Origin of the sequence: Flavobacterium sp. SM15 (assembly GCF_022012335.1) — a bacterium.
In the GTDB taxonomy this organism is placed as follows: domain Bacteria; phylum Bacteroidota; class Bacteroidia; order Flavobacteriales; family Flavobacteriaceae; genus Flavobacterium.
On the sequence record NZ_JAKLTO010000002.1, the window covers coordinates 114,984 to 576,356 of the forward strand.

400 protein-coding genes, 14 tRNA genes, 1 pseudogene and 2 riboswitches (2 of these 417 running past the window's edge) are annotated in these 461,373 nt (G+C 38.2%); of the genes and pseudogenes, 175 read left to right on the forward strand and 240 right to left on the reverse strand.

All coding sequences use genetic code 11. The annotated features are described in order from the left end of the window. The 3 genes in view from LZZ90_RS03465 to LZZ90_RS03475 are tightly spaced (at most 1 nt apart) and all read left to right on the forward strand, a layout consistent with a single transcriptional unit that may run on beyond the window. A protein-coding gene (locus tag LZZ90_RS03465) for an amidohydrolase family protein (RefSeq protein ID WP_237789303.1) crosses the window boundary here: on the forward strand, positions 1 to 696 show its 3' portion. 498 nt of this gene lie to the left of the window's left edge; only the last 696 of its 1,194 coding nucleotides appear in the window; its start codon lies beyond the left edge, outside the window; the stop codon is at positions 694 to 696. 1 nt (position 697) lies between these two features. Next, entirely contained in the window at positions 698 to 2,890 is a 2,193-nt protein-coding gene (locus LZZ90_RS03470; protein ID WP_237789304.1) for a peptidase domain-containing ABC transporter, read from the forward strand. Next, entirely contained in the window at positions 2,891 to 4,174 is a 1,284-nt protein-coding gene (locus tag LZZ90_RS03475) for an HlyD family secretion protein (protein ID WP_237789305.1), read from the forward strand. A gap of 57 nt (positions 4,175 to 4,231) precedes the next feature. Here LZZ90_RS03475 and mltG read toward each other — a convergent pair whose 3' ends face one another. From mltG to dapF, 3 genes are read right to left on the reverse strand one after another with little or no spacing between them, the layout of a single operon-like run. Continuing rightward, the gene (mltG, locus tag LZZ90_RS03480; protein ID WP_237789306.1) at positions 4,232 to 5,272 is read right to left on the reverse strand and encodes an endolytic transglycosylase MltG; all 1,041 of its coding nucleotides are present in this window, start codon (positions 5,270 to 5,272) and stop codon (positions 4,232 to 4,234) included. A gap of 6 nt (positions 5,273 to 5,278) precedes the next feature. Further along, positions 5,279 to 5,812: a GNAT family N-acetyltransferase gene (locus LZZ90_RS03485; RefSeq protein WP_237789307.1), complete on the reverse strand. Its 534-nt coding sequence runs from the start codon at positions 5,810 to 5,812 to the stop codon at positions 5,279 to 5,281. Positions 5,813 to 5,825: 13 nt separating this feature from the next. Then, entirely contained in the window at positions 5,826 to 6,608 is a 783-nt protein-coding gene (dapF, locus tag LZZ90_RS03490) for a diaminopimelate epimerase (RefSeq protein ID WP_237789308.1), read from the reverse strand. Positions 6,609 to 6,740: 132 nt separating this feature from the next. Here dapF and LZZ90_RS03495 point away from each other — a divergent pair, with 132 nt between their 5' ends. The 4 genes from LZZ90_RS03495 (at position 6,741) to LZZ90_RS03510 (ending at position 11,177) form a co-directional block, all read left to right on the forward strand. Next, a complete protein-coding gene (locus LZZ90_RS03495) occupies positions 6,741 to 8,132 on the forward strand; it encodes a S1C family serine protease (RefSeq protein ID WP_237789309.1) in 1,392 nt (463 codons plus the stop codon). A 133-nt stretch (positions 8,133 to 8,265) separates the two neighbouring features. Then, positions 8,266 to 9,714, forward strand: coding sequence for a glyceraldehyde-3-phosphate dehydrogenase (locus LZZ90_RS03500; protein WP_237789310.1), 1,449 nt, complete (start codon positions 8,266 to 8,268; stop codon positions 9,712 to 9,714). Between the two features lie 73 nt (positions 9,715 to 9,787). After that, complete coding sequence (locus tag LZZ90_RS03505) at positions 9,788 to 10,630, forward strand: hypothetical protein (RefSeq protein ID WP_237789311.1); 843 nt, start codon at positions 9,788 to 9,790, stop codon at positions 10,628 to 10,630. A 7-nt stretch (positions 10,631 to 10,637) separates the two neighbouring features. Beyond that, complete coding sequence (locus tag LZZ90_RS03510; protein ID WP_237789312.1) at positions 10,638 to 11,177, forward strand: GNAT family N-acetyltransferase; 540 nt, start codon at positions 10,638 to 10,640, stop codon at positions 11,175 to 11,177. Here LZZ90_RS03510 and LZZ90_RS03515 read toward each other — a convergent pair. The 7 genes from LZZ90_RS03515 to LZZ90_RS03545 form a co-directional block, all read right to left on the reverse strand. Then, complete coding sequence (locus LZZ90_RS03515) at positions 11,169 to 12,590, reverse strand: peptidoglycan endopeptidase (protein ID WP_237789313.1); 1,422 nt, start codon at positions 12,588 to 12,590, stop codon at positions 11,169 to 11,171. The genes LZZ90_RS03510 and LZZ90_RS03515 overlap by 9 nt on opposite strands. 111 nt (positions 12,591 to 12,701) lie before the next feature. Then, positions 12,702 to 14,966 (reverse strand): aconitate hydratase, encoded by a 2,265-nt coding sequence (locus LZZ90_RS03520; protein ID WP_237789314.1) that lies wholly within the window; start codon positions 14,964 to 14,966, stop codon positions 12,702 to 12,704. Between the two features lie 126 nt (positions 14,967 to 15,092). Beyond that, positions 15,093 to 17,864, reverse strand: a complete 2,772-nt coding sequence (locus tag LZZ90_RS03525; protein ID WP_237789315.1) for a bifunctional aconitate hydratase 2/2-methylisocitrate dehydratase — start codon at positions 17,862 to 17,864, stop codon at positions 15,093 to 15,095. A 258-nt stretch (positions 17,865 to 18,122) separates the two neighbouring features. After that, entirely contained in the window at positions 18,123 to 19,229 is a 1,107-nt protein-coding gene (locus tag LZZ90_RS03530; protein WP_237789316.1) for an acyltransferase, read from the reverse strand. Positions 19,230 to 19,241: 12 nt separating this feature from the next. Next, on the reverse strand, positions 19,242 to 20,195 hold the full coding sequence (locus LZZ90_RS03535; RefSeq protein WP_237789317.1) for a MoxR family ATPase: 954 nt from the start codon (positions 20,193 to 20,195) through the stop codon (positions 19,242 to 19,244). 33 nt (positions 20,196 to 20,228) lie between these two features. Continuing rightward, positions 20,229 to 21,593, reverse strand: coding sequence for a peptidylprolyl isomerase (locus LZZ90_RS03540; protein WP_237789318.1), 1,365 nt, complete (start codon positions 21,591 to 21,593; stop codon positions 20,229 to 20,231). 42 nt (positions 21,594 to 21,635) lie between these two features. After that, positions 21,636 to 23,609 carry a peptidylprolyl isomerase gene (locus tag LZZ90_RS03545; protein WP_237789319.1) on the reverse strand — a complete coding sequence of 658 codons (1,974 nt, stop codon included), beginning with the start codon at positions 23,607 to 23,609 and terminating at the stop codon, positions 21,636 to 21,638. 238 nt (positions 23,610 to 23,847) lie between these two features. Between LZZ90_RS03545 and LZZ90_RS03550 the strand changes: the two genes are divergently transcribed. Continuing rightward, on the forward strand, positions 23,848 to 25,437 hold the full coding sequence (locus tag LZZ90_RS03550) for a peptide chain release factor 3 (RefSeq protein WP_237789320.1): 1,590 nt from the start codon (positions 23,848 to 23,850) through the stop codon (positions 25,435 to 25,437). Positions 25,438 to 25,502: 65 nt separating this feature from the next. Then, positions 25,503 to 25,721, forward strand: a complete 219-nt coding sequence (locus LZZ90_RS03555) for a hypothetical protein (RefSeq protein WP_237789321.1) — start codon at positions 25,503 to 25,505, stop codon at positions 25,719 to 25,721. A gap of 44 nt (positions 25,722 to 25,765) precedes the next feature. On the opposite strand, the gene LZZ90_RS03560 is transcribed toward LZZ90_RS03555, so the two are convergent. The 23 genes from LZZ90_RS03560 to LZZ90_RS03670 form a co-directional block, all read right to left on the reverse strand. Next, positions 25,766 to 29,707 (reverse strand): T9SS sorting signal type C domain-containing protein, encoded by a 3,942-nt coding sequence (locus LZZ90_RS03560; RefSeq protein WP_237789322.1) that lies wholly within the window; start codon positions 29,705 to 29,707, stop codon positions 25,766 to 25,768. A 185-nt stretch (positions 29,708 to 29,892) separates the two neighbouring features. After that, entirely contained in the window at positions 29,893 to 31,947 is a 2,055-nt protein-coding gene (locus LZZ90_RS03565; RefSeq protein ID WP_237789323.1) for a hypothetical protein, read from the reverse strand. Between the two features lie 112 nt (positions 31,948 to 32,059). Next, positions 32,060 to 32,374: a DUF3467 domain-containing protein gene (locus LZZ90_RS03570; RefSeq protein WP_237789324.1), complete on the reverse strand. Its 315-nt coding sequence runs from the start codon at positions 32,372 to 32,374 to the stop codon at positions 32,060 to 32,062. A gap of 90 nt (positions 32,375 to 32,464) precedes the next feature. Beyond that, a complete protein-coding gene (gene rpoC, locus LZZ90_RS03575; RefSeq protein WP_237789325.1) occupies positions 32,465 to 36,769 on the reverse strand; it encodes a DNA-directed RNA polymerase subunit beta' in 4,305 nt (1,434 codons plus the stop codon). A 295-nt stretch (positions 36,770 to 37,064) separates the two neighbouring features. Next, positions 37,065 to 40,877: a DNA-directed RNA polymerase subunit beta gene (gene rpoB / locus LZZ90_RS03580; RefSeq protein ID WP_237789326.1), complete on the reverse strand. Its 3,813-nt coding sequence runs from the start codon at positions 40,875 to 40,877 to the stop codon at positions 37,065 to 37,067. Positions 40,878 to 41,135: 258 nt separating this feature from the next. Continuing rightward, the gene (rplL, locus tag LZZ90_RS03585; protein ID WP_023570840.1) at positions 41,136 to 41,507 is read right to left on the reverse strand and encodes a 50S ribosomal protein L7/L12; all 372 of its coding nucleotides are present in this window, start codon (positions 41,505 to 41,507) and stop codon (positions 41,136 to 41,138) included. 52 nt (positions 41,508 to 41,559) lie between these two features. After that, on the reverse strand, positions 41,560 to 42,054 hold the full coding sequence (gene rplJ / locus LZZ90_RS03590; RefSeq protein WP_026979451.1) for a 50S ribosomal protein L10: 495 nt from the start codon (positions 42,052 to 42,054) through the stop codon (positions 41,560 to 41,562). Positions 42,055 to 42,076: 22 nt separating this feature from the next. Continuing rightward, positions 42,077 to 42,766, reverse strand: a complete 690-nt coding sequence (gene rplA, locus LZZ90_RS03595) for a 50S ribosomal protein L1 (protein WP_237789327.1) — start codon at positions 42,764 to 42,766, stop codon at positions 42,077 to 42,079. Between the two features lie 19 nt (positions 42,767 to 42,785). Beyond that, a complete protein-coding gene (gene rplK, locus LZZ90_RS03600) occupies positions 42,786 to 43,223 on the reverse strand; it encodes a 50S ribosomal protein L11 (RefSeq protein ID WP_237789328.1) in 438 nt (145 codons plus the stop codon). A 66-nt stretch (positions 43,224 to 43,289) separates the two neighbouring features. Next, the gene (nusG, locus tag LZZ90_RS03605) at positions 43,290 to 43,841 is read right to left on the reverse strand and encodes a transcription termination/antitermination protein NusG (RefSeq protein WP_237789329.1); all 552 of its coding nucleotides are present in this window, start codon (positions 43,839 to 43,841) and stop codon (positions 43,290 to 43,292) included. Positions 43,842 to 43,851: 10 nt separating this feature from the next. Further along, entirely contained in the window at positions 43,852 to 44,049 is a 198-nt protein-coding gene (gene secE, locus LZZ90_RS03610; protein ID WP_237789330.1) for a preprotein translocase subunit SecE, read from the reverse strand. 15 nt (positions 44,050 to 44,064) lie between these two features. After that, a tRNA-Trp gene (locus tag LZZ90_RS03615) sits at positions 44,065 to 44,135 on the reverse strand. A 50-nt stretch (positions 44,136 to 44,185) separates the two neighbouring features. After that, positions 44,186 to 45,373: an elongation factor Tu gene (gene tuf / locus LZZ90_RS03620; protein WP_237789331.1), complete on the reverse strand. Its 1,188-nt coding sequence runs from the start codon at positions 45,371 to 45,373 to the stop codon at positions 44,186 to 44,188. Between the two features lie 52 nt (positions 45,374 to 45,425). Next, a tRNA-Thr gene (locus LZZ90_RS03625) sits at positions 45,426 to 45,497 on the reverse strand. A 122-nt stretch (positions 45,498 to 45,619) separates the two neighbouring features. Then, positions 45,620 to 45,701 (reverse strand) — tRNA-Tyr (locus tag LZZ90_RS03630). A 32-nt stretch (positions 45,702 to 45,733) separates the two neighbouring features. Continuing rightward, a tRNA-Thr gene (locus tag LZZ90_RS03635) sits at positions 45,734 to 45,807 on the reverse strand. Between the two features lie 92 nt (positions 45,808 to 45,899). Continuing rightward, positions 45,900 to 46,202: a ribosome hibernation-promoting factor, HPF/YfiA family gene (gene hpf / locus LZZ90_RS03640; protein WP_237789332.1), complete on the reverse strand. Its 303-nt coding sequence runs from the start codon at positions 46,200 to 46,202 to the stop codon at positions 45,900 to 45,902. 33 nt (positions 46,203 to 46,235) lie between these two features. Beyond that, positions 46,236 to 47,132 (reverse strand): tyrosine-type recombinase/integrase, encoded by an 897-nt coding sequence (locus LZZ90_RS03645; RefSeq protein WP_237789333.1) that lies wholly within the window; start codon positions 47,130 to 47,132, stop codon positions 46,236 to 46,238. Positions 47,133 to 47,200: 68 nt separating this feature from the next. Continuing rightward, positions 47,201 to 47,395 (reverse strand): 30S ribosomal protein S21, encoded by a 195-nt coding sequence (rpsU, locus tag LZZ90_RS03650; protein WP_026979459.1) that lies wholly within the window; start codon positions 47,393 to 47,395, stop codon positions 47,201 to 47,203. A gap of 209 nt (positions 47,396 to 47,604) precedes the next feature. Next, the gene (locus LZZ90_RS03655) at positions 47,605 to 48,777 is read right to left on the reverse strand and encodes an acyl-CoA dehydrogenase family protein (RefSeq protein WP_237789334.1); all 1,173 of its coding nucleotides are present in this window, start codon (positions 48,775 to 48,777) and stop codon (positions 47,605 to 47,607) included. A 23-nt stretch (positions 48,778 to 48,800) separates the two neighbouring features. After that, complete coding sequence (locus LZZ90_RS03660; protein WP_237789335.1) at positions 48,801 to 49,688, reverse strand: helix-hairpin-helix domain-containing protein; 888 nt, start codon at positions 49,686 to 49,688, stop codon at positions 48,801 to 48,803. Positions 49,689 to 49,699: 11 nt separating this feature from the next. After that, positions 49,700 to 49,927 (reverse strand): PspC domain-containing protein, encoded by a 228-nt coding sequence (locus LZZ90_RS03665; protein WP_237789336.1) that lies wholly within the window; start codon positions 49,925 to 49,927, stop codon positions 49,700 to 49,702. A 19-nt stretch (positions 49,928 to 49,946) separates the two neighbouring features. Then, positions 49,947 to 50,375: a DUF2851 family protein gene (locus tag LZZ90_RS03670; RefSeq protein WP_237789337.1), complete on the reverse strand. Its 429-nt coding sequence runs from the start codon at positions 50,373 to 50,375 to the stop codon at positions 49,947 to 49,949. 55 nt (positions 50,376 to 50,430) lie between these two features. Between LZZ90_RS03670 and LZZ90_RS03675 the strand changes: the two genes are divergently transcribed. The 3 genes from LZZ90_RS03675 to LZZ90_RS03685 all read left to right on the forward strand — a co-directional run bounded on the left by LZZ90_RS03675 (position 50,431) and on the right by LZZ90_RS03685 (position 53,034). Next, entirely contained in the window at positions 50,431 to 52,125 is a 1,695-nt protein-coding gene (locus LZZ90_RS03675) for a GLPGLI family protein (RefSeq protein WP_237789338.1), read from the forward strand. A gap of 114 nt (positions 52,126 to 52,239) precedes the next feature. Further along, on the forward strand, positions 52,240 to 52,386 hold the full coding sequence (locus LZZ90_RS03680) for a hypothetical protein (RefSeq protein ID WP_237789339.1): 147 nt from the start codon (positions 52,240 to 52,242) through the stop codon (positions 52,384 to 52,386). 6 nt (positions 52,387 to 52,392) lie between these two features. Then, a complete protein-coding gene (locus LZZ90_RS03685) occupies positions 52,393 to 53,034 on the forward strand; it encodes a choice-of-anchor J domain-containing protein (RefSeq protein ID WP_370640621.1) in 642 nt (213 codons plus the stop codon). 63 nt (positions 53,035 to 53,097) lie between these two features. Here the strand turns inward: LZZ90_RS03685 and LZZ90_RS03690 are convergent, their stop codons facing one another. The 4 genes from LZZ90_RS03690 to LZZ90_RS03705 all read right to left on the reverse strand — a co-directional run bounded on the left by LZZ90_RS03690 (position 53,098) and on the right by LZZ90_RS03705 (position 61,537). Beyond that, entirely contained in the window at positions 53,098 to 54,459 is a 1,362-nt protein-coding gene (locus tag LZZ90_RS03690; protein ID WP_237789341.1) for a pyridoxal-phosphate dependent enzyme, read from the reverse strand. A gap of 195 nt (positions 54,460 to 54,654) precedes the next feature. Further along, positions 54,655 to 56,553: a putative porin gene (locus LZZ90_RS03695; protein ID WP_237789342.1), complete on the reverse strand. Its 1,899-nt coding sequence runs from the start codon at positions 56,551 to 56,553 to the stop codon at positions 54,655 to 54,657. Between the two features lie 99 nt (positions 56,554 to 56,652). Then, entirely contained in the window at positions 56,653 to 58,455 is a 1,803-nt protein-coding gene (locus LZZ90_RS03700) for a RagB/SusD family nutrient uptake outer membrane protein (RefSeq protein ID WP_237789343.1), read from the reverse strand. 46 nt (positions 58,456 to 58,501) lie between these two features. Then, positions 58,502 to 61,537: a SusC/RagA family TonB-linked outer membrane protein gene (locus LZZ90_RS03705; protein WP_237789344.1), complete on the reverse strand. Its 3,036-nt coding sequence runs from the start codon at positions 61,535 to 61,537 to the stop codon at positions 58,502 to 58,504. Positions 61,538 to 61,705: 168 nt separating this feature from the next. Here LZZ90_RS03705 and LZZ90_RS03710 point away from each other — a divergent pair, with 168 nt between their 5' ends. Further along, on the forward strand, positions 61,706 to 62,305 hold the full coding sequence (locus LZZ90_RS03710; RefSeq protein WP_237789345.1) for a ribonuclease HII: 600 nt from the start codon (positions 61,706 to 61,708) through the stop codon (positions 62,303 to 62,305). Between the two features lie 34 nt (positions 62,306 to 62,339). Here LZZ90_RS03710 and lipB read toward each other — a convergent pair whose 3' ends face one another. Further along, positions 62,340 to 63,035: a lipoyl(octanoyl) transferase LipB gene (gene lipB, locus LZZ90_RS03715; RefSeq protein ID WP_237789346.1), complete on the reverse strand. Its 696-nt coding sequence runs from the start codon at positions 63,033 to 63,035 to the stop codon at positions 62,340 to 62,342. 12 nt (positions 63,036 to 63,047) lie between these two features. Further along, positions 63,048 to 63,791: a hypothetical protein gene (locus LZZ90_RS03720; RefSeq protein WP_237789347.1), complete on the reverse strand. Its 744-nt coding sequence runs from the start codon at positions 63,789 to 63,791 to the stop codon at positions 63,048 to 63,050. A 204-nt stretch (positions 63,792 to 63,995) separates the two neighbouring features. Between LZZ90_RS03720 and lysS the strand changes: the two genes are divergently transcribed. The 3 genes from lysS (at position 63,996) to LZZ90_RS03735 (ending at position 66,682) form a co-directional block, all read left to right on the forward strand. Further along, positions 63,996 to 65,699 (forward strand): lysine--tRNA ligase, encoded by a 1,704-nt coding sequence (lysS, locus tag LZZ90_RS03725; protein WP_237789348.1) that lies wholly within the window; start codon positions 63,996 to 63,998, stop codon positions 65,697 to 65,699. Between the two features lie 115 nt (positions 65,700 to 65,814). Beyond that, positions 65,815 to 66,240: a hypothetical protein gene (locus tag LZZ90_RS03730; RefSeq protein WP_237789349.1), complete on the forward strand. Its 426-nt coding sequence runs from the start codon at positions 65,815 to 65,817 to the stop codon at positions 66,238 to 66,240. 82 nt (positions 66,241 to 66,322) lie between these two features. Further along, positions 66,323 to 66,682 carry a hypothetical protein gene (locus LZZ90_RS03735; RefSeq protein ID WP_237789350.1) on the forward strand — a complete coding sequence of 120 codons (360 nt, stop codon included), beginning with the start codon at positions 66,323 to 66,325 and terminating at the stop codon, positions 66,680 to 66,682. Positions 66,683 to 66,729: 47 nt separating this feature from the next. On the opposite strand, the gene hemL is transcribed toward LZZ90_RS03735, so the two are convergent. From hemL to LZZ90_RS03755, 4 genes are all read right to left on the reverse strand, one after another. After that, positions 66,730 to 68,016: a glutamate-1-semialdehyde 2,1-aminomutase gene (gene hemL / locus LZZ90_RS03740; RefSeq protein WP_237789351.1), complete on the reverse strand. Its 1,287-nt coding sequence runs from the start codon at positions 68,014 to 68,016 to the stop codon at positions 66,730 to 66,732. A 4-nt stretch (positions 68,017 to 68,020) separates the two neighbouring features. Then, complete coding sequence (locus tag LZZ90_RS03745) at positions 68,021 to 68,899, reverse strand: glucosaminidase domain-containing protein (RefSeq protein WP_370640607.1); 879 nt, start codon at positions 68,897 to 68,899, stop codon at positions 68,021 to 68,023. Continuing rightward, on the reverse strand, positions 68,896 to 69,789 hold the full coding sequence (locus LZZ90_RS03750; RefSeq protein WP_237789352.1) for a 1-aminocyclopropane-1-carboxylate deaminase/D-cysteine desulfhydrase: 894 nt from the start codon (positions 69,787 to 69,789) through the stop codon (positions 68,896 to 68,898). Before LZZ90_RS03750 ends, LZZ90_RS03745 begins: the two co-directional genes overlap by 4 nt. Positions 69,790 to 69,873: 84 nt before the next feature. After that, complete coding sequence (locus LZZ90_RS03755; protein WP_237789353.1) at positions 69,874 to 71,784, reverse strand: T9SS sorting signal type C domain-containing protein; 1,911 nt, start codon at positions 71,782 to 71,784, stop codon at positions 69,874 to 69,876. A 541-nt stretch (positions 71,785 to 72,325) separates the two neighbouring features. Here LZZ90_RS03755 and LZZ90_RS03760 point away from each other — a divergent pair. From LZZ90_RS03760 to LZZ90_RS03775, 4 genes are all read left to right on the forward strand, one after another. Beyond that, positions 72,326 to 77,404: a GEVED domain-containing protein gene (locus tag LZZ90_RS03760; protein WP_237789354.1), complete on the forward strand. Its 5,079-nt coding sequence runs from the start codon at positions 72,326 to 72,328 to the stop codon at positions 77,402 to 77,404. A 363-nt stretch (positions 77,405 to 77,767) separates the two neighbouring features. After that, positions 77,768 to 82,885 (forward strand): GEVED domain-containing protein, encoded by a 5,118-nt coding sequence (locus LZZ90_RS03765; protein WP_237789355.1) that lies wholly within the window; start codon positions 77,768 to 77,770, stop codon positions 82,883 to 82,885. A gap of 154 nt (positions 82,886 to 83,039) precedes the next feature. Further along, a complete protein-coding gene (locus tag LZZ90_RS03770) occupies positions 83,040 to 84,692 on the forward strand; it encodes a hypothetical protein (RefSeq protein ID WP_237789356.1) in 1,653 nt (550 codons plus the stop codon). Between the two features lie 218 nt (positions 84,693 to 84,910). Further along, positions 84,911 to 86,359 carry a hypothetical protein gene (locus LZZ90_RS03775; RefSeq protein ID WP_237789357.1) on the forward strand — a complete coding sequence of 483 codons (1,449 nt, stop codon included), beginning with the start codon at positions 84,911 to 84,913 and terminating at the stop codon, positions 86,357 to 86,359. A 1-nt stretch (position 86,360) separates the two neighbouring features. Here LZZ90_RS03775 and LZZ90_RS03780 read toward each other — a convergent pair whose 3' ends face one another. Continuing rightward, a complete protein-coding gene (locus tag LZZ90_RS03780) occupies positions 86,361 to 86,687 on the reverse strand; it encodes a hypothetical protein (RefSeq protein WP_237789358.1) in 327 nt (108 codons plus the stop codon). A gap of 28 nt (positions 86,688 to 86,715) precedes the next feature. Here LZZ90_RS03780 and LZZ90_RS03785 point away from each other — a divergent pair, with 28 nt between their 5' ends. From LZZ90_RS03785 to LZZ90_RS03820, 8 genes are all read left to right on the forward strand, one after another. Continuing rightward, positions 86,716 to 86,895 (forward strand): DUF5522 domain-containing protein, encoded by a 180-nt coding sequence (locus LZZ90_RS03785; protein ID WP_237789359.1) that lies wholly within the window; start codon positions 86,716 to 86,718, stop codon positions 86,893 to 86,895. A gap of 229 nt (positions 86,896 to 87,124) precedes the next feature. Beyond that, positions 87,125 to 89,110 (forward strand): urocanate hydratase, encoded by a 1,986-nt coding sequence (locus LZZ90_RS03790; protein WP_237789360.1) that lies wholly within the window; start codon positions 87,125 to 87,127, stop codon positions 89,108 to 89,110. Between the two features lie 80 nt (positions 89,111 to 89,190). Beyond that, a complete protein-coding gene (locus LZZ90_RS03795; protein WP_237789361.1) occupies positions 89,191 to 89,724 on the forward strand; it encodes a DUF4136 domain-containing protein in 534 nt (177 codons plus the stop codon). Positions 89,725 to 89,861: 137 nt separating this feature from the next. Then, complete coding sequence (locus LZZ90_RS03800) at positions 89,862 to 90,248, forward strand: group III truncated hemoglobin (RefSeq protein WP_237789362.1); 387 nt, start codon at positions 89,862 to 89,864, stop codon at positions 90,246 to 90,248. 72 nt (positions 90,249 to 90,320) lie between these two features. Beyond that, positions 90,321 to 91,370: a DUF6340 family protein gene (locus LZZ90_RS03805; RefSeq protein ID WP_237789363.1), complete on the forward strand. Its 1,050-nt coding sequence runs from the start codon at positions 90,321 to 90,323 to the stop codon at positions 91,368 to 91,370. 122 nt (positions 91,371 to 91,492) lie between these two features. Then, entirely contained in the window at positions 91,493 to 93,250 is a 1,758-nt protein-coding gene (locus tag LZZ90_RS03810) for an aromatic amino acid hydroxylase (RefSeq protein WP_237789364.1), read from the forward strand. 55 nt (positions 93,251 to 93,305) lie between these two features. Then, the gene (locus LZZ90_RS03815; protein WP_237789365.1) at positions 93,306 to 93,614 is read left to right on the forward strand and encodes a rhodanese-like domain-containing protein; all 309 of its coding nucleotides are present in this window, start codon (positions 93,306 to 93,308) and stop codon (positions 93,612 to 93,614) included. Position 93,615: 1 nt separating this feature from the next. Next, a complete protein-coding gene (locus LZZ90_RS03820; RefSeq protein ID WP_237789366.1) occupies positions 93,616 to 94,236 on the forward strand; it encodes a trans-aconitate 2-methyltransferase in 621 nt (206 codons plus the stop codon). Between the two features lie 26 nt (positions 94,237 to 94,262). On the opposite strand, the gene LZZ90_RS03825 is transcribed toward LZZ90_RS03820, so the two are convergent. The 6 genes from LZZ90_RS03825 to alaS all read right to left on the reverse strand — a co-directional run bounded on the left by LZZ90_RS03825 (position 94,263) and on the right by alaS (position 102,188). Continuing rightward, positions 94,263 to 94,910 carry a DUF4230 domain-containing protein gene (locus LZZ90_RS03825; RefSeq protein ID WP_237789704.1) on the reverse strand — a complete coding sequence of 216 codons (648 nt, stop codon included), beginning with the start codon at positions 94,908 to 94,910 and terminating at the stop codon, positions 94,263 to 94,265. Positions 94,911 to 94,989: 79 nt separating this feature from the next. Beyond that, positions 94,990 to 95,646, reverse strand: a complete 657-nt coding sequence (locus LZZ90_RS03830) for a response regulator transcription factor (RefSeq protein WP_237789367.1) — start codon at positions 95,644 to 95,646, stop codon at positions 94,990 to 94,992. Between the two features lie 2 nt (positions 95,647 to 95,648). Next, a complete protein-coding gene (locus LZZ90_RS03835) occupies positions 95,649 to 97,484 on the reverse strand; it encodes an ATP-binding protein (protein ID WP_237789368.1) in 1,836 nt (611 codons plus the stop codon). 248 nt (positions 97,485 to 97,732) lie between these two features. Next, a complete protein-coding gene (locus LZZ90_RS03840; protein ID WP_237789369.1) occupies positions 97,733 to 98,683 on the reverse strand; it encodes a GSCFA domain-containing protein in 951 nt (316 codons plus the stop codon). Positions 98,684 to 98,733: 50 nt separating this feature from the next. Continuing rightward, positions 98,734 to 99,486 (reverse strand): hypothetical protein, encoded by a 753-nt coding sequence (locus LZZ90_RS03845; RefSeq protein WP_237789370.1) that lies wholly within the window; start codon positions 99,484 to 99,486, stop codon positions 98,734 to 98,736. 65 nt (positions 99,487 to 99,551) lie between these two features. Further along, on the reverse strand, positions 99,552 to 102,188 hold the full coding sequence (alaS, locus tag LZZ90_RS03850; protein WP_237789371.1) for an alanine--tRNA ligase: 2,637 nt from the start codon (positions 102,186 to 102,188) through the stop codon (positions 99,552 to 99,554). Positions 102,189 to 102,536: 348 nt separating this feature from the next. On the opposite strand from alaS, the gene LZZ90_RS03855 reads away from it, so the two are divergent. The 5 genes from LZZ90_RS03855 (at position 102,537) to LZZ90_RS03875 (ending at position 105,134) form a co-directional block, all read left to right on the forward strand. Continuing rightward, positions 102,537 to 102,866: a MerR family transcriptional regulator gene (locus LZZ90_RS03855; protein WP_237789372.1), complete on the forward strand. Its 330-nt coding sequence runs from the start codon at positions 102,537 to 102,539 to the stop codon at positions 102,864 to 102,866. A gap of 64 nt (positions 102,867 to 102,930) precedes the next feature. Then, on the forward strand, positions 102,931 to 103,548 hold the full coding sequence (locus tag LZZ90_RS03860) for a LemA family protein (RefSeq protein ID WP_237789373.1): 618 nt from the start codon (positions 102,931 to 102,933) through the stop codon (positions 103,546 to 103,548). After that, the gene (locus LZZ90_RS03865; protein WP_237789374.1) at positions 103,548 to 103,985 is read left to right on the forward strand and encodes a TPM domain-containing protein; all 438 of its coding nucleotides are present in this window, start codon (positions 103,548 to 103,550) and stop codon (positions 103,983 to 103,985) included. The genes LZZ90_RS03860 and LZZ90_RS03865 overlap by 1 nt, the downstream gene beginning before the upstream one ends. 21 nt (positions 103,986 to 104,006) lie before the next feature. After that, positions 104,007 to 104,783, forward strand: coding sequence for a YgcG family protein (locus tag LZZ90_RS03870; protein ID WP_237789375.1), 777 nt, complete (start codon positions 104,007 to 104,009; stop codon positions 104,781 to 104,783). Between the two features lie 138 nt (positions 104,784 to 104,921). Further along, a complete protein-coding gene (locus LZZ90_RS03875; RefSeq protein WP_237789376.1) occupies positions 104,922 to 105,134 on the forward strand; it encodes a hypothetical protein in 213 nt (70 codons plus the stop codon). Between the two features lie 52 nt (positions 105,135 to 105,186). Here the strand turns inward: LZZ90_RS03875 and LZZ90_RS03880 are convergent, their stop codons facing one another. The 3 genes from LZZ90_RS03880 to era all read right to left on the reverse strand — a co-directional run bounded on the left by LZZ90_RS03880 (position 105,187) and on the right by era (position 110,426). After that, positions 105,187 to 107,970 (reverse strand): outer membrane beta-barrel protein, encoded by a 2,784-nt coding sequence (locus tag LZZ90_RS03880; protein ID WP_237789377.1) that lies wholly within the window; start codon positions 107,968 to 107,970, stop codon positions 105,187 to 105,189. 99 nt (positions 107,971 to 108,069) lie between these two features. Beyond that, positions 108,070 to 109,380 (reverse strand): ribosome biogenesis GTPase Der, encoded by a 1,311-nt coding sequence (der, locus tag LZZ90_RS03885; RefSeq protein WP_237789378.1) that lies wholly within the window; start codon positions 109,378 to 109,380, stop codon positions 108,070 to 108,072. Between the two features lie 161 nt (positions 109,381 to 109,541). After that, the gene (gene era, locus LZZ90_RS03890; protein WP_237789379.1) at positions 109,542 to 110,426 is read right to left on the reverse strand and encodes a GTPase Era; all 885 of its coding nucleotides are present in this window, start codon (positions 110,424 to 110,426) and stop codon (positions 109,542 to 109,544) included. 118 nt (positions 110,427 to 110,544) lie between these two features. On the opposite strand from era, the gene LZZ90_RS03895 reads away from it, so the two are divergent. Together LZZ90_RS03895 and LZZ90_RS03900 are read left to right on the forward strand one after the other, a co-directional pair. Then, positions 110,545 to 110,617, forward strand: a tRNA-Met gene (locus LZZ90_RS03895). A 32-nt stretch (positions 110,618 to 110,649) separates the two neighbouring features. Further along, positions 110,650 to 110,722 (forward strand) — tRNA-Met (locus LZZ90_RS03900). Here the strand turns inward: LZZ90_RS03900 and LZZ90_RS14085 are convergent. The 6 genes from LZZ90_RS14085 to LZZ90_RS03925 form a co-directional block, all read right to left on the reverse strand. Next, positions 110,682 to 112,334, reverse strand: coding sequence for a recombinase family protein (locus LZZ90_RS14085; RefSeq protein WP_370640622.1), 1,653 nt, complete (start codon positions 112,332 to 112,334; stop codon positions 110,682 to 110,684). The genes LZZ90_RS03900 and LZZ90_RS14085 overlap by 41 nt on opposite strands. Further along, positions 112,321 to 112,494, reverse strand: a complete 174-nt coding sequence (locus tag LZZ90_RS03905; protein ID WP_237789380.1) for a hypothetical protein — start codon at positions 112,492 to 112,494, stop codon at positions 112,321 to 112,323. Before LZZ90_RS03905 ends, LZZ90_RS14085 begins: the two co-directional genes overlap by 14 nt. 331 nt (positions 112,495 to 112,825) lie before the next feature. Next, positions 112,826 to 113,503 carry a recombinase family protein gene (locus tag LZZ90_RS03910; protein ID WP_237789381.1) on the reverse strand — a complete coding sequence of 226 codons (678 nt, stop codon included), beginning with the start codon at positions 113,501 to 113,503 and terminating at the stop codon, positions 112,826 to 112,828. A 163-nt stretch (positions 113,504 to 113,666) separates the two neighbouring features. Further along, positions 113,667 to 113,813: a hypothetical protein gene (locus LZZ90_RS03915; protein ID WP_237789382.1), complete on the reverse strand. Its 147-nt coding sequence runs from the start codon at positions 113,811 to 113,813 to the stop codon at positions 113,667 to 113,669. Between the two features lie 295 nt (positions 113,814 to 114,108). Continuing rightward, positions 114,109 to 114,750: an SHOCT domain-containing protein gene (locus LZZ90_RS03920; RefSeq protein ID WP_237789383.1), complete on the reverse strand. Its 642-nt coding sequence runs from the start codon at positions 114,748 to 114,750 to the stop codon at positions 114,109 to 114,111. Positions 114,751 to 114,756: 6 nt separating this feature from the next. Further along, on the reverse strand, positions 114,757 to 116,157 hold the full coding sequence (locus LZZ90_RS03925) for a choice-of-anchor tandem repeat GloVer-containing protein (protein ID WP_237789384.1): 1,401 nt from the start codon (positions 116,155 to 116,157) through the stop codon (positions 114,757 to 114,759). 106 nt (positions 116,158 to 116,263) lie between these two features. Between LZZ90_RS03925 and LZZ90_RS03930 the strand changes: the two genes are divergently transcribed. From LZZ90_RS03930 to LZZ90_RS03950, 5 genes are all read left to right on the forward strand, one after another. Continuing rightward, positions 116,264 to 116,521: a helix-turn-helix domain-containing protein gene (locus LZZ90_RS03930; protein ID WP_237789385.1), complete on the forward strand. Its 258-nt coding sequence runs from the start codon at positions 116,264 to 116,266 to the stop codon at positions 116,519 to 116,521. A 500-nt stretch (positions 116,522 to 117,021) separates the two neighbouring features. Then, entirely contained in the window at positions 117,022 to 118,623 is a 1,602-nt protein-coding gene (locus LZZ90_RS03935) for a hypothetical protein (protein WP_237789386.1), read from the forward strand. Between the two features lie 148 nt (positions 118,624 to 118,771). Continuing rightward, the gene (locus tag LZZ90_RS03940) at positions 118,772 to 120,160 is read left to right on the forward strand and encodes a hypothetical protein (protein ID WP_237789387.1); all 1,389 of its coding nucleotides are present in this window, start codon (positions 118,772 to 118,774) and stop codon (positions 120,158 to 120,160) included. A 77-nt stretch (positions 120,161 to 120,237) separates the two neighbouring features. Further along, positions 120,238 to 121,374 (forward strand): hypothetical protein, encoded by a 1,137-nt coding sequence (locus LZZ90_RS03945; protein WP_237789388.1) that lies wholly within the window; start codon positions 120,238 to 120,240, stop codon positions 121,372 to 121,374. A 32-nt stretch (positions 121,375 to 121,406) separates the two neighbouring features. Next, positions 121,407 to 122,780, forward strand: coding sequence for a hypothetical protein (locus tag LZZ90_RS03950; RefSeq protein WP_237789389.1), 1,374 nt, complete (start codon positions 121,407 to 121,409; stop codon positions 122,778 to 122,780). 24 nt (positions 122,781 to 122,804) lie between these two features. On the opposite strand, the gene LZZ90_RS03955 is transcribed toward LZZ90_RS03950, so the two are convergent. The 4 genes from LZZ90_RS03955 to LZZ90_RS03970 all read right to left on the reverse strand — a co-directional run bounded on the left by LZZ90_RS03955 (position 122,805) and on the right by LZZ90_RS03970 (position 125,612). Further along, the gene (locus tag LZZ90_RS03955) at positions 122,805 to 124,112 is read right to left on the reverse strand and encodes a hypothetical protein (RefSeq protein ID WP_237789390.1); all 1,308 of its coding nucleotides are present in this window, start codon (positions 124,110 to 124,112) and stop codon (positions 122,805 to 122,807) included. Between the two features lie 841 nt (positions 124,113 to 124,953). Continuing rightward, positions 124,954 to 125,154, reverse strand: coding sequence for a general stress protein CsbD (locus tag LZZ90_RS03960; protein WP_237789391.1), 201 nt, complete (start codon positions 125,152 to 125,154; stop codon positions 124,954 to 124,956). A gap of 19 nt (positions 125,155 to 125,173) precedes the next feature. Continuing rightward, positions 125,174 to 125,386 (reverse strand): hypothetical protein, encoded by a 213-nt coding sequence (locus LZZ90_RS03965; protein ID WP_237789392.1) that lies wholly within the window; start codon positions 125,384 to 125,386, stop codon positions 125,174 to 125,176. A 61-nt stretch (positions 125,387 to 125,447) separates the two neighbouring features. Beyond that, positions 125,448 to 125,612: a lmo0937 family membrane protein gene (locus LZZ90_RS03970; protein ID WP_237789393.1), complete on the reverse strand. Its 165-nt coding sequence runs from the start codon at positions 125,610 to 125,612 to the stop codon at positions 125,448 to 125,450. Positions 125,613 to 126,656: 1,044 nt separating this feature from the next. Between LZZ90_RS03970 and LZZ90_RS03975 the strand changes: the two genes are divergently transcribed. The 3 genes from LZZ90_RS03975 (at position 126,657) to LZZ90_RS03985 (ending at position 128,902) form a co-directional block, all read left to right on the forward strand. Then, on the forward strand, positions 126,657 to 127,109 hold the full coding sequence (locus LZZ90_RS03975; protein ID WP_237789394.1) for a KTSC domain-containing protein: 453 nt from the start codon (positions 126,657 to 126,659) through the stop codon (positions 127,107 to 127,109). Between the two features lie 107 nt (positions 127,110 to 127,216). Beyond that, complete coding sequence (locus LZZ90_RS03980) at positions 127,217 to 127,699, forward strand: DUF1761 domain-containing protein (RefSeq protein ID WP_237789395.1); 483 nt, start codon at positions 127,217 to 127,219, stop codon at positions 127,697 to 127,699. A 57-nt stretch (positions 127,700 to 127,756) separates the two neighbouring features. Further along, on the forward strand, positions 127,757 to 128,902 hold the full coding sequence (locus tag LZZ90_RS03985; RefSeq protein ID WP_255702313.1) for a GNAT family N-acetyltransferase: 1,146 nt from the start codon (positions 127,757 to 127,759) through the stop codon (positions 128,900 to 128,902). Between the two features lie 177 nt (positions 128,903 to 129,079). Here LZZ90_RS03985 and LZZ90_RS03990 read toward each other — a convergent pair whose 3' ends face one another. Continuing rightward, on the reverse strand, positions 129,080 to 130,984 hold the full coding sequence (locus tag LZZ90_RS03990; RefSeq protein ID WP_237789396.1) for an ABC-F family ATP-binding cassette domain-containing protein: 1,905 nt from the start codon (positions 130,982 to 130,984) through the stop codon (positions 129,080 to 129,082). A 65-nt stretch (positions 130,985 to 131,049) separates the two neighbouring features. Here LZZ90_RS03990 and LZZ90_RS03995 point away from each other — a divergent pair, with 65 nt between their 5' ends. Beyond that, positions 131,050 to 131,436: a DUF983 domain-containing protein gene (locus tag LZZ90_RS03995; RefSeq protein WP_237789397.1), complete on the forward strand. Its 387-nt coding sequence runs from the start codon at positions 131,050 to 131,052 to the stop codon at positions 131,434 to 131,436. A gap of 5 nt (positions 131,437 to 131,441) precedes the next feature. On the opposite strand, the gene LZZ90_RS04000 is transcribed toward LZZ90_RS03995, so the two are convergent. The 7 genes from LZZ90_RS04000 to topA all read right to left on the reverse strand — a co-directional run bounded on the left by LZZ90_RS04000 (position 131,442) and on the right by topA (position 141,009). Further along, a complete protein-coding gene (locus tag LZZ90_RS04000) occupies positions 131,442 to 132,497 on the reverse strand; it encodes an FAD-binding oxidoreductase (protein WP_237789398.1) in 1,056 nt (351 codons plus the stop codon). A 64-nt stretch (positions 132,498 to 132,561) separates the two neighbouring features. Further along, on the reverse strand, positions 132,562 to 133,476 hold the full coding sequence (gene gldN, locus LZZ90_RS04005; protein ID WP_237789399.1) for a gliding motility protein GldN: 915 nt from the start codon (positions 133,474 to 133,476) through the stop codon (positions 132,562 to 132,564). 50 nt (positions 133,477 to 133,526) lie between these two features. Continuing rightward, positions 133,527 to 135,068, reverse strand: a complete 1,542-nt coding sequence (gene gldM, locus LZZ90_RS04010) for a gliding motility protein GldM (protein ID WP_237789400.1) — start codon at positions 135,066 to 135,068, stop codon at positions 133,527 to 133,529. A gap of 42 nt (positions 135,069 to 135,110) precedes the next feature. After that, positions 135,111 to 135,749, reverse strand: coding sequence for a gliding motility protein GldL (gene gldL / locus LZZ90_RS04015; protein ID WP_237789401.1), 639 nt, complete (start codon positions 135,747 to 135,749; stop codon positions 135,111 to 135,113). 58 nt (positions 135,750 to 135,807) lie between these two features. Further along, entirely contained in the window at positions 135,808 to 137,214 is a 1,407-nt protein-coding gene (gldK, locus tag LZZ90_RS04020; RefSeq protein WP_237789402.1) for a gliding motility lipoprotein GldK, read from the reverse strand. Positions 137,215 to 137,356: 142 nt separating this feature from the next. Beyond that, positions 137,357 to 138,505 carry a formimidoylglutamase gene (locus LZZ90_RS04025; RefSeq protein ID WP_237789403.1) on the reverse strand — a complete coding sequence of 383 codons (1,149 nt, stop codon included), beginning with the start codon at positions 138,503 to 138,505 and terminating at the stop codon, positions 137,357 to 137,359. Positions 138,506 to 138,507: 2 nt separating this feature from the next. Then, the gene (gene topA / locus LZZ90_RS04030) at positions 138,508 to 141,009 is read right to left on the reverse strand and encodes a type I DNA topoisomerase (protein ID WP_237789404.1); all 2,502 of its coding nucleotides are present in this window, start codon (positions 141,007 to 141,009) and stop codon (positions 138,508 to 138,510) included. Positions 141,010 to 141,223: 214 nt separating this feature from the next. On the opposite strand from topA, the gene miaB reads away from it, so the two are divergent. The 7 genes from miaB (at position 141,224) to groL (ending at position 147,888) form a co-directional block, all read left to right on the forward strand. After that, the gene (miaB, locus tag LZZ90_RS04035; protein WP_237789405.1) at positions 141,224 to 142,675 is read left to right on the forward strand and encodes a tRNA (N6-isopentenyl adenosine(37)-C2)-methylthiotransferase MiaB; all 1,452 of its coding nucleotides are present in this window, start codon (positions 141,224 to 141,226) and stop codon (positions 142,673 to 142,675) included. A 44-nt stretch (positions 142,676 to 142,719) separates the two neighbouring features. Further along, entirely contained in the window at positions 142,720 to 143,982 is a 1,263-nt protein-coding gene (locus LZZ90_RS04040; protein WP_237789406.1) for a sigma 54-interacting transcriptional regulator, read from the forward strand. Between the two features lie 22 nt (positions 143,983 to 144,004). Continuing rightward, positions 144,005 to 144,508: an LptE family protein gene (locus LZZ90_RS04045; RefSeq protein ID WP_237789407.1), complete on the forward strand. Its 504-nt coding sequence runs from the start codon at positions 144,005 to 144,007 to the stop codon at positions 144,506 to 144,508. A 29-nt stretch (positions 144,509 to 144,537) separates the two neighbouring features. Continuing rightward, positions 144,538 to 145,440: a tetratricopeptide repeat protein gene (locus LZZ90_RS04050; RefSeq protein ID WP_237789408.1), complete on the forward strand. Its 903-nt coding sequence runs from the start codon at positions 144,538 to 144,540 to the stop codon at positions 145,438 to 145,440. Between the two features lie 12 nt (positions 145,441 to 145,452). Further along, positions 145,453 to 145,830, forward strand: a complete 378-nt coding sequence (gene secG / locus LZZ90_RS04055) for a preprotein translocase subunit SecG (RefSeq protein WP_237789409.1) — start codon at positions 145,453 to 145,455, stop codon at positions 145,828 to 145,830. A gap of 139 nt (positions 145,831 to 145,969) precedes the next feature. Then, positions 145,970 to 146,245 (forward strand): co-chaperone GroES, encoded by a 276-nt coding sequence (groES, locus tag LZZ90_RS04060; RefSeq protein ID WP_237789410.1) that lies wholly within the window; start codon positions 145,970 to 145,972, stop codon positions 146,243 to 146,245. Positions 146,246 to 146,256: 11 nt separating this feature from the next. Next, entirely contained in the window at positions 146,257 to 147,888 is a 1,632-nt protein-coding gene (gene groL, locus LZZ90_RS04065; protein WP_237789411.1) for a chaperonin GroEL, read from the forward strand. Positions 147,889 to 147,944: 56 nt separating this feature from the next. On the opposite strand, the gene LZZ90_RS04070 is transcribed toward groL, so the two are convergent. The 8 genes from LZZ90_RS04070 to xrtF form a co-directional block, all read right to left on the reverse strand. Next, positions 147,945 to 148,712 carry a DUF2490 domain-containing protein gene (locus tag LZZ90_RS04070; protein ID WP_255702314.1) on the reverse strand — a complete coding sequence of 256 codons (768 nt, stop codon included), beginning with the start codon at positions 148,710 to 148,712 and terminating at the stop codon, positions 147,945 to 147,947. Between the two features lie 94 nt (positions 148,713 to 148,806). Then, positions 148,807 to 149,148: a heavy-metal-associated domain-containing protein gene (locus tag LZZ90_RS04075; protein WP_237789413.1), complete on the reverse strand. Its 342-nt coding sequence runs from the start codon at positions 149,146 to 149,148 to the stop codon at positions 148,807 to 148,809. Positions 149,149 to 149,170: 22 nt separating this feature from the next. Next, positions 149,171 to 151,411 (reverse strand): TonB-dependent receptor, encoded by a 2,241-nt coding sequence (locus LZZ90_RS04080; RefSeq protein WP_237789414.1) that lies wholly within the window; start codon positions 151,409 to 151,411, stop codon positions 149,171 to 149,173. A 63-nt stretch (positions 151,412 to 151,474) separates the two neighbouring features. Further along, positions 151,475 to 151,906 (reverse strand): hypothetical protein, encoded by a 432-nt coding sequence (locus LZZ90_RS04085; protein WP_237789415.1) that lies wholly within the window; start codon positions 151,904 to 151,906, stop codon positions 151,475 to 151,477. A 59-nt stretch (positions 151,907 to 151,965) separates the two neighbouring features. After that, positions 151,966 to 153,324: an MBL fold metallo-hydrolase gene (locus LZZ90_RS04090; RefSeq protein WP_237789416.1), complete on the reverse strand. Its 1,359-nt coding sequence runs from the start codon at positions 153,322 to 153,324 to the stop codon at positions 151,966 to 151,968. A gap of 3 nt (positions 153,325 to 153,327) precedes the next feature. Next, positions 153,328 to 154,185 carry an ATP cone domain-containing protein gene (locus LZZ90_RS04095; RefSeq protein WP_237789417.1) on the reverse strand — a complete coding sequence of 286 codons (858 nt, stop codon included), beginning with the start codon at positions 154,183 to 154,185 and terminating at the stop codon, positions 153,328 to 153,330. A 35-nt stretch (positions 154,186 to 154,220) separates the two neighbouring features. Further along, the gene (locus tag LZZ90_RS04100; RefSeq protein WP_237789418.1) at positions 154,221 to 154,664 is read right to left on the reverse strand and encodes an exosortase F system-associated protein; all 444 of its coding nucleotides are present in this window, start codon (positions 154,662 to 154,664) and stop codon (positions 154,221 to 154,223) included. Next, on the reverse strand, positions 154,639 to 155,205 hold the full coding sequence (xrtF, locus tag LZZ90_RS04105; RefSeq protein WP_237789419.1) for an exosortase family protein XrtF: 567 nt from the start codon (positions 155,203 to 155,205) through the stop codon (positions 154,639 to 154,641). The genes LZZ90_RS04100 and xrtF overlap by 26 nt, the downstream gene beginning before the upstream one ends. Before the next feature lie 62 nt (positions 155,206 to 155,267). On the opposite strand from xrtF, the gene LZZ90_RS04110 reads away from it, so the two are divergent. The 9 genes from LZZ90_RS04110 (at position 155,268) to rpe (ending at position 166,786) form a co-directional block, all read left to right on the forward strand. Then, entirely contained in the window at positions 155,268 to 155,723 is a 456-nt protein-coding gene (locus LZZ90_RS04110; protein WP_237789420.1) for a GAF domain-containing protein, read from the forward strand. A gap of 103 nt (positions 155,724 to 155,826) precedes the next feature. Then, positions 155,827 to 156,096 (forward strand): 30S ribosomal protein S15, encoded by a 270-nt coding sequence (gene rpsO / locus LZZ90_RS04115; RefSeq protein ID WP_237789421.1) that lies wholly within the window; start codon positions 155,827 to 155,829, stop codon positions 156,094 to 156,096. Positions 156,097 to 156,239: 143 nt separating this feature from the next. Then, entirely contained in the window at positions 156,240 to 158,408 is a 2,169-nt protein-coding gene (locus LZZ90_RS04120) for a polyribonucleotide nucleotidyltransferase (RefSeq protein WP_237789422.1), read from the forward strand. 114 nt (positions 158,409 to 158,522) lie between these two features. Next, positions 158,523 to 159,821: a DUF1566 domain-containing protein gene (locus tag LZZ90_RS04125; RefSeq protein ID WP_237789423.1), complete on the forward strand. Its 1,299-nt coding sequence runs from the start codon at positions 158,523 to 158,525 to the stop codon at positions 159,819 to 159,821. Positions 159,822 to 159,825: 4 nt separating this feature from the next. Continuing rightward, positions 159,826 to 160,380, forward strand: coding sequence for an RNA polymerase sigma factor (locus LZZ90_RS04130; RefSeq protein WP_237789424.1), 555 nt, complete (start codon positions 159,826 to 159,828; stop codon positions 160,378 to 160,380). Continuing rightward, complete coding sequence (locus LZZ90_RS04135; protein ID WP_237789425.1) at positions 160,370 to 161,965, forward strand: hypothetical protein; 1,596 nt, start codon at positions 160,370 to 160,372, stop codon at positions 161,963 to 161,965. The genes LZZ90_RS04130 and LZZ90_RS04135 overlap by 11 nt, the downstream gene beginning before the upstream one ends. Before the next feature lie 153 nt (positions 161,966 to 162,118). After that, on the forward strand, positions 162,119 to 164,803 hold the full coding sequence (locus LZZ90_RS04140) for a T9SS type A sorting domain-containing protein (protein WP_237789426.1): 2,685 nt from the start codon (positions 162,119 to 162,121) through the stop codon (positions 164,801 to 164,803). Between the two features lie 130 nt (positions 164,804 to 164,933). Further along, complete coding sequence (locus tag LZZ90_RS04145) at positions 164,934 to 165,797, forward strand: RNA polymerase sigma factor RpoD/SigA (protein WP_026979542.1); 864 nt, start codon at positions 164,934 to 164,936, stop codon at positions 165,795 to 165,797. Between the two features lie 323 nt (positions 165,798 to 166,120). Beyond that, positions 166,121 to 166,786, forward strand: a complete 666-nt coding sequence (gene rpe / locus LZZ90_RS04150; RefSeq protein ID WP_237789427.1) for a ribulose-phosphate 3-epimerase — start codon at positions 166,121 to 166,123, stop codon at positions 166,784 to 166,786. Between the two features lie 30 nt (positions 166,787 to 166,816). On the opposite strand, the gene LZZ90_RS04155 is transcribed toward rpe, so the two are convergent. The 20 genes from LZZ90_RS04155 to mraZ form a co-directional block, all read right to left on the reverse strand. Continuing rightward, entirely contained in the window at positions 166,817 to 167,239 is a 423-nt protein-coding gene (locus LZZ90_RS04155; protein ID WP_237789428.1) for a CBS domain-containing protein, read from the reverse strand. Between the two features lie 73 nt (positions 167,240 to 167,312). Then, positions 167,313 to 168,617, reverse strand: a complete 1,305-nt coding sequence (locus tag LZZ90_RS04160) for a TolC family protein (RefSeq protein WP_237789429.1) — start codon at positions 168,615 to 168,617, stop codon at positions 167,313 to 167,315. Positions 168,618 to 168,621: 4 nt separating this feature from the next. Further along, positions 168,622 to 171,711 (reverse strand): efflux RND transporter permease subunit, encoded by a 3,090-nt coding sequence (locus LZZ90_RS04165; RefSeq protein ID WP_237789430.1) that lies wholly within the window; start codon positions 171,709 to 171,711, stop codon positions 168,622 to 168,624. Between the two features lie 14 nt (positions 171,712 to 171,725). Then, positions 171,726 to 172,787, reverse strand: coding sequence for an efflux RND transporter periplasmic adaptor subunit (locus LZZ90_RS04170; RefSeq protein ID WP_237789431.1), 1,062 nt, complete (start codon positions 172,785 to 172,787; stop codon positions 171,726 to 171,728). 107 nt (positions 172,788 to 172,894) lie between these two features. Then, positions 172,895 to 173,695 carry a zinc-dependent peptidase gene (locus LZZ90_RS04175; RefSeq protein WP_237789432.1) on the reverse strand — a complete coding sequence of 267 codons (801 nt, stop codon included), beginning with the start codon at positions 173,693 to 173,695 and terminating at the stop codon, positions 172,895 to 172,897. Between the two features lie 221 nt (positions 173,696 to 173,916). After that, positions 173,917 to 173,993 (reverse strand) — tRNA-Arg (locus LZZ90_RS04180). 42 nt (positions 173,994 to 174,035) lie between these two features. Continuing rightward, positions 174,036 to 174,482, reverse strand: coding sequence for a GatB/YqeY domain-containing protein (locus LZZ90_RS04185; protein ID WP_237789433.1), 447 nt, complete (start codon positions 174,480 to 174,482; stop codon positions 174,036 to 174,038). Positions 174,483 to 174,705: 223 nt separating this feature from the next. Further along, a complete protein-coding gene (gene ftsZ / locus LZZ90_RS04190; RefSeq protein WP_237789434.1) occupies positions 174,706 to 176,670 on the reverse strand; it encodes a cell division protein FtsZ in 1,965 nt (654 codons plus the stop codon). 12 nt (positions 176,671 to 176,682) lie between these two features. Then, positions 176,683 to 178,086 (reverse strand): cell division protein FtsA, encoded by a 1,404-nt coding sequence (ftsA, locus tag LZZ90_RS04195; RefSeq protein WP_237789435.1) that lies wholly within the window; start codon positions 178,084 to 178,086, stop codon positions 176,683 to 176,685. Positions 178,087 to 178,093: 7 nt separating this feature from the next. Further along, entirely contained in the window at positions 178,094 to 178,816 is a 723-nt protein-coding gene (locus tag LZZ90_RS04200) for a cell division protein FtsQ/DivIB (RefSeq protein WP_237789436.1), read from the reverse strand. Further along, positions 178,813 to 180,159 carry a UDP-N-acetylmuramate--L-alanine ligase gene (gene murC / locus LZZ90_RS04205; RefSeq protein ID WP_237789437.1) on the reverse strand — a complete coding sequence of 449 codons (1,347 nt, stop codon included), beginning with the start codon at positions 180,157 to 180,159 and terminating at the stop codon, positions 178,813 to 178,815. The genes LZZ90_RS04200 and murC overlap by 4 nt, the downstream gene beginning before the upstream one ends. Before the next feature lie 42 nt (positions 180,160 to 180,201). Beyond that, a complete protein-coding gene (gene murG / locus LZZ90_RS04210; protein ID WP_237789438.1) occupies positions 180,202 to 181,296 on the reverse strand; it encodes an undecaprenyldiphospho-muramoylpentapeptide beta-N-acetylglucosaminyltransferase in 1,095 nt (364 codons plus the stop codon). A gap of 22 nt (positions 181,297 to 181,318) precedes the next feature. Further along, on the reverse strand, positions 181,319 to 182,659 hold the full coding sequence (locus tag LZZ90_RS04215) for an FtsW/RodA/SpoVE family cell cycle protein (protein ID WP_237789439.1): 1,341 nt from the start codon (positions 182,657 to 182,659) through the stop codon (positions 181,319 to 181,321). A gap of 22 nt (positions 182,660 to 182,681) precedes the next feature. Further along, positions 182,682 to 184,013 (reverse strand): UDP-N-acetylmuramoyl-L-alanine--D-glutamate ligase, encoded by a 1,332-nt coding sequence (gene murD / locus LZZ90_RS04220; protein WP_237789440.1) that lies wholly within the window; start codon positions 184,011 to 184,013, stop codon positions 182,682 to 182,684. 1 nt (position 184,014) lies between these two features. Beyond that, positions 184,015 to 185,238, reverse strand: a complete 1,224-nt coding sequence (mraY, locus tag LZZ90_RS04225) for a phospho-N-acetylmuramoyl-pentapeptide-transferase (protein WP_237789441.1) — start codon at positions 185,236 to 185,238, stop codon at positions 184,015 to 184,017. A 4-nt stretch (positions 185,239 to 185,242) separates the two neighbouring features. Continuing rightward, positions 185,243 to 186,706 (reverse strand): UDP-N-acetylmuramoyl-L-alanyl-D-glutamate--2,6-diaminopimelate ligase, encoded by a 1,464-nt coding sequence (locus LZZ90_RS04230; protein WP_237789442.1) that lies wholly within the window; start codon positions 186,704 to 186,706, stop codon positions 185,243 to 185,245. After that, the gene (locus tag LZZ90_RS04235; RefSeq protein WP_237789443.1) at positions 186,703 to 188,703 is read right to left on the reverse strand and encodes a penicillin-binding protein; all 2,001 of its coding nucleotides are present in this window, start codon (positions 188,701 to 188,703) and stop codon (positions 186,703 to 186,705) included. The genes LZZ90_RS04230 and LZZ90_RS04235 overlap by 4 nt, the downstream gene beginning before the upstream one ends. Continuing rightward, the gene (locus LZZ90_RS04240) at positions 188,694 to 189,038 is read right to left on the reverse strand and encodes an FtsL-like putative cell division protein (RefSeq protein ID WP_237789444.1); all 345 of its coding nucleotides are present in this window, start codon (positions 189,036 to 189,038) and stop codon (positions 188,694 to 188,696) included. The genes LZZ90_RS04235 and LZZ90_RS04240 overlap by 10 nt, the downstream gene beginning before the upstream one ends. Positions 189,039 to 189,041: 3 nt before the next feature. Next, positions 189,042 to 189,938: a 16S rRNA (cytosine(1402)-N(4))-methyltransferase RsmH gene (gene rsmH / locus LZZ90_RS04245; protein ID WP_237789445.1), complete on the reverse strand. Its 897-nt coding sequence runs from the start codon at positions 189,936 to 189,938 to the stop codon at positions 189,042 to 189,044. Beyond that, positions 189,925 to 190,395 carry a division/cell wall cluster transcriptional repressor MraZ gene (mraZ, locus tag LZZ90_RS04250; protein WP_237789446.1) on the reverse strand — a complete coding sequence of 157 codons (471 nt, stop codon included), beginning with the start codon at positions 190,393 to 190,395 and terminating at the stop codon, positions 189,925 to 189,927. The genes rsmH and mraZ overlap by 14 nt, the downstream gene beginning before the upstream one ends. Positions 190,396 to 190,806: 411 nt before the next feature. Between mraZ and LZZ90_RS04255 the strand changes: the two genes are divergently transcribed. Together LZZ90_RS04255 and yihA are read left to right on the forward strand one after the other, a co-directional pair. After that, positions 190,807 to 191,562, forward strand: coding sequence for an alpha/beta fold hydrolase (locus LZZ90_RS04255; protein ID WP_237789447.1), 756 nt, complete (start codon positions 190,807 to 190,809; stop codon positions 191,560 to 191,562). Positions 191,563 to 191,608: 46 nt separating this feature from the next. Beyond that, complete coding sequence (yihA, locus tag LZZ90_RS04260) at positions 191,609 to 192,226, forward strand: ribosome biogenesis GTP-binding protein YihA/YsxC (RefSeq protein WP_237789448.1); 618 nt, start codon at positions 191,609 to 191,611, stop codon at positions 192,224 to 192,226. A gap of 28 nt (positions 192,227 to 192,254) precedes the next feature. Here the strand turns inward: yihA and gldC are convergent, their stop codons facing one another. Further along, positions 192,255 to 192,590: a gliding motility protein GldC gene (gene gldC, locus LZZ90_RS04265; RefSeq protein ID WP_237789449.1), complete on the reverse strand. Its 336-nt coding sequence runs from the start codon at positions 192,588 to 192,590 to the stop codon at positions 192,255 to 192,257. Next, positions 192,590 to 193,549: a gliding motility lipoprotein GldB gene (gene gldB, locus LZZ90_RS04270; protein ID WP_237789450.1), complete on the reverse strand. Its 960-nt coding sequence runs from the start codon at positions 193,547 to 193,549 to the stop codon at positions 192,590 to 192,592. Before gldB ends, gldC begins: the two co-directional genes overlap by 1 nt. Positions 193,550 to 193,637: 88 nt before the next feature. On the opposite strand from gldB, the gene nadE reads away from it, so the two are divergent. Together nadE and LZZ90_RS04280 are read left to right on the forward strand one after the other, a co-directional pair. Further along, positions 193,638 to 194,444, forward strand: a complete 807-nt coding sequence (nadE, locus tag LZZ90_RS04275; protein WP_237789451.1) for an NAD(+) synthase — start codon at positions 193,638 to 193,640, stop codon at positions 194,442 to 194,444. Between the two features lie 78 nt (positions 194,445 to 194,522). After that, complete coding sequence (locus LZZ90_RS04280; protein WP_237789452.1) at positions 194,523 to 195,152, forward strand: response regulator transcription factor; 630 nt, start codon at positions 194,523 to 194,525, stop codon at positions 195,150 to 195,152. Here the strand turns inward: LZZ90_RS04280 and dnaG are convergent. The 6 genes from dnaG to LZZ90_RS04310 all read right to left on the reverse strand — a co-directional run bounded on the left by dnaG (position 195,149) and on the right by LZZ90_RS04310 (position 201,647). After that, positions 195,149 to 197,125 (reverse strand): DNA primase, encoded by a 1,977-nt coding sequence (gene dnaG, locus LZZ90_RS04285; protein WP_237789453.1) that lies wholly within the window; start codon positions 197,123 to 197,125, stop codon positions 195,149 to 195,151. The genes LZZ90_RS04280 and dnaG overlap by 4 nt on opposite strands. Before the next feature lie 189 nt (positions 197,126 to 197,314). Next, positions 197,315 to 198,349 carry a hypothetical protein gene (locus LZZ90_RS04290; RefSeq protein ID WP_237789454.1) on the reverse strand — a complete coding sequence of 345 codons (1,035 nt, stop codon included), beginning with the start codon at positions 198,347 to 198,349 and terminating at the stop codon, positions 197,315 to 197,317. 34 nt (positions 198,350 to 198,383) lie between these two features. Then, positions 198,384 to 199,049, reverse strand: a complete 666-nt coding sequence (locus LZZ90_RS04295; RefSeq protein WP_237789455.1) for a hypothetical protein — start codon at positions 199,047 to 199,049, stop codon at positions 198,384 to 198,386. Then, a complete protein-coding gene (locus LZZ90_RS04300; RefSeq protein ID WP_237789456.1) occupies positions 199,036 to 199,596 on the reverse strand; it encodes an RNA polymerase sigma factor in 561 nt (186 codons plus the stop codon). The genes LZZ90_RS04295 and LZZ90_RS04300 overlap by 14 nt, the downstream gene beginning before the upstream one ends. 123 nt (positions 199,597 to 199,719) lie before the next feature. Then, positions 199,720 to 200,565, reverse strand: a complete 846-nt coding sequence (locus LZZ90_RS04305; protein ID WP_237789457.1) for a DUF5694 domain-containing protein — start codon at positions 200,563 to 200,565, stop codon at positions 199,720 to 199,722. A 101-nt stretch (positions 200,566 to 200,666) separates the two neighbouring features. Continuing rightward, positions 200,667 to 201,647, reverse strand: a complete 981-nt coding sequence (locus LZZ90_RS04310) for a polyprenyl synthetase family protein (RefSeq protein ID WP_237789458.1) — start codon at positions 201,645 to 201,647, stop codon at positions 200,667 to 200,669. Positions 201,648 to 201,757: 110 nt separating this feature from the next. Here LZZ90_RS04310 and LZZ90_RS04315 point away from each other — a divergent pair, with 110 nt between their 5' ends. After that, the gene (locus LZZ90_RS04315; protein ID WP_237789459.1) at positions 201,758 to 202,618 is read left to right on the forward strand and encodes a hypothetical protein; all 861 of its coding nucleotides are present in this window, start codon (positions 201,758 to 201,760) and stop codon (positions 202,616 to 202,618) included. Between the two features lie 45 nt (positions 202,619 to 202,663). Here the strand turns inward: LZZ90_RS04315 and rlmN are convergent, their stop codons facing one another. After that, on the reverse strand, positions 202,664 to 203,707 hold the full coding sequence (gene rlmN / locus LZZ90_RS04320) for a 23S rRNA (adenine(2503)-C(2))-methyltransferase RlmN (protein ID WP_237789460.1): 1,044 nt from the start codon (positions 203,705 to 203,707) through the stop codon (positions 202,664 to 202,666). A gap of 69 nt (positions 203,708 to 203,776) precedes the next feature. Between rlmN and LZZ90_RS04325 the strand changes: the two genes are divergently transcribed. After that, the gene (locus LZZ90_RS04325; RefSeq protein WP_237789461.1) at positions 203,777 to 204,418 is read left to right on the forward strand and encodes an O-methyltransferase; all 642 of its coding nucleotides are present in this window, start codon (positions 203,777 to 203,779) and stop codon (positions 204,416 to 204,418) included. A 33-nt stretch (positions 204,419 to 204,451) separates the two neighbouring features. Here the strand turns inward: LZZ90_RS04325 and LZZ90_RS04330 are convergent, their stop codons facing one another. The 6 genes from LZZ90_RS04330 to LZZ90_RS04355 all read right to left on the reverse strand — a co-directional run bounded on the left by LZZ90_RS04330 (position 204,452) and on the right by LZZ90_RS04355 (position 209,740). Beyond that, positions 204,452 to 205,021: a phosphatase PAP2 family protein gene (locus tag LZZ90_RS04330; protein ID WP_237789706.1), complete on the reverse strand. Its 570-nt coding sequence runs from the start codon at positions 205,019 to 205,021 to the stop codon at positions 204,452 to 204,454. Further along, on the reverse strand, positions 205,021 to 205,311 hold the full coding sequence (locus tag LZZ90_RS04335) for a twin-arginine translocase TatA/TatE family subunit (protein WP_237789462.1): 291 nt from the start codon (positions 205,309 to 205,311) through the stop codon (positions 205,021 to 205,023). The genes LZZ90_RS04330 and LZZ90_RS04335 overlap by 1 nt, the downstream gene beginning before the upstream one ends. 101 nt (positions 205,312 to 205,412) lie before the next feature. Further along, positions 205,413 to 207,692 carry a M1 family metallopeptidase gene (locus LZZ90_RS04340; protein WP_237789463.1) on the reverse strand — a complete coding sequence of 760 codons (2,280 nt, stop codon included), beginning with the start codon at positions 207,690 to 207,692 and terminating at the stop codon, positions 205,413 to 205,415. A gap of 22 nt (positions 207,693 to 207,714) precedes the next feature. Beyond that, on the reverse strand, positions 207,715 to 208,155 hold the full coding sequence (locus tag LZZ90_RS04345; protein WP_237789464.1) for a DUF6702 family protein: 441 nt from the start codon (positions 208,153 to 208,155) through the stop codon (positions 207,715 to 207,717). Between the two features lie 135 nt (positions 208,156 to 208,290). After that, the gene (locus LZZ90_RS04350; RefSeq protein ID WP_237789465.1) at positions 208,291 to 209,001 is read right to left on the reverse strand and encodes a hypothetical protein; all 711 of its coding nucleotides are present in this window, start codon (positions 208,999 to 209,001) and stop codon (positions 208,291 to 208,293) included. Then, complete coding sequence (locus LZZ90_RS04355; protein WP_237789466.1) at positions 208,991 to 209,740, reverse strand: transposase; 750 nt, start codon at positions 209,738 to 209,740, stop codon at positions 208,991 to 208,993. The genes LZZ90_RS04350 and LZZ90_RS04355 overlap by 11 nt, the downstream gene beginning before the upstream one ends. 128 nt (positions 209,741 to 209,868) lie before the next feature. Between LZZ90_RS04355 and pepE the strand changes: the two genes are divergently transcribed. Both pepE and LZZ90_RS04365 read left to right on the forward strand, forming a co-directional pair. Further along, positions 209,869 to 210,576, forward strand: a complete 708-nt coding sequence (pepE, locus tag LZZ90_RS04360) for a dipeptidase PepE (protein WP_237789467.1) — start codon at positions 209,869 to 209,871, stop codon at positions 210,574 to 210,576. 74 nt (positions 210,577 to 210,650) lie between these two features. After that, the gene (locus LZZ90_RS04365; RefSeq protein ID WP_237789468.1) at positions 210,651 to 211,436 is read left to right on the forward strand and encodes an RMD1 family protein; all 786 of its coding nucleotides are present in this window, start codon (positions 210,651 to 210,653) and stop codon (positions 211,434 to 211,436) included. Between the two features lie 51 nt (positions 211,437 to 211,487). Here the strand turns inward: LZZ90_RS04365 and LZZ90_RS04370 are convergent. The 3 genes from LZZ90_RS04370 to LZZ90_RS04380 form a co-directional block, all read right to left on the reverse strand. Further along, positions 211,488 to 211,563: transfer RNA gene (locus LZZ90_RS04370), tRNA-Gly, on the reverse strand. Positions 211,564 to 211,603: 40 nt separating this feature from the next. Further along, a tRNA-Gly gene (locus LZZ90_RS04375) sits at positions 211,604 to 211,676 on the reverse strand. 38 nt (positions 211,677 to 211,714) lie between these two features. Then, positions 211,715 to 211,787: transfer RNA gene (locus tag LZZ90_RS04380), tRNA-Gly, on the reverse strand. Positions 211,788 to 211,995: 208 nt separating this feature from the next. On the opposite strand from LZZ90_RS04380, the gene LZZ90_RS04385 reads away from it, so the two are divergent. Beyond that, a complete protein-coding gene (locus LZZ90_RS04385; RefSeq protein ID WP_237789469.1) occupies positions 211,996 to 212,433 on the forward strand; it encodes a GNAT family N-acetyltransferase in 438 nt (145 codons plus the stop codon). 64 nt (positions 212,434 to 212,497) lie between these two features. Then, positions 212,498 to 214,090 carry a murein L,D-transpeptidase gene (locus LZZ90_RS04390; protein ID WP_237789470.1) on the forward strand — a complete coding sequence of 531 codons (1,593 nt, stop codon included), beginning with the start codon at positions 212,498 to 212,500 and terminating at the stop codon, positions 214,088 to 214,090. Here the strand turns inward: LZZ90_RS04390 and LZZ90_RS04395 are convergent. Next, the gene (locus LZZ90_RS04395) at positions 214,079 to 214,789 is read right to left on the reverse strand and encodes a murein L,D-transpeptidase catalytic domain family protein (RefSeq protein WP_237789471.1); all 711 of its coding nucleotides are present in this window, start codon (positions 214,787 to 214,789) and stop codon (positions 214,079 to 214,081) included. The genes LZZ90_RS04390 and LZZ90_RS04395 overlap by 12 nt on opposite strands. A gap of 206 nt (positions 214,790 to 214,995) precedes the next feature. Between LZZ90_RS04395 and LZZ90_RS04400 the strand changes: the two genes are divergently transcribed. The 6 genes from LZZ90_RS04400 (at position 214,996) to LZZ90_RS04425 (ending at position 224,937) form a co-directional block, all read left to right on the forward strand. After that, the gene (locus LZZ90_RS04400; protein ID WP_237789472.1) at positions 214,996 to 217,470 is read left to right on the forward strand and encodes a DUF5916 domain-containing protein; all 2,475 of its coding nucleotides are present in this window, start codon (positions 214,996 to 214,998) and stop codon (positions 217,468 to 217,470) included. Next, positions 217,470 to 218,987 (forward strand): 2,3-bisphosphoglycerate-independent phosphoglycerate mutase, encoded by a 1,518-nt coding sequence (gpmI, locus tag LZZ90_RS04405; RefSeq protein WP_237789707.1) that lies wholly within the window; start codon positions 217,470 to 217,472, stop codon positions 218,985 to 218,987. Before LZZ90_RS04400 ends, gpmI begins: the two co-directional genes overlap by 1 nt. 29 nt (positions 218,988 to 219,016) lie before the next feature. Continuing rightward, positions 219,017 to 219,559: a thioredoxin family protein gene (locus LZZ90_RS04410; RefSeq protein ID WP_237789473.1), complete on the forward strand. Its 543-nt coding sequence runs from the start codon at positions 219,017 to 219,019 to the stop codon at positions 219,557 to 219,559. 59 nt (positions 219,560 to 219,618) lie between these two features. Continuing rightward, complete coding sequence (locus tag LZZ90_RS04415; RefSeq protein WP_237789474.1) at positions 219,619 to 223,215, forward strand: T9SS type B sorting domain-containing protein; 3,597 nt, start codon at positions 219,619 to 219,621, stop codon at positions 223,213 to 223,215. 133 nt (positions 223,216 to 223,348) lie between these two features. Next, entirely contained in the window at positions 223,349 to 224,167 is an 819-nt protein-coding gene (gene map, locus LZZ90_RS04420) for a type I methionyl aminopeptidase (RefSeq protein WP_237789475.1), read from the forward strand. After that, positions 224,167 to 224,937 carry a class I SAM-dependent methyltransferase gene (locus tag LZZ90_RS04425; protein ID WP_237789476.1) on the forward strand — a complete coding sequence of 257 codons (771 nt, stop codon included), beginning with the start codon at positions 224,167 to 224,169 and terminating at the stop codon, positions 224,935 to 224,937. Before map ends, LZZ90_RS04425 begins: the two co-directional genes overlap by 1 nt. Before the next feature lie 55 nt (positions 224,938 to 224,992). On the opposite strand, the gene LZZ90_RS04430 is transcribed toward LZZ90_RS04425, so the two are convergent. Beyond that, positions 224,993 to 227,803, reverse strand: coding sequence for a pitrilysin family protein (locus LZZ90_RS04430; protein ID WP_237789477.1), 2,811 nt, complete (start codon positions 227,801 to 227,803; stop codon positions 224,993 to 224,995). Positions 227,804 to 227,974: 171 nt separating this feature from the next. Between LZZ90_RS04430 and LZZ90_RS04435 the strand changes: the two genes are divergently transcribed. The 3 genes from LZZ90_RS04435 to pruA all read left to right on the forward strand — a co-directional run bounded on the left by LZZ90_RS04435 (position 227,975) and on the right by pruA (position 231,415). Then, positions 227,975 to 229,228, forward strand: a complete 1,254-nt coding sequence (locus tag LZZ90_RS04435) for a DUF5103 domain-containing protein (RefSeq protein ID WP_237789478.1) — start codon at positions 227,975 to 227,977, stop codon at positions 229,226 to 229,228. A 70-nt stretch (positions 229,229 to 229,298) separates the two neighbouring features. Then, positions 229,299 to 229,685: a Co2+/Mg2+ efflux protein ApaG gene (gene apaG, locus LZZ90_RS04440; protein WP_237789479.1), complete on the forward strand. Its 387-nt coding sequence runs from the start codon at positions 229,299 to 229,301 to the stop codon at positions 229,683 to 229,685. A gap of 104 nt (positions 229,686 to 229,789) precedes the next feature. Beyond that, positions 229,790 to 231,415, forward strand: coding sequence for an L-glutamate gamma-semialdehyde dehydrogenase (gene pruA, locus LZZ90_RS04445; RefSeq protein WP_237789480.1), 1,626 nt, complete (start codon positions 229,790 to 229,792; stop codon positions 231,413 to 231,415). Between the two features lie 87 nt (positions 231,416 to 231,502). Here the strand turns inward: pruA and rsmG are convergent, their stop codons facing one another. After that, a complete protein-coding gene (gene rsmG, locus LZZ90_RS04450; protein ID WP_237789481.1) occupies positions 231,503 to 232,132 on the reverse strand; it encodes a 16S rRNA (guanine(527)-N(7))-methyltransferase RsmG in 630 nt (209 codons plus the stop codon). Between the two features lie 111 nt (positions 232,133 to 232,243). Here rsmG and LZZ90_RS04455 point away from each other — a divergent pair, with 111 nt between their 5' ends. Continuing rightward, positions 232,244 to 233,338 (forward strand): acyl-CoA desaturase, encoded by a 1,095-nt coding sequence (locus tag LZZ90_RS04455; protein WP_237789482.1) that lies wholly within the window; start codon positions 232,244 to 232,246, stop codon positions 233,336 to 233,338. A 27-nt stretch (positions 233,339 to 233,365) separates the two neighbouring features. Further along, entirely contained in the window at positions 233,366 to 234,568 is a 1,203-nt protein-coding gene (locus LZZ90_RS04460; RefSeq protein WP_237789483.1) for a pyridoxal phosphate-dependent aminotransferase, read from the forward strand. Positions 234,569 to 234,619: 51 nt separating this feature from the next. Here LZZ90_RS04460 and LZZ90_RS04465 read toward each other — a convergent pair whose 3' ends face one another. Continuing rightward, positions 234,620 to 235,597 (reverse strand): carboxypeptidase-like regulatory domain-containing protein, encoded by a 978-nt coding sequence (locus LZZ90_RS04465; protein WP_237789484.1) that lies wholly within the window; start codon positions 235,595 to 235,597, stop codon positions 234,620 to 234,622. 118 nt (positions 235,598 to 235,715) lie between these two features. On the opposite strand from LZZ90_RS04465, the gene purT reads away from it, so the two are divergent. The 10 genes from purT (at position 235,716) to LZZ90_RS04515 (ending at position 242,583) form a co-directional block, all read left to right on the forward strand. Next, positions 235,716 to 236,900 carry a formate-dependent phosphoribosylglycinamide formyltransferase gene (gene purT, locus LZZ90_RS04470; protein ID WP_237789485.1) on the forward strand — a complete coding sequence of 395 codons (1,185 nt, stop codon included), beginning with the start codon at positions 235,716 to 235,718 and terminating at the stop codon, positions 236,898 to 236,900. Between the two features lie 2 nt (positions 236,901 to 236,902). Beyond that, the gene (locus LZZ90_RS04475; RefSeq protein ID WP_237789486.1) at positions 236,903 to 237,265 is read left to right on the forward strand and encodes a DUF6370 family protein; all 363 of its coding nucleotides are present in this window, start codon (positions 236,903 to 236,905) and stop codon (positions 237,263 to 237,265) included. After that, positions 237,265 to 237,645 carry a glyoxalase/bleomycin resistance/extradiol dioxygenase family protein gene (locus LZZ90_RS04480; protein ID WP_237789487.1) on the forward strand — a complete coding sequence of 127 codons (381 nt, stop codon included), beginning with the start codon at positions 237,265 to 237,267 and terminating at the stop codon, positions 237,643 to 237,645. The genes LZZ90_RS04475 and LZZ90_RS04480 overlap by 1 nt, the downstream gene beginning before the upstream one ends. A gap of 2 nt (positions 237,646 to 237,647) precedes the next feature. Further along, positions 237,648 to 238,223 carry a Crp/Fnr family transcriptional regulator gene (locus LZZ90_RS04485; RefSeq protein ID WP_237789488.1) on the forward strand — a complete coding sequence of 192 codons (576 nt, stop codon included), beginning with the start codon at positions 237,648 to 237,650 and terminating at the stop codon, positions 238,221 to 238,223. Between the two features lie 273 nt (positions 238,224 to 238,496). Then, positions 238,497 to 239,213, forward strand: a complete 717-nt coding sequence (locus tag LZZ90_RS04490) for a pirin family protein (protein ID WP_237789708.1) — start codon at positions 238,497 to 238,499, stop codon at positions 239,211 to 239,213. A 98-nt stretch (positions 239,214 to 239,311) separates the two neighbouring features. After that, on the forward strand, positions 239,312 to 239,842 hold the full coding sequence (locus tag LZZ90_RS04495; RefSeq protein ID WP_237789489.1) for a YceI family protein: 531 nt from the start codon (positions 239,312 to 239,314) through the stop codon (positions 239,840 to 239,842). A 239-nt stretch (positions 239,843 to 240,081) separates the two neighbouring features. Continuing rightward, positions 240,082 to 240,951: an ACP S-malonyltransferase gene (gene fabD / locus LZZ90_RS04500; protein ID WP_237789490.1), complete on the forward strand. Its 870-nt coding sequence runs from the start codon at positions 240,082 to 240,084 to the stop codon at positions 240,949 to 240,951. A gap of 88 nt (positions 240,952 to 241,039) precedes the next feature. Then, the gene (locus LZZ90_RS04505; RefSeq protein ID WP_237789491.1) at positions 241,040 to 241,831 is read left to right on the forward strand and encodes a HipA family kinase; all 792 of its coding nucleotides are present in this window, start codon (positions 241,040 to 241,042) and stop codon (positions 241,829 to 241,831) included. Beyond that, positions 241,809 to 242,192 (forward strand): DUF3037 domain-containing protein, encoded by a 384-nt coding sequence (locus tag LZZ90_RS04510; RefSeq protein WP_237789492.1) that lies wholly within the window; start codon positions 241,809 to 241,811, stop codon positions 242,190 to 242,192. The genes LZZ90_RS04505 and LZZ90_RS04510 overlap by 23 nt, the downstream gene beginning before the upstream one ends. 139 nt (positions 242,193 to 242,331) lie before the next feature. Next, the gene (locus LZZ90_RS04515) at positions 242,332 to 242,583 is read left to right on the forward strand and encodes a hypothetical protein (protein ID WP_237789493.1); all 252 of its coding nucleotides are present in this window, start codon (positions 242,332 to 242,334) and stop codon (positions 242,581 to 242,583) included. 116 nt (positions 242,584 to 242,699) lie between these two features. Here the strand turns inward: LZZ90_RS04515 and galE are convergent, their stop codons facing one another. Together galE and LZZ90_RS04525 are read right to left on the reverse strand one after the other, a co-directional pair. Then, positions 242,700 to 243,713: a UDP-glucose 4-epimerase GalE gene (gene galE / locus LZZ90_RS04520; RefSeq protein WP_237789494.1), complete on the reverse strand. Its 1,014-nt coding sequence runs from the start codon at positions 243,711 to 243,713 to the stop codon at positions 242,700 to 242,702. 23 nt (positions 243,714 to 243,736) lie between these two features. Continuing rightward, positions 243,737 to 244,867, reverse strand: coding sequence for a DegT/DnrJ/EryC1/StrS aminotransferase family protein (locus LZZ90_RS04525; RefSeq protein WP_237789495.1), 1,131 nt, complete (start codon positions 244,865 to 244,867; stop codon positions 243,737 to 243,739). 100 nt (positions 244,868 to 244,967) lie between these two features. Here LZZ90_RS04525 and LZZ90_RS04530 point away from each other — a divergent pair, with 100 nt between their 5' ends. The 3 genes from LZZ90_RS04530 to LZZ90_RS04540 all read left to right on the forward strand — a co-directional run bounded on the left by LZZ90_RS04530 (position 244,968) and on the right by LZZ90_RS04540 (position 248,848). Next, positions 244,968 to 246,218, forward strand: coding sequence for a 3-deoxy-D-manno-octulosonic acid transferase (locus LZZ90_RS04530; protein ID WP_237789496.1), 1,251 nt, complete (start codon positions 244,968 to 244,970; stop codon positions 246,216 to 246,218). Between the two features lie 40 nt (positions 246,219 to 246,258). Continuing rightward, positions 246,259 to 248,415: a S46 family peptidase gene (locus LZZ90_RS04535; protein ID WP_237789497.1), complete on the forward strand. Its 2,157-nt coding sequence runs from the start codon at positions 246,259 to 246,261 to the stop codon at positions 248,413 to 248,415. A gap of 205 nt (positions 248,416 to 248,620) precedes the next feature. Beyond that, positions 248,621 to 248,848, forward strand: a complete 228-nt coding sequence (locus LZZ90_RS04540; RefSeq protein WP_237789498.1) for a hypothetical protein — start codon at positions 248,621 to 248,623, stop codon at positions 248,846 to 248,848. A 206-nt stretch (positions 248,849 to 249,054) separates the two neighbouring features. On the opposite strand, the gene LZZ90_RS04545 is transcribed toward LZZ90_RS04540, so the two are convergent. Beyond that, complete coding sequence (locus tag LZZ90_RS04545; protein ID WP_237789499.1) at positions 249,055 to 250,581, reverse strand: GH3 auxin-responsive promoter family protein; 1,527 nt, start codon at positions 250,579 to 250,581, stop codon at positions 249,055 to 249,057. 103 nt (positions 250,582 to 250,684) lie between these two features. Between LZZ90_RS04545 and LZZ90_RS04550 the strand changes: the two genes are divergently transcribed. Next, the gene (locus LZZ90_RS04550) at positions 250,685 to 251,482 is read left to right on the forward strand and encodes a DUF2797 domain-containing protein (RefSeq protein WP_237789500.1); all 798 of its coding nucleotides are present in this window, start codon (positions 250,685 to 250,687) and stop codon (positions 251,480 to 251,482) included. A gap of 29 nt (positions 251,483 to 251,511) precedes the next feature. Here the strand turns inward: LZZ90_RS04550 and LZZ90_RS04555 are convergent, their stop codons facing one another. Together LZZ90_RS04555 and sppA are read right to left on the reverse strand one after the other, a co-directional pair. Continuing rightward, the gene (locus LZZ90_RS04555) at positions 251,512 to 254,136 is read right to left on the reverse strand and encodes an AsmA-like C-terminal region-containing protein (RefSeq protein ID WP_237789501.1); all 2,625 of its coding nucleotides are present in this window, start codon (positions 254,134 to 254,136) and stop codon (positions 251,512 to 251,514) included. Positions 254,137 to 254,239: 103 nt separating this feature from the next. Continuing rightward, positions 254,240 to 256,003 (reverse strand): signal peptide peptidase SppA, encoded by a 1,764-nt coding sequence (gene sppA, locus LZZ90_RS04560; protein WP_237789502.1) that lies wholly within the window; start codon positions 256,001 to 256,003, stop codon positions 254,240 to 254,242. Positions 256,004 to 256,129: 126 nt separating this feature from the next. Between sppA and folK the strand changes: the two genes are divergently transcribed. After that, positions 256,130 to 257,260 (forward strand): 2-amino-4-hydroxy-6-hydroxymethyldihydropteridine diphosphokinase, encoded by a 1,131-nt coding sequence (folK, locus tag LZZ90_RS04565; protein WP_237789503.1) that lies wholly within the window; start codon positions 256,130 to 256,132, stop codon positions 257,258 to 257,260. On the opposite strand, the gene LZZ90_RS04570 is transcribed toward folK, so the two are convergent. From LZZ90_RS04570 to LZZ90_RS04580, 3 genes are all read right to left on the reverse strand, one after another. Further along, positions 257,261 to 257,437: a hypothetical protein gene (locus LZZ90_RS04570; protein ID WP_237789504.1), complete on the reverse strand. Its 177-nt coding sequence runs from the start codon at positions 257,435 to 257,437 to the stop codon at positions 257,261 to 257,263. A gap of 2 nt (positions 257,438 to 257,439) precedes the next feature. Beyond that, complete coding sequence (locus LZZ90_RS04575; protein WP_237789505.1) at positions 257,440 to 257,970, reverse strand: RNA methyltransferase; 531 nt, start codon at positions 257,968 to 257,970, stop codon at positions 257,440 to 257,442. A gap of 70 nt (positions 257,971 to 258,040) precedes the next feature. After that, positions 258,041 to 258,535, reverse strand: a complete 495-nt coding sequence (locus tag LZZ90_RS04580; RefSeq protein ID WP_237789506.1) for a DUF1573 domain-containing protein — start codon at positions 258,533 to 258,535, stop codon at positions 258,041 to 258,043. A gap of 146 nt (positions 258,536 to 258,681) precedes the next feature. Between LZZ90_RS04580 and mutS the strand changes: the two genes are divergently transcribed. The 3 genes from mutS (at position 258,682) to LZZ90_RS04595 (ending at position 261,602) form a co-directional block, all read left to right on the forward strand. Next, positions 258,682 to 261,288 carry a DNA mismatch repair protein MutS gene (mutS, locus tag LZZ90_RS04585; RefSeq protein WP_237789507.1) on the forward strand — a complete coding sequence of 869 codons (2,607 nt, stop codon included), beginning with the start codon at positions 258,682 to 258,684 and terminating at the stop codon, positions 261,286 to 261,288. 140 nt (positions 261,289 to 261,428) lie between these two features. After that, positions 261,429 to 261,501, forward strand: a tRNA-Gly gene (locus tag LZZ90_RS04590). A 16-nt stretch (positions 261,502 to 261,517) separates the two neighbouring features. Next, positions 261,518 to 261,602, forward strand: a tRNA-Leu gene (locus LZZ90_RS04595). Between the two features lie 101 nt (positions 261,603 to 261,703). Here the strand turns inward: LZZ90_RS04595 and LZZ90_RS04600 are convergent. The 7 genes from LZZ90_RS04600 to LZZ90_RS04630 all read right to left on the reverse strand — a co-directional run bounded on the left by LZZ90_RS04600 (position 261,704) and on the right by LZZ90_RS04630 (position 267,399). Further along, on the reverse strand, positions 261,704 to 262,066 hold the full coding sequence (locus LZZ90_RS04600; protein WP_237789508.1) for a BRCT domain-containing protein: 363 nt from the start codon (positions 262,064 to 262,066) through the stop codon (positions 261,704 to 261,706). A gap of 134 nt (positions 262,067 to 262,200) precedes the next feature. Then, entirely contained in the window at positions 262,201 to 262,461 is a 261-nt protein-coding gene (locus tag LZZ90_RS04605; protein WP_237789509.1) for a hypothetical protein, read from the reverse strand. Positions 262,462 to 262,788: 327 nt separating this feature from the next. Continuing rightward, positions 262,789 to 263,439 (reverse strand): hypothetical protein, encoded by a 651-nt coding sequence (locus LZZ90_RS04610; RefSeq protein ID WP_237789510.1) that lies wholly within the window; start codon positions 263,437 to 263,439, stop codon positions 262,789 to 262,791. Positions 263,440 to 263,473: 34 nt separating this feature from the next. Next, complete coding sequence (locus LZZ90_RS04615; protein ID WP_237789511.1) at positions 263,474 to 264,466, reverse strand: hypothetical protein; 993 nt, start codon at positions 264,464 to 264,466, stop codon at positions 263,474 to 263,476. 416 nt (positions 264,467 to 264,882) lie between these two features. Next, a complete protein-coding gene (locus tag LZZ90_RS04620) occupies positions 264,883 to 265,161 on the reverse strand; it encodes a helix-turn-helix domain-containing protein (RefSeq protein WP_237789512.1) in 279 nt (92 codons plus the stop codon). A 92-nt stretch (positions 265,162 to 265,253) separates the two neighbouring features. After that, entirely contained in the window at positions 265,254 to 266,021 is a 768-nt protein-coding gene (locus LZZ90_RS04625; protein ID WP_237789513.1) for a DUF2013 domain-containing protein, read from the reverse strand. Between the two features lie 37 nt (positions 266,022 to 266,058). Next, a complete protein-coding gene (locus tag LZZ90_RS04630; RefSeq protein ID WP_237789514.1) occupies positions 266,059 to 267,399 on the reverse strand; it encodes a phage integrase SAM-like domain-containing protein in 1,341 nt (446 codons plus the stop codon). Between the two features lie 450 nt (positions 267,400 to 267,849). On the opposite strand from LZZ90_RS04630, the gene LZZ90_RS04635 reads away from it, so the two are divergent. Genes LZZ90_RS04635 through LZZ90_RS04640 form a run of 3 tightly spaced genes read left to right on the forward strand, consistent with a single transcriptional unit; the run spans position 267,850 to position 269,958 of the window. After that, the gene (locus tag LZZ90_RS04635) at positions 267,850 to 269,424 is read left to right on the forward strand and encodes an OmpA family protein (protein WP_237789515.1); all 1,575 of its coding nucleotides are present in this window, start codon (positions 267,850 to 267,852) and stop codon (positions 269,422 to 269,424) included. A 4-nt stretch (positions 269,425 to 269,428) separates the two neighbouring features. Next, positions 269,429 to 269,557, forward strand: coding sequence for a hypothetical protein (locus tag LZZ90_RS14065; RefSeq protein WP_255702318.1), 129 nt, complete (start codon positions 269,429 to 269,431; stop codon positions 269,555 to 269,557). 59 nt (positions 269,558 to 269,616) lie between these two features. After that, the gene (locus tag LZZ90_RS04640; RefSeq protein ID WP_237789516.1) at positions 269,617 to 269,958 is read left to right on the forward strand and encodes a hypothetical protein; all 342 of its coding nucleotides are present in this window, start codon (positions 269,617 to 269,619) and stop codon (positions 269,956 to 269,958) included. Between the two features lie 37 nt (positions 269,959 to 269,995). On the opposite strand, the gene clpX is transcribed toward LZZ90_RS04640, so the two are convergent. The 8 genes from clpX to LZZ90_RS04680 form a co-directional block, all read right to left on the reverse strand. Next, entirely contained in the window at positions 269,996 to 271,228 is a 1,233-nt protein-coding gene (gene clpX / locus LZZ90_RS04645; RefSeq protein ID WP_237789517.1) for an ATP-dependent Clp protease ATP-binding subunit ClpX, read from the reverse strand. A gap of 48 nt (positions 271,229 to 271,276) precedes the next feature. Then, complete coding sequence (gene clpP, locus LZZ90_RS04650) at positions 271,277 to 271,939, reverse strand: ATP-dependent Clp endopeptidase proteolytic subunit ClpP (RefSeq protein WP_237789518.1); 663 nt, start codon at positions 271,937 to 271,939, stop codon at positions 271,277 to 271,279. An 85-nt stretch (positions 271,940 to 272,024) separates the two neighbouring features. After that, a complete protein-coding gene (gene tig / locus LZZ90_RS04655) occupies positions 272,025 to 273,350 on the reverse strand; it encodes a trigger factor (protein ID WP_237789519.1) in 1,326 nt (441 codons plus the stop codon). A 101-nt stretch (positions 273,351 to 273,451) separates the two neighbouring features. Continuing rightward, positions 273,452 to 273,793, reverse strand: coding sequence for a phage holin family protein (locus LZZ90_RS04660; protein ID WP_237789520.1), 342 nt, complete (start codon positions 273,791 to 273,793; stop codon positions 273,452 to 273,454). A 72-nt stretch (positions 273,794 to 273,865) separates the two neighbouring features. Next, on the reverse strand, positions 273,866 to 275,398 hold the full coding sequence (locus LZZ90_RS04665; protein WP_237789521.1) for a G-D-S-L family lipolytic protein: 1,533 nt from the start codon (positions 275,396 to 275,398) through the stop codon (positions 273,866 to 273,868). A 17-nt stretch (positions 275,399 to 275,415) separates the two neighbouring features. Continuing rightward, complete coding sequence (locus LZZ90_RS04670) at positions 275,416 to 276,687, reverse strand: OmpP1/FadL family transporter (protein WP_237789522.1); 1,272 nt, start codon at positions 276,685 to 276,687, stop codon at positions 275,416 to 275,418. 118 nt (positions 276,688 to 276,805) lie between these two features. Next, entirely contained in the window at positions 276,806 to 277,570 is a 765-nt protein-coding gene (locus LZZ90_RS04675) for an alpha/beta fold hydrolase (protein ID WP_237789523.1), read from the reverse strand. Between the two features lie 2 nt (positions 277,571 to 277,572). Next, the gene (locus LZZ90_RS04680) at positions 277,573 to 278,286 is read right to left on the reverse strand and encodes a pyridoxine 5'-phosphate synthase (protein WP_237789524.1); all 714 of its coding nucleotides are present in this window, start codon (positions 278,284 to 278,286) and stop codon (positions 277,573 to 277,575) included. A gap of 94 nt (positions 278,287 to 278,380) precedes the next feature. Here LZZ90_RS04680 and LZZ90_RS04685 point away from each other — a divergent pair, with 94 nt between their 5' ends. The 8 genes from LZZ90_RS04685 to murI all read left to right on the forward strand — a co-directional run bounded on the left by LZZ90_RS04685 (position 278,381) and on the right by murI (position 286,635). Continuing rightward, positions 278,381 to 279,040, forward strand: coding sequence for a CBS domain-containing protein (locus LZZ90_RS04685; RefSeq protein ID WP_237789525.1), 660 nt, complete (start codon positions 278,381 to 278,383; stop codon positions 279,038 to 279,040). Between the two features lie 10 nt (positions 279,041 to 279,050). Next, positions 279,051 to 279,935: an NAD kinase gene (locus LZZ90_RS04690; protein WP_237789526.1), complete on the forward strand. Its 885-nt coding sequence runs from the start codon at positions 279,051 to 279,053 to the stop codon at positions 279,933 to 279,935. Positions 279,936 to 280,084: 149 nt separating this feature from the next. Then, positions 280,085 to 280,768 (forward strand): DUF6089 family protein, encoded by a 684-nt coding sequence (locus LZZ90_RS04695; protein WP_237789527.1) that lies wholly within the window; start codon positions 280,085 to 280,087, stop codon positions 280,766 to 280,768. 1 nt (position 280,769) lies between these two features. After that, complete coding sequence (locus tag LZZ90_RS04700) at positions 280,770 to 281,510, forward strand: isoprenyl transferase (RefSeq protein WP_237789528.1); 741 nt, start codon at positions 280,770 to 280,772, stop codon at positions 281,508 to 281,510. Further along, positions 281,443 to 284,196: an outer membrane protein assembly factor gene (locus LZZ90_RS04705; RefSeq protein WP_237789529.1), complete on the forward strand. Its 2,754-nt coding sequence runs from the start codon at positions 281,443 to 281,445 to the stop codon at positions 284,194 to 284,196. Before LZZ90_RS04700 ends, LZZ90_RS04705 begins: the two co-directional genes overlap by 68 nt. Positions 284,197 to 284,234: 38 nt before the next feature. Further along, positions 284,235 to 285,257: an OmpH family outer membrane protein gene (locus LZZ90_RS04710; RefSeq protein ID WP_237789530.1), complete on the forward strand. Its 1,023-nt coding sequence runs from the start codon at positions 284,235 to 284,237 to the stop codon at positions 285,255 to 285,257. 25 nt (positions 285,258 to 285,282) lie between these two features. Continuing rightward, positions 285,283 to 285,792, forward strand: coding sequence for an OmpH family outer membrane protein (locus tag LZZ90_RS04715; RefSeq protein WP_237789531.1), 510 nt, complete (start codon positions 285,283 to 285,285; stop codon positions 285,790 to 285,792). Positions 285,793 to 285,855: 63 nt separating this feature from the next. Next, positions 285,856 to 286,635, forward strand: coding sequence for a glutamate racemase (gene murI, locus LZZ90_RS04720; protein WP_237789532.1), 780 nt, complete (start codon positions 285,856 to 285,858; stop codon positions 286,633 to 286,635). On the opposite strand, the gene LZZ90_RS04725 is transcribed toward murI, so the two are convergent. Then, the gene (locus tag LZZ90_RS04725) at positions 286,632 to 287,150 is read right to left on the reverse strand and encodes a gamma carbonic anhydrase family protein (protein WP_237789533.1); all 519 of its coding nucleotides are present in this window, start codon (positions 287,148 to 287,150) and stop codon (positions 286,632 to 286,634) included. The genes murI and LZZ90_RS04725 overlap by 4 nt on opposite strands. A 47-nt stretch (positions 287,151 to 287,197) precedes the next feature. Next, positions 287,198 to 288,199, reverse strand: a complete 1,002-nt coding sequence (locus tag LZZ90_RS04730) for a type IX secretion system membrane protein PorP/SprF (protein ID WP_237789534.1) — start codon at positions 288,197 to 288,199, stop codon at positions 287,198 to 287,200. A 226-nt stretch (positions 288,200 to 288,425) separates the two neighbouring features. On the opposite strand from LZZ90_RS04730, the gene LZZ90_RS04735 reads away from it, so the two are divergent. From LZZ90_RS04735 to LZZ90_RS04750, 4 genes are all read left to right on the forward strand, one after another. Beyond that, positions 288,426 to 289,325 carry a NifU family protein gene (locus LZZ90_RS04735; RefSeq protein ID WP_237789535.1) on the forward strand — a complete coding sequence of 300 codons (900 nt, stop codon included), beginning with the start codon at positions 288,426 to 288,428 and terminating at the stop codon, positions 289,323 to 289,325. Positions 289,326 to 289,418: 93 nt separating this feature from the next. Further along, positions 289,419 to 289,622, forward strand: a complete 204-nt coding sequence (locus LZZ90_RS04740) for a dodecin family protein (RefSeq protein WP_237789536.1) — start codon at positions 289,419 to 289,421, stop codon at positions 289,620 to 289,622. A 61-nt stretch (positions 289,623 to 289,683) separates the two neighbouring features. Beyond that, positions 289,684 to 291,705, forward strand: a complete 2,022-nt coding sequence (locus tag LZZ90_RS04745; protein WP_237789537.1) for a thioredoxin domain-containing protein — start codon at positions 289,684 to 289,686, stop codon at positions 291,703 to 291,705. Positions 291,706 to 291,710: 5 nt separating this feature from the next. Further along, on the forward strand, positions 291,711 to 292,481 hold the full coding sequence (locus tag LZZ90_RS04750; protein ID WP_237789538.1) for a mechanosensitive ion channel family protein: 771 nt from the start codon (positions 291,711 to 291,713) through the stop codon (positions 292,479 to 292,481). Here the strand turns inward: LZZ90_RS04750 and tsaB are convergent. The 3 genes from tsaB to LZZ90_RS04765 all read right to left on the reverse strand — a co-directional run bounded on the left by tsaB (position 292,471) and on the right by LZZ90_RS04765 (position 295,944). Beyond that, the gene (gene tsaB, locus LZZ90_RS04755) at positions 292,471 to 293,142 is read right to left on the reverse strand and encodes a tRNA (adenosine(37)-N6)-threonylcarbamoyltransferase complex dimerization subunit type 1 TsaB (RefSeq protein ID WP_237789709.1); all 672 of its coding nucleotides are present in this window, start codon (positions 293,140 to 293,142) and stop codon (positions 292,471 to 292,473) included. The genes LZZ90_RS04750 and tsaB overlap by 11 nt on opposite strands. A 99-nt stretch (positions 293,143 to 293,241) precedes the next feature. Further along, entirely contained in the window at positions 293,242 to 294,558 is a 1,317-nt protein-coding gene (locus LZZ90_RS04760) for an efflux RND transporter periplasmic adaptor subunit (protein ID WP_237789539.1), read from the reverse strand. A 3-nt stretch (positions 294,559 to 294,561) separates the two neighbouring features. Beyond that, positions 294,562 to 295,944 (reverse strand): TolC family protein, encoded by a 1,383-nt coding sequence (locus tag LZZ90_RS04765; RefSeq protein WP_237789540.1) that lies wholly within the window; start codon positions 295,942 to 295,944, stop codon positions 294,562 to 294,564. Positions 295,945 to 296,094: 150 nt separating this feature from the next. On the opposite strand from LZZ90_RS04765, the gene LZZ90_RS04770 reads away from it, so the two are divergent. Continuing rightward, the gene (locus tag LZZ90_RS04770; protein WP_237789541.1) at positions 296,095 to 297,486 is read left to right on the forward strand and encodes a DUF4403 family protein; all 1,392 of its coding nucleotides are present in this window, start codon (positions 296,095 to 296,097) and stop codon (positions 297,484 to 297,486) included. Between the two features lie 37 nt (positions 297,487 to 297,523). On the opposite strand, the gene LZZ90_RS04775 is transcribed toward LZZ90_RS04770, so the two are convergent. The 20 genes and pseudogenes from LZZ90_RS04775 to LZZ90_RS04870 all read right to left on the reverse strand — a co-directional run bounded on the left by LZZ90_RS04775 (position 297,524) and on the right by LZZ90_RS04870 (position 320,105). Continuing rightward, positions 297,524 to 297,802 (reverse strand): hypothetical protein, encoded by a 279-nt coding sequence (locus tag LZZ90_RS04775; protein ID WP_237789542.1) that lies wholly within the window; start codon positions 297,800 to 297,802, stop codon positions 297,524 to 297,526. Then, entirely contained in the window at positions 297,792 to 298,373 is a 582-nt protein-coding gene (locus LZZ90_RS04780) for a DUF420 domain-containing protein (RefSeq protein ID WP_237789543.1), read from the reverse strand. The genes LZZ90_RS04775 and LZZ90_RS04780 overlap by 11 nt, the downstream gene beginning before the upstream one ends. Then, positions 298,374 to 299,000 (reverse strand): SCO family protein, encoded by a 627-nt coding sequence (locus tag LZZ90_RS04785; RefSeq protein ID WP_237789544.1) that lies wholly within the window; start codon positions 298,998 to 299,000, stop codon positions 298,374 to 298,376. 4 nt (positions 299,001 to 299,004) lie between these two features. After that, positions 299,005 to 299,655, reverse strand: a complete 651-nt coding sequence (locus LZZ90_RS04790; RefSeq protein WP_237789545.1) for a hypothetical protein — start codon at positions 299,653 to 299,655, stop codon at positions 299,005 to 299,007. A 76-nt stretch (positions 299,656 to 299,731) separates the two neighbouring features. Further along, on the reverse strand, positions 299,732 to 300,082 hold the full coding sequence (locus LZZ90_RS04795) for a cytochrome C oxidase subunit IV family protein (protein ID WP_237789546.1): 351 nt from the start codon (positions 300,080 to 300,082) through the stop codon (positions 299,732 to 299,734). Between the two features lie 18 nt (positions 300,083 to 300,100). After that, positions 300,101 to 301,078, reverse strand: a complete 978-nt coding sequence (locus LZZ90_RS04800; RefSeq protein WP_237789547.1) for a cytochrome c oxidase subunit 3 — start codon at positions 301,076 to 301,078, stop codon at positions 300,101 to 300,103. 44 nt (positions 301,079 to 301,122) lie between these two features. Next, the gene (locus LZZ90_RS04805; protein WP_237789548.1) at positions 301,123 to 301,704 is read right to left on the reverse strand and encodes a cytochrome c oxidase subunit 3; all 582 of its coding nucleotides are present in this window, start codon (positions 301,702 to 301,704) and stop codon (positions 301,123 to 301,125) included. A gap of 3 nt (positions 301,705 to 301,707) precedes the next feature. Next, positions 301,708 to 302,610 (reverse strand): heme o synthase, encoded by a 903-nt coding sequence (gene cyoE, locus LZZ90_RS04810; RefSeq protein WP_237789710.1) that lies wholly within the window; start codon positions 302,608 to 302,610, stop codon positions 301,708 to 301,710. A 130-nt stretch (positions 302,611 to 302,740) separates the two neighbouring features. Continuing rightward, on the reverse strand, positions 302,741 to 303,289 hold the full coding sequence (locus LZZ90_RS04815; RefSeq protein ID WP_237789549.1) for an SRPBCC family protein: 549 nt from the start codon (positions 303,287 to 303,289) through the stop codon (positions 302,741 to 302,743). A gap of 57 nt (positions 303,290 to 303,346) precedes the next feature. Beyond that, on the reverse strand, positions 303,347 to 305,461 hold the full coding sequence (locus LZZ90_RS04820) for a gliding motility protein RemB (protein ID WP_237789550.1): 2,115 nt from the start codon (positions 305,459 to 305,461) through the stop codon (positions 303,347 to 303,349). A gap of 15 nt (positions 305,462 to 305,476) precedes the next feature. Next, on the reverse strand, positions 305,477 to 306,220 hold the full coding sequence (gene deoC / locus LZZ90_RS04825) for a deoxyribose-phosphate aldolase (protein WP_237789551.1): 744 nt from the start codon (positions 306,218 to 306,220) through the stop codon (positions 305,477 to 305,479). A 52-nt stretch (positions 306,221 to 306,272) separates the two neighbouring features. After that, a complete protein-coding gene (locus LZZ90_RS04830) occupies positions 306,273 to 306,662 on the reverse strand; it encodes a VanZ family protein (protein WP_237789552.1) in 390 nt (129 codons plus the stop codon). Then, positions 306,652 to 307,032, reverse strand: coding sequence for a glycine cleavage system protein GcvH (gcvH, locus tag LZZ90_RS04835; RefSeq protein ID WP_237789553.1), 381 nt, complete (start codon positions 307,030 to 307,032; stop codon positions 306,652 to 306,654). Before gcvH ends, LZZ90_RS04830 begins: the two co-directional genes overlap by 11 nt. Before the next feature lie 59 nt (positions 307,033 to 307,091). Next, positions 307,092 to 314,395, reverse strand: a pseudogene (sprA, locus tag LZZ90_RS04840) (cell surface protein SprA). Positions 314,396 to 314,432: 37 nt separating this feature from the next. Beyond that, the gene (ruvA, locus tag LZZ90_RS04845) at positions 314,433 to 315,014 is read right to left on the reverse strand and encodes a Holliday junction branch migration protein RuvA (protein ID WP_237789554.1); all 582 of its coding nucleotides are present in this window, start codon (positions 315,012 to 315,014) and stop codon (positions 314,433 to 314,435) included. A 95-nt stretch (positions 315,015 to 315,109) separates the two neighbouring features. Continuing rightward, positions 315,110 to 317,404, reverse strand: coding sequence for an NADP-dependent malic enzyme (locus LZZ90_RS04850; protein ID WP_237789555.1), 2,295 nt, complete (start codon positions 317,402 to 317,404; stop codon positions 315,110 to 315,112). Between the two features lie 63 nt (positions 317,405 to 317,467). Beyond that, on the reverse strand, positions 317,468 to 318,394 hold the full coding sequence (gene queG / locus LZZ90_RS04855; protein ID WP_237789556.1) for a tRNA epoxyqueuosine(34) reductase QueG: 927 nt from the start codon (positions 318,392 to 318,394) through the stop codon (positions 317,468 to 317,470). Positions 318,395 to 318,493: 99 nt separating this feature from the next. Continuing rightward, a complete protein-coding gene (gene ruvB / locus LZZ90_RS04860; protein ID WP_237789557.1) occupies positions 318,494 to 319,516 on the reverse strand; it encodes a Holliday junction branch migration DNA helicase RuvB in 1,023 nt (340 codons plus the stop codon). A 63-nt stretch (positions 319,517 to 319,579) separates the two neighbouring features. Beyond that, positions 319,580 to 319,885, reverse strand: coding sequence for a GNAT family N-acetyltransferase (locus tag LZZ90_RS04865; RefSeq protein ID WP_237789558.1), 306 nt, complete (start codon positions 319,883 to 319,885; stop codon positions 319,580 to 319,582). Next, positions 319,878 to 320,105, reverse strand: coding sequence for a (4Fe-4S)-binding protein (locus LZZ90_RS04870; RefSeq protein WP_237789559.1), 228 nt, complete (start codon positions 320,103 to 320,105; stop codon positions 319,878 to 319,880). Before LZZ90_RS04870 ends, LZZ90_RS04865 begins: the two co-directional genes overlap by 8 nt. A gap of 91 nt (positions 320,106 to 320,196) precedes the next feature. Here LZZ90_RS04870 and LZZ90_RS04875 point away from each other — a divergent pair, with 91 nt between their 5' ends. Next, complete coding sequence (locus LZZ90_RS04875; protein WP_237789560.1) at positions 320,197 to 321,603, forward strand: APC family permease; 1,407 nt, start codon at positions 320,197 to 320,199, stop codon at positions 321,601 to 321,603. 47 nt (positions 321,604 to 321,650) lie between these two features. On the opposite strand, the gene LZZ90_RS04880 is transcribed toward LZZ90_RS04875, so the two are convergent. Genes LZZ90_RS04880 through LZZ90_RS04920 form a run of 9 tightly spaced genes read right to left on the reverse strand, consistent with a single transcriptional unit; the run spans position 321,651 to position 333,737 of the window. Next, a complete protein-coding gene (locus tag LZZ90_RS04880; RefSeq protein ID WP_237789561.1) occupies positions 321,651 to 322,214 on the reverse strand; it encodes a MepB family protein in 564 nt (187 codons plus the stop codon). A 31-nt stretch (positions 322,215 to 322,245) separates the two neighbouring features. Next, complete coding sequence (locus LZZ90_RS04885; protein ID WP_237789562.1) at positions 322,246 to 324,048, reverse strand: cbb3-type cytochrome c oxidase subunit I; 1,803 nt, start codon at positions 324,046 to 324,048, stop codon at positions 322,246 to 322,248. 35 nt (positions 324,049 to 324,083) lie between these two features. Then, positions 324,084 to 325,241: a cytochrome c oxidase subunit II gene (locus LZZ90_RS04890; RefSeq protein WP_237789563.1), complete on the reverse strand. Its 1,158-nt coding sequence runs from the start codon at positions 325,239 to 325,241 to the stop codon at positions 324,084 to 324,086. A gap of 19 nt (positions 325,242 to 325,260) precedes the next feature. Beyond that, entirely contained in the window at positions 325,261 to 326,781 is a 1,521-nt protein-coding gene (locus tag LZZ90_RS04895) for a quinol:cytochrome C oxidoreductase (protein WP_237789564.1), read from the reverse strand. A 21-nt stretch (positions 326,782 to 326,802) separates the two neighbouring features. Next, a complete protein-coding gene (locus LZZ90_RS04900; RefSeq protein WP_237789565.1) occupies positions 326,803 to 327,354 on the reverse strand; it encodes a cytochrome c in 552 nt (183 codons plus the stop codon). A gap of 8 nt (positions 327,355 to 327,362) precedes the next feature. Beyond that, on the reverse strand, positions 327,363 to 327,890 hold the full coding sequence (locus tag LZZ90_RS04905; RefSeq protein ID WP_237789566.1) for a DUF3341 domain-containing protein: 528 nt from the start codon (positions 327,888 to 327,890) through the stop codon (positions 327,363 to 327,365). A 6-nt stretch (positions 327,891 to 327,896) separates the two neighbouring features. Then, complete coding sequence (gene nrfD / locus LZZ90_RS04910; protein ID WP_237789567.1) at positions 327,897 to 329,303, reverse strand: NrfD/PsrC family molybdoenzyme membrane anchor subunit; 1,407 nt, start codon at positions 329,301 to 329,303, stop codon at positions 327,897 to 327,899. A 39-nt stretch (positions 329,304 to 329,342) separates the two neighbouring features. Then, on the reverse strand, positions 329,343 to 332,396 hold the full coding sequence (locus LZZ90_RS04915; protein ID WP_237789568.1) for a TAT-variant-translocated molybdopterin oxidoreductase: 3,054 nt from the start codon (positions 332,394 to 332,396) through the stop codon (positions 329,343 to 329,345). Between the two features lie 30 nt (positions 332,397 to 332,426). Continuing rightward, on the reverse strand, positions 332,427 to 333,737 hold the full coding sequence (locus tag LZZ90_RS04920) for a c-type cytochrome (protein ID WP_237789569.1): 1,311 nt from the start codon (positions 333,735 to 333,737) through the stop codon (positions 332,427 to 332,429). A gap of 211 nt (positions 333,738 to 333,948) precedes the next feature. Between LZZ90_RS04920 and LZZ90_RS04925 the strand changes: the two genes are divergently transcribed. Then, complete coding sequence (locus tag LZZ90_RS04925) at positions 333,949 to 334,338, forward strand: SPOR domain-containing protein (RefSeq protein ID WP_237789570.1); 390 nt, start codon at positions 333,949 to 333,951, stop codon at positions 334,336 to 334,338. Between the two features lie 32 nt (positions 334,339 to 334,370). On the opposite strand, the gene LZZ90_RS04930 is transcribed toward LZZ90_RS04925, so the two are convergent. The 5 genes from LZZ90_RS04930 to rimP all read right to left on the reverse strand — a co-directional run bounded on the left by LZZ90_RS04930 (position 334,371) and on the right by rimP (position 340,823). Next, positions 334,371 to 335,306, reverse strand: coding sequence for a hypothetical protein (locus tag LZZ90_RS04930; protein WP_237789571.1), 936 nt, complete (start codon positions 335,304 to 335,306; stop codon positions 334,371 to 334,373). A 144-nt stretch (positions 335,307 to 335,450) separates the two neighbouring features. Then, positions 335,451 to 335,933 carry a hypothetical protein gene (locus LZZ90_RS04935; protein WP_237789572.1) on the reverse strand — a complete coding sequence of 161 codons (483 nt, stop codon included), beginning with the start codon at positions 335,931 to 335,933 and terminating at the stop codon, positions 335,451 to 335,453. Between the two features lie 249 nt (positions 335,934 to 336,182). After that, positions 336,183 to 339,041: a translation initiation factor IF-2 gene (infB, locus tag LZZ90_RS04940; RefSeq protein WP_237789573.1), complete on the reverse strand. Its 2,859-nt coding sequence runs from the start codon at positions 339,039 to 339,041 to the stop codon at positions 336,183 to 336,185. Between the two features lie 58 nt (positions 339,042 to 339,099). Continuing rightward, a complete protein-coding gene (gene nusA, locus LZZ90_RS04945) occupies positions 339,100 to 340,344 on the reverse strand; it encodes a transcription termination factor NusA (protein ID WP_237789574.1) in 1,245 nt (414 codons plus the stop codon). Between the two features lie 14 nt (positions 340,345 to 340,358). Continuing rightward, positions 340,359 to 340,823: a ribosome assembly cofactor RimP gene (gene rimP, locus LZZ90_RS04950; RefSeq protein WP_237789711.1), complete on the reverse strand. Its 465-nt coding sequence runs from the start codon at positions 340,821 to 340,823 to the stop codon at positions 340,359 to 340,361. A 167-nt stretch (positions 340,824 to 340,990) separates the two neighbouring features. Here rimP and LZZ90_RS04955 point away from each other — a divergent pair, with 167 nt between their 5' ends. After that, positions 340,991 to 341,815: a universal stress protein gene (locus LZZ90_RS04955; protein ID WP_237789575.1), complete on the forward strand. Its 825-nt coding sequence runs from the start codon at positions 340,991 to 340,993 to the stop codon at positions 341,813 to 341,815. A 47-nt stretch (positions 341,816 to 341,862) separates the two neighbouring features. Here LZZ90_RS04955 and LZZ90_RS04960 read toward each other — a convergent pair. Next, a tRNA-Gln gene (locus LZZ90_RS04960) sits at positions 341,863 to 341,933 on the reverse strand. Between the two features lie 167 nt (positions 341,934 to 342,100). Here LZZ90_RS04960 and LZZ90_RS04965 point away from each other — a divergent pair. Both LZZ90_RS04965 and LZZ90_RS04970 read left to right on the forward strand, forming a co-directional pair. Beyond that, positions 342,101 to 345,334, forward strand: a complete 3,234-nt coding sequence (locus LZZ90_RS04965; protein WP_237789576.1) for a DUF2723 domain-containing protein — start codon at positions 342,101 to 342,103, stop codon at positions 345,332 to 345,334. Positions 345,335 to 345,400: 66 nt separating this feature from the next. Further along, positions 345,401 to 346,045, forward strand: coding sequence for a polysaccharide deacetylase family protein (locus tag LZZ90_RS04970; protein WP_237789577.1), 645 nt, complete (start codon positions 345,401 to 345,403; stop codon positions 346,043 to 346,045). Here LZZ90_RS04970 and LZZ90_RS04975 read toward each other — a convergent pair. Both LZZ90_RS04975 and LZZ90_RS04980 read right to left on the reverse strand, forming a co-directional pair. Next, positions 346,042 to 346,338 (reverse strand): co-chaperone YbbN, encoded by a 297-nt coding sequence (locus LZZ90_RS04975; protein ID WP_237789578.1) that lies wholly within the window; start codon positions 346,336 to 346,338, stop codon positions 346,042 to 346,044. The genes LZZ90_RS04970 and LZZ90_RS04975 overlap by 4 nt on opposite strands. Positions 346,339 to 346,412: 74 nt before the next feature. Beyond that, positions 346,413 to 347,648: a metallophosphoesterase gene (locus LZZ90_RS04980; protein ID WP_237789579.1), complete on the reverse strand. Its 1,236-nt coding sequence runs from the start codon at positions 347,646 to 347,648 to the stop codon at positions 346,413 to 346,415. A 146-nt stretch (positions 347,649 to 347,794) separates the two neighbouring features. Between LZZ90_RS04980 and polA the strand changes: the two genes are divergently transcribed. From polA to tsf, 17 genes are all read left to right on the forward strand, one after another. Beyond that, positions 347,795 to 350,635, forward strand: coding sequence for a DNA polymerase I (gene polA, locus LZZ90_RS04985; protein ID WP_237789712.1), 2,841 nt, complete (start codon positions 347,795 to 347,797; stop codon positions 350,633 to 350,635). 39 nt (positions 350,636 to 350,674) lie between these two features. Next, positions 350,675 to 351,577 (forward strand): nucleotidyltransferase domain-containing protein, encoded by a 903-nt coding sequence (locus tag LZZ90_RS04990; protein WP_237789580.1) that lies wholly within the window; start codon positions 350,675 to 350,677, stop codon positions 351,575 to 351,577. Beyond that, positions 351,516 to 353,030: a radical SAM protein gene (locus LZZ90_RS04995; protein WP_237789581.1), complete on the forward strand. Its 1,515-nt coding sequence runs from the start codon at positions 351,516 to 351,518 to the stop codon at positions 353,028 to 353,030. Before LZZ90_RS04990 ends, LZZ90_RS04995 begins: the two co-directional genes overlap by 62 nt. Next, on the forward strand, positions 353,020 to 353,799 hold the full coding sequence (locus LZZ90_RS05000; protein WP_237789582.1) for a bifunctional 2-polyprenyl-6-hydroxyphenol methylase/3-demethylubiquinol 3-O-methyltransferase UbiG: 780 nt from the start codon (positions 353,020 to 353,022) through the stop codon (positions 353,797 to 353,799). Before LZZ90_RS04995 ends, LZZ90_RS05000 begins: the two co-directional genes overlap by 11 nt. After that, positions 353,796 to 355,175 (forward strand): B12-binding domain-containing radical SAM protein, encoded by a 1,380-nt coding sequence (locus LZZ90_RS05005; protein ID WP_237789583.1) that lies wholly within the window; start codon positions 353,796 to 353,798, stop codon positions 355,173 to 355,175. Before LZZ90_RS05000 ends, LZZ90_RS05005 begins: the two co-directional genes overlap by 4 nt. A gap of 3 nt (positions 355,176 to 355,178) precedes the next feature. Continuing rightward, complete coding sequence (locus LZZ90_RS05010) at positions 355,179 to 356,591, forward strand: glycosyltransferase family 39 protein (RefSeq protein WP_237789584.1); 1,413 nt, start codon at positions 355,179 to 355,181, stop codon at positions 356,589 to 356,591. Next, a complete protein-coding gene (locus LZZ90_RS05015) occupies positions 356,575 to 357,612 on the forward strand; it encodes a glycosyltransferase (RefSeq protein ID WP_237789585.1) in 1,038 nt (345 codons plus the stop codon). The genes LZZ90_RS05010 and LZZ90_RS05015 overlap by 17 nt, the downstream gene beginning before the upstream one ends. Beyond that, complete coding sequence (locus LZZ90_RS05020; protein ID WP_237789586.1) at positions 357,602 to 359,302, forward strand: ABC transporter ATP-binding protein; 1,701 nt, start codon at positions 357,602 to 357,604, stop codon at positions 359,300 to 359,302. Before LZZ90_RS05015 ends, LZZ90_RS05020 begins: the two co-directional genes overlap by 11 nt. Next, on the forward strand, positions 359,292 to 360,170 hold the full coding sequence (locus LZZ90_RS05025; RefSeq protein WP_237789587.1) for a glycosyltransferase: 879 nt from the start codon (positions 359,292 to 359,294) through the stop codon (positions 360,168 to 360,170). Before LZZ90_RS05020 ends, LZZ90_RS05025 begins: the two co-directional genes overlap by 11 nt. Further along, on the forward strand, positions 360,110 to 361,690 hold the full coding sequence (locus LZZ90_RS05030) for a radical SAM protein (protein WP_237789588.1): 1,581 nt from the start codon (positions 360,110 to 360,112) through the stop codon (positions 361,688 to 361,690). Before LZZ90_RS05025 ends, LZZ90_RS05030 begins: the two co-directional genes overlap by 61 nt. Then, complete coding sequence (locus LZZ90_RS05035) at positions 361,690 to 362,364, forward strand: methyltransferase (protein WP_237789589.1); 675 nt, start codon at positions 361,690 to 361,692, stop codon at positions 362,362 to 362,364. The genes LZZ90_RS05030 and LZZ90_RS05035 overlap by 1 nt, the downstream gene beginning before the upstream one ends. Positions 362,365 to 362,378: 14 nt before the next feature. After that, positions 362,379 to 363,500, forward strand: a complete 1,122-nt coding sequence (locus tag LZZ90_RS05040; RefSeq protein WP_237789590.1) for a hypothetical protein — start codon at positions 362,379 to 362,381, stop codon at positions 363,498 to 363,500. A gap of 4 nt (positions 363,501 to 363,504) precedes the next feature. Beyond that, complete coding sequence (locus LZZ90_RS05045; RefSeq protein ID WP_237789591.1) at positions 363,505 to 364,815, forward strand: serine hydrolase; 1,311 nt, start codon at positions 363,505 to 363,507, stop codon at positions 364,813 to 364,815. 137 nt (positions 364,816 to 364,952) lie between these two features. Then, positions 364,953 to 365,408, forward strand: a complete 456-nt coding sequence (gene rplM / locus LZZ90_RS05050) for a 50S ribosomal protein L13 (protein ID WP_237789592.1) — start codon at positions 364,953 to 364,955, stop codon at positions 365,406 to 365,408. Beyond that, positions 365,408 to 365,794, forward strand: coding sequence for a 30S ribosomal protein S9 (rpsI, locus tag LZZ90_RS05055; RefSeq protein WP_237789593.1), 387 nt, complete (start codon positions 365,408 to 365,410; stop codon positions 365,792 to 365,794). The genes rplM and rpsI overlap by 1 nt, the downstream gene beginning before the upstream one ends. Before the next feature lie 138 nt (positions 365,795 to 365,932). After that, positions 365,933 to 366,697 (forward strand): 30S ribosomal protein S2, encoded by a 765-nt coding sequence (gene rpsB, locus LZZ90_RS05060; RefSeq protein WP_237789594.1) that lies wholly within the window; start codon positions 365,933 to 365,935, stop codon positions 366,695 to 366,697. 103 nt (positions 366,698 to 366,800) lie between these two features. Further along, complete coding sequence (tsf, locus tag LZZ90_RS05065) at positions 366,801 to 367,622, forward strand: translation elongation factor Ts (RefSeq protein WP_237789595.1); 822 nt, start codon at positions 366,801 to 366,803, stop codon at positions 367,620 to 367,622. Between the two features lie 109 nt (positions 367,623 to 367,731). Here the strand turns inward: tsf and LZZ90_RS05070 are convergent, their stop codons facing one another. Next, positions 367,732 to 369,855: a M3 family metallopeptidase gene (locus LZZ90_RS05070; RefSeq protein ID WP_237789596.1), complete on the reverse strand. Its 2,124-nt coding sequence runs from the start codon at positions 369,853 to 369,855 to the stop codon at positions 367,732 to 367,734. Between the two features lie 81 nt (positions 369,856 to 369,936). Between LZZ90_RS05070 and LZZ90_RS05075 the strand changes: the two genes are divergently transcribed. The 12 genes from LZZ90_RS05075 (at position 369,937) to LZZ90_RS05130 (ending at position 379,278) form a co-directional block, all read left to right on the forward strand. Further along, entirely contained in the window at positions 369,937 to 370,605 is a 669-nt protein-coding gene (locus tag LZZ90_RS05075; RefSeq protein ID WP_237789597.1) for a queuosine precursor transporter, read from the forward strand. After that, on the forward strand, positions 370,595 to 371,158 hold the full coding sequence (locus LZZ90_RS05080) for a DNA-3-methyladenine glycosylase I (protein WP_237789598.1): 564 nt from the start codon (positions 370,595 to 370,597) through the stop codon (positions 371,156 to 371,158). The genes LZZ90_RS05075 and LZZ90_RS05080 overlap by 11 nt, the downstream gene beginning before the upstream one ends. An 80-nt stretch (positions 371,159 to 371,238) precedes the next feature. After that, a riboswitch (TPP riboswitch) is annotated at positions 371,239 to 371,335 on the forward strand. 66 nt (positions 371,336 to 371,401) lie between these two features. Beyond that, positions 371,402 to 371,608, forward strand: a complete 207-nt coding sequence (gene thiS, locus LZZ90_RS05085; RefSeq protein WP_237789713.1) for a sulfur carrier protein ThiS — start codon at positions 371,402 to 371,404, stop codon at positions 371,606 to 371,608. Between the two features lie 193 nt (positions 371,609 to 371,801). Continuing rightward, positions 371,802 to 373,619 (forward strand): phosphomethylpyrimidine synthase ThiC, encoded by a 1,818-nt coding sequence (gene thiC, locus LZZ90_RS05090; RefSeq protein ID WP_237789599.1) that lies wholly within the window; start codon positions 371,802 to 371,804, stop codon positions 373,617 to 373,619. A 62-nt stretch (positions 373,620 to 373,681) separates the two neighbouring features. Continuing rightward, the gene (locus tag LZZ90_RS05095; RefSeq protein ID WP_237789600.1) at positions 373,682 to 374,257 is read left to right on the forward strand and encodes a thiamine phosphate synthase; all 576 of its coding nucleotides are present in this window, start codon (positions 373,682 to 373,684) and stop codon (positions 374,255 to 374,257) included. Further along, on the forward strand, positions 374,230 to 374,985 hold the full coding sequence (locus LZZ90_RS05100) for a hydroxymethylpyrimidine/phosphomethylpyrimidine kinase (protein WP_237789601.1): 756 nt from the start codon (positions 374,230 to 374,232) through the stop codon (positions 374,983 to 374,985). Before LZZ90_RS05095 ends, LZZ90_RS05100 begins: the two co-directional genes overlap by 28 nt. Then, positions 374,978 to 375,601, forward strand: coding sequence for a thiamine phosphate synthase (locus LZZ90_RS05105; protein WP_237789602.1), 624 nt, complete (start codon positions 374,978 to 374,980; stop codon positions 375,599 to 375,601). Before LZZ90_RS05100 ends, LZZ90_RS05105 begins: the two co-directional genes overlap by 8 nt. After that, complete coding sequence (locus LZZ90_RS05110; RefSeq protein WP_237789603.1) at positions 375,588 to 376,358, forward strand: thiazole synthase; 771 nt, start codon at positions 375,588 to 375,590, stop codon at positions 376,356 to 376,358. The genes LZZ90_RS05105 and LZZ90_RS05110 overlap by 14 nt, the downstream gene beginning before the upstream one ends. Positions 376,359 to 376,360: 2 nt before the next feature. Next, a complete protein-coding gene (gene thiH, locus LZZ90_RS05115; protein ID WP_237789604.1) occupies positions 376,361 to 377,482 on the forward strand; it encodes a 2-iminoacetate synthase ThiH in 1,122 nt (373 codons plus the stop codon). A gap of 53 nt (positions 377,483 to 377,535) precedes the next feature. Beyond that, entirely contained in the window at positions 377,536 to 378,246 is a 711-nt protein-coding gene (locus LZZ90_RS05120) for a HesA/MoeB/ThiF family protein (RefSeq protein WP_237789605.1), read from the forward strand. 46 nt (positions 378,247 to 378,292) lie between these two features. Continuing rightward, positions 378,293 to 379,051 carry a YoaK family protein gene (locus LZZ90_RS05125; protein WP_237789606.1) on the forward strand — a complete coding sequence of 253 codons (759 nt, stop codon included), beginning with the start codon at positions 378,293 to 378,295 and terminating at the stop codon, positions 379,049 to 379,051. A gap of 5 nt (positions 379,052 to 379,056) precedes the next feature. Beyond that, complete coding sequence (locus LZZ90_RS05130) at positions 379,057 to 379,278, forward strand: VF530 family DNA-binding protein (RefSeq protein ID WP_237789607.1); 222 nt, start codon at positions 379,057 to 379,059, stop codon at positions 379,276 to 379,278. On the opposite strand, the gene aat is transcribed toward LZZ90_RS05130, so the two are convergent. The 3 genes from aat to LZZ90_RS05145 all read right to left on the reverse strand — a co-directional run bounded on the left by aat (position 379,279) and on the right by LZZ90_RS05145 (position 381,561). Next, positions 379,279 to 379,923, reverse strand: a complete 645-nt coding sequence (gene aat / locus LZZ90_RS05135; RefSeq protein WP_237789714.1) for a leucyl/phenylalanyl-tRNA--protein transferase — start codon at positions 379,921 to 379,923, stop codon at positions 379,279 to 379,281. A gap of 379 nt (positions 379,924 to 380,302) precedes the next feature. Beyond that, positions 380,303 to 380,680 (reverse strand): DUF3127 domain-containing protein, encoded by a 378-nt coding sequence (locus LZZ90_RS05140; protein WP_237789608.1) that lies wholly within the window; start codon positions 380,678 to 380,680, stop codon positions 380,303 to 380,305. 5 nt (positions 380,681 to 380,685) lie between these two features. Continuing rightward, complete coding sequence (locus LZZ90_RS05145) at positions 380,686 to 381,561, reverse strand: flavin reductase family protein (protein WP_237789609.1); 876 nt, start codon at positions 381,559 to 381,561, stop codon at positions 380,686 to 380,688. 109 nt (positions 381,562 to 381,670) lie between these two features. Between LZZ90_RS05145 and LZZ90_RS05150 the strand changes: the two genes are divergently transcribed. Next, a complete protein-coding gene (locus LZZ90_RS05150) occupies positions 381,671 to 382,822 on the forward strand; it encodes a PAS domain-containing sensor histidine kinase (RefSeq protein WP_237789610.1) in 1,152 nt (383 codons plus the stop codon). A gap of 34 nt (positions 382,823 to 382,856) precedes the next feature. Here the strand turns inward: LZZ90_RS05150 and LZZ90_RS05155 are convergent, their stop codons facing one another. Both LZZ90_RS05155 and greA read right to left on the reverse strand, forming a co-directional pair. Further along, entirely contained in the window at positions 382,857 to 383,246 is a 390-nt protein-coding gene (locus LZZ90_RS05155) for an HIT family protein (RefSeq protein ID WP_237789611.1), read from the reverse strand. 31 nt (positions 383,247 to 383,277) lie between these two features. Next, entirely contained in the window at positions 383,278 to 383,754 is a 477-nt protein-coding gene (greA, locus tag LZZ90_RS05160; protein ID WP_237789612.1) for a transcription elongation factor GreA, read from the reverse strand. Positions 383,755 to 383,916: 162 nt separating this feature from the next. On the opposite strand from greA, the gene LZZ90_RS05165 reads away from it, so the two are divergent. Then, entirely contained in the window at positions 383,917 to 384,336 is a 420-nt protein-coding gene (locus LZZ90_RS05165; RefSeq protein WP_237789613.1) for a hypothetical protein, read from the forward strand. A 63-nt stretch (positions 384,337 to 384,399) separates the two neighbouring features. On the opposite strand, the gene LZZ90_RS05170 is transcribed toward LZZ90_RS05165, so the two are convergent. The 5 genes from LZZ90_RS05170 to LZZ90_RS05190 all read right to left on the reverse strand — a co-directional run bounded on the left by LZZ90_RS05170 (position 384,400) and on the right by LZZ90_RS05190 (position 390,194). After that, positions 384,400 to 386,658 carry a TonB-dependent receptor gene (locus LZZ90_RS05170; protein ID WP_237789614.1) on the reverse strand — a complete coding sequence of 753 codons (2,259 nt, stop codon included), beginning with the start codon at positions 386,656 to 386,658 and terminating at the stop codon, positions 384,400 to 384,402. Positions 386,659 to 386,787: 129 nt separating this feature from the next. Then, positions 386,788 to 386,885: riboswitch (TPP riboswitch) on the reverse strand. 41 nt (positions 386,886 to 386,926) lie between these two features. After that, the gene (arfB, locus tag LZZ90_RS05175) at positions 386,927 to 387,328 is read right to left on the reverse strand and encodes an alternative ribosome rescue aminoacyl-tRNA hydrolase ArfB (RefSeq protein ID WP_237789615.1); all 402 of its coding nucleotides are present in this window, start codon (positions 387,326 to 387,328) and stop codon (positions 386,927 to 386,929) included. Positions 387,329 to 387,330: 2 nt separating this feature from the next. Continuing rightward, complete coding sequence (locus LZZ90_RS05180) at positions 387,331 to 388,890, reverse strand: DUF4301 family protein (RefSeq protein WP_237789616.1); 1,560 nt, start codon at positions 388,888 to 388,890, stop codon at positions 387,331 to 387,333. Next, a complete protein-coding gene (gene pnuC / locus LZZ90_RS05185) occupies positions 388,857 to 389,474 on the reverse strand; it encodes a nicotinamide riboside transporter PnuC (RefSeq protein ID WP_237789617.1) in 618 nt (205 codons plus the stop codon). The genes LZZ90_RS05180 and pnuC overlap by 34 nt, the downstream gene beginning before the upstream one ends. Positions 389,475 to 389,483: 9 nt before the next feature. Next, positions 389,484 to 390,194 carry a geranylgeranylglyceryl/heptaprenylglyceryl phosphate synthase gene (locus LZZ90_RS05190; protein WP_237789618.1) on the reverse strand — a complete coding sequence of 237 codons (711 nt, stop codon included), beginning with the start codon at positions 390,192 to 390,194 and terminating at the stop codon, positions 389,484 to 389,486. Positions 390,195 to 390,319: 125 nt separating this feature from the next. Here LZZ90_RS05190 and LZZ90_RS05195 point away from each other — a divergent pair, with 125 nt between their 5' ends. Both LZZ90_RS05195 and LZZ90_RS05200 read left to right on the forward strand, forming a co-directional pair. Next, positions 390,320 to 390,673, forward strand: coding sequence for a hypothetical protein (locus LZZ90_RS05195; RefSeq protein ID WP_237789619.1), 354 nt, complete (start codon positions 390,320 to 390,322; stop codon positions 390,671 to 390,673). Position 390,674: 1 nt separating this feature from the next. Beyond that, complete coding sequence (locus tag LZZ90_RS05200) at positions 390,675 to 391,094, forward strand: group III truncated hemoglobin (RefSeq protein ID WP_237789620.1); 420 nt, start codon at positions 390,675 to 390,677, stop codon at positions 391,092 to 391,094. On the opposite strand, the gene LZZ90_RS05205 is transcribed toward LZZ90_RS05200, so the two are convergent. Beyond that, a complete protein-coding gene (locus LZZ90_RS05205) occupies positions 391,061 to 391,690 on the reverse strand; it encodes a 4'-phosphopantetheinyl transferase superfamily protein (protein ID WP_237789621.1) in 630 nt (209 codons plus the stop codon). The genes LZZ90_RS05200 and LZZ90_RS05205 overlap by 34 nt on opposite strands. Positions 391,691 to 391,833: 143 nt before the next feature. Here LZZ90_RS05205 and ahcY point away from each other — a divergent pair, with 143 nt between their 5' ends. Then, positions 391,834 to 393,150 (forward strand): adenosylhomocysteinase, encoded by a 1,317-nt coding sequence (gene ahcY / locus LZZ90_RS05210; protein ID WP_237789622.1) that lies wholly within the window; start codon positions 391,834 to 391,836, stop codon positions 393,148 to 393,150. A 94-nt stretch (positions 393,151 to 393,244) separates the two neighbouring features. Beyond that, complete coding sequence (locus tag LZZ90_RS05215; RefSeq protein WP_237789623.1) at positions 393,245 to 393,793, forward strand: hypothetical protein; 549 nt, start codon at positions 393,245 to 393,247, stop codon at positions 393,791 to 393,793. Between the two features lie 58 nt (positions 393,794 to 393,851). Here the strand turns inward: LZZ90_RS05215 and rpmA are convergent, their stop codons facing one another. Together rpmA and rplU are read right to left on the reverse strand one after the other, a co-directional pair. Then, positions 393,852 to 394,112 (reverse strand): 50S ribosomal protein L27, encoded by a 261-nt coding sequence (gene rpmA / locus LZZ90_RS05220; RefSeq protein ID WP_023573269.1) that lies wholly within the window; start codon positions 394,110 to 394,112, stop codon positions 393,852 to 393,854. 24 nt (positions 394,113 to 394,136) lie between these two features. Further along, complete coding sequence (rplU, locus tag LZZ90_RS05225) at positions 394,137 to 394,496, reverse strand: 50S ribosomal protein L21 (protein ID WP_237789624.1); 360 nt, start codon at positions 394,494 to 394,496, stop codon at positions 394,137 to 394,139. Between the two features lie 188 nt (positions 394,497 to 394,684). On the opposite strand from rplU, the gene LZZ90_RS05230 reads away from it, so the two are divergent. Next, positions 394,685 to 396,010 carry a pitrilysin family protein gene (locus LZZ90_RS05230; RefSeq protein ID WP_237789625.1) on the forward strand — a complete coding sequence of 442 codons (1,326 nt, stop codon included), beginning with the start codon at positions 394,685 to 394,687 and terminating at the stop codon, positions 396,008 to 396,010. Positions 396,011 to 396,118: 108 nt separating this feature from the next. Further along, entirely contained in the window at positions 396,119 to 398,173 is a 2,055-nt protein-coding gene (locus LZZ90_RS05235; protein WP_237789626.1) for an insulinase family protein, read from the forward strand. Positions 398,174 to 398,239: 66 nt separating this feature from the next. On the opposite strand, the gene LZZ90_RS05240 is transcribed toward LZZ90_RS05235, so the two are convergent. Further along, a complete protein-coding gene (locus tag LZZ90_RS05240) occupies positions 398,240 to 399,106 on the reverse strand; it encodes a DMT family transporter (RefSeq protein ID WP_237789627.1) in 867 nt (288 codons plus the stop codon). A gap of 113 nt (positions 399,107 to 399,219) precedes the next feature. On the opposite strand from LZZ90_RS05240, the gene LZZ90_RS05245 reads away from it, so the two are divergent. Then, on the forward strand, positions 399,220 to 399,597 hold the full coding sequence (locus LZZ90_RS05245; RefSeq protein WP_237789628.1) for a heavy-metal-associated domain-containing protein: 378 nt from the start codon (positions 399,220 to 399,222) through the stop codon (positions 399,595 to 399,597). Between the two features lie 73 nt (positions 399,598 to 399,670). On the opposite strand, the gene gldD is transcribed toward LZZ90_RS05245, so the two are convergent. From gldD to mutY, 3 genes are all read right to left on the reverse strand, one after another. Continuing rightward, positions 399,671 to 400,246: a gliding motility lipoprotein GldD gene (gene gldD / locus LZZ90_RS05250; RefSeq protein WP_237789629.1), complete on the reverse strand. Its 576-nt coding sequence runs from the start codon at positions 400,244 to 400,246 to the stop codon at positions 399,671 to 399,673. An 86-nt stretch (positions 400,247 to 400,332) separates the two neighbouring features. Then, the gene (locus LZZ90_RS05255; RefSeq protein WP_237789630.1) at positions 400,333 to 400,782 is read right to left on the reverse strand and encodes a single-stranded DNA-binding protein; all 450 of its coding nucleotides are present in this window, start codon (positions 400,780 to 400,782) and stop codon (positions 400,333 to 400,335) included. Between the two features lie 43 nt (positions 400,783 to 400,825). Next, positions 400,826 to 401,866 carry an A/G-specific adenine glycosylase gene (gene mutY, locus LZZ90_RS05260; protein WP_237789631.1) on the reverse strand — a complete coding sequence of 347 codons (1,041 nt, stop codon included), beginning with the start codon at positions 401,864 to 401,866 and terminating at the stop codon, positions 400,826 to 400,828. 88 nt (positions 401,867 to 401,954) lie between these two features. Between mutY and LZZ90_RS05265 the strand changes: the two genes are divergently transcribed. Continuing rightward, positions 401,955 to 402,293 (forward strand): HU family DNA-binding protein, encoded by a 339-nt coding sequence (locus LZZ90_RS05265; protein ID WP_255702321.1) that lies wholly within the window; start codon positions 401,955 to 401,957, stop codon positions 402,291 to 402,293. 385 nt (positions 402,294 to 402,678) lie between these two features. Further along, the gene (locus LZZ90_RS05270; protein ID WP_237789632.1) at positions 402,679 to 404,226 is read left to right on the forward strand and encodes a ribonuclease E/G; all 1,548 of its coding nucleotides are present in this window, start codon (positions 402,679 to 402,681) and stop codon (positions 404,224 to 404,226) included. Between the two features lie 148 nt (positions 404,227 to 404,374). Here the strand turns inward: LZZ90_RS05270 and LZZ90_RS05275 are convergent, their stop codons facing one another. Continuing rightward, positions 404,375 to 404,815 (reverse strand): nucleoside deaminase, encoded by a 441-nt coding sequence (locus tag LZZ90_RS05275; RefSeq protein WP_237789633.1) that lies wholly within the window; start codon positions 404,813 to 404,815, stop codon positions 404,375 to 404,377. 134 nt (positions 404,816 to 404,949) lie between these two features. On the opposite strand from LZZ90_RS05275, the gene LZZ90_RS05280 reads away from it, so the two are divergent. The 3 genes from LZZ90_RS05280 (at position 404,950) to LZZ90_RS05290 (ending at position 408,608) form a co-directional block, all read left to right on the forward strand. Beyond that, a complete protein-coding gene (locus LZZ90_RS05280; protein WP_237789634.1) occupies positions 404,950 to 406,719 on the forward strand; it encodes a 1-deoxy-D-xylulose-5-phosphate synthase in 1,770 nt (589 codons plus the stop codon). Between the two features lie 41 nt (positions 406,720 to 406,760). After that, positions 406,761 to 407,711 carry a DUF3078 domain-containing protein gene (locus tag LZZ90_RS05285; protein ID WP_237789635.1) on the forward strand — a complete coding sequence of 317 codons (951 nt, stop codon included), beginning with the start codon at positions 406,761 to 406,763 and terminating at the stop codon, positions 407,709 to 407,711. Positions 407,712 to 407,801: 90 nt separating this feature from the next. Beyond that, positions 407,802 to 408,608, forward strand: a complete 807-nt coding sequence (locus tag LZZ90_RS05290; RefSeq protein ID WP_237789636.1) for a hypothetical protein — start codon at positions 407,802 to 407,804, stop codon at positions 408,606 to 408,608. Positions 408,609 to 408,634: 26 nt separating this feature from the next. Here the strand turns inward: LZZ90_RS05290 and LZZ90_RS05295 are convergent, their stop codons facing one another. The 11 genes from LZZ90_RS05295 to LZZ90_RS05345 all read right to left on the reverse strand — a co-directional run bounded on the left by LZZ90_RS05295 (position 408,635) and on the right by LZZ90_RS05345 (position 422,294). Further along, positions 408,635 to 411,253, reverse strand: coding sequence for a T9SS-dependent M36 family metallopeptidase (locus tag LZZ90_RS05295; RefSeq protein WP_237789637.1), 2,619 nt, complete (start codon positions 411,251 to 411,253; stop codon positions 408,635 to 408,637). Between the two features lie 38 nt (positions 411,254 to 411,291). Further along, complete coding sequence (locus LZZ90_RS05300; RefSeq protein ID WP_237789638.1) at positions 411,292 to 412,635, reverse strand: deoxyguanosinetriphosphate triphosphohydrolase; 1,344 nt, start codon at positions 412,633 to 412,635, stop codon at positions 411,292 to 411,294. A 46-nt stretch (positions 412,636 to 412,681) separates the two neighbouring features. Beyond that, a complete protein-coding gene (locus LZZ90_RS05305) occupies positions 412,682 to 415,258 on the reverse strand; it encodes a carboxypeptidase-like regulatory domain-containing protein (protein WP_237789639.1) in 2,577 nt (858 codons plus the stop codon). Continuing rightward, positions 415,251 to 415,991 carry a GLPGLI family protein gene (locus LZZ90_RS05310; protein WP_237789640.1) on the reverse strand — a complete coding sequence of 247 codons (741 nt, stop codon included), beginning with the start codon at positions 415,989 to 415,991 and terminating at the stop codon, positions 415,251 to 415,253. Before LZZ90_RS05310 ends, LZZ90_RS05305 begins: the two co-directional genes overlap by 8 nt. A gap of 50 nt (positions 415,992 to 416,041) precedes the next feature. Beyond that, positions 416,042 to 416,317 carry a hypothetical protein gene (locus tag LZZ90_RS05315; protein ID WP_237789641.1) on the reverse strand — a complete coding sequence of 92 codons (276 nt, stop codon included), beginning with the start codon at positions 416,315 to 416,317 and terminating at the stop codon, positions 416,042 to 416,044. Positions 416,318 to 416,463: 146 nt separating this feature from the next. Next, positions 416,464 to 416,931, reverse strand: coding sequence for a GNAT family N-acetyltransferase (locus tag LZZ90_RS05320; protein ID WP_237789642.1), 468 nt, complete (start codon positions 416,929 to 416,931; stop codon positions 416,464 to 416,466). Further along, entirely contained in the window at positions 416,931 to 417,635 is a 705-nt protein-coding gene (locus LZZ90_RS05325) for an AAA family ATPase (RefSeq protein ID WP_237789643.1), read from the reverse strand. The genes LZZ90_RS05320 and LZZ90_RS05325 overlap by 1 nt, the downstream gene beginning before the upstream one ends. Before the next feature lie 28 nt (positions 417,636 to 417,663). Further along, the gene (locus LZZ90_RS05330) at positions 417,664 to 417,891 is read right to left on the reverse strand and encodes a hypothetical protein (protein WP_237789644.1); all 228 of its coding nucleotides are present in this window, start codon (positions 417,889 to 417,891) and stop codon (positions 417,664 to 417,666) included. A gap of 118 nt (positions 417,892 to 418,009) precedes the next feature. After that, positions 418,010 to 420,412: a ribonucleoside-diphosphate reductase subunit alpha gene (locus tag LZZ90_RS05335; RefSeq protein ID WP_237789645.1), complete on the reverse strand. Its 2,403-nt coding sequence runs from the start codon at positions 420,410 to 420,412 to the stop codon at positions 418,010 to 418,012. Positions 420,413 to 420,482: 70 nt separating this feature from the next. Continuing rightward, on the reverse strand, positions 420,483 to 421,460 hold the full coding sequence (locus LZZ90_RS05340) for a ribonucleotide-diphosphate reductase subunit beta (protein WP_237789646.1): 978 nt from the start codon (positions 421,458 to 421,460) through the stop codon (positions 420,483 to 420,485). A gap of 267 nt (positions 421,461 to 421,727) precedes the next feature. Beyond that, positions 421,728 to 422,294 (reverse strand): DUF3109 family protein, encoded by a 567-nt coding sequence (locus LZZ90_RS05345; protein ID WP_237789647.1) that lies wholly within the window; start codon positions 422,292 to 422,294, stop codon positions 421,728 to 421,730. Between the two features lie 138 nt (positions 422,295 to 422,432). Between LZZ90_RS05345 and LZZ90_RS05350 the strand changes: the two genes are divergently transcribed. Genes LZZ90_RS05350 through LZZ90_RS05360 form a run of 3 tightly spaced genes read left to right on the forward strand, consistent with a single transcriptional unit; the run spans position 422,433 to position 423,907 of the window. Beyond that, positions 422,433 to 423,008, forward strand: a complete 576-nt coding sequence (locus LZZ90_RS05350; RefSeq protein WP_237789648.1) for a MarC family protein — start codon at positions 422,433 to 422,435, stop codon at positions 423,006 to 423,008. Between the two features lie 47 nt (positions 423,009 to 423,055). After that, positions 423,056 to 423,256, forward strand: a complete 201-nt coding sequence (locus tag LZZ90_RS05355) for a hypothetical protein (protein WP_237789715.1) — start codon at positions 423,056 to 423,058, stop codon at positions 423,254 to 423,256. A 42-nt stretch (positions 423,257 to 423,298) separates the two neighbouring features. Further along, positions 423,299 to 423,907: an FAD-dependent oxidoreductase gene (locus LZZ90_RS05360; RefSeq protein WP_237789649.1), complete on the forward strand. Its 609-nt coding sequence runs from the start codon at positions 423,299 to 423,301 to the stop codon at positions 423,905 to 423,907. Positions 423,908 to 423,942: 35 nt separating this feature from the next. On the opposite strand, the gene LZZ90_RS05365 is transcribed toward LZZ90_RS05360, so the two are convergent. Genes LZZ90_RS05365 through LZZ90_RS05375 form a run of 3 tightly spaced genes read right to left on the reverse strand, consistent with a single transcriptional unit; the run spans position 423,943 to position 426,554 of the window. Continuing rightward, positions 423,943 to 425,523 carry a S41 family peptidase gene (locus LZZ90_RS05365; protein WP_237789650.1) on the reverse strand — a complete coding sequence of 527 codons (1,581 nt, stop codon included), beginning with the start codon at positions 425,521 to 425,523 and terminating at the stop codon, positions 423,943 to 423,945. Between the two features lies 1 nt (position 425,524). Then, a complete protein-coding gene (locus LZZ90_RS05370) occupies positions 425,525 to 425,953 on the reverse strand; it encodes a dCMP deaminase family protein (RefSeq protein WP_237789651.1) in 429 nt (142 codons plus the stop codon). 7 nt (positions 425,954 to 425,960) lie between these two features. After that, on the reverse strand, positions 425,961 to 426,554 hold the full coding sequence (locus tag LZZ90_RS05375; protein WP_237789652.1) for a HupE/UreJ family protein: 594 nt from the start codon (positions 426,552 to 426,554) through the stop codon (positions 425,961 to 425,963). 141 nt (positions 426,555 to 426,695) lie between these two features. Here LZZ90_RS05375 and LZZ90_RS05380 point away from each other — a divergent pair, with 141 nt between their 5' ends. Continuing rightward, complete coding sequence (locus tag LZZ90_RS05380) at positions 426,696 to 427,127, forward strand: TerB family tellurite resistance protein (protein ID WP_237789653.1); 432 nt, start codon at positions 426,696 to 426,698, stop codon at positions 427,125 to 427,127. A gap of 32 nt (positions 427,128 to 427,159) precedes the next feature. On the opposite strand, the gene LZZ90_RS05385 is transcribed toward LZZ90_RS05380, so the two are convergent. From LZZ90_RS05385 to fbp, 3 genes are all read right to left on the reverse strand, one after another. Then, positions 427,160 to 427,720, reverse strand: a complete 561-nt coding sequence (locus tag LZZ90_RS05385) for a hypothetical protein (RefSeq protein WP_237789654.1) — start codon at positions 427,718 to 427,720, stop codon at positions 427,160 to 427,162. Between the two features lies 1 nt (position 427,721). After that, complete coding sequence (locus LZZ90_RS05390; protein WP_237789655.1) at positions 427,722 to 428,132, reverse strand: hypothetical protein; 411 nt, start codon at positions 428,130 to 428,132, stop codon at positions 427,722 to 427,724. Positions 428,133 to 428,322: 190 nt separating this feature from the next. Beyond that, on the reverse strand, positions 428,323 to 429,330 hold the full coding sequence (fbp, locus tag LZZ90_RS05395) for a class 1 fructose-bisphosphatase (RefSeq protein WP_237789656.1): 1,008 nt from the start codon (positions 429,328 to 429,330) through the stop codon (positions 428,323 to 428,325). Positions 429,331 to 429,464: 134 nt separating this feature from the next. Here fbp and LZZ90_RS05400 point away from each other — a divergent pair, with 134 nt between their 5' ends. The 7 genes from LZZ90_RS05400 to LZZ90_RS05430 all read left to right on the forward strand — a co-directional run bounded on the left by LZZ90_RS05400 (position 429,465) and on the right by LZZ90_RS05430 (position 438,246). Then, positions 429,465 to 430,301 carry a M48 family metalloprotease gene (locus LZZ90_RS05400; RefSeq protein WP_237789657.1) on the forward strand — a complete coding sequence of 279 codons (837 nt, stop codon included), beginning with the start codon at positions 429,465 to 429,467 and terminating at the stop codon, positions 430,299 to 430,301. 6 nt (positions 430,302 to 430,307) lie between these two features. After that, complete coding sequence (locus LZZ90_RS05405) at positions 430,308 to 430,781, forward strand: GNAT family N-acetyltransferase (protein ID WP_237789658.1); 474 nt, start codon at positions 430,308 to 430,310, stop codon at positions 430,779 to 430,781. A 57-nt stretch (positions 430,782 to 430,838) separates the two neighbouring features. Then, complete coding sequence (locus LZZ90_RS05410; protein ID WP_237789659.1) at positions 430,839 to 432,092, forward strand: aspartate kinase; 1,254 nt, start codon at positions 430,839 to 430,841, stop codon at positions 432,090 to 432,092. Positions 432,093 to 432,096: 4 nt separating this feature from the next. Beyond that, positions 432,097 to 433,197 carry a chromate efflux transporter gene (gene chrA / locus LZZ90_RS05415; protein WP_237789660.1) on the forward strand — a complete coding sequence of 367 codons (1,101 nt, stop codon included), beginning with the start codon at positions 432,097 to 432,099 and terminating at the stop codon, positions 433,195 to 433,197. A gap of 58 nt (positions 433,198 to 433,255) precedes the next feature. Continuing rightward, positions 433,256 to 436,660 carry a hypothetical protein gene (locus LZZ90_RS05420; RefSeq protein ID WP_237789661.1) on the forward strand — a complete coding sequence of 1,135 codons (3,405 nt, stop codon included), beginning with the start codon at positions 433,256 to 433,258 and terminating at the stop codon, positions 436,658 to 436,660. Between the two features lie 64 nt (positions 436,661 to 436,724). Beyond that, positions 436,725 to 437,267: a hypothetical protein gene (locus LZZ90_RS05425; RefSeq protein ID WP_237789662.1), complete on the forward strand. Its 543-nt coding sequence runs from the start codon at positions 436,725 to 436,727 to the stop codon at positions 437,265 to 437,267. Positions 437,268 to 437,436: 169 nt separating this feature from the next. Beyond that, positions 437,437 to 438,246: a hypothetical protein gene (locus LZZ90_RS05430; protein WP_237789663.1), complete on the forward strand. Its 810-nt coding sequence runs from the start codon at positions 437,437 to 437,439 to the stop codon at positions 438,244 to 438,246. Here the strand turns inward: LZZ90_RS05430 and LZZ90_RS05435 are convergent. Then, complete coding sequence (locus LZZ90_RS05435; RefSeq protein ID WP_237789664.1) at positions 438,238 to 438,654, reverse strand: OsmC family protein; 417 nt, start codon at positions 438,652 to 438,654, stop codon at positions 438,238 to 438,240. The two genes, LZZ90_RS05430 and LZZ90_RS05435, sit on opposite strands and share 9 nt — an antisense overlap. A 29-nt stretch (positions 438,655 to 438,683) precedes the next feature. Next, the gene (locus LZZ90_RS05440; protein ID WP_237789665.1) at positions 438,684 to 442,355 is read right to left on the reverse strand and encodes a metallophosphoesterase; all 3,672 of its coding nucleotides are present in this window, start codon (positions 442,353 to 442,355) and stop codon (positions 438,684 to 438,686) included. 87 nt (positions 442,356 to 442,442) lie between these two features. On the opposite strand from LZZ90_RS05440, the gene LZZ90_RS05445 reads away from it, so the two are divergent. Then, positions 442,443 to 443,633 (forward strand): Pycsar system effector family protein, encoded by a 1,191-nt coding sequence (locus LZZ90_RS05445; RefSeq protein ID WP_237789666.1) that lies wholly within the window; start codon positions 442,443 to 442,445, stop codon positions 443,631 to 443,633. Here the strand turns inward: LZZ90_RS05445 and LZZ90_RS05450 are convergent. From LZZ90_RS05450 to LZZ90_RS05525, 16 genes are all read right to left on the reverse strand, one after another. Beyond that, positions 443,630 to 445,939 carry a GAF domain-containing protein gene (locus LZZ90_RS05450; protein ID WP_237789667.1) on the reverse strand — a complete coding sequence of 770 codons (2,310 nt, stop codon included), beginning with the start codon at positions 445,937 to 445,939 and terminating at the stop codon, positions 443,630 to 443,632. The genes LZZ90_RS05445 and LZZ90_RS05450 overlap by 4 nt on opposite strands. Positions 445,940 to 446,105: 166 nt before the next feature. Beyond that, a tRNA-Ala gene (locus LZZ90_RS05455) sits at positions 446,106 to 446,179 on the reverse strand. Between the two features lie 6 nt (positions 446,180 to 446,185). Continuing rightward, on the reverse strand, positions 446,186 to 447,475 hold the full coding sequence (locus tag LZZ90_RS05460) for a phenylacetate--CoA ligase family protein (protein WP_237789668.1): 1,290 nt from the start codon (positions 447,473 to 447,475) through the stop codon (positions 446,186 to 446,188). Beyond that, positions 447,472 to 449,136, reverse strand: coding sequence for a C45 family peptidase (locus LZZ90_RS05465; protein ID WP_237789669.1), 1,665 nt, complete (start codon positions 449,134 to 449,136; stop codon positions 447,472 to 447,474). Before LZZ90_RS05465 ends, LZZ90_RS05460 begins: the two co-directional genes overlap by 4 nt. Further along, positions 449,133 to 450,659: an NAD(P)/FAD-dependent oxidoreductase gene (locus LZZ90_RS05470; protein ID WP_237789670.1), complete on the reverse strand. Its 1,527-nt coding sequence runs from the start codon at positions 450,657 to 450,659 to the stop codon at positions 449,133 to 449,135. Before LZZ90_RS05470 ends, LZZ90_RS05465 begins: the two co-directional genes overlap by 4 nt. Positions 450,660 to 450,661: 2 nt before the next feature. Then, positions 450,662 to 454,336: a 1-acyl-sn-glycerol-3-phosphate acyltransferase gene (locus LZZ90_RS05475; protein WP_237789671.1), complete on the reverse strand. Its 3,675-nt coding sequence runs from the start codon at positions 454,334 to 454,336 to the stop codon at positions 450,662 to 450,664. Next, positions 454,337 to 455,515 carry a DUF2062 domain-containing protein gene (locus tag LZZ90_RS05480; RefSeq protein ID WP_237789672.1) on the reverse strand — a complete coding sequence of 393 codons (1,179 nt, stop codon included), beginning with the start codon at positions 455,513 to 455,515 and terminating at the stop codon, positions 454,337 to 454,339. It lies immediately after the preceding gene. Between the two features lie 8 nt (positions 455,516 to 455,523). Beyond that, the gene (locus LZZ90_RS05485) at positions 455,524 to 456,003 is read right to left on the reverse strand and encodes a hypothetical protein (RefSeq protein ID WP_237789673.1); all 480 of its coding nucleotides are present in this window, start codon (positions 456,001 to 456,003) and stop codon (positions 455,524 to 455,526) included. Between the two features lie 2 nt (positions 456,004 to 456,005). After that, positions 456,006 to 456,377, reverse strand: a complete 372-nt coding sequence (locus tag LZZ90_RS05490) for a 3-hydroxyacyl-ACP dehydratase (protein WP_237789674.1) — start codon at positions 456,375 to 456,377, stop codon at positions 456,006 to 456,008. Between the two features lie 16 nt (positions 456,378 to 456,393). Next, entirely contained in the window at positions 456,394 to 456,999 is a 606-nt protein-coding gene (locus tag LZZ90_RS05495) for an outer membrane beta-barrel protein (protein WP_237789675.1), read from the reverse strand. 10 nt (positions 457,000 to 457,009) lie between these two features. Then, positions 457,010 to 457,630 (reverse strand): hypothetical protein, encoded by a 621-nt coding sequence (locus LZZ90_RS05500; RefSeq protein WP_237789676.1) that lies wholly within the window; start codon positions 457,628 to 457,630, stop codon positions 457,010 to 457,012. Next, complete coding sequence (locus LZZ90_RS05505; protein ID WP_237789677.1) at positions 457,608 to 458,234, reverse strand: outer membrane lipoprotein carrier protein LolA; 627 nt, start codon at positions 458,232 to 458,234, stop codon at positions 457,608 to 457,610. Before LZZ90_RS05505 ends, LZZ90_RS05500 begins: the two co-directional genes overlap by 23 nt. Beyond that, complete coding sequence (locus tag LZZ90_RS05510) at positions 458,224 to 458,988, reverse strand: polysaccharide deacetylase family protein (RefSeq protein WP_237789678.1); 765 nt, start codon at positions 458,986 to 458,988, stop codon at positions 458,224 to 458,226. Before LZZ90_RS05510 ends, LZZ90_RS05505 begins: the two co-directional genes overlap by 11 nt. After that, a complete protein-coding gene (locus LZZ90_RS05515) occupies positions 458,982 to 460,043 on the reverse strand; it encodes a beta-ketoacyl synthase N-terminal-like domain-containing protein (protein ID WP_237789679.1) in 1,062 nt (353 codons plus the stop codon). Before LZZ90_RS05515 ends, LZZ90_RS05510 begins: the two co-directional genes overlap by 7 nt. Next, positions 460,043 to 461,239, reverse strand: coding sequence for a beta-ketoacyl synthase (locus tag LZZ90_RS05520; protein WP_237789680.1), 1,197 nt, complete (start codon positions 461,237 to 461,239; stop codon positions 460,043 to 460,045). The genes LZZ90_RS05515 and LZZ90_RS05520 overlap by 1 nt, the downstream gene beginning before the upstream one ends. Positions 461,240 to 461,242: 3 nt before the next feature. Further along, positions 461,243 to 461,373: the 3' portion of a phosphopantetheine-binding protein gene (locus LZZ90_RS05525; RefSeq protein ID WP_237789681.1), read on the reverse strand. 127 nt of this gene lie beyond the right edge of the window; only the last 131 of its 258 coding nucleotides appear in the window; its start codon lies off the right edge, out of view; it ends in the stop codon at positions 461,243 to 461,245.

Genomic DNA, 461,373 nt, shown 5'->3' on the forward strand with positions numbered 1-461,373 from the left:
AATCCAAAAGGTGTACTTATTCCGGATGAAATTATTTTTTTTTCCAATTACCGTTCCTTTGAACATTTGGGCGGATTAATCGGAGATTCCTCTTTAACAAATCAAAGGTTGCAAAAAATTAAAGAGAAAAATATTTTTCTGTGCCCAACCCTACAATGGTATATGATGAGTTACGAACAATATCCCTTAGACTACATGCAAAAACAAAGAGGAATGCAATTCATCAACGCCGAAGAATCCAAAGATTGGAGTGAAAAAACTGAGCTGTACAGAACCAAAATGGGCAAAGAGGCTTTCGAAGAAGAAGTTAAAAAATACCGCAACGAAATCGAAGAGCGTTTATCCGTGGTAAAAAAAGCAAATGCAATGGGAATACCTCTACTTCTTAGTCCAGACAGCAGTACAAAATTCATTATTCCTGGATTTGGAGTCTTAGAAGAAATGAAACTCTATAAAAGAGCAGGTCTTTCCAACTTCGAGATACTGAAAGCTGCAACGGTTAACTTTTCAAAATTATTCAATGAAAACAACGGAACATTAGAAGTTGGCAAGGATGCTGATTTCCTGATCCTTAATAACAACCCTTTAGAAAAGATCGAATCTTTAGAAAGTATCGAGAGTATATTTTTTAATGATCAGTACATCAATAAAGAAATGTTAGACCAAATATCAGCTTCTTTATTAACGACAAAATAAAATGCCAAAAATAAAATTCCCTTTTTACCAACAGTTGGACTACCGTGACTGTGGCCCTACCTGTTTACGCATGATAGCAAAATTCCATGGAAAAACTTTTTCCAGGGAATTTTTACGTGATAAAGCCGGCATAACACGAATGGGAGTTACCATGGCAGGAATTGCAGATGCCGCCGAATCTATTGAATTGCGCACCTTAGGAATGCGCATTTCATTAGAAAGTTTAATAAACGAAGCCCCGACTCCATTTATCGTGCCATGGCGCCAAAAACATTTTGTAGTTGTTTACAAAACTTCAAAACAAAAAATTTATGTTGCGGATCCCGCTCAAGGATTACTCGAGTACTCCCATGAAGATTTTTTAAGCGCATGGACCAACACAACAGACAAAACAGGCTTTGTCCTCCTTATGGAGCCTAATCCTTCGTTTTACACGCAAGAAGAAGAACAAACTAATATCAAAGGTTTTTCCTTTTTAATCCCCTATTTAAGACCTTATAACAAATTAATCAATCAATTACTTATAGGCCTTTTAGTTGGGATTACCATCCAGTTTTTGCTTCCTTTTTTAATGCAATCTGTGGTGGATGTAGGGGTAAACAATCAAGACATACCCTTTATATATCTTATCCTGATTTCACAATTAGTCTTGTTTGTATCGCAAACTTTGGTCAGCATTTTCAGAGAATGGCTGCTGCTTCACATCACAAGTCGTTTTAACATAAAAATGGTTTCGGACTTTTTGTATAAAATGCTTAAACTCCCCATCAATTATTTTGACACCCGAAATACCGGCGAGCATTTACAAAGAATTACAGATCACAACCGCATTCAGAATTTTGTTTCTTCCACAACATTCAACATGGCGTATTCCCTAATTCTTTTTTTAGTATTTAGTGTGGTGTTGGCTTTTTACAGTTTAAAAATTTTCACTGTATTTATTGTAGGCGCGACTTTATATGTTGGCTGGACATTTTTCTTTTTGAAAAAAAGAGCAGAACTCGATTTCAAAAGATTTGATGAAATGGCACAAAGTCAGACCTCGCTAGTCCAGATAATAAATGGTGTTAGGGAAATCAAAGTAAACAACTCGCAGAGAAAAAACCGATGGAAATGGGAACAAGTACAAATCAGTCTTTTCAAAACTTCCTTAAGCAATTTACAGTTAGCCCAGTACCAATCCATTGGTTCAAACTTCATCAATGAATTAAAAAACATTATCATCACGTTTTTATCGGCAAAAGCGGTGGTTAGTGGCGATATTACTTTAGGGATGATGCTTTCCATTCAATACATCGTGGGCCAGCTCAACTTACCGCTTTCTAATTTTATCGGCTTTATTCAGCTCTGGCAGGACGCAAAAATAAGTTTAGAACGATTATGGCAAGTACACTCAAAAGAAGATGAAGACGATTCCAAACAAGACAAAATCAAAGAGCTCCCTGAAAAAAAGTCAATTATTATTAAAGACCTAAGCTTCAGATATGGTAGCAAATCATCGCCACTAATTCTAAAAAAACTCAACTTTGAAATTCCTGAAGGGAAAACAACGGCCATAGTCGGGGCAAGCGGCAGTGGAAAAACTACATTAATCAAACTCTTACTCAAATTTTACGAACCTACCGAGGGTTCCATAGGTGTTGGCCCAACTGATTTAAAAAACATCAACAATGATTTTTGGAGAATGAATTGCGGTGCCGTTTTGCAAGAAACCTTCATTTTTAACGATTCAATTGCAGGTAACATTTCCGAATCGGAACAAAATGAGATCATTTCCCGAGAGCGTCTAAAAACCGCTGCTCACGTTTCAAACATTGAAGATTTCATTGAAAAACTCCCCAATAAATTCAATACCGAATTGGGGACTTCCGGAATTCGATTAAGCGGCGGACAGGAACAGCGTTTGATGATTGCTCGCGCTGTTTACAAAAACCCAGCATTTGTCTTTTTTGACGAAGCAACAAGTTCTTTAGATGCTAATAATGAAAAAGCAATTATGGAAAAACTCAATCATTTTCTACAAGACCGAACTTCGGTAATAGTTGCACACCGCCTTAGCACAGTAAAAAATGCAGACAAGATCATCGTTTTAGAGAATGGAGAAATTGTGGAACAGGGAACCCACGAAACCCTTACTACTGAAAAAGGGAAATACTACGAATTAGTAAAAAATCAATTAGAATTAGGCAAATAAATGAACGAAATTCAAGACAACTTAAAAATATACAGCGAAGAAGTACAAGATGTATTATCCCATCCTCCAAGGTCTATTTTTAGATGGGGAAATACAATACTATTGTTTTTTATTCTTTTACTACTGTTAATTTCGTGGTACATAAAATATCCCGATGTAGTTCGAACCACAGTAACCATAACTACAAACATTCCTCCGGAAAAGTTAATTACAAAAACAGCTGGACGAATCGAATCCATTTTAATTGCAGACCGCAAAAAAATTAAAAAAAATACACCTATTGCAATAATTGAAAACAGCGCAAATTACAATGATGTTTTTATTTTAAAAAAAATCACAGATACTATAAATTTAGAGAAAACCAATTTTCCCTTTGACAAATTTCAATTCTCATCATTAGGGGATGTTGAAAATGCGTACATTCTATTCCATAAAGAATACACCAGCAGTGAATTGAATCAAAAGCTACAACCTTTTAAAGCCGAACAATTCGCTGAGAAAAATGAAGCCCAACAAATTCATCAGCGAATCAACTTGTTAACCTCTCAAAAAAAAATAAGTGAAAGTGAACTTATCTTGCAAAAGAATGATTTGAATCGTTATGAAAAGTTGTTTAAAAAAGGGGTAGTTTCAGAACAAGAGTTCGAAAAGCAAAAACTTCTTTTCTTTCAGGCGCAAAAAAACCACAAAGTTTTGCTTAGTTCAATTTCACAAATGAAATCCTCCCTAAATGAAGCCCAAAAAAGCATAAAAAACCTTCAAATTAACGAACACAAAGAATCGGTAACATTAGAGCGCAACGTAATTCAGGCGTTTTACCAGCTCAAAAAAGCCATTAAGGATTGGGAACTAAATTATGTTTTACGCGCTTCAATAAGTGGAACCGTCAGTTATTTACAAATATGGAAGGAAAACCAAACCGTTACGGTCGGAGAAAATGTCTTTGCAATTATTCCTGAATCTGAAAGCGGTTTTATTGCTAAAGTAAAAGCCCCTGCATTAAATTCAGGAAAAATAAAAACCGGACAAACGGCAAATATTCGCTTGGTAAATTATCCTGACCGGGAATTTGGGATCTTAAAAGGGATGGTACAAAACATTGCTTTAACCCCGGACAAAGAAGGAAACTTATTAATTGACATTGCTTTGCCAAAAGGCTTAGAGACCTCTTACAACAAAAAAATTAATTTTCAACAAGAGATGCAAGGAACTGCCGATGTAATCACGGAAGATTTGCGCTTAATTGAACGCTTACTCTATCAATTTCGCGACCTCATAAAATAAAAGTGAACAGTGAAGCGCGAAACTTCTCTGTTCACTTAAACAATAAACAAATCGTTTTTATCGGTTGATGCCCAGTTTACCAACCCACTCGGCATATTTTTTAGCATTTACCTGATGTGCTTCATAGGTAGCAGCGAAATCATGGTAGCCAATTTTTTCAACACTGGCACAGAAATAAATATAATCGTGTTTTTCAGCATTTAAAACGGCATCAATAGCAGAAATATCCGGCATTGAAATTGGCCCCGGTGGCAATCCTGTATGCACATAAGTATTGTACGGAGAATTGATTTTCAAATCGTTGAAAAGCACACGTTTGATTACCTGATCGAAATTTCCGGACTCTCTTTTCACCGCATAAATAACCGTTGGATCAGCTTGTAACGGCATATCTTTCTTTAATCGATTCAAGTAAACCCCTGCTACTCTTGGCCTTTCACTTACTTTAGCGGTTTCTTCATGAACAATTGCAGCCAAAGCGGTTACTTGTTGCGGGGTCAAATTAAGTGCTTTTGCTTTTGCCTGACGCTCTTCGTTCCAGAAGCGACGGTATTCCTTGGCTAATTTATCGCGAACCTTAATAGGCGACACATTCCAATAAAACTCGTAAGTATTGGGAATAAACATTCCTAGGATGTTCTCTTTATCAAAACCGTTTTCAGCCATAAAAGTAGAATCGGTAAAAACTTCGGTAAGTGTTAAACTGTCCGGCTCTATTTGAGAAGACAGACGCTGTACCAGCTTACCTAAAGATTCCTGATTATTGAAAGCCAATTTTACAGGAACATTATGACGCAACGAAGAGACGATGCTGAAACTGTTCATTCCTTTGGTTAAAAGGAATTTTCCTGGATTTACACTAGCGCTGTATCCGCGTCGTTCAGCAACAAAATTGAATTTCTCCATATTTTCCACATAAGGAGCCACAATCTTTTTCACATCATCATAAGTCGAATTGGTAGGAACGTAAACAAAAACTTCGTCTTGGTTAAATTTGGTATTTGCTGTAAATGCCTTTAAATAGACCACCACACCAAAACCGGTGGCTACCAGTAAAATCAATACAGAAACAATTGAAAGAATTCTTTTTGGGTTCAAAATACTTTAGTTAGTTGGGTTAATTAATTGATACAAGCCTTCATCAGTATAACGGTTTTGAAAACGAATCCAGTCTTTTTTAATACCGATACTTTGGAAGCCAAAATTAGTAAAAAGGTTGATACTAGCTTTATTTTCGGTTCCGATATTTGCATAAAGCTGATGCAATTGCAACTGAGTAAATGAATATTGAATGAGCAGTTCAAGCGCCTCTTTACCAAATCCCTTACCTCGATCTTCTTGATTTTGGATTACGATCCCCACTCCGGCACGTTGGTTTCTGGGGTCAAAATCGAATAGATCTATCAGTCCGATTACTTCGTAAGTCTCAATTTTACAGATGGTCAAACGCAATTGTTTTGCCTCATAAATATCCTGATGCGCATTTTCCAGATATTGACGGATTAGATAGCGGCTATAAGGTGTTTGCGTATTACTCATTTCCCAGATGGATTCGTCGTTTTCGATAGTATAAACAAACTCCAAATCTTCCGGTTCGAGCGCGCGCAGATAAACGGTATTTCCTTTTAAAGTAATCAAATTTACACTCTGATTAAACGTTGATTTCTCCTGAGTAAACAAATGCTGCTGGCCCTTTGAGGAAAACGTGGGTATAAAAACCGTTTTTTTCTGTAAAAGAAACTTCAAGCACACCTCCTTCAACCTGTAATTCGATTATGGAACTATTGGTTTTTCCTGTCGCTTTCATAGCAATGGCAACAGCAGTAGCACCGGTTCCGCACGATAATGTTTCGTCTTCTACTCCACGTTCATAAGTACGTAAAGCAAATTTATTTTCATCTGTTTGGGAAACAAAATTCACGTTACTCCCCGTTTTACCGTACAAATCACTGTAACGAATTTTCGCTCCTTGGTTTCTGACATCGAAAATATGCAAATCTTCCACCATTTGAACATGGTGCGGCGAACCGGTATTCAAAAAAACATGGCTTTCATGCTCCTGCACCTCATCCACATCTTTCATCTGAAGTGAAACAATTCCCTGTTCATTGATGGTTGCATAATGCAAACCGTCCGTTGCGATAAAAGTCGTTTCAGCTTCAATAATCCCAAGTTGTTTAGCAAAAACCACCAAACAACGTCCTCCGTTACCACACATGGAACTTTCGTTTCCGTCGGAGTTGTAATACACCATACGAAAATCGGTCGATTCGTCATTCTCTAACAGAATTAAACCATCGGCTCCAATACCAAAACGACGGTTGCATAATTTCTCAACCAGTTTGGTATCATTTTTGGGGAAATGTAAGTCGCGGTTATCGATCATTACAAAGTCGTTTCCGGTTCCCTGATATTTATAAAAAGTATAGTTCATCTGAAATTCAAATAATTACAAAATTACAAATATTAATGACACGTTAAAGAGTGTTAAACGAGCGTTAAACCATTTTTTTGAATTCATGAAGTTTTTAATTTTACTGTTAAATAATTAAACATACTTTATATTATGAATAAATTTTCAAGCTTATTAGTTGTATCTCTGTTAAGCGGAACAATAACGCTTGGCGCATACAAATTACTTTTCGACAACAATTCCTTCTCAGGAAGTAAACTTTCGGTAGCAACTGATTCTTACGCAAGAAATGTGAATCTTGGAGCAGAAAACTCAGATTTCACCAATGCGGCCGAAAATGCAGTGCATTATGTAGTACACGTAAAAAACGTAACAGTTTCTGAAATTCCTTCCAACCCAATTATGGAATATTTCTACGGATACCGAGGCGGTCAACAACAAACTCAGGTGGGAACCGGTTCAGGCGTTATCATTTCGGAAGACGGTTATATTGTAACCAACAATCACGTGATCCAGAATGCGACGGAACTTGAGGTTACCTTGAACAACAACAAATCCTACAAAGCCAAACTGGTAGGAACAGACAGCAAAATGGACATCGCGCTGTTAAAAATCACTTCGGATGAAAAACTACCCTACGCCACTTTTGGAAATTCCGACACTATGCGTGTTGGGGAATGGGTTTTGGCAGTAGGAAATCCGTACAACTTAAACTCAACAGTTACAGCAGGAATTGTGTCTGCAAAAGCGCGAAATTTAAGCAAAGACGGAATTCAATCGTTCATTCAAACTGATGCGGCAGTAAACCCTGGAAACAGTGGTGGAGCTTTAGTGAATACTCGTGGGGAACTGGTGGGAATCAACACCATGATTTCTTCTCCTACGGGAAGTTACGCAGGCTACTCCTTTGCAGTTCCTTCAAACATTACCCGAAAAATTATTGAAGATTTAATGGAATACGGTAATGTGCAACGAGGCGCTCTGGGCGTAGAAGGCCGTGAACTAAACAGCATTGCTTCCAAAGATTTAGGCATTAAACAAACCCAAGGATTTTACATCAATTCGGTATCTAAAAAATCGGGGGCGGAAAGTGCAGGATTAAAAGAAGGCGATATCATTGTCAGATTGGACAACCAGAACGTGAACGGATTTTCAGATTTGAACTCTTACATCAATTCCAAACGACCAAACGACGTGGTTCAGGTTGGTATTATCCGAAACGGAAATGAGAAAACGATCCCGGTTCGCCTTACCAAAAAAGAGCTGGTCAATGTAGACTATAAAGGATTTGAATTTGAAGATTTGGACTCTACCGACAAAAAACGGTTCCGAATTAGCGAAGGAGTAAAAATCAAAGACATTTCCAATGAAGAATACCTTGAATACGCAGAGGTTTTAAAAGGCAGTATCATACTTAGCATTGACGGAAACAAAATCAGTTCAATGGATCAGGCTTCACGCTTGTTGAACTCCAAATCCAACAACCAAAAATTCCGCGTAGAGCTTATCACACAACGTGGAGAACGCCTGCAAATGTTCCTGTAACAACAATAAATTCAATACAGAAAAAAACCCGGTCGAAAGATTGGGTTTTTTAATTTATTTTAGCAAAATTATTTTTAGTAATCTGATTAAAAATCAATATTTTTGCACCAAATTTAACAACACAAAATAACACATGAACAATTCCGCTTTATACGAAAAAGAATTGGCTTTTCAGGCAGACAGAAGAAGAGCCGGTGTAGAATTCATCAAGATTATCAGTGATTTATGGTATGACAAGTCTATCGAGTTGGTGATTTTCCGCAACCAATTGATTGACCGAAATGTGAGCGACATCATCAATTTGCATGAATATGCGGGAGAGTTCGTTCAAAAACCAATCAACGTATTCGACTCTGTTGAAATCGCAAGAGCCATTCAAGCTTTAGACTTACCACCTTCAAGAATTGATATCGGTAAATTAACGTACGAATATCATTTAGAAGACAACAAATACAACGACGCTACTGCGTTTGTTATCGACAAATTAAGAGAGGCTAAAGACACTTCTGAAATCAAACCTAAAGACGTGGTACTTTACGGATTCGGACGTATCGGACGTTTGTTGGCTCGTGAGATGATGGCAAAAGTAGGTAAAGGACAACAGTTACGCCTAAGAGCTATCGTTACTCGCGATAAAAACGATGCAGTTTTGTTGGAAAAACGCGCTTCGTTATTGCGTTATGATTCAGTTCACGGTGATTTCGAAGGTTCGGTTTCTGCAGATATCGAAAACAACGCTTTAATAATTAACGGGGCAACGGTTCACATCATTACTGCTAATTCTCCGGAAGAAATCGATTATACGCAATACGGAATCAACGACGCTTTAGTTATTGACAACACGGGTGCTTTCACCACTGAAGAAGCTTTAAGCCGTCACTTAACTTCTAAAGGAGTGGATAAAGTTTTATTGACAGCTCCAGGGAAAGGGGTTCCAAACATCGTATATGGTGTAAACCACGAAAGCTACAACCCGGACGAAGTAAAAATCTGGTCGGCAGCTTCTTGTACTACTAACGCAATTACTCCTGTTTTAGCTGCAATCGAAGAAACTTTAGGTGTAGTAAAAGGACACTTAGAAACCATCCACGCTTATACTAACGACCAAAACCTTGTGGACAACATGCACAAAAAATACCGTCGTGGTAGAGCTGCAGCACTAAACATGGTAATCACTGAAACTGGTGCCGGAAGTGCGGTAGCAAAAGCACTACCAAGTTTAGCTGGAAAACTAACTTCAAACGCAATTCGTGTACCGGTTCCGAATGGTTCATTGGTGGTTCTGAATTTAGAAGTAGGAAAAAGTGTTACAAGAGAAGATTTAAACGCAATCATGAAGCGTTACGCTTTGGAAGGCGACTTAGTAGAGCAAATCAAGTATTCCTTAAACAATGAGTTAGTATCTTCGGACATTGTTGGAACTTCGGCTCCGGCTATTTTCGACAGCAACGCTACTATTGTTTCTGCAGACGGTAAAAACGTGGTAATGTATGTATGGTACGATAATGAGTACGGATACAGCCACCAAGTAATTCGTTTAGCGAAATACATTGCTAAAGTTAGACGTTACATGTACTATTAATTGATAGTAAATAATTATAAGAAAAATCCGCTTTTTAGAGCGGATTTTTTTATTTTTGGGTAAATTTCAACTTATGAAACACATTCTCTATTTCTTCTTTTTTTTCATCAGCCTTTCGCTGCATTCCCAAATTCAAAAAAAACCGAAAGCATTCAAAAAAATCGTTTTTAAATACAAAGTAACCTCTAATTTATATTTAAACGAAAAAGGGATCCATGGAGATACTCTTCTGCTTAAAATCAATTTTCCGGATTTAAAATTCATTAAGACAAGACTTCCTAATGATCCTACGATTCTTGGAGGTTTAATTCCCATTGAAAAACTAAACGAGAAAGACAAGGATAAAATAAAAGCAATTTTCTCCAAAGGCAACTATGAATTAACCGGATATTACGATCCAAAGAAAAACAAAACCCGGCTTATTCGAAGCACAGACGAATCAGACCAAACCAACCTAGTCCTTAAAAAGCACCTAGATAGAAGTAATAAAAAATACATTTACAAGCAAGTCATCAATTACAAAAAAGAAAGAGTAGAAAGCTATTCGATGTATAAAATAGTACACATAAATGATGAAACCGAATTAAGATCGCTAGGGTTAAGCGGAATAAACACCTACGGTACATCATCCGTATATTCTCAAACATCAAGAACAAAAGGATATCCATCAACCACAACAATTATGGAAAACATAAACGACAAGACAAAATCCTTAGTTTGGCATAATTCTGAGAAAAACATCGGTGAATATCAAACCGATAATAGTAAATTTAGCATTACGCATTTGGTTTTAACAAACCCTTCTCTTGACAAACAGATCAATCCTTTTTTACCTTTTAGGAATTGCGAAAATGGCATACAGGAAACCAAAGACCTTTTCTCTACAACAAAACTGATTTCAGTAACTTACGAATAAAGCAAACATGAATCTCCAACCCGTTTTAGAAAACGAAACCGTCAAATTAATCCCTTTACAGGAATCGGATTTTGAAACTTTATACCATGTTGCTTCCGACCCGTTGATTTGGGAACAACACCCCAACAAAGACCGTTACAAAAGAGAAGTTTTTCAAAATTTTTTCAAAGGAGCTTTAGAATCAAAAGGAGCTTTTAAAATCATTGACAAAACCTCTGAGGAAGTTATCGGAAGTACTCGTTTTTACGATTATAACCAACCCAACAAAAGCATTCTAATAGGATATACTTTTTACGGAAGACAATATTGGGGCTCAACTTACAATCCTGAAGTAAAAAAACTCATGCTCAATTATGCCTTTCAGTTTGTTGATCAGGTATTTTTCCACATTGGTGCACACAACTTCCGCTCCCAAAAAGCCATTGAGCGACTAGGTGCTGTAAAAACCAGAGAAATCGACGTTGCCTATCATGGGGAACCTGAAAAATTAAATTTCGAATACCTAATTGAAAAGCACTTATGGATTATTCGCACTCAATTATTGTAATACACGATTAATCTGGACAAACCTTCTAGCATAATACGGCTCTTTTGTTGAAGATATAATTACTCCAGAGCTGGTTGAAGAATGAATAAACTTAATCTCATCCTCCAAAACCTCAGTAACCATTCCAACATGCCCTACCCACCTGCCTCGTGTGGCAAAGAAAATCAAATCGCCTTTTTGAGCCTGGCTTCGATCAATTTTAACTCCTGAATTAGCTGCCATATCCGAAGAAGATCTAGGTAAAGTCAAATCTATATTTCTAAAAGTCGAAAACATTAAACCTGAACAGTCAAAACCGTTTCGATCGGTTCCTCCCCCTCTATAACGCACTCCTAAATTTTCAGAAGCCTTTGCAATTAAAAAATCGGCTTTCATTGCAGCATCGGCCGATAGAGGCAAAACTTCCGCTTTAGTTTCCGTGCCGGTTTCATTGGAAACAACAGCCACATCATTAGCATCTTTATTAGGAAGATCGACTTTGGTTTCAGATTTCACTTCATTGCTTTTAGCTCCGGCTTTAATGATAAGGTGTTGACCTATCTCCAATCCATTTGCAATTTGCGGATTCAGTTTTTCCAATTCAGTTATCGAAATACCATAACGCTTTGAAATTCCGTATTTTGTTTCTTTAGGCACAACTTCATGAGTTAGAGAAACAGTATCATCGGCATCATTTGAAGTGGTTGCTACAACTGCATTTTCAGTTTTATTGATCTCAGCTTCTTTTCTTTTCTCTTCTCTTGTTTTCTTTTTTTCTTCTCTATCCTGCTTTTTCTCAGCAGCTTCAACATTTTCAGTACCCGGAATAAAGACTACATCTTTAATATCCAATTTATTGTTCTCAACTTGCGGATTGGCTTTTTTTAATTCTTCTACAGAAATATTGTATTTTTTAGCAATCACATAAAACGACTCGCCTGAGACCACAACGTGTTTTTGCAGTTTGCTTTGATTTTTGACTATTTTGGACGTTTCGGCTTTTGAAAGCTTTTCTTCTGCTTGCTTTTTAATACCTTTCGGCAGAGCCAACAACTCGCCTAACTGCAAATTATCCGACTCCAGTTGCGGATTTGCGTCTCGAAGTTTTTCCACGGAAGTATCGTATTTTCGGGCAATAGTGTATAACGATTCACCGGGCTCCACTTTATGAGAAGGTCCTTTTGGGGTAAATTTTATTTTCTTTTCTTCGGATTTTTTTTTGGAATTTTTAGGAATGAAAAGCACCATTTCCAATTGCAGCAACCCTTTAGCTTTTGGGTTCATTTCTAAGATTTCAGCTTCGGTAACATTGTACTTTTTTGCAATACTGTAAACCGATTCGCCACTAACCACAACGTGTTTAATCTTTTCCTGTGAAAGAACTATTGTAGAGGTAAATAAAAAAAGTAGTGTAAAAAATCTGAAAAAACTCATCTGCATATAATTACGGGGAACCAAAATTCCAATTTTCGAAAGGAGTGGCAAGATAAAAAAACTCCCGGCAAAACCGGGAGTTTTAACTTTATTTTAATCTTAAAAATTTGATTATGCTTTACCTGCCGCAATCAAATTTAAAGCAGAACCTGCTATAAACCAACCGATCTGACCTTCATTATAGGTATGGTTTGCCATGATTACATCTTTAGATCCATCGGCGTGAACAAATTCTAACGTTAATGGTTTTCCGGGCGCAAACTCTGTTAAATCCAAGAAGTTAATTGTATCGTCTTCCTGAATTTTGTCGTAATCTGCTTCATTAGCAAAGGTTAACGCCAGCATCCCTTGTTTTTTAAGGTTCGTTTCGTGAATTCGTGCAAATGATTTAACCAGTACTGCTTTCACTCCCAAGAAACGCGGCTCCATAGCGGCATGTTCACGGGAAGAACCTTCCCCATAGTTATGATCACCCACAACAATTGACGGAATACCAGCCGCTTTATAAGCTCTTTGCACTTTTGGCACCTCATCATATGTTCCGGTTAATTGGTTTTTTACCGAATTAGCTTTACTGTTGAACGCATTTTCAGCCCCAATTAACATATTGTTGGAAATATTATCCAAATGTCCGCGGAACCGCAGCCAAGGACCTGCCATTGAAATGTGGTCAGTGGTACATTTCCCAAAAGCTTTAATCAACAATTTAGCTCCTGAGATATTTTTACCATCCCATGGTTCAAAAGGCGCTAATAACTGTAAACGGTCAGAAGTTGGGGAAACCACAACTTGTACTGATGATCCATCTGCAGCAGGAGCTTGAAATCCAGCATCTTCCACATCAAAACCTTTGGTTGGCAACTCATCGCCTTTTGGTGCCTGCAATCTTACTTCTTCACCTTTATCATTCAACAACGTATCTGTGAGTGGGTTGAAATCCAAACGACCAGAGATTGCTAATGCAGCCACCATTTCTGGTGAAGTTACAAACGCATGTGTATTCGGGTTACCATCCGCTCTTTTGGAGAAGTTACGGTTGAACGAGTGTACGATTGTATTTTTTTCTTGTTTGTCGGCGCCTTCTCTATCCCATTGTCCAATACAAGGCCCACAAGCGTTTGTAAACACTTTAGTTCCCATTTTTTCAAAAGTAGCAATGATTCCGTCTCTCTCAATCGTGTAACGAATTTGCTCCGAACCCGGATTGATTCCGAATTCCGCTTTAGGTGTGATTCCATGCGCAACCGCTTGTTCAACAATTGACGCAGCTCTTGACATATCTTCGTAGGAAGAGTTGGTACAAGAACCAATTAGTCCCCACTCTATTTTAATTGGCCATCCGTTTGCTGCAGCTTCTGTTTTCATTTTGGAAACTGGAGTTCCTCTGTCTGGAGTAAATGGGCCGTTGATGTGTGGCTCTAACTCGGATAAGTTAATTTCAATTAATTGGTCGAAATATTGTGCAGGATCAGCATAGACTTCTTTATCCGCAGTTAAATAAGACGCTACTTTATCCGCAGCATTTACCACATCCTGACGACCCGTAGCCGCTAAATATCTTCTCATGGAATCGTCATATCCGAAAGTGGAAGTTGTCGCTCCGATTTCGGCACCCATATTACAAATCGTTCCTTTTCCGGTACAGGACATTGATTCTGCACCTTCACCGAAATATTCCACAATAGCACCGGTACCTCCTTTTACAGTTAGAATATCGGCAACTTTTAAGATAACATCTTTTGGAGCTGTCCAACCGTTTAATTTGCCCGTTAATTTTACTCCGATTAGTTTCGGAAATTTCAACTCCCAAGACATTCCGGACATAACATCTACCGCATCAGCACCACCAACCCCAATGGCTAGCATTCCTAAGCCACCTGCATTAACGGTGTGTGAATCGGTACCGATCATCATACCTCCAGGGAAAGCATAATTCTCAAGTACAATTTGGTGGATAATTCCCGAACCCGGTTTCCAGAATCCGATACCGTATTTGTTAGATACTGACGACAAGAAATCGAAAACTTCTTTGGATTGGGTGTTGGCAACCGCCAAATCGGTTTTAGCACCAACTTTCGCTTGGATTAAGTGATCACAGTGCACAGTTGTTGGAACTGCTACTTTGCTTTTTCCGGCGTGCATGAACTGCAACAACGCCATCTGTGCAGTAGCATCCTGACAGGCGACTCTATCCGGAGCAAAATCCACGTAATCCTTACCTCTTGTAAACGCTTGTGATGGCGTTCCTTCCCATAAGTGGGAATACAAAATCTTCTCAGAGAGTGTTAGCGGGCGGCCAACTAATTCACGTGCTTTATCCACGCGAGCAGCCATAGTTGCATACACTTTTTCAATCATTTCTATATCAAAAGCCATAGTATTTAGATAATTATGTTGTTATTCCTTTTAACCCTACAATTTACAAAAAATAGACACGCTATAATAAAAAAAGCCTAAGTTTATCAACTTAGGCTTTTGAATTATAATTGAGTAATCCTCAGATTATTTAACCAATAACTTGTGAGAAGGCGCAAACTTAGTCAGATTAATACCTTCTACAGCTGCTGTATATTCTTCGATGGTTGGTGTTCTACCCAAAATTGTAGACAATACCACAACCGGTGTAGAAGAAAGTAACGATTCTCCTTTTTTCTCAGCAGAATCTTCCACAACCCTTCCTTGGAAAAGACGTGTTGAAGTTGCCATTACCGTATCTCCTTTAGCCGCTTTTTCCTGGTTACCCATACAAAGGTTACATCCCGGGCGCTCTAAATACAACATATTCTCATATTCAGTACGTGCTTCACCTTTTGGCGCATCATCGTTGAATTCAAAACCTGAATAGCGTTGTAACACTTCCCAGTCACCTTCCGCTTTTAACTCATCAACGATGTTATAAGTTGGAGGAGCAACAACAAGCGGTGCATTAAATTTCACTTCGCCTTTTTGCTTTTCTACATTTTTAAGCATTTGTGCCAGGATTTTCATATCGCCTTTGTGCACCATACAAGAACCGATAAAGCCAAGATCTACTTTTTTAGTTCCTCCGTAGAAAGAAAGCGGACGGATTGTATCGTGCGTATAGCGTTTAGAAACATCAGCATTATTAACATCCGGATCTGCGATCATTGGCTCAGCGATCTGATCCAAATCAACAACTACTTCAGCATAATATTTAGCATTAGCATCTGGTCGTAAAGCTGGTTTTTCACCCGATCTGATTTCAGCAATACGTTTATTTGCTTTATCAATCAAGCCTTTCAATACTTGCTTCGCATTATCCATACCTTTATCAATCATGATTTGGATTCTGCCTTTTGCAATTTCTAAGGATTCGATTAACGTTTCATCTTCAGAAATACAGATAGACGCTTTGGCTTTCATTTCCGCAGTCCAGTCTGTAAAAGTAAAGGCTTGATCTGCAGTAAGTGTTCCAATGTGCACCTCGATAATTCTACCCTGGAACACGTTTTCACCACCAAACTGTTTAAGCATCTGCTGCTGTGTAGCATGAACCACATCACGGAAATCCATGTACGATTTCATATCACCTTTAAAGGTAACTTTTACTGATTCCGGGATTGGCATGGAAGCTTCACCGGTAGCCAAAGCAAGTGCCACTGTTCCTGAATCTGCTCCGAAAGCAACCCCTTTAGACATTCTGGTATGCGAGTCACCACCGATGATAATCGCCCACTCGTCAATAGTAATATCATTAAGTACTTTGTGAATTACGTCGGTCATGGAATGGTAAACGCCTTTCGGGTCACGGGCGGTGATTAGTCCGAAATCGTTCATAAATTTCATTAATTTCGGAATATTGGTCTGTGCTTTTTTATCCCAAACCGAAGCCGTGTGACATCCTGATTGGTATGCACCGTCAACAATTGGAGAAATGGTAGTAGCCGCCATAGATTCTAACTCCTGAGCCGTCATTAATCCTGTCGTATCCTGAGAACCTACGATATTTACATTTACACGAACGTCAGAACCTGCGTGTAATACTTTCCCTGGAGTTGTACCCACAGCGTTTCTGTTGAAGATTTTTTCAACTGCTGTTAAGCCTTGTCCTTCGTTAGAAATTTCTTTTGACGGAGCAAACACTACCGGAGCCTGAATTCCTAAAGTTTTAGCCGCAAAAGTCTGAATCTTTTTACCGAATACAATTGCGTAAGAACCGCCAGCCTTGATGAATTCCATTTTCTGAGGCGTGAATGCCTTAGCAATATCAATCAGTTCTTTATCTCCGTTATATAATTTTTTTGTCTTCGTATTAATCGTAAGAACCGTTCCTGTTGCCACAGAATACGCTTCTTCTAAAATAGGCTCGCCATTTTCGTTACGAACCGGATTTCCTTCTGCATCCGTCTTTTTTACCCAGTTTTTAAGGTCAAGACCAATACCTCCGGTAACATCAACTGTAGTTAAGAAAATTGGTGAAATACCGTTAGTTCCTCCAACAATCGGAGCGATATTCACAAACGGAACATAAGGACTTGCTTGTTTTCCGGTCCAAAGTGCTACGTTGTTAACCCCTGACATACGAGAAGAACCCACACCCATCGTACCTTTTTCAGCAATCAACATTACCGATTTGTCTGGATGCTGTGCTTGTAACGCTTTGATTTCTTCCTGTGCCTGAGGCGTGATCATACATTTTCCGTGTAATTCACGGTCGGAACGGGAGTGCGCTTGGTTACCCGGAGAAAGTAAATCGGTAGAAATATCTCCTTCACCGGCGATGAATGTTACTACTTTAATTTCTTCAGCAACTTCCGGGAGTTTAGTAAAGAATTCCGCTTTAGCGTAACTTTCAAGTATCTCTTTTGCAACAACGTTTCCACTTTCGTAAGCCACTTTCAAACGATCCATATCTGCATCGTACAAGAACACTTGAGTTTTTAAGACATCGGCTGCTTGTTTAGCAATCGCCTCGCTGTTTTCTAAAGCTAAATCCAACAACACTTCGATAGAAGGGCCACCTTTCATGTGTGATAATAGTTCGAAAGCAAAAGCCGGAGTGATTTCAGCAACCGTTGCCTCTCCCAAAATAATCTCTTTTAAGAATTTCGCTTTAACACCCGCAGCCGGAGTGGTTCCAGGCAAAGTATTGTAAATGAAGAACTTTAAAGAATCTTCACGATTCGGATTATTTAAATCTTTAATCTGAGCGATGATTTCACCTGCCAACTCAGCACCATCAATAGGTTTAGGGTGAAGCCCCTGCCCTTTTCTTTCTTCTATTTCTTTGATGTAATCGTTATAGATATTCATTTCAATAGTATTTTAATAAGTTATGTTATTACTTGTTTTATTAATTAAGTCGGACAAATTTAATCATTCTTAACTGAATTAAAAAATATTTAGCATTTCATTAATTTCAGAAGAATATTATTTATAAAGATTCTATTTTAATGAATTTAATTCATCAAAACACACAAAACAGCTAATTATTTTACGAATCCTTAATTTTTAAAAAATATTTTACCAATTTCGAAAAAAACAGCCTCCTAAATTGCCAAATTGACAGATTTAAAACCGCTCGCGAAGATCCATCAAAGGCTTTTCGTATAATTTGTAAAATAAAAAACTAAGAAAAAAAGTAACGAATAAATACACCAATGTAAAACCATGGAGCTCTAATGTAGAACAGTTTGAAGTGTCGAATAAATATTTCATAAGCTGCAATACTATTCCGTAATGCAGCAAGTAGACAGAATAGGAAACAATGCTCACAAAACGAATGGGTTTTGAAAATAAAGTATTGGCTGATTTCCATTGCGACAAAAAAGGAAGAAACAACCAAAACACAATCGAAGTCAAAGGCAGAAAAAGAACATTCCAAAAAAACGGATTTTGTTCGGCCGTTATCTTAAAAACTGCCATGGAAAAGTAAATCACTCCAATTAAAAAAAAGCCTAAGAACATAAGATTAACCGCCTGTTTTTTCCAGAACTCTGAAAACTCGACGGCCAGCCAACTTGCCAAAACCCCAATTAAGATAGAATCAATTCTGTAAAAAACCACAGCTTTTAAGGAACGATTCCACTCTTCACCGGTAGTATTGGAGGTGGTTAAGGCGTAGCCGATTTTAGTTCCGAGAAAAACCAAGACCAATATCAAAACCGTTAATAAAAAAATCTTTTTCCTGTTAAGCTTTTTCGATAAAAACAGAGATAAAAAAAGTGCAAAAGGCAATAATAGATAAGCAAATTCTTCGACACTTAAACTCCAGGACTCTGTAAAAAAAACTGGCATCGGAGAACAAAAATTCTGAAGAAAGAAAAAATACGGAAAAACACCCTTAAGCGGGTTTCCGATATAATAAGTTACCGCAATATTGAGCAGCAAAACCAGATAATAATTGGGCAAGGTTCGAAACCATCTTCGTTTTAAAAACCCAAACACATCTTTAATTGTGTAGGATTCCCTAAGGTAAGTACGATAAAGAATTGATCCGATAAGAAAACCACTCAACACGAAAAAAATTTCAACGCCCCAAAAACCAAAAAGAGTAAAAACCTGGTAAAGCAACGATGAATTTTGAGGATAAATCCAGAGAATATGAGAACAAAGCACCATCAGTATGGCTATGCAGCGCATTAAATCGAGTCCGAAAATCCTTTCGCTTTGTACCAATAGGAAATAGTTTTAGAACAACTTTTTAATGATCATTTCTTCACTGATTCCTTCTGCGTCGGCTTTATAATTCTTGATGATGCGGTGACGAAGAATTCCTGTGGCAACCGCCTGAACATCTTCAATATCCGGGGAGTATTTCCCATTTAATGCAGCGTGGGTTTTGGCAGCCAAAATAAGGTTCTGAGAAGCTCGAGGTCCTGCTCCCCAATCCAGATAATTTTTAATAAAATCGGTTGCTAACGGATTATCCGGTCTTGTTTTAGAAACCAAAGTAACCGCATATTCTATCACATTGTCTGCAACGGGAATACGACGAATCAAATGCTGGAATTCGATGATTTCCTCAGCTGTGAACAAGGAATCAACCTTTGCAGAAAAATCAGTCGTGGTACTTTTAACCACCTGAACTTCCTCAGCAAAACTCGGATAATCCAATTTAATGGCAAACATAAAACGGTCCAACTGTGCTTCCGGTAAAGGATAAGTTCCTTCCTGCTCAATTGGATTCTGCGTTGCCAAAACAAAGAAAGGCAAAGCCAATTTATAGTGCTGACCGGCAATAGTTACAGATTTCTCCTGCATCGCCTCCAGCAGAGCCGCCTGTGTTTTAGGTGGAGTACGGTTGATTTCGTCGGCAAGAATGATGTTGGAAAAAATTGGTCCTTTGATGAATTTAAACGTACGGGATTCATCCAGAATCTCACTTCCCAAAATATCCGAAGGCATCAAATCCGGAGTGAACTGAATTCTTTTAAAATCCAACCCCAGTGCCTGCGAAATGGTGTTTACCATCAAAGTTTTAGCCAGTCCCGGCACTCCAACCAACAAAGCGTGACCTCCTGAAAAAATACTGAGAACAATCTGATTGACCACTTCATCCTGTCCAACGATTACTTTGGCAACTTCAGCCTTTAGAGCCTTTTGCTTTTGAACTAAATTTTGGATTGCTGTTACGTCTGACATTTTCAGGTATGAATTAGGTTTATTGGATTATATTTATTTTTTAAGCCAGTTATTGGTAAAGGTACAATCTCTGTACTCTCCGTTAACTTTTATATAGGTTTCTTTAATTTTCTCTTCCGACCATTTTGCAACCGCTTTAATTTGCTTTTCTTTTAAAGCCAATTCTTTGATTTTCAAATAATCGGTAGAAAAATTAGCAGTATGCTCGTCGAAACGATTGGTAACGGTAATGATTTTATAGTATTTATTCCCAGCTTGCTCCTGATCCACTAACGGAAGTGAAATTTCTTTATCTTTCAAGTCGGATACTTCACTATATAGCGCCGGATCCATTTTAGTCAATTCGAAACGGGTTTCCATCGTTCTTGGATTCATCAAAACACCACCGTTATTGCGGGTTTCTTTTTCATCAGAAAACTGACGCGCCGCGTCGCTAAAAGAAATTTCTCCATCAACAATTCTTTTACGAATGGTTTCAATTTTTGTTTTTGCATCTACTAAAGCCTCTGGAGTAACTTTTGGCGATAATAAAATATGACGTACATCTAATTCCTGACCACGCACTTTTTCCAAATAAATAATATGGTAACCGTATTCCGTTTCAAACGGTTCTGAAATTTCACCTTCCTGCAAACTGAAAGCTACATCTTTAAATTCTTTAACCAGTCCTGCTTTTTTAGTCACTTTGATGTAACCACCACTTGAACCTGATGCACGGTCTTCCGAATAAATTACGGCTCTACTAAAGAAACTTGATCCTTCCTGCACTTCTTTTTTGATTTGCTTAAGTTTATCAATTACCTTTTGCTTTTCGGCTTGACTTACCATTGGTTTTACCACAATTTGAGCAACTTCCATTTCAGCCCCTAACACCGGTAATTCTTCCTGTGGAATGGATTTGAAAAACGTTCGCACTTCTTCCGGAGTAATCTCCACATCATCTACAATCTTACGCTGCATTTGCGCAGTAAGTTTGTTCATTTTTACAGCGTCAAACAAAGAGGTTCTAAAATCTTCAAGGTTCTTCTTGTTATACATTTTAAGAAGCTTTTCTGTAGAACCATAGTATTCTGTAAACTGATCAATTTGATTGTTCATAAACTCGTTTACTTCAGCATCACTCACCACAATACTATCTTGAACGGCCTGGTGTGCATACAAACGGTCTTCCAAAAGTTTTCCAAGCATTTCACAACGGGTAATATTTTTTATATCAACAGATTGTGCTTGCAATTCAACAAAACTCTTGTCAATATCCGAATCCAAAACCACATAATCACCAACAACCGCAACAACTCCGTCAATCTTCTTTTTAGAACTCGGCTGCGCATAGGCATTTCCTAAAAAAGCAATCGTAATTCCAAAAATCAGGGCAATCTTATTTTTAATCAATTTCATCTAAATCTTCTTTTTTTTTAACTGTTTCAGTAGTTTGTATTTTTATTTATTGGAGGCTTGTAACTGCGTTTTGGCTTTATTGAAAACGTCATCATTTACCTTAACAGTGAATTCTTTTTTCAAATCATCTACCCAATGCGATTCAAGGTATTGCTGGTAATCGTTTATCACCCTGCCTTTTGTTTCTTCAAGTTTTTTAGGCTCTTTTGGCATCATTTTATTTACCTGCGTGATAAAATAATAATTCCCTTCATGCAAAATATCAGAAAGTCCAACCGTCAAATTTTTGTGTTTTGGTAAAGCATCGCTTCCTAATTCAAAAACACCTGATTTCACCATAATTTCAACAGCATCTTTCTTGTTCAAATTCGATTTTATAAAATCAATCGATTTGTTTTGTTTTAAATATTTCTGAGCGGCTTTAATCACATCCATCTTAGTGGAAGAAAACACATTCACATCTGCTCGGTCTTTCCACATATAATTTGCTCTGTTGTCTTCATAGAATTTTTTAAGACCCAAGGAATCCGTTTTTGCTTTGGCCCAAATTTCTTTTTCCATTAAATCAAACAATAAAAGACCATCGCGGTATTCTTCCATTACGTTTGCAAAGTCCGGAAACTCTTTCTCTAAATTATCATCGTAATATTTAGCAAGTTTTTCGTTGATGAATTTCTCATATAACTTATCTGCCAATTTCGAGGTAGGTTTAATAGTAATGTTTGCTTTCTGCTGATTGGAAATGAATCCTAAAAATTCAGAAGTCTTAACTTTTTCGGTTTTGTTGATGGTAACCAGAACCTCGGCTGCATCTTTAACAGCAGGTGCTACCCATTCTTGAGTATAGAATTTATCGTTAAGCAATGCCACAGCACCTTTATATGCCTTATCGTTTCTTTTTACCTCATATTTCGCATGAAGTTTTTGGTTTAAAGACGCGTCTATTAATTTAGAACGATCGTCTCTACGAATCTTGCTGTCCAAATCAGCTTGGGATTCATCAAAAGTTTTCACTGGGAATTTATCCATCAATTTAACGATATGCCAACCGAATTGCGATTGAAACGGTGCTGAAAGTTCTCCTTTATTCTTAAGTGAAAACGCTACATTTTCAAACTCTTCCGAGCTTAATTCTCCAGATCCGAAACGTTGTAACTGCCCGCCTTTTCCTGAAGAAGACTTGTCCTGAGAGAATTGCTGAGCAAGAGTTTCAAAACTTTCACCTTGTTTTAATTTTTTGTAAACGTCTTCAATGGTTGATTTTGCAGCAGCAGCTTCCGCTTCGGTTTGCCCGTTTAGCGTCATGATGTGTGCAACAGAAACTTGTCCTCTGTTCTCACGAACATCATTTACTTTAATTAAATGGTAACCAAAACGCGTTCTAGCCGGCATGGAAACCTCTCCTTTTTTAGTTTTATAAGCAGCTGTTTCAAAAGGATACACCATCCTGAAAGCCGAAAACCATCCTAAATCTCCTTTATTATCCTTTACAGAAGGATCCTGAGAGACCTGAGCAGCAACTGTTTCAAAAGATTCTCCGGCCAAAATCCTTTTACGGGCCTCAATAGCTTTGTTGTAGGCTTTCAAAGTATCTGCTGGTTCTGCATTTTCATCCAAAGTGATTAAAATATGAGACGCTCTTACCTCTTTTAAAGATCTTTTATAAGCTTCTTCAATCAGTTCTTTAGTTACTTTGGTATCCGTAACATAGTTTTTAGACAACTGAGCACGGTATGATTTTAACTCATTCTGATAGGCAGCATTGTTCTGAAGTCCCAGTTTATTTGCCTTATTTACTTTTAACTTGTAACCGATAAAAAGATCCAGATAATGGTTTAGATCTTTTTGGGAATCGTCTTTAACAAGGTCAAGATTCTTTTTGTATACTCGACTGAATTCGTCGGTATAGTAAGGTTTCCCGTCAATTGTAAAAAGAACTTCTTTTTTGTTTTCCTGTGCAAAAGCTATCGCATTAGCAGCTATAAAAAGACCTAATAAAACATTTTTTAATTTCATGTTTTCAGTATGCTATTTTCAGATTTTTAATTTATAAATTTCATTGGTTAAGAAAACCATCACAGTTTTCTTGCAACCAACAAAAATAACAATTCATACTTATTTAACAACTAACCTGAGTACTATTAACAAAAAATTATCGCCGCACTGATTTTAAAGCACCACAAACGCATTTTTAAGATAATAAAATGACTTCTCGTAAATTATACCTAATTTTGCACCCATTAATTTTTACGCAATGAGTTTTCAGAAAGAAATACAGAGAAGAAGAACTTTCGGGATCATCTCCCACCCCGATGCCGGAAAAACCACACTAACAGAAAAATTGCTGTTATTTGGCGGTGCAATTCAGGAAGCGGGAGCAGTAAAAAGCAACAAAATTAAGAAAGGAGCCACGTCTGACTTTATGGAAATTGAACGTCAGAGAGGAATCTCTGTAGCCACTTCCGTTTTAGCCTTCAATTACAAAGACAAAAAAATCAATATTCTTGATACACCCGGTCACAAAGATTTTGCAGAAGATACTTTTCGAACTTTAACCGCTGTGGACAGCGTAATTGTTGTCATTGATGTTGCCAAAGGGGTTGAGGAACAAACGGAAAAATTAGTGGAAGTTTGCCGTATGCGTAACATTCCTATGATCGTTTTCATTAACAAATTGGATCGTGAAGGTAAAGATGCTTTTGATTTGATGGACGAAGTAGAAAAAAAACTAGGTTTACATGTAACCCCTTTGAGTTTCCCAATTGGTATGGGGTATGACTTTCAGGGAATTTACAATATCTGGGAGAAAAACATCAACCTTTTTGAAGGGGACAGCCGTAAAAACATTGAAGAAACCATTGCCTTCAGTGATTTAGAAAGCTCAGAACTCGAACAAATTATTGGAGAAAAACCTGCCCATAAACTTCGTGAAGAACTGGAACTGGTTTCAGAAGTATATCCAAGCTTTGACCGCGATGCTTATCTGAATGGAAAACTACAACCAGTGTTCTTTGGTTCGGCTTTAAATAATTTTGGTGTTCGTGAAATGCTTGATTGCTTCATTGAAATCGCGCCTTCACCAAGACCCAAAGATTCCGATACCCGCGAGGTAAAACCCGACGAAAATAAATTTGCAGGGTTTGTGTTTAAAATACACGCTAATATGGATCCTAAACATCGTGATCGTTTGGCGTTCATCAAAATTGTATCGGGAACATTCGAAAGAAACAAACCGTATTTGCATGTACGTCATGGAAAAAACCTGAAGTTCTCCAGCCCGAATGCCTTTTTCGCCGAGAAAAAAGAAATTGTTGACATTTCTTATCCGGGTGATATTGTTGGATTGCACGATACCGGAAATTTCAAGATTGGGGATACATTAACTGAAGGGGAAATCATGAATTTCAAGGGAATTCCAAGTTTCTCTCCTGAGCATTTCCGTTACATCAACAATGCCGATCCAATGAAAGCCAAACAGCTTGAAAAAGGAATCGACCAATTAATGGATGAAGGTGTTGCCCAGTTATTTACCCTTGAGATGAACAACCGAAAAGTAATCGGAACAGTAGGAGCGCTTCAATATGAGGTAATTCAATACCGTTTGGAGCACGAATACGGCGCAAAATGTTCTTATGAAAACTTTCCTGCTTTCAAAGCTTGTTGGGTAGAGCCTGAAGATCCTAAAAACGAAGAATTTGCCGAGTTTAAACGAATCAAACAGAAGTTTTTGGCAAAAGACAAATACGGTCAGTTGGTTTTCTTAGCGGATTCTGATTTTTCGATCCAAATGACACAAAGCAAATACCCAAGTGTAAGGTTACATTTCACTTCTGAATTCGAATAATTTAACATTTTATAAAAGACAAGTAGCAATCAAATTTTTACTTTTGCTGCAAATTCATTCCAATTATGAAAAACAGTTTACTTAAATTTTACATTTTCAGCTTTATTTTCCTTTCTGATTTTGTATTATTCGCCCAACCGGGAACCGATGACGGAGGTGGAGGACTTGAAGACGATGACCCGCCACCGGCACCAATTAATTCGAAATTATTTTGGCTGGCTGTTTTCGGAATTTTATTAGCTTTCAATTATTACCGAAACAAAAGAACTCAAAACATAAAATAAAAAAACCACCGGATTGGTGGTTTTTTTTATGCTCACATTTTGTCTTAAAACACTACTTTTTTATAAACTATTGCTCCATTCTGAGCTATTGCTTTAATCAATAAAACCTGATTGGCAATTACTAAGTTTGACAAACGTAACTCTTTATCGTTTATAGCACTTTTATTAACGAGACTTCTTCCTCTTGCGTCAAAAATTTCAACTTTATCAAGCAACATTCCATTTGAAGCAATTATCAGATTTTGACATGCCTCTTTATAAATCACCAACTGGTTTTCATTAAAATCATTTTGAAGAGTGTTCAATGTTGTATTTTGATAAACCAACTCGAAACGATCAGCAAAAGTACCCGCATTCGATGTAAAAGAATAAGCAGAAGTTTTTAAATCATGTACCATATTCGTCAAATTATCTTTTAAGAAAATCTGCTGACTTCCCGAAAAAACCCCATCATAACGATCTAAAGAAATGATATGTGCACCGTTATACGCTGTTTTTAATCGCAACGGAACACTATCGTTTGCATCAAAAGCAGGTCGTCCTTGAATGATACAATTAGTACCGGAAACATCCATTGTTAACGAAACCTGAGCATCTTCAATCGACTTACCGTCAATTCCATAATCCATACCCAAAGTAGCCGAAGGAAAATACCCTACCAGCATTTGATTATTCGCTCCCGAAGTATTCTCAACGCCCAACCAAATGCGATCACCGCTTAATTCTGCATTTTCAGAAGAAGTCCTGAAAAATTGATTTGCGTTATCAGCCGCCCGCATAGAATTTGTAAAATTAACTGAAGTTGCACTTCCTATCATCTCCACTAAAAACCCTTGTCCAGTTCTCAAAATTCCGTTTGGATCCACCACTTGAGTTTCTCCATTCCCAACAAAACCTGCTGTGGTCCAAGTACAATAGCCCGGATCAGTAGCCGCATTATTTGTTTTTCTCCAGAAATAAAGAGTTCCGGTAATATTAGTGGAATTTCCGTTTACAAAACTGACCATATTCACTGGTGAAGGATATGGGTTACCAATTGCATTAAATCTGAAACCAGCGCCACCGTTATAGGCCGAAAAAGTAACATTACCGTTATTTGGTACCCCGTTAAAAAGTCCGTTCCATTTAGTAGGTGTTGTCGGATGATTGTCCGGCATCCGAATAAGATAACCTTTGGCCAATTGAAAACTATTTGTACTAGGAACAATTGCCGCATAAACATTTGTAGCCGAATTATAGGTATAAAAACGTGTAGTTACGGTTTGCGGTGAAAAAGAAAGTAAATTTTGAGTAGCTACAGGAGAAGACCACAAGGTATAATCCAAACGCATAAGAGAAGAACTTTGTCTGTTTACGGTTATTTTTCCAGAATTAACAACATTATTTACCTGTAATAAATTCGCATTGTTCTGCAAAGTAAAAGATGCTCCAACCGCTACATTTACAGCGTTTGTTACGCTAATATTATTGCCCGAATTAATTGTTAAAGTAGCCGTACCGTTTAAAGCAATTGTATTTGCGAGCGCATTAACCCCGGAGACGATAACGGTTCCCGAATTAATAATCACATCCGAACCCGCTAACGGCACCAAATTACAACTCCAGTTACCTGCTGTTCCCCATTGATTATCTGCTGCAGCACCTGTCCAGGTTGTACTGTTATTTACCATTACTGTAGAATTTCCGCTCAAAGATGCTGAACATCCTCCTGAAGCAACCGAAACTAAATTCAAAGTCTGATTCGATAAAACTGCTGTTAGTGTTACTGTGGCAGTTCCTGAACCGGATAAAGACACTGTCTGATTACTCCCTCCATTTATATTATAGGTAATTACTGCGTTATTGGTTCCTGACAGGTTAAAAATTGCGTTGGCTCCAAGACAGACAGGACTATTGTTACCTGAAATACTTGCTGTTGGCGACGCATTGACCACTACTGTAGAGTTACCAGAAAGCGTTGTTGAACAACCCAAACTTACCGAAACCAAATTCAAAGTTTGATTGGAAGAAACCGCAGTAAGTGTTACAGTAGCTGTTCCCGAAGCGGAAAGCGTTACCGTCTGATTACTTCCTCCATTAATAGTATAAGTAACTACAGCATTATTGGTCCCTGTTAAGTTAAAAATCGCATTGGATCCTGAACAAATTTGTCCATTGTTTCCAGCTATACTTGCTATAGGTACCGAATTCACAGTAACTGTAGAAGTTCCGCTGATTGTTGTGGAACAAATTCCGGAACTTACTGATACTAAATTTAAAGTTTGATTCACTGTTGCCCCTGTAACGGTAACACTTGCTGTTCCTAAAGCCGACAACGAAACCGCTTGGTTGGATCCTCCATTAATAGTATAGGTCACAATAGCATTGTTAGTTCCTGTCAAATTAAAAACCGCATTGGCTCCTGAGCAAATTGGACCATTATTACCCGTTATACTTGCAGTGAGCGACGGATACACACTAATGGTTGCTATCGAACTATATGCCGTACAAGCGTTCTTAAAAACCACTACCCTATAATAAGTGGTAGCAGCCAGATTTGTAACCGTTAATGAAGTGGTCGTATTTGCAATATCGGTCACCCCTGATGAAAAATCACTTACAGAAGATGATTGCCATTTTTGAACAGTTCCTGTGCTACCGCTTAACGTTAAAACAGTGCTATTAGTTGCACTACAAAGAGCAGTACTATTTGGGGTCAAGTTTCCTCCTGTCGGTCCACCAGTTATGGCATTAACCTTAGATTTTGTACTTATGGCACCCGCACACCCTCCATTTGTTACCAAAGCCCTGTAGTAAGTTGTTGTTGAAACATTGGTTATGGTCAGAGTATTGGTATAATTGAAAATATCAACTACATCGGTATTAAAATTGGAATTTGGTGATGACTGCCATTTGATAACACTACCTGTATACCCCGATAAAGTCAATACTGTTGTTGATGACGGACAAACAGCCGGGAGAACTTCACTTGGAGAAATTGCACCACCAATAGAAGCGGTAGAAACCGTTACCGTGATTACATTACTAATCATTTGACCGCAAGGAACTCCTCCATCAACCACTACCCTATAATAAGTTGTCTCAGCCAAAGCACCCAATTGAGCAGAAGTCAAGGTTGCAGAAGATGTCACTATAAAGTCATCATAGGTAATATTATCGGTTGATTTCTGCCATTTCAAAATCGTTCCCTGATAGTTTGAAAGTGAAATACTTGCCGGTTGTGTATTAAAACAAATATTCTGATTAGCCGACACGTTCCCTGAAGCTACCTGCAAAGTAGTTGAGCTACTGTATGCAGGACAAGTACCATTAGTTACAACTGCTCTGTAATAGGTGGTAACACTTACACTGTTTGCTGTATAAGTACTTGCCGTATTGGCTATGTCCGTCACATTGGTTGAAAAATTTGAAACGGTAGAAGATTGCCATTTATCAATTGTACCTGTATTTCCACTTAAAGTTAATAAAGTACTGTTACTTCCCGGACAAACTGTAGTGCCTCCGGTAACGGCGCCTGCGGTTGGAGCCGTATTAATATTAAAATTTATTGAAGCTCCAGCCCCACCACTGCCGTTAAAAGTAGGCGAAGTTGATCCGACTGCAATTTTGTATACCCCTGTTAAATTTGTAGGCAAAGTAATTGTTCCCTGAATCCCATAATTCACATCTCCATTATTTGGCAAAAAACCATAAGGGCTAATCGTTAGCGTACCTATAGATGTATAAGGAGTTCCTCCACCTACTGAGCTCAAATAAGCTGTAAAAGTAGAACTTGAAGTATAATGCCCCGGATTACCATTCCCGTTTGTAGCGTTGAAAGTAACTGTAAGCGACTGTCCGGAACAGGCAGGATTTGGAGACACAGCAGTTACCTGAATTGATTGAGCATGGCCAAAAAAGCAAAACGCCAAGGTAAAAATCAAGAACAAGCTATTTGCCGTTTTCGAATATTTTCCTTTTAAGAGAGTAATTTTACAAACTTGCATAATAGTCAATTTTTTATGATTTTTTCACTATTAAAGTTAGATATTAATCTCTTAAATTAGCATATTTACATTAAAAGTCGATAAAATACATCGAATTATGCAATTCATCTATTTTTTTATACCGATCATCGGAAAACAAAAAAGCCCCTTTCGACGAAAGGGGCTTTTTTAGAGTTAATTTATTATTAAAAAACAATCTTTTTACTTGTTGTAACACCATCATTTGTAGTTACATGAACAAATATGATTTCGTTAGTCACATTTAACTCTACGACCGTCAGTAAAGAAGTTAGGTTATTTGACTGAGCTAATACTCTTCCTCTAACATCATAGACCTTAACATTGCTTAATTCTTTAGTTGACTCAATTACCAAACTTGAATTTTTCTTGTAAATCACAAGTGAATTTTCCAAAGCATTTGAATTAGAAATATTCTTGTTTTGATATACTAATTCAAATCGGTCATCAAAAGTCCCAGCATCGGAAGTAAAACGATATTCAGAAGCTTTGATATCATGCAATTTATTTAAAAACTTATCTTTCAAATAAACTTGTTGATCTCCTTGAAAAACACCTACAAGTTCTTCGGTTGAAATTCCAAATTCACCTGCGGTTTCGGTTTTAAATCGCAAAGAAACCACATCATCATTTGTAAATGAAGGTCTACCTTGAATTAAGTATTCTTGATTATCGATAACAGTTGAAAGAACTACAGGATGATTTTCAATAGACTTACCATCAATACCATAATCTACTCCCAATGTTGCCTTTTCAAAATACCCAAGCAACATTTGATTTTTATACCCTGATGTAAGGTTAGAAACATTCAATTTAATTTTATCCCCAGAAAGATTTGTCTCTTGAGCAAACTCCGATGAAGTTCTGAAAAACTGATCTGCATTATTCCCAATTCGCATAGAGTTGTTAAACACAACTGTTGTAGCATTGTTAAGCAACTCAACTAAGAAACCTTGTCCGGTACGGATAATTCCGTTAGGATTGAAAACCTGAGCCTCTCCATTGCTAACAAAACCTGCATTAGTCCAGGTACAATAACCAGGATCCGTAACTGTACTGTTACTTTTTCTCCAGAAATACAAAGTCCCGGTAATATTTGAGGTATTCCCACTAACAAAATTTGACATTTTTACAGGTGAAGGATATGGGTTTCCAATTGCATTAGTTCTTTGTCCAACACCTCCATTAGTAAGATTTAAAGTAATATCTCCGTTGTTAGGAACTCCCGTAAAAACACCTTTCCAGATTGTAGCTGTCGTTGGGTGATTATTAGGCATTCTAATAAGATACCCTTTACCTAGCGCAAAGCTATTCGTAGTTGGATTTATTGAAGCGTACACATTTGTGTTTGTATTATAAATATAAAAACGATTGGTAGGACTAGTTTGGGTTAAAGGTGAAAAATTCAAAAGATTTTGTCCCGTCACGGGTGATCCCCAAAGTGTATAATCCAAACGCATTAATGCAGAACTGTTACGTTCCACTTTGATGTTTCCGGAATTAACCCCTTTGTATGCTTGAAGTAAATTAGCATTATTTTTAAGTGTAAAATCTCCAGACCCAATTACATTTACCGGACCATTAACCGTTAAATTAATCCCTGAGTTTACTGAAAAAACACCACCTGTAGCAATTTCAAGTGCTTTAACCGTTCTTGCTACTGATAAAACACATGGATTAGTACCCGAACTCACTACTGCCCGTTCAGTGGTACTTGGAACACGTCCACAACTCCAGTTTGTAGCATCATCCCAATTAGAACTGGTTCCACCAATCCAAGTATTAGGTTTTAAAACAATAGCCTGATTAATCGATGTTGCAACAGGACATCCTCCACTACCTTGAACCAACACTCTATAATTATGAGTACCTTCCGGTGCAGTCCAATCATTTGTTACTATTAATCTGGCCGTAATCTGTGTTTGAGTAGTGTTAAAAACTTTAGTTGCCGAATAGGAAATCCCCTGTATTGGATAGCTGGTAATATCAGCCCAAACATTAGGCGATGTCTCGATCTGCCAAACAAAAGAAACAGAATTGATGTCCCCAGCAAAAGGGTTACAAGTGCCCTGCTTTACAGAGATAATCAATGTTTTACCGCGATTCAGGCATAAGTCCCCACCACCAGTTAAATTGGAGTTAATTTGAACTTGTCCAAATGATGCAATAGACGCGAAAAAAGAGGCAACAAAAAATAATACTGAAGTAAAATTCATTTTCATAGTAAGCATCGGTATTTGAGGCGTTGTTAATCCAAATAAGCTAAATAGCTTATGGCAAAACTAATTATAAAAAACTGAAAATCAACATTTATTTTCAAAAAAAACCAAAGAACTAGGCTTGTCCGGTAGGTCCGAAATTTAATGGAATAGGCGGTTGCTCCACCTCTTTAATTTCGCCATGCGCTGCTTCAAATCTGTGAATATTCTCCCCTAAAGCACGCAACAATCTTTTTGCATGTTGTGGAGTAAGCACTATACGTGACTTTACTTTAGCCTTAGGAACTCCAGGCATAATACTTACGAAATCCAAAACAAATTCCGTATTGGAATGATTAATGATTGCTAAATTAGAATAGGTTCCTTCTGCAGTTTGCTCGTCAAGCTCTATATTAATTTGACCTTGTTGGTTATTTTTATTATCGCTCATTGTATGTGTTTTTATGATTCTGCTAAAATATAAAATCCTAACAGTAAAACATACTGTTAGGATTTATAAATATACTTAGAATTTTAATTACTAGTAGTTAAATTCTTCTTTAGCTGCCAATAATTCATTGAATTCTTCTTTAGAACCTACGATCGTGTTGTCGTAATCCCTCATACCTGTACCTGCAGGAATTCTGTGACCAACGATAACATTCTCTTTCAATCCTTCTAAATCATCAATTTTACCAGCAACTGCTGCTTCATTCAACACTTTAGTTGTTTCCTGGAACGACGCTGCCGAGATGAACGATTTAGTCTGTAACGACGCTCTTGTAATACCTTGAAGAACAGGAGTTGCCGTTGCCGGAACCACATCTCTTGCTACTACTAAGTTTCTGTCATTACGTTTTAATAACGAATTCTCGTCTCTTAATTCTCTTGGAGAAACAATCTGACCTGGTTTAAGGTTCTCAGAATCACCTGCATCCTCAACCACTTTCATTCCGTACAATTTGTCGTTTTCTACTATAAAATCAGAAGTATGAGCCAATTGATCTTCTAGGAACAAAGTATCACCCGGATCCTGGATTTGTACCTTACGCATCATCTGACGAATAACCACCTCAAAGTGTTTGTCGTTGATTTTTACCCCTTGTAAACGGTAAACCTCCTGAATTTCATTTACCAAGTACTGTTGAACAGCAGAAGGTCCTTGAATTCTTAAAATATCTTCCGGAGTAATTGCCCCGTCCGATAATGGCATACCTGCTTTTACGTAGTCATTTTCCTGAACTAAAATCTGGTTAGAAAGTTTTACTAAATACTTCTTCACTTCACCAAATTTAGACTCAACAACGATCTCACGGTTACCACGCTTGATTTTACCAAACGATACTACACCGTCAATTTCAGAAACTACAGCTGGGTTTGAAGGATTACGAGCCTCTAACAACTCGGTAATTCTTGGTAAACCTCCGGTAATATCTCCCGCTTTTGAAGAACGACGAGGGATTTTAACTAAAACCTTACCTGCTTTAATTTTCTCACCGTTGTCAACCATTAAGTGAGCCCCTACCGGTAAGTTGTACGAACGAATTAGTTCGCCGTCTTTTCCGTAGATTAATAAAGTAGGAATTAATTTTTTATTTCTTCCTTCAGTAATTACTTTCTCCTGGAATCCGGTTTGCTCATCGATTTCAACCATGAACGACTGTCCTTGCTCGATATCTTCGTAAGCAACTTTACCGGTGAATTCAGAGATAATTACACCATTATACGGATCCCATTTACAGATGGTAGCACCTTTTTCAACAACGTCTCCGTCTTTTACAAAAATGCTCGAACCGTAAGGAATGTTATGTGTATTTAAAACGATACCCGTTTTTTCATCTACTAATTTTAATTCCGTTGAACGGGAGATTACGATATCCACAACGTTTCCTTCGTTATCTTCTCCTTTAACCGTTTTAAGATCTTCGATTTCCAATTTACCTCCGAAACGCGCAACAATGCTTGACTCTTCAGAAATACCTCCTGCAACCCCTCCTACGTGGAACGTACGAAGTGTTAACTGTGTACCCGGCTCACCAATTGATTGTGCTGCAATAACACCAACCGCTTCACCTTTCTGCGTCATCTTACCAGTTGCAAGGTTTCTTCCGTAACATTTAGCACAGATTCCTTTTTCTGCCTCACAAGTAAGCGGAGAACGAACCTCTACTCTTTCTACCGGAGAAGCATCAATTTCTTTAACGATTGCTTCTGTAATTTGCTCACCTGCATGAACCATCACATCTCCACTTAGCGGATTTACCACATCCTGAAGGGCAACACGTCCTAAAATTCTTTCTCCTAAAGACTCAACGATTTCCTCATTTTTCTTTAAAGCAGAAACTTCAACACCTCTTAAAGTACCACAGTCTACCGAGTTAACGATAACATCCTGAGAAACGTCATGTAAACGACGAGTTAAGTAACCCGCATCCGCCGTTTTAAGAGCCGTATCCGCAAGACCCTTACGAGCACCGTGCGTAGAGATGAAGTATTCTAAGATGGAAAGTCCTTCTTTAAAGTTTGATAAGATCGGGTTCTCAATAATTTCACCACCACCAGCTGTTGATTTTTTCGGCTTAGCCATCAAACCACGCATACCGGTTAACTGACGAATCTGCTCTTTTGAACCCCTCGCTCCAGAATCAAGCATCATGTACACCGAGTTGAAACCTTGCTGGTCTTCTCTAATGTTCTTCATTGCTAATTCTGTAAGCTGTGCATTTGCAGAAGTCCAGATATCAATAACCTGGTTGTAACGCTCGTTATTGGTAATAAGACCCATGTTATAGTTCATGGAGATCCCTTCAACTTGCTCTCTAGCATCTGCAATTAACTGATCTTTTTGTTCTGGAATTCTAATATCACCTAAAGAGAACGACAATCCTCCTTTGAAAGCGAATTTGTATCCCATATCTTTCATATTATCCAAGAAAGCAGCCGTTGTAGGTACATCAGTCACACTTAAAATGTGTCCGATAATATCTCTTAGGTTTTTCTTAGTCAATACGTCATTGATGTATCCTGCTGCTTCTGGAACCACCTCGTTAAACAAGATTCTTCCTGCAGTAGTTTGGATAATTTTGTATACTAATTCTCCGTTCTCATTAAAGTCTTTAGCTCTAATTTTAACGCGAGCATTCAACTCTACTCTTCCTTCGTTAAGTGCAATGTTACACTCTTCTGCAGAATAGAAAGTCAAACCTTCACCTAAAATTTTATGCGTTTCAGTAGACAAACGTTCTTTGGTCATATAATAAAGACCCAAAACCATGTCCTGAGAAGGTACCGTGATAGGCGCACCATTCGCCGGGTTCAAGATATTGTGAGAAGCCAACATTAACAATTGTGCCTCTAAAATAGCCTCTGGCCCTAACGGTAAGTGTACCGCCATCTGGTCACCATCGAAATCCGCGTTGAATGCCGTACACGTTAACGGGTGCAACTGGATTGCTTTTCCTTCAATAAGTTTCGGCTGGAAAGCCTGAATACCCAAACGGTGCAAAGTAGGAGCACGGTTTAGTAGTACCGGATGTCCTTTAATTACATTTTCAAGGATATCCCATACCACCGGCTCTTTTTTGTCGATGATTTTCTTAGCCGACTTAACTGTCTTAACAATTCCTCTCTCGATTAACTTACGGATAACGAATGGTTTGTACAGCTCAGCAGCCATGTCTTTTGGAAGACCACACTCGTACATTTTCATCTCAGGTCCAACGACAATTACCGAACGTGCTGAATAATCCACACGTTTACCTAATAAGTTCTGACGGAAACGTCCTTGTTTACCTTTTAATGAATCCGATAACGATTTCAACGGTCTGTTCGATTCGGTTTTAACAGCAGAAGCTTTTCTTGTGTTGTCGAATAACGAGTCTACAGATTCCTGTAACATACGTTTTTCGTTACGTAAGATCACTTCCGGCGCTTTGATTTCCATTAATCGTTTCAAACGGTTGTTACGGATGATTACACGACGGTATAAGTCATTCAAATCCGAAGTCGCGAAACGACCACCATCTAATGGCACTAACGGACGTAATTCTGGTGGGATCACCGGAATTACTTTCAAAATCATCCATTCAGGAAGGTTCTCTCTGTTGTTGTTAGCCTCACGGAAAGATTCTACCACCTGAAGACGTTTTAACGCTTCTGTTTTTCTTTGTTTTGAAGTTTCGTTGTTTGCCGCGTGACGCAATTCGTATGACAAAGCATCTAAATCGGTACGAGCTAACAAGTCCATGATACACTCCGCACCCATCTTAGCGATGAATTTGTTCGGGTCTGTATCATCTAAATATTGGTTTTCCATTGGAAGAGAATCCTGAATGTTCAAGTATTCTTCTTCTGTTAGGAAATCTAATTTTTTAAGCGATTCTCCATCAGGTCCGTTGGCGATACCCGGCTGGATTACTACGTATCTCTCGTAGTAGATAATCATGTCTAATTTCTTAGACGGTAACCCTAAGATATAACCGATTTTGTTCGGAAGCGAACGGAAATACCAAATGTGAGCGATTGGCACCACCAAATTGATGTGTCCAACACGGTCACGACGTACTTTTTTCTCCGTAACTTCAACTCCACAACGGTCACAAACGATTCCTTTGTAACGGATTCTTTTGTATTTTCCACAAGCACATTCGTAATCTTTTACCGGACCGAAAATTCTTTCGCAGAAAAGACCGTCACGCTCTGGTTTGTGGGTACGATAATTGATGGTTTCCGGCTTTAGAACCTCACCTCTTGACTCCGCCAAAATGGATTCCGGAGACGCAAGACCAATGGAAATCCTGTTGAATCTTTTGATCGTACTTTTATCTTTATTTCTATTATTCATCATAGTTTTTACTATTGATTTATTTGCAATTAAAATTGTTTTTTGTTTTAGTCTGGAGTTAAATTTTGTAAAGTTGTATTGCCTTGAGACTTACAACTTTTGACTTTCAAACTTTCGACTTAAAACACTACCTCGAATTACTTCTCTAAACTGCAAGCTCTCACTTGAAGTGCTAATTATACCATGCCGTGCATCAGTATAAAAAATCGGAACGGGTTACGGGTATAAATCCCTAAAAACGTATTATAAATAAGTATTCAGTTCCAAGGTGAATCGGAACTGAATACTGCATTTTTTGTTATTCTTCTAATCGAATATCTAATCCAAGACCCTTCAATTCATGCATCAATACATTGAATGATTCCGGTAAACCTGGCTCCGGCATAGTTTCTCCCTTAACGATTGCCTCGTAAGTTTTCGCTCTACCGATTACGTCATCCGATTTCACTGTCAAGATTTCACGTAAAGTACTTGATGCACCGTACGCCTCAAGAGCCCAAACCTCCATCTCTCCGAAACGCTGACCTCCGAACTGTGCTTTACCTCCTAAAGGCTGCTGCGTGATCAACGAGTAAGGTCCGATAGAACGTGCGTGCATCTTATCATCTACCATGTGTCCTAATTTCAACATGTAGATTACACCCACGGTTGCCGGCTGGTGGAAACGTTCTCCAGTTCCTCCGTCATACAAATATGTATGTCCGAATCTTGGTACACCTGCTTCATCAGTAAGAGCATTGATCTGGTCTAAAGAAGCTCCGTCGAAAATTGGCGTAGCATACTTTCTACCTAATTTTTTACCAGCCCATCCTAATACAGTTTCGTAAATCTGTCCGATGTTCATACGAGATGGTACCCCTAGTGGATTCAATACGATATCTACCGGTGTTCCGTCTTCTAAGAATGGCATATCTTCCTGACGAACGATTTTCGCAACGATACCTTTGTTACCGTGACGACCTGCCATCTTATCTCCTACTTTCAGTTTACGTTTCTTAGCGATGTATACTTTAGCAAGTTTCAGGATTCCTGATGGTAATTCATCTCCAACAGTAATCGTGAATTTCTCTCTTCGTAACGCTCCTTGTAAATCGTTCAACTTAATTTTATAATTGTGGATCAAGTCATTTACCATAGCATTTGACTCATCATCTGTAGTCCACTGACCTTTTGTTAAGTGTGCGAAATCCTCCACAGCGTAAAGCATTTTTTGCGTGTATTTCTTACCTTTTGGTAGTACTTCCTCACCCAAATCATTCATTACACCCTGAGATGTTTTTCCGTTAACGATTTCAAACAATTTCTCAACCAACTTATCTTTCAACTGAACGAATTTCACTTCAAATTCAGACTCAAGAACCGCTAAATCGTCTTTGTCTTTAGAACGCTTACGCTTATCTTTTACCGCTCTCGCGAATAATTTTTTGTCTAAAACCACACCGTGTAACGATGGAGACGCTTTTAATGAAGCATCTTTCACATCACCAGCTTTATCTCCGAAGATCGCTCTTAATAGTTTCTCTTCCGGAGTAGGATCTGATTCTCCTTTTGGTGTAATTTTTCCGATTAGAATGTCACCAGGTTTTACTTCGGCTCCGATTCTGATCATACCGTTTTCATCCAAGTCTTTAGTAGCCTCTTCCGAAACGTTTGGAATATCATTCGTTAACTCTTCGTTACCCAATTTCGTATCACGAACTTCTAATGAATAATCGTCTACGTGAATTGAAGTAAAAATATCGTCACGAACTACTTTTTCAGAAATTACAATCGCATCCTCGAAGTTGTACCCTTTCCAAGGCATGAACGCTACCTGAAGGTTTCTACCTAAAGCTAACTCTCCGTTTTGTGTTGCATATCCCTCACAAAGTACTTGTCCTTTAGTAACTCGGTCCCCTTTTCTAACGATAGGTTTTAAGTTGATAGACGTACTCTGGTTGGTTTTTCTGAACTTGATTAACTGATACGTTTTCTCATCCGGATCGAAGCTAACCGCTCTTTCTTTCTCAGTACGGTCGTATTTGATGGTAATTTCGTTAGCATCAACATACTCTACCACTCCATTTCCTTCTGCATTGATTAGTACTCTTGAATCTGAAGCTACCTGACGCTCTAAACCGGTTCCAACAATTGGTGACTCAGGACGTAACAATGGTACGGCCTGACGCATCATGTTCGATCCCATCAAGGCACGGTTCGCATCATCATGCTCCAAGAAAGGAATCAACGATGCAGAAATCGAGGCAATCTGATTCGGTGCAACGTCGGTATAATGAACTGCTGTTGGCTCTAATACAGGGAAATCTCCTTCTTCACGTGCAATTACACGCTCTGCAGTAATTTTCCCGTTGGCATCCATATCGATGTTGGCCTGAGCAATCAACTTACCTTCTTCTTCTTCAGCACTTAAATAAACAGGCTCAGATTTTAAATCTACCACACCATTTTCAACCTTACGGTAAGGTGTTTCGATGAATCCCATTCCATTTACTTTCGCGTATACTCCTAATGAGGAAATAAGTCCAATGTTTGGTCCCTCTGGAGTTTCAATCGGACATAAACGTCCGTAGTGTGTATAGTGAACGTCACGAACCTCGAAACCAGCTCTTTCTCTGGATAAACCTCCAGGTCCTAAAGCAGATAAACGACGTTTGTGAGTGATCTCCGCCAATGGATTGGTTTGATCCATGAACTGAGATAACTGGTTGGTTCCGAAGAATGAGTTGATAACTGATGATAATGTTTTTGCGTTAATCAAATCGATTGGCGTAAACACCTCATTGTCACGAACATTCATTCTCTCACGGATGGTTCTTGCCATACGTGCAAGACCAACTCCAAACTGTGCCGACAATTGCTCTCCAACTGTTCTAACACGACGGTTTGACAAGTGATCGATATCATCAATCTCTGCTTTAGAGTTGATTAATTCAATCAAATACTTCACGATAGTGATGATATCCTCTTTGGTAAGCACCTGCTTGTCCATTGGAATATCCAAACCTAATTTTTTGTTCATACGGTAACGACCTACATCACCTAAGTTGTAACGCTGATCCGAGAAGAACAATTTATCGATAATACCGCGAGCCGTTTCCTCATCAGGCGGTTCTGCATTACGCAACTGACGGTAAATGTGCTCAACAGCTTCTTTTTCTGAGTTGGTAGGGTCTTTCTGTAACGTGTTGTGGATGATTGCATAATCCGCTTGATTGTTATCTTCCTTGTGTAACAAGATTGACTTCACGTTAGCGTCTACGATTTCCTCTACGTTATCTTTATCTAAAAGCGTATCACGGTCTAAAATGATTTCGTTACGCTCGATTGATACTACTTCTCCAGTATCCTCGTCTACGAAATCCTCGTGCCAAGTGTTCAAAACACGCGCAGCAAGACGACGTCCGATGTACTTTTTAAGACCTGTTTTTGAAACTTTGATTTCCTCAGCAAGGTCAAAGATTTCAAGAATATCCTTATCACGCTCGAATCCGATAGCACGGAATAAAGTCGTTACAGGTAATTTTTTCTTTCTATCGATATATGCGTACATCACGCTGTTGATATCGGTAGCGAATTCAATCCAAGAACCTTTAAAAGGAATTACCCTAGCTGAATACAATTTGGTTCCATTAGCATGGAAAGACTGTCCAAAGAAGACACCAGGAGAACGGTGCAACTGAGATACTACCACACGCTCCGCTCCGTTGATTACAAACGTACCACTTGGCGTCATGTATGGAATTGTACCTAAATATACATCTTGTACAATTGTCTCAAAATCCTCATGCTCAGGGTCAGTACAATACAGTTTCAAACGTGCCTTTAATGGCACACTGTAGGTAAGACCTCTGTCAATACACTCTTCAATTGTATATCTTGGTGGATCAATAAAGTAATCTAGGAACTCCAATACGAACTGATTTCTTGTATCCGTAATTGGGAAGTTTTCCATGAAGGTATTATAAAGACCTTCGTTTCCTCTTTCGTCGGACTTGGTTTCCAATTGGAAAAAATCCTTAAAAGATTTTACCTGAATATCCAGAAAATCCGGGTAGTCAGGGATGTTTTTCGTCGAGGCGAAATTTAATCTTTCAGTCTGATTTGCTAACATCAATGGACAAAATTTTGATTAAAAAAAGTAATTTTTGTGTAAAACACAGTGTAATTGTACTTTCTTTTTATAATCGATACATCTCTGAAAATGAACAGAAAGTTATATTTCATTTTCTTTCTTCGTAAGGATTAAAAACTGGTTCGTATTTTAAACTATTTCGTGTTAAACACTCCATAATTTTATTATACGCAAAATGGTTTAGGTCTTTGGGATTACTCCCAAGACCTAAACCTAGCTTTTATAACTTAGGTAAGCTTATTTAAGCTCAACTACAGCTCCTGCCTCTTCTAAAGCTTTCTTAAGACCTTCAGCCTCGTCTTTAGAAACTCCTTCTTTAACGTTTGTTGGAGCAGCATCTACTAAATCTTTAGCTTCTTTAAGACCTAAACCAGTTAATTCTTTAACCGCTTTAACAACTCCTAATTTAGAAGCACCAGCATCTTTCAATACAACAGTGAACTCAGTTTGCTCTTCAGCAGCACCTGCATCACCACCACCTGCAGCAACTACTACAGCAGCAGCAGCTGGCTCGATACCATACTCGTCTTTTAATATTGTTGCTAATTCGTTAACTTCTTTAACTGTTAAGTTAACTAATTGTTCTGCGAATTGTTTCAAATCTGCCATTTTTTCTATCTTTTAAAATGATTTGTAATATATTAATTAATTAGTGCGCAATTTATTCAGCTGCCTCTTCTTTGTTTTGATTCTGAAGAGCAGAGATAATTCTCTGTGCTGGAGATTGAAGTAATCCGATGATTTCTCCGATAACTTCTTCTTTCGATTTGATCGATACTAATGAATCAAGTAAGTTATCTCCGATGTAGATTTCTTCATTGATGTAAGCACCTTTCAATAAAGGTTTGTCACCTTTTTTACGGAATTCTTTAATGATTTTTGCAGGAGCATTAGCTGTATCTGCAATCATGATAGAAGTATTTCCTTTTAAAACCGTTGGAAGTTCACCGAAGTTAGCCTCAGAAGACTCCATAGCTTTTGCAAGCAATGTATTCTTAACAACTTCTAATTTGATACCTGCTTTAAAACAAGCTCTTCTTAAGTTTGAAGTAGTATCTGCATCAAGTCCGGAAATGTCTGCTAAGTACACAACATTTACACCAGCTAACTGTGCAGTTAAATCTTCAATAGCGATTGATTTTTCTTCTCTAGTCATACTAAAAACTTTTAACTACCAATTATACTGCTTTAGGATCTAAAGCAATTGCAGGACTCATTGTAGATGAGATGTGGATAGACTTAATATAAGTTCCTTTAGCTGCAGTTGGTTTTAATTTAATTAATGTTTGAATAATCTCGTGAGCATTCTCCTGGATTTTCTGAGCGTCGAAAGAGATTCTTCCGATTCCAGCATGAACGATACCAGTTTTATCTACTTTAAAGTCGATTTTACCAGATTTAACCTCTTCTACTGCTTTACCTACTTCCATAGTTACAGTACCAGTTTTAGGGTTTGGCATTAAACCACGTGGTCCTAAAATACGACCTAACGGACCTAATTTACCCATAACTGCAGGCATAGTGATGATTACATCAACATCCGTCCAACCGTCTTTGATTTTTTGTAAATAGTCATCTAATCCAACGTGATCTGCACCAGCAGCTTTAGCTTCAGCCTCTTTATCTGGAGTAACTAATGCTAACACTCTCACGTCTTTACCTGTACCGTGTGGTAAAGAAACCACACCTCTTACCATTTGATTCGCTTTACGTGGATCTACACCCAATTTTACTGCGATATCAACAGACTCATCAAATTTTGCAGAAGCAACCTCTTTGATTAATGCAGAAGCATCTTTTAAAGAGTACAATTTGTTCTTCTCAATTTTTGCTGCAGCCTCTTTTTGCTTTTTTGTCAATTTTGCCATGTCTTTTTCTTATTAAAGATTAAAAAGGAGCAGTTCCTGATACTGTTATACCCATAGATCTTGCTGTTCCGGCAATCATACTCATTGCTTTTTCGATTTCGAAAGCGTTTAAGTCAGCCATTTTGTCTTCAGCGATAGTTCTAATTTGATCCCAAGTAACGCTAGCTACTTTTTTACGGTTAGGTTGCCCTGAACCAGACTTTAATTTAGCAGCATCCATTAACTGAATTGCAGCCGGTGGCGTTTTAACAACAAAGTCAAAAGACTTGTCTTTATACACAGTAATCTGTACTGGTAATACTTTGCCAGGTTTATCTTGTGTTCTAGCATTGAACTGCTTACAGAACTCCATGATATTAACCCCAGCAGCCCCCAAAGCAGGTCCAACCGGCGGCGAAGGATTCGCGGCACCTCCCTTAACTTGTAGTTTAACTACTTTACTAATTTCTTTAGCCATTTTTTAAAAAAATTTAGCACATCTATCAATTGGAAGCGATTGATGTGGGTTTATAATGTAACGATATTATACTTTTTCAACTTGCATAAAACTTAATTCTAACGGTGTTTTTCTTCCGAAAATTTTCACCATAACTTCAAGTTTACGCTTTTCTTCATTAACCTTTTCAACAGTTCCATTGAACCCATTGAACGGCCCGTCAATTACTTTTACTGTTTCACCAACAGAATAAGGTATAGCAACATTATCCACTTTCACAGACAATTCATCCACTTTACCTAACATTCTGTTCACTTCAGCTTGACGTAACGGTACTGCATCCCCTCCTTTAGTTTCACCCAAAAAACCAATTACTCCAGTAATCGATTTAATAATGTGAGGAATTTCTCCGGTTAAGTTAGCCTCTATCATAACGTAGCCCGGAAAATAAACACGGTCTTTACTGATTTTTTTTCCATCACGCACCTGAACCACTTTTTCAGTTGGAACCAATACTTGTGAAATATAATCAGCCATACCCAAACGGTTAATTTCCGTTTCAATATAGTTTTTCACCTTGTTTTCCTGTCCGCTAACAGCTCTAACTACATACCATTTTTTGACATTGTTATCAGTCATATCAAAAAAATTAAGCTTTTAACCAATTAAAGAAAACCCCTAAAACTTTTGAAAACACAGTGTCTGTACCCCATGTAGCCAAAGCAAATAGTACTGAAAATACAGCAACAATAATAGTTAAATTCTGAACTTCAGACCAAGCTGGCCAAGTCACATTCGACTTTAACTCTTCAAATGCTTCCGATATGTAATTAACAACTTTTGTCATTATCTTTTTCTTTTGCACGGGCGGAGGGATTCGAACCCCCATCAATGGTTTTGGAGACCACTATTCTGCCCTTGAACTACGCCCGTTTGTTAAAAAGTTGGCAGCAAAAACTGCCAACTTTGTATTCAACTAATAATTAGTCTAAAATTTCAGTTACCTGACCAGCACCTACTGTTCTACCACCCTCACGAACAGCAAAACGTAAACCTACTGATAAAGCGATTGGACTTAACAATTGAACATCAATAGTTAAGTTATCACCTGGCATAACCATCTCAACTCCTGCAGGTAAAGAAATAGTACCTGTTACATCAGTTGTACGTACGTAGAACTGTGGACGGTAGTTGTTGTGGAATGGAGTGTGACGTCCACCTTCTTCTTTTTTCAAGATATACACCTCAGCTTTGAAGTGAGCGTGTGGTTTTACAGAACCTGGCTTGATGATAACCATACCACGTTTGATATCAGCTTTATCAATACCACGTAATAATAAACCTACGTTATCTCCAGCTTCACCTCTATCAAGGATTTTACGGAACATCTCAACTCCTGTAATTGTAGAAGTCAATTTCTCAGCACCCATACCGATGATTTCAACAGCATCTCCAGTATTAGCAACTCCAGTTTCGATACGACCTGTAGCAACAGTTCCACGACCTGTAATTGTAAATACGTCTTCAACTGGCATCAAGAAAGGCTTATCAACATCACGAGCCGGTAATTCAATCCAGTTATCAACAGCTTCCATTAATTCCATTACAGTAGCAACCCATTTTGGCTCACCGTTTAATGCTCCTAATGCAGAACCTTTAACAACAGGACCATTATCACCATCATACTGATAGAAAGACAATAAATCTCTGATTTCCATTTCAACAAGCTCTAACAACTCTTCGTCATCAACCATGTCTACTTTGTTCATAAAAACAACCATTCTAGGTACACCAACCTGACGACCTAAAAGGATGTGCTCACGAGTTTGTGGCATTGGACCATCTGTAGCAGCAACTACCAAGATAGCACCGTCCATCTGAGCAGCTCCAGTAACCATATTCTTAACGTAATCCGCGTGACCCGGACAGTCAACGTGAGCATAGTGACGGTTAGCTGTAGAATACTCTACGTGAGAAGTGTTAATAGTAATACCTCTTTCTTTTTCCTCAGGAGCGTTGTCAATCTGGTCGAATGATTTAGCTTCTGATAAACCAGCATCAGCTAATACTTTAGTAATAGCAGCAGTCAAAGTTGTTTTTCCGTGATCTACGTGTCCGATAGTACCAATATTTAAATGGGGCTTCGAACGATCAAAGGTTTCTTTTGCCATGATTTAATAATTTAATCTTAGTTATATAATTAGTGTTCAAATATTCAAATTGAGCCAATGACGGGATTTGAACCCGTGACCTCTTCCTTACCAAGGAAGCACTCTACCCCTGAGCTACACCGGCAAGGATGTTCGGATTACCTACGCTGCGCTTCAGTGATCCTGTAAGGCGATGCCTTACTCAAACTTTTTGAAACAAATTTCCATCAAAACAAGCTTTATGAAAATTCTTATTCAAAAATCTTGTGGGGAGAGCAGGATTCGAACCTGCGAAGACTTAGTCAGCAGATTTACAGTCTGCCCTCGTTGGCCGCTTGAGTATCTCCCCAACTTTTTTATTTTCAACACTTTAACCATTTGAGCCGATGGAGGGACTCGAACCCACGACCTGCTGATTACAAATCAGCTGCTCTAGCCAGCTGAGCTACACCGGCATTGAAAACAAAAAAAGTCCGCTATTTCTAACGGACTGCAAATGTAGGGATTTTATTTTTTAATCAAAATAATTTTTCTTTTTTTTTTATTTTTAGCTGTGCGCCCTAACTTTATCTTTTCGTTTTAACAAAAGTCGCTCCAAAGAATCCACAGATAAATCCACAGCTTCTTCAAAAGACTTACTCTGCTTTTTCACCACAAATTCATCACCGGGCACATTTATTTTAACCTCTACAATTTTATTTTCTTTATCACTCGTGTTCTGCACTTTTAAGAAAATATCGGACGAAACCACCCTATCATAATATTTTTCCAGTTTATCTAATCGCTCTTGTACAAAATCTACCAATTTTCTGTCAATATTAAAATTGACTGCATGAACATTTACTTTCATAATTAAAAATTTATTTGGGTTAAACTTTTAGAATTATTTTTGGCTGCGCGGATGAGCATCTTGATAAACCCGCTTCAGTTCAGACAGGCTACTGTGCGTATAGATTTGAGTGGAAGATAAACTCGCATGACCCAATAACTCCTTTACAGAATTTAAATCGGCACCGTTGTTCAGCAGATGCGTTGCAAAAGTGTGCCGCAGAACGTGAGGACTCTTCTTTACTTTCTCAGAGACATTACTAAAGTAATTATTTATTAAACGATACACAAACGTTTCACTAACTTTATGACCGTTTTTATTTAAAATTAACAAATTGCCAGATGAACTGCCTACAAACGTTTTCCTAACCTCAAGATAACTATTTAACAACGCCACGGTGCAATCTAAAAGCGGCAGAATTCGCTCTTTATTTCGCTTCCCCAAAACCTTCAATGTTTTAGCATAAGGACTAAAATTAGAAATCTCCAGTGAAATTAATTCCGCACGCCGCATACCGGTCGTATAAAAAAGCTCAATAATCAAACGATTACGAATACCTTCAAAATCATCCGGATAGTCGTTTTCATCAAAAACCATTTCAAGCTCTTTCTCAGAAAAAGGAATCTGAACTTTTTTAGGCGTTTTCAATGATTTATGCTTTTGAAGCGGATTTAATTCAATTTGCTTGGTTTTAAGCAGAAATTTATAAAACGATTTTAAGGAGGAAATTTTTCGATTTATTGAAGTATTTAAAATCCCCTTCTCCACAAGCTCAACCACCCAAGAACGGATCTGACCATAAGCGACCTGTTCCAATGCAGCATCATCGTCACGATGCTTCAAGAATTGTTCAAATTCCGAAAGATCCTTCAAATAAGCCGCAACAGTATGAAGCGAATAATTCTTCTCTTTCTGCAAATAATCCCGATAAGCTTGTTGATTTGTAAGCATAAAAAAACCGTTAGCAACAAAGTTATAAAACTTCGCATACTAACGGTTATAGAATTATTCAAAAAATACTAGTTCTCTAAAGAATCTCTTAAACCTTGAATATATTGTGCTTTTTGAATCTGAGCTCTTCTAACCACTGATGGTTTTGTGAACTGCTGACGTGCTCTTAATTGACGAACTGTTCCAGTTTTATCAAATTTTCTCTTATAGCGCTTTAATGCTCTATCGATATTTTCTCCGTCTTTAATTGGGATAATTAACATAGTTTAGACACCTCCTCTCATTTAGGCCGCAAACTTATAACTTTATTTTGACACGAACAAAATAAATATCAATTTGTTTTGTGAATTAACGAAGTAATTACAAAAGAAAACCAATTAAAATTAAACAGATTAAAACCTTAAAACATTTTAATTAAAAAGCCAAGTTATAATTTCTTACAACTTGGCTTAAACCTTAATGTTTTTTTAGATTAGTGCTTCACAGCTGGCTTATAATCCTGTTTATCAATGATCATCTTTGACAGAATCTCTTTCAAAATTTCAGACGTTCCACCACCGATTGGTCCTAAACGACTATCCCTCAACAAACGAGCCAACGGATATTCTTCCATGTAACCATAGCCCCCTAACATTTGCAAACAATCGTAAATTGCTTGATCAGCAACTTTGGTTGATTTCAATTTAGCCATTGTAGCTTCTTTTACTACATATTCTCCTTGATTCAAACGAGCCACCGCTGCATAATTAAACAATTTACAATGTTCCACTTCGGTTGCATGCTCTACCATGGTGTGTCTTAAGGCCTGGAACTTATCTATAGTTCTTCCAAAAGCTTCACGCTCAGACATGTATCCAATAGTATACTCTAGGGCATATTCCGCTCTAGCATGTGCATTAATCGCCATGATTAAACGCTCTAAAGCAAAGTGCTGCATGATATATGGAAATCCTTTTCCTTCTTCTCCCATCAAATTTTCTGCCGGAATTTCAACATTATCAAATGCAATTTCCGCCGTATCGGAAGCTCTCCATCCTAATTTATCCAGCTTTGTAGCAGAAATCCCTTTAAGATTACTGTCTACCAAAAACATACTAATCCCTTTATTCCCAAGCTCAGGATTTGTTTTAGCCGCCACTACGTAATAGTCTGCATAAACACCATTAGTAATAAAGGTCTTGGAACCGTTAATAATATATTTGTCTCCGCTCTTTACCGCTGTTGTACGCATCCCCGCAACATCACTTCCTCCAAAAGGTTCCGTAATACACAAAGCACCAATCTTATCACCTGAAATGCTTGCAGTCAAATACTCTTGCTTGATTCGCTCATCGCCTTCTGCGTTTAAATGCGTCATTGCCAAATAAGCATGGGCCCACATGGCAGCTGCAAAACCAGATGATTTAATTTTTTGAAGTTCTTCTAAAAAAACCACTGTATAAAACAAATCCAAGTTCATTCCGCCGTAAGCCTCAGGATAACGCAATCCAAAGAAACCCATTTCGCCGAATTTTTTCCATATGAATCGTTCGATGGTTCCTGTTTTTTCCCATTTCTCAATATGAGGAACAACTTCCTTTTGTAAAAAATCTCGAAAACTCTCTCTAAATAACTGATGCTCTTCTGTAAAATAAACTGAATTCATTTTGGTTTGTAGTGTTTGTTTGTTTAAAAGTCCAAATATAAGGCAATTATATCGACTTTTTCAACTGGAAAATTCTTAATTTTTATTAAATCTTCCTTGGAATTAATTTGCCCATTCATACTTCGAAAAGTGACAATCTCCTTAGCAAGAGGATATCTGAAGTAAGGAAATTGCTGAAGCTCTTTCATCGAGAGACTGTTGATTGAAATCTTTTTCACCTGAGGCGCAGACAAAATTTTAAAATGCTCATTTAATTTTCCGATCACCTCTGCAGACAACCCCCAAACATCCCCCATCTGATCCATACTCACAAAAGCACCGAATTTCTCTTTTTCTTTCAAAATACGTGCAGACAAACCTTCCCCAATGCCATAAATTTCCATTAAATCCTCCTTAGAAGCTTGATTAATGTCCAAAATTTTAATTTTCGATTTCATAGCAATGTTCTTTTTATAAAACGCAGTTTGGTTAAACCCTTTCGCTTTGTGTTTTACCCAATCCGGAAATTTAAAATTAGGCGAAATTTTCGCAAGCAACTCATCGGAAACACCCGTTACCTTTTGAAAATCTTCAGCAGAATTAACGTATTGATTTTTGGATCTGAATTTATGCAGTCTGTCAATTTCCGAAACAGACATCCCCAAAACATATCCTTTGTAATCGGAGATAAAATTAGGATTGAAAGGATAAATCTTTAGTCTTTCAGTTCCCTTGAGTACTTTTAAACTGTCAATTTTACCTTGAAGTGAAAGCCATTCTTTCTCAGATTCCGAATCTTCTTCCTTAGTAAAGACTGAATTCGAAAAGCAAAAGCAATAAACCACCTGAGTAAACAGCATGAGCAGCAACAAGGCGAAAACCCCGCCTCGTTGTTCGCGTGTGAATTGCACGCTTAAACCATTATTTTTCATAAAAAAGGGAATTACAAATCGAAAACCGAACTGCGCTTAGTATAAATCATATCTTTTAACCGAAGTAAAAAAGCCAAAGTAAGATAAACCCCGAACCAAAGCCCTACGGTAAAAAAAGAAATGTAAATGAAAAACAATCGTACACTTGTGGTTCGCATACCAAGTTTGTCTGCGAAACGAGAAGAAACTTCAAAACCGTGCTTCTCAAAAAAATGCCGTATATCTGTGACGAATCCCATACTTAATATCTTTACAAATTTAAACTAAATCTTCAATTTTCAATGCTCTTTTATCCAAACAACAGGCACATTGGTGAAAATCGTCTAAAGATTCATTATAAACATATCCTTCTAAATAATCTTTAAGGAGTAAAACCGGAACTTCAGAACCGTCTTTTCTACTTACAGACTCATCGTACTCGTAGACAACATGTAAAATAGTATTGTTCGATGCATATTCTCTTTCCGAATAATATCGTTTCCAATCGGAGTTCTTAAGATAAACCCCAACATTCCCGGCCCATTTTTGTCCGTCAAGCACCAAATGAACATTAAAAAAAGTAAAAGGGCTAACTTCCCTATTTTCACCTGAATAGAGAATTATCAGGCTGTCCCCCTGAATTGTTTTGAGTTCATCGCTAACAAATTTCTTATATTGCCAGAGATATTGTAAAAAAGTTTCTTGCATGGCGTAGATATTAAAATTCAAATGTAAGAAATTATTTATAAAAACAACACGCTAAATGAAAATTATTATTTCCCTTTCGATGCTCTTAAGCGTCCCTTTTTGCTTTGCTCAAAAAAACACCACTCAAACAAACGGATTTAAAATAACGTACCTTAAAAGCTCCAACGGGACCCAACTTGAAAATCAAGATCCCATAGCGGTTTTTTCTACCGAAACGGAGTCGCTGATAACAACGGAAAAGTTTCTTTCGGGAAAAGCAGAATTTCCCTTCGAACAAACTTTTATAGACCATTCAAAAAAAAGACTCGTACAACTTACCCGATTAGGGGAACAGACATCAGTCGCAACGACTGACAGCACATCAATCCAGAAACAATCCTTTGAGTTTACAGAAGAAACAAAAACTATACTGGGCTACAAATGCAAAAAAGCCACCACAACGGTCAATTCCAACCATATTGATTTATGGTTTACCAATGATTTAAAAATCAAAGGAGCACCTACCGTTCTTGGACAAAATTTAGGTCTTGTACTGGAAATGAATCGAAACAACAACTTTTTGATTACTGCCGTAAAAATTGAAAAGCAAAGAAATCTCAGTCCAAAAAAAATGCTCACAGATGCAAGCAAAGGAAAAAATGAAAGCGTAGACCTACTAACCTATCGGGACAAAGTATGGAAAAGTCGCTTTACTACAATTCCGGTTTTTGAAAATGAAATTATCAATTTTTCAGACGCCTCCAAATCCAACGATAGTATCTTACGTTTTGCCAACGGAACTGTAATTGTTAGAAAAATAAAGCTGCCGGTAATAAAAAAAGGAAGTCAAATTTTTATTGATGTAACCGAACAATCTAACGGAGATGCTTACGACAGAACCGGATCAGTCTTTATTATCCCGACAGACAAAAGCATTTCCTTTTTGGACGGATTGAAAAACGGAATCAAAACGCTTCCTACATACGAAAATGGCAACACCAAAAAATACCAAGGCGTTGTGCAAACACAAAATTATTCCCCTTTATTAGAGCTAATGCGTTTTTTTACTCCTTTCGGAATCAAACAATATAATCATCTACAACTAAAGGGTAAAACCTGGGAAGAATCCGTCCCTTATCGACAGGACATTTCAGAACTTCAATCTGCACTGGACAACAAAGAAGTCTGGATTGGCGCTTTCATAGGCAATTACGACAAAGGAGGACATAAAATATCAGCCAACATAACCCTACACACAGAAGAAGGCGCAAAATCCGGAAACAATGTTCTAATTCCGCTGTTTAACACTACCAATGTAATGGAAATGGCCGGTCAGGATTATGCTACCATGTTCGACTCTGATAATGGCCTACTGGTAGAATTCGTTTTAGAAAAAGATTTAAAAAATGCCCGTCTTCGTTATATTTCTACCGGTCATGGAGGCTGGGAAAACGGCGACGAATACCTGCAAAAGAAAAACACAATCCTACTGGACAATCAGCAAGTGTATACTTTCATTCCCTGGAGACAAGATTGCGCAACCTATCGACTCTACAATCCGGCTTCCGGAAATTTCAACAACGGATTATCCTCATCCGATTACAGCCGCTCGAATTGGTGCCCGGGAACAGTAACCAATCCAACCTTAATTGATTTAGGAGATTTAAAAGCCGGAAAACATTCCATTCGAATTAAAATTCCTCAAGGCAAGCCTGAAGGAAACAGTTTCAGTGCCTGGAACGTTTCCGGGGTACTTTTAGGTAGCGAATAGCAAAAAAACATATTAATTGTTGTATTTTATAGGATTTATCTGCTTTTCATCTGTTATTTGACAATATTCAAGCAATCAATACTAAATTGTAACATTAATCATAAATTCACTTATATGAAAAAACTTTACACTTTAGCTTTAGGATTGATTGCCGCTTGTTCTTATGGGCAATTAAGCGAAAACTTTGATGCCGCAGTGGCATTACCTGTAGGCTGGACTTCATTTGTTGGAACTAACGGAGAAGGAACGGGTTACAATTAGGGTGTAATTGCCTCAACTAGGGCTTATTCCCCTGGAAATTGTGCTTTTGTTAGATATGAGGTGGTAACAACAACCGCAGAAGATTGGTTAGTAACACCACTTGTTAATTTAACAGATTATACTAATGTATCTTTGTCTTTTTGGGGTGGTCAGCAGTACACAGCCGACTATGCTACAGAATACACAGTAAGGGTATCAACCACATCACAAACTGACATTAGCTCATTTACAACAATTGAAACCTACACAGAAGCCGACTTTGCAACCACAACACCAATTTCCAGCCAAAAAACAGTTGATCTAAGCGCATACAATGGCCAGCAAATTTACATTGCTTTTGTGATGAGTCAAAATGATGGAGACAACTGGTTCATCGACGATGTGAACGTAACCGGAACTTTAGGCACAGCAGATTTCAACAACAATTCAGCAGCTGCTGTTTATCCAAATCCAACTAAAGGATTGATTACCATTACCAATGAAGAAAATATACAGAGTATTGAAGTTTATGGAATTCTTGGCAACCTAATCAAAACTGTTTCCAGAACAAACAAAGTTGATATAGGCGAACTTGCCAATGGAAGCTATTTAATTAAAATCAAAACCGATCAAGGAGCTGTTCGCACAGAGAAAGTAATCAAAAACTAAACAACCAACACATTTCTTAAAAAAAAAAAGAGCCTTTACAAGGCTCTTTTTAGTTAATATGTATTACTTAATTGAATTGATAATATCATGCTTGGTTATGATATGGTGTTTTCCGTTTCCTAAATCAACCAAGACTGCTTGATTGTCTTTATTGATCAATTTTGACACTTCTTCCACCGAAGTTTCTAATTTCACAATCGGAAAAGGCGCTCCCATAACTTCACGAATTGGCTTCTCTGCAACGTTTTTATCGGCTACATAACTTTGGAATAAATCCGTTTCATCAACAGATCCAACAAATCCATTAATGTCGATTACCGGAATTTGAGAGATTTTGTGCTTACGCATACGCTCAATTGCATGAGACACCAACTCTTCGGTACGAACAACTACCAAAGGCTTGTCAATGTGCTCCTGAATCAAATCTTCCGCCTTGGTTACTTCATCTTCCAAATAACCTCTTTCACGCATCCAATCATCGTTAAACATCTTACCAACATAACGGGAACCCGAATCATGGAAAAGAACTACCACTACATCATCCGGACCAAATTTATCTTTTAACTGCAACAAACCTTTGATAGCGGCTCCGGAAGAGTTCCCTACGAAAAGTCCTTCTTCTAAAGCTAATTTACGGGTATAAACCGCTGCGTCTTTATCAGTAACTTTAGTAAAGCCGTCAATTAAATCGAAGTTTACGTTCTCTGGAAGAATGTCTTCACCAATGCCTTCAGTTACATAAGAATAAACCTCGTTCTCATCGAAAATCCCGGTTTCTTTGTATTTTTTGAAAACAGAGCCATACGTATCAACTCCCCAAATTTTCACTTTTGGATTGTGCTCTTTCAAATATTTAGCAACACCGGAAATTGTTCCTCCTGTACCTACACCTACCACAAAATGCGTAACTTTTCCATCGGTTTGATCCCAAATTTCAGGGCCGGTTTGCTCGTAGTTTGCTTTAGTATTCGACATATTGTCGTACTGATTAACATACCACCCGTTAGGGGTTTCTTCTGCTAATCTTCTGGAAACCGAGTAGTATGAACGAGGATCTGTTGGTTCTACATCGGTAGGACAGACAACCACTTTAGCCCCAACAGCTCTTAAAATATCCATTTTCTCCTTGGATTGCTTGTCTGTTATTACACAAATAAGTTTATATCCTTTGATGATCGCCCCTAAAGCCAATCCCATTCCTGTATTACCCGATGTTCCTTCGATAATGGTTCCTCCGGGTTTTAAACGACCGTCTGCCTCTGCATCTTCAATCATCTTTAAAGCCATACGGTCTTTACAGGATTGCCCTGGGTTAAAATACTCCACTTTAGCCAAAACCAAGGCTGGAATCTCTGCGGTTATTTTGTTTAGTTTTACCATCGGAGTATTTCCGATAGTCCCTAAAATATTTTCTACGTATTTCATTTTATAACTGTTCTTAAAATTAAAGCGAACTGCAAATGTATTGATTATTACAATGTTTCCAAAAAGAAAAGAGGATAGTTCTCTAGCCCCGATGGAAGAGTAAATCCTGTTATTTTGTTATCAGGCAAAATAACAGATTGCAACGAACAGCGGGAAATTAGTCTGCAAAAAAGCCTAATCTTTCGCTTCAAAAAATTAACTAAAGAAGTCCCAAATCACCCCAAAGCGCACCATGAAATCGCGGTACGGATAATTTGGCGCCGTGTAATAGTTGTAACCGGTAAAGCTGGAATTGAAATGCTCGGCTTTGAGGAAAACACGAAACGTTCTGATTTTTGCATTGATAAAGAAATCCAACATAGGAAAATCGCCAATTTCTTTCTGGTTTTGAATGTAAAATTCTCCAAGAAGCGGATTGTAGTCGTTGGCTTTGTATTTGGTAAAATAATTAAGCGTCACTCCGGTTTGTAAAAACAAAGCTTTTTTAAAGTAGTAATCTGTAAAATACAAACTGTTTCTTGTGGTTAGCTTCGGAACATTTAAAACAGCATCTGCTTGCTGAACCTGCTGAAACAATACTGTGTTATCCAGAGCCAATTTCCAAAATTTGAATTCTTTACTTCCTTTTACAGATAGATAGTTAATAGTTTTATCGTATTGAAACGGCTTTACCAAAAGCTTAGTTGCCAAGCCTTCAGCATTTAAGGCCGCATCGGTATTGGCAAAAAACAAATGATCGTTTAAAACCGTATATTGAAACGAAAGATTTGCCCATTGTGTTTTGGCTTCCACTTCAACATTGCTGATTTTTTCGTTTTTGAACGAATTGTACCAATTGTATTCCTTATAATCACTTTGATACAAAACATAATTAAGATTAGGAAGCTTATTCATGTTTTGGTATTTCAAAGTAAAACTGTTTTTTTCATCCAACGTATAACGAAGGTTAGCCTCAAGAGAAGCAAGAGATTGTTTGGTTAAGGAATTTGAAAACATAAGACTTCCTTTCCAGTTAGCTTTTTGATAGTTGTACTGAGCTCCCCAAGTGTTAATGCGGTCGTTGTTTTTGTTGGGAACCAAACTTCCGCCTTGAAGGGTTACAGAGCGGTAATAAAAATAATTATACTTAAAATCGTCTACAAAAAACTGAAAATCTCCCAACTTTTCACTAGAATAAGCTACCCCCAATTTATTATACATCCGATTATAACGGGTTTTATTATTGATGGTTGAAGCATAACTGTCTCCGAAACGCGCGTCTGAAGTCATGGAGAATTCAAAAAACTTATTCTCAAAATTAAACTGATGATTTACAACAAGACTGTTAGGATTCAATTTGCTCAAACGGAAAGAATGATCAACAAAATAACGATTTCCTTTAAGTAAAGATTTGGCATCCAAAAAATAAACATTCATACGCGGACGCTCAGCGAAAATATTATCGCCATCCTCAAACTGAGAAATTGTTTTTATTCCTCCGTTTTCATGATTAAGGATGTCCTGAGCCGTGATATGTGCTTTAAGCATATAACGTTTATCTGTAGTATTGTAACTGGTTATAAAACGAAAGTTCCCGGTACTGGAAAGTTGATTTTGATATTTCCCCAAAGAACGTAACCCTTTGTAACCGGCTGCAAAGTTTAAATTCTTAGAAGTATTTACTGTAGCAAAAGCATCTAAGTTCTGACCTTGCTCCATAACTGATTTAAAATACAAATCCGAATAAGGAGTTGGCACGTTATAATAGTTGATATCACGCACTTCAAGATAATTGAAATGCTTTGCAGAAAACCCAAACTCAGGGTACGGATTGAACGCTGTTAATCCGAAATCTAGAGTATTGTAGGTTTGGCCTTCATTCAAAAATTGAAGTAAACCAAAAGTATCTTTTCTAAGGTAATTGAATTTATACTCCCTCTGAATGGTTAAAGTAGTATCAACATAGGTAGTATCCTTATCCAGCGTAATTATTTTATATAAATCGACCGTTGCTTTTTTTTGAATCTCCGAATTGGAAACTTCATTACCTTCTTGGTTTTGTGAAAAAGCCACCACTGAAAACAGCAACATGAAATAAATAAAACCTTTGTCCATAAAATTTATTTAAGCGACAAAGGTAATGAGAAATAGCTTATTTTTTAAAAATAAAAAGCCCCGCAATGCGGGGCTTTTCTATTGGAATAAATCTAATGATTAGTATCCAGGGTTTTGCTGTCCTCTAATAGACTGGTTAACCCCTAATTCAGAAGCTGGAATAGGAAGTGTGAATCTGTGATCAGTAATAGGTAAAGTACACTGACCGTTAATTTCACAATCTCTAGCATCTCTTACAATTGTTTCGTTAGCTAAAGTTCCTAAACGTTTTAAATCGATGTAACGGTATCCTTCAAAAGCGAACTCAATTCTTCTTTCTTTCAAGATATCTTTCCAAGCATCAACAGCAGCAGCATAAACCGGTAACGGCTGAGCAACATTGAAACGAGCATCTCTTAATTCTTTAACTACAGCCGCAGCTCCAGCTAAATCACCTGCATTAGTTAAAGCCTCAGCCTTAATTAAATACATCTCGGAGATTCTTGAAATTTTGATATCGTTAACCAAGTTACCATTAGCTGCTGTACCAGGGTATTTACCCATAGCTAATTTATCAGTATTTCTGAAATCAGCCACTGTACGGTAATCATAGTTAATAATTGAAGTTGGGTGTACAATTGCACCATAACGAATATCACCGTTATTATGCTTAACAGCAAGATTAGTCGCGGTATTAGCAGCCGTAAAGTTAGCAGTAGTAGTACCGTTTGGCGCAGTTGTCAATGTAATCACATTACCAACTTTAGTTTTAACAAAGTAAACTTTTCCAGCAACAATCGCATTAGCAGGAATAGTTGCAGTACCACCTCCGTTCATTGCAGCGGTTGTAGGGAAAGAAGTTGTAAACACAAACTCATCATTTACTGAAACGTTAGTTGCATTAGCAAGCGTAAGCGAAGTACCTGCAATAGAAACCACAGTATTGTTTGAAGCTGTAGCTACTTCAGTTGTGTTGATTAAGTTAAACAATGAACGTCCGATTTCAAAGAAAGGTGAACCTCCAACACTAGCATTAACACTAGCCCAAACTGCACCAGTACGAGTCTGTCCATTTAATTTTTTAACTTTAAATAAAACCTCAGAGTTATTAGCATTGGCATCTGTAAGGAATACCGAAGTATAATTAGAGAAACTAGCTAATGAAATCCCTGAATTATTGATTACATCATTTGCATAAGTTAACGCATTAGCGTAATCACCTCTTAAAGCATTAACCCTTGCCTGCATTGCTACAGCAAAATATTTATTTGCATAAAGAGAAGGCGTAGCATAAGCAGGAGCTACAGAAGGAGCATTAAAGATTGCTAATGCAGCGTTTAAATCCGCATCAACTAGATCATAAATAGCACCGTTAGTTACTCTAGGAAGTTGAGTACCTACTGAATAAACACCATCAGCCATCATTACCCCAAGAGCATTTCTGTCTTTAGGATTAGTTGAAAAATAAGAAACTAATTGAATGTGAGAGTAAGCTCTCAACACAAGTGCTTCAGCTTTCATTCTCTTAATTAAATCAGCATCAACAGCATCAACAGGAACAACTCGATCAGCAAAAGCAATAACTCTGTTTGCTCTTGACATAACCAAATAATAAGTACTCCAAATACCATCCGGAGAACCTGAACCAGAGTTTAACAAAAATGCATAATTATCATTAAGTCCTTGTCCTCCATTTGCATAACCAATACCTGCTTCATCGGTAAAAACTGAATTGAATTCAAGGTCCGAAAGAGGAGTTAGTAAAGCATATGCACTGTTCATCATTTTCTGGATATCTCCAGAAGTCTGAAAAGCAACTTCTTCAGTAGTTGCACCCGGAGTAAATGAATTTAGCAAGTCATCATCACAACTCACTAAAGTAACAGCTCCAGACAAAAGCAGTATACCAAATATTTTTTTCATAATATAAAATTTTATTTTTTTTGAATTTAAACTAACAAATCAGTTATTAAAATCTCAAATCAATACCAAATGTATAAATTCTTGGCGTTGGATATTGTGCCTGATCTGCAGTTCTATTACTTTCTGCATCAAATCCTTTCCATTTAGTCATAGTTACTAAATTCTCTCCCTGCGCATAGAAAGACAATCCGGTTATAAAAGTTTTATCTAAGAATTTCTTAGGTACTTTATAACCAATTTGAGCGTGACGTAATCTAACATAAGATGCATCTCTTAAGAATCTATCTGAGTTATCAGCAGTTCCTAAGTTAGTTGCATTTAAAGCAGGTACATTAGTATTAGTATTTGTAGGAGTCCAAGCATTTAATAAATCATTAGACACTACAAACTGTCCTAAACTTGTAGGATCATACAACCCTTGTAAGTCAAAATCATATCTCCATACTTTTTGAGCAAAAGTAAATGTAGATTTTGCAAAGAATCCTTTATACTCTGCATCAAAACCAAAACCTCCTTGGTAGATTGGAAGCCAGTTTTTACCTGTGAAAACACGGTCTGCAGTTGCACTAGGATTTTCTGTTAAAGAACCATCAGCAGCAGTAAATAGTAACTCTCCATTTGCCTGGTTAACTCCAGCGTAAGGAATTACATAGTACTCATCTAGCATGTGACCGTCTTTATTAATAGAGTTACCTCCATCATAAATTTCTCCAAAAGGAATATCATTAACTTCAGATTTATTATAAGAACCATTAGCTCTTAAAGTTAAGATATAATCTTCACCTTTTAAAACATCTCCAGCAAGAGAAACCTCCCAACCTTTATTTGTAAGGTTCATTCCAGAGTTTTTAATAATACCGTTAGTACCAGAAATAATTGATACCGGAGTAAAATTCAACAAATCATAACCTTTCTTGTTATAGTAATCTACATTACCTCTTAATCTGTTGTGGAACATTTCAAAATCTAAACCAAAATTGTATTGTTTAGTAATTTCCCAATGCAAATCAGGCACACCAAAATTAACAGTATAACCACTTTGCCCGTTATAAACGTTTGAAGCATTAGCATAAGTATCGATATATGCTGGAGGGTTAAGTCCTGCATAAATAGTACCATCAACAATTCTTTGGTTACCATTAACACCAATAGAAGCTCTTAATTTCAACACTTGAAACAAGTCTTGTTTTTGCATAAAAGACTCTTTGTCAATATTCCAACGACCTGCAACAGACCAGAATTCACCCCATTTTTTCTCTTGTCCAAAAACAGAAGATCCATCAAAACGATAAGTACCTACAACACCATAACGGTTGTCAAAACTATAATCCAACACTCCGAAATAAGAAATTAAATTTCTTTTTAATTTGTTTGCACTAACAGTTCCTCCATAAAAATCATGAGAAGCGATATCCGCTAAATAACCTGAACCAGTATTTGGAACGAAAAATTTAGGATCCAAACCTCTCTGTCTCATGTTATTAACATTCAACTGATCAAAATTGTACTCTTGATTCAATAATGCATTTACTTTATGCTTACCAATCTCTTTAGTATAATCTAACTGGAATAAGTTGTTAAAACTAAACTCTCTTCTAGTATTGATGTCCTCAAACCCTCCAAATTCAGCCGCAGCATTTTTAAACAACAATGCATTGAAAGAGATTGGATGCTCAGACTGATTAAATCTTGTCAACATCATTTCAGTACCTGTTCTGGTTCTGAAAGTTAAATCTTTAGTTAATTTATAACCTGTTTCAGCAGACCCTATAAAACGAGTTTCGTCTGTATTATTCACATACGTATTCAATTTATCCATTAAGAATAAAGGCGTATATAATAAAGTACCATCAGTTTGATACAAATCAAACACCTGTTGAGACCCTTGGTATTGAGAAGGACTAATATAAGGTGCAGATAATGTTGCTCCTAAAACATAGTTTCTGTTGATTGCTCCAGATCCTAAATTTGTCGCTTCATTATTCTTTGAGAATCCCATAAACATATTAGTTGAATATGTAAATTTCTCATTAGCAGATTTTCCAGTCAAGTTGTTTCTCATACTGAATCTTTTCAACCCAGTTGAAGTTAAAATACCTTCTTGGTTAAAATAGTTAACTGAAGTATAAGAACTTAAGTTCTTCCCTGTATTTTCAATAGAAAACTGATGATCTGCAGAAGTTCCTAGTCTAAAGAACTCTTTTACCCAATCAGTATCAATAGACCAAGCGTCGATTTGTGCATCTGTTAAAGTTGCCCCAAGTCCAGCTGGATACATTTGTTCCAATTTCAATAATTCTTTTGAATTTGAAAAAGAATATCTTGATTTCTGAAGCTGAGTAATACCAGTATTAACTGAATATCTAAATTTAGTACCTCCTTCTCCAAAAGAACCTCTTTTCGTCTTAACAACAATAACACCATTTGCCCCTCTATTACCATAGATACCAGTTGCAGCAGCATCTTTCAATACAGTAGTAGACTCAATGTCGTTAGGGTTTAATGTTCTAAAGTTATCCCCATTAGTTGGCATACCATCAATAACATACAACGGATCTGTATTACCAGTAACAGAACCAGCACCACGAATAATAACAGTACTTTTAGAACCCGGCTGCCCACTTCCAGTTGAAATGTTAACACCCGCTAACTGACCTTGTAAAGTCTGCACGAATGAACCATTCGGACGGTTTTCAATAGTAGCCGCTTTAACAGTAGCTTGAGCTACAACCGTAGAAGCTTTTGTAGTAGTTCTATACCCCTCTACAACAACCTCGGTTAATTGTTTTGTCTCTGCACTCATGGTAACGTTAATTTTACTAGACGCTCCAACTGTTGCAGTTGACTCTTTCATACCAATGAAAGAAAATACCAAAACCTGACCAGTTTTAGCTTTGATGGAATAATTTCCATCCATGTCTGTTTGTGTACCGTTTGTTGTACCTTTTACAACAACGCTAACACCTGGTAACGGCAAACCTCCTTCGGTCACAGTACCAGTTACAGTTTTCTCCTGTGCGAAGGCAAACTGCATTGAGAACGCCAATAATAGCGCAAAAATCCATTTAAACTTCGATCTCATGTTAAATTAATTTGAGTTAGTTATTTCGCAAACTTCTTAATTATTTCTTAAATAAACAAGCGCTATTTTATGAATTATGTGATTTTAACTATTTCAACACTTCTTTTTAAAGCTTAATTTTCAGATTTTTATACATGCAGAATTTCTTATTTTTGCAAAAAACATCAAATGCTGCTCAACAATTTTTCAGATTATCTACTTGAGGCCGGGACTGATGAAGCCGGAAGAGGCTGTTTAGCAGGCCCTGTAACAGCCGCTGCCGTAATCCTTCCGGAAGAATTTCGTTTGGATTTATTAAATGACTCCAAACAACTTTCCGAAAAAGCAAGAGAAAAACTAAAACCTCTTATTGAAGAAAAAGCAATTACTTATAAAGTAGTACATCTCGAGCCTAAAATTATAGACTCCATAAATATTTTAAATGCCTCAATTAAAGCGATGCAGGAATGTTTGATCACACTAAACCCAATCCCTGAATATATTATTGTAGATGGAAACCGATTCAAACCCATAAACAACATCCCTTACAGCTGTATTGTAAAAGGGGACAGTAAATACTTAAGCATTGCTGCCGCATCGGTTTTAGCTAAAACGCATCGGGATGAATACATGGATAAAATTCACGAGGAATTCCCCATGTACAACTGGAAAAAAAACAAAGGCTACCCAACTAAGGAACATCGTGAAGCCATCAAAAAATACGGCATAACAAAATACCACCGAATGTCATTCCGGTTGCTGCCCGAACAACTCACCCTAGACTTATAAAAAAAGGAAGTCAAATGACTTCCTTTTTAGTTCCTTACACCAATTCCGCTTCGAACAAGTCGGAAAAATGTTTTAGTATTTTTTGCTTTACTTCTTCTTCGTCTACTTTTTCAACACCTAATTCCACATTTAAAGACGTAACAGCTTTCCCTTTAATTCCACAAGGAATAATGTTATCAAAATAACCCAAATCGGCGTTTACATTTAAAGCAAACCCATGCATGGTAACCCAACGAGAAGCTCGAACTCCCATTGCACAAATTTTTCTGGCAAATGGTGTCCCGACTCCCAACCAAACCCCGGTTTCACCCTGACTTCGTTCCGACTTCAAACCATATTCTGCCAAAGTAAGAATGATGGCTTCTTCCAATAATCTCAAATATTTATGAATGTCTGTGAAAAAATTCTCTAAATCAAGGATTGGATAACCAACAATTTGACCCGGCCCATGGTAGGTAATATCTCCTCCCCTGTTAATCTTATAAAAGGTCGCCCCTTTTTCTTCCAATTGTTTTTCACTTAAAAGAAGATTGGATAAATCACCACTTTTCCCTAAGGTATAAACATGCGGATGTTCCACAAACAGAAAATGGTTCGCCGTTTCAATTTCAGGATTTTCTCTTTTCGCTACTTTCTGCGCTACGATTTCCGCAAAAAGTTCTTCCTGATAATCCCAAGTATCTTTATAATCTTTTCGCCCCAGATCCTGAAGCTCTACTTTTTTATTCATTTTTGAAATCAATTATTTTTTTTCCAGAACCACATCAAAACTCAAAGACTCCGGTTTTTCAAGATAGTCTGTAAAAGGATATTCTATAGTAATGGTTTTTCGGTCTTCGCTAAAAAGCGCATTTTTATTGGAAACCGATTTTACCTTTTTAGGAAAATGATACTTTATATTATAGTTAAAGGCCGCCAACATTCCTTTCATACTTACTAAACTATCGGAAATTGTTTTCTGCAAAGCAACATCTTTCACTTTAACTTTTCGGGAGAATGTTTTGCCGTTGTAAACAAATTTCAAATCGGTATTATTTTGGAACGTATTTGAAAACGGGTTTGAAGGATCTTGTTCTTTCTTTTTCCCTTTCATATCTTCGATTGTTTTCATAGCCTGCATCATATCCACTAGTTCGGAAGTATTTTTAAAATCCGTAAAAATTGAAAACACGAATTTCTTTTCTTCGGGTTTCATCTTCATGTTTACCGAAAAATTTTCCATTTTCTTCAAACGTTCCTGATCCGCCTGAGGGAGTTTTGCAATGCTATCTTTCTTGGCTTCAAAAAAAGTTTTAAACGCAAAGGTTGAATCCAAGCCTTTTTCGTTTTTCATCGAATCACCAGCCATGTCCATAATAGCAGAAGCATCAACATCAAACGACATTTTTCCGCTACCGTCTTCATTAATATAAATGTTTTCGGTAAAATTGCAGCTGGCAAAGAGAATTGCAACAATTACAAACGTGAGTAACTTGTATAATCTCATCCTTTTAGATTTTCTCCAAAAGTACAAAATAGTTTCCAAATAGCCCTGATAGAAGCAAGCTACCGTGTAGCGCTGAAAGCAGGAAAAGGGTTTCCAAAAAAGCCCGAACCATTACGCTCCAAAACCAAAACAACATTACAATTTTCCGTCTTTGTAACTTTGGAACTTAAATAGTATCTTTGCACCCTTAAAAATCAATACTATATGCAACTTTCAGAACAAGAAATCATCAGAAGAGAGAAATTGAGCAAGTTGAGAGAGCTTGGCATCAATCCGTATCCGGCAAATTTGTTTCCCGTAAATCATACGTCGAAACAGATAAAGGACGCTTTTGAAGAAGGAAAGAAAGTTGTAGTGGCCGGACGTTTAATGAGTGTTCGTGACCAAGGAAAAGCTTCATTTGCAGAATTACAGGACAGCGAAGGAAGAATCCAAGCGTATTTTAACCGCGATGTGATTTGTGAAGGCGAAGACAAAACTTTATACAACACGGTTTTCAAAAAACTAACCGACTTAGGAGATTTTATTGGAATTGAAGGTGAATTGTTTACCACTCAGGTTGGAGCGAAATGTATTCGTGTTTCAAACTTTACCTTTTTGAGCAAAACTTTACGACCATTACCCTTACCAAAAACCGATACCGACGGAAATGTTTACGACGAATTTGTAGATCCGGAATTGCGTTACCGTATGCGTTATGTAGATTTGGTGGTTAACCCGCAGGTAAAAGACGTTTTCATGAAACGAACCAAATTGTTCACCGCCATGAGAACGTTCTTTAACGAAGCTGGTTACATGGAAGTGGAAACACCGGTTTTACAGTCGATTCCTGGTGGAGCAGCCGCAAGACCCTTCATCACGCATCATAATAGTTTAGACATTCCACTATATATGCGAATTGCCAACGAATTGTATCTGAAAAGATTGATTGTTGGTGGTTTTGACGGAGTGTACGAGTTTTCGAAAAACTTCCGCAACGAAGGAATGGACCGTACACACAATCCGGAATTTACCGCGATGGAAATTTATGTAGCCTACAAAGACTACAATTGGATGATGGAATTCACCGAAAATCTTTTGGAATACTGTGCTACTCAGGTAAACGGAACTACCGAAGCTACTTTTGGAGAACACAAAGTAAACTTCAAAGCACCGTATGCAAGAGTTACCATGACCGATGCGATTAAACAGTTTACAGGATTTGACATTACCGGAAAATCGGAAGCCGAATTGTTTGAAGCAGCTAAATCAATGGGTATCGAAGTTAACGAAACCATGGGCAAAGGAAAACTGATTGACGAAATCTTCGGAGAAAAATGTGAAGGCAACTTTATCCAGCCAACTTTCATTACCGATTATCCGAAAGAAATGTCACCTTTATGTAAATCGCACCGTGACAACCCGGACTTGACTGAACGCTTTGAATTAATGGTTTGCGGAAAAGAAATCGCAAATGCTTATTCAGAACTGAATGACCCAATTGACCAAAGAGAGCGTTTCGAAGCGCAAATGGCATTGGCAGCCAAAGGGGATGATGAAGCCAATGGAATTATTGACGAAGACTTCTTAAGAGCCTTAGAATACGGAATGCCGCCAACGTCCGGTTTGGGAATTGGAATGGACCGTTTAATTATGTTCCTAACCAACAATCCATCAATTCAGGAAGTATTGTTCTTCCCGCAAATGCGTCCGGAGAAAAAAGCTCCTCAAGTAGAATTGGAAGCTGAGGAAAAACTTATTGTTGAATTGCTTCAGAAAAACAACAACGTAATGGAATTGGTCGAACTGAAAACCCAAGCAGCCTTAAGCGGAAAAAAATGGGACAAAGCCATGAAAACCTTAGCACAACACGGATTAACTTCTGTGAAAGTAAACGGAGAATCAAAAGTGGTAGAATTAGCTGAATAAGCTATACTTTAAAACAGATACATCTAAGAGGCTCAAATGAGCCTCTTTTTTTACATCAATATTAAACCTTTTAAAACTTTCATTGTCCTAATGCTGTAACACAAATTTTTAAGACATGAAAAAAATATTGATTGCCGCAGCCCTATTCGGAACTTTATCACTTTTTGCACAAGAACCGAAAAACCAAGAGAACCAGTTAAAACCGGAACAACGCGTTGAACTTCAGGTTAAAAAAATGACCTTAGATTTGGATCTAAACGAAAAACAACAAAAGGACTTAAAAAAACTTTTGACAGACCAAAGCAAAAAACGTGAGGAAGCCAGAACGAAAATTGAAGCTACCAAAACCGAAGGCAAAAAGCCAACTGCAGACGAACGTTTCGCCTTGAGAAGTAAAATGTTAGATGAACAAATTGCCTTTAAAGCAGAAATGAAAAAAATTCTCAATGAAAAACAAATGGAAAAATGGGAAGAAAACAAAGAAGATCGAAGAGCGCATCGCATGGAACAAAAAAGGCAACATCACAAAAGCAGAAAATAATGTTATTTAAGTAAGTATTTTTTGGTTTTTATACATTTTTCATTTAGATTTGAGCACACTAACAAAAAACCATTAACATTTTATGAAAAAAATAATTGCCCTTTTTGTATTGTTCTTTGCGTTTTCAATCAATGCAAATGCTCAAGAAAACAAAGATGCTAAAACTAAAGCTTCCATCGAATTAGAAGCAAAAGCTAATGCAGATTTAAAAAAGCTTATTGAGGTAACTAACATTGAACCATCAACTCACAGGACATATTATAGTCTTTTCTATAAAAAACACCGTGATTTTTCAAAACCAAACATCACTGATGCAGAAAGAAAAAGCATTATGGAATATATGGTTGGAAAATTGACTGCCGGTTTAAAACCTGAACAAATAGAGGCACTTAAAAAAAACAGTGAAACATTCAGAATATTAATCTCACAAGCTGGGAATTAAAAATAAAAAACCACCTTTCGGTGGTTTTTTTTATATCCTATCATCAATTACAATTCCTTTGCTACTTTATCAATTGCATTGATTGTAAAATCTAAATCTTCATAGGTTAGTGCATCAGTAATAAACCATGTTTCATAGGCTGATGGTGCAATATACACTCCCTCTCGAAGCAATCCATGGAAGAACTTCTTAAAAGTTTCATTATCGCCCTTTGCAGCTGTTTGAAAATCATAAACCGGATTAGCATCAAAATGTACCGAAATCATCGAGCCTACTCTGTTTATTGTAAATTCAATGTTGTTGGCCTCTAATCGCTCACGAATTCCTTTTTCCAGATAAGCTGTTTTAGCTTCCAGACGATTGAACAGTTCCACATCTTTATTTATACTTTCCAACATTGCCAATCCTGCAGCCATAGCCAATGGATTTCCCGACAAGGTTCCTGCTTGATATACCGGTCCAAGAGGAGCCAAATAATTCATGATCTCATTTTGAGCTGCAAAAGCACCAACCGGCAAACCTCCGCCAATTACTTTTCCAAAACAAACAATATCTGCTTTAATTCCAAACAATTCCTGAGCACCTCCTTTTGCTAAACGAAATCCAGTCATGACTTCATCAAAAATCAACAACGCTCCATGCTCATCACAAAGTAATCTCAAATTTTGTAAAAACCCCTGATTTGGAGGAATACACCCCATATTGCCAGCAACCGGCTCAATTATGATTGCTGCAATTTCGTTTGGATTTGCTTCAAATAAAGCTTTCACGTTTTCCAAATCGTTATAACGTGCCAAAAGTGTATCTTTAGCCGTCCCTTGGGTTACACCGGGACTGTTTGGAGATCCAAAAGTAATTGCCCCGCTACCCGCCTGTATTAAAAACGAATCGGAATGTCCATGGTAACAACCCGAAAACTTAACAATCTTATCTCTTTTGGTGTATCCTCGAGCTAAACGAATCGCACTCATACATGCTTCAGTGCCGGAATTTACGAATCGGATTTTATCAATATTTGGAACCATTGCCACAGCTAAAGAGGCTATTTGGGTTTCCAATTCGGTTGGCATTCCAAAAGAAGTACCTTTTTTGGCTTTCTGAATAACCGCATCTACCACAGGTTCATAGGCATGACCTAAAATCATAGGTCCCCAAGAATTGATATAATCGATCAATCGATTACCGTCTTCATCATACATATAAGCACCTTTGGCTTCTTTTACAAAAATAGGAGTCCCTCCTACTGCTTTAAATGCACGAACCGGCGAATTTACTCCACCGGGTATTACTTTTTCTGCCTCAGCAAAAAGCTGACTGCTGCGTTGGTATAACATTATATTATGATTTTATTTTTAGAATTTGTCCGATGGATATTGCATTTGACGCAAGTCCGTTTAACTGAATAATCTGTTCCACAGAAAGATTGAACTTCTTCGAAATGGAATAAAGGGTATCGCCTTGACTAACTCGATACGATTTCTCATCCAAAGGCATTTCAGAAATTTTAGCAATAGCTTTATAACCAGAACCTATTACTTCTTCATCAATTTTATACAATTCATAGCGTTCGATCAGACCTATTAGCTTATCGGGATATTTTACATCTGTAGCATATCCGGCAGCGCGTAATCCTCTGGCCCAAGCCACATAATCGCCTTTATCCAATTTAAACAAATTGGCATAACGGCTTCTTGAAGTTAAGAACAAAGAATGATCGCGGTAGGATTCCGAAGGATGCTCATACTTTCTAAAACATTCCTGCTCAGCATCATCATCATGATGAACCGAATCCCCATTCCAACCGGTATGGCATTTAATTCCAAAATGATTATTGGCTTTTTGGGCTAAAATTCCAGTTCCAGCACCCGATTCCAAAACACCTTGGGCTAACGTAATACTGCAAGGAATGCCGTGTTTACGCATATTCTCTTTGGCAATCTCTTTGTATTGGGAGATGTACGAATTCACAACTTCTGTTGTAACGGTCATTTTGGAAGTAGCTTCTAACACTTCCGATTTTGCTCCTGAGGATGTTGTAGATGTTGCTGTCCCTGAAGATGTTTTTACCGGACCTGTCTTGGTGACTATTGGCCTTTTTTTCCTAGTATCAGATTTTGTTTTAGCCGTATTGACAGTTGATACCCGAACCTTAGAACTGGATCCGCAACTGAAAATCAATAACAAAACAACAAGCGTTGTAATTTTTTTCAACATCATATATAATCAATAATTGGTAGTCCTTTCTTTTTTAAGACTTCGTTCATTCCTCTTATTCCCTGCAATCCGCCTGTGTGAATGGCCAGAATTTTAGAACCTTTCTTGAAATAGTCTTTCTTGATTAAATCCAAAATCCCAAAAAACATCTTTCCGGTATATACCGGATCCAATGGAATTCCAGTCTGTTTATGGAAATCATTTAAAAAACGTACCAGTTCTTCATTTATTTTAGCATAACCTCCGAAATGATAGTCGTTATTTAAAAACCAGCGCCCATTTTTTGCAAATCTACAAATATCCTGCGATAAAAAATCACCCTTTAACACAGCAAAGCCAATCGCTTTCTGGTTCGGATGCAATGAATTAATGATTCCCGAAACGGTTCCTCCCGTTCCTACCGCACAACAAACGTGGGTAAAATCGGCATCGGAAGCAGTAAGTATCTCCTCACAGCCCTTTACCGCCAATTCATTGGTACCTCCTTCAGGCAAAACAAAAACCTTACCATATTTTTCAGAGATCTTTTCAATAAATTCTGTTGTTTCTTTTTGACGGTAACATTCTCTGGATACAAACTCAAATTGCATGCCATTTTCTTTCGCCAAAGACAAAGTAGCATTTTGATCAATTTTATCAACAAGTTCTTCTCCTCTTATCACACCGATTGTATGAAAACCAAATTCATTACCCGCGGCTGCCGTTGCCGCAATATGATTTGAAAATGCTCCCCCAAAAGTTAGCAACTTAGAAAATCCTTGATTTTTTGCTTCTTGCAAATTATATTTAAGCTTTCTGAACTTGTTTCCGGAAATCTGAGGGTGCAACAAGTCTTCTCTTTTTACAAAAAGAACAATTTCATTTGGAAATTCAATATTAACAACTTGATTCAATTTTTTTTAGCAAATTTAAACTAATAAACAAAAAAAGTGCAACCAAACCGGCTGCACTTTTTTGTTTATTGCAGTGAATACTGCTTATTTTTTTACAAGAACTTTTTTACCAAACTCTTGGTTATCTTTCGAATTTACTCTTACGATATAAACACCATCACTTAAACCTGAAGTTGGGAATGTATATTCTGCATTTGAACCTAAATTAGCTTTTGTAAAAACTTGTTTTCCCGTAATATCGAATACAGTACACGATTTCAAATCCAATTGTTTTGGATTGCCAATTGTCAGATTATGTGATTCGTTGTTTTGATACACTACGAAATTATCGGCAAAGGCTGCATCATTAGAAGAAAGTTTTTCATCCTGGAAAGTAATTTCAAAACGATCTTTAACACTTCCTGCTGGCAAGGTAATTTCAAAGAAGTTATTTTTAATATCAAAATATTCTCCCGTTTGCTTGTCGTGTAAATAAATATTTTCCGCCAAATCAAAATTTATCAAATCCCCGACAGTTATTCTATAGGTAGTTTGAGCACTTGCTTTGAAAGCGAAAGGAATTCTTTTATCGATTGAAAACGGCATAGTTGAGATCACATACTGCGAACCATCACTTAAAGGAAAATAGGTGTCATTTGGAAGACTGCCCTCAGAAGCAACTGCATCCAATGCTACATCATAACCATCCGTAGCGTTAGAATTGAAAGCTAAAGCAGTTTCTCTGGTAAACTGATCATTCAACACTGTATGGATGCGAATTTGAGGAACTTCTGCCTTTGAATATTTAGAATAATCCACTCCAGCAACATTTTGAATTTCAGGCCAATTACCAGTAGCCGTATTTGCAGTACGATCAAAAGTAGAGTTTGAAGCTGCACCTTCTTTAACGAAAACACGATAAATGTTTTTCATTTGTACAGTTCCATTTACCAAGCCTTGAACCTGGAATCCTTGTCCTATTGGAGCAAACATTCTTTTATATCTTTCTGCACCAGGTAAAACTGGACCAGTTGTATTCGGGGTTCCATCTCCATTATAAGTATTCCATGAAGCGTTTACATAAGTTCCCGGAGAGAAAGCTGTAGCTCCATTTGGAGAATAGGTTCCATAACCGGCAACATATTGGCTTAATACGTGAGAATTAGCCGTTTTAGCATGTTCCCAATAATATGCATTTCCATTGATTTTTGCAGTTCCCGGCACGAAAACATAAGCCCCTGTACCATAATTTACAGTATAACCGCTATTTTCAAGCAAAAACAAATTGACATTGATTGCAGAAGGGTAAGGATTCCCCGTTAAGGTACGATTAGGATAATCAGGCCCTGGAGTACTGCCTACTGTAATATCAATAGTCCCGTCATTGGGTTTTCCTCTAAAATCATAACGCTGATTGTTTCCTGGATTATTAACAACTCCTAATATGGTTGTATTATCCGATCCGCTTACACCTTTCATAGTAAAACCTTCTCCTGGCAGAAGTGTATTGGCACTTCCAACATAAACCCAGTTGGCATACTGATTGGAATTAACAAACTTGTAAATCCATCTATTTGAAATCACCAAAGTAGAATTTGTTGAAGAACCGTCAAGAGTAGTAACAATACTTTCTCCACCAAAATTGGTTACCGTAGATGGTCTTTTTAATTGACCGATTCCAAAAGCATTATTACCAGCCGCTGCATTTGGAACACCTACCGGCGAACACCACTGGTTGTAACCAAAATTATTCGATGTCCCTTCTTGGTACACAGAAAGATCACCAACTCCTTTATTGTTACCCGAAACGGTTGTTCCTTGAAGCAATTGTCCTTCACTTCTAAGGTAAAGATTACTGGTGCCCGAATTCAACTCCAAATCACCTTTAACAAACAATTGTTCATTGTTAACAAACACATAACTGTTAGGGCTTACATACATTTGAGCCATTAAAGACTCCTGGTTAAACATTGCCACCATCAGCAACAATGACCCTTTAAGTAGATTTGATCTCATAAGCAGATTTTTTTAACAATACTCGTTCTTCAAATTTAAGCTTTTATTCTTTTAAAAAAAATATTTCCTTTTGTTTTTAACCCTGTTTTTCAGCATTTTATCCCATTTCTCAAAAAAACACTTAAGCTTTTAACAAATAGATGCAGCAATTGAAAAAAAAAGAAAAAAAATTAGGTTTTTTCCTTCAAAAAAAGCATCTAATTCAGTGTTTTTTCTTATAAAAAATGTTATTTTTTTTTAACATGAAAAGAAAAATGTTTTATTTATAACACTTATGTGCAAAGATAACAATTCTTTAACACAAAAAAAAACGTAAATACTTTCATCGTTCAAATGCAAAAAAACCGGTTAAACCGCATTGGCAAAGAAAATTTGAACACAAGTCAAACTTAAATCCCTTAAATGACTCATAAAACAAACACAAAAAAACCAAAAAATAAAAAAACATCACGCAACCATACTGTTAAAAACACTACAATATTTTAATAAATTTGAAAATAAGGAACATATTTATTAATCCACAAAATGCCAAATCAAACCTATGAAAGAAAATTACAAAACTTTTACAACTACTGGCAGTCAATGGCTTAACCTAAAAACAAACAACGATCAAAATTCAATCAATGAAAAAGCAAACCTTAAACTACTCGCTTTTTTCATTTTAACATTTATGATTTTTACCAGCAATTCAATTGCTCAGGTTAATATCACAAAACCAAATCTTAACATTCCCGTTTGTTCTGGGTTTCCTACCGCCTATTATCCGTTAGGAAACATTGTGATAACCGAAACTGCCACATCCAACTTTTCCGGAGGTGTTGGTGTTACATTAATTTTATCAGCACCCGCCAATTTCGAATTTCAAACTGGGGTCGGAAACACTACAGTTGCCGCTGGAAGCAACCTAACATCCGTATCGACATCTGTAACCGCCACTACAGTAACCATTACCTATACCTGTGGAGGAACTAACAAGTCTGATGTGATGACTATTTCTAATTTATCCGTAAGGGCAATAAACACTACAAGTACACAAAACATAACTCGAACAGGGGGAACAGGAACAATAAATGGATTAGTTGCCGGAACCACTTTAACTAACTCACTAAATTCCGCAGTTGCTACTCCACCAACAGCAGCCAACGCAGGTCCCAACCAAACATTAGCTGCTTGTGCCACCACCACAACCCTTGCAGGAAATACCCCAGCTGCAGGTACCGGATCATGGTCTGTAGTTTCAGGAACGGCAACTATAACCACTCCATCATCCCCTACCTCAGGAGTTACAGGACTTGCTTTAGGCACAACAGCTACTTTACGCTGGACAATCACAAACGGATCATGCCCTCCGTCTACAAGCGATGTAACCATAACCACTTCCAATGGACCGGGTTGTTGGGTTTACTGTACTCCAACTTCAACATCAGCAACAACGTATCCAATTTCTAATGTAACTTTTGCCGGTATAAACAATAATTCATCCGCAGCAACTTCTGCAGGTCCGTTTTATCAGGATTTTTCGGCTGCTTCAGGAAATGTAGTAGCAGGAAATACTTATACATTTACAGCAACAGCAACAGGAACATCTCCAAACCCTTTTGGGATTTATGTATTTTTCGACTGGAATAACAATGGTGATTTTTCCGATGATGGGGGTCCATACACAGTTGGCACATACACTACCAACTCAGCTACTTTGAGTACTAACATTACAGTACCTCTTACAGCAACCATTGGAACAACAAGAATCAGGGTATCCAACCAATACAATGTTGTCCCCGGACCGTGTCCTTCTGGAGCAGGATCTTTTCAAGATGAAGATTACAGCTTAAACATTTCTGCACCCCCTGTATGTACAACTCCAACTGCACAACCAACTGCATTGGTACTTACACCCGCTGGAACAAGTATCTCGGGGTCATTTACGGCTGCAGCTCCAGCTTCGGATAGCTATCTTGTAGTTTTCAACACAACCGGAGTAACTCCAACACCTGTTAACGGGACCACTTATACTACCGGAAGCTCTATTAACGGGAGTATAGTAGCAGAAACCGATGGGAATACAACGTTTTCAATTGGAGGATTAAACACCTCTACCTTATATTATGTATATGTATTTTCATTTAATGCAAGCTGTACCGGCGGCCCATTATACAATACAACTTCACCCTTAACCCAAAGTACGACAACTACTGCTGTTGCACCAGCATATTGTTCTCCTTCAACAACAAATGCACAGGCTTCGAACCGATATATTGATGATGTGAGTTTCTTGGGTACTTTAAACGACATTAACAATTTCAACACCAGTTATTCTACCACTCCAAACAACGGCTTTCAGAATTTCACTGGATTAGCCAATAAAGCAATCCAGGCACAAGGAGAAGGAGTTAACGTTTATGTAGAAGCTAATTCAAGAGGACGCTGGAAATCATGGGTAGACTGGAACAAGGATGGAGACTTCAATGATGCCGGGGAATTAGTGTATGATTCCAATGCCGCAACATTAACTACAACCTTTGGTTTTGTTGTTCCAACAACAGCAATTCCAGGAAATTACAGAATACGCATTCGTCTGTACAACAGTTTTTATACTGTAGGACCTCCAGGACCACCAACAACATACGAATCCTACAGTTACGATTTTAATTCATGCGAAGTTTTCGATACAAATATTATTTCCGGGTATACCGCCTATGAATATGGAGAAGCAGAAGATTACCTGTTCACTGTAGTACCTAGTTGTGCAGCAAACATCACTGATGTTACCAACGGGGAAGTTTGTGGATCCGGAACAGTAAATTTAAAAGTTACCGGTACAGCCGGCGTTACACAATACCGATGGTATACTAATGAATTTGGAGGCGCACCATTCACCACTACTCCAACAGGAAACTGGACAACACCGGCTTTAGCATCAACAACAACCTATTGGGTTACAGCCTATAATGGAAGTTGCGAATCACTGGTAAGAACAAAAGTTATTGCTAAAGTAAGCCCTGTCCCTACTTTAAACTTTACTCCATCCAACCCACAAGTTTGTGGTGAGAATGCGGTTATTTCTTTAACCGCCGCCGGAGATACAGAATTGGTCTATCTGATTGACGAAGATTTTGAAACAGGAGGAGGCTTAGGAGTTTTCACAAACGCAAATCTTGTAAGTAATGCTGCGGTAAATGCACAAACGATGTGGCAAAACCACACAAGCACCTTTATTCCAACAGGCTTAACCTGGTATCCGGCTATTTCTTCAAACTTTGGAGCTAATCATTTTGCGATGGCAACTTCAGATGTGGGCACTTGTGGAGCATCTTGTTATTATACTGTAGACAACGCATTAGTTTCTCCAATTGTAAACTCGAACACTTTTACCGATTTGACGTTAAAATTCAGAATGTACTATTCAAGATACTTCCCTGACGGAAACGTAACTTATGACCCTATTGAATTCATGCAGGTTCAGGTTTCTACCAACGGAGGCGGTGCTTGGACAACCATCAACGGAAACATTATTACCGACCAAGGAATCGGCACCCGTTTTGCAGATATGACTTATAATTTAACTGCATACATCAACAATCCAAATCTTCGCATCCGAATCCGCTATTATGCCAGTTCATGGTGCGATGGTGCCGCAGTTGACGACATTCAGCTATACGGAACAAAACCATTAAACACAGCATTCAACTGGTCTGGAGCTTCCCTACCTGATGCCTATAACGATGCTGCCTGTACCATTCCATACGTTGCAGGAACACCTGCTGTTACAGTTTACGTAAAACCAACTTTGGCACAATTAGAGCAAGGGACATATACTTTTACTGCAAGTGCAATTTTATCAAATGGTTGTTCTGCAAGTAGTCCGATTACTGTTACCAACAATTCTAAAGTGTGGAAAGGTACCAATTCAACAGATTGGAACGATGCCGGCAACTGGTCTCCTGTGGGAGTCCCAACCATTAACAACTGTGTGATTATCCCTGCAACGAGTATCATTTCTGGGGCGGGTTATAATGCTTATGCTAAAAACCTAACAGTAAAAAACACCGGTAACTTGCTGCAAAACCCTGTAACTAATTTAACCGTTGCGGATTGGGTAAATGTTAATGCAGGTGGAGAATACAACATTAAAGACGACGCAAGTCTTGTACAAAACAACAGTGCAGCAGTAAACTCGGGTATTGTTAAAGTTGAAAAAATTACTCCACCGATGTACCGTTTTGATTATGAGTACTGGAATTCGCCGGTAACTTTAGCATCAAATTTCACATTAGGGACTTTATCTCCTAATACCTTATCCGACAAGTATTGGAGTTACGACCCTCAAGTTTGGGGATATAACGGACATTGGAAAAGCGAAAGTACCGCTACGGTAATGAATCCTGCAAAAGGATATTGTGTAAGAGCTCCACAAACCTTTTCAACTAATCCGGCAACCAAAACTCCTTTTACAGGATTATTCATTGGTACACCAAACAATGGAGTTGTAACTGTTCCGATGTACATCAGTACAAATGCAACCGCAATTGCAGCAAACGAACAGGATTTGAACCTAATCGGAAACCCGTTCCCATCTGCCATCGACATAGCAGCTTTTATAACTGATCCAAGAAACACAGCAGTTGCCGACGGAACAATTTACTTATGGTCTCATGTTACACCATTGAGTACAGCCAATAGTGATCCGTTCTATCAAGATTACGTTTACAACTATCAGGCGAACGACTATGTAACTTTAAACATCGCAGGAAGCGTTAAACCAATTCCTTCAGGCTATGGCTTAACCACCTATCCCTATGTTGCTTCCGGACAATCATTCTTTATCAGAGCAAAAGCAAACGGAAATGTAGTAATGGACAACAATATGCGCGTAACAGGAAACAACAGTACTTTTTACAGAAGTGCATCGGAAACTGAAAGAAGCGTTGACAATAATTTAGGAACGATTCAAAAAGATCGTTTTTGGCTGAATTTAACACGTATGGGTGGAGCCGGTTTCAGTCAAATGATGCTTGGTTACGTTGAAGGAGCTTCTGAAAATTGGGACAACGGTTTCGATTCTCAAGCACTAAAAGCCGCATCGGTTAGCTTATACACCTTTGCGGAAGATAAAAAACTATCGATTCAGTCAAGAGCCTGGCCTTTAAATCAAAACGATGTTGTACCTATGGGTTACAAAACCAATGTTGCAGGAAATTATGCTATTGGGATCGACAGTTTGGATCAGGCATTTGAAAATCAAGACGTTTTCGTGGAAGACCGCTTATTGAATGTGATTTACAATTTAAAATCAGGTCCTTATATGTTCTCAACCGAAGCTGGAACTTTTGACAATCGTTTCAACATTCGTTATACCAATTCTACATTAAGCAATGAAGAAATCACAATGTTAGAACATTCTGTTTTTGCCTATACAAACGGAAAACTCAATGTAAAATCATCGATTGAAAAAATAAAGGCAATCACAATATATGATATGCTAGGCAGAACTCTTGTTGAAAACAACGATGTTAATCAAAATGATTTCACAGCAATTAAGTTAGCACCTACTCAATCAACACTTATTTTAAAAATAATGTTAGACAATGGTGCTGAGATTTCTAAAAAAGTTATTTTTTAAAGAAAATAAACCTTTTTAACCAAAAAAGCCAGTAAGACTTTCCTTATTGGCTTTTTTCATTAACAATTCCTCAACAAAAGACATACTTTATGAATAAAGAACTTTTTTAAACATTTAAAATAAATTTTGTTATAATCATAACTAAAAAAATCGATAAAAAAGTCTTCAAAAAAATGCTTTTCCTCTCCAAACCGCCATAAACAAAGAAGCCTACCTTTTCCGACAAAATTAAAACAATGCTTTTTTAAATTCACAAATCTTTAACACTTAGAAGTATTACGTCGATTTTTTTTGATTCTTTGCCGATGATTTAATATTTTCACAAAAAAATAACCAAAGCATAACCAATTTAGCTTATTTATTGTGAAAAAAAACTACTCATTAACCGTCTTTTTAAGCAAATTAAAAGATAAAAACAAGCTGTTTTGTTTTGAAAAAAACTACTTCTTTGTTTTCATTTTTCTTTTGACTTTAACATTTACAGGACAAAAAGGGTTTGCACAAGGAACAACATGTGCCACAGCAACTCCCTTAACCGTTAACCCGGCCACCTGTAACAACAGTGCCTCTATTACAGACACAACACAAAACGCCCCCACGATGTCTAATGCCGCATGTACAAACAGCGGACAAACAAGGGAAGGATGGTATTATTTTACCACTCCTGCAGGCCCAACATTAGCCTATACAATTACAGGTATAGCAAGTAATCAAAACTTAGGTTTAATTTTGATTTCCGGTGCGTGTTCAGGACTTTCTCACACAGCTTGTGCCAACACCACAAACTCAAACGGTGCCCAAACCGAAACCATTACAGCCAATTTACCAGGAGGTACTACCTATTATGTTAAGGCGGTAAATTTTGGTAACAAAGACATGAATTTAACCAGTCTTTGTGTTACTGCAACGTTAGACCCTTGTACCTCTGCAACAAACATTGCAAACTGCGGAACAGCAATAACAGCCAATATTGCAGCTGGTAACGGAAGTTATTCTTCTTCAGCCTGTGGTTTTACAACAGGTGGTAACGAAACAATTTATACGTTCACACCCGCTACAACTGGTAACTATGTAATTCAACAAACAAGTTCTTTTGCATACATTGACTACCAATTTAAAACTTTTGCTTCCGGATGTTCTTCTACCGGATGGACTTGTATTGATGATCTTTCTGGTGCTGCAACAAGCCCTGGTTTTACTTTAACAGGTGGAACACAATATTATATACTATTAGATCCTGAAAGTACCGCAGGTGGAACAGTTAATTTCACAATTACCTGTCCAGCAGCAACACCGGCAAATGACAATTGTGGTCAGGCAATTAACTTACCTGTAAACGCAACGTGTTCTTATGCGACTTACACTACAGCAGGAGCAACCGCATCTTCTGGACACCCTGCACCAGGTTGTGCTTCATATACTGGCGGAGACGTATGGTTTAAATTTACTGTCCCTGCTTCCGGAGAAGTAACCGTAGACACACAAACAGGATCAATGTCTGATAGTGGTATGGCATGGTATACAGGTACATGTGCAGGCTTAACGCTTTTAGAGTGTGACGATGATGACAGTGCAAACGGTCTAATGTCTTCAATTACAAGAACCGGTCTAACTCCAGGGTCTGTAATCTATGTAAGATTTTGGGAATACAGCAATGACAATCCAGGAACTTTCGGAATCTGTGCAAGTTCACCAGCTCCATGTACAGTACCTACTGCACAGCCAACTGCTCTAGTCTTAACTCCTTCAGGAGGAAATGTTAGCGGTACATTTACCGCAGCCAGCCCTATTCCAACAAATTATTTAGTGGTTTACAGCACCTCAAACACTCCTCCTGTTCCAACAAACGGAACAAGCTATACTGTAGGGGGAACTGTTGCTCCTGGTTATATTGTTGGCGATATCGATACTGATACTGCCTTCACGGTAACAGGTCTATCCTCTAATACAACTTATTATTTCTATATTTTCTCTTTCAACCAGATTGGATGTTCAGGTGGACCAACTTATTTAACAACTTCTCCACTAACCAACAACATTACAACTGGCTTAGCGTATTGTACTCCTTCAGCAACCGGAACAGATTACATTACAGGGTTTTCAACAGCAAACGGTGTAAACAATATTACTTACACCAGTGGTACCAGAAATCCGAACGGTTACGGTGATTTTTACACTTCAAGAACAGTATCTCAAATTCAAGGAGGAACTATTAACTTCACAGAAACCTATGTTTCAAGTTTTAGCCATGGTTTCAGAATCTGGGTAGACTGGAATAACGACGGTGATTTTGTTGATGGAGGTGAACAAGTTTTCGCTTCAGCTGCAATTGCCACTGGACATACCGGAAGCTTTGCTGTTCCTGGTGGCGCCAGCATTGGAGATCACAGAATGAGAATTAGAGCATATTACAACAACAATACGGTTGATCCATGTGCAACTGGATATGTAGATAGTGAAGCTTTAGATTTCAAACTTACAGTATTAACACCTCTTGCCTGTGCAGGAAACCCAAGTAACCTTACAGCTTCTGCAATTACAGGGAACTCGGCAACAGCTTCATGGACTGCTGCTGCTCCAGTACCAGGTTTAGGTTACCAATACTATTTAACAACCTCTTCAACTGCTCCAGTAGCAGGAACTACACCTACAGGTTCTCTTGCGGGAACTTCAGTGAACTTAACAAGTTTAACTGCTGAAACTACATATTATTTCTGGGTAAGATCTAACTGTACAGTGGCCAACCAAGGTTATTGGATAGGACCTTTAATTATCAGAACTCTTTGTCAGGCAGGAACAGGAACAGGAACTTCTGCATTAGCATGTCCAACTGTAATTTCAGGTGGTCTTGGTCTAAACGGAGCTCCACCTCCAGCCATCACTTGTTCATCTGCATCCAGCTGTGTAGATTTAGAGGCTACCTACTTGGCTCTTGGGCAAACTACCTCATATGCAGCTACATCTATACCTTATGCGCCTCCTTACAATTTCGGTTGTATGGCCAATCCTGTATCAGTAAATGTGGATGACGTATGGTCTCCGACAATTAACTTGCCGTTTAACTTCTGTTTTTACGGAACCAATTACAACAAATGTTTAATCGGTTCAAATGGGGTAATTACTTTTGATACAACAAGTAATACACCAGGAGGTTCATCAGCTTGGTCTTTCTCTTCTAACCTTCCAAGTACTTCATTATTTAAAAATACAATTTTTGGAGTGTATCAGGACATTGACCCTGGTAAAGGAGGAACTATAGGATGGGAATTGATCACGTTAAACTCTGGATGTAGAGCCCTTGTAGCTTCTTGGAAAGACATCCCTATGTTCTCAACAAGCTGTAACTCAATGCTATACACAGGCATGATGGTATTGTATGAAAACACAAACATTATCGAAGTTTATATTAGCGAGAAAAACATTTGTGCATCTTGGAATGGTGGTAATGGTCTTGTTGGTGTTCAAGATTCAACAGGTACTGTTGCAACCACAGCTCCAGGAAGAAACAGTTTGGATCCTGATTGGACCGTTACTAACGAAGCTTGGAGATTTACACCAAATGGAACTTCAGTAACCTCTATCAAATGGTATGAAGGGGCAGCAATTCCACCAATTACACCATCAATTGCTACAACAAACAACATTAACGTTTGTCCTGCAGCAACAACAACTTATACAGCTGAAGTAACTTACAGCTTATGTAATGGTAGAACTATAAAAGAATACGGACAAACAACCGTAACGGTTGCAGGTAACAAGACTTGGAATGGATCGGTAGATACAGACTGGAATAAAGCAAACAACTGGACTCCTTCTGGAATTCCAACAGCTTTAGATTGTGTTGTTATTCCTTCAACAACTAACAAACCATTAATTTCAGGAACAAACTACAACGGATTAGGTAGAAACTTAATTGTTCAAAACGGTGGTATTTTAACTATCAACCCTACCAATAACATTTCAGTTACTGATGCAATTACAATCAACGCTGGTGGTGATATCATTGTGGAAAGCGGTGCATCAATTATGCAAACCAACAACGTTGCCAACACAGGTACAGCTCACATTAAGAGAAATACACAACCTATGTATCGTTTTGACTATTCGTACTGGAACTCTCCTGTAACTCAAGCGTCCAACTTTACTTTAGGAACTTTATCGCCAAACACATTATCAGACAAGTATTGGAGCTACAACCCACAAGTATGGACATTTAATGGTCACTGGCAGGCAGAAACTACAGCGACTGTAATGACACCTCTTAAAGGATATGCGGTTAGAGCACCACAAACTTTTTCTACAAATCCTGCAACAAGAAGTGTTTTCACAGGAACATTTATTGGAACGCCTAACAATGGTAATTTCAGTATTCCGCTTTATATAAGTACAAACGCTACTGCTATTGCTGCAAATGAACAACGTCTGAATTTGATTGGTAACCCATACCCATCTGCAATTTCAACCGATGATTTCATTAAGCACAACAGTGTGGACAATCCAAATATTGATGGAACAATTTATATCTGGACACACGCTACACCAATAAGCAATGCTACGCCTAGTCCATGGTACCAGAACTATGTTTACAACTACTCAGCTAGTGATTACATAAATAAAAACCGACTAGGTTACACAGGAACTTTACCAACAGGTATTGCACCGGCTGTGGTTACCGATTATATCGCTTCTGGTCAGTCGTTCTTCGTAAGAGCCAGAGTTGGCGCAACTGCTGCAGCTTTAAACAATACAATGCGTAAGTTGAACAACAATGGTTATTTCTTCAGAGAATCCGATGATACAGCCGGACCTGCAGAGAAAAATCGTCTTTGGTTAAACATCAGTAACCTTAACGGTGGCGGATTCAACCAGACATTAGTTGGTTATACTTCTGAAGGTACTCTTGATTGGGATTACGGATTGGATGGAGAAACTTTAAGCAGCTTAACGACTTCTATCTATTCCTTAGGAGCTGACAAAAAATTATCAATTCAAGCCAGACCTACTTTCGACATAAACGACCAGGTTCCTATGGGATATAAAGTGCCGGCTAGCGGAACTTATTTTATAGCAATTGACCGTTTTGATGATTATTTCCAAAATCAGAATGTATATTTAGAAGACAAACAAACCAATGTTATTCACAATCTGAAAGCAACTCCATACAGTTTCAATTCAGAGGCTGGTTCATTTGATGATCGTTTTGTTCTTCGTTATACTGAAACTACTTTAGGAAATCAGGATATTTCAGAATTGGAAAATTCAGTAGTTATCTTTACCAACGATAAGCTGAATGTGAAATCAACCTTAGAACCAATAAAAGAAGTTATCGTTTACGACGTTTTAGGAAGAGTACTTCTTAACAGTAAAGAGATTAACAAATCTGATTTTACTGCAACTACACTTTCACAAACAAAATCTACTTTAGTAATTAAAGTAACTTTGGAAAATAATGCAGTTATTACCAAAAAGGTAATTTACTAACAATCAACCTCTTTCAAAAAGACCGCCAAATGGCGGTCTTTTTTTTGTACTTATAAAATAAAAATTAACAACATAATCCTTGTGAAATTTTAAAAATACCCTAGTTTTGCGCAATTTTTAAATTTTTATAACTAAAACTGCGCCAAAACTACACATGAAGAAAAAACTGTACTACCCTATCTTATCTGCTTCATTACTTTTCCTATCTACTGTAAATGCACAAGTTGGTATTGGAACCACGACTCCAAGAGGAGCACTAGACATTAATTCCTCCACATCAGGTTTTGTGCCTCCACAAGTTTCCTTAACTAGTTTAATTGTAGCAGCGCCTGTAGTTAACCCACAAGGAGGAGCTTTAGCAAGAGGTACAATTGTCTGGAATACAAATACAGCTGGAGTACTACCCAACAATGTTTCGCCCGGATTGTATTATTGGAATGGAACACGTTGGATTTCTGTAGCGGGTTCTCCCGGAGGACTTGATTGGTCCATCATTGGTAATGGTGGGATAGACGGAGGAGTTACAGGAGCAACAGGAGTAACTGCCACTCAAGGAGCTAATTTCATCGGAACCTACGACAATACAAACGTTGATATTCGAACAAACGGAAGGCACGCCGCTCGAGTAAGTGCACTTGGAGAATTTTTTATTGGTGCTTTAGAAACCGTATTGCCGGGAGATTTAATGAATGGAGTTAGCGAAGGCAACGCATCCTTCCCATGGGCCATTAATGGTTATACCGACCAAAATGGAGCAGGTGTTTACGGATCAGTAACTGGAGGTACAACAAATTTTGCAGGAGTACAAGGAGAATACAAAGGAAGTGGAACAAGAGGTGCAGGAGTAAGAGGAATCGTAGAATCTACAGCTGCAGGAAGCGGTTTAACTTCTTTTAATGCTGGTGTAGCTGGTGATTTATCAAATAACAACGATTGGGCTTTTGGAGTTGCCGGAAGAACAGTTAACAGTACTGGAAAACAAGTTGGAGGAGTTCTAGGAACCAATACCGACAATGGAACTTACGCAATGTTGGGTTATGAAAGAAGTAATGGAGCTGACTGTGCCGTTCTAGGAAGCGTGAACTATGTAAGAAGCACGGCAAGAAATCAGGCTGATGGAACAACTCGAAGTGATGCATCTATCGGATTGGGAATTCAGGGAGGTTTTTTGGGTGGCCATGTTAAAGGTGATCAATACGGTTTAATCACTAAAGGAAATCGTTTCGGTCTTTACACAGACGGAGCAACAATTACCAACAAAACTTATGCGGTTGTAAACGAAAACGAAGGAGCAAAAATCGTTACTTATGCAACTACCTCAACAACTATGGAGGTTTCAGCCAAAGGAGTTGGAAAATTAGTTAACGGAAAAGCTCAAATCACTTTCGACAAAAACTACTCCGATCTAATTGCAAAAAACAAACCAACAGTGGTAACAGTAACTCCAATGGGGGAGACTAACGGGGTTTATGTAACTTCTGTCAATACTGACGGATTTACCATCAAAGAAAACAACAAAGGAACATCAACTGCCGATTTTTATTGGATTGCTATCAGCGAGAAAAAAGATGCGGAAGCAATGGCTGTTCCTCAAGAAGTCCTTGCAAACGATTTCAACAAAAATCTAGACAGCTTCTTAACCATCGACGAACAAGCAAAAGAAACTTCAAAAGCAATGTGGTGGAATGGTTCGTCGTTAGAATTCGGAAAACAAGCTCCGTCAAAACCAGCGCAAGAAAAAACAGCTATTGAGTTGGATAACCGAAAAGGAGAACGAAAATCTGAAAAAAGATATTTAAGAAAATAATCCATATTCCCTATTTTTAAGAGACTGATCCCAAAAAATTCAGTCTCTTTTTTTTTACAAGCATACTACAATGCTTTTTACCGATTATTTTACCTATTTCACCCAATTTTCAAATCGAGAATTTAAAATAAAAAGATAATGCGGTAACTTTGAGTTTCCAAAACTTCCCAATAGGCCGTTTGTTTCATAAATCGATTTAAGAACTAAAAAACTTAATTATGAAACGAGTTAGACTTATACTTTTATCGTCCCTCCTTTCTTATGTACCGCTTTTTGCACAAGTTGGGATTGGAACAACTACGCCTCGAGGCGCCTTAGAAATCAACTCAACCACTAACGGATTTATTCCTTCTCAAGTTGCTTTAACCTCCATTATTGTTTCCGCACCGGTTGTAAATCCGCAAGGTGGAGCACCAATTGCTGGGACCATAGTTTGGAACACCGCTACAACGGGGGTTTCACCAAACAATGTCGTCCCAGGGCTCTATTACTGGAACGGCTCTAGATGGATTTCGTTTGCCGGTTCACCCGGAGGGTTAGACTGGACCTTAAAAGGCAACAGTGGAACCAACGCAGGAACCGATTATTTAGGAACAAACGACGTTCAGGATTTGGTGCTAAAAGCCAACAACATTGAACGAATCCGTATGGGTACCAGCGAAACCGTGGTAAACGATAATGCCCAGAACTACAACTTCAGGGTAGAATCCACCTCAGAAAATCAGATGTTTTTTGTGGATGCCGCCAACAGCCATGTACACGTAAGAGCGGCTTCCCCCTTCCCAACTATTGATATGTTCACAGCGGTAGGACAAACCGATGACTATGCTATTAACGGATATGCAACCGGACAAAGTTGCGCTGCGGTTTACGGAAGACATTCTACTGCGGCAACAGGTACCAATATGAATTCTGCCGGTGCTTTTGATGGAGCAGGAAGCGGTTTTAGCACACAACCCGGCTGGAATGTAGGTGTTGTCGCTACAGGAACACAGGCAGGGCTTTTCGGAACTGCCACTAACCCATCCAACAATAACAATCAACGCCAAGGAGGCTACTTTTCCATAACAAATACCGGAGGAACAACTCAATCAATAGCAAGTATAGCAGGAAGAGACAATGGTGGTGGAGGTAATTATTATGGGGGCTTCTTCGATGGAAACCAATCAACCAACGACTATGCCTGGGTTGGTGTGAGAAATGGAGGTACAGATTACAAAATTTTAGGTGCAGGAAGCGTTTCCACTTTAGTAAAAGACTACGATAACCAACAGAGAATTCTTTTCTGTCCAGAATCACCCGAGGTAACCTTTACCGATTCCGGAACTGGAAAATTAGTCAATGGACAAGCTCGAATCGAGTTGGATCCCATCCTGACTAAAAATATCTTTGTAGATGACAAGCATCCTTTGAAAGTATTCATCCAACTCGAAGGAGACTGCAACGGAGTTTTTGTAACTAATAAATCAGCCAGCGGGTTTTTGGTGAAAGAGCTTCAAAACGGAAGATCCAACGTAAATTTTTCATGGCAGCTAATCGCTTCCAGAGATGATGCAAAAGATGCATCCGGAAACATTACCTCAAAACACATTGATGTTCGTTTCCCGATAGGCCCAGAAAAACCAAGATTCAACGAAAGTTCAACCAGTAAAGCATTGAAAAAATAATTTAAAGATACTTTACAAATTTCCAAAAAGGCCTTTGCTTTAAATAGTGAAGGTCTTTTTCATTGGCATAGGCTTCACGTTCAAAACTTATGTTTCTATAAGCAGTATGTCTGTTTTTACAATGCGCCCATCGTATTAAAAATTCAACAAAATACCATACAAAAAAGGGGACAACCAGCAGCTCCAACTGCTGACGTATATGAATCATTTCGTGGTTAATAATCACCGTATCTTCCCTATCCTTTTTGTGCGTTAACACAATAAACGGAAAAAGTGTAATCCCTCGAAATCCCTTTGGTGTTAAATATTTAATTACAACTACTATCATTCGAGGTAAAGTTCCTAAATTTGCTGTTATGAATGAACAAATTAACCCTAATAATTTAAAAGAAGGGGAAGATTTTTATTATACGCCGGAAGGATACAAATGTTTTACGGAAAAATACCATTTAAAAAGAGGGTATTGCTGTAAAAGCGGTTGCCGCCACTGCCCTTACGGCTTTGATAAGAAAACAGGACAAATCAATAAAAAATAATAGTTGGGCGTTCCCCTACGGGTCGGGCTATCCGCAAGTACATGGTACTTTGCTGCTATCCCTAACGCAGATCAGCTACAAAAACAACACAACATTTAAAAAAATGGACCTCCATTTACAGTATTACCGAATTAAAATATACAAATCCTACCACAGGTCGGATATTCGTTATCCCTAGCTGTTCGTCTTTTTACCGATGAACAAAAACGAATAACCAAATACACAAAAAATGACATTTAAAGAACAAATACTGGAAGGAATTCCATCCATTTTACCCCAAGCAAAACCTTACGAAGCAAGTATCAACCACGCACCTAAACGTAAAGAAATATTAACCGAGGAAGAGAAGAAACTGGCTATTGCAAACGCCTTACGTTATTTCCAGCCAAAGCAACATACCGAATTAATTCCAGAATTTAAAGAAGAATTGGAAAAGTACGGCCGTATTTACATGTACCGTTTGCGTCCGGATTACCAAATGAAAGCGCGTCCAATTTCAGAATATCCTGGAAAATCGGAACAGGCAAAAGCCATTATGCTAATGATCCAGAACAACTTGGATTATGCTGTGGCGCAACATCCGCACGAATTGATTACTTACGGTGGAAACGGCGGAGTTTTTAGTAACTGGGCACAATACCGCCTAACCATGAAATACCTTGCCGAAATGACCGAAGAGCAAACCTTGGTAATGTATTCAGGACATCCGATGGGACTTTTCCCTTCCCATAAAGACGCACCAAGAGTAGTAGTTACCAACGGAATGATGATTCCTAACTATTCTAAACCAGATGATTGGGAAAAATTCAATGCATTAGGAGTAACGCAGTACGGGCAAATGACCGCAGGAAGTTATATGTACATTGGTCCACAAGGAATTGTACACGGAACCACCATTACGGTTTTAAATGGTTTTAGAAAAATCAAGAAAAACCCAGGCGGTAATTTATTTGTTACTTCCGGTCTTGGTGGAATGAGTGGTGCTCAGCCAAAAGCGGGAACTATTGCAGGTTGTATTACCGTTTGTGCCGAAGTAAATCCTAAAATTACCAAAATCCGCCACGAACAAGGTTGGATTCACGAAATAATTGAAGACTTAGACCAATTGGTTGCCCGCGTGCGTAAAGCTCAACAAGCTAAAGAAATTGTATCAATTGCCTATTTAGGAAACATTGTGGATGTTTGGGAAAAATTCGATCAGGAAAACCTTCACATCGATTTAGGTTCAGACCAAACCTCACTTCACAATCCTTGGGCTGGAGGATATTATCCGGTAGATATTGCTTTTGAAGATGCCAACGAAATGATGGCCAACAACCCGGAGCAATTCAAAGTTGAAGTACAAAAAACGTTACGTCGTCATGCTGCTGCCATCAACAAACACACGGCAAAAGGCACTTACTTCTTCGACTACGGAAACGCTTTCTTACTGGAAGCTTCTAGAGCCGGAGCCGATGTTATGGCAGAAAATCCAACCTTAGGAAGAGAATTCAAATACCCGTCTTATGTTCAGGACATCATGGGACCAATGTGTTTCGATTATGGTTTCGGTCCGTTCCGTTGGGTATGTTGTTCCGGAAAACCAGAAGATTTGGCAAAAACCGACAAAATTGCCTGCGATGTTTTAGAAGAAATGATGAAAAATTCTCCATCTGAAATTCAGCAGCAAATGGCCGACAACATTCAATGGATTAAAGGAGCTCAGGAAAATAAATTAGTAGTAGGTTCTCAAGCCCGTATTTTATACGCCGATGCAGAAGGAAGAACCAAAATCGCAGAAGCTTTCAACCAAGCCATCGCCAAAGGTGAAATCGGATATGTGGTTTTAGGTCGTGATCACCATGACGTTTCCGGTACCGATTCTCCATATAGAGAAACCTCTAACATATATGACGGTTCTCGTTTTACAGCTGATATGGCCATTCACAACGTTATCGGGGACAGTTTCCGTGGCGCTACTTGGGTATCCATCCACAACGGTGGCGGTGTTGGTTGGGGTGAAGTTATCAACGGTGGCTTTGGTATGGTTCTTGATGGTAGTAAAGAAGCTTCAAGACGCTTAGAATCAATGCTTTTCTGGGACGTAAACAACGGAATTTCCCGCAGAAGCTGGGCCAGAAACGAAGGCGCTATGTTTGCCATAAAACGCGCTATGGAAACGCAACCATTATTAAAAGTGACCATCCCTAATTTAGTGGATGAATCGTTATTATAGTTTGAAGTTTAGGTTTTGTACTAATCGTTAAAAAAAAGAGCAACTTAAAACTTCAACGCATCAACTTAAAAAGAAGCACTATGAAGACATTAAAACTGCTTTCGTTAACCTTACTCTTCATTGCAGGAGCCTGCAGCACGGTAAGAGTAGATTCTGATTATGACAACAAAGTCGATTTCAGTCAGTACAAAACCTATGCTTATCAAAAAAGCGGCATCGATAAAGCCGAGATCTCCGATTTGGACAAAAAGCGTATTTTGCGCGCCATCGATGCAGAAATGAACAAAAAAGGATACACCAAAAGCGACTCTCCCGATTTATTGGTAAACATCTTTACCAAAGAAAGGGAACAAGTAGATGTAAACCAATACAACGCCGGTTGGGGTTACGGCTGGGGTTGGGGTTGGAACCCTTACATTTGGGGAGGACGAACTTATGTTTCCACTTCAACTGAAGGCACTTTGTACATCGACTTAATCGATGCCAAGAAAAAAGAACTTATCTGGCAAGGAAAAGGAAGTGGGTACCTCACTCACGACCGCGAGAAAAAAGACGAACGAACCAACGAGTTTGTTTCGAAAATTCTGGCTCAATTCCCACCTGAAAAAAAATAACTTTATGCAAAAGACTGTCTTAGGACGGTCTTTTTTTTATATTTCAATTTCACAGCAGGTTAAAAATTTCACAAACTAACATTTATCATGTTTTGAAATCAGAAACTCCGCTACCTTTACTTTAAATTAAGAATACAATGAACGACATCCAAAATCTGGACGACATCAAGCAAATGGTAAATTCTTTTTACGAAAAAGTACAAAAGGACGATTTTATCGGCCCAATTTTCAATGAAAAAATTCAGGAGCGCTGGCCGGAACACCTTGAAAAAATGTACGGTTTCTGGCAAACGGTTTTGCTGGATGTTCGCGCCTATTCCGGAAGTCCATTTCCACCTCATGCCACACTTCCCATCCAGAAGGAACATTTTGAGCGCTGGATCGAAATTTTCACCCAAAACATAGACCAGCAATTTTCCGGACCCATTGCAGAGGAAGCTAAATGGCGCGCCTCAAAAATGGCCGAAATGTTTAATTACAAAATCGAATATTTCCGAAACGCCAATCAAAAACCATTAACCTAGATTTTTTCGCTTATTATTTTGATTATTTCGCAAAAAGTTTACATTTGATAAATAATCAATTTGCTGATACTCATGACAAAAAACTATGCTAAACTAATTGTAACAGGATTGTTTTCGGGATTGCTTTTCTCATGCAGCTCGACTAATTTAATGACTTTAAGTGTGACCGAACCGGCACCGATCTATCTGGAATCCAAAGGAAAAAATGTAGGGATTGTAAACCGAAGCCTGCCTTCCAAGCAAAACGAAGCCATCGATGTTATCGACAAGATCTTATCGGTTGAAGGGAAAGACCTCGACAAGGATGGGGCCAACGAAATTATGTTGGGCCTTCAGAACGAACTTACCAAAAACAACGGCTTTTCTTCTGTAAAAATTCTTGAAGAGAACAATTTAAAAAGCGTAGGATTGAGTGTTTTTCCTGCTGCTTTACCATGGGAAACCATTGAGAAAATTTCAAAACAAAACCATATCGATTATTTGTTCGAACTTTCTTTTTACGATACTGATGCAACTGTTGCTTACAAAACCGCTACTGTCGAAAAAGCAAATTTATTAGGCATAAAAATTCCGGTAATTGAACATCAGGCAACCATTTCAACTTTAGTAAAAAACGGGTGGCGTATTTATGATGTGAGAAACAAAAACATTATCGACGAAATCGCCTCTGACAATATGGTTACCTCAACCGGAAGAGGCATCAACCCTATGAAAGCAGTAGAAGCCATTATGGGACGCAAACAAAACGTACTGCAGTTAAGTAATCATTTGGGCAGTGATTATGCCTTAAAAACTTTACCTTATAAAATCAGGGTTTCCAGAGATTATTATGTAAAAGGAACTTCAAATTTTGAAATTGGAAGACGAAGAGCCCAAACCGGAAACTGGGACGGAGCAGCCGAACTTTGGGCAAAAGAAGTCAACAATTCCGACCCTAAAATTGCCGGAAGAGCCTGTTATAACATGGCGATCATTAATGAAATCAATGGGAATTTAGATGTTGCCGTAGACTGGGCTTCAAAGTCCTATAGTGATTATGGCGATAAACTTGCATTAAAATACCTTAACCTATTGAAAAACAGAGTCTCCAAATTACAGCAATTAGAATCTCAAGTTCAATAACAGAAAAGAGGGTAAAAGATGAGAAAATTAGGGACAATCAGATACTTATAGAATGCTAAAAGCGTTGTAATCTCTTTAAACATTTCATAACTTTACCACCAAATACAACACACTGAATTATCATGAATACAACGTACCAGACCAACCCGCTAATCGAAAGATTGCCAAAACATTTGAAACAGTTTATAAAACCTCAGGATTATGACGAATATACTCCGATTAATCAGGCTGTTTGGCGTTATGTGATGCGTAAGAATGTAGATTATTTGGGAAGAGTTGCGCACAGTTCTTATTTGGATGGTTTACGCCAGACCGGAATCGATATTGAAAGTATTCCGAACATGTACGGAATGAACCGTATTCTGAAGGAAATCGGTTGGGCAGCTGTTGCTGTAGACGGTTTTATTCCGCCAAATGCATTCATGGAATTTCAGGCATACAATGTACTTGTTATTGCTTCAGACATAAGACAATTAGAACATATTGAATACACTCCAGCACCAGACATTATTCACGAAGGTGCCGGCCATGCTCCTATTATAGCCAATCCGGAATATGCCGAATATTTACGCCGTTTTGGTGAAATCGGATGTAAGGCAATTTCCTCGGCTCGCGACTACGAAATGTATGAGGCGATTCGTTTATTATCCATTTTAAAAGAAGCGGAAGGTACTCCGCAAGCAGAAATCGAAGCCGCCGAAAAACATGTAGACGATTTACAAAACGACATGGGCGAATTATCGGAAATGGCGCAAATCCGTAACCTGCATTGGTGGACGGTAGAATACGGTCTAATCGGAACAGTGGAAAACCCAAAAATTTATGGAGCCGGCTTGTTGTCTTCTATCGGAGAAAGTGCTTGGTGCATGACTGAAAACGTTAAAAAGATTCCTTACGATATTTCGGCGGCCAATCAAAGCTTTGACATTACCAAACCACAACCTCAACTTTACGTAACCCCTGATTTTGCTCACTTGAATTCCGTGTTGGAAGAATTTGCCAACAAAATGGCTTTACGCACCGGAGGTTTAAGCGGAATCAAGAAACTAATCCAATCCAACGCATTAGGAACCATTGAGTTAAGCACCGGAATTCAGATTTCAGGTATTTTCACCAATGTTATTGAAGAGGAAGGAAAACCGGTTTACATTCAGACCACAGGGAACACAGCATTATCTTACCGTGAAAAAGAATTGGTAGGCCATGGAACGGAATACCATTCAGAAGGTTTTGGTTCGCCAATCGGGAAACTGAAAGGCATCAACTTGGCTATTGAAGACATGAGCCCTCGTGATTTACGCGCTTACGACATCTACGAAAACGAAAAAGTAACTCTTGAATTTGAGGGTGACATTACCGTTTCGGGAGAAATCATTACCGGATCACGCAATCTTCAGGGGGAAATCATCATCATTAGTTTTAGAAACTGCACCGTAAAACACAAAAACACCGTACTTTTCCAACCGGAATGGGGCACATATGATATGGCTGTTGGTAAAAAAGTAATTTCTGCATTTTCAGGACCTGCAGATGTTCGCAGTTTTGATTTGATTACGCACGTACCATCATCCAAAACCATAAAAGCAAAAAAAACACCGGAGCGCGAAGAACTTGAAAAATTATACCTGAACATTCGCAACCTGCGTGAAAACCAACACAGTGAAATCACTTTAAAAGAAGCCTTTGCAGCAGTTTCGGCAAATCATCCAAACGATTGGTTGCTTTGTGTTGAAATTGCGGAACTGGCTCAAAAGGAGAACAATTCCGAGCTTACCGATAAAGTTTTGAACCATCTTGAAAAAGTAAAACTAAACCGCCCTGAAGTAGCCCATTTAATTGCCAATGGCTTAGATTTGATTTTTGATCAGGCCACTGCGTAACATTGGTTACAAAACAAAAGCGCAAGACAACTTAACTTTGTCAAAAAAAGCGATCATGGGACTATTAGATTTATTAGGTTTCAACAAAAGCACGGAAAATATCAGTGACTTTATAAACAAAAATGCTGTAATTCTTGACGTAAGAACTTCGGAAGAATTTGCCTCCGGACATATTAAGGGTTCTAAAAACATACCTTTAGACATGCTTTCTTCTGAAATTGAGAACATCCAGAAACTAAACCAACCGGTTATTGCCTGTTGCCGATCCGGAATGCGAAGCGCTCAGGCAACTGCCCTATTAAAGAAAAACGGAATCGAAACAATCAACGGCGGTGGCTGGGAAAGTTTGCAACACAAACTATAAAATGAAAACATTCAACCGAAAAGAACACTGGGAAACCATTTACAGCACTAAAGCCTTAAACGAGGTAAGTTGGTATCAGCCTACTCCGGAAACTTCCCTGGAATTCATTAAAAACAATATTGTTTCAAAAGATGAGGCAATTATCGATATTGGTGGCGGCGACAGTTTTTTAGTAGACTATTTAATCGAAGCGGGCTACACAGACATCACTGTTTTGGATATTTCTGAAAAAGCAATTGAAAGAGCAAAACTTCGTTTAGGTGAAAACGCTAAAAAAGCAACCTGGATTGTTCAAGACATCACACAATTTAAGCCGGAAAGAAAATATGCAATTTGGCACGACCGCGCGGTTTTTCATTTTTTAACTGATCCGGAAGACATCCAAAAATACACCCAAATTTCGGCTTTGGCACTTGAAGAAAAAGGCAAAAAACTGATCGGAACATTTTCAGAATCGGGACCCAAAAAATGCAGTGGCATCGAAATCAGACAATATTCGGAAAACACTTTAAAGAAAACTTTTGAAGGCGATTTTATCCCTTTGGAATGTTTTTTCGAAAACCACATCACTCCTTTTGACACGGTTCAGAATTTTATTTTCTGCAGTTTTGAAAAAAAATAAATCCCAAGTTTCCTTGGGATTTTCTTTTATAATTTAAGGGTGGCTCCCATCTCATTTTCACTTTCAATTACCTGATTTTTGTATTCCAGCTTCCAACCCATTTCGTTGGTTAAAATCAAAACCTTGGCAAGTTCGCTTACCAAACGGTTCTGCGCGTTGGACTTTAGGGTGGATTTTTCAATTTTGGCAGCCAAATCGGCTTTTACTTTTTTATTGATTTTATTGTAATCGTCTCCGGTGAACGGATTCATTCGGCTTTGTTCCACGTCGTAAAACTGAATGTCCGGACTGATCTTGATTTCTTCTTTAGGAATACTTACAATGGTGATGGTTTTGTTTTTCTCATCGATATCGTATTTCACCTGGCGCAAATCATAGGCTACGGTAACATCGGCATTAATGATGATCAGTGCTTTTTTCTCGAAAGAAAGCAAATCCATCAGGTATTTTTGCTGGTCTTTATAAGTCATGACCTGAGCAAAATGTCCTTCGGTTACCACTAACTTCCCGACACTTTTAATTTTTTCCTGAATCAAGTCCGAGTTATATTCAGTAGTAGTGGTCGGTTTATCGGACGTGAAATATCGGTAAGCCAGAACTCCTAAAACAACAAAAATCAGCAAGTAAAGCAGCTTCCCGGACCGCCCTATTGCCTGAATCACAGGAATGAGCATGTTTTTAATTGCTGTTTCCGTTGAGGAATTTCTTCTAGTAGCCATAGTTGTTTTATATTTTTACGAAGATAGAAAAAAGTTAAATCCAATTGTTGTCTTTCGCTTTTTGAACTGCTTCAATTTTAGAATGCACCTGAAGCTTTTTGTAAATGTTCTCGATGTGTTTGCGAACCGTTCCCGGCGATAAAAACAGGTTCTTGGCAATAACCGTATAACTCAAACCTTTGCTCAACTGATCCAGCACCCCGATTTCCCTTTCGGAGAGTTTCACCTCATCCTGATCATTTTTTTCCACAACAGTTATTGGATTTCGCAACAAATTCAATGTTTTTAAGGCAATCGACGGCGTCATGGCCGCACCTCCGTTTAACGTTTCCACAATTCCGTCATGAAGTTCTTTAGCATCTATTTCCTTTAGCAGATAACCGTCTGCTCCGGCTTTTATAGCTTTGAAGATATTTTCATCGGCGTCGAAAACCGTAAGCATAAGCACTTTTACTTCCGGAAACTTATCTTTTAAAGCAGCTGTGGCTTCAATACCGTTCATAAGCGGCATTTCCAAATCCATCAACACCAAATCCACCAAAGAATTCCGTTCAAACTTCTCTAACAATTCCTGACCGCTTATAGCATAAAAACTGACTTCCAAATCCTCAAAAAAAGACAGTTTCTCCACAACGGTTTGTATCAAAAAAAGGTTGTCGTCCGCGATTGCAATTTTTATTTTTTCCTTCATATTTAACTCCATTCTACAGTAATAATTGTTCCTTCTCCCGTTTTAGACTGAACCGAAAACTGGCCGCCAATTTCAGAAATCCGTTTTTTCATATTAGCAATTCCATTGTTAAGCACCACAGAATTTTCATCAAACCCTTTTCCATTATCCTTAACCTGAATTACAAAACCTTCTGCTTTTTTACGAATTGCGATTTCGATTTGACGCGCCTCTGCGTGTTTCAGGCCATTGTTGATCCCTTCCTGAATAATACGATACAAATTAATTCCCTTTAATGAGGAAAAAACAACCGCATCAGAGATCTCCGGATCGATTTCAAAGGTAAATTCTACATACTCTGAAGCCTTTTTGGCGCTCTCGATAAAATTAGTGATTCGGTTTTTTAAATCGTAAAACGAAAGTTCTTCTTTGTTCATTGCCCAAATTGTATCGCGTAACTCGGTAATTGTAGTTCTTGTAAAACGACTGATGTCCTGAAGCTTGTCTTTCAACTGCTGATCTTCAATAGAAAAACGGTATTTCAAATTATCAACAGACGAAATGATGAAGGTTAACTGCGAACCGATATTATCGTGTAAATCTCTGGAAATAGCTAAACGCTGATTTTGAAGCTCGTTCTGATTTTCAATACGCTGCAATGCTGCCTTCAATTCATTTTCGCGAGCCAACTGGCGGTTCTTTGCTCTCTGACGTCCATAAAATAAAAACCCGAGCAACACTGAAACCACTAAAAGCGACCCGACGGTTAAAATCCAGAAGTTCTTTTGGGCTACATTGGCTTTCTGCACCAAAATCTCTTTTTCTTTTCGCTCGGTTTCATATTCAATATCGAATTCTGCCTGCCGCGTCCTTAACTCTAAATTTTGAATGCTGTCTTTGTATTGCACATGGTTTTTGAAACATTCCAACGCTTTTTCAAATTCATTGTTCTTTTGGTATAATTCGGAAAGCTGCTGATAATTTTCCTGTACAAGGTTCTTATAGTCGTACTTCTTACTCACAGTCAACGCTTTGTTAAAATAAACAACTGCTTGTTGCAGATTTCCCGATTCTTTGAAATAATGTCCGTAGAAGTTAAGATTTTCGGCAATTCCGATTTGATCGTTACGCTTTAACCGAATAGCATAGGCCTTATCCAAATGGATTTTAGCCTCCGAAAATTTCTTTTGCATGATTCTCACCATTGCAATCTTGTTCAAACTGTATGGAATTCCTAGTTGGTCATTTGCAACTTCCTTGAATTTTAAAGCTTTGGTGTAGAAATACATCGCACTGTCCAAATCATTTTGCATTTCTTTAAGTACGCCGTAATTATCATATATCGCATTGAGCTCACTATCTTTGTAGGAAAGCCGGCCTAACTTTATTGCTTTGTTCATGTAGAACGCGGCCTGAGCCATATTTCTTCTTTTTAGCTGATATCCGTAATCTCCATAAACCCAAACCAATGCTTTCATGTCGTTCTGCTGCTCAAAAAAGCGAATAGCCTTGAGCATATAAAACGTGTTTTTATCGTACTTCCCCTGATAGTAGTACAATGTTCCAAGATTGGCATAAGCCTGGGCAATTCCTTTTTTATAATTGATTTCCTTAGCCTTTTCGATATTGTGGAACGTAAGTTTAATCACCTTGGAAGTGTTGGCAATTTTATAATCAAAAGGAAGGTTGTTGATGGAATCAATTTCTTTAATAGTTGCTCTAGGATGCGCCAAAACAATTTGAAACATGAGTAGAAAAGAGAAAAGAAACAGCTTTCGAAAGGGAACCATAGTTGGATGTTTGGTTAAAGTTAAGAACATTTCTTTCAAAACGATATTTTGAGAAACAAAAATCCCCATCAAATTAATCTACTAACCTGATGAGGACGTTCTATTTTTACAAATGCTCTTAACGTGTAAAAATATTATATAAGTTCAATACCAAACAAAACAATACTAAAAGAACTATAAATGTTACAGCAATTTTGATTTTTCCGAATTTTAAAATCCTTGACCTCATATTTGTAAAAAACTCTAACATTATCCGTAATTGATCGGATAAAATTCCCACTTTTCACACTAGCATACAATACGTCAATTGCCGTATTTTAAAATTCGATATGTGGTACTTTTTGCTGAACAGATTCCATCTTCTTATTCAAATTCTCCAGAAACTTGTTGTGTGATTCCGAAGTTGGATTAAACGGCTTGTGCAATAATGATTTCTGGACAACCTCAACTTCTTCCATAATCGAAAAACTCTCTTGAGTAATAAATGTTTCTGTGAAACGCTGCCAAATGTAGTCTATGGCAATTGAATTAGGATGAAGCATGTCTTGAGCGTAAAAACGATAATCGCGTAATTCGTCCATCATGATTTCATACGAAGGAAAATAACTGCTTCCTGAATTTTTAAAACCAAGGTATTTGTGAAGTGCCGTAAGCAAATGTGCCTTACTTAATTGATTTTCAACAAAACCGTCTTTAATATGACGAACCGGGGAAACCGTAAAAATAAATTTCACTTCTTTGTTTAACGATCTTATCTTTGAAACGATTTCCTCTAGGCTTTTTAAAATTTCTTCCACAGAAAGCAATTCCTTTTGAAAATGTTTTTGAGGCACCTTATGACAATTAGCCACCACCATATTGTTTTCTAAATGGCGATAAACCCATGCTGTTCCCAAAGTGACACAAACATGACTGGCCTGTAGAATTTGGGCTTGCGTAACCTCGATTTGATAATTAAGCTGCTCAAGAAAAGTTTCTTTGTTGGCAGAACTCAACTCTGAATGTACTTGATAGGAATTCCAGCGCTCATTGTAAAAAAAAGCATCATTTTCAGAGAAAAAATCTTTATCAGTTGCCCTTCTAACGATATCGGCAATCGAAACCGGATTAAAAATAATCCCAAACGGATTCACTAAACTTTGAAACTTATAATAATCGAACTTGCTTCCTATATTTTCCGCAAAACAAGACCCCAACAGCAAAATCCTAGAATTATAATCTATTGGAGATTCAGTTTTAACAAGCGGTATCTTGGTTAGAAAGTTCATAATTTTCATAAAAAAAGAAACCCAAAATCTAATTGATTTCGGGTTTAATATTACCAGTAAAAATAATTTGTTGTAGTGGAACTTCCAGTATTTTGTGTTGTTGTAAGTTCATCAGGAAAATTCCCGGAATTATAGACATAGCTATTAGTATAGCCCATAACCAACACCCCATTTCCGTCATAAGTCCTTGAGGTTAGCAAATTGTTGGTTTTTCCAGTATCATACATTGTTAAAAGCTTATTGAAACCTGCCACATTTTTAAAAACCGAGTTTTTATCATCATAGGTAAATTCTTTCTTAAAAAGAAGGTTCCCATTGGAAAATTCTTCTACTTTATAAGGCTCTCCGTTGGAATTCAAATAGATAATTCCGGTTAAGCCATTAGCGGTAGGGTTTCCAATATTACCAGAATATCCTTGATAAGAAACCGTATCGTCTGCATTATAAGTAAATACTTTACGACTTGTGGTCATGGAATGGTAATCAATAAATGTTTCGGCAATTAATTTCTGATTCTCATCATACTCATAAGTTGTCTCGTAATCAACCACTGAAGGATCGTAAAGATAACGAGATGTTTTTGTAATCAGATTTCCCGTATACTCATAGGTTTGCAACTGACCGGACGCCGTAAAACTCACCATTTTGTTCGTTCCGTTACTATAACTGTATTCGAAAGTAATTCCGTTAGCAACAGCTCTTTTTATAAGATACGCAGTCCCAACAGAAGCAGAATCATCACTACTGGAGCAAGACACCAGTACTTGCGCAAAAACGAAAACAAGGGCAACTAATTTTTTCATATTAATTATACTTATGAATGAACGATAAATTTAAAAACAATTCCTTTAAATTTAACGTGAAAAAATTATTTCACAAACGAAACAGCGTTTTCAAGCGCTTCTTTTATTCCCGCAACATTTTTCCCTCCAGCTGTCGCAAAGAAAGGCTGTCCGCCTCCGCCACCTTGGATGTATTTTCCTAATTCACGAACCACTTGTCCTGCATTCAACCCTTTACTTTCCACTAATTCTTTAGAGATATAAGAAGTAAGCATTGGCTTATCGTCTGCTGCGGTTGCTAAAACCAAGAACAGGTTGTCTTTGTTTTGTCCCAATTCGTAAGCTAAATCTTTTGCTCCGTTCGCATCCAAATCAACCTGAACTGCTAAGAAATCAATTCCATTGATGTTTTGCAACTGACCCGCTAACTCCCCTTTAAGGTTTTTCGCTTTTTCTTTCAGTAACTGCTCGATTTGTTTTTTCAGTTTTGCATTCTCATCCTGTAAAGAAACTACCGATTTGATCACATCCTGTGGATTTTTCAACGTTTCCTTAATCTCTTTCAAAGCCGATTCCTGCGCCGAGAAAAACTGTTTCACCGCATCATTGGTAATCGCCTCAATGCGACGGATTCCAGCCGCAACAGCACCTTCACTTGTAATTTTGAAATGCCAGATCTCTGCAGTGTTTTTCACGTGGATTCCCCCACACAATTCCATGCTTTCGCCGAATTTGATTGCGCGTACATTGTCCCCGTATTTCTCTCCGAACAACGCCATAGCACCTTCTTCAATCGCTTGAGCAAACGGAATGCTTCTTCTTTCGATTAGCGGTAATTGCTCTTGAATTCTTGCGTTTACGAAATCTTCCACTTGCTTCAATTCTTCCTCAGTAACTTTTGAGAAATGCGAAAAGTCAAAACGTAAATAATTTGGCGCCACTAATGATCCTTTTTGCTCTACATGCGTTCCTAAAACCGAACGCAACGCCTGGTGCAATAAGTGGGTAGCCGAGTGGTTGCTTGCTGTATGCGATCTTAAATCTGTGTTTACTTTTGCCTGAAAAGTCCCGTTTACATTTTCCGGTAGACTTTTCGCGAAATGCAGAATTAAGTTGTTTTCTTTTTTAGTGTCGATGATTTCGATAGTCTCGTTTGCAGAAACTAAAATTCCTTTATCACCAACCTGACCTCCGCCTTCCGGATAAAAAGGCGTATTGTCTAAAACGATTTGGTATAATTTTCCGTCTTTTTTAGAATCTACTTTTCTAAAACGGGTAATTTTCACTTCATTTTCGGTTTGATCGTAGCCTACGAAAGTTTCTACATTGCCCGGAACCAGCACATTCCAATCCTCAGTTGAAACTTCGGAAGCCGCACGAGAACGCGCTTTTTGTTCTGCCATGGATTTCTCAAACTCGCTTTCGTTGAAGGACATGCCTTTTTCTTTAAGAATCAAAGCGGTCAAATCTTTAGGAAATCCGAAGGTATCGTACAATTCGAAAGCTTTTTCACCAGAAACCTCAGCACCTTTAGTTTCAACAACTACATTCTCTAATAATTGTAATCCTTGATCTAACGTTCTTAGGAAAGACGCTTCTTCTTCTTTGATTACATTCGAAACCAAATTTTTCTGAGCCACAATCTCCGGGAAGAAAGCCCCCATTTGATTAGCTAAAACCTCAACTAACTGATAAATAAAAGGCTCTTTTGTATTTAAGAACGTAAAACCATAACGAATCGCACGACGCAAAATACGACGGATTACATAACCCGCTCCCCCGTTAGAAGGCAACTGACCGTCTGCAATAGCGAAAGCCACCGCACGAACGTGGTCTACAATTACACGAATTGCAATATTGGTTTTATTTTGCTCTTCGCTGATGTCTTTTATTTCGTTGTTGGTATATTTTTTTCCTGTGATTTGTTCAACTTTAGCAATTAGTGGCGTAAATACATCGGTATCGTAGTTAGATGTTACACCTTGCATTGCCATACACAAACGCTCGAAGCCCATTCCGGTATCTACGTGTTGTGCCGGTAATTTTTCTAATGAACCATCAGCCTTACGATTGAACTCCATAAATACGTTGTTCCAGATTTCCACTACCTGCGGATGATCTGCGTTTACTAATTCACGCCCTGAAACGGCAGCTCTTTCTGCATCGGTACGCAAATCGATATGGATTTCGGAACACGGTCCGCACGGTCCTTGGTCGCCCATTTCCCAGAAATTATCTTTTTTATTTCCAAGGATGATTCGGTCTTCTGAAACGTATTGTTTCCAGATATCGAATGCCTCTTGATCGAAAGGAACATTTTCTGCAGGATTTCCTTCAAACACGGAAACATACAAACGATCTTTGTCCAATTTCAACACTTCCGTTAAGAATTCCCAAGCCCAAGCTAAGGCTTCTTTCTTGAAGTAATCGCCAAACGACCAGTTCCCCAACATCTCGAACATGGTGTGGTGGTAGGTATCAAAACCTACATCTTCCAAATCGTTGTGCTTTCCGGATACACGAAGACATTTTTGCGTATCGGCTATTCTTGGTGATTTCGGTGTTCCGTTCCCAAGAAAAAACTCTTTAAACTGAGCCATTCCGGAATTGTTAAACATCAAAGTCGGATCGTCTTTTAAAACGATCGGCGCAGAAGGAACGATTAAATGTCCTTTGCTTTCAAAAAAATCAAGGTAAGCCTTACGAATGTCTTGTGATTTCATTTTTTTATTTCTGTTTTTGCTACGAATTGTATGAATTCGCACTAATTTTCTATTCCGATTACAAAAAGTAAAATGGCTGCTCCCCTAGCCCTGACAGAGCGGTTAGCTCACGATTTCAATCGTGACTAGTAGCGAAGGCAGGTAAACGGCTTACAAACTTGCCAAATGTTTCGCTTCAAAAAAACAACTATTTTGAAACATTTTTTAAATTTGTTCGTATAACCCTTACAACCGGCTCGCAAACACCATTTTATAAGCTGCAAAAATAGTATATTTTACAACAAAAAGAAGGAGAAACCGCAAGCTTTTAATGAGATTTGATTTTACCGATTTACAAAACACAAACCAATGCATTTAGACTTACCCGAAAAAAGATATTACAGCATAGGCGAACTGGCCAAAGCATTTGACGTGAACGCTTCGCTCATTCGATTTTGGGATAAGGAATTCGATATTTTAAAACCGAAAAAAAATGCCAAAGGCAATCGAATGTTTACCCCAGAAGATGTAAAAAACCTCCAACTGATTTATCATTTGGTCAAGGAACGAGGCTTTACTTTAGACGGAGCCAAAGTACATTTGAAAGAAGGCCAGAAAAAAACGCTGGACAAGTTTGAAATTATAAGAAAACTAGAAGCCATCAAAGTACAGCTTACCAACATGAAAAACGAATTGTAAGTAACATTTTATAAGATTAACGACTAATTAAATTCAGAAAAACAACCTTTAAAACTAAACACACATGAGAAAATGGTTAATTCCCGTAGGTATAATTGTAGTAATTGTATTTGCTTTGTACAGCTGGGCTAAAGGAGTAAACAACACCGCAGTTACCATGAGCGAAGGCATTAAAGAAGCCTGGGGTAACGTTGAAACTTCCTACCAAAGACGTAACGACCTTATCGGAAACTTAGTAAAAACCGTGCAAGGTGCTGCCGATTTCGAAAAAGGAACTTTAACCGCGGTAATCGAAGCCCGTGCTAAAGCGACTCAAGTAACAATCGACCCAAGCAACATCACACCGGAGCAATTGGCTCAGTTCAATCAGGCGCAAGGAGGGGTAACTTCTGCATTATCAAGATTATTGGTTACGGTGGAGCAATATCCGAACTTAAAAGCCAACGAAAACTTCTTGAAATTACAAGACGAATTGGCAAGTACGGAAAATCAAATTTTAACAGCACGTACACGTTTTAACGAGCAAGTTAAACCGTACAATACCCACATCAAAACCTTCCCTAACAGTTTGTTAGCCGGCATGTTCGGATTTACTGAAAAAGCCTATTTCGATGCGGTAGCCGGTGCTGAAAAACCAGTAGACGTACAATTTGATTTCAATAAAACCGAAGAGAAAAAATAATGTCTTTAACGGAAGATTTTCTAACCCCGGAAGAAGAAAAAGAGATTGTACATGCGATTTCTTTAGCGGAAAAAAACACTTCCGGTGAAATCAGGGTTCATATTGAAGCACATACTGAAAAACCTCCGCTGCAAAGGGCTCAGGAGGTTTTTCACGCTTTAAATATGGATAAAACTGAAGCGCGTAATGGCGTTTTGTTTTACGTTGGTGTTCAGGACCATACTTTTGCAATCATTGGAGACCAAGGCATCGACAAAGTTGTTGAAGCTGACTTCTGGGATTGTACCAAAGACCTCATCATTGAACATTTCAAAAACAAACGTTATAAGCAAGGTTTGGTAGAAGGAATTTTAAGAGCCGGCGACCGACTTAAAAAATACTTCCCATATCAAAGTGACGACACCAACGAATTATCTAACGAAATCTCCAAAGGATAAATGACAAATTTCCTTTTTAAAATGATAAAAATCCTGATTGCGGTAACTTTTGTAATGTTGCATCAATTCGGGTTTGCTCAATATACCATTCCTGAAAAACCCAGTTTTCAAACCAGTGTTTACGACTATGCAAATTTGCTGAGTTCATCTGAAAAACAACAACTTGAAAACAAACTGGTTAAATACTCCGATTCGACTACAACTCAAATTGTGGTGATTACCATAGAAGATCTTAAAGGGGAAGACATTGGAATTTTAACTCCGAAATGGGCACATCAATGGGGTATAGGGCAAGCCAAACAGGACAATGGGGTTTTAATCCTGCTTTCCAAAAACGACCGTAAAATTTGGATTGCTCCCGGCTATGGTGTTGAAGACCGACTTACCGCCGGAATTACCGGAGAATTGGTTCGCAACGTCATCATACCGGAATTTAAAGCCGGAAGCTATTACAACGGTTTAGACAAAGGCTCCGATGCTATTTTCGAGGTTCTGAAAGGAAAATACAAAGGCACGCGCATTGCGGATAAATCCGAAGGACCGGGCATAGGAAAAATCATTTTTTTCATCATCCTTTTCATTATCATTATTATCATTCTTTCCAAAAATAATCGCGGCGGTGGACGTGGCGGGCGTTTCTCCGGACCAGATTTGGGAGACATCATTATCCTTAGCAGCTTAGGCCGCGGTGGTTTTGGTGGTGGAAGTTCTTCCGGTGGAGGTTTTGGTGGCGGAGGCTTCGGCGGAGGTTTTGGCGGCGGAGGTTTCTCCGGTGGTGGAGCTGGCGGAAGTTGGTAAATTCAAAATTTACGACAAGTTTATACACAAAAAAACAGAGTGCCAAGGCACTCTGTTTTTTTTTACACAATTGTTTTATTACCAGTTTATTAACTTAAAAAAAGTACACAAATCGTACCTTTACAAGAAATCAATATCATGAAAAACGTTGCAATAAAACTGGTATGGGCAACGACATTGTATGTATTTGGATTTGCAGTTTTGTGCCAAACCGAGGTTTCATTCAAATTCTTAATTGGCTCAATGATTTTTGGATTTCTTTTGATCCCTTTCATGGTTTATAAAGTACTAAGCGATAACTACGCTTCCAACAAAACATTTGATCAATGGTATGAAGATTATCCTGTTTAGAGATTCTTAATTAAATTAAAAAAGAGATAGTTTCAACTATCTCTTTTTTAATTTAATGCATCATAAAGCGCCCTCTCGAAGGCTTTTCCTTTCCGGCAAATTTTTCAATTTTATAAGTTAAAGAAAACATTGCATAGCGTTTCAACACTGTATTTTGCTCATCACGAATGGTTGTTGCAGAAATCGTTCTTGTTGCACTCTGATTTTGGTTTAACACATCATACACCTTAACCTTTGCCGTAAATTTTTTATTGAAAAAGCTATAGGCTAAACTGGTATTCCACAAATAAAAATCTTTTTTGAAACCATCTGCAATATTGGAATTATAAGTATATCCAAAATCATTTCCGAATACCCAGTTTTTAGGCCAATAATTAGTTACCTGAACATTAAAACGGTGAAGCACGTTGGTCGCTTTGTCAAGAGGATAATTATTATAACGTGTATCAGAATACGTAAAATTATACGATGGGCTAACCGTTAACAATTCTCCATAATCGTAATTTAAAAACACTCTAGGTGTTAAACGCGTAGATTGTGCTTCATAAAGTTTATCGTTGTTGAATCCTTTAGTAAGCCCGAAATTTGCATTCATTCCAAAACCAAAACGGAATTTGTGCGCTTCCTGCTTAAGAGATTTACTCCAGTTCCCTCCCATCCAACTTGAATAGGTATCCCTTACATTGGTATAAGTGGTAAATCGTTTTCCACCGTCTTCAATTTTTGTTGAAGCTACCACCTGACTCTCGTAATAATCGCCCCCTGCATAAAACGAATATCCAGATCGGCTGGCATAATCGTAATTGCTAAAGCCTAAGTAGATATTGTGGTTCTTGTTCAGGTCTAAGTCTGCATTTCCTTTGTAAGTAACAAGGGGATTGGACAAATCTTCAACCGGTAATACCTGATCTGCAGTAGGAAAATCAAATTCATAAGTATAACCCATCCACGCATGTATGGATTTAGTAAAGTTATAATTCATATTTGCTCTTGCATAAGGCAATACATATTTCCTATTCAAATCGGTAACCGCATCTCGATATAGGGAATGATTATCAAAATCGGAAATTGCCGTACCTCCTGCCACACTGAAGTTTAAATTCTTCTTATTGACACTGAATCCTGCACTTGGTTTTACCGTACGAATAGTTGAAGTCAAATAGTTGGTTAAAAACTCATTTTCATCCGAATACGATTGTTCGGTTGCATCATAATTAAAAGCCTTGCGGTCTTTAGAATTCTTTTTCCAGTTGTATTCCAACGCCAGATCTACTTTAAGGGAATCTTTCAAAGGCTCTGAGTATTCTGTATTCAAAAAATAGGTATCACTCAAGTTTCGGTTTTTCTTCACCTGATCCCTAAAATCATCCGGAGTAGTTCCCTGATAATAAATAGTTGCCGATTTATTGTAAGAGGTAACATTATCCCTAGCATTCTCATTCTCGAACGAAACATTTATAAAACGGCCTCTTTTATTTAGCGCTTTATTAAAGAAAATGTTACTCTTGAAATTATTACCATCACTCTCATCAAAGGTTTGTGAAGTACTTTCATTTAAAAGCAGCTCATTCAAATCTTTAGAAGCCTGAGCCATTTTAGTACGGTCTTTCCCTGTTGACTTTGAAAAATTAGGGGTAAAAACAATGGATGAAGTAGAATCGATCTTAAATTCAAATTCCATTTTGGCCATATGACTAAAACGATCGTTTTTTACTTCTGATGCAGATTCTGTAATAAAATTTCGGTTTGTGGCAAAATTAACCTGTCGGGTCCGGTTGTTGTTTTTTGAATGCTGATCGGAGAAAAAATAGCTTCCATTTACATCTGCTTTTTTGGAAAGGGCATCGGAATAATTGATCCCTACCATGTCCGATTGGGTAATTCCCGAACCTCCACCAAAACGCATTCCGTTAAGACCAAACGAACCGTTATCATTATAATAAACCGAACGGCTACGACCACCACCCATGTTATCAAAAATTTCATCCATGGAAAAACCAATGGAATTAATATTATTGGAAGAAGCCAAAACACTAATTTTTCGTTTGTTTTTAAAATAATTGATCAGCCCGCTGCTTTCATAACGGTCGTCGGTTCCGTAACCTGCCATGAATTTTCCGAAAAGGCCTTTATTTTTATCTTCATCAATGGTAAGGTTGATGCTTGCATTGTTTGAAGTTGCTGCTTTTCCGGAAAGCTCTTCTTTTTTGGTTTTGGTTTCGGTAACCTGTACTTTATTGATAATATCCGAAGGTAAACTTTGCAAGGCCACTTTTCCGTCCTTATCGAAAAACGGTTTTCCATTCACTAAAATCTGATTTACTTCTTTTCCGTTAACAGTAATTTTCCCTTCACTGTCAATTTCCACTCCTGGCAATTGTTTTAAAAGGGTTTCTACGTTGGCATCCGGACGTACTTTAAAAGATGCGGCGTTAAATTCCAGCGTGTCTTTTTTAATACGAATGGGTGGTGCTTCGGCTTTTACAATTATTTCACCTAATTGTTTAGCCTGTTCTTTCAAAGGGATAATTCCGAAATCTTTTGCTTTTAAAAGCTCTGAAATACTCAATTTATAATCCTCAAAACCAACCATGGATACTTTTAAAAAAGTAGGCTTATCGGTTTTCTTTACATTGAGAACAAAATCACCATTTTTATTGGATATGGTGTAATCCACCAACGTGGAATCTTTCACAACGGATAAGTAAACCGTTGCCGCTTCAATGGGAAGCTTATTTTTCTCTTCAATAATTTTTCCTTTGATTGAAAAGGAATTTTGTGCAAAGGCACTTACAGCAAATAATGCAAGAACGAGTACTATTAGTTTTTTTGGCATAAATAAAAAAAAATTGCGGTTAAAATGATTTCTCATTAAAACCGCGAATTAAAGATTTTATTATGTAAGAATTTTATTTATTTAATAAATTTTAACAATTTATTTCTGTCTGAAGTAAATATCGATGGGTACACCGGAAAAATTATAGTTCTGGCGCAGCTGATTTTCAATAAAACGCTTGTACGGATCTTTCACATATTGTGGCAAATTTGCAAAAAACACAAACTGTGGGGTTGGCGTTGGCAACTGCATACAATATTTAATTTTCACATATTTCCCTTTCAAAGCCGGTGGTGGTGTACGCTCGATAATCGGCAACATCAATTCATTGAATTTTGAAGTAGAAACGCGTTGTTTTCTGTTTTCAAACACTTCCACCGCAGTTTCTAACGCTTTTAACAAACGTTGTTTCGTTAATGCGGATACAAACAAAATCGGCACGTCGGTAAACGGTTCAATCTCTTTACGGATTTTCGCTTCATAATCACGGGCTGACATGGTATCTTTTTCCACCAAATCCCATTTATTCACAAGGATTACAATTCCTTTACGGTTCTTTTCGGCCAACCAGAAAATACTCTGATCCTGTCCTTCAAAACCACGCGTCGCGTCAATCATCAAGATACAAACATCGGAATGTTCAATAGCACGTACCGAACGCATTACCGAGTAAAATTCCAAATCTTCTTTCACTTTAGCTTTTCTACGGATTCCCGCGGTATCCACCAAGTTGAATTCAAATCCGAAACGGTTGTATTTGGTATCGATCGCGTCACGCGTTGTTCCTGCGATATCGGTAACCACAAAACGATCTTCACCAATTAAAGCATTGATAAACGATGATTTTCCCGCATTCGGTCTTCCTACCACGCAAAAACGCGGTAACGGACTTTCCTCTTCTACTGCATCGGGCAATTCCGGCAACACTTCTACAAGTGCATCCAACAATTCTCCGGTTCCACTACCGTTCATTCCGGCAATAGTAAAATATTCGCCTAATCCTAAATTATAAAATTCCACGGCGTCTTTCTCACGCATGGAGTTATCTATTTTATTAACAGCCAACAAAATCGGCTTGGTCACTTTGCGAAGCAATTTGGCCACTTCCTCGTCCATTGGCGTGATACCTTCTTCCACATCTACCACGAAAATGATCGCATCGGCTTCATCAATAGCCAATTCCACCTGACGACGAATTTCGCCTTCAAAAATATCATCCGAACCTTTAATGTACCCCCCGGTATCAATTACCGAAAATTCCTTTCCGTTCCACTCACTTTTTCCGTAATTTCTATCACGCGTCACACCGCTCACCGAGTCTACGATGGCTTCTCTTCTTTGAATTAAACGGTTAAAAAAAGTCGATTTTCCTACATTTGGTCTTCCGACAATGGCTACGATATTGTTCATTTTCTGCTATTTTGCTGCAAAGTTAGGCTTTTTATTTTATATGAAGCTTCTCCCGCTATTCGCTGTATCTTTTTGCCAGACGTTCAACTCTTAAACAAATTCGTCAAAAACAAAAAGGATGCCGCTGCTATCGGGGCTATTTTGAGTTTTTCAGTTCGGGCTTATTTTTGATTGTACCCGAAACGACGCAATTGAAATGCGTTGCTTCTCCAGTCTTTGTTCACTTTCACGAACATTTCAATATGGATTTGTTTTCCGAAGAATTTCTCCAAATCCTCACGCGCCTGAATCCCGACTTTTTTAATCGCCGCACCTTTGTGCCCGATGATAATTCCTTTTTGGGTGTCGCGCTCCACCATTATTATGGCACGAATTCGGATGATATCGTCGTCTTCCTTAAATTCTTCCGTCTCAATTTCTACCGCGTATGGGATTTCCTTGTCGTAGTTCAAAAGGATTTTCTCGCGAATAGTTTCATTTACGAAGAAACGTTCAGGCTTGTCGGTTAACGCGTCTTTCGGATAATAAGGAGGAGATTCCGGCAACAATTCCAAAATACGATCAAAAACCGCCGTCACATTAAAGTTTTCCAAAGCGGAAATCGGGAAGATTTCGGCATTCGGCACTTTTTCTTTCCACAAATTCACCTGCTCTTCCAATTGTTCCTGATTCGATTTATCGATTTTATTCAACAAAAGCAAAACCGGAATTTTGGAGTGAATGATCTTATTAAAAAAATCTTCGTCTTTCAGTTCCTTCTCCCCAATTTCCACCATGTACACCAATACATCGGCATCTTCAAAGGCAGATTTCACAAAATTCATCATGGATTCCTGCATTTCATAGGCCGGTTTAATAATTCCTGGCGTATCGGAAAACATAATCTGAAAATCGTCTCCGTTAACAATTCCTAAAATCCTGTGACGCGTGGTTTGCGCTTTAGATGTAATGATAGAAAGACGCTCCCCAACAAACGCATTCATTAGTGTGGACTTTCCAACATTTGGATTTCCAATGATGTTTACAAAACCTGCTTTGTGTGACATGGTAAAAAAATTAGCCTACAAAGGTAGTCATATCAAGCGAATAGACGAAATAAAACAATATTATTCTAAATAAAACTTGTTTATTCAAATAAACGTTGTACTTTTGCACTCGAAACATCGCGGGATAGAGCAGTAGGCAGCTCGTCGGGCTCATAACCCGAAGGTCACAGGTTCGAGTCCTGTTCCCGCTACTAAGAAAATATTGAGAATACAAACCGTACAGCGCGGGATAGAGCAGTAGGCAGCTCGTCGGGCTCATAACCCGAAGGTCACAGGTTCGAGTCCTGTTCCCGCTACTAAGGAAGACCCATCAACATCTTGATGGGTTTTTTCATTTTCAGAGCCTTCCTTACCCCTTGATATTACTGAGATTAGCTCAAAAATACCGTTCACTTTTTTGGTTAGATATTGCCTGTCAATTGACCTAATTGACAAACCTTCTGGAAATACCAAATTTTGAATTCTTATTTTACTCTCAACATCTCCTCTTCTCCAGCAATCACTGATATTTTTAACCATATTCACTACCTTATCCACGTGTTTTTTGTGGTTAGATATCCTTTGAGAAGCCAACTCCATTTTAACCTCAACATCCCTCAATTCCGCTTCAAATTGCAACATATACTTGTTGTATTTCACATCATCGAAATTAGGATTATCAAAATAACGTTTGTCCAAATTTTCGATTTTTTTCTCAACCTCATTTTTCTTATTAGTCAAAAACTTCATTTCTCCCTTAGCATCAGTGTTCATAGTATCAAACAGCTTATCCAACTGCAATTTAAATGGTTCGATAAATGAAACGTCAAGTGTATATTTTGACAATAAAGCCTCAAAAGAATTATTCAAACCTTCTTTTATTGACTTCTTAGTGGAAAAAGCATTATAACTGGCATTTTTACATTTCTGACACTTATAATAATGTAATGCTTTTTTCTCAACCTCATAACTCGTAAGTAAACAACCGCATTCACATTTCAAAAAACCAGTCAAAGGTCTAAACTCACTAACCTTTGCTTTTGAGTATTCCTTTACAGTGCTTTTTTTGTTACTTGACAGCATTTTATCAATAAGCAGAAAATCCTCTTCGCTCACCATCCCCTTCCAGTTACCATTTACCGGCTCTTCGATTAAAGAGTTTACAAGGATGCCGCAATAAAACGGATTTCTCCACATAGCACTTAAAGCCTGTTTTGTGATTACCACGCCTTGAAGCTCTAACTTTTGCTTAATCACATAATCACGTTCTCCCATCAATTTCCATTTCCAAGCTTGTTTCAGAATCTCACCTTCCTCGTTAATTGTTATTTCTTGTGATTCTTGAATCAAAGTATAATCCGTCACCTTCTTACCCCTCATAGTATATCCTCTTGGAGCCTTACCCAACCAGTTTCCAGCTCTTAGCAAAGTCCTCATACCGGGAAGCGTTTTTTCCAACCTATCCATGTTTTCCCTTCGGGCATCCAAAAGCTTGTTATAAATTTCTAATTTACTATACTCATCATCGGTACAAAGTCCCGAAGAAGTCTCTATCAAGTGAACGCCAATCTTATCTACCAACTCATTAACAATAGATATGGCATTACCACCAGTTCTTGAAAATCTACTAATAAACTTTATCGCAATCGCAAATGGCTTTTTCTTTGCACTTTTTACCTCATCCAACAATTTAGTAAACTCTTTTCTCGTAAAGTCTCCAGAAGCACTCTCGTAGGTTCCACCAAGCATATTTTTCAGTGCGTAACCATTTTTATTAGCAAAATTTACAATTTCATTATTTTGCTCTTCCAGACTGTTATTTGCTAATTGTAACTTGGAGCTAACTCTGGTATATCCCCAAATCTCTTTAACAACAACCTCTTCTTTTATTTTTTCTTTTTGAAATTTTTTAAACTTATCTAAACCCATTTTCTTCTATATTTAAATTGTACGCTATTATTGCTAATTGAGCTAAACTATCAATTATGTTTTCGGCGTCTGAATCAGAAACTGCTTCAAATCCTTTAAATTTTCTTAATTCTTCAATCGTTAATTTTATTTTCTCATTACTTGTTCCATCATTGTTCATAATTAAAACTTCCGCACTATCTCATATTTTTTTGGCGTGAGATTATTTTTTTGACGCAAAGCGTCCCCTAGCCAATTATAAAATCTATTATAACTAGCTTACAAGTTTTCAGAACCCTGAGAGTTCTTAATATTTTTGTGCTGAAACCACTTTTTAAGAACAAAGTGGAAATGTTATACGTCTAACAGACAAGCTGCCTCATCGAGTTTTGAGTGAGTTAGAAAAAAGAACTGACTTACCCATCAGTTTTTGCCTTTTAATCTAACTATAGGCAATCTTACTACTAATTTCCTTTGGGTGCAAGTTATTTTTTGGAAAAAAAATAAATTTACTATGCTGATTTTAAAGGTGTTCGCCTATGCAATTGATGAACTGAAGAAGCTAAAAATTGTTTGCCGTAACGGGTTTTAAAGTTCAACTCATTAAGATAATCAGCTATTTGTCGGTAGGTCATTCCTTTTTCTTTACAGTTACCTATAATAGATTGAGCCTGACGATTGCGGTCGTTGTTCAAAGCATTCTCTTTTATGGTCTGCACACCCTTATTACGGGCATCTGCCGTCAAATTCTTAGGACTTCCCAGTTTAACCCCTTTTTTCTTTAATTCTGCCAGAGCTAGTTTGGTACGGGAACTTATCATCGAAGCCTCTTGTTGCGCCAGCGCACTAAATATATGTATTGTAAAATGATTAGCCGATGGCATATCCACCGCCACGAACTCAACACCTGCATCCATAAGTGAACTTACAAAACTCACATTACGAGCCAAACGGTCTAATTTAGCAATAACCAATATTGCGCCTTCGTTTTTTGCTTCTTGAATCGCTTTATGAATTTCGATGCGGTCACGTTTATTAGTTCCAGTTTCAATTTCTGTGTACTCATTCAATATAGCACCATCCTGACCAGCTACATATTTTTCAACGGATGATTTTTGAGCTGATAGCCCTAATCCTGAAATCCCCTGAACTTTTCTACTTACTCTATAATATGCAATGTACTTTTTCATAATATTTTAGCCTTGTCCAAATATTTAAACGTCCGTTTGTGATTTATTACATTGCAATAGTCCAGGTATTTTTTGAATTAAAAAAGAAAAAAACCAGGAATCCTGGGCTGTATAAAATTAGCGGGAATTTCAAGCAGTTTTGCGCTATAAATAAAGCGTGGGATTAGCCACGCTCTTTTTGTTGTAATAATTTTGAAAACTCTTTTAGTTCTTTAGTTGTGAAATTCGATACTTCAAATGTTATCGGATATTTTGGGTCTTCGGTCTGAAGTATATTTTTAAGTTGCCCTAGCGTGATAATTATTTTCATGTTTCTGTTTACTAATAAATATCTCGAATTTTGATTTTGAAAAATTTTGCTCAGAATTTTTGAACGTATTTATTCGCCTATTCATGTTTTTGCAAAAATCTGCTAAATGTAGCTGGTAACTGTTTGAAAAACATTTCCCGATTTTTCGCACCGTTTACAGGGGAGAAGGGCTGCTTTTACCCCCTTTGAGGTGGATATTGCTTTTCGCTCCTTTAGCTTTTAGGTGCTACATACTGAAAAATAAGGGTACAAAAAGGAACAATAAAACTCCCTTTCAGGTACATAAAAGTACAGATTAGTTAAGTTCCAATAGTTGCTTTTTCTTTTGGTCGAATTCTGTTTGGTCGATAATTCCAGCGTTTAAAAGTTCCGCTAATTTTTTTAGCTCATCTAAATTACTGTTTTGTTGTACCGGTGGCGCATCATTTTTAACTGCCAATTTCTTCAACTCATAAATTTTCGATTCAAGTTCTTTGATTAGTTCCAAATCTTCAAGTTGGGCTATTATTTCAATGTCATTCCCGCTTTTATTCCCAATGGTTACGTAATAGCCTTTATTTGAAAAGAAATTATTCACGATATTATTTGTAATACCTAACTCTAGGAATGAATCAACCACCATAACCAAGAATAGTACAAACGCTAATCCAATCAAAATAAATCCAAAATAAGTAGCTTGGCTCTCCATGTTGATTTTACTAAAAATCATTTTGCTAAATATTAGCAACAACAATCCTATCACGAACATGCGAGCCAATACACCAACGAACGTCATGCGTTGTTCCGTATGCTCCACATAGGAGAAATTATCCAAATCACCCGATTGAATCGTTTTATTGTAATTCGGTGCGGTTGTGGTTATCCTATCTTTGTTCGTTTCGACTATAACACCTGATTTAAAGTTGAATGTTTTCGGGCTTGGTTGTTTTGATTCCATATTCTTTTACTTTAAAATGATTTTTTGTGTATCGATTAATTTATTGCTGTCATTGTAAATTTTTACTAAATAAATTCCAGTTCCGCTCAGGGTATTCAACGACACTGTACTTTCTTGTTGATTCAGGCTTTGGCTAAACACTTCCTGTCCCAACGTATTGATGATTTTGACATTCCACCCGTTAACGTTTGTTTGGTTTCCACAATCAATTGTAATGTGCTCGGTTGCTGGATTTGGATAGATTTTTATTGAGCTACTTGCTAAACTATTTGAGTTGATGCTCAGATTTGCTGGCGTGAACTTATAAATAACCCCACGGTCAAGAGTCCCGCCATAGCGGTTGTTAACCCCATAAAGTGCGCTACCGTCATAAGTCAACGTTCCATTTTCCTGAATGTCGTAGCTTTCTGGTGCTGTCCCATACTGTCCCCAGTTGTACCACTGGTAGCCTGTTCCGTCCGTATTGATTGAATACAGGTTTACGTTTGATTTTCCGTATAAAACGTTTCCGACCAACACCAATGAGCCATAAGACCAAGTGTAATATTGCGAACCATTTAAGTCGTTAAAAATACTTTGAAACCCTGTACCATCTGTATTTATTTTAAAGACATTCCCTTTTCTGACACCATTACCAGTATTACCACCTAACGCAGTCATGCCATACAATGTATTTCCACCTAACACAAGTGTTCCATTGGGTTTTGCCCCATCTGCATAGTTGAAAGTATGTAGAATCGTATATCCAGTTCCGTCTTTGTTGATTTTGAAGATTTTGCCCGCATTATCGTTTGAGCCATACGTTGATGTCATGCCATAAAGGAAATTACCATCCAAAAGAAGTGAACCGTATGGGTTTTCTTCACCCAATGCAAAACTGTGTAACAATGAAAAGTTACTGCCATCAGTATTTATTTTGAAAATTGTTCCCAGTCCGCCTAATAAATCAGCATAAACCGCTCCACCTTTTCGGGTCATTCCATACAGGATATTTCCAGAGATAACCAATGAACCTTGGGGATTATTTCCATCGTTTGGATTTTGATATGTGAAAGAATGCAATATTGAATAATCGCTTCCATCAGCGTTGATTTTATAAATAGTTCCATTGGAAGTCATTCCATACAATACACCATTATTATATAACAATGACCCACATGGAAAACTATAAGTTTCTGTAAAATTATGTAGTATTGTGATGCCAATTCCATTCGGGTTCAAAGAGTAAACATATCCAGCATTGTTCGCCCCGCCTATATTTGTCGTCCCATACAAATGACCGTTAGCTGAAGTCAACGAGCTGTAACCACCGCTACCAACAGCGGAAAAGTTATGTAAGTTAGTGAACTGGGCGTTCGTTGATATTGTTGTTAGCAGTATACCAATACAAAGTAAAATTTTTCTCATTGTTTTGATTTTAAAGTTTCAGAGCAAATATAAATAATATTCGGTTGCAAACAATCTGATTTTAAACAATCACAACCACACAATCTATTGCATGTAATTTTCCGTTATGGAAAAAAGAGTGCGTAAAAAAGAAATGCCAGCGGTTGTAATACAGCTCGGAATCAAACTAAAAGACATTATTGAAGCAAAGAAGTTAAAGCAACGTGAGGTTGCATACGATGCTGGCATGGATGTCGAAAACTTGAGAAAGTACATGAAAGGCAATCAGGAAATGAAAATAAGTACCTTGATTAAGATTTCAGAAGCACTTGGCATGACAGCTAGTGAACTACTTGATGGTTTGCAGACCAAAAATGAAAATTAACTTTCCCTGAATATTCAAATTAGCGCAGATACTTTAATATTTTGCGCTATTCATAGGTGCATAATATCAATCACACCCGCTAATTACAGCTTTTGCAATTTCCTACTACTATTAAGTACTAATTATTCTATTAGCATCTAATTTTCTATTAGCTTCTTCTTATATTTTCTTCTTTATACTCAACTATGTTACTTAAATAATAGTAATAAGAATACTATGTAATACCAATAAAATAAGGCAATACAGAATAATTGTACTAATATGTTTATGCACTGCTTGCGCTATTGCAAAACCAGTAAATAAAAGTTTTTCAAAAATAGTACTCCAAAGTACTTGACTCTTAAACCGTTTGTTAGTATACTTGATAATATGAGAGAAAACTCATTAAAAAATCCTTGGTTGCTGGGGAGTAATTACCCCAGCTTCTCTTACCGAGACGTTAGAGAGCCAAGACAATAATCACCCACATATTGGGTGACACAGAATAAGAGAATACAAAAATGAATCTTAAAAACGAGTACCTATCGCTTACAGGCGATACAGAGGATTTACAAATCCTTCACCATGATGAAAACTTTGCCGAATTAGCCCTAATCTTCCCAAATGTTAATTCGATTTGGATTCCGAGAAAATCGGAAACTGCCCTAAGAAAATACGTTTCAAAAACACTTTTAAAAGAAATTGACCCTAACGTTGATGTAGCGGTGGAAAAATGTCTCTTGGTGCTATCCAACTTTGCCAGTACCTACCATACTGAAGACAAAGAAGACCGTTGGAAACGTCTGAATTCTAAAATTTTGCATGAACAAACCAAAGGCAAAGACAACACTTACATTTACAATAAAATTATAGACTTACTGAAAACAGGTACTGCAACGGGTGCTATCATTGAAGTTGATGAGCATTATGTGAAAGGTGTTGTTTCCAGAAAATACAGAATATCCGACAGCTATTTTAAGCCAGGTTTAACAGAATATCTTATCAAAGACACCGGAATTATTCAAACCAGAAATAAAATCTATTACAGACTATTAAATGAGGCTCTGGACAATCCAATCTGCAATAATCTGGTGAAGTTTTACCCTAGAATTGAATTGCCAACATCTGGGGAATTACTGGCAATAGGTAAGCTGCTGGTAAAAGATGGTTACACCACCAAAAAACAGAAAACTCTGACCATGCGTAACAAACACGATAATAGCTACTGGGCTGACGCAGACAATAGGAGTTTCGTTGAGAATAATATCAAAATGTTTGAGTACTTGACCAACCGTGGTTTTATGATTCCAGCCGCTGGCAGTGAAAAAAGCGGTGGGCGTGTGGTGGATAGCTTTACATTAATGCCAGCGTGGATTCGTAATGAAATTACCATTGACGGCAAAAAGCTTGTTGAATGCGATTACAAGGCATTGCACCCGAATTTAGCAATGCTTTTGTACAAAGGAAAAGCAAACTATTTAACACACGAGAAAATAGCGGAGCAGACTGGAATAGATGAAAAAGAAGTGAAACGTGAACATTTAAGCTTTTTCAATAAGAATTGGTATAGTATGATAAAATCACCGCTATTCAATTATTATTCAAAACATGAGCCAGATATGCTTTCAAGGATTTACCATGACAAAAAAGCCAATGGTTACAAAATCACTTCAAAGAAAATGTTTAAACTCGAAGTTAAAATAATGACTGACGTAATAAAATATCTCAACTCGGTAGGGATTTATGTTTTGTACGTTTATGATGCGTTGTTATGTGAAGAAAAAGACAAACCGGTAGTGATGGAAACCATGAACCGAATCATTTTGGAATACGGGGTCAAAACCTGCGTTAAAGACACCAGCGCAAAAATCGATATTGAATGCGCTATTGTTGATGATTTTGCCAATGCAGGTGATTCAGATAGGATTACATTGGCGGAACATTTTAACCGATGTAAAAGAAAATACAGATATGTGGAAAAAGAGCAATTCGATTCGCAGTATGAAATGTTATCTGAGTTTTTTAAATACGTTGATGAAGTTGATGAGAATTCTAAAAATAATTGTTACGTTGAATTTCAGAATTATGATGGAGATTTCGAAAGAATTCCGTTGTTTGAATAATTATTAAATTCCGCTCGATGGAGCGGAATTTAATATCTTTATATAAGCCACGGAACTTATATTTATTTTTTGTCAGTAAAAGTGTATATATTTACAAGTTGGCTCAAGCCAATTTCGATAGGTGTAAACTTTAAATTGACTAAAAGAAATGAACGATATTGACTTAACCAAAATCAAATATTACCCTGATAGATTTTACATTTGCCTTGACGGCTTTGACACAACCAATCTCACAACTTTTCTCACAGACCTAAACATTGGGCAACAACAATCAATATTTATTCATGAATATTATCATTATCTAACTAATATCACGACATTTCCTGGCATTAGGCAGTTTCATTTGAATTTTTGTGACAGATATAGATTATCAACTATTCTAACAAATAAAAGAGGTTTAGACGCATATCCAATCAATACAAATAATTTTCCTGATTGCAAAGAAGAAGTTGAATATTGGAATTCAGTCACCACAATCATTGACGAGGACGATATTGATTACGAATTGGTTGAAGAAACAGAAAATTCTACAAACAAAAGATTTGATATAACTTCTATTGTGCAAGAGAACAAACCAATGGATGTTGTAATTAACGGAATAAAGTATAGTGGAGCAAGAATTTTAATAAATATTGAAATCTCTGGACTTCTAAATAGGAACTCTTTTTATCTCACATTTGGTGCAATAGATGAATTTTTGAGTTCTTCGATTGACGAGTATTTGTTTGAAAATGACTTATCTGACATTGACCCAAGTGACTTAAGTCAAAGACCATTTTATCCATACGGTTTTTTTGACAGGTTACTTTCTCATTATGGTATTGAAAGAGCTTCTTCGTTTGAAAAAATTCTAATTGCATATTTCTCATTAAATTCTTTCAACCCAGCAGTAAAACTGATTGAAGTTTTAAAGAAAATGCAAGCTGGTGGTTATAATGACTTTCAGAACAATCCAGAACAATATCTTTTGGAAAATTTTTCAGAAACACCACAATATGAACAAGTCCTAAATGCAATAAATGACTTTGCTAAAGAGACCTCTAATCAAGGGAGAATTCATATTTCACAAGCTTTAAAATATTACTACGACAAGTTTTATACTGCTCAAAAACTTAAAGAGAAGGATTTCTTTTTTTTTATCAGACCATTCTTTGTAGTAGATGAAAATGATTTGAGAAGAAAACAGAAATTTCTACTTGAACTCTCGAGAATCATTAATTTGTTTTCACCACCAGTTATCCTAAAAGATAAAGTGTTTAAGTACGTTGACAAGCTGACTACTTTTGGAGAAGCTACTATGCTAATTCTTGCGACTTACGAAATTTTTGAGAGCGTAAAGACTAATAAAATAGCTAAGCGACCAGCAAGGCTCAAATCGAAGTACATCTTTCCTGACCAAGACCCAGATTGTGATACTTTTGAAAAATTCACTCCACCACCAATTCACGGAACTGTATTTCGATTGGCGTTAAATGAAATAAATCTTTATGGTGTTTATTTGAATGAACTTGAAAGAAGAAGACAAGTCTCTGATTAAAACTATGACCAAACTTAAATAAACATATTTTCTGTTAGAAAGAAGCGTAAATTATTAACCAATTATAAACTAACAAAATGCAAGAAGTAAAAAATGAATTAGTTAAACTTTTTGAAAGTGCTAAAGCAAAAAATGAATTTGAGTTTGTTCAGGTATTAATGAACTATAAAGGCATGGGAAGTTTAAGGTCAATGTCAAATCTCTATGAATGGTTTGACGCTTTAGACTTTTATAATTCGTTATATGAAAAGCATACAGGAATTGAAAAATATAGAATTGGATGCCTAATATATTCTACTTTTTTTGAAAGCAGTGATTTTTATAACATAATAGGAAGTCTATGTAGAATCGAAATGGGCTTCAGAAGTTCTTCATATTTGTTTTTCAAAACTAAAAAATATGAAAGATTACTTGGTACAGGAGAAAAAATCGGAATGATTTCAGAACTTTTAGAGGATTCAGGAAATGATAAAATATTAAGTTTTTTCAGCGAAAACCACTTTAAAGAAATTAGAAACACTTTTTTTCATTCAGCTTACACAATAATAGGTGAAGATTATCAACTTTTTGACTCAGAACCAATTGTAATTGATGGAATTGGAAGAAGATATTTTGATATTAATGAGTTTCTTTTGCCTAAAATTTCAAATGTTTTAGAGTTTTTCTATCAATTCAAAGAATGCTTTTTTAGTCATTTTGCAAGTTACAAAGAGAACAAAGTAGTTAATGGAAATTTCCCAAATCCGGTAATTGCAACAATTCTTGGTTCTAACGAAGGCTTGAAAGGTTTCAAAATGGAGAAAACAGTACAATTTTATGGAGAATGGCACGATTCAGGGATTTTTTATGATGATAACATGAAGATGTGGACTGGAATGAATATTCGTTTTAATTTTCCTCAGAAAGAAACGATAGAAATTGATGAAACATTGCAACGATATGAAAACAAGCCAGATATTAAAAACCAAAATGAATTTTGGAATTTAACAGATAAAATCATTGAACGAAATGATAAAAACGAACTGTTAAGAATTTTAAATTTATTAGCTAAATACGGAGATGTTCGCTACCAAAAGTGGTACGATGAAGAGAACAGTCATAAAAAAGAAGGTTTAAAAAAGTACATCAAACCATTTTATGAAAAGGCTTTAGAAATAAAACTTCCAGTTGATTTCAAAAGTATTAGAGACAGAATGAAAGAAATTGAAAATTAATTTTGTGTAACAAAAAGAGCCATTAAAATAGTATGGAAGAATTTGAATATAAGTTAAGAGAAATATTTTTTTACATTGGCTCTTTTGGGATTCGCCATAAACAGATAAACATATTTGAACCTGAATCAATTAGTGATGATGATAAGACGGAGTTTTTAACACATGTGCACCGTGGATTTAGAATAGGGCAATCTCTTATCATTGAGGAAATTTTAAAACTATACAAAGATAAAGTCTTCATCAAAGAAAAATTTGTTGAAGCAAGAAAATTAAAAGATAAAAATCTATTAAATTTTCTTAGCAGAAGTCAAAATGAAATCGAGTATAGAATTAATATTTTAAGGCATTTTTCTGATTTTATTGCCTGGCAACTACTCAAAAGGCAGTATTTTAAAGCACGAAGATTTCATTCTGGAGAAAAAGAAAGACCAGATTTATTAAATACTAATTTCGAATCAGTGATAAATACTGTGAATTATTTTCATAAACAAAACTCATTTGATTTTGCTTTAATTAGTGATTTAACAACGTTTATCGATGTTGGTGATATTCTTTTAGCATCAAAAAACAGCTTAATAGTTGTTGAATGCAAATCTGGAGAAATACAAATCAAAGTAAATGAATTTCTTGACAAATTAGCTGGTGATAATTGGAAAAAAGCAGTTGAAGATTTAGCTAAAGAGCATCCTAATAAAAAAGCATTAAAGATTTTTGACCAAGCAAAAAGAACATTAAATCAACATCATAAAGGAACAAAACTTTCTCATTTTATGAACCACGAGAGTGGTACCGATACCTTTTCAGATACGGAAGTCAAGATTTATGAGTCTAAAATTCCAGAAAAATATTATTATAATGAAATTGAACTGGCTTTTAAAGAGGCTATTATTCCAGGATTCAGTACTGGTGTAATTGAAGATATAGTATATTTTACGGTTTTTAGAGATAATAAAGTGGAGATTGCTTTTGATGTTTTTAATTCAATGGTGGAACATTTGAATATTAAATCTCATAAAACAGACTATTTATTTCAACTTGACTTACCAATTAAAGAACCTTTATTTTGCAAGCCATTTGGTGAAGAAATAATATTTGAATTACTTACTCGTAAATTAGTATTTCTATTAGTAATTGACCTAGATGCTTTGATAGAACTTTTTAATTTAAAAGGTATTAAAGCTAAGTGGATGACACGAAAAGAAACAAATAAATATTTAGACAGCAAACCAAGATATAAACCGTACACATATCAAAATCAAGCAATTCAGGTTGAAGCAGGAAAACACACTCTTGTTTTAGGGAGTCAATTTTTAACAAAGATTTTATTGGACAATGTTACGCCATCATCATTCGTTGAACAATATTATTCATATTTCGAACAGCCAATTAAAAAAGAAAAAAGGTAGCATAGTTTTAATAGATGTTTTAGGTCAAACATAAAGATTGTAAAAAAAGTTATCAATAAACTTCCAAATCACATCATTGTACCCATTAATCCCAACACTCCCGTCTTTGGATTTACATATCATTCGTAAAACAATTTGTTTTTCTTTTATTTCGGAATCTATCTGATAATTAATGTTGATGGTTATTTCTGAAATTGCAGGAGTTTCATCTTTTATATTAATAATTTTAAATTCATTTAATATTTTATTCTCTAGCTCTTTTCTAATTTTACCAGACTCTTTTCCAATATTTACATCATTCTTTCCAAAATAATATTTTTGGGAAGCGATTTTACCATAATTCTTATTTAACCAATTTAAACAAAACTGATAAGCTTCTTTTTCTGGTGAAAAATCTATAAATTCATCAGGATTAATATTTCCACTATCAATAATTCTAGGTCTCCAGCTCTCAATATCTTGATGAATCTTCTCATTTCTAATTTTACTTTCCTGATATTCACGAATTGTTTTTCGTAACTCCTGAACGCTTTCTTTAAACGTTAGTTGTTTTTCTGGAACAATAGGATTTTCTTTTAGATTATTTAAAGCTTTAGCCCAATCATAAAGAGCGAAAAGTGTACACCAACATTTTCCTAAAACAAATTTATTGTCATAGTTCAATTCTCTTCCATGTAATATGCCGTTTCTAAAAGGAAGAAAAATTTCTTCATCACTTGTCTTTTTTCTAGTTTGATTGAAAATATCTCTAATTACAGTTAGTCCAGTGCTATGAGCTGCAACACTGTCCCATGCTGTTAAATCAGTAGTTTCTGTGAAAAATCCTTTGTTCTTACTTATGTCATTAACAACACCATCGATTATCATTAAGAGTAAAGGGATAGCTGAGTAATATCTTTTTTCAATAGTGTCTTTGTAAGCAAGTTTTATTAATTTAAACCTAATTGCAAATTCAGGTAAATTTTTCAATCCTCGAATTAACCAGTCAATATCCAAAGAAGTAAAATAATCTGAAAGCTCATTTTCTCCTCTAGCAATATCACCTTTACTTGCATATAAAACTACTCTTTCCATTAGTGGAAAATTCATTGATTCGTGAGCAATCCAACCTGAACTTGAATAAAAACCATTAAATTTATCTGGCATATAAATTATTGATTCAGCTTGTTTTTTTAGTTCAGGTAATTTAGAAATAGCCTTTTTAATTTCGCTATTTTTTGACTTGAAAAAGGTCAAAATTTTGATTACTTTCCCTAGTATAAGGTATCCTTTAGCTTCATTATTTATTTTAGAATATGAAGGCAAATCCGATATTTTTCCCTTTTCTGACATTTTTCTATTTTTTTAAAAAGTCTTACAAGTTAATTAAAATTCACTTATTTCATATAAGTGATATAATTTCTCCAAATCTTGTTTAAATTGGTTCGAAAACTCTATACTTTCGGGAACCAAAACAGGAAAATTTATGCCTTTAGCTATACTTCCAATTAAAACAACTACATTTGCACCGAATTCGAGTAATAGATACTCGAAAAGGTTTAGAACTTTTAGTATCGGCTTTTTGAATTATTAAATAATTGCTTGCAAATCTGCGTAATCAACTATTTTATAATAATCAACCAAAAATTGGTTCGATTTTTCAAAATTACCCGCTACTAAGGAAGACCCATCAACATCTTGATGGGTTTTTTCATTTTAGAAACCTTCCTTACCCCTTGATATTACTGAGATTAGCTCAAAAATACCGTTCACTTTTTGGTTAGATATTGCCTGTCAACCGACCTAATTGACAAACCTTCCGGAAATACCGAATTTTGAATTCTTAAATACCACAAACACTTATTTTACACTTAATTTATTGATACTAAAACAAATACAATCAATTCAACCTGCTTTGCTTTTATTTATCGTATCTTTATACAACCTGAATAATTGATGGTTTATCTTTCTGATTATTTTGGTCTTTAAAGAGCATACAATTTATTTTGTACGCTCTTTTTAGTTTACCCCCTTTTACAATTTCTTTGAGTATCATAAAAAAACCCAACACTAAATTTATCATCCAGTTGTTAGGTCTTCATTTTATTCATCAAAACATAAATATCATCTCCCCGACTCTTATGTATTTATAATTCATTTCAGATTAGCGGATCTTGCAACTTATCTTTACACGCTAAAACCTAGAAAGCATAAGTGCAAACTCTTCTTCGGTAATTCTCAATATTTTTCTAACTTTTTCTAGCATTTCTTCTTTTTTTCCATCAATAAAAAGTAAATCCGCTTCACTCAAAATAGAATACTTTTCTAATAACTTTTCTTTTTGCTCCCCCCAATTTTCATTCAATGATTCTGAGGTATCGTTTAAATTTTTCATATTATTTTTAGTTGTGTTTTTAATCTCCTGCTGTTTTTTTATAACAATTCATTTGGAAAATCAATTCTTCCAAATAATGTATAAGGTCAGTATCTTCAACCTCATGCTTGTCGTAAGTTTTTAACGAAAATGGTGTTTCACCCAAATGCTCATAAAGCCCTGGAAAGTTTTGCTGAATCTTCTCGGTTATGGAAAATATTTTCTCCGACAATATACTGTGTAATGTTTTCATTTTATGATTACTTTATTATTATAAGTTGCTTATCGCATCAACTATTTTCAAAATTCACAAATTACGCCTTATTTAAAAGTTTAATAATTCCGACAAAATCATAAACTAAAATTACAACAATAGGCAGCAGCAGTATGTGAATCAAAGAACCTGTGGTGCTGAAAAAAAAGCCAATACCCCACAAGACAACAAGTCCTATTGCTATACTATTATAAAAATTTTTCATTGTGTTTGATTTAAGTTTTTTGCCTACAGTTTTAACATTGGAATTTCCCAATGAATTCATCTTTACCATCAAAAAACTTTCAGCTAAACGCTACGAAGAGGAGATTATCAATTGAAGTAATATTGAGTTTCCTTAACACTCTTTTGTAAAGGTACGTTTATTTTAAGCACAAACACTTAAAAATAATTTTAATTAACTATCATTCAACCACTTAGACTCAAAAACCTTTAGATTTAACCATTAATTAGTTGTAACTTTGAAATACAATACACAGAAGACTAAAAACTCTTATTTACTATCATCAGTATAATTAATACCTGCATTAGGACTTCCGATTTATCAACCAACAAACCTTGATTCAATAAATTCATAAAAATCTTTAAAAAATGAAACAACAGGAAATCATAACCATTTTCACAAGTATGCCTGAGGACGTAAAAGAAAAACATGTCTTTATTAATACTTATCCCGAACTCGACAAATTTTTCGAAAAAGGGATGTATGTTGAAAACATCGTACAAAGCTGCTTAGCAGACGGAAGATGTGCAATAACATTTGTTTTAAGACACTATAACGCTTCACTATCAAAAGCTAATTGACCCTAACAAATTCAACTAGAATAGTATTCCGCAAATCATTTACGTCCTATTAATAAACACAGTGCACAAATAAATCTTCTTTTAATTGATTTGAAAAGTCAATACAATCTTGAGCTAAGCTGATTAAACCATTCGCTTAATTAGATATCTAATTAAAATAACTACATTTGCACCGAATTTGAGCAACCATACTAAAAAATGGTTCAACACTTTTAGTATCGGTCTTTTGAGTTATTAAATAATTGTTTGCACATCAGCGTAATCAGCTATTTTATAATAATCACCCAGAAATTGGTCAGATTTTTCAAAATTTCCCGCTACTAATAGAGAATCATTTTGGTTCTCTTTTTTTTAAATAAACCGAAGTTGATTATTTTCTAAATTTCAAGAACTATTCAACTGATAACCAAAGCGTTTCACTAAAGAATCGTTTTATTTTTTACTCATGAACACAAAAAAAATTGCCGAATACCGAAAGTTGCTGGATGTTACCAAAACTGCAACTTTAAAAGAATTAAAAACGATTTACAGAAAAAGCATGAAGGAAGACCATCCGGACACTATTGCTGACCCTGTAGAGCGTTTAGCGGCAGAAGAAAGAAGCAAACTAGTGATTGAAGCCTACCACTTTTTAGTAAGCATCGCTCCGGAAACTCAGGAAAAAGACAAAGAGGAATACATCAAAACCACCACAACTTCTACTATTCTGGAGTTTTATATGGATAACGGTGTTTTGTTCATCAATTTTTTGGATGGAAATCAGTTTGAGTATTTTGGTGTTCCGAAAAACACGTACATCAAAATGATCAATGCTGAATCACCGAATCGTTTTGCAAAACGTCACATTTATAATGAATTCACATACAGAAGCGCTAGCAAACTGGTAGCTGCGGAATAAATTACAGAACTCACATTCAAAATCTAACCATCAACGAAAGTTGGTGGTTTTTTGTTTCATCTGGTTTTATTTGTTAAATTTGAAAATAACCAAAAACAAAACACCTTATGGAAATTAATTTTTTAGCACTTTTACTTGCTGCTGTATCTACACTTGTAGTGGGTTTTATCTGGTACAACCCTAAAGTTTTCGGAACCATCTGGATGAACGAAACCGGCATGACTGAAGAAAAAGCCAAAAATGCCAATATGATTAAAATCTTTGGAATGTCGATTGTTTATGCATTCTTCCTTTCCTTTATTCTTCAAATGCTTACCATTCATCAATTTGGCGCCTTAGGAATGGTTGGTGGTGATCCGGCTTTGGCTAAACCTTCTTATGAGGCTTTTATGGCAGATTACGGAGACGCTTTTCGCACCTTCAAACACGGAGCTTTACACGGATTCTTAACCGGATTATTTTTAGCCATTCCATTAATCGGAACTAATTCACTATACGAAGGAAGATCATGGAAATATGTACTGGTAACAGGAGGATTTTGGACCGTATGTTTTACCATTATGGGCGCTATCATTTGCGGAATGAAGTAATCTTAACATTTAATTATAATACAATCGCTCTACCTTTGTAGGGCGATTTTTTTGATTTTGAGCAAAACTACCTTTACCATTTATTCCGAAATAAAAGCACTTCCCCAAAACTGGGATCAGGTTGCTGTGAACAATGCTTTCCTTCAAAAGGCTTACTTACAAGTCCTTGAAACATCGGCACCGACTAACATGCAGTGTTTTTACATTGGTATTTTTGAAAATTCAGAATTGATAGGTGTTTCGCTGGCTCAATACATCAACCTAAACAAACTGGAATCTTTTGGTGAACGGGACAAATGCATAAAAACAGCGGTTCGGAATTTTATTTTCAAAAACTTTGCTTCCCACGTTTTGTTTTTGGGCAACAACATGATTACCGGACAAAACGGCTACACATTCAGCAAAGAAATTGAATTCAAACACATTAGCGAAGTATTGATTCAATGTGCTGATGCAATCATCGATTATTTCAGAAAAAAAGGGATTAAAATTCATTTGGTTTCGTTTAAGGATTTTTATCCGCATTGCGCGGAAGAATTAAAACACTTTGATTTTGCGAACATTTACGAATTCAATACGCAACCCAACATGATTTTCGAACTGAACCATCAGTGGAAAACTGAAGCAGATTATGTTGGTGCTTTCTCTAAAAAATACCGGGATCAGTTTAAACGCGCCCGCAAAAAATGCGAAGGAATCACAGTAAGGGAAATGAATTTAGAAGAAATAGCCTCTCAGGAAAAACGCATTTACGAGCTTTATCATCATGTGGCCAAGAACGCACCTTTCAACACCTTTTTTCTGGCGGAGAATCATTTTTCCACCTTTAAAAAACAACTTAAGGAACAATTTGTATTGTGCGGCTATTTTACAGAGGATAAGTTGGTAGGTTTTCACACTTTACTTTTGAATGGAACCGTTTTGGAAACCTATTTTCTAGGCTACGATTCGGAGGTACAAAAAGAGAAAATGCTCTACCTGAACATGCTTTACAACATGACCCAATACGGAATTGAGAATGGTTTTCAAAAAATCATCTTTGGAAGAACAGCTCTGGAAATTAAAAGTTCCATTGGCGCTCAAGCCATTAGAATGTCTGGATTTATTTACCACCGAAATAAACTCATCAACAAATACATCGGAAAGATTTTTACCAATCTGGAACCCGAAGCTCAATGGCAGGCAAGACATCCGTTTAAATAAAACGACGTCTAAACAAATCCAAAAAGTTTTCTTTAGCCCCGATGAGGGCCGAGCGTTAAGAAACAGTCCTGCGGACTGTTTTAGTGAAGGAGCCAGGTGGCGCAATGGCATTCACCTCGTAGAGCGTACAGCGGGAAAATGAAATATTCTTTCCCAAGGGTTTTGCTCCAAATTCTTTTAACCTTCTAATTCCATTTGAACGGTTTCCCAATCTTCAAGTAATTGATCCAGATCTTTTTTCTTTTTCTCGTAAGCCGCAAAAAACGAAGCATCCTGCATTAGCTTTTCGTAATTTTCAGCCAAAGCTTTATCATCTTTCTGAATCTCGTTTTCCAATTGCTGAATTTGACTTTCAATTTTACTTAACTTATTCTGAAGGGATTTATTTTTCTTTTGATCTTCATAGGAAAGCGTCTTGTTTTCTTTTGGAGTTTCCTTTACCACCACATCTTTCTTCTCCACTTCGCGCATATTTTGCAGGTTACGCTGTTCCAGGAAGAAGTTGATATCCCCTAAATATTCCCTGATTTTCTGATCTTTGAATTCGTAAACGATGTTCGCCATGCCCTGAAGAAAGTCACGGTCGTGAGACACTAAAAGCAACGTTCCTTCAAATTGCTGCAAAGCAGCCTTTAAAACGTTTTTCGACTTGATATCTAAGTGATTCGTTGGCTCATCCATAATAAGCACGTTGAATGGCTGTAAAAGCAATTTACAAAGCGCTAAACGATTGCGCTCACCTCCGGACAAGACTTTGACTTTTTTTTCCACATCGTCACCTCGGAACAGAAAAGCTCCTAGCATATCGCGCACTTTCGAACGGTTGGTATCGGTAGCCGCATCGGTCATGGTGTCCAGCAAGGTTTTTTCACCGTCAAGATATTCCGCCTGATTTTGGGCAAAATATCCGACTTGAACATTATGCCCTAGCTTAATAGTTCCTTCGTATTCAAATTCGTTTAAAATGGCCTTAACAAATGTTGATTTTCCTTGTCCGTTCTGACCCACAAACGCGATCTTACTGCCGCGTTCCACCAAAAGGGAAATGTCTTTCAAAATGGTTTTGTGGTCGTATTTTTTAGTAACATGTTCCGCCTCTACCACAACCCTTCCTGGAGTAACTGAAACCGGAAACGAAATGCTCATCACCGAATTATCGTCTTCATCCACTTCAATTCGTTCTACTTTATCCAGCTTTTTGATAAGCGATTGCGCCATGGAAGCCTTGGAAGCTTTGGCCCTGAACTTTTCAATCAGTTTTTCAGTTTCCTCGATTTTCTTTTGTTGGTTTTTTTGGGTAGCCAATTGCTTTTCACGAATTTCGTTTCGCAAGACCAGATATTGAGAATACGGTTTATTATAATCGTAAATCTTACCCAGAGAAATTTCAATGGTACGGTTGGTCACGTTGTCCAAAAACATTTTATCGTGCGAGATAATCATTACCACACCCGGAAAAGTTTTCAAAAAACTCTCTAACCAGATAATACTCTCGATATCCAAATGGTTGGTAGGCTCATCTAAAAGCAGAATATCATTACTTTGCAGTAACAACTTAGCCAATTCAATTCGCATCCTCCATCCTCCGGAAAAAGTATCGGTTTGATTGTCAAAATCTTCACGTTTGAAGCCTAAACCTAACAAGACACGTTCGGTATTCCCTACATAATTATATCCGCCTAAAATTTCATAATGATGCGTTACATCACTTAATTGTTCAATTAGTTCAGAATAACCGGCACTTTCATAATCCGTACGGGTTGCCAGTTGATGATTGATTTCTTCAATTTTAAATTCTGCCTGCTTAATTTCTTCAAAAGCCTGGTATGCTTCCTCAAGTACAGTTCGGCCTTGAACAAAATCAATGTCCTGACGCAAAAAACCAATACGTACTTCTTTTTCGGTAGCAATACTTCCGGTGTCGGGCTGCATATCTCGCGATAGAATTTTAAGCATGGTGGATTTTCCAGCTCCGTTTTTACCAACCAGACCAACACGATCGCCAGCTCCTAAACGAAACGTTACTTCCTCAAACAGATACGTTCCTCCAAAAGAAACCGATAAATTGTGAATATTAAGCATAATTTGTGACTAATGTTACCAAGGCAAATTTCAAAATGAAGTACCTTTACTAAAATTTTTTGCAAATGTTAAAAAAAGGAACGAAACTCAACAGTATTTTAACAGGAAGTTGTCCTAAATGTCAGGAAGAAAGCATGTATCTGGACCAAAACCCTTACAATATGGGTAATATTTTCAAAATGCATGAGCATTGCAGCCACTGTGGCACCCGATACAAAATAGAACCCTCTTTTTTTTACGGAGCCATGTATGTTAGTTATGGAGTTGGAATTGCCTTTGGGGTTGCTGCTTTTATAATCAGTTATCTTTTTATAGGAACAAATTTAAAAACAGCTTTTATCGCAATTATCGCCACACTAATTGTTTTTATGCCGGTAATTATGCGATTGTCCCGAAACATCTGGATTAACTTTTTCATCCATTACGATAAAGACTGGAAAGACAAAAAATAAAGGAGCTATTTGGCTCCTCTTTTTTTGTAAAAACGTTTAATATCTATCTGCGGATCCAACTCCGTCCCGCTCTCAATATGTTCAAACAAAGCTTTTGCCAGCCAAGGACCAAGCATTACTCCTCTTGTACCAAGACCATTCAACAAATGAAGGTTTTTATGCTGGGGATGAGTACCTACTAAAGGGCGGCGATCATTAACCGTAGGACGAACTCCGGCGTAGTGCTCGACAACTTCAAAATCACAGTCAATAATTTCCTTTAAGTTACTTAAAAGCTCCTCTCTTCCCTCTTGTGTTGGAACATCCGATTTATCATCCCAATTATACGTAGACCCAACTTTAAAAAGTGCCTCACCAATAGGTAAAATAAAAACACTCGATTTCAACACCACATCCAAATCCAATGAAGGAGCTTTTATTACAAGCAATTCACCTTTGGTCCCGTCTAATGGCAATTCGTTAAAAAAAGTATTGCTAATCATTCCAAAACCCTCAGAAAAAATTACGTTTCGATAAGACACCCCTTTGTATAACACTCCGTTGTCTGTTAATGTAAGCTCATCATTATTAAAGGTTGTTTGCAAAAGAAACCCATCCTCTTTTAAATGCCTATTGTATGAATCCAGAAAAACAACAGTATCCAGATACCCTGTTTGTAAAACTTCACCAAATCCGTAATTTGAGGAGACACCTGAGAACTTTTTGGAAATCACTTTTGGTGCAAGAAAAGGAGCAAGATTTGGCTTATCAGAAGCCTCAAACCAATTGTTTTGTTCTTCAATAGAAGCAAATTTACGATAGATCGGAAGTCGAAAATCAAACTTAACTCCGAGTTTATTTTCAATAGTTGCATAGAAAAGTTTCCCATACTCCAATTGCTCTGTCGCTTTCCAAACCTGACTAAACCTTTTTAAAATAACAGGATTATACAATCCGCCAGCAACACGTGAAGAAGAGCGCTTGAAATCATCTACAACTAAAAAGCTTTTATTGTTTTGAAAAGCAATCTCCGCAAAACAAACACCAGCCAATCCAGAACCAATAATTAAATAATCTACCATGGTACAAAAATAAAAAACTCTTACCGGATGGTAAGAGTTTTTATAATATTTAAAGAGGAAAGAATTAGTAATTCCACATATCCTGTTCGAAGTTACGAATTTTCTCTTTTACTCTTTCAGATTCTAAAAGTTGCATTTGAGAATTATCTTTCATATACTCTTCAATAGTTCTATCTCCGTATACATTTTCTTCTCTGTAAATCACACCATTAAAACGACGTGCATTTAACAAGTGATCAAAAGTAAACGGCATAGCAGAATTTTTATCATTAAAAGCTTTCGCCTCATGCAAAACATCTCTAATTGAAGGGAAATAAATCCAGAACAAGTCAATTACGTCGGCATTGTCCTCACCAGCATATTTTGCCTCAGGTGAGATTGGACAAATACCCAACATTCTGTACTTTAATTCTCCTTGGCGTTTATCGAAATACCAATATCCTTTAATTTTATAACCAGAGATATCTTGAGCACCTAATTCTTTAACGTTTATATATTGAGCATCAAGTTTTTTCTTTCCGCTTTTATAATCGTCATAGTAAGTATTAATCTCATCAACACCAGCCTGAGTAGTATCTACAAACTTAAATGTAAAGGCCATGTCTTTTAATGTCTTTTTGGTATTGAAATACTCGTCAGTATAAACTTCCGTGATTTTTCCTGTTTTAATACCTTTTAAAAGAACATCAAACAAAGAACGACGCTCTTTACCAATATTAGCAGTATCAACTGGAAAATATAAAGGGAAATTTACACGCTCATCAAGATCGATGATCTCGCAAGTTGTCTTACCCATTAATACATCACGGTCATGAACATAACCATACGGTAATGGCTTATCATTGTCCGCATTCATTTGCGCTGCAGTCTTTTTACCAATCTCCTCTGGAGTCTTAGCGTTTAAAAGATTTGACTGAGCAAATGAAGCATAGCTTCCTGCTACTGCAAAAAATACTACTAAAAAATTTCTCAATTTCATGTTCAAAAATTAAAGTTATTTAAGCTACTTTTTTATTGCTACTTAAATTATTATTGAATTTCGTATGTTACAGGAGCACATTTTCCAGTAACAACATTTGCTGACACACCAATAATCTTAGTTTTGATGTCAGAGATAATAATAGCATCACCTCTTCCTGCTTTCGCCATTGCAGCTTTACATTGAGCATTAACTCTGTCTCCATTTACTACTACTGTAGGTTGTCCAGAAACTTTAAATGTAAACTGTGTAACTTGGAAAGACAAGTCATATAAGAAATCTGGTAAGATTGCAGTAACCTGAGCAACTTCCAATCTTGATTTACTACCTTTAGCAGAACCAGTTTCTCCAGCGATTCTTCCAACTGGTGGAGGAATATTTTTAATACGGAATACTTTCTTATCAGAAACTGTCTTACCATCTGGCAACTTACCAGTAGCAGTTACAGTTACTTCAGTACCTGAACCAGGGTTTAAGTTATACTTTCCTTTTCCTGAAGATGTTAAACCAGGAGCAGAAGCAGTTACTTTATCCTCTGCGATACCAGCAAAAGAAACCGTCATAGGGTTTGGTAAACCTCTGTAAACCACATTCATTTTATCAGCAGAAATGTTCGCTGAGTTTGGACGAGGTACAACTACATATTTTCCTTCGAATTTTAATGGAATTTCTTTTCCATCTTCTAAGAAACCAAATTGTCCTGTAATATTTTGCTCACCAACTCCTCCAGCTGTCATAGAGATAACTGCCTGACCGTTTTCAATTTTACCAGGACCTTTAAAAGATGTTGGTTTTGTGTTCGCATCATAACGACCTAAAACAACTTTACCTTTTACCTGCTCACCTTGAAAATAAGCATTTTTCTCTAACACAACTATAGCTTGGAAATTTTTCATAGAAGCTGCAGATTTCAATGCATTTCCTAAGAATAAATTGTAAGCTCCAGCTTCAGTGTTTTTTACATCATTTTGTAATGCTGTAAACAATGTTAAAGTTGACACTGCAGGAAACCCTTTAGTTTTGTAATCTAGGTATTTTACTTTAACACCTTCTCTATTAGTGATATCAGCTGTTGAAAATTTCTTCTCAATTTCTTGAATAAAAGGAATGTACTTTACATCAGAACCAAGAACTTTTTTCAAATCAGCTACATATTTGTCAATTTTAGAAACAATTTCAGTTCCTCTTGGACTATAACCGTCTCCTTGAAACCATTTCTCATCAATGGTTGATTTATCCATTGCTTCAAAAGGTAATTTTCCAGTTTTCTCATCAACTTCAATACCTTCTGTAACTTCTGCTTTTACTGATTCTAAAAAAGCAGTAAACTCTTTAGAGATTTTCGCAACCTCTGCAGCTTTTGCCGCAGACTCACCATACTTAGCAGGCTCATCGCTAGCTTTAGTATTTAGTGCAGCCAATAAACTTTCATTTGATTGCTCAGTTAATTTATTTGACTCATCAAATTTATCGTTGAAATTACCAAAAGCAGTTAATACTTCTTTTGACATATTTAATGCCAACATCGCGATGAAAACCAAGTACATTAGGTTAATCATCTTCTGTCTAGGGGTTAATTTTCCTCCTGCCATTTCTTCTAACTAGTTTTTAAAAGATTAATAATTTGAAACTAATTAGCCTCTGTTACTCATTGCAGAAAGCATTCCGCCATATACATTATTTAATGAAGATAAGTTTGCAGTCAATGATTGCATTTGATCTTTCAATTTCAAGTTGTTTTCAGCAACTTCTTTGTTGATTTCAGCGTTACGAGTAGCACTCTCCAACTGAACTTTATACATACCGTTTAAAGTTTCTAATTGAGTCGCAGCCATTCCCATTTCTTCAGCATATTTCTTCTGAGAAGCGATAGCATCTACAGTTGGAGCCATGTTTTTAGCAGCACCTTCGAAATTTTTAATACTGTTCCCTAAGCTAGCCATTAACTCACCGTCAATTTTAGCCTCTTTCAACATATTGTCTAATTTTTGAGACAATAAACCTTGTGCTTCTGTAGGGTTTTCAGCTTTTTTAGACTCTCTTTTTGTTACTTCCCCACCCGCAAGTTCTGGATAAACCAAAGTCCAATCTAATTCTTTTTCAACAGGATCGAATGCTGACAAAGCAAAGATTGCCGCTTCAGTCAAAAGACCAACTACCAACATCGTTCCAGCTCCTGGCCAGTGCATCAATTTAAATAATGCTCCAACGATTACCACTGCCGCTCCCATACCGTAAGCGAAATTCATAACTTTTTTAGGAAGTAATGCCATAATAAATAAATTTTAGTTAGTTAAGTTAATATAAAAAAATGATTGGTTAATTTCTAAATTATTTTTGGTTTTTTGTATTGCTTGTTCCCATGTAATCCTGAACAGTTCTAAATCCGATGTAAGATCTTGCAGAATCTGCATACTCATAATCACGAGTACTTACCTGTAAGAAATATGCAACATCTTTCCAAGATCCACCACGAGTAACTTTTCTCTGGTTAGACAAGTCCGGCACGTTAGGGTTCATTGTTGAAACGTATTCGTAAGCTGCCGGATCATAAGAAGAATCAGTCCACTCCGCTACGTTACCCGCCATGTTGTACAAATGATACTCATTAGGCTCGTAAGACTTAGCCTCCACTGTATATAATGCACCATCCGCAGCATAGTCTCCACGATTTGGCTTAAAGTTCGCCAAGAAACAACCTCTGTCGTTTTTAGCATAAGGACCTCCCCATGGATAAGTACCTGACTCCAGACCACCTCTTGCAGCATATTCCCACTCAGCCTCAGTTGGCAAACGGAACGAGTTCACCTGATCTCTACCTTTTTTCTTTTTAATATAAGAGTTCTTATTTAAAGTTCTCCAAGCACAAAATGCTTTTGCTTGTTTCCAAGACACTCCCACTACAGGATAATCCCCATAAGCTTGGTGCCAGAAATAATCATTGTGCATAGGCTCATTGTATGAATAAGCAAAGTCTTTAATCCAAACTGTTGTATCAGGATAAATTTGAATGCTTTCATTCTTGATAAATTTACTTCTTTTTGTTCTGCTACTTCCTACAGTTTTATCTTTAGCTGCAGCCTGAATATCCATCCAAGAGTAACGGAATTTCAATTTAGAAACATCAAAAGTTCTCAAACCATTGTACGACTCACTAGCAGGCAAGTACAAAGAATCCATCACCTCTACATAATGCTCATCCGGATATTTCTGAACATCATTATGCAATTTCGGCTTTCTGTTTAAACGTCTTCCAGCATAAGGATCATCAGAAGTACCTACACTATAATAGTTCTCATACATATATTTATCATATGCAGACATCTTAGTTGTATCCTGATCTTTGAAAGCAAAATCTCCAATACTTCCACCTTTTTTCCCACCTTTTCCGTCATTTGGTTTTATATCTTGTTCATCAGCAAGAATAGCAAGTCTTGTTCTAGTAATGGAATCTTTCACCCATTCCACAAACTGACGGTATTCACTGTTTGTAATCTCTGTTTCATCCATATAAAATGAACGCACTGTAACAGTTTTTGTTGGAGCATCGGCAATATTAGCTAAATCATCGTCTGACTTACCCATAATGAATGCACCACCAGGAATCAAAGTCATACCATATGGCTTCTCTGGATGCCATTTTCTTCCTTTCACTCCTACTAGTTCACCTCTGTCGTTCTTGTGACAACTACTAAAGAATAATGATACAAGTGCTGTAAACGCTATGAACTTCTTCATATAAATCTGGGTTAATTATATTTACATATTTAAGGGCGTAAACCTATTTATTTATTTTCTAAAAAACAATTTTTTTCCTAAAAAAAACTTAAAAAAATCAAATTGTTACAAATTATATAGATTTATCGCTATTCTAAACTCTTTATATTAAATTTTTCTTTTGTGCCTTCCACCAACGCTCAGGAATTTCCTGATTACTGGCTGCTAAATAATCATCATAGGTACAAGGCAATAACGTACTTCTTCTTAATTTATTGTTAAGATTCGTTAAAAAAGGTATTTCTATCCACCAACGTTCCGTTTTATCGCTTTTATAGAAGATCAACTCTTCATCCTCCAACGGTACAATGTATTTTAAATAATCCTCTTTAACTCCGAAAGGATACTCTTTTGAACGGTAATGAAACCCTTCTATAAAGTACCAAATCACCTGAGCCACCAACATGGATTCAGCTTTTGAATTGTTATGATTAAAAATTCCAAATGAAGTAACTTTATCACTAATTCCTGAATAGCGCGAAAGTACACAAATTTCTTTTCCGTTGAATCCATTTGGAATAAAATTTGAAAAATTTCCTGAATCACTTGATTTTACTGAAGTTAAATCCACAGAAACCAAGTCTGCATCTCGAAAAACAGGCTCTGAAATGGCAGGATTACTACAAACCTCTCCTAATCGATAGGCGTCAAAATATAATTTTTCAATCAAATCAATTTCTTCCTGCGAATTGAAATACGTTTGAAATCCTATATTACTGTAATTAAACAAATTGTTTGGCTCTTCCACAATCATTTTAGAAAGAAACGAATCTGCCGGAACTCCCGTTTCCTTTGCAAAATCAAACTTACTATCGATAGCCACCACGTTAACCATCTGCTCCAATTGATCATATGCACGGTACATGGCATAAGTCAAATCCTGTGAACCTCCAATAACAACAGGAATCACTTTATTTTTAACCAAGTGAGCCACCGCATTCTTCAGAACATAATACGTATCTTCAAGGGCGTTTCCCGCCACAATATTTCCCAAATCAACAATTTGCGCCTCCCAGTTACCCGGAAACATACTGTAGAATTCCTTGCGAATGTGCGTAAGATCGGTATCATACTTATCTTCACCAAAACCACGATTTTCCAAAACCCCAATAATTGCAATAGTTGCTCTTTCAATATTTGGAAATTCCGTCGGAGTATGAAAAACAACTTTCTTACCCAAAGTCTGATTACTCAAACCCTGAACAAAGTGCAAAAACTCTTCTTCTAAAGGCTGAAAAAAATCAAATGCCATGCTTATTTCTTTTTAGTGGTCGTTTTTTTAGCTGTAGTTTTTTTGGCTGCCGTTTTTTTTGCAGGCGCTTTTTTCTCGATAAGTTCTTTCACTTGCTCTAAGGTCATTTTTGCTGCATCAACGTCTTTACTTAATTCGATTTTGATTTTTCCTTTCAGAATTACCGAACGACCCCAACGTGCTTTTTCCACACGAATTCCTTCGTCTTCCCAATTATGAATCACCTTATCGATGTCTTTTTGCAATTTATCTTCAATTAATTCCGTGATGTCGGATTGTGATAAATTATCGAAATTGTATTTTTTACTTACGTTGATAAAAATGCTGTTCCATTTAATGAACGGACCAAAACGTCCCACACCTTTTTGAACTTCCATCCCTTTATACACAGCGATCGGTGCGTCGGCTTGTTCTTTTTCCTGAATAAGTTCTGCCGCACGTTCAAAAGTCACATCCAGAGGTTCTTCCCCTTTTGGTAATGAAATAAACGTTTTACCAAAACGAACATAGGGACCAAAACGTCCGTTGTTCACTTCCACTTCTTCTCCTTTATAAGTACCTAATATTTTTGGAAGCAAGAATAAATTTAGTGCTTCTTCTAAAGTGATGCTTCCAATATTCTGTTCCGGACGTAAACTTGCAAATTGCTTGTTTTCCTCATCGATGTCTCCAATCTGAGCCATCGGTCCGAATTTCCCTAAACGAACAGAAACTTGTTTTCCCGATTTCGGATCTACTCCCAAAATACGTTCTCCGGTTTCTCTTTCAGCAGTAGTTTCAACCTTAGAGACAATTGGATGGAAATGATTGTAAAAATCGTTCATCATTTTCGCCCATTCAATATTTCCTTCGGCGATTTCGTCAAAATCCTGCTCTACTTTAGCAGTGAAATTGTAATCCAAAATCGTTTCGAAGTTTTTCACAAGGAAATCATTAACAATGATTCCAATATCGGTCGGAACCAATTTCCCTTTATCGGAACCAACATTTTCTTTCAGCTCCTGTGCTTTTATTTCCGAATTCTTCAAAGTAAGCATTTGATACTTACGCTCCTGCCCTTCAAAGTTTCCTTTTTCTACATAATTTCTATTGATGATGGTCGAAATGGTTGGCGCATAGGTAGACGGGCGTCCAATTCCTAATTCCTCCAATTTCTTAACCAAAGCTGCTTCGGTATAACGAGCAGCGGGTCTCGTAAAACGTTCCGTTGCCGTAATATAGTTATTAGCAAGCTTCTCGTTTACTTTTAAAGCTGGCAACATCCCTTCTTGTTCCTCTTCTTCGTCATCATGTCCTTCCAGATACACTTTTAAGAATCCTTCAAACTTGATTACTTCACCTGTTGCAGCAAAAAGTTCTTTATGATTATTTGCTTCGATTTTCACATTGGTGCGCTCCAATTGCGCATCGCTCATTTGGGAAGCCAAGGTTCTTTTCCAGATCAAATCATACAAACGCGCCTGATCACGATCAATATCCACCGAATGACGCGACATATCCGTTGGACGAATTGCCTCGTGCGCCTCTTGTGCCCCTTTAGATTTGGTAGCGTAATTTCTAGGTTTACTGAATTCTTTACCATAAGATTTGATGATTTCCGCTTCTGCAGCCGCCATCGCTTCGTTGGAAAGGTTCACGCTATCCGTTCTCATATAGGTGATTAATCCCGCTTCGTACAAACGCTGGGCCATCATCATCGTAACACCTACCGGGAAATACAACTTACGCGCTGCTTCCTGCTGTAAGGTTGACGTGGTAAATGGTGCTGCAGGAGATTTTTTTGTCGGTTTGGTCTCTAAATCCGACACCTTATATATAGAACCTATATTTTGTTTTAAGAAATTTTCCGCTTCTTTTTGGGTTGCAAAGTTTTTAGGCAATTTAGCTTTGAAGCTTTTACCGGCTTCGTTGGTAAATTCCGCAGTTACACTATAAGATGCTTCTGCTTTGAAATTCTGAATTTCTCGTTCGCGTTCTACAATCAAACGAACCGAAACCGATTGTACTCGTCCGGCAGACAATCCTCCTTTTACTTTTTTCCAAAGCACTGGTGACAGTTCATAACCTACTAAACGGTCTAATACTCTTCGTGCCTGTTGGGCATTTACTAAATTATAATCGATTCCACGCGGATTTTCAATTGCTTTCTGAATAGCCGTTTTAGTAATCTCATGAAAAACAATTCGTTTGGTCTTGCTCTGATCCAGTTTCAACTCTTCCGCCAAGTGCCATGCAATAGCCTCTCCCTCGCGGTCTTCATCGGAAGCCAACCAAACGGTTTCGGCCGATTTAGACAAATCCTTAAGTTTTTTTACCAACGCTTTTTTATCGGAGGAAACTTCATATTTCGGTTTGAAATTATTATTCACATCCACTCCGATTTCCTTAGACGGAAGATCCGCAATATGTCCATAACTGGATTCTACCTGATATTCTTTCCCCAGGAATTTCTCGATGGTTTTTGCCTTTGCCGGCGACTCAACGATTACTAAATTCTTTGCCATTTACTCTTTATTTGAACCGCAAAAGTATAGGAATTTTTTAAATATTGCGTTTTTGTTAATTTTAAAAGTCAATTTTACCGACAAGTGGAAAATATACCTATATAATATATAGGTAGAAAATTGCAATCAAAATGTTAAACAAATCTGCCATCTTGTCATAAAGTCAAATTTAGTATTATCTTTGCGAACTGATTTTTACACTTTGAAGTGATTTATGGAAAAGATTATCGAAGAAAACAAGCAAGGTACCAGCCTTGTAATGGAACAGAAAACGGAAAACCAAAAAAAGCTTTTCATTGAGAGCTACGGCTGTCAGATGAATTTCTCCGACAGCGAGATCGTGGCTTCCATTTTGGCGAATGAAGGATACAACACTACTCAGAATCTTGAAGAAGCTGATTTGGTATTGGTAAATACTTGTTCCATTCGCGATAAAGCAGAACAGACCGTTCGTAAACGTTTGGAGCAATATAACGCGATTAAAAAAATCAATCCCGGAATGAAAGTTGGCGTTTTAGGCTGTATGGCTGAACGTTTGAAAAGTAAGTTCCTTGAGGAAGAAAAAATCGTGGACATGGTTGTTGGACCAGATGCCTACAAAGACATTCCGAATCTTTTAAAAGATGTGGATGAAGGCCGTGATGCCATCAATGTAATTCTATCCAAAGACGAAACGTATGGTGATATTTCTCCTGTTCGTTTACAAAGTAACGGAGTAACCGCATTTGTTTCCATCACTCGTGGTTGTGATAATATGTGTACATTTTGCGTGGTTCCTTTTACACGCGGACGTGAGCGCAGCCGTGATCCGCAATCTATTTTAGAGGAAATTCAGGATTTATGGAACCGAGGTTTTAAAGAAATCACCTTATTAGGGCAAAATGTAGACAGTTACCTTTGGTACGGTGGCGGTTTGAAAAAAGATTTCGAAAAAGCAACCGAAATGCAAAAGGCAACCGCAGTAGATTTCGCTCAGTTGTTAGACACTTGCGCAACTCAGTTTCCAAAAATGCGTTTTCGTTTCTCGACTTCTAACCCGCAAGACATGCATGTGGAAGTGATTGAAGTAATGGCTAAACACCACAACATCTGTAAATACATCCACTTACCGGTACAATCGGGAAGCACAAGAATTTTAAAAGAAATGAACCGCCAGCACACCCGCGAAGAGTACATGGCGCTTGTTGATAAAATTTACGAAATCATTCCGGATATTTCCTTGTCACAAGATATGATTTCCGGTTTTCCTACTGAAACAGAAGAAGACCACCAGGATACTTTAAGTTTGATGAAGCATGTGAAATACGATTTCGGATTCATGTTTGCTTACTCGGAAAGACCAGGTACTTTGGCCGCTCGAAAAATGGAAGATGATGTTCCGGAAGAAGTAAAGAAACGCCGTTTGAATGAAATCATTGATTTGCAACAAAAAACATCTTTAGAGCGCGCGCAGCGTTTTATCGGACAAACCGTTGAAATTTTGGTTGAAAAAGAATCCAAACGTTCCGATGCACACTGGAGCGGAAGAAACTCTCAAAATACGGTAGCGGTTTTCCCTAAAGAAAATTACAAACCGGGCGATTTCGTCTTGGTAAAAATCAGCGATTGTACTTCGGCAACTCTTATAGGTGAAGCTATAGGATATGCGACCGAAATGCAAAGCTAAATCACTAAACAAACAGAACTTATAAAGTAAGTTCATAAGATATAATGGAATCTGTTCAAGCCATAAAACAACGTTTTGAGATCATCGGAAACGATGCAAAACTCAACCGCGCCATTGAAAAAGCCATTCAAGTGGCCCCTACCGATATTTCCGTATTGGTAACGGGAGAAAGTGGTGTTGGTAAAGAAAGTATTCCGAAAATCATTCATTCGCTTTCCCACAGAAAACACGGAAAATACATTGCTGTAAACTGTGGAGCGATTCCGGAAGGAACCATAGACAGTGAATTGTTCGGACATGAAAAAGGATCGTTTACCGGAGCCACTTCCACTCGCGAGGGTTATTTTGAAGTAGCCGATGGCGGAACGATTTTCTTAGATGAAGTTGGAGAATTACCACTAACCACTCAAGTACGCTTACTGCGTGTTTTGGAAAACGGAGAATTCATCAAAGTAGGTTCCTCTCAAGTTCAAAAAACCAACGTACGCATTGTGGCAGCCACCAACGTCCAAATGCAGGAGGCAATTGAAAAAGGAAAATTCCGTGAAGATTTGTACTATCGTTTAAGTACGGTTGAAATCGGATTACCTCCACTTCGCGACAGAAAAGATGACATTCATTTACTGTTTCGAAAATTTGCTTCTGATTTTGCCCACAAATACAAAATGCCCCCAATCAAACTGGAGGACAATGCCGTTGAGTACCTTATAAAATACCGTTGGAGCGGAAACATCCGTCAGTTGCGCAACGTAGCCGAACAAATCTCAGTTTTGGAAACCAACCGCGATATCTCCCTCAACACTTTAGCCTCCTATTTACCTTTAGAAGGTACTAATTTACCTTCCGTAATTGGTAAAAAAACGGAAAGTGATTTCAGTTCTGAAAGGGAAATCCTCTACAAAATCCTTTTCGATATGAAGAGTGATTTGAACGACTTGAAAAAACTGACGCTGGATTTAATGCAAAGCGGCAACATCAAAAATGTTCAGGAAACCAACAAAAATCTGATCCAGCGCATTTACGGCCAAAAAGAAGAAACTGAAATTCCTTTTGAAGAACCTTCGCTAAATGCAATTCCGGTTCAAAACCAAGAGCACCTTCAGGAAGAATTTGAAGATGAAGACGATCAGAATTATCTTTTTGCAGAAACCGTTGAAGAGGAAGACTCACTTCGTTTAGACGAAAAAGAAATCGAACTCATTAAAAAAGCCTTGGAGCGCAACAAAGGAAAACGAAAAGCCGCAGCGGACGAATTGGGAATTTCCGAAAGAACACTTTACAGAAAGATAAAACAATTTGATTTATAGTATATTTGGATTTTAAAATCAGATGAAACACATAAAATACCTTCTTGCCTTATTGGTTTTCGTTAGCTTAAACAGCTGTTCGTACTATAATTTTACGGGAGCAAAACCGGTTAATGCAAAAACCTTTCAGGTAAATTACTTTCAAAATAACGCCGCGCTTATCGAACCGGGAATTGAACGAACCTTTACCCTTGAATTGCAAAAAATCCTTCAAAACCAGACCAATCTGAACTTAACTAATTCGGGTGGTGATTTGGTTTACGAAGGCGAAATTACCGATTACCGCATTACGCCAATGACCGCTACTGCCGATCAACAAGCAGCACAAAACCGCTTGTCAATAACCGTAAATGTTCGTTTTTCCAACAGAAACAAACCGGAAGACGACTTCGAGAAACGCTTTTCGTTCTACCATGACTTTTCCGGATCGGAACAGCTTGTTGGCTCAAGACTTACCGATGCTTTAGACGAGATATTTACCAGAATCACTCAAGATATTTTCAATGCTTCGTTAGCCAAATGGTAAACAGTATTTTGTAAATTAAACCGATCAATTTGAACGTAACTGATTTGACATACCTGATTAACAAACCTGATTCAATAAACGGGAAGCAAACCATTGAACTGGAAACAGTTTTAATGGAATTTCCTTATTTTCAGGCCGCAAGAGCATTGCACCTGAAAGGACTTTTCAACCAGAACAGTTTTCGTTACAATCAGGAATTGAAAAAAACCGCGGCCTACACAACCGACCGTAGCGTTCTTTTCGAATTCATCACATCGGAAGGTTTTACCTCAATTCAGCAATCCTTTTTAGAGGAAAAAGAAGCTGCGATCAATGACATCATTGTCAATCAGTACAAAATTGTAGTTTCGGATAAAATCGAAGTACAGCCGAAAATAAACCCTTTGGAACAATCCATTCTTTCTTCCATTCAAATTGCGGAACCCGAAATTCCCACAGAAGAGGAAAAACCAATTGCTAAACCTATCGAAATTAAAGACGAACCCGTTTTTACTTCCGAGAACATTCCAACGATTGAAGAAAAACTTGAAATTGGCAAACCGCTTGAATTTTCAAAAGAGGAAAAACACTCATTCCAGGAATGGCTGCAATTGGCAAAATTCAGCCCGATTGATCGTGAAAACAAACCAATTGAGCCGGAAATCGATCAGGAAAAACAGAAAAAAATTGATTTGATTGATAAATTCATAGAGAGCAATCCTAAAATTGTTCCGGTAAAAAATGCTCCGGTAACCCCTATTAATATTGAGAAATCTACTCAAGACAACACTTACTTGATGACCGAAACTTTAGCCAAAGTATATCTTGAGCAAAAAAAATATCAGAAAGCCATACAAGCTTATGAAATTTTAATTTTGAAATATCCAGAAAAAAGTAGTTTCTTTGCAGACCGAATTTCGGATATTAGACTTTTACAGCAAAATAATAATTAAAGATTTAAGAATATGTTTTCAATTTTTTTAGTGTTAATCACAATCGTATGTTTTTTACTTGTAGTAGTAGTTATGGTACAAAACCCTAAAGGAGGCGGTTTATCTTCTTCTATCGGTGGATCACAAATGATGGGTGGTGTACAGAAAACAAATGATTTCTTAGACAAGAGCACTTGGACTTTAGCAGGTACACTAATTGCCTTAATCTTATTATCAAGCTTAAGCTTCACAGGAACTTTAAGCGACAATGGTTCTAAATTAATCGACAATTCTGCTGCAGCTCCGGCTCCAACAACAGCTCCGGCTCCAGCAGCAACTGATGCTAAAAAAGAAACTCCAGCTACAACTGATGCGGCACAACCTGCTGCAACGGAAGAAGCAAAAAAATAACAACAAGCATTAGCTTTTTAAAATGCCAGCCTGTCAGTGCTGGCATTTTTATTTAGTAAATTTGTCAGTTTAAAGGTCTTGGCATAATTTCTGAAAAAAAACAAGACATCAAATTAATAATAACATAAAGCATATAATTATGGCATTAAAAATCAAACCTCTTTCAGACCGTGTTCTTGTGGAACCTGCTGCTGCAGAAACACAAACCGCTTCGGGAATTATCATTCCTGATACTGCTAAAGAAAAACCGCAAAAAGGAACAGTTGTAGCTGTTGGAAACGGCACTAAAGACCACACCATGACGGTTAAAGTTGGCGATACGGTTCTTTACGGAAAATATGCCGGTACCGATTTGAAATTTGAAGGAAAAGATTATTTAATCATGCGTGAGGACGACATCCTTGCAATTATCTAAAACAAACAAAAATGGCAAAAGATATTAAATTCGACATTGAAGCACGCGATGGTTTAAAACGCGGTGTGGACGCATTGGCCAATGCTGTAAAAGTAACTTTAGGCCCTAAAGGACGTAATGTAATCATCTCTAAATCTTTCGGAGCGCCAACCGTTACTAAAGACGGGGTTTCTGTTGCAAAAGAAGTAGAATTGAAAGACGCTCTGGAAAATATGGGCGCGCAAATGGTAAAAGAAGTGGCTTCCAAAACCAACGATTTAGCCGGTGACGGAACAACCACTGCAACCGTTTTAGCACAAGCCATCGTTAAAGAAGGCTTGAAAAACGTTGCTGCAGGTGCTAATCCAATGGATTTAAAACGCGGAATCGACAAAGCTGTTGAAGCCATCGTTACCGATTTAGGAAAACAAGCCAAAGAAGTAGGTTCGTCTACCGACAAAATCAAACAAGTAGCTTCGATTTCTGCCAACAATGATGATGTAATTGGAGATTTGATCGCAACTGCTTTTGGAAAAGTAGGCAAAGAAGGAGTAATCACTGTGGAAGAAGCAAAAGGAACGGATACTTACGTTGATGTGGTAGAAGGAATGCAATTCGACAGAGGATATTTATCACCATACTTCGTAACCAATACGGAGAAAATGGAAGTGGAATTAGAGCGCCCTTACATTTTACTATACGACAAAAAAGTATCTTCATTAAAAGAATTACTTCCAATTTTAGAACCGGTAGCACAATCAGGGAAACCATTATTGATCATCGCTGAAGATGTTGATGGAGAAGCCTTATCAACACTAGTAGTCAATAAATTACGTGGTGCGTTGAAAATCGCAGCGGTAAAAGCCCCAGGGTTCGGAGACCGAAGAAAAGCCATGTTGGAAGATATCGCAATCCTAACCGGTGGAATCGTTATTTCTGAAGAAAGCGGATACAACCTAGAAAACGCAACGTTGGAAATGTTGGGAACTTCTGAAAAAGTAACCATCGACAAAGACAATACAACCATCGTAAACGGAGCCGGTGAAGCGGATTTAATCAAAAACCGTGTAAACCAAATCAAAGCTCAGATGGAATCTACAACTTCCGATTACGACCGCGAAAAATTACAGGAACGCCTAGCTAAATTGGCTGGTGGAGTAGCTGTTCTTTACGTTGGCGCTGCTTCTGAAGTAGAAATGAAAGAGAAAAAAGACCGCGTAGACGACGCTTTACACGCAACAAGAGCTGCCGTTGAAGAAGGAATCGTTGCCGGAGGTGGTGTCGCGTTATTAAGAGCTAAAAAAGTACTTGACAAAGTAAAAGCGGATAATGCTGACGAGGCAACCGGAATTCAAATTGTGGCTCGTGCCGTAGAAGCGCCTTTAAGAACTATCGTTGAAAACGCAGGCTTAGAAGGTTCAGTAGTTGTTGCTAAAGTTTCGGAAGGAAAAGACAACTTCGGATACAATGCTAAGACTGACGAATATGTAGACATGCTAAAAGCAGGAGTTATCGATCCGAAAAAAGTAACCCGTGTAGCTTTAGAAAACGCGGCTTCAGTTTCAGGAATGATTTTAACTACGGAATGCGCTTTAGTGGAAATTAAAGAAGAAAATGCCGGAGGCGGAATGCCAATGGGCGGTGGAATGCCGGGAATGATGTAATTTCATCAAACTATATACAACGAAAAAACCCCGAAAGTAACTTTCGGGGTTTTCTTTTACACTTTCTTTTTATACCAGTCGAAAGTGGTTAGGTACGAAATTCGAACCGTTGGATTACTTTCCTGAATTGTATTTCCATAATTCCAGATATTTTGATGAATATAAGACAACTGTAACTGGTGCTGCGAATTGAAATTGTAACCAAGACCGGCAATAACACGATTTTGGTTAAACAACGTCTTTCCGGCATTCGAACCAATATTTAAGAACATTTCATCTCCTAAAAACCCGGACAACTTCGTTTGATTGTCTTTTTTCAACAAAGGATAGTTTACCAAAAACATATAACGAAGACGATTTCTGTACTCGTAACGATCGATTTCATAATCCGCGGAAACAGCATCGTATTTAGCAATTCCCACAAATCGATTTTCGTCGCGCAAGCGGTGGGTGAGTTTAAAATCACCGGAATTGTGGATATAAGTTCCCTGAATCCAGACATGATCTTCCGGAATATCGGTCTTATTCATCGCCGGATCCCCATAAGAATAGGTATTGTAATGGCTGTAACCAATACTACCCGCAAACTTTTTTGTAAACTGATACTCTATCGAAGGGCGCACAAACCACTGCTGTTTTTCTGAGAAACCGTCAGCATAACGCATCGTCGCTTCAAAAGTAAGGGACAATTTTTCGTTCAACTTATTTTTGCCTACATAATGAAACCAAACATCATTATTTTGGCTTTTGACAGCTTGTGCATTAAGAGAAAACACTGAAAGAACGCAGAGTAAAAGAACTAAAAAATTAGGCTTATACAACATCACTATTGATTTAAGAGATTATCACTTTTACAAAAATATCCTCGACCGAAGAAACCACCATAAAAAAATCCGCCTTTAAGACGGATTTAACATTCTAATTTCTATCGTACTGGCAACACCCGTGAAGACTGTTGTACTCGGCTTCGGTTGCTTTTACCTCTTTAGTATCGTGACCTGCTTTTGCAATTGCTTTGGATACATCTGTGGAAGAACATTTCTGCTCGTTATACACCAAATGCAACATTTGATCATCCGAATGCCACACTGCAGATTTCACTCCAGGAACAGAATACGCTGCTTTTTCAATGCGCTTTTTACACATTTCGCAGTTGCCTTTTACCTCAACATCGACTTTAGCGTTTTTGTTCTTTTTTTCTTGTGCCTGAACTGCAAATCCGAAAAGGGAAACTAACAGCACTATTATTATTTTTCTCATTTTATATTGATTTTAAAGTTGGTTATTTAATTTTATAACGGATGCCCGCATAATACATCTGCCCGAAAACTGGTGCATAGATCATTGAACTATCAAAATACGGACCAAACGGATCGTTAGACCCCAAGATAGCATTTTTTTGTTTGTAATTTCCAATATTCTCCCCTCCTACGTATGCTTCAAAAAAACTTGAAAAAGTTCTTGTAATTTGCGTATTCATCACTGAAAAAGGATTCGAGAACTCTTTTAAACGATACGGCTCCGGATTGGAATTCGTGTTAGGCAAACGCTGTTTTCCCATCCAATTGTAGGTAAAATCGAATTTCCATTGCTGACCTTTTTCTTTGATGTGCGTTTCGTAAGCCAAATTGGTAAAGAAACGGTGTTTCGCCTGCAACGGTCGCTCCAAAGTTCCACTTAAATAATCTGTACGGATATCGTAGAATTTATAAGCGGTACGAACAGTTAAATGCGTCATCAAATCTACATTGAAATCAATCTGTAAACTATTGGCAAACGATTTTCCGTCTAAATTATGAAACACCACCTGCTGCGGGCTGTAATCCAAATCCACAACGGCCTGATTCTGAAAATCGGTACGGTAATAATCAAAAGCGATTTCCGATTTTTTCCCGAACAACTGAAAACTCTGCGAAAAGCTCAAACCGTAATTCCAGGCAATCTCCGGATCCAAACCATAAATTTTCCCATCACTATTTAACACCGAAAAAGCTCTTGAAGTCGCAAAAAGATTCTGGTTTTCGGCAAAGATGTTCGCACTGCGTTTTCCTCGACCCACCGAAGCTCTAATCACCGCTTTTTCCCAAGGATTATAACGTACGTGGATTCTCGGAGTAAAAAAAGCGCCTAAGCGGTTGTGCAAATCAAAACGTCCTCCAGCAACCAAACTAAAATTAGTGGTATTATCGTAAGTATATTCGAAGAATGCCCCAACCGAATTATCGCGACGACTAACATCTACCGGAAGTCCAACCTTTACAAATTCGTTATAATCGTCGGAAGTAAAATTCAAACCGGTTGCGAATTTATTTAAAGTATTGCTGATAATCGAGTTGTAAATAAGGTTCGAATAAAAACTGTTCTGTTGGATGTTGTACTGGTTCAAGCCGAAATACGATTCCTGCTTATGATAATTGAAGGAATTTTGAAAACCGATACTTTTCCAGGGTGTATCCGGAAACACAAACCCAATTTTCGAAGACATTTCCAATTTATCGGTATTAATTTCCGAACCCCAATGATTGGTCGTCAATTTATCTCGGTCTTTATCGAAGTCTTTCTGACCGGTTTGCTTTTCGTCTTTCATATAACGAACGTTCAGAAAACTCACCCAGCCTTTTTCCAGATTATTATACTGCCAACGGTTCATTACATTGATCTGTTTCCCAAGCGGATTGTCTAAAAAACCGTCATTGTTCATATCGTTTTTAGAAACACGTGTATTTCCGTGCACAAATAAACTGCTGCTTAACTTATCCGTTATTTTTTTGTTGAAATGTGTGTTGAGCTCAAAACGGCTGTCCGTCGAACCATAAGCATTCAAATAAAAAGGAATATCGTTAGCCGGCTTGATCAGTTCGGTATTGATTTGCCCGGAAATGCTTTCGTAGCCGTTTACCACACTTCCCGCGCCTTTTGTAATCTGAATGCTTTCCACCCAAGTTCCCGGAATGAACGACAAACCGTAAGCTTGAGATGCTCCGCGAACCGAAGGAATATTTTCTTCCGCTATTAAAATATAAGGACTGGTTAGTCCTAGCATCTTAATTTGCTTGCTTCCGGAAATGGCATCGGAAAAATTTACGTCGATGGACGGATTGGTTTCAAAACTCTCGGAAAGATTACAACAAGCCGCTTTCAGCAATTCTTTACTGCTCATGGTTTGTGTATTGAGTGTTTTCACATAAGAACGTTGAAGAGAATTGCGCTTAGCGTTCACCACAACTCCTTCCAAAGCTTTAGCCGCCTTTAACTGAACCGTGATGGTTTTAGATTCATGCACCATCACCATTTGGCTTTCATACCCTACATAACTGATCGTGATTTGGTGACTGCCCGGATTCATGGGTAATTCAAAATACCCTTTATCGTTGGTAGTTGTCCCTACAGTAGAATCGTTCCATTGTACTGTTGCACCCAGTAATGGGTTGTTTTTTTCGTCGGTTACGGTTCCCGACACTTTTTCCTGAGCTGATGCAACCTGAGCCATCAACACAAGAAAAAACATAAAATATTTATACATGATTTTTGTTTTAATGTTTTCAATAGAAGTTCACTCCGAAGTGATTCAGAGTTGGAAAAAACATTAAAACTGGTCGTAGAAAATATACTGGCAATAGAGTTTGTAGAGCGGCGGCGCATTGCTCCAACAATAAAATGACGGAGCGTCACCTTTAACTTCAACGTGTTCGATTGCTTCAAATGCAATTGGTTTCCAAGCATCGATAAACGTAAAAGCGGCTAAATCAAGCTGAAAACTTTTTACGATTACTTCGTCGGAAATCGATTTTTTTAGGTCGATTTTATCGTTTGAACAACAACTGTCGTGTTCGTTAGAAGTAGCACAACAAGTATCTTCTTGCTCTACTTTCTGCTCCACACAGGGTTCGTATTTCTTATAATCCAATGAAACACCGGCCAGTTCACCACCGCAATAATGCACATTAAAGGCCAAACCAACATTGGAAACCAATATCAGCATCGCCAGTACAAAACTTATGTGCTTATTTATTTTCATCTTTTATAAAAAACGAGTCAAAAATAAAGCTTTTTCTTAAATCAAAACCAAAAATACTGTTAATTGATTTCCACCTCTTGTTGTTGATAAGGAATTTCACAACGTAACTGATACTTTTCCTCAATCACATTTTTCAAGGTTCTCAAAGCTTCCGTTTCCCCGTGAACCAGAAAAACCGTCTCCGGTTTTTGCTCTAATTCCGACAACCACTCCAACAAATCCTTTTGATCGCCATGCGCAGAAAGCCCCTCGATTTCGACAATTTTCGCTTCCACTGGATAGTATTTTCCATAAATTTTCAATTCTTTTTCGCCCTCGAGCAGTTTTCTACCTCGTGTTCCTTCCGCTTGATACCCCACAATTACAACAGTTGTTTCCGGTCTAACTATATAACGTTCGAGATAACTCAACACCCTCCCGCCGGTTAACATTCCGCTGGCTGCGATTACTACTTTAGGCTGATCGTCGTAAATAGCCGCAATGGTATCTTCGTATTCCGTAATCATTGAGAATATTTTACACATTTCCTCACATTGGTCGATACGGAGTTTGTGCCATTGTCGGTTTTCCGTAAAAAGCTGAAGCATCTCAATCCCCATCGGCGTATCGATTATATAAGGCATATCCGGAATTCTACCTTCTTTTTTTAGTTGCCAGATCAAGTACATGACTGCCTGCGCCCGTTCGACCGCAAAACTCGGAATCACCACATTGCCGCCTTTTTCAAAAGCTTCGTTTATGTATTCGGCCAATTCTTCTTTAGGATCGTTATCCGGATGAAGCTTATTACCGTAGGTGGATTCCAGAAATACATAATCGGCTTGTTTGGGTTTTATGGCCGGAAAAAGCAAATCATCATTATCGCGACCGATGTCTCCGGAGAAAACCAGTTTCTTGCCTTCGAGAGTCAGTTCAATGGAACAAGCTCCCAAAATATGACCGGCGTAAAAATATCGAGCGGTGATTTCAGCATCCAAATTAAATTCCTGATCTTTTTGAATCACTCTGAAATACGGAAGCACTTTTTCGGCTTCTTCCACCGTATACAAAGGTTCAGCAGGATTGTGTTTGGAATAATGCTCTTTGTTGGCGCGTTCGGCTTCTTCTTCCTGAATTTTAGCGCTGTCCATCAGAATCAATTGAGTGATCGCTTTGGAAGGGCTCGTACAATAAATCTTTCCTTCAAATCCTTGGTTTACCAAAATCGGCAACCAGCCACAATGATCCAAATGTCCGTGGGTAAGCAACACAAAATCAATCGTGGAAGGCAACACCGGAAGCGGTTCCCAGTTTTGTTGCCGCAATTCGTGACCGCCTTGAAACAATCCGCAATCAATCAAAATACGAATACCACCCGATTCAACTAAAGTTTTGGAACCGGTTACCGTTCCCGCAGCACCTAAAAATTGTATTTTCATGGTTTAATCTTTAAAAATGGAACAATTATTTCCGACATAGTCGCACAAATCCGAGGCTTCTCTAATAATATTCTTGATGCGATTGTGATTAATCCCGATATCCGAGAGCAATTCACTGTTATCCACCAAATCGGATGCTAAAAGAACCTCACGGATAAGCAATTTTTCTTTTTCGTATTGAGTTAAAGTAGTCAGGCAGGTAACGGGATACAATCCGTTTTCTTCGATTTTGTATTTCAGACACTCTTTGGCCGGAAAATCCCAGCTTACCATTTTCAAATTGGAACAGGTTCCGAATTGGATCGCTTCTGAGGTAAAACGATTGTTGGTAATCACCCAGCATTTGCTAATAGTGTCGTCCTGACTGAAAACGGAATGAGTTTTTCCTCTTAAATCATTATAGCGGGAAAGGATGTACATTGGGATTTTAACATCGGATTTGATATCATTGGTACTATGAAACTTACATTCCACCATAGCAATGGCGCCAGCTTTTTTAACCATTACATCAATTTCATGGGAAACGCATTTTCCGTTAAGGATGACATTGGTTTTGGTTGCAAAATCTTCAGTTCGAAAAAGTAAGGCAATGTACTTTTCGAAAAAAAAACCGGCTGGTCCTAAGGCCTGTACTGCTGCTTTTAAATTGTAACGCGCTGCATGTACTTTGGATGTTTTTTTTAGGAGTTGAAAGGCCATTTTGTAAATTTTACGCGTTGGCATTCCATCGTAGATTTCCCTTTCGATGATGTTGAGGATATCGTCGATTTTTTCGCTTTTTGCTCCTGAAAGCTGAAGGGAATTGCGAAGTTTTTCCCGATCAAAATGAACGATATCTCCAGATTGCTTGATAACTTTCATAGTTCGAACCTTTGTTTAAAGGTACGAAATTATTTTCAGGAAACTTTTCTCTGATAATAAAAGGCCGGAAGAAACACCAAAAGGAACAACGGCTGAATCAAAAACCTTCTCAGGTAAAACAAGGTCATAAAATCGGGCTTTTCGGAAAGATTCAAAACACCAAAAAAAGCACCAATCAAGATGCAGAAGAGAAAAACATACAGTAATCCTGCAAATTTCACCAAATTCAAATCTTCAAAAACCACATACACAATTATCAGAGATACAATTGTATTGACCAAATAACGAAATGACAATCCTAAAAACAGCTGCCATCCATCGTACTTCGGAAGCGGGGCGTTCTGAAATTCTCCTTTAAAAAAACTCAAAAAAGGATCAAAAAATAATTCAGCTTCAAAAAAACGAACTATTGCCAAAAGTGAAACCAAAAGGATTACCCAGAAGATTTTAGCTTTATTTTTTAGTATCACTTTTCTCATAACCAAAAAATTTATAAAGCCATAAAAACCAAAGCGCGAAAACCACCGAATAAATCACCAACGGAAAGATCACCCCGTGTAGCAAGTGTTCATACTTCGGATAATTGTAAAGTGCCATCGCCAAAAGTGCAATTCGTAAAATATTTAGCAAATGAATAACAAAACAGCCAATCAATATATATAGTATTGTTTTCATCCATTTTGCAGAGAACGCAAAAATAAACGAAGCGAATAAGATCATAACACTAACCGCGTTGCAGCCTTCAATAATGCGCGCCACAAACTTCCCTTTATAAATTAGATTTATACAAGGTTCATAAATATTGGCATTAACTTCCGCTTCCTTACCCAGAAAAACCAAAACATCTTTGGATTGCTCACCCACTATTTCAGTAAAAGTATCCACTTCAAGTAAAGCTGCATCAAACTGATTAAGATACACCTTATAGCCAATACTGAGAATTGCATAAAGTGTAAAAAATTTTATCAGAAAAATAAAAAAGGGCTTGTATTGCAGCAAGAGGTTTTTCACAAAATTCATTTTAACAAAAATATAAAAATTAAAAGACAGCGATTGAATACTTTTGCATAAAACTAAAAAACATGAACTTTCAAGAATTACAACCAAAAGTTATCGAAATACTTTCCGCTAGTGGAATTTCGCGAGAAGAGAAACTAAAAAATCTTTGCCAGCTCTTAACCGACCAAATTGATTATTACAATTGGGTTGGATTTTATTTTGCAAACCATGATACCAAAACTTTGCATTTAGGACCTTATGTGGGAGCTGAAACCGACCACACGGTAATCCCTTTCGGAAAAGGAATTTGCGGACAGGTTGCAGAATCCAACGCTAACTTTGTGGTTCCGGATGTTAAGGCTCAGGACAATTATATCGCTTGCAGTCTAACGGTAAAATCAGAAATCGTGGTTCCTTTATTTGTAAACGGGGTAAATATTGGTCAAATTGATATTGACAGCCATGTGATTGACCCCTTCACAGAGGCAGACGAACGCTTTTTAGAATTTGTAAATCAGGAAGTTGCAAAACTTTTTTAAGCAAGTTTTCTTATTTTATTTGTGATTCTGAAAAATAAAGTTACCTTTGCACCCGTATTGAGATCGTCTCAATTTACATAATAATCATTTTAATAATATTAGCATGTACTTAACTAAAGAAGTTAAAGCAGAAATCTTCGCTAAACACGGAGGAGCAGCAGCCAACACTGGTTCTGCAGAAGGTCAAATCGCGTTATTCACATTCAGAATTTCTCACTTGACTGAGCACTTGAAAAAAAATCGTCACGATTTCAACACAGAGCGCTCACTAGTTTTATTAGTAGGTAAAAGAAGAAGCCTTCTTGACTACTTAAAGAAAAAAGATATCAACAGATATCGTGCGATTATCAAAGAATTAAACATCAGAAAATAATCATGAAGAAGAGGTGCCTGCGCGCCTCTTTTTGTTTTGTATATTTAGACAGAAAAAAGTTTGGTTTTTCATTGGGTATTAGACAACTACAACAACACACAACAACACAACTAGACCCTTTGTTTAATTAAGAATTAAATTTTATGATTCCTAAGGTTACCCAAGAAATTATCGATTTGGGAGACGGTAGAACCATCTCAATCGAAACAGGAAAACTAGCCAAACAAGCCGACGGTTCTGTCGTGGTGCGTATGGGCGATGCTATGTTATTAGCAACAGCGGTATCTGCCCGTACTGCCAATCCAGGTATTGATTTTTTACCGTTAACGGTAGACTATCGTGAAAAATTTGCTGCTGCCGGACGTTTCCCGGGAGGTTTCTTCAAAAGAGAAGCGCGCCCTAGCGACAGCGAAGTGCTTACAATGCGTTTGGTAGACCGTGTATTGCGTCCGTTATTTCCGGATGATTACCACGCGGAAACGCAAATCATGATTCAGTTAATGTCGCATGACGACAACGTTATGCCGGATGCTTTAGCAGGTTTAGCTGCTTCAGCTGCATTGGCTGTTTCCGATATTCCTTTCTACAACTTAATTTCCGAAGTACGTGTAGCGCGTATCGACGGTAAATTTGTCATCAATCCAAGCAGAGAACAATTGGAATTATCCGACATCGATATGATGATTGGCGCTTCTTTGGATTCGGTTGCAATGGTTGAAGGTGAAATGAAAGAGATTTCAGAAGCCGAAATGGTGGAAGCTATCAAATTTGCTCACGAAGCCATCAAAGTTCAAATTCACGCTCAGTTAAGATTACAGGAAGCTTTTGGTAAAAAAGAAATCCGTACGTACGAAGGTGAAGTGGAAGATGAGGAAGTTTACAAAAAAGTAAAAGCTGCTGCTTACGACAAATGCTATGCTATTGCTCAGGAAGCTTCAGGTAAAAGCGAAAGAAGTGAAAAATTTGCTGCTGTAAAAGAAGAAGCAAAAGCTTTATTTACAGAAGAAGAATACGCAGAAAATGCTGATTTAGCCGGATTGGTTGGCAAATACTTCTACAAAACCAACAAAGAAGCAGTTCGTAATGTAATCCTTGAAAAAGGAATCCGTTTGGACGGTAGAAAAACAACCGAAATCAGACCAATCTGGTGTGAAACAGATTATTTACCTTCTGTACACGGTTCCTCATTATTTACCCGTGGAGAAACTCAAGCTTTGGCTACCGTTACCCTAGGTACTTCAAGAGAAGCTAACGTAATTGATTCTCCATCGGAACAAGGTGAAGAGCGTTTCTACCTGCATTACAACTTCCCTCCTTTTTCAACTGGTGAAGCAAAACCTTTAAGAGGAACTTCCCGTCGTGAAGTAGGCCACGGAAATTTAGCGCAACGCGCATTAAAAAATATGATTCCTGCCGATTGTCCTTACACGATCCGTATTGTTTCGGAAGTATTGGAATCTAACGGTTCATCTTCTATGGCAACGGTTTGTGCCGGAACTATGGCGTTAATGGATGCTGGTGTTCAGATGACAAAACCCGTTTCAGGAATTGCTATGGGATTGATTACTGACGGTGAGAAATTCGCAGTTTTATCCGATATTTTAGGTGATGAAGATCACTTGGGAGATATGGACTTTAAAGTAACCGGTACTGCTGATGGTATTACCGCTTGCCAGATGGACATTAAAATCGAAGGATTGCGTTATGACATCATGGAACAGGCGTTAGGTCAGGCACGCGACGGTCGTTTACACATTTTAGGTAAATTAACCGAAACAATTGCCACACCAAGACCAGACGTTAAGAACCACGCTCCAAAAATCATCACTAGAACCATTCCTGGAAACTTCATCGGGGCGTTAATCGGACCTGGAGGAAAAGTAATTCAGGAATTACAGAAAGCTACAGGAACTACGATTGTTATCAACGAAGTAGACGAGCAAGGTGTAGTTGAAATTCTTGGAACCAACCCAGATGGAATTGCAGCGGTATTGGCGAAAATCGATTCAATTATCTTCAAACCGGCTGTAGGTGAATCTTATGAAGTGAAAGTAATCAAAATGCTTGACTTTGGAGCAGTTGTAGAATATACAGCAGCACCAGGAAACGAAGTATTGCTTCACGTTTCTGAATTAGCATGGGAACGCACTGAAAACGTAGCCGATGTAGTTAAAATGGGCGATGTATTCATGGTAAAATACCTAGGTGTAGATCCTAAAACCCGTAAAGAAAAAGTTTCTCGCAAGCAGTTGTTGCCAAGACCACCGCGTGAAGAGAAAAAAGACGATAAAAAAGAAAATCCTCAAGGTTAATTGCAATTAATTAATTCATAGGTTGAACCCCGTTACAGTAATGTTTCGGGGTTTTTTTATAAATATGCGCAACCTTTTATATTTTTCCAGTCTTTATAAAAAAACTTACAAATCATGGGAAAAGTAAAATCAATTATCGGCTTGTGTTTAATCACAATCTTTACCTTTACAATGAACGGTTGCAACGACCTTGATGACAAAATCATCGAAACCCCTAAAACCAACCCGGAAGAAGTAATTATCAAAGATTCTGAGCTATTCAATCTTCTTCAACACACTACTCATGCCGTTGGCGATCCTATGCAAGATATCGTCTGTCTGGATTTCATCTATCCCTTCACACTCCTAATATACGATTCAAATTACGTTAAAACCGGACAAATTGTACTGCATGGTGATGACGAATTCAGTGATTTTTTAGGAAGTCTGCAAGAAGATCAACACATAAGTATCAGTTACCCTATTACAACCACATACGCCAATGGAGATACTTTTACCGTAAACAACAATTCCGAGTTAAAATTAGCCATAGACAGCTGTTCCAGAGAAGATATTATTGCTTATTGCAACGGTTTATTCTCAAGCAATGAAGGCGAATGCATTTGGAGGGTCCAATTTGATGAAGCATGCAACAATAAATACATAGGTGGCTATTTTACAGCAAATATTGATGGCACATTAAACTTCAACTTCAAAGATCAGATTTACAACGGAACCTGGGTTTTCTTGTTTGTAAATGATATTCTTCATATGAACATTAATTTAGAAGGAACCTCAGAAGTTACAGACCATTGGAACATTGATCGAAAGATCACGGTTTCAAATTCCGAAATAATTATTTTAGACACTCCAAAACCAATACGTCTTAAAAAACATTGCGAAAAACTCGCACCTTATGCAATAGGCGATACTGGCCCTGGGCACGGGATAGTTTTCTACGACAAAGGAGCATACACCGAAGGATGGCGTTATGCAGAAGTGGCCTTACAAGATTTAGCTGCATTTCAATGGGGCTGCATGAACTCGTCAGTGGATGCGGCTCAAAACCCAAGTATTGGAAAGGGATTGCAAAATTCGGGCGCTGTACTGTATTTCCATGACAGTTTGAACGATTTTTATAACAATCCAGCGGTATGTGGGACTCTAAACGACGGAACTTTAACGGCTAAAGAATCCTTAAAATACCACAACAATTATACAAATGACTGGTTTTTACCTTCCGAAGAAGAATTGCTGTTGGTTTACTCCAATTTACATTTGAACGGGATCGGTAATTTTTCAAATCAGGAGTACTGGACCTCGACCGAAAATGATGCACAAACTGCAAAAACAATACATTTTCAAAATGGGGCAACATTGACCACAAATAAAGCTACAACAACTATTAAAACAAGGGTAATCCGTTACTTCTAAAGATTTGGACTTACAGCAACTCATATCCAAGTGTAAAAGCAACAATCAGAAAGCTCAGGAAGAATTGTACCACTATTATAAAGAGGTACTTTTCTCCCTTAGCCTGAAGTATTGCCGAAATTTCGAAGAAGCCCAGGACAATCTTCACAATACTTTCATTGAAATTTTCTCCAATATCAGCCAGTATAAAGGCAACGGCTCTTTTGAAGGATGGATGAAGCGCATCGCGATCAACAAAGCGATCGACAGTTATAAAAAAACGTTTCAGCTCTCCCCGATTACCAAAGATTTCCATGACGATTTTCAGGTTGACGACGCCGATTTCGAAACTGTCTCTTTAGACAAATTGCTGAGCTATATTCAGGAATTACCCAATCAATACCGACTGGTCTTCTGCTTATACGAATTGGACGATTACAGCCATAGGGAAATTGCCGAAATGCTTTCCATTTCCGAAAGCACTTCCAAATCGAATCTGCATCGCGCCAAAATCATTTTAAAAGAAAAAATAATCACGACTAAATCCACCAAAAACTACAAAATCGGAAATGGAAAATAAGAAAGACATTGGTAAAGCATTTCGTGAGCGGCTGGATTTACTTGAAAAATCACCCGATGCGGCTCTATGGAACAAAATCGAAAAGGATTTACATAAAAAAAATAAAAAAAAATATTTCCTCTGGTTGTTTTTAGCAGGCTGCTTTACGCTGACAACGCTGTTTATTCTGTACAACCACTCAAACGGCGATCATGCTGATCCAAGCAACTATGGCGCTTATTCCAACAAAAACAACACCGCTGTTGAAAAAGACAAAACATCATCAGACTCCGGTAAAAACCTATCATCAAAAACAGAGGAATCAAAAGCAGACGGCAACACTTCATTCAACAACAAAGCCGACGTGCAATCCTCCGAATTGAAAAAAACTTTCAAGGATACTTTTGATGTTGCAAATAACCAACCGGCTAACCAAAGCGATCCGAACAAAAAAGAAAACAAGCAAAGGCTCGTAACCCGTACAAAACGTTTGGTAAACTCAAACTCGCAGTACGATGAATTCGAAATCGTTGAAAAGTACCGAATCAAAGTAAAACATCCGGCAAAGGGAACTCCGGCTTCGAAAAACAAATTACAAATTACGAACAGTAATCAAAAAGCCAAAACACGTTACATTGCTGCTAAAAGCAACAAAAAACGAAAAAACAAACAGAATACAACTCACAAAACCCATAAACAAAACATAAAAATCGCAAACTCTAAAGCCAAGCAAGACAATCTAGGTGATTTGGCAATTAAAGACACCGACTTAAATGTTGATGTTTCGAAAAACAATGAAACAAGCGGTGAAAATGATGAAATTACAAAAGCCAATGCACTTCCTATAGACACCAAAAAAGACAGTGTCTTAAAACAGAAATTGAAAGCAAAAAAAGAAGTTGCGAAAAAAACAGAAGAACAAAAAAACAAACAAGACTCCATTAAAACCAATTTTTATGTTTTCGGGTATTACGGGCCAACGGTAAGCGGTTCTCTTTTTGGAAAATCATTGATAAACGACAGCTTTGACCAAAACAAGAAAAAACATCCGATAACTTCCTCGTACGGATTCTATTTAGGAGTTAAAAGAGACCGACTTGGAGTTCGACTTGGTTTTGGTAAAATCGAACTTGAAAACCAGACAAAGATCACAAATTATCCAAATGGTCCAATCTCGAATTATTCCAATATTGAATTACATACAGGAACAACCCCACAAACCCTGTCAAATCATTTTAGTTCCTCTGAAAGCCTCATGCTGAAACAGAACGTAACGTATTATGAAGTCCCATTAGAATTCACCTATACGCTATTCAGCAGAAAGAAATTCGATATTGATGCGTTGGCGGGTATCAACATAATATTATTAGACAAAAACAACATCAGAATTTCTGGCAACCAAGCCCAGGAAATAAGTATTGGAAGAACAGAAAACCTTGCTGAAACCAATTTTGCCTTAAATATAGGCAGCGGTTTCAATTATCATTTAACTCCAAAAATTCAGGCAAACATTTCACCGGTATTGAAATACTTCTACAATTTGGGGAATGAAAACTACAAGCCTTATAGTTTTTCATTACAAACCGGATTGACCTATAAATTTTAATTTGAGTTAGTGGCTCCGTTTAATAAAAACGGAGCTTTTTGTATACAATTATTTCAAAAACAGAATTGTACTATTTTTTTAAAAAAAATAAATATTATTAAGAAAAAAATTATGTTTGTGCGATTTTTCACAAATTCACAACAAAAAACATCTATGAAAAGACTTTTACTTTTACTTTTTGTCACCTCTTCGGGTTTGGCACAAAATTTAGATCCCAATTTCGGTTATAACATGTCTGGTATTATTGACCATGGAATCTCCGACATCGATTCAAAACAAATTATTTATGATGCAATCCAACAACCTGATGGAAAAGTAATATTTTTAGGAAGATTTAGCTCAAACTATTCTGCTCCAATTACAAGCTTTATTGCTCGTTATAATACTGATGGAAAGTTTGACAGAACATTCAACCAAAAAGGATGGAGATCCGGAACAGGAGTTTACATACAAACAGTAAACCTTCAGAGTGATGGTAAAATACTTACTGCTAATGGACGAACAATCTCAAGATTCCTAACCGATGGTAATTTAGACAGTTCATTTAACACCACTGGAACAAAAACCATCGTTACTGGTGCGTACAATATGAATATTAAGTCTATTGTTCAGCAACAAGACAATAAAATCCTTGTTGTAGGATATGTTTCCAATGGCTCAAACAATGATTTTGCAGTAGCACGATTAAATTCAGACGGAAACCTTGACACTTCTTTTGACACCGATGGAATCTTAACACTCCCAATTGGAACTGGTAATGATGAAGCTTTCTCAATTAAACTACAAGCAGACAATAAAATTATAATTGGAGGACAAGCAAACACGAGCGGAACATATGATTTCGCTGTGGTTCGATTAAACACAAACGGCTCTTTAGACAACACTTTTGGAGTAGGCGGAATGGCAACCCTTTCAATGTCTACCTCTAATGACTATGGTCGTTCGTTAGAAATTCTATCTGATGGAAAAATTGCATTGGTTGGTGCTGCCAATGGAAAACTTAGCATAGCAAAATTCAACACAAACGGAACACCGGATACCACTTTCGGTGCCGCAAACGGGAAAGCGATTTCGGCAGAAAACGTTACACTTACCACTACAAACACATCAACTGGTTTACACAACATGCCTAGAGTGAAGGCCATGCCAGATGACAAATTATTAATCTCACTAACCAGTGACAATGATTTTAAACTAATTAAATACCTTGCAAACGGAAGCGCAACTGATACAACTTTTGGCAATACCGGAGTACACGCTTTAGACATCAACAATAATACCGATGTAGCTACCTATTTATACATTAGGCAAGACAATGCTATTGTTATTGGAGGTTATTCTTTGGACTCTTCCGGGAATTACAACGGTACAGTATGGGGAGTAAGCGCAGACGGATATAGTGCTGGAGGCGGCGGAACTCTTCCATTATACACTGGGTATGACACATCAAAGGACATCACTTTATTGGCGGATGGAAAATACCTTATCTTAGTTGACACTCCAATCCCATCAATAAGAAGACATACTGCTGACGGAAATGTTGACTTAAGTTTCGGAATCGATGGTGTAGTCACCTTACCTTCAGACGACTACTCCTACAAAATGATCGTACAAAATGATTCCAAAATTATTATTTCAGGTAACGCAACTATAAAAAGACTAAATGCGGACGGTTCTTTGGACAACACTTTTGGAACTAATGGAATTGTAAACCTTTATGATACAACTACTGGCGAGATAAATTTCATTGATAACATTCATTTACTGTCAAACGGTCAAATTCTTGTTGCTTTTGATTACGATAATTTAACGGACTCATTCTCAACGATATCATTTGGAATGACTCGATTAAATACTGATGGAACAATAGATTCAAGTTTTGGAACAAATGGTTTATTCACAACCCGTTTTAACTCTGACGAAGCATCATTTAGTGAATACCCAAGAGAAATCATAGTACAATCAGACGGTAAGATTATTGCATTAGGGGTAACATACAATGCAACAGCATCTCCTGTTCTCTATAATATGTGTGCGTTCAGAGTTACATCAAACGGCACATTAGACACTACTTTTGGAACAAACGGTAAAACGGACTTACAGCTTGGAACAACCAACCATCCATACGCCTCTCAAATTTTATCTGATGACAAATTCTTGGTGTCAAGCAGGCTTGGTACAGATACCAAAACTTTTAAATTCACGGCCAATGGGCAACCCGATACTGCATTCGGAACCAATGGAATTGCTAATGATGTGACAGGAACATTTAACTTCACAGCTTTGTCTTTACAATCTGATGGAAAATTCATTAAAGCTGGCTCAAAAAATTCACAGGTTTCCATTAGCCGATACAATGCTGACGGTTCAGTAGACTCTTCATTCGGAACCAACGGTGAAATGGACTTAATCCTTTATGACAATTCCAAAGTGATAAAAACCATAATGCAGCCCGACAACAAACTTGTTGTGTTAGGCGAATCGTTTGTACAACGTGACTACTATGGCGATCTTAATTCCAACTTTTTAGTACGTTACACCGATGTTCAATTAGGAACCCTAAACTTTGAACACCAAAATTCATCGCTTTTAGTATATCCTAACCCGATTGAAAAAGAAGCAACTTTTGAGTACACTTTAGAGAAAAATGAATTTATAACTGTAGAAATCCTAGATGTACAGGGAAAAATTGTTAAAAAAGTGGTTGCTAATGAAAATCAGGAAGCAGGCAAACACACTCTGCACTTTACTTTGGATTCAAGCACCAGTGCTGGAACTTATTTCCTAACCTTATCAACGGCTAAAGGAAAACAATCGGTACAGATTTTAAAAAAATAAAACCTTGACAAAAAGAGCTTCAAATACCTTGAAGCTCTTTTTTTTAAACTTTTTTCAAACTGTTGTAACTTTTTTGCTCTTCCTTTCGTATAACAACCTGAACACTTAAAAAGATAAGGAGAAACAATTAATGAGACAGCTCAAAATTACTAAGCAGGTAACCAATCGTGAAACTGCTTCCTTAGACAAATACCTTCAGGAAATTGGTAAAGTAGACCTAATCACGGCAGATGAAGAGGTAGAATTAGCACAACGAATTAAAGCCGGAGATCAAAGAGCCTTAGAAAAATTAACAAAAGCTAATTTACGTTTCGTTGTTTCCGTAGCGAAACAATATCAGAACCAAGGATTAACTTTACCCGATTTGATCAACGAAGGAAATTTAGGTTTGATTAAAGCTGCACAACGTTTCGATGAAACCCGCGGTTTTAAATTTATTTCCTATGCTGTATGGTGGATTCGTCAATCCATTTTACAGGCATTAGCCGAACAATCCCGTATTGTTCGTTTACCGCTTAACAAAATCGGATCGATTAATAAAATTAACAAAATGTATGCCTTGTTGGAGCAATCCCAAGAGCGCGCACCGTCTGCCGAAGAAATCGCTGCAGAATTGGACATGACTGTAAACGACGTAAAAGAGAGCATGAAAAACTCGGGTCGTCACTTATCCATGGACGCGCCGCTTGTTGAAGGAGAAGACTCTAACTTATACGACGTTTTACGTTCAGGAGAATCACCAAACCCAGACCGTGAACTAATTCACGAATCACTTCGCACGGAAATTGAAAGAGCTTTGGAAACCTTGACCCCAAGAGAAGCAGACGTAGTACGTTTGTATTTCGGTTTGGGCGATCAGCATCCAATGACTTTAGAAGAAATTGGTGAAACTTTTGACTTGACCCGTGAGCGTGTACGTCAGATTAAAGAAAAAGCAATTCGTAGGTTAAAACACACATCCAGAAGTAAAATCCTTAAAACTTACTTAGGATAATTTGGATAAATCAGAAAAAAGTTGTAAATTGAATTGTTTATTTTAACTTTACGGCTCAAATTTTGATACCTATCCAATAAAAATATTGAACGCAACAACAGTTTCAATAACTGTTCGTTTTTTGATTGATGATTGAAACTCCGGCTGATTACCGGAGTTTTGCTTTTTAAGCAATCAAGTATGTAAGCTCAATATCTTTTCAAAAGTCACAAATCAAACATAAAATTGCTAATCACTGGTAATAAATCTTAGAACTCATTACTCAAAACTTATAACTTTAATTTACCTTTGCAGCGAAAACACAACAACACAATTAATTTATAATGAGTACACAAGCTATTATAGCACCTTCTGTTTTGGCAGCCGATTTTGCCAATTTACAACGTGATGTCGAAATGATTAACACAAGTGAAGCCGATTGGTTCCACATTGACATCATGGACGGCGTTTTTGTTCCGAATATTTCTTTTGGAATGCCCGTTTTGGAAGCCATCAACAAACATGCAAAAAAAACCATCGACGTTCACTTAATGATTGTAGATCCGGACCGATACATTAAAACTTTCAAGGATTTGGGTTCTGATATTTTAACAGTTCATTATGAAGCCTGCACCCACCTTCACCGAACTTTGCAAGCTATTAAAGCCGAAGGAATGAAAGCCGGTGTTGCTTTAAACCCTCACACAAACGTTTCCCTTTTAGAAGATGTAATAAACGACATCGACTTGGTTTGCATCATGAGCGTTAATCCTGGATTTGGAGGACAATCGTTCATCGAAAACACCTATAAAAAAGTAAAACAGCTTAAGGAAATCATCACCCGAAACGGAGCCTCAACATTAATTGAAATTGACGGAGGTGTTACCAACAAAAACGCGAAACAGTTAGTGGAAGCCGGAGCTGATGTTTTAGTAGCCGGAAGTTTTGTTTTCAAAGCAGAAAATCCAATTGAAACCATTGCTGATTTAAAGAACATCACCACTTTATAAAAAACAAAAGGCGCTTTAAAAGCGCCTTTTTTAATTATATTGATCGATCAGATAGCGAATTAAATCCGTTGTAGTTACAATACCCACCAACAAACTGCCCTCACAAACCGGAAGTGCATGAAACTCGTTACTTGAAAGAATTTCAGCGGTTTCTTTTATAGTAGTTTCCGGAGAAATACAAACCACTTTTTTGGTCATTACCTGATCTAGGGTAAACATATTGTACACTGTTGTATCCACTACTTCGTCATCATCGTCCACAGCATCCGCAAAGGAAATACGCAATAAATCAGTATAACTCAGCATCCCAATAATTTTATTACCGTCAACCACAGGAATATGCCTTATCTTATGAGCTTTAAACAAGCCTTCCGCTTTAGTTAAATCATCACTAAGGTTCAGTTTAATAATATTTTGTGTCATAATGGTTGACACCGGAACATGTTGCTTCATAATTACAAAGTATTGATTATCAACAAAATTACCAATACAAAGATACAAAACACATGATGAAAATCAGGCTTTTCTAAAACTTAATACTTCCGGTTATTTCCTGCAAAACAACTTCCGAAATTTTAGCCTGAAACTTCGCAGTAGTATGTCTGGCTATTGCAGTAATATAGTTTTCTTGCGCATTTCGAAATTCAATGGTTGGAATGGTTCCTATTTTAAATTTGTCAAGTGTAATTTCAAGATTGCGTTTAGCAATAGCTTCGTTTTCCTTTTCCAACTTCATTAATTCCAGATTGGTTTTATAAGTTTGATAAGCCATTGCTAATTGAGTATCAATAGTTTTGGTTTGCTGCTCAATTAAGGTAGTTGAATTTTCCACCTGAAGTTTGGCAATTTTTTCGTTTCGATGTTGAAGAAACCCATTGAACACATTAATAGAAGCCGAAACTCCGTAATTAAGACCGCGCGCAGTTGATTGGGAAGTAAATCCAAGGCTCGACTGCGATTCGTTGAAATTATAACCTGCATTGAGTCGCACAACCGGATAACGGTTCGCTTTTACTTGTTTCAAATTGGATTCGGCTACTTTTTTATTAATCAGCGCCAACTGCAACTCAGGATTTTGGCTTTTTACGAGTTCGCGAAGTTCTGTCAGCTGAAGGTTCTCATCAATTTTCCCCATTTCCACTACAGTAAAATCAGTATCGGTTTCACGGGCAAGCAATTCATTAAAACTGATTTTAGCATTCTGAAAGACCTCTTTCTGCTTTAAGAGATTTGAAATATCGGCATTCAAATCTACTTGCGCATTAAGAACTTCTAATTTTGAAGCTTTTCCAATTATGAAACGATTGTCGGCAGTTTTGAGTCGTTGCTTTGAAATCACAATAGTGGTATCCAAAGCTTTAAGCAAATGCTGCTGCTGAACCAAATCATAATAGCTGCTCATTACCGAGCTCACCTTAGTCATCACGGTAAGTTTTAATTCGGTTTCTCCTTGTTTCTGAAGCGATCTCAACTGATCATAGCGGGCAAACATTTTTAAACCATCAAAAACAGTCCAACCCAAATTCACACCATAACTTGTGGTATTGTTTTTGGCGTTGTCCAATTCACGTTCTACACCGTTAGACTGCGTTTGCTTAGAGTTTTGAATACTGTTGTTCTTTGTAAAAGTCGCATCAACCTTCGGAAGCATGCCTGCATTGGCAACACCTACATTAGCTTCATCGATTTTCAAATCCGTAGAAGCCAATCGAATATCATAATTATTCTTTAGCGCAATCTGGACTGCATCTTCCAATCTCAATACTTCCTGAGCTTTAGTCGATTGAAAAACAAAAAACAAAAATGCGATTTGAAACAATATCTTTTTCATAACCTTACTTCTTTTCATAATTTTCCAGATTATCGAATTCCGGACGGTGTTTTTTCTCTCGTGACCACATCAGATAAATTGCCGGGATTACAAACAAAGTCAACAATAAAGAAAAAAGAGTTCCTCCAACAATCACGACCCCCATTCCAATTCTACTGGTTGAAGCAGCCCCAAGAGACAAAGCAATCGGTAAAGCTCCTAAAGCAATGGCCAAACTTGTCATTAAAATTGGTCGTAAACGTGATTCTGAAGCCTCAATAATAGCCTCATATTTCGATTTTCCCTGTTCCCTCAACTGATTGGCAAATTCAACGATTAAAATACCGTTCTTGGTTACCAAACCGATTAACATTACCGTTCCGATCTGACTGAAAATATTCCAGGTTTGTCCGAAGAGCCAAAGCGAAAATAACGCTCCGGCAACCGCCATCGGTACGGTAAGAATGATGATAAACGGATCGATAAAACTCTCAAACTGTGCGGCCAAAATCAGGAAAATCAAAAGCAGGGCCAATCCGAAAGCAAACGAAGTATTGGAACCACTTTCCACAAAATCACGTGATTCCCCACTCAAATCTGTAGTAAAAGAATCGTCAAGCACTTTTTCCTTAATGCGCTCCATTGCGTCAATTCCGTCACCAATACTTTTCCCCGGAGCTAAACCTGCCATTACCGTGGCCGACATATAACGATTATTATGGTAAAGCTGTGGCGGGCTGCTTTGTTCTTCCACAGTAACCAAATTATCCAACTGAATTAGCTCTCCCTTGTCGCTTTTTACAAAAATAGAAGTCAGGTCCATCGGTGCACTTCGGTCTTTTTTATCGAATTGCCCCATCACCTGATATTGTTTACCGTTCATCATAAAATAACCAAAACGCTGTCCACTTAAAGAAAGCTGAAGGGTTTGCGCCACATCGATTACAGAAACTCCCAAACTCTGAGCCTTCTCCCGATCAATAGTCACATAAATTTCAGGTTTATTAAATTTCAGGTTCACATCAGAATTGGAAAACGTAGGATCGTTGGTCACTTCATCCATAAACAGCGGAATTTTTTCTTCCAGTTTTTTAAAATTCGGAGCCTGAATCACAAATTGAATCGGCATTCCTCCTCTTCGGTTTACGGCTATGGTTGGCGATTCGGAAACCGATACTTTTGCTTGAGAATATTGCTTGGTCCATTTGGTAAGTCCTTCAGCAATTTCCTTTTGCGTTTTTTGCCTTTCATCCGGCTGAACTAAAGCAATTCGGGCACGACCCGTATTTACGGCTGAAGAGCCAAAACCGGGCGAAGTGATGATCAAACTCACTTTTTTCTCAGGAATCGAATCGTTGATCAGTTCTGTTAATTCACTCATGAAACGGTCCATATAATCGTAAGAAGCACCTTCAGGAGCGGTTACGTTTACACCGATAAAACTTCGATCGTCGTATGGAGCTGTTTCTTTCTGAAGAATATTAAAAAACAAGTAAATCAACCCAAAACACGCAATGAGAATTGGAAAACTCAACCATTTTTTCTTCATGAAATTCGTTAAAGCCCCAGCATAACCCGAATTCATTTTTTCAAAAAGCGGTTCAGTAAGGTTGTAAAATTTCGACTTTTTCTGTTCCCCTCCTTTCATCAGGTAAGCATTTAGCATCGGGGTAAGCGTTAACGAAACAAAAGCCGATATCAATACTGCAGCTCCAATTACCACACCAAACTCCCTAAACAATCGTCCTACGAAACCTTCAAGGAAAATTACCGGTAAAAATACGGCTGCAAGGGTTATGGAAATCGAAATTACTGCAAAGAAAATCTCATTAGAACCTTTAATCGCAGCTTCAATTGGCGTCATCCCTTCTTCAACTTTTTTGAAGATGTTTTCCGTAACTACAATTCCGTCGTCTACCACTAAACCGGTCGCTAAAACAATCGCTAACAAAGTCAATACATTAACGGAAAATCCGCATAAATACATGATGAAAAACGTAGCGATAAGCGAAACCGGTATATCAATCAACGGACGAAAAGCAATCGCCCAATCCCTAAAGAACAAATAAATAATCAATACTACCAGAACAATGGACAGCAGCAAAGTTTCTGCAACTTCCAAAACCGCTTTTTTCACAAAAACGGTATTATCGATAGCAATATTCAACTTAAAATCTTTTGGCAAATCTTTCTTTAACTGGTCGTATTGCTCGTAGAATTTTTCGGCAATATCAAGATAATTAGTTCCCGGCTGAGGAATAATCGCCAAACCAACCATCGGCTGACCGGAATCGGAAAGTTTGGTTTCTAAATTCTCGGCTTCCAGTGAGGCTTTTCCAATATCGCTTAAACGAACAATTTTCGCTCCTTCCGCCTTGATGATAATATCATTAAAGCCTTCTTCGGTTGAAATATTCCCAATTGTTTTCACGGTAAGCTCCGTGTTTGCTCCTGTTAATTTTCCTGAAGGTAATTCAACATTTTGCTTGTTTAAGGCGTTGCGAACATCAGCTACAGTACATCCGTAAGAAGCCAATTTAGAAGGATCAATCCACAAACGCATAGCGTATTTTCGTTGTCCCCAAATTTGCACACTACTTACTCCCGGAATGGTTTGTAAACGCTGTGAAAGCACATTGTCTGCGTAATCTGAAAGCTCCAAAACATTTTTGGTATCACTCTGAACCGTCATGGTAATAATTGGCTCGGAATCTGCATCGGCTTTGGAAACTACTGGCGGTGCATCGATATCTTGTGGCAAGCTGCGAACGGCCTGTGAAACTTTATCACGTACATCGTTAGCCGCTTCTTCTAGATTTTTATCGAGGTTGAACTCAATAGTAATGTTACTTCGGCCTTGACTGCTTGAAGAAGTTATATTTCGAATTCCATCAATGGAATTAACTGCTTTTTCTAAAGGTTCTGTAATTTGCGATTCAATGATGTCTGCATTGGCACCTGCATAATTAGTTTGCACGGAAATTTGAGCCGGATCAATAGAAGGAAATTCACGAACACCTAAAAAAGTGTAACCAATGACTCCAAAAAGAATCAACATCAAATTAAGAACGATGGTAAGCACCGGTCTTTTTATACTTAAAGTGGATAAACTCATACCTTAATCTTATCTTACTTTAAACTTACTTTAACAGGCGAATCGTCTTTGAGCGACATCACACCGCTTGTTAAAACAGTATCTCCAGCTTTTAATCCGGTAAGTACTAAAACGTCTTTGTCTGTTCTTGCGCCGGTTTCTACAATTACTTCTTTGGCTTTTCCGTTAAGAGCTACAAAAACTTTTTTTCCGTTTTGTATTGGAATTAAAGCCTCAGTCGGTACTAATAAAGCATCTTTGATATTTTCAAGAGGAAGTGATACTTCGGCAAAAGTTCCGGGAATCAGTTTTCCGTCAAAATTTTGAGCAACAGCGCGCATTCGTAACGTTCGCGTTTCCTGCTCAATTTCCGGCTCAATGGCATAAATTTTGGCTTTATACTGCTCTTTAGAACCCGAAACACTGAAACTTAGTTCCGAACCGGTTTTCATCTGGGCCGCATATTTTTCAGGAATTGAAAACGTAATTTTAACTTGTGCAGTATTGACAAGTTTTGCCACAATAGTAGTTGGGGTCACATAAGTTCCTTTGGAAATAGAACGCAAACCTATTTTTCCAGAAAAGGGTGCCTTTACGGAAGTTTTAGCAATTTGAGCCTGAATCAATTGGGTTTGTGCTTTAGCGGAACGAAAGTCTGCACTGGCAATATCGTATTCTTCCTGACTGATGGCTTCCTTTTGAAGAAGCAAGCGTGCTCTTCGCTCATTTTCAGAAGCAAGGGTTTGTTTGGTTCGCGCTTGAGAAAGTTGGGCACGCAACTCAAGATCGTTTATTTTAAAGAGTAATTGTCCTTTACCCACAAGGCTTCCTTCTGCAAAATTGATGCTTTCCACCACACCGGAAACTTCACTACGCACTTCAACTTCTTCATTAGATTCAATGCTTCCGGAAAGTTTAAGATTGTCTGAAAAAAGTTGGGGCCTTAAAATGATACCGGTAACTTTTGCAGGCTTTTTATCGCCCCCATTCTTGCCTTTACCGCCTTCATCCTTTTTATGGTTTTCGGAAATTCTGTAGAAAATCATTCCGCCTAAAACAGCCGCAATGACAAAATAGATACTATATTTAAATTTCATGATAAGATAAGATAGTAGTTCTTAGACTATACTAATTAGATTTGGTTTAACAAAGCTAATTCTTATCTCATCTTTACACTTGATTTAAAGGCGTTTTTAACAAAAATTTAGCGCCGTTCTTTGAAGTTGATCATGAGTTCCACTTTGTGAAATAACTCAGGGAATTCCTGTTTAAATCGGTTCGGGGTTTCAAAGAAATGTTCCAAAACCACCGCTAAAAATTCATATTTATTGGTATAAGCATAAATTCGAAAATAGTCGGATTCCACTAATCGTTTTGCGTTAGGAGGATGATGAATATCCTGCAAAATCTCCTTGAACATATCCGAGAAAATAGTCATGCTGCTGTTGTTACTTTTCATGGCCTGAAAATTCAAGGCATGAGCAAACTCATGAAGCCCTAAGTTGTGGTTGTCGTTATCAATACTGTATCCTTCTTGAAAATCCTTCCAGGAAAACGCTATTGCTTTAACCATCGGATTAAATTCCCCTTTATGGTATTCATCATTAACGGTAGAATAATATTCGCCAGGATAAATAATAATGCGCTCAAAAACATCATACAAATAATGCTTCATTCCAAAGGTAAGCATCGTGGAAGTCGAAGCAACCAGCACCTTCATCTCATCAGTTACTATCAAACCTTCCTTGCCGATAAAATCGTATTCATCAATAAATTCCGCCACTCGGTATTCAAAATACACCTTGTCCTTTACGGTTAATGTATTATAAAAGGCAAACTGTTTTCGAAGGATTTTCCGCTGAACCCGCTTTAATTTTTTAGGGAAAGGATAAAAATGGATATACAACGGGCGGTTAAAAAAAGCAATATAACCTTGTTCCACTACCCGGAAGAAAAGCAGCGCGATGAATACAACAACAAAAACCGTAATCAGTATATTTTCCAACGATTTTGATTTACAATTTGAAGCTTAATGGTTTGCTGTACAACAAAGAGTTGTTAGCATTAAAAATAGTACAAAAAACTGAAACTCAAACTTTTAACAACATTTTTATTTAACCTCACAGAGGCTTACTTTATCATCCTCAGCAAAGTTTCGTTTTAAAATAAAAACAACGCAAAAAAGCTCAGGCATACTTAATCCTTTTCGGTTATGCTTTTATTTATTGGTGACCTCGGAGGGGTTCGAACCCCCAACCCTCAGAGCCGAAATCTGATATTCTATCCAGTTGAACTACGAGGCCAGTGAATTGCAGACTACCTTAGAGCAATCTGCAATTAAAAATTTATGCTAATAATTTTTTTACAATGGTAGAGATGGTTTTGCCGTCTGCCTGACCTGCCAATTCCTTAGAAGCCTGACCCATTACCTGACCCATTGCTGCGATTCCGCTGGCTCCCGTTGCTGCTATGATTTTCGCTACAACAGCCTCTACTTCTGCCTCAGATAATTGAGCAGGCAAAAACTTCTCTATTACGGCTACTTGCGCCAATTCCGGTTCGGCCAAATCCGCACGTCCTTGTTCGTTAAAAATTGTCGCACTGTCTTTTCTTTGTTTTACTAATTTCTGAAGCAGTTTGATTTCGTCTTCAGCAGTTAAATCTCCGCCTGAAGCAGAGGTTTGTGCCAATAGAATTTCCGATTTAATAGCGCGTAAAGCTTCTAAAGCAACTGTATCTTTTGCTTTCATGGCCGTTTTCATCTCGTCCATGATCTGTGCTGATAAACTCATATCTTTTATTTATTCGTTATTTGAAAAGTGAACTGCAAAAATTCAAATACTTTCTCTTTAGCCCCGACAGTAGCGACACCTTGTAAAGCGGATGGCGGGAATATAGCATACCGATAAAGCCCAGACCTTTCGCTTTAAAAAATTTAAAATTTGCTCTGCGAAGATAAAAAAATAACCCGAAACATTACTGCTCCGGGTTAAAGGTTTCTCAAATATGGGTTAGTTAATCCACATTGTCATGAAGGAAGGAGTTGTTGGAACGCAACTGAACATCGTCGTTACTGTCAAACCCTAATGACATACGTGATTTACTATTGTCTACAGGCGCAGCATTCAAATCTACCCCCATTCTTTTATATGCCGGTTCTTTCTCTAATTCGTTCACGCGCGATGCACTGTTATTGAACTTATAGTTGAACTCTTTCATTTTTCTTTTACGCTCTTCGGCACGTACGCGAAGGGTTTCCTCAATGGTCATTTCCACCGGAGAAATTTCATCGAAAAACGATTGCACTACAGGAGCGGCTTCTTCCGATTTTTTCATCGTAATATCAAGCTCCGGAGCAACCGGTTCTTCTTTTACTTCTGCAACCGGTTTTGAAGTAGTCAATTCGTTTTCTTTTTCCATATAATCATCTAAAGAATAACGCACTACACCATTTTCGTTCACTTCAGTAACCGGAACCACTTGTACCGGCTCGTTTACTTTCATTTCGCGGGTTTCTTCGGTTAAATCGAACACTAAACGATCGTCGTTAGTAGAAACACCACCATTGGTTAAATCGAAGGAAAAAGCAATCTGCTCCTGCACTTCTTTAACTTCCGGAATAACAATTTCAGCACCGAAAACCTCGATTTCGCGAACGTCTTTAATTTCAAATTTAGGCTCTTCTTTTACTGGAGAAACGATTTCGAAAAACACGTCCAAATTATTTATAAAATCAGAAGTCGGAATCAAATCCACTTCTGCCATCGGCTTTTTTTCAGCAACTTCTACTTCCTCCTCTAAAGCAAACACGATTTTTTCTTCAACAACAGGCGCAACTTCCGCTACAATCGGCTCTGGCTTTACTTCCTGGGCAATTGAAGAGAAATCAAAAGAAGGAACGCTTGGTTTTTGCGACAAATCCTGAACTAATTTCTGTTCACCCTCTAAAGTGTGAATGATTTTTTTAGGTTCAGAATTAACAATTTCCGCTTGCTGTTCTACGTTGAATCCTGTTGCGATAACCGTAACTGAAACAGCGTCACCTAACGACTCGTCTTCACCCGCTCCCATGATAATATTCGCGCTGTAACCTGCTTCAGTCTGGATGTAATCATTGATTTCACCCATTTCATCCATCGTGATTTCGTTGGTACCAAAAACAATTAACAATAATACGTTTTTCGCACCGGTAATTTTATTGTCGTTCAATAACGGAGAATCCAAGGCTGCCACAATAGCATCTTTTGCTCTGTTTTCACCCGAAGCCGTAGCCGATCCCATTATTGCCGTTCCACTGTTTGACAATACGGTTTTAGCATCACGTAAATCGATATTTAACGCGTAGTGGTTGGTAATTACTTCGGCAATACCGCGTGAAGCCGTAGCTAACACCTCGTCTGCTTTGGAGAATCCGGATTTGAATCCTAAGTTTCCGTATACTTCTCTTAACTTATTATTATTGATAACGATTAATGAATCCACATGCTTCCTTAAGCGCTCAACTCCTTGCAACGCCTGCTCGGAACGTACTTTACCTTCAAATTGGAACGGAATGGTTACGATACCTACAGTTAAAATATCACGTTCCTTAGCCAATTGAGCAATTACCGGAGCAGCACCCGTACCGGTTCCACCCCCCATTCCTGCGGTAATGAAAATCATTTTGGTGTTGGTGTCCAACATTTTTTCAATTTCCTCGATACTTTCCAATGCCGACTGTTGTCCTACTTCAGGATTTGCTCCTGCTCCAAGACCTTCGGTTAAGTCAATTCCTAACTGAATTTTATTAGGCACCGGACTGTTTTGCAACGCTTGAGAATCAGTATTACAGATTACAAAATCCACTCCTACGATTCCTTGTCTAAACATGTGGTTGATGGCATTGCTACCACCTCCACCTACACCAATAACTTTAATTACATTCGACTGATTTTTAGGCAAATCAAATGAAATACTTCCAAATTCGTTGTTGCTTTCCATACTGTATCGGTTTTATTCTGCGTTATCTAAAAATTCTTTAATCTTATCTATATATTTATCAAAAAAGCCTCGTTTAATCTTATCTCCCGTGGATTCCATTTCTACTGGAGGCCTTTGCATTTCCACTTTAGGTTGTTCAAAAATTGGTTCTTCCTGAATTTCATCTTCAACCGGCGCCTGATAAGCTACCTGTGGTTTGATTTCAATTTTCGGTTCCGGCTTTTTCATTTCCACCAAAGGAGTTGCGCTTTTGGTATTGTTTCGAATGCTGTTCATCACCAAACCTACCGCTGTTGCATACATAGGACTTGAAATTTCCTCATCGGAATTACCTGCCAAATGTTCGTTCGGGTAACCGATTCTGGTGTCCATTCCAGTAATGTATTCTACTAACTGTTTAATGTGCTTCAATTGAGAACCACCTCCTGTTAATACAATCCCGGCAATCAATTTTTTACGCGGATCTTCATGTCCGTAGTTTTTTATCTCAGCAAAAACCTGCTCAATAATTTCCACCACGCGGGCGTGAATAATTTTTGAAAGATTTTTTAAAGAAATCTCTTTAGGCTCACGACCTCTTAATCCTGGGATTGAAACGATTTCGTTGTCTTTATTTTCACCCGGCCAAGCCGATCCGAATTTTACTTTTAACAATTCCGCCTGCTTCTCGATAATCGAACAACCTTCTTTGATATCTTCCGTAATTACGTTTCCACCGAAAGGCACCACTGCGGTGTGACGAATGATTCCATCTTTAAAAATGGCCAAATCCGTAGTTCCTCCTCCGATATCAATCAACGCTACTCCGGCTTCTTTTTCTTCCTGACTTAAAACCGCATCGGCTGAAGCTAAGGGCTCCAATGTTAATCCAGACAAATCCAATCCTGCACTTTTGATGCAACGACCAACATTTCGGATTGATGAAGCCTGCCCCACCACTACGTGAAAACTTGCTTCCAAACGTCCGCCGTACATTCCGATTGGCTCTTTGATTTCAGATTGTCCGTCGATTTTAAATTCCTGCGGCAACACATGGATGATCTCTTCACCCGGCAACATGGCCAATTTGTGCACCTGATTAATCAACATGTCAATATCGGCGTCCCCAATCACTTCTTCCGGATTTGGGCGGCTGATGTAATCGCTATGCTGAATGCTTCGAATGTGCTGGCCGGCAATACCCACCACCACATCGTTAATTTTATAACCTGAATCGGCTTCAGCTTCAATAATTGCCTGCTGAATCGATTGAATGGTTTGCGTAATATTGTTTACTACACCACGAGCCACACCAAGGCTTTTGGATTTTCCAACGCCTAAAATCTCTAATTTTCCGTACTCATTTTTCTTGCCGATCATCGCCACGATCTTCGTGGTCCCGATGTCTAATCCTACTGCAATACTTTCTTTTTCCATTTTCATTTTATTTGGTGCACACAACCTGTTGTGTAAACTTCAAATTAATCAACTTATACTTTCCTATCAAGGTATCTTTTAGTGCGTGCTGATAAAACGCTTTGTAATTATCAAACTTCTTATCAACATTTATACTTTTTCCAAAAAGGATACGATAGCCGTAATTCCTGTTGGTCATAATCAGACTTCCTGTAGACAAAACCTGAACTCCCGTTATGTTTTTTTTCAAAAAATCATCGTCGTGAATTCTCTTGAAAACTTCCACCAACCCTTCTCTGTTTTCCTGATTCATCTCACCGTCCAGAAGCGGAACGCGTGCCGTAAAATTATCCGACAATGGCATTTCTCCTCCTTGATAATCAATGTAATAAGAACCTTTTTCATTGCTAACTCTTGCGATTGGGGTCTTCTGTGTAACGAGTGCCTTAAGGGTTCCATCAATAGTCGCATACACTTCGGCTTTTGCAATCATCTTGTTCTTGCCGAGAGTATGCTCTAAACTATTCAAATCTAATTTATCTTTTTGTACCGTGGAAGACCCGTTAAAATTTTGTATTAACAAGTTATTAACCATTTCATGCGTCACAAAAGGAGTATTTTCACCTTCAAATTCTACATCAGTTCGGACAATTTTCCTTCCGGCATTTCGCATCGTGGAAAACGAATACAGAAAAATCATGATGCCAATCATGAGCACTAAACGTATAGTTGTCCAGTTAATTTTCCTCATTTTTCCAACGCTTTTTTAATCTCAGGAACCATTTCTCCCACATCTCCGGCACCAATAGTCACAACTATCGGAGCATCAGAGGCTTGCATAAGTGAAATCAGTTCTTCTTTCTGAACCAATCGTTTGTTATCATTTTCAATTTTATCCAACAACCAACTCGAGGTAATCCCTTCCATTGGTAATTCTCTGGCCGGATAAATTTCCATCAAAAACACCTCGTCAAATTGTGATAAACTTTTAGCAAAATCATCTGCAAAATCACGGGTTCTACTAAACAAATGCGGCTGAAAAACTGCCAGCACTTTCTTTCCCGGATACAGCTCACGAACCGCCTGATGCACCGCATTGATTTCCGTTGGGTGATGCGCATAATCGTCTATGTACACAAATTCCGGTTTACGGATTTGAAACGAAAAACGACGACGCACCCCGCGGAAAGACAAAAGAGCCTTGGCAATAGCATCCGTTGGGGTACCAAATGTTCTTGCCATCGCCAAAGCTAATAATGCATTAGTAAGGTTATGCCTGCCTGGCAGACCAAATTTCAAATTTGTTATTGTTTCTGTTGGGGTTTCCACATCGAAAACATACCAACCGTCTTCTATTCTGATGTTTTTAGCAACGAATTTCGAATCATCGTTGATTCCAACTGTAATTGCATCAATCGGCAATCCGTTCACTACAAACAGTTTTGTTTTATCTTCTACTTTATTGGCAAATTCGATAAACGACGCTTCAATCGAGGATTTGTCCCCGTAAATATCCAAATGGTCAGCATCCATCGAAGTCACACAGGCAATATTTGGATGCAGGTGTAAAAACGAACGGTCAAATTCATCGGCTTCCACCACAGTAACGGTTTTCCCGTTTCCGATTAAATTGGAGTTGTAATTTTCAACGATTCCACCTAAAAACGAAGTCACATCAGCACCACTTTCATACAAAATATGCCCCAAAATACTGGAAGTTGTAGTTTTACCGTGCGTTCCCGCTACTGCAAAACAAAACGTATCTTTTGTAATTATTCCTAAAACTTCTGCACGTTTTTTTACTACAAAACCATTATCTAAAAAATAATTCCATTCTGTGTGTTGCTTCGGAACTGCCGGCGTAATGACTACCAACGTATTTTCCTTATTTAAATAGTCCTGACCAATTAGCGCAAGGTTATCCTCGAAATGGATTTCAATCCCTTCCTGTTCCAATTCTTCGGTAAGGTGTGTCGGGGTTTTATCGTAACCTGCAACATTTTTACCGATGAATTTAAAATAACGAGCCAAGGCACTCATTCCGATGCCTCCGATTCCGATGAAATAAACGTTTTGTATTTGATTCAGGTTCATTATATTTTAATTTAAAGATTGAACGATTTAATAATTTAAAGATTACTTAATCAGTTTTACAATCTCATCGACTATATCTTTTGTAGCGTTGGGCAAAGCCAACTGTTTTATGTTTGTACTCAATTCATTTTGTCTCTCCTGACTTGAAATCAAATCCTTGAAAACAGTTTCAAATTGAGCATCCAATTCTGATTCTTTAAGCAAAAGCGCCCCGTTTTTATCTACGATGGCTTTTGCGTTTTTAGTTTGATGGTCTTCAGCCACATTAGGCGACGGAATGAAAATCACCGGTTTTCCAACGATGCAAAGTTCGGAAACCGATGAAGCACCGGATCGTGAAATCACAACGTCTGCCGCTGCATAAACCAAATCCATTCGATCAATGAAGGACAACACCTGAACATTTTCCTTATCATTGAAATGCTTGTACTCTTCAAAATATAATTTTCCGCATTGCCAGATGATCTGAATGTTTTGCGATAAGAGAAAATCCAGTTCTTTTGCAATAAGCTGATTGATTCTTCTCGCTCCCAAACTTCCCCCTAAGATTAATACTGTTTTCTTGGAAGGATCGAGTTTAAAATAGTCTATTGCATCATTTTTTTTATCGCTCACAGAAATTAAATCCTGACGGACAGGATTACCCGTCAAAATCATGGTTTCTTTTGGAAAAAACCGTTCCAGATTTTCGTAAGCCACACAAATTTTATTAGCTTTTTTGCTCAACAATTTGTTTGTAATTCCCGGATACGAATTCTGCTCCTGAATAACCGTTGGAGTTCCCATCATCGAAGCGACTTTCAAAACCGCTCCGCTGGCAAAACCTCCGGTTCCTATAACCACATCGGGTTTAAAACTTCTCAAGATCCCAAATGATTTCGCTAAACTTGAAATAAGCTTTAACGGAAACATTGCGTTTTGCAAAGTCAATTTTCGTTGGATTCCCGCGATCCACAATCCTTTGATCGGATAACCTGCTTGTGGAACTTTTTGCATTTCCATTTTATCGCTGGCACCCACAAAAAGAATATCAGCCTTTGGAAAACGACTTTTCAGTTCGTTCGCAATCGCCACCGCAGGATAAATATGCCCTCCGGTTCCGCCGCCGCTGATTATGAATTTCGGATTCTCTTTCATCACTTTCTGTTTAACTTAACACTCAATCTTTATCCAGCACCGCATTCATTGGATTGTCGGTATGGTCTTCTATAGAATAATTCCCTGTTTTTTCTTCTTTTTGAACTTTCTGGATTATCTCCTCTATGTCATCATTTACCTTTTCAGCTTCAAGCGATACTTCTCTGTCGATAATTCGTTGTAAAGCCTCGTCTCTCAGTTTTGCTTCTGCTTCAATTTGAGCAATTTCTTCCTCTTTTTTGGTAACACTCAAGATGATTCCAACTGCGATACAGGTCATCCAAATTGAAGTTCCTCCACTACTGATTAACGGCAAGGTTTGTCCTGTAGTAGGCAATAGTTCCACCGCAACACCCATATTGGTAAACGCCTGAAATATAATTGGAAACCCGAGCCCCACAATGAGTAGTTTCCCAAACATCGTTGGTGCTTTATGGGAAGTAATCAAAAACCTAAAGAACAACAAAAGATACAAGCCCATAATGGCGAAACCACCAATCAATCCGTATTCTTCTACAATAATGGCGAAGATAAAATCCGAGGACGACTGGGGTAAAAAGTTCTTCTGAACACTTTTCCCAGGCCCTAACCCATATACTTTTCCGGATGCAATGGCAATTTTTGCTTTCTCAATCTGATAATCGTCTTCATCGGGTTTATCGGAACTAAAACGTTCGATACGACTCATCCAAGTATTTACACGACTGGTTAGTTTGTTGTCCGGAAAAGCTTTTGCAATCAAAACAAACAACGCCAAAGCCGCAATTCCCATACCAATGATCGTAAACAAATACTGTAATCGGTAACGCCCCACAAAAACCAGCATACAAACCATCGAAAACATCAAGGCCGCCGTGGAAAAATTGGCCGGCAAAATTAAGCCAATTATTGCAAAAACCGGCATCCACAATTCGATTAATGACGATTTAAATGTATATTCCTTATCCTCAATCTTTGAGAGGTAACGTGCCACATAAATCATCATCACAATAAAGGCAAAAGCGGACGGTTGAAAAGAAAGCCCAACAAATGGAATCTGCAACCAACGGCTGGCATTGGCTCCTCCGATTGTAGTTCCCTGAATCATGGTAAAGCCAAGCAATCCGATTACCACGGGAAGTAACCACCAGGAAAAAGCTTTAAAGTAATGATAAGGAGTTCTGTGCACAAAATAAATCAGACAGAACCCGATAAAAACATGCACCAAATGCTTGAAAAGATACCCAATAGTCGAGCCTTTACCCACCACATACACCAAATTCGTACTCGCACTGAAAACCGGCATAAAAGAAAACAGGGAAAGCAAGGCTACAAATGCCCAAATCCCGCGATCTCCCTTAAGTTTTCCTATTAGCTCTTTCATTTTTTTGCTTTACGCTTATCTTTTATAAATTTTGAACAGCATTTTTAAACTGTTTTCCTCTGTCTTCGTAGTTTTCAAACAAATCAAAACTTGCGCAGGCCGGAGACAATAGAACCGTATCGCCTTTTTCCGCCATACGTTGTGCGATTTTCACAGCTTCAACCATACTTGTGGTTTCAATCATAACATCTACAACATCTTCAAAAGCCTGTTTGATTTTCGAATTATCCACACCCAAACAAACAATCCCTTTTACTTTCTCGCGAACTAGCGGCATTAACTCGGCATAGTCGTTTCCTTTATCCACACCTCCAACAATCCAAACTGTTGGCGTATTCATACTGTCCAGAGCGAAGAAAGTAGCATTCACATTCGTCGCTTTAGAATCGTTAATGTATTGCACATTCTGAATTTTCAACACTTTTTCCAAACGATGCTCCACCCCTTGAAAGTTAGACAAACTCTCTCGAATGGTTTCTTTTCGGATACGCATTAACTGAGCCACAGTTGTAGCCGCCATTGCGTTTTTCACATTGTGTTTTCCTTCTAAAGCTAGTTCGTTTATTGGCATGGTAAATTCTTCGTTATTAATGTTGGTTGTTATGTTTTTGTCGTCTGCGTATGCACCTTCTTCGTGTTGTTTAAGCAAGGAAAAAGGAATTTTTTTGGCTCTGATGGTGTTTTTCGATAACCAGTTCACAATGGCCTCATCGTCGTCATCGTATACAAAATAATCGTCTTCGGTTTGGTTTTTGGTGATTCGGAACTTGGCCTCGATATACAAATCGTAATCGTAATTATAGCGGTCCAAATGATCCGGACTGATGTTGGTCATCACGGCTATATGCGGGCGATAATTCACGATTCCGTCCAACTGAAAACTGCTCAATTCCAACACATAGGCCTCAAACTTGTTTTCCGAAATTTGCCAAGCATAGCTTTTCCCAATATTTCCGGCAATTCCCACATTCATTCCGCCTTGCATCAGTAAATGATGGGTTAGCATCGTGGTGGTGGTTTTTCCGTTGCTTCCAGTGATTCCGATTGTAATTACGTCGGTGAACTGGTTGGCAAATTCGATTTCAGAAATAATAGGAACGTTGTTTTTCTTTAACAGCTTAACGATAGGTGACTTATCAGGTATACCGGGGCTTTTCATTACCACATCGGCGTTTAGAATCAAATCTTCAGTATGTTGTTTTTCTTCCCAGGGAATTTGATTCAAAATCAAAACTTCCTTGTAATTGTTTTTAATCTCTCCAAAATCCGAAACAAAAACCTCGTACCCTTTTTTCTTACCGAGGATCGCAGTTCCCACACCGCTTTCTCCTCCGCCTAAAACTACTAACTTCATACTATCTTAGTTTTAGTGACACTAATGAGAAAATCGCTAACAATATGGCCACAATCCAGAATCGCGTCACGATTTTACTTTCGTGGTACCCTTTTTTCTGGTAATGATGATGCAAAGGCGACATTAAAAAGATGCGTCTTCCTTCACCGTATTTATTCTTGGTGTATTTGAAATACGAAACCTGAAGCACTACCGATAAATTTTCTGCCAAGAAGATTCCGCACAGTACAGGAATTAATAATTCTTTACGAACTGCGATTGCCAAAACCGCAATAATCCCTCCGATTGTTAAACTTCCGGTATCACCCATAAACACTGATGCAGGATAAGTATTGTACCATAAGAACCCGATGAGCGACCCTACAAAGGCCGCAATGTAGACCGTCATTTCTCCGGAATTAGGGATGTACATGATGTTCAGGTAATTCGAGAAAATAATGTTCCCGGAAACGAAGGCGAAAATACCGAGGGTGAGCACCGAAATTGCTGAAGTTCCTGCCGCCAAACCATCGATTCCGTCCGTTAAATTGGCTCCGTTGGAAACCGCTGTGATAATGAAAATTACCACCGGAATGAAGATAAGCCAAGCATAATCCTGATAATTATCTCCTGTCCAAGCCAATAATTCGGCATAATCCATCTCGTTGTTTTTGAAAAACGGAATTGTGGTTGCCGTAGATTTTTCTTCTTTCGCCAATGCCGTAACCACAGTACCTTCTTTAAAGATATCGGTAGTGGAAGTATCGGTACGAACCGTTACTGCCGGGTGAAAATACAACACCGAACCCACGATAAGCCCAAGCCCAACTTGTCCGATAACTTTGAATCTTCCCTTCAAACCTTCTTTATCTTTCTTGAATATTTTGATATAATCGTCGATAAAACCAATGGTTCCCATCCAAAGTGTGGTCACGATCAGCAACATTACATAGATATTGTCCAATTTTGCCAACAACAATACTGGAATTAAGGTAGAGAAGATAATAATCAATCCTCCCATTGTTGGGGTTCCGGCTTTTTGCGTTTGCCCTTCAAGACCTAACTCACGAACGGTTTCCCCAATTTGCTGTCTTCTTAAATAATTGATAATGCGTTTTCCGTAAATAGTGGAAATCATCAACGACAAAATAATTGCCAAGCCCGAACGAAACGTGATGTACTGGAAAACACCAGCTCCCGGAACGTCTAAGGTTTTATGTAAATATTCGAAGAAATAATACAGCATATCTTTATTTGTTTAGTTGTTCTAATAATTCTTTTACAATTTTCATATCGTCAAAATCATGGCGTACTCCCTGAATTTCCTGATACGTTTCATGTCCTTTTCCGGCAATTAAAATAATATCACCGCTTTGTGCCAATTGACAAGCCGTTTTAATAGCCTGTTTTCTATCGACAACCGACAAGGTCTTTTTATAATTTTGAGCTTCCACGCCTTTTTCCATATCCTCGATAATTGCTTGTGGCTGTTCGCTTCTTGGATTGTCGGAAGTAAAAATGGCTTTATCACTCATTTCCGAAGCAATCTTGGCCATGATTGGACGCTTGGTTTTATCTCTGTCTCCGCCACAACCCACAACCGTGATTAATTGTTCGTTTTTGGTACGGATATCAGCAATAGTTTTCAAAACATTCTCTAAAGCATCGGGTGTGTGAGCGTAATCTACTATTGCAGTGATTTTACTTTCGGAAACAATAAACTGGAATCTTCCCGAAACACTTTCTAATTGACTTAATAATCGAAGCGCTTCATTACTTTCCATCCCCAACTCTACAGCAGTAGCGTAAATCGCTAATAAATTGTAAGCGTTGAACGAACCGATTAAACGCACCCAAACTTCCTGATCGTTAATTCGCATCAACAAACCAGACAACTGATTTTCCAACACCTGCGCCCTGTAATCAGCATAGGATTTCAAAGCATACGTTAGCTTTTTGGCTTTGGTGTTCTGAAGCATTACTGCTCCGTTTTTATCATCAATGTTGGTAATTGCAAAAGCTGTTTTTGGTAAGTTATCGAAATACGATTTCTTAACATCGCGGTATTCTGCAAACGAAGTATGATAATCCAAATGATCGTGGGAAAGATTCGTAAAAATCCCACCCTCAAAATGCAAGCCTTCCGTTCTTTTTTGGTGGATTCCGTGAGAACTCACTTCCATGAAACAAAATTCACAACCTTCTTCCACCATTTCTCTTAAATAGTAATTGATGGTTAACGAATCTGGAGTGGTGTGTGTGGCTTTGAATTCGGTTTCATCCACTAAAATTTTTACTGTGGAAAGCAAACCTACTTTATAACCCGCACTTTTAAAAAGTTGGTATAAAAGTGACGCAATTGTCGTTTTTCCGTTGGTTCCGGTAACACCTACGAGTTTCAAATCCGCTGATGGATTTTCGTAAAAATTAGCAGCCATGAAAGCCAAAGCTGCGGTGGTGTCCGAAACTTGAATATAGGTAATTCCTTCCGCAATCGTATTAGGAAGCGTTTCACAAACCACAACCGTAGCACCAAGCTGAAGCGCTTTTTCAATGAAATCATGTCCATCGGAAACAGTACCTTTTATAGCAACGAAAGCATCCTTCGAAACAATTTTTCTGGAATCGAATTCGATTTTGTTAATCTGAACATCGGTAGTTCCTTTTACCGCCTCAACAGCTACTTTGTTTAATATGTGGTTTAAATTTTTCACGACAATTCTAATGTTATGATTTGATTTTTTCTGAAAACCTGACCCGGTTGAATCGACTGTTGTTTCACTTTTCCGATGCCTTTCACTTTTACTTTCATTCCGAAGTTTTCCAACAAAGCCACAGCGTCCATTCCCATCATTCCTCTTACATTTGGCACAGTACTTTGTTTTTTCTGAACTTTATCGTAATAGGTCGCGTAGTTTTTCTCTTGGGTTTTAAAGCGAACATTCAGTTTTTTGATTTCATTGGTAGAAGGCACATCAGTGAAAATCTTTTGCGCGATTCTTTTGAAAACAGGCCCGGCCACATCCGCCCCGAAATAGCCTGCAGCCACATTGGGTTTGTGTACTACCACTACACAAGAATATTTTGGCTCATCGGCAGGGAAGAACCCTACAAATGAAGAAGCATAATACATTCCCCCTTCATCTTTGTTATGATAATTAACCTGAGCAGTTCCTGTTTTTCCCGCCATCGAAAAATCTTTCGAGTACAGTTTTGAACCCGTACCTTTTTTTACCACATTCCCTAAAATTGCTTTGATTTTAGCCAAGGCGTCATCGGAACAGATTTTAGGATTAATTACTTGTTTGTCAAACTTCTTAATGGTTTTGTTCCATTCTTTGATTTCACGAACAAACTGTGGTTTTACCATTTCCCCGTTATTTGCCACCGCATTGTAAAGTGTAAGGGTTTGTAAAGGTGTAATTGAAACGTTATAACCGAAAGCCATCCACGGTAAAGTGATTGCCGACCATCCTTTTCCTCCCGGTTGCGGAACAACAGGTTTCCCTTCCCCTCTGAAAGGCAATCCTAACGGTTTATTCAACCCTAAGTTATTGATTCGGTTCACGAATTGCTCCGGATTGTTCTTATAATTTTCATAAACAGCTTGTACTAATACTGTATTGGAAGACAATTCAAAACCACGGGCAAGCGAAATTTTTCCGTAACCTCCTTTGTGTGAATCACGCACGTGTTTTCCTCGATAAGTAATGTCTCCGCCTTTGGAATCGTATACTTTACTGGTATCTACTTTTTCATCGTCTAACAAAGCAATTAAATCTACCAGCTTGAACGTTGAACCCGGCTCATGAGATTCTGCAACTGCATAATTGATGGTTTCGTAATAGTTTCCGCTTTCGGAACGTCCTAAATTCGAAATTGCTTTTACTTCACCGGTTTTGGTTTCCATTACCACCACACAACCATGATCCGCCTGATAGTATTCCAATTGTTTCAATAAAGCGTGATGCGCAATATCCTGAATATAAACATCGATGGTAGAAATGATATCGTACCCATCTCTTGGTTCAATTTCGTTGTTATCACTAATCGGTTTCCATTGGTTTTTGGCAATTTTCTGCATTAACCTGCGGCCGTCTTTTCCGTTAATGTATTCGCCAAAAGCTCCTTCAATTCCGACCCTTGTTCCTTTTCCGCTTTCATCAAAACGCTCGTAACCAATGGTTCGTTCCGCAATTTTGCCGATTGGATGTTCGCGTACGGTTTTTTGCTCGGTAATCATTCCTCCTTTATAAGCTCCTAAATTGAAAAGCGGAAAACTTTTCATGCGCATGTATTGAGTGTAGGTTAACTTTCTGGCAATTAAAAAATAACGGTTTTTATGTGCGCGGGCTTTTTTAAGTTCTCTCTGAAAATGCCCTGAAGATTTGTTCAGTAAAACCGCCAACGAATCCGACAAACCTTTTACATTGTTGTCAAAATTCTCAGAAGTTGGCGCTAAAGCATCAAATCGAATAGTATAATTAGGAATGGAAGTGGCCAGCAAACTTCCATCCGCCGAGTAGACATTTCCTTTGTTAGCCGGAATCACAAAGTTTCTAACAGTTCTTTCTTTAGCAAGCTTACGGTAATACTCCCCTTCCACCCACTGAATGTTAGTCAGTTTTATAGCAACGAAAATAGCCACCACGAAAATCGCGAAGGCTACCAAATATATTCTGTATGAAATATTTTTATTTTCTACTGCCATATCTTTTTAAGAATATTGCTTTCCTCTTCTTTTACTTTTATTTTTTTGGGCGGAACTGAAGAAGGTACAACTCCCTGAGGTTCCATTTGTGTTGAAATGGTCGATTCCATTTTCAGCTCCATCAGTTCCGAACGCCGATCTACAAACTCCGATCGCAATTCTTTTACTTCATTGGTCAGCTCAGTGATTCTGTAAGTTTTCTGTTCGTATCGATGTGAATTCGCAATCATCACCATTGCCAGTAAGATCAAAAACACAATGAACTTCCAATTTTTGAGCGCATCGTCGTCAATCAGAAATTTTGCTTTTAATAAACTGTATACCCCACCCTTCATTACTTACTTCTTTTCTGCGATTCTTAATTTTGCACTACGTGCACGATTGTTTTCTTTGATTTCCTGATCCGAAGGCACAATCATCTTACCTATTAATTTAAAAGGAACTTCAAATCTTCCGAAAAAATCGCGTTCCGGCTCTCCTTCAAACATTCCGTTTTTCATGAAGCGTTTTACCAGTCGGTCTTCTAAAGAATGATAGGAAATCACACTCAGTCTTCCTTCCGGTTTTAAAATTTCAAGCGACTGCTCTAAAAATTCTTTCAAAACATCCATTTCCTGATTTACCTCGATTCGGATCGCCTGATATATCTGGGCTAAAATCTTATTGCTTTTGTGTGCCGGTAAAAACTTGGCAAGCACTTTTTTTAACTGTTCGGTATTTTTGATCGGCTGCTCTGCTCTTGCTGTTACAATTGCATTGGCAAGACCTTTTGCTGTAGTTAATTCTCCGTAATCATTGAAGATTCTGCGCAAATCCGCTTCACCGTATTCGTTTACCACATGATAAGCACTCAATTCCCCTTTTTGGTTCATGCGCATATCCAACTCCGCATCGAATCGGGTTGAAAAACCGCGCTCTGCCACATCAAACTGATGCGACGAAACCCCCAGATCCCCTAAAATTCCATCCACTTCTTTAACTCCGTGAAAACGAAGAAAGCGCTTGATAAAGCGGAAATTTTCATGAATTAAAGTAAAACGCTCATCATCTATTACATTAGCTAGCGCATCTTCATCCTGATCGAAAGCAAACAATTTTCCGTTGGGACCAAGACGGCGCATGATTTCTCTGGAATGTCCACCTCCGCCAAAAGTCACATCCACATAAATTCCGTCAGGCTTAATATTTAAACCATCAACCGTTTCTTTTAATAAAACCGGATTATGATATTCCATTGAAATCGTCGTTTAAATTACCCATTACTTCTTCTGCCAAATCCGCAAAATCCATATCGTCTCCTGAAATGGATTGCTCGTACAGCTCTTTATCCCAGATTTCCAAAATATTCACCTTAGAGGTCAACACTAAATCCTTGGAAATTCCTGCAAAATCAATCAAATCTTTTGACACCAACAATCGCCCGGCATCATCAATCTCCACCATTTTCACTCCTGCCATAAACTTGCGAATAAAGTCGTTGTTCTTCTTATTAAAACGATTCAACTTATTGATTTTCAACATCATTAAATCCCACTCGGCTTTTGGCCAAAGCTCCACACATTTATCAAACACAGAACGTTTGAGCACAAAACCATCCTCCAAAGAAGGCAATTGCTTCTTCAGCGGAGCCGGCACCATCAGCCTTCCTTTTGCGTCGATTTTACACTCGTATGTTCCGATAATATTCGTCAAACGAAATGGTTTTTGAATTGATTTAAAACAAAAGTACAGATTTTTTTACCACATTTTACCACAAATTCCCACTTTGTTGATAAGTTTTTCCACTTTGAAACGTATTCGTAAGAAAATATGCTAAACAGCTCTATATTAATCTTTAAGGATATTTTAAAGAATTAAAGTAATCAACGTGAAAAGTTTAAAAAATTAATTATTTTAACTACAATATTTACAAAATGTTAAAAATAAAAACCACTTAAACACCCATCACCCTATTGTATAAAAATGTTGATAATTAGACACTTACTTTCCATTTCAGGTTTAACAAGAATCTATTTTCGATTTTCATAGCTAATACTTCCTATTTACTAAGAAAGTCCTATATTTGTCTGATTTTGCTATTGGATAATTATACACCAGAAACACATGTTAAAAAAAGAAGGCAAATACAGGTATTTTGAAGCTGGAGAAGGCACGCCTATCATTATTTTACACGGCCTAATGGGTGGACTAAGCAACTTTGACGGCGTTGCAGATTTCTTTCCAAAACACGGTTACAAAGTTGTAATCCCGGAATTGCCGCTATACACCAACAATATTTTAAAAACCAACGTTAAAGCATTTTCTAAGTTTGTAAAAGACTTTATCACCTTCAAGGATTTTGACAAGGTTATTTTACTTGGAAACTCTCTAGGCGGACATATCGCGTTATACCACACCAAAATGTATCCTGAAAAAATGGCCGGTTTGGTCATCACGGGAAGTTCTGGTTTATATGAAAGTGCAATGGGTGAAAGCTACCCAAAACGTGGGGATTACGAATACATCAAGAAAAAAGCCGAAGACGTTTTTTACGATCCGAAAGTAGCTACTAAAGAAATTGTAGACGATGTATATGCTACGGTTAACGACCGAATCAAATTATTAAAAACACTTACCATTGCTAAAAGCGCGATTCGTCACAATATGGCAAAGGATTTACCTAAAATGGAAACACCAACCTGCATCATCTGGGGAAGAAACGACAAAGTTACTCCGCCGGACGTAGCAGAAGAATTCAACAAATTACTGCCGAATTCTGATTTGTATTGGATCGAGAAATGCGGCCACGCGGCCATGATGGAACATCCGGACGAGTTCAACCGATTGATGTTCGAATGGCTTAAAAAGGCAAACTTATAAATCAAGAAGTTACAGGCAACTGTAACTTTTTTAAATTTAAACAACTATGAAGATCAATACTGCCGAGTTTATTATCAGTAATTCAGAAGTAAGCAAATGCCCTAAGGACCCCTTACCGGAATATGCATTTATTGGCCGTTCCAACGTAGGAAAGTCATCATTGATTAATATGTTGACCAATCATAAGAATTTAGCAAAAACCTCCGGAAAACCAGGAAAAACTCAATTAATCAATCATTTTAAGATTAATTCAAACTGGTTTTTAGTCGATTTACCAGGATATGGTTATGCACGTGTTTCAAAGAAAACCAAAGAAACATTCCAAAAATTCATCACCGATTATTTTGAAAAACGTGAACAGTTGGTTTGCGCTTTTGTTTTAATCGACATTCGTCACGAAGCACAGAAAATTGATTTGGAATTCATCACCTATTTAGGAGAAACCGGCGTACCATTTTGCATCATTTTCACCAAAGCCGATAAAATCAGTCGCGGTAAAATTGACCAACATGTTGCTGCGTATCGAAAAGCTTTACTAGCTAACAATTGGGAAGAAATGCCTCAGTATTTTGTAACTTCTTCAACGGAAGAAACGGGAAGAGAACCGCTTTTAGAATTTATCGATCAGGTTAATCAGGATTTGTTTAAAAACAATAGTTTATAAAAAAAGCGACCAAAAAGGTCGCTTTTTTTTATTTCTTCAATTCTAATTTTTCTGCGAAATAATCACAGAAATCGCGCATGGTTGCGGTCATTTTTTCATCTTCGGTAGCACGGTGAAACGTGTCAGCCATTGCCACTAAGGTCTGATGGAAAAACACTTTCATTTCATCTACAGGCATATCTTTAGTCCACAAATCAATACGTAAAGTTTCTTGCGACTTGCTGTCCCAAATCGACAACAACATCGCTTTGGCTTCTTCAGCATTTACACCTCCGTCTTTAGCCGTCCAGGACAATTTTTCAGGAACGCGGTTTTCATCTAATTCAACCGTAAGTTTTATTTCGGATTTAATCGTTTTTGACATTATTTTTTGGGTTTGTATTTTGAATTATCAAATAGCTCTTTAGCATCCATAGCCATCATTTTTTGCAAATCGGTATCGTTATTACTCATGTAGGAACGAACAATCTGCCAGCCTAACCACTGCCCAACTCTGCCCGGAGATTCGTTATCAATCTCAAGGTAAAATTTAGAGTACGGCCCAACGGAAATAAAGCGTTGCATCAGTTTCGTATCGGTATCATACAATATTTTATTATTAATAAAGTACTTCCACATTTCGCCTTCATTTTCCTGACACCATTTTATCTGTTCTTCCGTGTATTCAATTTTAGCTGCATCGGAAGCATCCGGAAGCAACATGTCTTTCAAATACAGTTCTTTACCGAAATAAATCATTTGTGCCAGTAAAGTACGGTCGGTTGGAGGAGCAATTTTTCCTTGTGAAAAACTGGAAACCAAGTCGGGCATCATCTGTGAAGGCTCAAAACCTTGTCTTTGATACTTTGGAAAACCTTCGTAAAAACGGTGGTCTTTTCCTAAATAAGTATCCAAAGAAAGTAATACCAAGCTATCGGCATAAATTGCTTTAGCATCGGTATCTACCTCGGAAATAAGCGTAATAACTTTGGGAGTTTTATATTCTGGGTAATAAAACTGAATACGCTTAAACAATTCCTCTAAGTCAGGCTCGAAGGCGCTGTTATCCGGGTATTTCTTTTTTACCTCAGAATACAATTCTTTAAGCAATGGATTTTTAAGTTTATTGGTCCAAACCGTATCAGGATTACCGGCAGGAAAGAAAAAAGGGAATTTAGTTTTCAATTCCGGCAACTCCTCAGGATTCGACTCATAAAAAAGTTTATCAAAACGCTCAACAGTTACTTTAACCGGGATTGCCTCCACAGCCTCGTTTACCTTATCTTCTTTTTTACACGATAAGGCCAAAACTGCAAAAGCAACAACTAGCAGGCACTTCTTCATAGATTTCTATTCAAAAATTTATACTTTTATGGCAATTAAAACCGACGCAAATATACGTCACAGATTTATAAAATCTTCATAAATAATTATGGCAACAGCAAACACTTTTCAGGCAGATAAAATTAATACCCATATTGTTAACTGGCTCCGCGATTATGCATTAAACGCAAAAGTAAAAGGTTTTGTTGTGGGGATTTCCGGCGGAATCGATTCAGCGCTTACCTCAACGCTTTGTGCACAAACCGGTTTACCTACTTTATGCGTGGAAATGCCTATACACCAGCATCGTTCACAGGTGTCGCGCGGGCAGGAGCATATCGAGCAATTAAAAAACCGTTTTGCGAATGTTTCCAGTGTCATTGCAGATTTAACTCCGGTTTTCGAAGGTTTCAAAAATCAAGTACCGACATCGGAAAATGAAGCCACTTTAAATTTGACTTTAGCCAATACCCGAGCGCGCCTTCGCATGACCACGTTATATTATTTTGCAGGTTTACACAGTGCCTTGGTTGCCGGAACCGGGAATAAAGTAGAAGATTTTGGTGTCGGGTTCTTCACAAAATACGGTGACGGTGGTGTCGATTTGAGCCCAATTGCCGATTTAGTGAAGAGCGAAGTACGACTTTTGGCAAAATTTGTAGGAGTTCCGGACAGTATTTTAGTCGCCAAGCCTACCGATGGGCTTTTTGGGGACGACCGAAGCGACGAAGATCAGTTAGGCGCAAGCTATGATGAGCTCGAAGCAGCAATGACGGCAGTTGAGCAAGGAAAAACCGAAAATAATTTCGAAGGAAGAGCTTTAGAAGTTTTCAAAATTTTCTCACGATTGAACCGAATTAATCAGCATAAAATGACACCAATTCCGGTTTGTAAGATTCCAAATGAATTGAAATAAATTTCCTTCATTGATTTTCAATAGATTAGATTTTTTTTTAGTAATTTTACAGACAATTACTATTAAAAACAATTTGAAATGATTAGAGTGTGTTTAGCAGACAACCATCCCGTTGTACATCAGGGGGTGAAGTCCTACTTTAAAGACAGTGTGAGTGTCAGCTTTGTAGGGGTAGTAAGTAATTTGGAGAGCCTGGACGAATTGCTAAAAAAGAAAACAGTTGATGTAGTAGTTCTCGATTTAGAGTTAGACGGTTTAACAAGCATCAATTTGGTAAAATCCTTGGTTAAGGAATATTCCGATACGAGATTTGTAGTTTTTACTAATTTAGGAGAGCAGATTTATGCTCCAAACGCGTTAAAAGCTGGAGTTTCAGCTTATATTCATAAAAACTCAAAATTAGAAGATTTAGAAAACGCTATTAAAAAAGTGCACGAAGGCCATGTGGTTTTCAGCGAAGCGGTAAAGAAAAACCTTGCTTTGCTTAACAAAGGAAAAAAATCAGATCGTTTGTACCGCAAATTATCATCCAGAGAAATTGAGGTATTGCGTTATTTGAGTGACGGTAAGAAAAACAAAGAAATTGCTAAACTGCTTACACTTAACGAAAAAACTATCAGTACGTATAAATTACGTTTGTTGACAAAACTTCACGTAACGAACTTGGTAGACTTGGTTAACAAGGCCAAAGCTTTAGAAATTGTTTAACTATAACGGGACATAACCCTTCCCAGTTTAGAAGAAAAAGAATTAATTAATCGATAGTAATCCATCGTTGTGGATAGAATTTCGGAATTGTCCGCTTCAGGTTCTGCGGAAAGTTCGTTTTTCAGTTCGTTAATTATTCGATCCACTAAAAACCAGCGTAAAGTCAGGATTGTTTCAGAAACATATTGACTGATCGTCTGGTTTTTTTGTTTTACAATGATTTGTTGCGCTTCCCAATTGTGCAGGGTTTCACGTTCTTCTTCCATAAGAATATGAGTAACTTCTTGAGCCAATTCCGGTTCGATGCGCATCAGATACTGTTCCAATTCAAACTTTTCGTTCTGATGAAAATAGTTGATCAAATCGTTATAAATCGCTCGAAACATCGGATTGGCAAGCTCCACTTCATCTTCCTGCAAACTCAGATAAATGCGTTGGTACACCTTATAAAGGTTCATTTCTTTTACCTCAACCGCTTCGCCTTCCTCGTTGGCTTTAAGCAAAACATCTTCAAATTCTTGTTCAGCAGTTCCATACAAAAGTAAAATCTCAATGATTTTGCGCTCCAATTCATAAAGCACATCAATTTTGGCTTGTAATTGTGCATTTTCAGGCTTTACTACTTCAAAGGCTTTCTGTTCGGTTTTGAGTTTTTTACCCGCTTCAGTTATGTCTTTCTGAATTAATTGTGCTAATGTATTGAAAAGAACCTCTTCAGAAATATCCATAATTCGGGAACATTCCTGAATGTAGATTTCCCTTTTGATTTTATCCGGAATTTTGGAAATACTCATGACCATATCCCGAATGAGTTCCGCTTTTTTAATCGGATCGTTTTTCGCCTCTTTCATAAGCAAAGAAGCTTTAAACTGAATAAAATCCATTGCATTTTCGCTCAGGTAATGCACTAGATCATCGTAAGGTGTTTTTTTGGCAAAACTGTCGGGATCTTCTCCATCAGGAAACGTGCAAACTTTTACGTTCATACCTTCCTCCAGAATCAAATCAATCCCACGAATCGAAGCGCGCAATCCTGCAGCATCACCATCAAACAAAACCGTTATGTTTCGGGTTAATCGGTTTACCAATCGAATCTGATCGGAAGTTAAAGCCGTTCCCGAAGAAGCTACTACATTTTCTATTCCCGACTGATGCAACTGAATCACATCGGTATACCCTTCCACCAAAAAACAATTATCAAGCTTGGCAATGGCTTGTTTGGCATGATAAATTCCGTATAAGACTTTACTCTTATGATAGATTTCACTCTCAGGAGAATTCAGGTATTTAGCCGCTTTTTTATCATTGGTAAGGATACGTCCTCCAAAACCCAAAACGCGTCCCGACATACTCTGAATCGGAAACATCACCCTAGCTTTAAAACGGTCGAATTGCTTATCGTCTTTAACAATGGTCAAACCGGTTTTGTCTAAATATTCCAGCTTATACCCTTTCCCGAGTGCTTCCATCGTAAAAGCATCCCAAGTTTCCGGAGAATAGCCTAGACCAAATTTCTCAATGGTGTCTTTGGTAAAACCGCGTTCTTTAAAATAGGAATAGCCAATCGCTTTTCCTTCATCGGTATTCAATAATGTGCTGTGAAAATATTTCTGGGCGAATTCCGAAACCAAATACATGCTTTCCTTTTCATTGGCTTCCGCTTTGGCATCTTCGGTAAGTTCGGTTTCCTCGATTTCGATGTTGTATTTTTTAGCCAGATAACGAATCGCTTCAGGATACGAAAAATGCTCATGCTCCATTAAGAACGTCACAGCATTCCCCCCTTTTCCGGAACTGAAATCCTTCCAGATCTGCTTCACGGGCGACACCATAAACGAAGGCGATTTTTCGTTGGAAAACGGGCTCAGTCCTTTTAAATTGGAACCGGCACGCTTAAGCTGAACGAAATCACCGATCACCTCCTCAACACGGGCGGTTTCAAATACGGTTTCTATGGTGTTTTGTGAAATCATTTTCTGCGACAAAGTTCCAAAGATACAAAGTTCCAAAGTTTAAACAGAATTTCAATTGCTTTTCATTAATCAAATAACCAATCAACCTAAATAAGTAGGTGAGTAAAACTTTCAATCTTTCAAATTATAAATAAAAAAGGCGCCACTTAAATGACACCTTTTAAAAAAGCATGAAACTAACTCTATTTATTAATTCACATCAAGACGAATTCCTAAAGACACATTGTGCTGCTTCACAGTGTTGTTCTCAAACACAGGGCTCAAGTCATATTTTACATACAAGCTGGTTTCTTTCCAACCCACATAAGAACTCAAACCGTAGTTCCAATCGTTCACGTTCCAATCACCTTTTTGTTTTTCATTGATTCGGTAATCATCTACTTTATAGGACAAAAATTGTTTCGAATTGGTATTGTACCCTACAAATCCTCCTACTCCAAATCTAAATCCGGAATGTGACTTGTAATACGTTTGGCCATCCTTAGTGGTCTTCTTCGAAAAATCAAACTCTAAATGTACCGGTAAAGTCAGATATACATTTTTGAAATAAGTGTCTTTTTTTCGCAATTCCATAGGATAGGTTTCCAAAACTGTTTCGTTGCCTTTATCAACAAAGTAGCGATTCTCCGTTGGACTAACAAAATTGTACATGAATGAAAAACCGTACTTCAAATGCGCTTTACTTCCAAATTCACCCAAACGCGTTCTTTTGGTTATTCCCCATTCCCAAAAAGCCGATCGCAAATAGTAAAAATTTGAATTTGCTACCGCACCGTTAGTCACAAGATTATTAAAACCTCCTGCAATTACAAATTGAGTAGTGGTTTTTCGTTCTGTTCCCGGTTCTTTTTCAGAATTCAAAAGCCTTACCACAAAACGCTTTCCATTAGTTTTTGTGGTATCTGAAATTCCTCCATCCACTTTCTCCTGCACCAAAGCATTTAATTGTTCTTGCTGATAAGCTACACGTTGTTCGATATTCTTGGCGTGAAGATTCGCTGCTTCAATTTTCATTTTATCAGCTTGTTCCTGCGTGATCTTCCCGCTTTCAAGTTGCTTATTAACCTCATCCACCTCTAGCTTTAAAGCATGTTTTTCCTCTTTAGTAATGTTTTCGATTTTTTGCGCGATCTGCTTAGCGCGACTCTCGAAAGTTTCCTGCGCGTTCATTTTGCTTACTACAAGGCATAGCGTTGCCACTACATAAAAAATAATTTTCTGCATAATTTAAATTTTAACTTTTCGATTTTTGATTGTTTTACTCGTAATTTCTATTGACAACCGCAGTTTTCACGGTTTTAAAGTTCTTTTTAATTTTACTCAAGGTCGTTTCACGGAATTCCTGATTCAATTCCCCTTCTACTGAAGAAAGTAGCGAATTCGCATTTACCTTCAATTTCTTGTTTGGCGTATTTTTCAACTGAGTTTCATTGCCTAAATCAACTAAAACCTGAACATTTTTTTCAACAAATTGCTGTACCTGTTGTTTTGGCTCTTCAGTTATGGCACTTTCTTCATTTGGAATTTGTTGCTGTGTTATTACCGATTTTCTCGCGACTACAGTTCCTGAAACAGAATTCGATTTTTCAGAAAGCGCTTCTTGATGATTTTCCTCAGAAGCCACAACTGTATTTACTTGATTAGCGCTTGTTGCTGACTTCTCAACAACATCCGTTCCCACAACGGTTTGGGTATTCGGTTCAAGATGCTTTACCGGTTGTTCCTGTTGAAACAAAAACAAGCCCACCGTGAAAAAAATCGCCAAGCCCGCAGCAATGTAAAGCCAACGGAAATTGCGCTTCGGTTTGTTATTCTCCGCTACCGAAAGCATCGCATCCAATCGATCCCAAGCTTTTTCAGAAGGCTGGATCTCTCTTTCATTCAAGGCTTTTCTAAAAACTTCCTCCATTTTATTCGGTTCCATAGTCGTAGTTTTTTTGTTTGTTGATTTGTTGTTGAAGCAGTTTTCGGGCGTGCGATAATTGCGATTTAGAAGTTCCTTCACTAATACCGAGCATTTGTGCAATTTCCTGATGTTTATAACCTTCAATCGCATACAGGTTGAACACCATTTTATAACCTTCCGGAAGATTATCAATCAAAAACTGGATGTCTTCCACCGAAAATTGACTCTCTACATTATTGAAACGCTCCTCAAAATAAGTTTCGTCTTCGGTAAATTTCACTTGCTTTTGAACACGTAAAAACGAAATGCACTCGTTTACCATGATCCTCCGAATCCATCCTTCAAAACTGCCTTTGTGCTCAAAATTTTTCAGATTGGAAAACACTTTCATAAAGGCCGTAATCATGATGTCTTCCGCCTGATGGATATCTTTAATGTACTGTCTGCAAACTCCCAACATCTTCGGTGAAAATTTTGAATAAATCTGATGTTGCGCGTGCCGATTGTTCTCGAGCGCCAACTGGATGGTTTTCTTTTCGTTCTGATGTAAGTTTATTACTTTCATTTACATTTTGATATCCGACTTCTTAAATTTTAGAACTAAAAACTGAATTCTAAATCAGACTTCTATTAGCATAGACGAGTGAAGTTGTAAAATGGTTGTATGACTGCAATTTTTTTTCAAAAATTATTTCAAACGATCAAATTCTATGAATTCATATTCAGGGGAAGATTCTAACAATTGTCTTAAAACTGCAGCATGACCGTTCCCGAAAATCATCAATACCCTATCACTACTACTGGTTGTTATTTGCTGCAATTTTCTAAAAATCCTTACGTTGCGGTTGTACCACCAAATCGATAAAATATCCGCACCTCTTTGGTCATCCAGTTTAAAATCGCCAATCAGATAAGCACCATATCCTAATTTATGATGCTCTTTTGAATTCATATGCTTAAAGTAGTTCAGTAAATTTGTTTTTTGAGGCAGCTGCTCTTCATACGCAAACCAATCGTTAAACATCTTGTTATATTTATCTTCACTCTGAAAGTCAAAATCTTTAAAAAGTTTTTTAAAATAGGCAGAGTCTATTTTCGACAACCCTTCATCCATAGATTCTGCATCGATGCTGTAAATTGTATCCAATTTTAATTCGCTTGCAATTCTCAAGCCAAGCTGAATTCGCTCATCTCTTTTATCCCTTAAATAACCGGAATTATATTTTTGCAGTTTTTCAAAAGCCTTCCAATTGTCAAAAGCTTCAATTGCAATTTTAGTAGGTTTGAATTTCTTAATATAATTGACCAATTGGGTAACTTCTTCTTTTTTGGGATCTTTTAAAACATCAATTTTATGTTTATCCTCTGTTTTTTTGACATCAAGATTTGGGTAATCAAAATGAAAAGTACCTACTACCAGCACTTTAGCTTTCTCTTTTGGGAAAAATGAAGCTGGACTCTTAATCGCTTTTTCTTGAGCAATTGTAAAAAAACTACTCATTAAAAATACTACAACTAGTATGTGTTGTTTCATATATCAATTTTCTAGGTTAGACTATATCAATACAGACGAAAACAATCGGCTAAAAGTTGCATGATGTGTAAAAAACGTAATCACTTCCCCAAAATGGAATATTAAATTTTTCGCTCTATCACGTAATTCACCATCAAAATAAGGGAAGTTTTATAAGGAGAATCGGGGAAGTTTTGTAAAAGCAGAAGCGCTTCCTGTTGGAACTCAACCATTTTTTGTTCAGCATAGCCCAATCCGTTTTTATCTTTTACGAACTGAATCACTTCACGAACACGTTTTTTATCTTTGTTATGATTTTTGATGGAATTGATGCACCAGCTTTTTTCTTTTGAAGTACAATTATTCAAAGCATAAATTAAAGGCAAGGTCATTTTTTGTTCCTTAATATCGATTCCGGTAGGTTTCCCGATAGCGTCTTCGGTGTAATCGAACAAATCGTCTTTGATCTGAAAGGCCATCCCGATTAGTTCACCAAATTTTCGCATTTGTTCTACCACTTCCGTATTTTCGGGTTTTACCGCACAAGCTCCTAAAGAACAACAGGCGGCAATCAACGTTGCTGTTTTTTGACGGATGATTTCGTAATACACCTCTTCTGTTATATCTAAGCGACGGGCTTTTTCAATTTGCAGCAATTCGCCTTCACTCATTTCGCGTACGGCTACGGAAATAATCTTCAGCAAATCAAAATCGTTGTTATCTATGGAAAGTAACAATCCTTTGGATAAGAGAAAATCACCTACTAAAACCGCAATTTTGTTTTTCCATAAAGCGTTGATGGAGAAAAAACCACGGCGTTTGTTACTGTCGTCTACCACATCATCGTGTACTAAAGTGGCTGTGTGAATTAGTTCAATAACAGCTGCTCCGCGATAAGTTCTTTCATTAACCGTACCTCCGGAAACCATTTTAGCAGTCAGAAAAACGAACATGGGCCGCATCTGTTTTCCCTTTCGGTTCACGATATAATGCGTAATTCGATTTAAAAGCGCCACTTTGGAAGACATCGAATCACGGAACTTCTTTTCGAAAAGTTCCATTTCATCAACTATGGGCTGCTTAATCTGTTCTACTATTTTCATTGGAATCAAAGATACAATTCTCTGTGAAATAAAAAATATGGTTTTCGCGTTAAACCTTTTTATATTTTTAACATCTAATTAAGAAAACCATAAAACCTAAAGTTATGAAAATGAGAACTTTTATTAAATCAATTGCTTTAGCAGCTGTTATTACTTTAGTGAGTTGCGTTAAAGATGAAGGCGGAGACAATCCGGGAAACTTAAGCGGAGAAGATGTGTCGATAAGTTCTAGAATGGATGCTATTTCCAACGATGTTTCTGAAATTGCAGAAGATCAACTCGCACAACAAAGTGCAGCCAGAATGTCCGGAACATCCAGAATGAATCCACCTTCTATTTTACCCTCTTGCGCAACTGTCACTACGGTTGTAGCAAATAATGTTTGGACAAGTACTATTGATTTCGGAACTACCGGATGTCAATACTACAATGGTGCAATTTTAAAAGGAATTATCATTGTAAGCGGAAGTACCAATTTTGCACAATCGCCTTATACCTGGACCTACAATTTCAACAATTTTTACTACAACAACATTAAAGTGGAAGGCACCAAAGTGCTTTCAAGAGTGGTTCAGGCTACCAGTTTGCTAGCAACACCCCATCCTGTTGTAACCATTGATTTAAACCTTCATTTCACCTTCCCTAACGGAAACCAATACGACCGTACCGGAACCAGAGTTAGAGAATTGGTGGAGGGGTATGATACTCCACTCGTTTTTAACGACAATGTATATTTGGTAACCGGATCTTGGATAACCGCCGGATCAAGTTCATCGCATTTAACTACAATTTTAACTCCTTTGCGTTTTGTGGTTGCTTGCCAGTATAAATTAACAGAAGGTTCTTTCAAAGTAGAGCGCAACAGTCATACCGCAGTGGTAAATTATGGAGATGGAACCTGCGATAATAATGCAACCGTGTCTTATGACGGAGGCACACCAATCGCATTCACTTTTATTTTCGGCAACTAACTTTATTTCCCAAAAAATAAAAAAGTCCCGATTTCGGGACTTTTTTTATACTTCTTTATTAGCCAGCTGACCGCAGGCCGCATCAATGTCTTTACCTCGGCTTCGACGCACTTTAACTACAATATCGTTTCGTTCTAAAGCAATTATATAATTTTCTATTGCCTGTTGAGAGGCCTGTTGAAATTCACCATCATCAATGGGATTGTATTCAATCAGGTTCACCTTACAAGGAACATATTTACAAAATTTTACCAAAGCGTCGATTGATTTTTTATCATCATTGATTCCTTTCCAAACCACGTATTCGTAAGTAACTTTACTTTTTGTCTTTTTGTACCAGTACTCTAAAGCTTCGCGCAATTCAGTTAAAGGAAAACTCTTGGTAAACGGCATAATATCGTTTCGGATTTCTTCAATGGCCGAATGCAAAGAAACCGCCAACTTGAATTTCACCTCATCATCCGCCATTTTCTTAATCATTTTAGAAACCCCCGAAGTAGAAACCGTAATTCGTTTTGGTGACATTCCCAATCCTTCCGGAGAAGTAATTTTTTCAATGGCTTTCATCACGTTGGGATAATTCATAAGTGGTTCACCCATTCCCATGAAAACAATATTCGACAAAGGCCTGTCGTAGTACAAACGGCTTTCACTATCAATGGCAGCTACCTGATCGTAAATTTCATCCGGATTCAGGTTACGCATTCGTTTGAGTCGAGCGGTTGCACAGAAATTACAATCCAAACTACAACCCACCTGACTGGAAACACAAGCAGTTGTTCTTGTTTCCGTAGGAATTAAAACCGATTCTACTACTAAATCGTCATGCAAACGAACAGCATTTTTCACAGTCCCGTCTGAACTGCGCTGCATTGTGTCTACTTTAATATGATTGATCACAAAGTTCGCCTCAAGCATTTCACGTGTATGCTTGGAAATGCTTGTCATATCTTCAAACTTATGCACGCGTTTGTGCCACAACCATTCGTACACCTGATTGCCACGAAAGGCTTTATCGCCGTTGGCCACAAAAAAATCGCGTAATTGGTCTTTGGTTAACGCGCGTATGTCTTTCTTCTCAGTTTGCATGGCGCAAAGTTACAGACATTTTATGAATTTGATTGTTGGGTTATTTGTAAATTTGTAAAAAATCAGTTTATGCACTTTATATCCGAAGCTTTAGAAGATTATGTAGCAGTCCATTCCGAAAACGAACCGGAATTATTAGCCCGTTTGAATAAGGAAACCCATCAGAAAATATTACAGCCCAGAATGTTAAGCGGACACTTTCAGGGAAGATTTTTGAGCATGATCTCAAAGCTGACCCGTCCTACTTCTATTCTGGAAATTGGAACATACACTGGTTATGCAGCTTTATGTTTGGCGGAGGGGTTAACCGAAAACGGAACTCTGGACACCATTGACAACAACGAAGAACTGTACGATTTTCAGCGTAAATATTTTAATGAGTCGCCTTGGGGAGGACAAATCCATCAACACCTGGGGAATGCTTTGGAAATCATCCCTACTTTGAACAAAAAATTTGATTTGGTTTTTATTGATGCCGACAAGGAGAACTACATCAACTACTTTGAAATGATCGTTCCGATGATGAACCAAGGCGGACTTATTTTATCCGACAATGTCCTGTGGAGCGGTAAAGTACTCGAAGAAGTAAAAGCCAACGACAAAAGCACTAAAGTACTCTTAGAATACAATGAAATCCTGAAAAACGACCCAAGAGTGGAAACGGTTTTGTTACCCATTCGCGATGGCTTAACCATGAGCCGAGTACTATAAAAAACAAAATCCCGATCAAGAATCGGGATTTTTTTATAAGCTTTCAGGAAAATACTTCCTTCTGAAAATTTCGTAAAGTTTTGAAAATCCGAAACCGGCAATGATTCCGAAAAGATAACCCGATAGAATGTCTCCGGGGAAATGAAGCCCTAAATAAATACGACTGTAGGCGAAAATCAACGGAAATAAGAACAATAAAACTGCATACTTATAATACTTCTTCATGATCATAAAAATGAATACCGTCGAAGCCATTGAATTTGCAGCATGTCCTGAAAAGTAACTGAAGGTATCGCTGCATTTTACAATTCGGATCACATCTTTGATTTCCAAATCGTTACATGGTCGCAAACGCTGCACGTTGTCTTTCACAAGGTTGGTAAATTGATCAGTAAAAGCGATCAGCGCGGCTATCGAAAGGACAATCAATAACAAATGTTTCCAGCCTACTTTTTTCTGAAGTAAATAAAAAACATATAAAAAAACGGGAGTCCAGTGCAGTTGTTTGGTGATGATCAGCCAAAACCCATCGAAGGGTTCCGAGCCCAATCCGTTTAAAAAAACTAACAACTGCTTGTCCAGGTGAACGATTTCTTCCAAAATTACAATTGTCGTTTAATAGGTCCGGTCATGTCTTCAATATCTTCCTTGGCCTTATCGATTTCTTTAGTGATATCGGAAGTTAAATCCAGTTGGTTCATCGGATTCAAATCATTCAACCCGTTAACATCGGCACTTTTCTGGATTTCGCTCTTAATATCGTTGGTCGCGTTTTTAAGTTCGGCCATCCCTTTACCCAAAGTACGGGCAATATCCGGAATTTTTTCAGACCCGAACAACATTAAAGCTACTAATATGATAAGGAAAATCTCCCCGCCTCCTATTCCAAACATGATTTTAAGATTACAATTGTAAAACGCAAAGTTACAAAGTTTTCTATACCGATATGTTATTAAAAACCAAAAAGACCATCTTAATTAGACGGTCTTTTGTGTTATTTTGTGTTTTGTGAAAATTCGTCGAATTTCGATTTTACCTCTTGTTTTGGCCAAACATTGTTGGTAAGGTCGATATCGGCAGTTTCCAGTTTTGGATCCAGTTGGATTTTCTTAACCGGTTTTTCAGTAGCAAAAATTCGTTTTGCAGTATCGTTGCCTTTTCTCCAGATTTGTACCGGGAAATGGTGGTTTTCACTGCTTCCATCTTCAAATTGAAGTTCTACTATTATGGGCATCATCATTCCACCCGGTTTGTTGAATTCCACTTCGTAGAAATACTTTGGCTGTTTTAAACTTTTTCGTTCTTCGGAAGACAATCTGCCAACAAATTCATTTAGTGTTTTAACTTCCTGAACATTCAATGGCTTTTTCATTTCCGGTTTAAAATCTTCCGCAGTTTCGGCAATCATATAAACCATTGGTTCGCCGTTATTGATTTTTCTGCCTCTTCTGTTGAATTGCTCCTGAACTGCTTTGGTAGGATCTTCGGTTACAAAATATTGCTTCACTTCTTTTATACCGATGTCTACATAATCCGTTGAATAGAACCAACCTCTCCAGAACCAATCCAAATCAACAGCAGAAGCATCTTCCATTGTTCGAAAGAAATCCTCCGGAGTTGGGTGCTTAAATTTCCAACGTTGAGCATACGTTCTGAAAGCATGATCAAAAAGCTCGTGCCCCATGATAGTTTCACGTAAAATATTCAAGCCCGTTGCCGGTTTAGAATAACCATTAGCGCCAAAATTATAGATCGTTTCCGAATTGGACATGATTGGCTCCAAGAAGTTTTGATCCCCACTCATATAAGGAACAATCTTAGCGGCAGGCCCTCGACTGGAAGGAAATTTTTTATCCCAGCTTTGCTCGGTTAAGTATTCTAAAAAGGTGTTCAATCCTTCGTCCATCCAAGTCCATTGGCGCTCGTCGGAATTGACAATCATCGGGAAGAAATTATGCCCTACTTCGTGGATGATTACACCCATCATTCCATATTTAATACGGTCACTGATGAAGCCGTTTTCATCCGGACGTCCGTAATTCCAGCAAATCATTGGGTATTCCATTCCCTGATCTTCGGCAGAAATAGAAACTGCTTTCGGATAAGGATAATCAAACGTATAAGAAGAATAGCTTTTCAAAGTATGCGCCACCACTCGTGTGGAGTACTCGCCCCATAACGGATTAGCTTCCGGCGGATAGCACGAAAAAGCCATCACCGATTTACCATTGGCAAGCTTCACCGCCATACCGTCGTAAATGAATTTTCTTGAAGTGGAAAACCCGAAATCACGAACATTGGTTGCCTTAAACTTCCAGGTTTTCTTTTTATCTGAAAATCCTTTTGCAGCTGCTTCGGCTTCGGCTTGAGTTACAATTTCCACAGGTTTATCATAAGTTTTCTCAGCCAATTCATAGCGTTTTACCTGTTCCGAAGTATACACTTCACTTCGGTTTTGCAACACACCGGTTCCCTCCATAACATGATCGGCAGGAACGGTAATGTTCACTTCAAAATTTCCAAAGGGTAAGGCAAACTCTCCGGAGCCCCAAAACTGCATATTCTGCCAGCCTTCTACATCATTATACACGGCCATTCTTGGGTAAAACTGAGCAATAACATACAAATTATTACCGTCTTTATCGAAATGCTCATATCCGGAACGACCGCCGTCTACCATATAATTATTGATGTTGTACCACCATTTTACCGAAAACGAAATTTTTTCTCCGGTTTTCAAAGGTTTGTCCAAATCGATACGCATCATGGTTTGGTTGATGGTGTATTTCATTGGAGCACCTTTAGCGTCGGTAACATATTCAATATTAAAACCTCCGTCAAAACGCTGTTGCATAAATTGTTTAGAGAAATCTCCGGTTCCCATAGATGGGCTTATGCGCTGGTTTTGCACCAAAGGGGATTGGCCGTCGCGTTTTTTTTCATTCTGATCCAATTGCACCCAAAGATAGGTTAAGGCTTCAGGAGCATTATTGTAATAGGTTACGGTTTCTTTTCCGTAAAGTTTGGTGTTTTTATCGTCCAGTTCGATATCGATTTTATAATCAGCTTGTTGCTGATAATACGCCGGACCCGGAGCTCCTGAAGCTGTACGATAGGAATTTGGAGTAGCCATTTCGTGGTACATCTGACTGAACTTATTAGTATCATAATGTCCTGCTTCTCGCTTCCTTTCAGTGGGTTTCGTCTCTTGAGCCAATGCAATAAAAGGTACGGCAAAAGCAAGTAGTGAAAAAACGGATACTGATTTTCTCATATAATCTTTTGTATTTGATTGTCTAAAATTCCAAAGTGCCTTCCGGTTCACCATCAGTCAGCAAAAGGCTTTTTTTGTTACCGTTTATGTTCGTGTGCATTATATTTTGTTGCTGCGGATACAGTTCGGTCAAAACTACATTGTACAACTCTAAAGTAGTAATTTTCTCCGAAACCGGTGTGGTAAGATAACAAATCAGAACGTTATCTTCGGTTTCTTTACCTAAAAATTTAAGTTTTTTTACCGAGTGATTTACCTTAAGTCGCATCTTTTCACTAAAGTATTCTTTAATTAGATCGTTTGATTGGGTAATTTCCTTAGAAGTTCCAAGGTAGATTTTCTTTTGAAACTTACGCTGCATCGCCTTTTCAAGATCGTCAATAAAAATACGTGCTGTAAGCTGAATCTCTTTCTTTTTAGGCTCATAATTAACCTGATACACACCAACATAAAACTTATGCATTGTAAAAGAACAAAGCATAACTAACAGTAGCACAGACAATAAGCGGTAAAAAATTGGCTTCATGCGCCAAATGTACTAAAAGAAATCAGTCAGACATTTATTTTAAGATAATCTTCACTTTTACAAGCAAAAACGTTATTTTTTTTCGGCAATCATTTTTTTGTATTCTTCAGCCAATTCGCCCAAAAGAAAAGCAGTTAGCAATTTGTTTTTTTGCTTAACCGCATCCATGATTTTAGGCTTTTCTGAAGCATATACCACAAAGCCATCTATGTATTCTTCGGGAATCTTGTATTCTTCGGTAAAATATTCCTTATCAAACATATTGAACACTTTGTTTTGAGTGATTTGGTATTTTTCAATCTCAACGCCTTTTTTAAGTTGACTGGTTCTACCGCTAAAGGCATTTAGCAGTATATCTAAAGGTCCGCTGGTTGCCGCATACAATCTTCGTTCAGCCGGAGTAAGTTTCTTTATTTTTTTTTTGATGATGCCCAAACTTACTGCATCAACTTTACTTTCCTTGATGATTAATTCGTTCAGTTGTGTTACTTTAGCCTTCATTTTTACTAAAAAAGGCAGGTAATCAAAATCTTCTTTTTCAATAACGATTTGTTTCGACTCCAATTGAACGGAAGTAAAAACAAGACTATCGCCCGCTTTGACCAAAATTGAAAACTCCCCATCACTTACTGATACAGTTTCTTTTTGAGTAGATAAATTACGAATATTGATCCCCGAAAGGTTTTTGATAGGCGCCACAACCTTCCCTTTAAGGACTTTTACATTTTGCCCAAAAGCTATAAAACCAATCAAATACAAAAACAGGAACAATCTAATTTTCATTTGTACTTCTGTTTTTATATTCTACTGCTAGTTTGGTCAAAGTAAAAGCAACTAAAATCTTATTCTGATTGGCAAGCGCTGTGGTCAGCTCCGGATTTTCAGCAGCAAATACTTTAAAACCGGCAACATGATCAGGACTGATTTTTAGTTCTTCCACAAAATAGGAATCTTCAAACATATTGGAAAGTCTTTTTTGAAGGAGCTCCGAGCGCTCAACTTTGATCTCTTTTTTCAACCGGGCGGTCTTCCCGTTAATTTTATTTATAATAGGATCAAAAGGCAAACTTCCTCCCAAAATATTTAACAGATGAATCGGTTTAAAGTCTCCCGCGGTTGCCAAACGTCGCTCGGCTGGTGTAACTGGCTTTACTTTTTTGGAAACGATCCCCAAACTTACCTCATCAATGGTGTTTCCTTTTACAACCACCTCCTTTAACTGAGTAACTTTTGCCCGCATTCTCACCAAAAAGGGCAAATAATCAAAATCTTCTTTTTCTACCACGATGCGCTTGTCTTCCAATTGAATGGCAGTTAAAAGCAATGTATCTCCAGCTTTGGCGGCAATGGAAAACAAACCTTCTTCGGAAGTTAACACCATTTTTTCAGAAGAAAGGTTCCTTACATTAATTCCGGAAAGTTCTTTAATTTCCACCAGAACCTTACCCTTCAAAAGTTTAGTGTTTTGAGCAGTAGCTGTAAAGGCCAGTAATAAAAAAAGAATAGGTAGTTTTTGTTTCATTCAATGATTTTGTTATTCGGTGTAAAAATATCTGACAAACCTCACAAATTCTTGCCAACAACTTTGTAATATTTTGTTAAATACCGAAATCGAAAATTACCTTATCTTTGAGCATCAAATTTCGGAACATGAAAAAAGTTATCATCGCGAGCACTTCTACCCTGCACGGTGGAAAATATCTAGACTATCTTTTACCTACTTTACAAGTTCATTTTAAAGAGGTAAAGCAACTTCTTTTTATTCCTTTTGCCCGTCCAGGCGGAATTTCGCATGATGAATACACCGGTAAAGTTAGTGAGGCTTTTGCTGAAATTGGCATCAACGTAAAAGGAATTCACGAATTTGACAATCCAACGGAAGCCTTACAACAAGCCGAAGCCATATTTACCGGTGGTGGCAACACATTTTTACTGGTAACCCAGCTCTACAAAACCGGAATTATCAAAACTCTGGAAGAAGTGGTCAAAAAAGGAACACCTTATTTAGGAACATCTGCCGGAAGTAACATCTGCGGACTTACCATGGGCACCACGAACGATATGCCGATTGTTTATCCTCCGAGTTTTACCACCTTAGGATTGATTCCTTTTAACCTGAACCCGCATTATCTTGATCCTATCGAAGGTTTAACGCATATGGGCGAAACCAGAGAAACCCGAATTAACGAATTTCATCAGTTTAACTCGCAACCGGTTTTAGGGCTTCGCGAGGGAAGTTGGCTGGAGGTTTCAGGGAACGCCATCACTTTAAGAGGAGAACTAAAAGCGCGTTTATTCCGTCAAAATCAGGAAGCTGTTGAACTGGAAAGTGGTTCGGATTTATCAGAATTGAAGTAGGTTTTATATTTTCGTAATCTGCACAAAACAAATTAGTAAGAAAATTTTCTTAAATTTGTACAAAGCAGTTGGTTATGGAAATACAGATTGAAGCCGTACAGATTGCCGAAGCCTTTAACATCAAAAAGTTTCGCGCCGAATTTCGCGCTGAGGCCTTTTCCGGCTCCACTTCCGAAGTGTTTTATGCTTTAACGGAGAACAACCGTTATCTTTACATTTTTGATTACGGCGTAGTGGTTTTTGCCAATTACGATGCAGTTGCGAAAAGCGAGTTTTTGAATTTCCTGAAAAATTACGCCATCAATCCTACCAATCTGAATTTATCGGAAGAATACAAAATCGTGTTTGAAGAGCATTCTACTAAATTCTTTGTAAAAAACGACTTCGTAAGTGTTCCTAAAATTGATCCCGATATCCTCCGAATTGTAATGCTTAACACCGGTCAATCGGCAGCGTTGGAATATTACGAAGTACTTACCGATGAACTAATTACCTCATCCAAATATTACATCCTTGAACTCGAACAACGCGGTAAACTCAGCATTTCTAAAACGGATTTGCTCAAATATATCGGCAAAGTACTCAATGTAAAAAACAGCATCGTAGACAACCTTTATATTTTGGACGATCCCAATCTGGTTTGGGACAATGAAGATCTGAACCTGCTCAACCGTAACCTGAAAGCAAATTTCGACATCAATCCGCGTTTTAAAGATTTGGACTATAGACTGCAAATTGTGGAAGACAACCTTACCTTATTTACCGATGTTTTGAATGTTAGGGAAAGTGCACGTTTGGAATGGATTATCATCATTTTAATTGCCTTTGAAATTGCCCTAACCCTCTTTTCACACAAATAAAATCGGATAAAAATAAAAAAAACCACACCGTTACGTGTGGTTTTGCCCTTTTGGAGCGGAAGACGAGGGTCGAACTCGCGACATTCAGCTTGGAAGGCTGACGCTCTACCAACTGAGCTACTTCCGCATTTTTGATGCTTTTTAAAACTTCATCGGGTTTTTCCAAGAGCGGAAGACGAGGGTCGAACTCGCGACATTCAGCTTGGAAGGCTGACGCTCTACCAACTGAGCTACTTCCGCATTTTGATGCTTTTTAAAACTTCATCGGGTTTTCCAAGAGCGGAAGACGAGGGTCGAACTCGCGACATTCAGCTTGGAAGGCTGACGCTCTACCAACTGAGCTACTTCCGCATTCACTTTACAAATCCCTCCAACAAAGGAGTTTATTTGTTTGTGGGTGCAAATATAGAAAAAATATTTATGTTGCAAACAAATTTTTAAGCTAAAAAAAATTAACCTTCAGAAGCAACTTTTTGATTTTTTTAGCATCTTATGAAATAATTTATTTATTATTAATACGTTACGAATTTGTTAACCGCTTTAAAAAACTGAAATTATTATGATTTTTATCCATCAAATTGAAGCAGAAGAAACATTTTCAGTACGCCAACCCGTATTGCGTCCGGGAAAACCCATTGAAACTTGCCATTTTGACGGTGACAACTTAGGCACCACTGCCCATTTTGGCTTGTATGAACATGATGATTTAATTGGTGTAGTATCAGTATATAAAGTAACCAACCCCGCTTTTTCAAAAAGGGAACAGTACCAAATACGAGGTATGGCAGTACTTCAGGAATTTCAGCGAATGGGCATCGGAGAACAATTAGTAAAAAAAGTTGAACATTACGTAAAAGAGAAAAAAGGAGAACTTATCTGGTTCAACGCCAGGGAAAAAGCTGTTAAATTTTATGAAAAATTAGACTACAAAATAAAAGGAGAACCCTTTGATATAAAGGAAATCGGCACGCATTTTGTTATGCATAAAAGCATCTAAATGTTAAATAACAAAAACCTCGGTTTCATTTTTTGTAACTTAGGATAGTAAAATTTCATCGACCATGTCTTACAAATACCTCTTTTTTATCCTGCCTTTACTATTTTTCAGTTGTAAAAAAGAGACCGCATTGGCAAAAAATAACGATCAGGACACTCTGGTTAAAAAAGTAATTCCTATTGTTTCCCCAAAATCAATTGCAATAGATACGAATCTTCTAAGCAACAAATCGGAACGGATTAAAGAATTCTACAAAAACAACCTTTTTAAAACGGTTTGGACCGAAACTAGCGACCGAAAAGAATTACTTGATTTAATAGCCGAGTCGGAACTCGAAGGCTTAGACCCGGAAGACTACAACATCAACCAACTCGAGAAAAAGGAAAAAAACAGAGCTAAATTAACCAACAATGAAATTATAGCCGACGACATTCTACTGACAGAATCCTTTCAGAAGTTAGCCAATCATTTATACAACGGAAAAATTGACCCTACTCAACTGTATACCGATTGGGACATGCATCCTAAAGAAATCAAAGCCATCGATATACTTCAGGAAGCCATCCGAAACCATACCGTTGAAAAAACGCTCGACACACTTAAACCTAATCATCGCGTTTATCAACTTCTTAAAAAAAGCTTGGCTAAAATTAAAGAGATGCCAAACGACAATCTTGCCTCGGTTTGGGTAGAAGACAAAATAAAACCCAACGATACTGCCGATGTGGTTAAAAAAATAAAACTGCGTTTGGCGTATTGGGGCGATTACAAAAAATCTGATTCGTTAACTTCCATTTACGACGAAAAAACCGTGAAAGCCGTAAAGCATTTTCAACACCGTCACGGCTTGTTGGCCGATGGAATTATTGGAAAAGGAACTGCCGCCGCTTTAAATTTTACCAAAAACCAAAGAAAGCAGCAAATTATTGCCAATTTAGAACGTTGGCGCTGGTTCCCAAGGCATTTAGGCGATGATTATATCATTGTAAACATCCCCGAATTCAAACTCTACGCAATAAAAAACAACGACACAATTCGCACCCATAAAGTGGTGGTCGGGAAAGACAAAAGAAAAACACCGATTCTTGCTTCCAAGTTCAGTAATTTAGTAATCAATCCAACCTGGACGGTTCCTCCAACCATCATTAAAGAAGATTTAGGCCCGACCGCAGCAAAAAACAGAGGCTATTTTGCGGCCACCGGAATCACCATTTACAACATGAAGGGTCAGGAAGTAAGTCCGTACAGTTGGAATGCTGCAAAACCCAACAATTACCGTTATGTTCAAAAACCGGGGTACAACAATTCGCTTGGACTGGTTAAATTCAATTTTCCAAACGGTCATTTGGTGTACCTGCACGATACCAACCACAGAGACTTTTTCGGCTTGAGCGGACGTGCACTAAGTTCAGGATGTGTTCGTGTGGAAAATCCGTTAGATTTGGCGTATTACATTTTGGAAACCGATGAAAACATCATGAACAAAACCCGCGTGGAAAAAATCATCGAGAGCAAAAAAACTTCTGGAATCCCAATAAAAAAACCCATCTACGTTTATTTACTGTACTGGACAGCTTCTTTAAACGAAGATGGATTTCAGTTTCGAAACGATATTTACAACCTCGATTTCGACTTGTATCAGAAACTACGAAACTAATTTAGACTTGTTCTCGTAAGTTCTTGAAGGATGATAAATAAACAAACACGATTTGTCTTTTACCATATTGATAAGTTCTTTATGAATTGCAAAAGGAACCGCCGGACAACCTTGGCTTCTTCCTAAACGACCTTGTTGACGAATGATGCTTTCTGCTGCATAATCAGCTCCGTGCATTACTACGGCTCTGTTTCTTGCATTGTCATTAATACCGTACTCCAAACCGTCTAATTTTAACGACAATCCGTGTTTTCCGTTATAGGTTTCACCGGTAGCGTAAAAACCTAAACTGCTTTTATTGGAATTGGTCTCGTTGGAAAACGAAGTAGCATATTCTTCTCCACTGTTTCTTCCATGGGATACAACCGATTGTAACAAAATTGAATTTGTAGCCATATCGATTACCCAAAGTCTTTTTTGTGTTGAAGACAAACTAAAATCTACAATTGTAAGGAGGTCTTTTTTGATAATCCCCTGCTCTTTCAGCTGATAAAATCCTTCCAAAGCTTTTGAAAAACATTCAAATTTTGGCATTGAGAATGCTTTCACATCTAAAGACGCATACAAACTTTTAACTTTTAACTCTAGCGAAGCCTTTGCATTTGCAGCCAATAACTTCGGATCGTGGTTCTCTGTCGCTGTGGTGGGTTTGAACGACAAAAAGAACACAAATAAAATTGGCAATACTCTGTAAATCATTGATAATCTAGTTGTTATGGTTTAATTAAGTCGAGCCAAAAATATACATTAATTTTAAACTTCCAAATTTTTTTTGCAGTTTGTCGATAAAATTTAACATTTCATCGAGTTGATTAATAAGTCATTAGTTAAAGATTTCTTAATACACATAAGGGTTTCAGCAAATATTTATCTTTGATATGTCAATCATCAAAAAAATCAAAAAAATGAAATTAAAGCTGTCTTTACTTTTAAGCTTTATCTGCTCTATTCCGGCATTTTGCCAACAAAGCACAACACCTGAACTTCCAAAAACAATAACTAAAAAAACTATAAACGCGTTTCGGGCCTCCGAAAGTATAGCAATCGACGGAAAATTAAACGAAACCTCCTGGAATTCAGCACAAAACGCTACTGACTTTGTCATGTTTCAACCCGACAACGGAAAACCAATACCCAACGATAAAAGAACCGAAGTAAAAGTAATATACGACGATGAAGCCATTTATATTGGAGCCATCATGTATGACGATCCTTCTAAAATCTTAAAGGAAATGACTCAACGCGACAATTTCGGAACTTCTGATTTCTTCGGTATTTTTATTAACGGCTACAACGACGGGCAACAGGATTACCGATTTTTTGTAAGTGCTGCAGGCAGTCAGATGGACTGTCTTGCCACAGACAACGGAGAAGACTACTCTTGGGATGGCATTTGGCATTCCAACGTTACCCTTACCGATTTTGGATGGGTGGCCGAAATGAAAATTCCCTATGCCGCCTTGCGCTTTTCCGAAAAACCAAAACAAACCTGGGGGATGAATTTTTTTAGAGAGATTCGTCGTGACCGCCAGAAATACACCTGGAACCACCTGAACAACCAAATCGGATCCATTACCCAGCAGATGGGAATACTCGAAGGGATTGAAAACATCAAAACCCCTACCCGATTGTTTTTTATGCCCTATGCTTCATTTTATCAAAGTAACAACAACAAAGGAAGCGAAAGCAAATTTAAAGCCGGAATGGACATCAAATATGGCATTAATGATTCCTTTACTTTGGATGCGATTTTGGTTCCCGATTTCGGCCAGACCACTTTTGACAACGTTGTTTTGAATTTAGGGCCTTTTGAACAACAATTCAATGAAAACCGTCCGTTTTTCACCGAAGGCACCGACTTGTTCAACAAAGGCGGGATGTTCTATTCCAGAAGAATTGGCGGTGTTCCTATTTTATATCCGGAAACAGAAGACGACGAAACCGTGCTTAATTACCCGGCTAACGTGAATTTATTAAACGCCTTAAAAGTTTCCGGGCGTACTTCTAAAGGATTAGGAATTGGGGTTCTGAACGCCATTACCGAAAAAACCGAAGTAACCATTGAAAAAAAGAAGGTTACTCCAAACCCCGACCCTACCCAACCACCAACGATTGAATACAGTTATCGCGATGCATTGGTTTCTCCTTTAACGGATTACAATGTTTTGGTGTTTGATCAGCGTTTTAGAAAAAATTCCTCCGTTACATTGGTAAATACCAATGTGATTCGGGACGGAAAAACGCCCGATGCATCGGTAGCCGCTTTGCTTTTCGATCTAAATACCAAAGCCAATACGTATAACCTTAACGGTGATTTCAAATACAACTTTACCAATGGCGAAGTGTTCAACAAAAAAATGGGACAACGTTCGTTTCTATCTTTCAGTAAAACCAGTGGAAAATTCCGCTATACGGTTAATGGAAGTTACGTGAACGACAAATACGACATCAATGATTTAGGCATCAACTTCATCAACAATTATCATCACATTTATAACTATTTAAGCTATCGTTTGCTAAAACCGAACAAAACGTTCAACTCATTCAACATCAATTTAAATTCGTATGCCGAGTTTAACAACACTACCGGAAGAGCACAGGAAACGTATTTCAGTTTAAATGTGAATACCAACAACAAGAAAAACGATTATATAGGAGGTGGAATTCAGCTAGAACCTTTCGAAACCTACGATTTTTACCAGCCACAAGCAGATGGTCGTTTTGTGTACAACCCAAAAGCTATCCGAAGCTGGCTGGACATTTCAACCAACTATAACAACCCTTTCGCCTTCGACACCGGTATGTGGTTTCATCGTTTGGATCAGGGCAACCGCAACAATATTGGCTTTTACATGAATCCGCGTTACCGTTTCAGTGACAAGCTTTCTTTTGTCTATGCTTTTGAATTTAACCGACAAAATGCAGACAAAGGCCGAATTGATCGCGTGAACGACACCATTATTTTTGCCAACCGAAACCGAAATACCATTACCAATGCCTTAACCGGAAAATATTCGATTTCTCCAAAAATGACCATCAATTTAAAAGCACGTTACTATTGGTCATATGCGGAAAACCTAAGTTTTCTGAACCTTACCAATGATGGGCATTACGAAGAAAACACGACGTACAACAAAAACAAAAACTCAAATTTCAACACCTGGAACTTCGATTTATCCTATTCCTGGTGGTTTGCCCCGGGCAGTCAATTGTCAGTTTTGTACCGAAATAATGCAATTCACAGCGAAAGGCGTGTAATTAAAAATATTATTGATAATTTAGACCACACAATTGGAGACGATTTGAACAATACAATTTCATTAAGTTTCCGCTACTATATCGATTACAACAATGCCAAAAATTGGTTTAAAGCATCATGATGAATAAAAAAGTAATTTTAATGATTTTAGACGGTTGGGGAAAATCACCCGACCCGAAGGTTTCCGCCATTGACAATGCCAACACGCCTTTCATAGACAGTTTATACACCCAATACCCAAACGCTTCCCTTAGAACCGACGGCCTAAACGTTGGTTTACCGGAAGGACAAATGGGAAATTCGGAAGTAGGTCATATGAATTTAGGTGCCGGACGCATTGTGTACCAGGATTTGGCAAAAATCAACCTGGCGGTACAACACAAAACCCTAAATCAGGAGAAAGTACTTAACGATGCTTTTGCTTATGCAAAACAAAACCATAAAAACGTTCACTTCTTAGGACTGGTTTCCGATGGTGGTGTTCATTCTCACACTTCGCATTTACGCGGGCTTTTGGATGCTGCACAAAGTTATGGTTTAGAGAATGTTTTTGTTCATGCATTTACCGATGGTCGTGATGTAGATCCAAAATCGGGAGCAAAATATATTGAAGACCTTGAAAATTACTTGAAAAATTCATCTGCTAAATTGGCTTCGATTGTTGGACGTTATTACGCGATGGATCGTGACAAGCGTTGGGAACGCGTTAAAAAAGCATACGATTTGATCGTGAACGGCATCGGGACTCATTCCATCAATTCGGTAATGAGCATTTTAGCAAGTTACCACAATCATATTACCGATGAATTTATTGAACCGATTTTAATGGTCGATGCGCACAACCAACCGATTGCCACTATTAAAGAAGACGATGTGGTGATTTTCTTCAACTTCAGAACCGACCGCGGAAGACAACTTACCGAAGCGCTTTCCCAAAAAGATTTTCACGAAGAAAACATGCACAAACTGCCGTTGTATTACGTTACTATGACGAACTATGACGATACTTTCGAGAATGTCCATGTAATTTATGACAAAGACAACATCACCGAAACGCTTGGCGAGGTGCTGGAACAAAACGGAAAAAAACAAATTAGAATTGCCGAAACGGAAAAGTATCCACATGTAACCTTCTTTTTCTCCGGCGGACGCGAGGAGCCTTTTAACGGAGAAAGCCGTATTTTATGCCCATCACCTAAAGTAGCCACTTACGATTTACAACCGGAAATGAGCGCCTTTGAATTAAAAGATGCTTTAGTTCCCGAATTACAGAAAGGTGAAGTCGATTTTGTTTGTCTAAATTTTGCCAACGGAGACATGGTAGGCCATACCGGAGTGATGGAAGCTGCAATAAAAGCGTGTGAAGCCGTTGATGTTTGTGTAAAAGAAGTTATTGAAACCGCATTAGAAAACAACTATACCACCATTGTAATTGCCGATCACGGTAACTGTGAAACCATGATTAATCCGGATGGTACGCCAAACACAGCACACACTACCAATCCGGTGCCGATTATTTTAGTAGATAAAGAATTGAAACAAATTCACGATGGTGTATTAGGCGACATTGCTCCTACCATTTTAGAACTAATGGGAGTGAAACAACCACAAGCAATGACCAGACATTCCCTTTTATAAGATTCAAAAAGCAATACTATACTTCAATTATGAAAAAAATAATCACTTTAGTTGCATTAACCGCTTCAATTATAAGCTGTACAGCACAAAGCAAACCAATTATGACTTCGGAGGTAACAACCGTTCAAAGCCATGAAATGCTGCTAGGAAAACAAGACAAAATTGAATTAAAAAAGATGCCTTACAACCTTTGGTACAATCCAAATCACGACAACTACAAACCAAATGCAGCTGTACTTTCTGAAATAAAGAAAAATCTTGAGGGTATTAACATAACTGTTTTTATGGGAACCTGGTGCGAGGACAGCCAACAACAGGTACCTGCATTTTATAAAATTTTAGAGGAATTGAATTTCGACAACAATAAAATATCATTAATTACCGTTGACAGAAATAAAGTTACTCCAGAACATCTGGAAAAAGACATGAATATCACTAACGTTCCGACCTTCATCATTTACAAAAACGCAAAAGAATTACACCGAATTGTGGAGCGTCCGATGGAAAGTTTAGAAAAGGATTTATTGAAAATTGTTTCGGGTCAACTTTATAGGCATGCCTATGAAAATTAAAAAATAACACAGGATGGGTATAATTTTATACTTTTGTCAATCCTAATAAAATTGACAGAATGAAGCGGATCGGAAATCAATTAATCCTATTTTTTTTATTATTTTTCATATGCAACGTTTTTGCACAACGAGGAGCCCCTTCCTGTGCAGAACTTGAAGCCAATTACCAACAATACCAGTCTTGTGCCTCTAACGTTCCTTTTCCAAATTCAACCGGAGGAAATACCGAAAGCTTTCAAACCAGCTGTATAGGTCAAGCTTTCCAAGGGCCAACTTGGTTTTTTATTCAAATACAAAATACAGGTCCTATTACGCTTCAAATCAGTCAAACCGGAACAGATGGTTCGGGAACCGATGTTGATTTTGTACTCTGGGGGCCTTTTTCAAATTTAACCAATATTTGCAGCCAGTTGAACCAAACGGTTGAAACAGACTGTAGTTGGCTGCCGGACAGTGTAGAACTGGTTGACATTCCAAATGCAGTTACCGGAGAGCTTTATGTTTTACTGGTAGACAATTACTCCAATGTTCCGGGTGAAATCCAGATTACTCAAATTGGAGGAACCGGAAGTTCCAACTGCGATTTTCTTTCCTCAGTAAAAATTTTAGACAATACTCAAGCAGAAATAACGCAAACCAGCTACTGCAAACCTCAAACAAAAGATTTAGTAGCAACTATCGATATTACGGATTTCCCTGGTCAACCTAACAATCTGCGCTTTAATTACACTTGGTACAAAGACAATGTGGTGATTGCTTCCACTCAAAATTCATTAGCTCCAACAAACACAATTACCGCAACAGATACAGGAATTTATAAAGTGGTAATTACTGCCTACGACATTACCACCAACCCAACAGGATCTACAGCGGGACTAATTGAAAGCACGGATCAAATCGACTTAAAATTTCACACCGCTCCTACGGTAACTATTCAAAACACAGCCAATCAATGTTTGAATTCTAACCCAGTTTTACAAACAGTAATCACTAACAGCGCACAATTAAATAATCTGGTTGATGTCCTATCCTATCAGTGGTATTTAAACAATGTTGCAATTACAGGAGCTACTTCACCAAATTTTACGCCAACCCTTTCAGGTGATTATTTTGTTCGACTAAGCAATTCTCCTTGTCTTTCAGCAGATTCAAATATTATCAGAATTATTGCAAATCCTAACATTCAGATTTCATCCGACCAAACAATTTGTGAAGCAGACAATTTTATTTTAACCTCAACAAATACAAATGCCGCAGTAAACACAAACGTAACTTACCAATGGTACCAAAACGGATTGGCTATTGCCGGAGCTACAAATGCCAACTTCACTGTATCTTCTGCCAATCAATTGCCCAACACTACGGCTCCTTATTATTTACAGGCAACCGAACAAGGTTTGTGTTCCCACATTTCCAACACGGTTAACATCACTATTTTTCCAACGCCGGTTGTTAATTCCGTCCCGGTTGTTTTAGAACAATGTGATTACCTTACCCCCAACACCGATGGGATTGCCGTTACCAACCTTACTCAGGCTTACAACAGCATTACAAACAACACTCCGGGACTAAAACTTTATTACTACAAGGACAACGCGCTTACTTTACCGATTACAGATCCTGTTCAATACACCAATACCGGTTATCCTTTTAATCAGACTGTTTATGTAAGAGCTGTTAACGAAAATGCCACACCTAACTGTACGGCAAACAGCATTGCAACCATAAACTTACAAGTTACTCCAACAAGCATTGCCAGCTATCCGAATGTAACAGCAGTTTGTCCGGAAGTAAACCAAAATTTTGGTTATATCGATTTCAATGCTCAACGATTGATAATAAAAAACACCTATTTCCCAGCGGTTAATGCAGACATAACTTTTTACCTAACCGCCAACGATGCCTCAACAGAACTGAATCCGTTAACCAATACCTCTGAAATACCAATTGGAACTTCAACGGTTTATACAAGAATTGAAACCAACAATAATTGTCAGGGAATCGGAACGTTTCAAGTAACTGTGAATGCTGCGCCGCTTCAAACTGTAATTTCTACAAAAAAAACCTGCGAATCGGATACTTTTTATCTTAATTCAAATGATCCGGAAGCGCTGGCACTACAAAACGCTGCGGTCCAGGCAAGTTATTTCAACTCTTTTAATGATGCTCAAAACAACATTGGGGTACTCAATAAAAACATCCCGATGAGCTTGACTGTTGGGACCCGAACATTCTTCGTTCGTCTTTACAACAGCACAACTCAATGTTTTTCAATTGTAAGTTTTTCAGTAACTACCTATCCGAATCCGGTCATCTTACAACCTCAACCCATTACGGCCTGTGGTACTCCAACTGCAGTTTTTAATTTAAATAGCAGAATTAATGCCATTACTTCTGGAAACACCAATTATCAGGTTAGCTTTTATCAATCTCTGGCCAACTTAAATGCTGGATTACCGATTGCAACTCCAAACAATTTCACATCTGCAACCGCAACAATTTTTGTCAAAGTTAGCGATTCAGGCAACAATGGATGTTCTTCCACTACAACATTAAACCTAATTGCATTACCATTGCCGGGAGCAACAACAAATCCGACACCTCTTGAAATGTGCGGCTCTAATGGACTGGCTGTATTCAACTTAAGAGACCGAGAAACCCAAATGGCCGGTACCGATCTGCTTACCAACATCAATTTCAAATACTATACAAACAGCAGTGATGCTTTGGCAGGAAATACAAACGCGATTTCAAACCCGGCTGCATTTTCTAATACATCAACAGGATATCAAAAAATTTATGTTCGCCTGAACAGTATAATAAACAGCGATAGTGAAACGACACTTCCTTGTTATAAAGTTTTAGAGTTAGAGCTATTTGTAAGGCCTTATCCGGAAAACAAACTAGGTTCAAATCCATTTATCATCTGTGTTGACAAAGATAATAATGTGCAAAATCCGGCAGTGGTAGACACACAATTATCGGCAAGCAATCACTCTTTTGTTTGGTATACCGGTTCTAATGCGGTGAGCGGCAATGAAATCATCGGTCAGAACAACAGTCAATGTACCTTTAGCGTTGCGGGCGATTATTCAGTGAAAGTGACCAATACTTCCAATGTTGCAAATTGCTCGGCTGTTTTTAATTTCAGCACGCAAAATTCTGTCATTCCTTTTTCAATCACTGCTACTCCCGAAGAAATTGTAGCCTTTGACAACGATAATACCATCACAGCTATAGCATTTCCTCCTTCAGCTGATTACGAATATTCTGTAGACAATACCCATTGGCAAACCAGCAATGTATTTAACAGTCTACAAGACATGGAATACACTGTAACAGTTCGCAATAAATACAATTGCGGAGAACAAAGCACATCGTTAACCCTGATTGACTACCCGAGGTTTTTTACTCCAAACAGTGACGGCTACAACGACATTTGGATGATTCGAAAATTTGAGCGCATCAGCCCGGTTACTGTTTCCATCTTCAACCGTTATGGAAAACTACTTAAAGTATCCGACCAAAATAATTTCGGATGGGACGGAACCTCTAACGGAATTCCGCAACCGGCTGATGATTACTGGTTTAAATTGAGTTACACTAAAAATGGCGTAATCAAAGAATTCAAGAGTCATTTCTCGCTTAAAAGATAATATATTAAAGCTGGTTCAATGAATCAGCTTTTTTATTCCAAACTCAAGTTTTCCTTATTAAAAAACAGCTAACAAGCCACGTATAAAAATTCGAGAAGAATATTGTATTTTTGCAGTCCAATAATTTACTACTATGATAATTATTAAAACCCGTGAAGAAATCGAACTGATGCGTGAGAGTGCATTGATCGTTTCCAAAACTTTAGGAATGTTGGCCTCTGAGGTAAAACCCGGAGTTAGCACTTTATATTTGGACAAACTTGCCGATGCGTTCATTCGTGACCATGGAGCAACCCCTGCTTTTTTAGGCATGTACGGTTTTCCGAATTCGCTTTGCATGAGCCCTAATTCCCAAGTTGTACACGGAATCCCAACCGACAAACCTTTGGAAAGCGGAGATATTATCTCTATCGACTGTGGTGCTTTAAAAAACGGATTTTACGGAGATCACGCCTATACCTTTGAAGTTGGAGAAGTGAACGAAGCCACCAAAAAACTATTAAAAGTTACCAAAGAATCACTCTATGTGGGTATTCGAGAATTAAAAGCTGGAAACCGCACAGAAGACGTTGGTAATGCAATTCAGAAATATTGTGAAAACCATGGTTATGGCGTAGTTCGAGAATTGGTAGGACACGGTATCGGCCGTACTATGCACGAAGCCCCTGAAATGCCAAATTACGGTAAACGTGGGCGTGGGAAACTTCTACAAGACGGAATGGTAGTAGCCATCGAACCGATGATCAATCAGGGTTCAAAAAACATCAAGCAACATAAAGATGGTTGGACGATCACTACTGCAGACGGAAAACCATCGGCACATTTTGAACACGATGTGGCTATTGTTGATGGAAAACCAGAGCTTTTATCAACATTTGCCTATATTTATAAAGCACTAGGAATTACTTCTGACGAGGAAAACGAATTCAGAAAACAACCTTTAGTACTCTAATGAAGAAACTTTTTAAATTTATTTTAAATACAATTCCCAGACCAATTCTTATCCGTTTAAGTATTGTAGTAAGACCTGTTTTGGCCTTTCTTTTAAAAGGAAACCGATTTACTGATCCTATTGATGGCAAAAGTTTTCGTATGTTCTTACCTTATGGTTATGGAACCCAGCGCAACAATGTGCTGTCACCAAGCACATTATCTTTGGAAAGACATCGTTTGCTTTGGTTGTACTTAAAAAACGAGACTGATTTTTTTACTGCTACTGAAAAGAAAAAAGTACTGCACTTTGCCCCGGAACAGGAATTTTACAAACGATTCAAGAAACAAAACAACATCCAGTACACAACAACCGATTTGTTTTCTCCTTTAGCCGATGTAAAAGCTGATATTTGCAATCTTCCCTTTGAGAACAATTCGTATGACATTATTTTCTGCAACCACGTTTTGGAACACATACCGGATGACACCAAAGCCATGCAGGAATTGTACCGTGTTTTAAAACCCGGCGGTATGGGAATTTTTCAGATTCCACAGGATTTATCCAGAGCAGTTACTTTTTCAGACGATTCTATTACCGACCCGAAAGAGCGTGCTAAAATTTTTGGCCAATACGATCATGTTCGTGTTTACGGAAGAGATTATTTCGACAAATTACGCAGTATTGGTTTTAAAGTAATTGAAGAAGACTACACTAATAAAATATTACCTAATCTGGTAGAAAAATATTGTCTGGCAAAAGGCGAAATCCTACCGGTTTGTTACAAATAAAAAAGCGCTGCCTTAGGCAGCGCTTTTCATTAAAACTGTTCGTTTTATTGATTGATTATGATTTCTCAGGCATTAATATTCCTACTACTTTGTCTTTAGTAAGGTATTTTTTAGCCACATCCTGAACTTCTTTTGCCGTTAACGCATTTACTTTCTCTTCAAATTTCAATACTTCTTCTGCACTTTGTTCGTTGGTGAATGAACGTGTAAAGTTAGACAGCCAGAATTTGTTTTCTTTGCTTTCTTTTTTGAAATCCTGCAATTCTGCTTCTTTAAACTTCACTAAGTCTTTAGCCTCTGGCCCGTTTGTGATAATTTTTTGAAGCTCTGACAAAGCAGAAGCTGTTAATTTTTCAGCATTATCCGGCCCACATGGAAACGCAATGTTAAAATTATATGCTCCGTAAGGAACTTTATTCATCCCACCACGTGCATTAACACCATAAACACCACTTTCGGTTTCGCGTAACTGTTCAATAAGTTTTATGGTAAGAATTTCGCCTAAAGCCTGCATTGCAAAAGCTTCTTTAGCTGAATACTGTGCATCTCCATAGTACATGATTGTCACGTTACTTTTCGGATCTTTTCCTTTATTTACTACTTTTTTGTGCTCACCTTTCAGCATTCTGTACCCTAAATCTTTACTTTTTTCTTTAGTCGGATTTCCTGGTAAAGACGCTAAATATTTAGCTGCAAACGCTTCAATAGTTTTATCCTCAACATTTCCAACAAAGAAAAATTCGAAATCAGCAGCATTGGAAAAACGCTCTTTGAATTTATCATACGCTAATTTATAATCAGTTTCAGCCCAAGTCTTATCTGTAGGTACTAATCCGTTAAAACGCGGATTTTCTTTATTCAAATAAGTATAAAATTCCTGTTGAAAGAAGAAATTCGGCTGAGAAGCCATATTCTTGTAAAACGCCGATTGCTTTTGTTTATAACCTTCAAATGCTTCTGTATCGAAATTCAAATCGGTGAAGTAAGCATAAGTGGTCTGGAACAAATATTCCAGATCTTTAGGTGTAGCATTCCCGCGCAATCCTTCGGTTATTCCTGAAATATAAGGAGATACGTTGGCAATTTTTCCGGTCATGAATTTATTAATATCATTCAGTTTCAATCCTGAGAAACCAGCTTCAGTTAATGCACCGTTGGCAAACTGTACTTTTTTCATCTCTGCATCGGAATACAAGTTACTCCCTCCAAAACTTATCGCTTCAAATAAAACTTCATCGTTTTTGAAATCGGTTTTCTTGTAGGTTACTTTTGCACCGTTAGACAAATAAAGCGTTTTGGTTCCTAACTTATCGTTACTCTCGCGTTTAACAATCGTTCCGGCTTTTGGCTCTGCTTTCAACAAACTTTTAGCTACGGCAACATCTTCATAAGCAGTGATTTCTGCGTCATTAATTTTTAATGCACTCAACACTTCCTGCTCCGTTGGTTTCTTAAGACCCGCTTTTTCAGGTCCTGTTAAAATTACCACGCGGTTTTCGTCTTTGATAAACCCGTTGATTAGTCCGTTAACGTCTTTCAACTGTACTAATGGTAATATTTTTTTAAACATATCAAAAGTCCATGCGATACCAGGAACCGGCTCTTTTTCTAAGAAATGTGATTGATAATCGCTCACAAAATTTTCTGAATTGGTTTTAGAACGCTCGTTATAGCTTTTCTCAATCATAGACAAGAAATCGGCTTTAGCACGGTCCAACTCGCCTTGTGTGAATCCGAATTTTTTAACGCGCTCATTTTCTTTCACCAACACTTTTAAAGCATCAATCTGTTTGTCTTCCTGAGACATCGCAACCGACTGATAGGCTTCCTTGGTTCTAGCCCAAGTTCCTCCATGGTAAGAATAGCCATAAGTAAATGGTGGCGTTGGAGAATTGGTAAGCTCATCCAAACGGGCATTTAACATTGAAGTAAACAAACCTTCGGTTAATTCATCCTTAAAATCTTTTAAATTCACTACAGGTTTTGGAGCCTCAGAGTCTTTGTACATTAACTGAACTTGTGCACTTGAAGCTTCTTTATCACTTTCAATAGCTACAAAAGTTTCTTTATGATTAGGAACATCAAAGATTTTTCTTGGCTTTTCGTTTTTCGGATTTTGGTAATTTGAGAAATGGTCAATGATTTTTTGTTCCATCTGCGCCACATCAATATCACCAACCACAATCACGCTCATTAAGTCCGGGCGGTACCAGTCTTTATAAAAACGTACTAAAGTTTCCGGTTTGAATTTCTCTAAAACTTCTTTCTGACCGATTGGCAAACGCTTGGCGTAATGTGAATTGTACATCAATTTCGGCATGAAACGACCCATCATTCTTTTTTGTGCGCCCAAACCTAAACGGTATTCCTCTAAAACAACACCTCTTTCTTTATTGATTTCTTCCGGTGTCAAAACAGCGTTGAACGCCCAATCTTCCAAAATCTGGAATCCTTTTTCCAATTTTTCAGGACTGTCGGAAGGAATCGGAAGGAAATAAACGGTTTCATCAAAACTCGTGTAAGCATTTAAGTGCTGTCCGAATTTCACTCCGATACTTTGAAGATAATCTACCAATTGATTTTTTGGAAAACGCTTAGTACCGTTGAAACACATGTGCTCCATAAAGTGCGCCAGTCCTTGCTGATCGTCGTCTTCCAGAATAGATCCTGCATTGATTACCAAACGCAAATCTACTTTATTCTCCGGCTTGGCATTTTTCTTGATGTAGTAAGTTAGACCATTTTTTAGTTTTCCGGTCTTTACCTCCGGATCAAAAGGAATGGTTTTTGACCAATCCATTTCCTGAGCAAAAAAAGCTGCAGGGAACAATAATAACCCTAAGGTTAATTTGTTGAGTTGTTTCATAAAGGATTAATTATTTTTTTGTAAAACTATTCATATAACTCAAAAGTAGGTTTTTTATTATAACATATTTAACAATTTTAAAGAAAATCGGGCGTTTATAACAGTGGTCGAAAATAAAACAGCACAATAACCGATGTTAATCCTTATATTTACCTTTTAATTTTTTCAGAAATGCAATTTAAGAAAATATACTCCCTACTAATACTAACACTTTGTTATTTAACAGGATACACTCAAATTGAACAAGAAACCGCACCACCTTTCAACATTAAAACCGTTAGTTTTGTACAAAACGGAAACATCATGATTCCTATGTTCCGATTGGGCGATCCTTTTGAATTACAATTTGATGATTTATACGGAAACGAAGCCGATTACTACTACACCATTACCCAATACAACTACGACTGGACTCCTTCTCAACTGGCCAAAGCAGAATACTTACAAGGAATGGACAATCAGCGTATTATGACCTATCAGAATTCATTCAATACCCTTCAGGTTTATTCCCATTATTCACAGATGTTTCCCAACAAATTTAATCGAATACTGTTTACGGGAAATTACATGATTAAAGTTTTTAATTCAGATCAGGAATTAGTTTTTTCTAAAAAATTCATTCTTTTTGAGGAGCAAGTAGCAGTTCCTTTGCAAATAAAGCGCTCAAGAGATTTAAGCACTATTCACGGAATGCAAAATCTTGATTTTATGGTAAAAATGGGGGATAATATTTTGCAAAACCCAATCAATAATGTAAAAGTGGCACTATTCCAGAACGGAAGATTCGATAACGCAATTTACAACATTAAACCCCAATACACGCTTGGTTCTGATTTAATCTATAAATACAACAAGGAAACCCAATTTTGGGCCGGTAACGAATTTCTCTACTATGAAAATAAAGACATTCGAACGGTGAGCAACAACGTAGGTCATGTTAGCGCGGGTGAAATTTACAACACCCATTTATACATGAACACCTCGCGAAAAAACAACCCCTACACTTATTGGCCAGATATTAACGGAGGATTTCTTCCCAACAAAATAAATGCCGAAAACAGTAATTTGGAAGCCGATTATTCCTGGGTGTATTTCACTTTGAACACCAACACTTTTATAGACAAAAAGGATATATATATTGTTGGAATGTTCAATAATTATGCCTTAACCCCGGAAAATAAAATGGATTACAATTCCGAAAAAGGGCTCTTTGAAAAAGCAATACTGATAAAACAGGGTTTCACAAACTATCAATATGTTCTGGCAGACAAAAACGGAAAAATAGACTCGGAAAATGCAGTGGACGGCAATTTTTATCAAACCGAAAACAACTATTTTGTTTTAGTCTATTACCGAGGAAACAATGATCGTTACGACAGGGTTATCGGTAGAGGAATCGCTAATTCTGAAGGAATTACAAATTAAAAAGCTTATTTTTCTGCAACAGAAATAAATATTTCTTATTTTTGAAGTTACAAACCCGTTTTCATAAAATATGGTTTCACAAATAACAAGCGGTATTAAAATTTCAGTTTTGACTAGTTTTGAAGGCACTTACTTCAAAAACTATAAGATTCACTTTGCCTTTAGTTATGAGATAACCATAGAAAATCAAAGTAAAGATTCCGTACAATTAAATTCCCGTCACTGGGAAATTCACGATTCGTTAAACGATGTAGAAATTGTTGACGGCGAAGGCGTAATCGGAAAAAAACCGGTTTTAAAACCCGGAGAAAAACACACTTACAGTTCAGGCTGCTTACTTTCCTCACCGTTTGGAGCCATGAGAGGTTACTTTAATATGGTGAATTTTACCTCAACCAGAAGCTTTCGAGTGATCATTCCTACCTTTAAATTAAGCGCTCCTTTCGCCTTAAATTAAATCTAAAATTTTACAAAACCATTAACAGTTAACCAATTAACTTATTGGCTAATAATTTGTATCTTCGCTACGCGAAATTTTTCAAAACACAAATACAACAAATTATGCCAAAAGGAATTTACAATGTTCCCCAAGCGGTTAACGAGCCCGTTAAATCATACGCTCCCGGAACAGCGGAAAGAGAAGCTGTGGCTGCAGCTTTCAAGCAAATGTACAACAGCACGGTAGATGTGCCTTTATATATCGGTTCTGAGCAAATCCGTACCGGAAAAACAAAAAACATGACCCCTCCGTTCGATCACAAACACGTAGTGGGTCAATACCACGAAGCAGAAAAAGAGCACATTGAAAAAGCAATTGCAACTGCTTTAGAAGCTAAGAAAAAATGGGCGAACATGCCTTGGGAGCAAAGAGCTTCCATCTTCTTAAAAGCCGCTGAATTATTAGCCGGCCCTTACCGAGCTAAAATCAATGCAGCTACAATGATTGCTCAGGCAAAAACTGTGCATCAGGCAGAAATCGATTCGGCTTGTGAGTTGATTGACTTTTTGCGCTTCAATGTTCAGTTCATGACGCAAATCTATGCCGAGCAACCAATCTCTTCAGAAGGAATCTGGAACCGTATGGAACACCGTCCTTTAGAAGGATTCGTGTACGCCATCACTCCATTTAACTTTACAGCGATTGCAGGAAATTTACCAGCTTCACCAGCTTTAATGGGGAACGTAGTGATTTGGAAACCGGCGGCTACTCAAGTATATTCTGCTAATGTAATTATGGAAGTTTTCCAACAGGCAGGTTTACCGGCTGGGGTTATCAACATGATCACAGGTAATTCAGGAATGATTTCCGATACTTTATTATCAAGTCCTGACTTCGCGGGAATCCACTTTACAGGATCAACCGGAGTATTTAACGACATGTGGGCGAAAATCGGCCAAAACATCAGCAAATACAAAACCTACCCAAGAATCGTGGGAGAAACAGGTGGTAAAGATTTTGTTTTAGCACACCCTTCTTCTATTCCTGCTCAAGTAGCAACAGCATTATCAAGAGGCGCTTTCGAATACCAAGGACAAAAATGTTCTGCGGCTTCAAGAGCGTACATCCCGGCTTCTATCTGGCCAAAAGTAAAAGAATTATTGTTAGCCGATTTAGCTTCGATGAAAATGGGATCACCGGAAGACATGAGCAACTTCGTTTCTTCAGTAATTTCAGAACAATCCTTTGATAAATTAGCAGGATTCATAGACAGAGCTAAGCAAGATGCTGATGCAGAAATCATTGCAGGAGGTTCTTATGACAAATCCGTTGGATATTTCATTCAGCCGACCGTTATCTTAACTACAAATCCTCATTATGTAACGATGGAAACTGAGTTGTTCGGGCCCGTACTTACAATTTATGTATACGAAGATGCTCAGTGGACAGAAACGCTAGCATTGGTAGACGGAACATCCGGATATGCTTTAACCGGAGCTATCTTCAGCCAAGACCGTTACGCGATTGTAGAAGCAACCAAAGCATTAGAAAATGCAGCTGGAAACTTCTACATCAACGATAAACCGACAGGAGCTGTTGTAGGACAACAACCATTTGGAGGAGCAAGAGCTTCGGGAACTAATGATAAAGCGGGTTCAGTATTGAACTTATTGCGTTGGGTTTCTCCAAGAACCATCAAAGAAACCTTTGTAACCCCTACAGATTACAGATATCCGTTCTTAGGCTAAGAACAAAACTCATAAACAAAAAAGTCGAATCCTTACCGGTTCGACTTTTTTTATGTTCTTATCACTTTTCACTTCTTCCTTTTCCCTTTAAACTTTATATTTCAAAGGCAAATGCACCACTTTTTTGGTTTCGAAAAATTCATCTTTAAAGAAATCAGATAAATTATAAAGGGTTGCTTTTGGAAAATCCTTCAACTCTTCAGTTAAATCTCCGCCTTTCAAATACAAAACCCCGTTTTTTAATTCGTGGTTACTCTTCTTCTTTATCTTATCCTTCACCCATTTGTAAAAATCCGGCATATTGGTTACGGCTCGGCTTACAATAAAATCAAAATCCTCATTCACGTTTTCAGCGCGCATTTGTTCGGCTCTTACATTCTGCAAACCTAATCCTTGGGCAACTTCATTCACCACGCGAATTTTTTTGGCAATCACATCGATTAAATAAAAATCCGTTTCAGGATATAAAATCGCAAGCGGAATTCCGGGGAAACCACCACCAGTGCCTACGTCCAGTACTTTGGCACCGGGCAGAAACTCCATCACCTTCGCAATTCCCAACGAATGAAGCACATGTTTGGTGTACAGCTCTTCAATATCCTTACGGGAAATCACATTGATTTTAGCATTCCAATCTTTATACAATTCTTCCAATTTTTGGAATTGTTCTATCTGAGTATCAGTAAGATTAGGGAAATAATTTACAATATCCTGCATTATTTAAAAATTTAAGCAAAAATACACATTTTCTGAGTGAAATTTTTATCAACTTTAACGAATTACCTATTTATTAATAATTACCTTTGGGCGAATTTAATGAAATAGAATATGGAAAATAACGCTCCTATTTTTTCAAAGTCTGACAGTCTGAAATTTTTCAGAACGCTGAACAAACGAGTTAACGAATACTTCAAGGAAAACAACATCAAAAAAACCGGAAACTGGAAACTGCACCTGAAAACGGTGATTATGTTTTCAATATTCCTAACCCCTTATTTCCTGATCCTCGCACTAGATTTGCCGCTTTGGGCCCATTTACTAATGACCATCGTAATTGGTATCGGTATGGCCGGTGTGGGAATGAACGTTATGCACGACGGAAACCACGGCTCCTATTCTACCAAGCCTTGGCTGAACAAAATCATGGGTGGAAGTATCTATATTTTGGCAGGAAACGTGTACAACTGGCAAGTACAACACAATGTATTACACCACACCTACACCAACATTCACGGGCACGATGAAGATTTGGAAGCCGGACGCATCATCCGTTTTACCAAACACGCAGACTGGTCGCCAGTGCATAAATTCCAACATTATTATTCTGTTTTCCTCTATGGTCTATTAACTTTTAACTGGGCCATCACTACCGATTTCAAACAGATGAGAAGCTACATCAAGCGAAAATTGTCTTATGGGGAATTTCCTAGCCCTGTAAAACTTTGGTCTACTTTAGTAATTACAAAAGTGATTTATTTTTCCATTTGGTTGGTGATCCCAATGCTTTTAGGAATAGTTTGGTGGGAAGTACTTTTAGGGTTCTTTATCATGCACTACACCGCTGGATTGATTTTAAGCATCGTCTTCCAATTGGCACACGTGGTTGAAGAAACCGATCATCCGCAACCGGACGAAAACAACGAAATCGAAAATACATGGGCAGCCCACCAGTTGTTCACCACAGCGAATTTTGCACCAAAAAACTGGTTGGTAAACTGGTACACTGGCGGTTTGAACCATCAGATCGAGCATCATATTTTTCCGAACATCAGCCATGTACATTACAGCAAAATTGGCGAAATCGTAAAACAGACGGCTGCGGAATGTAACTTACCGTATTACGAATTCAAAACCATGCGTTCGGCGGTGCATTCGCATTTCAAACATTTAAAAGAAATGGGACAAAAACCACAATTAGCATAAACGAATAACTACATAACACAATTACTTATGAACCCGCTATCGGATAGAATCAACAATTTATCTACCTCGCAAACCTTAGCAATGGCTGCTAAAGCCAGAGAATTGAAAGCTCAGGGAAAAGACATTATCAGCCTTAGTTTAGGAGAACCGGATTTCAATACTCCGGATTTTATCAAAGAAGCAGCAAAAAAAGCCATCGACGAAAATTACAGCACCTACACACCTGTTGAAGGTTATCTTGAGTTAAAAGAAGCGATCTGCCGTAAATTCAAAAGAGACAACAATTTAGACTACAAACCTTCGCAAATCGTGGTTTCTACCGGAGCGAAGCAATCTTTATACAACATTGCCCAAGTAATGTTAAACGATGGTGACGAAGTGATTTTACCGGCACCATACTGGGTGAGTTATTTCGAAATCATCAAACTTTCCGGTGGTGAGCCCGTAGTGGTTAAAACATCGGTAGACAGTGATTTCAAAATGACACCTGAAGAACTGGAAGCCGCCATCACTCCAAAAACCAAAATGATGTGGTTCAGTTCGCCTTGCAACCCAAGTGGCTCGGTTTACAGCCGCGAAGAGTTGACTGCATTAGCCAAAGTTTTGGAAAAATATCCTAACATTTATGTAGTTTCCGATGAAATCTACGAACACATCAATTTCTCAGGAACGTTCTGCAGTATCGGTTCTATTCCAGGAATGTTAGACCGAACCATAACCGTTAATGGTGTAGCCAAAGCCTTTGCCATGACAGGGTGGAGAATTGGTTATATCGGAGCGCCGGAATTTATCGCTAAAGCCTGCACCAAAATTCAAGGACAGGTTACTAGTGGTGCTAATTCCATAGCGCAAAGAGCAACTATTACCGCAGTGGATGCAGATCCAAGCGTATTAAAATACATGGTGGATGCCTTCCATAGCAGAAGAGATTTAGTGGTAGGATTAATCAAAGAGATTCCGGGCATGAAAATCAATGTTCCTGAAGGTGCTTTTTATGTATTTCCAGATGTTTCGGCTTTCTTCGGCAAAACCTTAAACGGTATTAAAATCAATAATTCAGATGATTTTTCTATGTATTTATTAGAGCATGCCAATGTAGCAACCGTAACCGGTGATGCTTTCGGAAACCCGAACTGTATTCGTTTCTCTTACGCAACCAGCGAAGATCTACTAAAAGAAGCGCTACGCAGAATCAAAGAAGCAGTAGCAACAACAGAAGTTTTAGCATAATAAAAAGCCCCAAGAAATCTTGGGGCTTTTTTAATACTAACTCTCTAAAATTTAATCATAACCTGAAATGGTGTACCCAATTCCAATATTGTATAAGGGATATTCTTTGTCTTTTTTAAATACCATTGGTTTTTCAATTTGACGCCATTTTTGGGAAACAGCGAATAAATTTCTGAAAAAAGTCGGCGTCCCGTTGGGCGATTCCACAAGCGGGTAATTGGGTAAAATAATTTTCATGATTTTTTTCCCTTGGTTACGATAATCTGCAACCGAATAAGGCAATTCTGAAATATATTTGCCTTGCGTGTCTGTTTTTCCGACAACCGTCATCTGCAGAAAAAAGCCCTTTTCCGGTATCGGGAGCTTTTCCTCGAATTTTACCTCAACTTTATTTGTAAGTTCCGCAGAATAAATCACAAAAACCTTAGTATAGTCGAACAGTTTTTCACCGGGAAGCCCATTATCATTGCTCACAAACTCAAATTTCACCATGGTTCCGTAAGGTTCATCTTCAAAAGAAACCTCCGTTAGCCCTTGATGAATGTCTTTAACAATCAAAGGAATCACCACCGATTTTAATTCGCTTTTTCGCTTTTCATGAGGAATATAAAACGCAATCTGCTGACCGATGGACGACCAGTACATCTGATCCATGTTGCCGTGCAAAAACGGTTTCGTTACGAATTCTTCCCTTTTTTTCAAATCCTCTTTAGCAGCAACAATTTTCATCTCCTCCAGCACTTTAGTAGAAGACTTCAAAAAGATATCAGTTCCCCGAACTTCCTTTAAAAAAACAACTTTAGGATGGTATCCAACATAGGAAATTTTTATTTTTTCCGGCAGATCTTTATTGGTTATCAGCTTACCGTTTTCATCGGAAAAAATTCCGTATCCATTAAGAAAATCAATATTTGCATAAGGCAATGGCTCACGGGAGATAGAATCTTTAACCACATAAGTGCCTTGCTGACCAAAAGCAGCGAGAAAGCCCAACAGCAAGACAACCGTATAAAAATTATTATTGTACATCTTTTTTTACAAAGGATACACTTATAACTCTAAAAAGATCAAAATAGTATTAACAAAAACATTTTTGTCTGTGGTTCTAAAACTTTTTACCTTTAAAGCCTAAAACAACCCAACAACAATGCAAAAGAAAATACTATTATTAGGATCGGGAGAACTTGGAAAAGAATTCGTAATTGCCGCACAACGCATCGGGCAAAAAGTAATTGCCGTAGACAGTTATGAAAACGCTCCGGCCATGCAGGTCGCTCACGATTTTGAAGTTATCAATATGTTAGACGGTGCCGAACTGGACCGAATCGTAGCCAAACACCAACCCGATTTTATTGTTCCTGAAATTGAGGCAATTCGCACCGAACGCTTTTACGACTATGAAAAACAAGGCATCACTGTAGTCCCATCTGCTAAAGCCACTAACTTTACCATGAACCGTAAAGCCATCCGCGATTTGGCCGCGAAAGAATTAGGCTTAAAAACTGCAAAGTACCGCTACGCCACTACCAAAGAAGAATTAGAAAAAGCAGTTGCAGAAGTTGGCATTCCTTGTGTGGTAAAACCGCTCATGAGTTCTTCCGGCAAAGGGCAATCGACGATTAAAGGTGACACTTCGGCAGAACTCAGTGCAAGCATTGAAAAAGCTTGGAATTACGCTGTAGAAGGTTCCCGTGGCGACATCATCGAAGTAATTGTGGAAGCCTTTGTAAATTTTCATTCTGAAATCACGCTTCTTACAGTAACTCAGAACAACCATCCAACCTTATTTTGCGCTCCTATCGGACACCGTCAGGAACGTGGAGATTATCAGGAAAGCTGGCAACCGGCAAGGGTTTCTGAAAAAGACATTTTACAGGCGCAAGACATGGCGCGAAAAGTAACTGAAGCATTAGGTGGTGCTGGCCTTTTTGGAGTAGAATTTTTCCTTACAGATGAAGGTGTATATTTCTCAGAATTATCGCCCCGTCCGCACGATACCGGCATGGTAACTTTAGCCAAAACCCAAAATTTCAACGAATTCGAATTGCACTTGCGTGCCATTTTAAGCATTCCAATTCCGGAAATTACTTTGGAACGAATTGGTTCGAGCGCAGTTGTATTGGCTTCCGAAAACTCAAACAATCCTACTTATTCCGGAATCGAAAAAGTAGCTTCGTTATCAAAAACAGATTTCAGGATCTTCGGAAAACCCACCTCAAGACCTTACAGAAGAATGGGCGTTGTTCTGGTAAACGACACCCTCGACACCCCAATTGAAGAAGTAGTTGAAAAAGCAAAAAAAACCGCTACCTTAGTAACAGTAAATCCATAACTATGAAAAAGCTATTTACAATGACGCTCTTTGCAGCTGCTTTAACAATGACAGCACAGGAGACCCAAAACAAAGCCGAACAGAGCGAAGCAAAAAAAGAAAAACCTAAAACGCAAATCGTGGAAGCTTCCTGCGGGCAATGTCAATTTGGAATGACCCAGCAAAAAGGTTGTGATTTAGCGGTTCGCATTGACGGGAAGTCTTATTTTGTAGACGGAACTTCCATAGACCAACACGGAGATGCCCATGCACACGATGGATTCTGTAATTCTATCCGAAAAGCGGAAGTTTCCGGTGAAGTGGTAAACAATCGTTTTAAGGCAACTTCTTTCACCTTGATTGAAGAGAAAAAAACCAAAAACTAATGCTTAAAAAAGCCCAATTTATAGGAATTGCGCCCCAGCTCATTGTTCCCGATGTGAGTAAGGCGGTAGCTTTTTATACCGATAAGCTTGGGTTTTCTGTAATTGGATTGGTTTTAGACCCTCCGGTTTACGGTATGGTGGAGCGCGATGGCATTCAGATTCACTTTGGAAAATCGGATATGAAAACCCTCAAAACCAACCGAGATTTTCGAAAAATCAGCACCGATTTTATCATTTGGGTTCCGGAAATTGAAACTTATTTCGAGGAAATCAAAAACAATGGTGTTGAAATTCTAGAGCCTATTACACTTCGTCCTTACGGCAGTCGTGAGTTTATCATCAAAGATTGCAATGGTTTCTTAATTACTTTCGGCGACTAAGCATGAACCTTTTACTTGAAAATATCGCCAAACACGTTTCGCTCACAACCGAGGAGCAGCAACTTGTTTTGGCTTTTACCGAAACCAAAACCTACAAAGCAAAAACTATCCTTTTAAAGGAAGGTGAAATCTGCACCCATTCTTTTTTTGTTACCAAAGGAATTTTACGCAGCTACAACATCGATGAAAATGGTGTGGAACATGTGGTAAGTTTTGCTTGCCCCGGTTGGTGGATAGCCGATATGTACAGTTTTTTATCGCAACGTCCCGGGGAATTGTACATCGAGGTCAATGAAGAAGCCGAAGTACTGCTGCTATCTAAAGAAAATCAGGACCGACTATATATTGAAGTTCCGAAAATGGAACGTTTTTTCCGAATCCTGATTGAAAATTCACTGGTTGCCAACCAACAGCGTCTAATTGACAACCTCAGTTTCACCGCAGAAGCCCGTTACGACAAATTCACCAAAAAATACAAAGACCTTGTCCACTGTTTACCTCAAAAACAGATTGCTTCCTATATTGGTGTAACACCTGAATTTTTCAGCAAAATGAAAGCGCGTCTTCTCAAAAAATAGCTACTATTAACAGTCTCATTATAAAAAACTTAACCTTAAAAAAGGCTGAGGCTTCCTGCTTGTATTTCTTAATCTAGGTTAAGGACTTCCACCCCATCACCACCGTAACTTTGTCCTATCAAAATCAAAGTTATGAACCGAAAAGATTTTATCCGAAAAACAATTTTAGGCAGTGGCGCGGTACTTACCGGATCGGCCTTAGCCAAACAAGCTTCTGAACCTTCGGAAGAAACAGTAGGGTTCAATCATATTCAAAACACAAATTCAAAGATTATGGACAATGTTATTTTACATAAAGCCGATACGCGTGGTAATGCGAATCATGGCTGGTTACAAAGTTTTCACACGTTTAGTTTTGCCAATTATTACAATCCGGAACGCATGAATTTCGGTGTACTTCGTGTACTGAACGACGATACGGTTGCAGCAGGAATGGGCTTCGGTAAACACCCGCACCAGAATATGGAAATCATCAGTATTCCACTAGAAGGTGATTTGGAACACCAAGACAGCATGGGCAACAAAACCGTGATCAAAAATGGGGATATTCAGGTGATGAGCGCCGGAACCGGAGTACAGCACAGCGAATACAACAAAAATCAGGACAAAGCCGTAAAATTTCTTCAGATTTGGGTCATTCCGAATAAGCAAAACGTAGCACCTCGTTATGATCAAATTGCGTTAAATCCGGAAGAACGTCTCAATAAATTACAACAAATCCTTTCGCCCAATGCAGACGATGCCGGGGTTTGGATCCATCAGGACGCTTGGTTCCATTTGGGAAAATTCGACAAAGATTTCGCCGCAGAATACAATTTTAAAAAATCAGGAAATGGTCTTTACGTTTTTGTATTGAATGGTGATGTTACCGTAAACGGACAATCCTTAAACCGAAGAGACGGTTTTGGAATCTGGAATACGGATAAGGTTTCCATCAAAGCCGATTCGGAAGCAGAATTTTTATTAATGGAAGTTCCGATGCAATTCTAAAGATGAATTTCTTAATCTAGGTTAAGTACCTGAACCACAAACCCAACGTAACTTTGTTTCATCAAATTACAACAATTAAAATTTAAAAAAATACAATTATGGCAACAACAAAATGGGCAATTGACCCGACACACTCAACAGTAGGTTTTAAAGTAAAACACATGATGTTTACCAACGTAGCAGGAAAATTTGAAAACTACCAGGCGAATATTGTAACCGATGGTGATGATTTCACTAAAGCGAACATCGAATTCTCTGCTGATATCAATTCGATTGATACGCACAACGCAGACCGTGACAACCACTTAAAAAGCGCTGATTTCTTCGATGCGGAAAACCACCCGAAAATGACTTTTAAAGCCTCTTCGTTTACTAAAGTAGATGATGAAAACTACGAAATCGCGGGTGATTTAACCATGAGAGGCGTAACCAAATTCGTAAAACTTCCGGCAGAATTCAGCGGACTCATGACCGATCCTTGGGGAAACACCAAAGCCGGGATCAATATTTCCGGAAAAGTAAACCGTAAAGACTGGGGTTTGAACTGGAACTCGGCTTTAGAAACCGGTGGGGTTTTAGTAAGCGAAGACGTAAAATTAGACATTGAATTACAACTTGTAAAACAATAATTAGCTTTTCATAATAATAAGTTTTTTTTTGGTTGATGATGTGAAACCCGTTGCTTTATAATGAAGTAGCGGGTTTTGTTTTCCGGCACAAAAGACAATTCCCCTTAGCCCCGATGGAAGCGGCACCTTGTAGAGCGAACAGCGGGAACGACCTCACCAAAAAAGCCCTAATGCCGACGCTTCAAAAAAATCACTATTTTTGCTCTTCGGTTAAATTTTTCAATCTTTAAATTAAATTTATGAAAGCATACGTTTTCCCAGGTCAGGGAGCTCAATTTACCGGAATGGGTAAAGATTTATATGAAAACTCGGCACTTGCCAAAGAACTGTTCGAGAAAGCCAATGAAATTTTAGGGTTTCGCATTACCGACATCATGTTCGAAGGTACCGCTGAAGAACTCAAAGAAACCAAAGTAACCCAACCTGCAGTTTTCCTTCACTCAGTGATTTTAGCCAAAACTCTGGACATTAAACCGGATATGGTAGCGGGTCACTCGTTAGGGGAATTTTCTGCTTTGGTTGCCAACGGAACTTTGTCGTTTGAAGACGCATTGAAATTGGTTTCCAAACGTGCAATGGCTATGCAGAAAGCCTGTGAAATAACACCTTCTACTATGGCAGCGGTTTTAAATTTAGATGATAAAATCGTGGAAGACATTTGCGCTTCAATCGATGGTGTAGTAGTTGCTGCCAACTACAACTGCCCGGGACAATTAGTAATTTCCGGAGAATTGAAAGCGGTGGAAGAAGCTTGTGAGAAAATGAAAGAAGCCGGAGCCAAACGCGCATTAATCTTACCGGTTGGTGGAGCGTTTCACTCCCCAATGATGGAACCAGCCCGTGAAGAATTAGCTGCTGCAATTGAAGCAACGACTTTCAATACGCCAAGTTGCCCAGTGTATCAGAATGTTCCGGCGAGCGCGGTTTCTGATGCGTCGGAAATCAAGAAAAACTTAATCATCCAATTGACTGCTCCTGTAAAATGGACGCAATCCGTTCAGCAAATGATCGCTGATGGTGCTACAAGTTTTACCGAAGTTGGACCTGGAAAAGTGTTGGTTGGCTTGGTGAATAAAATCAATAAAGAAGTAGAAACAATTTCTGCATAATAAAATACCTTCCTTTTTTAAAACTCCGATAGCAACCATCGGAGTTTTTTATTTTAATGATATCTTTGTTAAGTAAGAATTCAATTGTATGAACTCAATAAATTTACGAACCGTAAGTGTAATACGCTATATTACCCCATTGCGTGAAGGCGGCTCCTTACCTGCATTGGCAGAAGCTGATGACGACTTTAAATACGTACTGAAATTCAGAGGAGCGGGTCATGGGGTAAAAGCTTTGATTGCTGAATTATTAGGTGGCGAAATTGCCCGTTATCTGGGGTTACCGGTACCGGAATTGGTTTTCGCCAACCTGGACGAAGCTTTTGGAAGAACCGAAGCCGATGAGGAAATTCAGGATTTACTGCAATTTAGCCAAGGATTAAATTTAGGGCTTCATTACCTTTCCGGAGCCATTACTTATGATGCGGCCGTTAACGATTGTGAGGCACTTCTGGCTTCAAAAATTGTATGGCTGGATGCTTTTATCACTAATGTAGACCGAACCTTTCGCAACACCAACATGCTGATTTGGCATAAAGAACTTTGGCTGATTGATCATGGAGCTGCATTTTATTTTCACCATTCATGGGATAACTGGGAAGCAAGTGCAAAAACACCTTTCGCATTAATCAAAGATCATGTTTTATTGCCGAAAGCCACAAAAATAGACGAAGTTCATGCAGACTTCACCCAAAAGCTAAACGATACCGTGTTACGAAAATTTGTAAATCTAATTCCTGAGGATTGGTTGCAATGGGAGAACGGAACCATTGGTCCGGAAGAAATCAAAGACGTTTATTTTCAATTTTTATCCCTACGATTAACCAACGCCGACCTTTTTTATAAAGAAATTCAAAATGCAAGAAAAATACTTATATGAATACGCTGTGATTCGGTTGGTCCCTAAGGTTGAACGTGAAGAGTTCCTCAACCTCGGGCTGATTCTTTTCTGCAAAAAGAAAAGGTATCTTCGAATCAATTATCAGATTCCATCCGATAAAATACAAGCATTGTGCCCGGATTTCGACCTTGAACAATTGGATATGAACTTAAAAGCGTTTACCAAAATCTGTTCCGGAAAATCGGATTCAGGCCCGATCGGTTCTTTTGAAACTGCAGAGCGTTTCCGATGGCTTACCGCAATACGAAGTTCCAGCATACAAACCTCCAGACCTCACCCAGGCTTTAGCACTGATTTGGATGCTACCTTTGAGAAATTATACAATGAAATGGTATTATAACCAATATAATCCGATAATAGGAAGCTACTATTTTCATAATTCAACTACCATTTTTTTTATATTGATTTGTTTTTTATTAAAAAAATAGTTTAACTTTAGCATTAAGTACAAATAATTATTAATTCTTAAAAATTAAAAAATGAAAAAAACACTTTTAGCTTTAGCTTTTGTTGGAGCGTTAATGGTTTCTTGTAAAGAAAAAACTGAAGAGAAAATGGATGAGGCTGCAGATGCTGCTGCAACTGAAATGACTCAAACTGTAGACACTGCTGCTGCTGCTATGGAAACTAAAGTAGACTCTGCTGCTGCTAAAGTAGAAGGAGCTGCTGAAGCTGGAGCTGCTAAAGTAGAAGAAGCTGCTAAAGAAGTTAAAGAAGCTGTTAAAAAGTAAATTTTTAAAAGCTGGTTTTCAACCAGCTTTTTTTATTACTATATCATACTTCATATATAAAAAACTCCCAAACAATTATGCTTGGGAGTTTTATTTTTTTATGATTGCAAGTAATTTTAGGCTCTTAATTTTTGCTCCCATTTCCAGGCGCTTGCAAGAGCATCTTCTAAAGAGGATTCTGCACTCCAGCCTAAAACTTCATTAGCTCGGTCGGTATTTGCATAAGCCTCCACAATATCACCCTCTCTTCGATCAACAATTTTATACGGCAATTTTTGACCGCTTACCTTTTCAAAAGCAGTAATTACATCCAAAACAGAACTTCCTTTTCCAGTTCCAACGTTAAACGTTTCTACTTTTGCCTGATTCTTTTTATCCATTAAACGCTTTAAGGCAATAACATGAGCCTTTGCTAAATCCACCACGTGAATATAATCACGGATAGCTGTCCCGTCCGGTGTTGGGTAATCATTTCCAAAAACAGACAATTCTTTACGCAATCCGATGGCAGTTTGTGTAATAAAAGGCACTAAATTTTGAGGAACACCAAGGGGCAACTCTCCAATTTCTGCAGAAGAATGCGCACCGATCGGATTAAAATAGCGCAACAAAACAGCATTAATATTCGTTACTTTAGTCGTATCAGTAATGATTTCTTCTCCAATTTGTTTGGTGTTTCCGTAAGGCGACAAAGCAAGTTGAACAGGAGCATCCTCAGTAATAGGCATAGTTTCGGCTTGACCGTAAACCGTACAAGAAGAACTGAAGATAAAATGTGCAGTTTCTTTTGCTTGTAATTCCTGAAGCAAGTAAACCAAGGTAGAAATGTTGTTTTCATAGTACAGTAAAGGATTCTCGACACTCTCCCCAACCGCTTTACTCGCTGCAAAATGAATTACACCAGAAATATCCGCATGTTTTTTAAAAAACTGCTGCACATTTTCTTTCTGCCTTAAATCAAGATTCTCAAATTCAGGCCGCTTCCCGGTAATTTTCTCTATACCCTCCAGAACATCTAAAGAAGAATTGGAAAGGTTATCAATGGCAACCACCTCAAACCCTTCGTTTTGAAGCTCCACCACTGTATGCGAACCAATAAACCCTAATCCTCCGGTGACAAGTACTTTCATTCTACTTTTTGTAAATCTGTTAATTAATTAAAGAACTCTAATACGGAATTTGTAATGTATTGAATTTGCTCGTCGTCTAATTCTGTATGCATAGCCAACGATAAAACCTCATTAACCAATTGATTGGTAACCGGAAAGTCTTCTTCTCTATAGCGGGCATCCAAATACGCTTTTTGACTGTGCAATGGAATTGGATAATAAATTGCACAAGGCACTCCTTTCCTCTGAAGATGCTCCATTAACGCATTACGATCGGCACCAACAATTCTAAGGGTATATTGATGAAACACGTGATCATCTCCCTCCAGATCAAAAGCAGGGGTTACTATGTTTTTATGATTTGCAAAAGCCGCGTTGTATTTAGCCGCCGCCGCTTTTCTTGCCGTATTGTAATCGTTCAGAAGTGGTAATTTTGCATTCAAAACCGCAGCCTGAACACTATCCAAACGGGAATTTACCCCAACCACATCATGATGGTAACGCACATACATTCCGTGGTTTACAATTCCTCTTAAGGTGTGTGCCAACGCATCGTCATTAGTGAAAATTGCTCCTCCATCTCCATAACATCCTAAATTTTTAGAAGGGAAAAACGAAGTGGAAGCTACGTGGCCGATTGCACCAACTTTCTTTTTAGTTCCGTCAGAATAAGTAAAGTTTGCACCGATCGCCTGCGCATTGTCTTCAATCACATACAAATCATGCTCAAGAGCTAATTGCATGATGGCTTCCATATTGGCCGCTCGTCCGAACAAATGCACCGGAACAATTGCTTTGGTATTTGGTGTGATTGCTTTTTTAATAGCTTCAATTGAAATATTCATCGTATCCATTTCCACATCTACCAAAACAGGAGTTAATTGCAACAATGCGATTACCTCAACCGTTGCCGCAAAAGTAAAATCTGCAGTAATTACCTCATCACCAGGTTTTAAACCCAAGCCCATCATGGCAATTTGAAGCGCATCGGTACCATTAGCACAAGGAATTACGTGTTTAACATCCAAATAATCCTCTAAAGCTTTCTGGAAGTGCTGCACCTGAGGCCCGTTAATATAAGTTGTAGTATCTAAAACCTCCTGAATCGAAGCGTTTACGGTGTCTTTTATTCTATCGTATTGACTTTTAAGGTCAACCATTTGTAGTTTTTTCATCTGAAAAATATAATTTGAAACAAGCAAAAATACGAATTAAAGTAGAATGATTTAAGGATAACGAAAAGAAACCGTATTTTAGCGCAACAAAAGAAAAGTTATGTTTTTTTGCTATAACCTATTGGTTCATTTTGCCGGTTTTCTGTTGAAAATTGTGGCGCTCTTCAGCCCGAAAATAAAATTGTTTGTAGAAGGACGCAAGTCGGTTTTCACAACGCTTTCTTCTAAAATTTCTCCTTCCGATAAAACGATTTGGTTTCACGCGGCTTCCTTAGGTGAATACGAACAAGGGCTTCCGGTAATTGAAAAAATCAAAGAACAGTTGCCCAATCATAAAATCATTGTTACATTTTTTTCACCCTCAGGATATGAAGTGCGAAAAAACAACACGGTTGCTGATGTTACGGTTTATCTTCCGCTGGACACCAAAAGTAATGCGCAACAGTTTTTAAAATTGGCGCATCCGGAAATGGTGTTCTTCATCAAATACGAATATTGGCCAAACTACCTGAACGAGCTAAAAAAACAAAACATCAAAACGTACCTGATCTCAGGAATTTTCAGAGAAAAACAAAGCTTCTTTAAATGGTACGGTGGTTTTTACAGAAACGCCTTAAAAACCTTTGATTACTTTTTCGTCCAGAATGAAAGCTCTAAAAAACTGCTGCAAAGCATTGGTTGCAATAATATAAAAGTATCCGGTGATACTCGTTTTGACCGTGTTGTTTCCATTTTAGAACGAAACAATGATCTGGATTTTATTGAACAATTTAAAAACAATACTCCAACGGTTGTTATTGGAAGTTCCTGGCCAAAAGACGAAGAACTTTTAATCAACTACATAAACCAATCTATCGGTATCAAGTTTATCATTGCGCCACACAACATCAAATCGGAACAGATTGCAAATCTTAAATCACAAATTAACAAAAAGACAGTATTGTTTTCTGAAAAAGAGAATGAAAATATAGCAGAATTTGACGTTTTTATCATCGATACCATTGGCATCTTGACCAAAATCTATAGTTATGCGGATATCGCTTACGTTGGGGGTGGTTTTGGGAATCCGGGCGTTCACAATATTCTAGAACCCGCCACTTTTGGCGTTCCAATTATCATCGGGCCAAATTATTCCCATTTTGCAGAAGCCACCGCACTGGTAAACATGGAAGGCTGTATTTCGATCCAAAATCAATCGGAAGTGAATCAGGCATTCGATTTACTACTGCAAAACCAAGACGAACGTTTTGAAAAAGGACACATCTGCTCAACGTTTGTACAGATGAATAAAGGAGCAACCCACATCATTTTGTCCCACATTCTTAACAAAACCTTAAATTCCGACTCTTAAAATTCAAAAATTGTAACTTGCACACCTTTAAATACACATTATGAAATTTTTACGTTTACTTATTATTTTATTCGTACTTCCAACCTTTGCTCAGCAAGGCGGAATGTGGATTCCCTCTCTTTTAAAAGGGATGAACGAAACGGAAATGAAAAATCTGGGAATGAAAATCTCTGCGGATGATATTTATTCCGTGAATCATTCGAGTTTAAAAGATGCTGTTCCTCATTTTGACGGAGGCTGTACCGCCGAAGTAATTTCCCCAAAAGGTTTAATCCTAACCAATCATCACTGCGGATACGACAACATCCAAAGTCATTCTTCAGTTGAACACGATTATTTAACCGATGGGTTTTGGGCTTATAAAATGGAGGAAGAATTACCTAACAAAGACCTTTTTGTAACCTTTATTGTTCGCATTGAAGACGTAACCAACAAGGTTTTGGAAGGCGTTGTAAATCTTCCTTCTGAGGCAGATAAACAGAAAAAAATTCAGGACAACATTTCAATTTTAAGCAAAACGCTTCCGAAAGAATCCTATCAGGAAAACAGCATCCGTACGTTTTACGACGGAAACCAATACATTTTGTTTGTAACAGAAACTTTCCGCGATGTACGTTTAGTGGGCGCTCCGCCAAGTTCCATTGGAAAATTCGGTTCGGATACCGACAACTGGGTTTGGCCACGTCATACCGGAGACTTTTCGCTATTCAGAATTTACGCAGACAAAAACAACCGTCCGGCAGAATATTCCAAAGACAACGTACCGTACAAACCGAAGCATTTCTTTCCAGTTTCTATCAAAGGAATCCAAGAAAATGACTTCACTATGGTAATGGGATATCCTGGAAGAACTCAGGAATATTTGCCTTCTTACGCTGTGGAACAAATTATGAATTCGATCGATCCTGAACGAATTGAAATTCGCGACCGCGCATTAAAAGTTCAGGATGGTTTTATGCGTAAAGACAACGCAATTAAAATCCAGTATGCTTCCAAATATGCAAGTGTGGCGAATTACTGGAAAAAATGGATTGGCGAAGTAAAAGGGTTGAAAAAATCAAATGCGGTTGGTATTAAGCAAAAATTTGAGCAAGACTTAACTACTAAAATTAATAAAGCCGGAAAACAAGCAGAATACGGTTCGCTATTAGCTGATTTCAAAACCAACTACGAAGCAATTGCTCCTTATGCCCTAGCAAGAGAATACTACAATGAAGTGGTTTTAAGAAATACTGAGATTTTAAGTTTCGGTTACCGTCTATATCAATTGGAGCAGGTCTACAACACCAAAGGAGAACAGGCGTTCAACGACAGAAAGAACAATTTAATTGCAAGTTTTGAACCTTTGTACAAAGATTTCAATGCCAATGTAGATGAAAAAGTTCTTGAACAGTTAATCGATTTATATGCAAACAAATCGCCAAAACAGTTCTTACCATCGACGTTAACCAACATTAACCCTGCACAGTTATCAAGTGAGATCTTTAAAAATTCAAAACTTACTTCTTACAACGGTTTAAAAGATTTGTTAAACGGAGATGCTAAAACGGTACTTGAGAAACTAAACCAAGACAAAGCGTTTGCTTTAGTGAAATCAATTGCGGATGCTTACAACAAAAATGTGGCGCCTAAATACGATGAGATGAACCTTAAAAACATCGCTCTACAACGTACTTATATGAAAGCAATTATGGAATTGAGCCCGAAATCTGCTCGTATCTTCCCTGATGCCAACAGTACTTTACGCGTCACTTACGGTAAAGTAAAAGGATACAAGCCAAGTGATGCCGTTTCCTACGCACCAATGACGTATTTGGACGGGGTTATGGAAAAATACGTTCCGGGTGATTATGAATTCGACGTGCCTAAAAAGTTAATCGATTTGTATAACGCAAAAGATTACGGTCAGTACGCTACCAAAGACGGAAAAATGCCGGTTGCTTTTATTGCTACTAACCACACAACGGGAGGAAATTCTGGAAGTCCTGCTTTGGATGCCAGCGGAAACCTTATCGGGTTAAATTTTGACCGTGTTTGGGAAGGAACGATGAGCGACATTCACTACGATCCATCAATTTGTAGGAATATCATGGTAGATATGCGCTACGTTTTATTCATTGTAGATAAATACGCAGGAGCAAAAAACCTGATTGAAGAAATGAAACTGATCAAACCGGTTAAAAAAACAAAAAAATAAAGCCTGCTGATTATCAGTGAAATATCAAAAAATAAGGAATTTTAACCTTACAAATTCAAATTTTGATTTTTGGCACGCAAATTGTTTTATACCTGCCGGTTGCAAAAGAATATTTTTTTTGAAAAAAAGAAAAAAATAATTTTAAGATATCAAAAAATTTATATCTTTGCTCCGAATTAATAATTAACCTTTATAATTTAGTAAGATGAAAAAAGTTGTTTTAAGCTTAGCATTAGTTGCTACAATGGCAGTTGTTTCTTGTAAAGAAAATAAAGCTGAAGAGCCAGTAACTGAAACTACAGAAGCTGTTGAGGCTACTGCTACTGAGGCTACTGAAGCTGTTGATTCTGCTGCTACTACAGTTGACTCTGCTGCTGCTAAAACTGAAGCTGCTGCTACTGAAGCTGCTCCAGCTACTGAAGCTAAAAAGTAATTATAAATTACTGCTAGAAAAAATAGTCCCGATTAGATCGGGACTTTTTTTATGCCTATACCTGAACCAACAGGATTAAACTTCTCTTATTTTCTCTTTACTTATTTTCTCAACACTGCAACGATTTGGGCCACAGCCCAGCCTCTTAGGACCACAAGAAAACAGCAAACACACAACAAAAAGAACCACCAATTTATTTCTCATATCTATAAAACTGAAGTTAATTGCATTGCTTTTAATTGCTCCAGATAGTCCCGTTGGTTCGATAACCTCGGAATCTTGTGTTGGCCTCCTAATTTATCCTGATTTTTCAACCAATCATAAAAAAGGTTTTCTCTGGCTACATTCATCACCAAAGGATTTAAAGTCATGTTATTATAACGTTTGGCCTCATAATCCGAATTCAGGGACTGTAAAGCCTCATCTAACGTTTCTCTAAACTGCTCCATATTTTCCGGATACTTACGGAATTCAATCATCCACTCGTGAGCCCCTTTTTCCTTTCCTTCCATAAATATTGGGGCAACAGTATAATCCACAACTTCAGCGTTAGTTATTTGACAAGCCTTAGCAATAGCAGTATCAGTGTTTTCCACCATTAACTCTTCCCCAAAAACATTTATATGGTGCTTTGTTCTACCGGTAACACGAACTCGGTAAGGACTAAGTGAAGTAAAACGAATCGTATCCCCAATAAGATAACGCCACAAACCGGAATTAGTGGTAATCACCACGGCATAATTCTTATTCAATTCCACTTCCGCTAAACGAATCACGCGTTGATTCAAGGTTCCAAAAGTATCCATCGGAATGAATTCGTAGAAAATCCCGTAGTCAAGCATTAACAGCAAATCACTTGAATTATTCAAATCCTGAATCGCAAAAAACCCTTCCGAAGCATTATAAATCTCATAGTATTTAAAATCGGCTTTGGGCAAGAGTTTTTTATATTGTTCACGATAGGGCTCAAAGGAAACACCACCATGAAAATACACCTCTAAATTAGGCCAGATCTCCAATAAATTTTCTTTACCGGTTTCCTCGAGCATCTTATTAAGCAAAACGAGCATCCAGGAAGGAACACCTGCAAAACTTGTCACGTTCTCGTCCCGGGTTTCATTAATGATCGCCTTGATTTTCGTTTCCCACTCACTCATCAGGGACACTTTATTGCTTGGTGTACTACTAAATTCTGCCCAGAATGGCATGTTTCCGATTAAAATCGCCGATAAATCCCCAAAAAAAGTATTGTTATCTTCATACAACTGCTTACTTCCGCCCAAACGCAAGCTCTTTCCGGTAAACAATTGCGATTCTTCGTTATTATTCAGATACAAACACAACAAATCCTTACTGGCTTTGTAATGACAATCCTCCAACGCCTCACTACTCACGGGAATAAATTTACTCTTTGCATTAGTGGTTCCGCTTGATTTGGCAAACCATTTAATAGGAGTGTTCCAGAAAACATTCTGCTCGCCTCTGCGGGTAAGTTCAATCATTGGTTCCAATTCTTCATACGTAGAAACCGGAACGCGCTCTGAAAAGGTTTTATAGCTTTTAATCGAGCTAAACTCATGCTTCTTCCCTACTACCGTATTTTCCGCTGTTCGCAAAAGATTGAAAAGCAATTCTTCCTGTACTTCGTTGGGATATTTCAAAAACAATTCCATCTGATGAATTCGTTTTTTCAGGATCCAGGAAGCGATTGAATTTATAATGGTTAACGGCATCTTTTATCAGTATGAATTATGAATTGTAAAATAGTAATTATAATTTTACATCTCAACCAAAAATACTAATTTTTTGGTCATTTTAAAACCGAAAATTGAACCGATGACATATCAGGGCGTACTCACAAAAATGGAAACCGAATTGGCCAACCCGATTCAGTACTACTTAGTTTTTGAAAACAGCTTTCTAAACCTAAACCAACTGCTTAACAAGGAATTGGAAATTACCTTTCAAGGCTACCAATGTTTGAACTGCGGTAAGAAAAAGAAAATTTTCCGTCAGGGTTTTTGTTATGATTGCTTCATGAGTAGTGCAGCTGCCGGCGACTGGATCATGAAACCCGAATTAAGTACTGCTCATTTAGATATTGAAGACCGCGATTTAGAGTACGAAAAAAAGGTACAACTACAGCCTCATATCGTCTATCTGGCCTTATCCAGCGAAGTAAAAGTTGGTGTGACTAGAAAAACACAGGTCCCAACCCGTTGGATTGATCAGGGAGCAATTCAGGCAGTACCGATAGTGGAAGTTCCTAACCGTTATTTGGCAGGAATTACCGAGGTTGCTTTAAAAAACCACTTTGTCGACAAAACCAATTGGCAGAAAATGCTGAAAAACGAAATCCCGCAGGTTGACCTGATTACCGAACGAAACCAAATTGAAAACCTTTTACCGGAAGAAGTAAAACCTTATTACAGCACAACTCCTGAAAAGCTATATGACTTAAGCTATCCTGTTTTGGAATACCCAAAAAAAGTAAACAGCCTGAATCTGGACAAAACCCCAAATTTTTCCGGAAAATTATCCGGTGTTAAGGGACAATATTTACTCTTTGAAGACGGCACGGTATTTAACGTGCGAACCTTTGAAGGTTATGTAGTATCCATTAACTTGTCATAATAAAAAAAGCCCCTTTTGGGGCTTTTTCTTTATGGGTTTTGTGCAGGTTGCTGCTGTTTTTTCTTGTTGCCGAATAAATCTTTAATAGCATTGGTCGCCGCTCCTTTAATATCTGGTTTGGTTGGTGCCGATTGCGTTTTAGCAGTATCTTTTGTTGCGCCAGAAGTATTTCCTTTAGTTCCACCTAACAATCCACCCAAAGCAGACGTTCCTTGATTAATCAATTTGTCCTTCTGATATTTGATAAGCTGCGTTGTTACATTTGTAACTGCTTGTTTCATGTCTGTAGAAACCTTAGGACTTTTGAAATTTCCGGTCATGGTTGCATTTACCGGAACATTTTCCAATTTACCTTGTTCCGCAGGAGTTAGCTTAGCCAACAACTTACTTACTTCCGGTCCTAAATATTTTGCAGGAACATCAAATTTTAAGTTGTAATTCATCGATTGATCAAAACCGTGCGTTCCTCCGATAGTCACTTTAACGTCTTGATATTTCAAATCGATAGGTTTCACATTTACCCTTCCGTTACTGAACGACAAGGCCGCTTTCACATCGTTTAAATTCAATTTGTTCACATCGATGAACTTCACATTGGAAGCCAACGACGAAAGCAACTGCGAGTTATTGGCATTTACCGTAGTGGAAAGCAACTGTCCTAACAAATCCCCTGAAATTGTTTTCAGATCCGGTGTCATTTCCATGGCGTCCAGATTTCCTGAAAGTTTAATAGTTGAGTTCAGTTTCCCGTTAATAACCCCCGCAATTGGTGCAATAGATTTCAACATATCCAATTGTGTGAACGATTTGGAAATATCTACTTTGTTCAAGCCTAAATTCATTTTGAAAGTTGGCGTTTTTCCTTTAGTAGAAACTACCCCATCAACTCCAATCTGCCCGTCAAAAATATTGGTTTGGATGTTCTGAAGTGTAACCGCCTCGTCTTTGATGATCATTTTTCCGGAAACATCTTTCAACGTTAAATTGTCATACACAACAGTGTTGGCTTTGGCTGTAACCGCACAATCCAAAAAGGCAGGAATTTTTACCGCTTCTTTTTTTGCACTTCCTTCTTTTGTTGTAGTTGTGGTCGGCTGCATAAAATCAGACACTAAAAACTGATTTGAATTCATGTTGAAATTCGCTTTCAGAATCTGGTTCTTGAACACAAATCCGTAGAAATTATCCAGAGTTCCTGAGGCGTGGATGTCTGATTTCCCGGTTTTCATATCCAATTGGTTCAAACGAATTTGGTTTGGATTGAACGCCACTACTGCTTGGGAAATCTGTACCGGTTTCGCCATTTCCGGCCCCGAATAATTAAATCCGGTTAAGGACATAGTTCCCGCGTTTTGTATGTTTTGGTACTGACTGGTTTCCACCGATTTCATGTCGAATTTGGTAACCACATCGGCTTTTAAGATTCCGGAAAGTGGTTTGTCTAATTTTACCGGATACGCTTTACTCACATTCGCCAGATTGATTACCCCTTTTAGTTCCGCGTTTACAAGCGCATTTTCAGCAATATTTCTGATGTTGGCTTTCGCATTAAACACGTCCTGATCAATTCGGAACGATAATTTGTCCAAGTTCACATAGGTGTCGTTCATTAGACCGGTTTCGTTAATGATTTTGGTATCAATCACAATATTTTGCACCGATTTCGGCAAGTCCGGATATTGGAACGAGGCGTTATTTGAAGCAATTTCAATGTTGAATTTCGGAACGGTTGTATCGGTCAATTCACCTTTTACTGTTCCGTCCACTTTAAATTCTCCGGTTGTTTTTACCGATTTAATATTACCGGCATAAGCTTCAGGAATCAATCCTAAGAAGTTTTTAAAATCGGACGTTGGCGTTTTGAATTTCAAATCGTACACCTGCCCTTTTTCCACCATTTGAATGAATCCCGTAAACTCAAGTGGCAATTGATTAATTAAAGCTTTATTGTCCTTAAACTCGTATTTCTGGTTCTTTAGATCGATCCCTAAAACGGCGTCTAAATCAAGTGCTACATTTTTCATGTAGTTCATCTTATCCATGTCCAAAGATAATTTAGCCGTTGATTTGGTTTTTAAATCCAGTTTTTCAGCAGCAAAATTTCCGGTTCCTTCATGGTTTAAGCTATCAATCACCATTTTGATTTTCGATTTTTCATCGATGTATCTAAAACGAAGATTCTCTACCGAATACTTCTGAATGTTCATGGCAAACGGCTTGCTTTCCGAAGGCTGTTCCGGTTTATCCTCCTTTAAAGCGATGTCAAAGTTTCCGATTCCATCCTTATTAAAGATGATGTTTACAACTCCGTCTTTGGAAGAAAACCCTTCAATGTTCATGGCCTCGCCTTCTCCTTTGAAAAGTTCCTTAACCGACATTTTCAAATTTACTTCTCCTGCATAAAGCAAAGTATCACCCTCAAAAGGCGCTTTATTGATGATGCTCAGTTTGTCAATGGTCACGCTGGCATTGGGAAAGTTTCGAAACAAACTCAGACCAACGTCTTCAAAGGCTACTTTAGCATCAAGATTTTCGTTAATGGTTTTGGCAACCAATTCTTTAATCTTGTCTTTAAACAAAAAGGGAGCGGCGGCTAAAACAATGATAATCACCAACAAAGAAATCCCGGTTATCTTTAAAATCTTCTTCAACATAATTTATTAACTTTTATCTTACGAATTTACTACAAAAATTAAACCAACTTACTTAACAAAACGTAAATAAGTTGGCTTGCTATAAAAATATTATGTTAAATCTTTATCGAATGGTAATTTCAAAAGGCATAATCACCTGATTTCCTTTACGTTGGTTCACACGACGAATTTGTTCTAATGCCTGATAATTTTCTTCCCCAAGTTCTTCTTTAATCAAAGCTTCTCTGGATTGAAAGATGGAAATCCCCGAAAATTCACGAAGCATATCCTCAAACGTTTTCTCATATTCCGGATAATTCTCAATTCTATATTTGTCGATTTTAGCCAATTTTGCCGCATGCGTAATAGCCTTATCCATACCTCCCAACTTATCTACCAAGCCAAGTTTAACCGCATCAGTTCCCGTCCAAACACGCCCCTGAGCAATAGCATCTACCTGCTGGGTGGTCATTTTTCTTCCTGCAGCAACGCGTTTTAAAAAGGTGGTATAAATATGTTCAATGCTTTCGGTAACATAGTTTTTAAAATTCTCATCAAGCGGCTCAAACACGCTGTAGCCCGAAGCGTTTTTATGGGTTTTTACCTGTTCGGCGTTGATTCCCCATTTGGTCGCTAACGGATTAAAGTTTGGAAGCGCTCCGAAAACCCCAATAGATCCGGTAATTGTACTTGGTTCGGCAAAAATGGTATTGGCATTACACGAAATGTAATATCCGCCGGAAGCCGCTAAATTCCCCATGGAAACCACCACCGGTTTTACTTTTTTGGTCAATTCGATTTCCCTCCAGATCAGTTCCGAAGTTAATGCGCTTCCTCCAGGAGAATTTACTCGTAAAACAACCGCTTTCACTTTTTTATCGTTACGGGCCTCTTCAATGGCACGACGCATCGAACCTTCTCCGATATACCCCACATCCCCTTCGCCGGATTTAATTTCACCTTGCGCATAAACCACCGCAATTTTATCCTTAATAGAATGATCTTTACCGGTAGTTGCTACTTTTTTGGCATAGTCCAGAACACTTACCTTATTGTATTCTTCGTCTTTTTCAACTTTAAGTGCTTTGCGAATATCGTTATGGTACTGGTCTTCGTAAGCAATACGGTCGATTAAATGCTTTTGCTTGGCCAATTCCGGCGTTCTCGCACCCAAAGAATTAGCAATTGAGTTCAAACTGTCTACCGAAATTTTTCTGCTTTTAGCAATATCCGAAACTACAGTTCCCCAAATTGAATTTAATAAAACGGTCATTTGTTCTCTGTTGGCCGGGCTCATCTCATTTTCCAAAAACGGTTCGACAGCACTTTTGTATTTTCCGTGACGGATCACTTCCATCTTGATGCCGGATTTTTCCTGAAAATCTTTAAAGAACAGGATTTCCGAAGACAATCCTTTGAACTCCAACTCTCCCACCGGATTCATGTAAATAGTATTAGCTACCGAATTCAGATAATATTCCGGTTGAGAATACGCGTTGGAATACGCATAGACGAATTTTCCCGTTTTCTTAAATTCTTCCAGTTTGTTTCGGATGGCTCTTCTTTGGGAAACCCCAATCATGGATTCATTATTCAGAATGGAAATCCCTTTGATCTTATCATCGGTTTTTGCGGCTTCAATCGCGTTTAAAACATCGGAAACCCCATCGTTTTTAGTTTCAAAATAATCGAAATCAGTAAATTTAAACTGACCTCCATAATCATTGACCACCTCCTTTAAATCCAACTCAATTACAGAATTGTCCTTTACCCGAACCGTATCGTCCCCTCCAAACAAGGCACCAACAAGCAGCATTCCGAAGAACAGCATCATAAAAAAAACGAACAACCCTACTATGGTTGCCAAAACATTTCCTAAAAATCTCATGGTATTCTATATTTATTCAATAAGTAGTAAAACTGTTAAAATTGTTACAGTTCCAGTAAAAAAATCACACCTTAAGAACTTATCAACATTCCGAAAAATTTAAAATTCTTTTAGTTACTTTGCCGTATGAGCATGCAACATCAGGTCGTTTTATCATTAGGAAGCAATCAGGGAAATCGCTTGGAAAATCTCCAGAATGCAATTGCCTTGATTCATAAAAACATAGGAACGGTTGTTCGGATTTCCCAAGCCTATGAATCGCCTTCCTGGGGTTTTGAAAGTGATGCTTTTTACAATTGTGCCCTTTTGCTTCATACCGGATTTTCGGCTGAGACAGTTCTATACAAAATTCTGGAAGCCGAAAAGGAGCTAGGAAGAGTGCGTGGAGCACAAAATGGCTATCAGGCAAGGCTAATCGACATCGACATCGTGGCTTTTAATGAAGAATGTTTTGAAACCGAAACACTTCACATCCCGCATCCACAGATGGAAAACCGATTATTTGTATTATTACCGATGCAGGATTTACACACCGATTGGATTCATCCACGTTATGGAAAGTCGGTTGCTGAATTAATTGAAGCTACTTCAGACAAAAGCGAATGTAAAATTGCCGGAAAACTGATTGCTCCTTTGGCTGAATTCGACTTACACCGTTACAATTACATCGCTATTGAAGGAAACATCGGCGCCGGAAAAACCACGTTATCCACTAAAATATCCGAAGATTTCAATGCCAAATTGGTTTTGGAACGTTTTGCCGACAATCCGTTTTTGCCGAAATTCTATAAAGACCAGAACCGTTACGCCTTCCCTTTGGAAATGTCTTTTTTAGCCGACCGTTACCAGCAATTGGCCGACGATTTGGCGCAGTTCGACTTGTTCAAGGATTTCGTGGTGGCGGATTACCACATTTTCAAGTCACTGATTTTTGCAAAAGTCACTTTGGCTGAAGACGAATTTAGATTGTACAAAACGCTTTTCGACATTATTTATAAAGAAATGCCTAAACCGGATTTGTACGTGTACTTATACCAAAACACGGAGCGTTTGCTGGAGCAGATTCGCCAGCGTGGACGTTCCTACGAACAAGAAATACCGGCGGAATATTTAGAGAAAATCAATCAAGGATATTTGGATTACATCAAAACACAAACCGACTTAAACATCTTAATTATTGATGTTTCCGATATGGATTTTGTAACCCAGCAAAGTGATTATCTGAGAATCTTGGAATTAATCCAAAAACAACAGTAGTTATTTCTTCTTTGAAAATGCTTGACGAACAAAGCCAGATACAACCATAAACTGTATTCCTGCTGTAAGTTTGTGGTCTTTTAACGGATTTTCTTCGCACCAATCCATAAGCGTAACCAGAAGTACAAAAAACGAAAGCAAACCTAAAAACAAAAGAAGTTTTTGTTGAATTTTCATCGTTAGTTTTGAATTTTCTGAAACAAATCCCACACCACAATTCCGGCACTTACCGAAATATTCAGGGAATGCTTAGTCCCCAACTGCGGAATTTCAATCACACCATCACATAAATGAATGGCTTGTTGAGCCACTCCTTTTACTTCATTTCCAAAAACAAGTGCATATCTCTGATTGGCTTCTACCTGAAAATCATTCAACATGATAGAATTTTCCACCTGTTCGATGGCATAAACCGCAACCTTATCTTGTTTTAGGTTATTGATCACCTCCAACACATCTTTCGCATATTCCCAAGTTACCGTATCGGTAGCACCTAAAGCGGTTTTGTGAATTTCTTTATTGGGTGGAGTAGCCGTAATTCCGCACAAGTAAATTTTTTCAACAAGAAAGGCATCCGAGGTACGAAATACCGAACCGATGTTGTGCAGGCTTCGGATATCGTCTAACACTAAAATTAAAGGCGTTTTGCTTGCCTGTTTGAATTCGTCTATATTTTTGCGATCTAATTCGCTGTTGGCCAGTTTTCTCATGGTTGTGCATTAAAAAAAGCCCCCAAAATTAAACATTTTAGAGGCTTCTGAATTATTTTAAGGCTAAAAATCAGCTTTTTACTTCTTGCACTTTTACTGGTTCAGCTTTTACAGGAAGTGGCTTAACATCTCCTTTGATCGTTAACACTTTTGGAGTTTCTGAAGCGTTAGTAGTTAATGTAACTGTTTTCATGAAAACACCAGTTCTGTGCGTATCGTATTTTACACCAATAACTGCTTTTGCTCCTGGAGCAATTGGCTCTTTAGGGAACGTAGGCACTGTACAACCACAAGAACCTTGAGCATTCATAATGATTAACGGTTTGTTTCCGTTATTAACAAGTACAAATTCTCTTTGTCCGTTAGCATCCTGATCGATTGTTCCGTAGTCGATAGTTTCGTTTTCGAAAACCATCCCTGGACCTTCAACTCCTTTAGCTACCGCTTTTTTAGCAGCTTTTTTAGATTTTTTAACTTCCGTTTTTACTTTAGTCGGAGTTTCTTGTGCACTTACGGTTGTGATTCCAAAAACGAAAAGCGCGCTTAATAATAATATTTTTTTCATAATTCTTTGTTTTTTAAAACGTTTGAGAAAGCAAATCTATTAAAAAAAGATTTTCAAAAACCATACCACTTTATTTTTTAATTAATTTTTAAGACTAATTTTCACAAACAAAGTCTTCCTGTATATTTGCAAATAAACCAATCAGCATGTCAGCAAAAGAAAAAGCGCCGAAAGAAACACCGTTAATGAAACAATACAACGAGATAAAAAACAAATATCCCGATGCTTGTTTGCTTTTTCGCGTAGGTGATTTTTATGAAACTTTTGGTGAAGATGCGGTTCGCGCTGCCGGAATTCTGGGCATTACCCTTACCAAACGCGGCGCGGGTTCGGATTCTGAAACGGCTTTGGCGGGATTTCCTCATCATTCCTTAAATACTTATTTACCTAAATTGGTAAAAGCTGGTCTTCGCGTGGCTATTTGCGATCAGTTAGAAGATCCGAAAATGACCAAAACCATCGTAAAAAGAGGAGTTACAGAATTAGTTACTCCCGGAGTAGCTCTAAACGACGAAGTTTTAAGTTCAAAATCGAATAACTTTTTAGCCTCGGTTCATTTTGGAAAAAAACTGATTGGAATTTCATTTTTGGATGTTTCCACCGGTGAATTTTTGACCGCACAAGGTAATCAAGAATACATCGACAAATTACTGCAGAACTTTGGTCCGAGCGAGGTTTTGGTTCAGAAACATTTTAAAAATCAATTTAAAGAGCAGTTCGGAGAAGATTTTCATTCTTTTTATTTAGAAGACTGGATTTACAAAGAAGACTATGCCTTTGAAAGCCTGACCAATCACTTCCAGACCAATTCTTTAAAAGGATTCGGGATTGAAGAATTACAAGAAGGCATTATTGCATCCGGAGCAATTCTTTACTATTTATCCGAAACCCAACACAATAAAATACAACACATTACCAACATTCACCGTATAGCCGAAGACGCATACGTTTGGATGGACAAGTTTACGATTCGCAATTTAGAACTCTACCACAGTTACAACCCAAATGCAGTTACTTTATTGGATGTAATTGACCGCACGCTTTCCCCAATGGGAGCACGATTACTCAAGCGTTGGCTCGCACTTCCTTTAAAAGACACCAAGAAAATCCAAGGACGTCATGAAGTGGTGGATTATTTGAAAGAAAATCAGGAGGTTTTACACAAAATGCAGTACCAAATCAAGCAGATTTCCGATTTGGAGCGTTTGATTTCGAAAATTGCTACTGGAAAAGTAAGTCCACGCGAGATTGTGTATTTGTGCAATTCATTAGATGCGGTGATTCCAATCAAAGAAGCTGCTTTGGAAAGTTCAAACGAAGCGTTAAAAACCATCGGAGACAGCTTACATTCCTGCGACTTGTTGCGTGAAAAAATCAAAACGACTTTAAATCCGGACGCGCCCGTTTCCATCAACAAAGGAAATGCTATTGCAAAAGGAATTCATCCCGAATTAGATGAATTAAGAAGCATTGCCTTTTCCGGAAAAGAATACCTGGAGGCCATGGAAGAGCGCGAAAGTGCAAAAACAGGCATCCCTTCCTTAAAAATATCCTTCAACAACGTATTCGGTTACTATATTGAAATCCGAAACACCCATAAAGACAAAGTGCCAACGGAATGGATTCGTAAGCAAACCTTAGTGAATGCAGAACGCTACATTACCGAAGAGCTTAAAGAATATGAATCTAAAATTTTAGGTGCCGAAGAAAAAATTCACAAACTGGAATCTGAATTATTTGAAGAATTGGTACTTTGGATTGCCTTATACATCAAACCGGTACAGTTAAATGCAAATTTAATAGCACAGTTGGATTGCCTTAGCTCTTTTACCCAATTGGCCATCGAAAACAACTATATAAAACCCGAAATTGATGAATCGTTCGATTTAGACATTATAAACGGACGTCATCCGGTAATTGAAAAACAACTTCCGGTTGGCGTTCCCTATATTGCAAACGATGTTTTTCTGGATAATGCCGTACAACAAATCATTATGATTACCGGGCCAAACATGTCGGGTAAATCGGCGATTTTAAGACAGACCGCTCTTATTGTTTTATTGGCGCAGATGGGAAGTTTTGTTCCTGCAGAAAGCGTTCGCATGGGCATCGTGGACAAAATTTTTACCCGTGTAGGCGCCAGTGACAACATTTCAATGGGCGAATCGACCTTTATGGTGGAAATGAACGAAACGGCCTCGATTTTGAACAACATTTCGGATAGAAGTCTGGTGCTTTTGGATGAAATCGGCCGTGGAACCTCAACTTATGACGGAATTTCCATTGCGTGGTCGATTGCGGAATATTTGCACGAGCATCCAAACAAACCCAAAACGCTTTTTGCCACCCATTATCATGAATTAAACGAAATGGAAACCACTTTTGAGCGCATCCAGAACTTTAACGTTTCGGTGAAAGAACTCAAAGACAATGTTTTGTTCATTCGTAAATTGGTAAAAGGCGGAAGCGCACACAGTTTTGGTATCCATGTGGCGAAAATGGCCGGGATGCCTCAAACGGTTATACTAAAAGCACAAAAGATTTTAAAAAAGCTTGAAAAAGACCATTCAAGCGAAGCTATGACCGGAATTAAAGCCGACAAAGATGAAATGCAGTTGAGTTTTTTCAATATGGACGATCCGCTATTGGAAGAAATCAAGGAAGAAATCGTGAATTTAGACATCAACACCCTCACTCCGGTAGAGGCTTTGATGAAATTGAACGAAATCAAACGCATGTTAAGCAAAAAATAAACATTTGTAAATTCAAGGATATCAAACAATTAAAAAAAAGTTTTATTTTTTTCATTTGAAACTCTTGCGAAATTAAATTTATGTGTTACATTTGCACTCGCAATACGAAAGTAGTGCAGTTCATTTGACAAATTGATAATGCGAAAATAGCTCAGTTGGTAGAGCGCAACCTTGCCAAGGTTGAGGTCGCGGGTTCGAACCCCGTTTTTCGCTCAATACCAATATAAATGCTCGAGTGGTGGAATTGGTAGACACGCTGGACTTAAAATCCAGTGGACATTATGTCCGTGCGGGTTCAAGTCCCGCCTTGAGTACTTGAAAAAACCGTAACACGTTTATTTTTAAACTGTTACGGTTTTTCTTTTTTAGACTTGCCAAACCATTGCCAAACATTTACAAAAACATTGTTTTTTTTCTACAAAGGCACTTCCCCAGTTTCAACAAGATTATAAAATTCATCAGTAGAAAGCAATATTGCGTTTTGCTCTTTCGCCTTTTGTATTTTTACTTCTCCGGCATTTGAGCCACAACACAAAAAATTCAAATTAACTGTTATACTTTTAGCAATATGAAATCCTTTTTCAATTGCAATTTTTGTCAATTGTTCTTTTTCGCTTGGATTGTAACCAGTAAAACAAATTTCAATTTTAGGCTCTTTCTTCTGCTTTAGAGAATAAACAATTTCCCAGCCTTTTTTTTCTGTAAGGTTTTCAATTTCCGTTTCGGTTAATTCTGTTTTAGATTTCAGAATACTCAAAAGTTTATTTGATAGAATCATATTTAAATTATTGATAATCAAATATAAAATAATTTACATTACATTGTAAGTCCAAAAGTCTTAGTGCATTTTTGCACTTTGGCAATAAAAAAAGCCATAACAGATTTTTCTATTATGGCTCTTAAATCAATAAATTACCTCAAATGCACTACCTCTTCAGGTGGGTACAAATTGATATTTATCAATACAATTTCATTATTAGAATTTCTAAAATATCGGGGTGTTATTCCTAAACCATGAGCAACCGACCTTATATAAACTAAATTAATCGGATTCTCTTCATCTATAAACCCTTTTACGTTCCTTACAAGCTTACCTCTTTCAATATGCTTTCTTATCGTTGCTTCACTTTCACCTGTCAGTATAGAAAACTCTTTTGTTGTGTATTGTGCCATTATATCAATTATTAATTATTAATTCATTGCAACTAACTGCAACTTTTACAACTTCTTTTTAATCCCTTTTAAAATAAGCGCAAAGCCTTAAATATCAAAACGTGACAATTTCAGCCGTGACAGTCTAAAAAAATGGTCAAGCATACGTTTACCGCGGGACGCAACATTCTACCGTACATTTCAAGCCCTTTTACAGTACCTTTTTTATTTTTTATACCCTGAAACACATTTTAAATAGAACGCTCTTAAATCGCTTTGTTTTGAGTTAGTAATAACTTAAAAAGAACTGAAGTTTTTTATTCTTCAGTCCCTTTAACTTTTTTTACTCTATCCTCTTTTAAGTTTTTTAAGATTGTCTACCGAATCTGTTCTTATCAGCATACTGTTGTCACTTGATGACTGGCCAATTAATGAACTAAAAACAAAATCTTGCACTTTGAAATATCCGTTTAATTCACGCCCTGCATATTTTTCAATTTTCAACTTCAAAAGATTGAAATCGTTTATTAACTTTTCAGCATACTCAATTATTTCAATCTCTTCTTTTCCGTTTGCATAAATACAATGCATTTCTGTTATTGATTCAATTGATTTTTTTGGCAAAACAAATTTGTCATTGTTATACTCCAAAAGCGATAAATCCAAAACAACCGGATCTTTACTTTTTTCTAAAACTTCTTTAATGCGGTCTTTGTATTCCTGTAAAGTAGGCTTATGATTTTTCAAAATTCCCTCAATAGAAATATCATTTGTAATACCGGCCTTTTTAAGTCGTTCCTTTTCCAAGCCTAAATAAATCATCGCCTCATTTTCTCCCTTTGCCGTTAATTGTGATTTAAAGACCTCATTACTGTATTGCCCTATATTTAAATCATTATAGGCCTCAATTAGCGATGTTAATTCATTTGTAAACTCATTCAAACGGTTTACACTCTTTTTAATTGCGGTTTCATTGCGGGAAATTAATTTTCTTTCCATTCTTAATAAATTTTAATTGTTAATAATTGTTTAATCAATACAACACCTCACTTACAAAACCAGAAGCAAACATATTTAACTGACTTGCCGGATAGAGTTTAACTTGCTTTATTCTTTGATTTGAATTTGCATTTCTGATGTTGTGAGCAATCTCTTTAACTTGCTTTTCAAAATCTGAATTATGCCAACGTTTAGACAAATACCTTCTTTTGATTTGCTCAAATACTTTTTTATCATTTTTGAAATAGTATTTTAGTCCTGTATGACTTAGCAACAAACTCCCTTTTTTTTGCATCGAAATATTAATTCCGGTAACCACACAAACACAATCTTTTTGAAACTCATTTTCTGAATTAGAAACTACCTTTTTTGACGCTATAATTAAACGGTCATTTTGGGTAGTCGTACCAATTAGAAAATCTATCTTTTTACTCATTATTTCAGATGTTACTCTTTTTATGTTTTTTGAGTTTGATAAAATGAGTTTCTGCAATTGCTTTTTATGGTATTTGAAATTTTCATTTTGATTATTTTCTACTAAACCAGTCCAAAAAATCGGATTTGAATATTTTAATAATGCTTCCTTTTGCGAGTTTTTACATAAATTGTCAATTCGGGTAGTGTTATCAAAAAAAAGTACATTTTGCCACTCGTTTAACAATTCTCTTTTAAATGCTTGCAATTTTGTTGTACTTATATCTTTAAGCGTTTCAATACCAAACTTTTTAAGTTTTTCCATTTTGGTATATTTTATTTCAAAACGCATTACATCATTTAAAATATTAAACCCTCTGGAATTGTATTGTAATGCTTTGTTATACAGTTTTACAATGTATTGCGAGTGTACGACTTGTTTATATTTACCCTCAAATGAGTTTTTTTGATATTCAAACGGTTTTGTTTTATGAAGTAAGCAGCTCTCAATAATTTCGTTTGTTTCAATTATTGGGTTAATATTTATTCCTACTTCTAAACACTTTAAAATACAGTTGCCTGAATCAATATTAAACTTTCTTTGAAAGTCCATTAAAACCAATAAAAAAGCCTTAAAATCAAAATCGTTATAGTTGTGCGCTCCGGCGTTCCAGTATTTATGCAAACTTCCACTTATTGTAATTGTTCCCGTATCGTAAATTCTAAATTCTAAACCTTTGTAAAATGCGTTTTTGTATGGCGTTGTTTTTTTACCGTTTCTGTTTACGGTTCTAATTTGTCCAGTTTGTAAATTGATTTTATCATAAAAATCTAAATAGGGATTTTGTTCTAATTCAATAGGACAAACGCCAGTTACTAATATTTTTACGAAATCAACCAAAAGAGTATATTTGTAGAAGTTTTTACAATGCCAACGTGAAAACGAACTTTGAACAATAAAAAGGGCGTGATGACATTACGCCCTTTTTTAATTCAAATACTAAGTTTAATAATTCAAAAAGTTAATTTTTAGCCGTTTAAAGGAATTAAGGCGGCTTCAATGTCAGAGCGCTTATAAAACACCCGGCCTCCAATGCCATATGACTTTAATTTTCCTTTTTTAGTCCAATTGTGTAGACTTGAGATGTCAATTTTGAGCATCTTTGCGACCTCCGACCTAGAAAGATAATCTTCGGGGGATTTTGGTTTGAATTCCTTTAGGAACTCATCTAAGTGAGCTTTTACGCCTTTTGTGATTTCGCTTTGTAGTTGTTCGGGCGAAATGTTAATCATCTGTACACTTTGCATATTCGAAATATTTAATTGTTGATACTTCGGCAAAGATTTTACTATTTCGTTGGTACTCTATTGCAGTACCGTACTGTTTTAGTACTGATTATCTAATCAGTTATAATACACTTTATTTTCTCTTTAAAATCTTGACAAACTTCAAAATTATTTTTTTTGCAATATTCTAAAATTAGCTCAATATCTTCTTTTTTTCTTAAGTAGATATTTTTGTCTTTTGATTTTGAATCCTTTTTTATAACGCTTAGAGTTTGGGTTATATAAGGCCTATATCCATCTTTGTTGCCTAATAACTCAGCAATTTTTGGAGGCTCGTTTTCTCTCAACATTTCTTGTATTTCTCCAGTAGCAAATTTAACCCCAATTATAAACCAGTTTTCTTTTGTTTTATCTTTTTTCCGGTTATTGACTTTGGTTTCTTTTTCTATTTTTACGTTCTCTCTAAACTCCTGTTCAATCTCATAGGCATAAATAGAAGTTTCTTTGTTTTTTTCTGGCATTAATTCCAAGTGCTCAAAGTAAAATTTATCATAATCAATTAAGGTATTTGAGCCTAAAGATTTTAATTCATTAACACACTTATCTAATAAAATATTTAAGTCCTTTGAGTAAATGTAAATTTTCCGCTTTTTTGTATTGATTATATTTTGATTTTCTTTTAATTGCAAATAATCAATAGTGCTGTTTAGAACTGTATTAATATCAAAACATAAAGTTTGCAAATTACTTATTGTCTTTTCTTTTGGTTCTGAGCGGTCTAAATATTCATAAATTGAGTTATAAAAATCAAAATAAGATTTAAGTTGTTTCCACTTTTCTGAATTCATAATGCCAATTGTAGTATATATTTTGTTTTCCATTTTGATCGGATTTACTTAATTAAAACAATGCTTTTTTTTAGTTGTTTGTGCCGTTTTTAACGACTTTTAATTCGGGTGCTTTGTCTTTGTTTAATTGTTCGTAAAACTGCATAAAAAGGTCTGCGTTTGCGTCTTTGTCTTCACTTTTATTAATATAGTCAAGAAACAAACTTTCTTTACTGTGTCCAGTTATTCCAATTAATACGGCTGTTGGTATTTTTTTGTAATAATTAGTAGCAAATGAGCGTCTAAAACTATGCGAGGTCACAAGTTCCCATTTTGGGTAAAAGTCCCTAATTTTACGCATACTTTCGGGATTTTCTTTTTTTGCATTTGGGTTTAATTTTTTACCCTCAACTATTTCGTTAATCTCCGCAAGTTCACAAACCTTTTTAATATGTTCGTTTAGTTTTTGTGAACTCACTTTATAAGGAAATTCGTTTTCTAAAATATCAATTATATGTGGGTTTATTATCCCAATTGTTACCGATTTTTTTGTTTTTTGTTGGATTAAATCCAGGTACATACGCCCCCCTTTGTACCTAATATTATCCTTTGTGATATTAAGTAAGTCCCCGCCACGCTGTCCAATTTCACAACCAATTAAAATCCATTTTCGAGCGTTTACATGCGCTTCATTTGTAATTTTATCACTGGTTCTAATTTTCTCTAATTCCTCAAAAGAAAGGGTAACGATAAAACGCTCCTCATTTGTTTCTGTAAAGCCTTGCATTTGCTTTACATAAGGATTTATTTGTATTTCCGTTTTTTCAGCGTCCAAACAAACCGTTTTTAAATTATCAATTTGTTTACCGGCGTAATTTTTGGAATAGTTTTTTTTGTTGATTAGCCAATTAGTAAACTTATCAACAAAGGTTTTATTAATATCTAAGAAGTGTATTTGTTTCTTTAGTGCGTTTTTTTCGTAGTCTTCAATTACTTTTTTAAAAGTTTCATAACCTTTAACTCTACTTTCTGAAATTCCGATTTTTGAGCGACCTGATACTTTTCGAGTGTTTGCGTTATCAATAATATACTGAATATGGTTTTTCAACAAACCTGAATCGGTTTTTTCTACTCTTTCAAAACATTTATCGATTTGACTTTGTAACCAAAATTTATCGATTAAAACACTTTTTGAAAGGTCTTCATTAAGATTGTCAAAAATATAGCTGGATAGTTTTTTTAGACTATTAAAGAGCTTTTTATTTTCATCTGTATTTTGTTTGGGCAGATTCGTTTTATCGCTCCAGTCTTTCGGGTTAATTGTAAAACCGGTATTTAACTCAATAAGGTTGTTTCTTCCAAAAGATAAATAAACCTTAATAGCAACGTTTTTATTTGCGTTACTTCTTAATCTAAAATTTACACTTGCCATAATTTGAACTTTGAACAATTCAAAAATAAGGCTTTTTTAAAACTTGCCAAACATTTGCCAAACATTTGCCAAACATTATTCAATTTCATTAGTTTTTATTCAACTAATGAAACAAACCAAAAAAATTAAAAACTATAGAAAATAAAGGCTTTAAGAAGCATTTTACACACAATTACAACGTTTATACAAAAACATAAAATCGAATAGTTTCAAGTCCCGCCTTGAGTACAAAGCCTTAAACAAATTGTTTAAGGCTTTTTTGTTTTTAAGACTTTTCATTCAACAACTGTTATATTTATAAAAAAATCTAAGTGTTTTGTTAAATTACACTTTAACGAGTTTTTGTGCAGTTTAACGATTTTTTAATGATTGTATAATATAAGGAGTAATTTTGCACTCGATTTTAAAGTATTGTAAGTAAATCATTTAAAAACCAAAACAAAACACAAAATGAGAACACTAGTTCTAACCCTTGTTTCCCTAATTACTGTTTCTTTTTCAACTCTAGCCCAAGGAGGTCAAAGCATAAAAACTGATAACAAAAAAATCAACAAAGTTGCAGTAGAAACTTCCGGATTGAATTTCATTACTCATGATTCAGGAATCAACTCTGAACTTTCAGAAGTAGGTTCGACTTTCTTCATGGACAAATACCTTATTTTATCCAACAAGAAAAGAGGTTTTGCAAAAGTTACCGTAGAGACAACCAGCAATACTGCCAACAACAACCTTTTTTGCGCAAACGTAGACAAATACGGAAATCTTTCTTACCCAATCGTTTTTTCAAGACTTTTGGATTCAGAAACCAACGAAGGAGGAGTAGCATTTTCTCCTAACCAAAAAACGATTTACTTAACAAGAGCAAAAGCCGAAAACCCTAACCAGTACGAATTATTCAAAGCTTCTTTAGACCTTGAAGTAAAAGGATACTGGAAAGATCTTCAGAAATTAGACATCAACGGTGCTTATTCTGTAGAAACTCCTTCAATGAATGCAGAAGGAACTAAATTGTACTTCGCATCTGAAATGCCAGGTGGTTTTGGTGGTTTTGATATTTATGTAGCTGATGTACTTGCAGACGGAACTTTAACCAACCCGGTAAACTTGGGTCCAACGGTAAATTCTTCTGCAGATGAAAAATACCCATACACGTCAGCCGAAAAAAAATACGTTTACTTCTCTTCAAAAGGGCACGAAACATTTGGTGGATATGATATTTTCAGAGCTTCATTAACAAACAATGCAATTGTTAACCGTGTAAACATGGGAAGCACTTTAAACACCACTAACGACGAGGTAGCTTTTATCTTAGCCAGCAAAACAAGAGGTTATATCTCTTCAAACAAAAATTCTGATGTTCAGGATTTCAATGTATACAAATTTGAATTGGTTGAACTAGAGCAAAAACTTGATGCAATTGTAGTTGAAACTCAAACACAAACCGCTTTACCAAATGCAAAAGTTATCATCACGGACGAGTTTGGAAATGCCGTTAAAACAACGACAACAAACGAAAACGGAAGAATTGCTTTAGAAGTAGCACCTTTAACACAATACACTATTGTAACCGAAAAAGAAGGCTACAATCTTAACACCATTATTTTCAACGCTTGGGGAAGCGGCAACAACAACTACAACAAAACAATTGCGCTTGATCAAACCAAAGCAGAAATCATTGACAACGCTATCGTCATTGAAAACATCTATTTCGATTTCAACAAAGCAACCGTTAAAAAAGAGTCTGAGCTTTCACTTAACAAAATCATCGAAGTGTTGAATTCTAATCCTGAAATGAAGATCACCATCAACGCACACACCGATTCTAAAGGTTCAGACACATACAACATGAACCTATCTGAAAAACGTGCCGCTTCTGCTTATCAATACCTTGTTAAAAAAGGAATTGCAAAAGAGCGTTTAGAATCTAAAGGATATGGAAAAACGCAATTGAAATTCAACTGCGGAACAAATTGTACTACAGAAGAAGATGCTAAAAACAGAAGAATCGAATTCTTAATCAAATAACATCATGAGAAAATTAGTTGCAGTAAGCGCCATTGCCCTTTCTTTAGCGTCTTGCTCAAGCGGATGGAGTTGTAAAGCCCGATATGTAAAACACAATTCCACAAAAAACAAAGAAACACATCGTGTAGCCTAAATAAAAAGTCCCGAAATATTTCGGGACTTTTATATTTTTGCAATCCTTAAAAAAACGCCATGGGAACATTTTCAATTAGTAAAAAAGAAAACGGTTTATTCAAATTCGAATACAATTCCCGAAAAGGAAAAACCTTACTTACAAGCCAAAGCTATAAAGACAAGGAAGCCTGCGAGCAAGACATTATCTTTTTAAAGGAACGCATCGAACAGGTTTCATTTCTAAAATTCAAAACCCCTGCAGGAAAGTTTTTCTTCAAAATGATTCACAAAGGACACATTCATGGTATCAGCAGAAAATTCACCACTGAGCTGCTTTTAGCCAAAGGACTGGATGAAATCACGACCAAATTTTCCGCTTCGGAAGTTTTAGATTTTTCACAGGAAATTTTATTCGATTAACCACATAAAAAAATCCCGAACCAGTCGGGATTTTATTTTATGAAGCAGCCTGTAAACGCTGCAATAAATTTTTGCTTAACGAATGTTCTGCGTAATCTTTATCAATAATTAGCTCTTTCTCATCCGAACTTGGCAAATCATACATGGCATCGGTTAAAATTGCCTCACAAAGCGAACGCAATCCACGGGCACCTAATTTGTATTCCAAAGCTTTCTCTACAATAAAATCTAACGCATCATCGGTCATGGAAAACTCAACATCGTCCATGGCAAACAATTTCTTATACTGTTTTACCAACGCGTTTTTTGGTTCGGTTAAAATTGCTCTTAAAGTCGCTCTATCTAACGGATCCATATGGGTTAATACCGGCAAACGTCCAATAATTTCCGGAATCAAACCAAAGTCTTTGATGTCCTTTGGAATGATGTACTGCAACAAATTATCCTTGTCGATGTTATCGGCACTTTTCGAAGAACCATAACCCACCGCCTGACGGTTTAAACGTTTGGAAATCACACGATCGATACCATCAAAAGCACCACCGGCAATAAACAAAATATTTTGAGTATTGACTTCTACAAACTTCTGATCCGGATGTTTTCTTCCTCCTTTAGGCGGAACATTTACAACCGTACCTTCCAAGAGCTTCAACAAAGCCTGCTGCACGCCTTCTCCGGACACATCTCGTGTAATGGAAGGATTGTCACTCTTACGGGCAATTTTATCAATCTCGTCAATAAAAACAATTCCGCGTTCCGCTTTTGCCACATCGTAGTCTGCCGCCTGTAATAAACGGGTCAAAATACTTTCAACATCTTCCCCAACATAACCTGCTTCTGTTAAAACGGTCGCATCCACGATTGCCAAGGGAACGTTCAACATTTTAGCAATGGTTTTGGCCACCAACGTTTTTCCGGTACCGGTTTGACCTACCATGATGATGTTACTCTTTTCAATTTCTACCTCATCGTCAACCTGTTTTTGAAGCAAACGTTTGTAGTGGTTATAAACCGCAACCGCCAGAACTTTTTTGGTTTGCTCCTGGCCGATTACATATTGATCTAAAAAGGCACGAATTTCTTTTGGTTTGCTTAACACCAAATCCGCAAGCAAGCTTGAATTACCGCTTTGCTTTAACTCCTCCAACACAATTCCATGTGCTTGTTCAATACACTTATCACAAATGTGTGCATTGATTCCTGCTATAAGCAGATTCGTTTCCGGCTTTCTTCTTCCGCAAAATGAACACTCTAATACTTCCTTAGCCATATCTCACTCACTTTTCCTGTCTGGAACACTTTCCAAACACCTCATTTCTTATTTATTTCTTGTCAACACCTCATCAATCATACCGTATTCTTTTGCTTCGGCAGCAATCATCCAGTAATCTCTTTCACTGTCTTTGTATACCTTATCGTACGGTTGTTTTGAATGATTAGAGATGATTTGGTACAACTCTTCTTTCAATTTCAACATTTCCTTTAAGTTGATTTCCATATCGGTTGCAACTCCTTGCGCTCCACCTGAAGGCTGATGAATCATCACACGGGAATGTGGTAAAGCCGAACGTTTTCCGTCTGCGCCCGCACAAAGCAATACTGCTCCCATGGAAGCTGCCATTCCGGTACAAATTGTAGCAACATCGGGTTTTACAAATTGCATGGTATCATAAATTCCTAATCCAGCATACACACTTCCTCCAGGAGAATTGATATAAATGCTGATATCTTTAGAAGCATCTACACTTTCTAAAAACAACAGCTGCGCCTGGATAATGTTTGCCACATAGTCATCCACTCCTGTCCCCAAAAAGATGATGCGGTCCATCATCAAACGGGAAAAAACATCCATGGAAGCGACATTCAACTGACGCTCTTCAATAATATAAGGAGTCATACTTCCAACGATTTTATCGTAGTACATGCTGTTTACTCCGTGATGCTTCGTGGCATATTTTTTAAATTCTTTTCCGTAGTTCATATAGTAAATCTTTTAGTTTGTAAGTTATAAAAAAACGCCAGACTAAATGGTCTGACGTTCAAATATACTTATTTTTTACGAGAAATTATTCTCCGTACATTTCTTTAATAAAGTCTTGGTAAGAAACTTCTTTTGCTTTAGCAGAAACTTTTTCTTTGAAAAGGTTTAGCATTTTCTCGCTCATTACCTGTTCAGAAAGGCGTTTAACTTCCTCCTGGTTAGACATTACTCTAGCCACAATATTCTCAACATCAGCATCTGTTGGATCCATTTGTCCGAACTGAGCCATTTGTTTTTTGATTAATGTAGAAGTGTAGGCTTTTAAATCTTCGAAAGTAATTTGAAGGTTGTTCTCGGTGATTACTTTTCCTTCGATCAACTGGTAACGTAAACCATTTTCAGATTTAGCGTACTCTTCCTCAGCTTGCTCTGGGCTTAATGGGTTCTCACCTACGGTTTGGATCCATTTTTTCAAGAACTCTGAAGGTAAGTCGAATTTAGTGTTCTCGATCAAGAACTCTGTCACATCGTTTAAGAATTTCTGATCCGCCTGAGTTGCGAATTGCTGCTCAGCATCTTCTTTGATTTTCCCTTTTAATTCTTCTACTGAAGTTACGTTTCCAGCTCCGAATAATTTATCGAACAACTCTTGGTTTAATTCCGCTTTTTCAGAAGTATTGATTTCTTCGATAGTGAAGCTTACCTCGATATCTAAACCATGAACCCCATCGTGATCCACTTTTAAGTAATCCATTAATTTGTGATCGTCATCGAATAACCCTTTAGTTCCAACAGTAACTACATCACCAACTTTTTTACCGATGAATTTTTTGATGTCGGTTTTTCTTTTGAAAGTGTCCAAATTAATGTTCACCGTATTGTTGATTCCGGCCTCTTCGTTAGAGAATGTCCCTCTTAAATCATCACCTTCTTCCACTTTTTCTTTAGAAATCAATTTCCCGAATTGCTTCTGAATACGCTCTACCTGCTCATCAATCATAGCGTCATCAGCAACGATAGTGTATTTTGAAATTTTGTTTTTAGCAGTCAAATCCACAGAAAACTCAGGAGCCAATCCTAATTCGAATTCGAATTTGTAATTGTCAGTATCCCAATCGAAATCTTCAGTCACTTTTGGAAGTGGGTTTCCTAAGATATCCAATTTCTCTTCAACCAAATAATTGTTTAATGAATTTTGTAACAACTTATTCACCTCATCCAACAAAACTGCTTTACCGTATTGTTTTTTAATCAAACTCATAGGTACTGCTCCTTTACGGAATCCCGGAATACTAGCATTTTTACGGTAATCAGCCAATACTTTTTCTACCTGACCTGCATAATCATCTTTTGTAACTTCAACAGTCACAACTGCATTTAACGCATCTACGTTGTTTCTTGTAATATTCATTATTTTATTTTTTACATACTAAAATTGGGTTGCAAAATTATAGAATTTTTACAACCCAACCAAGTTTTTAACTTATTGTATTTCAATACTCTTAAAAAAAATTAATCTTTCACAAAAAGATTCAAAAACCACTGACTTAACGAAAGAACAACACTAAACACAAATGCATTTACAAAAGAATCGATCCGGAACTCATCAATCAGATAATCAGCAAGTAACACCATCCCTGCATTAATTACCAAAAGAAACAAGCCTAATGTAAAAAAGGTAATTGGCAGGGTAAAAAAAACCAAAATCGGCTTCAAAAAAGTATTCAACAAACCTAAAACTACAGCAACAATTAATGCAGCCTTAATAGTATCCACATGAATACCCGGAAGAAAATGTGACAATACCACAATTAATATTGTCGTAATCAAAAGACGAATAAGCAAGTTTTTCATATACAATTATTTATTTGGTAAAAATAAAAAAAGCGCTGAAAATTCAGCGCTTTTAAAATAACAATTATTTTTTTAGTTACTAGGAACAATCGTAATCCCAGGGTAATTTGACGCAGATACAAGCGGAAGTTTCGACTTATAATGCGAATTAATTACTTTGATGATTTCATTAGCAATAACTGCATAACCTTTAGAATTTGGATGAATACCATCTAAGGAGAACAATACAGAACTAATATTTGTACCATTAAAATAGTTAGCTGTATATACTTGACCATCTTCAACCTTCAATCCTGTTGTAAGTTGCTGCATAATCGCATTCATGTCTGCCAATGCTAAATTATACAAAGTTGCTTTTCCTTTGATATAGTTATTAAAATCAAGAGTTGCTGCCGCAATAGCATCTTTTTCAGAAGGGATCAACACAAATCGGTCACCCAACGGAAGTGTCAAACCATTGATATTAAAAGGAGCAGGTGCAGATCCACTAGGAGTTCCAATAACCGATGAAGATGGCAATACAAGCATATCGTTTGATGTTGTTTGTCTTGCTCTTCCATAAATCTGACCTAAAGCCGCAGCATTAGAAACCAAAAGCGGATTTCCAGATCCAGCCGCATAAGCCGAAATTTGAGCACTTAAGTCTGGTAATGTTTCATCGTTAATAATTACCGGATTTGAAGTTCCTGCAGCAGTACTTAATGGAGCAATTCTACCACTAGTCGCTACTGCTAAAAACTGATACAAACCAACCAATAAAGGTGCTTGCGGATTAGCATTAATAGCCGCTGCACTTACAGGCTTATAAGGAACCGTTGTAAAATAAGGAATAGAGGTCACATCAGGAATTGTAGCTACAACACCTTTTGCTCCAGCCCCATTCCCGCTTAAAGTTCCGATGATTACATCATACGAATCTTTAAACATTTGAGCTGGTGTAATAAACTGCCCGCTTACAGTAGCATCTGCACCATCTAAAGCATAAAGCAACACGTCATTACTTCCAATCCAGTTGGTAAAGAACGTAGGGTTTTTAGACATTGCATCACCCAAAACTGTTGAAGTTGGAGTTACTGCATGTCTAACAAAATAAGGATTTGCAGTTGGCGGCGTTGTTGAAAGATTGGTTAAATTTCCATAACCATTATACAACAAATGGAACGTTTTAGCACCAGGAACCCCCATATTATTATAGGCCTTAGCCTGAAGAGGAACCACATCCAAAGTAACAGTTCCCGCTGCTCTTTCCGGACGTCTTTCCGTAGCATCAAAAACATACCTTGTCAAACCAAATGGATTTCCACCAACATTCAAACCACCAATATTATTTACATCGCTTGAGTAGTCGGGCTGAGTAAATTCACCACCACCAACTAAAGCAAATTGCTTGGCTAGAATACTTGGATAGGAATTAGCCTGACTTAGTCTTGAAACCGTACCATCCATATAACCTGCAGTCAATGAATTTCCAACAGCCACATATCTGGAGAAGTCAGCTTCACCTGCAGAATAACTCGCATTACTTACTTCATTATCAAATTCAGGCTCACACGAAGCAAACCCAAGCGCTGCCAAAACAGCTAAGTATATAAATTTATTTTTCATCGTAATCTTAAATTAAATTAGAAACTGTACGTTAATCCGATACCTGGTGAAAACACAACATTTTTATAAGTACCACCGAATGACAACTGATTATTAGTTCCATCAAGCGGATCATCATAATGATCGTAAGAAGCATCAATCTCATCAAAATGCAAATACAAGAATGAAGCATCAACTCCTAATTTTTTAGTAATCTGATACGTCAAACCTCCAGTGAATCCCATAGAATCATTACGTGGTGTTTCCGGAGCGAAATAACCAGGCTGAACCGGGCTGTGGTCTTTATACCAACCAGCTCTGAAAACAAACTTATCAGTTGCTTTATACTGTGTTCCGAATCGGAAAGTATTAGAATCTTTGTAGTTTCTTGGGTTAACCGAAGTATTACCGCTTCCGTCAAAAACAACATTTAACGATTCGTAAGAGCTCCACATTGTTCTGTTTACATCAAAAGCAACCATCCACTTTTTAGTAAGATTTACAGATAAACCTGCAGTAAGTTCTGCTGGCAACGGCAAGTTAGCCCCGAAAGTAGTGTTTTTAAAGCTCGGGTTTGACTGCAATGCAGCCGGTACATCGTGGAAAGTTGCATCACCACCACGTGCTTTCATCATGATTTCCGAACGGTAATTAACCCCTAAACGAATTTCTTTACAAGGATTAAACATAAACCCTGCTGTATATCCCCATGCGCTGATTCCTTTTTCTTCAATGGTAACATCAGTACGATTACCATCTGCCTGGAAATTATCAGTTAAATCTCTGTTTACATTTTTATTAAACTCTACAGAACCCGAAACATAGATTGGTCCACCACCAATACTGAACTCATCACCAACTCTTAAGGAAATTGTAGGCTGAACATAAAATGCTTTAAGATCGATATTATTCACCAAATGCGAACCTTGCCAATCCTTATCCCATTCCACTTTACTTCCGTAAGGTGTATAAACCGCGATCCCTGCAGACAACCATTTATTTACTTTATAAGAAGCATACACATACGCTGGAGTCCCTACGTTTTCAGTAGAATTTTGCCAATTGTAAGTACTGTTTTGAAATTTTGTTTTAGCAAACAATGCACTTCCTCCCACAGAAGCATTGAACTTATCTTCTAAAAAAGCCATACCGGCCGGGTTGAAAAACATAACTTCTGCACTGTTTACAACCGCAACACCCGTGTGTCCCATCGCCAGTTGCTTCTGACCCTGCAAACTTACTCGGTACCCTCCCGCAAACGCAGAAGTTCCCGCCAAAGCCAACAAGGTTAAGGATAATAATTTTCTCATAGTTTAAAATGTGTTAGTTTTCTCTTGTTTTAAATGAGTTTTTCAAATTTAAAACAAAATCCGAATTTAACAATATTTTTATAAGAAATATTATGCTTTCCTAATAAACAAATCAATTCTACAGTAAAAAGGCCAAACAAGCCTGCATAAAATCGATGGGATTTTCCGCATGAAGCCAGTGCCCGGAATTTTTAATTGTCTGAATATCAGCGCCCGGAAAATGATGCACAATCGTTTCAAAATCCGAATCCAAGATATAATCGGATTTATCACCACGAAGAAAGAGTGTGGGTTTTTCAAAACGATTATCAAAAGGAAGCGCGTTTCCAATTGTTTCAATTTTTCGATTGAACACATCCAAATTAAAACGGAATGCAAGTTGCCCGGGCTCTACCCAATAAAGGTTTTTGAGCAAAAACTGACGCGTTCCAAAGTCTTTTATATATTGCGAAAGAACTTCTTCCACTTCTGCTCTGCTAGGTTGCAAAGAAAAATCAACCGCATTTAATCCTTCCAATATTTTTTGATGGTGCGGTGGATAATACTTAGGTCCGATATCCGCTACAATAAGCTTTTCAACCAAATCAGGATGCGTTGTTGCCAGAAGCATTGCTATTTTTCCTCCCATGGAATGACCTAAAAGACAAATGTTTTTCAACCGATGCACTTCACAGTACTCCAACACATCCTGCGCCATTGCCTCATAAGTAAATTCCTCAGAATGTGGACTTTTTCCATGATTGCGCATATCCAAAGCATGCACCTGAAAACCTTGTACCGCAAATTGTGCGGCTAACGACTTCCAATTGTCCGACATTCCTAAAAAACCGTGCACAATCAGCAGCGGCTTACCTTCCCCCTCAATTCTTGAATATAATTCCATTTTTATTTCAGTCTTTGCAGGTACATATTTACTACATTTTCCAACCCTAGGTACAACGATTCAGAGATTAACGCATGACCGATGGAAACCTCTAAAAGACCAGGGATGTTCTCTTTAAAGAATTTAATATTGTCCAGACTCAAATCATGACCCGCATTTATCCCTAAACCCAATTCGTTAGCTAAAACCGCCGCCGCCGTATACGATTCAATCCCTTTTTTATTTCCCAACCCATATTGATGGGCAAATTCCTCAGTATAAAGTTCAATCCGATCGGTCCCGGTTTCTTTAGCACCTTCCACCATAGCCAAAACCGGATCGACAAAAATTGAAGTTCGAATGTTGTTGCGTTTGAATTCCGCGATCACTTCCTTTAAATAAGCCTGATGTTTTATGGTATCCCAACCCGCATTAGAGGTAAGGGCGCCAATGGCATCCGGCACCAGAGTTACTTGAGTTGGCTTGCATTCCAATACCAAATCGATAAAATTATGCTGGGGATTCCCTTCAATATTGTATTCGGTATGAACCACACTTACCAAATCTCGGGCATCCTGATAGCGAATATGTCGTTCATCCGGACGAGGGTGCACTGTAATCCCTTCGGCTCCGAATTTTTGTATGTCTTTGGCAACTTGCAGAAGATTAGGCACATTGCCCCCGCGTGAGTTTCTTAAAGTTGCAATTTTATTGATGTTTACCGATAATTTTGTCATGCTAAAAAAATTTACTTACAAAAATACAAAGTATATTTAAGTGGTCATGTCCCATTTTTTGATTATTTTGCATTGAATTTCGATTTTGTCCTTTATGAATGAAATTACCAACTATATCACTCAGGAAATTGACGCGTTAAACGTAAACGACACCGCGGAAAAAGCACAGGATATTTTCCTGAATTTGCCTTTTACCCATTTTCCAGTTTTGGAAGACGGAGTATACATCGGCTGCACCAATTCCGAAGATGCCGATTTACTGGATCCGAAGAAGAAAATTGGTGAATCCCGCTTTAATTTTGACCGCTTTTTTGTTCGTAATTCGATGAACTGGCTCGATGTTTTGGAAGTTTTCGCCAAAAACGAAACCAACATTGTTCCCGTTTTAGACGAAAAAAACACCTATTTGGGGTATTATGAGATGGAAGACATCATTAGATTTTTCCATGAAACGCCTTTTTTACGTGAAGACGGAGGGGTTGTAGTGGTTGAAAAAGGCATCCGAGATTACAGCATGGGGGAAATTGCTCAAATCATTGAAAGCAACAATTCAAAACTTTTAGGTGCCTTCATTTCTTATTCCGACATTAATAAAGTTCAGATTACTGTAAAGATAAGTTTGGGCGGCATGAACGAAATCATCCAAACTTTCCGACGTTACAATTACGAAATCATCAGTGAACATCAGGAAGACGCTTACCTGAACAACCTAAGAGACCGTTCGGATTACTTGGACAAATACCTAAACATATAACAAGAATTTTATGAAATTAGCCATCTACGGACAATTCTACCCCGAGAAAACACAGGACATTTTAAGCAAAGTTTTTTCCGTTTTCAAAAAACACAGCACCACAGTCGTTTTTGAAGCTAATTTCTACAACACCTTGTTAGAAAACAACGTTTTAACCAAAACTTTTGAAGTATTTTCAAGCCATACGGAACTCGACGAGACTTTTGATTTTTTCATCAGTATCGGAGGAGACGGGACCATGTTACGCGCGGCCACATTTGTAAAAAATAAAAACATTCCAATTGTCGGAATCAATGCGGGTCGTTTAGGATTTTTAGCTAACGTGCAGCAGGATGCGATCGAAAAATTATTACCCAATCTTTTCGAAAAAAACTACAAACTCTCACAAAGAAGCTTACTGAGTCTGGAATGTTATCCGGACCCGTGCGATATTTTCGATTTAAATTTTGCCCTGAACGAAATCACGGTATCCAGAAAAAACACCACATCGATGATTACCATTGAAACCTGGCTGAACAACGAATACCTGACTTCTTTTTGGGCTGACGGATTGATTATCTCCACGCCTACAGGTTCTACCGGATACAACCTAAGCTGCGGCGGACCGGTGATAACTCCAGAATCAAATTGTCTGGTTATCACACCGATAGCTCCACACAATTTAAATGTACGTCCGTTAATCATTTCTGATGAAACCGAAATTAAACTTTGTGTTTCCGGAAGAGAACCTCAGTTTTTAATTTCATTAGACTCAGGAACCAAAACAATTAACAACGAAAACGAAGTACGTATTAAAAAAACTCCTTTTACCATTAATATGGTGGAATTTCCCAACGAAACCTTCCTTAAAACTTTGCGAAACAAGCTGCTTTGGGGAGAAGATAAACGCAACTAATCGATTTTATCAAAAAACGCATACTACACTGCCCGAATTGCCGTTAAATAGTGATTGTCTGAATAAATTAGTATTTAACCACGTGAATTTATAGTAATAGCAATGGTTTAGAAATCAATATTATTATATTTGCACACTATTTTAACAAAATGAACAGAATCTTAGCGGCAGCTTTCTTTCTTTTAGTCTTTGCCAAAACCGACGCCCAGATCAACGAATTGGGTGTGTTTTTAGGCGGAAGCAACTATATTGGTGACGTTGGGCCGACAAATTACATCGCTCCGAAAGAACCTACTATAGGGATTTTGTATAAATGGAACCGAAGCACAAGACATTCCTGGAGGTTCTCCTACACCCAAGGAAAAATAACTTCCAAGGATATTGATGCCAATGCCCCATCAAGAATAAAACGCGGTTACAGCTTTGAGAATGAAATCAAGGAACTTTCCGCAGGTTTGGAATTCAATTTTTTTGATTTCAACCTACACGAAAGCGGCTGGATAGCAACACCTTATGTACATACCGGACTGAGTGCTTTTCGTTACGACGAGCTCTTTGTACTGAATAACCAAACAAGAATCGACGATAAAAGCTACGGCTTGGCCATTCCAATGACTATAGGACTGAAAACCCGGGTGGCTTACAACTTTATTTTAGCCGTAGAGACCGGTTTTCGTTATACCTTTACCGACAATCTTGACGGAAGCAACCCGAAAAACAGTCAGTACGAAACCCTTAAATTCGGAAACCTTAACAGCAAGGACTGGTATGTTTTCACCGGGCTAAGTTTAACATACACCTTCGGTCAAAATCCTTGTTATTGCGCAGAATAAAATGAGTTTGAAAGACACTATAAATAAAGACAATTTACCTAAACACCTGGCCATTATTATGGACGGCAACGGACGCTGGGCCAAACAAAAAGGAATGCTACGCGCTTTCGGCCATGAAAATGGCACCAAAGCTGTTCGCGAAACCGTGGAAACCTGCGCAAAATTAGGTATTGAAAACCTGACATTGTACGCCTTTTCAACGGAAAACTGGAACCGACCAAAATTGGAAGTAGACACATTAATGAAGCTGTTAATCACTTCCTTAAAAGGGGAATTAAAAACCCTTCAAAACAACAACATCCGATTGAATTCCATTGGAAATCTTGACAATCTTCCTACATCTGTTAAAAAAGAGCTTCAGGAGGTAATCGACAAGACAAAAGAAAATACCCGAATGACATTAACATTAGCGCTGAGCTACGGTTCCCGCGAAGAAATTGTTAATGCCGTGAGAAAAATAAGCGATAAAGTTAAAAATAATATAATTTCATCAGCTGATATTGACGAATCAATTATTAATCAGCATCTTTACACGCACAATTTACCGGACGTGGATTTGGTGATCAGAACCAGCGGAGAGCACCGAATCAGCAATTTTTTGCTGTGGCAGATCGCTTATGCCGAGTTCTATTTTACCGAGGTGTTATGGCCTGATTTTAGAGAAAAAGATTTGTATGAAGCAATTATCAGTTATCAGAAAAGAGAACGAAGATTTGGAAAAACGAGTGAACAAATTAAATAACAACAAAATGTTTCAAAAAGCAACAAAACTATTTTTTGCTGTTTTACTATTAGGAAATATATCTACTTTAAAAGCTCAGGAAACCACAACTCCAGAAGCCGGAAAACAATATATACTTGCCGATGTTGACGTAACCGGAAAAATAACCTACAATAAACAAACGGTTATTACTTTCTCAGGATTAGAAAAGGGCCAAACCATTACCGTTCCCGGTGATGAAATTAGCAGCGCCATAAAAAAATTATGGAAGCTGGGTTTGTTCAATGATGTGAATTTTTACATTAACAAAATTCAAAACGACAGTCTTTTTCTCGAGCTGAACATCAATGAATTACCTAAACTGAACGAAGTAAAATTTGTAGGTGTAAAAAAAGGTAAATCAGAAGATTTCATCAAAGACAACGACCTTAAAAAAGACAAAGTAGTAAACGAAAACTTGCTTACCACTACCAAAAATTACATCGAAAACAAATACAAAAAAGACGGTTACTACAACACTAAAGTTAACATAAATACTGTTGCGGACACTACCGAAAACAAAGTAAACATGCTGGTTTCGGTAGATCGAGGTAAGAAAGTACGCATCCGAAAAATTAATTTCAACGGAAATTCCCAGTTAACCAATGGTCAGTTAAAACGTGCAATGTCTAACACCAAACAGAAGGGTTTCCTTAATCCGATGCGAATTTTAAAGTCGTCCAAATTTATCAAGGAAAAATACACAGAAGATTTAACCTCTCTGGTTGACAAATACAAGGAAAAAGGTTTCCGTGATGCCCGTGTTACTCAAGAAGCGGTTAATTACGACAAAGATAAAAACACGGTAGATATCAACATCAGTGTAGAAGAAGGAAGAAAACACTATTTTGGTAATTTCCGCTATTTAGGAAACTCGGTATATAATAACCAGCAGTTAGATCGTGTTTTAGGGATTAAAAAAGGAGATGTTTACAATGGTAAGTTATTGAATGAGCGTATTGCAGACAAGAAAAATCCTGATGCAGAAGATTTAACCAACCTTTACCAAAACAACGGATATTTGTTTTCTAACATCAACGCCGTAGAGGTAAAAACCGAAAACGACACCATTGACTTTGAACTTAGAATTACTGAAGGCCCAATTGCTTATTTCAATAAAGTAAACGTAACCGGAAACGACAAAACGCATGACCGAGTAATTTATCGTGAATTGCGTACCAAACCAGGACAAAAATGGAGCAAGGATAACGTGATCCGTACGGTTCGTGAACTTGGACAACTGGGCTTTTTTGATCCAGAAAAATTACAACCGGATGTTAAACCCAACGGTGCAGACGGAACAGTAGATATTACCTATAACGTGGTAGAAAAAGGATCCAGTCAGGTAGAACTTCAAGGAGGTTATGGCGGTGGCGGATTCATCGGTACTTTAGGATTGTCGTTTAACAACTTCTCGGCACGAAATCTTTTCAAAAAAGATGCCTATAAACCGCTTCCGATGGGAGACGGACAAAAAATGTCCCTTCGTCTACAAGGAAGTACTTATTTCCAAACCTATAGTTTATCCTTTTCAGAACCATGGTTTGGAGGCAAAAAACCGATCAGTTTCTCAACCTCTATTTCACACAGTAAGCAGTTTTTATACAACTACTCTTCTCGTGATGTAGACCGTAATCAAAGTTTCAACATTACTACCATCTCTGTTGGAATTGCAAAGCGTTTGAAAGTGCCGGATGATTATTTCTCACTTTCACAAAGCATCAGCTTCCAATATTACGATTTAAACAACTACAACACCGGCTTATTTACCTTTGGTAACGGGGCTTCAAGAAACTTAACCTATTCGATCGGGCTATCGCGAAACAGTAAAGGTCTTAACCCGATTTACCCGATGTACGGTTCAGAATTTTCAGTTGTAGGAAAATTTACGCTACCTTATTCACTATTTAATGGTGTAGATTATAAAAATTTAGGTAATTTAGAGGAAAATAAATTAAAAGCAACCACAACAGGCTATTACACCGACACTACGGGAACCCACTCGTATCCAGCTGGAACCTACATAGACAGCAACGGTCACCCTGTTTTGGATGGAGATTTTACCAAAGCTGCCCCAGATCCGGCTAAAGTGGATCAGAAAAAATTCAATTGGCTTGAATATTATAAAGTAAAATTTAAAGCTGATTTGTATACGAAAGTTTATCATAAATTAGTTCTTCGCTCATTAGGAGAGTTTGGTTTCTTAGGAGCCTACAACCAAGATCGCGGCTTAGTTCCTTTTGAAAGGTTTTATTTAGGCGGTGACGGTTTAGCAAACTTTTCTATGGATGGTCGTGAGATGATTCAGTTACGAGGGTATCCGAACCAATCGTTAGCCCCTATTATCCAGGATCCAGGTCCAAGATACGGTCAACAAATCGGAGGAACAGTTTATAATAAGTTTTCACTGGAAATGCGTTACCCGATAACTATGGAACAAGCCGCATCAATTTATGCCTTAACATTTATTGAAGGTGGAGCATCCTACGCATCGTTTAAAGGCTACAATCCGTTTGCTTTACAGCGTTCAGCAGGATTTGGTTTAAGGGTATTTATGCCTGCTTTCGGATTATTAGGAATTGATTTTGCTCACGGTTTTGACGCTGTTCCTGGAGAAACACAAAAAAGTGGATGGCAAACGCACTTCATTATTGGTCAACAATTTTAAAATTTGGCACGATAGTTGAATCTAAATTCATCAACGTTATGAGAAAACATTTTTTGATTGCACTTGTAACTCTTGCATCGACATTTGCAAACGCTCAGGCAAAAGGGGTTAAAGTTGGATACATTGATATGGATTATATTCTGGAAAAAGCTCCGGATTATGCCGAGGCAAAAAACCAATTGGAACAAAAAGCCCAAACCTGGAAACAGGAGATTGAAGTTAAAAAAACGGAAATCACCAAATTAAAAGACAACTTGAATACGGAAAAAGTTCTTCTAACCAAAGAACTGATTTCGGAAAGAGAAGAAGAAATTGCGTTCCTTGAAAAAGAATTGTTGGATTATCAGCAAAAAAGATTTGGTCCCAACGGTGATTTGATTATTCAAAAAGCCACCTTGATAAAACCTATCCAAGATCAGGTTTTTAATGCTGTTCAGGACATCGCCGAAGGAAAAAAATACGATTTTATTTTTGACAAATCCTCAGACATGAGTATGGTCTTTGCCGCTCAACGATTTGACATTAGTGATCAGGTTTTAAGAGTATTGGTTCGCGCTCAAAAGAAAGAGCAATTAAACAAAAAACAGCTGAAAGAGCAAGAGAAACAAGACGCGGCTGAAGACTTGAAAAACGATCCGGATCAAATTGAACGTCAAAAGAAATTAGACGATAAAAAAGCGGCACGTCAAAAAATTGTAGATGATCGTAAAAAAGCGGTTGAAGAAAAGAGAAAAGCAGCAGAAGAAGCACGCAAGAAACTCTTGGAAGAAAATGATGCCAAACGCAATAAAGCTAAAAACCCAGACACAAAATCTGGAGAAACTGCTCCTGCTTCAACAGCCAAAGAAAACAACAAAGCTAAAAACGATTCTATAGCAGTAGCTAAAAAAGCAGCAGTCGAACAAGCAAGACAAAAAACTCAAGAAGAACGTCAAAAACTAATAGAAGATAAAAAGAAAGCACTTGAAGAGCGCCGTAAAAAAATACTAGAAGACCGCGAAAAAATTAAAAAAGAGCGCGAAGAAGCGCAAAAAAAGAAAGCAGAAGAAAATAAAAAATAAATATTTTTAAACACCAATTTAGACAATGAAACAAATTAAAACTTTACTTATCGCTGCAGCACTTTTCTTAGGTGCAAATCAAACCATTTCAGCTCAGGCAAAAGTTGCCCACATTGATGTTCAAGAATTAATGACTACGATGCCGGAAATGAAAACTGCTCAGGCACAGGTTAAAAAAATCAGTGAAACTTACGACAAAGAGTACAACACTATGGTTACTGAGTACCAAACCAAAATGAAAAAATACGAGTCGGAAGCTCAAACCGTAACTGAAGCTGTTAACGAAACACGTGCTAAAGAAATGCAGGATATGGGACAACGTATTCAGCAGTACAGAGAAAATGCACAAAAAGAGTTAGAGCAAAAAAACATGGATTTGGTAAAACCAATCATGGACAAAGCAAGAGCTGCAATTCAAAAAGTAGCTAAAGCAAAAGGATACCAGTATGTTTTAGATTCAACTAGCGGAAGCGGAGTAATCTTGGCTGATGGTCCAAACTTATTACCGGAAGTGAAAAAAGAATTAGGATTCTAATAAAGTTTTCTTAAATAAAAAAACTGCTCTAAAATTAGAGCAGTTTTTTTTTACATTTGTTTTATGAGCAGTAAAAACCCCATAGGCATTTTCGATTCAGGCATTGGAGGAACTTCCATTTGGAGGGAGATCCACAATCTTCTTCCTCAAGAAAACACTTTTTATCTTGCCGACAGCAAAAACGCTCCTTACGGCCAAAAGTCAAAGGAAGAAATTATTGCACTTAGTTCTAAAAATACCGAGTTTCTTTTAAACCAAAACGCAAAAGTTATTGTAGTCGCTTGCAATACTGCCACCACAAATGCGATTAAAGAATTGCGTGCTAAATACGATGTACCTTTTATTGGAATTGAACCAGCCATAAAACCAGCTGCTCATCGAAGTAAGACCGAAACTATTGGTATTTTAGCCACTAAAGGCACTTTAAACAGTGAACTTTTCAATCGTGCTGTAGAAACTTACTCCAACGTAAAAATTATTGAACAGGTAGGCTACGGACTGGTAAGTTTAATTGAGGAAGGAAAAATGAATTCCGAAGAAATGACAGGCCTTCTAAATGATTACCTAAAACCAATGGTGGAACAAAACATCGATTACTTAGTTCTTGGCTGTACGCATTACCCCTATTTGATCCCGCAAATCAAAAAAATCATACCAAGTCATATTAAGATTATCGATTCTGGAGAAGCAGTAGCCAAACAAACAAAAAACGTATTGGAAAAAAATCATCTGCTTAATACTTCAACAGCGCAAAGTTCACAGATTTTCTATTCCAACAGCGATGCCAGGGTTTTAAAAGACATCCTAGGGTTTTCCAAAGAGGTTTACGAGAAAGACTTTTAATCTTCTTTAAACCAACTCGAATACATAACATAGTTGTTGGAAATTCGCTCTATTTCCCCTGCAAAGTCAGAAGCGTTGATATCTTTCACCTTCTTGGCTGGAATACCTGCGTAAATAGTTCCGGATTCTACAACGGTGTTCTGTGTAACTACTGAACCTGCCGCAACAATTGAATTACTTTCAATCACGCAATTATCCATAACAATGGAACCCATTCCAATTAAAACATTATCGTGAACGGTGCATCCATGAACAATCGCATTATGCCCGATCGATACATTATTCCCGATTACCGTTGGATGTTTTTGATAAGTACAATGAATAATTGCCCCATCCTGAATATTTACTTTATTTCCTATTTTAATAAAATGAACATCGCCGCGAACAACAGCATTAAACCAAACACTGCAGGAAGCACCAAAAGTTACATCACCAACAACAGTTGCATTTTCAGCAAGATAACAATCTGAAGGAATTTGAGGTGCTTTTCCTTTTACTTCTTTTATTAAGGCCATAGTATAAAAAAAATGTCCCGAAAACCGGGACATAAATAAGTTTAAAATTAGTTAACCGCCGGACAGTTACAGTGGTAAGGCTCTCTTGTACAGTTAAAGTTAAGCCCTAATGTAATTTGATGGAAACCTGCATTATCGAATTTAACCGCTTGTGCTAAATAAGAGTAGGTATAGGAAAACATAAAGTTTTTATAATTTATCCCCACAATTGGAGTAATGTACTGTAAGTTCTGATCTTTAACAGCTCCTTGCTCGTAATATTGAGTAGCATCGAAACTTCTTCTGTATGAAAGTCCTCCCCATACTTTACCAAAATTCTCCATAGTTTTGTAAACCTTTAAGTTCACATCAATTGATTTTTCTTTGGTTTTTTCTGTCAATTGGAACATAAGTGAAGGCTCCCACATTAGACCTTCATCATTACCGAAAGTATAACCCGCAGACCAAAGGAATTTACGCAAGTTATCATCTTCAATATCAGAATAGATTTTACGACGGGTTTCAACAGCATTCTTAACCGTTACATGCGTGTAAAAATTTACCAAATGATACGACATTCCGAAATCAACATTGAAATAACTGTAATTTTGTTTTGTTCCAACATTCAACGGATCAAATAAAGTTCCGAATTCGGTTTCATCAAGCATACTCTGAATAATTCCTGCACTTAATCCGAAGGAAAGCATATTCAAATCGTCATTTCCTGCACTAAAACGCAAATGGTGAGCATAGGTAACTTTAGCTCCTTTTTGGGAGTGGTAACCGTTACGGTCATTAAAAACAATAGCTCCAACCCCTGAAGTTTTCTCATCACCTAAACTTGTATTAACACTCAAAGTCTGTAATCTTGGCGCATCGGTCTCCCCGAACCATTGCTGACGTGCAGTCAATCTAACTTTTGCACAATTTGCAGCACCGGCCATTGAGGGGTGAATTAGATAGTAGTTGTCTGATAAATAATCCGAATAAACCGCAATCCCTTCCTGTGCGAAAGAAAACTGTGTTAAACCTAAAGCTAAAGCAAATAACGCTTTTTTAAGTAATTTCATAATCCCTTGTTTTTGAGAAAACTCTCGTCAATTTGTCTAAAATCAGCTAAACTTATGAAGCTGTCCAAATATATAACATTTTGAACAACAAAAACAACTGTAAGACAATATTGTACAAATTAATTTTAAATAAATCTTATCGATGTGTTAATTTTTTCAATAAAAAACCAAATATAATTATTCATAGAATATAACTTCATTAAATTTGCAAAAAATCACAAAAACAATGCTAAAAGTAACAATAAAAGACACTCAAAACCCTGCTATCGTAAAATTCGAATTTCCGGAGTTTATCACTAAGAGTCAGAACTTTGAGTTTAAAAACATAGACGAAACCGCTGCCTCTCCACTGGCAAAACAACTGTTCTTCCTTCCCTTTGTAAAAACGGTTTACATCTCCGGGAACTTCATCGCTATTGAAAAATTCTCCATCGTAGAATGGCACGAAGTAAAAGAATTAGTTGCCGAGCAAATCGAAACTTTTGTTGACAAGGGCGGAAAAATCATCAATGTCGAGGAAAACTCCAGCAAAAAAATTCCGGTTACCGTTTACAGCGAAACCACACCTAACCCATCGGTAATGAAGTTTGTGGCCAGTAAAATGTTAACCAAAACCATGGTAGAATGCAAAAACATCGACCAAACCGCAGCTTCTCCCTTAGCAAAAGAACTTTTTAAATTCCCATTTGTAAAAGAAGTTTTCATCGATGAGAATTATGTTTCCATCTCCAAATACGACATCTCGGAATGGATGGAAATCACTCAGGAAATCCGTTCGTTCATCAAAACTTATATTGAAGAAGGTAAAACCGTGATCGACGAAACTCAAATCATAAAAACACAAAACCACGAAACCCAACAAGAGGAGTATTTCGAAAAACTGGATGCGACTTCACAGCAAATCATAAATATTCTGGAAGAGTATGTAAAACCGGCCGTTCAATCCGATGGTGGAAACATCATGTTCCAATCCTTTGACGAAAAAGAAAAACGCGTAAAAGTGATTCTACAAGGAGCTTGCAGCGGTTGTCCTTCCTCAACCTTTACCCTGAAAAACGGTATTGAAAACATGCTAAAGGAAATGCTTCACGATCAAGAAATCAAAGTGGAAGCCGTTAACGGATAATTTTTACCGTTGCTCTAAAACTGGTGCAAGAAATTGGTTTTTAAGAAATTACACTATAATTTTAATAGCTAATATCTTTAAATCCAACACATCATGGGAGTAATGAAAGTTATCGAAATCTTGTCCAGTTCCGATGTGAGCTGGGAAGAAGCTACCCGTAAAGGGGTTGCAGAAGCGGCTAAGACCTTAAAACATATTCGTTCAGCCTACGTACAGGAACAAAGTGCCGTAGTAGACGAAGACGGAAAAGTGACCCATTACCGCGTCAACCTGAAACTCACCTTCGAAATCAAGTAAGTTTTAGGAAATCACCGTATCTTTAAGCGTTCAAATTTGGACGCTTTTTTTATTAGAACTCATGAACGAACTACATCTGGAAACCAGCCCTTATCTGCTACAACACGCAAACAACCCCATTTACTGGAAAGCCTGGAATGACACTGCCTTAAACCAAGCAAAAAACCAAAACAAACTGATAGTGGTCAGCATTGGATATTCCGCCTGTCACTGGTGTCATGTAATGGAGCATGAAAGTTTTGAGAATCCAGAAGTGGCTCAAGTGATGAATTCGAACTTTGTTTCCATTAAAGTGGACCGCGAAGAACGCCCCGATGTAGATGCAATTTACATGAAAGCCGTACAACTGATGACCAAACAAGGCGGTTGGCCCTTAAATGCGGTTTGTCTTCCCGATGGACGTCCGGTTTGGGGCGGAACTTATTTCAACAAAGAAAATTGGATGGACATCCTTAATCAACTTCAGAAACTATATACCGAGAATCCGGAAAAAATGATTGATTATGCTGAAAAATTGCATCAAGGGATTCAGGTTTTAGGAGTGGTTGAAAAAAATCAATCGGAAGAGCAATTCAATTCGGAACGTCTCAAAGAAATGGCAGAAAAATGGTCCAGAAGTTTTGATTGGGATTTTGGAGGATACGCCCGAGCCCCAAAATTCATGATGCCCAACAATTATCTTTTTTTACAACGTTACGGATATCAAACGCAATCAAAAGACCTTTTGGATTTTGTGGATTTAACCCTAACCCGAATGGCTTATGGCGGTTTGTTCGACACGGTAGACGGAGGGTTTTCAAGATATTCGGTGGATCTGCGCTGGCACGTTCCTCATTTTGAAAAAATGCTTTACGATAACGGTCAACTGATTTCACTTTATGCCGAAACCTACAAACGCACACAAAACCCTCTTTACAAAGAAGTGATTGAAAAAACACTAAACTTTGTACAGCGTGAATTTCTGAATCAGGATAACGCCTTTTATTCCGCATTGGATGCCGATAGCATTAACGAAGTAGGCAAACTGGAAGAAGGCGCATTCTACGTCTGGAAAAAAGAACAACTAAAGGCGCTTTTGAATGAAGACTTTGAAATTTTTACCGAAGTTTTCAACGTCAATGAATTCGGATATTGGGAGCACGAGAATTATGTGCTTATTCAGAGTCAGACGATAAACAACCTCGCTTCCCAATTCGGCTTGACCGAAAACGAATTGCTGCTTAAAAAGAAAAACTGGGAACTACTGCTTTTTAACGAACGGGAAAAACGACCAAAACCAAGACTGGACGACAAATCACTTACTTCATGGAATGCAATCATGCTAAAAGGTTATGTCGATGCTTATAAAGCATTAGGCACTACCGAATACTTAACCATCGCCGAAAAAAACGCCAAATTTATAATTGAAAAACAATGGTCGGAAGAAGGTTATCTTTGGCATTCCTATAAAGAAGGAAAAAGTACCATTACAGGATTTCTGGAAGATTACGCACTTGTAATTGATGCTTTTATTGCGATCTATCAAGCGACGTTAAACGAAAACTATCTGTTACAGGCCAAACAGCTTACGGATTATTGTTTGGAGCATTTTTATGATCCGGAAAAACAGTTTTTCTCCTTTACTCCAAGAGACAACCAACAATTGATTGCCTTGCATTTTGAAACGGAAGACAATGTAATTCCTGCCTCCAACTCAGTGATGGCAAACAATCTATACACTTTGAGTATTTTGTTTCACAACACCTATTACGAAAAAACTGCCAAGCAAATGTTACATCACATGCAACCCTACATGGATTATGCTTCTGCCTTCTCGAATTGGCTGAATCTTTGGCTAAACCTTTCACAAGACAATAAAGAATTGGCAGTTTGCGGAAGTTCGGCTTTGGAAAATGTAAAGAAATTAAACTCCGAATACCTGCCCAATGTTTTGATTACCGGAAGTACTCAAGAATCAAACCTTCCTTTTCTGCAAAACCGATTTGACCAAGACCAGCTTCTGTTTTATATTTGCCAGAACAAAAATTGCCTGCTGCCCAACGATTCATTGGAACGCACTTTATCAGAACTTAAAACCTTATAAAAGCCATGGAAGTAGAAAAAATGAACAATCTTTTCGTGCACTATTTTAATTTTTTAGTGGACTATTCCCCTCGCGTGATCTCCGCGATTTTAATTGCGCTGATTGGAATGTGGGGCATCAAGATTTTCAGTAAGGTTGCCGAGCGCATCATGATTAAACGTGAAATTGAACCTACCCTGATTCAATTTATTTTAGACATACTGGTTTGGGGCGTTCGCATATTACTTTTTGTAACGGTAATCTCTCGATTAGGAATTGAAACCTCTTCCTTCGTTGCTATTCTTGGAGCAATCGGCTTGGCCGTGGGCATGTCTTTGCAAGGTTCTTTATCGAATTTTGCCGGCGGTATGCTCATCATCATGTTCAAACCTTTTAAAGTCGGAGACAACATTGAAGCGCAAGGTGAAACCGGAAAAGTCATGGAAATTCATATTTTCACCACAAAAATATTAACCGCTCAGAACCAGTTCATCTATATCCCCAACGGAGCCTTATCCAATGGAAAAATTAAGAATTTCTCTCAAAAAACAACACGTCGCAGTGATTTGATTGTACGCACGAATTACAGTTCTGATTTAAAGGTTGTAAAATCGCAATTGGAAGCTATAGTAAAAGGACATACTAAAGTTTTGAAATCGCCCGCTCCGGAAGTAACGGTAAACGAATTAACCGAAACTACTGTAAATTTTGCAGTTCGTGTTTGGGTAAAAAATGCAGACTTGGCAGCTGTCAACTCTGATATTTTGGAGCAAAGTAAAGGTATTGTTAAGCTTTAGGCTTGGTAGTCATCACAAAGTCTTTCAAATAAAAAGGTTCAAAGTAAGCGACGTCCACAAAGTCGCTTTTTTTGTATTTTTCAAACGACATCAAGGCCATTTCTCTAGCAGATGGATAAATTACTTCATCGTGATAAACAAACTTGTCTGAAGTTAACACCTCTTTGCATTTTGAAGCTCCATCGCCAATTAAATGTATGGTTTCCGAACACTCTGAATAAGTAGTTTGATCAATGATTTCCGCTTGAGTTTCTCTGATTTTCTCATAATCCCTACTGAAGATTGCGGTAAAAGCTTCCATTCTTCGGGCATCAATCATTGGAATGATGATTCCGTGATTTACAGATATTTTTCTAGATAAAGCTTCCAAAGTATCAGTAGCAATAAGCGGAATACCGAGCGCATAACACAATCCTTTCGCTGCAGAAACCCCAATGCGCAATCCCGTATACGATCCCGGCCCCTGACTTACCCCAACAGCATTCAAATCCTGAAAAGTGATTCCTGCTTCTTTTAGAGCTTCTTCAAAGAATACGTGTAATTTTTCTGCATGGGAATAACCTTGATCAGCTACTTCAATAGAACTAAGAATCGCTCCATCGTGTGCAATAGTTACCGAACAGTTTTTGGTTGCCGTTTCAATGTTTAAAATATACGCCATAGGATTGCAATTATTGGCAAAGATACTGTTTTGAAGTACCAAAATCCAATTCTTGAGTTCAATAAAAAATCCCAAATGTTTTCATTTGGGATTTACTGTTTAAGCTTTTTTATCTTTATCCTTCTCCGGAGCATCTTTTTTCTTAACCTTTACCTTATCATTAGGATTAAGGTCTTTGGTTACTGTGGTATAAGGTCCAACAATAATCACATCGCCTTTTTTCAATCCTTGAACCACTTCGATGTTGGTATCGTCCTGAATTCCGGTTTTGATGACTTTTAATTTAGCCTTGTCTCCTACTTTTACAAACACACATTCGTATTTTTTATCCGTAGAACCTTTGATCTTTTCTTCTTGTTCTTTTTCCAGTTCTTCTACAATGTCTTTTTTAGCAGAAGTAGTATCGGTTTTCATCACTACTGCACTAATCGGCACGGCTAAAACATTTTCCTTTTTGGTAGTGATTATATCTACCGTAGCAGTCATCCCCGGACGGAAAGGTGAAAAATTTGCAGGCTTCCCTTGGATTAAATCCTGGTACGATTCTTTTAAGATGCGTACTTTCACTTTAAAGTTGGTCACCTGATCGGCCGTAGTAGTAGCCGTTGAAGAGTTCGAGATACTGGTTACCACACCTTTAAACTCTTTTTTCAGATAAGCATCCACTTCAATTTTTGCTTCGTCCCCAATGCTGATTTTTACGATGTCGTTTTCATTGACATCCACTTCCACTTCCATATTATTAAGATTCGCCACACGTAAAAGCTCAGTACCTGCCATTTGCTGTGTTCCCAAAACGCGCTCTCCTAATTCCACATCCAATTTAGAAATGGTACCGTCTGCCGGAGCATAAATAGTAGTTCTTCCTAAATTATCTTTAGCCTCAGTTACCGTTGCCGAAGCGCTCTTCATGTTATAATATGCCGATTGCTTTGAAGCCTGAGCCACTTCATAAGCCGAAACCACTTTATCCCACTCTGATTTGGAAATCACTCCTTTGTCGAATAGTTTTTTATTACGATCATAGTTTGACTTCGCTTCTTTTAGCTGTGCATCTGCCTGGCTTAAACCAGCTTTGGTAGTTGATAATGACGCTACTGTTCGGTTTACCCCGGAAACATAAATATCCGGATTAATTTTCACCAACAAATCACCTTTTTTTACGGTCTGACCTTCTTTGATTGGCAAATCAATAATCTCTCCGGAAACTTCAGATGAAATTTTAACTTCCACTTCCGGCTGGATTTTTCCTGTGGCCGAAACGGTTTCTACTATAGTGATGGCGTCGGTTTTGGCAACCTCTACCTCTTTTCCTTCTTCTTTATTACCGATAACACCGGTTTTACTTAATCCAACCAGTAGTGCTACTAAACCAACAGCGCCTCCTGCTAATAAATATTTTGTTCTTTTTGTCATGGCTTATTGTTTTTGTACAATCGGAATTCCGAAATAAAACTCAAGTATTTTGGTTCTGAAAATATAATCGTATTTGGTGCGCAACACTTCAGACTGCGCTGTAACATATAAGGTTTGCGTTTGATTGAAATCGAAAACATTCATTAAGCCTACCTCATAACGGTCTTTTGCATAATTGAAGGCCTTTTCGCGGGATTCTAAAGTAGAAACCGCTGCTTCATAAGACTTCAAAGCACCTTTAGTATCAGTATATGCGGTGTAAACCGTTCTCTCTAAGTCCAATCCCTTTTGCTCTAAATTGATTTTGGATCGCTCCAACGCCACTTTAGAACGAGAAACATTATTTCGAGCTGAAAAACCATTCAAAATAGGAATATTTAGAGACAATCCAAAATTATGACCTTTATTATTACTTAGCTGATCAAAGAATGGCAATGCCTTTCCCATTATTGGCTGACCAGTAGCAAAATCATAATCTACAACTCGATCTGCATAAGCAACTCGAGAATTGAAACTATAGAATCCAGTCAATGAAGGCTGATACGCACCTCGTGCAATTTTTAAATCTTTTTCTGCCATAGACACACTAGTCTGAGCCAATTTAATATCAGTACGGGTTTCTTTCGCTTTTTCAAAAATTGCATTAGGTTCCTGCATTAATATACTGCTTTCCTGAACCGGAATGGAACTGTCTGCAATATCAAATTCCTGAAAATTATCCAATTGCAGTAACTGCGCTAAACTCAATTTTGAAATCAAAAGCGCATTTTCAGCAGCAATCAACCTTTGATTATCGGTTGCAACAGTTGCTTTAACGTCTAACAAATCTCCCTTAGGAACCACCCCTGCATCAACCAATTCCTGGCTACGTTCCAATTGTTTAGTATCATAAGCCAATTGTTCCTGCTGTACCTTCAAGTTCTCTTTATTAAAGATAATCTGCAAATAAGCATTCACTACATTAAGCGAAACATCCTCCTGCATTTTTGTCAATTGGTATTGTGAAGAGACCATAGACAAATTAGCCTTACGAAGCTGGTTTTGATTCTGCAAACCTTTGTAAATATCAATACCCGCATTGATTCCCATTGAGGTATATTGCGTGGTTGCTGTGTTGGTTTGGTTGGTTACCGGATTGATATTCAATCCAATATTCCAGGAATGTTGTGCCTGACCATTAATCGAAGGCAAAAAATTCCCGTAGGCATCTCTTTTAGAAATTTGGGAAAGCTGATTATCCAACTCGGTGTTCTTAATAGAGATGTTTTTTTCCATTGCATAGTTTACACATTCCTCCAGTGTCCATTTTTTTGATTGGGCATTAGAAGGCAAGGCAGTCAGTAGCAATCCGAAAAATAAAATTTTAATTTTTTTTGTCCTTTTCATAGTATTCTTTTGGAAAAGAGAGTCACAAAGATATCATTTTTGAGAGGAATCTCTTATTCTTAAAAACCATAAGACGCATTTCTTTATAAAACGTTACAGCCTGCATGAAATAAAAATTTTACATTTACATCGATTTTTAGTATTTTTTTCATGAAAACCTTTCTTTCCCTTGTTGTTATAATCGGAGCAATCGTTTTGTTTGCAAGTTGCTCGTCTTCCAAAAAAATTGAAGCCCTCAAACCTGCCCCGAGTGACGCTACACCAACGGTCTACAAAACCACAACTTCTTACATCAACATGCCGGTAGAAGTGCCTATTAAGGAAATTGAAACGCAATTAAATAAAGCACTTACGGCTTTGATCTACAACGACAGTATTATTGAAGACGACAAAACCGAGATGAAAATCTGGAAACAGGCACCCATCAAATTAATTGAAAAAGACGGGAAAATACAGTCGCAACTTCCGATGAAAATTTGGATTCGCGTAAAATACGGAACCGAATATCTGGGACTTAACGACATGAAAGACATCAACCTTAACGGAACCATTACTTTGCTAAGTGATGCCAAGCTTTCAAATTGGAAATTAACCACAAATTCCATAATTGAAGATTTTCAATGGAGCGAAAGCCCTTCTATTGAAGTAAAAGGACGCAACATCCCAATAACGTATCTGGTTAACCCTACCCTTCGCATTTTCAAATCAAAAATTGCCAAAAAAATAGATGAAGCCATTAATAAAACTACCGATTTCAAACCTCAGGTCTTGTCGGTATTGGAAAAGTTAAGCACACCGTTTCAAACCAGCGAGCAATACGAAACCTGGTTCAAACTGATTCCTTCAGAACTTTATGTAACCGATGCTAAACTTTCCAAAAGCAACATTACTATGGATATGGGCCTGAAATGCACCATGCAAACCATCGTTGGACAACAGCCCGCGAATACTTTTAAAAAGGAAAACATTCTTTTGAAACCCGTAGCCAAAATTCCAAATAAAATTGAGGCAACCGTAGCAGCAGTTTCCACTTATGAAAGCGCCTCCCGCATCTTAACCAAAAACTTTCAGGGTCAAACCTTTGCATCCGGAAGTAGAAAAATAACGGTTCAAAAAGTAGATTTATGGCACAAAGACGGTAAAATGATCATTGCTTTAGACATGATGGGCAGTGTAACCGGAACCATTTATCTGACCGGTTATCCAAATTACAACGCTGTTACTAAGGAAATTTATTTCGACCAGATGGATTATGTCCTGAACACCAAAGGCGTGCTTACCAAAACCGCAAACTGGTTGCTTAGCGGCATGATTCTACGCAAAATACAGGAAAGCTGTCGTTACTCCATCAAAGGGAATTTAGAGGAAGGAAAGAAAAACATCCAGCCTTATTTAAGCAACTATTCTCCGATGAAAGGCGTTTTTGTAAACGGTTCGCTAAACGATTTCGAATTTGACAAAGTAGAACTTACCGACAAAGCCATTATCGCCTTTATAAAGACTTCAGGGCAGATGAGCGTAAAGATCGACGGAATGGAATAACAACAAAAAAGCAGCTTAGTTATAAGCTGCTTTTTTGTTATTTCTCTTCTTTCTTTTTACCATACTTTAATCGATAAATGGCATAACCGATAGCCCCCACAAGAATATAAGGTATTGCCATCAGATAAACGATTCCGTCGTTAACGGCTCCTGCCTGCACACCGGATTCTTCACTTTCCAACGCAGCGCGACACATAGCACACTGTGCATTGGCATCCAAAGTAAAAAAACAAAACACAAGCAACAAAAGAAAAATTGCCGTTTTATTATTCAGTTTTTTAACTCTAAACTTTATGTTTTCAGATTTAACGAACATAATACGGGGAAATCATTAGATAAACTATCACACCAGTAACCGCCACATACAACCACAATGGAAAAGTAATTTTAGCAATCTTTTTATGTCTCTCGAAGCTTTTAGAAATTGCACGAACATAAGTAATGAGCACAAAAGGGATAATCACAATGGAAAGCAGAATATGTGATAAAAGAATAACCAAATAAAGCAATCGCATTCCTCCGATAGCAGTTGCTTCATCTGCATCCAGAATACCATTGTGATTAACATCTCCAAAAACCGTTGAATCTGCAGTCATGTGATACGCCACATACATTCCCAAAAAGGCCACAGAACACGCAATTGCAACTTTAATAAGCAACTCGTGCTGCTTTCTTTTTCCAGCTTTAATCGACCATACAGCTGCAATCAATAAAACTGCAGTGATTCCGTTAATTGTGGCGTAAATTGGCGGCAGAAACGACAACGGCTCTACGTCATAACCAAGTTTTCTCAAATTAACACCAAATAACAATGCCACCACTAAAGGAATGGCAACCGACAATACGACAATCCACTTATTGTATTTCTGTTCAACTGAATGTTCCATTTATTCTTCCAATAATTTTTTAATATCTTCTTTTAACATATCGATTCCCGGCTGCTCCAATCCATCATAGTACAAGATCGGATTATCAAAAGCATCTCTTCTACACCTAATATTTCCTTCTTTATCCACCAAGGCAAACATTCCGGAATGCTCAAAACCACCATTTACATTTTTATTTTCACCCGCATAAAGATTGAACCCCGTTTGGGCCAGCTTAAAAATATAAGCTTTGTCACCCGTCAAAAAGTGCCAGTTGTAATGTTTTGCTCCCAATAATTCAGCATGCTTTTTCAAATGCTCAGGTGTATCATTTGCAGGATCAATGGTGATGGAAGCAATACCAAAATCGGGTTTGCCATAAAATTCCTTTTGCAATTGCAACATATTTTGGTTCATTTTTGGACAAATGGTTGGACAGCTGGAAAAGAAAAACTCTACCACATAAACCTTTCCCAAATAATCTTTATCCGAAATTTTTTTATTGTTCTGATCCGTGAGTTCAAACTTAGGAACAGGTCCAACCGTATGCAAATCGGATTTTTGAAACTTGGAAACGATTTTCGGAACGGCCCATATCCCAAAAATCAAAACGATAAAGGAGATTCCTATATAGGATTTATTTTTCATTGAATTAAATTTTTCGTTTGTTGTTTCGTTTCAAGGCAAGGCGGTATTCCGCCAGAATGATTTTTACATCATCGGCCATTTCGTTGTGAAGATCGGCTGCAGAAATCGTATTATAGCCTTCTTTGTACTCCTCTTCTCCTTTTTTGTTTTTACCTTTTCGTCCGCGGAGATTTCGATCTTTATCAATGATGAACACATTAGAAGTTGCCAGGTTCCCATTTAACCCGCCCACTAAATTCAATTTCGAATAATATGTTTTTATTTCTTCGGGTGAAGCAAACACATAATGCCAATGCGACAGATCAGAAACCGCGCCCAATTCAGCAGTTATTTGATTTGCTTCTTTTTCAGTTCCGGTCGGTACAATCATCACTACTTGAAAATCTGAAAAATCTTTATTTTTATTATAGATTTTCTGATCCAAATTAAAAGCATTCCCTTTCTCACGCAAAAGCTCATAGCCCGGAAACCCCAAAATGGTAATTTTTTCCTGAAGCTTTATTGACTCTCCTTCTGCAGTTTTAAAATTAACAAGCTCCGGAACATTCGGAGTTACCGTTGGTAAGGTCACAAAATTGTTAACCCCGGAAGCAAAAAAAAGATACGCACAAATGGGTAGCGCAAACAAAACGGTTAATACAATATATTTTTTCATCACATTCAAATTCTTTCGGGTACAAAAATAAAAAAAGGCACGCTAATGCGTGCCTTTTTAATCGTTAAATATATTATTAAAATATCCACTTATAGTGTGATGTTTTAAATACATCGTAAACATAATTTCCTTCAACTAGTAAAATGAACACTAAATAAAGGATAAGGAACACAAGTGGCCCGACAATAGACCATCTTAAGTTACTTTTCTCTCCCTCTAAGTGCATGAAAGCCCACATGATGTAGTATGCTTTAACCACCGTTAAGATGATGAAGATCCAGTTTAATAAATTCATTGACAAAAGATTTGTCATGTATAAGGAATGAGGTCTTACAATACCTAAAGCTACCTCTACAATTGTAACTACAGAAAGGAATGCAAATACGCCCCAAATTCTTTTTACGTTAGATTCGTGTGAATGTCCCATTTTTAAATCTTTTGAAAATTAAACTAAATAGAAGAATGTAAATACGAACACCCATACTAAATCTACAAAGTGCCAGTACAATCCAACTTTTTCTACCATCTCATAACTTCTTCTCTTCTCGTATGTCCCAACAATAACATTTAGGAAAATGATGATATTAATAATAATACCTGAGAATACGTGGAATCCGTGGAAACCAGTAATAAAGAAGAAGAAGTTTGCAAACAATTTATGTCCGTATTCGTTGCGGTACATGTTTGCACCTTCAACAACCAATTTCGCTTCTTTAAGACGCTCTAAAGACTGCTCTCTTGATAAAACTGTTTTCTTTTTATCTTTAGTAATTACCTCAGTTCTTACTAAAATATCAGGATTAGCTTTGAAACCTTCAACAACTTCCTCTACTGAATAAGTAGGAACTGTCTCACCGCTCACAAACCAAACTCCTGTATTTTTTTCTTTTTGAATTCTCTCTTTAGGCAATACCTTAGCAAAATCAGCTAAAGCTACACGCTCACCTTCTCTGTTTACAAACTGAAGCATAGAACCACCTCTTGTTTCAATAGCTCCGTGAGAACCCTGAATGAAGTTTTTCCATTCCCAAGCCTGCGACCCAACGAAGATCAAACCTCCAACGATAGTCAGAAGCATGTAAACCGCAACTTTTGTTTTTTGTAATTTATGACCTGCATCTACGGCTAAAACCATGGTTACAGAAGAGAAAATTAAGACGAATGTCATTAAAGCCACATAATACATTGGCGCATCAACACCGTGTAAAAAAGGAAAGTGAGTAAACACTTCGTCGGCAATTGGCCAAGTTTCAATGAATTTAAATCTTGAAAAACCGTAAGCAGCAATAAATCCTGAAAAGGTTAAAGCATCTGATACGATGAAAAACCACATCATCATTTTGCCATAACTTGCTCCCATTGGCTCGTTTCCGCCATCCCAAGTTTTTCCGTTAGTAGCTGTTGTAGTAACTGTCGCTCCCATTGTAAAGTTATTTGTTAAAAAGTTCCCAAATTTACATTTTTTTTCTATTTGTAGAAATAGAAAAATAAAAACAAGTAGACCCAAAGAAAATCAAGAAAGTGCCAAAACATCGCACCAAGCTCAATACCAAGGGTTTGACCCGAATTGTATTTTTGTTTAAAATGATTATAAATTATAATTAAAAGTGCGATTAGCCCCCCAAAAAGGTGCGCCAAGTGCACAATTACCACCACATAAAGAAAAGAAGTTGTGATTGTACTCTCGCTTCCAGTGAAGAAATAACCTGCTTCAATTACCTGACTAAAACCTTCAAATTGCAGCACCACAAAACCAACCCCTAAAACCAATGTTCCCAAAAGATATAACGTGGTAGCTTTATGCTTGTCATTCTGAATCGATTTTTTTGCCAAATGAAAGGTAAGACTGCTCAACAACATCACTACCGTACTCCCAATAAAAGCAGAAGGCAACACAAAGTCGTTCAACCAATCCGGTCGTGATTTACTGATTACATAAGCACTGGTCAAACCGGCAAAAACCATCACTATACTGATCATTGCGAACCATAGCAGCATTTTATAGCTTCTGGCTTTTCGCTCCTGATGCTCCTGAATTGTCATTTCCATATTCTATCGTAAAAATTTATCTGCAACATATATTACCTGCAACAACGAGATGTAAGATACACTTACCAACATCAGGGTTTTTGCTGTTTTTTCATCCATTTTCCTGTACAGCTTTATTGCAAAATACAACATCCAAAGCCCAAGAAGCAACACCAAAGCAGCCGCAACATAGCTCAATTTCAATTCTCCTGTAAATCCGATTACCGGAATTAAGGAAGCTATAATCAGCCAAATCGTATACAAAATGGTTTGCAAAGCAGTTTTCTTGTCTTGTTTCCCGGTAGGCAACATAAAAAAACCGGCTTTTTCATAATCTTTATACAAAAACCAACCAATTGCCCAAAAATGAGGGAATTGCCAGAAAAACTGAATCAAAAACAAGGTTCCTGCTTCGATACCAAAGTGATTGGTCGCCGCTACCCACCCCAACATAAAAGGGATCGCGCCCGGAAAGGCACCAACAAAAACCGAAAGCGGCGTCAAGGTTTTCAAAGGAGTATAAACACAGGTATAAAGAAAGATCGATATTGCACCGAACATTGCTGTTTTAGGGTTGATTGAATACAAAATAGACAATCCAAGCAAGGTAAGCACAACTCCTAAAACAAAGGCATTTTGCTTAGAAATTCTACCCGAAGGTAAAGGACGATTTTTAGTTCTGTCCATTAACGCATCCAAATCAATTTCTATAATTTGGTTAAAAACATTGGAAGCCCCAACCATACAGTAACCGCCAATTCCCAAAAGCAAAAAAGTTACCCAATCAAAGGGAAACTCCTCAGAAATTCCTAAAAGATAACCCACAATTGAAGAAAACACAACACTAACAGCCAATCCAGCCTTAGTGATTTCTTTAAAATCCGTAAAAAGCGTTACTATTGAAAAGGATTTTTCGGAAGTATTCAAAATGGTTTTCATTTATCTTTTTAAGTGGCGCAAATATACTTCAAAAAATAGATTTTCTCAAAAGCAACCACTTAAAATGAAGCCCGCAAGCAATATTTAACAAAAAAGGCAGGCTTTCGCCCACCTTTTCTTATTTTTCCAAGATCACTTTCAAATCATTTAACCCTGTTTCAAGCGCTCCGCCTATTTCTTTGTTCATATCAAAAGTCAGCATCATCAGATTCATCGGATAATCCATATGCCCTTTAAAACCCCAGCGCACAATAGTTTGATTGGCCGGATTCGAAGATAAAGGCTCTGTAGTAAAAAAAGCTTTGTCCTCAGCTTCAAACGGCTCTTTAAAATGCAATTTCATGTCGATGCGGTCCATCTCGGCAATTTTCACAATTTCCTGTTCTCCTTTACCAACTTCAGGATTGGTACTTTCCCAGGCATACACAAAACCAACTTCGCCGTCAGTTCCTTTGTACTCTTTTTTCATTTGAGGATCTTTTCGGTTCCAAACACTAAAATGATCCTGATTTTTGACCAATTTAATGTAACTGAACACTTCGGCCTCAGGTTTATTAATGATCACCTCTCTCTCAACAGCAAAATCTTTCTTGACAAACAAACCGGCGATTAACAGAATCCCGATAACCGCAACAATAAATAAAAGTAATTTTTTTAAAATTCCCATAGATTCGTTTTTTAAAAAGTTAACGCTTAAATATAGGAATTAATTTTCAAATTTTACTTAAAAATCATAATACCAGTTAAATAAGTCGGAACGCAATCCAATTGAAAACCATGTGGTATTCGATTTAATCGTAGTTGCTGTCTCTTTAGTTGGGTCGAAATTTCTGAAAATTAAATTCCCAAACACCTTAAGATTCATGGTTGGATTTACGGTATAACCGGCCATCAAATCAGCTACCATAATATTGGTTTTATTTCCCTGAGCGATTTTCACCCCACTGTCTGCATAACGTTCATCTTCATAATTACGATAAATATCTCCACCATAGTTTGTTCCGGGTCCGGCACTTTCATAATCAAAACCTTTTATCCCGTAAACCAATTTTGCCTCTGCAAACCAGCGCTGTTTGTAAAAACGACCAATTGCAACGACCTCTCTGAAATTAGCTCCCCATAAGTGCCCCATACTTTGGTTGTTATGACCATAATTTGTTACGATACTACTGTGAGAATACACATAAGGACGAACATGATTGTATTCCATCTGAAGCATCAGGTTTTTTACATTGAACGCATCATAGTACTTCCCCCCTAACTGATATCCAAATTTATTTTTCCAGCTTTGCCCGCTTCCTGTCATATCACCCAAAGAAAATTCATCCAGTAAAAACTGACCGTATAGATTCACTTTACTGTTCCATTTGTACTTGGAAGTTAAACCCAAAGTAGCATTACCACTTCGCGATGAAGAAGAAAACTCTACAGATCTGTAAAAAATGATCGGATTGACAAAATTCAAATCAAAACCTCTATCGTTAGTGTTGGTCCAGATTACCGATTCAAAAAAACCAACATTCAAGCGCTTAGAAGCATTCCAACTCAAATAGTGATTGGCCATATACTTTGTGGCATAGGTTTTATCAACGGTAACCGCATCACGAACATCCTTGAGCCACATATAGGTATTGGTATATTTTATTTTCCAGAATGTGGTATTGATTTTAAAGAAAGGATACGGGCTGGCGACATCACTGGTTAAAAGCGAACGATAACCATCTCCAATAAAATTCCTTCCGTAACCTAACTGAAGATTAATCATATCACTAGGCTTGTAAGTGATGTTTGCTTCGGCAGAAGGAAAATCGAAAGCGTCTTTCTTAAATTCTTTTGCAATTCCAACACCAGGAATAATTGCCGGATTTCCTCCCGAAGGACGAATCGAACGTGCATAATCATTATAGTAACCCGCAAATCGGCCTTGGCTTTCAAAAATCGAAGTAGAAAAAAACAATTCTTTCCCTAAAGCTCCTTGAATCTGAATTCCTCGGGTGTTTACAAATGTATTGTCTACATCATCACGGTCAAAATCTTTTCCTAGGCGAAAATCAAAAATAGGATTCATCGTAAACCAATACTGTTCGCCCTGAATCGCCACCAGATTTTCATTCCAAAGCTTTCTTCCCCACCAGGACTGAACCGGTTTCATGTTTTGTTGGTAAACCGCATTCAAATCATAATACTTAGAAACTTCAGCATACGAATAAGGCTTAGAAGCTGTGTGATTGTTACTCCCTACCACATTTAGTGCCGCATCAAAAATTCCGTAGTTGTTGTGCGTAAAAGGCAAATTCAGATAACTCTTAAACTGAGGGTTATTGAATTTTTTGTAAACGATGGTTTCGTACTCCTTTGATTCGGTATTAGGATCAATCGTTTTTTCTTTTTTATTACGAACATCCTCCACAATTGCTTCAGCACCAAATGGAGAAGGCTTAACCAAAGGAATCGCAATTTTTATAGAATACCTAGCATAAGTAGGTTTCCCAGCATATTTTGCAGGCTCCACTTTAGGAAGTATTGAAAAGACACGTTTGGTTTCATCAACCAAACTCTTCTCGGCTGCATCTGCATAAAGCACTTTAAAAGTACCCGTAGTATCCACCTCAAAAAGTGCAATAATACTTCCTTTGTAATTTTTTGCTTTTACCTCTTCCGGGCAATTGAACTTTTCAAAAACAAAATTTTGAAGGGTATTATAAAAACAAGCTTCCTGTTGTTCTGCTCTACTAGAAGCACATTCCGGAAACAAAGGAAATTGTTCCCTTTGACCGGTTTGGGCCGAAAGGGTTTGAAAAAAACCTAAAACAAGAAGTAATCGTAAAAAATTGTTCATTTAACCGAAATAAAATTAGTATTCGTTTTTTGCAGTTCCACCATCTGCTATAGCTTTAGCCGACGATGTCCCGATTCGTTTTACACCCAGCTGAATCATTTCAACCGCTTCCTCATAGGTTCTAACACCTCCGGCAGCTTTAACCGGCAATGGAAAAGAATTTTCAACCATTAGTTTTATAGCAGCAACAGTGGCTCCGTTGGGCAAACCTCCTTCAGTTTTATAAAAACCGGTTGATGATTTGACAAAAACCGATTCGTAGTGCGATTCTTTAAAATGTGCCAAAACAACATTTTTAATTAAAGCCGATAACTGAACGATTTGATGCTCGTTTAAGGCCGCGACTTCAATAATCCATTTTACTATTTTATGATGTTCAAGCCCCAAACGTGTTCCTTCAAAAACTTGTTTTTTCACCAAATCGGTTTGACCACTTATGAATGCTTGGTAATCTATCACAAAATCCAAATCATCTGCTCCATCCTTAATAGCCTGATTAGCTTCTTTAAGCTTATCTTCAAGAAGGCCATTACCCTCCGGAAAATCAATAACGGTTCCAATGGTTACTTTAGAGTGCACATTGGAAATCATTTCCTTAGCCATTGCCACCATATCGGGACGAATCATTATGAGTTTGAAGCGCTCGTCAATAGCTTCCTGAACAAAATTTATCACCACCTCCCGGTTCTCAGCTTTGGTCAATCCTGCCTGAGAAGCTGTTTTCAAATAAGTCGAATCTAAATACTGTCTAATATCCATGCGCTAAAAATAAAAAAATCCCACCGAAGTGGGATCATTATTTGCTTTTATTTTATTCATTGAAGCTTTTCGCTTTTCGGTAACGTTCTACCATTACAATCGTTATAATAGCCAATGCGCTCCCGGTGAGGTTCGCTAAAACGTCTTTAAAATCTGCGTGACGGTTCTGCGTAAAAAGTTCTTGACAAACTTCAATCAGGCATCCGTAAAAAAGAGCAGACAAAAAAACCCACATTAACTTTTGAATCCTTGTCCTTTCATGGAATTTTCTGGAAACAAATCGGAACCACAAAACAGTAAAGACAAAGTAGAAAAAAGCATGAATCAGCTTATCTTTTGCAAATAAGGGAACACTCGGAATTTTACTTGCGCTCACAAAACAGGCAATTGCAATTAAAATCGTCCAGAGAAATGCCGTTACAAAAGGCTTTTTATGCTCCAATTAATTCTTTGTAAGCGTCTGCAGACAATAAAGAATCCACTTCCGATCTATCAGAAATTTTAACTTTTACCATCCAACCTTTACCATAAGCATCAGAATTTACAGCCTCAGGAGTAGTTTCCAATTCTTCATTGAACTCAATAATCTCCCCTGAAAGAGGTAAAAACAAATCTGAAACCGTTTTAACCGCTTCCACAGTTCCGAAAACTTCATCTTTAGCCAAGGTCTGGTCTAAAGTTTCCACTTCTACATAAACGATGTCCCCTAATTCTTTTTGTGCAAAATCAGTAATTCCTACTGTTGCAATATTGCCTTCAAGGCTAACCCATTCGTGATCTTTTGTGTACTTTAAATTCGCTGGTATATTCATTGTGTTTATTTTTTTGACAAATGTAATTTATTCGAGTTAACTATAAAACGATTTCTTTGTTAATTTCCGAAGTTATAACGTAAGGTAAACCCTGATCGGATATTGGTAATCGGGAATGTTGTTGAAATAACTGCTTTAGAGAACGAATGGTCATAATAAAAAATCGCGGTAAGGTTCTTACTGAAGGCATAATCCGCCGTGAATTTAACAGACCATATATTCTGACCTCCCGCAAGCTGGTTGTTATCATAATCCAAATACCTTACAATGGTTTTATTATTTCTGAAAGACACATCGGCTTTTAAATTCAAATCGCTCTTAATTACCCCGCTTGCATCCTCGGCCAAAACAGTGCTGATAATTACATCTTTGAAACGGTAACCCATCCCTAAAATATATTCGTTTCCTTTTACTTCGGTTAACAAACTGTTATCAAAACTAAGGGATAAAGCCCTGTCCTTTTTCATTTCAGCCAAAATCTTGAAAGAATTTTTCATCTCAAAATCCATGCGAACCAAAGGATTAAATTGCTCTACAAGGTTAATGTTGGCAATAATTCTTGAAGGAGTAAAATTCCCAAAACCATTGTTATCACGACCTCCCGGATTTTTATCGTATTCAAAATTAGAACGGAATGAGTTAATGGTATAAGACGAACGGTATCCATGTTGTAACGAGAAACGCTTAAAAGTATCTTTAAACCATTGATAACGCATCAGTCCGGTATACTTAACGTTCCAGTTTGGAATTGGTATGTCTCTGAAGGTTGACAACGATATTTTAGAAGCCGACTCCCCTTCCGGTCTGCTAACAACTCCGGTATAAGCAGAAAGGAACGACGGAATCATAACCGCCTGACTGCTCTTTCCAAAACCGATAGGATAATCTTTGTTTGCAACATAGAATCCGTAACTTGGATCGGTTGGTGCCGGAATCGGGTTACTTGCATCACCATATCTTGGAATATTTGGCCCGTAATATGCCTCAGCCAATCGGTTGGCAATAATCATTCTGTTCTCAACAAAATCAGAGAACGGAGATGATTTTACTTCATCACTTTGTTTGAAAGCCGTTTTCAACATTACCGTAGAAATGGAGAAATTACCAAAATCGTAAGGAGAATGTGCATTGTATTGTCCGTCTGCCGATACGTCAAATTGTTCCGAGAAATTCTGACTCATATTTCTATCCGCATTAATATCTACTTTGAAATCCGGGAATAACTCCAACTGACCCGTTACATTCAACTGTTTGGTTTTAATCTGAGTAAAACTCTGATTGAATTCCGGATAATAGGTTAACCAACCGTTTTTGGCTGCTTCGTAACGCACATCGTCCTGACTTCCCAAAACGAAACCAACCGTTGGCTTGCTTGTTCCTAAAAACCCAACTCTAGGTAAATAACCCGGAAGCATTGTTCCTTCGTTTAAGGTATAATTAATCTGTAACGTTTTCAAACTCGTTGCCAAACCAATTAAACGCTGGGCTACCAGACTTCTTTCGTTCTCAGTTTCGACTGTTTTGGAAGGAAGTTTTTGTCCCGGTTTAGGTGCTGCCGGTTTGGTAGTACTCTTTGTCGTTGTTTTCTTTTTGGCCGTTAAACCTACATACTTGTACAACGCATCCATATTGAAGGTTGTGTTGAGTTTATGCATTCCTGAATTCTGAATGGTGTTCCCTAAAGAATACGTCACATCGTCTTTAACAATTGAGGACATCGCATCAGAAGAACGCTGCCAGCTGTAATTACTGGTATATGAGTAGACCGGTTTGATGAAACTAAGCGCCGGAATTTTATTGATTGGCACATCATAGTTTACCACCAATTGCTGGTTGTGAAGGTTTGATTCTCCAATATTGAAATAATCATCCCAAATGGTAAGATTGTCGATAGGACGTTTGTTTTCATCGAAATAATTACGCACAATATTATTTGTGGTTACCGTATAATTAAAACGTAGTGATTTAGTAAGGTTAAAATTAACCCCATAATTATAATTAAAAAGATAGTTTCTTCGGTACAACGGATCCAAACCAATACCTTCCACTTCTACCTGTCGGAACTGCTGACGGTTGTATTGTCTTAAAACATTGGATGAAAACGAAATATTTGTTGGCAAATAATTAAAATTGAAATCACTTAACAATTTCCAATAGCTGCTTTTTTTCATGAATTTCGTATTCTTGAAAGGCTCTACCGCTTTGTTTTTGAAGGAGTAGGCATAATCGGCTGAAGATCTCACCTGCTGATCAACAAGATTCTCAATTTGAAAATCGTGGTGTTGCATTTCATTAAACGAATGCGAAAGCGTTAAATTTTCAGGATCATAGAAATGCTGTTTTTGTTCCGGAGCTCGTTCCTTTTTAACCCCAATAAAATTGATGCTGGTGCGTTTGGTATAATCGATTGCTCGGTTTTCAATATTTTTCTTTTCTGCCTCGTTTGAAGTTACATCCAAAAGCTGTTTCAATTCAATATCCTGATAGAACGGATCGTATTTAGGAGTAACGGTTTCTTCACCAACTCCATAATTGAACGGCAGGGTTATACCCCATTTTTTTGGCAAAAGTTTCCCCAGATTAACATTGGAAACCACATTGTACTGGAATACATCTTCACGGCTACGTTCGTTAGGACCTTCTTCCAAACCTCCAAATCCTATGGTAGATTTTCTTCCGGAAGCAGAAACATTAGCAAAATCTGCAAAATTGGTATCCATACTGGCTACAGCTGCCCAACCGCCCTTGTTGTCCATATCAGACATACGAAGTTCATTAAACCACACTTCCCCGCGAATCGGACGACCGGTAGTTTTGTTCTTTAATCCCAACATGATGGTTCGAACCAAACCAAAGTTCGGATTACCTTTAATACCAATGGTTAATTTATTTGCAGAAGAACCCAAAGCACTTTCATTCAGATAAATAATTCCTAGTGGATCCGCCGGTGGAAGTCCCGGATCGTTCTGCAGCGCTTTAATTTTTAACGTTTTCAATAAATCCAGAGAAAGTTCTATTTCGTTTTCAGCCGGCCAAACCTCTTCAGCAGAATACGCCAATGAATTATTGGTGTTTTTTTGCTGAGTTACTTTCAGTGGAAGCTCTACCTGATAGAAATTTTGTGTAAAATCATTACCAAAACGAATGAAGGCCACCATTTCATCATTCACTATTGGCATGTTGTCCGGGTTGGGACCATATACCGGAAGTGATTCGGCATGCATAAACATTCGCATTTTCTTGAACTGGCGCATATCCACACTAACATTTTTGAAAACCGCTCTGGAATCATCGGCTTCCAAACCACCTGAGGTGTCTGTTGGAATACCGTTTTTCGTGTATACTTTTAAGGAAAGTGACTGCTCATTTTGGTTAATAATCGAATTGTTATTATTCAATTGTTCACGCTGAACCCCTGGAGGCATTACATAAGGAATCGGACTACGACTAGAATTTTCCTGAATATTTAATGACGTCACATCAAAACCTGTATTATCATCTAACGGATCGTCCTGATTTGGTTGTAATGAAGAGGTAACTCTGCGCCATTCTCCTCGAACCAAATCCAAAGAACCGAAGCGTAAAGTAACCTCCTCCTGAAATCCGGACAGAAACATACGCATAAAACGAATCGAACGGAAATCGGAAATCGGCCCCTCTTTAAAGGCATCCGAATTAGCTGCCTCAAGCACAGGGATTTTATACAACACCCAACGCACTTTTGTAGTCCCGTTACTAATTGGCACCGCATCATTAACTCTAATGTCAACCACATTATTCAAACCAATGGTAGGATTTGGCTTAATATCAATGTTAAATTTATAATAAGCATTGATGGTGTTCATCGTGTTATCACGATTAATATCTTCCACATCCGGTAAGGTTGTTGCTCCTCTATTGGTATCGGACAAACTTATTGGTGAATTTCTTTCAGTACCGTTATAATTTCTATAACGTTCAATTACATTTCCGCTGGCACTTAAATAGTACTGATAGTTATCGGCTGCAGGGTCAGGATTTGCAGCAAATCCCGGAAATTTAACCGCTTCTTCCGCATCAGACAAACCATTTAACCCCACATCCTGAACTGCACGGTTTCCTTCGTTGGCATCAAAAGCATAAATTAAGGATTGCGCTGAAGGCACTTTACCCCAAGTAGTATTATATGTCGGCAGGGTTGAGCCTACTTCCGGTAATCCGTTTTCGTACAATTTTCTACCGTCTTTTAAAATATCTTCTGAAATCTCACCAAGGTTAATGGTTAATTTCCCTTCATTGGTTAAAGGAGTGGAATCGCCTGGATTTTGACCATAAAACGGGTCCATCATCCAAAACTGAACGTACTCTACATTGGCTTGTTCAAAGTTAGTAGAATTGATTGCTCTCATAATCCCCCCCAATTATCGGTTGGATTGGCCAAGGCATTAGTAGCAGGATTGGCTAAACTGCTAAAGTTATATGGCCCTCGCTCTGCTGGATAATAAGTCAAATCCAAAGTACTGACAACCGTAGACTGACCAGGAGCAATCTGAGTAATCGGATACAACTCGTCACTGTAAATTCTTCGCACACGGTTGGAGCGCAAATCTGCCTCAGAAATACCATCCGGTCTTTGGGAATCTACATAAAAAACAGGATCTACGGTATACCAAGAAAGCTTAGCTCTAAAGTCATTGTAGGTTATATCTCCTTCTGGTTTTTCACCACCGAATCCAATCGGAGCACTTGCCAAAGACCAAGATTGGGGTGAACGCATATCAATGGTGGATTGTGATCCTTCAAAATCATCTATATAAACAGTAGCCTCCCCGTTAAATTTATCATTTTTGGAAACCCCCGGCATCAAATAAGCGATTTCACCTCGGAATGATAAATTCGAAGGCACATCGGTATCTACATTTGGCAATTTGTTAACCAAACGGGTAAAAAACGGCACTTCTGTTGAATAGTTTCCGTTCAAGCCAAAAATGGTATTGTTTACTGATTCCTGCCCATAATTTGATTTCTGGGTAAACGGCTTTTCCGACATGCGTAAAAAAGTACCTCCTACCTGGAATTTATCATTGAACTTATGTTCCACATTCAAACCGTAAAAACGCCTGGTTTGCTGGCCGAATACAGAATTATTCTCCAAAGAAACCTCAATAGGAGTATTAGAAGCTTTAAGTGACGGGTCTAAAATCTGAACACGGCCTCGTTGGTAATCTACGGTATAATCTACACCTTCTACTAAAACCCTTCCACCCGCAGTTACTACAACCGAACCCTGAGGCACATTAAAGGCTCCAATGGAAATTCCGTCTCCTCCGGTAGATTTGAATTTACCTTTTAATTGGAATTTGTTTTTTTCACTGTCCTGAAGTGCCAAAGCCTGCGTTTTCTTATATAAATTTCGGAATACATATTTTGACTGGTTAGGATTATAACCCGTTAATGGTTGGTCATAATTCTCTAAAGGATTACCAGTACGTAATTTATCAAAAAGCAATTTACCAAAAGGTTCCACCGAAGTAAATATAATACGGGCATTTTGAGTATCCACCGTTAATCCCGGAATATAATCGAAGAAACCGTCTCCTCCTTCTTGCGGGTCGTTGGTATAATTTAATTTATCTAAATTGAAAACTTTAAGTAACGGTGTGCTGGTAACACCATCCGGAGAAGGAAGTGGCGGCACGATATTAATATAATTTAAAGGTGAAGGATCGGTATAGACAATATTGAATCTGAAATCCTCTTGTGACAATTGATAAGCATTAGGAATCTGATAAATGTTTTTCATCATTAAGTTCCAAACCGGCTGATCGATATTATTAAGATTACTTTTCAACATCTTCAGTACCAAACTCTGAGTAGTAGGTATTCCTGAATCAACCTGTGTTGCATCGACACCATCGGTACCGAATTCCCCAACCTGATAAACCTCGTCCCCAATAGAATACTGGTAAGCAACCGCTAAAACTTCATCATTTGCCAAACGCTGATTTAAGGAAATATATCCCAACTGCGGATGGTACGTATACTCGCTAGCTGATAATTTGCGGGCATTTTCCAATTTGGTATAATCCGTTCCTTCGGTAAAAGTACTCGTAGGTGGATTGGTAACAATATTGAAACCTGCACCAGCCATCGCAATATCTCTGATGAATGAATTCAAATTACTTCCTGCCTGACCAATTTTAAAAGGATCAAATCCATTGTTTGCATTATCTGCCGGAGCATCAAGAGCAACCGTCGAACTGACAAAGCTTGTATTCAACGCCAAATCCACTCCAATCATTTGCGAATCTGAAACAGTCGCCGACTTTGCTTCCCCTAAATCCTGAATTGCAACTATGTTTCTAAGGTTGTTATCATTGGCAGTAATACGATTTTGCTTGTTGGTAATCCAGACCTCGATACGGGTAATTTGAACCCTGCTACTAATGAACGGATAGGTCGCTAAAGCTTGATCATACCTATTTCTGAAATATTGCGAAAGGAAGTAATGCCTGTCGTTATCATAGTCTAAGGCGAACATTTCGAAGTCCTGCAACGTACCTCCACCTTGCGCAGTTACCGATTTGGTTTGCGACTTCTGTTCCGAGAAAACCCCGGTTATGGTAGTCTTTCCGAATTGCAACTGCATCTTGGCACCGAACAAACTCTGTGCCCCACGAATCAGGGAGCTGTTTAATGGAAAACTTACGTTACCAACCTCGATTTTTCGGATGATATCGTCTTCGGTCGGCGTGTATTCTAATTTGATAAGATTCTGGAAAGCAAAAGTAGATTGCGTATCGTAATTAGCATTTACCATCAAACGCGTTCCTACTTTTCCCTGCAAACTCATACTTATACGCTGATCGAAATCAAAAGTGGTGCTTTTTCTGTTACGCGGTGAAAAGGAAGGATTGTCCTGTTTGGAAAATCGAATTCCTAAATCCATCTCAACTGAACCGGTCGGTTTTACATCGATGGTATTGCTTCCGAAAATCGATTCAAAAAAGCTGGAATTTACGTAATATCGCGGTAACAAATCTTTTTTAGCTTCTTCACTACCTTGTTTTTTTCCATCGATAGCACTCATTTTCTGTTGAAAATACTTGCGCATGGATTCGCGAAGCACCAACTCTTCGTACTCGGCAGGAGTTAGAATAATAGGATAATTGATATTGAAGCCATCAAAGGTTTTGGTATAGATGTAGCGATTGGAAGCCGGATCATAGGTATAGGCTTCCGTAATACTCTGCGGATTGGCAAGCTCAATCTGTCCTAAATCGACGCCGGTTTTTAAGGAATCTTTTTCTTCTTCATCTACCTGCGCCTGAATCGGAACAGCAAAAAACAGTACTAGTATGGCAAATAAACCAAATTTCTTTATTTTGAAAAAGTCGTTATTGTATAGCGTTTTCAAAGGACTATAAATTTTTTAAAGCTTGTTTAATAATCGTTTCCACAGTGGCATTCGGGTCATCTTTTACAATTTTATCAACCACTTTTTCGGCTGATTTTCTTGCAAAACCTAAAACTTCCAATGCAGATAACGCTTCATCTTTATTTGTATTGCTTTGTGCGAAAGAAACTTCTTCTAAATTATAGATTTTAAGCACTTTATCCTTCAAATCTAAAATGACACGCTGGGCGGTTTTGGCACCAATTCCTTTAATGGATTGAATGGTTCCTACATCACCCGAAGCAATGGATTGAATAATTTGCTGAGGCGCAATCGAGGAAAGCATCGTTCTGGCCGTACTGGCACCAACACCGGAAACGGACAACAGTAACTTGAACAATTCTCTTTCAGCCTTTTCAACAAAACCAAACAAAGTATGCGCATCTTCCTTAACCTGAAGAAAGGTATACAGTTTCAGATGTTCCGAATCGGGCAATAATGAAAAAGTGTGTAATGAAATATTAATCTGGTAGCCAACCCCGTTGCAATCAATAACCACTTCGGTAGGTGTTTTTTCCACCAATTTCCCTTGTATATGTGCGATCATACTTGTTTATTCGTTATCAAAAATAAGAAAAATCTTTTATCCTGATAATCCGAACGGATGAAGTTCATAATTATCCGATAAAAGATTCCCTAAATCTATTTTTTTGCAGCTTGTTTCAGCCTTTTTTCTTTTTCTTGTGCATCCACTACCGCAACCGCCGCCATGTTTACCATTTCTTCTACACTAGCCCCTAACTGGAAAATGTGAACCGGTTTCTCCAAACCTAACATGATCGGCCCGATGGACATAATTTTATTGAGTTCCTTCAACATTTTGTATGTGATGTTTGCTGCGTCAAGATTAGGAAACACTAACGTATTCACTTTTTTATTGGCTAATTTTGAGAACGGAAATTTGCTTGCCAACATCTCCTGATTTAAGGCAAAGTCGGTTTGGATTTCTCCATCCACAATCAAATCCGGGTGATTTTCATGCAAAATCGCTACCGCTTTTCTGATTTTCACCGCACTTTCATCAGAAGACGAACCAAAGTTTGAAAACGAAACCATGGCAATCACCGGTTCCATCCCAAACATGCGTACCGTTTTAGCAGTCATTAAAGCAATTCGTGCCAAATCTTCTGCAGAAGGATTAGGATTGATGGCCGTATCTGCCAAAAATACCGGACCTCGTTTGGTCATCATCATGTTGGTTGTAGCAATTCTGGTCACACCTTGTTGTTGTGGGATCAACTCTAACATTGGTTTTACCACCGTTGGGTAACTTCTGGAATATCCGGTAACCAAAGCATCGGCTTCTCCTTCATTGACCATCATGGCTGCGAAGTAATTGCGTTCGCGCATCCATTTTTGGGCGTCTAACAATGAGGTTCCTCTTCTTCGTCTGGATTCCCAATACGCATTGGCAAAACGGTTTCTTCGTTCTTCCTCTTCTTTGGTTTTAGGATCGATGATGGTAACGTCTTCATCAAAACCGATTTCCTCTTTCAATTCTAAAATCGTTTCTTTATTTCCTAAAAGGATGGGTTCTCCGATGCCTTCTTCTTTTACAATTTGAGCGGCTTTGAGCACATCCAAATGATCGGCTTCCGCAAAAATCACTTTCTTCGGATCGGTTTTGGCACGGTTGATTAACAAACGAACCATTTTGTTATCCGAACCCATACGCTCTAACAACTCCTCACGGTATTTGTCCCAGTCGGTGATTGGCGCCGTAGCTACTCCAGATTCCATAGCAGCTTTTGCAACAGCTGGCGGAACTTCAGCAATTAAGCGCGGATCGAAAGGTTTTGGAATGATGTAATCGCGACCAAAAGCCAATTTGGTCTCTCCATAAGCGATATTAACCTGCTCAGGAACCGAAGCTTTTGCCAATTCTGCCAAAGCCACAACGGCTGCTTTTTTCATTTCCTCGTTGATTTTCGTTGCACGAACGTCAAGCGCACCACGGAAAATGAACGGGAACCCCAAAACGTTGTTCACCTGGTTAGGATGATCGGAACGGCCGGTAGCCATAATGATATCCTTACGGGTTGCAATGGCTAAATCGTAGTTGATTTCAGGCTTCGGATTGGCCATCGCAAATACAATCGGGTTTTCAGACATACCTAACAACATTTCAGGAGTTACAATATCTCCTGAAGAAAGCCCAATGAATACATCAGCTCCTTTCATGGCATCGCCTAAGGAATCGTATTTTTTATCGGTAGCATACTTACGCTGCATTTCCGAAATCTTCGGATCGTCTTTACGTAAAGCCCCTTTACTGTTGAACATTACGATATTTTCTGCTTTCACACCAAAAGAAACGTATAAGTTCGCACAGGCAATCGCAGCAGATCCGGCTCCCGAAACTACAACTTTTACCTCCTGCATTTTCTTTCCGGCCAATTCCACCGCGTTCAATAACGCTGCCGCAGAAATGATTGCCGTTCCGTGCTGGTCGTCGTGCATTACCGGAATGTTCAGTTCTTCGATTAAGCGTCTTTCAATCTCGAAAGATTCCGGCGCTTTGATGTCTTCCAAGTTGATTCCTCCAAAAGTAGGCGCAATATTTTTTACCGTTTCAATGAATTTATCAACGTCTTTGGTATCCACTTCGATATCAAAAACATCGATGTCGGCGAAGATCTTGAACAAAAGTCCCTTCCCTTCCATTACGGGTTTTGAGGCTTCGGGACCAATATCCCCTAAACCTAAAACCGCCGTTCCGTTGGAGATTACGGCTACTAAATTTCCTTTGGCGGTATATTTATAAACGTTGTTAACGTCTTTTTCAATTTCTAAACAAGGCTCAGCAACTCCTGGAGAATAGGCCAAGGCTAAATCTCTCTGTGTAGCATATTTTTTAGTGGGAACAACCTGAATTTTACCCGGTGTGGGCTTAGCGTGGTATAATAAGGCTTCTCTTCGTTTACTGTCTTTATGCATGGTTTGTTTGTTTACTAACTCACAAAGATAGCGGTATCGGGATAATTTCTGAAATTTTTAAGCCTATTCTTTCAGAAAGTTGACATTTCTTTTCAATCCTTCCAATTTAGTGCGCTTTACCGCTGAATTTTTGAAGACTTTTCGAAAGGTTTCTTCCGTTATTTCCTCCCAATCTTTTTTTGAGAAAGACAACAGTTCCGGATTTGGATTGAAAAGCGGTTCGTTATGCGGTTTGGAAAAACGATTCCAAGGGCAAACATCCTGACAAACATCGCAACCGAACATCCAATCGTTGAACTTGCCTTTCATTTCCATTGGCAGGTTATCTTTGAGTTCGATGGTAAAATAGGAAATACATTTACTGCCGTCTACTACATAAGGTGCCACAATCGCTTCCGTTGGACAAGCATCGATACAGGCAGTACATTTACCACAATGATCGGTGGCAATAGTATCGTATTCTAAATCCAGATCGACAATTAATTCGGCGATAAAAAAGAAAGAACCAACTTGTTTGGAAAGAAGGTTGGCATTTTTACCAATCCAGCCCAAACCACTTTTGGCCGCCCAAGCTTTATCCAAAACCGGAGCTGAATCCACAAAGGCGCGACCGGACACTTCCCCTATTTCGGTTTGGATGAAACGCAGTAATTCTTTGAGTTTGTCTTTGATGACAAAGTGATAATCCTGCCCGTAAGCGTACTTGGAGAGTTTATAACTTTCCGGATTTTGAACTTCGGAAGGATAATAATTGAGCAGTAAGGAAATCACGCTTTTCGCATCGTCGACCAGTAAAGTCGGATTTAAACGTTTGTCGAAATGATTTTCCATGTAGTGCATCTCACCCTGCATGCCTTTTTGCAACCAAGCTTCCAAACGCGGCGCTTCTTCTTCAAGGAAACCGGCTTTGGAAACCCCACAAGACAAAAACCCGAGGCGCTGGGCTTCGGATTTTATCATGGCAGTATATTTTGATAGGGTCGTGTTCATGGTTGCATTAGGGATAGAGCAATTGTTTGAGCTCTTTTTTAGCGGAGCCCCGCGCAGCTAAAAAAAGCGAGTACGAAAGCCTGGCCCGTAGGGAATGCCCTAAAAAAGCCCGCCCTGTATGTTGGTTCGGATTTTTCCTAAATGTTTATAGGCTTTCTCAGTGACTTCTCTCCCTCTTGGAGTGCGAATGATGAAGCCTTCTTGAATTAAAAATGGCTCGTACACTTCTTCAATGGTTTCGCCGCTTTCGGAAACAGCAGTGGCCAACGTGGTCAAACCTACCGGGCCGCCTTTGAATTTATCGATGATGGTCGTTAGGATTTTGTTATCCATTTCGTCCAATCCGTGTGCATCAACATTTAAGGCTTTTAACGCAAAACGAGCGATTTCAATGTCGATTTTCCCATTACCTTTGATCTGGGCAAAATCGCGAACACGACGCAAAAGTGCGTTGGCAATGCGCGGGGTTCCACGGCTACGACCCGCAATTTCAATTGCCGCTTCCATCGAAATCGGAACATTTAATATTGCGGAACTTCGTTGAACGATAGTCGTTAATAATTCGGTATTATAGTATTGTAATCTGCTTTGGATTCCGAAACGCGCACGCATCGGCGCGGTTAAAAGCCCGGAACGCGTGGTTGCCCCTACCAAAGTAAATGGATTCAAATTTATCTGAACAGTTCGCGCATTGGGGCCGCTCTCAATCATGATGTCAATCTTGAAATCTTCCATGGCGGAATACAAGTATTCTTCAACAATCGGACTTAAGCGGTGAATCTCGTCAATGAACAACACGTCACGCTCGTCCAGATTGGTAAGCAACCCAGCCAAATCTCCCGGTTTATCCAAAACAGGCCCAGAGGTAATTTTGATCCCCACACCCAATTCGTTCGCCAAAATGTTTGCCAAAGTAGTTTTCCCTAATCCCGGTGGCCCGTGAAACAAAGTATGATCCAAAGCATCACCACGCTGATTGGCCGCTTCCACAAAAACTTTCAGGTTTTCCAATACCTGATCCTGGCCGGTAAAATCGTCAAAACTTAACGGACGCAAGGCTTTTTCAATATCGACTTCCTGCGGGGTAAAACGCTCTTTGTTGGGATTCAGATTTTCATTCATAGGGCAAAGATAACAAGAAGTGTTCAGTTAGCAGTATGCAGTTCTCAGTTTATGATTTTATGATCAAACGTGAAAACCGGGCGCAAGAATATCCGCCCATTCGGAATGTCTTTTCAGATAAGCTGCCACAAAAGGACATAACGGAGCCAAAGTATAACCATGCTCCTTAATCCAATTCAAAGTACGGGAAACCATTTCAGAACCAACACCTTTCCCTTCAAGCTCTACCGGAACTTCGGTGTGGGTCAGAAAAACAATTCCGTCGTTGTTTTTGATGAATTCAATATAAGCGATACTGTTTTCGACTTCAAATTCAAAACGCCGTTTTTCTTCGTTCAGTAGTAAAATGGCATGCTGAAAACTATGCATCTTTTTCTTTGTTGTAGTAAAACGATAATGCGCCGGAAGGGCATTTTTTTACCTGTTCGATTATTTCGTCGGAACTGGCGCCGCGCACTTCAATCCAAGGCTGTACTTTCGGTCGAAAAACTGAAGGCAACCCACGAACGCAGTTACCGGAATGCTGACAAAGATGCTGTTTCCAAACCACGGTAATTTCACCGTTCGAATATTCTTTTTCCTGTTCCATAATTGTCGAATTTTGCTTTTAGGAAAGTTACGAAAAATTCAAAAGGAAATCCGATGTTTTTATATCTTTAGCAAGATTTAACAAAAATTTTATGCAAGACGAAAACCAACACTTAAAACGCGAATTAGGATTACTGGACGGCACCATGCTCGTGGTGGGCTCCATGATTGGATCGGGAATTTTCATTGTAAGTGCCGATATAGCACGACAGGTAGGATCAACCGCATGGCTTTTGATTATCTGGCTCTTATCGGGAATCATTACCATAATTGCCGCTGTGAGTTACGGAGAATTGAGCGCCATGTTTCCCAAAGCCGGAGGACAATATGTTTACTTAAAAGAAGCCTACAACAAACTCATTGCCTTTTTATACGGATGGAGTTTTTTCGGAGTCATTCAAACCGGAACCATTGCCGCGGTGGGTGTGGCCTTTTCGAAATTTGCAGCCTATCTGGTTCCTTCAGTAAGTGACGAAAATATTCTATATGAAATTGGTTCGTTTAAGCTAAATGCAGCACAATTGGTTTCAATTTTCACGATCATTCTTTTGACCTACATCAATAGTCGCGGAGTAAAAAACGGAAAAACACTTCAAACGATATTAACCATCATCAAAATTGCTTCTTTGGTAGGTTTAATTGTTTTCGGATTGACCATAGGAGCAAAAGCTGATATCTGGAACGCAAACTGGACCGATATCTGGAACACAAGTTCGTACAATGTTGGCACTCAAACTTGGCTACCCATCTCTGGCACGGCTCTGATTACGGGAATTTCCGCAGCGATGGTAGGTTCTTTATTCTCTAGTGACGCTTGGAATGGGGTAACGTTTATTGCCGGAGAAATCAAAAACCCCGAACGTAATGTTGGGCTCAGTTTGTTTTTAGGAACGTTTATCGTAACGATAATTTATGTTTTGGCCAATGTGATGTATGTGGCGGTAATTCCTTTGGAAGAGATTGCTACTGCTAAATCTGACCGTGTGGCTGTGGTTACCGCCAATTATATTTTTGGAAATATCGGAACCCTTATTATTGCCATCATGATTATGATTTCAACTTTTGCCTGTAATAACGGTTTGATTATGGCAGGAGCACGTGTTTATTATACGATGGCCAAAGACGGCTTATTCTTTAAAAAAGCGGCCCATTTGAACGAATTTAGCGTTCCGGCTTGGGCACTTTGGGCGCAATGTATTTGGGCGTCAGCATTATGCTTAACCGGAAAATATGGTGATTTATTGGATTTTGTAGTCATTATTGTATTGATTTTCTACATCTTAACAATCTATGGAATTTTTATTCTCCGAAAAAAACAACCGGATGCCGCGCGACCGTACAAAGCATTTGGCTATCCTTTCTTGCCCGCGTTTTATATTGTTATTGCTTCAGCAATTAGCATTTCGCTTTTGATCACTAAGTTTTCCACTTGTGGCTGGGGCGTTTTGATTATGCTTGCCGGCATACCTGTTTACTATCTCACAAAAGGAAAAGAATAACATCCATAAAAAAGAAAAGCTACACCGTTCTGATGTAGCTTTTTATTTTAACAGTTCAAAGAACCAAGTAATTTCATTCGCTCTAAATCAACTGGATTATCCGAATTAATTTCAAAAAAATAATTCAGTTGCCATTCTTGGGTTTTCTGTGCCTGCTTGTTTGGAGCTAAATCCCAAGGAGGATAAATTCTAAAACCTCGTTTACCTTGTCGGATTTGAGTAGTTAAAATTCCTTGTTGTATAAGTACCTGCTTTGAAAAAACAAACAGACCAAAACGCTCACCTGATCTTACAGCTATAATGGCAAAATCATAAGGATCCGTTGCATCAAAAGGCTGAGTTACTCCATTCTTGTTCCTTTTCCATAACGTAACAAACTGCCCCACTTTAGTTGGTGTAACTTTGGCTGCACGAAAGACAACTTTTAAATCTGAAAATTGAAATTCACAAGCACTGTATTCCTTACCCTGATCATCCAAAATAAAATTGTTAATTTCATACCCAAGAGAATCAAATAACAACTCTTTAACCACAGAAAGTAACTCCGGAAATCTCTCTAAACTCATACTAAACAAATAAAATAACAACTTTAAAAAAAAAGCCTCTCCCAAAGGAAAGGCTTCTGATATATGAATTATAATCTTAGTGATGAAGTTGTTCTTCTCCGTCTTTGTAAGGCACTGTTTGAGGAACGAAATCGTCGTCGTGACCTGGCTTGCTGTAATCGTAAGCCCAACGGTGTACGTGAGGAATTTCTCCTGGCCAGTTACCGTGCATGTGCTCTACTGGAGTAGTCCATTCTAAAGTATTCGATTTCCAAGGATTCTGAACCGCTTTCTTACCGTAGAAAATACTGTAGAAGAAGTTCCAGATAAATACTAATTGGAACGCAGCACCCACTAAAGCAAACACAGTAATCAATACGTTAACATCAGCTAAATCGTCAAATAATGGGAAGGCAGTGTTCGTATAGTAACGTCTAGGAAGACCAGCCATACCGATGAAGTGCATTGGGAAGAAAACCCCGTAAGCACAAACTGCTGTAACCCAGAAGTGGATGTAACCCATGTTTTTGTTCATCATTCTTCCGAACATTTTAGGGAACCAGTGGTACACTCCGGCAAAGAATCCGTAAAGTGCAGAGATACCCATTACTAAGTGGAAGTGAGCAACAACGAAATACGTATCGTGAACGTTGATATCCAAAGTAGAATCTCCAAGGATAATACCTGTCAAACCACCAGTGATGAACGTAGAAACCAATCCGATAGAGAACAACATTGCTGGGTTCATCTGAAGGTTACCTTTCCAAAGAGTCGTAATATAGTTGAACGCTTTTACTGCAGAAGGAATTGCAATCAATAATGTTGTAAAGGTAAACACTGATCCTAAGAATGGGTTCATTCCTGAAATGAACATGTGGTGTCCCCAAACGATAGTTGACAAGAAGGCGATCGCTAAAATCGAAGCAATCATCGCACGGTAACCAAAAATTGGTTTACGTGAATTGGTTGCAATAATTTCAGAAGTGATACCTAAAGCCGGTAATAATACAATGTATACCTCAGGGTGTCCTAAGAACCAGAACAAGTGCTCAAACAATACGGGAGAACCTCCTTGGTAATGCAAAACCTCTCCTGAGATAAAGATATCAGATAAGAAGAACGAAGTACCGAAACTTCTATCGAAAATCAACAATAAAGCTGCAGATAATAATACCGGGAACGATACAATACCAATGATAGCAGTTACAAAGAAAGCCCAAACTGTAAGTGGCAATCTTGTCATCGACATTCCTTTAGTTCTTAAGTTGATTACTGTAACAACGTAGTTCAAAGACCCCATCAAAGACGAAGCAATGAAGATAGCCATAGATACCAACCAAAGCGTCATACCAGTTCCTGATCCAGGGATCGCTTGTGGTAAAGCAGAAAGTGGAGGATAAATTGTCCAACCTGCTGAAGCCGGTCCAGATTCAACAAACAAAGAACATAACATGATAATTGTTGAAATAAAGAACAACCAGTATGAAATCATGTTCATAAATCCGGAAGCCATATCACGTGCTCCAATCTGCAACGGAATCAACAAGTTACTAAAAGTACCACTTAAACCAGCTGTTAACACGAAGAATACCATGATGGTACCGTGAATGGTTACAAGGGCAAGATAAATATCATTTCGCATCACTCCTCCCGGAGCAAATTTTTCTCCTAAAAGGAATTTAAAGATCCCAAAAGACTCTTCCGGCCATGCAATCTGCATACGGAATAACAATGACATCGTAACTCCAATGATTCCCATGATAAGACCTGTAATAAGGTATTGTTTGGCGATCATTTTATGGTCGATACTAAAGATGTACTTTGTAATAAAAGTATCTTTATGGTGGTGTTCGTGGTCGTGTCCGTGATCGTGACTTAATTCGTGTCCTACTGCTGACATATTTTTTTAATTTGAATAGTATTAAAAAACAATTTTTATTTTACAACCTGAGCAATTGCTTTTGCTGAATCTGCAGCTGGAGCCGTAGCACCTTCAGCAGCCGGTTTTTTTTCAGAAGCTTTTGCCTCATTAACTACTTTACTCAAAGTTGGTTTTTCACTTAACCATTTTTTGAAATCCGCTTCGCTTTCTACAATAATTTTCATTTGCATGTTATAGTGTGAAGGTCCGCAAATTTTATTACATAATAATAAGTAATCAAAAGTATAAGGTTCTAAAGCCGTTTTTCCTTCAGCAACTAATTCTGCGCTTTTCTTAGCACGGATTTTGTTGATCGTTGCAACTTTTTCAGTCATATCAGCGCTAGAACGCATCTGATCTGTTGTTACAGTCGGGGTGAATGAAAACTGAGTAACCATCCCAGGAACACAGTTCATCTGTGCACGGAAGTGAGGCATATAAGCCGAATGCAATACATCCTGAGAACGCATTTTGAAAATAATTTTTCTTCCTACTGGCAAATGCAACTCTTGAGTTTGTTTGTCATCTTGAGCGTTAGGATCTGACATATCAACCCCTAATGTATTAACTCCCTCAATATAACGAACGTTAGCTTTTCCTAAAGTTTCATCTGCTCCAGCGTAACGTGCTTCCCAGCTGAACTGTTTTGCATAAAGCTCAACATAAATTGGATCTCCTTCTTCTTCATCCACAAACATAATGTTAGTCCAAGCGTACAATCCGTAAAGGATCAAACCAGCCAAAACAATTACTGGAATAATAGTCCAGATGAACTCTAATTTATCGTTGTCTGCAAAGTACAATGCTTTTCTTCCTTCTTGACCTCTGTATTTATACGCAAAGAAGTGTAACAAAGCTTGAGTTATGGTCTGTACAATGAAAATCAAAATCATGGAAATCCACATTAAACGGTCGTAATCCGGACCGTGCTCAGAAGCAGAACCGTCCATCAATGGGAAATGACCGAATTTAACCACACAATAAATTGTTGTCAGGTAAATAAAGACAAGGAACCCAAACATTAAGTAACCATTTACATTATTGTCTTTATCATTAGCAACTTGTGAATCGTCACATTTTGCACCAACTTGTGTTAAATCGAATATCTTAGTTAATTGCCAAATCGCAACTCCTAATAAAACTACAACTATAAGTATCAATAAACTTGTCATTTGTTTATTACTTTAAATATTAATAATGAAAATGTTTACTTTCTTCGATTAACGGATTGCGTTTTGCTAATAAAGGAGCTTTAGTTAAAGCTGTAAATACCACCAAAATAAATAATCCCAAGAAGAATGCTAAAGCACCTAATTCTGCAGCACCAATGAACCACTGATCACCAACTGTAGCTGGCATGATCATGTTGAAGAAATCAATATAGTGACCTGTTAAGATAATGATACCTGCCATTACAATGATCCAAGTCAAACGTTTGAAATCGGTATTGATCAAAATTAAGATCGGAAGTACGAAGTTCAAAACAACCATACCGAAGAATGGTAATTTGAAGTGCTCGATTCTGGTTACGAAGTAAGTTACCTCTTCCGGAATGTTGGAATACCACATCAACATGAATTGCGAGAACCATAAGTACGTCCAGAAAACAGAGATACCAAACATGAATTTCGCTAAATCATGAATGTGACTAGTATTCACATATTCTAAATAACCTTTAGATTTTAAGTATAAAGTAACAAATGCAATAGTCGTGATTCCACTTACAAAGAAGCTGGCGAACACATACCATCCAAATAAAGTACTGTACCAGTGAGGATCTACAGACATTACCCAATCCCAAGATGCAATTGATTCAGTAACGATGAAGAACGCTAAGAAACCGGCCGCCATTTTGAAATTCTTTTTGTAGAACGAATCGTCTGAAGCGTTATCTTGTGCTAAAGAGTTCTTTCTTGACAAGTAACGGTATAAATTCCAACCTGCTAAGAAAACCACTGCTCTTCCTAAGAAGAAAGGAACATTCAAGAATCCTGATTTACCAGCAATGATGGCATCGTAATTAGGGCTTGCAGGGTCTGTAACACCTTCACCCATCCATACGAATAAATGATTCATGTGCATTCCACAAGCTACTAATAAAACAATAAAGATGATCGAACCTGGTAACAAGTAAGCTGTAATACCTTCCATCACACGGAATAATACCGGAGACCACCCCGCTTGAGCCGCCCATTGGATCGCATAGAATGCCAATACTCCAACAGAAATCAACAAGAAGAAAATACAAGCCACGTACAATGCAGCCCAAGGCTTGTTTTGCAACTGGTGCAATACGTGCTCTAAATGTTCTTGGTGCTCTTTGTGAGCGTCAACTTCATGTGTTTCAGCAGTCGCAGCATGAGCCTCGTGATGCTCTTCTTCTGCTACCGGTGCAGCAGCGTGAGTTGAGTCTGTTTCGGTTTTGTGTACCGAATCAGCAGCTACTTCATGAGTTTTAGCTTCATGTGCGATAGCTTCAAGTTTAGCATCAACTTCTTTTTCAGCATTGTGCTCTTCAGCAGCCGGAGCTGCAGCATGAGCATCATGAGTAGTCGCTTCGGCATGATGTCCTCCGTGATGACTCTCAGCTAATATTTTTTCTACGTCTTGCGTAGTTTTTGGCGCACTTAAAAAACCATAAGCAATCCCCATCAACCCTAAAGCCATCAGGACAAATGCAAAAGTTTTTAATTTGTTTGAAAATGTGTACATATCTAAACTTTCAAATGAGTTTTATTTACTTAATTCTCCTTTTAGTGTCATTACGTGTCTTGCCACTAACCAACGCTCTTCTTGCGTTAACTGGTTAGCATGAGAACCCATGGCATTCAAACCGTAAGTTTCCACGTGAAATACACTTCCTTCAGTAATTTGACGGTCGGCGTAGCTAGGAACTCCTAAGAATTTCTCTCTTTTAACCAAGTTTCCTTTTCCGTCACCTTTTTCACCGTGGCAAATTGCACAGTAAATACCGAACAACTCTTTCCCTTTTTCAGGATTCACTGATAAGGAATCAAGCGGTGATTTTAAGTTAGCTTTTGCGAACTCATACCCTGCAGGAGTATTAGGAACTTCATAAGGCTGAAATCCTCTTTTGATACTTCCTTTTGCTGGTTTCAACCCTTCTTTTCCTCCTTTGAATGCAGAAGACTGAGAATACGTTTCGTAAGCTACTGATTCGTACATATTCGGGAAGAACTGATAGTTAGGTTTTGATTTGTCAAAGCAAGAAGTAGCCGCTATGGACACACCTACTACTGCTACTATTTTATATAAGGCTTTCATATCTTCTATTAATGCTTATCAATTACTTTAACTTCTACAGCTCCTGTATTCTTAAAGAACGAAACCATATCATCTTCATTACCACTAACGGCAACTTCCATCAAGAAGTGATCGTCTGTAGTTCTAACATCTGGGTTCTCAGCCGATTTGAATGGCCATAACTTACTTCTTAAGTAGAAAGTGATAACCATTAAGTGTGCTGCAAAGAAAACCGTTAACTCAAACATAACCGGAACGAACGCAGGCATGTTTTGGTAAAACGCGAAACTTGGTTTACCACCAATGTCCTGAGGCCAATCCAAAATCATGATGTAATTCAACAAATTGGCTGCTACCGTTAGTCCAATACATCCGTAAATGAACGATGCAATTGCAATTCTTGTGGGTGCTAATCCCATAGCTTTGTCCAATCCGTGAACCGGGAACGGCGTATAAACTTCTTCAATATGATGATGTGCAGCTCGGGTTGCCTTTACTGCGTCCATTAAAACGTCATCATCAGTGTATATCGCATGTATAACTTTATTCGTACTCATGATCTATTAATGATTATGTGAATGATGTCCTTCTTTTTCTCTTTCTCTTTTGTAGTTGTCACCTGAGGTTTTCAAAATTGTTTTAACCTCTGCCTGAGCAATTACAGGGAAACTTCTTGAATATAATAAGAATAATACGAAGAAGAAACCAATTGTACCGATATAGATACCCGCATCAACAAATGTTGGCTGGAACATTGTCCAAGATGACGGTAAATAATCTCTGTGTAAAGAAGTCACGATAATTACGAAACGCTCAAACCACATACCGATATTTACCACAAGGGAAATAATGAACGAGAACATAATGCTGGTTCTTAATTTTTTGAACCACATGAACTGTGGAGAGAATACGTTACAAGTCATCATCAACCAGTACGACCACCAGTAAGGTCCTGTAGCACGGTTTAAGAAAGCGTACTGCTCGTACTCTACTCCTGAATACCAAGCCACAAACAACTCAGTAATATAAGCACATCCAACGATTGATCCCGTAATCATGATTACGATGTTCATTAATTCGATATGCTGAATTGTGATATAGTCTTCTAAATTACAAACCTTTCTCATGATGATAAGTAGTGTGTTTACCATCGCGAATCCTGAGAAAATCGCTCCCGCAACGAAGTACGGAGGAAGGATTGTAGTGTGCCACCCCGGAATAACCGAAGTCGCGAAGTCAAAGGATACAATCGTGTGAACCGAAAGTACAAGTGGTGTTGCTAATCCAGCAAGTACAAGTGAAACCTCTTCGAAACGTTGCCAATCTTTAGCTCTACCTGACCATCCAAAAGAAAGGATGGAATAAATTCTTTTGTTGAAAGGAGTTACCGCACGGTCACGGATCATAGCGAAGTCAGGTAATAAACCAGTCCACCAGAAAACCAATGATACCGAAAGATACGTTGAAATCGCGAATACGTCCCACAATAACGGCGAGTTAAAGTTAACCCATAACGAACCGAACTGGTTTGGAATTGGTAATACCCAGTAGCCTAACCATGGACGCCCCATGTGAATGATTGGGAATAAACCTGCCTGAACTACCGAGAAGATAGTCATCGCTTCTGCAGAACGGTTAATCGCCATTCTCCATTTTTGGCGGAATAATAATAATACGGCAGAGATAAGAGTTCCGGCGTGACCGATACCTACCCACCAAACGAAGTTAGTGATATCCCAAGCCCAACCAACTGTTTTATTTAATCCCCATGTTCCGATACCGGTAGAAATGGTGTACACCATACATCCTGCTCCCCAAAGGAAAGCTGCTAATGCAATGGAAAATACTGTCCACCATAGTTTGTTCGCTTTACCTTCAACAGGCTTAGCCACGTCTACTGTTACATCGTGATAAGATTTATCACCTATAACTAAAGGTTTTCTAATGGGTGCTTCGTAATGAGACGACATAATCCTTTATATTGTTTCTTATTAATTAATTTACTACTCTTAGTTGTTTCTAACTTTAACGTGATAGAAAACATTTGGTTTAGTACCGATGTGCTCCAACAAATGATACATTCTTTCACTTTCTGCTAATTTAGCCACTTCAGAATCTTTATCATTTACATCACCGAACACCATTGCTCCGCTAGTACAAGCTGCCGAACATGCTGTTTGGAATTCGTCTTTAGCAACGGTTCTTCCTTCACGCTTCGCTTTAAGGATTGTTGCCTGTGTCATTTGGATACACATTGAACATTTCTCCATAACCCCACGAGAACGAACGTTTACATCCGGGTTCAATACCATACGACCTAAATCGTCATTCATGTGGTAATCGAACTCACTGTTTTTGTTGTACAAGAACCAGTTGAAACGACGTACTTTATAAGGACAGTTGTTAGCACAGTAACGAGTACCAACACAACGGTTGTACGCCATGTGGTTTTGCCCCTGACGACCGTGAGAAGTTGCCGCAACAGGACAAACAGTTTCACACGGTGCGTGGTTACAGTGCTGACACATTACCGGTTGGAATGCAACTTGTGGGTTTTCAGAAGGATCTTCCATTCCTGTGAAGGTTGTGATCGAATCTGATAAGCCTTTTGCACTTTCTTTTAACTTCACGTCTTTGTCGAAAGTCTCTTCCGAAGAATAGTAACGGTCGATACGCAACCAGTGCATATCACGGCTTCTTCTAACTTCAGACTTACCAACTACAGGAACGTTGTTCTCTGCGTGACAGGCAATAACACAAGCACCACATCCGGTACATGAATTCAAGTCAATAGATAAGTTAAAGTGATGACCTACCGAACGGTCGAAAGAGTTCCATAAATCAACCTCCGTAGCTGGAGTCTCTTTATGATCTAAAGATACCATTGGAATTGGATTCCAGATTTCAGCATCTTTGGTATTGAATACTTCAAGAGTAGTTTCTTTGATGATATCACCTCTACCCATTAAAGTTTTTTGTAACTGAACACAAGCAAATTCGTGGTCTCCGTCACCTTTAGTTACTTTAGCAACCTGATTTGCGTTTAAGTTAGCGTACAATTTGTATGCATTAACCCCAACCTGCATTTCAGTCTTCATTGCCTCTTTTCTTCCGTAACCTAAAGCTAAACCGATAGTTCCAACAGCCTGACCTGGTTGAATAATTACCGGAACGTTCTCTAACTTCACACCAGCTACTTCAACCGTAGCATAGCTTCCGTTAAGACCACCATTAGCAACATTATAATTTGTCAAACCGATTTTCTCAGCATCTTTTTTAGAAACCGTCACATAGTTATCCCATGAAGCTCTAGTGATAGGATCCGGGAATTCTTGTAACCAAGGGTTGTTAGCCTGTTGACCATCTCCCATTCCGGTTTTAGTGTACAAAACCAATTCCAATCCTCCTTCGTTTTTAGCCTGAGCTAAAGCAGAAGCAGCACCTGCGAAATCAGCAGCACCTGAACCAGCAACACCAGCTTCGAAGGTATGAACACCGTCGTGAACTAATTTGTTCCAAGTAGTACCGGCAGCAACAGAAGAACCAACCGTTTTAAGAAAATCGTAATATGAAGTTGTATTTCCAGTCCAAGACAGCAATGCCTCCTGGAATTGTTTTGTATCAAACAAAGGACGGATTGTCGGCTGAGTAACCGCATAATTCCCTTTTGCAATCATCACATCACCCCAAGACTCTAAATAATGAGGAGTTGGAGCTGCGATGTTTGATTTAATTGCAGTTTCATCTTCTCTTTGAGTAAAAGAAACCGACAATTTTACTTTCCCTAAACCTTCAGCAAAATCTGCACTATTTGGCAAAGTGTAAAGCGGGTTAACACCATTCATAATCAAAGTGTGAACCGCACCTGATTTCATATCTGCAACCAATTGTGCAACCGCTTTGTTATCTCCTTTACGGATCAAACGAGCTCCAGCTGGATTAAACGCTTCAGAATTCAAAGCTTTATTGATTGCCAACACCAATAATTGTGCGTTAACATCATCCAAACCAGAAACCAAAACCCCTTTTCCAGCAGCCGCTTTCAATTGTTGTGCAGCTTTCGCTACTGCTTCTTCTTGTTTTCCTAAATTATTAGTGCCAACAGAAGAACCTGTAACAGCGTTGTATATTTTTACTAAAGCATGTTTTTGCTCTGTAACAGTCAATGGAATACGCTTATCTGCATTAGCCCCTGCTAAAGACATATTTGCCTCGATCTGGATATGCTTAGACATTTTTCCGTTTTTCGGAACACGCCCTTTTGCATAACCTGTATCGTAGTTACCTCCTTGCCAGTCTCCTAAGATATCAGCACCAACAGAAACAATTACATCAGATTTTGAGAAATCGTAATCGGCCAAAGCTCTTTCTCCGTATGCCATTTGGAACGCATCCAAAGCCGTTGAAGAAGAAACTGCATCGTAAACTACGTGCTTAGCAGTTGGGTTTTTTGCGATGAATTCAGCAATTAATCTATCAGTAGAAGGGCTTGCCATAGTGTTAGTCAATAACACTACCTGTCCTCCTTTAGCTTTCGCTTCAGACAAACTCTTTGCCACTTTAGCATCAACTTCTGCCCAAGTAGCTTCTTTACCAGCAATTTTTGGCTGTTTCAAACGCATGCTGTCATACAAAGACAACACAGAAGCGTGAACTCTCGCGTTTGCACCAAATTTTGCATTCGGTAAATTATTATTTTCTACTTTAATAGGACGACCTTCACGTGTTTTGATCAAGATGTTTGCAAAATCAAAACCATCCATCATCGTTGTTGCATAATAATCTGCAACACCAGGAATAATCTCTTCAGGTTGAACTACATAAGGAATAGACTTAACAACCGGACCTTCACATGCAGCCAAAGAAGCAGCTGCAGTTGAAAATCCAACGTATTTCAAAAAGTCACGACGAGTTGTTGAAGAAGCAGACAGAGTAGCTCCGTCCCCAAGAAATTCATCCGTTGGAATTTCCTCAACAAATTCATTGTTTCTTAGCGTCTCAACAATAGAACTGTTTTGGTCCAGTTCCTCAACACTTTTCCAGTATTTTTTGTTTGATGCCATTGTATATAGATATTAGCTTCTTATTAATTATTAATAGTGACACTTACCACATTCTAAACCTCCCATTTGTGCAGCCGTCAATTTGTCTACACCGTATTTTTTGGAAAGTTCATCGTGAATTTTCTTGTAGTACTCGTTACCTTCAACTTTTACGTCAGTTTCTCTGTGACAGTTCACACACCATCCCATTGTTAGTGGAGCATGTTGTCTCATTACTTCCATAGTTTCCACAGGACCGTGACATTTCTGACACTCTACTCCTGCAACACTTACGTGCTGAGAGTGATTGAAGTATACGAAATCAGGAAGGTTATGCACACGCACCCACTTCACCGGCTTCACTTTACCAGTATATTTCTGTGCGGTCTTATCCCAACCCACTGCGTCGTAGATTTTCTGAATTTCAGCAGTATAAAACTCTTTAGAGTAATCCACATACGTAGAATCTTTATCCCCTTGAAATTCATTGATGTTTTTGTGACAGTTCATACAAACATTCAAAGAAGGAATTCCTGAAGTTTTACTCACACGAGCAGAAGAGTGACAGTATTTACAGTCTATTTTATTATCCCCAGCGTGAATTTTGTGCGAGAAATGGATTGGCTGAATCGGCTCGTAGTTTTGATCCACCCCTACTTGCATCAAGTAACCGTAGATAAAGTACATCCCAACTAAAATCATTACGATTGTTGAAACCAATACCAAGAATTGATTTTTAGCAAATGCTTTCCAGATCGGCAAAGAAGCCTCTTTTACCGGAGCTTCAATTCCGTTAGCTTTTGCGATTTTACCAAGCACGTTTCTCACAAAAAGAAGCATACCTACCAACATTGCCAAAACAACTGCTAAAATCCCTAAAATCAAATTGTTAGAAACTCCACCTTCAGCACTTGCACCTCCAGTAGCCCCAGCTGCCGCTGCCGCAGGAGCCTCTTCTTTAGGCTGAGAAGTATAGGCAATAATGTTGTCAATATCAGCGTTTGATAACTGAGGAAAAGCCGTCATGGCTACTTTATTGTTCTCTTCAAAAACTTTAACTGCTTGAGCATCACCAGATTTGATAAGCTCACCACTGTTGTGGATCCATTTATACAACCATTCTTTGTCGTATTTGTCTGCAACACCACGAAGCGCAGGCCCCGTCATTTTCGCATCCAACTTGTGACAAGCAGCACAGTTCGCATTAAAAATTGCCTTACCGGCAACAGGATCACCAGCACCAGCAGCCGGCGCAGGAGCAGCAGCATCTTGTGCTAAAGAAGTCAGTGAAAGCGACAAAACTAGCGCTAAACTGAACAATAATTTTTTAGAAATCGAGTTATGGTTACCCACGTTTTTCATAATTAAAAATGATTATCGACTAAATTTGGTATGATTTTTTACACGAATGCGCAAAACACACCCTATTTATAAACTCGGACAAAAATACGACTTATGAGCTATTATCAAAACCTTAAATTTATCTTAAATTGTAATTTATATCAATTCTAAATAAATTACTCCTTTTGCCGTATTTTTTTTAATTGTATTTTTGCCTCAAATATACTTCATTATGAGAATTTTAAGAACCAAAGCCTTTTATTGCTGTCTTTTATTTGTATTTCTTTTCTGCCAAAAATCATTTTCGCAAACTGGAAAAATTAACATAATACAGGACAGTCGGTTTGAAAAACTACTAAACGAGAAAAGAAAAATTAACTCCTCGATTACCGTGAACGACCGCTACAAAGTGCAGATTTTCTACGGAAGCAACGAAGAAGCCAAAAAGACACTCTCCCAATTTAAAAAAGAATTCCGGCAATTGGACGGAACCATCGTTTATACCGATCCGACCTTTAAGGTTTGGGTAGGAACATTTAAAACCCGAATTGAAGCCGAACGCAACTATAAAGAAATCCTAAAAAAATATCCGAACGCACTTTTGATTCGCCCAAACAAATAAAAAAGTCCCGATTATGTATCGGGACTTTTTTATTACCAACCCATTTCTCTTTTGGTTTTATCGGCGAAGAAAGCATTTTCAACAGGGACTGATTTGGCTTCCGGATTTTTAGACCGCAAGTATTCCGGAATATCATCAATGGTTATTAATCCATATTTTTGATATCCTTTAAATGAATAATTATAGACATCATAGTTTTTAAAATGTATGTAGTCGGCATCTTTTTTCTGGTAAGAGTCTTTTAAATAAGGCTCAAACAACAACCAAGTTCGTTCGATATTATCAGTGGAATAAAAATTACGAACAAAAGCCCCGTAAAACCCATTCTGAATTAAACCAAAAGTCTTTCCGGCAGGATACGTATTTAACTTACGACACACTTTATAAACATCTGTAATATTGGCAAAAAAGAACTCATTCAACTTATCACTAATGTCTTTTTTAACCTTATCATCCAATTCCGAAACATCCCTTATTTTCATGGCAAAGGAATTCACGATTTGATTCTTGAGCTCAACTTCATTTAGCTTTCGTTGATCGATCTGTTTTTCAAAATTATTCTCAAGCCAAATGGAGTGATTTCTAATGTACATTGGTTTAAACCAAGCCAAGAGTTCGCCTTTCTGTAAATCATCGTAATAGGATTCCGAACCTTTCATGTAAGCGAAATTAAATCCATGTTTTTCAACTAAAATCGCAAGTTGTTCTTTGAAAAAGGCCATGTCCTTATGGTAATAACTGCAATCAATCAACCTAAATTTCAAATCAACCTCGAAACCGTAATCTGATTCAAGGTTTAAAATAGCCGCTTTGGCTTTTTCATAATCCTCTTTTGTGGTTTTTTGAACAATCCCATTACCCAACAATGGATAAATCGTCTGGTGGATCATTTTATCGCGATAGTTTTGAGCAAAGCTGTTGCAATTAATCAAAACAAGTAAGAAAACAAAGGTTCGAAATAGGTTCATGTTTTTTTGTATTCACTTATTAACGCAAGAATAACCATTTATTATCAAAACCCATAAAAAAAGTCCGACAAAACCGGACTTAATTTCAAATTATTTCTTCAACAACCTATTCAAACTTTTTCTCACCAGCACTATTCAACCTATTTATGCAAACTCCAAATGAGTTCCTTCCGTATGTAAAACCTGCTCAGCTTTCTCAATTTCCTCTAAGGAACCACTCAGAATGACCATAAATCGGCCTTCTTTCAAATGCTCCTCATACTTTACTACTTCGTCCTCTTTTATCCCTAAAAGCGAAAAAAAAGAAATAACGCCTCCAGTAACAATTCCTAAGTCAAATCCGGCAATAGCACCCACCAAGGCACCGGCACCGTAAAGAAATGCAAAACCGGGAATTGTAAAAACCCCGATACCCGAAAGCAAACCAATAACTGTCCCTGCTCCCATACCTATGATGGCTGGCGCTTTTTGAAGCGTATCCGAAGAGCGAACGTGGATGTGGTCGTCAATAATCTCGGCCGTTCCAAGGAGCGAAACATTACTCATGGGAAAGTTATGGTCACTTAACACCTTAAGAGCATCTACTGCTTTTTTGTGCGAATCGTAAATAGCAATTTTTGATTTCATGACACTACTTTTTAAATTCCCATCTCGTTAAATTTAATAGTAAAATTAGTAATTTCTGACCGTTAATCCTTGTACTTTATCATTACGTTATCATAGTTTCTTAAGAGGGATTCATTACTAAAAAAATTGTATTTCATTTGAAATCTCAAAAACAACTACACCCTTAAAAAGAGGCACCGGAAAAAAAGCCTAACCTACATAAACAAAAAAAGTCCGGCAAATACCGGACTTTTTCTGTATAAAAAACAATTATTTCAGTTTCTTTTTTACTTCCACTTCTTGGAACGCTTCGATCAAATCGTATTCTTTTAAGTCGTTGTAATTTTTAATCTGCATACCACAGTCGTATCCTTTGGAAACTTCTTTTACGTCGTCTTTAAAACGTTTCAACGTAGTTAATTCCCCGGTATAAATTACAACTCCTTCGCGGATTAAACGAATTCTCGAGTTTCGGAAAATTTTACCATCAGTAACCATACATCCGGCAATAGTCCCCACTTTCGAAATTTTGAACAACTCACGAACTTCTGCAGTACCGGTAATTTCTTCTTTAAGTTCCGGTGACAACATCCCTTCCATCGCATCTTTCAAATCATCGATAGCATCGTAGATGATCGAATAGTGACGGATATCGATTTCTTCTTTCTCGGCCAACTGTTTCGCGTTTCCTTGCGGACGAACGTTGAATCCGATAATGATCGCATCCGAAGCCGAAGCTAACAATACGTCGGACTCAGTAATCGCTCCAACTCCTTTGTGGATGATACGAATTTGAATTTCTTCCGTAGATAATTTCGAGAAGGAATCCGATAACGCTTCAACCGAACCGTCCACATCTCCTTTAAGGATGATGTTCAATTCTTTAAACTGACCTAAAGCGATACGACGACCGATTTCGGCAAGGGTAATATGTTTCTGTGTACGTACAGACTGCTCGCGTAACAACTGCATACGTTTTGCAGCAATTTGTTTCGCTTCTCTTTCGTCTTCAAATACGTTGAATTTGTCTCCTGCTGTTGGCGCTCCGTCCAAACCTAAGATCGAAATTGGCGTTGACGGACCGGCTTCTTTTACAGATTTCCCGCGCTCGTCAAACATCGCCTTCACTTTTCCGTGGTTTTTACCTGCCAATACGTAGTCACCCACACGTAAAGTCCCTGCCTGAACCAAAATAGTAGTTACATAACCACGCCCTTTGTCCAACTGGGCTTCTACTACAGTTCCTACTGCCGGTTTATTCGGATTTGCTTTTAAATCCAGGATTTCTGCCTCCAACAATACTTTTTCCAACAATTCGGGAACACCTTGTCCGAATTTAGCGGAAATATCGTGGGATTGGTATTTTCCACCCCAATCTTCAACCAATAAATTCATTCCGGCTAATTGTTCCTTAATTTTTTCAGGATTCGCACTTGGTTTATCCACTTTATTGATGGCAAAGATCATTGGTACACCCGCTGCTTGCGCGTGAGAAATCGCCTCTTTGGTTTGTGGCATGATGTCATCGTCGGCTGCCACCACGATAATCGCGATATCGGTAACCTGAGCACCACGGGCACGCATCGCGGTAAATGCCTCGTGACCCGGTGTATCTAAGAACGTAATTTCTTGTCCGTTTTCCAACTCTACTCCATAGGCTCCGATGTGCTGCGTAATTCCTCCGGACTCACCCGCGATAACATTCGCTTTACGGATGTAATCCAATAAGGACGTTTTACCGTGGTCTACGTGACCCATTACCGTTACGATCGGTGCACGGAATTTCAAATCTTCCGGACGATCTTCTACTACCTCAATGTTTTCTTCAATATCTGTTGTAATGAATTCTACTTCATAACCAAATTCATCAGCAACAATTGAAAGCGTTTCCGCATCCAAACGTTGGTTCATGGTTACCATGATCCCCAAAGACATACACGTTCCGATAACTTTTGTAATCGGCACATCCATCATGGTAGCAATTTCACCTACAGTTACGAATTCCGTTACTTTTAATGTTTTGCTTCCTTCTTCTAACGCTCTTTGTTCGTCATCCGATTTCTGACGGTGTGAATCACGTTTGTCTCTTCTGTATTTAGCTGCTTTAGATTTGCTTCCTTTTCCTTGAAGTCTTTCTAAAGTTTCTTTGATTTGGTTTTTAACTTCTTCCTCGGTTGGCTCCACTTTAGCAACAATCGCAGGACGGTTTCCTTTTTGGAAGCCTGGCTTGTTCGGCCCAAATTTTCCTCCGCCTGGTCTATTGGCATTGTTTCCACCTTGCCCTTGACCTGCTTGACCACCTTGACCAGGTGCACCCGGTTTTCCAGGAATGCGTTTTCTTTTGTTCTTATTGGCATTCTGCCCCTGACCTGCCTGACCTTGTTGAGCTCCGGCTGTAGCTGGCTTATTACCGTCTTTTTTGAACTCTTCTTTTTTCTTTTTCGGTTTGTTGAATTGCGATAAATCAATGGTCTGGCCCGTAAAAGTTGCTCCGCTTAATTTTTGATACTGCGTTTCGATTTTCTCGTCCACCACAGGTTCTTCCGCCGCCGGAGCAGCTGCTTTAACCTCTTTTTCCACAGGTTTAACCACCTCTTTAACCTCAGGCTTAACTTCCGTTACCGGCTCAGACTGTTCTGACTTCACCTCTGTTTTAGGTTCAGCTTTTGGCTCTTCAACCGGTTTTACTTCGGTTTTAGGCGCTGCATCAACTGGCTTTTCAACAACTTCTGAAGAAGGCTTTTCAGAAACAACTTCCGGTTTCTTAGGATCAAGGTCGATTTTACCAACAGCTTTGGGACCTGCAAGCGAAGCGCGTGCTTTGATTACTTCCTGGCGCTGTTTTTCTTCCTCCTGCTTGCGTTTGTCTTCAATTTCTTTTTCTCTTTCGACTCTAAGGGCTTCTTTTTCCTTCTTCTTTTCCTCACCTACCTCTTTCGAAGCAACCTTATTACCTTTATCAGCAGAGAATTGACCGCACAAGATAGAGTATTCCTCATTAGAAATTTTAGCATTAGGACTTGATTCAATGGTATGACCCTTTTCTTTCAAATAATCCACAGCTCTATCTAGAGAAATATTTAATTCCCTTAAAACCTTGTTAATTCTTATTACTCTTTCTTCAGACATATAATCTTTTTATTATTACCTTAATGCGTGTGTGTTGTTGTGTCTAACTAACTATAAATTAGTCTTCGAATTCTTCTTTTAAAATTCGCATTACATCCAAAATAGTCTCCTCTTCCAGATCGGTTCTTCTTACTAAATCTGCAACATCTTGTTTTAATATGCTACGCGCAGTATCCAAACCGATTTTTGCAAACTCCTCGATTACCCATCCGTCGATTTCGTCTGAGAACTCTGTTAATTCTACATCATCCTCTTCTTCAGCAAGGTTGCCTTCACGGATTACATCCAACTCGTAACCTGTTAACTGCCCTGCCAATTTAATATTGTGTCCGCCACGGCCAATCGCTTTGGAAACTTCCTCTAATTTAAGGAAAACTTCAGCCGCTTTTTTCTCTTCGTCAATTTTAACCGAAGAAACTTTTGCCGGGCTCAATGCTCTGGTGATAAACAACTGAGCATTGGTAGTATAATTAATTACGTCGATATTTTCATTTCCTAACTCACGAACTATTCCATGGATACGGGAACCTTTCATACCAACGCAAGCTCCTACCGGATCGATTCTGTCGTCGTACGAATCTACGGCAACTTTCGCTTTTTCACCAGGAATGCGCACCACTTTTTTAATCATGATCAAACCGTCGAATACTTCCGGAATTTCCTGTTCGAACAATTTCTCAAGGAATTTCTCCGAAGTTCTGGACATAATGATTTGCGGCTTATTTCCTTTAAGCTCTACATTTTCAATGATTCCACGCACGTTATCTCCTTTACGGAAAAAGTCGGACGGAATTTGTTTTTCTTTCGGCAACACGATTTCGTTCCCTTCATCATCCACCAAAATTACAGCTTTCGGACGTACATGGTGCACTTCCGCAGTATAAATTTCTCCAATTAAATCTTTAAACTGTTTGTAAAGATTTGTATTATCATGCTCATGGATTTTGGAAATAAGGTTTTGACGCAAGGCCAAAATCGCTCTTCTTCCCAATTGAATTAATTTCACTTCTTCGGACACATCTTCTCCCACCTCGAAATCCGGCTCGATTTTTCTGGCTTCCGACAAAGAGATCTCAGAGTTTTCGTCTTCTACTTCTCCATCAGCAACCACCACACGATTTCTCCAAATTTCCATATCTCCTTTATCGGGATTAATGATGATATCGAAGTTATCGTCGGATCCGTATTTCTTTTTCAATGCATTTCTAAACACATCTTCCAAAATCGCCATTAAGGTAACTCTATCGATTAGCTTATCGTCTTTAAATTCCGAAAACGATTCGATTAATGCAATATTCTCCATGCTAACTCTTTAATTTAAAATGTTATTATAACAACTGCTTCTTTAATATCCTGATATTTGATTTCTGCTCTTTTTTGAACAGTTTCTTTTCCTTTACCAATTTGCTTTGGCTCACGAGCACTCCATTCCAAAACAATAAATTCATCATTAGCCTCTGTGATAGGTGCTTCATATTTCTCTTCAGCGGTAGTCACCTTCAGGGTTCTTCCGATATTTTTTCGAAACTGTCTTGGCAATTTCAACGGGCTGGTTGCTCCTGCCGAAGCCACTTCCAATGAGAAATCCTGCTCTTCCCTATCCAGATTGTGTTCAATCGCCCTGCTGATATTGATGCAATCCTGAAGATTCACCCCATTATCCCCATCTAAAGTTACAATAATTTTATAACTATCACTGATGCTTAAGTCGATTAAAAACAAGGATGGATTTTGAGCCAATCCTTCATTTAACAACTCCGTTACTTTCTCTCTAAAGGTCATATTTGTATAAAAAGAGGGAAGCCCTGCTTCCCTCATTATTTAGTTCCGTAATAAATAACGCTGCAAATATACAATTTTTTTTAAATATTGAAAATCATTGTTTATTACAAATATTTCTCTACCTTTATGAAAAAGTTTTTTAACACAAAATTCCCACAACCTATATTATGAAACGTATTTTAGTACCTACCGATTTTTCAAACCATGCCGAATACGCATTAAAAGTAGCTGCACAAATCGCCAAAAAAAACAACGCTGAGATCTACATCTTACATATGCTTGAACTTCCTCACGAAGGAAACGACGCTTTGTCCGAAGGACACGAAATCCCGGAAATCATGTACTTCAAGAAAAGAGCTGAAGAAAAACTGGACGAATTAACACAAGCAAGTTATTTAGACGGAATTGACGTTTCGGAAATCATCAAAATCGAAGGCACATTTGAAGGCATCATCGGTATTAGCAAAAAGAACGACATCGATTTAATCGTAATGGGATCACACGGTTCTAACGGTTTCCGAGAAATGATCATCGGATCCAATACTGAAAAAGTAGTTCGAACTTCCGAAGTTCCCGTTTTAGTGATCAAAAGAGACACTCCTGATTTTAATGTAAACAAATTTGTTTTCGCTTCCGACTTCTCAGACGAGATTCGCGATACTTTTGCTAAAGCCGTGGAATTCTCAAACAAATTCGGCGCACATTTGAATTTGGTATCCATCAACACTCCGAACAATTTTAAATCTACAAGTGTTTCTGAAAAAATCATGAGCGATTTTATTGCCAACTTTAAAATTGACAATTACTCTACGCACATTTACAACGATGTAAACATTGAAAAAGGAATCCTGAATTTTGCAAACAGCATTAATGCAGACCTAATCGGAATGAGTACTCACGGAAGAAGAGGACTGGCCCATTTCTTCAACGGAAGCATCAGCGAAGATTTAGTGAATCACGCAGTGCGACCAGTAATTACTTTTAAAATCTAATTGCTCAAACAAAATAAAAAAAGCCTCTCGATTGAGAGGCTTTTTTGTTGGTCTACTAGGACTCGAACCTAGAATGACTGAACCAAAATCAGTAGTGTTACCATTACACCATAGACCAGTACCGTTGTGCATCATTGCTGATTGCGGGTGCAAATGTAGCACATATTTTTTTCAATCCAAATTTTTAGATAAAAAAATATTAAAAAAATATTTTGTGCGTTTCTATATACAAAAAAAGAGTTTCTTTGTAACTGAAAATAAACCAACATTCGACAAACATTCACGATGGTAACATTTGACTTTAAAAAGTGGAATACAATCTTGGGCTGGTGTGCTTTTGCAGCGGCGCTTCTAACCTATTCATTAACCGTTGAACCCACACTAAGTTTTTGGGACTGTGGAGAATACATTGCCACTTCAGCCAAATTAGAAGTAGGGCACCCACCGGGAGCCCCGCTATTTCAAATGATCGGCGCCTTCTTTTCCATGTTCGCAACCGGACCGGACAAAATTGCTTTAATGGTGAACATGATGTCGGTTTTCTCAAGTGCTTTTACCATTTTATTTATGTTTTGGTCGAGTACATTAATTCTTAAAAAAGTTGTCGCTTCCTTTACCGAATTCAACAACAACAGTGCTATTATGGTACTGGGAAGTTCTTTTGTAGGCGCTTTAGCCTTTACATTTTCCGACAGTTTTTGGTTTAATGCCGTGGAAGCTGAAGTTTATGCAATGGCTACTTTATTCATAGCTATTATTTTCTGGCTCGCTTTACGTTGGGAAGAAGACATGCACAAACCAAGAGGAAATCGCTGGTTATTACTTATCTCCTTAATGATAGGCCTTTCCTTTGGCGTGCATTTTATGGCACTTTTAACCATTCCATCAATTGGATTGTTGTACTATTTCAAAAATTACGAGAAAATCACCATCAAGAATTTCATCATTGCCAACGTAAGCATTGTGGCGATTTTATTCTTTGTGTTCAAGTTTTTACTTCCTTATACTTTGGCCTTTTTCGGAAAAACGGAAATTTTCATGGTCAATAGTTTGGGACTTCCGTTCGACTCAGGAACCATCTTCGCCTTCCTATTAATTATTGCAGGTTTCTATTTCGGACTGAACTATACCAAGAAAAAAGACAAACCGTTTTTTAATACTGTTTTGCTTTGCATTTTATTTGTTTTGATTGGATTTTCAACTTGGTTAATGCTACCAATCCGTGCCAACGCCAATGTAAATATCAACGAAAACAAACCTTCCGATGCTGCCGAAGTATTAGCCTATTACAACCGTGAGCAGTACGGAGAACAAAAAACCTTTTACGGACCGCTATTCTCAGAAACTTACGCTGGTTTAGACGAAACAACCCCTTATTTAGACGATAAACCAAATTACGAACGCGATTACAAAACCGGTAAATACGTAATTGTAAACAACTACAAAAACGGAAAACAAAACACAAGTGACGCACACAAAGGAGTACTTCCAAGAATGTGGAGCCCAGAACATGCCGTGCGTTACATGTCGTTCACCAAACCCTTGGAATTCAAAATAAATCCGCAGGCATTTGTAGATGAAGAAGGAGCACCAATGGAAGAGGAATTAAACCAAATGACTGAAATCGTTTCCGAATTTCGAAGTGCTTATGCGGCTGGAAAAATTGATTTGGACGGTTACGACGAATTCTTAAAAAGCTACGGAGATTATCTAATCATTGAAAAACCATCCTTTGTAGACAACATGAAATTCATGTTCGAATACCAGTTCGGCTATATGTACTGGCGTTATCTTTTGTGGAACTTTGTGGGACGTCAAAACGACGAACAAGGCAAATATGATGCTAACGACGGAAACTGGTTAAGCGGTATCGGATTTATCGATCAGGCTCATTTGGGATCACAAAAAAACCTTCCTCCAGATGTTCTAAACAACAAAGGACGAAACACCTATTATTTCCTTCCTTTTATTTTAGGAGTATTAGGAATTGTGTTCCACGCTTCTAAAGACAAGAAAAGTTTTTATATTCTTTTAGTTTTGTTCCTGTTCAACAGCTTTGCACTAAAAGTATTCCTTAACGAACGTCCATTTGAACCAAGAGAAAGAGATTATGCTGTGGTAGGATCCTTCTATGTGTTTGCCATTTGGGTTGGATTTGGAGTTTACGCGTTATACGATGCCCTGAAAGGTTATTTGAAAGCAAAAATTGCAATTCCGGCTACTATTGTTGCCTCGCTTTTTGCTGCACCAATTTTAATGGCCAAAGAAAACTGGGACGACCACAACCGTTCCGGAAAATATACAGCAATTGCCATGGCAAAATCCTATTTGGATTCCTGTGAACCAAACGCTATCTTATTTACCATCGGAGACAACGACACCTTCCCGCTATGGTACATGCAGGAAATCGAAAACTACCGAACCGACGTTCGCATCGTAAACACTCAATTGATTGCCGTGGATTGGTACATCGACCAAATGAAGATGAAGCAAAACAAATCGGAACCACTTTCAATTCGTTTTACACACAGTCAATACGTAGGAGAAAATCGAGATGCAGTAGTTTACAAACCCCTTACTGAGGAGCGTATTTTACTAAATGAACTTTTAGAATTTATTGCTTCCGAAGACGACCGAACAACCGTAGAGATGAACAACGGACACAAGATCCACTTTTTCCCTACCCAAAAAGTACGTATTCCGGTAGACAAGGCAACGGTGATCAAAAACAAAGTAGTGGATCCAGCCGTTAACGACTCCATTGTTCCTTATATTGATATGGATATTAAAGACAATGCGATTTATAAAAACAGGCTGATCATGCTAGACATTGTAGCCAATAACAACTGGAAACGTCCAATTTATTTTAGTGGCGGAACTTTTGGGGACGACGACTACCTTTGGATGAAAGACTACATGCAATTGGACGGAATGCTTTATAAATTGGTCCCAATCAAAACGCCTTTGGGTAAACAAGGCAGCATCCTTGACATGGGCAGAATCGATACTGAAAAAATGTACAAAATCGTGATGTCCTGGGATTGGGGCAACAGCGGTAATCCAAACATCTATCACGATCCTGAAACGCGCAAAAACGGCATTTCGTACCGATCAAATCTAGCTCGCTTAATGGAAGCTTTAATCAATGAAGGCAAAACTGACAAAGCTAAAAAAGTGATTGATTTAGCCATGAGTAAAATGCCGATTGATTATTTTGGATTCTATACTTTAGTAGAACCATTTGCAGGAGGCTATTACGAAGTAGGTGAAAAGGCTAAAGCAAGAGCAATTCTTGACAAACTGATGAAAAAATATCAGGAAAAATTAATCTATTACAGCAACATGAAACCTTCTGAGCAAAACAGTGTTTACATAGACATCGCAAACGACATCGAACGATATCGAAGCTTATTGGAAGTCATGAAAGAACGTGGCGATATGGAATTTTACAATCAAAGCAAAGTTAAGTTCAACAGTTACAACAAACTCTTTGAACGCTTTGGACGCGATATGGAATAGTTTAAGAATAAATTAAAACAATAGGGCTTTTGAGGTTTTTAACTTTGAAAGCCTTATTTTTATAGTATGAATTTCTACTGGATTAAAACCAACCCACTCATCAAACGATTGTTTGCCAATCAGATTTGGGATTTGCCCAATTCCGAAAAAAAAATCTACCTTACTTTCGACGACGGACCAACGCCAGAGGTAACCGAATGGGTTTTATCCGTATTAAAAAGCTACCAGGCAAAAGCCACTTTTTTCTGTATTGGTGACAACATTAGAAAATACCCGGAGATTTTCAACAAAGTACTAGCCCAAGGCCACAGCATCGGAAACCACACCTTTAATCATTTACAGGGTTGGAAAACTTCAAATAAAGAGTATCTTGAAAATGTGCTTTTATGCCATGAAGAAATTCTAAAACAAACAACAATCCAGTCAAATAAAAAATTCTTCCGTCCGCCTTACGGAAAATTAAAGCTTTCGCAATCAGCAAAACTGAGAAAACTAGGCTACAAAATAATTATGTGGGATGTGTTAAGTGCCGATTTCGACAACGGCATTACAGCAGAAAAATGCCTTGAAAATGTAGTTTCCAATACAGCACAAGGAAGCATTATCGTATTTCATGACAGTAAGAAGGCATTTCAAAATCTTGAATACACCTTACCAAAAGCATTAGCAGCTTTAAAAGAAAAAGGATTTGTGTTCGAAGCTCTGGTTTAAGCGTTTTCCTGAACTAGTGTAATTAAAGTATTGGCATCCAACTCGCCGGATTGTCTCCAAACCATCTGACCGGCTTTATAAATCATTAAAGTTGGCAACCCTTTAATGCGAAGTGCTTCAGCCAATTCCTGGTTTTTATCCACATCGATTTTAATAACTTTAGCCTTGTCTCCAAGAGCCGCCGCCACATCGCGAATTACCGGATGCATTGATACCGAAGACTCGTTCCAATCCGTGTAAAAATCAATTAGAACCGGAACCTGAGTATTTATAAGTTCTCCAAATTTTGACATAAGCGAGAAGTTTAGATTAATTAAAAACTGTTGTTCTTAAGTAAACAGTACACAAATATAATATTTTTAAGCATTTATGCTACTCTTTCCCCTTTTTTTAGTTGAATTACCGTAATTTCCGGCCAAATACCAACCCTTCCCGGATAAGCGTGAAACCCAAATCCGCGGTTTACATAAATGTATCGCCCCATGTTTTCATACAATCCCGCCCAATGCTTGTAAACATACTGCACCGGACTCCATTTCAAAAACCCTGGAATTTCGATACCAAACTGCAACCCATGAGTGTGTCCGGAAAGCGTTAAATGGTAATTATTCTCGTGATTTTGCACCTCTGCATCCCAATGGGAAGGATCGTGGCTCATCAGGATTTTAAAATCTTCTTTTTTCAAACCTTGAGAAGCTTTAGCCAAATCACCTGCCTGCTTGAATTTGATTCCCCAATTTTCTACTCCAACCAAAGCAATTTCATCACCTCCGTTTTTAAGTTTCACGTTCTCGTTAAGCAAAAGTTTGAAATCAATTTGACGGTGCAAATCTTTAATAGCTGCAAAATTCTCATTTTTAGCAGTCTGCGAAGGCCATTCCACATATTCTCCATAATCGTGATTCCCTAAAATCGAGTACTTACCAAATTTTGGTGTTTCAATTTTTTTGAACGTGTCAATCCAAGGATGCATTTCCTTAGCATGTGTATTTACTATATCCCCTGTAAAAAGGATAATATCTGATTTTTGTTGATTGATCAAATCCACGGCATATTGAATTTTCTCCGGGTTATCAAAGCTCCCACTGTGCACATCCGAAAACTGAGTAATGGTCATTCCATCAAAATTATCCGGCAAATCAGGAAAAAAAATCGTTTGACGAATCACTTTAAAATTGTACTTTCCTTTGGTCATTCCATAAAGCAAAGAAGTTAAAGGAATTGCCGCTAATCCAATGGCAACTTGACTGATGAACCTCCTTCTTCCAGGAATGGCTTCCTTAAGACTATCTGCCTGTGTAAAATAATTGATAATCGTTGCAAACATCCTGAAAATATCTTCCCCTAAAAGCACCACCGCTACAATCAGCTTAGGAATCAAAGTAAGCAAAAGCAATCCGATAGTAAAAAGCGATTGTGCATTCTGCCCCACCTTACGGTCAAACTGACTGAATCCATATAAAATATAAGCAAAAGCCAGCAAACTTACCAGTTGATAAATGATGAGAATCCACCGCTCTCGGGTAATGGTTTTCACAGCCTGATAAGCATACAGCTCAACCAAAAGAAGAATCACTCCTATAAAAACTAAACGCATGTTCATTAATTTGTTTTGGACAAGCAAAGTAACGAAGAATGAAATGCTTAGCGGTTATTTATTACATTAATTTTAACGTAACTTTTTATTTGATTGCACAGTTTTAGAAAATTCCTTTGAGTTTGCTTATTTTTACGTTCTAATTTTTCGAAATCATGTCACAAAAACGCCTTTTCCTTTTAGACGCTTACGCCTTAATCTTCCGTGGTTACTACGCTTTTATCAAAAATCCTCGCATCAATTCCAAAGGGATGGACACTTCAGCCATTTTGGGTTTTATGAATTCGCTCATCGATGTAATTAAACGCGAAAAACCGGATCATTTGGCTGTAGCTTTTGACAAAGGAGGAAGTGCCGTTCGCAGTGAAATGTTTGAAGCCTACAAAGCCAACCGTGACGAAACACCGGAGGCCATTAAAATTGCCGTTCCTTATATTCAGGAATTTTTGAGCGCGATGCACATTCCGATTATCGAAGAAGCCGGTTATGAAGCTGATGACTTAATTGGAACATTGGCAAAACAAGCCGAAAAACAAGGCTATCAGGTGTTCATGGTCACACCCGACAAGGATTTCGGACAATTGGTTTCGGAAAATATTTTCATGTACCGACCGGCACGTTTAGGTAATGATATTGAAATCTGGGGCGTTGAAGAAGTAAAAGCGAAATTCGAAATTGAAGATCCGTTACAGGTTATTGACTTTTTAGGCATGATGGGTGATGCTGTGGATAACATTCCTGGGTTACCGGGCGTGGGTGAAAAAACCGCTAAGAAATTATTAGCCGAATTTGGTTCAATGGAAAATCTTTTAGCCAATACCGACAAACTGAAAGGCGCCTTAAAAGAAAAAATCGAAGCCAACAAAGAACAAGGAATCCTTTCCAAAAAACTGGCTACCATCCTATTGGATTGCCCGGTAACTTTCGACGAAACCGACTACGAGTTATCCAAACCGGACGTGGAGAGAACCGATGCTTTGTTCATGGAATTGGAATTCCGTCAGTTGAAAACCCAGTTCGACAAATTGTTTGGCAGCGGAAAAGAATACGACGAAATCGACACGAGCAATGGTGATTCCGCACCAAAATCAGCAAAAAAAACCACTAAAAACGAAGACCAATTTTCCTTATTTGAAACCGGTGACAGTGAAGCTGAAGTAGGCCACCACAGTTATTACAATACGTTAGAAAACACACCGCACCATTACGAAGTAAGCCAAGGCAATTTGGGTGTAAAATTATTAATTCAGACGCTTTTGCAGCAGAAAGAAGTTTGCTTCGACACCGAAACCACAGGAATCGACGCCAACAACGCAGAGCTAGTAGGAATGTCCTTTTCATTTGAAAAAGGCAAAGCGTTTTATGTTCCGTTCCCTGAGAATCGTGATGAAGCTCAGGAATTGGTAGACAAATTCAAACCGTTTTTCGAAAATGAAGAAATCGTCAAAATCGGTCAGAACATCAAATACGATTTAAAAATATTAGCCAATTATGGCATTTCAGTCAAAGGAAAACTGTTCGACACCATGATTGCACATTACCTGATCAATCCGGATATGCGTCACAACATGGACGTTTTGGCTGAAACCTATCTAAAATATTCGCCAAGATCCATCGAAACCTTAATCGGCAAAAAAGGAAAAAACCAGAAATCGATGCGGGATGTGGTTTTGGAAGACATCAAGGAATACGCCGCAGAAGATGCCGACATCACGCTTCAGTTAAAAGAAGTATTTGACCCGAAACTGGACAGCGCCGGAACCAAAAAATTATTCGAAGAAATTGAACTCCCGTTAATTCAGGTTTTGGCTGATATGGAACGTGAAGGTATTCGTCTAGATGTGGATTATCTGAAAGCAATGTCCAAAGACATGGATGCGGAAATCAAGGAACTGGAACAGAAAATCTATGAAACTGCCGGGGAGAAATTCAATTTAGCTTCTCCAAAACAGCTAGGAGATATTTTATTCGAAAAATTAAAAATCGGCGGAGCCAAACAAAAGAAAACCAAAACCGGACAATACGCCACCGGTGAAGAAGTTCTGAGTTATTTAGCAGGCGAACACGAAATCGTACAACAGATTCTCGACTGGCGTCAAATGGTAAAATTACAAAGCACTTATATTATTTCCTTACCGGAACAAGTCGACAAAGGCAGTAACCGCGTGCATACCGATTACATGCAAACCGTTGCAGCAACAGGACGTTTGAGTTCCAACAATCCGAACTTACAAAACATTCCAATCCGTACCGAACGAGGACGATTGATTCGAAAAGCATTCATTGCTAAAGACGAAAATTACACCTTAGTTTCTGCCGATTACTCACAAATCGAATTGCGTGTGATTGCAGCGATGAGCGGGGAAGAAAACATGATCAAAGCCTTCCAAAACGGGGAAGACATCCACAGAAGTACCGCAGCAAAAGTATTCCATGTGGCTCCGGAAGAAGTGACCAAAGAACAACGAAGCAACGCCAAAACCGTAAACTTCGGAATCATTTATGGGGTTTCCGCATTTGGATTAAGCAACCAGACAAATTTATCCCGAAGTGAAAGTGCCGCTTTGATCGATGCCTATTACAACACCTATCCGCGTTTGCGTGCGTACATTCAGGAGCAAATTGCTTTTGCCAGAGATCACGGATACGTGCAAACGGTTTCCGGACGCCGTCGTTATTTAAAAGATATCAATTCCGCGAATGCAGTCGTTCGTGGTGCTGCGGAACGAAATGCTGTAAATGCACCAATTCAGGGAAGTGCGGCCGATATCATCAAAATTGCGATGATCAACATTCATAAAAAACTGACCTCGGAAAACTGGAAATCTAAAATGTTGTTGCAGGTACACGATGAGCTTGTGTTCGACGTTCACAATTCGGAACTGGAAAAAATCAAACCGATGATCAAACACGAAATGGAGAACGCTTTCAAGCTTGCAGTTCCTCTTGAAGTGGAATTAGGCACAGGAAAAAATTGGTTGGAGGCACACTAATAATATTTTCACTATATTTAGGCTTCTAAAACCCTCCATTTGGAAGCCTTAAAAACCATATTATATTTTTCGATTTTCCGCTATCCGTTAAAGATTGAGGAAATCCATCGTTATACCACGCACCAGAATCTTTCACAGACCAAGGATGAGATCAATTTTCTGCTTCAGGAAAAAATTCTTCGAAAAGTAGATGATTTTTATCTGTACGGTAATGATTTAGAGAGTGTTACCAAGCGTATAAAAGGAAATCTCGGCGCACAAAAAGTGATGGAACTTGCAAAAAGCAAAGCCAATTTCATTTCAAAATTTCCGTTTGTAAAGGCTGTTGGTATTTCGGGTTCGCTCTCAAAAGGCTATTTCGATGAGAAAAGCGATGTGGATTTTTTCATCATTACCGAACCCAACCGACTTTGGATTACGCGAACATTTTTAATACTTTACAAAAAACTGTTCCTGCTGAATTCCCGAAAATACTTCTGCATCAACTATTTTATTTCGACCGAAAATCTGGTTATTGAAGAACAAAATCGATTTACGGCAACAGAAATCCGAACCTTAATTCCAGTGAAAGGCGTGAGGGTTTTCGAAGAATTTTACCAGAAAAACGATTGGACCAACGAGTATTTCCGTGAGGAAAATTTCAAAACCAATAAAGTCACAGAAATTGAAAAACCTATACTAATTCAAGGGATGGAATCGTTTTTACGCATTCCTTTCTGGAGCACTATTGACAATGGTTTCCGAAGACTGACTTTGTTAAAATGGAAATCGAAATTCAAAACCATGAACAGGGAAGATTTCAAAATCGCCTTAAAATCAACGAAAAACATTTCGAAACACCATCCATCCAATTTTCAGAAAAGCGTGATTTTGGCGTTAAATGAAAAGTACCGCGAATTCCAGAAACAATACAACATCGAATTACAGGAAGAACATGCTTGATATTCTTTTTTCGCATTCCTATTACTACAAACTCGATCCGAAACAGTGGAAAAACAAAACACCTTTTCCTCCGTTAGGAACTTTATACGCCGCCTCGTTATTGCGAAACAATGGATTTTCCGTGGATTTGTTTGATACGAATTTACGTGATAATCCCTCCGCGATCCAACCGATTTTGGAAACAAAAACACCAAAATATCTGGTAATTTACGATGATGGTTTCAACTACCTGACCAAAATGTGCTTAACCAACATGCGGGAAGCCTGTTTTGAAATGATCCGTCTTAGCAAAAAACAAGGATGTACGGTAATCGTTTGCAGTTCCGACTCGACCGATCATTACGACAAATACCTTGAAAAAGGCGCCGATTTCATTATTCAAGGCGAAGGTGAGCTCACGCTTTTGGAACTCATAAACAAATTGGAAAATAATGAGTCTGCAGAAGTCATTTCAGGAATCGTTTATCAAAAAGAAGGTGTTCTAAAAATCAATTCCAAACGAAGCGTTCTTCAAAATTTAGATGAATTACCTTTGCCTGCTTGGGATTTGGTGGATATCGAACAGTACAGAACCATCTGGAAACAAAGTAATCAGACTTTTTCATTGAACATCGCCACCACACGCGGTTGCCCATACAAATGCAATTGGTGCGCAAAACCTATTTACGGAAACCGCTACAATGCACATTCGCCAGAGTACATCGTAAAACACATAAAATACCTTACGGAGCATTTTGGAGTGACCCGTTTTTGGATGTGCGATGATATTTTCGGATTGAAACCGAATTGGGTACAGGAATTCAATAAATTATTACAACAACAAAACCTGAAAATCCGTTATTACATTCAAAGTCGGGTTGATTTGTTGCTGAAAGAAGATACTATAGATGCGTTAGCTGCTTCCGGTTTGGAAGAAGTTTGGGTGGGAGCCGAAAGCGCTTCTCAAAAAATTCTCGATGCCATGGACAAAGGCACTACCGTTGAACAGATTCATCAAGCGACAAAACTTCTAAAAGTCAAAAACATACGGGTTGCTTTTTTTCTTCAGTTTGGTTATTTGGGAGAAAACCAAAACGACATACAACAAACTATTGGCATGGTAAAAAAACTGATGCCGGACAATATTGGCATATCCGTTTCCTATCCTTTGCCCGGAACCGTTTTTTACGAAAAAGTAAAATCCGATTTGAAAGAAAAAGCCAACTGGAAAGATTCCGACGATTTCGAAATGCTCTTCAACGGAACTTACCGCTCAAATTATTACCGTAAACTGCAACGCTTCGTTCACAAAGAATACCGAAAAAGTCAAGGTTTACACTATTTAAAATCGGCCTTGAAAAATCCAATGCAGCTCTCCTTAGAACAAGTAAAGTCAGTTGCAAAATTAGGTTACTATATTCCAAGTGCTTTTATAGACTCATTGTATTTAAAACGACTGAATAATGAACGCTAGTTTCGACATCGCCGCACAAAACTATGACGTTACTTTTACCCATTCGGTAATTGGGAAATTGCAGCGCGATTTAGTGTACGGTCATCTATCGAACATTCTAAAAAAAGAATCCAAAACAATTTTGGAAATCAATTGCGGCACCGGGGAAGACGCAATTTGGATGGCCAAGCAAGATTTCAGTGTAATTGCTACGGATATTTCCTCTGAGATGATTTCCGTGGCCAAAAACAAATCAAATTTAAAAAACCTCAGCTTTCAACAGGCAGATATTAATAACTTGTCCGAAGTTTTTCCCAACTCCAAATTCGAATTAATTTTTTCCAATTTTGGAGGTTTGAACTGTCTGACCAAAACTGAACTAGCAGCCTTTTTTAAATCAGCAACCGAATTGTTAACAGAAAACGGTCGTTTGATTTTGGTCGTTATGCCCAAAAATACACTTTGGGAACAGTTGTATTTTCTTTTAAAAGGTAATTTAAAAAACGCTTTCCGCAGAAAAAAAGAAGCCGTAATAGCTAATGTGGATGGTGAAAACGTGAAAACCTATTATTACAATCCGAAAGAACTTGTAACTTTAAGCTGCGATTTGTTCAGGCTAAATCAGGTGAAACCGATCGGCTTTTTTATTCCACCTTCCTATTTGGAACCTTTTTTCAAAAACAAGCCAAATTGGGTTTCGGTCTTAAATCGACTGGAAAACCTCATAAAAAACCAATCCTTTTTAGCCCAATATTCTGATCATTATTTAATCGAATTACAGAAAAAATGAGCCTTTTGCTAACCCATGCCTACTATCTGTCCGACGATCCGAAGGAACAGAAAATCATGAAGCCCTACCCGCCGTTGGGTTTGCTTTATGTTTCCGGCTATCTGTTAAGCAAAAACATCCCGAACGAGGTTTTCGACAGCACCTTTTCTTCTCCGCAAGAACAACTTGATTTCATCCAAAGTAAAAAACCAAAAGTCGTTGCGATTTATACCAACCTGATGACCAAAATCGAGGTGGTCAAACTCATCAAAATCCTCAAAACTGAAATGCATCAGTTCCCAAAAATCATTCTTGGCGGACCGGACGTTACCTACAATATCGAAAATTACCTCGAAGCCGGAGCTGATTTTCTGATCATCGGAGAAGGTGAAGAAACTACTTTTGAATTGTACAACGCCATTATCAACGATAGCGATTTTTCAACAATAAACGGCATTGCTTTTTTAGAAAACGGAGTTGTTGTTAAAACTCCCGAGCGTACTAAATTCAGGGAACTCGACCAATTGCCATTACCAAATCGCGAGGCCATCCCGATGGAAAAATACCTGAAAACCTGGAAGGAAAATCACGGGGAAAGTTCCATGACGATTTCTACCCAGCGTGGTTGCCCATACACCTGCAAATGGTGCAGCACCGCCGTTTATGGGCAAAGCTACCGCAGAAGACCGGCACAATTAGTGGCTCAGGAAATGAAAATGCTCAAGGAAAAATACAATCCCGATGCGCTTTGGTTTGTAGACGATGTATTTACCATCTCTCACAAATGGTTGACGGCTTTTCATGAGGAAGTAGTCAAACAAAATGCACAAATCCGTTTTGAATGCATCACGCGTGCCGAACGTTTGAACGAAGAAATCCTAAAACTGCTCAAAGAAGCCGGTTGTTTCCGAATCTGGATTGGGGCCGAGAGCGGTTCGCAAAAAATCATCGATGCCATGGACCGTCGTGTGGATGTAAATCACGTAAAAAAAATGATTCAGGACACCAACGCCTTGGGCATTGAAACCGGGACGTTCATCATGGTAGGCTATCCCGGAGAAAACGACAGCGATATTTCCCAAACCATTCACTATTTAAAAGAAGCCAATCCGACGCACTATACTATAACCGTTGCTTATCCGATTAAAGGAACATCGCTGTATAATGAAGTGGAAAACGCCATTACTATCCAACCCGATTGGCAAACCTCAACCGACCGTCAGATTGATTTCAAAAGAACCTATTCCCGTAAATACTACGATTTTGCTGTTTCTAAAGTGGTAAGTGAAGTCGAATTTCACAAAGAGCGCCTAAAACACAACAGTGATAAAGTTCGGATGCTGAAACTGAAAGTCAAATCGTTTTTGGCGAGTTCCTTAATGCTAATCAGCAAATAAACCTTGAAAATCAAACCGAAATACTGGTACTGTCTTCTTCCGCTTTTGTTGTGGATTGTTGCCTATTTTGGATTTTCCTTTGATGGTTTGTACGGTCAAGATGCCTACGAATATTTGCGCTACACTGCAGCACTAAGAACATTTTTAGAAAGCAGAACTCCGCCTGGCGATTATTTTTGGGGCGTATATTATCCTATTTTAGGGAGCTTGCTGAGTTTTGTTCTTCCATCAAGCACGCTTTCACTCCAACTGATTTCTGTTGGTTCATTGTTGCTCTCGGGTCTTTACCTGAAAAAAATCATTCAACGGGTGTATAAACAAAAAAATGGAACCGTTGTTCCCTTGCTGTTTTTTATACTTTCCCCAATAGTTTTGGTACACAGCATTTTAGTCATGTCGGATATGCTTGCCTGTTGCTTGACAATTTTAGCGGTTTATCACCTTCTCTATTTTATTGAAAAAGTGGATTCAAAACGTTTTCTGTTCGGAAGTATTTTTGTCGCTTTGGCTGTATTAACGCGTTATGCCTCAATCGTTGTACTGTTTCCATTTTGCGTAATGGCTTTTTACCAACTTTTGTTACACCGAAAATTCAAGACCCTGATAATTTCGATATTAATTGTCGGTTTAGCTTCTTTACCACATTTAGCAATCCGGTCACAAAACAGTTTGCAATTTTTATCGCATCAATGGTTGCAAAGCTGGAGTTTTACAAATTTGTTTCAAAGTCATTTTATAACTATTGATGGAGAAATACAGTATCCGGTAATCAATATGATTTACAGTCTCTTCCCGTTTTTTCATCCGGTATTTTTGGTTTTCGGCTTGTTTCTATTTGGTTATTTTATAAAGAAAAGAACGTTTTGGCTTTCCAATTACCAGAAGCTCTTTCTTGTTTCAATAGTAATGTACGGGCTTTTTTTAGGCGGAATCCCGTTTCAGAATAAACGTTTTTTGCTCCTTTGTTTTCCACTAGTAATTGTTTTTCTTTTTCCGTTAATCAAACAACTGATGACGCAGTTTAAAAACAAAAAAACAGTTGTTGGTTGTATCATTATTATCCAAATTTCCATTGGTTTTTATTATGCAAAACCCTTTTACCAGCGCAACAAACTCGAGCAAACCATCGCCAAAGAACTAAAACCTTTTCAAGGAAACACGCTTTACGCCTTTGATATTGACATCGCCCTAAAAGGAAGAAAACTTGACTTCAATTATAAAAGTTTATGGAAGGAAAAACTGCAGCAGTTCGATAAAAATGCTTTACTTTTAGTAAACGAAAAGCAGCTCCAAAAACAATGGCAAGGCAAAAATCCATTACACAATTGGGAAACACTCCAAAAGCAATACAAACTTGAAAAAATAAACGCTTTCGAAGGCGATTTCAACCTGTACCGAATTGGCAACAAAAAATAAACATATCGTTATTCTAACTCCCGGTTTTCCCGAAAACGAAGCGGACACCACCTGCATTCCTGCCTTACAAATCTACGTAAAAGCATTAAAGCAAATTTCAGGTTTTGATATTACGGTAATCAGTTTTCATTATCCGGATAAAAAAACGACCTACAGTTGGAATGGAATTCCGGTAATTGCTTTAGGGGGAAGTTCGCGCTTGTCTAAAATCCTGCTTTGGAAAAGAGCTTCACGAGTTTTAAAGGACCTTGATCATCAACATAAAATTTCGGTATTGCACAGTTTCTGGTTAGGAGAATGTGCCTTAATCGGAAATTGGTTCGCTCAGAAAAAAAAAATAAAACATCTTACCACCTTGATGGGCCAGGATGCGTTAAAACAAAATGGTTACGCGAAAATCCTTCCGATAAAAAAAATGAAGCTCATTACGCTATCCGAGTTTCATCAGCATACATTTTACCAAAACCACAAAGCTAATTCCAGTATAATTCCGTGGGGAATTACTCCGGAAGATTTTCCTGTATCGGCTGAAAAAACCATTGATATTATTGGTGTCGGTTCGCTGATTCCTTTAAAAAATTACAGCCTTTTTATTGAAATTATTGCGGCTTTACGTCAAATTCAACCTATAAAAGTTGTACTTATTGGTGATGGTGTTTTAAGACCGGAACTCGAGCGAAAAATTCAATCGTTAAATCTGGAAAAGGTTATTCAAGTAAAAGGTGAATTGGAATATTCGGAAACCCTGCAACTGATTTCTCAAGCGAAAATTTTGCTTCATCCCAGCAATTACGAATCGTTCGGACTTGTTTTCGCAGAAGCCCTGCAGAGCAAAACCATGATTGTTTCCCGAAAAACAGGCTGTAATTTTGCAACAAAAAACTGGATTACTGCAGACACCAAGGAAGGCATGATTGCGGGATGCTTAAAATTATTGAAAACCGAATTTTCCCAAACGGCACAAAATCCTTTTCTTAGTACCAAAACAGTGGCAGACTATTTAAAACGCTATGATAACTAAAACCAAAATACAATCCATTTTCCGTTGTGTACCTGAAAAATTCAAGGGCAAGTTGCTTCCTTTTTTTGGTTTTTCACTTGTGAATGCTTTACTGGATTTATTATCTGTGGCTTACCTGCTTCCGTTTTTGGTTTTGGCGCTGGACCGTAATAGAACTTTTCAAAATGAATATCTGAATTTGTTTTTTCAAAAAGAAAATCTGGCGTACAGCATTCTGCTCTTGATTGGGTTTTTCATCCTTAAAAATGCGCTCAACATTTGGTTCATCAATTATCAAAACAAACTGATATTTGCCGTTTCTTCGGAAATATCAAAAAACTATACCGAGCGGTTCATTCACAGCGATTATCTTTTCTATCAAAATCAGGACAAAGGGGCTATTTTGAAAAACACCATCGAGGTCCCGAACAATTTTGCCAACCATGTACTGCTTTCCTTAAACACGCTTTTAAGTGAGGGTTGCATCATCCTTGGGATTAGCTGCGTTGGTTTGTACCTATTCCCAACGATAACTTGTATTGCTTTAGTGCTGTTCCTGCTTACTTTTTCGCTCATTTACACCTTCAGAAGATTTAAAAAAGTGCGCAAAAGTCTTTCCGAAGATTATCAAAACAATGTGAACTACCTTCTGGATCTTATCAATGGTTTTTTCGAGATAAAAAGTGCGGGAAAAGAAGATGCGTTTCTGGATAAATTCAACAGCTCCAACCGTAAGCTCAACAAAACGTATTCTTTTTTAACCACCCTTAAAAACTCGAATGCCAAATACCTTGAAATTGCGATTATCGTCATTATCGGGGTTATCGTTTTTTATTTGGTAAATTACTCTGGAGAAACTACAACTAATGTAATGTTGCTCTCCTTTTTTGCTTCGGTTTTTTTTAAATTGATTCCTTCTTTGAACCGATTGATTGTCGCCTCTTCAAGTTTGAAATCTTTTGAATATACGATAACTTCAATTGAAAAAAATTCTTCAAAAAAAGATGTAAAAACAATCCATGCAAGTGAGGTTCTATTTAAAAGCCACTTAAATATTGAAAACATCAGCTTTAGTTATGATGCGGAACATCCGTTAATTGAAAACACTAACCTCAAAATTTACAAAGGAGAAATTGTTGGAATTTTTGGCCGATCCGGAAGCGGAAAAACCACTTTACTGAACATTCTGCTTAATTTAATTGAACCTGATTTGGGTAAAATCACTTTAGACGAAAAAGAAATCACCCGGGAAAACAAAAATGCTTTTCTTAAACTAGTGGGCTACGTTACTCAGGAACCTTATGTTTTTAACGGAACCCTATTGGAAAACGTCGCTATTGGAGAAAAGCAGAACCAAGTGGATTTCTACCGAATTCAAGAGTTGTGTGAACAAATCGGTTTTGAAGATGTGATTCATAATTTTGAACACGGATGGCATGCTTCAACCGGAAACGGTGGGCAAAAACTCTCCGGCGGGCAAAAACAAAAACTGGCACTAATCCGTGCTTTGTACAACCAACCGAAACTCTTGATTTTGGATGAAGCGACCAATCAACTGGATCAGGAAAACGAGGAAAAAATCCTTAGCTATCTTAAAAAATTAAGTGAAGACGAAAATCTTACTGTACTTTTAATTTCCCACGACCAAAAAGTACTTACGTTTTGCGATAAAACCTTCGAATTCAAAAAAGGCAGTCTTCATGAAGTTTAGCATCGTCACTATAACCCATAACCGTGCTCATTTAATTGGCAAAACGATTCAGAGCGTACTGAACCAATCTTATTCAGATTTTGAGCATATTATCATAGACGATGGTTCCACGGATGAAACCGAAATAGTTGTAAAAAACTTCAACGATAAAAGAATAAAGTATTTCCAATATCCTAAAAACGACAAGCGAAGTTACCTCAGAAACGAAGGCATTCGAAAAGCAACGGGCACTATTCTTTGTTTTTTAGATTCCGACGACTTATGGACGAGTGACAAACTGGAAACCCTTCGTACTATTTTTAACCAAAATCCTGAAATTTCCTTTGTGATTCACAACATTGCATTTCTTCCGGCAATTGAAGTTCAGGAGAAAATCTTCACCAAGTTTCAGAACGATTATAAAGGTTTTGTTTTGAATGAAGTTTTAAACGACGACATTCTGCCTTTTCCAACGTTCAGCATCCGAAAAGAAGCTTTGGATAAAATCGGTTTATTGGATGAAAATTTACTGGACGGGCAGCACGATTTGTATTTAAGGGCAGCAGCGCAATTGCAATTTTATTATTGCAGTCGAACCTTGACTACTATGGTCAAGCATTCGGGAAACATTTCGGCAAAACCAAATCTTACTCATTATGAGGATTATTTCAAATCGCTGGAAAAACTTCAGAAAGAAAATTACATTTCCCGAAAAAGCCTTCAAATGTTAAAAGGAAAAACCTATTCCAAAATTGCTTACATTTATCACAGGCAAAAAAACTTCAGTCTTGCTAAGGAAAACTACCAAAACAGTTACCGTTCCTATTTATGGAATTACCACGGATTGAAGTCTTACCTAATGCATCTGAAATTAAAATTGTTCGTTTGACCGCTAACAAAATCATATTATTCAACCCGAAAAGTGCCAACGGAAAACACCGCATCCCCAATTCAATTTTGCAGGTGGGCGCTTCCATTGATGGCAAATACGACTATGTTTTTGTAGACGGAAATCTGGAGAAAGATCCTTGGGCAACCATTGAAAACTATCTAAAATCGGGCGAATTCAAATATTTCGGCTCTACAGTAATGCCTGGGCCACAATTGCGACAGGCAATTCCATTTACCAAAAAAATAAAAGAGCAATTCCCAAATATTACAGTGGTCTGGGGCGGTTATTTTGCTTCGAATCAATATAAAGTTGCACTGAATTCAGGTTATGTGGATTACATCATCAATGGACCCGGCGACAACACGTTCCCGGAATTGGTTACGGCCATCGAGACCAACACAACCGAAAACATACCGTTTATAAAAAACCTGATTTATAAAAAACAAAACGGCGAAATCATAAAAACCGCGGTAGAAGCCTTGCTCGACCAAGACACTTTACCAAAGTTTCCCTATGAATACCTCAATTCCTTTTATCCGGTAAAAAACTATCTGGCTAAAACCTTTATGGGCAACAAAACGCTTTCCTATCATTCCAGTATGGGCTGTCCGTTTTCGTGTTCGTTTTGCGCGGTTGTTCCTATTTACAATGCCAAATGGAAAGGTATGTCGGCGGGACGAATTTATGAAGATGTGAAGTATTTCAAAGAAAAACACAACATCGATGCCATTGAATTTCACGACAACAATTTCTTCACGTCCAAAAAACGCGTATTGGAATTCTCCGAGCTGATTATGAACGACAACATCAGTTATTGGGGCGAAGGGCGCATCGATACCATCAATATGTACAGCGACGAGGATTTGAAACTTATGCGCAAAGCCGGCTGCAAAATGATTTTTCTTGGGGCCGAAACCGGTAACGATGCCGTACTGAAACAAATGAACAAAGGCGGAACCCAAACCGGACAAATGATCAAAGATTTTGTGCTTCGGATGAAAAATGCCGACATCATCCCGGAACTTTCGTTTGTATTGGGCATGCCGGCCAAAACTGAAAAAGAAGTGTACGACCAGATTTTATGGGACATCAACTTTATTAAGGAAATCAAGACGATCAACCCGAAGGCAGAAATCATTATTTACCTGTTCAGCCCTGTGCCTACGGAAGGTTCGGAGTTGTACCAACAAATTTTAGACGCCGGTTTTTCGTTTCCGGAGCAGTTAGAAGATTGGATTTCACCGGCTTGGGAAAACTTCGATTTACGTAAAAACCCACTTACACCTTGGCTGAAACCCTACATGATCGACACCATCAAAAATTTTGAAACGGTCTTGAACGGTTATTATCCAACGGTTTCCGATTTCAGGATTAAAGGGTATAAAAAACAACTGTTGCAAACCATTTCCGGAGTGCGCTACAAAACGAATTTCTATCATTACCCTTACGAAATCAAGGCGTTGCACAAAATCTGGAAATACCGTCAACCGGAAATTGAAGGGTTCTATTCTGAATAATGAGAACGATTTTAAAAAAAATACTCAGCCCCTTTTTACAAAAAGCAAGTGCCGTTTACCTTTCCCAACCTCGAAAATACAGTTACAAAAACATTTCGGTTTGGGTTGAGCCGGGCGTTTTTCCGCCGTTTATTACCATCAGCACCAAATTGCTTTTGGAATTCATCGAAACCTTAGATTTAAAAGGAAAAACTTTTTTGGAATTAGGTTGCGGCTGCGGGATTCTTTCGATTTTAGCCCATCAAAAAGGCGCATCGGTAACTGCTACGGACATCAACGAAACAGCTTTAGAGGCTTTGAAAAAAAATGCAGCAGACAATGACGCTTCCTTAGAAATATGTTATTCCGATTTGTTTGAAAACCTAACGGGAAAAACGTTTGATTACATCATTATCAATCCTCCGTATTATCCAAAAAAACCGAATTCCATAGCAGAAAATGCTTGGTTTTGCGGAGAACATTTCGAGTATTTCGAAAAATTATTTAAGCAGCTTCCCGAGTTCATCCATGCCGACAACCAAACCTACATGATCCTTTCCGAAGATTGTAAAACTGAACAAATTTCTGCCATAGCACAAAAAAACAACCTCTTCTTAAAATGTATTTCAAGAAAAATCGTTTTTAGAGAAGTAAATTTTATTTATCAAATCGAACATAAAACCAAAAGCGAATAAACCATCTCAATTTTATGCTTAAAAAAACGTTGTTTCTTCTCTGTTTTCTTTATTCATGCCTGATTTTTGGGCAAAACAACTATTATCTGGAAGGAAAACTGGGAAAGAGCAGCATTTATCTAAGCATAGAGGTGTACGATTCGGAAGAAAATTCGGTAAATGCGCGTTATTTTTATCAAAATTCGCTTAAAGACATCGTTTTGGAAGGCACACGGGTAAAAGGAAAATTTATTCTTTTTTTTAAAGACTACAGCACGGATAAAATCATTGAAAAGTTCGAGCTTACCTCTTTACAAAATAAAACATTTAAAGGATTTTGGAGCAATGCAACCGGTAAAAAAACCGCTATTGAACTGCAGCCGATCGATTTTTCAAAAATTAAAGCCAATCCAATTGTAAAAACTGAAGACAGCCCTATGAACAAGGTCAAACTTCAATTTCTGAACTTTAAAAAAGATTCCGCTTCGGTACACTTTGGAAAAAAAATCGATTGGTACTCGGAAAAACACTGCAAAATGTCCTTCTTTAGATTGTCGGATAATTTTTCACTTACGACCCGAAAAAAAATAAACCCGATGCTAAACACCATTCAGGTGGAAGAAGTGCTTTCCCAATTGGAATGTTCCACCCGATTTGCCTACAGTGAGGGTAGCGGCATCGATTACAGCGTTAAGATTGGCTTTCTAAACAAAGACTTATTGGGTTTTGAGATGTTCCGCGCTTGGGACTGTGGTGGTGCACATCCGGATTTTGGCGGACAAGGTTATCTAATAGATTTGAACACCGGAAAAAATTTTGATTTGGATCAAATAATCGCTTTTGACAAAAGTGTGACTTCCGATAAAGACAACAACTTCAGTGCTTATTCCGAATACAGAACAAAATATTTCGCACCCAAACTTTTTGAGCTTATCAACGAAAGCCAGCATTTTAAAAAACCTGAAAATTCCGAAGAAGACGGCTGTGATTATACCGATTTGGAAATCTGGAATTTTGTTTCCTGGAATTTCACCAAAGACGGCATTGAATTCACACCTTATTTTTACCGTGCTGCACGAAATTGCGAAGAGCCCTTTTTAATTCCGTTTGATTCCTTAAAAAAATACAAAAACCCAACATTCCCTTATACCTTTTAATACGATGAAAAAAACAGTCTTACTTTTAGTTTTGTCGATCGCCTTAACTGGCTTTGCTCAGGAAAGTACACGTTTTCGAAAAATTGACAGCTTACTTACCTACTTGAACCAAAACAACCGCTTTATGGGACAGGTGAGTTTACGAGAAGGTGACAATGTAGTTTTTTCCAAAGCTTATGGTTTGCCCAATGGAAGAAAAGAGTTGAAACCCGATGGAAATTCGAAATACAAAATCGGTTCGGTAACCAAGACTTTTACCGCGGTGATGATCCTACAGCTGGTGGAAGAAAAACGATTGCAATTGAACACCAAACTTTCCAAATACTATCCACAAATTCCCAATGCGGATAAAATCACAATAAACGACTTGTTGCGTCATCGCTCGGGAATCAGGGATTATGTCAATGCGGACAGTACCGTTGTGATGAATGCGAAAGTCACCAAAAAGGAAATGCTGGCACGAATTGCATCTTATCCTTCCGAGTTTGAGCCGGACTCCAAAGCGGCCTACAGCAATTCCAATTATTATTTATTAGGCTGTATTTTAGAAGACATCACCAAAACCGAGTACAAAACGAATCTGAAGAACCGAATCGCAAATCGTCTAAAATTAAAGAATACCTATATCGTAGATAAAGTTGAAGAGCAACGTGGCGAAGTTCTTTCCTATGTATATAAGGACGATAAATGGGAAGTTGTTCCGCAATGGGATATGTCCTTGCCGTTTGCTGCCGGAGCCATTACTTCCAATGCTAACGATTTGACCGCTTTCTTACGCGCTATTTTCAATGGAAAACTACTTAAACCGGAATCGGTAGATTTAATGACCCAACTTAAAGAAAGTTACGGCATAGGACTAGTGACTTTTCCTTTTGGCGAACGCAAATTTTTCGGCCATACCGGAGGAATTGAAGGATATAAATCGGTTGTGGGCTACTATCCGCAGGAAAAACTGGGCTTATCCTTAATTGTAAATGGCGATAATTACAACCGCAATGATATCGTTATCGGGATTTTGAGTATTTATTATAAGATGCCGTTTCCGTTTCCGAATTTAAAAACGGTTAAAGTGGATGAAACTTTACTTAAAAGTTATGAAGGAATATACACTTCCAAAGAAATTCCGCTTAAAATCCATATCAAAGTTGATAAAGGCCAGCTGATCGCCCAAGCTGTTGGACAAGGCGCTTTTCCTTTAAATGCCATCAGTGACACCCAGTTCGTTTTCGATCCGGCCGGCCTGGAAATGATTTTTGGTACCCAAACGATGCTTTTAAAGCAGGGCGGAATGGAAATTAAGTTCGTAAAAGAATAACTTTGCATCAGTTAATCAGACATTTGACTGACAATCAGGAATTAAAATATTGCTTCAGGTGTTTGCATTATAAATAAATAATTGTACTTTTGCACTCCCTTAATTGGGAATGGAATGTTTAATTTAAATAAAAAAACGTGGACAATTTAAGCTACAAGACAGTATCAGCTAACAAAGCGACTGCTCAGAAAGAGTGGATCGTGGTAGACGCTGAAGGTCATAACTTAGGTCGTTTTGCTTCTAAAGTAGCAATGCTTTTAAGAGGTAAATACAAAACAAGTTATACACCGCATGTGGACTGTGGAGATAACGTTATCGTTATTAACGCAGAGAAAATCAACCTAACTGGTAACAAATTGGAGGATAAAACATACATCCGCCACACTGGTTACCCAGGAGGACAAAGAAGTTTAACTGCTAAAGTAATGCAACAAAAAAACCCTGCATTATTAGTAGAGAAAGCTGTAAAAGGAATGTTACCTAAAAACAAATTAGGTGCTGAGTTATTCCGCAATTTGAATGTAAATGTTGGTTCTGAGCACAAACACGCTGCACAACAACCAAAAACTGTAAACTTAAACGATCTTAAGTAATGGGAGTTATTCACAAAATCGGTAGAAGAAAATGTGCAGTAGCACGTGTTTATGTTACTGAAGGTACAGGAAACATTACCGTAAACAAAAAAGATTTCGCAACTTACTTCCCAACTGCTACATTACAGTACAAAGTTATGCAACCTCTTTCTATGACTGAGAACGCATCAAACTTTGACGTAAAAGTTAATGTATACGGTGGTGGTACTACAGGACAAGCCGAGGCTGTTCGTATGGCTATCGCAAGAGCAATGTGTGAAGTAGAAGCTGAAAACAGAAGCATCTTAAAACCAGAAGGACTTTTAACACGTGACCCTCGTATGGTTGAGCGTAAAAAATTCGGTCAGAAGAAAGCTCGTAAGAGATTCCAGTTCTCTAAACGTTAATATTTATTATTATTTAAAAACACTAAGTTTTTGTTGCTCTCCCATTGAGGTGGGAATTAGTTTAGCATCTAAATGGTTTAGACCGAGACAATCGCTACTGATCCATTGCTAATTCAACAGAACGTAAACTATTACAAAATGGCAAACAAAGTAGAAGTTAAAGAATTACTAGAAGCAGGTGTTCACTTCGGACACATGACTAGAAAATGGGATCCAAACATGGCTCCTTACATCTATATGGAGCGTAATGGTATTCACATTATCAATCTATATAAAACTGCAGCTAAAATCGAAGAGGCTAATGAAGCTTTGAAAAAAATCGCTGCATCTGGTAGAAAAGTACTTTTCGTAGCTACCAAAAAACAAGCAAAAGATATCGTTGCAGAAAAAGCTGCAGCAGCAAACATGCCTTACATCACTGAAAGATGGCCAGGTGGTATGCTAACTAACTTCGTTACTATCCGTAAAGCTGTTAAAAAAATGGCTTCTATCGATAAAATGAAGAAAGACGGTACTTTCGATACTTTATCTAAAAAAGAAAAATTACAAATTGATCGTCTACGTGCTAAGTTAGAGAAAAACTTAGGTTCTATTGCAGACATGACTCGCCTTCCGGCTGCGTTATTCGTTGTAGATATCAAAGCAGAACACATCGCTGTTAAAGAAGCTCAAAAGTTAAACATTCCAGTTTTCGCTATGGTTGATACCAACTCTGATCCACGTCAGGTTGATTTCGTTATCCCGGCAAACGACGATGCTTCTAAATCGATCGAAAAAGTTTTATCTTTAGTTTCTGGTGCAATCGTTGAAGGACTTTCTGACAGAAAATCTGACAAAGATGAGCAACCGGCTGGAGAAGTAGCTGAAGCAAAAGCTGAAGCAACAACTTCAACTGAAGAATAAAAATAACCTTATCATAAAGTCGTTGTGCTGATGGATGTCTACTTTTGTACCATTCTCACTATAACGACTTTATATTTTTTTCAAACTTAAAATTTTATACAAAATGGCAACAATAACTGCTGCAGACGTAAATAAATTAAGAACCATCACCGGAGCAGGTATGATGGATTGTAAAAAAGCATTAGTGGAAGCTGATGGAGATTTCGATTTAGCAATCGAGAACTTACGTAAAAAAGGTCAAAAAGTAGCTGCAAACCGTTCTGACAGAGAATCTACAGAAGGTGCTGCAATCGCTGTTGTAAATGCTGACAACACTGCTGCGGTAGCAATCACATTAAACTGTGAGACTGACTTCGTAGGTAAAAATGAAGGTTTCGTAAAATTAGCTACTGATTTAGCTAACCAAGCATTAAACTTCGCTACTAAAGAAGAGCTTTTAGCTTCTGATTTCGGTGGAATCACTGTTGCTGAGAAACTAATCGAGCAAACTGGTGTAATCGGTGAGAAAATTGAAGTAGGTCAATTTGAGCGTTTAGAAGGAGCTTTCGTTGGTTCTTATGTTCACTCTGGAAAAATCGCTACTTTGGTTGCTTTATCTGCTAACGTTGCAGGTGCTGACGAGGCGGCTAAAAACGTAGCGATGCAAGCGGCTGCAATGAACCCAATCGCTTTAGACGAGGCGGGTGTTGATGCTTCTATCATCGAGAAAGAAGTAGAAATTGCAAAAGAGCAATTGCGTGCAGAAGGAAAACCAGAAGCAATGTTAGACAACATCGCTAAAGGTAAAATCCAACGTTTCTACAAAGACAACACTTTAGTAAACCAAGACTACATCAAAGACGGTTCTATGAGCGTTGCTGCTTACGTTAAAACTGTTGACGGTGGTTTAACTGTTGCTGGTTTCAAACGTGTAGCTTTAGGATAATCAATCTAAACTCAGAATATAGAAAACCTCAATCGAAAGATTGGGGTTTTTTTATGCAACCTATTTTATACATCAAAAAAAAAGCGAACCCGAAAGTTCGCTTTACAAATTATTTCTTCTTGATTATCGGAAAGTTTCTGGCCCGCATCAGCGCATCGGAAGTTGCAGCTTTACCTCTGAATTTTTTGTAAGCAATCTCCGGATCGATAGTATTCCCAACGCTGAACACATTTTCCAACAAACGTTTCGCCACTTCTTTGTCATACAATCCTTTTCCATCAACGGTAAACGCTTCCGTAGCATCGGCACTGATTACATCGGCCCATAAATAACCATAATATCCAGCAGCATAATCATCTCCGGAAAATATATGCCCGAATTGTGGGATTCTGTGACGCATAACAATTTCTGCCGGCATATTCAATTTCTTCAACGTTTCTTTCTCAAATTGCTTCGGATCAATATTCGGGTTCTCGAACAAGTGTAATTTCATATCCACCAATGCACTGGAAAGCGTTTCCACAGTAGAAAAACCTTCGTTAAAAGTGGCGGCTTTTTCAATTCGCTCTACTAAAGACATTGGCATCGGTTCACCTGTTTTATAATGCAAGGCAAACTTATTCAACACTTCCGGAGTGGAAAGCCAACGCTCTAAAATCTGAGAAGGGAATTCCACATAATCCCTCGGCGTATTGGTTCCCGACAAAGACGGATACGTCACATTGGAGCACAAACCATGTAAAGCATGTCCAAATTCATGAAACAACGTATTGGCATCGTCCCAGGAAATCAAAATCGGTTCGTTGTCATTTCCTTTGATGAAATTGCAATTATTGGAAACAATCGTAGGCACTTCTTTACCGTCAATATTACTTTGCTCTCGGTAAGAAGTCATCCAGGCCCCGGAACGTTTTCCCTTGCGCGCATAAGGATCAAAATACCATAGACCAACAACTTTTCCAGTCGATTTTTTAGACACTTCCCAAACTCGTACATCCGAATAAAAAACAGGAACATTGGAAATTTGTTTAAAGCTCAAATCGAAAACCGCTCCTGCCACCCAAAACATACCTTCTCTAAGCTTTTCCAACTGCAAATAAGGTTTGATTTGATTTGCATCAACATCGTACTTCGCTTTACGCACTTTTTCGGCATAATAACGATAATCCCACGGCGCAATTTTAAACCCCCCACCTTCGGCATCAACCATTTTTTGCATATCGACTACATCCTGAAGTACTTTCTCAACAGCTGGCTGCCAAACCGATTCCATTAATGCTAGTGTTTTCTCAGGTTTCTGTGCCATAGTATTGGACAAACTCCAATCGGCAAAAGTCTCAAAACCAAGCAATTTTGCTTTTTCGGCGCGCAGTTTTAAAATCTGCACTAAAACGGTATTCGTATTATTAGCATTAGCATTGTCTCCGCGGCTGGTGAAAATCTTAAAAGCTTTTTCTCTTAAATCTCTTCTGTCGGAAAACGTCAAAAACGGTTCCATCGAAGACCTTGTATTGGCAATACAACCCATCACCTTAAGGTTTCTTTCTTTTGCTTCCGCGATTGCCGCATTTTTTAGTTCTGCTGGTAAACCGGCAAAGTCTGCTTCTGTTTTCAGTTCCAGATAGTAATCGTTTTCATCGGCCAACAGATTTTGACTGAACTTGGTAAAAAGCGACGCCAATTCCTGATTGATCTGTGCAATTCTAGTTTTGCTGTTCGCATCTGCTTTGGCTCCTTCGCGCACAAAATTCGAGTAATGAAACCAAACCAGACGTTGCTGTTCCGGTGTTAGTTTATTTTTGCTTGGAGAATTATAAACCGACGCAATTCGATTAAAAAGCTTGGCATTTTGATAAAACTTATCTCTGGCTTCCGAGAATTTAGGCGACATTTCAGTTTCGATTGCCGAAAATTCGGCACTGTTCAAATTAGAGCTGTATAAATCAAAAACCGCTTTTACCTGACTTTGCATCTTCCCTGCTTTTTCAATAGCTGCAATTGTATTTTCAAAAGTTGCCGGTTTAGGATTGTTGGCAATCTTATCCAGTTCAACAAGTTTTTCCTGAATTGCAGCAGTGATAGCCGGCTTGAAATCGTTCAATTTATAATCGGCAAAAGCGGGTACACCGCCATACAACCCTGTCCATTTGTTCAAAAGAGAATTTGGGTTGGTCTGAGCTTGGGATGTTAATATCGGAGTACTCATAAGTAAAGTCAAAATTATTTTTTTCATATTCCGTTTTGGGTTTTATCAAAAGTAATCAAAAATAGAAGCGCATAATTGCATAAATTTGAGAAATCAGAAAACGACTCTATGTTCAAAACAAAAAAAGACATTGTCTATGTCATACTTGCCGGCATTTTCATCACTAATGCCATCGTTGCCGAATTGACTGGTGGAAAACTCATCCAGATTGGCCCCTTCATAATGAGCATTGGAATTTTACCTTGGCCGATTGTATTTATCACTACGGACATCATCAACGAACATTTTGGCCGTGACGGAGTGAAAAAACTTTCGTTTATAACCGCTGGGCTTATCGCCTATTGCATCCTGATTTTATTCATCGGAACAAAAATACCAGCCTTTGTAACGGGTGAAACCGTAAACGACGAGCAATTCTACGCGGTTTTCGGACAAGGTTTGTTCATTATGGTAGCCAGCATCATAGCATTTCTCGTATCACAATTAATCGATGTAAGTGTATTTTGGTTTTTACGACACAAAACCGGCAAAAAAATGATCTGGCTACGAAGCACCGGATCGACCATCATCTCCCAATTAATAGACAGCTTTATCGTTTCAGGAATAGCCTTTTGGCTTACCGGAAAAATTACCACCACCCAATACCTGAACATGTCAATAACCGGTTATACGTTCAAATTAATTTTAGCAGTTGCCTTAACTCCTTTAATTTATCTGGGGCATTACTTAATCGAAAAATATTTACACGAAACCGATACCAAAACCGATGAACGATAAAAACAGATGCGCCTGGTGCGAAAAAGACGATTTGTACCGCAACTACCACGATACCGAATGGGGCGTTCCCGTTTACGACGACCAGAAAATTTTTGAATTCCTGACTTTGGAAACCTTTCAGGCAGGACTGAGCTGGTACACGGTTTTGGCCAAACGCGAAAACTTTCGCAAAGCCTTCGACAATTTCGATTACAAAAAGGTTGCTAAGTATTCCGAAGATAAAATAGAAGACTTGAAACAAGACGCAGCGATCATTAGAAACGGAATGAAAATTAAAGCTGCGGTCACCAATGCAATTGCCTTTATGGAAGTCCAGAAAGAATTCGGAACGTTTTCAAAATACATTTGGGGCTTTGTAAATGGTAAGCCAATCGACAACAATTGCAAAACCCTGAAAGACGTTCCCGCCACAACCGAAATCTCAGACCAACTGAGTAAAGATTTAAAAAAACGCGGGTTCAAATTTGTGGGTTCCACCGTGGTATATGCACACATGCAGGCGACAGGCATGGTAAACGATCATGTGGAAGATTGCTGGACGAGATACAAATAAGCAGGCGCTGTATTCAATTACAGCCCTTCAACGATAATTCAAAATTTATCATTCAGAATTTAAAATAAACTACTACATTTGTCTCGCTTTAGGGGTGTCTGTTTCATGCAGGCTGAGATTTTACCCTCTGAACCTGATCTAGTTCATACTAGCGTAGGGAAAAGTAAGATGACTTCATTTGAGTGCTTTCACGCACGTATTGCAGCCATTCCTAAAGTATTTTGCTATACTAAACCAACAGGAATGGAACTAAAAATCAACAACCAGCACAAACAGTTCGAAGCCGAAACGCTTTCCGTTCAGGCCTTGCTCGATCTTGAATTCCCGAACAAACAAAACGGAATCGCTTTCGCCATCAACAATTCGGTCGTTCCAAAAACCGAATGGACAACAACTGCCCTATCCGAAACCGACGAAATTTTAATCATCACAGCCACACAAGGCGGATAATCAGGCTGCACGGACGGGCTGTACGCTGCAAGTCCGCAGTCAAAAGCTAAAAAAACATAGTCCTGCAAACAGCTTCCTTTGGTCGCCATTTTCAGCACTTGTTTTTAACAGTTTTTGTCTTTACGGGCTATCCGCTTCCATCCCTGGCAGAAAGTAATTCAGCACACGAAAAATTTAAAAACTCAAACTTCTCATGAATCACGAAGAAAAAATATCAAGAAAACCGTTCCCAAATTCCAAAAAAGTCTACATAGAGGGTGAAATCCACCCGATCAAAGTGGCGATGCGCGAAATCGCTTTGCACGATACGAAATTAGCCAGTGGCGGCACCGAACACAATCCTCCGGTAACCATTTACGATACTTCCGGTGCTTACACAGATATCAACATCGACATCGACGTTCGCAAAGGCTTACCCCGCTTGCGTGAACAATGGATCTTAGACCGCAACGATGTGGAAATTCTAAACGAAATCACTTCCAACTACGGAAAAGAACGCCTGAACGATGAAAAACTAAACCATTTGCGTTTCGAATACCAGCACAAACCAAAACGTGCCAAAGAAGGTCAAAATGTTTCGCAATTGTACTACGCCAAACAAGGCATCATCACCCCGGAAATGGAATATGTGGCGATCCGTGAAAATCAGAAAATTGAACAGTTGGAAACAGCCACTAAAGGCATGAACCACCAGCATTGCGGCAACAGCTTCGGAGCCAATACCCCAAAAGGTAAAATCACTCCGGAATTTGTCCGTTCGGAAGTTGCAGCCGGTCGTGCTATCATCCCCAACAACATCAACCACCCGGAAAGCGAACCGATGATTATCGGGCGTAACTTTTTGGTAAAAATCAATGCCAATATCGGAAACAGCGCCGTGACTTCTTCCATCGAAGAAGAAGTGGAAAAAGCGGTTTGGGCTTGTCGTTGGGGAGCAGACACCATCATGGATTTGTCCACCGGAAAAAACATTCACGAAACCCGCGAATGGATCATTAGAAATTCACCAGTACCCATCGGAACCGTTCCAATCTATCAGGCCCTGGAAAAAGTAAAAGGCGTAGCCGAAGATTTAACCTGGGAAATTTTCCGCGATACTTTAATTGAGCAAGCAGAACAAGGGGTTTCGTATTTCACCATTCACGCCGGAGTTTTATTGCGCTACATCCATCTAACAGCCAACCGAGTAACTGGTATCGTTTCCCGAGGTGGTTCGATTATGGCCAAATGGTGTCTGTTCCATCACAAAGAAAATTTCTTATACACGCATTTTGAGGAAATCTGCGAAATCATGAAACAATACGATGTGGCTTTCTCTTTAGGAGACGGTCTGCGTCCAGGTGCTATCGCCGATGCCAACGATGCTGCACAATTCGCCGAACTTGAAACACTAGGCGAACTGACGAAAATTGCTTGGAAACATAACGTTCAGGTAATCGTTGAAGGACCGGGTCACGTGCCGATGCACCTGATCAAAGAAAACATGGACAAACAATTAAAAGAATGCCATGAAGCACCTTTTTATACGCTTGGCCCGTTAACCACAGACATTGCTCCGGGGTATGACCATATTACCTCTGCCATTGGAGCCGCGATGATTGGCTGGTACGGAACCGCGATGTTATGTTACGTAACCCCAAAAGAACACTTAGGCTTACCCAACAAAAAAGACGTAAAAGACGGCGTAATCACTTATAAATTAGCCGCTCACGCTGCCGATTTAGCCAAAGGACATCCGGGCGCACAATACCGAGACAATGCCTTGAGTAAAGCCCGCTTTGAATTCCGTTGGGAGGATCAATTTAATTTGTCGCTTGATCCGGATACGGCAAGAGAATTCCATGATGAAACTTTACCGGCTGACGGAGCGAAAGTGGCGCATTTCTGCTCGATGTGCGGACCAAAATTCTGTTCGATGAAAATCACGCAGGAAATCCGAGAAACCGCGGAAAAAAGCATGCTGGAAAAATCCAATGAATTTGTAGAAAGCGGAAAAGAAATCTACCTGTAAAGCTATTCATCAACGTAAAGAACGCCCCAACTCTAGTTTGTTGTCCAATTAATTTAAGAACCATGATTGTAATTACACCACACAACTGCATAGAGAATGAAAGCAACTACATCCACGCCCTTTTTGAAGAAGGGCTGGACTTGCTTCATGTAAGAAAACCGGATTTTACAGAAACTGAAATGAGAACATACATCAATGGAATTCAACCGAAATTTCACCACAAAATCGTGTTGCATCAATTTCATCATTTGGCGGAAGAATTCTACTTCGACCGCATTCATCTTTCCAATCCAAATCAGTCGTTACCCAATAGACCTATAGATCGTAAGTCAACTTCCTCCCATAGCATTGAAGCTTTTAATCTTTTGGGAAGCGACTATGATTATGCCTTTCTAAGTCCGGTGTATCCGAGCATTTCAAAAATCGGTTATCGCTCTAAAATCAACCTTACGGAAACTGTAAAACAACGCACCAATTTCAAAACTAAGCTCGTTGCTCTTGGAGGCATAGACACGGACAACATTCAACAAACCTTGAAAAACGGTTTTGACGATGTTGCGCTTTTAGGAACCATTTGGCTAAGTGCTAACCCTTTAGAAACTTTTAAAAAATGTCAGCAAATCGTCCATTCGTTTTAAGCATTGCAGGATTTGACCCTTCTGGTGGTGCCGGAGTTTTAGCTGATATTAAAACTTTTGAACAGCATCGGGTGTACGGCTTATCCATCATAACCGGAAATACCATTCAGACCGAAAACAGCTTCCAATCGATACAATGGATGGATTTAGACTTTGTATTGGATTCTGTCAGAACGCTTTTTGAACATTACGAAATCGAAGCGGTTAAAATAGGAATAGTTCCCTCGTTGGCTTTTCTGAAAAAAATTATTTTGGAAATCAAGCAATCCTCCACAAGAACCAAAATCGTTTGGGACACGGTGCTGAAATCTACCACAGAATTTGAATTCATAAGGCTTGGCACCCAAACTGAATTGTTCGAAATTTTGAATCAAATCGATTTAATCACACCTAATTATCAGGAAATAAAAAAACTAAATCCAGGAAAGACTTCTGGGGAAGAAATAGCAAAAGAGCTTTCACAGTACTGCGCGGTTTTGCTCAAAGGCGGTCATCATCCGCAAGAAAAAGGCACCGATTACCTGTTTACAAATGATAAAATCATCAAAATTAACCCATTAGCAACAGGGATAAGTGAAAAACATGGTTCAGGCTGTGTGCTTTCCTCTGCCATTGCGGCAAATCTGGCACTAAACAACAACCTGTCCACTTCTTGTAAAAAGGCAAAGCTTTACATTGAAAACTACTTAAACTCGAACAACACACTTTTAGGATACCATTATGTTTAGCAAATTACAATACATCTCACAAGGCGACACGGTAGAACAACAACTCTACAACATCCACCAAGCGCTCGATCACGGCTGCGACTGGATTCAGCTTCGTTTCAAAAATGGTAATCTTCACAGCGATTTAGTACTTGCTGAGGCGGTTAAAATTTTATGTGAAAAATATCAGGCAACGTTCATCATCAATGACAAAGTATATTTGACAAAAGAGATCAATGCAGACGGAGTTCATCTTGGTTTAACTGATATGAAAATCCAGGAAGCGAGAAAAATCTTGGGCAACCGGAAAATAATTGGCGGCACAGCCAACACTTTAGAAGACGTTTTACAACGAATAAAAGAACGATGCGATTATATTGGCTTGGGACCTTTTCGTTTTACTACAACCAAAGAGGAACTTAGTCCAATTTTAGGTTTTGACGGCTATCGAACACTCATCGATCAATTATCGGATCAAGATTTGGAAACTCCAATTTATGCGATTGGAGGAATTCGACCAGATGATATTGAAGCCCTGCTCAACATTGGTATTTACGGCATAGCTGTTTCAGGAATCATTACTCAAGCACCTCAACTTATTACACAACTCAACGAAAAATTATATGTCAACTTTTAAAATAGCTGATAAAACCTTTACTTCCCGTTTGTTTTTAGGAACGGGAAAATTTGGTTCGAACCTTCAAATGGAAGAAGCCATTCTTGCTTCTGAAAGCGAATTGGTCACCGTAGCGTTAAAACGCGTCGATTTGGAAACCGAAACCGATGCCATTTTATCACACCTTAATCATTCCCATATTAATTTACTGCCGAATACTTCCGGAGCCCGAAATGCCAAAGAAGCGATCTTTGCAGCTCAATTAGCAAGGGAAGCTCTGCAAACCAATTGGCTGAAACTCGAAATTCATCCCGATCCGAAGTATTTGCTTCCCGATCCGATTGAAACTTTAAAAGCCACAGAAGAACTGGCTAAACTCGGCTTTATTATTCTACCTTACATTCACGCCGATCCGGTTTTGTGCAAGCGCCTGGAAGATGTGGGAACGGCTGCGGTTATGCCGTTGGGCTCTCCTATCGGAAGTAATAAAGGTTTGAAAACTGACGACTTTTTAGAAATCATTATCGAACAAAGTAAAGTTCCGGTGATTGTGGATGCGGGAATCGGAGCGCCTTCCCACGCCGCCAAAGCCATGGAAATGGGTGCCGATGCCGTTTTAGTAAACACCGCAATCGCCGTAGCCGGAAATCCAAAATTAATGGCTGAAGCCTTCAAAGAAGCTGTAAATGCCGGACGAAAAGCCTACGAAGCCCAATTGGCCCAAACCGCAAACAAAGCAGTAGCTTCCAGCCCATTGACCGCCTTTTTATACGAGTAACAATGAACACTTTTACATCCGTTTTTGAAGCTTACGATTGGGATTCGGTGCAAACCAAAATTTACCAGACCTCAAGTAAAGAAGTTGAAATCGCTTTATTCAAGAATAAGAGAACACTCGATGACTTTATCGCCCTGATTTCGCCGGCCGCACAACCGTATCTGGAGCAAATGGCGCAACTCAGCCATCAGCTGACCAAAAAACGGTTCGGTAAAACCATCCAAATGTATGCCCCGATGTACTTAAGTAACGAATGCCAGAACATTTGCACCTATTGCGGTTTCAGTCTCGACAACAAAATCAAACGGAAAACCTTGACGGAAAGTGAAATCGAACTGGAAATTGCCGAACTCAAAAAGGCAGGTTTTGACCACGTTTTATTGGTAACTGGTGAGGCAAATTACACGGTAAACATCAATTATTTCCTGAAAGCCGTAACCCAGATCAAGAAAGATTTTGCCAATATTTCGGTAGAAGTGCAGCCGCTTTCCCAAGAAGAATACGAACAATTGCATCAAGCGGGCGTGTATTCCGTTTTGGTGTATCAGGAAACCTATCATCGGGAAGTGTACAAAAAATACCATCCGAAAGGCAAAAAATCCAATTTCAATTTCCGCTTGGAAACCCCAGATCGTGTGGGAAAAGCCGGCATTCATAAAATTGGATTAGGCGTTTTGTTAGGGTTGGAAGATTGGCGCACTGACAGTTTTTTCAACGCGCTGCACATCGATTACCTTCAAAAAAACTATTGGCAAAGCAAATATTCCGTTTCCTTTCCGAGATTACGTCCGGCGGAAGGCATTATCGAACCCAATTTCATCATGGAAGACAAAGATTTACTGCAACTGATTTGCGCCTACCGACTTTGGAACGAAGATTTGGAAATTTCCATCTCTACCCGTGAGAACGAAAAATTCCGTGACAACATCATTCCAATTGGCGTGACGAGCATGAGTGCCGGTTCAAAAACCAATCCGGGCGGTTATGTGGTGGATGTAGAATCGCTCGAACAGTTTGAAACCAGTGATGAACGTTCGGCTTCAGAAATTTCAAAAATCATTTCCGAAAAAGGCTATGAACCGGTTTGGAAAGATTGGGACAGGGCTTATACTATCAAAACCTAAACAACTCATAACTTTTCACTTATCCCTTTTTTCCTTCCAACTAAAACTAAATCATGATTACAATACAAGATTACCTACGCTACAGCAAACCAATGCTCTTACCGGAAGTAGGCGAAGCCGGACAACTCAAACTCAAACAGGCAAAAGTACTCGTGATTGGCGCAGGTGGTTTAGGTTGTCCTATTCTACAATATTTAGCAACCTCAGGAGTAGGAACAATTGGGATGATCGATTTTGACAAAGTTGAACTGCACAACCTGCACCGACAAATTCTTTACAATGAAGGACAAATCGGTTTATCGAAGGTACAATGTGCAAAATCAGTCTTGGAAAACCTCAACACTAATACCGAATATATTGCTTTCGAAGAAAAACTGACTCCTGAAAATGCCTCAAGGATTTTTCCGGAATTTGATGTGATTGTGGACGGTTGCGACAATTTCACCACACGTTATCTGGTCAATGATACATGTGTAATATTAGAAAAACCTCTAGTATCCGGAAGCATTCTAGGGTTTAACGGACAAATGGGTGTTTTTAATCATAACGGATCCAAAAACCTTCGCGATTTGTTTCCACAGCCACCCAATCCTGAAGAGGTACCGAATTGCAGTTTGAATGGGGTTCTGGGAACTTTACCCGGTATTATCGGCACCATGATGGCGCAGGAAACTTTGAAGCTTATCATAGGTTTACCAACGCTAAAAAATGAATTTATTTTGTTCTCTACTTTAGAATGGCAGTTCACCAAATTGAAATTTTAACTACATTTATACTTGGAAAAGAAGTCCTGAAAATCTTCCTGTATCAATGTTTAGACATCAAGGTAAAACACGAACTTTCCGACACAACCTTCGTTTGGCTTCCAACCTTTCCTTGGTGGCCGGCATCGTGAACAGCGTGGGGGTTTTGGCCATCAGTACGTTAACTACTAACGTTACCGGTCATTTTGCCTATTTTTCCGAAGAATTGATTACCGGACAATTTGCCAAAGCCATTCCCTTTCTTCTTTACATTCTCTTCTTCTTTTTAGGAGCTTTTGTTTCGAATTCCTTTATTGAAATCGCTGCCATCAAAAAGAAGAAATACATGCGTACTGCCCCGATGTTCTTAGAACTATTCTTGCTTGTAGTGATTAGTTTCTGGAACGAATGGAGTTTTTCTGTTGCGGAAAACACAAACCAAATTGCTTACATTCTTTTGTTTTCCATGGGATTGCAAAATGCTTTGGTCACCAAAATATCTCAATCTACGGTTCGTACCACACATCTGACCGGGCTTTTTACGGATTTAGGTATTGAAACTTCGCAGTTCCTTTTCTACAGACAACATCCGGAGACCAATAAATTGAAAAAAAACATTTTTCTAAAACTTTCCATTATAGTTTTCTTTTTCACGGGCTGTATTTCGGGCACTTTGTTGTTTTACCAGATTGGAATTAAGGCACTGCTTGCGGCTGCCTTACTCATTTCCATTGCTTTACTTATGGACAATCTTATTTTTTATTATAATTTCACCCGAAGAAAATTCAGAATAAAAAGAAATAGCCCAACCTCCAAAACGAATTAAAACACATGAGCAACGATCCTTTACACGGCATTACGTTAAAAACCATAGTGGAAACGCTGGTGGACTATTACGGTTTTGACACTTTGGAAGAGCTGATTCCGATAAATTGTTTTAAGGTAAATCCGTCGGTAAAATCAAGCTTGACTTTTTTAAGAAAAACGGATTGGGCAAGGAAAAAAGTAGAAGAACTGTACATTAAAACGCTTCCAAAATTAAACGAGAGATAGTTATCGCTCCCGATGATTTACGATCATCATAAAATCCTCGCGCTGGATTTCCACACAGCCTAAGCTTTCCAAATGTTCGTTGTACACTTGGCAATCCAGTAACAAATACTTATTCGTTTTTAAATATTCTACTAAATAAGTAAAAGCAACTTTACTCGCGTTGGACACTTTGGAAAACATGCTTTCCCCGCAGAAAACATGACCTAAATCAACACCGTATAAACCTCCAACCAGTTCGTCGTTTTGCCAGACTTCTACGGATTTGGCGTGACCTAATTCATGCAGTTTGCAATAGGCTTCAATCATATCGTCGGTAATCCAAGTTCCGTTTTGACCTTCACGTTTTACGGATTGACAGTTGCCTATGACTTCTTTAAAATTCTGATTGAAGGTCACTTTAAAGAGGTTACGGTTGAGAATGTTCCGCATACTTTTGGAAACTTTGAAATCGCTTGGTAAAAGTACCATGCGCCAGTCGGGCGACCACCAAGTGATGGGTTCGCCGTCTTCAAACCAAGGAAAAATTCCTGAATTATAGGCCAAAAGCAAACGCTCAGTGGACAAATCGCCACCCACGGCAATAATCCCCGAATCATGGGTTTCGGAAACGGGTGGAAACCAAAGTTCCTCGGTTAGTAAATAAATGTTCTTAGCCACGAATTACACTAATTTTCACAAAGTAAAGAAAAGTAGAAATGGTTTGGATGTTTTTTAAAACCATATCAGTCATATAAGTAAAAACTTCAATCTTTCAATCTTTCAATCTTTCAATCTTTCAATCTTTCAATCTTTCAATCTTTCAATCTTTTAATAAAATTTCCAAAGATGCGAAAAGTTTCTCCAATAGCCCCGATAGTAGTGACATCCTTTTCCGGTGGCTGAGGCTCTCGAAGTCACTGGAAAAGATAGAACGAATAGCGGGAACAAAGCCTCCAAAAACACCCAACCCCTTCGCTCCAACAAAAAAGCCAGAAATTCAAGGGTCCTTAAACTTCTGACTTCATTTTTATTTTTTGCTCTAGAATTAGAACGGTAAATCGTCGTGCTCTTCTTCGTTGAAGTTTGTTGCCGGCTCGAACGCTTGGCTTGCTGGCATTGGCGGCATTTGTGGTGCAGCCGGAGCTTCTGCCTGCATTTTCTCGATTCTCCAACCTTGGATCGAGTTGAAATATTTGGTTTCCCCTTGAGGGTTTACCCACTCTCTTCCTCGTAAATTGATGGAAACTTTTACAGCTTCTCCTGCGCGGTAGTTGTCCAGCAAATCACATTTGTCTTGCGTAAACTCGATCATGATGTGCTGCGGATACTGCTCCTCGGTAGTGACTACCATTTCTCTCTTTTTGAACGAAGCACTTACTTGTTGTGCTGCGTTGATCACTTTAATTTTTCCTGTAACTTCCATACTGTTTACTGTTTTGCTAGAAGGACCTTCCAAGCGGTGGCCACCTCATTGTTGTCTAAATGTTCTTTGGCTTTTATGAATTGTTTCTCGATGTCGTCGGCGCTTAAAACAGCTTTAATGGCGAAATCTTCTTTTACAAATATAGCAATTTCTTCGTCGGTTGGTAAGGCCTCCACATTTCCTAGTTTGCCTAAATCGTTTCCGTCGAAAATCGGGCTTTCTTTTACGAAATCCGGAATGGCGTCTACCCCGATTCCTAAAGTGGTCAACGGTTTTTCCACTTCAAACAATCCCATGTTTGCACGTGAATACCAGTTACCTCCCATACGCGCTACCAAGTCGATTTTATGTTGATCGATGGTTCCGTTAGCGTCTAAAATTTCTTCACTCACATGCAGTTTAACCACTTCGCAAATGATCAGATTTCCGGCTCCTCCTTCGGTTCCCAAAGCGATGATTTCGTTTACCTTACATTCGAACTGCACCGGGCTTTCCGCAACGCGAAACGGTTTTACCAGATCCGAAGGCAACATCGTTAATCCCGATTTCACAAACTCATTTACACCATCCGCATACTCGGTACTTGACAATGAGGCTTGTTGTACAATATCGTAATTTACAACATTAATAACCACTTCACGTGATTTTTCAGCATTAATCAAGGTATGTTTGATGGTATTGTCACGTACGCGACGCGCCGGGGAAAAAACCAAAATCGGCGGATTGGAACTGAATACGTTAAAAAAACTGAACGGTGATAAGTTCGGATTCCCATTTTCGTCTAAAGTACTGGCAAAGGCAATCGGTCTCGGGCCAATAGCTCCTTGCAAATAAGCCTGTAATTTTACCGGAGTAACTTCCTTCGGGTTAATACTGATCATGTTGTAAAAATTTTGACAAAGATACTTTTTTGGAATCAAATTTATTAGGCAAAAATCATTTTAAATTAGTTAACTTAGCTACATAGTAACGTGCCATTCCACACAACGTATGAATTTTTCTTCCGACAGGCGCAATTTAGTGCGCTGGATCATCATCCTCGCTTCGTTTAACTTTTTAGTCCTGATCCTTTGGAACACCTATACGTTTTTCCAAACCTTCAAAAACGAAGAACGTTTAAAAATGGAACTTTGGGCCGAAGCCTCCAAAACGCTGAACAATGCCGACGAAAACACCGATGTGGAACTACCGCTTCAGATTTTAAGCAACAACACTACCATTCCCATCATTCAAACCACAGAAAACGACAGTATACTTGGCATGACCAATGTAGAAGAAGAAGTTGCTAAAGACAAACGAAAAGCACTACTCTTTTTCAATAAGTTAAAATCGGAAAACCGACCTATTGTGATGAACATTGCCGGAAAAAAACATTTGTATTATTACGGCAACTCCTCCTTGATTACTAAATTAAAATACTATCCAATCGCTTTAGTTTTAATTGGGTTGTTCTTTAGCGGGATGATCTTCAACTTTTACCGCGCCAGTAAAATGGCCACACAAAACAGGCTTTGGGCCGGTATGGCAAAAGAAACCGCACACCAAATCGGAACCCCTTTGTCTTCATTAATCGGTTGGCTGGAAATTCTGAAATTAGAGAATGTAAACGAAAGTATGGTCGAGGAAATCGAAAAAGACATTAACCGCCTGCAAACCATTACGGATCGTTTTTCTAAAATCGGTTCGGAACCTATCCTTGAAAACCGGGATTTAATCCAGGAAACCGAACAATCTTTCGAATACCTGAAGTCCCGAACTTCCAAACAAGTGGAGTTTTCGTTCACGGCGCCAGAGCATCCCATCACCATTAAATTAAATCCGATTTTGCACAGCTGGACTATTGAAAATCTGGTAAAAAATGCCATCGACGCCATGAAAGGAAAAGGAAAATTAGCTGTAATGATTGAAGAGAACGAACGTTTTGTCAAAATCAAGGTAAGTGACACCGGAAGCGGCATTCCAAAAGCACAGTTTCAGAGCGTTTTCGAACCAGGTTTCACCACAAAAAAACGTGGCTGGGGACTTGGCCTGTCCTTAACCAAACGAATTGTGGAAGAATACCACAACGGAAGAATCAAAGTAGCGCATTCCGAAATCGGCAAAGGGACTACCATGCAGATCACCTTCAAAAAGATGACATAACAAAAAGCGAAATCATTGATTTCGCTTTTTGTTTTTATAAGTTTGAATTTATCGTTTTAGCCAAACTTTCAAATTCTTCTGGCGTAAGACTTGTTTTTCGCTCAAAACGCATATCATCCATATCCTGAAGCGGAATTAAATGAACGTGCACATGAGGCACTTCCAATCCGACAACTGCTACGCCGATACGTTTACATTCCACGCTTTTCTCTAAAGCTTTGGCTACTTTTCTTGAGAATTTCATCAAACCAAGATAATGCTCCTCTTCCATATCGAAAATCTTATTGATTTCCTGTTTCGGAACGCAAAGCGTATGACCTTTCGCATTTGGGTTCACGTCTAAAAAAGCGATAAAATTATCGTCTTCCGCTACTTTATAACAAGGAATTTCCCCGTTTATGATTTTGGTGAAAATGGATGCCATAATCTATATTTTAAAAATTAGCGTTCAAAAATTAATCACGTGAAATCTCAAGAACTTCAAATTTTAAAGTTCCGTTCGGCACACTGATCTCCGCAATTTCTCCAACTGATTTCCCTAAAAGTCCTTTACCAATAGGGGAAGTCACTGAAATTTTACCGGTTTTTAAATCGGCTTCGCTCTCAGCCACTAAAGTATATTTCATTTCCATGCCGTTAGTCTGATTTTTGATTTTAACGGTAGACAAAACCAACACTTTGGAAACATCCAATTGCGACTCATCGATTAAACGGGCATTGGCCACAAGATCCTCCATTTTAGAAATTTTCATTTCCAACAAACCTTGCGCTTCTTTAGCAGCATCGTATTCTGCGTTTTCAGACAGATCACCTTTATCCCTTGCTTCAGCAATTGCTTCAGAAGCTTTCGGACGTTCCACATTCTTTAAATGATCTAATTCTTCTTTCAGTTTTTTTAATCCTTCGGCAGTATAATAAGATACTTTACTCATAATTTCATCGTTAATATAAATAGAAAAAATCCCATCGGAACGGGATTTCTTTCTACAAAGATATTGTTTTTATTTTATTTCAAATTTAATTGCCGTATCACAGCATTTGTCAAAGTTAATTAAATTAAATTTGTTTATCAATTGTTTTCAAAAATATTTAAAATGAAAAAATACTTTTCTTTCTTGGTTCTGGTACTTGTTTTAATCAGTTGCCATAAAGACGATGGGCCAAATCAAAACAATCCCTACTTACCTAATTATGCCGTGAACGTTCAAATTAACATGAATCTGCCGGCCTACAATAATCTAATTAACGCCGCAAATGCTGCTTATGTAAGCGGACAAGGAATTCGAGGAATTATAGTTTTCAACACCGGAAGCGGTTACAATGCTTTTGACGCTGCCTGCCCGAACCAAGCCTTAAGCAGTTGTTCAACCATGACCATTAGCGGAATCAATGCCGTTTGCCCTTGCGACAACAAACAATACAGCCTGTTCACAGGACAAGCAGCAGGAATGCAATATTCGATGAAACAGTACCGAACTAGCGTTAACGGCAACATCATCACCATCTACAATTAAAAAATCCTGACCTCTGTAAAAGCGGTCAGGATTTTCACAATCTATAATTAAATTAACTGAACCTTAAAATTTAACCGTAACTCCGGTCAGGAGGTTTCTTCCCGCTTGAGGATAATAAAAATTTTCGGTAATGGCCGGATCGTTTGAATTTTGGGCTCGGTAATAATAGCTGTATGTATATCCGTTGGAAACATACATTTTATCAAAAATATTATTGACCAATACATTGAAAGATAACTCCACCATACTCTTGATTTTCAACTTATACGAAGCCGAAAAATTATTCACAAAATAAGCCTCCATACTTTTGCTTTCCGCCTGAGTATTATCCAGAAATTGTTTACCGATGTATTTCGAAATCAAGCTCAACGATAAATTTGATATCGGAGTAAATTGAAGGGTACTCGAAGCAATCACACTTGGTGAAAACGAAATGTCCGTATCTTTATAGGTAGTTTTCACTTCTTCGTAGCTTACTGTCTCCCAAGTATTCGGATCGTATTGCGTATCATAAACCACATAATCCAACTGCTTGATTTTGTTCTGGCTCAAGGTTGCATTCAAATCCCAACGCAATTGTTTGATGAATTGAAAACCTGCCTGAAGCTCGATCCCGGTTCTGTAACTACTGGCTACATTCTGACGGATTGGATCACCCACATCATCAATAGCCCCGGTCAACACCAATTGATTGTTGTAGTGCATGTAAAAGTAATTTGCCGTGGCATAAAACTTCTGATCTTTAAAACGATAACCGAATTCATAATCGATTAATTGTTCCGATTTAGGCTCGATTGGGTTTTTGGTCAAATCGTCGCGGTTCGGTTCACGATTCGCTACCGCTACCGAACCATAGATGGAATGCTTCGCATTAAGTGCAAAATTCATCCCTAACTTCGGATTAAAGAAATAGTAATTCTTATCGAGGTCCAGATTTTTCATATCGGCACTTAAACCTTTTGCTTTATAATTTACGGTACGGTATTGCAAATCACCAAAAACCGTCAACTTATTAGTCAAAGCATAATCGGCTTTGGCATACGTGCTGTAATCCTGCTTTTCCCCGGTACTTTCGTAGTAACGGCTTCCCAGCGGCACTTCTACCGGAAAGGAATTCCAGATGATTTCCCCGAAATGTTTCCCATCGTATTTAGTAAAACCTCCGCCCAAATTGAACCCGAAACGGTTCTTTTTGTAATTCAAAGAATAAACAAACGCATAAAAATCATTATTCAGCCACTTCTGACGAATAACATTTCCTTCCTGAGCCGCATCTGGGCTATCCGGGAAATAATCTCCTAGTTTTTCATCGTCTTTGTATTGCTCGTAGTATCCTTTTCCTTTTGTGAAGTTTCCTGAAATAGAAGCTGATAAAACCTCACTTATCTTATGTGAGAAGTGCAATTGATAATGATTCTGCTCGTAATTATCGGTTTCATTTGCATAAGTGTAATGATTGTAGGTTCTTCCTGAATTCAGAAGATTTTCGGCTTCTGTTGCAGAAAGATAATTTCGACTGATGAACGCCTGCATTCCTTCATAATCTCCATTAACCACAGCTTCCGGCGTTCCGTACCAAGACTGATACGTTCGCTCTTTGCCCCCAAAAACAATGGCTTTAACCGAAGTTTTTGCATTGATAAAACCCGCTTCGGTATAAAATGATTTCAAGTCTGAAAATGCACGGTCGATGTAGCCGTCACTGGCAATTTTAGACAATCGTGCCAAGGCATAAAAACCATTTTTAACTCCTGTTCCTATGGAAATATTATGTTTACGGGTTCCAAAAGAGCCCACGGAATTTGTGATGGCTGCAAAACCTTTTTCGGTAGGCTTTAAGGTTTGTAGATTCAAGCTGGCTCCGAAAGCTCCGGAACCATTGGTAGAAGTTCCTACCCCACGCTGCAATTGAATATCTTCCACCGAAGAAACAAAATCCGGCATGTTTACCCAAAAAGTTCCTTGACTTTCCGCATCGTTATAAGGGATTCCGTTAATGGTTACATTTACTCGGGTTGCATCACTTCCACGCACACGAATTCCGGTATAACCTACACCGGCACCAGCATCAGAAGTAGTAACCACCGAAGGCAATTGATCCAAAAGAATTGGCAAATCCTGACCTAAATTGGTTGCTTCAAGTTTTTCTTTTGTAATAGTGGTAAAGGCGAAAGGCGCTTTGTCTTTCAAACGGGTCGCGGTTAAAAGCACTTCGTCCAATTGTTTGGTCTTTACGGTGTCCTGAACTGTTTTTTCCTGTGCGTAACTTAACGAAGTTTGCAAAACTGCCGTAACAATAATTGTTTTGAATAAAGTATTCATTCGTAAAATCATTACGAATAAAAGGGGCAATTATTCTTTTTAAAATTAAATTTGATACTATGCTGAACGTTATTTATGAAAAAAAGCCTGCGTGCCAGCTGACTCTTTCACTAAAAATGTACACTGTGCATTTTCTTAACGCTCAGCCCTCCCTAAACAGCATTACCTGTTCCAGGTTCTACGGGTATAATCTCAGCTCGTTATTTGGAGCACCCCTTTGAGACGCTGCAAAGGTAAAACGATAAAATCAAAATACAAGATCAAAAACTTAAAACTTAGGTTTCTGTCTGTTTTGCTTAATATCAGACTGATTGCGTTTCTCTTTCAAACGCTTTTCAATAACGGATCGTGGTATTTTTGTAGGCTTTCTCTTCTTCTGAATTTTTAAAGCTTCTTGTAAAATTCCTAAAAAACGCTTAATTACAATTTCCTTATTCTTAAGCTGACTTCGGTCTTCATCACAGTTTAGAATAAGAAGGTGTTCTTTGGTCAGTTTGTTCTCCAATTTGAACAGCAAAAGCTGTCTTTCTTCTTCAGAAAACGCCGCTGAATTTTTCAAATCAAAGGTAAGCACCACTTTTGAGGCAACTTTATTCACGTTCTGACCACCCGCACCACTGCTTCGAACTGCCTTAAACTGTAACTCCGATAAACTAATTTCCTTATTCACTTTTATTCGTGCTGATGTGCCGGCTTAAGTAAATCATTCACAGTTTTTACCGGATTAAACGTAATGAGTGGCACTTCAACAAAAAGTGTGATCCAATTGGCCATCGCTCCGTTCCACAATCCCGGCAATTCATAAGCTTTTATGTTCTTTCCGTTTTTGGTTTTCTGAACTACAAAACCTGCCTGATGATTAACAAAATCAGTAAGGTTGAACTTTTCGCCCTTATAGTTTTTAAGCCCGCAAACCAAATCCACCGGATTGAAATGCGTCGCTTCTGAAAAAATACGTTTTTGTTGCTCACTCTGTAAATCTATCTGAGAAGATTCCACAATCTGCAGGGAAACCGTTCCGTTGTCTTCATTAACCCAAAAAGGTCCTCCGCCCGGTTCTCCTTCGTTTTTAACCATTCCGCAAACGCGAATTGGACGGTTCAAGAGCTGAAAAAGTTCTTGTTTTTGGTATTCAGGCGAAAATTTTGAAAAATCTTTAGGCAAGGCAACTTTTAGTTTTTCGGTAGTAAAGACAACCACTTCTTCAACAGCATTTTGCTCAGAATTTTCTAGTTTTTCAAGATGCTTAAAAATTTCCTTCTGCAATTGAAGCAATAAACCTCCCAAGGCTTTTTTATAAAAAACGATTTCCTCAAAATGATTGAATGCCACATTATCAATATTTTTGATAAATGCCACATCACTTTCCAACTGATTCAAGTTTTCAATTAATGCGCCATGACCTCCCGGGCGAAAAAACAGTTCCCCATTTTCCAATCGGAACGGACTATTGTTCATATCTACAGAAAGCGTATCAGTAGCCAATTTCTGAAAAGAATAAACCACTTGTGTTTCAGTATTTTGAGACACTATTTTTTTAAATTCTTCAAGATGCTCTTCGGAAACCGTAAAATGAATCCTGCTCTTGTCCTGTGTTTGCGCATAAACTAGCGCTTCGCTCAAATGTTTAGCAATTGGCGTGGAAATTGTATCTTTAAATTTATGAAAAGGCAAAACCCCTTTGGGCTTGTTGGCAAAATCAAAACCTTCTTCAGACAAAAGCGTACTTATGAAATAATAGTACTTTTCATCTTGAGAAAAAGAATCGTAATTTCCGTAAAGGCTTTTCACTTCTTCCAAAACCATTTCATAAAACGGAAATTTTTCAATTCCCACCAAAAAAACAGATAACTCTACCGCATTTCTTCTGTTGATGTAGGCGTTAATGGTTTCTTCTCCCAACTTAAAATCGTTGATAAAATCGATCAGGAATTTAAACATTCTGCTTGCCGCACCCGAGGCCGGAACAAATTTCTCGGTAATATAGCGGTCTTTATTTGCAGTGAAGTAACTAGCCAAATCCTGCATCTGTGCTTCTGAAAAAGAAAAAATACCGTCATCAATTCTTGCTGCGCGGTCCAGATCAATTTTAGCAATGCCGTTTTCAAAAAACGAAAGCTCCCTACGGATTTTCTCAATCGAAATCCCGTAACGGTTTATATAATCAAAATCGGATTCAGAAAACCCGTACTTAGTAATCAAATAATCTTTTGTTGTAAAATTCTCCTCCATTCTAAATAAGCCGAAATGGCTAACCCCGTAAAAATTAAATACTGTAACGACAACATTCCCAGACCTCTATAGGCATAAATAGGTGTAACAATAAAATCACCCAGTATCCATAAGGTCCAGTTCTCTATTTTTTTGTTGGCCATGTACCACATTGCAGTAAAGAAAATCCCCGCTGCTGTTATGTCAACATAATTTTCTTTTTTGATTTCTTGCCCAACGGTTTTATAGATTGCGAAAACTACAACAATTGTCAAAAAAAACAATGCAATTCCTATTATTTTTTCTTTAAAATCTGTTCTTGTAATAGGTAAACTATTCGCATTCTTATCTTTTCTGTTCCAATTCCACCAACCATAAATACTCATGACCGAAAAATAGAGATTAATCATCATATCCCCCAAATACCCTGCAATCCAAAGCAAATAGGTTGTGATGATTGTAGCCACCAAACCCGTTGGATACACCAGAATGTTCTCTTTTTTGGCGAACCACACACTGGCAATCCCCAAAACAAAAGCAATAAATTCCAGCACAATTTGAGTGATGGTCGCATTTTTATATGCCTCCAGAAAAAAATCAATCATAATTTCAAATTAGAAATTAAAGAAATCGCTGTCGTTTTCAAAAGCCGTTCCGATCACCACCATATCCGCTCCACATTGATAGGCCTGGTCGATTGCTTTTTTGGAACGTATCCCGCCTCCAACGATAACCGGAACACTTATATTCTGAGAAACCTTGGAAATCATCTCTAACGGAACGGCCCATTGGGCACCACTTCCCGCTTCCAGATAAATCAGTTTAATACCGATAAACTCTCCTGCTTGTGCCGTCTGTAAAACATAATCGGAATTCTCACGAGCTAACGGCTCTGTTTTACTAACACGCTGTACTGCAGTTTGTGTTCCGCTTTCAATTAAAATATAGCCGGTTGAAATAATCTCAAGTTTGGTTTGCTTTAAAATCGGAACAGCATTCACCTGGTGCTCAATCAAATAATCCGGATTACGACCGGAAAGCAGCGTCAAAAACAAAATTGCATCGGCACGGTTGGAAATCTGTGAAGGATTCCCGGGAAACAAAACAATCGGCAACGTCGTTTTATGCTTTAAGCGCTCAATTAACTCATCAATAATAGTTGCCTGAACAATACTTCCGCCAACAAAAACATGGGTTGCCGGGGAAGCATTTATTTTCAATATCAGGGCATCTAAAACATTCATGTCGATCTTATCCGGATCAAGCAATACTGCCAAGAGCTTTCTCCCTTCTTTTTTTGCCGATAGAATGTCGTTGTAAATCATTTTAGAAATCCGTTTTTGATTTGGTAAAAATAGCCCTTTTTTAAAATCCGTAAAATAATACATTACTTTTTGTATGATAATCTTACCCACTTCTCTTTTATTATGAAAATCTTTTTTCTAACAACATGATTTTTATCATAAAACCGAGGCCGCTAATCGATGTAAATTTGTCCTATAAAACAATAGAAATCATGACATTATATCAAAAATCACTACAGGACTTTCAAAGAGGATATATGGGGTTTGCAACCTTAGCGATTATCGGACAAAGTTGTTTAGGAGGCGCTGCCGCAATGTACATTTTACAAAACGGAACTTCCGTACTTCAAATGGTGCAATTGGCCATAGTGGTACTAATTTGCAGTATTGTAAACGGTTCCATTTTAGCACAACAGAAACCGAAACTTGTTTTCAACCTGATCATATCCAGTGCTGTAATCAGTATGGTAATGATTATTTTGAACACGCTGATCCTTTAAAATGAAAACCGACATTCAAAATCGGGACGATCTTTCTCTATTAGTGCATACTTTCTATGCCAAGATAAGGAGCAATACCGAAATCGGCCATTTCTTTAACCAAACCATCACCGACTGGGATAGCCATTTGGAAAAGCTGACCGATTTCTGGGAAAACAATCTTTTCGCGGTGCGAAAGTATTTTGGAAACCCTTTGCCAGCGCATGTGGAGGTCGATGAAAAATTCCACAACACTGTTAATCCCGATGTTTTTGGTCTTTGGCTGAATCTCTGGTTCGAAACTCTTGAGGAATTATTCGAAGGAGAAAATGTAGAACTTCTAAAGCGTCGTGCCAGAAAGATGGGAACCTTTTTAATGATCAGTATTTACGAAAACCGATCGCGAAATCATTCTGCTCTTAAAACACAAACCAACATATAGTTTTCGATTTCTTCAAAACAGACCTTGTAATGCTCAACCGTGTTATTAAAACGCAGTTGGGCATTGCATTTTTTATCCGTCAATAGAAATTCGTCTTCGAAAATATGATCCGGAAAACTGATGCCAATTTCGTTTTTCAGTTTAAAAATCGCCTCTTTAATACCCCAAATTACAGTAGCTTTCTTGGTTTGATCTGCCTCGGTTAAATGTTCCAAATGCGAAACATTCATAAAACGAGGAGCGATTCGCAACACTTTTTCTTTTACCTGCTCAATATCCAGCCCTATATTTTTTTCACTTAAAACGATGGCCGAAAAATCAAAAGAATGGGATATGGAAATGTGTGTTCCGTCTTTTAAATGCGGCTTGCCAAGCTGGTCATAATACAAATCAAAATCCGAATAACCACAATGTTGCAAAAGCATCCGAACGGATAAAAAACCTTTTTGGTGGCTCTTAGATTTCATGCCTTCCAAACGGGCCAAGGAAACATCTTTTAAACGCGTCTCACGGAAAAGCCAATCAAAATCTTCGGTTATTTTCCAAAGAAAAACCTTTGCACAAGAGTCTATATGGATAACTTTAAAAAATGACATCGAGTAGTTTACTGTTTTTCAAAAGATTAGAAAGCTAAACATTTTATAAAATACGCAAAATGCTTTAGGAAAATAAAAGGAAATGCGTAATTTTGCAGTCCGAAATCCATCGGAGAGTTATTAAAAACAAATATACTAAATAGATGAGTACAACAACCATTCCATTTGTAGCCTACAAAGTAAAAGACATCAATCTTGCAGCTTGGGGTAGAAAAGAAATTGAACTTGCAGAAGCAGAAATGCCAGGATTAATGGCGCTTCGTGCAGAATATGGAGCAAGCCAGCCTTTAAAAGGAGCGCGTATTGCAGGATGTTTGCATATGACGATCCAAACGGCGGTTTTAATCGAAACTTTAATTGCATTAGGTGCAGAAGTTACTTGGTCTTCTTGTAACATCTTCTCTACTCAGGATCAGGCTGCTGCTGCAATTGCTGCTGCAGGAATCCAGGTGTATGCATGGAAAGGTCTTGATGAAGAGTCTTTTGACTGGTGTATCGAGCAAACGCTTTTCTTCGGGGAAGACAGAAAACCACTAAACATGATCTTGGACGACGGTGGAGATTTAACCAACATGGTATTTGACCGTTACCCGGAATTAATCCCTGGAATCAAAGGTTTATCGGAAGAAACTACAACTGGAGTGCACCGTTTGTACGAAAGAATGAAAAACGGAACTTTGTTCATGCCGGCAATCAACGTAAACGATTCGGTTACTAAATCTAAATTTGACAACAAATACGGTTGTAAAGAATCTGCGGTAGACGCGATCCGTCGTGCTACAGACGTTATGTTAGCAGGTAAAAGAGTAGTCGTTTGTGGATATGGAGACGTTGGTAAAGGTACCGCAGCTTCGTTCCGTGGCGCTGGTTCTATCGTTACTGTAACTGAAATCGATCCAATCTGTGCATTACAGGCAGCTATGGACGGTTTTGAAGTAAAAAAATTAGACACTGTTGTTGCAAATGCTGATATCGTAATCACTACTACAGGAAACAAAGACATCGTTATTGGAAAACACTTCGAGGCGATGAAAGACAAAACTATCGTATGTAACATCGGGCATTTCGACAACGAAATCGACATGGCTTGGCTGAACAAAAACCACGGTGCTTCGAAAATCGAAATCAAACCTCAGGTGGACAAATATACTATCGCTGGAAAAGACATCCTTATCTTGGCGGAAGGTCGTTTGGTAAACTTAGGTTGCGCAACAGGGCACCCGTCTTTTGTAATGTCAAACTCGTTCACGAACCAAACATTAGCACAAATCGAGTTGTGGAACAATGCTGCAAACTACAAAAACGAAGTGTATATGTTACCGAAACACTTAGATGAGAAAGTAGCAGCGTTACACTTAGCAAAATTAGGTGTTGAATTAGAGACTTTAAATGCAGAACAAGCAGCGTATATCGGTGTTGAAGTTCAAGGACCTTTCAAACCAGAATATTACAGATACTAATAGCTTGTAGCTTACAGTTTATAAAACCCTTGCAGAGATGTAAGGGTTTTTGTTTGCAAAAGATTTTTCTTACTTTTTAACAAACAAAACACAAATGAGAAAAAGTATTCTCACCCTAACCTGCGCCCTAGTTTTACTTTCATGCAGCATTCAGGGGCTGACCAACGATTATTCCAAACTTAACCAAACCGAGAAAACCAAAATTGTTGCACTTGAAAACTTTGAAAAAGTAGACCCAGAGCATGTTTACAAAATCAATGCGAATCAATTAAAGCAAGAGCTTAGCAAACATCCAAAATCTTTGGTATATATTTTTAAAAACGGCTGTACTTCCGACCTGTGCAAACCCATGTTTGTTTACGAGAATTTCGCCAATAAAAACGGCTACAAACTCTTTTTGGTCATGAACGGTTATGCGAATCTAAACGAAACTCTGGAGCAGCGCATTAACTTTAAAAGCCCTTTATTTTCCATTGACAACGAGTACTATAAAAGCAAATACCGAAACACCTACATGCGCTATTTCGAAAATGATTTACAAGGAAAGCCCATCGATGCAGCTGAAGGCAAGTATTTAGGAAATTTATTTTTCTTCAAAGGAAACCAATTGGAAAAAATTGAACGCGAATTACCTAAAAGCTAGAAAACAAAAAACCCATTCTAAAACAGAATGGGTTTTTCAATATTTTTAAGAGTAATTCTTATGCTTCAAATGGAACAACAGAAACAAATGACTTGTTGTCACCTTTTTTCTGGAATTTCACTACTCCATCAACTTTTGCATGTAAAGTATGATCTTTACCCATGTAAACGTTTTCACCTGGATTGTGCTTAGAACCTCTTTGTCTTACGATAATGTTTCCAGCGATTGCAGCTTGACCACCATAAATCTTAACACCTAAACGTTTCGATTCTGATTCTCTACCATTCTTGGAACTACCGACACCTTTCTTGTGAGCCATGACGTACTAGTTTTTAAATGTTAATTATTCTTCTGTAGCTTCCGCTTTTTTAGTCGCTTTCTTTTTAGCTCCACCGCCAACGATACCTTCGATAACGATTTGAGTTAAAGCTTGTCTGTGACCGTTTTTCTTTTTGTAACCTTTTCTTCTTTTCTTTTTGAAAACGATTACTTTATCACCTTTTAAGTGTTGTAACACTTTGGCTTCTACTGAAGCACCTTCTACAGCTGGGGCGCCTAAAGTTACGTTTCCGTTGTCGTCTAACAAAAGAACTTTGTCGAAAGAAACTTTCGCACCTTCTTCTGCAGCTAAACGGTGAACATAAACCTTTAAGTCTTTGCTTACTTTAAATTGTTGCCCTGCTATCTCTACGATTGCGTACATAACAATAATGTTTAGTTAATTTTTCAAGTGTGCAAATATACAACTATTTCTTTACAGCGCAACTCTTTATCCAAAAAATAATTATAATCACTTAAAAATCAACACCCTTTAAAAAAACACCCTCTAATTGTAACAAAATCACGAAATTGCACACTCATTCAAGAAATAAAAAATAACTATTAACTCTTATGAAAAAATCTTTAATGGCTTTGAGTTCACTTTTAATGTTGGGCGCAGCGGCTTCAGCACAAAAAGTAGCATTTGAAGAATACAATCTGGATAACGGCCTGCATGTTATTTTACATCAGGACAAATCGGCTCCGGTAGTAATTACTTCTGTAATGTATCATGTGGGATCGAAAGACGAAAACCCATCCAGAACCGGATTTGCACACTTTTTTGAACACCTTTTATTTGAAGGAACCAAAAACATCGGTCGTGGTGAATGGTTTAAAATCGTAACTGCAAACGGAGGGAACAACAACGCAAACACTTCTGAAGACCGTACGTACTACTACGAAGTTTTTCCTTCCAACAACCTACAATTGGCTTTATGGATGGAATCGGAGCGCTTAATGCACCCGGTAATCAACCAAATTGGGGTAGACACTCAAAACGAAGTAGTTAAAGAAGAAAAAAGACTTCGTGTAGACAACCAACCTTACGGGAATTTGATTGCTGCAGTTAAACAAAACATGTACAAAGTGCACCCGTACCGTTGGGCTCCAATCGGGTCTATGGAACACTTAGACGCTGCAACTTTAGAGGAATTCCAGGCGTTCAACAAAAAATTCTACATCCCTAACAATGCTGTTTTAGTAGTTGCTGGTGATTTCGATCCGGCTCAGGCTAAACAATGGGTTAAAGATTACTTCAGTGCAATTCCAAAAGGAGCTGAAGTTAAAAAACAAAAATTTGAAGAAGCTCCAATCACGGAGACCATCAAAGCAACATACCAGGATCCAAACATCCAGATTCCAATGATGGTAGCTACTTACAGAACTCCTTCTATGAAAACGCGTGATGCTCGTGTACTAGACATGATCTCTTCGTATTTATCGGACGGAAAAAGTTCTAAATTGTACAAAAAAGTGGTAGACGACAAGAAAATGGCGTTACAGATTGGCGCGTTCAACTACAGCCAGGAAGATTACGGAATGTACATCCTTTACGGCTTACCAATGGGACAAAACACTACAGAAGGCTTACTAAAAGAAGTAGATGAGGAAATCGTAAAATTACAGAAAGACTTAATTTCTGAGAAAGACTTCCAAAAACTACAGAACAAATTCGAAAACCAATACGTAAACAGCAACGCAAGTGTTGAAGGTATTGCAGAGAACCTTGCTTCTTTCTATTTATTATACGGAGATGTAAACCTTATCAATACGGAAATCGAAATGTACCGTTCCATCACCAGAGAAGAAATCAGAGAGGCAGCTAAAAAATACCTAAACCCGAACCAACGTTTGATTTTAGATTACGTTCCTGCAAAAGACAAAGCACAAAACTAAGTTGAGAAGTACTATGAAATCGCCACTAACACCGAGTTTGTCAAAAACAAACACCGACAAACAAAAGGCGATACCATATATGACCTCTGACAAACAATTTTTACATATATGAAAAAATACATTTATATAGCCGCAAGTTTATTTTTAGCAATAACCATGCAAGCACAAGACAGAACACAACCTAAACCAGGCCCGTCTCCAGTAGTAAATGTTGGAAAACCGACAACTTTCACCCTTAAAAACGGTTTAAAAGTTTTAGTTGTTGAAAACCACAAATTACCTAGAGTTTCTTACAACCTGACTATCGACAACGCTCCTTATGCAGAAGGCAACAAAAAAGGGGTAGCTGATTTAGCCAGTGCTTTAATCGGTAACGGAACTAAGAACATGCCGAAAGATGCTTTCAATGAGGAAATCGATTTCTTGGGAGCTAACATTAATTTCAACGCAAACGGTGCTTCTGGAAGCGGATTATCAAAATACGCAGGAAGAATCTTGGAATTAATGGCAGACGGTGCTTTAAACCCAATCTTCTCTCAAGAGGAATTAGACAAAGAGCGTACAAAACTACTTGAAGGCTTAAAATCTGAAGAGAAAAGTGTAACTGCAGTTGCTGGTCGTGTGGAAGACGTTTTGGCTTTCGGAAAAGACCATCCATCTGGAGAATATTTAAGCGAAACTACTCTTAAAAACGTAACTTTAGACGACGTAATGCTTAACTACAACACATATTTTGTACCTGGAAACGCTTATTTAGTAGTTGTTGGAGACGTTAAAACCAAAGACGTTCAGAAAATGGTAGAAAAACAGTTTGGTTCATGGAAAAAAGCTATGGCACCAAACCTTACTTATACCGACCCTAAAAACGTTCAGTACTCACAAATCAATTTCGTAGACATGCCTAACGCGGTACAGTCTGAAATTGCTTTAGTAAATACGGTAAATTTAAAAATGACCGACAAAGAATACTTCGCTGGAATCTTAGCTAACCAAGTTCTTGGTGGTGGTGGTGAAGGACGTTTGTTCATGAACTTACGTGAAAAACACGGATGGACTTACGGAGCGTATTCTTCATTAGGATCAGGGAAATATGTAGAGAAATTCCGTTCAGGGGCTTCAGTAAGAAACGCTGTTACTGACAGCGCAGTAGTAGAATTCATGAACGAATTGAGAAGAATCAGAACTGACTTGGTTTCTGCTGAAGAGTTGAAAAACGCAAAAGCAAAATACATCGGAAACTTCGTAATGCAAATTCAAAAGCCGGGAACCATTGCACGTTATGCTTTAAACACAGAAACGCAAAAATTACCAGCTGATTTCTACGAAAACTACATCAAGAACATCAACGCGGTAACTGCGGAAGACATCAAAGCAGTAGCTAACAAATATTTCTTGGCTGAAAACACAAGAGTAGTAATTGTTGGTAAAGCCTCTGAAGTATTGCCTAACTTAGAGAAAATGAGCGCAAAACAAAAATTGCCTATTTTCTTCTTTGATAAATTCGGTAACCCAACAGAAAAACCAAAAGTAAGCATTCCAATTCCAGCGGGTGTTACTTCGAAAACCGTAATCGATAATTACATTAAAGTTATTGGTGGAGAGAAAGCATTGAAAGCAGTAAAATCTGTTGTAACGATTGCTTCAGGAACAGTTCAAGGAACTCCAATTGAGGTTATCAGCAAAGTAACATCCGACAAAAAAATGCTTTCAGAAACCAAAGCAATGGGAATGTCTATGATGAAACAAGTTATTGGAGACAAAGCCGGTTATGCTGTTATGCAAGGTCAGAGAAAAGACTTCACTGCTGAAGAATTCAAAGAACAAAAAGAAGGAGCTATACCTTTTGAAGAGTTGACATTCACTTCAAATCCTAACATCAAATTAGAAGGGATTGAAGCCATCAACGGAAACGATGCTTACGTTGTGAAAAACGACAAAACCAAATATTACTATGATGTAAAATCTGGTTTAAAAGTTGCCGAAGCTAAAGAAATGGAGCAAGGTGGTCAGAAAATGACACAGACTACTTACTACAGCAACTACAAAGAAGTAAAAGGAATCAAATTCCCTCACGAAATTGACATGAACGTTGGTATCGACATCAAATTGATGACTACTGAAGTAAAAATCAACGAAGGCGTAACTGCTGAAGATTTCAAATAAGAAGCTTAGTTATAAAAGAAAGGTCGCCAATTATGGCGACCTTTTTATTTTTTATACAGTTCTAATTTATTTCTTAGCCGAAAGATAAACCCCACCCAAAATAATCATTGCTCCAAAAACCTGAACCAACCCAATACTTTCTCCATCGAGCAACCCCCAAAAAATAGCAACTACCGGAAACAGATACGCCGAAGAAGCCGCAAAAACAGGAGAAGTCATCTGAATCAATTTAAAATACAACATATTGGCAATCCCGGTACCGATAACACCTAAAACACTCACAAAAAGTATCGAGTACTGCACTTGTTCATCTCCAAGCTGATTGAAAAAACCGGTAGAACTCAAAATAATCAAAGCCGGAACAGCCATCACTACGAAATTACCGGTGGTAATAGCCAAAGGATTGATGTCCGAAAGATATTTTTTGATGAAATTCACATTGAGCGCATAACAAAAAGTGGCCACTACTACAAAAAGTGCGTAAAAATAATTCTGCTCCGGATGATGGGCCGCACCGCTTAAAATCAGAATTAAACTTCCGGCCAAACCAACCATTACTCCAATAAACTGATTGCGCTGAAAGGCCAAACCAAAAAAAGTCACTCCTAAAATTAAAGCGTTTAAAGGCGTTAACGAATTAAGAATTGCACTGATCGAACTGTCAATTTCGCTTTGCGCAATGGCAAACAAAAAAGCCGGAATAAAGGTTCCGGTTAAAGCGGTCAGCGCAATGTATTTCCATTTTCCCAACGGAATTTGGGTCAGGCTTCTAAACCCAACCAGCAACAAAAAACAAAATGCAAACAACATCCGCAACGATCCAACCTGAAACGGAGTTAGTCCCACAAGGCCCCGCTTGATCAAAATAAAAGAACTCCCCCAAATTAAAGCAAGTGCCGCCAGTAAAATCCATTTCAGTTGTTTTGACTCCATAGTAGATTTGGTTTGAAATGTCAAAATTCTGTTATTTAAACGACAAACGGATGTTTTTTTGGGTAATTTTGCCTCAAATTTGTTAGTAGATTAAAAATCAAAATTTTAAACATATGACTTTTTCAAAATCTTTATTTGTTTTAGCAGTAGCCGGAATCACCTTCACAAGCTGCAAAAAAGAAGAAAAAACTACTGAAACCACTACTACCACAGAAGTTCCAGCTCCTAAAAAAGAAATTGCTGCGGAGAATCTTCAAACGGCAAGTTTCGAAATCGAAGGCATGACTTGTGCCATGGGCTGTGCAGCAACCATCGAAAAGAAATTAACCGAAACCCAAGGCGTTAAAGAAGCCGAAGTAGATTTTGAAACCAAAACCGCTACCATTGCTTTTGACAAAACGGTAAACAATCAGGAATCGCTAACTAAAATCGTAGAAGCTGTTGCAGACGGAAAAACCTACAAGGTAACACACTTCAAGTCGAATAGCTAAACACATAAAGCCAATTACCGGCACAAAAAAAGGAACTCGATCGAGTTCCTTTTTTATATCCTTCTTTATCTTTTTATTTCCATTTTATGGTTTCCATGATTTTACGCATGTCGTTTTTGATGTAAGCTGCCGCCGGAAGTACTGAATCGTAATTCGGTTTAGCATAAAAATACATTGACCCTACCACAAAATGTTTCACGCTGTCTGTTACATAAAACTGAGCGTTGGTCGCTGCGTTTCCTCCTACCTGATAAAACATTCCGTATACTTTACTGGCTGGATTAAGAAAGGGCTGTTCTGCAATATCATCCGCCTTTACAACGTGCTCGTAAGTTAATTTTTGAGCATCCTGCAACAACTGATTGACATTTCCTCTTACCGGTTTGTAATTCAGGTATATGGTAGCCTTCATACTCGGATATACAATTTCCATTGAACAATCCTGTTTCATTTTCACTTTCGAGTTTTCATTCAAATCAAAAGTAAACGAACAATTTGGCGATATATTGGAAAACGAACTGTATTTAGCACTTGTATAATCCAAGCGCAACTGTCCTTTCGGTTTAGGAGTCACTTCTTTTTTACAGGCCGTCAAGGCAACTGCAGCAACGATTGCGAAAACAAAACTCTTTTTTAAAATTTTCCTCATAGTACAAACTCCTTACACTTAAATCGCTGGTAAAGATACAATGTCAAACGCAGAATGCGAAAGTTTATTTGAAAGTTCCGAAAATATTAAAACGGCAAATCTTCTTCTCCGGTAGTAGTTGGCGGCACATCGAACGAAGCCGATCTTGGCGGCTCGCCTCCCTGCGGATTGAACCCTCCCTGTTTTTGTTCAAATTCTTTCTTGGTGTTCAGAAAAGTGAATTCAGTAACCTGAATTTCAGTAGTATATTTAGTAGTACCTTCCTCGGTTTGCCATTGGCGTGATTTAATGCGGCCTTCCACATAAATCTTATCGCCTTTGGTTAAGTACTTCTCACAAATTTCAGCTGCTTTATTGCGCACAACAAGATTGTGCCATTCGGTGGACGTTATTTTTTCCCCTGTGGTTTTGTTGATGTAAACTTCGTTTGTGGCTAACGGAAACCTTCCGATGCAGTTTCCTCCTTCAAAATAGTGCATTTTCACATCGTCTCCTAAATGTCCGATCAAAATCACTTTGTTTAATGTACCGTTCATGGCTTGTACGTTTTAGTAATTCTCAAATATACTACTTTTCTGCTTATTTCAACCAATGCCGTTCCATAAAATTATGGATCACTATCGGAAAAGGATACTCTCGTATTACTCCTACTTCCTCAGCTTCTGCAAGAACCTGTTGTGTTTCCAACCCCCAAAAACGAATGTAGAGATGTTGATGGGAAAGCTTATGTTTAATTATTTCATGATGCAATGGCTTAACCACTACAGGATTATATCCAGAATACGTTTTATCGATAAGCGCCATCAATTCATCAAAAGCAACTTCAGAATTAGTTTCGATCAGCGGAAATTCGTATAAATTATGCCAAATCCCTTTTGCCGTACGCTTTTGCACTACGGAATTCCCGTTCCCATCCTTAATAATAACATAATTGAAATAACGCTGAACCACTTTGGTCTTTTTAAGTTTCACCGGAAGCTCATTTACCTTTTTGTGCTTCAGGGCAAAACAGCTTTCATTCAAAATACAGTTTCCGCACGATGGATTTTTCGGCACGCATTGCAAAGCACCAAATTCCATCATCGCCTGATTGAACTCGGAAGCTTTTCCACCGGGAAGAAGGGACGCTGCAAGTTCAAAAAACTCTTTTTTTGCCTTACCGGAAGAGATATCCGTAGGAATCCCAAAATAACGGGACAATACCCGAAAAACATTTCCATCCACCACCGGGACAGCTTCTCCAAAAGCAATGGAAGCAATTGCCGCAGCCGTATATTCCCCAACCCCTTTTAACTTTTGCAACTCCTTATAAGTAGACGGAAATTTTCCATTGAGCTCAAAAGCGATGTATTTAGCCGTTGCATGCAAATTTCGCGCTCTGGAATAATACCCCAACCCTTGCCAAAGTTTCAGCACTTTTTCTTCATCGGCAGCGGCCAAATCAAAAACAGTAGGAAAAGCTTCGGTAAAAGCAAAAAAATAAGGCATTCCTTGAGCAACTCGCGTTTGCTGAAGCATAATTTCAGAAAGCCAAATTGGGTACGGATCGCTGGTTTTTCGCCATGGTAAGTCGCGTTTATACTGTAAATACCATTGAATTAACGAGTTAGCAAAATTCATGTTAAAAAAATTGGAAAACAAAAATAAAACTTTATGTGACTAAATTTTAATCAATTAGCTTGAAAAATTGTTTTTTTAATTGCTATATTTGCACACTCAAAAAAATACACATTATTCTAAAATAAACAGAAAGAAAATGACGAAAGCAGACATCGTAGCGAAAATTTCAGAGAAATTAGGCTTAGAAAAAGGAGACGTACAGGCAACAGTTGAGTCTTTTATGGACGAAGTAAAAAGTTCTTTAGAAACTGGAGACAACGTATATTTAAGAGGTTTCGGAAGCTTCATTATCAAAACAAGAGCTGAAAAAACAGGAAGAAACATCTCTAAGAACACGACTATCAAAATTCCAGCTCACAACATCCCTGCTTTCAAACCAGCAAAAATCTTTGTTGACGGAGTAAAAACTAACACAGAAGTAAAATAATTATTTATTAATCACTAAACACTACAATTATGCCAAGTGGTAAAAAAAGAAAAAGACATAAGGTAGCTACTCACAAACGTAAAAAGAGAGCGAGAGCTAACCGCCATAAAAAGAAAAAGTAGTCTAAAGCTACTTTTTTCTTTTTAAACTAAAAAGTTCATTGAAATTTGGATTAAGAGTGCGGTCGGGAGTTTTCAGTTAGCAATTTTACTGCAATTTTTACACTCACCTCTGCAATCTAAAATCCAATCGGGTAAACTACCTGTAAAATTTGTTTAATCCATCTGTACGAGTAGAATTAAGAATTAAGGATTCAGAATTTAGAATTCTTCTAACTTCAAATTTCTAACTTCTAACTTTATAAGTATGGATAAAAATGTACCGCATGAACAAAGAATTAATCATTCGATCCAGTTCAGACGCTGTAGATTTTGCCTTATTAAAAGATGGAAAACTAATTGAATTACACAAAGAAGAAGGCGGAGACGAGAAAGCCGGATTTTCAGTAGGTGATATTTTTATCGCTAAGATCCGAAAACCTGTCCCGGGACTAAATGCTGCGTTTGTTAACGTAGGTTTCGAGAAAGATGCATTTTTGCACTATCACGATTTAGGCCCTAACCTTTCTTCGATGATGAAATTCATAAAACTTGTAAGCGCAGGTAAAATAAAAGATTTCACTCTCAAAAATTTTCCTTTTGAACCCGAAATCGACAAGGACGGAGCCATTTCCGATGTGCTCAGTGCCAATCAGTCGATTCTTGTTCAGGTTGTGAAAGAACCTATTTCCACCAAAGGCCCCCGAATAAGTTCGGAATTGTCTTTAGCGGGAAGATATGTGGTTTTAGTTCCCTTTTCCGACAGGGTTTCGGTTTCTCAGAAAATCGATTCCAAAGAAGAAAAAGACCGCCTAAAACGACTGGTTCAATCCATCAAACCTAAAGGATTTGGTGTTATTGTTCGCACAGTAGCCGAAGGCAAAAAAGTAGCCGAACTGGACAGAGACTTGCAGAATTTGATCGACAAATGGTCGGCCATGTGCAAAAGAATACCAACCGCTCATCACCCGTCAAAAGTATTGGGAGAGGTAAACAAAGCTTCTTCAATTTTACGCGACGTTTTCAACGATACCTTTACCGGTATTTATGTGGATGATGAGGATTTGTATTACCAAACCAAGGACTATTTGCAAGAGATAGCGCCTTCAAAAGTCAATATCGTCAAACATTACCAGTCGAAGGAACTTCCTCTTTTTGAGAAATATCACATTGAACGACAAATTAAAACGTCTTTTGGAAAAACGGTTTCGATGAGCAAAGGAGCTTATTTAATCATCGAGCACACCGAAGCTTTACACGTTATCGACGTAAACAGCGGTAACCGATCCAATAAAGCCACCAATCAGGAAGACACCGCTTTAGAAGTAAATTTAATTGCAGCAGCAGAAATTGCACGTCAGTTAAGACTTCGAGACATGGGCGGAATTATTGTTGTCGATTTCATCGATATGCAAAACCCAGAAAACCGTAAAACACTATACGATTTTCTGAAAGAGGAAATGAGTGACGACAAGGCAAAACACAAGATCTTGCCTCCTAGCAAATTTGGACTCATTCAAATTACTAGACAAAGAGTCAGACCGGAAGTAAACATCAAAACAAGAGAAGAGGACCCTAACGAAAACGGGGAAATCGAAGCTCCTATCTTAATTGTAGATAAAATAGCGTCTGATCTTGAACGAATTATCAAAGACCACAAAAAAGTCGTTTTAAACGCGCACCCTTTTGTGGCCGCTTACCTTACCAAAGGTTTTCCATCCTTACGTTCGAAATGGTTTTTCGAGCATAAGAAATGGGTGAAAATCATACCTCGTGACGCTTACACGTATTTGGAATATCATTTCTTCGACAAAGAAGGCAATGAAATTAAATAAAACTAAAAACCGCCCGTTGTGAAACGAGGCGGTTTTTTTTATGCTTTTACTTCATTTTTTTGGAGCTTAATCCCGCTGTCCGCTTTATCTTTTTGCTGACTTCGAGAGCCTCAGCCACCAAAAAGGATACCGCTCCCATCGGGGCTAGTTAGCGTCTTGATTTAAAGAAGTCTTTCATCAAACTGGCACATTCATTTTCCATAACACCACTTACTACCACGGTTTTCGGGTGTAATTGGGTTCCCATTTTCATGAAACCGCGCTGCTCGTCACGGGCACCAAACACGATTTTAGAAATTTGTGCCCAATACAACGCGCCCGCACACATCTGACACGGCTCTAAAGTCACGTACAGAGTGCAATCCTTTAAATATTTTCCTCCTAAAAAATTCGCCGAAGAAGTAATAGCCTGCATTTCTGCATGAGCGGTTACATCGTTGAGCATTTCGGTTAAATTATGGGTGCGGGCTATCACGCGGTCATCAATTACCACTACGGCTCCTACTGGAATTTCGCCTTTTTCAAAAGCAACCTGAGCCTCCTGCAAGGCTTTTTTCATGAAATATTCGTCGGTAAAAATGTTTTCCATAAAACAAAAATACAATTTCATATGGTTAAAATTTGTTTTTTTATAAGTACCAGATGGTATCGCCTATTAAATTATTGGTGTTTGTTTAAAACAAACAACTTGCCAGTAGCGATTTCAAGTTGTACATTTGTACTATGTCCGAAAAATTCTTGCCAAACATCCAGAATCCAAGCGATTTACGAAAACTCACTCCAGAACAATTACCCGTTCTGGCCAAAGAACTCCGCGAGTTCATCATCGATATCGTTTCCCGCAAAGAAGGACATTTGGGCGCTAGTTTGGGCGTTATCGAGCTAACCATTGCTCTGCATTACGTTTTCAACACTCCGGAAGACTTACTGGTTTGGGACGTAGGGCATCAGGCTTACGGACATAAAATATTAACGGGACGCAAAGACGTTTTCCACACCAACAGACAGCTTCACGGCATTTCCGGATTTCCAAAACGCAGTGAGAGCGAGTACGACACTTTCGGGGTTGGACATTCTTCTACCGCTATTTCTGCCGCATTAGGTATGGCTTTGGCTTCCAATTTAAAAGATGAAACCAAAAAACAACACATTGCGGTTATTGGCGATGCTTCTATTGCTTCAGGAATGGCCTTTGAAGGCTTAAACCACGCCGGAGTTACCGATGCAAATCTTCTGGTTATACTAAACGACAACGCCATCGGAATTGACCCAAGTGTCGGTGCTTTAAAAGACTACCTTACTTCGGTAAAAGAAGGAAAAAACCCAAGGAACAATAACATGATCAAGTCGCTCAATTTCGAATATTCCGGCCCAGTAGACGGACACGATTTTGAAGCACTTCTAAAAGAACTCAACCGCTTAAAACATAAGAAGGGGCCCAAATTCCTTCACATCATAACCACTAAAGGCAAAGGCATGCAATTGGCCGAAGAAGATCAGGTGAAATACCATGCTCCAGGCAAATTCAATCCGGAAACAGGAGAAATTCTGCCTAAATCGGAAGAAAACCTTCCTCCTAAATTTCAGGACGTTTTCGGTTTAACTTTAGTGGAATTGGCACACCAAAACGAAAAAATCATCGGGATTACGCCTGCCATGCCAACAGGTTCATCCATGAAATTCATGATGGATGCCATTCCTGATCGTGCCATTGATGTGGGTATCGCTGAACAACACGCAGTAACACTCGCCGCTGGAATGGCAACACAAGGGATGATTGTTTTCTGCAACATATACTCCACTTTTTTGCAACGCGCTTACGATCAGGTTATCCACGATGTTGCTTTACAAAATTTACCTGTAATTTTTTGTCTTGACCGTGCAGGCTTGGTAGGTGAAGATGGTGCTACTCATCATGGTGTTTACGATTTAGCCTATCTGAACTGCATCCCAAATCTTATAATTGCAGCTCCAAAAGACGAAATCGAATTGCGCAATCTGATGTATGCGTCCCAATTAGGTTTAGAACATCCAATTGCCATCCGATACCCAAGAGGAAGAGGTATTGGGAATGATTGGCAAAAACCGTTTCAAAAAATAGAAATCGGTAAGGCGATCGAATTTCAAAAAGGAACCGATGTCGCTGTCTTATCCACAGGTTTTATCGGAAACAATGTTACACAAGCATTAAGCGAAAGTAAAAACTCTGAGCAGTTCTCCCATTATCATTTCCCTTTTGTTAAACCACTCGATTTAAATACGCTGAACGAAATCTGCAACACCCACAAACACCTTATCACCATTGAGGATGGAACAGTCATCGGCGGCTTCGGAAGCGCGATTGCTTCCTTTGTAACCGAGAACAACTTTTCCGTTTCTGTAAAAAAACTCGGAATTCCTGACGAGTTCATAGAACAGGCAACCGTTTCCGAGCAACAACAAATTTGCGGCATCGACGTTAATAGTTTGAAAAATATTTTTTCAACTTACTGAAAATGTTGATTTTTGCACCAAATTTAACCTAACTACTTATCATGAATTCCTTAAAAACCTATCTTTTAGGTATCCTTAGCATTGTCTTTTTTCAAAAGAGTTTTGCTCAGGTAGTGCGCACTGAAACCCCCGATAGCATTAAACATTGGGAAAGCAAAAACATTGTCGGACTGGATCTTACCCAGGTTTCCTTCGTAAATTGGAACGCAGGGGGCGAAAATTCCATTTCCGGTATTTTAAAAGGTGCATTTGTTCGCAAGTACACCAAAGACCGTTTCGTTTGGCATAATGAACTTATCGCCCGTTACGGACTGAACAAACAAGACGGAAGAGAAGCCCGTAAAACCGACGACGCCATCCAAATTAACTCGACAGCGGGATACAAAACCGATTCGATTTCCAACTGGTACTATTCGGCCAAGTTCAACTTCAATACACAATTTACTAACGGTTACGCCTATCCGAATACTGAAATAGCGATTTCAAAACCTTTTGCACCAGCTTATATCTTTTTAGGGGTTGGTTCCGAGTACATAAGCCCGGATAAAAGCCTGATCATGTATTTTTCTCCTTTAACCCAAAAAACGACATTGGTTTTAGACCAAGCCCTTGCCAATCAAGGCGCCTTTGGAGTAGACAAAGCTACCTATGATACTAGCGGAGTTCTTACCAGCGAAGGAAAAAAATCAAGAACCGAGGTAGGTATTTTAGTAACCAGTCAATACAAAAAGGAAATCTTTAAAAACATTAACCTGGACAACCGCGTTAGTTTTTATACCGATTACCTGAACAACTTCGGAAACATCGATTTAAACTGGCAAATGCAATTGGACATGGTAGTCAACCAATACGTTAGAGCCAGTATCGCAACCCATTTAATTTACGACGACGACATCAAATCAAAAGAAAACATTGATGGTGTTCAAGTTACCAAAGGCCCTAAAGTTCAGCTAAAACAAATTTTAGGCGTAGGATTAAGCTATACATTTTAAAATAAAAATCTTACATTTACATTTTTAAAAACAAAACACGGTCTTTATTGAAGAAAAAAAGCAACTAAACCACAACAACAACACAACATAATGAAACCTATTATTGACCAACTTAAAGAGTGCATCAGGTCACATCCTGCCGTACTTAACAGTTCTATTGGCAAAATACGAATCTGGAAAAGAACCCAGTTTATTGTTTTGTCTGAAATCATTACCGAGGCATTGTCCAAATCGGAATTTTTCAAAGACGAAAAAACCTCTTCCATCTCCAGCATGACCTTGCAACGTCTTTTCGACGAGAGTTACATGAAAAAGGTTACTCCCGATTTGCGATTCCTTAAAACCTTAGACAAGCTAGCCATTTTCTTAGGGCATCCATCTTTGAACAGCTTTCTAGCCTTTCAAAACGGAACCAATGAAAAAACGGAAACTTCAGAAAACAATTTACCCTGTCCTTTTGAGCAACTTATTCAGGACTTTTGCCAAGAAGAGTTGAATTGCCTTCAGCAATTGCCTTCAGTCAGCTTGGGAAATATAAACGATTATATTTTTGAAGAGAGTCCGCTGTACAATAGAATTTTAGACACTCTGACCAAATTTTCCAATCGTAACATCAGTATTGCAAAATCAAAAAAACAATCCTTTTTTGAAGTTTTTGACTGCAAACTCATTAGTGTGGATGAAGACCTTATGATCTTATCCGCTAAAGAATCCTGGAATTTGGAATGGCAAAATGGCGAAGAAGAGACGTTAAATCTTTACAATAAAATCAACCGTCAGACCTATTTCATTAAACAACAGGGAAACCACTGGAAAATTTGGGACAATTATAATCCGGATTGCAGCAGCCTGATCTCTGAAGTAATGGAAGAAACAGAAAAAAAAATGGTTCTCTAAAAAAGACTCTCCAATAAAGAGTCTTTTTAGTTTACAATTAACTTTCGGTTTTGTTTAAAACCATTACCTTCAATTCTTAAAAGATAAATTCCTGATTGCAGAGCATGTACGTCAAGTGTAGTCTCAAAATTGAACTGCGCTTGAGAAACCCGGCTGATCACTCGCCCATTAACATCAAAAACACTAACCGTTACCGGCCCCAGATAGTTAAACATTCGGATTTTAATAAAATCGGATGCGGGATTAGGAAAAACCAGTACCTGATCGGTTGCTTTGAAAATATCACAATTTGAATCCGGCAAAGGAACCGTGAAATCTTCCAACTGATCGTTAATTCCCGCCACTCCTTCATTAGTTCCTGAAGACGCATTAATACCAAGTCCTCTTCGTGCAAAAACTTCCCATATCATACAAAAATCCTGGCCTCCGGTGGTTTGTTTGTCCGCTAACAAAATTGCGTTGCGTCCTTCAATAAAAGAAGGATTACAGGGCTGTAATTTCAAAGCGTCGACAATTAACTGCAATACTTTGTTATTACCACCATTCCCGTTATATATATCCGAATTAAAACCGTATTTGCCCACATAAGCCCAAGCCAAATCCCAAAGTACCGAAGCCCAAACCGTGCCCACGGCGTGTTTGTTTATCTTGGTTTCTCCATTTTCCTGAAACGTCATCCCATTGGTACGGGCAAAAGTTAGCGGATTAATACTCATATCGGTTGAATAGGGGTAAAGTCGAATTCCATTTCCATCAGGGGTTTCATTGTTTAAGAACGTGGCAATTCCTCTTTTGGACGCGCCGGAATCCCCTTGTTTCATTTGAAGCATTAAGGCAAAAAAATCAGACCAGCCTTCCCCCATTTGTTCTGAGCTTTCCAGACAATTGCTGTTGTTGGCGCCACCTGTAAGCCGCGTGGAAATACCGTGCCCGTATTCGTGGGCAATAACGCCATTGTCAAAATCGGAATCAGAATTCACAAAATCGGTCGGTTGGTTTGCAAGCGTAACATTTACGGGTCCATTCAGTAAGAACGCAATCAAGTTTTCACCAATTTCCTGAGAAACACTTATCGCCGGAATTACAATAGCGGCATTGTCTCCCGCCATAATGATTTTACCTGTTGTGTTGTTTACCACAATTACTGCTACCGCTCCTGCAATTTGAGCTGCAATTACCTTATCGGTAAAGGTACAGCCACCTCTTCGGATCAGCACAATTTTTCCGTTCAAAACAGAAGCATTAACAGCAGAAGAACACGCATCAGAAGTATCCGCAAGCCCGTCGTCAAACAAAACTAAATCTGCAGTAATTCCTGAAGGTGCATTGGGTAAAAGCACATGCCCGTTCAGAAAATTATTATCATCAGCAGCATACATCCCGCTTAGAGCTGAAGGACTGTTTACGGTAATCAACATAGGTTGCGGGGGAATGTTCCACAAAAAAAGCTGCATTCTCGGGGCAATACCATCGGGCGGTGTGGCAAAATTGGCATTATTCACATCGGAGGCATCCTGAGCATCTGCAAAAACAAAATCCTCTTGAATACCACCTTTATTATAATTGTTTTGTTGAAAATTGCCGTTGAATTCATCAAAACCATACTGATAAAACACATCGTGCATGATATTACTCATGTAAAACAAATTGGTAGTCGCAGCCGGAGTATAGGAAACTGGCGCGGTGTTCGTTCCCGTGTAGGGAAAATCAAAAAGCAAAATACTTCCTCCATCAGGGCTTTCGCCTGCTTCATTATTCCCATCCCGATCTTCTTTTGCCCAAACATTGTTGCCTCTGGTTATGGTATAATCAGCCCCCGGAACACCGTCGGTATCATGCCATCCATAAGGAGATGCGCTTAATTTTTCAGGTGAAGTTATAAGCTCACTTATTCCATGATTAGGGCTCTCAACATAATACGGAAATACTCTATAACCGGAAGATTCCGGATTTTGAAAATAGTTTGTTTTTGAAAAAAGCTGCGAGGAAAAATCAATCCTTTTTACACTATTTGAGTAACCGGTTTCAAATCGGCAATGATGCGTCCAGTCTATTCTCTCTAAGATTTGACCATTTTCGGCATCAAGATAAACATTCCAAAGATGCTTGAAATCGGGCGAATAAAAGGTAAAATTCCAAGCCAGACGCATGCTTCCATCCGTCAGTACTTTATAGACCGTCTTAGCTGTAATAGAATTAGAATCTTCCTTAGACGTTTTTAAGGTATAACAATTAGCTTTTCTTTCAACAACAGGATACTTAACTTTCTGTAAACCAAATTCTTTAAAAAGGATCTCGAGCGACTGATCCAGCTGTATTTTAGGAACAACCGACTGAATTTTTTGCATAAGTTGAGGCTGAAACCGAAGTTCTGCTTCCAAAACCTTATTCCCTTTTAGTAGAAAATTGGTCGTGGTTCCTTCAATTTCAATACCGGAAAACCGTTGCTTAATGTAGTAATTTTCAATTCCTGTTGTCTTGGAATTTGCTCTACTCTCCACAAACCAATCGCTTAGATCTTCTTTTGAAAAATTCGACGCTTTCGTTTTTTGCCCCAGAAAATCCTGAATCAAAACCTCTGGAGTTGTCTGCGAAAAAACTCCACAACAAAACATAAGCATCCAAAAAACAACATACTTTTTCATCGCTCCAGGGTTAGTACGTTAAATTTAGTCAAAATAACTTACATTCGGGCACCTTGTATGGTTTTAAAAAGCTGCAGTGCCTTTCCATCGGTTAACATCGACACAAAATGACAGATGTGCATTAGCCGCTCGTAAAGGCTCATCTTTTCGGTTACGTATTTTTCGGGCAGCAGTTTCAGAATCAATTCGTCGTAATTACTGGAAGTTCCTTCAAACTTCTTATTATAAGCGGTACAAAATTTATCCAAAAGCGTGTTAATCACCTGATAACCTACCACTTCTTTTTCAATAACTTCTTTACTCTGATAAATATTTTTAACGCTTATTTTGATAATATCGTTCATTTGCGCTTTAAACTGGCTTCTATCGGTTAAGGCCGAATGGAACTGTCCCTTAAGAATTGCTTCTTCGTTTTCCAAAAACACGTTTACAGCATCGTTAATCAAACTACCGATGGCCAAAGCACGCAAATAGCTGATGCGGTCTTCCTTAGTGGTAAGTGACTTGTATTTCTCGGAATCAATACTGTTTTTTACCAATTTGATCATGTATTCCAGCGCGAACTCTTCCTGGATAAGCCCAAGGTTGATGCCGTCTTCAAAATCGATGATCGTATAACAAATATCATCGGCAGCTTCCACTAAAAAAGCCAGCGGATGGCGTTCAAAACCGACATCATTTCCTGTTTTATTGGAAATCATACCCAATTCTTTGGCGACATCTTTGAAAAACTCTTTGTCCTGCTGAAAAAACCCGTATTTTTTATCGGCAATGTTTGAAGTAGGTTTTTTAGGCAGGCTTTCTTTCGGATATTTCATAAAAGCGCCCAAAGTAGCGTAAGTTAAGCGTAAACTTCCTTCCACTCCCGGTCTAGTGGTAGTCACTACTGAAAAACCGTTCGCATTTCCTTCAAAATCAATTAAATCTTGCCATTCTTTATCGGAAAGCTGACTTTTGTATTGCGCTCCGTTTCCGGTTTTGAAATATTCTCCGATAGCCTTTTCTCCGGAATGCCCAAACGGCGGATTTCCAATATCATGCGCCAAAGCCGCTGCAGCCACAATCGCTCCGAAATCGTTCATGTGGTAGCCGTGCACTTCTTTTAAATGCGGATATTTTTCCAGAATCTTCTTCCCTACCAAACGCCCCAGAGAACGCCCTACTACGGAAACTTCCAAACTGTGGGTTAAACGCGTATGGACGAAATCCGTTTTGGAAAGTGGGATCACCTGCGTTTTATCCTGCAAACTTCGAAATGCCGAAGAAAAGATGATCCGGTCGTAATCGACTTCAAACCCTAAACGGGTGTCGTCTTGTTCTTTGCGCAATCTTTTGCTTGTGTCGCCTTGTCGTTTTAAGGATAACAGTTGTTCCCAGTTCATCTAAAATCGTACTTTAATTATAAATTTAGCCCAGGAACTTCGCACATTAGAAAACTTTAAAACGAAATCCAAGTAAAACATAACGTTCCTGCAATCTGTAAGAATACGAAGATACTGCAAAATCGGAGACAAAACTACTGCTGAATCTCTTATGATTAAAAAGATTATGCCCACGCAGATTGACTTCACAATTAAACTTCTTTAAATTGTACATTACTTCAAAACCTAAAAAATTATAAAATTCATTTTTCTTGGTGTTAGGAATAAAAGTCTGAATAAAAGACTCCAGTATAAAATCCTTTGTTATCTTATAATTTACTTTAAATTCATTTTGAACCTCAATCAGCTTATTTCGTTGCCCATCATCAGCCTCAAAAAAATTCGAATCAACAGTCATTTTGTTGTTCAGACTAAAAGGTAATCCAAAATTTTTATAAAGGATTAATTCATTTTTAAGTGATTTATTTTTAACAGAACGCAAAGCCGAATTATCAATAAAATTATAAAAAGTTGAAAAGTTACAAACTCCATTGTACTTAAGATTAATCTTCAAAAAAGGAATCAGCTTATGTATTGAAAGGTTTAGACTAGTCACAGTATTACCCTGATCCAGCAATACTGTTTTATTATACACAAGACTTGGAGAAAGCTGCGTTGTAAAATAGTAATCTTTATCTTTTGAAGTATAACTTAATGTCGTTCTAAAAAAAAAGGTGTTATAGAAATCTGAAATGGTATAGCTCAAAGCGGATTCCGTTTTTTTTATATTATCAATTTTGCCTTCATTCAAGGAAACACTCCGATAAGAATTTAAAATTGGAGCTTGATAAACATTTTCCAACATTGGCGTATCAATATTTTGAAAAAAAACAAATTGAAGACTTTGCTTCTTAGTTAAAGCATACTTTACATCAAAGTGAAAAAGACTTTGAAAATCATCAAACTTATCTGCGGTTCTTTTAGCTCGATTATACCATAAGGTTTCTGTTAATCCGAATTTAAACTTTCCAAGCTGAAACTTTAACTGTGTTGCAAACTGATTAACAAAACTTTTAAAAGCAATATCATTCCGAAATCCATCTACCAGAAAATTTTCATATCCAAGCCAACTATCGAGTTTGTCAGTTTTGCTTTCTATAGTATTGCTAATCTTTAAATTGACTTTATTCCAATTATGATAATATTGCAGCTGACCATTAAAAAAATTTGTAGCAATCGTACTAAGTTGTCGGTCGGCCAACTCCGAATTTGTAATCTCGATACTCGGAAAAAGCAGAAAATCTTGTTCAGATTTGTTCTGTGAAACTAAGGCTGAAAAATCCAATGCTGATTTTTTGTCAAGCATTTTTGTAATTACTGCCTTTCCCCCGATGAAAAACCCGTCAGTATTTACATTGTTTTTACGAAGAATACTATTGTTCGATGCTGCATTTTCAAAACTTGATTGGCGTTTTTCAAACATCATTTTTGTAGAAATCTGCAAATCATCATCATTATAGTATTCTATTTGATTGTTAAAAGACAAGACTTCAGGTTTTTTAATTTGATGATCAATATTTTCATAAACAAAATTCTGATCTTCAAAACGATAATTGGTTACATTTTCTGTATCCTGAAAAAAACGATCTTTTAAATAATTAACACCAAACGTTAAGGCGGTTTGTTTTGATTTTTTAATTTTTAAAGAATTGTTTGTTACAAAAGTTTCATTCAACAACGAATTATCTTTACCCAAATTCTGTGGAAAATTACCCTGAACTATCAAATCTCTGGTTTTCCCATTTCTTGTCAAATCGGATTCTACAACCATCGATTCATCACTGATTCCAATTGTATTAACCCCACTAGAGCTAAAACCTTTATATTGAGAATGTAATAGCAATGCTGTAGCTGTATTATTGTATTTTGAATCCAAACCGTTCTCTAACTCTGATCGCATCGTTAAGACAGGCAATCCTTTTTTAAGTTTAAGATTAATGGCAACTTTATCGGTTTCAGAAATTTTGTGAAGCACTTTATTTGCATTGAAGTTTTCAATTGCCTCTACCGATTCTACAGCGTTAACCTCCAGATTTTTGCTCCCGATAGTGTACCGAGAATTAAAAAGGTCATCACCATCAAGCATTAAAGCTTGAATCTCTTTCCCTTTAAAAAAAATCTTTCCGGCATCTGTAACTGTAACACCCGGCAATTTCTTAAGTAAATCTTCAACGACTCGTTCCGAACCATCTTTAAAAAGTTCAGGATTGTAAACCACAGTGTCTTTTTTTTGACTGACAGCCAACTGTTTTTTCACTACAACTTCCTGCAGAACATTTACTTTTCTAACAAGTTCAAACTTAAGCACTTCGCTTGTTGTTTTTTTCAGAAATACTGAGTGAGGTTCATAGTTTAAATGCGCCACTCGGATTTCCAGACTATCCTGACTTATGTTATGAAAAACGAACTTTCCGTTTGCGTCCGTTGAAGTGTTGGCTAAAATCCTAGTCCCTTTTTTAACAAGTACCTGAGCTCCAAAAACTTTAGTGGTATCACAACTCACAATTCCTGAAATATCCTGTGAGAAAACACTATTTACAAATATAAAATGTACAAAAAAAAAGGCAATTATCTTATTAATCATCCGATAGCAATTCTAAACCTCCCCTTTTTATCGAAGCATTCCCTCCAGATTGTTCGGATGAAAACGATTCCAGTTCTGCATATTTTCTATTGTATTCTTTTTTAAAATCTTTAAAAGACGTCAGTTTTTGATTGGCAAAAGGGTTTAAATTATCCTTAATAGACGAATCCAAATGAAGTTCTATTGCTTCAGCTGAAAAGACCGCTGTAGAGTTGACAAGCATTACTTTCAAAATCAGACCTGGCAACCCATTGAACTTCCCAGGCCCTTCTGCTACCGGAATATCTTCAGCAAAATAAGCGATGTACTCTCGTCCGCGGAATCTTGTCGTTGCCTTACGGCATTTGTGTTTAAGCACGGTTAAAGTATCTTCTTCTATCTTCCAAGAAAAAATATTGAGCTGATCAGCAACCAAAAATGTTTTCGTAAAAATTCGCTCTTCCGAATACAAACTGTTTTTTAAAAAATCCTTATAAACATAGGTTGTATCATTCCCTATTTTAACGATTCTTGAAGTACTGTTATTTTTATCTGTCACAGATTCTGGAAGAGCTTTTTTTAAAAACTTCTTTTGCAATGATGTGCCATTAGAGTGATCCAACAAATAACAATGATTAAACGGCTTAGCGGACATACCAGACATATCAATTTGCACATCATATTTAATCTGAAGCCTCTGACTATTAGCAAAGAAAAAGAGCAGTCCAAATAATACTGTTAATTTTTTTTTCATATTCCCATAAATTTAAACCGGCCAAAAAAGGCCGATCTTTATTAAAATTTTTATGCAGCCGCTAAAACCATATCAAGAGCCTTATCAGAGCAAACTTTCAAAGCAACTCTTGTAGTAACTTCAGTCTCAGCATTGGGTTGAGATTCAAATGTTTTACAACATTGGGCAGATGCCACTTCATTCCCTTCAGAATCTAACGCCCTAGAAGTTTCGCAAATTGTTACAGAGCGTGTAATAACTTCTTTAGAATCTTTACTTTCTTTACTTGATGCAAATGCAGAAGAACCAATTGACAACAACGTAATCACTAAAATTGTTTTTTTCATTTTTCTTTAAATTTAGATTAATAATCCTACGAATTAAAAAAAAAGAAACAAAATACAAGAATAATATTACATTTAACATATTAAACAATATCCTTACTACAAAAAAACTATCTATTTGAAATTTTTATTAATATGAAAGAAACTACTTATTGGCTCGAAGCTTTGAAATCAAATTGCTTTTTCATGCAGACCGAACTGTCAACACCTATGTATTGTCCGTAATTTGCTATCGGTTGGTATCCGAATTTCTTATACAATGCTATAGCATTCTCAAGCTTTTGGGAAGTTTCTAAGATACACGAACTAAATCCTAATTCTCCTGCCCAAGCTTCCAATTCCTGTAAAATGGCATTGGCTACTCCTTTGTTTCGGTGCTCAGGATGTACAAACATACGCTTGATTTCTCCGGTTTGAGCATCGTATTCTTTGAGAGCTCCACAACCTATGGCTACATCATCTTCATAACAAACCACTACATTTTGAAGGTAAATCTGGTTGTATTGTGCAAAAAAATCCTTCTCCTCACCATCAATATCGATCAAAAAGGTATCGAACAATTGCGTGAGGTATTTGAAATCCGGAGCATCAGAAGTGGTACGAACGAGCTGTATCATCAGTGTAATTTATTAATTTCCGCTTGAATGATATTGTTTTTCACTGCTGCAAAAACGTGATTTTTAGCTTCTGCAAAGGAAACTTCATATACACGCTCCAATTTGGTGAATTCCGACGGATATTTTGCTAACAATTTATCGTAATACTTATCCAACACTTCTTTGGAAGGTAAAGTGAATTCTAATTTCAATTCGAAACGACGCACTAAAGCTTCGTCGATCATCTGGATTTGATTGGTAGCGGCGATCAGGATGGATTTCTTTGGAAAATGGTCAATCAGTTGCAGAATAGCATTCACCACCCTTTTCATTTCGCTGTTGTCTTTGTTGTCGTAATCACGGATTTGCCCGAGTGAATCGAATTCATCAAAAAACAAAACGGCGCTTTCATAATTCACTTCCTTGAACAAGCTTTCGATGTTTTTCGCGGTTTCTCCCAATTTCGAAGATATTATGCTCGCCAAATTCACGATAATGATTTTCTTGTCGAGTTTCTTGGCAATCGCTTTGGCGGTCATGGTTTTACCACAACCGGTCTTGCCGTACAACAACATTTTATTGATTACCGGAAGCTCGTATTTTTCCAGCACTTCCCGAAACTGGTATTCCTTCAAAAACTGGTTGATTTGTTTGGACACGGCTTCGTTGAAAACCACATCTTCCAGATTAATAGTGCTTCGGTCGGTGAAATATAACGTACTCAAGGAATTGAATTTTAAATCGGAAAACTACTTATTCTTTATCGTTGGCCAAAAAGAAATTGCGGGATTTCTTCGGATACTGGTCGTAACTTTTATCGCTAGGGTTTTCAATTACGGTTTTGATGTTCACTTCATCGCCTACTTTAAAATTTGCCACCGTGTATTGATAGTCTAACAAATATTCCCCACAGAAAAAATTTCCATTTTCATCTTTTTCGATGATTCCTGTGTACACCCCTTTTTTCTTATCTTTTGACATAATTTTTCAGTTTTAAAACACAAAGGTACGAAGACCAAACCGATTTGCCGCTAAACAAAAAAACAGCCATCAAAATGACGGCTGCTTTCCTCTATTAATACAAATCAAATTCTTTTTATTACGATCCACACATTTCGCAATCTTCCGGACCGGCGTTTTTAGAACGCTCTAACATCGCTCGGAATTCCTCTGCGGACATTTCTTCGTTTTCGTTAGCGACTTCCGCTGCAACCGCGATCGGTTCCGCTTTTTTATCGTTGTTCAACGTAAACTTGATCGCATCTACCGCTGATTTAGTTCTCAAATAATACATACCAGTTTTCAAACCAGACTGCCATGCGTAGAAGTGCATCGATGTTAATTTCGAGAACGTTGCTCCTTCCATGAACAGGTTTAACGATTGCGACTGGTCGATGAAATATCCTCTGTGACGGGACATATCGATAATATCTTTCATACTCATTTCCCAAACCGTTCGGTACAATTCTTTGATATCCTGCGGAATACCGTCAATATCCTGAATCGATCCGTTGGCACGCATGATTTCCTGTTTCAGGTTCTCATTCCACAAGCCTAAACTCACTAAATCGTGCAACAAGTGTTTGTTTACCACAATGAACTCTCCGGACAATACACGACGGGTGTAAATGTTAGAAGTGTACGGCTCAAACGCTTCGTTGTTTCCTAAGATTTGCGAAGTCGAAGCAGTTGGCATCGGCGCCATTAACAATGAGTTACGCACTCCATTAGCCATTACTTCTTTACGAAGCGAAGCCCAATCCCAACGACCGCTTAAATCACCATCATTCAAGCCCCAAAGGTTATATTGGAATTCTCCCTGAGAAATTGGAGATCCTTGGAACGTCGAGTACGGCCCTTCTTCTTTTGCCATTTCCATAGAAGCGGTAACAGCTGCAAAATAGATCGTTTCGAAGATTTCCTGGTTTAATTTTTTAGCTTCATCCGAAGTAAACGGCATTCTTAGTAAGATGAACGCATCGGCCAAACCTTGCACCCCTAATCCTACCGGACGGTGACGCATGTTGGAGTTTTCCGCTTCTTTTACCGGATAGTAGTTTCTGTCGATTACCTTGTTCAGGTTGCGGGTTACACGCTTGGTAACATCGTGTAATAATTGGTGGTTGAACTGGCCATTTTCCACAAACATTGGTAGGGAAATCGAAGCTAAGTTACACACCGCAATTTCATCGGCAGAAGTATATTCTAAAATCTCGGTACACAAATTCGAAGAACGAATCGTTCCTAAATTTTTCTGGTTTGATTTACGGTTCGCCGCGTCTTTGTACAACATGTATGGCGTTCCGGTCTCGATTTGTGACTCTAATATTTTTTCCCAAAGCTCACGGGCTTTGATGGTTTTTCTTCCTTTTCCGGCTTGTTCGTATTTAATGTACATCGCGTCAAACTCGTCACCATAAACATCATATAAGCCCGGGCATTCGTTCGGACACATTAACGTCCAGTGCGCATCATCCTGAACACGTTTCATGAACAAGTCGTTCATCCACATGGCGAAGAACAAATCACGCGCACGCATTTCTTCTTTTCCGTGGTTTTTCTTCAAATCCAGGAAGTCGAAAATATCGGCATGCCAAGGCTCAATGTAAATTGCGAAACTTCCTTTACGTTTTCCACCGCCTTGATCTACGTAACGCGCTGTATCGTTAAATACACGTAACATCGGCACAATTCCGTTTGAAGTTCCGTTTGTTCCGCGAATGTACGAACCGGTTGCTCTCACGTTATGGATAGACAATCCGATTCCTCCGGCAGATTGCGAGATTTTTGCGGTTTGTTTTAAGGTATCGTAAATTCCATCAATACTGTCATCCTGCATGGTCAACAAGAAACAAGAAGACATTTGTGGTTTTGGAGTTCCGGCATTGAAAAGCGTTGGCGTAGCGTGTGTGAAGAATTTCTTCGACATTAGCTCATAGGTTTCAATCGCTGCAGGAATATCGTTTAGGTGAATCCCTACGGAAACACGCATTAACATATGCTGAGGGCGCTCTACAATCTGCCCGTTGATGCGCAACAAATACGAACGTTCTAAAGTTTTAAATCCGAAATAGTCGTAGTTAAAATCGCGGTTGTAGATGATGGACGAATCCAACGTCTCCGCATTCTCCATGATCGCCTGATACACTTCTTCCGATAACAAAGGCGCTTCCTGGCCTGTTCTAGGATTTACATAGTGGAACATATCCGACATGGTTTCCGAGAAGGATTTTTTAGTATTCTTATGCAAGTTGGAAACCGCAATACGAGCTGCCAATTGCGCATAATCCGGATGGGTTACCGTCATGGAAGCTGCTGTTTCCGCTGCTAAATTATCTAACTCTGAAGTAGTTACCCCATCGTACAAACCTTCAATAACACGCATGGCAACTTTTACCGGATCAACCAAATCGTTTAATCCGTAGCATAAAATTCTAACTCGGTCGGTGATCTTATCGAACATAACCGGCTCTCTTCTTCCGTCTCTTTTTACTACATACATATTGTTACTGTTTTGAAGGTTATTTATTTATTGTTGGCACAAAGCCGTGAATTTTCTAAAGGGTATTCGATTAAAAATCAGCGTCGAAGCTAATTTTCTGCGAATCGGTGTCTTTGTTCAACACCCCTGCTTTTTGGTATTCGGAAACGCGTTTTTCGAAGAAATTCGTTTTTCCTTGTAATGAAATCATGTCCATGAAATCGAACGGGTTGTTTGAATTGTACACTTTAGAGCAACCCAATTCCACTAATAATCGATCCGCTACGAACTCTAAATATTGCGTCATTAATCCTGCGTTCATTCCAATCAAACTTACCGGAAGTGATTCCGTAATAAATTCTCTTTCAATATTTAAAGCATCGGTAATGATATCGGTGATTCGTTCTTTAGAAACTTTATTAATCAAGTGATTATTATGTAAGTGTACCGCGAAATCACAATGCACTCCTTCATCTCTAGAAATCAACTCATTAGAAAAGGTCAAGCCCGGCATCAAACCACGTTTTTTCAACCAGAAGATCGAACAGAACGCTCCGGAAAAGAAAATCCCTTCCACTGCAGCAAACGCAATAAGTCGTTCAGCAAACGAATCGGATTCGATCCATTTTAACGCCCATTCCGCTTTTTTCTTAATTGCAGGAAACACTTCAATAGCGTGAAACAACTGATTTTTCTCTTCTTCGTTTTTCACATACGTATCAATCAATAAGGAATACGTTTCGCTGTGAATGTTCTCCATCATGATCTGAAAACCGTAGAAAAACTTGGCTTCCGGATATTGTACTTCGTTTACAAAATTCTCAGCCAAATTCTCATTTACAATTCCGTCAGAAGCTGCAAAGAAGGCTAAAATATGCTTGATGAAATATTTTTCATCGTCGTTCAATTTAGAATTCCAATCGGTTAAATCTTGGTGTAAATCGATTTCTTCCGCGGTCCAGAAACTGGCTTGCGATTTTTTATACCATTCCCAAATATCATGGTGTTTGATAGGAAAAATTACAAAACGATCTTTGTTTTCTTGCAATATAGGCTCAACTACAGACATAGTTCCTTGACTTTTATACGATTAAAAAAATGATTATTTAACTAGATTGGGGTTTACAAAGATTGTCATTTGTATTGTAAAAAGAAAGCCAAACTTATTCACAATTCGGTCGAGTTTTTAACAATGAAGATTTTTCTTTCGTGGAATTTTTATTTTGATAAATTACTGATTACCAGTAAAATACAAATAACAAAATTCTTACAAATTTTTCATGAACCGCTGTAAAATCATTGGTTCAAAGCCGATTAAAAAACTGAAAACCTAAGCTTACTTTTTATGCTCTTCCGCAATTTTTTCCAATTCGGAATACCACTGGGCACCAAACTTTCTGGTTAGAGATTCTTTTAAAAATTTATACACCGGAACTTCCAATTCCTTCCCAAGAGAACACGCATCGTCGCAAATGTGCCACTTATGGTAATTTACCGCTGAAAATTCGGAATATTCCTTAACCCGAACCGGGTACAAATGACAGGAAATCGGTTTTTTCCAATCGACAATTCCTTGATTATAAGCCTGCTCAATACCGCAAAGTGCGGTTGGACCGTCAAAGATAACGTAAGCACAATCCGCTCCGTCAATTAAAGTAGTTTCAAATTCGCCGTCTTCACCAATTACCGAAGTTCCCTGCGCTTCAATAGCGGCAATTCCTTCCGGACGTAAAAACGGCTTTACTTTTGGAAAAATATCCGCCAAAATTTTAGTTTCTTCTTCCGATAGTGGCGCACCTGCATCTCCATCCACACAACAGGCTCCTTTGCAGGCCGACAAGTTGCACACAAATTCCTTTTCTAAAATCTCCTCCGAAACTATGGTTTTCCCTAACTGAAACATATTTTTTAAGCTAAATTTCCGAAGCAAAGTTACGAAGATTCAAGCCACAATCCCCGAAATGTTAGAAATTAACGATTTATTAGCTAACTTCGTGTTAAAACCAATAATTTTGCAACCTGATAAACAACACGACACGCTATGGAATTGGATTTAAAAGAAATTTTAACGGTTGGAATGGTACTTTTTGCGGTAATTGACATCGTGGGAACCATTCCGATTATTGTGGATTTGAGAAGCAAAGTCGGGCATATTCAATCGGAGAAAGCCTCTGTGGTTTCTGGAATTATTATGATTACTTTTCTTTTTGTAGGAGAAGAAATTCTGAAATTTATGGGAGTAGACGTAAAATCCTTTGCTGTGGCCGGTTCGTTCATCCTGTTTTTTTTGGCCTTGGAAATGATTTTAGGCATCACTTTATATAAAGACGAAGAACCGAGCACTGCCTCCATTGTTCCCCTTGCATTTCCATTAATTGCAGGCGCAGGAACCATGACCACTTTACTTTCGTTGCGCGCCCAATACCAGACCATCAACATTGTTATTGCTATCCTGATCAATATTATTATTGTCTATACCGTTTTAAAATCCTCCTCTAAAATAGAAAAAGCTTTGGGAAAAAATGGCTTAGGCGTTATTCGAAAAGTCTTTGGAGTGGTGTTACTGGCCATCGCTGTTAAATTATTTGCCGCTAATGTTAAAGGATTATTCGTTTAACCTGATTTTTACTAGCTTTACACCGTGTTTCGATAAAATAAATGAAGATGAAAGTTTTTACTTATATACTGATTGCCCTTGCCCTGGGTCTAATAGTTTTCAACATTACCCTACTGGATTTTAAAAATCTTTTTGAAGGTAACAGCATGGTCGCCCTTATCGGGATTGCCGCGTCGCTTTGTGCAATCTGCATACTTCTGATTTTCAGGATGTCTAAAATGATTGACGAAAAGACAAAAGAAATGTAATTGTATTACAGTCTTAATTTTTCAACAAATCCAATCCCATAAATGTTTGATGTACTAATTATTGGCGGCGGTGTTTCAGGAATTTCCTGTGCGCTTATTTTAGGTTCAGCCCAAAAAAAGGCCTTTGCTGCCGATAAGAAAATCGGGATTATTGCCCATCAGAAAGCCTCCTCACTTCAGGATGCCATTTTTCACAATGCTTACGGAATTCCCAATGGAAAATTAGGCTCGGATTTGTTGATCGAAAGTACCGAACATCTTGCAGAAATTTATCCGCAAGTCATCCAAATTGAAGATGAAAAAGTGCTGAAAGTGGAAGAACAAGACGGTAATTTCACCATAACGACCAACAAAAATTCATATACTTCAAAAGCCATTGTAGTTGGAATTGGTTCCTCTAATCTGTTTTCCATTGAAGGGTTGATGCACTATGTTGAGCCGCATCATAAATCGTTACCGGAGAAAAACAGAATCCAGTTAAAAAACACCGATCACAAAGTAGCCGAAGGCATCTATGTTTGCGGAACTTTGGCCGGACACCGCAGCCAGCTTTCCATTGCTGCCGGAAGTGGTGCTGCTGTCGCTACCGACATTTTGGTTTTATGGAATAACGGCGTGGAAACCCACAGCCACGATAGCATCAGAAAATAATCAGGGACAGCGTCCCTTCACTTTTCTCTTTTCCCTTACCATTTCTTCTTACCCAAGACAACTTTTACCATCGGATCTTCTTTTAAAACGATCTGAAAGTACTTGTTTTCATCAAACAACTGACGGGCAAATTCTGCAGCCATATAACGTTTTACCCTTTCTTTGTTTCCGTCGAAATTTAAAATTAGTCCGCTGTTGGAAATGTATCTTTTGAACGCATTGAAATACACATCCGTCTTGTTCAATTTATCCAAAACTTGTGAAAAAGTCAGGTTCTGAAAAGCTTGGCGCTCTTTATCCAACTGTTCAAAAACAAAGTAACTGCTGATTCCGGATTGCATAAGCAACGATAAAGCTTCATCGCCATGACTTCCTTCCATCGGAACAAAAACATCCGGGATAATTCCGCCGCCGCCATAAACAATACGTCCTTTTTTGGTTTTATATTTTAAACTGTCGGCTACTTTAATGCTGTCGGCTGCGAAAAGTTCACCACTCACAAAACGCCTTTCGAAATCACTGTTGTAATCGTCCAATCCGTGATCGTAAGGCTTTTGAATGGAGCGCCCGGAAGGTGTGTAATAACGTGCTACGGTAAGACGAACTGCAGATCCGTCGCCAAGCGGCATTTCTTTCTGAACCAAACCTTTTCCGAACGAGCGTCGTCCTACAATGGTTCCACGGTCGTTGTCCTGAATTGCTCCGGCAAGAATCTCGCTGGCAGAAGCCGAGTTTTCATTAATCAAAAGGAACAGTTTGCCGTTTTCGAAATTACCTGCTGAAGTAGCATAGGTTTTATCAACATTCCCTTTTTTATTTTTAGTTTTTACGATTAACTCACGGTCTTTCAAAAACTCGTCGGCAATTTGCGCTGCGATTTCCATGTAACCGCCGCCGTTTTCACGAACATCAACAATGAGTTGTGTCATGCCCTGGCGTTTCAAATCCAGCAAACCGGTCTTGAATTCTTTATAAGTAGTTTCCGCAAAGCGATTAATTTTGATGTATCCGGTACTTGGATTGAGCATGATGGCAATGTCTACACTCTTGATTGGCACTACATCACGGGTAACTTTCACATTAAATTTACGGTGTTCCGACCTGCGATAGATTTGCAGGTTTACCCAAGAACCTTCTTCACCTTTCAATTTAGAGAAGAGGCTGTCCGTTGGTAATTTTCTACCGAAAAGTTTGGTCTTACCGGCATATAATATGCGATCACCAGCTTTTAAACCCGCTTTTTGTGATGGCCCGTTCTCAATGGGTTTTATGATGGCCAACGAGTCTTTGTACATATAAAAATTCACACCTATTCCAACAAAATCGCCTTTCATACTTTGGGAAACCTGCTCCATTTCGTTTTTGGCAATGTACACCGAATGCGGGTCGAGTTTTTCTAAAATTCCGTTTACCGTTAAATCTACTATCGAATCGGTATCGACGGCATCAACATACTCGCTTTCGATCAGTTCAATCAGTTTATTAAGCTTAGTTCGGTTTGCATTGGAAGTAAAACTGCGGTTCGGAACGGAAAAATTCAAATACCCGCCAACAAGAACCCCTACCGCAAGTGCGGTGGCAATAATTATCGGCAAATATATTTTTTTGATTTTCATTTTATTCCAAACTGTCGATGTGATCGACCTCAACACCGGCTTTTCTTAAAAATTCCAGACCGGAATCGTCTTTATAACCTTCAAAATAAACCACGCGCTTAATTCCCGATTGGTGAATCAATTTACTGCATTCCTTACAAGGTGACAGCGTGATGTAAAGCGTGGCAGTTTCACACGATTGAGTAGAACGTGCCACTTTAGAAATCGCATTCGCCTCTGCATGAAGCACATACCATTTGGTTAAACCTTCATCATCTTCACAACAATTTTCAAACCCTGACGGAGTACCATTGTACCCATCGGAAATAATCATTCTGTCTTTTACAATTATTGCGCCAACCTGTTTTCTTTTACAATAGGACAACTGCCCCCATTCTTTGGCTATACGCAAATAAGCTTTATCGTATTTTGCTTTTTTCTTTTCTTTCATTTTTAAATTATCTGTTCCAAATCTCACTGCTTACTATCATCGGAAGAACCACTCCAATAACAAAGGCAGACATCACCAACGTCCAGTCACGTTTGGAGAATCGGAATAAAGTTTGCACCAAGTAGGATAGAATCAGTACAACCAGTACAACAATGATTTGTGCCGCTTCAATACCGACGGCAAATTCCAATAAGGGCATTAATTTTTCTGAAGCGGTTCCCGGAAGTATGGCTTTAAAATAATTCGAAAAACCTAATCCGTGGATAATCCCAAAAAACAAAGTGACCATTACTACAAAAGTAACACTTTCATTCTTGCCCGATTTTCCAGCCGTAAACAAATTGAAAAACGCCGTGACCAAAATTGTTGTCGGAATCAAAAACTCGACCAATCCCGGTTTAATATAAACGATCCCATAAACGGAAAGCAACAGCGACAAAGTATGCCCCAAAGTAAACAACGACACTAAAAGCAGCACCCGTTTCCAGTCTTTAAAAGCATAAGGTGTAACCAAAGCGATTAAAAAAAGAACATGATCGTAGGCATTGATATCCAGCACATGGCGCAATCCGATATTGAAATACGTTAAGAATTCCGACATTTTAAAACCATTTTAGATTGGGTTCTCAAACTTACAATTTATTTTCCTATTCCTCCGTTTTAGTTAAGAAAAGCTTATCATTTTTATTTTTCAAGAAAGAAGAAAATTCGTAAATTTGAGTTTCACTTAACACATACGCCTATGCCATTTTCTGATTTATTTGACAGTGAATTTAAAAGCAGAAACAAAGGTCATTTTTCTGCTATTGTGAGAGTTGCCATTGCCGACGGCGATTTAAGTCCGGAAGAAAAAAATTTTTTGGATAAACTCGCCGTGAAACTTGAAATTTCTCCCGACGAATACGAAGAAATTCTGGACAATCCTTTAAAATATCCGGTCAATCCGCCTTCACTGTATTTGCAGCGACTGGAACGTTTGTACGACCTCTCTCGAATGGTATATGTTGATCAGGTTTTAGGCCCTAAACAAAAAGAAATCTTGAGCAAATTTGCTTTAGCGCTTGGTTTTACTCCTGCTAATGTAAGTCTGATTGTAGAAAAAGCACTGTCTTTATTAATTTTACATGTCGATCAGGATACGTTTATTTATGAGATGCAGCATATGAATAAATAAAAAAAACTCCCAAAATGGGAGTTTTTTTTATTTTAAATTGTTTTGGTCTGATCTACGCATATTAGACAATATTGATAGCCATTCTTTTCTTTTTGCTGCGTTTGGAGACTGTGAATTAATTTTTCGATATCCTTATTTATCTTTTTCCCAAATTTAGTAGTCAACAAAAAAACTATTTGCTTTGAATTGGTAAAATCAATGCGCTCTCCTTTAATGTTTTCAAAATTAAAATTTGAAATTTCAGTTTTCTTTGTTTTAAATTCTGAATCGTGATTATTCATCAAACTCAAAATCCTTCCGTAGCAGGAACTGTTTTCATTTAATTTAGGGTCGTCAATTTTACATTTATCATTAAGGGTTATCCCATAAAAATAAGAGACCTTTTCCCTTTGTATATAACTCATAAAATCACCAAACTCCCCATTTTGAATAAAGAATATTCTATCAGTTTCAATATTATAATTGGAATTAAAATAGTTAACACACTCCGATCTATTTTCAAAAAGCAAATCTTTATTAACCCCATTGACTGTTTTATAAATACCTTCACATGAAACTAATAACAGAGCTAATACCAAAATGATGTTTTTCATATTATTCAAACGGAACCTTTATAACAATTAAATCCTCCTTTATTTCAGTTTTATAACCTCCTTTTATCAATTTCATATCTCCAATCATTAATTCTTCATCAACTGAGAATAAACTAAATTCTTCAGGAACGTTACCAGGCTTATTTATTAAATTTTTTGGAAACAATAACACTAGAGTATTAGAAGATATTGGAATTGCAACCACGTGTGTTCCCCTTTCTGTCAAAGCTGGGTTTGCCGGGTATAATTGACCTGTAGAATTACCCTTGCACCCTTCAAAAGTCCATTCTCCTTTAATACAAAAACTAAATCCTGATAAACAACCAAATTTTGGCCTTTTAAAGTTAAAACCGTGAACATCGAAAGACCAAACCTCCGAAGATCCCTCGGGACATTTAGAAGATCTTAACAATTCACTTTTAGAACCCGCATTACTTGAATTGCTTTCGGATATAGAATTGGTACACCCAAACGCAACAAAACCTACTAAGGCAGCAACAAATACATTTCATTTCATTTTTAAAATTATTAGAATTATCCTGCAAATTTTAAAAACAATTAAAACATATTCTTACAAATTAACTTTATTTTAACATTATTTCCTACAAATATTTCGCCATAAATTCTTCGGCCTTTTCCACCATATTCTTACTTCCGCAGAAAAATGGCACACGCTGATGCAGTTCGGTAGGTTTAATTTCCATGATTCGTCCATAACCATCGGAGGCTCTTCCTCCAGCCTGTTCTGCAATGAATGCCATCGGATTGCATTCGTACAGCAAACGCAATTTTCCGTTTGGTGCTTTGGAACTGGTTGGATATAAATAGATTCCGCCTTTAATCATGTTTCGGTGAAAGTCCGAAACCAAACTTCCAATATAACGGGAAGTATACGGTCGATCTCCTTCTTCCAACTGACAGTATTTGATATAGTCTTTCACTCCTTGCGGAAAATGAATGTAGTTTCCTTCGTTTACCGAATAGATCTTTCCGTCGGGCGAATATTGCATGTTCGGGTGTGACAAATAAAACGTTCCGATAGCAGGGTTTAAAGTAAATCCGTTTACTCCATGTCCGGTAGTATACACCAACATGGTCGAGGTTCCGTAAATTACGTATCCGGCCGCCACTTGCTGGTCGCCCGGCTGTAAAAAATCCTCTAAAGTCACCGGAGTTCCAACTGGAGTAACCCTTCTGTAAACCGAAAAAATCGTTCCCACAGAAACATTCACATCAATATTAGACGAACCGTCAAGCGGATCCATTAAAACCACATATTTGTTATTATCATCTCCGGCTTTTCCGTGAACAGCTATAAAATCATCGTTTTCTTCCGAACCGATTCCGCAAACGATTTCACGGTTAATCAAGGTTTGTATGAAAACTTCATTCGCATAAACATCAAGCTTTTGCTGGTCTTCACCTTGCACATTCTGTTCTCCTGCCGCACCAACAATATCCACCAAACCGGCTTTGTTCACCTTGTAACTCACCACCTTGGCCGCCAAACGAATTGCGTTGATAATTCGCGACAATTCGCCCGAAGAATACTTAAATTCTTCCTGTTTTTCGATGATAAATTCTCCTAAAGTTTTATTGCGTTGTTCCATGATAATTTGTGCTGTTTTTGTGCCTGCAAATATTACTCATAATTTTTGATTTTCACTCAATTTGATAGAGAAAATCACTCTTAAAAAAGAAATCTGCAACAAAGTTATATTATCTTTGAATCAAAATTCAATCGATGAAAACAAACAACTTATATTTAGCCTTAGCCTTGGCTTTAACAGGAATTACAACAACAAACGCACAAATCAATTTAGGCGAAAAAGCTTTAGGAGCCGTTCAAAAAGGCGTAACCGGTTTTACTTTCAGCGACAGCGATGCAGCAAACCTTTCAAAAGATGCGGTTGCTAAAATGGACAAGGAAAATCCCGTTGCCAATGAGAAAGACCCCTACACTATCCGCTTGAAAAAAGTATTCGGAAAACATGCCAACGAAAACGGCATGGCTTTAAATTTTAAAGTATATAAACTAAAAGAAATCAATGCCTTTGCAACTGCCGACGGAAGTGTTCGTGTCTATTCCGGCTTAATGGACGTTATGGACGACAACGAATTATTGGCTGTAATCGGACATGAAATAGGACACGTGGCTAACCACGATTCCAGAGATGCGATCAAAGCTGCCTATAAAAAAGAAGCTTTAATCGATGCGGTTGGCTCTCAATACGACAAAGCTACTGCCGTAACAGACAGTCAGTTAGGAAAAATCGGAAATGCCATGATCGATAGCCGTTACAGCCGAAAACAGGAATCGGAAGCTGATACTTATTCATACGATTTTATGAAGCGCAACAAGTATAATGTAAATGCTGTAGAATCGGCTTTCACTATTTTGGCAAAATTAAGCGAAGGACAAGAAGCCTCTTTTATCGAGCGCATGCTAAGTTCCCACCCGGAATCAAAAGCTAGAGCTGCCGAAGCTAAAGCTAGAGCCGAAAAGGACGGTTTATACAAACCTTATGTAAAGCAAACCGCCAAACCAGCCGTTAAGAAAACAACCAAAAAGAAAAAATAAAACCCAATGATCATCCGCAAAGGAACACAAGAAGACATGCCGGCCGTACTGGAGTTAATCCGAGAACTGGCCATTTTTGAAAAAGAACCGGAAGCAGTAGTGGTTACCGTGGAAGATTTAGAGCGCGACGGCTTTGGCAACAACCCTTTATTTCACACCTTCATTGCAGAAGTTGGCCAGGAAATTGTTGGCATGGCTTTGTACTACTACCGTTACTCGACCTGGAAAGGAAAAACCATCCATTTGGAAGATCTGATCGTAAAAGAAAAGATGCGCGGTACCGGTTTAGGCATGGCACTTTACACCGAAATCATGAAACAGGGAAAAGCCGATGGCGTACGAAGAATCGAATGGAACGTGCTGGACTGGAACCAAAACGCGGTAGATTTCTACGAAAAATCCGGCGCAAAAGTACTGGAAGACTGGCGCGTGGTACAAATGACCGAAGAAGGAATACACACTTTTTTAAACAACAGATAACAACTCGAAACAAAAAACTCCGCTACTTGGGATTTTGGTTTTGAAATTTTAAACAACATGAGAATTTTTAAATTTGGAGGCGCCTCGGTAAAAGATGCCGAAGGAATCAAAAACGTGTACAGCGTTTTGCAGCAGGTAGGTTATGAAGATGTTTTACTCGTGGTTTCAGCCATGGGAAAAACAACCAACGCATTGGAAGTGGTTATCAAGAACTATTTTGAGAAATCACCGGAATTGCAAGCATCGGTTCAGGAAGTCAAGAAGTACCACAATCAAATACTTTTAGACTTATTTGAAGACGAAAAACACGCCGTTTTCACCGCTGTAAACAAACACTTCTCCGATTTGGAATACTTCTTAAGCAGCAATAAATCCCCCAATTACAATTTCGTGTACGATCAGATTGTGAGTATGGGAGAAATTATTTCTACCACAATATTGAGTCATTATTTTAATCATGTAGGACTAAAAAACACTTGGGTAGACGTTCGAAACCTAATCAAAACCGACAACACCTACCGAGATGCCGTAGTGAATTGGGAATTGACTCAAAAAACCATTTCTAAAAACGTCAAAAAGAAGACACTTAATATCACGCAAGGATTTTTAGGTTCGGATGAAAACAATTTTACAACTACTTTAGGTAGAGAAGGTTCCGATTACACGGCTGCAATTTTTGCCTATTGTTTAAATGCGGAAAGCGTAACGATCTGGAAAGACGTTCCTGGAGTTTTAAACGCTGATCCACGTTATTTTGAAAACACTACTTTACTGAATCAGATTTCATACCGTGAAGCCATCGAATTAGCGTTTTACGGTGCTTCGGTTATCCACCCAAAAACGTTGCAGCCGCTTCAAAGCAAAGAAATTCCTTTGTATGTAAAGTCGTTTATAAATCCTTTATTACCTGGAACCAGCATTGCCAAAGGAGCGCATCTGGAACCGCAAACCTCGTGTTTCATCGTAAAGAAAAACCAATTACTCTTATCACTTTCTTCGATTGACTTTTCGTTCATCATGGAAGAAAACATCAGTGAGATTTTTTCCTTATTGCACAAATACAAAATAAAAGTGAGTTTGATTCAGAATTCGGCCATCAGTTTTTCGGTTTGTGTTGAAGATAAATTCGGGAATTTCAACGATTTGAAGAACATTTTAGCTAAGAAATTTAAAATCTCATACAACGAAAACGTATCGCTGTACACCATTCGCCATTTTACCGACAAAGCGATACAGATGGTGGAAAAAGACAAATCGGTTTTAGTAAAACAGATGAGCCGTGAAACCATGCAAATCGTAACCAAAGAATAAATTAATGCAGAACGTCCCGCTCAAAGCAATCGGAAAACTGTTCCTGAAACTGGGACTGATTGCTTTCGGCGGACCGGCTGCTCACATCGCCATAATGCGCGACGAGGTAGTTCGCAAACGCAATTGGATGAGTGACAGTCATTTTCTAGATTTGGTGGGCGCCACTAATTTAATCCCGGGGCCAAACAGCACCGAACTTGCCATTCATTTAGGCAAAGAAAAAGGCGGCTGGAAGGGATTGCTTCTTGCTGGACTGTGTTTTATACTTCCGGCAGTTTTTATTACGCTTGGCTTTGCGTATCTGTACAAAATTTACGGACAACTTCCTGAGATTCAACCTTTCCTTTATGGTATTAAACCTGCTATACTTGCGATTATTCTTTCTGCAATATATCCTTTAGCAAAAACTTCCCTGAAATCAAATTTTTTGATTGGAATTGGGATTCTTGCTTTACTTGCTGCTTTTTTTGGAGCGAATGAAATACTGATCCTTTTCGGATTTGGAATTTTAGGCTTGACAATCAAGTACTTTCAATCCAACAAGAATCGAGTTAACTGCCTTGTCCCTTTAAGTCTGGCAACCGTGAGCAATTCCAAACTCTTTTTTATTTTTCTGAAGATTGGCTCGATTTTATACGGAAGTGGGTATGTCCTGTTCGCCTTTTTGGATTCGGAACTCGTGCAAACCGGCTTGCTTCCCCGTCAAACTTTAATCGATGCGATTGCCGTGGGGCAATTTACCCCAGGCCCTGTATTCTCATCAGTAACCTTTATCGGATATCAAATTAATGGTGGTTTTGGCGCTTTGGTGGCGACCATTGGGATATTTTTACCTTCATTTCTGTTTGTCGCTTTGCTTAATCCTTTGGTAAAGAAAATGCGGGATTCGGAACTTTTCGCCTCATTTTTGGATGCAGTCAATGTAGCTTCAGTGGCATTAATTCTTGTAATTTGTGTAACGATGGGCAAAGAATCAATTACCGATTGGAAAACAAGTTTGATTATGGTTACCAGTTTATTGATTTGCTTCGGATATCAAAAAATTAACAGCGTCTGGGTGGTTTTGGGCGGAGCTGGTTTAGGCTATCTGCTAACACTTGTCTGATTCGCCTAAAAAATCTCGATTAATTACACTACTTTTGAAGTTTCGGAGTTATTACTGTATGCTGAAAAAAATACTTTTTTGGATTCTAATCGGTTTTTTTTCAAGAGGATGGGCTCAGGAAAACAACTCGCTTTACCATTCCAAAAAAATAACCGCAACAGATTCTATTGCCTCAATTGACAGCGTAAGCATCAACAAAGAGTTTTTCAAAATCCTTGATAAAACAGGAACTGAAATCGATACCAGTTTCTATACCGTTGATTTTCAAAAAGGAACGCTTCGTTTCAAGAATAAATTTCAAAGTTCAGACACCTTAACGATTCGTTACCTTAAATTTCCAGAGTTTCTTACCAAAAAATACAGTATTTACGATAAAAGCCGAATAGTCAGTAATGAAGCCGGCCAGCAATTGTACCAGATTTCGCGTGACCCCATTAACACCTTCAAACCTTTTGACGGGCTAAATACTTCCGGAAGCATCACTCGTGGAGTTACCGTGGGAAACAACCAAAACACCACCGTGAATTCGAATCTGGATTTACAGATTACCGGAAAAATTTCAGAGAAAGTAAGCCTTAGAGCCTCGCTTCAGGACAGCAACATCCCTTTACAGGAAGGAGGGTATTCACAAAAACTCGATGAATTCGATCAGATTTTCGTAGAACTGTATTCCGACAGTTGGGCAATTCGCGCCGGAGACTTATTTCTCGAAAACCGCCAGTCCCGTTTTCTGAATTTCAACAAAAAAGTACAAGGGCTTTCCACCCATTTTGCCTTCGGGAAACCTGAAAGTAAGACCGATGTTTTTGCAGCCGGCGCCATTGTTCGAGGGCAATACGCACGAAGTACATTTACCGGACAGGAAGGAAATCAAGGGCCGTATAAGCTCAAAGGACCAAACGGAGAACTATTTGTACTGGTAATTTCAGGATCGGAACGGGTTTACGTGAATGGGATTTTATTAGAACGCGGAGAAAACAATGACTACATTATCGATTATAATGCAGGCGAACTTCGTTTTACTTCGCTTTTTCCTATTACTTCCGAAATGCGAATTAATGTGGAATATCAGTATTCCGACCGCAATTTTACCCGTTTTGTCACCTATGGAGGTCTTAACCATGAAAGAGAAAAATGGAGTCTTAGCGGTTATGTCTATTCTGAAAATGATGTAAAAAACCAGCCGCTACAACAAAACTTATCGCCCGAACAAGCACAAGTTCTGGTTCAGGCCGGAGACAATCCTGAGCTGATGACAGCGCCATCTGCCTATCCGGATACCTATTCCGAGAATAAAATTTTGTACAAAAAAGTGCTGCTAGGTGGTGTGGAAGTATTTGAGTATTCGAACAATCCAGCCGATGCATTATTCAATGTAAAATTCACCTTAGTCGGAAATAATCTGGGGAATTATGTTTTACAAAGCAATCAGGCCATTGGCCGCATCTACAAATACGTTGCTCCAGTATCGGGAATCCCGCAAGGAAATTATGAACCGATCACCCGTTTAATTCCACCAACAAAAATTCAGATTGCCACAATTTTAGGTAAATTCAGCCCAAATGAAAAAACGAATATTGCGTTTGAAACGGGAATCAGCAATAACGACCTAAACCTTTTCTCCTCTCTTGACGACAACAACAACAAAGGTCTCGCCGGAAAAATAAATGCCCGTCAGCGTTTGTTTACCGAAAAATGGAAGGTAGACGCTTTTGCCGATTATCAGTTAATACAAAAACAATTTCGCACCATTGAACGACTCTTCAACATTGAATTTAGCCGGGACTGGAACCTTTCGAATCCTTTAGGAAATCAAAGTTTATTGGTTACCGGTTTGAATTTTGAACTTCCTCAAAAAGGCAGTGCAAGTTATCAGTTGGAAAAACTTGATTTTTCAGAAAGTTTCACAGGAACTCGTCATGTGTTAAACGGAAGCTTTAGATTCAACAATTGGGCTTTGATCAGCAATAACAGTGCCTTGAAAAGTGACGGCACATTGAGCGAGTCCAAATTTATTCGTAGCCAGTCCCGAGGAAAATACCATTTCAAAAAGAATTGGATTGGAGGAAGTTTCAGAACTGAAGACAATCAGGAAAAAGTCAAGGAAACAAATCAGTTCTCTGCTTTAAGCCAGCGTTTTAATGAAGTTGGAGCATTTATCGGGCGAGGTGACAGCACTAAAGTTTACATGGAATTAGGTTATCTGAACCGAATCAACGACAGTGTGCAAAGTGGAAAAATCCAAAAAGTGAACACCTCAAACTCGTATTACTTCAAATCAAAATTAATTCAGAATGAAAAAAGCGATTTGTCGGTATTTGTAAATTACCGAAAACTTAAATTTGAAGATCCAGCCCGAAGAGATGAACCTTCACTGAATTCACGACTACTATACAACGACCAGTACTTCAACCAATTAATCCAACTGGGCTCGACCTATGAAAATACTTCGGGAACCATTGCCCAACAAGAATTCACTTACCTGGAAGTAAACCCAGGGCAAGGTGTTTATATGTGGAACGATTACAACGGCAACGGCATTCAGGAATTACAGGAATTTGAAGTGGCACAGTTTCCTGATCAGGCCAAATACGTACGGGTATTTTTGCCCAATCAGGTTTTTGTGAAAACACATCAAAACCGGTTTTCGCTTTCGCTTAACTTAAATCCGGGGAGATGGCAAAATGAGACAGGCTTTAAAAAATTCCTCTCTTATTTTTACGATCAAGCTTCGTTTTTAATGGACCGCAAGATTTTACGTCAAGGCGATAATTTTGATTTGAATCCGTTCTCGAGCAGTGAAAAAGACTTGTTAGGACTTAATTCCAATTTTAGAAACAGTTTGTTTTACAACCGAGGCAAACAGCGCCATTCGGTAACCTATTCCTTTCTTACCAATCGGGCCAAAACCCTTTTATCAGCTGGTTCACAGGAGAATCAAAGTGTTAGCCATCAAATACAGTATGCGCATTTGGTTCAGAAGTTATGGCTTTTCGGATTTAATGGAAAAACAATCAACAATAAAGTTACTTCCGAGAATTATCCGAGCAAAAATTTTGATTTGAAAGGGTATCAACTGGCTCCAAAAATTTCGTACCTCTTTTCGCAAAATGCAGCCTGGGATGTTTTTTATGAATTTCAATCGAAGGAAAACACCATTAACGCACTGGAGACCCTTTATCAACAACGATTAGGAACTTCCTTTAATTATTCTTCGGAGAAAAAATTGTCGGCCAATGGTGAATTTTCCTTTTACCAAAATGAGTTTAACGGAAACGCATTGTCTCCGGTAGCCTTTCAGATGCTCGAAGGATTACAGCCCGGCAAAAACATGACCTGGCGTTTATTGCTGCAGAAAAACTTAACCCAATACCTCGATGTCAATGTAAACTATCAGGGAAGAAAGAGCGAAACTAGCAAAACCATTCATACCGGAAGCATTCAATTGCGCGCCTATTTTTAAGGAACATGTTTTTTGAAATCCTTTTTTTCATAACTTTAATAGTGTAAACCAATACTTTAAAAAAATGAAACGATTATTTTTATTAGTTACCGCATTGCTGCTTTCTGTAGGAATGTCTGCTCAGGAAACTGAAGTAAAAAAAACAACCCGTAAGGCCAAAGCCAAAACCGAGAAATCGGTAAAAGAAGCCGAAAGCAAAACGGAAAAGGCAACCAAAAAAACGAAAGAGAAAGCAGATGATGCGGTTAAAAAAACCAAAGCTAAAGTGAAAGACAACTCCGCTTCTGCTGTGGGAGATGCTAAATCGGATGCGGGAAAAGCGAAATCTAAAGTAAATAAAGCAGATGCTAAAGTAAAAGACGAAGCACACAGCGGTGAAAGCAAAACACAAAAAGCCAAAACCATGGCCAATAAAGCAGACGCCAAAGTTAAAGACGAAGCTAAAAGCGTTCCGAAAAAAGTAAAAGAAAAAGCAAGCAATGAAAAAGCTCCGAAAGTTGCCGACAAAGTAACCGGAGAATACAACGGAAAAAAAGTGTACACCGGGCCTCGAGGCGGTAAGTATTACATCAATTCCAACGGAAACAAAACGTATATTCAGGATTAAACACTCTAAACTAAAGGAAGACCGCAACCAAAAATTGCGGTCTTTTTACACCTCAACTTTTCTAAAAACAAGAAACTCAATCCTTGTTTTTTATTTAAATTGCAAATAAAAAATGCGCACCATTGGCTCTTTCTCCGCTTTGTGTTTTCTCTTTCTTTTTTCTTTTTGTATGTCTAAAGAAGAGCCGGAAACTCTGTTCAAATTACCTAAAAAACTAAAGGAAATTTCAGGAATGGAATATTCTTCCAAGTTACTTTGGGCCATAGCAGACAGCGGAAATGAGAACGAACTGTATCAATTAAATGCTAAGGGAGAAATTACCCATACTTTAAAAATAACGGATGCCCAAAACATCGATTGGGAAGATTTGGCCGCAGATCCAAAAGGCAATCTGTACATAGGGGATTTCGGCAACAACGATAACAAGCGAACCGATTTAGCCATTTATGCCATCAGTAAAGACTCTTTAAGCAAAAATGAATCTCGTTCCGTAGCGAAAATTCGTTTCAGTTATCCGCAGCAAAAAGAATTTCCGCCCAAAAAAACGGAATTGTGGTACGATGTGGAAGCTTTTGTGGTCTACAAAGACCACTTTTACCTGTTCACCAAAAACCGCAGCAAAAAATTTGACGGCACCACTTTACTGTACCGCGTTCCAAATCGTCCCGGAACTCATGCTGCCACTTTACTCGGATCCTATAAAACCCACGCCGATTATAACAACAATGCCATAACCGGAGCAGCAATTAGCCCCGATCAAAGTAAAATAGTCCTGTTAAGCCACAGTAAAATTTGGCTTTTTGAAGCGTTTACTTCCGATAATTTCTTTCAGGGAAAAGACACCGAACTGTCCTTAAAGCACTATTCTCAAAAAGAAGCAGTTACTTTTAAAGACAATTCGACGCTTTGGATTGCCGACGAAAAAGTAAAAAAATCCGGTGGCAATGTGTATCAGTTCTCTCTTAAAAACTTAAACTAAAGTAGCCGACAAAACGATTTCGGTGTTCAGCAATTTTGAAATCGGACAAATTTCTTTGGCTTTTTTAGCGGTTTGCTGAAATTCATCGTTACTGATTCCCGGAACGCTCCCTTTTAAATCCAGATGAATTTGCACTATCGCGCCGTCTTCGAAAGTTACCTTAGCTTCCGTATCTAAATTTTCTGGCGTATACCCTTCTCCGCTCAATAAAAAACTCAACTGCATGGTAAAACAACCTGCATGAGCTGCTGCAACCAGTTCTTCCGGATTGGTTCCAACCCCTTCCTCAAAACGACTTTTAAAGGAATATTGCGTATTGTTTAACGTAGTACTTTGTGTGGAAACGGTTCCTTTTCCTTCCATTCCGGTTCCTTTCCAGTTGGCGCTGCCTCTTCTTGTAAATTTCATGATGTTATGTGTTTGAATTAATAATCTTTTTAAAAACCAAAGCCCAGACCAAAGGCAATTCGGTTACCATCCGAGCTGTTAAAAAACGTCAATCGGGCGGTGACGGCATTTAGTCCGTTAAGCCAAACTCCACCTCCAACCGACTGATGCCATTTGTTGGAAGTTTCTCCGTCTAGCCATACGCGCCCATAATCATAACCCGTCAAAAGCCCATAACTCATCGGCACTAAACTCTGACGGATTTTACCCACTTCCCAACGCAAATCGGAACTCTGAAAAAAAGACTGCTTCCCCAGGAAACGCTGGTTGCGGAATCCGCGTAAATCGTAATCCCCACCTAAAGTTGCTCCTTGATAAAACTCATAATTGTTGTTCAATACGGCTTTTCCTTTAAAAAGCGTCCCAAACACTAATTTTCCGTTAGTGTTAATTTTATGACTGACCCCGTAGCTTGCCTCCAGATAAGGAAAATTCCGTTTCATATCAGAAAGGTTTGTTTTCCAACTTGCCAAAACCGAAAAACTCATTCCCATGGTAGGCTTGGAAACATTATCGTAATTCTCAAAACCGTATTTCAAATCAAGGTTTGCAAATTGTTGGTACTCAAAAACCTTCGGGTTTACCGCATAAGGCATATTCACAAAACGATTGTGCGTGCTTTCCACCTCAACATTTTCAAAACCGGCCTTAATTTGGATATCACCGCCGTTCTTACCCATTTTATGAAGCGAAGGTGTAACTTTAAAAATCTGAATTTTTACCCGGTTGTAATCCATTCCAAAAACATCGTCCTGATTTTGAGTTTCGTTTCCGTACCCAAAATAATTAATGCTGAAATTTGGTGTGGTGTATCGTGCATCCAATTCGAAATTCCATTTTCCGATCGCATTGGCAAACACGCCGTTGTAAAACAATTCAAAACCTTGAGTCGCAAAAAAGTAATTCCCTTTAAAACTTTGCTTTTGAGCATACGGATTGTTTACAAAACCATACTTCACAAAATTTATTGCTGCACCTAATTTTACTCCATCATCCGGATTAAAACCAGCCGAAGGAAACAACATGGTTGCATTAAAAGTCGGGCGCTTGTAATAATACTCGTTGCGCTCATATTCATCAGAAAGCAACTTTGTAGTACGATGGTCAACTGTAAAGGAATTGCCTTTGGATTTAAAATCGTGAATCTTGATTTTTTTTCCGTTCTCTACTAAATACGTATCCTGATTTTGTCCTCCGATAAGACGAAGCAGTACGTTGTTCGTTCCTTTTCCGTTTACTTCAAAAATATCCTCATCGTCCAATCCGTAGATCCAGATTTCTTTGGTTTGTGCTTTATCATATACTTTTGAAAAACGAAGCTCTTCCTTATCTTTTTTAAGTCGAAGTACTTCAATTTTTGTTTTTCCTTGTGGCAAACGGGTAATCCTAAACTTGTCTTTTTTATCGGTACCTAGTAGCAAAGCTTTTTTCCCAAGAATTTCACAGTACTTTATCGCAAATTCTTCCAGGCCTTTTTTTCGGGCTTTCAAATTGGTTTTCAATTCCTGAGTGATCACATCGGTGCTGATTTCTTTAGGAAGATTGGCAAACGCCTTATCGATTTTCTCATCCGAAAGATCCTCTACGAGTTTTTTAGCATAAGTACGCCAAACTTCGGGATCATTGTTTTTTATAAAAGCCAAATCCAGTGAATTGGCCGCAAAATTGAACCATTTCACATTCGGAAAGTCTTTTTTGAACGATTTCATGTGTCGTGCTGCCGGAATGTTTACAATCAAGCTGAGTAAATTACCGTCGATTTTGGCAAAAGCCTGATCCCTATCTCTAGGAATTGGTTTGTAGATTACTTTATCGCCTTGAAGATATTCCGCCCAACGCCATTGATCGGCGTGCCGGTCCCAATCCCCGATTAGCATATCAAAAAGACGTGCTTTAATATAGGCTTCTTCGTCCACCTGATACTTTTCATCTTTGCGGATGTTTGCTAAAAGATCGTCGGTACCAATAATTGCATCAGGCTTGCCGAAACTCGCTACGTCTTTTTGCTCATCGGTCGGACGCTCTTCTATCATATACAATTCATCACCAAAACCATTATTGTAATTCCCTAATGCAACTTGTTTAGGAATGTAAACCAACTTCGGATTGGAATGAAAAACGCCCGCTGACTCGGCTAAATCCCCAATAATGAAAGGAGTATAAGGGTGAGCTGTTGTATAATAATCGTAAATAAACTGTTCGGCTATTGTATTTTTGAACTCACTTTCGACATTCTGATCTTTAAAGGCCACGGTTTGCAAAAAACGGGAAGCACTTTTTTTCAGGGCGCGCATCACATATTCTTTACCTTCCTTATTTTTAAGACGTAACGACAACGACTGATGGCCTCCACCGGCAATTGTCGGTTTTACCCTTCCGTAAAGTGTATCGAGTAAAACTACAGGAGCCTCAACGGGTGTACTGTAATACTCACGATAATGTTTTCCCCATAAAAACTTGTAAAACCCGCTTTTAGAGGTCATTTCTTTGGAATAAATTGAAGCGGTAACCGTTTTATTTTCCGGTTTTGGATACGATTGTTCTTTATTGTTTTGGGTTGTAATTGCTGTGTGAGCAAAAAGCTCTTGTTCCTGATTGTTATCTGAAGAGAAAAAACGCACTACCGAACTGCCGTTTTCTTTTACCTGAACCATGACGTAACCATGTCCACCGTAAGAAAAATTAGTCGGATAGATCGCGCGTGCTGCCTCTTTTTTTGAAGCCGAACCACTAACCACCTGCTTAATTCCTTCGTATTCGATGTACTGCAAATTGTGTTCGTGTCCTGAAACCACAAGTACGTTTTCCTTATTCTGGATCATTGGCATAAAACGCTTTACAAACGCCTGATACTGCTTATTCTGAAGGTCTTGTGGGCTTATTCCCGAAGTTTTTCTAAGCAGGTTGATGTAAGAACCTAAAACCGGAACCGGAATTTTTAATTTGGAAGGATACAACTGTTTGTCCCAAGAAAACTGACCGCCATGCGGGCCATTACTTAGTAAAGGATGGTGAATTGCAATAAGCGTGGTTTTATTCTGGTTTTTATTGATCAGACTCTCCAGTTCTTCGAAGAATTTTTCTCTGGTTTTAATATCGCAATTATCGTTAATGGTAGGCTGGTTGTCCCAATCTTCCAAAAACCATTGACTGTCAATAACAATCAAGCCGATTTGATCGTTAATGTTTACGCTTTCAATACCACAGCTTTTTCTTGGCAAGAAGGCTTTTTTCTCTTTCAGGTATTCGTTTACAAAAAGTTCCTGTTGTTGTAAGCCTTTGATTCCGTGGTACCAATCATGATTTCCCGGAATGACAAAGGTTTTTCCTTTAAAGTTCTCCGTAATTTTTAGTTGATTACTCAATTTGGTTGCCGCCGCCGCATATTCCAGATCATTTTTATCAGACGGCATTCCTAAAGGATAAATGTTATCGCCCAAAAAAAGAAGTGTTGCGTTTTTATCCGAAGTCAGCAATCGTTTTTCAAGCTGGGACAGAGTTTGTTGGGTTTGTGCATCGTCTGCATTACCGGCATCGCCAATTAGATAAAACGTGTGAATTGTTTTTAATGAATCCGATGGCAATTGCTCAGTCGAAACTACAGTTTGTTTTCCGTATTGAGGATGATAAGTCGCACAAGCCTGCAAAATTAGAAGCCCCATCAAACACTTAAACAGTGCAGTATTTCGCTTTATTGATTCATTTACCCGAAACAATTTCATAATTTAGTAGTATTAAAAGTGCATCTTATGGATATTTTTCAAAACGCGGAAGATTTTGTTTTCAACTTACTCAAAGATAATCTTTCTATTTCATATACTTACCATAATTTTAGCCATACCCAAAAAGTAGTAAATGCTGCTAAAACCCTGATTAGCCACGAGGCCATAACCGATACACAAGCCGAAGCACTAGTCATGGCCGCTTGGTTTCACGACACCGGTTACATTAAAGGAATGGAAAGCCATGAAGAGCAAAGCGTTTTAATTGCCAAAGATTTTCTGGAAAAACACAACAAGCCCAGCGGGTTTATTGAAGAGGTAAGTTCTTTAATCAGGGCAACCGAAATTCAGCACGAACCGAAAAGCATATCCGAAAAAATAATAAAAGATGCCGATTACTGGCATTTTGCCAACGAAAATTACCTTTCCATCTGCCAATTGCTGCGTGAAGAATGGAAACTCACCCAAGGAAAAACCTTCAGCGATCTGCAATGGGCTTCGGAAAACAAACGAATCTTAACCACTTGCCATAGGTATTTCAGTTCGTATGCTAAAGAACACTGGCAACAAATAAAAGACCAGAATATTTTTCTATTACAGGAACAAATTCAAAAACTAACCACTAAACCCGAAGGCGGAACCAAATCCAACCTTAAAAAGAAAAAACTGGAAAAACTGGAGCGTCCCGAGCGCGGCATCGACACTATGTTTCGGGTAACATTGAACAATCATACCCGCCTGAGTGATATTGCAGACAGCAAAGCCAACATCTTACTTTCGGTAAACGCTATTATCATTTCTATTGCCTTATCCACACTGATTCCCAAACTGGACAGTCCGGGAAATGCTCATCTTGTCATTCCTACTTTTGTTTTACTGATGTTTAGTGTGATTTCAATTATTTTTGCCATAATGTCTACCCGTCCCAAAGTAACCAGTGGCATTTTTACCCGAAAAGATATCGAAGAGCGAAAAGTCAATTTGCTGTTCTTCGGAAATTTCCATAAAATGCCCTTGGACGAATACCAATGGGCCGTAAACGAACTCATGAAAGACCGCGATTACCTTTACGATTCCATGATTAAGGATTTATACTATTTAGGCTTAGTCTTGAACAGAAAATACAAACTGTTGCGTATCACTTATACCATCTTCATGATTGGAATCATCTGTTCGGTTTTTGCTTTTGTTTGGGCGTTTAAAAATTCAGGTGTTTAATTCAGAAGTACTTTTACGCGGATTGCTTTCAAACCGGAAACACCTTGTAAATCTTCTACTTCCAGAAATTCTACAGTAGGTTCGAGTACCTTTTGAAATTGAAGGTATTCGATGTATTTTTTGTATTCTTTCTCTTCGTCGGAATGTGAATAAACAATGGTGATTTTACCTTTTTCGGTAATGCGTTTTTGGGTTCCTTTTTCCATGGCTTTGTCGATACGTTTTTTAACCACTTCATAACGGGCATTGTATGAGCCGTCAACGTCGAAGCGCTTCTCATCCATTCTGAAACGAATGGTTATGGGCGAACTGAACACTAAGATTAAAGACGCAACTTCCAAATGATAAGGCAACGTATCTTTAAGCAGATAATGTTCTTTCTCCATTTGAGCCAACACGTGAAGCTGCCATAAACGCATATTGTAAAGGTAAGTGAGGTCAAAATTCGAATGAGGCGCTATGGAACTACCTATGTAAAGGTTGTGCTCTACTCCATCGGTATTAAAGCGTTCGAAATAATGCGGAAAAATCTCTTGTGCTTCTTTTTGCTTATTGTCTAAAACAACGCTAAGTTTTTTATTTATCGAAGTTAAAGTCGCATCGAATTTTTTTCGTTCCTGATAAAACGCTCCGGTAGTTTCATCAATTTTTTTAAAATAACTCCTGATTAATGAAAAAGCCGCGTCGCCTTCTTTTACATTTTTCAAAAACGGATGAATTTCAGTCTCGATGTACCGCTGAATTTGTTGCTCGGTATCGGCCTTTAAATTGAGAAACAAGTCTTTTAAAAAGGTTTCCAATTCAAATTTTCGCTGTTCCAGGATGATCAGGTTGGCTTCGGCATGCAGCAATTCTATAATTTCGATAAGAGCGTTCAACTGGTTTTTAATATCGTGTTGGGCGGCACGGTTTCTTGTGTCGGACGATTCTTTAATATCAATCTGTCCATAAAGCGGGAATACGTCCTTAAAGGTAATTTCCTTAAACACATATTCCGGATTAAAATGCTCGTTGAAAATGTACTTACGGGCTTCTTTTTGAAATTTCCAATACACACTTGGATGAATGGTGGTATATTCTTTTTGAATGACCACTTCAATTTTATTCTGAATATCGGAATTATAACGATCAATGGTATCAACGATGAACGGCATCACTATCTCCAGCTTCTTCGCGTTGAGGCTGTTGAGTTCGCCAATTCGCGAAGAAACCAGCTCCATGATTCCTAATAACTTGTCGTCTTTAACCACCGGAGCTAAAATACAGCTCTGTATGTTTTGAGAAAGCAGATGATTCCCAAAATAACGGTTCTCGTCCTGAGCAGCAAATTCAGAAACATTGGAAACCGCCAAAACACGACGCTTTTCGACTAAATTTTTATAAATCTCCCCGTTTTCCACTTCCTCACAATTCATCTCCATGTCCTCACAAAGCAAAAAACTTTTTATTTTCTTTTCGTAATTAGCTGCATTGAATTTTACCTCTTCCGACATAAAGGAAGTGAACCCAATTTTCAAATCGGAAATTTTAAAAATTGAACGGAAAATATTCTCGAACGACTCGCTAAAGTCGGTTTCTTCTCCATTGATTTTCAATAAATTACTTTTTAAGATAGAAACCGCATTTTCGGTAGTCGCATCAAAAAGAACCACAATACCAAAACCTTTCAAAATCCAGCTTTGCGGCGGAAATTTTTCTTTCCACAAATCAAGATTGTCAAAATTATCCATCAACAGATTAATGTCGTCTTGAGTGAGCTTAATGGAATTTTCAGTGGGAAGAATTTCTAAAAAGTCGGCATTATACAAAATCCGGTAATGCCTTAGGATGCCTTCAGCATCGGGAATATCATAAAACAAAGGCTTGCTAAAATCCAAATGTTGTTTGTAATACACATTAAGGATTAATGCACAGCTCATAATATAAAACTGATGCTGGTCGAAATCCCGAATGGTAATATCGAAATGCATTCCAGCATCTTTCAGGATTTTTTTAAACCGTTCGGTATAATTAAAGGTAATGTTTACAAAGGGAATAGTGACCGCTTTAATTTCATTGTGTGTTAAAGCCGTAGGAAACAAATCTGCCAAAAGATGATTGATAAGCGTTGCATTATCCTCAATTTGCTGCATGCTGGTAATCCCTTCCCTAAGCTCAGGAACAGCTGCCGTTTTCTCAAGCAAAGCCTTGGCATAATTGGAACGATAATCTACATCGGAAGCGGCAATATCTTCCAAAGTTTCAAGTACTTTATGAAACGATATTTTTATTTGAAACGGATTTTCCTCAAATTCGGTAAAGTTCATAGCATCACAACCTATTTAGCCTATAAAGTTACTAAATAAGGTTTTCATGTGCATCCGATTTTAAAGTTTCCTTAACCAAACCCTTTTGATCAATTAAACAAAAGCGTCCTTAAAAACAAAAAACCTTGTAAACTCAACATTTACAAGGTTTTATAATTTTCAACTGTGGAGAAGATGGGGCTCGAACCCACGACCTCTTGACTGCCAGTCAAGCACTCTAGCCAACTGAGCTACATCCCCAAAATTTTAAAGGCGTTTATCGATAAAGGTTATCGGTTTACGACTTGCTGGCACAAATATAATCTTATTTAGGATATCTTCAGCAACAAATTCAACTTTTGGTGTTACTCTTAATTTTGCCCTAAAATGATCCTTGATTGAGGCTAATAATTCTTCAGAATCCGTGTGCGCCGAAATCTTAATCAAAATCTCATCGGTACCCAATTCATTGGTAGAAATTTCAATGACGTGATTTTTTACTCCTTCAAAATAGGTAAGTAAATCGTGCATAGCCGGAGGGTACAAGGTTGTCCCTTTGTATTTTATCATGTGTTGCTTTCTTCCCACAACGGGCCCAACACGCAAAGTAGTTCTCCCGCAAAGACAAGGTTCGGTATGCAATTTAACAATATCACCTGTTTTAAAACGAAGCAGCGGCATCGCTTCCACCCCTAAAGTGGTAATGGTCAATTCGCCGCTTTCACCTTCCAAGACCGGCTGATCGTTTTCGTTTAAAACTTCAGTGATGATCAATTCGGGATGCTGATGCCCTCCTACAAAATGTTCACATTCGGTAAAGGCGGTGCTCATTTCCGTAGAAGCATAAGTTGAAAAAAGTTGCAATGACCACTTATCCGTGATCTTTTGTGTTAAGATTGATGGGGAAAAATCCTGGTTCCGAAGTGATTCCCCAATACAGATAACTCCTTTTACACTCGAGGCTTTATAATCAATGTTGTGCTGTTCTGCATATTCAATCAGTTTCAACAAAAAAGAAGGAACTGCAATGAGGTATTTGGGCTGGTATTTTAAAATCGAATCCCATTGAAGCTCAGGAATCCCAGCTCCTACCCGAATTACGCCTGCTCCTAATTTCCTCAAACCCATAAAATAAGCCAATCCTGCCATAAACCTTCGATCCATCGTGGTCATTAACTGAACCACATCGCCTTTTTTAATCCCTGCGCAGGCAAAGGAAATCGCCTCATTGTATGCAAGGCGCTCCAAATCGTTATCCGTAAGCCCAAAGGTTACCGGGCTTCCTAAAGTTCCTGATGTCGTAGCATAATCGATGATTTGGTGCATCGGAACACAAAAAAAATCATCGTTAAACTCCTGAAGTTGGGTTTTGGTCGTTACAGGAATTTGCTGTAAATCTGAAATGGTTTTTATGGTTTCAATCGCTATGTCATTTTTGGTGAATAACGATTGATAATAAGGCGAGTTATTTTTCAAATACACCAGCGTTTCCCTTAGTTTCTCATGTTGAAACTCACGGATTTCTTCCAAGGATTTTGTCTCTATTGCCGGTATCATCTTTGTTTTCTTTTACTTTTTTTCAGATAGTTTTCGATTCGCTCCTGATCAGGCACAGTGGTCACTTCTTTGGTTAAGGCTTTACTGAACTCGATTTCGGCAGCTTTAAACCACCCTTTTTCATAATAATATTTTCCTGCTTTGAAATATACATGCCAAAATTCGGGATTCAAGTTCTGATACTCGCTCACAAAATCTGCAGTTACAGTCTCTTTTTCTTGTATCGCTTTATCTAAAACTCGATCTTGAATTCTGTAATTTTCATAATCCGCATAAGCTTTCGAGTTTAGAAAATCGTCTTTGGCTATATTCAAGGATTCAGTTCCTAAAACTACAAAATCGTTTGATTTCTTGTTGAAAATTTTTCCCAAATCGTACGCTACAAATTCTCCAAGCTGGTACGGATTTGAAGACACCCAAACCAATTTGCTCTCCGGTTTAAAAATGATGCCGTGATGCGCCAAAAGCTGATTCAGTGCTTTTTCATTTCCATAGCCTAAGCTTTTCCCCTTAAGTCCGTCTGTATTTCTTAAAAGTTCCGCCATCTTTTTTGGATTCATAACAAGATCTTCAGCCAATACTTCTTTCATCTTATCAAAACGATACTGGGAATGACTCTCTTTGATTTGCTTAAGGTTACGCTCATCTTTTCGATAGGCTTCACTTTGAAAATGATTGGAGCAAATCAAGGTATTGTTGTTGGAAACCTCATAAACATCGAATTTTTCAGGTGAAACCTCAATAAGTACCGCTTTTTTATCTTTAGCACTTCCCACCATAATAGATTCTGAAACAAAAACTTTTCTGGTCTTAGCTATTGAAATAGCTCCCTCGATATCGGAAGCATATTGCAAAATTTCGCGTGCCAGAATTGAAATTGGTGTTTTGGCAACCATGGGTATTTCCGATTTTCCTGCGTTGATCGTTACTGTCAACCCTTGAAGATTCATTCCGGAAACCACCCCGATCATTCCGCCCCAACTCACACTCATAAAAGGGTGTCCTTGCGTTGGTTTTACAAACGAAATAATTTTATCCTGGGCAAATTCATCACCGGCATAAAAATCAAAATTACGTCCGATCAACAACTGACCGTCTTGGGATTTATCGCCCCAAACCGCCACCGAAGAACAGCCCACCAAAGCCAAATCCTGCAAGGCATGACCAATATCGTGAGCACTGTGCAGATAAAGACTTCTTAAGTATTTGAGCGCTATAAAATTGTATTCTTCTGAGGCATATTGTGAAAGACCGTAAATTTCCGTTTTGTATTCTTCCGATACATTAAGGTACATTTTTCGGTTGTACCATTTCAAAAACTGTCGAAGCAAGCGCTGTTTGAATTTAGAGGGAACGATTTCCTTGATTTTGGAAAAAAAGATGCGTTCCTGTTTTTGAATGAGCGGCTGTGATAAAGCGCCTATGACCTTCCCTCGCTCTAAAGCATCTCCAGAAACATACAATTCCCAGAGTTTTTGTTTGTTTTTTATCAAATAGTTGTCTCCCGAGGAAAACAACGTATCGGAATGCTTAAGCACCATTGGAACCTCTTGTTTATAACCTTCCACAATGGGTTGATGGTGAATCGATTTGGAAATTCCGCAGGAAAAGAGAACCAGCAGCAGCACAAAATAAGCCCCTATTTTAAGCCTGAATCTCATGACTTGGAAACCAATTCGTTATTGATTTTATTAATCAGATATGATTTACCTAAAATTTCCGAACACGTCACTACCGCCCCGATCGTTACCCCTAAAACGCCATGCATATTGATGCTTTGGCCAGTTAAAAACAGGTTCTCAATTTTGGTTTTCGGAGAAATAAACGTTTTCATTGGGTTGTTGGAATCTTTTACATAACCGTATAAATTCCCGTTATGCCCACCGATATAGTCCCTATAAGAAAGCGGTGTAGAAGCATAAATCGATTTAATATGCTGTCTAATGTCCGGGAATTTCTTCTCTAATTCGTCGAGAAAAACCTTGGTTTTTTGCTGTTTAAAGGCTTCGTAAGCCGCACCGCGTTCTTCCTTTTCCGCTACGGTATTATGGGTGGATTCCCACTGCTTCATTTCATCAAAGCGCATATAGGTTATCCCGGTTAAACTTTCCGCCCATTGCTGATTTTCAGAAGAAACATTCATGGAAGCCATATAACTTTCCGGCCAGCTTTTCTCCGTATACGATCCCGCATCCCAAATTCGGTTCGGATCTTTAAAATGGTAGTAATTATGATTGAGATACTTAACCGATTCGGGTTTGAAAACAATATAAATGCTAAAAGGAGCAATCAAAACCTCCAATTCCTGAATCCGATTGTAGTACGATTTTCGGAATTTGTCTTCCCCAATCATTTTCAAAGTAGTTTTCGGCTCAATATTCGAAATAAAAACATCTCCGAAATACTCTTTTCCATCTTTTGTTTTAGCAGAAACCAGTTGTCCGTTATCAAAACCAAAATCAACTACTTCACTGTGCTTATAGGCTTCCCCTCCATATTGACGAAGTTGTTTAATTAATTGTTTGGTGATTTGACTTCCACCATTGATGCAACGCCATGCACTTTGAATGTACGAGTTCACCGAAAGGGCGTGCACATAAAACGGGGTTTTATCGGCAATTCCGGCGTATAAAAAGTTAGAACCCGCCAAAACCGATTTGAGCTTCTCGTTTTGGGTAAGCTGATCAAAATACGCTTTCGCATTTACAGAAAGGATTTCCTCTTGGTACCCACTTCCTTCTTTAAGGTTGTACAAAGGAAACGAATCGCAGGTATAACGCAGGTTTTCACAATAATTACGAAGAGTTTTTTCCTCTTCCGGAAAAAATGGCTTGAGCTGTTCGATGAAATTTTCATAACCCTGAGCGTGCGGATATTCGTTAGGATCATTATCAAACGTGATAAAATCATAACCATCTTGGTTCATTTTCTGAAGCCTGAGCTGGTCCATAATTCCGAGGTACGAAAAATAGTTGTACAGGTTTTGCCCCTTTTCTAACCCGCCTATATAATGGATTCCGGTATCGAAAATGGTTTTGTCGCGCACAAAGGTTTGCAGGTTGCCTCCGTATTGGTTGTTTTTCTCCAAAACGCAAACACGCTTCCCTTCTTTAGCCATGATAATAGCGGAAACCAATCCACCTAGGCCGCTTCCAATGATAACTATGTCGTAACGATTGTTCAAATTTATTTTTTTAAAACAAGGAGGTTTTGACTGGCTGTATCAACCTCAAAACCATGAGAAAGAAAACATTCCTTCAGCTCAAAATTAGCAAAAAGAACGATTTTTTTCAAACTTACTGGTAGCTCCAGTTCTTTTATCAATTCTAAATCCGAACCGGAAATTAACAAGGTATCGTATTTAAGATGAACCTGTTCTAAAGAATCCGGATAAGTAAGCTCCCTTTTCTTGACAATGTAGTTGGAATGAGCAATGCCTCGTTTTTCAGAATCGGGAATAAACGACTGAATTTTTCTTTTAGCCTGCTGCATTACCAGTAGAAAATCCAACTGACCGTAATCATTTGCCAAATGCAGGATTTTCGCATCGTCCGCAAGCAGTTTATTCAGTTGGTGATATTCCTTTTTTTGGAGTTCAAAATCGGTTTTAACTGCTTTGATTATTTCATCCTCTTTATACAAAAAACTCAGAAACAATTTATTTCGGAAGTAATTTTCATCTTCAAATTCGTTGCGTAAAGCGGCAAATTCTTCCCGATAATGCTTATTAATTTTTTTGGTTCGCTCCGAATAATCGGTGCCAAAATCTGCATCCTGCGAGGCGATTCTTTTCCCGATGACCACTGTGATGTTTTCATCGTAAATAATATGGTCGCCTTTTGGGATGGTTTCCGAATTTCCGTGAATGTACACCGGAACAACATCCAGATTAAATTCCTGCGCTAGAAAAAAAGCGCCTTTATGAAAACGTTTCACCACATTGTCTTGTGAGCGGGTTCCTTCGGGAAAAATCATTAAGGAATATCCTTGTTTTACTTTCTCGCGCAAATGTTCCACGCCGCCTTCGATTCCCCGAGAAACCGGATAATACCCCATGAGCTGAACGGCTTTCCCGAAAATTGGGGACTTGTAAACCCAATCGTTAACCAGATACACTACTTTATGGGTTACCATACCAATGACCAATGTATCTAAAAACGAAGTATGATTAGCAATCACAACCGCAGGCTTATCGAAGGTTTCATTGAATTTATTAACCACTTTTTTCTTTACAAACGGATTGGAATACAAAACCGAGGTAAGGAATTTAGCCATGAATTTTCTGAAAACCAGCATTTTCTTTTCCTCATTGCCCGGAAGAATCTTCACCAATAAACGTCCAATCACCGAAAGCAAAATTCCACCTAAACCATAATAAATAAAGGAAAGTGTGGAATGAAGCAGCAGACGCAAGCTTACGGGCGATTTTCCTTTCTTAACTCTGTTGAAAATACAAATGCGGAACAGTATCGGATAAAAAATAAACGTTATGATCAACGCTGCAAAAACTCCTATCAAAGAAACCGCAGAAATCGATTTTAAGGCAGGATGTTTCGCAAAAATTAACGCTCCGATAGCTAAAATCGTAGTTAGTGCCGCCAAAATTATGGAAGTGCGATAAGTTGGCATTTCGTTTTTACCGGTAGTGTATTCTTTCTGAAGTGCGCTGGTCATAAAAATACTGAAATCCACCCCATGCCCGAAAATCAAGGTACAAACAATCAAACTGAAAATATTCAACTGGATATTGAACAGATGCATGATTCCTGCTGTAACGATTCCTGTAATCACAATGGGAATGGTACTGATCAGTACCAATTCAACTCTTCTAAAGAACACAAACAAAATCAGGATAACGGCAATAAACGAGTAGTTAATCAGGTTGTTAAAATCATCTCGGAGTTTTCCTAAAAAAGTCTCGTTCATTTGCTGACGATCGATGGCTATCACGTCTTTTTCCATTTCAATCTTCGTAACAAAAGCATCCCGTTGTGCATTGGAGACCTTAACCACCGATGAAATTGCAAAAAAGCCGTTCTTTTCAGTTACAAACTCATTCAAAAATAACGCTTTCATTTTTGCATATTCACTGAAGGAAATCGGCTCAAAATGTTTATCAAGCAAATCGTAAAAAGCGGCATGGGTTTGTGGCTTGAATCCTATTGCATTTCCTGATGCGATCAAATTCGATTTCAGTGCTGCTTTCTTTTCTGTAGTCCAGAACGAATTCCACTGGTCAATTTTCTTTTGCTGTGCTTCTTTTGAAAGGACAATTCCGCCAATGGAACTAAAATCGAGGATTTCTTCCTTGTTTTTCCTTTCCGAGAGCGAATGAAAAAGTGCATTATTATGTTGCAGAGCCTCTTCCATGGAAGTTCCGTAAGAAGCCAGATAAATCGATTTTGAGGTTAAATTGGAGGCATTTTCAAGTTTTGCCTCTGCCTGTTTGATTTCGCTTGGAATAAAATTCAAATCAGACAGATTGTTGTTGAATTTCACCTTATTGAAAGTAAATAAACTCACGATAATTACTATCGCACTGGAAATGATCAGGAATTTATTGTTTTCAAAAGAAAAACCGGCCGCTTTGTCCAGAAGGGTTTTGTGTTCTACCTGACCTTCTTCTTTAGGTTTGTACAAATGCGGAATAATTAACAGTGAAAAAATCGCAGAAACGATCACACTGATGGCGGCGAAAATCCCTAAATCCTTTAAGGCTTCTGAATTTACAAACAGCAAACATAAAAAAGCCACAGCGGTGGTGGTACTGCTCATAATAAGCGGCATGGTGATGTCTTTGTAAAGGGTTTCCACATCGCTGTTATGACGGTAATGGGTCATGATGTGCAGCGAATAATCAATGGTAACTCCTAACAAAACGGCCCCTACACTTAAAGAAATTGCCGAAATAGTTCCTTTGAGAAAAACCAAACTGGCAATGGCCACTGCAATTCCGAAGAGCGTTGGAATAAAAATAATTACCGGAATCAGTACTTTTCTATAGAACAGGATTAAGATCAGCATTAAGGTTCCGAGGGAAATCAGAATTGTCGTAATGATGTCGCTTTTGATTTGCTTGGCATTGGCTACGGCAATAAGTGATGAACCAAAATAATCAATTTGGGTTTTTCCTTTAAACTGAGTGTTTAAATGTGCTTTTATCTGGTTGAGTTGTTCCACAAAAAGCGTGTTTTTTTCGGTCTCGCTTCCGCCCAATTTCGGATTGATGAACAACAATAATTTGGATTCGTCTTTGGTGACCACATAGCCGTTTTTAAGCTGGAAATCATCGCCAACGCTAAGTTGCTGCAGTTTTTTTAAGGATATAAACGAAATGCCCAGCGGATCGTTCAGAATAAAATCTTTGGCCACAATGCCTGTGGGAGAAATTAAGGTGCGGTAATTTTTATCAACTTGTGTTGCAATACTGTCTTTGCCGAGTTTCTGCTCAATCAGTTTATAGTCTGACGGTTCCAGAAAAACAGGCAGGTTATTATAGACAAAATCAAAAGTTTCCTGAATATTCTCTTCGTCAACCTTTCCTTGAATGTCTTTGATGTAAGTGCTGCATGTAGCGATACTGTCTAAAAACACATCGGCGGTTTCGGATAAATCGTCTAAAGAACCTCCTTTGTCTTTTTCAATAATGACGGTGATTTTATCTGAAAACTTGAGTTGTTGCAAAACTTTTGCCGTAACATCAGCCTTATCGTTTTTAGGAATGATGCGGGTAATGTCTTCCTCAAATTTGATTTTAGAAGCCAAAAAACCAAAAACAACCAGCACCAGCAAGGCAGTACCGACAGACAGCGCCTTGTTTCTCTGAACAAAATAATGAATTCCTATAAAATAACGATGCATTTAAGGTCTTGATTTTCTCGAGAGCGAAAGTACTAAATAACTTCCAACCCCGAAAATGATTGCCATGGCTGTTGCCAACACAAAACTCCCGATAAGATACTGAACAAAGTGCATTTTGATATGACTGAACGTAATTGGACTTCCCAAGGTGAAACGGGCACGATCTTCCACAAATAACGCACCGGTTTTCAGGGAACAAAAAATGATGATCGGAATCATTGGTGGAATGCTGATGTTGGAAAAAGTAAAGGCCAACAGTTTATTCCAGCGCAATAAAACCGCCAGTGAAATCACAACGGCTGTTTGGAATCCCCAAAAAGGAGCGATCCCGCAAAAAATCCCCAAGCCAATGGAAAGCGCTTTCTTTAAATTGGAATCGGAACTGGCTAAAATGTCTTCACGAAAAAACGCTTTAAGACTTTTTTTTTTAAAACTTCGGAAAAAATTTCTCGGTTTAATATAGGCAAACAGCAAAAAAACCAATACGGTATTTAGAATGCTGATGCGGGTAAAATCCTTGAACGGACGAAAATGCGTTACGCGCTCGTTTGGATCGTATAAGATTTTTATGGGAACATTTTTCACCGGAACACCGTTCCAGGCCGTACGCACGATTACTTCAATCTCAAATTCAAATTTTTTGGTAAAAAAACGTTTGGGCAAACTGTGCAGCGGATACAAACGATAACCCGATTGTGTGTCGTCCAGAGTAATTCCGGTTTCAAACCAAAACCAGAAGTTGGAGAATTTGTTTCCGAAACTGCTTTTTTTAGGAACGCCGTCCTGATTCATGTTTCGGCTTCCAATGAGGATAACATCTTGGTTTTCCGCTTCTAAATGATCCAGAAAAACGGGAAGATCGTCTGGAAAATGCTGCCCGTCGGAATCAATGGTAATGGCATGATCGTAACCCAGTTCCAAAGCTTTTTTAAAACCTTTTCTTAGTGCGTTCCCTTTTCCTTGATTTACTGGAAGATGCAAAACCGTAAACTGCGAATAGGAATCGAGAATTTCTTGGGTGGTATCAGTAGAGCCATCGTTTACCACAATCAAATCTTCGGTATAAAGCAAAACCCCATCGATTACTCGGCGGAGGGTTTTATGGTTGTTATACGTCGGGATGATAACGCATACTTTTCGCTGCTGCATTCGCTCGGCTATGTTCCGATTCGCATTCATGGTTTGCGTTAATTTATTTTTTGTTTTTCAACAGCAGAAAACACCTTGGATTGATTCACATAGATTTTTATGTACTCTTTAAGGTCTTTGGATTGCTTGTTGAAATTAGCGAGAATGGACTTTTTATCCTCTTCAATATTTTCTTTGTATTTTAAGAATTTAGGCGTGTTTTCCTGAATACTTAAACGAATCAGCCTTATTTCGGTGTTATTCGGCTCACTTTTGATACAGTTTTCGATCAGAGTTACCCCGTTTACAAACAAGTCTTTTCTGGTTGTTTTGTCCGAAGTAAATTTCGATTTTAAAGCCATGGCCGCGCCTTTATACGCCAGCAGGGTTTTATTCTCTTTGTTGTACTTTGAGAAAACCGTGTAAAACTGCTCCGCATTTTGTCTTGATTTTGAGGCGGCATAGTACTGTTCCCTTACTTCGGGCAAATCCTGAAAAAAGAACAATAAAACAGTCGCTATGGATAGAAAAAACTTCAAAATCAGGCTTTTTTATAGGTATTGGTCAGTTTTAAAGCCACCGTACTTTCAAAACTCGTGGTATTTTTCACTTTAACTTCTGAGGCTAAATCTCCTGAAATTTCCAAATCCAAATTTAGGACAGGATTTACATCGGGATTGATCAGCGCCATAAATTTCACATTTGAGGATTGCGTCATAATCAAAGAACTTCCCAAAATTTCCTGAGTAAGTTCTTTGATTATCTGCATCATGCAAACCCCTGGAGTTACCGGATTTCCGGGAAAATGACCCTTAAAAATAGCGTGCTGTTTGTTGAGCACCACAGTGGCCTTAAATTTTCCTTCATCGGTTTTTTCTAATTGTTCAACCTGATAAAAATCCTTTAGTAACATAGGTTTGCTTTAATGATTATTTTACATCAAAAGTATAGGTTATTCCTGTTTGGATAACAACGTTCGTGTGATTGCTGTCTGAAAAATCAAGTACCGGAACAATTCCTTTTTTAATTCTTGCCTCAATTCCGAAATTCTTCGTGAAATTGTAGCCAGCTCCTAAAAAGAACGCTAAATCCACTTCACTGTCCGGATCGAAGTTATCTTCAACTACAAAATCGATTGTCGGTCCTACGTGGAAGTTAAATTTATCAAAAGTAAATTTATTTGCAATTCCTAACGACAGATAAGAAACGTCTAATTTTTGCGTTCTGGCCTGATTATTTACAACATAATCATAGCTCGCTCCTTGTCTTGAATAATTGATTTCAGGTTGAAGCGTATAAAATCTAGACAATTTCAGCGCTCCGTAAAGCCCAATGTAAAAATCAGTTTTGGTATCGAAATTACGTCTGCTTTGATTGCTATAATTACCATAAGGGTCATACGAATTGTAGTTGTCCCCTTTTGTAAAATGGGAAAAGTTTAAACCTGCCTTAACTCCTGGTCTAAAAGTTACCTGAGCATTAATTTGTGTCAGCCCAAAAAAGCAAAAAAGTGCTACGATGATTGATTTTTTCATTTTTAAATATTTAATTACTGATTTGATTTAATTCGATGGTAAGTGGAATTGTTTTATGATTGATTTTTATACTCTGGGCAAAAATACTGTTTTTTGAATCAAATTCGAATATAATCTTTTCCTTACTTTTCGTAGTATGCACTAACTTAACCAGTTGCTGTTGTTTTTTAGAAATAAAGAAGTAATTGAAGCGTTTACCGGAGACCGATTTATAAATGTCGGAATCTTCATTTTCCAGAAGTTGTACTACCGGATGATTCACTTTCAAGAGCAAACGAAAATCGTCACGAAGGGTATTCACAATCATTTTTCGATTCAGGTCCTCCAAAATATAATTGACTTTAAATGTTGTTTCCGAGAGTTCAAAATCGATCAGTTTATTACCAAAATCTGTAGTAAAAACCACACGGTGCAAGGAGTCATTGATCCTTTTGGCAATAAAAAGCCCTCCCATTTTTCTTCCGTAAACTTCGATGTGTGCTTTGTAGACATAATCGGTTTCCGGATTTGAAAAATAAGGATTTTTGATTTCCGAAACCTCCAATTTCTTAGCCGTAGCATTAGGAATCGTATAGGATTTACAGGAAAAAAAGAAAACCGAAAGCAGGCTAATTATTAAAAACCGAATCATCCACTTTCGCATTTATTTGTTTGTTTTTGAAGACAATACGGGTATAATCTCCGGAAGGCTCAATCAATTTTACCTGAGAAACCGTTGGATCATTCATCGGAAAATACAAATCCACCTGTTTGATGTATTTTTTTACTGTGGCCGTTTTTGGAGCCAGTTTCGCAATGTAAACATCTTTAGTTTTAAAATAAGTGATGGCAAATTCGTTATCATCGAACATGTTTCCACTTACGCTTCCCACAATCAGTTTGTTGATTTTCTCAAACATCTTGCTTTTAGCATCTACCGTACTTTTGTTGCCCTGATCGTTGATGTATATTTTATTGTTCTTAAAAACGATGCTGTACTGATACGGTTTGGTATACTGCCAATTCAGAAGATTCGGTGCTTTAAAAGCCATTTTCCCAGAAGTTTCAATATCCTTGGAAAGAAAATCCATGTGCTTGTACTGTACAAAATCAGTTTTAAGGGATTTAATGTTTTTCGTTTCTTTCTCAACCGAGCTTTTGAACTCGTTTATTTCTGCGGAAGTCAGTTTCTGCTCTTGGGCAAAAAGGCTCAATTGCAACAAAAAAAGAAGTCCGAAAAGTAGTTTATTCTTCATATGCCGGAAGATTTAATAATTCATTAGCGGTAATCAACTCGTACTTTTCCGACTGCAAAAGTAGCAATAACCGTTCCAATACCGCTACTGTTTTTAAAGAAGTGTCGTGTAAAAGCACAATTCCTCCCGGACAAATTCCTTTTCTGATTCGTTCAAAAATCTGATCCTCGCTCTCAATTACGGTATCCAACGAGCGGATGTTCCAACCAATAACGTTGTGCTTTGCAACTTTAATCGCCTTAGCCACGTTAGGATTAGTCACTCCAAAAGGGGGACGGAATAGCTTGATTTTTTTACCAGTGAATTGCGAAAGTAACGTATCGGTATTATCAATTTCTTCTTTTACTTTTTTGGCAGAAAAAAAACCAAACGATTTCGAATGCGAATAGGTATGATTCCCTACTGAATGCCCTTCGTTAATAATGCGTTGTAAAATTTCAGGATGTTTCTCAATTTGAGTTCCGATACAGAAAAAAGTGGCTTTCGCATTGTATTTCAGAAGTAAATCCAAGACTTGTTCGGTCATTTCGTGTGGGCCGTCGTCAAAAGTAAGGGCGATTTTTTTTTGTTGCTCTAAAGGATTTCCACAGTAGGTTTTCACAAAATACCCTAAACGAATATCAAACGAACCCCAGGAAGTAATTCCAATAAAAAAGAAAAAAAGCAATAGATAAGCCCACCACTGAGCGTTTAGAACAAACAATAAAATCAGTAGCAGTACACACCAAACGATTATGTTTCGGTGTTTTAGCATTGTTCAAGTAAAATTAAACTATGGTCTTTTCCTTGGTATTGGTTGTAGAGTAAAACATTCTTAAAGGTTGATTGCTCAACAGTATTCATTTTCACCACTTCGGGAATGTGTTGGTTTTTTAAGATCTGAGCCGCAGTCCATAACCCAAAACCGGAAGCCGTATTGTATTCCCCGCTCAAATGTTTGTAGTACACTTGCGGAATCGTTTTAAACAAATCTTCTAAAACAGTATAATATCCATCAAACTCAACATCTCCATTCACTCCTAAAACCACCGTATCAATATCGGAAAGCGTTAGATTATTTGCGGTTAAAAAAGTTGAAACGAATTGCTCCAACTGATCTTGTTTTAGCGAATTATAGATCGAAACATCTTTAACCAAAGCATACGACGAATCTTTTTTAGTGTTTTCAAGGGCAAAAAAGCTCGCTCCTTCGCTAAAAACCACTCCTTTCGAATTCGAATTCAATACTTTATACGGTTTATCCGCTTCGTTTTTAATAATGTTTTTTAATTTAAATAAATCTAGGGTATGCTGCGCCGTTTCATCGATTCCTCCCACTAAAACCGAATGCGCTTCTTCTGCATCCAACTGCATTTTAGCATCGATTAAAGCCGATTCCAGAGAAACCGCTCCATTTACATACGTAAAATTATAGCTCTTGCATTGTAAGCCTAACGCAATTTGCGCGCCTACGGTATTGTGCGTTGACTGAATAAAAGAGGTAGGTGTTAGAAACTCCTCTTTATTGTCTAAAATCGCTTTTAAAAATTTTTCTGAATCTTCCACACAGCCCATTCCCGTTCCAGTGATGATGGCCTCCGGATTATTCATTCCGGCTTGGTTCATGGCTTGGGTCGAAGCGAAAATTCCCATCTTCACTCCTTTAGCCATACGACGAATCATTGCCGGTGGAATTAATTCTTTATACGAAGGTTGCTGCGCGAAAAGAACCGATTCTGTTTCGTTCACAAGAGCAGTGTTCCAAAAATCTTCATTTGAATGTTCTTGTGCGGAAACCATTCCCATTCCGTTGATAAAACAATTTTTCATTAGTTTTTGGAAAAAATTAGGGTGGAACAATTACCGCCGAAGCCAAACGAATTGGACAATACGTGCTGTATTTCTTTCTTTTTTAAAGTAGTTTGCGGAATCAAATCGAACTCTTCCATCGGCGTTTCAAAATTCAGGTTCGGGAAAACTATATTGTTTTGCAAAGCCAAGACACTGTAAACCGCTTCAATAGCCGCTGCAGCCGCTAAAGTATGTCCTGTAAAGGCTTTAGTCGAACTGAATTCAGGAGTTTCGGTTCCAAAAACGCGAAGCAGCGCACGTCCTTCCGAAAGATCGTTGTTTGGAGTAGCCGTTCCGTGTGCGTTGATGTAATCGATGTCTTTCGGCTCTAAATTAGCAATCTTAAGTGCTTTTTCCATCGCCAGAAAAGCGCCGTCTCCATTTTCGGAAGAGGCAGTTTGATGAAACGCATCGTTTGCATTTGCAAAACCGGAAACATAAGCCAAAACTTTTTTACCGGATTGTTGCACGATTTCATCGGATTCCAACACCAAAAAAGCTGCTGCTTCCCCAAGGTTTAATCCTTTACGGTTGTTATCGAACGGTGTGTTATAGGTATCTGATAAAATCATAAGCGTTTTAAACCCGTTGATGGTAAATTTGGCCAAAGCATCTGTCCCTCCAACAATTACGCGATCCAATTTTCCTTGCTGAATCATTCTTGCGCCCATCATTACCGCATTGGCAGCAGAAGAACAGGCTGTGCTAATGGTAGACACAAACCCTTCCAAACCAATATATTCGGCAATTTTATGAGACGAATCTCCGGCATCGTGTGCCGTTATGTATTTTTGACAGGCTTCGTCTTGAAAATAATCGTAAAAATAACGCTCGGTCATGTCCATCCCTCCTACACTGGTAGAAGAAATCAAACCGGTTTTGCAATCGTTCAGATTTTGAATTCCTGCATTTTCCACGGCTTGTTTTGCAGCATAAGCGCCCAACATCGCAGTACGCGAAAAATTATTCTCGGCATTAAGCCCTAAAAGCTGCTCCAGTTCGGAATTGGTTAATTTAATCTCGCCCACTTTAATCACATCTTTATGAACGGTTTCAAGATTTTCTATGGTAGAAATCCCTTTACGACCCGCAAGTAAGGCATCAAAATTTTCTTCAACAGTTTTTCCTATTGAAGAAATAATTCCCATTCCGGTTATTGCAACTTTCTTGTTCATGAATTATTTGGTACGGTTAGCTGTAATGTAAGCGGCCATAGTTTCGATCGACTGGAAAATAGTTTTCCCTTCTTTCGGGTCGGTCAATTTGATTCCGTAGTCTTTGTCTAACAATACAATAAGTTCTAAAGCAT

Bases quoted from the DNA above. Each gene is read 5' to 3' on its own strand.
- LZZ90_RS03470 (WP_237789304.1), top strand. From the start codon at position 698: ATGCCAAAAATAAAATTCCCTTTTTACCAACAGTTGGACTACCGTGAC.
- LZZ90_RS03475 (WP_237789305.1), top strand. From the start codon at position 2,891: ATGAACGAAATTCAAGACAACTTAAAAATATACAGCGAAGAAGTACAA.
- dapF (WP_237789308.1), bottom strand. From the start codon at position 6,608: ATGAACTATACTTTTTATAAATATCAGGGAACCGGAAACGACTTTGTA.
- LZZ90_RS03495 (WP_237789309.1), top strand. From the start codon at position 6,741: ATGAATAAATTTTCAAGCTTATTAGTTGTATCTCTGTTAAGCGGAACA.
- LZZ90_RS03500 (WP_237789310.1), top strand. From the start codon at position 8,266: ATGAACAATTCCGCTTTATACGAAAAAGAATTGGCTTTTCAGGCAGAC.
- LZZ90_RS03505 (WP_237789311.1), top strand. From the start codon at position 9,788: ATGAAACACATTCTCTATTTCTTCTTTTTTTTCATCAGCCTTTCGCTG.
- LZZ90_RS03510 (WP_237789312.1), top strand. From the start codon at position 10,638: ATGAATCTCCAACCCGTTTTAGAAAACGAAACCGTCAAATTAATCCCT.
- LZZ90_RS03515 (WP_237789313.1), bottom strand. From the start codon at position 12,590: ATGAGTTTTTTCAGATTTTTTACACTACTTTTTTTATTTACCTCTACA.
- LZZ90_RS03520 (WP_237789314.1), bottom strand. From the start codon at position 14,966: ATGGCTTTTGATATAGAAATGATTGAAAAAGTGTATGCAACTATGGCT.
- LZZ90_RS03525 (WP_237789315.1), bottom strand. From the start codon at position 17,864: ATGAATATCTATAACGATTACATCAAAGAAATAGAAGAAAGAAAAGGG.
- LZZ90_RS03535 (WP_237789317.1), bottom strand. From the start codon at position 20,195: ATGTCAGACGTAACAGCAATCCAAAATTTAGTTCAAAAGCAAAAGGCT.
- LZZ90_RS03540 (WP_237789318.1), bottom strand. From the start codon at position 21,593: ATGAAATTGATTAAAAATAAGATTGCCCTGATTTTTGGAATTACGATT.
- LZZ90_RS03545 (WP_237789319.1), bottom strand. From the start codon at position 23,609: ATGAAATTAAAAAATGTTTTATTAGGTCTTTTTATAGCTGCTAATGCG.
- LZZ90_RS03550 (WP_237789320.1), top strand. From the start codon at position 23,848: ATGAGTTTTCAGAAAGAAATACAGAGAAGAAGAACTTTCGGGATCATC.
- LZZ90_RS03555 (WP_237789321.1), top strand. From the start codon at position 25,503: ATGAAAAACAGTTTACTTAAATTTTACATTTTCAGCTTTATTTTCCTT.
- LZZ90_RS03560 (WP_237789322.1), bottom strand. From the start codon at position 29,707: ATGCAAGTTTGTAAAATTACTCTCTTAAAAGGAAAATATTCGAAAACG.
- LZZ90_RS03565 (WP_237789323.1), bottom strand. From the start codon at position 31,947: ATGAAAATGAATTTTACTTCAGTATTATTTTTTGTTGCCTCTTTTTTC.
- LZZ90_RS03570 (WP_237789324.1), bottom strand. From the start codon at position 32,374: ATGAGCGATAATAAAAATAACCAACAAGGTCAAATTAATATAGAGCTT.
- rpoC (WP_237789325.1), bottom strand. From the start codon at position 36,769: ATGATGAATAATAGAAATAAAGATAAAAGTACGATCAAAAGATTCAAC.
- rpoB (WP_237789326.1), bottom strand. From the start codon at position 40,877: ATGTTAGCAAATCAGACTGAAAGATTAAATTTCGCCTCGACGAAAAAC.
- rplL (WP_023570840.1), bottom strand. From the start codon at position 41,507: ATGGCAGATTTGAAACAATTCGCAGAACAATTAGTTAACTTAACAGTT.
- rplJ (WP_026979451.1), bottom strand. From the start codon at position 42,054: ATGACTAGAGAAGAAAAATCAATCGCTATTGAAGATTTAACTGCACAG.
- rplA (WP_237789327.1), bottom strand. From the start codon at position 42,766: ATGGCAAAATTGACAAAAAAGCAAAAAGAGGCTGCAGCAAAAATTGAG.
- rplK (WP_237789328.1), bottom strand. From the start codon at position 43,223: ATGGCTAAAGAAATTAGTAAAGTAGTTAAACTACAAGTTAAGGGAGGT.
- nusG (WP_237789329.1), bottom strand. From the start codon at position 43,841: ATGACTGATAACAATGTCAAAAAATGGTATGTAGTTAGAGCTGTTAGC.
- secE (WP_237789330.1), bottom strand. From the start codon at position 44,049: ATGACAAAAGTTGTTAATTACATATCGGAAGCATTTGAAGAGTTAAAG.
- tuf (WP_237789331.1), bottom strand. From the start codon at position 45,373: ATGGCAAAAGAAACCTTTGATCGTTCGAAGCCCCATTTAAATATTGGT.
- hpf (WP_237789332.1), bottom strand. From the start codon at position 46,202: ATGAAAGTAAATGTTCATGCAGTCAATTTTAATATTGACAGAAAATTG.
- LZZ90_RS03645 (WP_237789333.1), bottom strand. From the start codon at position 47,132: ATGCTTACAAATCAACAAGCTTATCGGGATTATTTGCAGAAAGAGAAG.
- rpsU (WP_026979459.1), bottom strand. From the start codon at position 47,395: ATGTTAATTATCCCAATTAAAGACGGAGAAAATATCGATAGAGCATTA.
- LZZ90_RS03655 (WP_237789334.1), bottom strand. From the start codon at position 48,777: ATGAATTCAGTTTATTTTACAGAAGAGCATCAGTTATTTAGAGAGAGT.
- LZZ90_RS03660 (WP_237789335.1), bottom strand. From the start codon at position 49,688: ATGAAAAATAATGGTTTAAGCGTGCAATTCACACGCGAACAACGAGGC.
- LZZ90_RS03665 (WP_237789336.1), bottom strand. From the start codon at position 49,927: ATGGGATTCGTCACAGATATACGGCATTTTTTTGAGAAGCACGGTTTT.
- LZZ90_RS03670 (WP_237789337.1), bottom strand. From the start codon at position 50,375: ATGCAAGAAACTTTTTTACAATATCTCTGGCAATATAAGAAATTTGTT.
- LZZ90_RS03675 (WP_237789338.1), top strand. From the start codon at position 50,431: ATGAAAATTATTATTTCCCTTTCGATGCTCTTAAGCGTCCCTTTTTGC.
- LZZ90_RS03680 (WP_237789339.1), top strand. From the start codon at position 52,240: ATGAAAAAACTTTACACTTTAGCTTTAGGATTGATTGCCGCTTGTTCT.
- LZZ90_RS03690 (WP_237789341.1), bottom strand. From the start codon at position 54,459: ATGAAATACGTAGAAAATATTTTAGGGACTATCGGAAATACTCCGATG.
- LZZ90_RS03695 (WP_237789342.1), bottom strand. From the start codon at position 56,553: ATGGACAAAGGTTTTATTTATTTCATGTTGCTGTTTTCAGTGGTGGCT.
- LZZ90_RS03700 (WP_237789343.1), bottom strand. From the start codon at position 58,455: ATGAAAAAAATATTTGGTATACTGCTTTTGTCTGGAGCTGTTACTTTA.
- LZZ90_RS03705 (WP_237789344.1), bottom strand. From the start codon at position 61,537: ATGAGATCGAAGTTTAAATGGATTTTTGCGCTATTATTGGCGTTCTCA.
- LZZ90_RS03710 (WP_237789345.1), top strand. From the start codon at position 61,706: ATGCTGCTCAACAATTTTTCAGATTATCTACTTGAGGCCGGGACTGAT.
- lipB (WP_237789346.1), bottom strand. From the start codon at position 63,035: ATGAATAAAAAAGTAGAGCTTCAGGATCTGGGGCGAAAAGATTATAAA.
- LZZ90_RS03720 (WP_237789347.1), bottom strand. From the start codon at position 63,791: ATGAGATTATACAAGTTACTCACGTTTGTAATTGTTGCAATTCTCTTT.
- lysS (WP_237789348.1), top strand. From the start codon at position 63,996: ATGCAACTTTCAGAACAAGAAATCATCAGAAGAGAGAAATTGAGCAAG.
- LZZ90_RS03730 (WP_237789349.1), top strand. From the start codon at position 65,815: ATGAAAAAAATATTGATTGCCGCAGCCCTATTCGGAACTTTATCACTT.
- LZZ90_RS03735 (WP_237789350.1), top strand. From the start codon at position 66,323: ATGAAAAAAATAATTGCCCTTTTTGTATTGTTCTTTGCGTTTTCAATC.
- hemL (WP_237789351.1), bottom strand. From the start codon at position 68,016: ATGTTATACCAACGCAGCAGTCAGCTTTTTGCTGAGGCAGAAAAAGTA.
- LZZ90_RS03745 (WP_370640607.1), bottom strand. From the start codon at position 68,899: ATGATGTTGAAAAAAATTACAACGCTTGTTGTTTTGTTATTGATTTTC.
- LZZ90_RS03755 (WP_237789353.1), bottom strand. From the start codon at position 71,784: ATGAGATCAAATCTACTTAAAGGGTCATTGTTGCTGATGGTGGCAATG.
- LZZ90_RS03760 (WP_237789354.1), top strand. From the start codon at position 72,326: ATGAAAGAAAATTACAAAACTTTTACAACTACTGGCAGTCAATGGCTT.
- LZZ90_RS03770 (WP_237789356.1), top strand. From the start codon at position 83,040: ATGAAGAAAAAACTGTACTACCCTATCTTATCTGCTTCATTACTTTTC.
- LZZ90_RS03775 (WP_237789357.1), top strand. From the start codon at position 84,911: ATGAAACGAGTTAGACTTATACTTTTATCGTCCCTCCTTTCTTATGTA.
- LZZ90_RS03780 (WP_237789358.1), bottom strand. From the start codon at position 86,687: ATGATAGTAGTTGTAATTAAATATTTAACACCAAAGGGATTTCGAGGG.
- LZZ90_RS03785 (WP_237789359.1), top strand. From the start codon at position 86,716: ATGAATGAACAAATTAACCCTAATAATTTAAAAGAAGGGGAAGATTTT.
- LZZ90_RS03790 (WP_237789360.1), top strand. From the start codon at position 87,125: ATGACATTTAAAGAACAAATACTGGAAGGAATTCCATCCATTTTACCC.
- LZZ90_RS03795 (WP_237789361.1), top strand. From the start codon at position 89,191: ATGAAGACATTAAAACTGCTTTCGTTAACCTTACTCTTCATTGCAGGA.
- LZZ90_RS03800 (WP_237789362.1), top strand. From the start codon at position 89,862: ATGAACGACATCCAAAATCTGGACGACATCAAGCAAATGGTAAATTCT.
- LZZ90_RS03805 (WP_237789363.1), top strand. From the start codon at position 90,321: ATGACAAAAAACTATGCTAAACTAATTGTAACAGGATTGTTTTCGGGA.
- LZZ90_RS03810 (WP_237789364.1), top strand. From the start codon at position 91,493: ATGAATACAACGTACCAGACCAACCCGCTAATCGAAAGATTGCCAAAA.
- LZZ90_RS03815 (WP_237789365.1), top strand. From the start codon at position 93,306: ATGGGACTATTAGATTTATTAGGTTTCAACAAAAGCACGGAAAATATC.
- LZZ90_RS03820 (WP_237789366.1), top strand. From the start codon at position 93,616: ATGAAAACATTCAACCGAAAAGAACACTGGGAAACCATTTACAGCACT.
- LZZ90_RS03825 (WP_237789704.1), bottom strand. From the start codon at position 94,910: ATGCTCATTCCTGTGATTCAGGCAATAGGGCGGTCCGGGAAGCTGCTT.
- LZZ90_RS03830 (WP_237789367.1), bottom strand. From the start codon at position 95,646: ATGAAGGAAAAAATAAAAATTGCAATCGCGGACGACAACCTTTTTTTG.
- LZZ90_RS03835 (WP_237789368.1), bottom strand. From the start codon at position 97,484: ATGGGGATTTTTGTTTCTCAAAATATCGTTTTGAAAGAAATGTTCTTA.
- LZZ90_RS03840 (WP_237789369.1), bottom strand. From the start codon at position 98,683: ATGAACTTTCTAACCAAGATACCGCTTGTTAAAACTGAATCTCCAATA.
- LZZ90_RS03845 (WP_237789370.1), bottom strand. From the start codon at position 99,486: ATGAAAAAATTAGTTGCCCTTGTTTTCGTTTTTGCGCAAGTACTGGTG.
- alaS (WP_237789371.1), bottom strand. From the start codon at position 102,188: ATGAAATCACAAGACATTCGTAAGGCTTACCTTGATTTTTTTGAAAGC.
- LZZ90_RS03855 (WP_237789372.1), top strand. From the start codon at position 102,537: ATGCATTTAGACTTACCCGAAAAAAGATATTACAGCATAGGCGAACTG.
- LZZ90_RS03860 (WP_237789373.1), top strand. From the start codon at position 102,931: ATGAGAAAATGGTTAATTCCCGTAGGTATAATTGTAGTAATTGTATTT.
- LZZ90_RS03865 (WP_237789374.1), top strand. From the start codon at position 103,548: ATGTCTTTAACGGAAGATTTTCTAACCCCGGAAGAAGAAAAAGAGATT.
- LZZ90_RS03870 (WP_237789375.1), top strand. From the start codon at position 104,007: ATGATAAAAATCCTGATTGCGGTAACTTTTGTAATGTTGCATCAATTC.
- LZZ90_RS03875 (WP_237789376.1), top strand. From the start codon at position 104,922: ATGAAAAACGTTGCAATAAAACTGGTATGGGCAACGACATTGTATGTA.
- LZZ90_RS03880 (WP_237789377.1), bottom strand. From the start codon at position 107,970: ATGCCAAAAAAACTAATAGTACTCGTTCTTGCATTATTTGCTGTAAGT.
- der (WP_237789378.1), bottom strand. From the start codon at position 109,380: ATGAACAATATCGTAGCCATTGTCGGAAGACCAAATGTAGGAAAATCG.
- era (WP_237789379.1), bottom strand. From the start codon at position 110,426: ATGTCACACAAAGCAGGTTTTGTAAACATCATTGGAAATCCAAATGTT.
- LZZ90_RS14085 (WP_370640622.1), bottom strand. From the start codon at position 112,334: ATGGGTTTAGATAAGTTTAAAAAATTTCAAAAAGAAAAAATAAAAGAA.
- LZZ90_RS03905 (WP_237789380.1), bottom strand. From the start codon at position 112,494: ATGAACAATGATGGAACAAGTAATGAGAAAATAAAATTAACGATTGAA.
- LZZ90_RS03910 (WP_237789381.1), bottom strand. From the start codon at position 113,503: ATGAAAAAGTACATTGCATATTATAGAGTAAGTAGAAAAGTTCAGGGG.
- LZZ90_RS03915 (WP_237789382.1), bottom strand. From the start codon at position 113,813: ATGAAAATAATTATCACGCTAGGGCAACTTAAAAATATACTTCAGACC.
- LZZ90_RS03920 (WP_237789383.1), bottom strand. From the start codon at position 114,750: ATGGAATCAAAACAACCAAGCCCGAAAACATTCAACTTTAAATCAGGT.
- LZZ90_RS03925 (WP_237789384.1), bottom strand. From the start codon at position 116,157: ATGAGAAAAATTTTACTTTGTATTGGTATACTGCTAACAACAATATCA.
- LZZ90_RS03930 (WP_237789385.1), top strand. From the start codon at position 116,264: ATGGAAAAAAGAGTGCGTAAAAAAGAAATGCCAGCGGTTGTAATACAG.
- LZZ90_RS03935 (WP_237789386.1), top strand. From the start codon at position 117,022: ATGAATCTTAAAAACGAGTACCTATCGCTTACAGGCGATACAGAGGAT.
- LZZ90_RS03940 (WP_237789387.1), top strand. From the start codon at position 118,772: ATGAACGATATTGACTTAACCAAAATCAAATATTACCCTGATAGATTT.
- LZZ90_RS03945 (WP_237789388.1), top strand. From the start codon at position 120,238: ATGCAAGAAGTAAAAAATGAATTAGTTAAACTTTTTGAAAGTGCTAAA.
- LZZ90_RS03950 (WP_237789389.1), top strand. From the start codon at position 121,407: ATGGAAGAATTTGAATATAAGTTAAGAGAAATATTTTTTTACATTGGC.
- LZZ90_RS03955 (WP_237789390.1), bottom strand. From the start codon at position 124,112: ATGTCAGAAAAGGGAAAAATATCGGATTTGCCTTCATATTCTAAAATA.
- LZZ90_RS03960 (WP_237789391.1), bottom strand. From the start codon at position 125,154: ATGAAAAATTTAAACGATACCTCAGAATCATTGAATGAAAATTGGGGG.
- LZZ90_RS03965 (WP_237789392.1), bottom strand. From the start codon at position 125,386: ATGAAAACATTACACAGTATATTGTCGGAGAAAATATTTTCCATAACC.
- LZZ90_RS03970 (WP_237789393.1), bottom strand. From the start codon at position 125,612: ATGAAAAATTTTTATAATAGTATAGCAATAGGACTTGTTGTCTTGTGG.
- LZZ90_RS03975 (WP_237789394.1), top strand. From the start codon at position 126,657: ATGAACACAAAAAAAATTGCCGAATACCGAAAGTTGCTGGATGTTACC.
- LZZ90_RS03980 (WP_237789395.1), top strand. From the start codon at position 127,217: ATGGAAATTAATTTTTTAGCACTTTTACTTGCTGCTGTATCTACACTT.
- LZZ90_RS03990 (WP_237789396.1), bottom strand. From the start codon at position 130,984: ATGCTTAATATTCACAATTTATCGGTTTCTTTTGGAGGAACGTATCTG.
- LZZ90_RS03995 (WP_237789397.1), top strand. From the start codon at position 131,050: ATGTTAAAAAAAGGAACGAAACTCAACAGTATTTTAACAGGAAGTTGT.
- LZZ90_RS04000 (WP_237789398.1), bottom strand. From the start codon at position 132,497: ATGGTAGATTATTTAATTATTGGTTCTGGATTGGCTGGTGTTTGTTTT.
- gldN (WP_237789399.1), bottom strand. From the start codon at position 133,476: ATGAAATTGAGAAATTTTTTAGTAGTATTTTTTGCAGTAGCAGGAAGC.
- gldM (WP_237789400.1), bottom strand. From the start codon at position 135,068: ATGGCAGGAGGAAAATTAACCCCTAGACAGAAGATGATTAACCTAATG.
- gldL (WP_237789401.1), bottom strand. From the start codon at position 135,749: ATGGCATTACTTCCTAAAAAAGTTATGAATTTCGCTTACGGTATGGGA.
- gldK (WP_237789402.1), bottom strand. From the start codon at position 137,214: ATGAAGAAGTTCATAGCGTTTACAGCACTTGTATCATTATTCTTTAGT.
- LZZ90_RS04025 (WP_237789403.1), bottom strand. From the start codon at position 138,505: ATGGCATTTGATTTTTTTCAGCCTTTAGAAGAAGAGTTTTTGCACTTT.
- topA (WP_237789404.1), bottom strand. From the start codon at position 141,009: ATGGCAAAGAATTTAGTAATCGTTGAGTCGCCGGCAAAGGCAAAAACC.
- miaB (WP_237789405.1), top strand. From the start codon at position 141,224: ATGGAAAAGATTATCGAAGAAAACAAGCAAGGTACCAGCCTTGTAATG.
- LZZ90_RS04040 (WP_237789406.1), top strand. From the start codon at position 142,720: ATGGAATCTGTTCAAGCCATAAAACAACGTTTTGAGATCATCGGAAAC.
- LZZ90_RS04045 (WP_237789407.1), top strand. From the start codon at position 144,005: ATGAAACACATAAAATACCTTCTTGCCTTATTGGTTTTCGTTAGCTTA.
- secG (WP_237789409.1), top strand. From the start codon at position 145,453: ATGTTTTCAATTTTTTTAGTGTTAATCACAATCGTATGTTTTTTACTT.
- groES (WP_237789410.1), top strand. From the start codon at position 145,970: ATGGCATTAAAAATCAAACCTCTTTCAGACCGTGTTCTTGTGGAACCT.
- groL (WP_237789411.1), top strand. From the start codon at position 146,257: ATGGCAAAAGATATTAAATTCGACATTGAAGCACGCGATGGTTTAAAA.
- LZZ90_RS04070 (WP_255702314.1), bottom strand. From the start codon at position 148,712: ATGTTGTATAAGCCTAATTTTTTAGTTCTTTTACTCTGCGTTCTTTCA.
- LZZ90_RS04075 (WP_237789413.1), bottom strand. From the start codon at position 149,148: ATGAGAAAAATAATAATAGTGCTGTTAGTTTCCCTTTTCGGATTTGCA.
- LZZ90_RS04080 (WP_237789414.1), bottom strand. From the start codon at position 151,411: ATGTATAAATATTTTATGTTTTTTCTTGTGTTGATGGCTCAGGTTGCA.
- LZZ90_RS04085 (WP_237789415.1), bottom strand. From the start codon at position 151,906: ATGAAAATAAATAAGCACATAAGTTTTGTACTGGCGATGCTGATATTG.
- LZZ90_RS04090 (WP_237789416.1), bottom strand. From the start codon at position 153,324: ATGAAAATACAATTTTTAGGTGCTGCGGGAACGGTAACCGGTTCCAAA.
- LZZ90_RS04095 (WP_237789417.1), bottom strand. From the start codon at position 154,185: ATGAAAGTTATCAAGCAATCTGGAGATATCGTTCATTTTGATCGGGAA.
- LZZ90_RS04100 (WP_237789418.1), bottom strand. From the start codon at position 154,664: ATGAGAAAAGTGATACTAAAAAATAAAGCTAAAATCTTCTGGGTAATC.
- xrtF (WP_237789419.1), bottom strand. From the start codon at position 155,205: ATGAATTTTGTGAAAAACCTCTTGCTGCAATACAAGCCCTTTTTTATT.
- LZZ90_RS04110 (WP_237789420.1), top strand. From the start codon at position 155,268: ATGAACTTTCAAGAATTACAACCAAAAGTTATCGAAATACTTTCCGCT.
- rpsO (WP_237789421.1), top strand. From the start codon at position 155,827: ATGTACTTAACTAAAGAAGTTAAAGCAGAAATCTTCGCTAAACACGGA.
- LZZ90_RS04120 (WP_237789422.1), top strand. From the start codon at position 156,240: ATGATTCCTAAGGTTACCCAAGAAATTATCGATTTGGGAGACGGTAGA.
- LZZ90_RS04125 (WP_237789423.1), top strand. From the start codon at position 158,523: ATGGGAAAAGTAAAATCAATTATCGGCTTGTGTTTAATCACAATCTTT.
- LZZ90_RS04135 (WP_237789425.1), top strand. From the start codon at position 160,370: ATGGAAAATAAGAAAGACATTGGTAAAGCATTTCGTGAGCGGCTGGAT.
- LZZ90_RS04140 (WP_237789426.1), top strand. From the start codon at position 162,119: ATGAAAAGACTTTTACTTTTACTTTTTGTCACCTCTTCGGGTTTGGCA.
- LZZ90_RS04145 (WP_026979542.1), top strand. From the start codon at position 164,934: ATGAGACAGCTCAAAATTACTAAGCAGGTAACCAATCGTGAAACTGCT.
- rpe (WP_237789427.1), top strand. From the start codon at position 166,121: ATGAGTACACAAGCTATTATAGCACCTTCTGTTTTGGCAGCCGATTTT.
- LZZ90_RS04155 (WP_237789428.1), bottom strand. From the start codon at position 167,239: ATGAAGCAACATGTTCCGGTGTCAACCATTATGACACAAAATATTATT.
- LZZ90_RS04160 (WP_237789429.1), bottom strand. From the start codon at position 168,617: ATGAAAAAGATATTGTTTCAAATCGCATTTTTGTTTTTTGTTTTTCAA.
- LZZ90_RS04165 (WP_237789430.1), bottom strand. From the start codon at position 171,711: ATGAGTTTATCCACTTTAAGTATAAAAAGACCGGTGCTTACCATCGTT.
- LZZ90_RS04170 (WP_237789431.1), bottom strand. From the start codon at position 172,787: ATGAAATTTAAATATAGTATCTATTTTGTCATTGCGGCTGTTTTAGGC.
- LZZ90_RS04185 (WP_237789433.1), bottom strand. From the start codon at position 174,482: ATGAGTTTATCAGCACAGATCATGGACGAGATGAAAACGGCCATGAAA.
- ftsZ (WP_237789434.1), bottom strand. From the start codon at position 176,670: ATGGAAAGCAACAACGAATTTGGAAGTATTTCATTTGATTTGCCTAAA.
- ftsA (WP_237789435.1), bottom strand. From the start codon at position 178,086: ATGGAAAAAGAAAGTATTGCAGTAGGATTAGACATCGGGACCACGAAG.
- LZZ90_RS04200 (WP_237789436.1), bottom strand. From the start codon at position 178,816: ATGAGGAAAATTAACTGGACAACTATACGTTTAGTGCTCATGATTGGC.
- murC (WP_237789437.1), bottom strand. From the start codon at position 180,159: ATGAACCTGAATCAAATACAAAACGTTTATTTCATCGGAATCGGAGGC.
- murG (WP_237789438.1), bottom strand. From the start codon at position 181,296: ATGAAAGAGAATCCGAAATTCATAATCAGCGGCGGCGGAACCGGAGGG.
- LZZ90_RS04215 (WP_237789439.1), bottom strand. From the start codon at position 182,659: ATGAAAGAGCTAATAGGAAAACTTAAGGGAGATCGCGGGATTTGGGCA.
- murD (WP_237789440.1), bottom strand. From the start codon at position 184,013: ATGAAGTTAGTAGTTTTAGGCGGAGGAGAAAGCGGTGTGGGAACTGCG.
- mraY (WP_237789441.1), bottom strand. From the start codon at position 185,238: ATGCTGTATTATTTCTTCGAATATTTACATAAAACCTTAGACGTTCCG.
- LZZ90_RS04235 (WP_237789443.1), bottom strand. From the start codon at position 188,703: ATGGCAGTAGAAAATAAAAATATTTCATACAGAATATATTTGGTAGCC.
- LZZ90_RS04240 (WP_237789444.1), bottom strand. From the start codon at position 189,038: ATGAAGGGTGGGGTATACAGTTTATTAAAAGCAAAATTTCTGATTGAC.
- rsmH (WP_237789445.1), bottom strand. From the start codon at position 189,938: ATGGAATATCATAATCCGGTTTTATTAAAAGAAACGGTTGATGGTTTA.
- LZZ90_RS04255 (WP_237789447.1), top strand. From the start codon at position 190,807: ATGTTAAAAAAAGAAGGCAAATACAGGTATTTTGAAGCTGGAGAAGGC.
- yihA (WP_237789448.1), top strand. From the start codon at position 191,609: ATGAAGATCAATACTGCCGAGTTTATTATCAGTAATTCAGAAGTAAGC.
- gldC (WP_237789449.1), bottom strand. From the start codon at position 192,590: ATGTCAAAAACGATTAAATCCGAAATAAAACTTACGGTTGAATTAGAT.
- gldB (WP_237789450.1), bottom strand. From the start codon at position 193,549: ATGAAGAAGTGCCTGCTAGTTGTTGCTTTTGCAGTTTTGGCCTTATCG.
- nadE (WP_237789451.1), top strand. From the start codon at position 193,638: ATGGCAACAGCAAACACTTTTCAGGCAGATAAAATTAATACCCATATT.
- LZZ90_RS04280 (WP_237789452.1), top strand. From the start codon at position 194,523: ATGATTAGAGTGTGTTTAGCAGACAACCATCCCGTTGTACATCAGGGG.
- dnaG (WP_237789453.1), bottom strand. From the start codon at position 197,125: ATGATTTCACAAAACACCATAGAAACCGTATTTGAAACCGCCCGTGTT.
- LZZ90_RS04290 (WP_237789454.1), bottom strand. From the start codon at position 198,349: ATGCAGAAAATTATTTTTTATGTAGTGGCAACGCTATGCCTTGTAGTA.
- LZZ90_RS04295 (WP_237789455.1), bottom strand. From the start codon at position 199,049: ATGGAACCGAATAAAATGGAGGAAGTTTTTAGAAAAGCCTTGAATGAA.
- LZZ90_RS04300 (WP_237789456.1), bottom strand. From the start codon at position 199,596: ATGAAAGTAATAAACTTACATCAGAACGAAAAGAAAACCATCCAGTTG.
- LZZ90_RS04305 (WP_237789457.1), bottom strand. From the start codon at position 200,565: ATGAAACAACACATACTAGTTGTAGTATTTTTAATGAGTAGTTTTTTT.
- LZZ90_RS04310 (WP_237789458.1), bottom strand. From the start codon at position 201,647: ATGAAAATAGTAGAACAGATTAAGCAGCCCATAGTTGATGAAATGGAA.
- LZZ90_RS04315 (WP_237789459.1), top strand. From the start codon at position 201,758: ATGAGAACTTTTATTAAATCAATTGCTTTAGCAGCTGTTATTACTTTA.
- rlmN (WP_237789460.1), bottom strand. From the start codon at position 203,707: ATGCAAACTGAGAAGAAAGACATACGCGCGTTAACCAAAGACCAATTA.
- LZZ90_RS04325 (WP_237789461.1), top strand. From the start codon at position 203,777: ATGCACTTTATATCCGAAGCTTTAGAAGATTATGTAGCAGTCCATTCC.
- LZZ90_RS04335 (WP_237789462.1), bottom strand. From the start codon at position 205,311: ATGTTTGGAATAGGAGGCGGGGAGATTTTCCTTATCATATTAGTAGCT.
- LZZ90_RS04340 (WP_237789463.1), bottom strand. From the start codon at position 207,692: ATGAGAAAATCAGTATCCGTTTTTTCACTACTTGCTTTTGCCGTACCT.
- LZZ90_RS04345 (WP_237789464.1), bottom strand. From the start codon at position 208,155: ATGCATAAGTTTTATGTTGGTGTGTATCAGGTTAATTATGAGCCTAAA.
- LZZ90_RS04350 (WP_237789465.1), bottom strand. From the start codon at position 209,001: ATGAAAATTAGATTGTTCCTGTTTTTGTATTTGATTGGTTTTATAGCT.
- LZZ90_RS04355 (WP_237789466.1), bottom strand. From the start codon at position 209,740: ATGAAACAAAAACTACCTATTCTTTTTTTATTACTGGCCTTTACAGCT.
- pepE (WP_237789467.1), top strand. From the start codon at position 209,869: ATGAAAAAAGTTATCATCGCGAGCACTTCTACCCTGCACGGTGGAAAA.
- LZZ90_RS04365 (WP_237789468.1), top strand. From the start codon at position 210,651: ATGGAAATACAGATTGAAGCCGTACAGATTGCCGAAGCCTTTAACATC.
- LZZ90_RS04385 (WP_237789469.1), top strand. From the start codon at position 211,996: ATGATTTTTATCCATCAAATTGAAGCAGAAGAAACATTTTCAGTACGC.
- LZZ90_RS04390 (WP_237789470.1), top strand. From the start codon at position 212,498: ATGTCTTACAAATACCTCTTTTTTATCCTGCCTTTACTATTTTTCAGT.
- LZZ90_RS04395 (WP_237789471.1), bottom strand. From the start codon at position 214,789: ATGATTTACAGAGTATTGCCAATTTTATTTGTGTTCTTTTTGTCGTTC.
- LZZ90_RS04400 (WP_237789472.1), top strand. From the start codon at position 214,996: ATGAAATTAAAGCTGTCTTTACTTTTAAGCTTTATCTGCTCTATTCCG.
- gpmI (WP_237789707.1), top strand. From the start codon at position 217,470: ATGAATAAAAAAGTAATTTTAATGATTTTAGACGGTTGGGGAAAATCA.
- LZZ90_RS04410 (WP_237789473.1), top strand. From the start codon at position 219,017: ATGAAAAAAATAATCACTTTAGTTGCATTAACCGCTTCAATTATAAGC.
- LZZ90_RS04415 (WP_237789474.1), top strand. From the start codon at position 219,619: ATGAAGCGGATCGGAAATCAATTAATCCTATTTTTTTTATTATTTTTC.
- map (WP_237789475.1), top strand. From the start codon at position 223,349: ATGATAATTATTAAAACCCGTGAAGAAATCGAACTGATGCGTGAGAGT.
- LZZ90_RS04425 (WP_237789476.1), top strand. From the start codon at position 224,167: ATGAAGAAACTTTTTAAATTTATTTTAAATACAATTCCCAGACCAATT.
- LZZ90_RS04430 (WP_237789477.1), bottom strand. From the start codon at position 227,803: ATGAAACAACTCAACAAATTAACCTTAGGGTTATTATTGTTCCCTGCA.
- LZZ90_RS04435 (WP_237789478.1), top strand. From the start codon at position 227,975: ATGCAATTTAAGAAAATATACTCCCTACTAATACTAACACTTTGTTAT.
- apaG (WP_237789479.1), top strand. From the start codon at position 229,299: ATGGTTTCACAAATAACAAGCGGTATTAAAATTTCAGTTTTGACTAGT.
- pruA (WP_237789480.1), top strand. From the start codon at position 229,790: ATGCCAAAAGGAATTTACAATGTTCCCCAAGCGGTTAACGAGCCCGTT.
- rsmG (WP_237789481.1), bottom strand. From the start codon at position 232,132: ATGCAGGATATTGTAAATTATTTCCCTAATCTTACTGATACTCAGATA.
- LZZ90_RS04455 (WP_237789482.1), top strand. From the start codon at position 232,244: ATGGAAAATAACGCTCCTATTTTTTCAAAGTCTGACAGTCTGAAATTT.
- LZZ90_RS04460 (WP_237789483.1), top strand. From the start codon at position 233,366: ATGAACCCGCTATCGGATAGAATCAACAATTTATCTACCTCGCAAACC.
- LZZ90_RS04465 (WP_237789484.1), bottom strand. From the start codon at position 235,597: ATGTACAATAATAATTTTTATACGGTTGTCTTGCTGTTGGGCTTTCTC.
- purT (WP_237789485.1), top strand. From the start codon at position 235,716: ATGCAAAAGAAAATACTATTATTAGGATCGGGAGAACTTGGAAAAGAA.
- LZZ90_RS04475 (WP_237789486.1), top strand. From the start codon at position 236,903: ATGAAAAAGCTATTTACAATGACGCTCTTTGCAGCTGCTTTAACAATG.
- LZZ90_RS04480 (WP_237789487.1), top strand. From the start codon at position 237,265: ATGCTTAAAAAAGCCCAATTTATAGGAATTGCGCCCCAGCTCATTGTT.
- LZZ90_RS04485 (WP_237789488.1), top strand. From the start codon at position 237,648: ATGAACCTTTTACTTGAAAATATCGCCAAACACGTTTCGCTCACAACC.
- LZZ90_RS04490 (WP_237789708.1), top strand. From the start codon at position 238,497: ATGGACAATGTTATTTTACATAAAGCCGATACGCGTGGTAATGCGAAT.
- LZZ90_RS04495 (WP_237789489.1), top strand. From the start codon at position 239,312: ATGGCAACAACAAAATGGGCAATTGACCCGACACACTCAACAGTAGGT.
- fabD (WP_237789490.1), top strand. From the start codon at position 240,082: ATGAAAGCATACGTTTTCCCAGGTCAGGGAGCTCAATTTACCGGAATG.
- LZZ90_RS04505 (WP_237789491.1), top strand. From the start codon at position 241,040: ATGAACTCAATAAATTTACGAACCGTAAGTGTAATACGCTATATTACC.
- LZZ90_RS04510 (WP_237789492.1), top strand. From the start codon at position 241,809: ATGCAAGAAAAATACTTATATGAATACGCTGTGATTCGGTTGGTCCCT.
- LZZ90_RS04515 (WP_237789493.1), top strand. From the start codon at position 242,332: ATGAAAAAAACACTTTTAGCTTTAGCTTTTGTTGGAGCGTTAATGGTT.
- galE (WP_237789494.1), bottom strand. From the start codon at position 243,713: ATGAAAGTACTTGTCACCGGAGGATTAGGGTTTATTGGTTCGCATACA.
- LZZ90_RS04525 (WP_237789495.1), bottom strand. From the start codon at position 244,867: ATGAAAAAACTACAAATGGTTGACCTTAAAAGTCAATACGATAGAATA.
- LZZ90_RS04530 (WP_237789496.1), top strand. From the start codon at position 244,968: ATGTTTTTTTGCTATAACCTATTGGTTCATTTTGCCGGTTTTCTGTTG.
- LZZ90_RS04535 (WP_237789497.1), top strand. From the start codon at position 246,259: ATGAAATTTTTACGTTTACTTATTATTTTATTCGTACTTCCAACCTTT.
- LZZ90_RS04540 (WP_237789498.1), top strand. From the start codon at position 248,621: ATGAAAAAAGTTGTTTTAAGCTTAGCATTAGTTGCTACAATGGCAGTT.
- LZZ90_RS04545 (WP_237789499.1), bottom strand. From the start codon at position 250,581: ATGCCGTTAACCATTATAAATTCAATCGCTTCCTGGATCCTGAAAAAA.
- LZZ90_RS04550 (WP_237789500.1), top strand. From the start codon at position 250,685: ATGACATATCAGGGCGTACTCACAAAAATGGAAACCGAATTGGCCAAC.
- LZZ90_RS04555 (WP_237789501.1), bottom strand. From the start codon at position 254,136: ATGTTGAAGAAGATTTTAAAGATAACCGGGATTTCTTTGTTGGTGATT.
- sppA (WP_237789502.1), bottom strand. From the start codon at position 256,003: ATGAGATTTTTAGGAAATGTTTTGGCAACCATAGTAGGGTTGTTCGTT.
- folK (WP_237789503.1), top strand. From the start codon at position 256,130: ATGAGCATGCAACATCAGGTCGTTTTATCATTAGGAAGCAATCAGGGA.
- LZZ90_RS04570 (WP_237789504.1), bottom strand. From the start codon at position 257,437: ATGAAAATTCAACAAAAACTTCTTTTGTTTTTAGGTTTGCTTTCGTTT.
- LZZ90_RS04575 (WP_237789505.1), bottom strand. From the start codon at position 257,970: ATGAGAAAACTGGCCAACAGCGAATTAGATCGCAAAAATATAGACGAA.
- LZZ90_RS04580 (WP_237789506.1), bottom strand. From the start codon at position 258,535: ATGAAAAAAATATTATTATTAAGCGCGCTTTTCGTTTTTGGAATCACA.
- mutS (WP_237789507.1), top strand. From the start codon at position 258,682: ATGTCAGCAAAAGAAAAAGCGCCGAAAGAAACACCGTTAATGAAACAA.
- LZZ90_RS04600 (WP_237789508.1), bottom strand. From the start codon at position 262,066: ATGATTCTATCAAATAAACTTTTGAGTATTCTGAAATCTAAAACAGAA.
- LZZ90_RS04605 (WP_237789509.1), bottom strand. From the start codon at position 262,461: ATGGCACAATACACAACAAAAGAGTTTTCTATACTGACAGGTGAAAGT.
- LZZ90_RS04610 (WP_237789510.1), bottom strand. From the start codon at position 263,439: ATGGAAAGAAAATTAATTTCCCGCAATGAAACCGCAATTAAAAAGAGT.
- LZZ90_RS04615 (WP_237789511.1), bottom strand. From the start codon at position 264,466: ATGGACTTTCAAAGAAAGTTTAATATTGATTCAGGCAACTGTATTTTA.
- LZZ90_RS04620 (WP_237789512.1), bottom strand. From the start codon at position 265,161: ATGCAAAGTGTACAGATGATTAACATTTCGCCCGAACAACTACAAAGC.
- LZZ90_RS04625 (WP_237789513.1), bottom strand. From the start codon at position 266,021: ATGGAAAACAAAATATATACTACAATTGGCATTATGAATTCAGAAAAG.
- LZZ90_RS04630 (WP_237789514.1), bottom strand. From the start codon at position 267,399: ATGGCAAGTGTAAATTTTAGATTAAGAAGTAACGCAAATAAAAACGTT.
- LZZ90_RS04635 (WP_237789515.1), top strand. From the start codon at position 267,850: ATGAGAACACTAGTTCTAACCCTTGTTTCCCTAATTACTGTTTCTTTT.
- LZZ90_RS14065 (WP_255702318.1), top strand. From the start codon at position 269,429: ATGAGAAAATTAGTTGCAGTAAGCGCCATTGCCCTTTCTTTAGCGTCT.
- LZZ90_RS04640 (WP_237789516.1), top strand. From the start codon at position 269,617: ATGGGAACATTTTCAATTAGTAAAAAAGAAAACGGTTTATTCAAATTC.
- clpX (WP_237789517.1), bottom strand. From the start codon at position 271,228: ATGGCTAAGGAAGTATTAGAGTGTTCATTTTGCGGAAGAAGAAAGCCG.
- clpP (WP_237789518.1), bottom strand. From the start codon at position 271,939: ATGAACTACGGAAAAGAATTTAAAAAATATGCCACGAAGCATCACGGA.
- tig (WP_237789519.1), bottom strand. From the start codon at position 273,350: ATGAATATTACAAGAAACAACGTAGATGCGTTAAATGCAGTTGTGACT.
- LZZ90_RS04660 (WP_237789520.1), bottom strand. From the start codon at position 273,793: ATGAAAAACTTGCTTATTCGTCTTTTGATTACGACAATATTAATTGTG.
- LZZ90_RS04665 (WP_237789521.1), bottom strand. From the start codon at position 275,398: ATGAAAAATAAATTTATATACTTAGCTGTTTTGGCAGCGCTTGGGTTT.
- LZZ90_RS04670 (WP_237789522.1), bottom strand. From the start codon at position 276,687: ATGAGAAAATTATTATCCTTAACCTTGTTGGCTTTGGCGGGAACTTCT.
- LZZ90_RS04675 (WP_237789523.1), bottom strand. From the start codon at position 277,570: ATGGAATTATATTCAAGAATTGAGGGGGAAGGTAAGCCGCTGCTGATT.
- LZZ90_RS04680 (WP_237789524.1), bottom strand. From the start codon at position 278,286: ATGACAAAATTATCGGTAAACATCAATAAAATTGCAACTTTAAGAAAC.
- LZZ90_RS04685 (WP_237789525.1), top strand. From the start codon at position 278,381: ATGAATGAAATTACCAACTATATCACTCAGGAAATTGACGCGTTAAAC.
- LZZ90_RS04690 (WP_237789526.1), top strand. From the start codon at position 279,051: ATGAAATTAGCCATCTACGGACAATTCTACCCCGAGAAAACACAGGAC.
- LZZ90_RS04695 (WP_237789527.1), top strand. From the start codon at position 280,085: ATGAACAGAATCTTAGCGGCAGCTTTCTTTCTTTTAGTCTTTGCCAAA.
- LZZ90_RS04700 (WP_237789528.1), top strand. From the start codon at position 280,770: ATGAGTTTGAAAGACACTATAAATAAAGACAATTTACCTAAACACCTG.
- LZZ90_RS04705 (WP_237789529.1), top strand. From the start codon at position 281,443: ATGAAGCAATTATCAGTTATCAGAAAAGAGAACGAAGATTTGGAAAAA.
- LZZ90_RS04710 (WP_237789530.1), top strand. From the start codon at position 284,235: ATGAGAAAACATTTTTTGATTGCACTTGTAACTCTTGCATCGACATTT.
- LZZ90_RS04715 (WP_237789531.1), top strand. From the start codon at position 285,283: ATGAAACAAATTAAAACTTTACTTATCGCTGCAGCACTTTTCTTAGGT.
- murI (WP_237789532.1), top strand. From the start codon at position 285,856: ATGAGCAGTAAAAACCCCATAGGCATTTTCGATTCAGGCATTGGAGGA.
- LZZ90_RS04725 (WP_237789533.1), bottom strand. From the start codon at position 287,150: ATGGCCTTAATAAAAGAAGTAAAAGGAAAAGCACCTCAAATTCCTTCA.
- LZZ90_RS04730 (WP_237789534.1), bottom strand. From the start codon at position 288,199: ATGAAATTACTTAAAAAAGCGTTATTTGCTTTAGCTTTAGGTTTAACA.
- LZZ90_RS04735 (WP_237789535.1), top strand. From the start codon at position 288,426: ATGCTAAAAGTAACAATAAAAGACACTCAAAACCCTGCTATCGTAAAA.
- LZZ90_RS04740 (WP_237789536.1), top strand. From the start codon at position 289,419: ATGGGAGTAATGAAAGTTATCGAAATCTTGTCCAGTTCCGATGTGAGC.
- LZZ90_RS04745 (WP_237789537.1), top strand. From the start codon at position 289,684: ATGAACGAACTACATCTGGAAACCAGCCCTTATCTGCTACAACACGCA.
- LZZ90_RS04750 (WP_237789538.1), top strand. From the start codon at position 291,711: ATGGAAGTAGAAAAAATGAACAATCTTTTCGTGCACTATTTTAATTTT.
- tsaB (WP_237789709.1), bottom strand. From the start codon at position 293,142: ATGGCGTATATTTTAAACATTGAAACGGCAACCAAAAACTGTTCGGTA.
- LZZ90_RS04760 (WP_237789539.1), bottom strand. From the start codon at position 294,558: ATGACAAAAAGAACAAAATATTTATTAGCAGGAGGCGCTGTTGGTTTA.
- LZZ90_RS04765 (WP_237789540.1), bottom strand. From the start codon at position 295,944: ATGAAAAGGACAAAAAAAATTAAAATTTTATTTTTCGGATTGCTACTG.
- LZZ90_RS04770 (WP_237789541.1), top strand. From the start codon at position 296,095: ATGAAAACCTTTCTTTCCCTTGTTGTTATAATCGGAGCAATCGTTTTG.
- LZZ90_RS04775 (WP_237789542.1), bottom strand. From the start codon at position 297,802: ATGTTCGTTAAATCTGAAAACATAAAGTTTAGAGTTAAAAAACTGAAT.
- LZZ90_RS04780 (WP_237789543.1), bottom strand. From the start codon at position 298,373: ATGGAACATTCAGTTGAACAGAAATACAATAAGTGGATTGTCGTATTG.
- LZZ90_RS04785 (WP_237789544.1), bottom strand. From the start codon at position 299,000: ATGAAAAATAAATCCTATATAGGAATCTCCTTTATCGTTTTGATTTTT.
- LZZ90_RS04790 (WP_237789545.1), bottom strand. From the start codon at position 299,655: ATGAAAAAATATATTGTATTAACCGTTTTGTTTGCGCTACCCATTTGT.
- LZZ90_RS04795 (WP_237789546.1), bottom strand. From the start codon at position 300,082: ATGGGACATTCACACGAATCTAACGTAAAAAGAATTTGGGGCGTATTT.
- LZZ90_RS04800 (WP_237789547.1), bottom strand. From the start codon at position 301,078: ATGGGAGCGACAGTTACTACAACAGCTACTAACGGAAAAACTTGGGAT.
- LZZ90_RS04805 (WP_237789548.1), bottom strand. From the start codon at position 301,704: ATGGAAATGACAATTCAGGAGCATCAGGAGCGAAAAGCCAGAAGCTAT.
- LZZ90_RS04815 (WP_237789549.1), bottom strand. From the start codon at position 303,289: ATGGGAATTTTAAAAAAATTACTTTTATTTATTGTTGCGGTTATCGGG.
- LZZ90_RS04820 (WP_237789550.1), bottom strand. From the start codon at position 305,461: ATGAACAATTTTTTACGATTACTTCTTGTTTTAGGTTTTTTTCAAACC.
- deoC (WP_237789551.1), bottom strand. From the start codon at position 306,220: ATGGATATTAGACAGTATTTAGATTCGACTTATTTGAAAACAGCTTCT.
- gcvH (WP_237789553.1), bottom strand. From the start codon at position 307,032: ATGAATATACCAGCGAATTTAAAGTACACAAAAGATCACGAATGGGTT.
- ruvA (WP_237789554.1), bottom strand. From the start codon at position 315,014: ATGATCGCACATATACAAGGGAAATTGGTGGAAAAAACACCTACCGAA.
- LZZ90_RS04850 (WP_237789555.1), bottom strand. From the start codon at position 317,404: ATGCATAAAGACAGTAAACGAAGAGAAGCCTTATTATACCACGCTAAG.
- queG (WP_237789556.1), bottom strand. From the start codon at position 318,394: ATGAACACGACCCTATCAAAATATACTGCCATGATAAAATCCGAAGCC.
- ruvB (WP_237789557.1), bottom strand. From the start codon at position 319,516: ATGAATGAAAATCTGAATCCCAACAAAGAGCGTTTTACCCCGCAGGAA.
- LZZ90_RS04865 (WP_237789558.1), bottom strand. From the start codon at position 319,885: ATGCATAGTTTTCAGCATGCCATTTTACTACTGAACGAAGAAAAACGG.
- LZZ90_RS04870 (WP_237789559.1), bottom strand. From the start codon at position 320,105: ATGGAACAGGAAAAAGAATATTCGAACGGTGAAATTACCGTGGTTTGG.
- LZZ90_RS04875 (WP_237789560.1), top strand. From the start codon at position 320,197: ATGCAAGACGAAAACCAACACTTAAAACGCGAATTAGGATTACTGGAC.
- LZZ90_RS04885 (WP_237789562.1), bottom strand. From the start codon at position 324,048: ATGTCAGCAGTAGGACACGAATTAAGTCACGATCACGGACACGACCAC.
- LZZ90_RS04890 (WP_237789563.1), bottom strand. From the start codon at position 325,241: ATGACAAGTTTATTGATACTTATAGTTGTAGTTTTATTAGGAGTTGCG.
- LZZ90_RS04895 (WP_237789564.1), bottom strand. From the start codon at position 326,781: ATGTACACATTTTCAAACAAATTAAAAACTTTTGCATTTGTCCTGATG.
- LZZ90_RS04900 (WP_237789565.1), bottom strand. From the start codon at position 327,354: ATGAAAGCCTTATATAAAATAGTAGCAGTAGTAGGTGTGTCCATAGCG.
- LZZ90_RS04905 (WP_237789566.1), bottom strand. From the start codon at position 327,890: ATGAGTACGAATAAAGTTATACATGCGATATACACTGATGATGACGTT.
- nrfD (WP_237789567.1), bottom strand. From the start codon at position 329,303: ATGTCGTCTCATTACGAAGCACCCATTAGAAAACCTTTAGTTATAGGT.
- LZZ90_RS04915 (WP_237789568.1), bottom strand. From the start codon at position 332,396: ATGGCATCAAACAAAAAATACTGGAAAAGTGTTGAGGAACTGGACCAA.
- LZZ90_RS04920 (WP_237789569.1), bottom strand. From the start codon at position 333,737: ATGAAAAACGTGGGTAACCATAACTCGATTTCTAAAAAATTATTGTTC.
- LZZ90_RS04925 (WP_237789570.1), top strand. From the start codon at position 333,949: ATGAGAATTTTAAGAACCAAAGCCTTTTATTGCTGTCTTTTATTTGTA.
- LZZ90_RS04930 (WP_237789571.1), bottom strand. From the start codon at position 335,306: ATGAACCTATTTCGAACCTTTGTTTTCTTACTTGTTTTGATTAATTGC.
- LZZ90_RS04935 (WP_237789572.1), bottom strand. From the start codon at position 335,933: ATGAAATCAAAAATTGCTATTTACGATTCGCACAAAAAAGCAGTAGAT.
- infB (WP_237789573.1), bottom strand. From the start codon at position 339,041: ATGTCTGAAGAAAGAGTAATAAGAATTAACAAGGTTTTAAGGGAATTA.
- nusA (WP_237789574.1), bottom strand. From the start codon at position 340,344: ATGGAGAATATTGCATTAATCGAATCGTTTTCGGAATTTAAAGACGAT.
- rimP (WP_237789711.1), bottom strand. From the start codon at position 340,823: ATGACCTTTAGAGAGAAAGTAACGGAGTTGTTAAATGAAGGATTGGCT.
- LZZ90_RS04955 (WP_237789575.1), top strand. From the start codon at position 340,991: ATGAAACGTATTTTAGTACCTACCGATTTTTCAAACCATGCCGAATAC.
- LZZ90_RS04965 (WP_237789576.1), top strand. From the start codon at position 342,101: ATGGTAACATTTGACTTTAAAAAGTGGAATACAATCTTGGGCTGGTGT.
- LZZ90_RS04970 (WP_237789577.1), top strand. From the start codon at position 345,401: ATGAATTTCTACTGGATTAAAACCAACCCACTCATCAAACGATTGTTT.
- LZZ90_RS04975 (WP_237789578.1), bottom strand. From the start codon at position 346,338: ATGTCAAAATTTGGAGAACTTATAAATACTCAGGTTCCGGTTCTAATT.
- LZZ90_RS04980 (WP_237789579.1), bottom strand. From the start codon at position 347,648: ATGAACATGCGTTTAGTTTTTATAGGAGTGATTCTTCTTTTGGTTGAG.
- LZZ90_RS04995 (WP_237789581.1), top strand. From the start codon at position 351,516: ATGAAAAGTACCGCGAATTCCAGAAACAATACAACATCGAATTACAGG.
- LZZ90_RS05000 (WP_237789582.1), top strand. From the start codon at position 353,020: ATGAACGCTAGTTTCGACATCGCCGCACAAAACTATGACGTTACTTTT.
- LZZ90_RS05005 (WP_237789583.1), top strand. From the start codon at position 353,796: ATGAGCCTTTTGCTAACCCATGCCTACTATCTGTCCGACGATCCGAAG.
- LZZ90_RS05020 (WP_237789586.1), top strand. From the start codon at position 357,602: ATGATAACTAAAACCAAAATACAATCCATTTTCCGTTGTGTACCTGAA.
- LZZ90_RS05025 (WP_237789587.1), top strand. From the start codon at position 359,292: ATGAAGTTTAGCATCGTCACTATAACCCATAACCGTGCTCATTTAATT.
- LZZ90_RS05030 (WP_237789588.1), top strand. From the start codon at position 360,110: ATGGAATTACCACGGATTGAAGTCTTACCTAATGCATCTGAAATTAAA.
- LZZ90_RS05035 (WP_237789589.1), top strand. From the start codon at position 361,690: ATGAGAACGATTTTAAAAAAAATACTCAGCCCCTTTTTACAAAAAGCA.
- LZZ90_RS05040 (WP_237789590.1), top strand. From the start codon at position 362,379: ATGCTTAAAAAAACGTTGTTTCTTCTCTGTTTTCTTTATTCATGCCTG.
- LZZ90_RS05045 (WP_237789591.1), top strand. From the start codon at position 363,505: ATGAAAAAAACAGTCTTACTTTTAGTTTTGTCGATCGCCTTAACTGGC.
- rpsI (WP_237789593.1), top strand. From the start codon at position 365,408: ATGGGAGTTATTCACAAAATCGGTAGAAGAAAATGTGCAGTAGCACGT.
- rpsB (WP_237789594.1), top strand. From the start codon at position 365,933: ATGGCAAACAAAGTAGAAGTTAAAGAATTACTAGAAGCAGGTGTTCAC.
- tsf (WP_237789595.1), top strand. From the start codon at position 366,801: ATGGCAACAATAACTGCTGCAGACGTAAATAAATTAAGAACCATCACC.
- LZZ90_RS05070 (WP_237789596.1), bottom strand. From the start codon at position 369,855: ATGAAAAAAATAATTTTGACTTTACTTATGAGTACTCCGATATTAACA.
- LZZ90_RS05075 (WP_237789597.1), top strand. From the start codon at position 369,937: ATGTTCAAAACAAAAAAAGACATTGTCTATGTCATACTTGCCGGCATT.
- LZZ90_RS05080 (WP_237789598.1), top strand. From the start codon at position 370,595: ATGAACGATAAAAACAGATGCGCCTGGTGCGAAAAAGACGATTTGTAC.
- thiS (WP_237789713.1), top strand. From the start codon at position 371,402: ATGGAACTAAAAATCAACAACCAGCACAAACAGTTCGAAGCCGAAACG.
- thiC (WP_237789599.1), top strand. From the start codon at position 371,802: ATGAATCACGAAGAAAAAATATCAAGAAAACCGTTCCCAAATTCCAAA.
- LZZ90_RS05095 (WP_237789600.1), top strand. From the start codon at position 373,682: ATGATTGTAATTACACCACACAACTGCATAGAGAATGAAAGCAACTAC.
- LZZ90_RS05100 (WP_237789601.1), top strand. From the start codon at position 374,230: ATGTCAGCAAATCGTCCATTCGTTTTAAGCATTGCAGGATTTGACCCT.
- LZZ90_RS05105 (WP_237789602.1), top strand. From the start codon at position 374,978: ATGTTTAGCAAATTACAATACATCTCACAAGGCGACACGGTAGAACAA.
- LZZ90_RS05110 (WP_237789603.1), top strand. From the start codon at position 375,588: ATGTCAACTTTTAAAATAGCTGATAAAACCTTTACTTCCCGTTTGTTT.
- thiH (WP_237789604.1), top strand. From the start codon at position 376,361: ATGAACACTTTTACATCCGTTTTTGAAGCTTACGATTGGGATTCGGTG.
- LZZ90_RS05120 (WP_237789605.1), top strand. From the start codon at position 377,536: ATGATTACAATACAAGATTACCTACGCTACAGCAAACCAATGCTCTTA.
- LZZ90_RS05125 (WP_237789606.1), top strand. From the start codon at position 378,293: ATGTTTAGACATCAAGGTAAAACACGAACTTTCCGACACAACCTTCGT.
- LZZ90_RS05130 (WP_237789607.1), top strand. From the start codon at position 379,057: ATGAGCAACGATCCTTTACACGGCATTACGTTAAAAACCATAGTGGAA.
- LZZ90_RS05140 (WP_237789608.1), bottom strand. From the start codon at position 380,680: ATGGAAGTTACAGGAAAAATTAAAGTGATCAACGCAGCACAACAAGTA.
- LZZ90_RS05145 (WP_237789609.1), bottom strand. From the start codon at position 381,561: ATGATCAGTATTAACCCGAAGGAAGTTACTCCGGTAAAATTACAGGCT.
- LZZ90_RS05150 (WP_237789610.1), top strand. From the start codon at position 381,671: ATGAATTTTTCTTCCGACAGGCGCAATTTAGTGCGCTGGATCATCATC.
- LZZ90_RS05155 (WP_237789611.1), bottom strand. From the start codon at position 383,246: ATGGCATCCATTTTCACCAAAATCATAAACGGGGAAATTCCTTGTTAT.
- greA (WP_237789612.1), bottom strand. From the start codon at position 383,754: ATGAGTAAAGTATCTTATTATACTGCCGAAGGATTAAAAAAACTGAAA.
- LZZ90_RS05165 (WP_237789613.1), top strand. From the start codon at position 383,917: ATGAAAAAATACTTTTCTTTCTTGGTTCTGGTACTTGTTTTAATCAGT.
- LZZ90_RS05170 (WP_237789614.1), bottom strand. From the start codon at position 386,658: ATGAATACTTTATTCAAAACAATTATTGTTACGGCAGTTTTGCAAACT.
- LZZ90_RS05180 (WP_237789616.1), bottom strand. From the start codon at position 388,890: ATGGAGGAGAATTTTACAACAAAAGATTATTTGATTACTAAGTACGGG.
- pnuC (WP_237789617.1), bottom strand. From the start codon at position 389,474: ATGATTGATTTTTTTCTGGAGGCATATAAAAATGCGACCATCACTCAA.
- LZZ90_RS05190 (WP_237789618.1), bottom strand. From the start codon at position 390,194: ATGATTTACAACGACATTCTATCGGCAAAAAAAGAAGGGAGAAAGCTC.
- LZZ90_RS05195 (WP_237789619.1), top strand. From the start codon at position 390,320: ATGATTTTTATCATAAAACCGAGGCCGCTAATCGATGTAAATTTGTCC.
- LZZ90_RS05200 (WP_237789620.1), top strand. From the start codon at position 390,675: ATGAAAACCGACATTCAAAATCGGGACGATCTTTCTCTATTAGTGCAT.
- LZZ90_RS05205 (WP_237789621.1), bottom strand. From the start codon at position 391,690: ATGTCATTTTTTAAAGTTATCCATATAGACTCTTGTGCAAAGGTTTTT.
- ahcY (WP_237789622.1), top strand. From the start codon at position 391,834: ATGAGTACAACAACCATTCCATTTGTAGCCTACAAAGTAAAAGACATC.
- LZZ90_RS05215 (WP_237789623.1), top strand. From the start codon at position 393,245: ATGAGAAAAAGTATTCTCACCCTAACCTGCGCCCTAGTTTTACTTTCA.
- rpmA (WP_023573269.1), bottom strand. From the start codon at position 394,112: ATGGCTCACAAGAAAGGTGTCGGTAGTTCCAAGAATGGTAGAGAATCA.
- rplU (WP_237789624.1), bottom strand. From the start codon at position 394,496: ATGTACGCAATCGTAGAGATAGCAGGGCAACAATTTAAAGTAAGCAAA.
- LZZ90_RS05230 (WP_237789625.1), top strand. From the start codon at position 394,685: ATGAAAAAATCTTTAATGGCTTTGAGTTCACTTTTAATGTTGGGCGCA.
- LZZ90_RS05235 (WP_237789626.1), top strand. From the start codon at position 396,119: ATGAAAAAATACATTTATATAGCCGCAAGTTTATTTTTAGCAATAACC.
- LZZ90_RS05240 (WP_237789627.1), bottom strand. From the start codon at position 399,106: ATGGAGTCAAAACAACTGAAATGGATTTTACTGGCGGCACTTGCTTTA.
- LZZ90_RS05245 (WP_237789628.1), top strand. From the start codon at position 399,220: ATGACTTTTTCAAAATCTTTATTTGTTTTAGCAGTAGCCGGAATCACC.
- gldD (WP_237789629.1), bottom strand. From the start codon at position 400,246: ATGAGGAAAATTTTAAAAAAGAGTTTTGTTTTCGCAATCGTTGCTGCA.
- LZZ90_RS05255 (WP_237789630.1), bottom strand. From the start codon at position 400,782: ATGAACGGTACATTAAACAAAGTGATTTTGATCGGACATTTAGGAGAC.
- mutY (WP_237789631.1), bottom strand. From the start codon at position 401,866: ATGAATTTTGCTAACTCGTTAATTCAATGGTATTTACAGTATAAACGC.
- LZZ90_RS05270 (WP_237789632.1), top strand. From the start codon at position 402,679: ATGAACAAAGAATTAATCATTCGATCCAGTTCAGACGCTGTAGATTTT.
- LZZ90_RS05275 (WP_237789633.1), bottom strand. From the start codon at position 404,815: ATGGAAAACATTTTTACCGACGAATATTTCATGAAAAAAGCCTTGCAG.
- LZZ90_RS05280 (WP_237789634.1), top strand. From the start codon at position 404,950: ATGTCCGAAAAATTCTTGCCAAACATCCAGAATCCAAGCGATTTACGA.
- LZZ90_RS05285 (WP_237789635.1), top strand. From the start codon at position 406,761: ATGAATTCCTTAAAAACCTATCTTTTAGGTATCCTTAGCATTGTCTTT.
- LZZ90_RS05290 (WP_237789636.1), top strand. From the start codon at position 407,802: ATGAAACCTATTATTGACCAACTTAAAGAGTGCATCAGGTCACATCCT.
- LZZ90_RS05295 (WP_237789637.1), bottom strand. From the start codon at position 411,253: ATGAAAAAGTATGTTGTTTTTTGGATGCTTATGTTTTGTTGTGGAGTT.
- LZZ90_RS05300 (WP_237789638.1), bottom strand. From the start codon at position 412,635: ATGAACTGGGAACAACTGTTATCCTTAAAACGACAAGGCGACACAAGC.
- LZZ90_RS05305 (WP_237789639.1), bottom strand. From the start codon at position 415,258: ATGATTAATAAGATAATTGCCTTTTTTTTTGTACATTTTATATTTGTA.
- LZZ90_RS05310 (WP_237789640.1), bottom strand. From the start codon at position 415,991: ATGAAAAAAAAATTAACAGTATTATTTGGACTGCTCTTTTTCTTTGCT.
- LZZ90_RS05315 (WP_237789641.1), bottom strand. From the start codon at position 416,317: ATGAAAAAAACAATTTTAGTGATTACGTTGTTGTCAATTGGTTCTTCT.
- LZZ90_RS05320 (WP_237789642.1), bottom strand. From the start codon at position 416,931: ATGATACAGCTCGTTCGTACCACTTCTGATGCTCCGGATTTCAAATAC.
- LZZ90_RS05330 (WP_237789644.1), bottom strand. From the start codon at position 417,891: ATGTCAAAAGATAAGAAAAAAGGGGTGTACACAGGAATCATCGAAAAA.
- LZZ90_RS05335 (WP_237789645.1), bottom strand. From the start codon at position 420,412: ATGTATGTAGTAAAAAGAGACGGAAGAAGAGAGCCGGTTATGTTCGAT.
- LZZ90_RS05340 (WP_237789646.1), bottom strand. From the start codon at position 421,460: ATGTCTGTAGTTGAGCCTATATTGCAAGAAAACAAAGATCGTTTTGTA.
- LZZ90_RS05345 (WP_237789647.1), bottom strand. From the start codon at position 422,294: ATGTTTCAGTTAGGGAAAACCATAGTTTCGGAGGAGATTTTAGAAAAG.
- LZZ90_RS05350 (WP_237789648.1), top strand. From the start codon at position 422,433: ATGGAATTGGATTTAAAAGAAATTTTAACGGTTGGAATGGTACTTTTT.
- LZZ90_RS05355 (WP_237789715.1), top strand. From the start codon at position 423,056: ATGAAAGTTTTTACTTATATACTGATTGCCCTTGCCCTGGGTCTAATA.
- LZZ90_RS05360 (WP_237789649.1), top strand. From the start codon at position 423,299: ATGTTTGATGTACTAATTATTGGCGGCGGTGTTTCAGGAATTTCCTGT.
- LZZ90_RS05365 (WP_237789650.1), bottom strand. From the start codon at position 425,523: ATGAAAATCAAAAAAATATATTTGCCGATAATTATTGCCACCGCACTT.
- LZZ90_RS05370 (WP_237789651.1), bottom strand. From the start codon at position 425,953: ATGAAAGAAAAGAAAAAAGCAAAATACGATAAAGCTTATTTGCGTATA.
- LZZ90_RS05375 (WP_237789652.1), bottom strand. From the start codon at position 426,554: ATGTCGGAATTCTTAACGTATTTCAATATCGGATTGCGCCATGTGCTG.
- LZZ90_RS05380 (WP_237789653.1), top strand. From the start codon at position 426,696: ATGCCATTTTCTGATTTATTTGACAGTGAATTTAAAAGCAGAAACAAA.
- LZZ90_RS05385 (WP_237789654.1), bottom strand. From the start codon at position 427,720: ATGAAAAACATCATTTTGGTATTAGCTCTGTTATTAGTTTCATGTGAA.
- fbp (WP_237789656.1), bottom strand. From the start codon at position 429,330: ATGGAACAACGCAATAAAACTTTAGGAGAATTTATCATCGAAAAACAG.
- LZZ90_RS05400 (WP_237789657.1), top strand. From the start codon at position 429,465: ATGAAAACAAACAACTTATATTTAGCCTTAGCCTTGGCTTTAACAGGA.
- LZZ90_RS05405 (WP_237789658.1), top strand. From the start codon at position 430,308: ATGATCATCCGCAAAGGAACACAAGAAGACATGCCGGCCGTACTGGAG.
- LZZ90_RS05410 (WP_237789659.1), top strand. From the start codon at position 430,839: ATGAGAATTTTTAAATTTGGAGGCGCCTCGGTAAAAGATGCCGAAGGA.
- chrA (WP_237789660.1), top strand. From the start codon at position 432,097: ATGCAGAACGTCCCGCTCAAAGCAATCGGAAAACTGTTCCTGAAACTG.
- LZZ90_RS05420 (WP_237789661.1), top strand. From the start codon at position 433,256: ATGCTGAAAAAAATACTTTTTTGGATTCTAATCGGTTTTTTTTCAAGA.
- LZZ90_RS05425 (WP_237789662.1), top strand. From the start codon at position 436,725: ATGAAACGATTATTTTTATTAGTTACCGCATTGCTGCTTTCTGTAGGA.
- LZZ90_RS05430 (WP_237789663.1), top strand. From the start codon at position 437,437: ATGTCTAAAGAAGAGCCGGAAACTCTGTTCAAATTACCTAAAAAACTA.
- LZZ90_RS05435 (WP_237789664.1), bottom strand. From the start codon at position 438,654: ATGAAATTTACAAGAAGAGGCAGCGCCAACTGGAAAGGAACCGGAATG.
- LZZ90_RS05440 (WP_237789665.1), bottom strand. From the start codon at position 442,355: ATGGGGCTTCTAATTTTGCAGGCTTGTGCGACTTATCATCCTCAATAC.
- LZZ90_RS05445 (WP_237789666.1), top strand. From the start codon at position 442,443: ATGGATATTTTTCAAAACGCGGAAGATTTTGTTTTCAACTTACTCAAA.
- LZZ90_RS05450 (WP_237789667.1), bottom strand. From the start codon at position 445,939: ATGAACTTTACCGAATTTGAGGAAAATCCGTTTCAAATAAAAATATCG.
- LZZ90_RS05460 (WP_237789668.1), bottom strand. From the start codon at position 447,475: ATGATACCGGCAATAGAGACAAAATCCTTGGAAGAAATCCGTGAGTTT.
- LZZ90_RS05465 (WP_237789669.1), bottom strand. From the start codon at position 449,136: ATGAGATTCAGGCTTAAAATAGGGGCTTATTTTGTGCTGCTGCTGGTT.
- LZZ90_RS05475 (WP_237789671.1), bottom strand. From the start codon at position 454,336: ATGCATCGTTATTTTATAGGAATTCATTATTTTGTTCAGAGAAACAAG.
- LZZ90_RS05480 (WP_237789672.1), bottom strand. From the start codon at position 455,515: ATGAATGCGAATCGGAACATAGCCGAGCGAATGCAGCAGCGAAAAGTA.
- LZZ90_RS05490 (WP_237789674.1), bottom strand. From the start codon at position 456,377: ATGTTACTAAAGGATTTTTATCAGGTTGAACAATTAGAAAAAACCGAT.
- LZZ90_RS05495 (WP_237789675.1), bottom strand. From the start codon at position 456,999: ATGAAAAAATCAATCATCGTAGCACTTTTTTGCTTTTTTGGGCTGACA.
- LZZ90_RS05500 (WP_237789676.1), bottom strand. From the start codon at position 457,630: ATGATTCGGTTTTTAATAATTAGCCTGCTTTCGGTTTTCTTTTTTTCC.
- LZZ90_RS05505 (WP_237789677.1), bottom strand. From the start codon at position 458,234: ATGAAGAATAAACTACTTTTCGGACTTCTTTTTTTGTTGCAATTGAGC.
- LZZ90_RS05510 (WP_237789678.1), bottom strand. From the start codon at position 458,988: ATGCTAAAACACCGAAACATAATCGTTTGGTGTGTACTGCTACTGATT.
- LZZ90_RS05515 (WP_237789679.1), bottom strand. From the start codon at position 460,043: ATGAAAAATTGTTTTATCAACGGAATGGGAATGGTTTCCGCACAAGAA.
- LZZ90_RS05520 (WP_237789680.1), bottom strand. From the start codon at position 461,239: ATGAACAAGAAAGTTGCAATAACCGGAATGGGAATTATTTCTTCAATA.